This is a genomic window from Lysinibacillus sphaericus (assembly GCF_000600105.1).
In the GTDB taxonomy this organism is placed as follows: Bacteria; Bacillota; Bacilli; order Bacillales_A; family Planococcaceae; genus Lysinibacillus; species Lysinibacillus sphaericus.
Genome location: NZ_CP006837.1, coordinates 2306862 through 2768234, shown reverse-complemented (window position 1 = coordinate 2768234; position 461373 = coordinate 2306862). Strand labels below are relative to the sequence as shown.

Sequence of the window (461373 nt, the reverse complement as noted above, 5' to 3'; positions counted from 1 at the left end):
TGGCACCATTATTCAAGCAAAGGATGTTGTTGCACCTCCGAAAAAAGGCTTTACGCTTGCGATTTTGGGGGATACAAAATATTGTGAACAAGCCATTTCCTTGGCTGAACAAGCAGATGTTGTTGTGCATGAGGCGACATTTGATGGGAGTACTACGGATTTAGCTGCGAGCTATGGTCACGCTACCAATGTAGAAGCAGCGATGGTAGCAAGTAAAGCTGGTGCGAAATATTTACTTCTGAACCATTTAAGTGCACGTTTTTTACCACATGATTTACCAATTTTTTTAGCCCAAGCACAAGCCATTTTCCCACAAACCTTCCTTACATCGGACCAAGCGGTTTTTTATTGGAGTAATAATAATTTGTTATTTTAGTATAATTATATGCATTGGATGAAAAGTAATTATTTTGAAATTGAAACACCTATTTTAATGAGCCTTCATTAAAATAGGTGTTTTTCTATTGGGTCTATAAGTCTAGAAAAAGTCGTGGACAGAAAAAGTAAACTTCTAAAATAACTTATTTTTTTACAATAAATATGAGAAAAAGATCATTCTATTGGTATTTTTCTAGCAACTTTATAGATAGGTAATTTTTTATTACAAATTAATGACAATTTCATCGTTAGAATAAATTTATTATTTAAAATTATGAAAAATTACATTAAATGTAGGGAAATGATGTTGTATGATGAAATGGAAACAATCCTACTTTAGGGGGAATAGTCAATGGGGAAATCAATGAAATGGAAAATGATGCTGGAAATTATGGCCATCGTGGTGTTAATAATTGGCGCATTTTCTGTTTACATTTTTCAGGCGACCTATAAAAGCGTCAAGAGTAATGGTGAGGCACTCGCTAGCTCAATTGTTATGGGCATGGAAGGGGCTATTCAATCCAGAGCAAAAGCAGAAGAAATTATGGAGAAGGAAATGATTGCGGAATCTGTGATGGCTTCGTACATTATTGACAAAGGTGCTACATATGAAGATTTAAAAGAAATCGCTGAACGAGGCGGGATTGACGAAATTTGGAGTACCGATGATAAAGGGAATACGGCAGTGACATCGGTAGCACCATATATTGATTTTAATTTTGGTTCCGATCCAAATGGACAAGCTGCTGAATATATGCAGCTATTAGATGGTCGCGCTACACAAATTGTGCAAAAAGCACAGATTCGCGACGTGGATAGCGAATTTTTTAAATTTGTTGGTGTTAATAGTTGGAATCCAGCTACACCGCAAATTATCCAAGTAGCAAGACACGGTCAACAACTGTTAGATTTAGAAGCTAGTATTGGCAGTGAATATTACATAAATGAACTAAACAAATATTTATCTAAAACGGTCCTTTTTGCAGCAGTTGTAAATGAACAAGGAGAGCCCATTGTTGCAACAACGGATAAAAATTTAACTAAGATTGGCTTTACGAAAGCGCAATTTACTTCGGCAAAAAATACTGAATTTTCTGGGCGTTATGATGGGAAACGTGTTACACAATATGTAAAGCCTTTATCAAATGGTACCTCTTTAGCAATTATTGTGTCGAATGAAGTGTTGTCGAATATACTATTGGGGACAATTATTGCCTCCATAATAGTCGTATGTGTTATATTCCTCATCACAGGCTTTTCAATTAATCGACAAGTTTCTCGCATTTTAAAAGTGCGTAATTCACTAGAGGATATTAGCAAAGGAGAGGCAGATTTAACGAAGCGGATTGATGTAAGTTCGAACGACGAGATTGGTCAATTGGTTACATCTTTTAATGGGATGATGGACAACTTCCAACACATTATGAGAGATTTAAAACAGGATGCTACGCAAATAAAAGAGGCGACGTACATTATTCATGGAAATGCCCATCAAACTTTGGATTCAGCGCACAATATTCAAGATGAATCGCATCAAGTTGCACAAGCTTCATTTGGGCAATTAAAAAATACAGAAGATAGCGCCCAATCTATGGAAGAATTAGCGCGTAGTATTCAGCATATTTCTGATTCGATTGCAGAAATTTCTACGATTTCTCGTAACACCGAAGAAAATGCCAATAATGGTTTGCACATTATGAATCGCTTGCAAAATCAATTGGAAGATGTTCATCAAAAAACAGATCTTTCAGTTGCGAGTATGCAGGAATTAGAAAAACTATCTGCAATGATTGGTGAATTTACGAATGTTATAACAGGTATTTCTGATCAAACGAATTTGCTAGCACTAAATGCATCAATCGAGGCAGCTCGTGCCGGTGAGGCTGGTAAAGGCTTTGCCGTTGTTGCGGAGGAAGTGCGTAAATTAGCAGAGGAATCGAAAGTTGCTGCAGATCGCATTTCACATGTTGTGATGAATGTCCAAAAAGAAACGACGAATATAGTATCTACTATCTATACAACAGCAGATGTTTTACATGCAGGTCACGCCATTGCAAGTGAGGCTCGACAATCCTTTGAAGGCATCCATAATGATGTGCAAGTGTTAGCTGAGCAAGTAGATTTAGTTTCTAGTTCAACGGAAGAAATTGCCGCGAGTACGGAAGAAGTAACCGCTACAATGGAAGATGTTTCATTATTAGCCAAGCAGACATCCGCTAGTGTAGATGCGGTTGCACAAAAAGCGCAAAATCAAGCAACGAGCATGAATGAGATGACGGCGATTATCGATATGCTAAATGGGACAGCAGAAAAACTAGAACAATCTGCTGGAAAGTATAAAGTATAATCGTTGACGTCGTATAATGAGTAGCGTGTCTTATTATAGAAATATAGTGCGTTTAATAGATGATTTCCGTATAATTAAGTAAAAAGGGAGTGGTTGAATGGATCAACAAAAGATGCCACCAGCTGTTTTACGTTTACTTGTTATCTTTCCCAACGTATTAAGCTATTTATTACTAGGCGGACTTATTATCTATGTTATTTCAAATTATGAAGTGTTAAAAACAACTGAAAGCTTGAAAGTATGGCTAATTCTTATTGCAGTTCTTGCCCCTGCAGCGGCCTATACAACTTTTAGCATTATAAAAAAAATTCGTGCTGGTCATATGTAGCAGTTATGACAACGCGTTGCATTTTTTGGATTATCAAAAAATGCAGCGTGTTTTTTTATTAGGCTTTCAAAAATGGTAAAATGAGCGAAATACGAATAAAAAATTCCCTTCAAGGAAAACTAATAGGACGAAGTGGTGAATCATTATGTAGAAAAAGAGGTGTGTTACATGAAGCAATCAAACTGTGACGCTGCTCCACTAAAGCAAACAATAAAAGAAGAGCTTAAACAAGTCATTACTTCTTTACAGCAAAGTTTAGCCTCAATGGATTCTCAAGAAGATTGTCTACTGACAGATTTAGAGCAAATAAAAGGCAACTTTTTAACGATTGAAATGCAAGCGGCAACGTTTTATTTAAATTGCTATTTGTCCCCATTTACAGAAAAATACCCAGAACTATCAATTTGCGTGCAAAACATGTCAAAAAGACGACACGGTGGATTAATTGTCTTTGAAAGAAAAGACGCCGTAGATCATCTGATTAAGCCGGGAATTCATATTGGTGCAGAACTTACGCATTCTTTATTAGAATCTATTTTTTTCCCAGGTAATCCTCTCCATGACGGTGCTGTGTTAGTTAGAAGCAACCGCATTGTTTCAGCGGCCAATGTGCTTCCACTGTCAGATATTTATACCGGTGATAAAAAACTCGGTACAAGACATCGAGCTGCAATTGGTTTAAGTGAGCGTAGTGATGCCCTTATTATGGTTATATCAGAAGAAACGGGAAGAATTTCATTTGCTTTTAACGGAAGCTTACATCCGATTACGTCACATGGAATTTTATAATTAAAAAAATATCTCATATTCGAGATATTTTCCTTGCACCGTTCTCACTTGCATGGTAAAGTGAGTTTACAGTTCGAGGAAGGGAGGGCGAAGTGATGGAAAAACATACACTCGGCTCACTTACATGGTTGCGGATGATGCGCTTTACCAATCAAAGTAATCAGCTATCGAATGAATTTTTAAAGCGTTTTAACTTAACAACTGCACAGTTTGATGTGCTCATTCAAATCAAAACCTATGCACCATTAACGCAATCACAACTAGCAGAAAAGGTTACTGTGACCCAAGGTGGTATGTCACGAATGCTTGCACGCCTTGAAAAAGAGGGGCTTATAGAGCGCAAGCAAAATTGGAAGACCAAAACGATATCGCTCACGGTAAAAGGGATGGAATTGATCGATGCTGCTACGCCAAGCCAACTTCACTTTCAATCCTCATTTTTTGAAGAGGTTTTATCAGAAGAAGAAATGAAAGCTTTATATACGCTGCTGTCAAAACTAGAAAAACATAGTCGAGAAAAAAAATTACCCGAGGTGTGATTTTTTTTACTTCATCACTTGCGTAGTCAAGTGAAAACATTAGGAGGACTTTATATGCAAAAAATTAGCGGTCATCATCATATTTCAATGTTAACGAAAAATGGCAAAAAGAATAACGATTTTTACACAAAAATCCTCGGTTTACGTCGGGTGAAAAAAACAGTCAATCAAGATTCTCCTTCGATGTATCATTTATTTTATGGAGATCTTACAGGGGCAGCCGGAACAGAATTAACTTTTTTTGAAATGCCTGTAGCTGGACGTACTGTCCGTGGAACGAATGCCATTACGCGCATTGGCTTATTAGTACCTAGCTATGATAGTTTACTATATTGGAAAAAACGTTTTGAGCTATTACAAGTGGAGCACAGTGATATTACAACATATGCTGGCAAAGATGCTTTGCTTTTTGAGGATCATGAAGGCTTGCGCATGGTGCTGTTAAATCATAATGGACAAGCAATACCAGCCGAGTGGCAAGCATGGGATGGGTCTGATATTGCATCAGCGCATCGTATTTTAGGGATGGGCACAGTTGAAATGACTGTTCGTTATTTACAGCGTACAGTAAATTTATTACAAGAGCTTTTTGACTATAGCGTTGTCACGGAAGATGACATAGAAGTACGACTTCAGTCAATTGCTGGCGAAACGTTGGGTGAAATCATTGTCAAGGAGTTGGAAGGACCAAGTGAAAAACCAGGTCGAGGAAGTATTCATCATCTTGCACTGCGCGTAGCTACAGTAGAAGAACTTCAACAATGGGATGCAGTAATTAAAGCGCATGGTTTAGACAGCACAGGCGTTGTCGATCGTTATTACTTCCAGAGCCTTTATTTTAGAGACCGTAATGGCATTCTTTTTGAAATGGCAACAGATGGGCCTGGTTTTACGGTAGATTCTGCTATAGAGGATTTAGGAAGAGAACTTGATTTGCCACCATTTTTAGAAGCACAGCGCACAGAAATTGAAGCGATTTTAGAACCACTCGATTAAAGGGGAGCGTACAATGGAAAATTATCGTATCGATCAATCAGCAGGTTTAGAATTTGGACTTTATTCACTCGGAGATCATATTCCGAACCCTTTAACAGGTCATCGGATTTCAGCTCAGCAACGTATACAAGAGCTAATTGAAATGAGCCAATTAGCGGAGCAAGCTGGCATTGATGTTTTTGGCGTAGGGGAAAGTCATCAGTCGTATTTTACAACACAGGCCCATACAGTCGTGTTAGGTGCCATTGCACAAGCGACGAAAAAAATAAAAATTGCAAGTTCTGCCACCGTGTTGAGTGTATCCGATCCAGTAAGAGTCTATGAGGATTTTGCCACCATCGATTTAATTTCAGATGGACGTGCGGAAATTGTAGCAGGTCGAGGGTCGCGCGTTGGAGCCTATCATTTACTAGGTGTCAATTTACAAGACTACGAAGAAATTTTTGAGGAAAAATTAGCACTGTTAAAAAAGCTCAATGAAGAAGAACTTGTGTCATGGGAAGGGCAGTATAGAGCACCGCTTCATAATGCGCAAATTTTACCACAGCCAAAAAATGGCGCATTGCCTATTTGGCGCGCGGTTGGTGGTCCTCCTGCAAGTGCCATAAAAGCTGGCTATATGGGCATTCCAATGATGTTAACGACATTAGGTGGACCTGCTATTAACTTTAAACCTTCCGTGGATGCTTATCGTGAAGCAGCTGATCGAAGTGGTTTTGATGCAGAAAAGCTACCGATAGCAACAACAAGTTTATTTTACGTGGCTGATACATCAAAAGAAGCTTTGCAAAATATGTATCCTCACCTTAATGGAGGCTTCCAAGCAATTCGTGGGGGTGGTTATCCAAAACAACAATTTGCTGAAGCAATTGATACACGAGATGCCCTTATGGTTGGTAGTAAAGAACAAATTATTGAAAAGTTGCTTTATCAATATGAACTGTATGGCATGCAACGTTTTATGGCACAAATTGATTTTGGAGGCGTACCTTTCGATCAAATTATGAAGAATATCGAAATCATTGGCCATGACATCATACCAGCAATTAAAAAATATACAGCAAAGTAAGTTTGGGAATTGCCACTAACCTGAGCGCAATCGCCACGAAAAAGGAAGTAATCGCCACGAAAATCAGCCCAATCGCCACAAATGCCAAAAAAACGCCGATAGCTTGAAAGATTCTAAGCTATCAGCCAACTTTGTATTACCAACCACGAACATATTGCACGGGCGGTTCGATTTTTGCGCCGAGTTCTTTGGCAGCATGCAGAGGCCAGTAAGGTTCGCGCAATAAAACACGACCTAAGAAAATTAAATCAGCACGATTATTTTGCAATATTTCTTCTGCATGTTGCGCAATTGTAATTAGACCCACTGCACCAGTAGGGATATTTGCGCCAAGTTTAATCGCTTCCGCATGTGGCACTTGGTAGCCAGGGAATGGATGAATATCTGCCTGTACGACTCCGCCAGTAGAGACATCCACTAAATCTACGCCTTGCGATTTCATCCATCGACTAAAGACGATAAAGTCCTCCATTGTTGTGCCATCTTGTGCATAGTCTTCAGCAGATACACGAACGAGTAGGGGACCTTCCCAGACGCTTCGGATGGCATCAATGACTTGACGCAATAAGCGATAGCGATTTTCCTGTGAGCCACCGTATTGATCGCTACGTTTATTTGTTGCAGGTGATAAAAATTCACTAATCAAATAGCCATGTGCGCCATGAATCTCCAACACATCAAAGCCTGCTTGACGAGCGCGCACAGCTGCATTTTTAAAGGCTTCAATAACATTGTCAATATCGGCAAGTGTCATCTCACGTGGTGTTTTATAAGCATCACTAAAAGCCATCGCGGAAGGGGCAAAGATTTCACCCTCTACAGTTGCTTTACGCCCTGCATGGGCAAGCTGAATGCCCGTTTTAGCTCCGTAAGCTTGCATATTTGTTACTAATTGTTGTAACCCTTCGATATGAGCGTCATCCCAAATACCAAGGTCATTACTAGAGATGCGTCCTTCAGGTACTACTGCAGTAGCTTCCAATAGTATTAAACCAATTTGCCCAGCGGCGCGTGTTGCATAATGCACAAGATGGAATGGTGTTACAAGTCCGTCTTCCTTCGCAGAATACATACACATGGGGGCCATGACAATGCGGTTTTTTAAGGTAATCGATTGTAATTGGTATGGTTCAAATAATTTCGTCAATTCAAGCCCTCCTAATTCCTAGTTATTACCTCTATTTTGCATGGATTATTTGCTTTTTGCAAGCGCGCGAGATCGAGCTTCTGCTTCTTTAATGCATGCTTCAATCGCTGCATTAAATTGATACTGTTCAAGTGCTTTAATGCCAGCTTCTGTTGTACCACCTGGACTTGTCACTTTTTTACGAAGGACATCAGGTTCGTCAATAGATTGTTTGAGCATTTCAGCTGTACCAGCAAGCGTTTGGGTCATAAGAAGTCTGACAGTATCTTTTGACAGCCCTACTTCCATACCAACCCGTTCAAAAGCTTCCATTAGATAATAAATATAAGCAGGACCACTTCCAGAGAGTGCTGTAACGGCATGTAATTGGTCTTCCTCCACTTCAATTACAGAACCAACAGCTTCTAATAATTGTAAAAACATGGCGCGCTGTGTAGCCGATACTTGCGCATTAAATGCAATGCCACTTGCCGACATGCCAATTGTTGCAGAAGTATTAGGCATTACGCGAGCGACTGGACGTAATCCTAATTGCTCAGTAATCGTGCTAATAGCAATGCCAGCTAAAATGGATAGAATGGCCGTATGTTCAGTTATTTTGTTTTTCAGTTCAAGCATTGCCTTGATGGCATCCTTTGGTTTCATCGCCAAAATAATCAAGTCTGCTTGCTGGTATATCGCATCCTCTATGCTAGTCTGGACGCCATACGTATCGTGTAAAAACTGTAAACGTTCCTTATCTGAGCGATTGGTGACATAAATTTCGTGTGGTGTAAATACGTTCTGTTTTATCCAACCGTGCATCAATGCTTCTGCCATGGAGCCAGCACCGATAAATAAAATTTTTTTCATAGGAAAAACCTCCGATTCAAAATAAAAAAGCGCTCTCGTCCTTAAATAGAAGGACGAAAACGCTGTCGTTTCCGCGGTACCACCTTTGTTTGCCAATTCGGCACAACTCTTAGCCCTTTTATCGCAAGGGGGAACGGTTATGTTGTCATAACTGCTCAGAAGTAGGTTCTGTATTGGGAGTGGGTGATGTTACTTGCAGCAAATGTAACACTCTCTAGACACCTTCACCATTTACATACTTGGCTTCCTCAACGCACATATAATAATTTGATTATTCAAAATTATAGTAATAATACGTCAAGCTGTCAACAGGAGGGTGACTTGAGAAAGAAAAACTTGTAAAATAGGTGAATGAGTATTCATTATTTACTTACACTAAAGGGGGAGACAGCTTTGTCGATACACAAAATAGAAATTCCAACACCCTATGAAGTAGGAGATGTCAATGCATTTATTGTCAAAGGTGATGCATTAACGATTTTTGATGTTGGTCCGAAAACAATGGAAGCTTATGATGCACTGAAATGGGGTATTCGGGCAGCTGGCTTTGATTTACGAGATATTGAACAAGTTGTGTTAACCCATCACCATCCCGATCATGCAGGTTGGGTGGATGCTTTTCCACATGCAGAAATTTTAGGCCATGCCTATAACGATAAATGGTTACGACATGACGAAGATTTTTTACGTTATCATGAGCAGTTTTACAGTGAGCGTTTGTTCGAACACGGGGTTCCACAGGCATATATTGAGCATAGTGTCCATGTTCGACGGGAATTAGAGCTTGTAGGGGAGCGATCATTAACCCAAATTTTATACGATGGCGATGAAGTTCCAGGTCATCCCGGGTTAAAAGTATTTGAAACATTAGGGCATGCGCAAAGTCATTTTATTTTTTGGGATGAAAAATTACATTATGTAATTGGTGGAGATTTATTATTAGAAAAAATAACTCCTAATCCATTGATCGAACCACCGTTAGATCGCACATCAGGTCGTCCAAAGTCATTGTTACAATATAATGCTTCACTAGAAATATTGCGTCAATTGCCAGTGAATATTATGTATACAGGGCATGGCGCAAATTTAGAAGATATACCAGCTCTCATTGATAAGCGACTAGAAAGACAACACCAACAATCCATGAAGGTCTATGAGTTACTAGGAAATGATCAGCTAACAGTTGTACAAATGACAAAGCGTTTATATCCTTCGATTTTTCAGCATCAACTAGGCTTAACATTATCTAAAACACTTGGGCATTTGGATTATTTAGAGGCAAATCATCTTGTGGTTTCAGGGAAAAATGAGGCAGGTATCTATTTGTTTAGAAGAAAGTAGGGTTCATACATGAAAATGAATAAAAAGACAATCTTTGTAACAGGTGCAACGAGTGGTGTAGGGTTAAAAATTACAGAATTATTAGTTGCACAAGGCCATCATGTATATGCAACAGGGCGTAATGAGGTAGCGTTAAAAACATTACAACGTTTAGGTGCCAATGTGATACAAGCTGATTTAACGTCACTTACAGCAATTGATGAAGTATGTGCGCAACTGCCTCCGCTCGATGTAGCCATTTTTTCTGCGGGAGTTGGTAAATTTGCTATTGCGCCTTTGTTATCGGATGAACATATAAGCGAAATGCTGGAGCTCAATGTGCGCGTGCCGATGTATTTAGCAAAACGTCTAGCTGCACCAATGATTGCGCGTGAACAGGGGCAACTAATTTTTATCGGTTCACAGGCCGGCAAAGTCGCTACTCCGAAGGCTAGTGTTTATGCGGCAACAAAGCATGCCATTGTTGGTTTTACCAATGGTCTGCGTATGGAGCTAGCACCCTATAATATTAAAGTAACAGCCATTCACCCGGGACCAATTGATACACCATTTTTAGATAAAGTAAACGATGAAAGCGGTTATCGTGAGTCTCTAGGTCGATTTATTTTAACACCTGAAGAAGTGGCACAGGCGACAGTAAAAACGATAGAGCGCCCAGTTCGAGAAGTAAACTTGCCAAAAATAATGGGCTTGACGAGTAAACTATATGCTCTAGCGCCTGCTACAATCGAATTTTTAGCCAAACCACTATTTAATAAGAAATAACGGTGCCAGTCACCCGAAAAATTCTGAATATTTTGTGTGTCAGGCACCAACTATTTTTTTATAAAAATGCACTTGTATTTATTTTTATAACATGATACTATTCGTGTATAAACTTTTAAGTGAATGTATAAACATACATATCATATAGAGCAATTGGAGGCGCATTTTGTATGGCAAATAAAAAAGTAGTTTTAGCATACTCAGGCGGTCTTGATACTTCTGTAGCAATTCCGTGGTTAAAAGAACAAGGTTGGGACGTTATCGCAGTTTGTCTAGACGTTGGTGAAGGAAAAGATCTTGAATTTGTAAAAAATAAAGCACTTCAAGTAGGTGCTATTGAATCATATATGGTGGATGCAAAAGATGAATTCGCTGAAGGATACGCACTTATTTCATTACAAGCACATACTTGGTACGAACAAAAATACCCATTAGTATCAGCACTTTCTCGTCCTTTAATTTCTAAAAAGTTAGTGGAAATTGCTAACCAAGTGGGTGCGGATGCAGTCGCTCACGGTTGTACAGGTAAAGGAAACGACCAAGTTCGTTTCGAAGTGTCAATAAAAGCATTAAATCCAGATTTAGAAGTACTTGCTCCTGTACGTGAGTGGGGTTGGAGCCGTGATGAAGAAATCGAATATGCAATGAAACATAATGTACCGATTCCGGCAACATTAGATTCACCATTCTCAATTGACCAAAACTTATGGGGCCGTGCAAACGAAGCAGGCGTAATGGAAGATCCTTGGGTATCTCCACCAGAAGAAGCGTATGGCTTAACGGTTTCTGTTGAAAACGCGCCAAATGAAGCTGAATATGTAGAAATCGAATTTATTGCTGGTAAACCTGTAGCTTTAAACGGCAAAGAAATGAAACTTGCTGATTTAATTCAAGAACTAAATGCAGTAGCAGGTGCACACGGTGTTGGCCGTATCGACCATGTTGAAAACCGTTTAGTTGGTATTAAATCTCGTGAAGTATACGAAATTCCAGGTGCAAAAGTACTGTTAACTGCTCATAAAGAGCTTGAAGATTTAACACTTGTGAAAGAACTAGCACACTTCAAACCAGTGATTGAGAAAAAATTATCTGAATTAATTTATGATGGTTTATGGTTCTCTCCTTTACGTGATGCATTACAAGCATTCCTTGCTGAATCACAACAATACGTAAATGGTACAGTACGTGTGAAACTTTACAAAGGTCATGCCATTGTAGAAGGACGTAAATCACCAAACTCATTATACAACGAAAAATTAGCAACATACTCTAAAGAAGACCAATTCAACCACGCATCTGCTGTAGGCTTCATCGAATTATGGGGTCTGCCAACAGTGGTTAACTCTTCAGTTAATAAAAAATAATTATTAAAAGTAGGGTGTAGTGTAGCATGAACGCTGTACTGCACCTTTTCGATAAGTAATTTAGGAAAAGGTGAGCTGTTATGACAAAACTTTGGGGCGGACGTTTCCAAAAATCAGCAGAAGCATGGGTCGATGAGTTTGGCGCATCCATCGGCTTTGACCAGCAACTTGTATTGGAAGACCTAGAAGGTAGTGTCGCACATGTCACGATGCTTGGTGCAACGGGAATTTTACCAGCAGAGGATGTAGAAGCTATTCTTGGCGGTCTCGCACAATTACAGGAAAAAGCAGTCGCTGGTGAGCTTGAATTTACTGTTGCCAATGAAGATATTCATTTAAACCTTGAAAAAATGCTCATTGATTGCATAGGACCAGTTGGTGGTAAACTGCATACAGGCCGTAGCCGTAATGACCAAGTGGCAACGGATATGCATATTTTCTTAAAGAAGCGTGTAAAGGAAGCCATTGATTGTATCGAGACATTCCAAAAAACGTTACTAGAAAAAGCAGAGGAGCATGTTGAAACAATTGCGCCAGGTTATACGCATTTACAACGTGCACAGCCCATTTCTTTTGCACATCATCTAATGGCATACTTTTGGATGCTTGAACGCGATAAACAACGTTTTACGGAATCCATTAAACGTATTGATATCTTACCATTAGGTGCTGGTGCCATGGCAGGGACAACTTTCCCGATTGATCGTCTAAAATCAGCGGAGCTACTTGGTTTTAGTGAAGTGTATGCGAATTCTATGGATGCTGTAAGTGATCGTGATTTTATCGTCGAATTTTTAAGCAATTCATCCTTATTAATGGCGCATTTATCTCGCTTTGCTGAGGAAATCATTTTGTGGTCAACAGATGAATTTAAGTTTATCGAATTGGATGATGCATTCTCGACAGGCTCATCTATTATGCCACAGAAGAAAAATCCAGATATGGCGGAGTTAATTCGCGGTAAAACTGGTCGTGTTTATGGTAACCTAATGGGCTTACTGACAGTTCTAAAAGGAACACCGTTAACATACAACAAGGATATGCAAGAAGACAAAGAAGGAATGTTCGATACAGTGCATACAATTCTTGGCTCTTTAAAAATCTTTGAAGGTATGGTACGCACGATGACCGTCAATACGGAGCGTCTGCACAAGGCAGTCCACTCTGACTTCTCAAATGCTACGGAATTAGCAGATTACCTTGCAACAAAAGGCATGCCGTTCCGTGAAGCACATGAAGTAACAGGTAAATTAGTGTTTACATGTATTCAAAAAGGCATTTATTTATTAGATTTACCGATTGAAGACATGAAAAAAGAAAGCGAGCTTATCGAAGCGGATATTTATGATGTATTAGCACCTGAAGCCGCTGTGCGCCGTCGTCATTCATTAGGTGGTACTGGTTTCGATCAAGTCAATATTCAAATCGCTAAAGCAAAAGCTTGTCTTTCTTAACTATTTTGCGTGCAAGTCCTTTGAGACATTTGCATAGATATTCATTAAAGCTGTCCAGAGAGGCACTATGAAAAACCTTCATCCTTTTTCTGTGGAGCCAGAGGGTGAAACAAAAAAAGAGCACCTTACATATGTGAAGGACAATCCCCAATTTTCGGAGACGCGAAATTGGGGTTTTTGTATAAGGAACATATAGTTATGTAAAAAGGGGAGAAATGTCATATGACGGATCGTTTTACAAAGGGGTTAGAAACAATGAAGCACTATGTGACAGAAGAAGAGGTATACCGTATGGTAGAATCGGATGCCCTCGCTGACATAGCGCCCGATTTACGCAAAATGATTATCGAGTTTGCCTATGGTGATGTCTATTCACGCCCAGGGCTTGATGCGAAAAGTCGAGCACTTGTCGTAATCACAGCAGTTGTTACACAAAGTGCTGTTCCACAAACGAAAACCCATATAACACGAGGGTTGCATGCAGGATTAACACCTACTGAAATTGTCGAAGCACTTTTGCAATTAGTGCCCTATATCGGCTTTCCTCGTGTGCAAAATGCGCTAACGATTGCTCAACAGGTATTTGCAGAAAAGCAGCTAACTGTAAAAAAATGAAGCGATAAAAATTTTTCAACAACATGTATAGAGTTTTGGGATATGGCCCATACTGTTAAAGGATACACTTAATCATCTAATATGATGAGGAGGATGCAGAATGAGTAGTCCAACTCCAGTAGACAACGAATCTCAGGAAAGTCCGCCACAGCTGAATAAGGTTTATACTTCACATATCTTAAGGAGTAGGTAATGAGAGATATCTCTGGGTTACTGTATCTTAAGATGAAGTAGAGACCACAACTGTACAATCAAATAGAAGGTATAAGTGTCCAAGGACCCAGAATTATTCTGGGTCTTTCTTTTTTGCTAAATTATGTTGATATTGCAAATAAACTGTTATACTCTATGTATGACAGATGGAGTCGCAAATAAATAACTATTATCGTGTTGATTATGCGTATTGTGATGAGGGAGGGTTTTGATGAAAAAACTTTTTGTACTATGTTTGGTAGCGTTCGCATTAGTTGCCTGTTCGCCAAAAGAAAATGCAACTCAGGTCGACAAAGAGGAGGATGAGCATGCTATGAATGAACAGCTAATCGGGAAATGGGCAGGGGATATTGAACTTCCAAATGGTTCACTACCAATTATTGTAGACTTACAAAAAGAGAGCGGAACATTATCTGTTCCTGCACAAGGGTTAAGTAATTATCCATTTAAAAGTGTGTCATATAGTGGTAATAAAGTACACATAATCATTCGTTTAAATGGCTCGGCGATTGAGGTAAACGGGACGTTAAAAGACGAGCAAATTAAAGCAACATTTAAACAAAATGGAGGGGAATTCCCCCTTGTTTTAAAGCGCTATAAAGAACAGCCAGAACAACCTGTCTCCTACGAAACACTCACAGTACCAGTTAAAGATGGCGATTTAACGGTCGCACTGCAAAAAAGCAGTAACAAGCCTTCACCAGTCGTACTCATTATTGCAGGCTCTGGTCCGACAGATAAGGATGGAAATTCTGCAATTGCAGGAAAAAATAATAGTTTGAAAATGCTTGCTGAAGGATTAGCTCAAGAAGGTATTGCAAGTGTACGATACGATAAACGAGGTATCGGGGATAATGCATCGCTATTGAAAAAGGAAGAGGATATCTCCATCGATCAATATGTTGACGATGCAATGCAAATTATTCATATACTGTCCGCCAATCAAGCTTTTTCAAGCGTTCATATTATTGGGCATAGTGAAGGGTCATTAATTGGCATGCTCGCCGCTCAAAAGACCAATGTGGCATCATTTGTGTCAATAGCAGGCGCAGGTAGAAGGGCTGATACGTTACTTTTAGAGCAATTATCAGGACAATTAACACCTGCTCTAACGGCTGAAACTAATATGATTCTAGCCGCGCTGAAAAAAGGAGAGCAAGTGCAACATGTATCGCCTGAGCTACAAGTACTATTTAGACCTTCTGTGCAGCCATATATGATGTCATGGCTGAAATATAATCCAGCTACTGAACTTCAACACGTAAAAGGACGCGTGTTACTGATTCAAGGAACGACAGATATCCAAGTGAATGCAACAGATGCCGAAGCGCTTAAGCAAGGCGATGAAAAAGCAGAACTTCTCTATCTGGAGGGCATGAATCATATTCTAAAAAACGCACCGGAGGATAGAACGAAGAATTTAGCGACCTATGCAGACCCAACATTGCCGCTACATCCAAAGTTATTGCCAGCCATTTACAAATTTATCGCCAATGAACAGTAGCGATAGACAAATGGTCACAACATAGGTCTGGTTCGACTTATGTTGTGGCTGTTTTTATTTTTAAAAGGGTCAAGTAACGAGTATCAGCATGATGAATGCTTGGGCAGGTCACACAATTTTTTCTCAAAACAAATACATTCATGTACTCTTTGTAAAGCGTTTCATAATATGATGGTGAAAATATCGCGTTATTAAACAACACACATAAAAATTTTTCGCGATTTCAAAAAAAGAGGTGTAGTCTTTTAATCGAACGGTCATACTAACATGGATTCACTTATAAAGTCTATAATGATGAGGAGGATGTAAAATGAGTAGGCCGGAACAATTAGACCCGAAATCTCAAAAAATCCACCGTAACTGGACAAGGATTAAGCGTTCAAAATCTCAAGTAAATGGTGAAACGGAGATTACTCTCCATAACCGTATCTTGAGAAGTGAAGCGAAAGCCCGACAGTTTTAATCATGCTAGAAGTAATAAGTGTCATCAAGCCCAGAAATTTTTCTGGGCTTTTTTTATTTAAGGTTCTGTACTATATAAGTATTGGATGTGTAGTAAAATAAAGGAAGTGAGAAGGGAGGAACTAGAATGAGCAAGCAAATAAACATTCGCGTCGCATGTTTTGCAGATGCACAACAAATGCTGAAGATTCAACAGGAAGTAATGGCTGAAGAACGATATTTCATCTCGACCGAAGCAGAATTTCAACAAACAATTGAAGGTCAGCAATCATGGATACAGAAGAAATTGGCGAATGATCGTGACATAATTCTTATTGCCGAATGCAATAAAACGATCGTTGGCTGGCTAGCATTTCAATCGCCAGAACGAAAACGTCTAGCCCATACAGGTAGCTTTGGAATAATGGTTCGAAAAGATCAACGAGGGCAAGGAATTGGGAAACGTTTAATTGAAGCGCTACTGACATGGGCAGCTGCCAATCCACTAATCGAGAAAGTTTGTTTAGGCGTATTGTCCAGCAATATCAGTGCTATTGCCCTTTATCGAAAAATGGGTTTTATCGAAGAAGGTAGAAAGATACATGAAATCAAAATCGCTGACAATCTATATGTTGATGATGTATTAATGTACAAATTGGTTTAATGCATATTTCATTCTGTTAATAAGAAAGAGGTTGTTTTATGAAAATTTATAAGTTTACAAAGGACGGCGCTAATGCCATTCACAATTACAACTCGTTGCATTCATTTTACACAAAAATCATGACAACAGTGGAGCCAACAAATATAGGGTTTATATACATAGAAGCGGGTGGACTGGTAGGTCTGCATGAAGCACCTGTTCCACAACTATTTATAGTTATTGAAGGAGAGGGATGGGTCTGTGGTGAGAATCAGGAGAAATTAGTCGTAAAACAGGGGGATAGTGTTTTTTGGCACGTGGGACAAGTCCATGAGTCCGGCAGTGACAAAGGGTTAACAGCCCTCGTTATTCAATCTAAGCAAATTGACTTGCCTATATAAATAGAGGGCAACACTTGAATATTTCGTAACAAGAAGGAGACAGTGACCCCGTTATTTTTTTGCTAATGGTAGAATCAAACGTATTGTTTTTAACATATGCCCTTCAAATAATTCATCAAATTCTTCAACGTGTTGAAAGCCCTTTTCGCTGTAAAATTGTCTACCAATTTTATTGTCTTTCTCAACGCATACAGTAAGCGAAGTTGCTCCTTGTAATCTTTGAATACCGTTTTCCAGTAGAGCTGAACCGATGCCTTTATGTTGAGCGGTTGGAAGGAGGTAAATAGCGAGTAATTCGGCTTGTCCCTCTTCATTAACATGTGAAAAATTTGCAAAGCCAATAAGAGACTCACCAACTGTTGCCACTAAAAAAGGGCTTGTTTGAAGACGGCATGTTAACCGTTCGTCACTATAGGCGGCTTGAAGAAATCGTTCTTGAATATGCTTTGGTATGATTCCTTCATAGGTTGCAGTCCAAGATGTTTGTGCAATTTCTTGGACAAAAGAGATGTCATCTTCATTCATTTGTCGTATAATGAGTGTCAATACATATCACCTACAATTTCAATAATTTCTATATATTGTAACATATAACATAACGACAAAGGGGGATGTTTTTATGCAAGTGTTAGAAAAAGCATTTGGTTATATTACCCGAAACTATGATGATCGGATTCAGGTCCTTGTATTTGAGCAAAATACAGAGGGAGCAGGCATTCAAATTCCAAAAGGTACAATTGAAGACGGAGAGACGCCACTTGAAGCAGTTATACGAGAGATGGTGGAGGAAACGGGTTTAACAAATTTAGAAGTACAAGGCCTTATCGCACAGGATTATGCCGAGCATTATTCAGGAGCATTGCAAAAACGCTATTTTTTCCATTTAAATTCAAATGAGTCCCAACATACTTGGCAACACAATCCAACAGGCTTAAACGAGGGCAACTTACAGTTTACGTTTTATTGGATTGAAAAGGAACATGACGTTGAGCTCGCAAAAGGACATGGCGATTATTTATATCGTATTATCTAGTGCCTGTCACCCAAACAATTCTGAATATTTAGGTAAAATTAAAACCCACTTAGATTTCGGCGGCTTACACTATGCTCGCCGGAAAGTCAAAGTGGGTTATGGTGCCAGTCACGCAAGTTTTATTTTTACGCTTTAGCGGCAATTTCTAATGCTTGGGCAAAGTCTGCAATTAAATCATCCACATGCTCCAAACCAACTGAGAATCGTAATAATCCATCCGTAATGCCACGTTTGATGCGTTCTTCAGGTTCCATTGCTGCATGGCTCATTTTTGCTGGGTAGGAAAGAATCGATTCCACACCACCAAGAGATACAGCAAATACGGGAATCTTCATTGCCTCTACCAAGGCTTTCGCTGCTGCATAATGAGGTAGGCGGAACGACAAGACAGCGCCTGCACTTGTACATTGGCTTTGATGAATGGCATAGCCAGGATGTGAGGCAAGACCTGGGTAGTACACTTGCTCAACAAGGGAATTTGCTTCTAAAAACTGTGCAATCTTTTGTGCTGATGCAGCAGAACGGCTAAAACGTACATCGGTTGTTTTCATATTTTGTAGTAGTGTGAAGGAATCTTGTACACCTAAAATATTACCAAAAGAATTTTGGATGAAATACAGGTCATTTCCGAGTTGTTCATCTGCTGTTATAGTAAGTCCCGCAATAATATCTGAGTGACCAGATAAAAACTTCGTTGCACTATGAATGACAACGTCTACACCTAAGTCTAGAGGTCGTTGGTGTAAAGGTGTCATAAATGTATTATCTAAAAACGTTAGACATTGATGTTGTTTAGCTAGTGCGACTATTGCACGGATATCTGTAATCCCTAATGTAGGATTCGATGGTGTCTCCATGTAGAGAAGCTTTGTAGCAGGTGTAATGGCTGCTTCAACCGCTGCTATATCAGTAAAATCCACGAACGTATGCGTAATACCGAATCGAGGTAATACTTTTGACACAAAGCGGTATGTTCCACCATAAACGTCCTCTGTAATGACAATGTGATCACCTTGTGATAATAACATTAAGGCTGCGGAAACCGCTGCAATACCAGAGGAGAAGGCATGTGCACGAACGCCACCTTCAAGCTCGGCAACGGCTTTCTCTAACGCATCACGTGTTGGGTTACCAGAACGAGCATAATCGTATTCACCGAATTCATCGATGCTTTCTTGGTGAAATGTTGAAGAAACATACAGTGGTACATTAACCGCACCTTTTTTATTTTCGTAGCCATCACGCACACCTGCGTGGATAAGCGTTGTTTCAATATGTTGTTTCATTTTCTATGCCTCTTTTCTCAGCGTATCAAACACTTGTTTTAAATCTGCAATTAAATCTTCAGCCTCTTCAATGCCGACAGAAAAGCGTAGTAAACGATCGCAAACGCCGCGTGCTACACGTTCCTCGTAAGGCATATCGGCATGTGTTTGTGTAGCAGGGTACGTGATAAAGCTTTCAACGCCACCAAGACTCTCTGCAAAAATAATTAACTTTAAGTTACGAAGAAATGGGTCAATCCATTCAGGCTTTTGTAGTCGGAATGACAACATACCACCCTTGCCCGTATACAATACGTCTGTGACAAGTTCTTCTTCCTCTAAATAAGCAGCAATCGCTTTGGCATTGGCATCATGTTGTTTTAAGCGAAGATGTAACGTTTTTAAGCCACGAATCAATAACCAAGAATCCATTGCTCCTAGTACCATTCCGCTACCATTTTGAATAAAGCCGAGACGTTCGGATAGCTCAGCACCTTTTGAGACAACTAAACCGGCTAATACGTCATTATGTCCGCCAATATACTTTGTTGCAGAATGCAGTACAATATCGGCACCTAGTTCAATTGGTCGTTGGAAGTAGGGTGTATAAAAAGTATTATCTACGATTAGCAATGCACCGTGTTGATGGGCAAGCTCAGCATACACTTTGAGATCAAATTCCTGCATAAGTGGGTTTGTTGGTGTTTCGATAAAGAGGGCACGTGTATTGTCATTGATTAACGCCTCTACTTGCTCAAGCGATTCAAATTTAGAATAGATTGGTTTAATATTGTATGTTTCTTTAAAAAAGTTAAAAAGACGATATGTACCACCATATAAATCATCTGGTACGATGAGTTCATCTCCTGGTTTAAATAGAGACATTACAAGTTGGATTGCAGCCATACCGGAACTACAGGCAAAGCCAGCGTCGCCACCTTCTAAATCTGCAATACCTGCTTCTAAAATGGCACGCGTTGGGTTTTTTGTACGAGCGTAGTCAAATCCTGTCGATTCACCGATCCCTGTATGTTTATAGGCAGTTGATAAATGAATGGGCGGGCTAACAGCACCAGTTCTAGGGTCACTCAAATTGCCAAGCTGTACAAGTTTTGTTTCAATACGTCTATTGTTTGTCATGTTCTCACTCTTTTCTTCATCGTTAATATAGAAAGAGTCCACACTAGGGGGACTCTATTCCTTAATAGAATAATTCGATTAGTCTCTTCAATTTTCTCTATAATTGTTACTTAATTTAACATGGAAAGTACAGAAGGACAAGATGATTTCAGAAAATTACATAGATTATTGAAAATAAATCATGTAGGAATAGTAGGGGATTGATGTTTGACGATGAAAAGAGGCTTGAAAGAGGCACAAATAAAAAAGCTATAGATTCGTTTTCGCGTAGCACGAAAATATCTATAGCCTTTGTGGAACATAATGTCTTGTCCATTATGCTTGTTGTTTTTTTAATAAATCTCGAATTTCTTTTAACAGTTCTTCTTTTGAATCTAGCACAGGTGTCGGTTCCTCTACAACCGCTTCCTCTTTTTTTCTAGTAAATTTCGTCATAAGACGTAATGCTAAGAAAATAGCAAAGGCGATAATTAAAAAATCAATAATTGATTGTAAAAATATACCTAACTTTACTTGAGCTGTACCAGAACCAAACATAAAGCTTTCAGTTAAATCAATGCCACCTGTTAACACACCGACTAATGGCATAATAATATTTTCTACTAAGGAGGTAACGATTTTCCCGAAAGCCCCACCAATTACAACGGCAATCGCTAAATCAATTATATTGCCTTTCATAGCAAATTCCTTAAAGTCTTTCCACATATAATATATCCTCCCTATAATTATCCAAAAAAACAATCGAATTGTATTCTACTATATTACCCTAATTATAATCAACTATAAACATAGGAAAAAGAAAAATAGAAAAAATCTACAACATAAAACGGTAAATTTGGTAATATAGAAGTAGACAAAGAATGATTAGGTGTGACATATGGCGAAAAAAAAACAAAAGAAACCATTGCTATCTCCAAGTATGAAGATGGGGATGATAGCACTATTAATCCCTGTAGCCATTACTGTATATGTACTTGCTTTTTTTGCTTGGAAGGAACTACAAACATTCCCGATTTTCGAAAAACTTGCTCAACAAAAGGCGATTGAAGAAATACAGCAGCATTTCGATATGAACATTCCAGAACAATATATTCCGGTGTATGTTGCTGCCGAGGAGAAATATGGCGTGCCTTGGACATTGTTAGCTGCCCATCATCGTATTGAAACACGATTTTCTTCCATGAAATCACTTGTTTCGCCAGCAGGGGCAGTCGGACATATGCAATTTATGCCTTGTACATTTGTAGGATGGAAACATCCAACTTGTGAGGGATTAGGGAAGGGCAATATTACAAAGGCAGAGCTGATGAATCCCGAAACGATAAAAAAATATGGAGGTTACGGTGTCGATGCCAATGGAGATGGTATAGCGGATCCCTATGATATCGAAGATGCTGTATTTAGTGCTGCGAATTATTTATCAAAGTATGGAGCTGCAAAAGGTGACGTAAAACGAGCCGTTTTCAATTATAATCATAGCGAAGAATACGTTAAAAATGTCTTACATTACTATAATTTGTATAATGATTACCACGATGAATTAAAAACAGCCGTCCTTCTTAATGCAAAATAATAAAAGAGCCATCTAAACGATGGCTCTTTTTGTACATAATTACGTAGCTTTACGCATACTTTTAAGAATAATGCTTACAATGAAGATAAGCACAATTGCACCTATTAACGCTGGAAATACATAAAAATCGCTGACTTTCCAACCCCAGTTACCTAAAACCATACTACCTATCCAAGAACCGACAATCCCGGCAATAATATTACCAATAATGCCTCCAGGAACATCTTTTCCTAAAATGACGCCAGCTAACCAACCTAAAATTCCTCCGATGATTAAATACCAAATGAAACTGATCATAATGATTCATCTCCTCAAAGTTAAGATATAATGGCATTACTTAGTTATATCCTTTTTGGAGATAATTAAACCTAAATGACCGACCTTTTTATTTTTACAATGACTTCATTTGTTTATTTCACTACTGTGGCACCTAAAGTATGTTCAAAATGACGCAAAGCCCAATCATGTCCAGCTACATCAAAACTTGCTACTGCATTTGCATAAATAACAGTAGAAATGCCCAAATTATAAGCATCCACAGCTGTATGCAAAATACATATATCTGTACAAACACCAACTAAATGAACTTCCTCGATGTTCCGTTCCTTTAATAAAATGGCTAAATTTGTTCCTGCAAAGGCACTATAACGTGTTTTGTCGAGCCAAATCACGTTGTCCTTATACAAGTTATAAACTTCACCAACATGACCGTATAGATTGCGACCAGATGTTCCGCGAATATTGTGAGGAGGAAAAAGCTTTGTTTCAGGGTGAAATGGATCGTTTTCTTCATGTAAATCATTAGCGAAAACGACGACATTTTTTTCTGCAATAAATTGTTCAATTAAATTTGCAATAGGCGTATCAAGTAATTGTCCTGGTTCCCCACACGTTAATTTACCATCTGTTGCTACAAAATCATTTGTATAATCAATTACCAGTAATGCTTTTTTCACTTTCGTCCACTCCTTTAGGCATGATTTCACTCTTTATCATGCCATATTTGGTTTTGGCTGTCAGAAAAATAGTCATATTTTAATATTGAGAATAGTTTGAAAATTGAACAAGGTGAGCGTATAATGTGAAAAAAAGGAGAGGTGATAGTTTATGAATATGACTGTTATGAAACGTTTAGATCGCCAAGGATTCTTTATTGCTGCGCTACATTTGGTGGTAATGTTAAATTTAGCTGCTGAGTTTTTATTGGCATCCTAATCTCTTAAAAATCTAATAGAAAGGTGAGTACAATGCTTGACCTATACTAAAACAACCGTGAAGGCAATTTCGTCGTAATACACGGTTGTTTTTTGTTGCCTATTGTGAAGTAGACAAGCATTTTCGCGTATTTTTCTAGTACTTGACCAATATAAATCATACGAGGGGGATTAAATGACAACGAGATTTCAACAGGCTTTCCAGGGCATAGAGCGCCCATTTGCTTGGTTAGACCTTGATGCACTTGATGATAATATTGCAACGGTGCAACAAGCTTGTGGGCAAAAAAAAATCCGTATAGCAACAAAATCAATACGCTCGGTAGAGGTGTTGCAATATCTACAACAACATCTGTCGAATATAACAGGATTTATGACATTTACCGCGGCAGAATCCATCTTTTTACTCCAAAGAAATTTCGATGATGTACTGCTTGGTTATCCTGTTATGGAAGACATGGCTGTACGTCAGCTATTGCACTATGTAAAAGAGGGAAGAACCGTCACATTTATGGTGGATAGATGTGAGCAAGTTGCGTTTTTAGAAAAAATAGGTGCGGAGCTAGATGTAAAGGTATCCATCTGTATCGATATTAATTTATCTACTGATTTTAAAGTACTTTATTTTGGTACAAAACGCTCATCTCTTGACTCGCTGGAGTCTATCACTCCTTTTTTAACTTATATAAAACAGCAGTCCCATATAGAAGTTGTAGGGGTTATGGGATATGAGGCGCAAATAGCTGGTGTTGGAAATCGACCTGCTAATGCTATAAAAGGTAGGCTAATAGATTTCATGCAAACACAAGCCAAAAAGCAAGTAACCCAATTTCGTAGATTAGCTATTGCGCATGTAAAAGCTTATTTTCCTCGATTACGCTTTGTTAATGGTGGAGGTACAGGCAGTATGACATATACTGCGGAGCAGAAAGAAGTGACAGAAATGACAGTTGGTTCTGCATTTTATGCACCAGCCCTTTTTGATCAATTTGCCCATTTACAACTTTCAAAAGCAGCAGGCTTTGCACTCCGTATCACGCGGAAACCTGCGCCTAATATTGTTGTCTGCCATGGTGGTGGTTATCCAGCGTCCGGAGCAATGGCCAATGATCGTTATCCGGTATTTTACGAGCCGACCTATTTTTCCTTTCTGCGTTTAGAAGGAGCTGGAGAAGTGCAAACACCGATTAAGGTAAAAGGCAAAACACTCACAATTGGGGATACCATCTATTTTCGCCATGCAAAGGCTGGAGAGCTTTGCGAAAGATTTCAAACACTTCATGGGATAAGGCAAGACGAATATGTAGGTAGCTTTGCGACGTACAGGGGGGATGGTCAATGTTTTCTGTAGAGAAGTGGAAAAATGGGGAGAAATGGACGAACTGGGCTGGCAATATAATAGCGTATCCAAGTGAGATGCACTTACCTCGTTCAATAGAAGAAGTTGTAAATGTAGTGAAGCATGCGCGTGATAGGAAGAAAACCATTCGTGTAACAGGTGCAGCGCATTCATTTAGTGCTGTTGCCATGCCGGAGCATATTGCACTGTCATTACATAATATGCGCGGGCTTATTTCGATAGATGCCGAAAACCAAGAAGCTACATTGTGGGCAGGAACTTATTTATATGAGATTGGACCACAGCTTGCAAAGCATGGGTTTGGCTTAATAAATATGGGCGATATTCAAGAACAGACCATTGCCGGAGCAGTGTCTACTGGTACACATGGAACAGGGGTGACTTTAGGTTCGTTGTCGTCTGCTGTGACACGCTGGTGTTTTGTTGATGGAAATGGAACTTACCATGAGCATATTCGAGGGACTGACGATTTATCCGAGGCACTTCATGTCTCACTTGGCATGCTTGGGGTACTTGTAAAAGTGACGCTAAAAGTGTTGCCGCTCTATAGTTTACATTATATTGGCACAAGGGACACATTAACAAACGGACTAGCAACATTTGCACAAGATATTCGACAGCATCGACATGTTGAATGGTTCTACTTTCCTGGTAGTGAGACAATTCAAATTAAACGTATGAATGCGATGGCTCCAGTGTATCAAAGTGAATGGCGCAAGTGCGTAGAAAATATAAAACTTCAAATAGTAGAAAATGGTGCATTTTTTGCGATTTCGGAGCTATGTAAATGGAAACCAGCTTTAAGTAGTGCAATGAGTAAATTAGCTGCTGCCAATGTTGTCGAGGCCGAGAAGATTGGCATTAGCTATGAAATCTATCCATCTCCTAGAAGTGTCAAATTCCAAGAAAGTGAGTACGCCATATCATTACCACAATTTGAGGCATGCATGGAAGAAATTCATACAACGTTTCAAAAAGGGCATTTGCATGTGCATTTTCCATTGGAATGCCGTACAACAGCAGGTGAGGCTGGTTATTTAAGTCCTACACAAGGACAAGAATCCGCCTTTATAGCTTTTCATATGTATAAAGGAATGTCGGAAGAGCCTTATTTTAAATGGGTGCACAATCTAATGCAAAAATATCATGGTCGACCACATTGGGGAAAACAAAGCCATTTAACTGCACAGCAAGTACACACATTATATTCAAATATAGATAAGTTTTTAACAGTTCGTGCACAATATGACCCTGACAAAGTATTTTTTACACGTTACTTAGAGCAATTATTCATATTGTAATATTTAGAATTTAACAACAACTGAATCTACTAATTTTGAAATCAATGTATGGGGAAAGATGAAAGCATTTGTGATAAATCATCCACTGAATAGTGTTTATAATGAAAAAATTTAAATTTGAACGAAATGTCAAAATATTTATCAAAGCGAGATAAAACCGATGCTTAATCAGCATGTAAACGATTTCAAATTTCGTATATTTTTTGAATTGTTTAAACAATTCAAAAAATACTGTTGACGTAGCCTAGTTATTCGTACTATGATAACAACAATTTAATACGTTCGTTCCTACAATCAGTTGCCACAAAGGCAATCAGCTAGGTAAAAACAAAATAGACAGAACATTTTGTATATAGCGACGAACATAGCAATAAATGAGGGGCGTTTAAAATGAGAAGTGACATGATTAAAGTAGGCGTAGATCGTGCGCCACATCGTAGTCTTTTATATGCAACAGGCAAAGTAAAAGCAAAAGATTTAGGGAAACCATTTATTGGGGTTTGTAACTCTTATATCGACATTATTCCAGGTCACGTTCATTTACGTACATTTGCTGATGTAGTGAAAGAAGCCATAATTGAAGCGGGAGGCATTCCATTCGAATTTAATACGATTGGTGTGGATGATGGTATTGCAATGGGCCATATTGGTATGCGTTATTCTTTACCAAGCCGTGAAATTATAGCGGATTCAGCAGAAACAGTTATTAATGCACACTGGTTTGATGGCGTATTTTACATTCCTAACTGTGACAAAATCACACCAGGAATGTTAATGGCAGCAGTTCGTACGAACGTACCATCAATTTTTGTATCTGGTGGTCCAATGGAGGCAGGTACATCTGCTACAGGAAAACAGCTTTCATTAACTTCAGTATTTGAAGGTGTTGGGGCTCACAAATCAGGTAATATGTCAGCTGAAGAGCTGTTAGATATTGAAAATAATGCATGTCCAACATGTGGATCATGTTCAGGGATGTTCACAGCGAACTCCATGAACTGCTTAATGGAAATGCTAGGTGTAGCACTTCCAGGCAACGGTACAATCGTTGCTACGTCTGAAGACCGACATAAGTTGATTAAAGAAGCCGCTAAACAATTAGTGCGCATGATTAAAGAAGACGTTAAGCCACGTGACATCATTACAAAAGAAGCAATTGATGATGCATTTGCACTCGATATGGCAATGGGCGGCTCCACAAATACGGTGCTTCACACATTAGCAATCGCAAATGAAGCTGAAATCGACTATAACATTGAAGATATTAATAAAGTTGCAGAGCGTGTGCCATATTTAGCAAAAATTATGCCTGCTTCTGATATTTCAATGGATGATATCAATAAAGCAGGTGGTGTCAGTGCCATCATTAATGAATTAACATCTATTCCAGGTGCCATTCATCCAAATCGTCCGACTGTTGCAGGTGTAACAATGGGCGAGCTCGTCAAAGATTATCACATTACAAATGATCAAGTTATTCGTACAAAAGACAATCCTTATAGCCCAGTCGGAGGTTTATCGGTGCTATTTGGCAACATTGCTCCTGATGGCTCTGTTATTAAAGTAGGTGCTGTTGATCCTTCGATTAAAGTATTTACAGGTGAGGCAATTGTCTTTGAATCACAAGAAGCAGCGCAAGAAAATATTGATAACGGTACTGTTAAGGAAGGCCATGTAGTCGTCATTCGTTATGAAGGACCAAAAGGTGGCCCAGGGATGCCAGAAATGTTAGCACCTACATCGGCCATTCAAGGTCGTGGTCTCGGTACAAAGGTAGCGTTAATTACAGATGGTCGATTCTCCGGTGCATCTCGTGGTATTTCAATCGGGCATATATCGCCAGAAGCAGCAGAAGGCGGTCCAATCGCTTTAGTTGAAAATGGTGACATCATTACGATTGATTTACCAAATCGTACAATCAATTTAGAAGTTTCAGATGAAGTATTAGCAGAACGTCGCGCAAAACTGCCAGTGTTTGAACCGAAAATTAAACGTGGCTGGTTAGCAAGATATTCAAAATTAGTGACAAGCGCCTCAACAGGTGGCGTGATGAAAATTTAGTCTTAAAAACTAGTAAAAAATCAATAGGTTAAAACGTTGATGAGGTTAAAGGTTCTAGAGCCTTGTATCTACCAGAGAGCCGGTCGTGCTGGAAGCCGGCGATACAACTAGATCCGACATCCCCTCGGAGTGAACTATTAAACGCGTGATCGCCATTAGATAGTTCCGGGCATAATCGAAGTGCTCGTTATTAATGAATAAATGATTTATGACACCGTATTGGATGTAAGTTCACTTGCATTGGTGCATAAATGCTTTCATTTATTCGCGAGGTAGCAATATGATTGCTATAAACAAGGGTGGTACCATGAAAAGTCTTTTTCATCCCTACGCAAGGTAGTTCTTTGCGTTCGGAGAAAAAGGCTTTTTATTATTTATTAAGCGTAGAATATTCCGTTTTCAGCATTACATCACGAAAGTGTTCATTAACTAGATGAGGTAGTCGTATGCTGTTGTGAATCGAAAGACAAGAAGGAGGCATATTTTGATGAGTGCGAATGTTTCAATTAATGAAAAAGAACAATTGGCGACAGAAGAAGTAGAACAAACTTTTCAAGCGAAAGATGGTGCAGACATTTTAGTCCAAGCGCTGCATGATCAAGATGTAGATATTATTTTTGGATATCCGGGTGGAGCAGTACTTCAAATATATGATGCAATGTACAAAAACCCAATTCGTCATATTTTAACACGTCACGAGCAAGGTGCTATTCACGCAGCTGAAGGCTATGCACGTGTATCGAATAAGCCGGGGGTTGTCATCGCTACAAGTGGTCCAGGTGCAACGAACTTAGTAACAGGTATTGCCGATGCGATGATTGATTCTATCCCATTAGTTGTCTTTACTGGTCAAGTAGCGACAACAGTTATTGGAACAGATGCGTTCCAAGAGGCAGATATTATGGGGATTACAACACCTATTACAAAGCACAACTACCAAGTGCAAGATGTCAATGATATCCCTCGCATAGTGAAAGAAGCGTTCCATATTGCGAATACAGGTCGTAAAGGACCAGTTGTGGTAGATTTCCCTAAAAATGTATCTCAAATGCTGTTTGATGTAAATAATCCACCACAAGAACCAGAAGAAATTTATTTACCAGGCTATCAACCGACATACAAGCCGAACTATTTGCAAATTCAAAAGGCTATTCAAGCTATTTCGCTAGCGAAAAATCCAGTAATTCTAGCAGGGGCGGGTGTACTATTTGCCGATGCTCGTGAAGAATTAACAACTTTCGCTGAGAAGTATCAAATTCCTGTAACAAATACCTTATTAGGTCTTGGCTCCATTCATGGCGATCACGAATTATTCATTGGTATGGCCGGAATGCATGGAACAGTAACAGCAAATATGGCAATTACTAAGTCGGATTTATTATTAAATATTGGCGCTCGATTTGATGACCGTTTAACAGGGAATTTAGCAACGTTTGCACCAAATGCAACAATTGTCCATATTGACATTGATCCGGCTGAAATCGGTAAAAATGTACCGACCGATATTCCGATTGTAGCGGATGCAAAAGAGGCATTAAAATCTTTACTGAAAAAAGATTTTGAAGGTCCGGATACGAAACAATGGCTTGAATTTTTAAACAATCATGCAAAAGAATATCCGCTGTGGTATTTAAAAGAAGATGGAGACACAGAGGTGTTACCGCAGGAAGCACTAGAACTTGTGCATAAAATTACTGAAGGTGATGCCATTGTGACGACGGATGTAGGGCAGCATCAAATGTGGGCTGCACAATATTACCGCTTAAACAATGATCATGGTTGGGTAACGTCTGGTGGACTTGGTACGATGGGCTTCGGCTTCCCAGCTGCAATAGGGGCCCAGTTTGCGAAGCCAGACAAAAAAGTTGTTTCGATTGTAGGCGATGCAGGCTTCCAAATGACTGCACAAGAGCTTTCATTATTAAAAGAATTCAACTTACCAGTAAAAATTGTGATTTTAAATAACAGTTGTTTAGGGATGGTACGCCAATGGCAACAAACATTCTATGAAGAGCGTTATTCATCATCACTTATGCCAATCCAGCCAGATTTTGTTAAATTAGCGGATGCTTACGGCATTAAAGGCTATCGAATTAACACAATTGACGAAGCGGAAAGTATTTTCCGTGAGGCACTGCTTTCTGACGAGCCAGCGTTAATCGACTGCCGTGTAAAACAGCTTGAATGTGTCTACCCAATGGTTGCACCAGGTAAAGGGTTACATGAAATGATTGGGGTGAAAAAGAATTGAAACGAGTAATTACAGTAACAGTGATTAATCAAAGTGGTGTATTAAACCGTATAACAGGTTTACTTATGAAGCGTCAATTCAATATCGAATCGATTACAGTTGGTCATACTGAACAGCCAAACTTCTCAAAAATGACATTTGTTGTGAATGTAGAAGATGAGCGCAAAATTGAACAACTGGTGAAGCAATTATCGAAGCAAATTGATGTGTTAAAGGTCAATGACATTACAGATAAATCCATCGTGCTTCGTGAGCTAGCGCTTGTGAAGGTTATTTCACCACCAAATTTACGTCTGGAAATGAACTCGATTGTTGAGCCATTCCGTCCACAAATTATTGATACAGCGAAAAACGTTGTGACATATCAAGTGGTAGGAAATCCAGAAAAAATCGATGCCTTTATTGAGCTTATTCGCCCATATGGTATTAAAGAATTAACGCGCACAGGTGCAACGGCATCTGTTCGTGAAACACAAAAAACCATCAATACGCAGCTCTCTATTTTAAAATAGTTTGCATATAAATCGAAGCTTGTGATCTGCGCACTGTAAAGCTGCAAATGCTCATAAGTTTAAAAAAACAAACCCAATTATTAGGAGGAAACAAACAATGGCTACAATGTACTATGAACAAAACATCAACGAGGACGTATTAAAAGGAAAAAAAATCGCAATTATCGGTTACGGTTCACAAGGTCATGCACATGCATTAAACCTTAAAGAATCAGGTTTCGATGTAGTAGTAGGTGTTCGCCCAGGTGGATCTTTCGATGCAGCAAAAGCTGATGGCTTAGACGTTAAAACAGTTGCGGAAGCAGCGCAAGAAGCAGATGTAATCCAAATCTTACTACCAGATGAGCGTCAAAAAGCAGTTTATGAAGCTGAAATTGCTCCATATTTAGAAGCTGGTAAAGCACTGATGTTTGCACATGGTTTCAATATTCACTTTGGTCAAATTACGCCACCTGCAGATGTTGACGTATTTTTAGTAGCACCAAAAGGACCAGGTCATCTAGTGCGTCGTCAATTCCAACAAGGTGCTGGTGTACCAGGACTATTTGCTATCCACCAAGATGCAACGGGTCAAGCAAAAGATTTAGCACTTGCTTACGGTAAAGGTATTGGCGCTGCTCGTGGCGGTTTATTAGAAACATCATTCAAAGAAGAAACTGAAACGGATCTATTTGGTGAGCAAGCAGTACTTTGCGGTGGGGCAACTCAATTAGTTAAAGCTGGATTTGAAACATTAGTAGAAGCGGGCTACCAACCAGAGCTTGCTTACTTTGAGACATTACACGAATTAAAATTAATCGTAGATTTAATGTTTGAAGGTGGTATGGCGACAATGCGTTACTCCGTTTCAGATACAGCCGAGTGGGGTGATTATGTTGCGGGTCCACGTATCATCGACGATTCAGTTAAAGCCCGCATGAAAGACGTATTAACAGATATCCAAGATGGTACATTTGCTCGCCGTTGGATTCAAGAAAATGAAAATGGTCGTCCAGACTATACAAAATTCAAAGAAGCTGGTGCAAACCACCAAATCGAAGAAGTTGGTGCAAAACTACGTGCAATGATGCCATTCATCAATGAAGGTAAGGAAAAAGTTGTGAGAGAAGTGGCTACAAGTGCGAAAAATTGATATTTTCGATACAACACTTCGCGATGGTGAACAATCTGCCGGCATTAATTTAAATACAGCAGAGAAAATTGAGATTGCCAAGCAACTTGAACGTCTAGGTGTAACAATTATTGAAGCAGGTTTTCCTGCTTCATCTCCCGGTGATTTTGATGCGGTCCAGCGTATTGCGGGTACTGTGAAAAATTCAATCATTACAGGGCTAGCGCGTTGCGTGCAAAAAGATATTGATACAACATGGGAAGCGATTAAAGTAGCAGAACAACCGCATATTCATATTTTTTTAGCAACATCTCCAATCCATATGGAATATAAGTTGAAAAAATCACCTGATCAAGTGGTCGAGCAAGCCATTGAAGCAGTGAAATATGCGAAAAAATACTTCCCACTTGTGCAATGGTCTGCCGAAGATGCTTTCCGCTCAGATCGCGAATTTTTAGTACGTATTATGAATGATGTTATTGCTGCTGGAGCGACGACGATTAACGTGCCAGATACAGTGGGCTATGCTTCTCCGCAAGAATATGGCGCATTATTCAAATTTTTATTAGAAAACGTCAAAGGTGCTGAAAAAGTGAAATTCTCAGCACACTGCCATGACGATTTAGGAATGGCTACGGCTAACACCATTGCGGCTATTGAAAATGGTGCGTCACAAGTTGAAGGAACAATTAACGGTATCGGGGAGCGTGCAGGGAATGTTGCACTAGAGGAAATCGCGGTAGCCCTCCATATCCGTAAAGATATCTATCCTGTTGAAACAGGCATCAACTTACAGGAAATTAAGCGCACATCGCAATTAGTTAGTAAACTAACGAATGTCGTTATTCAACCAAATAAAGCAATTGTCGGTAAAAATGCATTTGCACATGAGTCTGGCATTCATCAAGATGGCGTGTTAAAAAATCCTGAAACATATGAAATTATATCACCTGCACTGATTGGCGAAGGAGAAGTACCGCTTGTTCTTGGCAAACATTCAGGACGCGCTGCTTTCCGTGATCGTGCAGAAACAATGGGCTTTGCACTGTCAGATGAAAAGCTAAATAAAGCTTTTGCTGAATTTAAAAAGCTAGCAGACCGTAAAAAAGAAATTACGGAAGAAGATTTATTAACGCTTCTAACAGAGCAGCAAATCCAAATCGAAGATGTGCCACTGTTTGAGCTTAAAATGGTACAAGTGCAATATGGTACAGAAAATATTCCAACTGCTACCGCGACGGTCGTGACGCCAGAAGGCAATGTAAAAAATGTTGTGGCTACAGGCTCAGGCTCAGTGGAAGCAATATTTAATACGTTAGAACAGCTTGTGCCTGGTGCTATCAATGTCATTGATTACCGAGTGAAGTCTGTCGGCAAAGGGCGTGATGCACTTGGTGAGGCAGTTATTAATATCCGATACGATGGTGTATCAACAACGGGACGAAACTCTTCACAGGATGTATTAGAAGCATCCGCGAAAGCTTATTTAAATGCGATTAACCGACATTTAATTCAGGTAAGTCTTCGAGCACAAGGTGAACTCGTTTAACTTGATTTGACTCTCACCTAGCAAAAGGTGAGAGTCTTTACTAAAATAGCGTAACCATACGCTAGACAAAGAAAGGTGTTTTACGATGGAGAAAAAAATTACAGTACTTCCTGGCGATGGAATTGGGCCAGAGGTGGTTGCGTCAGCTATACGTGTACTACAAGTTATCGGCAAACGTTTCAACCATACATTCCATTTAGGATATGGAACAATCGGAGGCGCTGCCATCGATCAACACAACAATCCACTACCTGATGAAACAATTGAAATGTGTGAGAGCAGTGATGCGATTTTATTAGGCGCAGTAGGGGGGCCAAAATGGGACAATAACCCACCAGAACTACGTCCAGAAAAAGGCTTACTTCGTATCCGCAAGCACTTTGACTTATTTGCAAATTTACGTCCAGTAAAGGCGTTCCCGAGTTTACTAGAGGCTTCACCTTTAAAACGTGAAGTAGCCGAAAACGTCGATTTAATGATCGTACGTGAACTTACAGGCGGCGTATACTTCGGGGAACCACGTATGCGTACTGAAAATGGCGCGATTGATACAACAGTTTACTCAACAGCTGAAGTAGAGCGTATCGTTGAAAATGCCTTTGAATTAGCACGTTTACGTGGAGGCAAATTATGTTCAGTCGATAAGGCAAACGTACTTGAAACTAGCCGTTTATGGCGCGAAGTTGTAGAAGCGAAGAAAAAAGACTATCCAGATGTTCAGGTAGAACACAACTTAGTAGACTCTGTAGCGATGAAATTAATTACAAATCCTGCTCATTATGATGTCGTTGTAACAGAAAACATGTTTGGTGATATTTTAAGTGATGAAGCATCGGTTATTACAGGTTCTCTTGGCGTACTACCATCCGCATCCATCCGCGGTGATAATTTTGGACTTTACGAACCAGTACACGGTTCAGCACCAGAAATTGCAGGGCAAGGTGTGGCTAATCCAGCAGCAACGATTCTGTCAGTCGCTATGATGTTACAATACTCATTTGGCCTAGCAGAAGAAGCGGCTGAAATCGAACGTGCAGTAAGTGCAGTATTTGATGATGGGTACTTTACAGCAGATCTTGCACGTGATGGAGGACGCACTCTATCTACAAATGAATGGACAGATAAAGTTATTAATGAAATTGATACAAGTTTTGTTTCGGAAAGTATTATGACAACATATATTTAAGAAATAGGTGAAGACAATGGGAAAAAATATAATTGAAAAGATTTGGGATAAACATGTTGTTTATCAGGAAGAGGGCAAACCGGACCTGTTATATATTGATCTTCATTTAATTCATGAAGTAACTTCTCCGCAAGCATTTGAAGGTCTACGCATAAATGGACGGAAAGTGCGTCGTCCTGATTTAAGCTTTGCGACGATGGATCATAATGTGCCAACAAAAAATCTACCGACAATCAATGATCCAATTGCACGCAATCAAATTGAAACACTGGCGAAAAATGCTGCTGAATTCGGTGTTGAGCTTGCAGGTATGGGTCACCCTAACCAAGGGATTGTCCACGTGATTGGACCAGAATTAGGTTTAACTCAGCCTGGCAAAACAATTGTTTGTGGTGACTCGCATACATCGACACACGGTGCATTTGGTGCCATTGCATTTGGTATCGGTACATCCGAAGTAGAGCACGTAATGTCTACACAAACATTGTGGCAAAACAAGCCAAAAACGATGGAAATCCGCGTTGAAGGAGAGCTACCGGTTGGTGTTGCTGCGAAGGATATTATTTTAGCAATCATCTCGAAATTCGGTATTGGCGTTGGTACAGGACATATTGTGGAATTCACTGGAGAGGCAATCCACAAACTGTCAATGGAAGAGCGCATGACCATCTGTAATATGTCCATCGAAGCAGGTGCAAAGGCTGGTCTTGTATCACCTGACCAAATAACAGTGGATTATATTCGTGGTCGCAAATATGCACCACAAGGTGAGAAATTTGAAGAAGCGACAGCGTATTGGCTAAGTTTAGCATCAGATGAGGACGCGACATATGATGAAGTCCGCATCATTAAAGCAGAGGAAATCGAGCCAATTATTACATGGGGAACAAATCCTTCAATGGGTTCTGGTGTATCACAAAATGTTCCGACGCAAGCAGATTATCAGGATGAGTCAGATAAAGCCGCACTTCGTAAAGCGCTTGCCTATATGGGCTTAGAAGAAGGGCAACCATTAACTTCAATCGATATCCAATACGTATTTATCGGCTCATGTACGAACTCACGCTTAAGTGATTTACGAGCTGCTGCAAATGTTATTCAAGGACGTAAAGTTCATGAAAACGTAACAGCAATCGTTGTCCCAGGTTCCCATTCTACAAAAAAACAAGCAGAAGCAGAAGGTTTAGATAAAATTTTCATTGATGCAGGTTTTGAATGGCGCGAATCCGGTTGTTCGATGTGCTTAGCGATGAATGATGATGTGGTCCCAGCTGGTAAACGCTGTGCATCAACCTCAAACCGTAATTTCGAAGGTCGTCAAGGTGCTGGTGCTCGCACGCACTTAGTATCACCTCCGATGGCAGCTGCTGCTGCGATTGCAGGTCACTTTGTAGATGTACGAGAATTCGTGAAGGAAACTGTGTGAAGGCACCATTTACACGGAAAGGATGATTGAAAATGCAACCAATTAATATCGTAAATAGTGTGATAACACCACTTGATCGTAAAAATGTCGATACAGATCAAATCATTTCGAAAGAGTTTTTAAAACGCATTGAGCGTACAGGCTTTGGTCAATTTTTATTTTATCATTGGCGTTTTGATGCACAAGGCAATGAAGTACAGGACTTTGTATTAAATAAAGCAGAATTTAAAAACTCTAAAATTTTAGTAGCGCAAGATAATTTTGGCTGTGGCTCTTCACGTGAGCATGCACCGTGGGCAATTTTAGATTATGGCTTTAACGTCGTCATTGCCCCTTCATTTGCGGATATTTTCCATAATAACTGCTTCAAAAATGGTATATTACCTATCAAGTTAACGGAAGCAGAGTGCGATGAAATTTTAGCAAAAGGTTTAGAGAAACCTTATCATGTAGAAGTAAATCTTGAAGCACAAACAGTAACAGGTGAAGATGGTAAAGTTTATACATTCAACATCGATTCTTATTATAAAGAAACGTTACTAAATGGCTGGGATGAAATTGCCCTAACATTTAAATACGAAGACCATATTGCTGCCTATGAAGCACAACGTGTAGCCTACTAATGGGCAAGTAAAGCCGAGAAGAGTGTTAGATTGACTGGAATCAATCTAACACTTTTTTGCTGTTTGATGGGAACGTTGCCAGTATAGATACTTCGAAATACTGAAAACAAGGAAGCCTTTGTCTTTCTTTTGCTAAGTCGTTAAAATAGAAAGAAGGAATCGAAAGGATGATTTAGATGATTACAGTAATTGGTAGTTTAAATATGGATTTAGTGATACAAATGGCGGATTTCCCACAACAGGGAGAAACGGTTCTTGGGCAACACTTTCAAACAAGTCCTGGAGGAAAGGGGGCTAATCAGGCGATTGCTGCGGCTCGTTTAGGCAGCAACGTCACAATGATTGGTTGTGTAGGCGATGATCGTTTTGGGCATACATTGCGAACAGTTTTAGAGCAGGAGCATATTGATACAACATCGCTTCTAACAACTTCAGAATCGACTGGCATTGCGAATATTTTAGTGCATCACAATGATAATCGTATCATCGTGGTCCCAGGAGCAAATTATAAGCTTGAACCAACACATTTGGATGCTGTAAAAGATGTCATTACACAAAGTCAAATGGTAATCTTACAGCTTGAAATTCCGATGGAGACGACAGCACATGCTATAAAATTATGTAAGGAAGCGAATGTACCAGTGCTGTTAAACCCAGCCCCAGCGGCGAACTTTGATATGCGCTGGATGGATGATATTACCTACTTGACCCCAAATGAAATTGAGTGTGCCCAGCTATTCGGAAACGATTTCGATCAAACGCTCGAAAAATATCCGAATAAACTAATTATTACACTTGGTCGTGATGGGGCACGTTACTTTGATGGTGAATATCCTATTCATGTCCCTGGCTATATGACAAAAGCGGTGGATACAACTGGGGCTGGGGATACTTTCAATGGTGCGCTTGCCTATGCATTAGTAGAGGGGCAATCGTTGGATGAAGCAGTGTACTTTGCGAATATAGCGGCCTCGCTAGCGGTTGAGCAAGTAAGTGCACAAGGCGGTATGCCAACACTTAGTAAAGTTTATGCGAGAATGGCTGGTTTGGACGAATAAATAATATTACGCTTCATAAGTAAAGTGTTAGGATGTGTGGATTTTCTAGTTATTAGCATGAGGCACTATCATTGCATATACCTAGTTGTGCGATAAATGTGAAAAATAGAGAAATTTAACCTAAGAAGGAAATCCTATTTGTGACAAGTCGAACTAAGTAGTTTGTCCTTTTTTGTCATTAAATTTCATGACTATATATAAGAAATCGAATAGTATCCTTTATAATGGAACTATAGATACATATGAAAGTAGGTTTTGAGGATGACGAATATTGACACTACGCCAATCGACTATACAGCCTCAGCGAATAATATTTTGCCACAGTTTGTGGATCGTTTACGTCAACTGCACAGCATTATTGTACAAAATACATATGTGAAAGATACAGCTAAGCACTTAAATCGTATAATCCAAGATGCAAACAATCAAACAATGGTACTGATAGTCGGAAAAGAACGAGTAGGAAAAACAACACTGGTAAATGGTCTTCTTGGTCGTTCTATTTTACCTGTAAGCGATCAAAATCCGACAGGGGTTAATACGTTTTTACGATATGGTGAGCATGAGGAAATTAAAGCATATTTTTTAGATGGTATGGTGGCAATATTTGATATGAGCAAATTAGAATTACTTACTACAGGTGATACGTTTGCATCACAAATTTTACGTGAACATTTAGATTATCTAGAAGTATATGTTAAGCATGAGTTATTAAAATCTGTGACAATTATCGATTCGATCTCATTAGAAGCGGGTGGGGGAGAAATGGCATACTTCTCCGAATCGCTAATCAATCGAGTGGATGAAATATTTTGGGTGTTACGTTCAGAATCGATGGCGATCGATGCAGAAGTTTTATTAATGGAAGCTTTAAAAAATAAAGGGGTAGTCCCACTTTGTATCGTTAATGGCATCGATAAAAATAATAATACAGAAGCCTTTATTCGTTCTGAAAAAGAACGAATTGGTCATTTATTAAGCGATTTTGTAGCGATTTCTGCAATGGATGCCCTTGAAGCACAACAAACAGACAATAAAGCGTTATGGCAGCGTAGTCAATATGATAATCTAATTGCGCAAATTCAACGCGTTGCAGAGAATAGCGATAAAAAAACGTACGCAATTATTATTCGTTTTTTACAATGGCTGGAGCGTTTCCGCTTCGAATTAACGATTATACCGCAACGTGATCCATTTCAATCAGCAGTAGAAAACATCGAAAAATTTGCGGGAGATACACAATATGAATTTTCACGTTATCAGCGAGATGTAGCCATTGTACAGGAATATGAACAAGAGTACGAGCAAGTAGCAAGCGTATTCAAAAATGTTCAAACATTGTATCAGCTCTTACAAACGATTTCGCAACATGATTATTTACAAGATGATTTCGTTGAACAATTTACTGAAAAAGCAGTGATTTATCAACAGGCATTACGTGAATATCGTAATATGCATAATGAATATATGCGAGAATATGAGCGTTTGGACGCACAACATAAAAAAATTCATGGAAAAGGGTTGATGAAAGCCATTTTTGGCCATCATACACAAAATGATTTTTTCAAAGAACGTGTTCTGCGTTTAAATGAACAGCAAGAAGTATGTGTTACGCAGTATGCGAAAGTACGGGAAGCGGAAGCTATCATTGTGGAAGAAATAAATACAGTCCAAAACTATTTGATTAACCTATCCAAGAAGCGTTTAGCGCGTATTGAGAAAAAGGTGAACGAGCTCAATCAGCAACGTGCAAAAGAGAAACGCCAACTAAAATTATATGCTGCGAAGTTAAATGAATTTTCTTGTTTAATAGAGGCACAAGGGTTTATTAAAGAAAATATTCAACCGTTTCTTATGGATGGAAGGATGCCGCTGCGCCCGAAAGATCAGCAAATGCTTAAAGAAACAATCGACAATATTACAAGTATCGATCTATCTAAAAATGGCTTACTGGCGAGAAGTCAAATGAATAATAAAATGGAAAGTATAGCCATTCCATTTGATGTTGAAAGTAAATATGCACTACAGCCATTACGACTTGCCGAGACGGACGTTAAATCAAACGATATACCCGCCATACCGAATAAATTAGAAATTCAATATGAAGAATAAGAAGTACAAAACGTTCTAAAAGAATGAATCTTTTAGAGCGTTTTTTAACGCATTCATTTCGTTCAAATTTATGAGTGGTTGTTTCACAAATGCTAATATTTAGGGAGAAATGGATTGACAACAGGCGAATAGAAAATAAATTAAAAGTACCATAAAAAATTATTATTTATGAATTTTTTCTTTTAAGATGTTTTGGATTATATAGTAAATATTAGGTAATTAGTATATAATATTAATTATTTTAAAATTGTGGAGGGTTGACGCAGATGAAACTGGTACTGCAGATAACGAGTGTCATTTTAATTGTAACAGCTATCATTTTTAGTTTAACGCAGGTTTCAAGTTTAAAGGAAGAAAGAGAGGATATGAAATACTGGGAAGCAGCAGCTATTGAACATTATGATAATAATCTTATAGAAGAAAAATATTTTGCATTGAAGGATATTTATACCTCTCATCTGACAACGACTTTGATGTCAGTAATATCAATTATGTTAACTGGGATTTTCTTTTTAGCGATAGCAAAAATAATTGCATTACTTCAAGATATAAATTCAAAAGTTACTAATAAACCTCAAGAAGAAGAATTTGAATTATTGAATTAATAGGAGGAGCAGAATGCTAGTTGATATAAATTGTCCAATTGAATTGCTTGAGTATCAGCTATATAGAAGTAAAAAAACGGGTAACGTTTATTGTTCATTTCGATTTAATAATATCTCTGAAAAAACGATCAAAGGTTTTAATGCGACTATCTATTGTTTTGACCAATTTGGTGAGCCTACTGGTTCGGTATCAAATTGTTTTGAACATAAATTTCATTTTCCCGATTCAATAGGCCCTAGCCAAGCATTTGATACGAATGAAAGAATTTCATTAGATAATTTTTTACATGCCAGAAAAGTGGAGATTGTCATTGAGAAAGTACTTTTTAGTGACGAAACTACATGGACTAAAGCTGAAACAGAGCTAGAGAAAGTAGAATTAAAAGAAATACATAATCCGAGGCAATTAGCTTATGTAAAAGCGCATGAAGGAAATGATGCAAAGTATTATTCACAACTATTAAATGATAAATGGGTATGTGTATGTGGGCGTCTCAACTTAGAGAATATGGAAGCGTGTCAGCGTTGTAAAAAAGAAAAAAATCATATTATTTCCATTTATAGTAATGAAGAAACGATTAATGAACAGATTCAGTTATATGAAAAACAATTAGAAGAGAATCAAAAGAAAGAACAACTGGAAAAAGAACGTCAACGTGAAGAAACTAAGAAAAAAGTAAGGAAAATTTTTACATATAGCTCGGTGGTTGTTAGCCTTTTATTACTTATCGTTATTGGTACATTTGGCTTTATAACAAAGTTTACCTTTTCATGGGATAATTATCTTTTGTTAAAAGATAAGGATAATGCTTTAATTGAGGCAGTCAAACATCAAAATAGGAATGAGATAAATTTTTTGATTGAAAATGGGGCAAATGCTAATTTTGTCAATAGGGATGGCGAAAATTCAATAAGCGAAGCCATTAAATTACCAAATAAAAAGTTGGCTATTTCGCTAATGAATAAAGGAATGGTGAGTATTACAGTTGGACAAGAAAAGAATACGCTTGCTCATCTTGCGGTCGACAATGAACAAATGGAAATACTAAAAGAGTTACATCATTTCAAAGTGGATATGGATGTTAAGAATGAAATGGGACATTCGGTTTTATATACTGCCATGGAGACAGGAAATCCAGAAATAATTGACTACCTTATCCATGATGTAAAAGTAAAGCTACAAGATGTGGATAATGAAGGGAATAATATTGTTCAAGTAGCCTTGCTACAACAGTTAAAAGATACAGCATTTATCAAAGAATTACTGAACCTGGCTATTGATTTAAATAAGGAGAATAAAAATGGCCAAAATACATACGAAATGGCTATTCTTACTGAAAATAATGAGATAGTGCAACTATTTATAGACAAAGGACTAAATGTGAATCAGGTTGATAAACGAGGAAATAATGCAATCCATGTTCTCCTTAATCAGAAAAAAGATAATGCGGCTTTTCTAACAGCATTAATAAACAAGGGAACAAATGTAAATGGACTGAATGGACAAGGACAATCACCCTTATATGTAGCTATTGTAAATGGGGATAAAAAAATTGTTGAAGAACTAATAAAGAATAAAGCAAATATTGATTCAGTCAATAGTAATGGGGAATCAGCGCAAACCGTTGCTGAAAAATATAATAAATCATTGGTAGAATTATTTGAACAAGGTAAATTTGTCATTAAATATGATAAACAAAAAAATGTTTACATAGTAAGTGGGATTACTTTAGGGAATTCTAGAAAAGATGTAGTGAATAAGTTAGGGAACCCAGCTAAAAGGCAAGAGTTTACTTCTATAAATGGTGAAATTGACTGCAACTTTTATTACTTGAAAGATAGCACTGGAAAAAATATAGAGACACAATATTGTACTTATACAGGGAGCAATAAAATAGAAGAAATTACGTTTGATTTTTATCCTAAACATCTAAATGAAACTTGGTATAAAGATTTGGGAAAACCATTTGTCATGGATGATGGGAACGCATTATTTTATCTTGAAGGCACGGAACAAATATTACAGTTAAAACCGAATGAAGAATTAGGGTTTCTTACTTATGCAGATGCCAATTTCTATTATTATTATCCAAAGGATTAGCAGCTTGTAGAAAAAAGGGGCTGGGACATAACTGCTTCAATTAGTGAGAAATCCGAATTTGAATGATTTCAAATTCGGATTTCTCTATTTTTTTATGTTGTCTCCATATAGTTCTATGCAAATGGCTGTGAATTTTCTTAAATTCACCATTAATGCGTGACCCATCTCGTTATCAGCCTTCGATTTTCTTCGTACAGAAAATCGAGTAAAACGCAAATTAGCTTTCAAGAATCCAAAAACGGGTTCCACGTCAGGCAATATCATTCTTTTGTAACTTCACTTCTAAATCTAAAGGCAAAACTAATTGATTGACTTATCAGAAGTGATTCTTATTTTTATGTAAAAATGATCTAAGCCGTTTAAATTTTACTCGTCGTAAAATTTAAACGGCTTATTAGTTTTCAGAGGAGGGTTTTGTCCCAGCCTCTTTCTTACGATTAGTCAACCATATTTAAAGATTAATTTATATTTTTATGAGTGTGAAGTGGTGAGGGACATCTCTCATCACTTCACACTCATTTTTGGATACGCCAAAAAGACTTGGCGATTTTTATTTTTTTGAAAGGTCATTATGTTATAGTTTTATATGGGTGATTACGATTTCTAAGCTGGTAGTGCGGACTCAGAATCGTAAAGAATGCCACGCGTCAGTAACTGAAATGTCACTTTCAGAAACTTATTGATGCAGGCGACAATCGCAATCTTATGAGGCTTCCTCTGAGGTTGCTTTTTTAATTTATAATAATAGTCCACAAAATGATTCGGTTTTCCTTGTGCCCTAAGCATGGCACACACCATGAAATATAAAATTTTCCGTAAATGCTTGTTTCCTCGTTTATTCATACGATTTCTATATTGTGTATTGCCCGACTGGTATCGTATTATATCTATTCCTGCATAAGCGTTCAGTTTTTGGTTATAGTGCAGATAAAAGGGATAACTTTGATTGTGCTTATACCTTAACTAGTTTAATGCTATTAACATTATCCTTTTGATGGTATAAAATAGGCATAGAAAGATGAAATGGGTGGTTTTTTTGGTTTCTTCTAAAGATGTAGCAAAGTATGCCGGTGTTTCACAGACAACTGTTTCACGAGTGTTAAATACTCCAGAACTCGTGAAACCGAAAACATTAAAAAAGGTGATGGAGGCCATTGAACAATTAAATTATGTCCCAAACGATATTGCAAGATCACTTGTACAACAAAAGACAGGAATAATTACTTTAATTTCTGGACCGTTGCATAATCCATTTTTTGTCGATACAACAACCGAAATTGTAAATTATGCAAATGCTAGAGGCTATAAGGTAAACGTGTATTTTGGAACGGAAGATAATCTAGAGACTATTTATAATTCCGTGTTAGAAACAAAAGTGGATGCAATTATTTTATCATCTATAAGGTATACGGATCCATTATTTTATAAGCTTGAAAAACTGGAGATACCTTTTATTATGTTTAATCGTAAGCATCAAGAAAATAGACATTTTGTAGAAATAGATAATATAGAAGCAGGTTATTTAGCGACTAATCATCTAGTGACTTTAGGACATACGGACCTTTGTTGGATAGGGGGGCCACATGAAATGAGTACTTTTTTTGGAAGATATGAGGGTTTTAAAAAGGCGTTGGTTGAGGCGAGCATAGATATAAATGCAGTGCCAAAATTTTCTACAAATACGAGCAAAGGTGATATAAAACGAGTGTTTGAAGAACTATTGTTGCTATCTCCAAGACCGACAGCAATTTGCGCTGCAACAGATGCTATTGCCATTGAAATACTCAACCAATGTTTAGAACAAGGATTCAATATCCCTAACGATTTTAATGTAATTGGAATTGATAATGTAGAACTGAGTAAACATCGTTCTATTTCCTTGACGACAGTTGGCATCAAATCGGAAAAAAATTTAGGGTTTTTAGCGATTGAGAAATTATTTGATGTAATGGAGAAAAAAAGTGCTTGCATCCAGCAAACGGAATCTGTTAAACTTTTCCCAAGAAACACAACAGGTAAAAAAATGAACTGATGAGTGTCAGTTTATTTTTTTATACTAAAATGGTTACGTATTCATTTCTTTATTTTCAGAAATGAATACGTAACCATTAAAAGGGAGTGAGGACTTGAAGAAACATTTAATGTTGAATGGCGAGTGGCGTATGACGGATGAATATTTAGATGTTTATGCCCCGTATTCAAAAGAATTAATTGGTCAGTTTGCGATAGCAACTGAGATCGATGTGCAACAAGCAATTGAGTGCGCACATGCAGCTACCTCAAAGATGGCAATGTTAACAGCAATTCAGAGAGCTCAAATTTTGGAACAATTATCGAATTTATTTGCTGAGCATCGAGAAGAGGCAGCTACTATTATTTCGTTAGAATCCGCTAAGCCACTAAAGTATGCAGTTGCAGAAATAGACCGAACAATTGAAACATATAAGTTTGCCGCTGAAGAAGCGAAGCGCCTTGCAGGTGAATTGATTCCGATGGATGCTTCAAAAGGTGGAGAAGGACGCTTTGCTTATACGTTGAGGGAACCGATTGGCGTTATAGCGGCAATTACGCCATTTAATTTCCCTCAAAATCTTGTCGCACATAAAGTCGGCCCAGCATTAGCGGCAGGAAACACAATTGTCTTAAAACCGGCAACACAAACGGCACTATCTGCACATTTTTTAGCAAAATTACTTGCGCAAACAGACTTACCTGCAGGTGCTTTTAATTTAGTTACGGGCTCCGGAAAACTCATCGGGGATACATTTTTAGCACATCCACAAGTGAAAATGATTACATTTACAGGCAGTCCAGCAGTTGGTATTTCTCTTCGTAATCGAGCCGGATTGAAAAAGGTAACGTTAGAACTTGGCTCTAATGCGGGAGTAATTGTCGATGAAGGTGTTCCATTAGAAAACATAATGGATCGTATTGTAATGGGAGCGTTTTCAAATCAAGGTCAAGTTTGTATTTCCTTGCAACGTATTTATGTTCTGGACAATGTTCTTGATTCATTTTTAAAACAGTTTACAGAGAAAATTACCCAACTAAAGATAGGGGATCCGCTTGATCCAACAACAGATTTAACAACAATGATTTCAGAAACTGAACAACAACGTGCATATGCTTGGATTCAAGAGGCAGTCAATGAAGGTGCACAAATTATTACTGGAGGTCGGATTGAAAACAATATTTTATTACCTACTGTCCTTTATAATGTACCATCTCACAGCCGCGTTTCCTGTGAAGAGATTTTCGCGCCTGTCGTTATCATTAACACTGTGTCCACAATAGATGAAGCAATCGAAGCAATAAATGATTCGAATTATGGTCTACAAGCTGGCATCTTTACTTCATCTATAGAAACAGCATTTAAGGCATCGAAAAAATTACAAGTAGGTGGTGTCATTATAAATGATGTGCCTACATACCGAGTTGACCATATGCCATATGGAGGAGTAAAAGACAGTGGAACAGGTAAGGAAGGTATTAAATATGCAATCGAAGAAATGACCGAAATGAAACTAGTTATTTGGAATAACAACCAATCATGAAATGGGGATGTTTGTAAAATGAAGATGATAAACAAGCACGCTAAACTATTTGTTATGGATAATGGAACGATGCGCATGGATAAAAACTATATGATTGCAATGCATAATCCTGCAACGATTGACCACCCGAATCAACCAAATGAATTTGTTGAATTTCCGGTTTATACAGTTTTAATTGATCATCCAGAAGGAAAAATTTTATTTGATACAGCATGTAATCCAAACTCAATGGGACCCGAAGGAAGGTGGGGGGAATTTACACAAAAAGCATTCCCTATTAATATGCCAGAAGAATGCTATTTACATCATCGATTAGAAGAATTAAATGTTCGCCCTGAGGATATTAAATATGTAGTTGCTTCACATCTTCATTTAGATCATGCAGGTTGTTTAGAACTTTTTACAAATGCAACGATCATTGTGCAGGAAGATGAATTTAATGGAACGTTACAAACATACGCGAGAAATGTTAAGGATGGTGCGTATGTTTGGGGTGATATAGATATGTGGATTAAAAACAACTTACAGTGGCGCCTAATCAAACGTGGTGAAGATAATGTGAAACTGGCAGAAGGTATAAATATATTGAATTTTGGTAGTGGGCATGCTTGGGGTATGCTAGGTTTGCATATTAATATGCCAGAAACAGGGGGAATCATTTTAGCGTCAGATGCTATTTACACAGCTGAAAGCTTTGGACCACCGGTTAAGCCTCCTGGTATTATCTATGATTCAGTAGGTTATAACTCAACAGTTGAACGAATTCGAAGATTAGCAAACGAAACAAATTCGCAAGTATGGTTCGGCCATGACCCCGTGCAATTTAAATCATTTAGAAAATCAACAGAAGGCTATTATGAATAGATGGGAGTAGAACGAACATGAGTAAACTTACCTTTACTCCTACAAACTATATAGGTTGGGGGAGTCTACAGCATTTACTTGTAGAAGTGAAAAAATTCGAAGCAAAGAATATATTAATCGTAACGGACCCGTTGTTAAAAGAGTTAGGTATAGTGGACCATATTAATAAACCTTTACAAGAGAATGGTTATCGTACGACCCTTTATACTGATATTGCTCCAGAGCCACCTCTTGCAATTGGGGAACAACTGGTAGACTATACAAGAAAGCATCAATTTGATTTAGTTATCGGATTAGGTGGTGGAAGTGCGTTAGATTTAGCTAAGCTAGCTGCCGTATTAGCTACTCATGACGGCAAAGTCGCTGACTATTTAAATTTAACAGGTACAAAAACACTTGAAAATAAAGGGCTTCCCAAAATTCTAATTCCGACAACTTCAGGTACAGGGTCGGAAGTTACAAATATTTCGGTTTTATCGTTAAAAACGACAAAGGATGTCGTGACACATGATTATTTACTAGCTGATGTAGCCATTGTAGATCCGGAATTAACAATTTCTTTGCCAGCAAAGGTAACGGCTGCTACGGGTGTTGACGCGTTAACGCACGCAATTGAAGCATATGTTTCAATTAATGCAAATGAAGTGACAGATGGTCTTGCACTTCAAGCGATTAAATTAATTAGTAGTTCAATTCGTACAGCCGTACATGACGGCAAGAATAAGCAAGCGCGCTCAGATATGAGTTATGGAAGTTATTTAGCAGGCTTAGCATTTTTTAATGCAGGTGTAGCAGGGGTGCATGCTTTGGCTTATCCTCTTGGTGGTCAGTATCATATTGCACATGGAGATTCAAACGCTGTATTACTACCATACGTTATGGGCTATATTCGTCAAAGTTGCGAAAAACGCATGAAGGATATTTTAGATGCAATGGGGCTGTCATCTAGTTATTTATCGCAAGAAGATGCTTCCTTTAAATGTGTAGTTGCATTACAGCAACTAGTAAAGGATGTAAATATTCCTTCAACTTTGAAAGGGTTTGCCATACCGGAATTAGCACTTGAACAATTAACGGATGATGCTACGAAACAGACTAGAATTTTAGCCAGAAGCCCGATGCCCTTAAATCGAGAAGATATTTTGGCTATTTATCGTGCAGCATTTGATGGGGAAATTCGCGAACCGAAACGACAAACATTGTAGATAATAAATGAAAAGGGCCGTATCAATTGATACAGCCCTTCATTATTTATTAAGCTTCAGCACCAGGTGTAAATGTTCGTGTAGCTAACTCCGCATCAAGCATAAAGATAGCATTTGAATCATTTTCAATGCGTTCAATTTTACGAATTAATGTATCGAACGTTGATTCTTCTTCTACTTGCTCATCGATGAACCATTTTAAAAATGCCATTGTGGCGTGTTCACGTTCATCTAATGCAATATCAGATAAGTTGTAGATACGACGTGTCACTTCTTTTTCATGTGACAAAGCTGTTTTAAAGGCATGCAAAATAGAGTTGAAATGATTTTCTGGACTGTCAAAACCATGGATTGTTGCACGATAGCCCATATCACTTAAAAAGTTATAAAATTTCATTGCATGGAAACGTTCTTCTTCCGCTTGCACTAAAAAGAAATTGGCAAACCCATCGTAATCTTGATCTGTGCAAAATGCGGCCATTGCCATATAGGCATGCGCTGAGTAAAATTCAAAATTCATTTGTTCGTTAAGTGCTGTGTGTAGTTTTTCTGATAACATAGTAGTTCCTCCCTTTGCAGTAAATACCTTCTACTTCTCATAGTATATAGCGAAAGAGGGTCATCATACAGAAAAAGATATTTTTCGTCATAAATACTGCAAAATTAAATTGATATTCGTTCTCAATTAGAAGATTTAGATTTTTAAAAATTGAAGAATCGCCACGAAACGAACGCAAATCGCCACGAAACCAGAACGAATCGCCACGAAGCTAGTATAAGATGCCGACCGTATTTGGAAAAAAAAATTCGCCCAGACGTTGAGTCTAGGCGAATGATATATTATGCTTCTTTCTTTTGGTTTTTGATACCTACTAAGTAGCCAATTAGCGCAATCGCAAGTAACACGATCCAGAATGTCGCTTTCCACATTGTTGAATGTGGGAATTCGTGAGGAATAAAGCCTAATTTTTCATGTGCTAACGTTAAAACTGCTAACTTTACGCCAACCCAACCAACGATTAAGAATGCAGCTGTTTCAAGTGACGGGAATTTTTCTAGTACACGTACGAACCAGCGTGCCGCAAATCGCATCATGACAACCCCGATAAGACCACCAAGGAACATAACACCGAATTGTCCTGCATTAATACCACCGACATCGAAATTACCTAAATGCGGCAATGTAACAGCGATTGCCACTGCAGCTAAAATGGAATCTACCGCAAAGGCGATGTCCGCAAGCTCTACTTTAATAACCGTCATCCAGAAACCAGATTGTTTTTTAGGTTCTTTAATTTCATCTGATTCTCCGGCGGCTTTCCGCGAATCATAAATATGTTTAATTGACATAAATAACAAGTAGGCAGCACCTAATGCCTGAATTTGCCAGAAATTTACGAGTGTTGTAATTAAGAATAGTGCGGCAAAACGGAAAACGAATGCACCAACTAATCCGTATAATAATGCCTTTTGTTGTTGTGCTTTTGGTAAATGTTTTACCATAACGGCCATCACGACCGCGTTATCTGCCGCTAATAGTCCTTCTAGTACAATTAATACGACAAGTACCCAAGCGTATTCTAATAAAATCGCTTCCAAATTTGTTTCCTCCTTTGTTGTGGACAGAAATGAATAATATGCTCTTTCCTATTGTTTATTTTAGGCAAAAGAAAAAGACCCATGCCTAAAAAATAGGCAAAGGTCTTGCTAAGCAATTATTTGGAAGCTCCAAATAATAATTTGTACCAATAATTTCTAGTACAGAACTCATCTATGTAGGACATTAGATGAGTTTGCTATCACACCCGATGGCTGCTACCATGTAATGACGAATGTGAAATCAGATGTATCGCTCACATCTGCTAGCTACTCCCCTTTGACAAAAATGTCAAAAGCTATTCAATTCTTCTTACTAAGGATTATAGCACGTTGTTCGCAAAAAGCAAATAAAAATGTAGTGCTATACTAAATTTTTTCCTAATTTTTCTCATGAGTGGTACTATATGGTGATAAGTGAAATTTTTTAACAACTTAGAGGGGAGACCTATATGTATAAAAAGTTTTTTTCATACTACAAACCACATAAACGATTATTTGCTATCGATTTTTCCAGTGCCATTGTCGTAGCAATACTAGAGCTAGCTTTTCCTTTAGCTGTACAATGGTTTATTGACAAGCTTCTTCCTACAGGAGATTGGGGCATGATTGTTAAAGTGAGTATTATGCTATTACTAGTATATGCTCTTAGTACAGTATTAAACTTTATCGTCAATTACCTAGGGCATAAACTTGGTATCAATATCGAAACTGATATGCGACAGGAGCTGTTTAATCATGTGCAGCGTCAATCATTCCGTTTTTTTGATAATACAAAAACCGGCCATATTATGAGTCGAATTACGAATGATTTATTTGATATAGGAGAGTTTGCTCACCATGGACCAGAGGATTTATTCATTGCCATCATGACATTTTTGGGCGCTTTCGTCATTATGTTTAATGTCAATCCAACACTTGCGCTAATAGCAGCCATTATGGTGCCATTTTTAATGTGGCTTGTTACGGTTAGTAACATCAAGATGAATAATGCATGGAAAACGTTGTACGGAAAAATTGCAGATGTCAACGGTCGCGTAGAGGATAGCGTGTCTGGTGTACGTGTTGTGAAATCATTTACAAATGAAGCATTTGAAATGGAGCGTTTTAAGGAACAAAATCGCTATTTCCGTTCAGCAAAATTATACGCGTATAAAATTATGGCAGGGGCGCATTCAAGCATCTATATGATGACTCGTTTGTTAACGTTAGTAGTCCTTGTTGTGGGCGCATGGTTAAGCTTTAATGGGAAATTATCGTATGGGGGACTTGTCAGCTTCGTTTTGTATACGAATGTTCTGATTAAACCTATTGATAAAATTAGTGCTTTGCTAGAGCTTTATCCAAAAGGTATGGCGGGTTTTAAACGTTTTCGTGAGTTGATAGAGCAGGAGCCTGAGGTTCAGGATCGAGACGGTGCACAACCAGTAACACATTTATATGGGGACATTTCATTTAAAAATGTTGATTTTAATTATGATGCGTCTAAAGCTGTTTTAAAAGATATTTCATTTGATGTACGGGCAGGACAAACCATTGCCTTCGTTGGACCATCGGGTGCCGGGAAAACGACCATATGTTCTTTAATTCCGAGATTTTATGATGTCCATCAGGGTGCCGTTACGATTGATGGTTTGGATGTGCGAGATATGACTCAAGCCTCTCTTCGTGCACAAATCGGGATTGTCCAACAGGATGTCTTTTTATTTACAGGAACAATTCGAGAAAACATTGCATATGGACGTTTAGGAGCAAGTGATGAAGAGGTTCAAGAAGCTGCTAAAAGAGCCCATCTCGAGTCCTTTATTGCTGAATTGCCAGATGGTTATGACACACAAATTGGTGAGCGTGGCTTAAAGTTATCAGGCGGGCAAAAGCAACGTATTGCTATTGCTCGTATGTTTTTGAAAAATCCACCGATTTTAATTTTAGACGAAGCAACCTCTGCATTAGATACCGAAACGGAAATGATTATCCAACAGTCGTTAGCAGAGCTTGCTGAAAATCGAACAACGCTTATTATTGCACACCGCCTTGCGACCATCCGCAACGCAGATCGTGTGCTTGTTGTTACACAAAACGGGATTGAAGAGGACGGCACGTATGAGGAATTAGTTGCACAAGATGGTACTTTTGCGAAACTTCATCATATTCAATTTCGCAAAGCCGATAGTGAAAGAGCCATTCAACCAATTGAATGTTAAGTAGAATATAAGATTCTAAAGTAAAAGGGCATCGAATGCGAAATGATTCGATGCCTTTGTTTGATTTGACAACTATTTTCTAATTGTTTCGGTATAAGATCCTCTGCCAGGGTTTATTTTGTAAACATTTACTTTAATATTGCGTATAGAATCTTCAGTTAACTCTATTTTTCCGTTTTTTTCTAATTTTTTCCACAGTTTAACATCTTTGCGGTAAAGTCGTTCAGATAAACGGTAAATATCTGTGTCTAACGCTATAGCTTCCTTAAACGTTTCTCTTACCTCTTTTTCCACTTGTTTTTCGATCTCTTTCTGAATTTCTTTAGTGGTGATTTTTTTGGTAATACCAAGAACGCTGGTTGCCTCCAATTTGATTTCAATATCAAATTGTACATTTTCGTTTTTTACGATAGGTGTAATATGAACTTTTATATGTTCCAAAGCAACGGTTACATAGGAATTTTCATCGTCACCAATTTGCCCTGTGATTTCACTGCGCATTGTTTCATTGGTCATCCATTTGACACCGTTAGCTTTATTTTGTGTGAGAGACCCTTTATAGCCTTCATTCGATAACAGGGCAACACCCTTTATTTCTATAGATTCAGCCTGTCCTTTCGACGTTTCCCATTCTTTATCAATTGAGACGAGAGGTAAATACACTTCATGACTAGGCTCATTTAGACCGATGACCAATTTTCGAACATTAATCGGTGTAACAAAAGATTCTTGCCTAAATGAATTTAATGGATCGCCGAGTTTCGATAATGTAAGTGCTTTATTATTAATTGGTGTCACGACTAGTAATTTATCGAGTGGCTCTTTCGTGCCATATACCCATATTTGGTATCTCATTTCGCGATAACGCGTTAAAAAATCGAGTACTTGGTTGACTTTGTTGCTTTTCATGACTTCTTCTGACAGTATAATGTAGGTAATATGACCCCAAAACGCTTTTTGATCAATCGAATGATATAAATCAAAAAAAGAATCTTCTATTGTTTTACCTTTGGCATGTCCAATTTCAGCTTGTTGAGCTTGCGGATTATTAGGCTGTTCTGATTTGGCTATATTGGCAAAGTCAATAATTTGCATATAGGTTTCATAATGACCATCTTTAAAATCGATACCAAGTGCATGAATATAGTACATCCTTTGTGGTTCAGTGACATCCCAACAACCTGAGAGCAGTGTCGTCAGTACTACCAATATACAGAGTATTTTTTTATTCATTTTTATCCTCACTCGTACGTGTTTGATCTTGTGGAGCAATATAATTAGGGCGTTTAGAGTAACCTTTTGGGGATAAGCGGAAAAGTGTTTTCTTAATGGTTTGCCAGTCTAAATCACCGCCAACTTGCATATAAGAATAACCGAATATTCTTATATTACATAAGTAAAGAAGGGTTACGTATAGGGATATAAAGAAGCCAAATAACCCAAAGAAGCCGCTTAACAAAATAAAACCAACACGGAAAATACTAATGGTCGTAACGAGAGATTGGTTAACAAGTGTAAAGGAAGCAATGGTAGAGACAGCAATAATAACGATCATTTCTGGGCTTGTCACACCGGCACGTATGGCTGCATCACCAATAATTAGACCACCAACAACACTTATTGTTCCGCCAATAACTGATGGTAAACGTAGACCCGCTTCTCGAAAGAGCTCAAACATCAGTAGCATTATTAGCATTTCCAATGAAGAGGGAAGAGGTAAACCTGTTCGACCTTGCACAACCGTTGCTAAAAACAGTAAAGGTAATTGATTTTGATGATAAGTCGTTAAGGCAAGCCAAAAAGCAGGTAAGAGCAACCCGATAAAAATACCTGATATACGTAGTAAACGTTCCAGTGAACTAAAAACAATCGGGTATTCATTATCCTCGCCTGATTTTAATAGTAAAAATAAATTAACCGGTGTGATAACCGCATACGCTACACCATCTACAAAAATAAGAAAACGTCCGCGAATCAATGCTTGAATCGCGAAATCTGGACGTCCTGTATAATCCGTTTTCGGGAAAAATCGCGTATTTTTGTTGACACGTTCCATTAGCAAATCACCGCTAAAGACAATATCTGTATCAACAGATTGTAGCTGTACTTTTATACTATTTAAAATGTCCATGTTGGCGATGTCACCAAAATAAAGTATGGCAACCGTTGTTTTTGAACGTTTTCCCAATTCCATTTTTTCAACACATAAGGAATTTGTCGGCAGTCGTTTTCTTAATAACGCAATATTGACGGAAATATCTTCAATAAAGTTATCTCGAGGCCCTTTAACAAGTACTTCCATCCGTGTTTCTTCCGGATTACGATTGGGCTTTTTGGCAATATTACTTGCGTAAAGTAGTTCATCGGATTCAAAATAAAGAAGTAAGTGGCCAGTATATACGAGTGATATGGCATCTGATTCTTCTGTTACTTGTTTTAAGTTAGGGATGTGTAACTGTGTATTGACGGTATCTTGCAGTGATGTGTCTGTTAAATGATCAAAAAGAGACTGAACACGCCTTACAATCACGTCATGGAGTAGTTGCTGATCAATCATCGCCTCACAAATGACGAATTGTACTCGATGCTGCTTAAATACATACTCTTGAAAATAAACGTCAGCAGATTTTTCAAATAACTGCTTTAAGCGTGTTAAATCTAAGGACTTTTCTGTTGAAGGCATCAGGTGTCACCACTTTCCGTGTCTTGGTAATCGGCTTTAGACTTGTTCGCTTTTTTTCCTGACATGAAAGCTACAATCATTAAAAAAATGGATAGTAAGAAAAAGAAAATAAACGTAGCTGTTAATATATAATTTCCTTTGAGTTCTAGAAATATGTGCTCATTTAATAATATTAGTGGCAGGCATATGAAAAAGAACGGAAGTGCTATCATTTTCAATATGCGTTGATGGTCTCCCACCATGCCCAGTAAGTCCGTTACAACGTATAAAATAAATCCAACACGAATAAACGTTCCCGTAAGCCATTGATAAATAGAAAGAAAGTCTAAATGTTCTACATAACGTCCTATCGTTACTAATCCCCATTCTTCGTAAGCAGGATACCGTTGTTTAGCAGCTTCAGCGGGTCCAAATTCTGTAATGGCACCAATAAGAGGTCCCAATGTTAACCCTGCTAGAATCAGTAGCATGATGGCAAAGTGATGCCAACGAAGACGATCTTTAATTTGATGTTGGATGAGTAAAAATATTATTAATTCTGAAAAGCCGGAAGCAGGGTAGATGAGCCCCGATAAAATTGGTTGGAAACCATGCTCTAAAAAAGGACGTAGTAACTCATGGTCCTTCACTTGTAAATTGGTAAACGCGACAAAAAAGCCAAATACGACGACCGCTAATAAAACGAATACATTGACAATAACAATTGTTTGTAAACTAGTCATGACAAGCAAAATACAAAGCGTGACATAAATCGCAAGCAAAATTAACTTAGGTGTTTTAGGTAAAAAGGTTGTATTGATCCACTGTAACGTTTCAATCATTGTAAAAGCTGCAATCACAATAAGAAAAATCACAATTGTATAGATGACGATATTTGAGCCGACTTTTCCTATTTTTTGTTTTAACCAATCTTTTAAAGGTTCTTGTTTTGATTTTCTATGAATATACACTAAAAGAAAGAGCCAAGGAAACATGATTAGTGATGTGAAAATAACGGATAACCAGCTATCTCTTTCTGCAACCTCTAATAATGGAGGCATAATGGTTACGTGATTTTTTAAGCCAATAACGGTCATTGCTAGGAAGACAACATGTAAAATACTAATCGATCCGACATTTTTCATATAAAAACCCTCTAACCTGTTTTGATACATATTAGCATTGACAAAAAGTTGAAGGATTATAAGTTATAAAAGGGCACTATCTCATGAAACTTGAGATAGTGCCAGCTATTTAGTGAATATATTGATTACTTACCAGACTGTTTTGCAGTACGTCCGTTGGAATTTCAAATTCTACTACGCCCATATAACCAGGTGCTACTTCATATTTATCGAATGAAATGATAAGCTTTCCTTTATCTGAAATATAGAATTGTTGTTCAGCGTCAATAGCGTTAAAATCATCCATTAAATCCTCATCAGATAAGCCTGCACCTTTGACCCAATAGATTTTTTCTTCGTTCGATGCAGCAATTTGTGCACGCATTTGTTCTTTAATATTGTCACTAATGACACGAATATAGCTGTCATCTTTAAATAACATTGGTAGCGTGATTAAAATTTCATTTTGTTTATCAATCGTATCATAATGCATAACTGTTGAAGAGGAACCAACTGTATTGACGATATAACGTCCTATCGATAAAATTTGATCGTTATCTGTTTTAATGTCATAGCCGCTATCTACGCCATAGTGACCACCGCCATTCGCCTTTATATCTCCAACATCTGCAATAAATTCATCGTAAAGCGCTTTACCTTCTGCACGATACTTTTCATTTAATGTATTGGCAAGCTTTTGATTTTCTAAATTTTCAATAGAAGGAACTTTAATATTCGCTTCATATGTGTCATCTGCCACTTCGTATTCAGTCCAAGTAAGTACTTTTACAACACTTCCGACAACAGGTATTTCCGAAAGCGTACGTGCCATTGCAGGGCTAACGTTTAGGCTAGCGGTAAACAGCATAGCTGCTGCTGCTGTTCCGAGTAACCAGTGTGGCGTTCGATTTTTTTTCTTCTTTTTACTTTGCTTTAATGCATTTTCCACAACAAAGTCAAGCTCTTTTGGAATTGGTACTTCTTCATATTGTTTTTTTAAATCTTTTAATTTTTTATCCATGTGCGGTTTCTCCCTTCCCATCTTGGAGTTGTATTTTTAACAGTTTTAATGCTTTATATAGGCGTGATTTTGCTGTGCTCAGCTTGATGTCTAATATACTGGCAACATCAGCTAGCTTTAAATCCTCAAAGTAATGCAAAATCACTACTTCACGGTACATCTGGGGTAATTCTTCTAACGCATGCTCTAAGTCGATGTCTTCGTAAATATCTTCTTGAGCAGGTGTTAAATATTGTAGTGTGTCGTCGTCTGTTACTTGTAAGCGATTGTGTTTGCGCAAAAAATCTATTGCTGTTCTTACAACGATTTTGTAAAACCAGCTTTTCATATAATCCACATGCTCTAATCGATCGAGAGAAAGCATCGCTTTTTGAATGCTGTCTTGTACTATATCGAGTGCATCCTGCTCATTTTTCGTATAGCTATAGGCTAGCAAATAAAATCGTTCTTTCTGTTCGCGAATTAACTGGACAAACACCTCTTCATGTTGAAATGCATTTCTTGTTTTCATGTCCAAAGAAGCTCCTTTTTAACATTTTCAAATTGTATACAACTACTAGACGTGTGAAAGTGGAGAAAAAGTTGATAGAAAGAAAAAAAAACTTACCTCCTGTGAGAGGTAAGAAGGAATTTATGAAAAATAGTCGTATGTATTTTTCAGTAGTAATAAAATTGTGACGACAATAAATAGCTTACGTACATAACTGCTCCCACGTTTAATAGCAAATTTTGAACCAACGATCGCACCTGCAATTTGCGCAAGCCCCATAGCGAAGCCGTAAGTATAATGGATTTGCCCTAAGTAGATAAACATTAAAAGTGCTGCAATGTTACTGCCAAAATTCAAAAATTTAGCATTGCCCGCTGATTTTAAAAAGTCAAAGCCTACTATTAGAAAAGCAAATAATAAGAATGAGCCTGTACCTGGTCCTAAAAAACCATCATAGAATCCAATTAAAGTAATAATAAGGATGAAAGCAGCATATCGTTTAGGTGTTAGCTTATTATATGTAGAAATGCTCCCCCAGTCTTTTTTTAATATTGTATAAACGGCTACAACGGCTAGCATAATTAACATTAACGGTTTTAAAACACTTGGATCGATTAAATGGACAATCCATGCCCCAACCATGGAGCCAATAAAAACAAATGGAAATAACTTGTAGACAGATTGGATGTCTAATTTTCCAGAGCGGTAAAACGTAATGGTACTTGTCAGAGAGCCCATTGTACCAGCAAGTTTATTGGTTGCGACAGCGGCAGAGGGTGGTAATCCTACGAATAAGAGGGCAGGCAATGAAATAAGCCCGCCTCCACCAACTACTGAGTCAATGAATGCGGCCAAAAAGCCAAAAATAATAAGAATCAATAAAATATTCAAATCTAAATCAAAAGGCACCAACGTCATCTCTTTTCTATAATAATAATCTGATATTAGCGAAACAAAGAGTGACTGTAAATAGTTTGAAATAAATTTCAGTACCGCATTTAGTTTGGTTCAATTGTGATGGAAATATAAAAAATCTAGAAAATACAAAAATTTTCTACTTTATGCAACTATTTTAATGTATTATGAAGAAAATGATGTTTTTGCGTAAAGGGGACGTGATGACATTTGTCTTTAGGAAATCATTTTCGGGTTTTTGTTTGTGTTGTATTTATGGGGGTGCTTGTAGGTTATGTGTTCAATGCGAAAAAGGATGTTACCGATAATGTGTACATCGATTCAGTAAAAGAGGGCTATTTAGTTGACTTTACCGATGTGAAAGTCCGTGATGCTTTTAATTATGCTTTTACAGAACCCTATTGGCGCTATTATGAGGCGAAAACGGGTCAACATGTTGTTGAACTTTCAGGGGACATTGTGTTTTTAGAGGAAAAGGGACATGCTATTTTGCAATTTGTTGTGAATGAGGAAGCGAACGAATTTAAGCTTTTCGCAATGAAATTTAACGATAAAGTCCTTGATTCCCAACAAAAAGGAACGCTTATTGGCATGGTGTATGAAACATGGGAAATGAAACAACTCGCTTATCAGTAAGTGCTTTTACTTTGTAAAATAGAATTACTATATTACAGTAGTAAAGAGAGCATACAGACAGAGAGGGTGTTTTCATTGAAGTTAAGTATTTTAGATCAAATTCCTGTACCAAAAGGTCATAGTGCTGAACAGGCATTTTTGCGGACAGAACAATTAGCGCTTTTAGGTGAAGAACTAGGCTTCAATCGTATGTGGTTAGCAGAACATCATAATAGCGCATCACTGGCAAGCTCAGCGCCTGAAATAACAGCGGCATATTTAGCTGCGAAAACAAAACGTTTACGTATTGGCACTGGTGGCGTTATGATGATGCATTATTCGCCGTACAAGTTGGCAGAAGTTTTTAAAACATTAAGTGCACTTGCACCAAATCGCATTGACTTTGGTGTTGGCCGTGCACCTGGTGGAGACCATGCATCGATTTATGCACTTGCCGAGGGACGCAGACAGCATTTTGATGAACAATATGATAAACTCGATACTATTTTAAAACTGATGAATAACCAAAAGACTGGCGAATCAGTCTATGATCAAGTCGTTGCATCACCTACTATTAGTCAATTACCAGAAGCGTGGTTGCTTGGCTCAAGCGGTCAAAGTGCCATGCAAGCAGGGCAACGTGGTGTAGGTTATTCGTATGCCCAGTTCTTTACTGGCAATATGTCTAAAGATATTTTTGATACGTATAAATCGTACTTTACACCTTCTTATTATATGGAAAAACCGCAAATTATCGTTACTTATGCGACAACGGTTGCCGATACTTTAGAGGAGGCAGAATACTTAGCGAAACCGATTGATATTACGCGGCTTCAATTGATGAAGGGACAAATTATCCAAGCGATGTCGCCTGAAGAGGCGCAGGACTATCCATTGACCGAGATGGATAAAATGATGATTGAAAATAATCGTAAAGCCAACATTGTTGGCACACCGAAGGATGTTGCGGCATTTTTAGTTGCTGAGCAGGAGCAATATGGCTTTGATGAAGTAATGTTAAACTGCAATCAATATGCGCAGGAAAGTCGCTTAAATTGTTATAAACTGCTGGCAAAAGAATTGATTTCACACTAATGTTTTTATTACAATGTAACGGTAATTGCAGAAAATAGGTTGTAACAAGGAGCTCTTTGCAAAAAAGCGTAACACGCCAGTACAGAACAAGAAATCAACGCAATATAAAGAATATTTATAGTAAAATGTCCAATGCATTCAAGCGCATTGGACATTTTTGTTTGTTTAAAGTTTTGCTGAGCCACTCGTAAAGGTAGTGTGCTGATAGTACATATTTTTTACTAAGACGTTCGGACCTAAGCATTTTACAGCGGGACAGTGGCAGTTTAATGATTTGGCTAAATCTGTCGCCATCCATTTATCGAAAATTGCAGGTAGTTTATCGTGAGCAATATTGCCAAGCGCTGATGCATCGCCAAAGTCTGTAACGATTACATCGCCTGTAAAAATATTAATGTTTAGTCGAGAACGACCATCTGGATCATTACGCACTGTCACGTTTTTCGTCTCGCGTAAACGTTTTAATAGTTTTTGATCTTCCTCATCGGTACTACATGGATAAAACGGTAGCGTACCAAATAACATCCAAGTCTTTTCATCACGCACATCAAGTAAATGATGAATAGCAGCGCGAGTTTCCGCTAGAGACAGTGAACTTAGTGAGCTGGCAAAGTCTGATGGATACATCGGATGTACTTCGTGACGAGCACAGTGCATTTCGTTGATAATTTGATTGTGAATATGCTCTAGGTAAGGCAATGTTTTTTTGTTGAGCATTGTTTCAGCAGAGACCATAACGCCGTGTTCGGCAAGCATTTTGGAGTTATCAATCATGCGTTGGAACAAAGCCGCACGCTGTTCATAAGTTGGTTTTCGCTCCATCATAGCAAAACCTGTTTCAACGAATTCATCCACCGTACCCCAGTTATGTGAAATATGTAAAACATCTAAATAAGGGGCAATGAGTAAATAACGTTCTGGCTCAATGGTTAAGTTCGAGTTAATTTGTGTACGAACCCCACGTGCGTGTGCGTATTTTAATAGGGGAAGTACATAATTTTGCACGGATTTCTTCGACATCATCGGTTCGCCACCAGTAATGCTAAGCGTTTTTAAGTGTGGAATTTCATCCAGGCGCTTTGTAATCAACTCCATTGGCAAGGCTTGCGGATCTTTATTTTGCAATGTATAGCCGACTGCACAGTGTGCACAACGCATATTGCAAAGAGTTGTTGTTGTAAATTCAATATTTGATAGGGTCATGTGCCCATGTTGTTCGACATCTAAATACGCTTCCCATGGATCAAAGTGGGGTGTAATTGTTTGTAAGGTCGTCATAATTCGTACATCTTCCTTTCTAGCATTCTATTGTCTCATATTCACTACTATTTTCAAATATGAAATTATTGAAAGAGCTTTTTTTCGTGTAAATGATGTATTTTAATCTTTCTGTAGGAAATAATGTTCATATAAGAAAACGCTAAAGAATTCTATGAGGTTATATGTAATACGTTGAACTTATTGGCTAAATATTAACGCGCGGTGAGGAAATGGATTGACAGTATACAAACCATGTTTTAAGTGAAGTACAGGAAGCGGTAAAAAAGGCTGTTTGCTTTAAATACACCGATGCAAAGAAAAGACTGAGTGTATAGTTTACTATTTTTCCAAAAAAACGTTATGATAAAGAAAGCAAGGCGGTAAGACCGTAACAAAGAAAGTAGGAAATCGTTTTGAATAAGTATGAGATACTATTATTTGATGTAGATGATACATTATTAGATTTTGATTTGGCTGAAAATGCAGCACTAGACCGTTTGTTTGAACAAGAAAATATTGCTACTACACCAGAGATGATTGCCCGCTATAAAGAAATTAATGAGTCCTTGTGGCGTGCCTTTGAACGAGGCGAAGTAACAAAAAATACATTACATAATACTCGCTTCTCCATTGCGTTAAAGGAATTTGGTATAGAGGTAGACGGAGAATATTTTGAAGCAGGTTTCCAAAAGTACTTGCAGGAAGCGCATCATTATGTTGATGGCGCCTATGAGCTTATTGCAAAGCTTGCGGGTAGTTATGATTTATATGTCGTTTCGAATGGTAAGACGAAGACGCAAAATAAACGATTAGCAGATGCAGATTTAGCAAAGTACTTTAAAGGGATTTTTATTTCAGAGCAAACAGGCTATCAGAAACCGATGCCAGCTTTTTTCAATTATGTTTTTGAGCGTATCGAGGGATTAGATAAAGACAAGACCATGATTGTTGGCGATTCGCTAACATCGGATGTTAAAGGTGGTTTGCTAGCAGGAATTGATACGTGTTGGTTTAACATTCGTAATATTAACAATGCAACGGATATTCAACCTCATTATGAAATTAAAAAATTGCACGAGTTGCATTTGTTATTAAATCAAGAATAAAATGAAGGAACTTCGCTCAACTATTTACAGTTATAATAGTGAGCGAAGTTTTTATTACTTAAAAATGACGATTGGTAGGAGTATGTGCTAAAAATACTATATTTTTACACATTTAAATCTATTATGATAGTAATAGAAAAAAGAGGAGGACCAGTATGAAAGGAATTTTTCAAAAAACAATGTTAATAACACTGTTGGGGGCGTCTATAGCTTGCCCGATGCAAGCATCTGCCTATGACGAACCGACGAATTACGTACATATGAAAACGGAAAATATGACAGTATATTCCGCTTATGGTGCGACCATTTCTGCAACTGAAAAAAATGGCGTTTATAGCATCAAGGCGAATATTGTCAATAATCGTCAACCGCTTGAGGTTGTCATTTTTAAAAATGGTCAAACTGGCGTGCTACAGCAAGTGTTTAAAAAAGGAATTACAGAGCCTGTTGCCTATCGAGATGAAGGGGACCGTGTTGTTGCAACCATTCATAATAATGCAGAGCTGAAATTTGTGCACCCTGAACAAATCTATTTTCGAGATCTAACAAGAGCAACAGGTAGTAGCTATATCCAAACTTTGGCGGAGCGCGGTATTATTCGAGGGCGCACACCTGATTATTTTGGTGTAAACGATGCTTTAACACGTGCACAGTTTAGTGCCTTGCTCGTTCGTGCATTTAGCTTCCAGCAGATGCCAACAAAACAGTTTACAGATATAGACCAAAAAAAATCGTGGTACGTTGGTCATGTAGGTGCCTTGCATTCGTTAGGTATTATAAATGGCAAATCGCCAACTATTTTTGATCCGAATGGCAAAATTACACGCCAACAGGCAATTTTAATGCTCGGACGTACATTGGATGCTGTTGATTTTGTGCATGAAGATGAACCGACATTACCTTATGAAGATAGTCGTGCATTCCAAGGAGAGCTACTGCGTCACACGCAAACACTCTATGCGATTGGAGCGCTAGACGATAGTGCAACACTGCGTCCAAACGACTATATAACTCGAAGTCAATTTGCGAAAATGCTAGCAGTAACTTTACAAGTTGCAGGTAGATTATAATTGTCAGAATTGTTTGCGTGCCTGTCACGGCCTTCACACCTTTTCCTCCTTTATTGGAAGAAAAGGTGTTTTTTATTGTATAAGTACTTTACAAAAAGTTAAGAATCAATTAGAATTGCAAATTGTAGTGATAATAGTAATCATTACTATTTGAGAAAGGGGAACAAATTATGAGAAAATTGTCTAGTTTCCTACTTATCTTCGCATTGAGTATATTAGCTGCATGCGGAAATTCAGAGGATAAAAAACAAAGCACAAGTAGCAACCCAAAAAGTGTACTGACCATGTCTTGGGTCAAAGATATAGGTCAAGTTAATCCACATATGTATGCTCCAAATGAACTGTTTGCACAAGCCATGCTATATGATCCATTAGTGAGCTATGGAGAAGATGGAAAAATACAACCGGCGCTCGCAACGTCGTGGGAAATGGCTACAGATGGTAAAAGTTATACTTTTACATTACGTGATGATGTAATGTATTCAGATGGTTCGAAGCTAACTGCAGAAAATGTAAAAAGAAATATTGATACCGTTGTCGAAAATAGGGCTGCACATAGCTGGCTAGAAGTTGTTGCTGTTATTGATAACGTGGAAATAGTGGATGAACGACAAGTTAAAATCAATTTAAAAGAACCTTATTATCCATTTTTGCAAGAATTATCACTGATTCGTCCACTGCGTATGTTAGCAGATAGTGGTTTCCCAGAGAGTGGCACGACAAAGGATGGGATAGCAAAGCCGATTGGTTCAGGCCCGTGGATTTTAACTGACTATCAGCAAGATAGCTTTGCAGAGTTTACACGAAACGAAAATTATTGGGGAGAAAAACCAAAGTTAAAAAAAGTAATCGTCAAAATTATTCCTGATGCACAAGCGCGAATGATGGCGCTAGAAAAAGGGGATATTGATTTAATTTTTGGTAGTGGGCAACTTGCACCTGCGGAATACCAAGCGTTACAAAAAACGGGAAAATATCAAACAATGATTTCCGAGCCATCTTCTACAAGAATTTTATCATTCAATACTACGTATGGAGTGACGCAGGATAAAAATGTAAGACTAGCATTGCAACACGCCTTTGACCGACAAACAATGATTGATTATGTATTGAACGGCTTAGAGCAAGAAGCCTATACATTATTTGCACCAGGTTTTCCATTTAGTGATATCAAACTAGAACATTATACTTACAACATAGAGAAAGCGACACAACTGCTAGAGGATGCAGGCTGGGCGTTAGAAAGCGGTGCTACATTCCGCACAAAAAATGGGCAAACATTAACGTTAGTAATACCGTATAACAGCGGTGACCAAGTGCATAAGACCATTTTCGAATATTTACAAAGTGCATGGCGTGAAATAGGCATAGAAGTCCAGTTGATTGGAGAAGAAGATCAACTTTTCAAAATGCGTAGTAAAACAGGTCAATATAACTTGATTATGAATGATACATGGGGAGTACCCTATGATCCACATATGTATATACGCACAATGACAGGTGACAAGCAAATCGGTTATTACGCACAAAAAGGATTGGCCGTTTCAGAGCAACTGACAGCGAATATAGGGAAAGTAATTCGTTCAACAGACGAAGGACAACGGCGAGCATTGTACGAGTCCATTTTTCAAACAATTCATGAGGAAGCCATTTTCATGCCGTTATCGTACCGTACAAATTATTTAGTTGCGAATAATGAGTTAGCTAATTTGTCATTCTCGAAGCAACAGTATGAAGTCCCTCTAAAAAATTTTGAGGTGAAGTAACTAAATGGGGCGATTTTTAGCGAAGCGATTGGGTAGTATGTTACTGGCGTTTTTTGGTATGACCATTATAGCATTTGGGTTAATTCGTGTTATTCCAGTAGATCCAGTGGAAGCCTATTTTACAATGAATCAAATTCCAATATCAGAAGAAGCACTTGCATCCATGCGTGAGGAAGAGGGCTATAATCGTCCCTTACTCGTGCAATATAGTACTTGGTTAGTGGATGCTATGACGTTGGATTTTGGTGAATCATTTGTATCGAAAAAGTCAGTAACAGCAGAACTTTTGCAACGTTTTCATGTCACGCTGACACTTGCAGCAACCGCCTTTATTATGATTGTTACGGTTAGTTTGACGGTTGGTATTTGGTCTGCTACTAAGCGAGGTGGGTTTATTGATTGGCTTAGTCGTTCGTTTATTTTTACACTCGCATCTATGCCGAGCTTCTGGCTTGCTTTTGTTTTTGTCTATATCGTGGCATTAAAATGGGGATTGCTTCCTCTAATGGGATGGGGTAGTTTTGCACATGTCATTTTGCCTGCTGGAACGCTTGCACTCGGTTTTATTCCTTACTACATTCGGCTCATTCGATCCAGCATGCTGGAAGAAGTCAATAAACCACATGTAGTCTTTGCAAGAGCCCGCGGTGTGAAAGAGTCGGTCATTATACGGAGGCATGTTGTGAAAGGGATTTTACCACAGCTCGTTACCTCGCTTGCTATGACATGTGGTGGATTGCTTGGGGGAGCGGCTATTATTGAAATTGTTTTTACAATATCAGGAGTAGGACGATTTGTTGTAGAGTCGATGTTTGCTAGAGATTATTTTGTGCTACAAGGCTTTATCGTAATGATTGGTGGGCTTTACATCGTCTTTAATTTTGTTGCAGATCTATTGTGTGCACTTGTTGATCCAAGGGTAAGGTTAAAAGGAGACGGAGCATAATGAAAAAGAAAATAGCGCTTATTAGTAGTAGTGTGCTTGTGTTATTGCTGATTGCCATGGCAATATTTGCACCGTGGCTTGCCCCAAATGATCCTTATGCGACCAATATGGCATTGAAATTACAAGGCTTTTCTACTGACTATCCATTAGGTACCGATTATTTAGGGCGCTGTGTGTTATCGCGTTTATTATACGGGGCACGAGTATCTCTTTTCATCGCGTTGAGTGTACTTGTCGTAACATTGTTTATTAGCATGTTTGTCGGGCTGCTTGCTGGTTATGTTGGAGGTATTGTCGATTTAGTGTTAATGCGCCTTTGTGACATTTTTCTAGCGATTCCTGATTTCGTATTTGCACTTGTAATTGTTGGAGCGCTTGGTGGCGGTATACGTAATATGTTTATCGCCATTGTGCTTGTGTCATGGGTGGGCTTTGCACGGATTATTCGCAACATGGTGCGGTCATTAAAAGAAAGTACGTATGTACAGTATGCGCGTACAATAGGAGTTCCAAAATGGAAAATTATGATAAGACATATTGTACCTTTTGTATTCCCACAAATTTTGTTATTGAAATTAATTGGTCTTGGCTCAACGATTTTACTTATTTCTGAGTTGTCATTTTTAGGTTTAGGGGTGTCAGCACCGATGGCAGAATGGGGCATGATGATTAGCGATAGTAAAACGTATTTGATGAGTCATCCGATGCTCATGTTTCTACCAGGTATTATGATTTCATTCACCGTTTTGATTTTGAATTGGTTTGGCGATGCACTTCGAGAGGCAATGGATCCAAAAGCAATATAGAAGGGAGGTCGTGACATGTTAGAAATACAACAACTTTCTATTTGGATACAAACCGAGAATGGGGAAAAACAAGTCGTACGAGATGCTAGTATGATGATTCCTGCTGGTCAAACAGTCGGTATAGTTGGAGAGAGTGGCAGTGGTAAAACGATGTTGTGTCATGCAGTTATGCAACTATTTCGGGATTCTAGACGCTATAATGGTGATATTTTATTTGAAGGACGTTCATTATTAGCCATGGACGAGCAAGAAATGCGACAGCTTCGAGGTAATGATATTGCGCTTATTATGCAAAATCCGATGGCTATGTTTAACCCTTTGGTGACAGTTGGCGATCATTTCGTTGAAACGATGCAAGCACATACCCCTGTGAAAAAACAACAGGCACTAAAATTAGCCGCACAACAACTAGCGCGCTTTCAACTACCGGATCCATCAATTTTAAAAAAATATCCACATGAATTAAGTGGTGGGATGCTCCAACGCATTATGATTGCTCTTGCAGCGAGTCTTAGCCCAAAGCTGTTATTAGCCGATGAACCAACGACAGCTCTTGATACGTTGACACAACTTGAGATTTTAGAGGAATTAGCATTATATCAACAGCAAACAAATACAAGTATGCTGATTGTCTCACATGATTTAGGCGTAATTGCCAAAATGGCGGATATCATCGTGGTTATGCGCCGAGGGCAAATTATGGAATATGGACCTGCTAACTGTATTTTAGTGGAGCCTGTTCATTCCTATACACAAGCACTATTAGCAGCGAAGGATAATAAATACTCGCTTGAACAGTTAGTGGATGCATGGACGGGGGAAGTAAGCGGTGAATTATATGAATATAGGCAAGGTCACTGGGTAAGACAGGAGGAAACCTCATGTTAATGATACAACATGTTTCAAAATGCTATCAGCAAAAAGGCTGGTTTCGTATAAAAGAAAGAATACAGGCTGTGAAAGATGTGACATTAACACTTCGACAGGGTGTATGCTTAGCAATTGTCGGTGAAAGTGGTAGCGGGAAAACAACGCTTGGCAAGCTTGTATTAGGGATAGAACAACCAGATTGTGGCGCGATTCTATTTGATAACTTGAATGTGTGTACGACAGTGAAAGCGTCAAAGAAACTGTTACAAAAAAATATACAAGTGGTTTTTCAAGATTGCCAAAGTGCGGTCAATCCGAAAATGAAAATAAAGGACATTATTGCGGAACCAATGGAACTTCACCTATCACTATCGAAGGCAGAACGAGTAAAGAAAATCGAACAATTACTTGTACAAGTTGGATTAGCCCCAAGAGATGCCGATAAATATCCGCATCAATTAAGTGGGGGGCAATTACAGCGTGTGACGATAGCAAGAGCCATTGCAACCGATCCTAAACTAATAGTCCTCGATGAATCTATCAATAGCCTAGATTTACTTGTGCAGATAAGTATATTAAAACTACTGAAACAGTTACAGCGGGAAAAAGGGTTTAGTTACTTCTTTATTACCCATGACTTACATGCAGTACAGTTATTTGCTGATGAAGTAGCTGTGATGGATAAAGGGGAAATTGTCGAGTTTGTAAGCGATGTAACACAAATTGACAACATGACACATCCAGTAAGTAGACGACTATTAGCAGCAAGATTACCGATTCCTTGTAAGCAACCTTCTCAACCGCAAGGATTTGATCGAGAGGAGCATGTTTCATGAGGTATCGTCCATTATCGGGCCGCATGCTCCAAATGTATGGACTCGCTATGTTTTTCTTTACGGCAAATGCCGTATTAACCGTTATTTTTCCTGTTCAGGCAGCAGCGGGAGGCTTTAAAGAAAGTCAAATCGGTGTGATGATGGCGATGTATATGCTTGTCTGTATGTTTTTACGTCCATTTGCTGGGCAGATGGTAGCACAACATAGTCCATATACTATTATGAAATGGCTATTACTAGCCCACGCGGTAGCATTACTTATTTATGTCGTATTTGGCATTGATAGTCTCTATATTGTGCGGATACTACAAGGCGTCATCACAGCCTTTTTCTCGATGGCCATGCAACTTGGCATAGCAGATGTGTTACAAGATGAAGATCGTGGGCAGGGGATGTCGATGTATTCCTTATCCACCGTAATGCCTGCAATTTACGGGCCGGCAGTAGCATTGTTACTTTGGAGCCAGTTTGAACTGCATTATTTACTGGCATTTATTGTATTTTTAGCAATCGCACCATTATTTTGCTTTATTCGTTCGCCTTTACCGAAAACAAAAGCAGCAAAACAACGGATTTCACTTAACGACATGCTTTATGCTTTAAAGCGTACAAAACAGCATAAAGGGCTAATGCTCTCAGCTATTGTCATGGCAATAGGCGCTGCCGTATTTGGAGCTATTTCAACTTTTGTACCACTTTATATGCTAACGGAAGGTATTGCCAATCCAGCGCTATATTTATTTTTACAGGCAATTGTCGTTGTCGGTAGCCGTTTTTTATGCCGCCAATATATCCCTTCTGATGGTAAATGGCACCCCATGTTTATCTCGATAGTGTTAATCAGTTCAATGCTCGGTACGACATTACTTGCCATGTTACCCATGCTTGGGTCATTCGTTTATATGTCCGCTATTTTTAATGGTTTAGCATCGGCAATGCTCTATCCAACGGTTACTACATATATGTCCTTTGCTATACCAAAGGAAGCGCGTTACACATTGCTAGGGCTCTATTTAGCTACATATGATTTAGGTTTTGGGGCAGGTAGCTTTTTCATGGGTTTCGTTGTGCAATTCACTTCATATGCCATGATGTTTATGATGTGCACAATAATAGCAGGAATAGCGCTAATACTTGTTCTTCTTAAACGTCAAATGACGGGAAAGTACGAGCATCGAATCGCGACAAAGAGCTAATGAGTGCTTTTAGCAAGTTGAAGGAAAAAATAGCTTATTAATGACAAAATTTTAGAAGTAGAAAAGAATAGTTAATCGTATGAAAGGTATAAAAATCAACATAACGGGCAAAACCTTTTATGAGACTAGTTTTCACGAAAGGGGAAAATGCTAATGAGTACCATTTTAAATGCTACAACCCGTCATAAAGGACAACGTTCAACACTAACTAAACTAAGACAAAGTGGTGCCATTCCTGGCATTGTTTACGGCTATCAAATGGAGCCGACGTCGATTTCACTTGACGCAAGAATGTTTGCGAAAGTGTTAAGTGAAATCGGTAGTAAAAGTGTCTTTCAATTAGATGTGGAAGGCAAGAAAATAAATGCCGTGTTAAATGAAGTTCAACGCTGTGCATTAAAAGGTCATGTGAAGCATGTTGACTTTAAATCAATCAATATGTCAGAGGAGCTAGAAGTCGATATTCCTGTTTCCGTTGTAGGGGAAGCGATAGGTGTAAAAGATGGTGGTTTCCTGTTACAACCAAATCGTGATATACGCATTAAAGTACAGCCATCGGAAATACCAGAAACGATAGAAATCGATGTAACCAATGTTGCTATTGGGACTTCGCTGTATGTGGGGGATATTCGTCAAAACTTCCATTTTGAAATTCTCAATGAAGATGACTATACATTAGTGACCATTACACCACCACCAGCAGAAAATGAGCAAGAGGAAACAGTAGATGGTACGCCTGAGGTAATAGAAGCAACGGGACAAAATACAGCTGAGCCGAGGGAATAAAAAGTGTAGTATCCTTGTACTAAAAGAGGCTGGGACATAAGAGAAAAAGTGTTAGATTGACTGCCATCAATCTAACACTTTTTTGCTATGCCGTTGTTGTCCGCTACGGCGGTGCTTTCCGCGGGCACACCGTAAGCCGCAACCCTCGCTACGCGCGGTCTGTTGCGTCTAACATTATGTGCTGTTCCCGCTGGAGTCACCGCCTTCGCTACCAACAAACTAGTGAACACTTCTAATTTTTAAAATTGCAAAAGTAAGAATAGCTAATGTCTCCATATAGCAAAAAATTATGAACACCTTTCGTCTGTTTCTTAAATTTTTTTAGTTATGTCCCAGCCCCTTTTTCATTTGTATGATTTTAAATAATCGCGCTCTTCACACCAGTCCATTTTGTAAATAATTTCTCGTTATAGGCTAATGCTACTTGTACAATAGGGCCTAGACCAAAAGCCATTAGGACTGTTCCTACACCAATAGGGCCTCCGAGGAAAAAGCCAATGATCGCTACTGTTACTTCCATCAAAGTACGAGCACGTGTGACACTCCAGCCAAGCTTATGAACCATCAAAAGCATTAATGTATCTCGTGGGCCAATTCCTAAATTAGCTACCATATACATACCACAGCCCCAGCCAAGTAATAGCAATCCAGTGAGGTAAGCAAATAATTGCATCCAAAAACCCTCAATATCAGGAAGCCAGAAGTTGAAGATATCAATAAAAATACCAGCTAAAAACATATCTACAAATGTACCTGGCAAAGGAAACTTCTTCGTCACTAACATATCAAAAGCTAAAATGGCTAAGCCAATGAGGATGGACCAAGTGCCGATCGTTAGACCAAACGTTTTGGCTAGACCTATATGTAAGACATCCCATGAACCAACGCCAAACAATTGCCCTTTAATCGTTAACGTGACGCCAAATGATAATACGATAATGCCAACGATGAAAAACAGACATCGTGTAAAAAAAGCTTGTTTCATTTTGAATACCCTCATTCTAAAAAATTCATGTTGTCTAACAAAACATTATAGCAATAGTTTTGAAAAAACCTCGAAAATAGTCATTTCATATTTTTCAAAAAATGCGGGTTTAGCTTATGGATGGAGGGGTAAAATAACAATATGAAAGGATGGGATGAAATGACTTCGGTACGTGATGAAATTTTAGAAGTATTAAATCGAGAAAAAATAGGAACGATGGCAACCGTTGAAAATGGCAAGCCGTATTCACGTTATATGACATTCCAAAATGAAGACTTCGTGTTGTATACCGTAACAAATAAGCATTCGGAGAAAATCGAGGAGCTATCGAAAAATCCGTATACACATATTTTATATGGCTACGACAATGGGGGATTTGGTGATACCTTTGTTGAGATAGAAGGGAAGTTAACGGAAATTCAAGAGGAAGGTTTGAAAAATAAATTAGCAGAATTTTTCACAGGAATTTTCATTGGCAATAAAGATGAAATGGTAACACTTAAAATTGAACCCATTCGTATGCGATTGATGAACAAAAAAGGTGAGCCACCAAAAGAGTTAGAATTTACAAACGACCATTGATAGATGGTCGTTTTTTATACCGCAAAGTACCTACCATAGTGCACACCTATAGGAGTCATCGCCTCCATTCCACTCAAGAACTTACCGCTAACGGCTTCAAGCGTAAGAACTAGTTTATAATGGTGAGGAAATTATCCTATTGAAGGCATTGTGACAAGGAAATAGAAGGTGAAACAATCTTCATGACTTGAATCTCCTTCAGTATTCATGCATGATAGGTCATAAATAAAAAGGGAGTGTGCTCAATATGGTAGAAAAACTACAGCAACTAACAAATAACATAATCGCATCACAGGGGAAACTAGAGGCGGATTTTATTTTGCGCAATGCCCTTGTTGCCGATGTTTTTACATTAACTTGGAAAAAGGCCGATGTTGTTGTGAAAAATGGGCAAATTATCGCCCTCGATACCCAAAATCATTTTACTGCTAATAATGAGGAAGATGCTGCGGGTCATTATGTAATTCCTGGGTTAATTGATGGGCATATACATATTGAATCTTCTATGCTTACACCAGCTGAATTTAGTCGTGTCCTTGTTCCTCATGGTGTTACGACAGTTATCACAGATCCACATGAGATTGCTAATGTCGCAGGTGCAGAAGGTATTCAGTTTATGCTAGATGATGCTAAAAAAGCTGAAATGGATATTTTCGTTATGTTACCGTCAAGTGTGCCTGGCACTCATTTTGAACATGCAGGTGCAACTTTGACAGCAAAAGATTTAGCACCCTTTATGACCAATGACCATGTTCGTGGTCTGGCAGAGGTGATGGATTTTCCTGCTGTGTTAAACAGCGAAGCCAGTATGCTTGAAAAAATCTTGTTAGCCCAACAAGCAAATCTAGTTGTAGATGGCCATTGTGCAGGCTTAACAAGCGCGCAAATTACAGGCTACCGTGTGGCAGGTATTCATACCGACCATGAATGTGTGACAGCAGAAGAGGCGTTAAACCGTATAGAGCAAGGAATGTACGTATTAATTCGTGAAGGCTCCGCAGCAAAAAATTTACGTGACTTATTACCAGCAGTAAATACAGTAAATGCCCGTCGATTCGGTTTTTGCACCGATGACAAGTATGTCGATGAATTAATGGATGAAGGTAGCATTAACTTTGACGTAAAAATGGCCATTGCAGAAGGGATGGAACCTTTGCAAGCCATTCAATTAGCGACCATTAATGTAGCAGAGTGCTATCGATTATACGATCGGGGTGTTTTAGCACCGGGCTATAAAGCAGACTTTATAGTAGTAGAAGATATAAAGGAAATGCGTGCAAAAGCGGTCTGGAAAGATGGAATTAAAGTCGCTGAAAATGGTGAAATGTTAACAGCTCGTGCGCAACCAAAAGTGCCGGCACATATCCATCAATCTGTCCATTTGCCAGCCATGACAACTGATATGCTTGCCATTCCGTTTACAAAAGGCACGACAGCCAATGTTATGGAAATTGTTCCTAACCAACTGATTACAAATCATTTGGTCGTAGAGGTACCTGTCACAGATGGTGTGTTTGTACCATCTGTAGAGCAGGATTTACTAAAGCTTGCTGTCATTGAGCGCCATCATCAATTGCATACGACAGGGCTAGGTATCGTGAAAGGTTTCGGTTTGCAAAAGGGAGCAGTTGCAACAACAGTAGCCCACGACTCACACAATGCGTTAGTTATTGGAACGAATGATGCAGATATGGTAATGGCCCTCAAGCGTATTCAAGAAATTCAAGGTGGCTTTGTTATTGTGGCTGACGGTCAAATTCTAGCAGAAATGCCGCTAACAATCGGTGGATTAATGACGGATGTAACGGCAGCTGAAGCTAAAAGCCAATTAGCAAGTCTACACAATGCACTTCATGAACTTAATCCTCATTTAGATTTCCATTTTCTTTTAACGTTTTCGTTTGTGGCACTACCTGTTATTCCAGCCTTAAAGTTAACGGATACAGGGTTATTTGATGTGACAACGTTCCAACATATTTCAGTAGAGGCATAGCTATAAAAAACGACCTGAAAGCATCATGCATTCAGGTCGTTTGTTTATTTGGAGGTGGTGCGGGCTTGAAGCTGTTTATTTAGCAATGTTGCTTGTGTCAGAGCTAACGCATCATGCGCTATGTCACCAGGTTTATTGGCTTTTCCGATAATGTATGATGAAAAAGGCATATTTAAAAAGTTAAAAATATAGTGGAATTGTTGAATCATCGGTAAGCCTTTTATTCGTGGATCATCGCCACCAACAGCAAGCACAATCGCTTCTGTTGTCTGTAGCTGTTCTTTCAACTGTGGAAAACGCTCATCACGAATGGCATGACTCAGACGGTCAATCACATTTTTCATGATTCCAGACATGCTATACCAATAAATCGGCGTGGCAAAAAGAACGATATCACTTGTCAGTAATGCTTGAATAATATGGTCGTAATCATCCTCTACATACTGAAAGCCTTGTGCATCATGGCGTAAATCATGAATAGGTACAATATTCAAGTCCTTTAAATATAACTTTTCATGGGAGATCCCTTCTAATACATAGTTGGCAAGTTCCTCACTATTGCTGTGTTGTCTGGAGCTACCATACAAAGCGGTAATGTGCATGTTATTCCTCCTCAAATCAAATTAAGCATAGTGTATGCTACTTCTACCTACCGTATTTTCATTGGACGTTAATATTCCGCCTTTGTTTATTGCTTTTTTAATGTGCCTGAAAAGTTCGTTCCTTCATCATGTGCAAAACGGCAATCTACTTCAATAATTTTAAGTGCATTTTTAAGTTGTTCAAATTCAAGCACACAGCGGTTTCCATCGTCTGATTTGTTCATGATAGCCTTTGTGCTAGACGTGATGGTAGCTGTACCTTCTACGCTACCAGACTGTTGTCCATCGCTTGCAGTCAAAGAAATGTTGAAGCTCTTGCTTGTAGCATTTGAAATAATAGCATCACGGCGATTAAAATCAGTCGCTCCTTTGCCCCATTTATAATAATACGTATACGTCCCTTCCCATGCACTGTTAGATGGTGCTACTTGTTGCATGGATTTATCGAGTTGCTTTTGCCCATTAATCGCTCGTGCATTTAATGAAACGTTACTTTGGTTTTCGTGAATGTTTTGTGCATCATCAGAAATCGTATAAAAATTCCTTGAATCCATGCGGTGAAGCAATGTCACAACTTGCGCGCGTGTCATATGGTTTGCAACGCCAAAAAACTTTTGTAAATCCCGATTTTCATACTTGGGGTTTTGTCCAGTGGAAATATAGGAATCGAGTAAAAATTGAATGGATTCATTAAGACCGCGTTTGCCCTCTGCAAGGTGGGTGATTGCTTGTGCAACGACACCGCGTTTTATTGCTGTTGCTCGAATATTGTTATGAAAATACCCGTTGAGTGGTACACCGTAACTAGCTAGGCGATTATAATACTCATCTGCCCAGTTCCCAGCAGTAGTCTGCTTTTTTAACTCATCATATGGGGACTCTAGTTCGTAATAATTAGCAAGTAACTTTGCAAATTGTTGCTCCGTAATGGTTGCATTCGGCTTGAAGGTACCGTCTGCATAGCCATCGATAATGTCATATTCTTCTGCCCACAAAACCGCCTCGTAAGCAAAATGGTCTTCCGTTACATCTGAAAAACCGGCTGCCTCCACTTTGTAGTTCCCAGCAACGATAAGTAATGAAAGCAATAATATACACACTAATTGTTTCATTATCATACTTCCTTTCTAGCTGTAATTATATTTAGTTTGCAGGATATAGATGGAAACTGCAAATGTTTCTATCAAATAATCCAAGATCATGTCAATTTTACTAGTGAATATGATGGGCTACATTGTACGAACGATATAACGGAAGATATCAGCGATTTTCAACTATAGCTTTTACACCGTTACAACTGTATAGCCATCTCTAATTTTTATAAAACGATACACAAAAAGTAAAGGTGATTTATGATGGGCGCATAAAAAATGTGTGCAAGAAAAAAATTTTTTAAAAGAAATTTTTATAAAACAGTTGAAATTTCTTTTCATTAAGCATATATTTTTCCTAAGGGAAACAAAATATCGCAAACGAAAGAAGAGTGACTGTATGAAAGAGTTAGATGATTTGAAACTAACAATTCTTCCGCTAGGCATACTAGTGTTTTTGACGATGTTATGGAAAATGACCCAATCAGTTGGTGTAGCGATTTCAATCATTATATTTTGGATGGGCTGGAAACAGCTTATGAAAAAATTCATGATAAATAATTAATACGCCATACAAAGCGGCGTGATTAGAAAAAAGATGAAATACACATCTGTCCAAACGGAAAATGGAGAAATGTTTACGCAAGTTGCTGCGAAAGCGTCTCTCGAAAATTATAAAAAGTATAAGGAGGGAAACCGTTTCGTCAAAACAAGCAACATTATAAAACAACTCATAGTAATACGTTTACTTCCATGTAATTAAACGAATAACCGCATCATCATCTTCAGCAGAAAACGACTAAGAGTGGGAAAATTAAGCCACCAATTAAAGTTGCAGTTGAACAAGAGGCTGATAAAAAATAGACATCTTTCGCAAGGCATTGGGCAACAGAAGCTGTGTGAAATTCAAAAGACAATAGCAATTAAATGCACACAATATTTTTTGATAGAAACAGTTAAGTGTTATCCTTCTTTAGAAATTTGCAGTGACAAGCTCATAAAAAAGCATCCACAATGGAAAGAATCTATCAATGTGATGGGGTAAGCTTGGACTCATACTGGCTTCCCAATAAGCTTTACCGTTAGTCGATTAATCGCACATTATACGGTTAAAATGTAGGATTCGTTGCACCACAATGCTAATAAAGATAGTAGCTTCGGCAAAATCTCAGGCTCGATGGTGTAAGAAGTAAACGAAACGCTATAGCGTTTTATAAGGTTTTGACGACGGTAATGGTAATGAAACGTTTTTTAGGTGTAATGGTTTTAATGATGTTACTTTTCGGTTGTAGCGCAGAAAATAGCGCAACGGAAAAAAAAGAAGGAGTCGTTGTTGCAACAACGGGGCATATTGCCGATGTGATTAAAGAAATTGGCGGTGACCATTTAACTGTTTCGGCATTGATGGGGCCTGGTGTAGATCCACATTTATATAAAGCAACACAGAGCGATTTATCGAAGTTAGAAAACGCCGAAGTTATTTTTTATAACGGTCTACAATTAGAAGGACAAATGCTCGATATCTTTGATCAAATGTCCAAAGATAAAACTGTGCTAGCTGTTGGGGATAAGTTGGATAAAGCAAATCTACTCGATAGTGAAGATGAAGGGCTTCTACATGATCCGCATATTTGGTTTAACATTGACTTATGGAAACAAGTTGTGGATGCTGTAACGAAAACGCTTGTAGCAGAATATCCAACGTTTAAAGATGACTTTAAAGCAAATGAAAAAACGTATTTGGAAAAATTAGATGAACTACAAGCGTATGCTAAAAAGCGCATTAGTGAAGTGCCAGATAAGCAACGAATATTAGTAACGGCACATGATGCGTTCAACTATTTCGGAGAGAGCCAAGGATTTGAAGTTCGCGGCTTACAGGGGCTAAGTACAGAAGCTGAATATGGTGTGAAAGACGTTCAAGAAATGGTGGACTTTTTAGTAGATAACAAAATTAAAGCAATTTTTGTAGAATCAAGTGTTTCCGATAAAGCGATGAAAGCTGTTATTGAAGGGGCAAAACAAAAAGGGCATGAAGTTGCCATTGGTGGTGAATTATTCTCAGATGCAATGGGCGCTGAAGGAACAGAAGAAGGCACATACGTTGGGATGTATCAACATAACATCGACACTATTGTCGATGCATTAAAGTAGGTGAAAAAATGAATGCATTAACTGTAGAAAATTTATCGGTTGCTTATGATAAGAAAACCGTTTTAGAAAATGCCAACGTCACAGTGCCTAGCGGTCGGCTTACAGCAATTATTGGGCCAAATGGAGCGGGAAAATCGACGTTCTTAAAAGCGATATTAAATCAATTACCAAACAAGGTAGGAAAAGTAGAGATACTAGGAAAGATATTCGATCCAAAAAGTTTAGTCGTGGGATACGTCCCACAGCGCAATGCCGTTGATTGGGATTTCCCAACGAATGCACTAGATATTGTGCTAATGGGAAGATACGGACATACTGGATTGTTTAAAAGACCATCTAAACAAGATAAGCTTTTAGCAAAGCAAGCTTTGGAAAGTGTAGGCATGCAAGATTTTGCACAGCGTTCCATTGGTCAATTATCAGGAGGTCAACAACAACGTGTATTTTTAGCACGGGCTTTAGCACAAAATGCTACTATCTATTTCTTAGATGAGCCATTTGCTGGTGTTGATGCCGCTACTGAAAAAACAATTATTGATATTTTAAAAAGCTTAAAGGCACAAGGAAAAAGTATATTTGTCGTTCATCATGATTTACAAACAGTAAAAGAATATTTTGATTACACAATTTTATTAAATAAAACGATATTAGCATCCGGTGCAACGGAAGAAGTTTTTACACCAGAACAATTACAAAAAACATACGGTGGCAAACTATTCATGATGCAAGACATGTTAGGAGCGAACAGCCTATGTTAACGGGAAACTTGCTTTGGGTATTAATGGGTACGATGTTGCTTGGGATTGCTGCTGGAATAACAGGTACTTTTTCCTTTCTTCAAAAACAAAGTTTAGTAGGTGATGCTGCAGCACATGCAGCATTACCTGGTATTGCCTTAGCATTTTTATTAACAGGGCAAAAAGATTTACCTATATTAATGCTTGGGGCAGGTATAACATCAGCTTTGTCTGTCTACTGTATCCAATGGATTGTTTCATTTTCGAAAATGAAAGCAGATGCTGCTATTGGTTTAGTGCTAACGGTATTTTTCGGGGTAGGTGTTGTATTTTTAACGGTTGTCAATCATAGCCCGCTAGGAAATCAGAGTGGCCTTAACAATTTTATTTTTGGTAAAGCGGCAACGATGACAAAAGCGGATTTAACATGGCTGTTTTTAAGTGCAACAATTATTATAATAGTTAGTTTGTTATTTTATAAGGAATGGAAACTATTAATCTTTGATCCCATGTATGCAAAGGGGATAGGCTTACCGATTGAAGCGTTAAAGGCAACGTTAACCGTTTTGATTGTAATGACAATTGTAACGGGCATTCAATCAGTCGGTGTTATTTTAATGTCAGCGTTGTTAATCATTCCTGCTGTTAGTGCCAAATTATGGACAAGGAAGCTAAGTTCAATGCTTGTAGTTAGTGCAGTAATAGGTGGTGTGTCAGGGATTGTTGGAACCTTTATTAGTTCTACGCGTACAGGCTTATCAACAGGACCTTTAATTGTGTTAGTAGCTGCTGCCATTTTCTTTTTATCTTATTTATTTAGTCCAGCAGGGCAAATGTATAAGTACTTTAGAAAAAAACAGTTTCGAAAGCAAGGTGAAGTAGGATGATTGAATTATGGGTCATAATCACGGGTCTTTTGGTTGGTATTACATGTGGGATGGCTGGCGTTTTTTTAATATTACGTAAAATGTCGATGATCGCAGATGCTATTAGCCATACGGTGCTGTTTGGCATTGTGATGGCATTTATCATTACGCAAACATTAAACGGATTTTGGATGCTATTAGGTGCAGCGGTTGCTGGCATTTTAACGGCATACTTAGTGCAGTTATTACATTCTTCAGGTATACAGCAAGATGCTGCAATAGGTGTTGTCTTTACGACATTATTTGCTGCAGGTGTTCTGCTAATTACATTGTTTGCTAGCCATGTGCATTTAGATGTTGAGCATATCTTAATGGGCGAAATCGCATTTGTTCCTTGGGATAAATGGACGTTCTTTGCCATAACAATGCCAAAAGCTGTCTGGATATTATTGCTTGTATTATTCATTAATATAGGGTTCCTATTATTATTCTTTAAGGAAATGAAGCTTGCAACCTTTGATAGCGTTTATGCAGCGTCCATTGGTGTGCCAATACTTTTCTTACATTATGGTTTTATGACATCCGTTTCCTTTACAACTGTTGCAGCATTTGATAGTGTTGGAGCAATTTTAGTAGTGGCGATGTTAATTGGGCCTGCTGCCACAGCCAATTTAATTAGTAAATCAATTAAACAAATGTTCCTATTCAGTATGTTATATGGAGGGGCAGCGGCGATTATTGGTTATTATTTGGCTAAATTTTGGGACACGTCCATTGCAGGTATGATGGCTACGGCAGTCGGTCTATTATTTATCATGACGTTATGCGCTCAAAAATTTATGGACTATAAACGAAAAGCACTTGTTAGTAAATTAGAAGGGGCTTAAAGTGTAAGACATTGTGAAAGGTGCTGTTTGACTCCGAATTTTGACATATGTTAAGGGATAGTCACTTTAGATAGTAAATAAAGAGGGAGAGATGGGGCTTTTAAAACCCATCTCTTTATTTTGTTTGACAGTGTAGTAACACATCTGTACGCTAGCAACCCCGCTAATTACTATAAAAAAGCATATTTCATCCTTTTGCACGATTTTCCCTTTTTCAAAAAATAGTATACTTTTGTCATTCATCATAAGGGGAGATCACATGATAAAAGGATTATATGAAGCACATTTACCCGTTAGCGATTTACAACAATCCATTATATTTTATAAAAAGCTAGGGCTTGAATTAGCTTATGTGCAACAGCAATTCGCCTTTTTCTGGATTGTCAAAGGACAAAGTTGGATAGGTTTGTGGGAATGTAAGGAAGCGCAATTAGACTACCATCCGTCTATTCGACATCTCGCTTTTAAAATCGACGAAGAGGATGCAGGACGAGTGAAACAATGGTTACAATCCATTGGCATTGAAATAAAAACAGCATTTGGCTTTACGCCCTCACAACAGCCGCTCGTCTTACCCAATCATCCACATGCCCATGCGGCAATCTATTTTGCCGATCCAGATGGCAATTCTATTGAGCTAATTACGCCATTAAGATTGGATGTTGCTGAAGAATTTCCAATGATGTCTTTAGCAACATGGTACAACAGGGATAAGTAGCGAAAGTGATACATAAATCAAGAATAAAGGAGTTTGCACACGTCGATAAAATACCAGATTTGTAAAATTATATGTACGATTATTTATAATTTTGTTACGATGGATGTTATAAAAATTTAATATTGGGCAACGAGGGGAGACAGCATGTGGGGAAAACGGAATGTTTGGATTATTTTATTAGGTGAATTTGTAGTAGGTCTTGGCTTATGGGCTGGAATTATTGGCAACTTAGCATTTATGCAAAAAGTCGTGCCGTCAGATTTCCATAAATCATTAATTATTTCAATTGGTATATTAGCTGGTCTTGTTGTCGCACCACTCGCAGGGCGGTTGATTGACCAATCAAAGAAAAAAACAGTTATTCAGTTTGCGAGTGTAGGTCGTATTCTAAGTGTGTTCTTTATGTTTATTGCACTGTATACCAACTCTGTAATATGGATGATATTATTTTTAATCACGTTACAAATTGCAGCAGCCTTTTATATGCCTGCTTTACAGTCCATTATACCATTAGTTGTCAAAGATAAAGATTTAATGACTTTGAATGCATGGCAAATGAATGCTCGAACGATTTCAAGAATTGTCGGAACCGCTGCAGCGGGCTTAATGTTAAGCTATTTTGAGTTGAAATGGTTATATATTGTTTCACTAATTGTGTATATTATCATGTATTTTATTACAAATAGTCTAAAGCTAGATGAAGCGGTAAATGTATCTGTCAATGACAAGGAAAAAGGTAGATTTAAGGACGTATACCCGATGCTAAAGGAGCATCCGGTCGTATTAATGACACTCGTTTTAATGTTAATTCCGACATTATTTTTGGGCTCTTTTAATCTGGTCATTATGAAAATCACTGAAATGCATGAGTCCACGACTATTTCCGGTTTATTATATACAGTTGAAGGAATTGGCTTTATGTTAGGGGCTGCGGGGCTCAAATATATTGCTGAGCGCGTCAAAATAGGGACATTATTATTCGGACTTGCATTGATTATTGGCTTAATGGAGCTCATGTTATTGCTAGCGGATAGTACGTTCTTTGCTTTATTAACATTCGGACTATTTGGTTTTTCTGTCGGTTGCTTTTTCCCAACAACGATGGTGATTTTTCAAAAACAAGTACCGAAAGAATACCACGGGCGATTCTTTTCCTTCCGCAATATGATTGACTCGGTTGTGTTCCAAATTGTGCTGTTGTCAACAGGTATGATGCTCGATTTAATCGGCTTAAGTGGAATGGGTATTGTTTTTGGTATGATTAGTTTAAGTTTAACCGTAACTTTTTTCCTTTTCTCGAAGAAAAGAAAGGTGATTTTACACGCACATTAAGCGTTACAATGACAAGTTATTTCTATTTACAGGTCAATCTGTATGTGGAAATAGCTTTTTTTGTTTTTTATATGGGAAAATTCAGTTTCCTATCATTTTCATGTCCTACTATTAATGATGGAAGGAGTGAAGGAAATGAAAAACAAAAAAATAAGTGTAGCAGTTAGTTTATTGGTAGTAGGTTTATTAACGAATGGCATGCAGGCTAAGGCAGATGATGACGATTATGATCACGATGGTTATGAACATGAAAAGTATGAAAAATACGATGACCATGATGACGACTATGATCATAATGATGATGATGACTATGATTATGAGTATGAAGATGAGTATGAAGATGATTATGACGACGATGATGATCAATACGAAAATTATGATACAACGAACGTTGTGAATGAAAAAGGGAAATGGAATATATGGACAAGATCCGTTGTTGTCGATAAAGAAGCACTACCTTTTACGGATTCAAAACAAGTTGTATTAAAAGTAACAGGCACAAATAAAGAGGTAAACTTGTTTGCAATGCCAAAAGACGGAGAAATATTTGTACCTGGCAAGACAGTGGCAAAGCTATTAGGTGCAACAGCGACTTATTACAAAACAAGTGAAATATTGGTTATTCAAAACGCCAATCATGAACTTATTTATCGCGCAGGGAAAAATGTTGCTTACGATAACGATGTAAAAACACCATTACCTGCACATGCTTTTTATTTAAATAATGAGCTTTATTTACCGATTAGTGCCATAACAAATGGCTTAGGCTTTATCGCCGAATGGCAAGAGGAAAATCAACAGTTTGTCTGTCAACCATTAAATTAGATAGGAGCGTGGAGAACGATGAAAGATCCAAAAAAAGCAAAATGGTTATTAGGCGCATCGGGTGTACTTATTTCTGCTGCATTACTATCACAATTTAATGACACATCGCAAGCTGAAACAACTGATGCTCAATTTTCTAAAATAGAAGAGAAGGCCATGACAAAGAAAGAGAAAGAGCTTGTCCAGCTTGATTGGACAAATTTTGAAATAACAAAACAAACAGCAGTCAAAAGTGAGCGCAAAACGAAAAGAACTTGATAGGGATGATGACAGTGGATACATTGACATTACAAGTAATGAATACGGAATTTTATCTAGCTATAGCAAAGAGTAACAAAACGAATTGGAAAGAAAAAGCTGAAAAGTGGCTTCGTTATGTAGCGCAAGAGTGGTCGAGGTTTGGCACGAACAATGAACTATGGCAATTGAATAATTTGGAAATCGGGCAAACATTACAAGTAAGTGACGACCTCTACGATTGTTTGGTGCAGGCCAATGACTATTATCTTCGTACAAATGGTTTATTTTCACCGTATTTAAAATTACAACTTGAACAACATGGCTACAATCAATCTTTTCCGTTTACCTCAATTGAAAAGGAGGCAATGTACAACCAATCTATTATAGCAGGTAATCCTTTTCGGTTTTTAAGCAATCAACAAGTTATGAAAATAGCACAGCAAGAAATTGATTTAGGGGGTTTTGCAAAAGGCTATGCTATTGAAAAATTAGCGCAATGGCTTGAGGCGGAGATAGCTCCTGAATACGGCTTAATAGATGGGGGTGGGGATATGAAAATGTGGTCGTCAGGTGAAAAAATATGGACGATTGGTGTTGCCGATCCCTATGATGTGGACAAAGAAATAAGCTCTATAAAAATGGCTTCGGGCGCTATTGCTACCTCTAATCGAATTTATAGAAGTTGGACCCAAGGAGAAAACAGGAAGCATCATTTATTAAATGGTCAAACAGGAAACGTTGCGATCACGGATGTAATACAAGCAACGGTCGTAACATCATCATTATGTGATGCAGAAGTTGGAGCAAAACTTTGCTTTTTAGTGGATGAGACCAAACAGCAACAATGGCTTGAAGCAATATGCGACCGCAGTGCACGTTTTATTGTAAAAGAAAATCAAGCAGGTTACTGGGCAATGACGGGGGAGAAAGTATGTTAACAAGTACATGGGAATGGATTCGGTTATTAGGGTTTTTAGCATATTTTTATTTTACAGTGTCTATTGTATTTGGTTTGTTAAGAAAATCAACGTTTGTCAAATCACATAAAAATTTAATTTACCAAGTTCATCAAAACGCGGGGTGGTTAGGTCTAATAACCGTTGTTGCGCATATGTTCGTGCTCATCATCGATAACTACCAGCCCTATGCATTAGTGGAAGTGCTACTCCCTTTTTCATCTCATTATCAACCGATTGCCTCAGGACTTGGGATAATTGCTTTTTACTTATTTTTATTAGTACTATTAACTTCAGATTTATGGTTGAAATCGATGAATCGCTCAATATGGAAATCGATCCACTTTCTCGTATTGCCAGCTTGGCTCCTATCTCTTTTACACGGCATACTTATTGGGAGTGATACAGACAACATATATATCCTGCTGTTCTATTTTACGTCCGCAGGTTGTGTGCTCTCAATATTGATAGCAAGAATGGTCAGCCAAGGAAGGAAGACAAAAGACAAAACAGTACCACAAGCATTAAGGAGCTCAAAATAAAAGCATCAGCTTATTTCTTGAGAGGAAATAAGCTGATGCTGTTGCTTTTTAAGCCAATTTAAGAAATGTTATTGAACGGGAAATTCAATATAAAACGTTGAACCTTTTCCTACAGTACTCGTAACATAAATTTTTCCTCCATGCTGTTCTACAATCGCTTGTGCAATGGCAAGACCTAACCCTGTCCCATTGCGTTGACGTGAAGTGTCACTGCGGTAAAAGCGTTCAAACACCATGGCAAGTTCCTGCTCTGGTATACCGATACCACTATCTGCTAGAGCAATCGTGATAAGGTTTGCTTGTTTTGAAAGTGTCAATGTAATCTGACCTTGCTTTGTATAGGCAATAGCATTATCTAATAGGATATAAAGCAGTTCTTGTATTTTTGTTGCATCGCCAAGTAGTTCAATGTTTTCTTCTATTTGTGTGCAAAATTGAATGGATTCGGGCATAATTTTCTGAAATTTAGTACTGATTTTTTCAAGCATAGTAGATAGCTGTAATACTTCTTGATGAGCTAAGCCCTGCTGTTGATCGTGGCGCGCTAAAAATAATAGTTTATCAAGCAGTGCTTTCATTAATTGGGCCTCATCTTTTAAATCTGTAATTAACTCTTTGCCAAAAGGAGTTAAATGCTTTGCTTCCTCAAGTTCTAAAATATCGAGTGAACTATAAAAAATACTAAGTGGTGTGCGCAATTCATGAGAGGCATCCGAAACAAACTTTTTTTGTTTATCAAATGACCATTGAATAGGAACCATCGCTTTGCCAGCCATGTAGTAGCTCAGTAATCCGATTAAAATCGTTGAAATACACGCTAATAGTAGCAGTAACTCACTTGCTTTTTGAAAAAAGTGATGTTGTGTTGTTACAGATTTCCCAATCAGTATATAACCGACTACTTTTTCATGATAGCTAATCGGTTTTTTGAGTACAAGAAAATGCTGTTCTTTCCATTCGAAACGACGTACGACATCGTGAACTTGACGGTCTGGCGAAAAGGCTTTTTCTACTTGTGTTTTAAGCCCTCTAACAGATTCATCCCCATGGATAAATTGATGATCGTTTGTATAGATATAATAAAAATAATTCCGATTTGGATCATAGCTCACGGTTTTTTTGTTGTCATTTGCATATTCAAAATAATCATGTTCCTGTTTTATATAAAACGCTTCTAATTCTTGTATTTGTTGATTTTCCATCAATTTAACGAGAGAAAAATAAAGAACAATAATAAACAGCGAAAACAATAAAAAATAGAGTGTGGCATACAAATAAGATAATTTTTTTCTGGTTTTATGAAACATGAGATTCCCTCAATTTATAGCCAATGCCCCGCACATTTTGAATGCGTGATTTGACTTGCCCATCATCAATTTTTTTCCGAACAAGCTTTACTAAAGCATCTAATGAATTGTTGGATACATCATAATCATAGCCCCAAATATAAATGCATATTTGTTCTCTCGTTAGAACACGACCTTTATTTAAAAATAAATATTCAAGAAGCAAAAATTCATTTTTAGTTAATTCTACTTCGGTATTATTAAGCAAAAAAGTCCGCGCATCGACTTGTAAGGTTAAATTATCTACTCTGACAACTTGCTCAATCACTTTATTTTTTCTACGCAGTAATGCCCGCACCCTTGCTAACAGTTCCTCCATCTTAAAGGGTTTTACTAAATAATCGTCAGCGCCACTATCAAGTCCTGTAATGATATCTTCTGTATCGTCCTTGGCAGTTAGCATTAAAATACTGCCATTAAAGCCACTTTGTCGTAACTGCTGACAAACAGCAATACCACTTAGCTGAGGCATCATCCAATCTAAAATCACTAAATCGTACTGTTCAGAAAATGTATTGTTCAGGGCATCTTGTCCATTATCGACAGATGCTACATGGTGGAATTCTTTTTTTAAAATATGAACAATATTTTTACGTAGTCGACTATCATCTTCTGCCAGTAATATTTTCATTTTAGTTCCCTCCTGTTTCCATATTCAAATTATTATACTATGCTAAAATGAAGGCAAACTGAAAAAATAGTATATCATCTTGTTTTTTTCACATTTAGCTATCTTTAGTGTGAACCACCAAGTAAATTGAATCAATAGAGATGGCTATCGCTTAATGACTAAAAGTTAGTTCTATAGTACATACCTCCATTATAAAGGGTAGTACTACAATGTATACTAGCGGAAGTTTGCAAAACTGCCACGACATAGCTTATTGAAATTAAATGGATAGGATTTTTTATACAATAGTCGTGAAAGAGGAGGGGGAGTAAAGGATGGATAGTTATTATGCAGTTATTTTCACATCACAACGGACGGATGACGACAACGAAGGATATGCCAAAATGGCGGATGCCATTGAAGTATTAGCAAAACAGCAGTCAGGTTTTCTTCGTGTGGCAAGTACAAGAAATGCCGAGGGGCAGGGGATTACTGTATCGTATTGGGAATCGTTAGAGGCGATTCAACAGTGGAAAAACAATGCACAACATGTTGTAGCACAACAACTAGGGAAAGAAAAATGGTACAGTCATTATCATGTAGAAATATGCCAAGTTATGCGTGCATATTCTTTTTAAGATATTAGCATTTCGTCTTCAACGATAGCACAAATAAAAAAATCCGCTGAGCCTGCAAAAGGCTCCACACGGATTTTTTTTGCTTTTAATAACGATAAGCCATGTTCCATTATTACGAGTATCGAGTTACTGTAATATCATGTTCACCAAACGCTTTATAGGCACGATGGTCAATAGCTCCAGCAACCGTTTCAAACGGTATAGCTCGACGAATGCCAGCAGTAACAAACTTTTTAGCTTGAATAACAGCCTCTTCAACACTTAAACCTTGTGCTAAGCCAGCAGTGATCGCGGCAGAATATGAACAACCTGCTCCATTTGTATGGATAGTATCAATACGTGGGGCTTCCAATGTTACCATGCGTACGCCATCATATAATACATCTGTTGCTGGACCATCGAGACGACCACCTTTTACGAGTACAAATTGCGTGCCAAGCTTATGTAAATCACGGGCAGCATCCTGTAAATCAGTGGCAGTCGTCAATTTTTTACCACCGAGCAAATATTCTGCTTCAGGCATATTAGGGGTCATAATTGTTGCATGCGGTAATAGTTTATCCTTTAAAGAAGACATGGCACCTTCTTCCATTAATGCAGTTCCTACTTTACCGAACATAACGGGGTCAATAACGACATGTTTGACCTGAACAGTAGAGAGCCAGTCTGACACAAGCTCAATGATATCTTTGGTGAATAGCATCCCTGTTTTTAAAGCATCTATGCCAATTTGCGTTGCAATCGTATGGAGCTGTGCCTCAATAACGTCTAACGATTGCGTAAAAACGCCTTGATTAGTACGAGGATGTGTTGCTACAAAGGCCGTAATGGCAGAAGTGCCGTACACCCCTAGTTCTTGGAAAGTTTTTAAATCTGCTTGAATACCAGCTCCGCCACGTGCGGCAGAACCGGCAATTGTCAGTGTTTTTTTCATGTTTAGTGTACTCCTCATCTTTTACGTGAAAGCTAGTTGACGATGACTTAAAAGTAATTCTATATTACTTTATTGTAATAATAATTGTCGTTATTTTGAAATAGCCAGAAAGTAGAGTTTTTATAATGTCAGTTTAAAGATAAAGCAAAAAATTAAAACATGTATGTGCTAGCCATTAGGAAGAACATACATGTTTTAATGGCGCTATGCAATCAAAGGGATTACGTTAATTTTTGTAGATGGCGTTTCACAGGGATATTGCCAAGTTTACGCCAGATGGTTTCAACTGGACCTTGTTTATATTTTCGTAACCATAAAGTAGAAAATACAATCATAAACAACGTAATGCCTAGCCAAGATGCGTGGATTAATGGTTGACTATAATGGTTGGATAGGCCGAGTCCCCAATTATAGAACAAAAAGGATGCAATGATATTTTGCGCGATATAGCATGTAAGTGCCATTTTGCCAACATTACTAATATAATGTTGGGTTTTAACGAACTTTTGATGGCGGGCGATTAAAAAGACAAGACCGAGATAACCCAGTGATAAAACAGGGGCAAAAACATAGCGGTCTAAAACGACAAATTGAGTACTAAAAAACGATAGTGCATTTAATGGGATACCAATACCTAATCCAATCCATAGTAGGCGGTTTTGCAGTCGAATGCCGTGTTCATCCATTTTCAATAAACCTTTTCTGACGAGGAAGACACCCAGTAAAAATAAGAAAACATTCATTGGTAAAATCATAATCGCTTCTGAGCGTAAAACCCAAAAATGTTCTAGTCTGTATACAACTTGCTCCCACCATGAAAATCCAGCTATCTCAAGCAATTGATTTTCCTGACGAACTAATGCTGCTTGTTCAGCAATACTACTACGATTAGCACTTATATTGGCATATGGATTGTTTGGAAACAATGTTCGTGCAAGTTGAGTCGTCATAATTTTGTCCATAAGAAAACCTTCTACGACTTGGTGAAAAAGGTGAATACTAGCTGCAATAAACATACAAATTTTCATGACTCGCTCTGAGCGTTGAATAATAAATGCAACGAGGATACCTGTTAGGGAATAACTCATTAATACATCAAATTCAAAAACAAATATAAAATGAAGAACCCCATCTAAAAAAAGCAATATCATAGACCATAGGTACAGTTTAAACCAAGGGAGCCCCCTATTTTGGAAACTAGCATATTTCAATTGCATGCCAATGCCGAACATAATCGTTAATAAGCCAAGAAATTTCCCGTTCGTTAAATAATCTGAAAACTTAGATATATATGAACCAATCCTTGAAATATCAGTTTCATCTAAATCGACTGAATAGCCGGCTGACCCAAAAATCCAAATATTCGTTCCCAGTGTGCCAATTATGGCTAGTCCTCTCGCAACATCCAATAATTTTATTCTTTCCATCAAAACACCTCTCAAAAATGTTTATATAGAACGAAATGATAACGATTTTCATCGCGTTCTCATAAATAATAAACGAGTATAGATTAGGAAGGTTCCGATAAAATGAGCATTTTAGTGGATTGAAATAGCATAATATAGTTTTTATGAGGGTAAAAGGCAAGCATGTCATAAAAAAATAGCTTGTTTGTGACGGTCAATCGATTGCAAAGATAGAGGTTGGAGGAGAAGATTATTACAGAGAACGCGCAAGCAAGTTGCGGCTTATATACTTACCTTGCCAAAGCGGCAAATAGTACAGTAAAAAAGTGTTAGATGATTTGCTGAATCTAACACTTTCTTTGTATTGTCTAACGCTTTTAGAACATCTGCGGTAATAGCTCATTTATAAATTGACGATTTTTACGTAGCCAAATTTTTAAAATGATACGATGCGTTAAAAGCTGATGTCTTTTGTTGGGCCTGTTTTTTGCTTCTAGTAAACTCTCGAGTAATAGGCACGTTTCGGTAGCGTAATTATTAGGTTCTACTAGTACATCAAGCTTATAATCTATTAAGTGCGCTGCTTGCACCTTTGCGAGTAATTTGGCAAATAGAGTCGTCATTTCTTGGTAAGCTTCATCAAGTTCTAAGTCAATTAATGTATATAATGTATGTTCAATTTCAGCCTCTAAAGCTTGAAGCTGCTCGATTGTGGGTTGTGTCAAAAAATCACCTCTAATGTTTTAAGGACGCCCTGCATAAGGGAAAGCCCTAGTGCTGCAAAGAGCAATCCGACAATTACAGTACTACAAATATAACGGAACGCTAGATGCCATTGTTTCTTTTCGATTAGTTGCAATGTTTCAAAACCAAATGTTGAAAACGTTGTATAAGCACCTAAAAAGCCAATTCCTAAGAAATGCCATAGTGCATCACTTAGATGTGCACCAACTAACAGACCGAGTACAAAGGAACCTGTTATGTTGATGACAAAGGTAGCCCAAGGATATGTACTAACAATCCATTTACCTAAGTAAAACCTTGCTAATGCACCTAAAAATCCGCCTATTCCAACTAATATCATTGCGTCCGCCTCCTTGCAAGTCGAGCACCTAGCCAAGCGCATACTAGACCACCGAACACACTCATCAAACAATAGGCGAGTGCTTGTCCCCATTTACTATTTTCCAACAGTAAAAGTGTCTCTACAGAAAAGGTCGAGAAGGTAGTAAAGGCTCCTAAAAAGCCTGTACCAATGCCGAGTACAAGGGGCGTGCGGTTAGTAAAGGTGGTGAAAAGGAAGGCTAAACAAAAACAACCAACTAAATTAATGCAAAGTGTTGAAAATGGAAAGACCGCCGTATTTGCAGCTAGCATACTAATATAATAGCGGGAAATAGCGCCTAAACATCCTCCTAAGCCAATTGCAACAAATATTTTCAATGTCAAAGACTCCTTTATTTTTAGACCGAGTATAGATAATAAGATTCACCGCATGCCTTTATATTGTATCAAGCACAAAAGCAGGATGGTAGTTTTTTAAAGTTTGTTATGATAAAAGCTATTTTCTTGCGAATAAAGCAATTCACTACTTTAAAGCGTTAATTATTTCCTGTAATATATAAAAAATAACAGTTTGAATGTTGACAATTATTTCAATTATATGATAATCTTCAATAACACTATAACAAACCAAACAAAGGAGGGCATGACAATGATGATTTTATCCGTACGATACAAAAGCACAGCTGCATACATTGTCCATGTCTAACATTGTTATTTTTTATGCAATGAAAGGTATGGGTACACCTTACCTTTTATAAGAGACGCATGCTCTTTTCAGGGGATGCGTCTTTTTTATTGCAAAAAAAGGTGATAGTGAACAGAAAAAGGAGTGTATGTGTATGCAAAACATCACAAGGAAATTAATTTTCAATAAGGAATTGCTAGATAGTGGGTAGCGAAGATGTAAAGCATTTAGGAAAGAAGGTATTGAAGTATGTTTGATGTATTAAGTAAATTAAGTTGGTTTTTTAAGCAATATTGGAAGCAATATACCATAGCTATTGTACTCTTAATCATTGCGAGTGGATTAGAGGTTATTCCACCGTATTTACTAGGGTCTATTATTGATATTTTAACTGCAGGCACAATGACAACAGCTATTTTAACGAAATATTTGTTGATTTTTGCGACTATTATTGTTGGCGGTTATGTCTTGAATTTTGTTTGGCAATTTCGATTATTTGAAGGTGCCATTAATTTAGAGAAAATGTTACGTCGCAATTTAATGCAACATTTTTTGCGTATGACACCGACATTTTATGAAAAAAATCGCACTGGTGATTTGATGGCACGAGCTACAAATGATTTAAACGCCGTGTCACTAACTGCGGGCTTTGGAATCATGACACTGATAGACTCGACGATATATATGGGCTGTATTATTTTTGCAATGGGTTATATGATTTCGTGGAAGTTAACGTTTTTTGCCATGTTGCCAGTGCCCGTTATGGCTATTCTTATTCAATATTTAGGGAAAATTGTGCATGAACGGTATATGAAAGCGCAGGACGCCTTTGGTGAATTAAATGATAGTGTCCTTGAGTCAGTAGCAGGTGTTCGAGTTGTAAGGGCATATGTACAAGAAAAAAAGGACGAAGCAAACTTTGCGGCAATGAGTGAAGTCGTTTATGAAAAAAATATGCATACGGCAAAAATCAACGCTTTATTTGGACCCATCACGAAAGTAGGGACAGGGATTAGTTATGTTGTGGCACTTGGCTACGGTGCACATTTAGTATCGACTGAGGCGATGTCATTAGGGCAACTTGTAACATTTACTGTCTATTTAGGATTAGCGGTTTGGCCAATTTTTGCGATTGGGGAACTTATTAATGTGATGCAGCAAGGAAATGCCTCATTAGACCGTGTACAGGAAACGTTACGCTATAAAGCGGATGTACAAAATAGTGCAACACCGCAAGCTGTAGCAACGCCAAATGCAATCGGGTTCAACGATTTATCTTTCCAGTATCCAATGAGCCATGTGAAAAACTTGGAACGTATTTCATTGTCGCTAAAAAAGGGGCAAACACTTGGTATTGTTGGAAAGACAGGTGCTGGGAAAACAACCTTCTTACGACAGCTGCTACGTGAGTATCCAATTGGAGAAGGTCAGTTGTCCATTGATGGCATTGATATTACGGCTCAAACAAAAGAGCAGTTACTCGATTGGATCGGCTATGTGCCGCAGGATCATGTATTATTCTCCCGAACAATTCGAGAAAATATTTTATTTGGAAAAGAAGATGCTACAGAAGAAGAGCTGAAACAAGCGATTCATGCAGCCTATTTTGAAAAAGATTTAGCCCATCTCCCAATGGGGCTTGAAACACTTGTTGGAGAAAAAGGGGTATCACTTTCAGGAGGTCAAAAGCAACGTGTATCAATTGCGCGGGCACTCATTAAAGACCCTGAAATTTTAATCCTTGATGATTCACTTTCAGCGGTAGACGCTAAAACGGAAGCTAAAATCATCGAAAATATTCAGCGTGAACGACAGGATCGAACGACGATTATTACAACCCATCGATTATCGGGAATTCAACATGCCGATATGATTATTGTGCTTGATGAAGGACAAATAGTAGAACAGGGAACACATGAACAGCTCCTTTCACAACAAGGCTGGTATAAAGAACAATTCGACCGTCAGCAGCTAGAAGGGGGTGCCTCATGAGTACGAGTCAACGCTTAACACGCTATGCAATGTATTTTAAAAAACCAATATTTTTAGGGTTATTTTTCTTAACCATTGCTGTCTTTACCGAACTTGTCGGGCCATTTATTGCAAAGCATATCATCGATAATTATATGACGATCGGTCAAATAGAAATTAAACCGATTACGTGGTTGTTACTATTGTATTTAATTTTGGCGATTGCTACAGCGGTTTTACGTTACTTTATGTATATTTATTTACAAATGGGCGCAAATCGTGTTGTTCAAAAATTACGTAAAGATGTATTTGAACATATTCAAACGTTACCGATTCAATATTTTGATAATTTACCAGCAGGGAAAATTGTTGCGCGTGTAACCAATGATACCGAGGCAGTCCGCAATTTATATGTCCAGGTGCTATCAAATTTTGTGACAAGTTTAATTTCAATTATCGGTGTATATGTAGCGCTGTTTATTTTAAATTGGCAAATGGCGTTACTGGCATTAGTCATGGTGCCTATCATTTATGTATGGATGATTTTATATCGGAAATTTGCATCGAAATACAATGATGTTATTCGCACAAAGATTGCAGATATCAATGCGATGATCAATGAATCCATTCAAGGTATGACAATTATTCAAGCATTCCGACGTGAGCAACAAATGACGAAGGAATTTGATGATATGAATAATGAACACTATGCCTATGAGCGTAAACTATTAGTGCTCGATTCGGCGACTTCATTTAACTTAGTGAATACGTTAAGGCTTTTAATGTTTACGATTTTTATTTTCTATTTTGGGACCCAATCGATGACGACAACGCAAATTATTTCAGCAGGGACTTTATATGCTTTTGTCGATTACTTAACAAAACTCTTCAATCCAATCACCAATATTGTGAATCAATTTTCGCAGCTTGAACGCTCGCTGATTGCAGGGAAGCGGGTGTTTGAGGTGTTAGATATAGATGGAGAGCCCGTATCTGAAGTAAGTCTACCAAGATATAAAGGCAATGTCGTGTTTGAGGATGTTTCCTTTGCCTACAAAAACGATGACTATGTTTTGAAAAACTTAACATTTGAAGCACATCAAGGAGAAACAATTGCACTTGTAGGTCATACGGGCTCTGGAAAAAGTTCGATTATGAATTTATTATTCCGCTTCTATGACCCATCTAAAGGCAAGATTTCGATTGATGGTATAGATATTACAACGGTTGCTCGTCAATCTATGCGTGAGCATATGGGGATTGTTTTACAGGACCCTTATTTATTTACCGGTACGATTGCGTCCAATGTGAGTTTAAATAACCCGAAAATCTCTCGACAAAAAGTGGAAGATTCTTTAAGAGCCGTTGGAGGGGATCGCGTGCTTGCAAATTTACCAAAGGGTTATGATGAACCAGTGATTGAAAAAGGAAGTACATTATCTTCTGGTCAGCGACAATTAATATCTTTTGCACGTGCATTAGCCTTTGATCCAGCCATTTTAATCTTAGATGAAGCAACGTCAAATATTGACACTGAGACAGAAGAAATTATTCAACATGCAATGGATGTACTAAAAAAGGGGCGCACAACATTCATTATTGCCCACCGTCTGTCAACAATTAAAAATGCGGATCGAATACTTGTCTTAGATCGTGGAAATATTGTGGAGCGTGGTACCCATGATGAGCTATTAGCACACGGTGGAATTTATGAAAAAATGTATCAAATGCAAGCGAACTCTTTGCAGTAAAAGTAAGGACAACGCCCCACTTTTCTAAGTGGGGCGATAATCTTTATTAATTCTTAAAAAGTGCCAACAAACTAATTTTTAGCAAAAAATTAGCAAAGTCTTATGCTCCTTATTTTGAAAGAATTTTTTCATTTGAAATACTTCAACAACAACTAATAAGAGAGATTTTCATTTCTTGTTATTTATATAATCGAAAAAACCTGGACAATTAATATGGTTCAACAGGTCTATTTTTTCTAAGATTTTTATTTTTATTTCTTGTTCTAAATCCTCGCGCTCTTGTACGGACGTGCTTTTTAAAATATTTTTAATTTTCTGATTAAAATCTCTAATAATTTCCTCGTAGTTTAATTCTTGTTTACTTTGCAATTTTCCCACATCCATTATTCAATAATTTAACCTTTAACTTTTTAATAGCAGTCCTTAAATTATAAGAAATTGTTTGCGGAGACTCATTTAAAATTTGTGCTATCTCTTTATTGCTTAAATTTTGGCTATATTTTAAATCTAATATTAATAATTGTTTACTAGATAATGTTTTTATAGCATGGAATAGCTCTTCACTTGAAATTGATTGTAAAAGCCCTTGGCTATTTAAAACTGTATCGTATAAGTCATTTTGCAGTTCTAATTGTTTAGAAGGTAATTCGTGAACATTGTTTTCATCCTTTACAAAAGAAGATAAAAATATATTTCGACTATAATAACGATTAACTTTCTTATCAAAATCTATTGAAAAGAAATGAATTAATTTGTTAATATAGCTGATTACCTTTGCTTTTTTGTAATGAGCTTTAAAAGCATTGTCCAATCGGATTTTATTTTCAGGGCATGGCTCTGCTAAGAAGGATGATAGTAAATCACGATTTTTTTGATCTTGTAAAAAGAAATGAATGACAGGATCCATTTTTTTCGCTCGAAATTAGTTAGAAAGATTTTTATATCCACGTTTACTCCTCCCTTATAATTAAGAATAGTTACTTCTCTCTAGTAGCCAAATTTCGCATAAATCTCTCCAGTAATAATTTATAGCTTATATAAAATAAAGAGATTTCTTTCTTTAAAAAACAAAAAAACAGAACATTTATTCTGTTTTTGATGATAAAAATTATTATATACAATAAATTTTGTTTTTTTTGATTTATTATCTCTTTAATTAATGAACCATTCATTAATTGGAGGATTAATAAATGACAATAAAATTGAAATGGGCGAATAGAAGTATCATTCGTTTCGTGATTTACCATTAGGCAATTTATTTAAAAAGAACTAGGGAGGAGAGAAGTAAATGAACATAGAATGTTTACTCAAATGCTTTTGCCAATCTCGAAAAACGCAATCTTTCTTTTTAAAAAACTTTGAAACTGAACAGCTTAATACAGAAGAAAAAAAGTTACTTTCTGAGATTATATTGGATGCACAAAATATCTCAAATAAAATTAAAAACTTTTGTAAGTTGTACGATTAATTTCTTTCGTTAGGAGTGATTATTATAAATAGAATCGCTTTAAAACCATACAAAATACAATCTTATAAAAAGCAACAACAATATCCTACTTCTAGTATAGATATTATTAAAGCAAGAGATGTTTGGGAACAATCCAACAAAGGACAAGGAGTTGTCGTCGCTATAATTGATACAGGTGTTGATACAACACATCCAGATTTGATTGACAAAATTATAGGTGGCTATAATTTTTCGTCAGATGATGGGGGAAACAAAAAAATTTATACTGATTATAATGGTCACGGCACACACGTAGCAGGTATAATCGCAGCTGAAAATAAAGAAATGGGTGTATTAGGCGTTGCACCTAATTGTAAGTTACTTATTTTAAAGATTTTAAATCGCTTTGGCAAAGGCTCGTATAATGGATTAATCAGTGCACTTCAATATATCAAAAAATGGCGAGGACCCAACGGAGAAAAGGTTCAAGTTATAAACTTGTCTTTAGGTGGCCCCACTCATAAAGATGAGTTATATACAGTCATTAAAGAATTGCATACATTAGGCATAGTCATTGTCGCAGCAGCTGGGAATGAGGGTGACGGTTTATCTACAACGGAAGAAATATCATTTCCTGGTTTTTATAAGGAAACATTATCTGTCGGTTCAGTTAATCAACAACTTGCCCCTTCAATATTTTCAGAGTCCCATCTCAATATAGATTTTGTGGCTCCAGGAGAAGGTATTCTATCAACGCACTTAAATGGCGAGTATGTAGAATTGAACGGTACTTCCATGGCAACACCCCATGTTTCAGGAGCAACCGCACTAGCACTACAGTTAATTAAACCGTGTGCACCACCACTTATACCGGCACAAGTAAAGTATTACTTTTCAAAGAATGCATTAAAATTGGACTTTCCAATTAATCTGGTAGGAAATGGATTAATTCAGTTGAAATAATGTTTGATAGTGATGAATTATTCAGCAGAGGATGTTAAATGATTGCAAACTTTAGCTTTCTTATCGTGGAAAAAGCCTACTTAGATATTAAATTATCGACTGTAGAAACTCTAACGAAAAAATTAATGATAGCAAACCAATGTAAAAATAATAGACAAAGTCGAAACACTCGACTTTGTCTATTATTATGTAACTTCTTTATAAAGGTATAATATTTCGATGCATTAAAAAATAATTTAACGCTCACCTATCAAGAAAAGTAGTATAATTGACAAGAAAATACCAAGGAAATAAAGCCACAAAACAATATAAGGGGTATACTTCCAAAATCCTTTTTCCTTTTTTATAAAGCTTAAAATACTAAAGATTATTCCTACGGCAATTAAAATTCCTCCAACTAAAATTACGATTACCGCTTCAATTTGAAAATAATAAAAGCAAGCAATTACAATAAGTCCTGCTACAGAAAATAATGCTGATAACTTCCCGCTTTTACCAAGCATAATTTCCCTCCTTATTAATATTTCTTACTTTCTCAAGTCCTATGTATATATACTGATTATATCAAAAAATAATAGACTTGGCGATTCTTCATACAAGTTAAAGACGCAACCTTAGAGTAATTCTAAAGTTGCGTCTAACGCTTGTATGAATCAATCATTGAAATGAGGTGGCACTCGGAATTGAACCGATGAAAGATGTTATATAACTAGTTTTTTCCCATTTGGCAATATAACTTAAGAACACGAAAGTTATTATTGATAGTGACTTTAGTGGATGTTAGTAAGAAAATTAGCAGCCCATTGCAACCATTTTTGCAGAGAACGCCCCAACGATACGTGATGTCCCTGCTTCATCTGTCTGATTAGCACATTCGATAATAATACGGTCACAGCCACAACGTTCAGGATATTTCGTATTTGCATCATAACAATAATCGTGATATTTACAGCAATTGTCTAATGCATTAACAGTAGGACCTGAACCACAGTTCGCCCCGCACCAGTTATATCTAACAAGTGGGTTAAATGGATTTCCTTTATAACGGAAAGAACAACAACCGTTTTGAAGACAAGGTAAACCCCACCCCTGTGCACTAAGTACATCATCGTCTTGAAAGTCATCTGATGTTATATTCTTGTAATCTTCTGGTATCGTTAACTTACTATCAGAGGACAACTGCTCCCATTCATTTAATAGTTCATCATCTAAATACATAATAGTCTTCTTAATTTCTTGTTCTATATCTAATGATACAACTTTCACTAAGTAAGATGTTCTGTTTGTCTCAGTGTTTATTGTTTTGAAAATAGTACCAATAAGAAAATTATTAAATTGTAGGAAGGTGGTTTTTTGTTTTACTTTTGTTTTGTTTTGTTCATTGAATTCGTTGAATGCATAAACAGAATAAGTAGTTTCGTAGTCTACTTGTTCTATTTTGGGGGCATTGAATAATTCTTCTTTATTCAATTTATCAAGTGCTTTTGTTAATAGCGCTTGGCTCTGCTGATCTAAAGTACTTACTCCATCGGATGGTACTTTTCTTACTCGAATATCAGTAATGTTCATTCTTATTCCTCCTTTGGTGGTTTATACTATATAAAAGAGGTATGTTATAAAGAAAAAACAAAAATTAAGCTAAACTAATTGGCTCGTAATACCAAAAGAAGGAAGTGAAATCCTTAATGAGCTATTAAATATGTGAGAACATCAATGCAACAGCCCTAATAAAATTTTTAACACAGTCTAAGCCCCACTTTGCTAAGTGGGGCTTAAGTGTTGACGAAAGGCATCAAGAAGTTCGCTCTTGATGCCTTTGCTTTATATTGTGTAGAGTAAAAACGCCCTCTATATTTAATTAAGTACTTTTCACATTTTGTAAGACATTGACAAAGAATAATAAAATAGAAAGTGCCACGGCAATTCCACCGCCAGATACGAACAGTTCAAATAACCAATGAGGCACATCTAAGTAAACCATCATCATCCCAACTAACAGAAACGGTAAACCGATATTGTAAAGCCAAAACTGTGCCTTGGCGAGCCCTGTTTTTGCAGCATCCTTAAAATGACAATAAACGAGCCCTATGAATCCCGTAGTTAGCCAACCAACGACACCAATATGTGCATGTGTCGTCTTCCATTGAAGTTGAATTGCATAATGCATAAACAGTCCAAAAGCGATTGTAAGTATTAAATAGAAGATCGATATTTTAATCCATTTTGCGCCCATCGAAACCAACTCCTATTTTGAAAGTGATTTTAGCTAGCTACTACAGTCTATTCATGTCGAAAAAAAAGATGTCTGTCCACTTCAGAAGAAGTTAGAATGGCTGTTGAATTGAAAAAATAAGCGCTTTTACTTAAAATAAAAAATAATTAGAGAATATTTTATCAAATGGAGGTTTTATGAAAAAGAAAATTGTTATATTGACGATGCTTCTAACATTGTGTTGTTACCCATTGCTATTTGTTGAACAAGCACAGGCAAATGAGCAAACGATGACGAATAAAATCAATACAATCATCGCTAAAAACTGGAAAAACAATGAATATAGTATTACGGTGCGAGAAATGGAAAAAGGAGACGTTCTTTATAGTAAGCATGGGGAAAAAATGATACGTCCCGCATCCACTCATAAATTGCTTGTTAGTGCTGCGGCATTAGATTTACTCGGCTCTGATTATCGTTTTGAAACAAAGGCTTATGTGGATGGTCCCATTGAAAATGGTGTATTACAAGGAAATATTTATTTACAAGGTGGGGGCGATCCAACATTATTACCTGTCCATTTAGAAACATTCGCCAATGGGCTAAAAAAATTAGGAATCACCAAAATTACAGGTGCATTGATTGCTGATGATTCGTGGTTTGATGACGATCGATTAGCCAAAGGAATAGTCCCACAAGAAGAGGCATTCTCTTATGCATCACGTATTTCTGCTCTAACGCTCTCACCGAATGACCAATATGATGTCGGCAATGTCCATGTAAAAGTAACTGGCACTAAAATTGGACAAGCAGCCAAAATTCAGCTTTTACCATATGCAAGCACAATCCCCATTGTCAACAAAACAAAAACTGTGAAAAAGGGTGAGAAATCGACCGTCAAAATCACAAGAGAATATGGAACAGACCGAATTGTTGTAACAGGCAATTTACCAGCAGGTACAGAAAAAAATACATATGTGACTGTTTATAATCCAACAATGTTTACGCTGGATGTATTACGAGAAAAACTAGTAGCAAAAGGAATTCAAAAAATGCCTCTTACCGAAGGGAAAGTACCAGAAAATGCACAGCGAGTTGGCATTACTTACTCCATGCCATTAAAGGATATGAATTTTCGATTTTTAAAGTTAAGCATTAACGGTATGGGAGAAATGCTAACTAAGCAATTGGGAAGGGAGCTTCTTGGAGAAGGAAGCTGGTCTGCGGGCATTGAAGCCATTCGCACCTATGGTATAGATAGTGGATTAAATATGGACCAATGGTACTTTGAAGATGGCTCAGGCTTAAATCATCAAAACCGCGTTAGTAGTATGCAGGAAAGCTTATTACTATTTAAAGTTCGACAAAAACCTTGGTACTTCTCGTATTTGGACGCTTTACCACATGCGGGACGAAAAGGAAAGCTAGTTGGAGCAACATTAGAAAACCGCTTGAAAGGCTATAGTGTCTCAGCTAAAACAGGCTATATAAGTGGTACCTATGCGTTAAGTGGCTATGTTAAAGGGAGAAGTGGCAAGTGGTATATTTTTAGTATTTTAACGCAAGGCAATAAAGGTTCAGCAATCGCTACGATTGATGAAATTGTCAAGCAAATTGCCAATGAAATGTAAAGAGTTTCAATAGAGTGAGCAATCTAGTTTAATTATGAATAATTTAGTGATAAACTATTTAACGATTAATGAAAAGGAGCTGTTCACTCATGGGCAAATTACAAGACAAAGTAGTAATTATTACTGGTGGAGCTGGCGGTATCGGTAGTGGTATGGCAAAAGCGATGGTAAAAGAAGGCGCAATCGTTACGATTGTAGATTTAAATGAAGAAACAGGGAAAGCAATGGAAAAGGAATTGCAAAAAATTTCTCCAAAATCAATGTTTTTACAGGCAAATTTAATGGATCGTGCTAATTTGCATAAAATAATCGATACAGTTGTTGAAAAATACGGTAAACTAGATGTATTAGTTAATAATGCACATGCTTCAAAACAAGCAACGATTGAAGATACAACGCAGGCTGATTTAGATTTATCATTTGATACTGGTTTTTATCCAACATTTTATTTAATGCAAGCGGCATTACCGCATTTAAAAGAAACAAAAGGAAATATTATTAACTTTGCTTCTGGTGCTGGAATTGCTGGTCATGAAACACAAGGTGCGTATGCTGCAGCAAAAGAGGCAATCCGCGGTATTTCTCGTGTAGCGGCAAATGAATGGGGACGTTTCGGTATTAATGTAAACTTAATTAGCCCAATTGCAAATTCACCAGGTGTACAAGCATGGGCAAAAGCACAACCAGAATATTACGAAGCTGTTAAAAATAAAATCCCAATGGGCCGCTTTGGTGATGTAGAAGATGACATCGGCCGTGTAGCAGTATTTTTAGCATCAGAGGATTCACAGTATATCACAGGTCAAACACTTATGGTTGACGGTGGTTCAATCATGCTTCACTAATTTTCTCGGTTATTGTTCGAGGAGGATTTTTTTGACACAGACAAGTATTTTTAAACTCATTCATATGATTGATCAGATGAATAATGCTAATATTATACGTTTTACGAAAGGTTTTCCATATCCGCTAGGCATTTCACCGATTTTAGTTTTAAGTGAACTAAAAATTAAAGGTCCGCAAAGACAGGCAGAATTAGCGGAAACGATTGGTTATACGAAAGGTGCTATGACAAGCATAGCTGAAAAATTAGTAAAACTAGGCTTAGCAGAAAGACTATACGATGAGGCGGATAGACGTACGATTCGTTTACAAATTACGGATAAAGGTGTAGAGGCATTAATAAAAGCACAAGAGGTTGGAAAGGACGTATTTATTCAGCTTTTTGAAGTATTGAATGATGAAGAGATTGCACAATATTTGTCCATTCAAGAAAAGTTAGTGCAAGGAATACACGACAGAAATAATCAATAAGAAAGTTGCGTTTTTCAGTAGCTTGGAGAAATACCTTGAGCGTTTTTACTGCTCAAGGTATTTCTCTTTTTTTTCGTAATGATTGCGTTAACAATGCAAACCAAAATCGAAAGGCTTGTGCCTGAAAAATGATTATGCGATTGAGATGGTTTTATTGGCGAATTTAGTTGTCTAAATGAATCTTTTTTAAAAATAAACGTAAAATCGACAAAAAAACTTTATAATTGAAGGAAAATTTGCTATTCTATACGGTACAAAAGGGGTTTTTACATACATAAAGAAATGTTTTCTTACTGTAGGAAATGATAGAAGGTAGGTTAAAAAGTAACAAGATAAAACAGCGGCATTTACAAACAGGATTGCCAATTTTACATATTAACGAATATAAAGACGCATATTTAGTAAATACTAGTGTACGTCTTTTTTTCGTCCAATATGCATATAAATAGACCAGATAAACTTTTTTCCAACCTAAAACGTCAAAAAGAGGGGCAAATTTTTTAAAAAGCTAGAGAGGACTTAAGTATGGAAAAAAACATGAAACGAATGAAAGAAAAGAAAAAAAGGAGTAAGAAGAAAATATGGCTTTGGATAGTAGGTAGCCTATTAACAATTTTTTTAATATTTATAGGTACAGCTTATTATACTATTCAGAAAACGATGAATAAAATAAATACACCTTTAGTTGAAGCGACAGACATTACTGAAGAAGCGCCAAAAACAATGAAGAAAAAAGAACCGTTTTCTGTGCTGTTACTAGGTGTTGATGAACGAAGCAACGATAGTGGCCGCTCAGATACAATGATTGTCATTACGGTCAATCCTGAAAAACAAACGATGAAAATGTTAAGCATCCCGCGAGACACACGTACTGAAATCATTGGTCATGACACAGTAGATAAGATTAACCATGCATATGCTTTTGGAGGCGTACCAATGGCAATGGATACAGTTGAAAATTTGTTAGATATTCCACTCGATTATTATGTATTTATTAATATGGAAGGGTTTCTACAAATTATAGATACGCTTGGTGGTGTTACGATTCAAAATGATATGGATTTAACCTATGATTCATACCATTTTCCTAAGGGAGAACTATCTTTAAATGGCGATGAAGCACTTATTTTTTCACGTATACGCTACGAAGATCCACGAGGGGACTTTGGTCGTCAAATTCGTCAACGTCAAATTATCGAAGCGGTAATGAAAAAAGCTTCTACACCTTCCGTGATTTTAAAGGCTAGTGATATGCTCGATGTTGTCGGAGACAATGTCCGCATGAATTTTACAGTGAAAGATTTAATCCAGCTACAAAGTATATATAAGAAAATGGATAGTAGTATAGAGCAGTTATCATTTGAAGCAGAAGGAGGGAAAATGATTGACCGTATTTGGTATTATGTACCAGATGAAACAGAGCTTCAACAAATACAAACAGAGTTAAAAACCCATTTAGAATAACGCACGATCATTTGGCTACAATAGTTGTAAAAATATGTTTGCGAAGGGAGCGAGATGAATGAATGGGAGGACCCAGGTGCTTAGGTATACAGCATTAAATAATTGCATGCAAAGCTATGTACCTAAACGGAAAGTACAAAAAAGTCCAGTTAAATTCATGATGCAACAGCTACAACTATTATGTTTTAAAATTTTTATGTAATACAAAAAAATCATTCAGGTAGGATGCATGCCTAGTTGAATGATTTTTTTTCGTTATAAAATGTGCTAGCAGTTTTTTATTTCGTTTGAAATATCTGAAAATTTAGTGTATAATTTTTTATAAGAAATGGTTGAGGGAGTGATTGTGATGATGATTGGTACAATATTGTTAGCTATCGCGTTGCCTGTTGGGATTGTATTAGCAGTTGATTTATTTAACGAGCAACATCACTCTACTACATAAAGCAACTAGTTAATGTACATAAATAGAATATATTTTCCAAGACACAAGCGACTGAGCTTATGTCTTTTTTTCATGGGATGGAAACATTTTGTGTTTTTATTCGTCAATAGACACTAGAAAATGCTATACTATTAAATAAAAAAGTATCGGGGAATGAGCATGCAAGCAGAAAAAACGAATATGAAAAAAGAAATTCTATCCTACATTAAAATTATTGTCGTGACAGCAATCGTCGTCTTAGGCTGTAAGCAATTTTTATTTGCACCGATAAAAGTACAAGGTGCTTCTATGTATCCGACATATGAGGATAAGGACATTATTATTGTAAGTAAAACAAGTAAAATTGAACGCTTTGACCAAATTGTCTTTCAATCTCCGACTGAGGATGAATTATATATTAAGCGTGTGATAGGGCTTCCAGGGGATACAGTCGAAATGATCGATGATGTATTGTATGTAAATGGAAAGGCCTATAAAGAAGATTATGTAAATCGTCAAACTGATGATCCGAGTCAACTACGCATTACCGAGAATTTCACATTAGAAGGTTTAACGAATGAGAAAAAGGTGCCAGAAGGTAAATACTTTGTCATGGGTGATAACCGTTTGAAAAGTTATGATAGTCGCCATTACGGCTTAATTGCAAAAGATGCTATTTATGGAGAAGCAAAATTGACACTTTATCCATTTAAGCATTTTCACATTGGCATTGAATAGAGACCAACGATAAAAATTCAAAAGGGGGCAGCTCATTGGAAATGGGCATGCCTCCTTATTTTCTTTATTTTGCTGATAATGCTTTACACACTTTATAAGAAGGGTAGTAAACGCAAACTGTTGAATCTTCAACAGTTTCTTTTAGTGGATGTTGTCTCTTTTCTAAGCTAGATGTTGGTTGATCGATTGAGAGCTCTTCTACTACTAATTCCGCGCCATAAAATAGCATTAAAAAATAGCATACTAATCCAAATATCCGCAAACAATCACCCCATTGCTATATTTCATGTCTATTACTATGTATGGTCGAATGATAAAAAATATAAGCAAAAAGCTAAAAAAATATATAAAAATAAATTGAGCTTATGTAAAGTACTGCGGGTGTTAGCAAATAGAGTGATAGAAAAATGTTGTAACGCAAAAATCCATATGCTAATATAGCTAAAGTAAAATAATGATCTGTATAACCTCAATAATATGGATTGAGGGTCTCTACCAGGAACCATAAAAATCCTGACTACAAAAATTTGCTTGCATTTTGTAGTCAGGATTTTTTTATGCTGCTACAAAATGGGAGTGTAATAGAAAGGTGATTCCATGAATTGGAGAGTATTTATATTGGCTGCTACTACTTTTGCAGTTGGATTGGTAGAGCTAATTGTAGGCGGTATTTTGCCATATATCGCAGATGATTTAAACGTTTCAGTTGCAACAGCAGGACAATTAATTACCATTTTTGCACTAGTATATGCTATTTCAGCGCCTGTCCTTTTATCGTTAACTGCGAAAGTGGAAAGGAAGCAGCTTTATCTTATTTCATTGTTTTTATTCACATTGGGGAATGTCATGACCTATTTCAGCCCAACCTTTGCCATTGTGATGATTGCAAGAATTATCACAGCAATGAGTACAGCATTGGTAATTGTGTTGTCTTTAACAATTACAACAAAAATAGTAGAGCCAAGACATCGTGCCAAAGCGTTAGGGCTTATTTTTGTCGGCGTCAGTTCGGCATTAGTCATCGGTGTACCAATGGGCATTTTTATTACCGAAGCATTCGGTTGGCGTGCCGTTTTTTTAGGGATTGCAATGCTGTCATCTGTATCCATGATTCTAATATTTATGATTTTAGAAAAAATGCCAGTTGTTGAAGTGGTGCCATTAAAAGCTCAAATCAAGTCATTAGCTAATTGGAAAATAGCAAGTGCGCATTTAACAACACTGTTTATGTTGGCGGGGCATTATATGCTTTATGCCTACTTTACGCCATTTTTAGTTGAAGCATTTAATTTAAGCTCTTCTTGGATCAGTATTTGTTATTTAGTATTCGGTCTCGCTTCAGTAAGCGGAAATGCAATTGGTGGTTGGTTAAGTGACCAAATTGGTACAGGCAAATCGATCGTTATGATTATCGCAACATTTGCCATCGTGCTGTTCAGTATTCCGTATACAATTGTCGCGTTTCCCTTATTTTTAGTCGTGACAGTGTTGTGGGGAGCGCTTAGTTGGGCACTTACACCACCGTTACAAAATTATTTGATACAAACAGATCCTAAAACATCTGATATTCAACAAAGCTTAAATACTGCCGCCTTACAAATAGGTATTTCGATAGGCTCTGCAATTGGTGGGGCTATGTTTACTGTTACAGGTTCGGTCATGCATTTAGCAAGCTTCGGTGCTATTTTAGTGTTAGCTGCATTAGGTTGTGCCATTTTTTCTTTAAAGAGAGCGCCGCTTGCAAAAAAATCTTCATTTAAATGACTTATAAAAATCATTTATGCTAAACGCAAATTATGATATAAAGCAGGACTATGATTGTTGGAAATAGAATGTAAGAGAAGAGAGGGAGGCTGGTAAATAAATGCAGGTAGATTTAACGGAATTTGAAGGATTGAATGTGAAAGTTGTCGCAACGATTGATCACACGCTTTATCGGAACGTTGGTGCCATTATTTTATATGAAGAAGATTCACACATTTTATCTGTACGAAAACTGAAACGAAAAATCGCTGATCAATATATACCAACAGACGAACTCGAAAATTTTATATTTGATTCACAAGCAGATGCTATTAAATTTACACATAAGTTAACTAGAATGAGTGCGCTGGATTATTTGTTAGTGACAAACAGAGAAAAACAGTTAAGTGAATAGCCGTTTAGGTCGCCTTGTAAAGTACGAGACGACCTAAACAATTGCTTTATTGCTCGTTTTACATTGTAGAGGGAGCAAGTAACCAACTTTTTTTGTGACTAAGGGCAATTAACTTTGCGCCAAGATTGGCATACTTCATATGAAAGACTTGATATTTTGTAGAGAGCATATGCTCGATAGACATGTCCATCGCTTGACTGACTGAAATTAACGAAGAAGCAATATTCATCGATAGGATGGCACTAATTTCGCAATCATTTACTGCTGTCTTGCCTCGAATCTTAGCAATTTGTAAACTTCCTTGGTCAATGGATAGTGGTGGGGCAAGTACGCCATTTTCTTTTAATAGCTTCTCTAGTTGTTTATTTTCCTCTTTTAAATATTGAATAAACTCCAAAATAATAACTTTTAACTCTCGATTCACGGCATGCTTGAAAAAGAGATGATTGGTCGCTATATAGCCATTATTGACCCCAAGTTGTTTCCAAATTGCAAACACTTCCTTAAAACGTAGAGCGTCTAAATTTCGCTTTGACATTTTCATTATTGCACGTCCTAACTCATTTTATAGTTGTTGATTGTGAGATTAGGATGGGATGATTTGTTATTTTTTATACATTTATAGGAAAAGTAGTCATTATCAATTTGGTATGTGTGTCATCTAGCAAAACGTATGTACATTATTTGTTTGAAGGCTTCGCCACTTTACTTCTGCTTTTTCTCTGTTTCGCTCTTTAATAGAAGTCTCGTCACGAAGCATTCCTTATCTACCATCATGCTTTTGTTGTTTTATTTTTAAAGCTCCTAATCGTGGTCTTTAAGGACGCATAATTCCCAATGGCTGCGTATCCATAAAAAAGGCCCATAGGCTAATAAAAATAGAAATCATTAAACCTAGAGCCAGAGCGATTGCTGGTACATATTTAGGTTGAATAGGGAAAAAAACTTTAATTGCTTGAGTCAGGATCATGACAACCGGTACGGCAATCACAGCATCCCAAAAATTTGTATGGATAATAGGAAAGCCCATTGTTTATACACCTCTTTTATGCATGATGAATAATAGTTAGACTTTCCATTCTGAAATGTTTTATGCATTTTTGCAACGAAAACCAATAGACTTCATGTCATGAATATTCGTAACCATTTTGATACATGTATGGATAATGGTAATAATTTAAGTTGTAAGGCGGATACATTTGCATAAAATTGGGTGAGCTAGAGGGAGTGTGAAAGGATTGGTTGCATTCTTTTGGAGGACCGATATAAGTCGTAGGAACAACAGGCGCAATTGTTTGTTTCCATACATTTTCATCTAAGCAATACGTATGCGCCATAATTGCTGTTGGTGTAAATTTCAAAATATCAGAACCTAAAATAACTTCGGGTGTAGGGGCATCAAAAATAGCGAGTATATGCGTGTTGTCTGCATTCGCGACGATATAATGCCACCAACCCTGTGGAATATTTGTTACCTGTCCAGATTTTATTGGGTAATTTTGAATTTGTTTTGTAAAAGGATTTAATAAGGAAACGGTAGCAGCACCAGAAATACAATAAACAAGCTCTCCTGCATTTTGATGATAATGCGGTTCTACAACATTATTCGTACTTAGAAATATATCAAGCAAGGATACATTTTCTAATGTATTTAATTGGGCAGTACCGAGAATGTTGATGTAGTTTTGATTATCCTTTTTAAAAAGGGGGCTTGTATTTACATCAAATGTAAACTGCGTGGATGGAGATGTGTAGTCGATGGGCAAAATCATACATCCTTCCTTCATGTAAGTACATGTTCGTTAATATCACAGATTATGACTATAAAGGTTGGTGCTTTAAGCGAACGCCTATGCAAGAGCTAAATAACAAAATTGCGCGAGGGGTTTTAAAATTTTTATCTAATTATCAATGATTATTTTGTATTTCAATTATGACCTCTTTTTCAAGTTTAGAATGCTGTTGTTCAGAATTCCCTTGAGATTTTAGATTGAACCAGATAAATAAGTTTAAAACATTTAAGATGACTATAATGACTATAATTGCGACTGCAACTTTTACCCAATTCATATGTACCTCACTTCCTTTTTATTTTTTTAATTGGATTTAGATGAGTCTATAAAAAATTATAATATATTTCTGATAATTAATGAAGAAATTAGCTACTTTAAACGAATATATTAAATACAGTTTCTGCATTTCCTATTTTTCAGTCAGTGTCCCAGTGGTGAAAATTTATGAATACCTAGTTGTCTTCTACATAACAATACAAGTCTAAACATATAAATAAAGGTAGCGAAAAAATACTAGTGTTTAACCATTCATAGAATCAAATCTAGTATTTTCACAATTCAACTACACCCTATTAAAAATTAAGGAAATCTTAAGTTTCAGCTTAAGTAAAAATTAAGATTTATTTTCTATACTATAAAAATAAGGAAATTACGAAACCATTTGAAGAATTAAAACGTATTGGTATTAACAGAACAATATTGAAGTAGGTGACGAAATGGTATATACCATTTACATAGTATTGACAAAAACAGGGACCTTATTATCGAAAGCAATAGGGATGTATACGGGAAAAGAGATGAACCATGCTTCCATCGCCTTTGACCAGGAACTTTTTGATATGTACAGCTTTGGGCGAAGACAGCTCAATAATCCTCTAAGTGGCGGATTTTTAAGGGAAAATGCAGAAGCTGGTCTTTTTGAATACGCGGATTGTGTGATTTACCGTTGTCGTGTTTCGTATTATCAGTACTTAGAGATGGAAAAAATTGTACACTATATGTATTGCAATCGAGATCGATATAAATATAATTTTATAGGGCTTTTTGGTGTGATGATGCAAAAGGAAGTACGTAGAGAACGCGCTTATTTTTGTTCGCAGTTTGTGGCAACCCTTTTAAAAATCGGTGGTCTGAAGATTTATCAAAATCCAGCGTTAATGACCCCCGACTGTATTGCACAGTTACCTTATTTAGAAGAGATTTTTGCTGGTAAACTAGCAGATTATTTACAAGGTGTACGACAACCCGCAATGCTGTATGGTTAAAATCACCTTATTTAATTCCGTTGTATGCCTATCGAATACATGTAAGACATTTTTTTGATATAATGATTGAATGAAAAGAGGCGGGTGATAAAGGTGCAAATCATTGTAGTTGAAGGTGTACCTTATCATTGGGTGCAACCGTTACAAGAAATTCATGCACATGTGTTTGAAGGTGCACATCTTACTCTAGAAAAACTGGAAAGTAAAAAAGACCTGCTTTGTTTATTTGCCGTGGAGAAACAGGAGATGGTAGGATTTAAATTAGGCTACCCACATTCTGATGGCGTTTTTTATAGTTGGTTGGGCGGTGTTCACGAAAAAATGCGAGGTCAAGGTATTGCTAGTCTATTGATGCGAAAGCAACATGAAAAAGTGCTAGAACTTGGCTATAGTAAAGTTCGTACATACGGTAGAAATAAGCGCAAAACCATGCTCATCACAAATATTCACCATGGTTTTGATATTGTTTCGACTTTTATTGATGATAAAGGTCGACATAAAATAGTGTTTGAAAAATTATTGAATTGAGGAATGTATGATGAAAGCATATTTAGCGAATGGATTATTTTCTTTAGGAGATCGCTTAGTAAATGAACGGTTAGCAACGGCAATTCGACAAGCGATACCAGATATTGAATTATATGTTCCACAGGAGAACGATGCGATTAATGATAAGGCATCCTATGCGGATAGTTTAGCCATTGCGGAAGCGGATTTAGCAATGCTACAAACGAGTGATGTTTTAGTGGCTGTGTTAGATGGTGTAGAAATTGATTCTGGCGTAGCGGCTGAAATCGGTGCATTTTCAATGCTGAACCGCCCAATCGTTGGGGTATTTACAGACGTCCGTCAACAAGGGCGAGAAAATATGATGAAAATAGAGGCGCTTATACGTGATGGCATTGAAAATCAATTTGTTTACCGTAATTTATTTGTTATCGGTTTAATCAAGCGCAACGGTGTCATTACGACTTCTATTGACGATGCTGTATTAGCGGTTCAAGAACTACAACAATAAGGAGGAATGGCAATGCTTTTAACAACAACGGATGTTGTTGCAGGAAAAGAGATTGAAGAAACATTAGGTTTGGTTAAGGGCAATTCGGTCCAATCGAGAAATATTGGTCGCGATATGATGGCGGGGCTTCGCAATATTGTGGGTGGTGAAATGAAAGAATATGCCGAAATGCTCGTGCGCTCCAGAGAAATTGCTACACGAGCTATGGAAGAAGAAGCGCAGCTTTTAGGAGCTGATGCGATTGTAGCCGTCCGATTTTCCACATCATCTGTTATGGACGGAACTTCTGAGGTTTTAGTCTATGGTACAGCCGTAAAATTAAAAAGTTAACTACTATAAGAGGACTTCAACCTACTCGGATTGAAGTCCTTTAATATGCCAGTTTACTTGATAATACTTACAAAAAATTGGTATGTCCGTCTGTGAAGAATGGAATCTAATGCAATTAGTATTGCACTAATTATCCCAATTATATAGAAAATTCGTAGTTATAAGGACTAATGATGTCCATCTCGTTTTGTATAATAAGAGGGTAACTATGTAGAAAGAGTGGGATATATGGTGGATTCACAACAAAATAAAGGCTATCGTGTCATTTCAATGTTCGACAGATTGATGGATGGTCAAGGAATTAGCAAAAAGCAAGAAGCATTTACACATCAAGTTGGTGAAAAAACCATACAACGAGATTTAGATCAAATTCGAGCGTATATTGAAAAAGCTAAACTAGACTGTCATTTAGAATATGTGCGAACAGAAAAAGTGTATAAGCTAACGAATACCGGGAAAAACGTTTTATCCATTGTTGCAGCAGATAAACAAGAGTTTATTCATAATATCATTTTAAATGAGAAGCATTTGTACGTTGACTTAAATCATAAAAAATCTCTTTTACATTTAATATGGGTAATTTCAGAGGCAATTCAAAAGAAAAAAATAATTAAAATTGATTATTTACGAGAGAGTGAGATAATTCCTTCACAAAAAATATTAAAACCTCTTGGTGTTATTTTCTCCGAATACTATTTCTATTTAATAGCTTACGATAGTAAGCATGAGAAGGACCTACCGATTGTCTATCGTATTGATCGTATCCAGCATTTTCTAGAGTTAGATAAGAAATTTCAAATCCCCTACTCCGAACGCTTTCAAGAAGGTGAATTTCGTAAACGCATTCAGTTTATGGATGCAGGTGAGCTGATGCATATTAAGTTTCTTTTTAAGGGGCGTTCGCCACAGGCGGTCTTAGATCGTTTACCGACAGCCAAAATTTTATCCAATAAAGATGGACAATGCTTGTTTGAAGCGGAAGTTTTTGGTCGTGGTATTAAAATGTGGCTACTTAGTCAAGGGGCGAATATTGAGGTGTTGGAGCCTTTAGAATTGAGAGAAGAAATGATTGAAACAATCCAATCCATGCAGCAAAATTATTTTTATATGTAAACGAGGAAAGTATACTTCATTTTTTAAACGCATCGCATATTAGAACAAAAAAAGTTATAAGAATGAATGGAAAGTTGACTAAATTCCCTTGCTATTGCCGACTATAAAATGAAGGGGGAATTTACAATGTACTCACTTTCAAATTTCAAATTATTGGTTGAAAAACAGAAGAAAATTGATGCGATTTATCAACATTGCGATGAATTAAAAAAAACAACGATTACACCTAAAATTTCCGAAGAAGTAGAACGATTTTATACATGTTGTAAAACACGTTTAGAACAGCAAGGTTTTAAGGTCACTTTGACATCTTCAAAATTAATTGCAGAGTATAAAGAGGCATTTATTACTATTGATAAGCATTCTAAAGACATCGAAGAATGTATTTTTATTAATTTAAATAATTATGTGGAAGATCAGTTATCCATTATGCTAGACATTGAATATCAACAGTTCGAACAAATCATTACATATAACCTAGATGGTTTTTCAACGGTTATAGAGCAAGTAAACGAAAAATTAAACCAAGCCAAAAATTTTCAAGATGCTTGTAAAGCCGCAAAGCTTATTTATAAAAATAATCAAAATGAAATTTTTCATTCTGCTGACGAGGCAGTAAACTATTATTTTAAGTAAAACACAAGGCATCATCCTTACTAGGGATATGCTCTGTTTCAGATGTCCGTTGGTAAAGAAGTGTTATAACCATGATAAAAGGCATTGCTTGATGCCTTTTATCGACAAGCTAAAGCATACTAGGAGTGCATCTTAGTATGCTGTTTTTAGTTTAAAATAATAGAGCATTAGGAGTCTTGATCCTTACATTTAAAAGCTTTTCTTATTTTATACGTATTACAAGCAGTTCCTTGCTCATCGTAAATTTCTTTACCTACGACTAGTTCAGTATTGCGATTAGCGTATTCGTCATAGTTCGTAATCGACAGTACGTCGTCGGCAGTCCAGTTTACATTTACACTACCTTTGGCATCACTAAAATAAATGGTTTGTTCTTCGTCATGTTTTTGATGATATATAATATTGACAATCAAATTGACTCCACCTATAGCGCCACCATAATTGTCATAATAAACTTGTGCTGAATAGTCACCATTTGGTGAAAGAATAGGGCGACCATATTTGACTTGATATCGCCTGTATAGAAAAATGCATAAGTAAAATGGTGATAAACAACATAAAGGCAAAATAGTAAGATTGGCATCAACAAATATAAACTCATTTTTTTCATATTCTTCCATACCTCCTGTAAATAATACGAAACTTTTCATTGAAAGTTCCTAGAAAGGTAGTTCTCTTTGAAAAGGGTTTTTGCCAATTTTGGAGAATTGTAAATACTATAAAGGAGGAATAAGATGTTTCCTATTGTAGAGACTGAACGATTAATATTAAGAGAAATAATAGATGAAGATGTAACAGACCTTTTTCGCTGTTTTTCCAATCACCTTGTTACCCAGTATTATGGATTAGAACCCTTTGCAACAATTGAAGAAGCAGAAAAACTAATCGAAACTTTTTCGAAAAATTATAAGGAAAAAAGAGGTATTCGGTGGGGTATAGAGCGGAAAGAAGTAAAGGGCATTATCGGAACTATCGGCTTTAACGCATGGTCACCTAAACATAAGCGGGCAGAAATTGGCTATGAGTTGCACCCCGACTACTGGCGAAAGGGCTATACGAAAGAGGCAGTAGCTGAAATTGTATCCTATGGGTTTGATAAGATGGAACTTAACCGGATTGGGGCAATTGTCTTTATTGAAAATGTAGCATCCAATCAGTTACTAACTCATTTAGGTTTTCACAAAGAAGGCGTATTAAAAGAATATATGTATCAACAAGGGAAAGCACATGATACAAATGTATATGCTATTTTTAATGATAAGCTATAAAGCCATGAGCCCAAATTCACCTTTCAGTGCGTTTAGGCTCATTGTAAGAAAATAAGATTTACTCCGTCGTTATCGCCAGTAGAAAATTGTCTCGTTCGGATTCTTCTTGCATTTTACTATCGACTAACATTGCACCATACTTTACAGTTGTCATTTTGGCATCGACTAAAAATTGTACATTGACTTTCGCCTTCTTGTTGTTGATAGGACAATCACCTTTAAATTCCACTACATCTTGTCCCTTTTGTGTCTCAAAATAAACCCAATATGGATTTTCGCAAGCTGAAGCAAAAGCTTTTTCGAATGATTGGTTACTATTTTCGATTGAATAGTTTTTGACATATGTAATATATTCATTATCCGTTATGTCTTCTTGTGGACCATAAAAATACCAAAACACGCCTATTATGCCGATTGGTATAATCCATAAAATATTACGCTTACTTAATTTCCCCATTCCCCATCCCCCTTTATAACCATATTTTATCATCTTGCCCCTATTATTTGCTAGCTCAATATAATATTTTCTAACTTAAACATTTTTCTTGTTATCCAAAATCTATATGGGATAAGGAGAAAGAGGTTATGTACATTTAGTTTTTTTCTATTTGAAGAGAGCATCGTTGCTTCGCTTCTGACATTAGGAAGTGCTATTTTAAATGGTATACAGTAAAATAGTTGTAGGGTATTTCACAATAAGAGGCTGGGACAAAAACTAAAAAAATTTAAGGAACAGAGGAAAGGTGTTCATAAATTTTTGCTATATGGAGCTTAGCAAACTTAGCTATTCTTGCATTTGCATTAAATAAAAAATTAGAAGTGTTCACTAGTTGTTGGTAGCGAAGGCGGTGACTCCAGCGGGACAGCACATAATGTAAGACGCGGGCATTCCGCGCGTTAGCGAGGGTTGCGGCTTACTGTGCTGAGCGGAAAGCACCGCCGTAGCGGACAACAACGGAATAGCAAAAAAGTGTTAGATTGATGGCAGTCAATCTAACACTTCTTCTCTTTTGTCCCAGCCTCTTTCCATTTTTAGATAACAAACTACTAAAAATATTTAAAAGAAGATGTGATCATTATTATGGGAAAAATCGCTATTTTAGCTGAAAAACCATCGCAGGCACGAGCTTATGCAGAAGCCTTTAAAATTAAACACAAAGAGAAAACGTTTATAGAGTTAGAGCCCTGTTCAACATTTCCTGATGGTGCCATTATTAGTTGGGGGATAGGTCACCTCGTCGAATTAAAGGAACCGAAGGAATATAAAAAGGAATGGGAGAAGTGGTCTTTAGATGCCTTACCGATTATTTTAGACAAATATGAAGATAAAGTTGTTAGTAATGTATACACACAGTTTAATGCGATAAAAAAAATCTTCCACGATCCACAAGTAACCATGATTTATAATGGATGCGATGCTGAGCGTGAAGGATCGAATATTTTTTATTCCATTTATAAAATGACAAAAGTAAAAAAGCCTGTAAAACGTTTATGGATTAACTCTTTAGAGGTGGATGAAATTCGGAAAGGTTTTCAAAATATGCATAGTAACGAGCGCGATTTGCTGATGTATCAAGAAGCAAAAACACGCCAAATTAGCGACTGGCTAGTGGGCATGAACTGTAGTCGTTTATATACATTACTTCTTCAGCAGAAGGGCTTTAAGGGCAGTATTTCTATTGGGCGTGTGCAATCACCAACAGTGTATTTGATTTATAAAAGACGACAAGAAATCGAGAATTTTAAGCCTGAAAAGTTTTATGAAATTGAAGGAGTATTTACAGCCCAAAATGGTATGTATAAAGGTAAGGCGAAAATCAAATCCAATGTTAGAGAAGAAGTAGAGCAGTTATTGAGACAACACGCTATTCAGCCAATGGATATAGGTCAAATTACGAGTGTAACGAATAAGACAAAGCGAATCCAACCACCTAAATTGCACGCATTATCAACTTTGCAGGCAACAGCAAATAGACGCTGGAAATATAGTCCGGCTCACGTGTTAAAATTGACACAGTCGCTATATGAGAAAAAGCTTGTATCGTACCCACGTACCGATTCACAGCTGATAACACCAAATGAATACAATTATTTACACGAAGCACTGCAAAAATATCAACAGCTCATTGGTCAGGCATTTCCCCCTGTTTTAAGAGGCCAACATAAACGTTATGTTGACAGCTCTAATGTAGGCGAGCACTATGCCATTATTCCAACGAAAAAGATGCCAACAGAAAAAGCGTTGCAGTCAATGGCTGCGGATGAACGAAATATTTATTTTGAAATATTACATACAACGCTTGCAATGTTTCATCATGATTATGAGTATGATGAAAAAACGATTTTAACGGATGTGAAAAATGTAGAATTTAAATCCGTCGGGAAAACAGAGCTTGTAAAAGGTTGGCGGGAGCTTTTCGCTGGCGATAAAGAGCCTTCACATCGTGAGGAAGTTCTACCTGTCGTATCTAAAGGGGAAATCGTCCAAAGTCAAATCGCCATTATAGAAGGAACTACAACGCCACCAAAGCCTTATACAGAAGGGCAACTTATTACAATGATGAAAACATGTGGAAAATCGGTTGAAGACGAGACTGAAATCGAAGTTTTAAATTCTGTAGAAGGTATTGGCACAGAGGCAACACGTAGTGGCATTATTGAAACGATTAAAAAGCATGGGTTTATTGAGGTGAAGAAAAATATTGTCAGTATCACACCTAAAGGGGAACTATTGTGTAGAGCAATTGAAGGAACCTTGCTTTCCAGTCCATCGATGACAGCAAAATGGGAAATTTATTTAAAAAAAATAGGACGTGGTGAAGGATCGGCCAAACATTTTATCGACAGTATTGGCAAATTTATCTATCAGTTAATTGCCGAAGTACCAAACAAAATTAACACAATCACAATTAATGCGGATCAATTTCCAACGAATGCTAAAGCAAAAGATATTGTGACATGCCCAACATGTAAAGTAGGCAAAATTAGCTTGCGCAAGAAATTTTATGGTTGCTCGGAATATAAAAATGGCTGTAAACAAACATTTCCAGAAAGATTATTAGGGAAAAAGCTTACGGAGAAGAATATTAGAGATTTATGTACGAGCGGGAAAACAGCCGAAATGAAAGGTTTTAAAGCAAAAAGTGGCAAGCAATTTAGCGCTGCCCTGCAATTTGTGGAAGGGAAAATTGAATTTGCATTTAATACAAAAAAATAACGTTCATAAAGTTTATTTGGAATGTGCTACTTAAGGTACAAATGGATTGAAATTATGCCTTTTTTATAGAAGGAGTGAAGCGTGTGGATGAGCAGGAACTAGTAGTGAAGGATTACTTGTTACAGGGAATCGAGGCAGGGAATTATTCGCAAGATGGGAAAATGCCAAGTGAACATGCTCTAATGGAAATGTTTGGTGTACCACGTATAAAAGTCCGAAATGCCTATGATTTACTAGAGAAAATGGGTTTAATTTATTCGCAGAAGGGGATTGGGCGCTTTTTGCGGGAAAAACAAAAACCACTTGAGGTTGTAATGTCTGGCGATATTAGCTTTAGTGAAAAAATGCTCAAATTTACATCAAACTATCAATCAGTTGTGACGAAAATAGAACAGGTACCTAAAGAACATATTATTTTTAGCAAGCCATATGTTCAACATAGCGACCTTTACCTAATTGAAAGATTGCGCTTTATTGACGAGGAACCCACAGCAATCCATCGTTCGTATGTCGTTGTTGAAAATATGCCTGCCATTAAGCAGGTGAATGATGATTTAACCTCTATCTATACATTTTATCAACAGCATGGTGTAAAACAATTTCGTAGTTCCTTCTCACATTTAGCTGTCAAATTTCCAAATGAACTGGACCGGTCATTGCTTGCATGTGAAATATTGGTGCCTCTCGTCAAGGTAGAATCGGATAGTTGGGATGACGAGCATAATATTTTACTAGAGTACACAGAAATTTTATATCGAACGGATCGCTTCTTTTTTCAAATATAGATTAGATTGACTTCAAACCATTCGTGTTTGAAGTCTTTTTTTATGCTGTAAGACAACCAGAAGATAAATTGCTACGTGACCCCGCCATTTTAATTAAATGCCGTTAATTTTTGTAAAACTTAGTTTACATGAACTTCACGAAACCTTTTCACTACTGAACATGGCGCCAAGTTAAGGTATTGGTGAAGGGAGTTGGTCAAGTGAAACGAGCTGAACGGACTAAATTATTAATTGAGGTTGGACGTGAAGAAGCATTACAGATGGCAAATGAAGTTTGTAGTCACCATGAGGTAATTGAAATCCAAGCACCAAGAGAGGGGCTTGTCATGATTAAAATGCGAGAATCGGCACAGCAATCCCTTTTTTATATAGGTGAGACGTTAGTAACAGAAACTAAGGTCAAAATTGGCGAAGCATTTGGTCTTGGCTTAGTTCGCGAATATGAGCCAGAGCTGTCCAAGGCACTGGCCATTATAGATGCTGCTTATAATGGGCAACTACCTGTAGTGGCAAAGTGGGCGAGCGTGTTAACGAAACTGTCACAACGTCTTGATATGAAGCATCAAGATATAAAATGTTCAATTGAACGGACAAAAGTTCAGTTCGACACGATGTCGATATAAGGAGGTAGGGAACATGGAAACGGTACACTTTACGCAACTGACATTTCGTACATTAATGGATTGTTTTGCTCGACCAGGCAGTAAAGGGACGTTACAAACTTTGCATTCCATCGATGGGCTATATCCTCAAACATTATCTGTTTTAATGACATTGTTCGATGGAGAAATCAGCTTTCAAGCAGTGGATGACTCGAAGCGACTTCACCAAGAACTACGTCAATGGACAGGCGCAAAAGTAAAAGATTTCCATGAAGCGGATTTTATCATTGTGCCTGCAAATGCTAACAAAGAGCAAATATTGAAAGTGTTAGAAGTAGTGAAAATAGGAAATTTAATTGATCCACAGCAATCCGCTACAATCGTCATGGAATTGCCACAGCAGTCAAACGAAGTTGTCTATCAATTAACAGGGCCTGGTATTTTGCATAAAGAACTAGTGGAACTGGGATTATCTCCTGATATTTTGGCGTTGCGTGCAATTCGAAATCGAGAGTTTCCGCTAGGAGTCGATTTGATTTTAATAGATGAAAATGGTAAGGTGCTCGCTTTACCACGCACAACGAAGTTGGAAGAGGTGAAAAGCTAATGGCGTATGTAGCAGTTCGTGGTGGCGCCGAGGCGATTGAAGCATCTTTAGAGCATTTGCAGTATGAGCGCGTGAAGCGAGGCGCACATATTTCAGTGCATACATTACAGTCCACAATGCGAGGTTTTTTAGATCAAGTCATGTCGGAAAGTAGTTTATATAGTGAACGTTTAGCCTCTTTAGCGATGAAACAAAGCGAGGGCAATGCAGAGGAGGCTGTATTTTTATTACGTGCGCACCGCTCCACATTACCACGCTTGTATTATTCAACTGTAACGAATGCGAGAGAAATGTTTGTCCTACGACGCATATCGGCTAGTTTTAAAGATATTCCAGGAGGGCAAATTTTAGGGGCTTCACACGATTATTTACACCGCTTATTGGATTTTGATTTGCTGGAGGAAACCGTAGCAGATGTTGAGCTAAAAAAGGCGGCATTTGAACAAATAAATAAACCGGAAGAAAGTGAACTTGCATTAGAGCAGCTACCAAAAGTAATGGATTATTTACGCGATGAAGGTCTAATAAGAAAGTTCGCTTTAAATAATCAAGAACCCAAAGATGTGACGAAGCAAGCCATAACGTTTCCAACAAATCGTTCTCAACGTTTGCAAACATTAACAAGGGGACAAACAGGGACGATTACATCTCTTGGTTATGCAGGTCTTCGCGGCTACGGTGCATCACATCCAAATGTTGGGGAGGTACGGGTAGGTTGGCAACCAATTTATGTTGCATTAGAAGACGACGATATGGACCCTTATTATATTGGCGCCATTAAACTAACGGAAGTAGAGTCGTTTATTCCTGTTGATGTAGATGAAGATGGACAACAAGTGTTGGAATTCGATGTTGGCTATGGTGCATGTTTTGGACAAAACGAAACAAAAACCATTGCGATGTCTATCGTAGATCATGCACTAGAAGTTGGAGGCGATTCTCCAATCCATGACGAAGAATTTGTACTACTTCACGTGGATATGATTGAATCTACAGGATTTATCTCACACTTGAAGATGCCGCATTATGTCACATTCCAAGCGAAGTTAGAACAAATGCGCAGTATAAAAAAGGAGGGGCACCGATGAGCGCAGTACCATTTGCTTTGTTAGACGAACAGTCAAAGCGTGAAATCCGACGAGCAATTTTGAAAGGAATAGCTATTCCTGGCTATCAAGTGCCATTCGCCTCGCGTGAGTTGCCAATTGCCCGAGGGTGGGGAACAGGGGGCTTGCAGGTAACACTCGCATTAATTGGTAAAAATGATGTATTGAAAGTTATTGACCAAGGTTCGGATGACTCCGTCAATGCGGTTAATATAAAAAAGCTTGTGACCAAGACAACGGGTGTTCAAACAACGTCTCGTACGCAAGATGCCACGCTTGTACAATCACGCCATCGCATTCCTGAAGTGCCATTACGTGCAGATCAAGTGTTAGTGCTACAAGTACCAGAGCCAGAGCCGTTGCGGGACATTGAACGGAGTGAATTTAAAACAAAACGTTATCATGCAGAAAAAGAATATAGCGGTGCTTATTTAATGTTGTTTGAACAAATTATGCGCTATAACCAGACTTCTCAAGGGGCAGATTATCCAGTATTAGTCAATGGACGCTACGTCATGAATCCTAGTCCAATTCCGCGGTTTGATAACCCAAAAATACATCAAAGTGAGGCGCTTATACTTTTTGGGGCGGGACGTGAGAAAAAAATTTACGCAGTACCGCCTTATACAAATGTAGAGTCGCTTGCATTTGAAGACTATCCGTTTGTTGTCGAGCAATTTGAAGGAAAGGTGTGCCGAGAAACAGGTCTGTCAGATGTCTTTCTTGATGAGCTTACAGATGAAGTTACGGGTGAAACTTACTATGTTTGTAATGATACAAGTTATATGCAAGAAATATTACAACAAAAGGTGGCAGCAAAATGATGCAAGAACAACCGGTATTATCGATTCGACAGTTATCCAAACAGTACGGTGATGGTTGTACGCATTGTCAGCACGAAGACATGAAACTAGAAAAAAATTTTTGCCCTGTCTGTAAAACTGTCTATGCATGTCGAAATGTATCGTTAGATTTATATCGAGGAGAAATATTAGGAATTGTCGGAGAGAGTGGCAGTGGTAAATCGACATTGATGAAAAGTCTTTACTTTGATGAGACGGTGACGTCAGGAGAAGGCTATTTAGTAGATTATGAAAATGGGCACAACAATATTTTTACTGAATCGAGTCAAATGAAGCGTCATATACGAAATACGATTTTAGGGATGGTTTATCAAAATCCGATGCTTGGACTGAAAATGGATTTTTCATCCATGAGTAATATTGCAGAAAAGCAAATTGCAGCAGGTAATCGTCATGTTCGTCAGATGGAAGAGCGAAGCCTATCACTTCTACAACATGTTAGAATTCCTGTCCATCGAAGTAAAGAAGCACCGAAAAATTTTTCAGGTGGCATGCAGCAACGGGTTCAAATTGCTAAGGCTATGTCCAATAACCCGCCTATTCTATTACTAGATGAAGTAACGACAGGATTAGACTTGTCTGTACAAGCAGATGTTTTAGATTTAATTAAATCGATACAACGGGAGTTAAATATTTCAATGATTGTTGTATCACATGATTTGGCCGTTATTCGTATGCTTGCTGACCGTACAATTGTCATGCTGAATGGGGAAATTATTGAACATGGGTTAACAGATCAAGTATTGGAAGATCCACAGCACGAATATACACAACAATTAGTTTACTCATTACTGTAAGGAGGTAAATGATGCTTGCGATTATAAATGGCGTTATTGTGACAGAACAGCAATTTTTAAAAAACCACATTGTATTAGTGGAGGACCATTTAATTAATGCGATTGTCCATGAAGCGGACATTGATTTACATGGTATAGAGGTTTTAGATGCTAAAGGTGGCTATGTATCACCAGGTTTTGTCGATATTCATTCGGATTATATTGAGACGATTGTCAGCCCTCGTCCAACCTCAGTAATGAGCATGAACATTGGTTTACGGGAGAGCGAACGCATTTTAATGACGCATGGCATTACAACAATTTTTCATTCCTTATCCTATTACGGGGATGATAAATACTCACATAAAGCAATTCGTAATCCGGAAAATGTTCAAAAATGTGTTGATGCGATTTACGCTTCACACGAAGAGCCACATTTAATACGACATCGTTTACATGCTCGCTTCGAAATTGATTCCATCGATCAAATCCCGAACTTAGAGCGCAATATTAAAGATGGCAAAGTGCATTTGCTATCATTTATGGATCATACACCAGGTCAGGGACAATATCGAAATCTTGAAATCTATAAAAATATTATGCGCGGCTATCGTTCCATGTCAGATCAGGAAGCCAATGTATTAATTCAAAATCAAGTTGATAAGGCGAAAATGACTTTCGATGATATTGAACGACTAAGTCGACTAGCCATTGACCATAACATTGCGGTTGCTTCACATGATGACGATGATGTAGCAAAACTTCAACTTGTTCAATCGTATGGCACAACAATCAGTGAGTTTCCTATTACACTCGATGTGGCAAAAGAAGCAAAGAAGATGGGGATGCAAACGATTGCTGGTGCACCCAATATTTTAAATGGTGGCTCCCATTCAGGGAATTTAAGCGCCAGTGAGGCGATTCAAGCACAAGTAATCGATATTATTTGTAGTGATTATTATCCTCCTGCAATGTTACACGGGATTTTCGAATTATCGAAACAATATGATGAAGATTTACACCGTTTATTCCAACTTGTGACGATTAATCCTGCACGTGCAGTAAATCTTGATCACGAAATTGGCTCGATTGAGGTTGGTAAAAAGGCAGATATATTAATTATTGAACAGATGGAAGACGGCTATCCCGTTGTTACAACAACCATGGTTGATGGCAACATTATTATGCAAACCAATTATCGCTAGGGGGGAAACGATGTTAACGATACACAATTTGCAGAAATCGTTTACTATTCATCATTTACAAAAGACTTTTCCAGCACTTGAAAATATATCATTGCATGTGAAGGAAGGGGGCTTTTTAGGGATTGTCGGTAAAAGTGGCAGTGGCAAATCGACCATCTTAAAAAGTATTTATCGCACTTATATGCCGCAAGCTGGAAACATTATATTCCATTCAGATGCCTATGGTGAGATTGATTTATTACAAGCGACGACTCGACAAATTGTTTATTTGCGAAAACATGAAATTGGTTATGTGTCGCAATTTTTAAACGTCATGCCTCGAACGACAGCATTAGAACTGGTGACACAATCTCTACTAGATATAGGGGTAGAACAACAAGAAGCTATTGCCCGAGCAAAGCAAGCATTACGTCATTTTGATTTGGAGGAAAAATTATGGAATAGTTATCCAAATAATTTTTCAGGTGGAGAGAAACTTCGTTTAAATATTGCTTGTGCGATCGTGAAAGAGCCACGCCTCCTTCTTTTAGATGAACCTACTGCTAGCTTAGATCAAGCCTCGAAAGTTAAGGTAAGGGAATCCATTGAAAAGCTAAAAGCACAAGGAACTACTTTAATTGGTATTTTTCATGATTTAGAGTTTATGGAAGGCCTGTGCGATGATGTGTTTACAATGATGAAAATTAGCGACAAGGAAGTGTTAGCGTGAAAATTGATTTGCATACACATAGTCGTTATTCCGATGGTAGCGAAACGTTGATGCAATTATTTCAGCAAGCGAAGGCAGCAGGTATCACACATCTAGGCGTTGTTGACCATGATACAACAGCTCACCATGCGGAGGGGCGTAAGCTTGCGGCACAATTCAATATCGAATTTATTGCTGGTGTTGAAATATCGGCCTATGACTTTAAGCGTCAGCGCAAAGTCCATATGCTTGGCTATGGTTTTCAAGATCAATGTCCACATATTCAAGCGCTTTGTACACCACTACTTGCTCGCCGGCACGCCCATTCATTATGGCAGTTAGCGCGCATACAGGAAGCGGGGTTCCCGCTCGATGCAAAGCAGGCACTCGCCTTTGCTCGCGAAAGCGGTACATTATATAAACAGCATATTATGAATGCGTTGACAGAAGAGGCATATAGTTCAAAATACTATCAAACATTGTATCGCTCATTATTTAAAACAGGAGTAGCAGCAGGGGATATTGTTTATGTTGATGCCTTTGATGCATTGCAAGCCATTCATGCTGATGGCGGAGTCGCTGTCGTTGCCCATCCTGGTCAGTTAAACTCTTTCGATATCACAAAGGAGCTTGTGCAAGAAGGGCTTGATGGAATCGAGTTACTTCATCCTGATCACACACCTGTGCATATGGAACAGGTGCAACAATTAGCTCAAAAATATCATTTAATCACAACAGGTGGATCAGATTATCATGGTCGTTATGGTGCACCTGTACAATTAGGGCAATATACATTATCCAATTTACAAACTGCCGTTTTTATTTAGTGAATGTAAAATTTTATTAAGAAAAATGCGGAGCTATTTCCAAGCGCTTTCCGGGATGATTAAATGGGGCATGTAGAGCAAAACTACAAAAACTGAAGTGAAAAAGGAGAAGAATAATGAACAAACGATGGTTATCAATTTTGATGGGCATGTTGACTGTACTTTTTTTAGCTGCTTGTAGTTCGGAAAATGGAACAAGTGAAACAAAGAAAGCCAATGCAAAATCAGATGGACCACTTGTAATGGTTTGGTATCCAAATGAATCAGGTTCTGAAATGGCTCCTTCTCGTGATGCTTTTGGTGCCATTTTTGAAAAGGCAACAGGGCGTAAAGTAGAACATAAATTAACGACAGATTATGCGATTGCGATTGAATCAATTGCCAATGGCAATGCACATATTGCTTTTATGGGAGCGCAAGGGTATATCGAAGCGAAGGACAAAAGTAAAGATGTCGAACCCTTAGTTGTACCATCCGGAGAGTCTGGCACATTAGACGATGCGGTCTATTATAGCTGGCTAGCGGTTCCAAAGGATCAGGCACAACAATATCAAAAGAATGGTAAATATACGTTAGATACAACGGAAGGCAAAACGATTTCTTTCGTCTCTGCTTCTTCAACATCAGGTTTCAAAGTACCAACAAGTTCAATTATTTCTCACTTTAGCGATAAAAATTTAACTGAAGAAGCTTTAATGGAAGGCAATGAAGTATATCCTGAAGTCTTATTTGGGGATTCTCACCAAGGGTCAGCTGTCAATATGTTGATGGAGCGCTCTGATATCGCAGCATTTTGTGATACATGTGTGGAGGCTTATGTTGAGCTAGTGGAAGGAAAAGAAAGTACACCAGGTGCAGTTTATAAGGTAAAAGATAATGCTGCAGCACCGTTTAACACGTTAACAGGAAAAGAATTTGTGCTGATACAGGTAACACCAGTACTTAACGCTCCATTCGTAGTCAATACGTCGGTATTAAGCGAAGAAGATATTAAGACATTAAAAGAACACTTAATCTCGGATGAAACAACCAATAACAAAAGTATTTTTGTACCAAAAGATTCCGGCGATTCTGGATTGTTCTATAGAGCGGCGGACGAGCGTTTCTTAGAAGTGGAAGATGCTTGGTTTAATCCAATTCGCGAACTATCAAAATAATACTGTACAGGGCTTTTATCTTTAAAGATAGAAGCCTTTTTCAAAAAAGTCTCAGAGATTTTCCATGCTATCAGCTTTATCAAATTACGATACAAGGAGAGAGAATAATGACTACTATTGTAATGGAAAGACAGCCCCTGCAGTCAGCATTTACTGTTGCTCCAGAAAGAGAGCAAGCCAACACGATTTTGCAGCTTCATAAAATTGCTAAAAGCTATGACCATAAGTCCATGGTGTTAAATGATATCAATCTTTCCTTGCAAGAAGGCGAGTTTGTATCCATTATAGGTCAATCGGGTGCAGGGAAATCAACATTGCTACGCTGCATTAATCGAATGATTGAACCGTCCAAAGGAGAAATTATTTTTGATCAGCAAGATATTACGTCTATCAATAAAAGAGCAATGCGGCAACAACGTGCCAAAATGGGCATGATTTTTCAGCATTATAACTTAGTTTCCCGTCTAACTGTATTTGAAAATGTGTTGCATGGTCGGTTTGGTTATAAATCCACGATGCAAGGTATCCTAAGTATTTATACAGAAGAAGAGAAACGACTTGCATTATCGATATTAGAAAAGCTGAATATGAAGGATCAAATTTATAAACGTTGTGACCAGTTAAGTGGTGGTCAAAAGCAACGAGTAGGGATAGCAAGGGCATTAGTGCAAGAGCCAAAGTTATTGTTATGTGATGAGCCTATCGCATCCCTTGATCCCAATTCATCGAAGGTCATTATGGATCACTTAAAGGAAATTTCACAGTCTATGGGCATTACTGTGTTAGTGAATTTACATCAAGTCGACGTTGCCATGCGTTATTCTGATCGAATTATCGGATTACGTAAAGGGGAGAAAGTATTTGATGATATCCCGAAGCAGTTAAACCAGCTTGCGATACGTAACATTTATGGAACAAGCGTAGATGAACTAATTACGGAATAAAAGGTTCGGAGGGTATGATGACAGAGGCGAATATTTTACGTAGGAAAAAGTGGCGAATGACAGGTGTAATGATTGTTCTGATTGTATTAACGTACGGCTCAGCAGCCATTACAAAGTTTAATATAATAGAAGGTTTATATGCGATTCCTAGTACACTTGCATGGATGATTAATAATTTAATTCCTTCAACTGAAACAATAGAAAATATTCCAAAAGTATTACAACGCCTTTGGGAGACGATTATTTTATCCGTCATAGCTTCTACTACAGCAGCCGTATTTGCTTTGCTTTTTGCAATATTAGGGGCGCAAACGACACAATTCAATCGTTTCTTTGGCTTTGTAGCACGGTTCATTGCATCCATTTTTCGTAATGTTCCAGTAATCGCATGGGCGCTTGTTCTTGTTATTTCATTTGGACATAATGTTGTAACGGGCTATTTCGCTCTATTTTTCTCGACGTTTGGCTTTTTAGTTCGGATGTTTATTGAAACAATTGATGAGGCAAGTTCAGACGGAGTAGAGGCGCTAATGGCCACAGGGGCTACATATTTTCAAATGGTATGGAAAGGCGTATTACCAGATACGATGCCTCAGATGCTTAGTTGGATATTTTATATGATTGAAACCAATATTCGAAGTGCGACATTAGTTGGATTATTAACAGGTACAGGTATTGGTTATCTATTTGATCTTTACTATAAAAAACTGGATTATAATATGCTAGGGCTTATTACCATTATGATTATCGCGGTTGTGTTTATTATTGAATTTACATCAAACAAAGTAAGGAAGGTGATTTCTTAATGCACGTGTCACCTTTAGAGACAAATGTCAAAGTAAGAAATGGTCGAATTCAAATCACTAAAATGACAAAGGCGAATATCGTCATGCGTCTTGTACTATGGGCACTACTGTTATTTACACTGATTGGACCATTTTTGCTTGATTATGGGACAATTACATGGTCAACAGCCATTTCCTTAACGCTAGGTAATTTAAAGATGATGTTTTTAGAACCTGCCTTTCATCAAATTACATTTGCTACAGCGTTAAAGCAAATTAGTATAACACTTGCATTAGCTTTTTTAGCAACGATTTTAGGAGCAGTACTCTCTTTTTTCCTTGCTATTTTTAGCGCGAAAAACTTAGTCCCTTCAATGGTGTCAAATGGGATAATCGCTTTTAACTCATTTATTAGAGCAGTACCTACAGTCCTGTGGGTGTTAATCTTTGCGATTGTTGCAGGTCTCGGTGCAATTGCTTGTGTACTGGGGATGATGCTGCATACCATTGCTTACTTAACAAAGGCATTTGCTGAATCATTTGAGGAGTTAGAAGAAGGTACTATAGAGGCATTGCGGGCCTCAGGAGCGAATTGGTGGCATATTGTATGGCATGCTGTCGTTCCGCAGTCTTCGTCCTATATGGTGTCGTGGATTTTTTTACGCTTTGAAACGAACTATGGTGTGGCAGTGGCGATGGGTGCAGCGGCGGCGGCAGGTGGTATTGGCTTTGAGTTATTTATGGCTTCTAGTTTTTACTATGATTTACACGAAGTTGGGATGATTACGTATTGCGCTCTTATTGTCGCGATTATCTTAGAGCTTGTTTCCCTTCGTATTAAAAGAAAATTAATGGCGAAATCATAAAATGAAGTGCAGAAGAAGATTTGACTTAGAACACACTGTAGGCAAATTCTAATCCTAAAAGAAACGAACGATAATAAAAACAACACCCTAATGATGGTCATTTCACACATCAATTAGGGTGTTATTTGTCGTTTAGATTTTAAAGCTACGCACCATCTGATTAAGTGAATCAGAAATGCTCGTTAATGTTTGCGCAACGCTTTGAATTTCTTCCATAGAAGCTAACTGTTCTTCTGTTGCTGCGACCACTTCCTGTGTGCTTTCGGAATTTTCCTTAAAGAGTGAAGAAACGATTTCATATTGTTGGGTAACCGTTGTAAAATCGGCTGTTAGTTGTTCTGTTGTGGCAGCTATTTCTTGTACTTTACCTGTGACATGGGCAATGGATTGCATAATATCTTGAAATTGTACCGAAGTAGTAGATGTTAATTGAACGCCACTACCGACATTTGTTTGCACTTTTTGTATCGTTTGAACGGTTTCATTGGTTGTCTCTTGAATACGTGTAATGAGTGCTTTGATTTGATTTGTCGAGCCACTGGATTGTTCAGCTAATTTTCGTACTTCTTCTGCAACTACGGCAAATCCTTTTCCATGCTCTCCTGCACGGGCAGCTTCAATGGCCGCATTTAAGGCAAGGAGATTTGTTTGTTTGGCAATGTCATTTATCAATGTTGTGATTTCACCAATTTTGACAGCATCTTCAGCGAGTGAATTGATATTTTTATTTGTTTCGTCTACCGATTGTGAAATGGCCTCCATGGACGAAACAATATCTTTAACGGATTGTGCTCCTTGATCCGCCTGTATACTAACTTCATTCGTATCTTCTGAAACATCAGCTGTATAATGTGTCATACTTTCTAAACTTTGCAATGCTTGCACGATGGCAATAGTGCTTTCGTGTAAAATGTTCGCTTGGCTATCCATACTCGTCGAGACATCTTGTATATTTTCCGTAATTTGATGAGAAGATCGTTTTGATTGTTCCGCACTCGCTGAAAACTCTTCGGAAGACGCTGCTACTTGCTCGGATGAAGAGCTAATTTGTGTCATCATTTGTCTTAATGAAGAAATGAAGTGGTTAAATGAAGTAGCCACTTCCCCTAATTCATCTTTGTTTTTACTTGGATCGTTTTAGTTAAATCGCCGTTTCCGTGTGCGATATCATTCATCTGAATATTTAGTTGGCGCAATGGTTTTAAAATGGATTGATAAAGTAAAACGCCTAAAATGATTCCAGATACTGTGGCAACTATTGCAATTCCGAGTAGAAGTGCTTGGCTCATTTTAGATTGTGATTTCAAGCTAGCGCTTGCTACTTCTGTTTGTTGATCTATTTGTGCAATAAAACGTTCAAACGAAGGGTCAAGTACTTCTTTCCGTATTCTTCGTTCTTCCCCAAAATGAATTTCAGCTGCTTTTTTAGGGTCTATCGTATGATTGTGCATAACGAATTGAACTTGATTCCAATATTTTTCGTAATTTGCCTTAATGTCATCAATGGTCTGTTGCTCTGAGGATATGATAGAAAAGGCATATAATTGATTAAATTGGTTTATAATATCGTTTGATTTTTCCTCCATTTGTGACACGAATGTTGGATCATTTGTTAATAGTAATGCTCGCTCATCATTTGAAAGACCGGCAAGCCGATATTGAATTTGCTTGGTGATTGTTTTAATTTCCATCAGATTATTTACCTCATTATTTTGTGAGACAATCTTCGATAAAGACCATGTCCCAAATCCACCTACGGCCATGATTGACAACACAAAAATTGAAGTAACAAGAATAAGTCTTGTTTTAATACGCATACAAATCCTCCATCTATTTCGATAAATTAACTTTGCTTTAAGAAAGCAAAAAGTGATAGAGATAAATAGTGATATAGTCGACTAACACCAAATGAGGTATTAACATCTTGCTTTTATAACTATTATCTTTTGCAATAAGTATTCATCTACTTGTAGTGTCCTTTATCAAACTATAATGGCTTAACAGTTTGATATTCTTTTTCAGTACTAAAATAGAATAAGAGAAAAGCAGTTATGTACTTCACTGGCTTTATCAATAAAGTAACCTAATTTGCGTCTTATATTATTTAAGGATAATGAATCTGTTATTGCTAAATATTAGTTTATTTTAACATCACATGTAGTGATTGGCGAGAACTATGTGGTAGATTTTTGCTTTTTCATATAAACATAAAGCGAGTAGTCCGTAAATTTGAGTTACTAATCTTTTGTCACACATCAATCAATCAGCAAAGCGTATTGAATCTATCTAAAATAGCAGCCATTTTACGTCACATAATAAGGAAGTAAGCGTTTGCTTTATTATATAGAAGAAAGGCAAAAGCTTGTGCATTACCAGCTGGTGTAAAAGGAACTGGAAAGGTATTAACCCAATGGACTAAAAGGGAAGCGCACAAATAAAAATGCCATCTTATATAAGGTGGCATTTTTAATCGTTGCTAACAAATTCATTATCAAATAGCACAGACATAATGATTATTGTAGCATATCATAATGACAGTAAGCGCTCTCTTCATTAGTCATAAAAGAAAACAGTTTTCAGCAAGCAACGTATGATAGAAAGCTGTTGGATGCCATTAGATGAAGGAGACGAGCTAACTTGAAGCTCGTCTTTTCATGAACAAACGTAATCGCCACGATCATATAGCTAATTTAAGCTAGTTCAAACGAAAATTTACACGATTATGTGACATATGCGAAAAAAATTTATAAAAACCTTAACTAATTCATATGAAATCCGTATAATAAATCAAACAGTGCGAAAATTGTCCATTTTTCTATCGACGAATTGCGTGAATTTTTTAAATTGTATTGACGTAGAGAACGATAATTTGTACACTGTGTACATTCAATTGTTTTTTGGAGGAATACATTATTTTAAAAAGTTAGGATTTGATAGATATGATCGTATGTAAATTTGGTGGAACATCTGTAGCAAGTGCAGAACAAATTCAAAAAGTAGCAAACATTGTAAAATCTAATCCGGCACGCAAAATCGTAGCCGTTTCAGCACCAGGAAAACGTTCTGGTGATGATATAAAAGTAACAGATTTACTAATTGACTTAGCTCATGCGGCATTACAAAATGAAAATATAGAAGAAAAACTACAAACAGTCGTTAATCGTTACAAGTCTATTGCTGACGGGTTACAGCTAGATGATACGATTTGTGACGTTATTACAGAAGACTTGCGCGAACGTGTGCAAGGTGATATTTCCAATGAAGAATTATTTATTGATAGCTTAAAAGCGGCAGGAGAAGATAACAATGCCAAGCTTATTGCAGCATATTTTAACTCTATCGGTATGCCAGCACGCTATGTAAGTCCAAAAGAAGGTTTAGTCGTCAACGATTTACCTGAGCGTACGTTTGCCTTACCTGAAGCCTATACAAATTTAGCGCCATTAAAAGATACAAAAGAAATTATTGTTTTCCCAGGTTTCTTCGGTTACACTAAAGCGGGCATATTGCGTACGTTTGATCGCGGAGGCTCGGATATTACAGGCTCTATTTTAGCAGCTGCTGTTGAAGCGGAGCTTTATGAAAACTTTACGGATGTGGATTGTGTATTTTCCGCAAATCCGAAAGTCGTGAATGATCCAGTGGAAATTAAAGAAATAACGTATCGCGAAATGCGCGAATTATCCTATGCGGGCTTTTCTGTCTTCCATGATGAAGCATTAATGCCTGTCTATAAGATTGGGGTGCCAGTTAACATAAAAAATACAAATAATCCTTCAGCCCCAGGTACTCGAATTGTACCGAGTCGTCCTGCTACAGGTCGTCCGGTTACAGGTATCTCGGCAGACAGCGGCTTTTCAACGTTATATGTGTCTAAATATTTAATGAACCGTGAAGTAGGGTTCGGTCGTAAGCTTCTACAAATTTTAGAAGATGAAAATATTTCATATGAACATACTCCGTCTGGTTTAGATGATATTTCGGTGATTATGCGATCCAACCAACTAACACCAGAAAATGAAGCGCGTATATTAACGCGTGTGAAAAATGAATTGCAGGCAGATGATGTCCAAATGCGTCATGGATTCTCAATGATTGTGATTGTTGGGGAAGGGATGCGTAATAACACAGGTCTTGCAGCACGTGCAGCAACAGCAATATCTAAAACTGGAGCTAATATTGAAATGATTAATCAAGGCTCGTCTGAAGTAAGTCTTGTATTTGGTGTTCTACAAGAGTATGAAAATCGAATTTTACAAGCACTATATGGAGAATTTTTTGCACAAGTGCAAGCATAAGTAAACCCAATACGATAGTTTTATAAAAACAATAAAATTATCTAAAAATAAAACGGAGCTGCCTTATAAGCAATGAATTCATAGCTTATAAGGCAGCTCTTTCATTTTATAAGTTACATGGATGTATGAATGCCTCCAAAAAATCAAACACTACGAGAAGGAATAGAGTTTTCTTTTATACAGTAATGCTGTAAAATCGAGTTCGTACATAGATAGGAGGTCGTAATAGATTGAAGAGTTTTTCAATGGGCATGATTTTGTCAGTTATCGGTATTTTAGTTGTCTGTTTAACCATTATGGACATTTTACCAGCATCGACGAAATCCATGAAAATTATATATGTTGGGATTGGTTGGGTTTTTATTATAGCCGGTTCAATTATTCGATTTAAAAATTTAAAGCAAAGGCAATAAGAAAATTAACTAAAATGAATGTTGCAAACATCAAAGTTATGATACAATTTCAAAGAAATAAATAATTTCAATACGATGAAGTTATTATTTTGTACTATACAAAAAATTCAGAAGGTTCAAATTTGCAGTGTATTCATAATTAAAGAATGAACAGTACAAATTCTTCTTGTAAGAATTTGTTTTTTTATTTACCTCCACTACAAAATATGGGTTCTCCCGTTGGAAAGGGAGTAGTGAATAACCAATTCGGTATATAATAAATAATGGAGGTAAGTAGACGATGATTGTACGTAAGGAAGATATAAAAATAGTAGATAATTATGTTACGATTCAAACAATAACTCCGATGAAAGTTGTCTCGTCAGCGATGCATAATCCTGGCTTTGGCTACTATACACATCTACTGAATCGCTCTGTACCAAAAACTTATGATGAACGAAAACCACATCATGAGTTGCGACGGTTTTTGCAATCAGAGGGTTATCCCATCGACAAAACCGTTGCGATGATGACAGCAGTAAACGCTCGTTTTGCAACAATACGTGAATTTACATATGAAGGTTTGCATCTAGTTGTTATGATAACAGCAGGCTTGGGCAATGCCGTTGATATTACGCGTGCATTTCATCGACAAGAGCAATATCACGCTGGAACGATTAATACTTGGGTGCTAATCAATGGAAAACTATCGGATGAGGCGTTGTTTCAGGCAATGATCTCAACGACAGAGGCAAAGGTCAAAGCACTACTAGATGAAGATATCACAGATCCTACTACGGGTACATTAGCAACAGGCACGTCAACGGATAGTTTACTTATTGCATCGACGGAAGAAGGCGATTTCCATCAATATGCAGGCCCTATTACAATGTTGGGCAAAGTGATTGGGCATGGTGTTTATGAAACGATGCGTGAGGCCATCCAAAAATACAAAAAAGAGAAAGAGGCGAATCCACTATGATTTTACTAGTGATTGCCTGTATCATTGGCTTATTATTTGATTTAGTTGTCGGTGATCCTCCTAAAATGCCACATCCAGTACGGTGGATAGGCAAACTTATTCAAGCGCAAACCGCCTTGTGGAATAAGGGCAAGATGCGAAAATTACGTGGGATGATCATGGCGTTAGCTGTTGTTGGAACGACCATGTTTGTTGTAACCGTGATAGTAGTGCTTAGTTATCAAGTGAACATTGTGTTTGGAATTCTAATAGAGGGGTTATTAATTGGCGTTGGACTAGCACAGCGTAGTTTAAAAGAAGCAGCAATAGCTGTCTATGAGCCTCTTGTCCAAGGAGATTTTGCAGAAGCACGTGTGAAATTATCGTGGATTGTTGGGCGAGATACCGATCAGCTTGACGAGGATGAAATTGTTCGGGGTGTAGTAGAAACAGTATCTGAAAATACAAGTGATGGTGTAACCGCGCCACTCTTTTATGCATTTTTATTTGGGGCAATTGGTTTATGGGGATACAAGGCAGTAAACACGTTAGATTCAATGATTGGCTATAAAAATGAAAAATACAAAGATTTTGGTATGTTTGCCGCAAGACTTGATGATGTCCTAAATTTTATTCCTAGTCGTTTAACAGGATTGTTAATGGTACTTGGTACTAAAAATGAAACAACTGTTTCGCTTGGCAAACGCTTAAAACGCTGGGTACAGGATGCTAAAAAACATCCTAGTCCGAATAGCGGTTATTTGGAAGCAGCAACTGCTGTACAGTTAGGCGTACAACTCGGCGGGAAAAATACATATCAAGGTGTTGCATCGTATAGAGCGACGATGGGTGAAAAACTTGTACCGTTAACGAAAGAGCACATTGCCACATCTGTGACTCATATGCGAATTGCTACACTGCTCTTTACGCTTGTTATGTTAGCAATGGAGGTGTTAATTTTTGCAATTACCTAATCATGGAGCAAATCCGCAAAATGTCTATCAGCAGCTCGGGCTGAAAATGCCGACAGAAGTATTTGATTTTAGTGAGAATGTCAATGCAGCAGGTCCTCCTTCTTTTGTTGAGGCACGCTGGCGCACATTTTATCCATTAATCCAGCGTTACCCAGATCCAGATGGTGAACCTTTTTTAACAAAGGTGGCCCATTTTCATCGCATTGAAAAACAGGCAATCGTCCTAGGGAATGGGGCGTCAGAGTTATTTAGTGTATTAGCCAGACGCTATGTAAATAAACGTGTTATTGTCATTCATCCGACATTTTCGGAGTACGAACGGACGCTAAAGGCTGCCGGGGCGAATGTTGTGCCAATTGTTGTGGATGATTTTATAAACTATACATTACCAATGGCACGTCTTTATCAAGAAATGGTACATGCAGATGCAGTATATATCTGTACACCAAATAATCCAACAGGTGTCTTACCAAAAAAAGAAGAACTACTCCGCTTAATAGCTTATGGAGCGGACGTAGACTGTGAACTCGTATTGGATGAGGCATTTATTGATTGGGTCAGTGAAGATCATTCGTTAATTGGCGATGTTACGCATCATCCACATGTAATTGTTGTGCGATCGATGACAAAAATGTATGCCATTCCTGGATTAAGACTCGGCTATTTAGTTGCAAGCAAAATTATTGTTTCAGAGCTAAAAGCAATGTTGTCACATTGGAATCTCAACGCATTTGCGCTTGTTATCGGTGCGGGCTGTTTGGATGAGCATGATTATTGTCAACAGGCAATCGACTATGCCACAAATCAAAGAGCGTGGCTCCAACGTTTTTTGCACGAACACGGATGCCGCGTAACAAATAGTGTGACAAACTATGTATGCTTTTCATTGCCGAGCAACCAGCATCCAGATACATTTTTCAGCTTTTGTTTAGGACAAGGAATTGTCCTGCGCCATACAAAAAACTTTATGGGGTTAAATGGTGAATGGTTCCGCATCGGTATTAAAGATGTAACAGCGATGACCTATTTACATAACTGTTTACAAACGTGGTTTAAAGCAAATAAGGGGTGAGAAAAGTGACAACTTTTTATCTAGTTCGACATGGGGAAACAGTTTGGAATAAAGAACATCGATTGCAAGGGTGGTTAGATTCTCCATTGTCTGAAAACGGCATTTTACATGCCCAAAAACTTGGTGAACAATTGAAAAACATTCCCTTTACTGCAGCGTATAGTAGCACAAGTGGTCGTGCAAAAGAAACATTACACTATTTAACAGTAGGTCGCAAGCTAGCAATTCACTATGAGGATAATCTACGTGAAATTTTTTTAGGAAACTGGCAAGGAAAAACTGTGGAGGATATTATGGTCAGCAATCGTTTTGACTACGAGCTGTATACCCATTATCCAGCACAATTTGTCGCCACTCACACCGAAAGCTTTGGCGAAGTAACAGAACGAGCGATGTATACGTTAAAAAATATTGCCCAACGCTATCCACATGAACATATTTTAATTGTGTCACATGGAGTAACGATTAAATGCATGATTAATGCCATATTAGAGCGGGGCATTGACCAGTTATGGACAGCCCCACACATAGAGGGGACAAGCGTGACTATCGTAGAGCGTACAGAAGAAAGCTGGCACGTCAAGGTTATTGGTAGCACACAACATTTACAATAGAGAGGTGAAAACAGTGCCGCTAATTTTTATTTCGGGTGGGGTTCGCAGCGGTAAATCTCACTTTGCCGAACAAGAAGCTGTTTTGCACTATCAAAATAAAGATTTAATAAACAAACGATTGATATATATTGCTTCTGGTGTTGCCATGGATGTTGAAATGGAAAAACGCATAGTGCGACACCAAGCAGATCGTTTAAAACAAGCGATTGCGTGGCATACAATTGAAGCACCTTATCAAATACAGGATGCCTTTAATACGTTGGTTGAAGGGGATATTGTACTTTGGGACTGTGTGACGACATGGCTGACAAATGCCTTTTATGAAGGGTTTGATCGTGGAACGCCATGTGTAGAAAAGCCAGGGTGTCTAGAGGAAAAAATATGGTTTATGAAAAGTGCAGTATTGACGTTACTTGACAAAAAGGTGACGCTTTTTGTCGTTTCTAATGAACTTTTTGATGAACCGCCGTATGAAAATCAGGAGGTGGAATTGTACCGCCAATTGCTCGGCAATCTCCATCAATGGTTTGTATCTATTTCACATGACGCCTATGAAATAAATTATGGTATCGTCAAGAAATGGAAATAAGGAACTAACTCTAAGCTTAGTTAGTGACTGACACAAAAAAGATGTAACTCCACAAGTAAACGGGAAAATCTAGATGGCACGGTAGCATGGAAAATGATTTTGATTGCTCCTGTAAACGTTTGCTTTTTATGTCTTATTGGCAATTGATCTACTAGATTTTTTTATATTCTTCACTAAAATTGGTTGAGATAACACGAAAGAAAGAAGGCAAGGCGATGAAAACTATATGGCACAGTGTATTGCTGGCATTTCAATTTTTTACAGTTTTGCCTGTACATAAAGAAATTCCGTTAACTAAACGGACAATTACCGGAATGTTTGCATTTTTACCTTGGATAGGGGCGCTGATGGGAGCTGTTGTTGCAGCGATAATCTACTGTTTAACACAATGGACAGCCAGCAGTGAAGTCCTCTTAACTTTTATGATTATCGGTTTATTTGCATTATTTACAGGAGGCTTGCATCTAGACGGTTTTATCGATATGGGGGATGCTTATTTTTCTTATCGCGATCGAGATAAGCGACTTGAAATATTAGATGATCCGCGAGTTGGGGCATTTGGTGTACTATCTGTGTTATTTCTAGTGTTGGGAAAATTCGTTGTGCTACATGAACTTTTTGTACAGAACAAACTTTCATTATGGATGCTTGTCTTTATCCCTTTATTGACACGTGTAGGAATGAGTTTCTATTTTCTATCGTTACAATGTTCGAAGGAAAAAGGACTTGCTTATTTTTTTAAAACACATATACATCATCGCTTACTGACAAGTTTGATGTTACTTACGCTTTTACTTGCCTATTGTGGTGTGTTCGTAGTTTCAAGCTTTTCTATAGTGCCATTGCTGTTAATGGTCGTTTTAGTCATTGCATTTGTATTGTTTCGGCAGTTTACAGTGCGTAATTTTGGCGGAGTTTCTGGGGACTTGCTAGGTGCTTCAATCGAAGGAATGGAGGTTGTGCTATGGGTGACATTGTTACTGTTCGTTTAATGAGACATGCACCAACAAAAGAAAATGTGGAAAAGCGTTATATTGGCTGGACAGATTCTTCCTTAGCACAGGCGTCGGTGCTTCCAATAGTCAATGATTCTGTCAGAAAAGTATATGGCAGTGATTTACGTCGTTGTCAAGAAACGGCGAAATGTTATTTTCCACAAGCTAGCTATATAGCCGATGCGAGATTTCGAGAGACGAATTTTGGTGATTTTGAAGGCAAAACATATGACCAATTAAAGACAGATTCTCGGTACCGTAGATGGTTAGATGACCCAATGAAAAATGCGCCACCAAACGGTGAAAGATTTGATCAGTTTTGTGAGCGAGTAGTCGCAGGTTTTTTAGCGTTACCAAAAGATGAGGATGACTATTATCTCGTTGTTCATGGTGGGGTGGTGCGAGCGTTACTTGTTGCATTTGCTCCACAACAAGAGGCTTTTTGGTCATATCAAGCACCCCATAATCGCCTATTTACGCTAACGTTTTCCAGAGCAGCTTGGAAGGAGGGAGCTAGATGCATGTCTTTATCGGAGGAGCCTATAACGGAAAAACCGCTTATGTAGAGCGATTACTAAAAGATGATCACTATACGATAATTGATGGCGAACTACCAGATGTTGCACCTGATTGTGATGCACTCATTATTAAAAATTTAGAACAATGGCTCGTAAAACGCAATTTGGAGGAAGATGAAGCCATTATCCATCACATTTTGACAACACTTAAAAGCCTTGAAAAAAACTGTGTAGTGTATATGATTGTAACCGATATGGGACGTGGTGTTGTACCGATGGAAAAGCAAGCCAGACTATTGCGTGACACGTGTGGTCGCTTGTATCAGGCGTTATTTGTAGAAGCACAACAAGTAAATCGCATTTGGTATGGCATTGCAGAACGTATTAAATAAACGAGTTTAGGCTTCAGTAGAATACTTGTAGAAAAGAGGAAATGGAATGAATCGACAAAAATTAATGAGTTTGACATTAACAGCCATGGTTGCGGCGATTTGTGCAGTTGGGGCAGTTATTAAAATTCCGTCTTTTGTATCATCGGCGGCACTCGACTCAGCGCCAGCATTTTTAAGCGTTGCATTTTTATCGCCTGTATTGGCAGGAGTAGCAGGGTTAATAGGTCATTTGATTACAGCATTGACATCTGGTTTTCTACTTGGACCTTTGCATCTTATTATTGCGGTCGAAATGTTTATTGTTGTATGGCTATTCGGTGTGATGCACAAAAAAGGTATGCATTTTTGGAAATGGCCGGTAGCGCTTATATTGAACGGTGTGATCGCACCACTCCCATTTTATTTCATCATTAGTCCAGCGTTTTTCTGGGGCTCATTAGCGAGTATTTTCATGGCAACTGTCATCAATTTATTGATTGTAGCTGTCGTGATGCCAATACTCTCGAAAGTGTTTGTTCGTAAGGCAGGGCGAGCAAATTGAGAAATGCAGTAAAAATAGGGAATCTGATTGTTACAACAGATAATGCTGCAGCCATAGGAGAAAAACCTCAAGATGTCGTATCGGCTCCGGATACATTAACGGCTTATTTAACTGGGCGCGTCACTTTTCTAGAACAGCTTGCAGCCGATGCCCTACCAAGTCATATTATTCTTGCCAACTTTTCAGGCGATGAGGCGTGGTCTCGTTATGTCGTAGGACTTGCGCAAGTCTTTGAAGAAGCAGGTCTACCATGTCCACCTGTAAATGGCAGTTCAGAATCCAATATGCCGACTGTGCAATCGGGATTATCTGTAACAATGTTAGGTGAAATGCAAACAAGGTCGTCATTTGCTCGTGACAACCTGATTTGGTATACGTATGGACTGCCACTCGTTGGCAATGAAGTGCTTGCGCAGCCTGAAGATGTGGCCCAACTACAGCCCATTTACCAAGCTTGGCGCGAGGAAATTGTGCAACAAGTTTGGCCGGTAGGTTCTCAAGGTTTACAAGCAGAATTTTTAAGACTTTTTGATCAGCAACAAATTAAAAGTTCGCTGGATGTAGGAAAAACAGCAGGGCCATGTGCGGTAATTTTACTAGGAATCAATCCAGAAAAAGAGCAACTGGCACAAAAAATTTTTACTAGAAATTTTGAGAAACTGCGTAAAACTGCATTGGAATAGGGCTTGCTTCGAGCAAAAGTAGCGTTTTCGAGAATACAAGGGGCAAAACGCCTATTGAAACGTTAAACACAATATGTTAGATTTGTTTAGGAGTTAAAACACTATATATAGTATATTGGACAAGCGGTACCAGTATGGTTTAAAAGGGAATTCGGAAATAGAGATATCTAAAGCCGAAGCTGTCCCCGCAACTGTAAGTGCTGACAAATAATTAGGATGCCACTGTGAAAGAACGGGAAGGCAATTATTTGAAGGAAGCATGAGCCAGGAGACCTGCCGAGTTGTTCAAGACAGCAACACATCTTCGGGGATTGAGAAGTGGAGGCGAGAGATTTGTCCACTTCGATGTGTACATGTCCTTCATTTCCATTTCCGATTTTACAGCGATTACGCAACCGAAACAGGGTGTGTAATCGCTTTTTTGTGTGCGCTGATAGAAAGGGAGAGAATGGGAATATGACAATTCAAATCGAACAGCAGATGGCTAAGTTAAAGAAAAGTTACACAGAGGAGGAGCTTGAAAGCTTTGTAAGATTATCGGATAGATGGCTACGAAAAAATGACAATGCAACATTTGAAGCTTGGGCGGATGCGATGATTTTACAAACACTTAGTCTTATTGATGAGGAAGAGCCATATTGGACATTTGTTGCTGCCCAAATTTACTTAGAAAAATTGTATGATCAATTTGCTACCCGTCGTGGTGTTGGGGTGGAAGATGTCTATAAGGTATTTCCAGAGCAACTTGCTCGCTATACCGAGGCAGGGCTTTATCACGATTGTTTAACGACGAAGTATAGTGAACTAGAGCTAGTCGAGCTTGCGTCTTATCTTGAACAGAGTCGTGATGAGCTGTTTACGTATATCGGTTTAAAAACGTTAATGGACCGCTATGTTGTGCGTGATTATACAAAAACACCTGTAGAATTACCGCAAGAGCGTTGGATGGTCATTGCAATGACATTGATGCAAGATGAAACGGAAAACCGCTTAGAAAAAGTACGAGAATCGTATTGGGCGATGAGTAATTTATATATGACGGTTGCAACACCAACATTGTCAAATGCCGGAAAAACACATGGCCAGCTTTCAAGCTGCTTTATTGATACGGTAGATGATAGTTTACAAAGTATTTATGATACGAACACCGATGTTGCAACATTATCGAAATACGGGGGCGGTATAGGCGTTTACATGGGGAAAATCCGTAGTCGTGGCTCCTCTATCAAAGGGTTTAAAGGCGCATCTAGTGGGGTACTGCCATGGATCAAACAACTTAATAATACAGCGGTGTCAGTGGATCAGCTTGGTCAACGCCAAGGCGCAATCGCCGTATATTTAGATGTGTGGCATAAAGATGTCTTTACGTTTTTAGATTTACGTTTAAATAATGGAGACGAACGATTACGCGCACATGATATTTTCACTGGTTTATGTTTACCGGATATTTTTATGGAAGCAGTCGAAGCGCGTGGAGAGTGGCATTTATTTGACCCACATGAAGTACGTGAGGTAATGGGATTCTCACTTGAAGATTGTTATGATGAGCAAAAAGGACAAGGCTCTTTCCGAGATAAATATGCGTCGTGCATTGCCAATCCACTATTAAGTCGAGAAGTGGTGCCGGCAATCGATATTATGAAGCGCATTATGCGTTCACAGTTGGAAACAGGTGTACCATTTATGTTTTACCGCGATGAAGTAAATCGCATGAATCCAAATAAGCATGAAGGGATGATTTATAGTTCAAATTTATGTACTGAAATTTTCCAAAACATGTCGCCGACGCAATTCGAATCCATTACGTTAGAAGATGATGTGATTGTGACACGTCGTAAGCCAGGAGATTTTGTTGTATGTAATTTATCTTCTGTCAATTTAGGAAAGGCTGTTCCGGCTGGTGTGTTAGAGCGTTTAATACCGATTCAAGTGCGCATGTTAGATAATGTGATTGCCTTAAATACTATTCCTGTGAAACAAGCCGAGCGTACTAATGCTCGTTATCGTGGAATTGGGCTAGGGACATTTGGTTGGCATCATTTACTTGCCTTGAAGGAAATTCAATGGGAGTCGAATGAGGCAGTTGACTATGCTGATAAATTATACGAGCATATTGCGTATTTAACGATTCGTGCATCGAGTGCACTTGCGCGCGAAAAAGGTGCTTACCCATTATTTGAGGGCTCTGACTGGCAAACGGGTGTTTATTTTGAAAAGCGTAGCTACAACAGTGACAAGTGGCAAGCTTTGCGTGCGGATGTCGCAAAATATGGAATGCGCAATGGGTATGTAATGGCCGTAGCACCAAATTCATCGACATCTATTTTGGCAGGTAGTACGGCAACAATTGATCCGATTTTCCAAAAGAGTTACTCCGAGGAGAAAAAGGATTACAAAATTCCTGTTACAGTACCAGACTTATCACCCGTAACGACTTGGTATTATAAGTCTGCTTACTTTATCGATCAAAACTGGACGATTAAACAAAATGCGGCACGTGCCCGTCATATTGACCAAGGCATTTCGCTTAATTTATATGTGCAAAATACGATTCAGGCAAAAGACTTACTCGCTTTACATCTTAATGCTTGGGCAAGTGGCGTAAAAACGACTTATTATGTGCGCTCAACATCTGTTGAATTGCTAGAATGTGAGTCTTGTGCAAGCTAGGAGGAATAGAAAATGACAACAATTACGAAACGAAAAATGATGGATAAGGAGGCGCCAAACCGTTCGACAGCCATTGTGAACGGGCGCTCTTCGAATATTTTAAACTGGGATGATGTGCGTTTTAGTTGGGCGTACCCAAAATATAAAAAAATGCTTGGGAACTTTTGGACACCTTTTGAGATTAATATGAGCAATGATGTCAAACAATTTCCAACTTTATCAGCGGATGAACAGGAATCATTTTTGAAAATTATTGGCTTACTGGCGCTGTTAGACAGTGTACAAACGGATTTTGCGGGCAAGGTGGCGGACTATTTAACGGATTCGAGCCTTAATGCCTTAATGATTATTTTAGCGCAACAAGAGGTGATTCATAATCATTCCTATTCTTATGTTTTATCCAGTATTGTAAATAAAGATGAACAAGACCGTACATTTGACTTTTGGCGCACGGAGCCAGTGTTAGAGCGTCGCAATGATTTTGTGATGAAAGGCTATCAAGCATTTGCAGAGGAACCAAATGTTGAAAATATGTTAGAGGCCATTGTCTATGATGTTATTTTAGAAGGCTTATTTTTCTATTCAGGCTTTGCCTTCTTCTATCATTTAGCACGCAATCAAAAAATGGTGGCTTCGTCAACGATGATCAATTATATCAACCGTGATGAACAGCTACATGTGGATTTATTTGTGAAAATCTATCAGGAATTGCTAGCGGAATTTCCTGAATATGATACACCAGAACGAGCGGCGCGTGTGCAGGAGATTTTCCGTGAAGCGGTTCAACTTGAAATCGATTGGGCAAATGAAGTCATAGGTGAAAAAATTGAAGGACTTGATGTGGAAGATGTCCATGATTATGTCCATTTTTATGCGAATGTACGTTGCCACCAACTAGGGGTAGAGCGTCCGTTTGAGGGTTATCGAAAAAATCCATTAAAATGGATTAAAGCATACGAGGATGTAGACTTAGGAAAGACAGATTTCTTTGAACAACGCTCCCGTCAATATGTCAAAGTTAATGTAGAAGATAACGGCTTCGATGACTTGTAATTTAATATAATATAATTGTTTGAGTGCCTGTCACTCTATCCACTTGGCTTTTGCGTAGCATGATGTAAGCCACAACTCCCGCTTTTGCGCCGTATGTTGTGACTTTCTGTATGTGAGTTCCCGCAGAAGTTCAAGTGGATTTTTACTTTCTAGCCAGAAAATTGTTTGAGTGCCTGTCACTAAAATCCATCTGAATTCAGTTGCCAATTGGGAATGATTTTCAGTTATAATGAATAGCGTATGTGATTTACAAGGAACGGAGACGAAAGAATGCAAGTAGTTAAACAGTTAGGGAGGTATTTAGGACCCTATAAATTTTTTACACTGATTGCACCTATTTTAATGGTGCTTGAGGTAACGATGGATTTAATCCAACCAACCATTATGCAACATATGATTGATACAGGAATAGCAAATGGTGACAATCCATATGTCCTTCAAATGTTCGTGTTAATGCTGATGAGTGCGGTTCTTGGACTAGTAGGGGGGATTGGGTGCTCTTTTTATAGTTCCAAGGCGGCTATTCACTTTGCCTCTGATGTCCGTCAATCATTGTATGAAAAAATGATGACGTATTCGGCAAAGGAACGTGATGCTTTCACTACAGGAAAGTTAATTACCATTTTAACAAGTGATGTGGAAAGTGTTCAACGTGCATTTATGATGACGTTACGGATTTTTGTTCGTGGCCCGCTGTTATTTATTGGGGCTGTTATTATTGTTTTTGTAACAGCTCGCGAATTATTTTCTATTTTACTAGTAATTGTACCGATTTTAATAATGGCCATGTATTTTTTTACAAAATATTCAGGTGTTTTGTATCGTAAAGTACAAGAGGCTATTGACGGGGTTAATACAAAATTACAGGAGAATTTAGCGGGGATTCGTGTGGTGAAAGCGTTTCGACGTGAAAAGCATCAGGTAGAGCAGTTCGCTATGCTCAATGACACGCTAACGAAACGTTTTATTACCGCAGAACAAATAGTAGGAATACTGGTACCGTTTACGATGTTTGTCGTCAATATTGGCATTGTTGCGGCACTTTGGCTAGGTGCCATTAAAGTGGAAACAGGTACTTTGCAAGTTGGTGTTATACTTGCGTTTATAAACTATTTATCGATTATTTTAAATGGACTCATGTCTTCGAGTATGGTTCTAATGCAAATTGCTCGTGCTCTTCCTTCTGGGGAGCGTATTGTGGATGTCCTAAATAGGGAAGTGGCAGTGACAGAAGTAGCACAGCCGATTACGACGTCCATCCAAGGAATGATAGACTTCCAAAATGTAAGCTATCGCTATTATGAAAATTCGGAGGATGTCCTGAAAAACATTACATTTTCTGTACAGGTAGGGCAAACAATTGGGATAATTGGTAAAACGGGGAGTGGTAAATCAACACTAGTAAAACTATTACCACGACTAGTTGACCCGACAAGTGGAGTTATTTTGCTAGATGGAAAACCATTACATCAATATGCATTGCCAACATTACGAAAACATATTGGTTTTACCTCTCAAAAGGCTTTACTATTTTCAGGGACAATTGAAAAAAATATACGTTTTGGGAAGGAAGAAGCGACACAACAGGAATTACAGCTGGCACTTGATGCAGCTTGTGCAACTGAATTTGTTGCGAAACTTGAACAAGGGCCAGCACATGAATTGTCACAAGGGGCAACGAACTTATCTGGCGGTCAAAAACAGCGCTTAGCACTAACCCGCGCATTTGTAAGACGACCAGCTATCCTTGTCTTAGATGATACAACGTCCGCTCTAGATAGCGCATCTGAAAAGCAAGTACAGCAGGCGATTAACGAGCAATTTCAAGAGACAACAACATTTATTGTTGCATCTAAAATTACTTCCATTCAACAGGCAGATTTAATTTTAGTGTTAGAAGATGGCGAAATTGTTGGGCAAGGAACGCATCAGCATTTATTACAAAATAATAAGCCGTACAAAGCAATCTATGCTTCTCAGCAAAAGGCTGGTGAACGACAATGAGTCAAAGTCAACCAAAGCAAATAAATTTTGGACGTGGACCACGAATAGGCGGACCAACAGAAAAAGCTCAAAATCAAAAAACAACGCTCTTACGTTTATGGCACTATATCAAGCAACAAAAAGTGGGATTGTACTTCTCGGTATTTTTCGTCATCGCTTCGACATTTTTAAGCTTAGCTGGTCCATATCTAATCGGTCATATTGTGGATGACTATATTATGAAAAAGCAAGTAGCAGGGGCAATTCGACTTGGTATTGTTCTTGCCTGTATTTTTACTGTAGCATCCCTTTTTACTTGGTTACAAACGTATGTCATGATTCATGTCGCGATGAAAACAATTCGCACATTACGGCTTGAACTATTTAAAAAACTGCAAACATTAACAGTGAAGTTTTTTGATCAACACGCACTTGGTGATTTAATGAGCCGTGTGACCAATGATATTGATAATTTGAATACAGCGTTAGCACAAAGCGTGACACAAATCGTATCGTCGATTTTAACAGTCATCGGAGTAAGCATCGCGATGTTTGCCTTGAGCTGGCAATTGGCTATTGTCACGCTCATTATTATCCCTTTGATTGTTTTCACAACTAAACATATTGTCAAGCGTAGCAGTAAAAACTATGCAGCTCGTCAACGTGATTTAGGAAAGCTGAATGGAACGATTGAGGAAATGATAACAGGTGCAGAGGTCGTGACACTTTTTGGTAAAGAGCAGCAAGCAATCGAAACTTTTCGATTACAAAATAACAACCTTCGAAATTCAGCACAACGCGCTGAAATAACGTCCGGCTTACTAGGGCCAATCAACAACTTTATGAATAACTTGGGGCTAGCAGTTGTCATTGGTACAGGGGCATTTTTGGCTGTGAAGGGGCTCGTGACTGTCGGCATTATTGCGGCATTTGTCACATACACGCGTCAATTTTTCCGTCCGCTTAATCAGCTATCGAACTTATTAAATACGTTGCAATCAGCGATTGCAGGGGCAGAACGAGTTTTTGAAATTTTAGATGAACCTTCAGAAGTGGCAGATAAACCACAGGCAATTGATTGTCACAGTTTGAAGGGGGATGTAGCATTCCAACAAGTATCTTTCAGCTATTTGCCAAATCAGCCGATACTAAAAAATATTACTTTCCAAGCCAAGGCAGGAGAAACAATTGCACTAGTGGGTCCTACAGGCTCTGGTAAAACGACAATTATTAATTTGCTGACTCGTTTTTATGATGTCGATGCAGGTGAGATTCTTATTGATGGCCTCAATATTGAGGAGTATAAAATGGCCACGATTCGAAAGCGCGTTGGTGTAGTATTACAAGATACCTATTTATTCACGGGCACTATTCGTGAAAATATTCGCTTTGGTAAGCTCGATGCGACGGATGCAGAGGTTGAAGAAGCGGCTAAAATTGCTAATGCACATAATTTTATTAAATACTTACCAGCACAATACGATACTGTAGTACAAGCAGGGGGAGCTAATTTAAGCCAAGGGCAAAGACAACTCCTAGCGATTGCTCGTGCTATTTTAGAAAATGCTGATATTTTAATTTTGGATGAAGCCACATCTAGCGTTGATACGCAAACTGAGGTGGATATTCAAAAAGGATTGCAGCATTTAATGCAAGGACGTACAAGTTTTGTGATTGCACACCGTTTGAAAACGATAGAAAATGCCAATCAAATTTTCGTTATTCAACAAGGCGAAATTGTTGAACAAGGTAACCATCAACAACTGATGCAACAACAAGGAATTTACAACAACCTCCAGCAAAAACTACTGTTAGAACAAGAACAGCCAAGTGTCTAAACCCTTTTAAATTTCCTATGAAAAATTTACAGAACCCTTCATCTTATGCGCACTGAAAAAGATGGAGGGTTCAATTTTTGACAAGTAGTCGCATATAGATGGTAAAGAAAATGGATACGGCTACGTCTTAGGTCTTAGACGAAGTTAAAGCCAAGGGTCGTTTTCATATAGCGAGAATCAGATAAAATGAAATGAATGGGATATGAAAAAGTAGGAGGAAATAATGTGAAAAAAATATTGGTTTTAGCTTTCATGATGTGTGGCTCGTTGCTCGTTTTAAGTGGTTGTTTTTCTGTGATTCCAGAGAAGGAAAAAGAAGATACCTTTCAGGTGAAAAAGGATGATGCGCAAAAATTAGATGTTGAAATAAATCTAGGTGTTGGGGAAATGACGGTTTCAAAAGGTGCGAAAGAATGGTTAGAGGTAAATGCCCAGTATAATATTAATAAATTAGCACCAGAAGTGAAGTATAAGCTACGTGGCAATACAGGTGAAATTGAGATTGATCATAAAGGCTCTAGTAAAGTGAAGATTGGTAATACAAAAAATTTATGGGATGTCCAATTAAATGAAGATATTCCAATGGACCTTTCGATAGAGACAGGTGCATCAAAAGCAATGCTTGATTTACGAGGACTGAAACTTGAAAAATTAGATATTGAAACAGGGGTAGGAGACCTAAATGTTGACTTAGGTGGCAATTGGAAAAAAAGCTTCAAAACAAATATTGAAACGGGTGTTGGGCAAACTACGGTCATTTTACCATCAGAAGTCGGTGTAAAAATAACGACCGAAAAAGGCATTGGTTCGATGAATCTAGAAGGCTTTATTGCAAAAGGTAATGGGGTATTTGTTAATGAGGCGTATGAAAAGGCAGATATAGTGCTTGAGGTGAACTCAGAGTTAGGCGTAGGCGACGTTACATTCAAACTAGATAAGTAACTACCTACTACAATACGATCAATTTAAGCGTCAAATACAACAGGTGAATTGTATTTGACGCTTATTTTATGTTAGCTTAAAGAAAGCAAGCGTAATTGAAGGAGCGAACGAATTGAGAATTTTTACATATAAACAACCTGTAACGATTGAATCGACGAAAGTAGTTCAAATAGTGAATGAGGAAGGAAACGTCTCATCAACTGTACAGCGGATTTACTCCAATGGATTGAAAAAAGCTTTTGACCGTACGATGGATTATCGATATTTTGTACAATTTGATGTCAGCACAGTGGACGGACAACGTCTTTTCTCCTGTAAAAAAGTATCACGACGTGGGCGTGTGCATTTCAAAGGCAAGGACTTTGTAACAGGAAAAGACTATATGATTGCCTATGACGGCTGGCAAATCATGATTCCAGATTTAATCATAACAGATGGTCAACAAAAAATAATGCTGAATAAGGAGATGGAAGGCTGGTCTGTGTTTACGTTGGATGAACAGCCAATTGCACGCTGGCAAGCGGTTTATCAAGAAACACATTTTGATATTACACTGGAGATAGAAGCAACGAGCCCGATTCAACATGAAGCATTTTTTATTGCCATAGGACAGGCTGTCTTATTTGTCGGAGCATAGTGTGAAAAGCACCTTTCATGAATGAGAGGTGTTTTTTTTGATGACATCAACTTCATCGTTATTGCACTATTACAATGTTAATTATAGTAAAATTAACTAAGAAGTTTCCAACTTACAATCATTGTTTGAAATTGATATTTCGAGGAGAGAGTGGGATGAAGAAAAAGCCGATTTACGTTGAAATTGATATACAAGCACCGATTGAGGATGCTTGGCATTATACGCAAAACCCAAAGTTGCATGAACAGTGGGATTTACGCTTTACATCCATTACATATAAAGAAAAAGAAGAGCTTTCAGAACTGCAACGCTTTACTTATGAAACAAAAGTGATGCCTGGTGTAACAGTGAGTGGGTGGGGAGAAAGTAAAGGGGAACATTTGACGAAAGATGGCGTTAAAATATCTTCTTTGCATTTTGGGACGCCACAAAAAATATCACCAATTGCAGAGGGTAAAGGGTATTGGAAGTATATTCCGAAGAAACAAGCGTTAACTTTTTTAACGCAATATGATTATGAAGTGCGCTACGGCAAATTAGGTTTGCTATTTGACTTGGTATTTCGTCCATTAATGAGATGGGCAACAGCACTTAGTTTTGATGTTTTGAAAAGGTGGCTAGAGAAGGGAGAAAATCCATCTGCGCAATATCGACGCTTTTTTCTAACACTGCTTATTAGCGCATTATTTTGCTTCGTTTGGTTGTATCATGGACTAATACCTAAAGTACTGTTCCAACATCCTCTGGAAGTGATGATGGTAGAACATTCGTTGACACAGGTGAATGCTGCTAATGACTGCAATGTAGCAAATGCAACTTCACTCGTTTATTGGATTGGTGTGGCAGAGGTATTATTTGCACTTTGCTGGTTAGTACCTAGAGGGAAGCGGTTGCTCTTTGGGCTGCAAATCATGTTATTCCCACTCTTAACGCTTGGTGCTGTGTTAGTAGATAGTGATATTGCAATAGCCCCATTCAACCCAGTCACATTAAATGGCGCATTATGGGTCTTATCCATTATAGGATTTGTTCTTAGTAAAGATTTACCGAGTGCGGCAAGTTGTAAACGAAAGCGAGGGAAAAAAGATTGACCATCTATCAAACGTTATTAGGGGAGGACTTTAAAAGACTCCATCCAAAACTACAACAGCGCTATGCATTGCCAGTAGGTCAAACGTTTAATGCGCAAGGCGTGATGCATGATATACAATCAGGAGCAAAATGGATGCGTCCTTTTTATGTGATGGCTGCCAAGTTTAGGTTTTTATTTCCTGAGTCAGGAAAGGATATCCCCTTTACTATCAGTAATACATGTCGACAAATGCCCAATGGAGAATTGGAGGTTATATGGGAACGTTCCTTTTATTTTAATCGCAAGACAAGGCATTTTGATGCGAGGATGACGGTTGATCCAATTAAAAAAATTGTCAAAGATTACTTAGGCGCACCAGCTCTTTTTTATTCAGATTTATTGTTTTCAGTGACAAGAGAAGGGAAATTACTTATTCGTTCAGGGCCACAACGATTTGTTATGTCTAGACTAGAATGGGCGATACCGCAACAGCTAGAAGGGCGCGTTATTGTCGAGGAAGGCTATGATGAGTACAGAGAAGTTTTTACAATTCACGTATCGATTTATAATCCGCTTATTGGGAGGTTAATGATGTATGCTGGGGAATTTACGCAAAAATCTCTTTAGTCCCGTGTTATTAATAGGTTGGGTACTTATGCTGTGTTGCTATCTGTTTAGCATGCAACCACATTATTTACTATTACTTACTTTTGCGCAACTTGTATTCGTCCCTGCAATGCTAAAAATGGTCGTTTCTTTCAATAAAATAGGTCATATCATTATCATTTCTATGATGCTTGTTGTAACGATTTTACACTTTTCTATTAATCGTGAGTTAGCGATTGTCTTAGCGGGTTTATATGTTGTCTATACAGCTTATATTGCATACCAAGGTGTGACGCGCTTTTTACAGCGAGGTTTTACGAACATTGCTGAAATCGCTATCGATATTGGACTCTTCTATTTATTTATTGGAGGTTTATGGTTCTTTGCCTTTATAGCAGAAATAGATACAGGATTTTCATCGTTAATTACATGGTTAACTGCAATCCATTTTCACTATTCAGCTTGTCTATTTGCAATATCAATTGGTTTATTTGGACGTTTCCATACAAGCAAATGGTACAATGTAGTCGTCATAATCTTACTAACAGGACCATTGTTAGTTGCACTTGGAATTACGTTTTCGACAATCATTGAAATTGTATCAGTGGCACTTTATATATTTGCCATCTACTGCTTGTTTACACTGTCCTTGAAAACAACTCTGCCTAAGAGACAGGGAGCACTATTGCGAATTTCTTACGGCTCATTATGTTTGACAATTTTAGGATCTTTTCTTTATGCTATTGGCAATTTTACTGGCACGTCGATTATAAGTATTCCCGATATGTTAACCTATCATGGTTTAGTGAATTGTCTGTTGTTTGGATTGATGGGGGTAATCGCGTGGGGAATAGACGTCCCAAAATCTTCCCATCAGCCTTTTACGTTTCCGGTGAGTCGAATACGGGGGAAACTACAGCCTTTGGAAGAGCCGCATACCGGTTTAGTTGATGTACTGCAAGATTTTGTAGATACAAGGAAACTTCCACAAATTATCCCACATTTTTATGAGCAAACGACTAATTATCGTCTAACTGCTTCGGTACAATGGCGATGTTGGTTTAAACCATTTGCATTCATCTATCAAGGCATTAGCCGTTGGATGCAACAGCTTAATTTGCCGCTATCCAGTCGACCAGTGGAGATGAATGGCGTTATTGTGAAAGTAGATGAACGACAGGATGGTCGCCTTGCTCCGCGTGCTTGGATTCGTAAAATAAACGAGCAGACGATATTCGTAGCCATTTACTCACAACATACGACCAATCAAACAACGTATATGAATATTGCTTTACCATTACCTTTTTCAACTATGATAGGTATTTTATATGTATATGAGCAAGACGGAAAATTACATATAACAAGCTCTAAAACTGGGGAAGCAGGTATCTATTTAGCATTCAAACAAAATATATTGAGACTACCTTTGAATGAGCATTTTACGATTACGGCGAAAAATGATACAACTTTAACGGCGATACATACGATGCGCATTTTTGGATTGTCTTTTTTACGAATAGATTATCAAATAGAACAAATATAATTACGTTATTCTACAATAATAAAAAATAAGCTGAAGAAAGAGAAGAAGTGTTAGATTGACGAATGTCGATTTAACACTTTTTTGCTGTAAGTACTATTATCTACTACTGAGAGCAGTTGCATAATTAGTTTCGTTTTCTACCATTCAATTTACATGTTAATAGTATAGAGAAAATATACTATCAACTTAGCTCCCTTTTGTGAATTTTAGATTCAAGTCCCGAAAAAATTGGATTTTTTAACTAGGATAAGCAATCTATATAAGCGAAAAGTCTTATTTATGAATTTTTCTTTTTTGTAAAAATCATAATCCAATAGAAGGAAAAATGATGTTGAAAATCAAAAGGATGCTAAAAAACACAAAGAAACCTCTGTTTTATTCAACTAATTATAAGAAAAAATATTATTTCATCCTAAAGCTTTTTAAAAATGGTAGATTACTAATATTAAGCAATACAGTTAAATTTTTTTATCGATTGCCTGTTATTTTTTAGAGAAGAAATAGAATACTCGAAGGAGATTGCCAAAAAATTGATAATAAGAAGGAGAAATTGACAAATGAATTTTAAATCGATTAGCAAAAGGATTGTATTTTCATTTAGTATTGTTGTTGCCGTTATTGTTTTATATATTGGTTTCAATTTTTATGAAATCGCACAAAGTAACCAAGCGACAGAACAAATTGTGGATGAGGAGTTGCAATTATTAATTGCTGATTATGAGTTAGCATCTACTATTGGTTTAAGAATTGCTGCAGCAAGGGGCTATGTATTATCTGGCAATGAAAAATATAAAACAATTTATGATGAAAATGTAGAACGAGCGCTTGCCAATGAAAAAGTACGTCTAGCTATTGCTGAATCAGCAGAATTTAACAAGTATGCTGAAATGGCAAAAGAATGGAGTAGCTATGTTCAAAACGATGTTTTTGAAATATACGATCAAGGAAATCAGGAATTAGCCATACATAATTTAGCTGCAATGGATGAAAAAGCGACGGAAATTCGTGAGGGATATGAGGCATTAGCAGCACAACGGAAACAATCAATAAATGCTGTAGGAGATACACTTATTACTGATGGGGAGCGTAAGCAAACTATAAGTATTATTGTAGGAATAAGCATTGCCTTGATCGCCATTATTATTGCAATATTCAGCGCTCGTATTATTTCGAAGCCTATTATCTTAATTACCAATCGGATGAAGAAAATTACAGATGGGGATTTAAGTGAACCTGCACTAAATGTAACATCAAAAGATGAAATAGGGCAATTAACCGAAGCAACAAATACGATGTCCCAAATTTTAAATAATCTATTAAAACATATTCAAACGGTGTCAAATGAGGTTGCCGCCCATAGTGAGGAACTGATGCAATCTGCTACAGAAGTAAAAGAGGGGACAGAGCAAGTTGTAGATACAGTTGAAGAAATTGCAAACGGAACGGAAGTGCAAGCGAGTAATGCATCTGATGTGGCAACAAGTATGATGGATTTTTCAAGTAAAGTAACCGATGTCAATCAAAGTAGTAGAGATGTCTATCAGTTTTCTGAATCTGTGATGAAGCTAACAGAAGAAGGGAAAGGACGTATGGAAGCTTCTACACAACAAATGATGACAATTGACTATATTGTGAAAGATTCAGTTGAAAAACTAGATGAATTAAATAAACAAACACAGGAAATATCTAAAATTATTGCGGTAATTCATGATATTGCAGCGCAAACAAATTTACTGGCGTTAAATGCAGCAATTGAAGCAGCACGTGCAGGAGAGCATGGCAAAGGATTCGCAGTAGTAGCAGATGAAGTTCGAAAACTAGCAGAGCAAGTATCTTCATCTATTAGTGAAATTACAGGTATCATTCAAATAATTCAAGATGATTCAACCGTTGTGACATCCTCTCTCGAAAAAGGATATGGAGAAGTTGCAAAAGGTACAACACAAATTGTTTCGACGAATGAGACATTTAGTGAAATTGCAAATGCTGTCTATTCCATGTCATCGAGCATCGTCAATATGTCAACAAAGCTAGAAGAAGTTGTACAAAATACGATGACTATTAATAAATCAGTGGATGAAATTGCCGCTGTGTCTGAGCAGTCAGCTGCAGGTATTCAAGAAACTTCAGCAACGATAGAACAAACCGCTAGCTCAATGGACGAAATAAAAAATAGTTCAAGTCATCTAGCTGAAATGGCTGAAAACTTAAATGATCTTATTGGGAAATTTAAATTATAAATAATGTATTAAACCGATTGGATACAACACCGAAAGAAAACAACAAATTACGATAAACAAAACCAGTAAGAGGCGAATGTATCGCTTACTTGCTGGTTTTTTAATGTTCATAAGTAATTGTTGGTGAATATCTTTTAAAAATAGATTTTCCAATGGATAAACGAGGAAATGGTCATTTATTTGGTTAAAATTGAATAATCGTAAGTTCAATGGGGATATAAATAGGATGAATAGGGTGATTTATGGAGTACTTAATAAAGTACGACATGTAAACGACAGGAGGCATGAGGATGGCAATACTTGTAGTAAAAAAAGGTATAATGCATCGTTATCAAAATATCAATCAGGCGCTGCAAGACGCTGAAGTTGGAGATGCTATAGAAATTCGGGATGGTATTTATGAAGAAAGTATAGAGATTTCAAAAAGGTTAACGCTCTATGGTAAAGGGGATGTTACGATTAAAGGTGGCGTGTTTATTCGTTACCATACGCATGTGGACATCCGTAATATCCGATTTAGTCAAGGCCAAGGCATTTATGTGAAAGGGGATTTGCAGCTTGAAAACTGCATCATTGAAAAGCAACAAGTAAGTACCCAAGTCACTGTTAACTTTGGCACTTTAATGATGAAAAATGTTGATATACTGGCAGGCGCATCTAATCAATTTGGCATTCGGATAGATAATGGTTCAAGTGTTATGCTGATTGAATCGACATTACACCAGCATACGAAAGCACAAATCATTGCACAAAATAGTGAAATTTCATTGTCGAAGTGCATGTTGCTAGAGGGCACGATGAATGGAATTTTTGCCATACGAAACGTTCACATGGTCATAGAGGATTGTGAAATTCATGGGCATGAAAAAACTCAAATTGTTGCAGCATCCAGTACAATTTCTTTAGTCAACTCGCTTATTCACGAAGGAAAAGACGTAGGAATCCAAGTATTTAGTGGTTCAAAATTAACAATCAATCAATGTGAAATCAAGCACCATGCTGAAACTAATGTCGTTGTCCATGAAAGCGAACTTGTAGCGTCTGATAGTCGCATTGCGAAAAGTAATGGCAATGGACTGTATATAGGTGAAAAATCAAAGGCTGTTATCTATGATTGTCAGTTATCCGGTCATAAAAAACCACAGCTGTTTATAGAGAATAGTAAAGCCGAGATTCGAAAATGCCAGGTGACAAATGGCAGCACAACAGGTATCACTATTTTCAATGAAGCCGATGTCATGATGACAGAATGTACAATTCATCATCATACACAATTTCACGTAATTGTTGATGCAAGTGGTCTTGTTCTCGATCAATGTATCATACAGTTTGGGCAAACAGGTGGAATTTATGGAAATGATCATGCCAAAATCACAGTAAAAAATTCACGCATACAGGAATTAGAAAGTCATCATATTTATATTAATAATGCGCGTCTTTTTGCCAACAAATGTACCTTTAACCATATAGTTGGTAATGGAATTACGTGTATTGATGCCATTGTTGAAGTAGTAGACAGTCAATTCTCGCAATGTAAACAAAGTCCTTATTCTATTTTTTGGTCTGATAAGTCAATGGGGCGCATCCAAAATTGTGCAATCAACGACACCGAGCGAACTTTTTTGGCAATGACCAATCAATCGCTTCTTGAACTCGTCAATAGCACCTTATCCAATGTTAAAACAGCGGCAGTTGTTCAGGAACAGAGCCAATTATATATTCGGGGACCAATGCAAGCGGGGAGGTGTCAAAAAGATGACTCTTCAAGAATTATTCATATAGACTTACAACAACCAACGAGTAAAAAAACACAACGAATTGTCGATAAATTAAGTACATGTAACGGAAGCAATGTTGAAGATTGAAAAAAGAAAAAGAGTAGTTTCAAACTTTTGAAATTACTTTTTTTATGTCTGTTACAAGTCAAATGGTAAACACGGAGGTTTCAATTATAAGAAAAGGGGTATAAACAGTAGGGTTGGAACGTTCAATACCATATATATTCCATTTTTTACTATGCTATAAAAGTGTCTTAAGTGTGAAAGATGAAAGACCTTTACGAGATAAAATACTTGAAGAGGACGAATTTTTCATGCAAAATATGGACAAAGATTCATAGAATTCGACATAAGAAGTATTGATTTGTAAGAAAATTGCCCACTTTTTTGTGTGCGATACATTATGGTGAGAAAACTTGGAATTTATTCGGAAGTAAATTTAAAATATTTGTAATATTATATCCAAAATAACAATGTTTGTTTTTGTAGAAGAAAATATTGTTAGAAAATTTAGTTTTTAGATTGCTTAATTTGTAGGTTATATCCTATAATTAGTAAAAATGGTTCATTAATAATATTGTCTGTCTGTAGTACTAGACCTTTGGATAATGTTTTTGGAATAATGAAATGTTTTTGAATTTGGAAATGGGGTGAGAAAAGATGTTTGGGCTTTCGAAAGAAGAAATTATGATGATGCTAAAGAAAGTTGAATTAGCAGATAGCCAAAAAATTGCAATAGCTGATATATTTCATCAAAATAATCTGTTAATTGAACAACAGCTAGCATTTATTATCCATCTAGTAATAGATGAGCGCGAACGAAATACGTCAAACAATACATATTTAAATTAATGTCAAGGGATTTTGTCAAAGCGATAAACGATGTGTCTTGATATTATGCATAGAACAAATTATTAAAATCATGTGAGTCAAAATGATAAGGCTTACATCACAATATATGTAAATAAAGAAGAAATCACAGTTTTTTGTTGTGGACAAAATAACTGTGATTTTTTACTATATAAAACAAAAAATGAAACTTAGAACTATTCTAAACGTATAAAAGATAAAGAAGGAGGTTGTAATAATGAAAAGATGTGAGTGGGTAAAGTTAGACGAGCCATTATATGTAGATTATCATGATAAGGAATGGGGTGTGCCGATTTATGACGATCAGCACTTATTTGAAATGATTTGTCTAGAGGGGGCACAAGCAGGTCTGAGCTGGTGGACAATTTTACAAAAGAGAGAAGGTTACCGAGAGGCCTTTGACCAATTTAATGCTGCTAAAATCGTGTCCTATACCGAAGAGAAGTTGGCTGAACTAAAAGAGGATACACGTATCGTGCGCAATAAGCTTAAAATAGCAAGTGTCGTAACGAATGCACAAGCCTTTTTACGTATCCAACAACAGCATGGTTCTTTTTCACAGTACATATGGTCATTTGTAGACAATCACCCTATTGTGAATAACTGGGAAACGATTGCTGATGTACCAGTAACAACTGAGCTAAGTGATCGAATGAGCAAACAGCTTAAAAAAGATGGTTTTAAATTTGTGGGTAGCACGATTTGTTATTCATTTATGCAGGCAGTCGGCATGGTCAATGATCATATTGTAGATTGTGGTTGTCGACAAGAGCAATCGTTAGAACAATATTAAATTTATAGCCTACAACAAGGGGAATAATAGATGAAATGATGGACGTGAAAAATAAGTAACTAAACTAATATGTTCTAGTAATACTATTGCAATATTTTAAATATACGATTTCACTAGACAATTAGGATGTTCTCATATATAATGGAATTAATAATAAGATTTCTTGATTTAAAATATTGAATTCACCTATTACAAAAAGTAATCGTGTTTTTCGGTACTTTTTATAATAGGTGAATTTTTTTGAAGAAATTGTTTATTAATTTATTTTTTGGAGGTTTTATTTATGAAACAAGGTACAGTAAAATGGTTTAACGCAGAAAAAGGTTTTGGATTTATCGAAGTTGAAGGTGAAGCAGACGTATTCGCTCACTTCTCAGCAATCCAAGGCGAAGGTTTCAAATCACTTGACGAAGGTCAAAAAGTTGAATTTGAAGTGGAAGACGGTAACCGCGGACCACAAGCTAAAAACATCGTTAAACTATAATTGAACGATCGTTTTGTAAAAAGAGGCATTCTTTAAGAATGCTTCTTTTTTTCTTTATTTAAAATAATCATCCTATACAATTGTTATTTTTCGTTCCATGTTAAAAGCATTAATCTGTATATCATGAATACACCTAGATAAGCCCCAACAACTAAAAATAATGGATTTAAAAAAACGGCATGGATGGTTGTCATAAATACTGCACCATCTTTAATAATTTGATAAATTGATGTGGATGCAATACTCCCAAAAATTATCAGCGCTAGCACAGCCAAAACATTCCATAGCAGGCGAGCACGGTCACTTTTGTATTGTAGCAATAGCATGATAGCAGGGACAACGATGCTCGATAAGATGATGAACAGTTTCAACTTAAATCACTTCCTTTCCTTAATTATGACCATGACTTTTAAATCATAATCAATGGCAGAAAGTAAAGCATGCTGTAGTGTGACATCGCTAATAAAAAGAACGTGTAAAAAAATTAACAATGGGGTAATAAAAAATATAGCCAGTAATATGGCAATCAAGAATAGGGAAGAGAAATTATTGAATGATAAAAGCTTTCTATGATGTTCAGCTTTTTTAAACATATAATGATATGATTTAAGTACATATCCAGTTAAGGAAAAAAATTAAAGATTCAGGAGGGATTATCATCAAAGATCATCGTCTAGTATACACAAAGAAAACGAAGGGGGAAGGACGGAAAATGGAAAAGAAAACTGTAGTTAAAAATGGAATAGGATTTGGTTCAGTTCTAGCCATTACAATATCTTGGAGTGTCCATCATTCTATACTATGGGCAATTATTCACGGATGCTTTAGTTGGCTATATGTCCTTTATTATGTGATGACAAGATAAAGAGGTTTAAGAAGTTGTACATAAGGCTGCGGATGATTAGTTTTAACATATCCTTCGCAGTTTTAGCATACATAACTAAGTGTTACTTTTACGATTAATGACACTACTCATTGTTTACTGTAAATGAAAGTTCTTTGAAAGAAAGGTTGATAGGATGACACATCAAGTTACCGCTAAGAGCAATATAGATTATGGTGCTACAGGCATCGATGAAATATTGCAAAATGTAGCATATATTTTATCTACATTTGTTATGTCTTACCCGGATAAGAGAGGACGGGACAGAAAAAAAGAGCTTGAAGTCCCTTTTCATTTTGCAAAGAAACGTAATACCGCACGTATCATTGATAGTATTCAACGATTTGAGCCTCGAGCAGTCATTATTGATGTGGACTATGTAGGAGATGTATCGAAAGGAAAGATCGAACCAGTAGTAAAAGTAATTGTTAATGGATAATTAGTTTGTATAAGAATAGCTTGTAACAGTCCACCATCCTTCGTAGTAAAAAAAACCTGCTTGACTATTTCGGAGAATTTTGGAAGTCGCAGCAGACGGTATTCACGTATACTGAAAGTCATCCGTAAATAGCAAGCAGATTCTTTTATAAAGCTTAGGTTTGTTTACACAGTTGCAATTCGTCTAAGTGCGTCAATTTTTTTGCAGTCGACAATAATAGGTGCATTTGCTGCTCCAGCTTCAACAAAATAAGCACAACAATTACACGTATCTAATTTTAAGAAAATAACACCAAGGAAGCTACCGCCACTTGATAAATAAAGATCTACTGTAGTTCCTAATTCAAATCTTCGTAATAAATGACAAATACAGCCTACACAGTGGTGATGATCGTCTTTGTCCCCATCTCTGTCATCTTTCCAACAAGATTTTTTTTCACAAGCACAATAATTGTGTTTCCAGTCTTCATGTTTTCGGCAACAAGATTTTCCTTTATGATCATGTTTGCATTTTTTTTCGACTTCGCAATAATATTGATCTTCTTGTTTATCACATGTATCTTTTTTGTAATGATTCCAATTCATATGTTTACAATATCTATTATCTGTCATTTTGAAATCTCCCTTTTGTTAGTTTGTTTGTGTAATGCGCGCGCTAGCCTTACATTTATAATCTATGAATTGAAATGATATTGACTTGGTAATATGTCCCTTAATAGAGTTAAAAATTAAAATCATTTTGAAAAAACAGACCTGTATGTATACCTATTGGATACAAATGATAGAAAGAAATAAGATTTGAGTAAAGAAAAAGAAGGTCAAAGAGCATAACGGTGTTGCCTTCCTTTCCTTTTGCGACAAAGAAGCTCTTTCCAGTGATGCGTCAGTGCCCAAAAACGTATTTTTTGTGAAAAAAGGAGAGCAGGAGAAAATGCATAAAAGTTTTATAAAAGGTATTTGTATAGTGATGGCATTACTTATATTTGTAACAATTTATTTGAAATACCAGCCGACTACATCTGTACAATTAACTCAAAATAATTCTTCTCAATATGCATCTGAAGAAATAGCGCAAAAGTTACAACGCACGCAATTAACAAAAAAAATAATTATAGCGCTAAGGGATGAAGGTTATCATCCAGATAGCACGATTGAATATTTAATCGACTCATCGGACAATCAAATTATCACAATAAGTTTACATAATTTAGAGAAAATCGATAACCGAACGGAGAGCAAAATCCAAAAAATAGTAAATAACATTGCAAAAAAGAATAACTTTAATTTGTTTATTGTGGATGTCCAGCTTACTGATCGAAATTGACGATTTTTGTACATGAATCCTAGTCTATTAGAAGATAATAAATAGTTAGTAATAACTACAAAAAGTTGAAAATTATTGGAAAATTATTATAGTATGTACTCCTCTTTATTGGTATATTTAGTATGTTAAAAGAAGAATTGGGAGGATTTAGTGATGAAGAAGTTTTTAATCATGGCTGTACTGTCGTTAGTAGCAATTATGGCAGCCGCATGTGGTAGTGAGGTTAGCAAAGGAGGTAGCACTCCTATCCCAAGTAACGAAGCAAAGAAGGAAGAAGCTTCAGCAGATAAGGAATCAGAAGAAAAAGAAGAAGTTAAAAACGATCAGACTGAGAAAGAAGCAGCTGCTCCAGTCGTTAATTATGCAAGAAACTATTTAGAAGATGTACCATTTTTCACAGAAGATCAACTAACATTAGAAAAGCAATCATATAATTTTATTTCAACGAATGCAGATTTATTCCCTGCTTTATCAAAAGAAGCAATTCAAAAAACAAAAAAGCTTGCGGATGATAAAATCACTTCCAAGCATTTAAATAAAAATATTAAACCATATCTAGAGAAAATGGTTACTTTTGCAGGCGATATCATCCAAATAGAGGAAGATACATTAGAGGATGGTACACCAGTGTCACTTATTTTAATTGAAGATATGGACTTTAATGCGATTTATGCCATTGGCTATCAATCAACAGAATTCCTTGAAGGGGATTTTGTGGAAATTTGGGGTTTACCTTTAGGTCAATATAGTTATGAAAACATAGATGGCGGTACTACATTAGCTCAGGCTATTGCAACGTCTCATATAGAATAAAAAATATAAGGGCACTCTCGTAGGAGATGTGTCCTTTTAGCATGCATCAAAAATTAATCTAATCTATGATATAATCGCAAAGAAAGAGGTGATTTTCCTGAATATTTTAGTTTTAGGTGCAACTGGCCGTGTAGGCAGTCATATCGTTTCCCTTGCACTAAACGATGGTCATCAAGTAATCGCATTAGTACGTACACCAAGTAAAATGATAATAGCGAATGAGAATTTACAAGTTAAACTAGGTAATGTCTTAAATAAAAACGACCTCATATCAGTTATGGCAGAGGTAGATGTCGTTATTAGCGCATTAAATACGGATGGGTCAAACACGTTAACAGCAAGTTTACCACTCATTCTCGATGCAATGGCAAGTAAAAAAGTGAACCGAATTATAACAGTCGGGACAGCTGGAATTTTACAAAGTCGTCTAACGCCTAATTTACTTCGATATCAATCCAGTGAATCAAAACGAAAGTCAACGTTTGCAGCACAAGAACATCACAATGCCTTTAAATTATTAGCGCAATCAACTATGGATTGGACAATCGTTTGTCCTACATATTTACCAGATGGACGTTATACAGGTAAATATCGCGTAGAGCGAGATTTCCTTCCAGAAGGTGGAAATGAAATATCTGTGGCAGACACTGCACAATTTACTTACCAACAAATTCAATGTTCTGAATACGTGAAGTCTCGAGTAGGAATCGCCTATTAATAGATTATTTGCACACACTTATTTTAACGATGGTATTAGTTAAAATGAGTGTGTTTTTCCGTCATCGAAGGATCTACAGCTTTACGTCATTTTAATAAAAAAAGCTGTAGCAACAGTTTGCTACAGCAAATGAATAATTAGGGAGATTCATGGCTTTAATTTTATTGTGGCACATAACTTGTTTTTTTATACTTCATATGGCAGTTAATAATTCAAATTTAAAAGCATTTTTTAATCATTTCCACAAATAATAAAGTACTAAATAATTTTTTTGGGAAGTGAAGTTGTTGAAGAAATTAATGCTATATATTGTGCCTTTTTGTATTTTAGCGGCCTCCATTTTTTTTGTAAGTGAACGTTTCTCTGCTGATAAAGGAAGAAAATATTATGAAGAGGCAGGGCAAATACTATGGGAAATAAAAACAAATGAAAAAATAATTGCATTGACCTTTGACGATGGCCCTCATAAAAAATATACACCTGAAATATTAGATGTTCTGGACAAGTACAATGCAAAATCCACATTTTTTATAGTCGGTGAAAATGCAGAAAAAAACCCAGCAGTTATTCAAAGAATGTATGAAGAAGGCCATGAATTAGCCATTCACACATATACACATCCTTTAAGAACGACTATCCCTAATCTACTGAAGGAAATTAAACAAACACATGAAACAATTTACGGTATTAGTGGATATTCTCCAACTTTATTCCGTCCAGTGGAAGGGCAATATACAGACGGTATGATTGATGCAGTTGCAAAAGAAGGATACAAAGTAGTGATGTGGTCTTGGCACCAAGATACAATGGACTGGAAAAGCCCTGGTGTTAATAAAATTGTCAACACTGTGTTGAAAGGGGCTAAGGAAGGCAATATTGTTCTTTTTCATGATGGTGGCGGAGATCGAGGTCAAACGGTTAAAGCGCTCGAAAAAATTTTACCTGAACTGGAAAAGCAGGGATATAAATTTGTCAAGGTTTCGGAATTACTTGAAGTGCAAAAAGCAACGAATAAAATGGAAAACAATAAGAAATAATAGGCATGCTTAGGTTAAAATAACTTCGATAAGTGCAAATTAAATGGGCACTTATCGAGGTTTTTTAGCGTATTCCGCTAGTTATTATTTGAGCCTGACCAACATCAATAGCATTCAAATCAAGCGAATAAGTACGACATCAAATAAAAAAGAAGAGCACAATAGTGTGCCCTCCATTTTCTAACGACGATGTTCTACAAGGTCAATTGCACCTAACACAATATGTGCTAAACCAAATCCAAAGACTGTATGGGCAATCATTTTGTTAGAACCGCTTTTTTGCTTTAATGCATATCCAGCAGCCGTAACAGCAGAACCTAAAATAGTTGGGATTAAACCTTCTCGAATTGAATTCATCAAAATCCCTCCATCGTAGTTAATTTGGTGTCATCACACCATTTATACTATTTGCGAATATGCGCAATACTATACTTGTCCAAATTTACTCTAATGAAGTGAATTTTTGTATAGAAAGGCGAAACACAGTAGGAAATCCAAGTACTTTCTCTTTTTTAAGCATGAAAAAATGGGTCACTTGGGGGAAGTGACCCAAAGGGGTTAATAGGAGTGTAAAGCTGGCATCATGCATGCCATTGCTTTGTATAACATTTTTTATAAGAAAGCAGTACCGACAATAATTAAGAGAATAAAGAGTACAACAATAAGCGTAAACGTAGAGCCATTGCCGCCACCATAGTAATAGTCACCGCCGTAGTTATATCCACCACAATAATTATTGTTCCAGCTTCCTACATTTCCGTAGTATCCCATGAAACATACCTCCTTTCCTTCCTTCAATTTATAATATGTTCCCTGTTGAAATGCGGAGGGGTATTTATCCCAATTCAAGCCCATCTGTTTTAGAAATGTTTTTTATAAAAAAATGTGTAAAGTTTTTCATTACAAAAAGCTGCAGCGTATAAAAACGCTACAGCTTTGAATTGGTTACCTGTTTGGTTTGTCAGTAAAAGCATTATAACATACTTTTTAAACTGTAGTATAGCAATTCTAATTCACTACATTAATTTTTGCTAATATGTATAAGGAGTTACTCCCACTACAATTTTATCACGGTCTTTAAATGTTCTTTCTGTTCAAAATACATAGTAGCTTAAACACTTATAATTCATTTTAAACAAACCCAATATTTGCGAAAAAGCATAGACAATTTTATGTTTCCCCTAATGTCTTAGCCCACTTTAGATAATTGTAGAAAGCATATGGTTGTGCCAAAAAGTACAAAGAATGATAGGTACTGGTTAGAAGCTTGAGGGAGATTAATTTACGAAAAGTTAGTTCTTTCTGTATTTTTGTTAACCTCCATAGGTCTAGGAATTGAATATGCTAGAAATGAAGGCAGGGATTGAAGAAATCCAAAAAGTACTTTATGAAAAATAAAGTAGTTTTTTTATGTCTTCAGCTATCACCTGTGTGGGGGGCTAATATAGAGGAAAGTAGGTGATGATATGGAAACAAATACATTTTGGTCTTCACTTATAGGAGGTATGACCGCATTAATCGTATATCTAATTGGCGGTGTGGATGAATTGGTGACATCTTTAACAATATTAATGGCAATCGACTTAACATTAGGTGTAATGGTTGGTTGGATCATCAAAGATATAGATTCTCGTAAAACGTTTAAAGGTCTTCTGAAAAAGACAGCCATGATTTTAATGGTTATCGCAGCAGTTCAGTTGGACAATGCGACAGAAAGCGGCAACTTTATGCGTAACGCCATGATTTTGTTTTTAATTGGGATGGAAGGTATAAGTATAATCGAAAACTTAGGTAAGTTGGGCATTCGTGTTCCAAAGTTTTTAGCAAATGCTTTTGCACAGTTGAAAAAGGATAATGACGATAAAAAGGATGATGAGCAGTAGATTGTAGTTAAAAGTCTCGTGACTTAATGGATACTTTTTAAAGTGTTTATAAGGATATTACATTAAACAATTCCCACACAGTAATGGCAAGAAAATAGACACAAGGCCATTTGCCTATCAAAATAGATTTTCTACCACCGCTGCCTTTGGATAAGACTGCTGAAGACCCTGTATCTGTGGATTATAGCATATAATGCGGGGATTGTTAGTCGAAAGGAATAATCTCATAGAGGTAGCAGGTCATAAAAATGAAACGTTTAATTGATCTTTTAACGCAGCACAAAATGGTAGCTGTTTTTCATAAAAATAATAAAAGAGTCACATCTAACTAGGTGGGGCTTTTTATTTTGCATTTAATAATGAGGGGAAGAACGTGTTGAAGGATAACACATCTCGAAAGAACGGCGTTGAAGGAATATTGAAGCATAAATGGATGTGATAAAGAGAACGTTGCCTTCAACAAGCTTTACCAAGTTTATTTGGAAAGAGGTGGTAGTATGCAATTAACCGATGGCTCCTGGATTTTTGAAACCGAAGAGATAGAAGCGGCTGTCATGAACTTAGAACGAGAGGGATACGAGCGAGAAATGTTGAACGCCTTCGCTCGATATGCTTACTTACGTTATAAACAAGTTAGGGATACTGTAAATCCACGGAAGTGCAAATACATGTTTATTGATAAAGTAAGAGAACAATTAAAGTCCCCAGCAAAATTACGTAGAGTTAGTAGTTTATTGAATATGACCGAAGAGGAAGTACAATACATTGTGGCATTTGTAAAAAAGCATTTGAAATATGTAAAATAAACAACCCTGTTTAAGTGAACTGGAAAATAAAATAGGTTTATTGAAACTTTGTAAATTATATAAACTTTTTGCCAATCCAATGAGCTGTTAACACTATAGGAAAAAAGAGCACACCAAAAGGTAAGGATATCAAAATCATTTTCCATGTAACAATTTGCTCCATCCATAATGATCTATATAAAACAATGCTGTATGGAATAATTATAATAACCGATGTAATAGTTCCAGGAGCAATAGAGCGGAATATAATTGTCTGCCCAATATGCGTAAACGCATGAATAAAAAATACTAATGAAACGGCTATAAAAAAGTATAAACTCCAACTAGTACCATTATAGAGATAGTAAATAGCTGAAATAGTAGCTGCACTGACAAATAAAAAAATAACAATAACTGCTGCTGCAAATTGAGCTGTCGTCATAGAAAACTGCTTCACAATTCGGTCAGCTATTTTGGGAGGCAACCGTTTATAAATCTTATTTCGATTCGTATGTAACCATTTTTCTACTAATATAATCTCTTCAAAATCGTGGATAATGAAAAGAATAGGAAATAACCAGATTAATGTTTGAACATTTAACCAGAATGCCATATTGACCTCACTTGCTTTCGTTTATATTTAATCACGTATAAAGATTGTAGATTGGAATGGAAAAATGATTAAAGGGTCACTGGACCAGAGTGACCCTAACCAACAAATCAGGAGGTGCAAAGCTAAATTTGCTTTACACTACTATTATTATGATGAAATAGTTATGATAACTAGCTATTAGCCTGCAAACTAGATAAAAAATAAATACTTTATTATTTATAAAGTTACGTGTGTTTCTATGATTATAATTATTATACCAATTATGGATTATTTAGTTAATTACTTTTTAAATAATCGTGAGTGATAGTTAACTTTTAGTAAAATACTGCTCTTTCGACAAATACGAAATGTTGATTAAGAAAAATATTCCTAATTTATGCAAGAAATTCAAAGTGCATTGTAATGCATAGGGAAATAGTATAGTGAGTATGCGCAAGGATAAGTCTATCTACATGTGACATTGTCGATCTTTTTAATCAAATTTGTTGTTTTCAATTGTCAGAAATTATCAATATATCTTATAATAATAAAAAATATAATATAAGAGGTGAACTTATGGGGAAACCAGTAGATTACAATCTATTTCCAGCCTATCAAAACACACTTGAAGACAGACTAACCGAACGAAAAGAAGAATATATAGAAGAGTTAGAAAAAGCAAAACTTGGCGGGTATCTATTAGATTTTGAAAAATTATTAGAAGAAGTACCGCAATAAAAAAAGCACCTCACAGGGGGTGCTTTTTAGTTGAAACAAATCGTAAACCTGTATACCTCGTTACATACCAATCGATAAAATTTCATATTCGCCATTACATATCAAATAAAATAAAATTTTAGCAAATTGCTACAAAGTTTGTATAAGAATTAATAATTCAGTAAATATATTTATTTTGAATTATCTTCAAAATAATAGTTAAATAACCCTGATTTTTAGTTTGAATATTGAAATGCTATCCGTAATTGTTAAAATAAATTTTAACTAGATTTAGTGAGACATAGGAGAATACGTGTCCAAATCTTAATGAGGTGGGTAGTATTAGATACCCATTAATAAAAATACTATGATAATGTTCGGCTGTAAATAATTTTAATACTCTGAAAACTTATAAACAGATTAAAATTTAATGTTTATAGGAGGATTAGTATGAAAAAATTTATTTGTTGCTTAGTAGTAATTTTGGTATTTTCTACTGTTGCATCTCCAACATTATTGACAATTGCAAGTTACGAAAATAATTTAACGCTAGCTTCAGAATATAATAGCTTTACGTTGCTTTATGATAATGGTAATCATTCAGCTTTTCAATTAAAAGATGAAGCAGGAAATATTTTTGAGTACGTTGAAGATGTAATCAGTAAACCTGATGGAACGGATGAAATTACTCAAAAAATATTTAATATTTCTCCTAATAACGAGAAAGAATTAATAGATAAGAAAGTTATTAGGATAATGGAAACAACAGAAGAAATAATGATTAAAGAACTTACTAATCCGAATAGTGTGGAAGTGAAAATAAACAAAAATAATCCTCAATATAATACTAATGGTACTTTCCAACAACAATCTTATAATAATATTAATCCTAAATTAAAAACACTGACTGCCTCAAAGGGGGCATCTGGCGGTTCTTATATTGCGGCTATTCGTTGGGAGGAATCACCTAATAATAATAATGCCTATGCTATTTTTGGTACGATGTCTAAAACGACAACGAAGCAACAATGGCAGTATAGAGATTTTAAAGCAGCAGCTAATAATATTGTGGCACAAGAGAAAATTATCGCTACGGCTGGTCTAATAGGAATATCTACAGCTGTTTGGGATGCTGTTAAGGGTGGTAATCTATTATCATGGGAATTAATTAAAAAGATATTTAAAAGCCTAGGAAAAAGTATACCTGTTTTTGGAACAATTCTTATTGTATTTACTTATGTTAATTTATGCCTTAAAGCAAAGGAAAAATATAATGCTATACCATAATTAAAAATAAAACTAAGTAACCATATAAGGTGATTGTTTTGAATACTTTCCTTGAAATTCTATTGGGCGCTTTGATAGTATTCGTTTATATTAAATTAATATCGTTTATTTTTAAAAAATCGGTAATGTATATGAATAGAAAAAGTACGGACTTTCTTGCACAAAGACTTCCTGGCTGGCTAATGGTTATGATATCAAGCGGTTGTATATTTTATTACACACTACCATTTTATCCTTATTATATAATGCAAACGATAATGTATGTAGCAATGGGTGTTTGCATTGTATCATTATTCTTATTGTTGGTCGTTAAAAATATTAGCATATCTATATATAACAAAATCCTAATAAAAATTAAAAAGGAGTATGATAGCAAATAAAGCATAGTCAAAAGAAGTTTTTGAAGTTTAATGATATATAACCATTTAGTTTCTATGGAAGAATTAGAAAACAAAAAAACTTGCTAGATTTTTGAAATTAGCGGAAGAAGTACCGCAATAAATTAGGAGGCATCTCACTTTAAAGTGAGGTGCTTTTCAATATAGTCTAGAACAGTTTAATAATTATCAAATAAAAATATCATGGCATACCATAATAATGAAGATGTAAAAATTATAGAAGGAGGATTTCTTATGAATTCTCTTTTTAATATTTTATTGAGTGCTTTAATTGGCTTCGTTTATTTGAAAATAATGTCTCTTGTTTTCAAAAAATCGGTAATGTATATGAAAGAAAAAAGCAGGGACTTCCTTGTGCAAATATTGCTAGGGTGGCTTTTGATCATGTTATCAAGTAGTTGGATATATTGGTATGCACCTCCGTATTTGACATATTATTATATTATGCAAACAATAATGTATACCGCCATGGTTGTTTGTATTATGGCGTTGTTCTTATTATTGGTGGTGAAGCCGATCAGTATCAATAAATACAACAGAATAGTTGTATTTATTAAAAAGGATTTTAATCGTAATGAAAGCTAAGTTAACAGGTTCTATACATATAGATGTGCAGCCATTAAGTGTATTGATACTAAATGGCTGCTTTTTAAATTAGAGTACTACGCAGAATAAGTAATGTAAATAATGTGCTATTGTTATAGAATGGTAAAAATACGATTTTGAAAGTAGAGGGAAAAGCATGTTTCCAATATTACATACCGAGCGTTTAGTGCTAAGAGAACTGACAGAAAATGATGCGCAAGCAATATTAAGTTGTTTTTCAAATCCAGACGTTTTACGTCATTATGGGCAGAAGCCGTTAACGAGCTTAGAGCAAGTGAAACAGATTATCCAAAATTTTTCTACTAATTTCAAAGAAAAACGTGGCATTAAATGGGGAATATCCGTGCAAGGACAAGAAGAAATTATCGGTACAATTGGTTTTCAAGATTGGTCTGTTGAGCATAAAAAAGCGGATATCAGTTATGCACTTTTCCCTAATAGTTGGGGGCAAGGCTATGCAAAGGAAGCTGTGGGTAAAGTTATTTCCTATGGTATTCAAGAGATGAATTTGGTGCGCATAGGAGCCATTGTTTTTACGGAAAATGAAGCTTCGAATAAGCTATTGGAAGCATTGGGTTTTGAAAAAGAAGGGGTTTTAAGAAACTTTATGCATCAAAATAATATGCCTTATGACACTAATGTTTATTCTTTCATTAAGTAAAGAAGTAAAGAAGTAAAGAAGTAAAGAACAATATTGAATATCATCGAAATAAATAGCGAAATATAGTGAAAACTTTATTTGCTAAATAATTTGAAACATGGAATAGTAGCAAGTATAAACCTCGAAAGATGTTTTGAACAAATGTCATCGTCTAAAATGTGCAGTGCTGTTTTTGTGCGAACTGTAGATTTATTGAAAATAAAATACTTATAGTGTTGCTCACCTACTATTTATGGTAAGCCCCTCCATACAAAAGAGTAATTGCGCAAGTATGGGAGTTATTGTTTCCTAACAGTTTTAATCCTGTAGTGAGCTACGATTTAACTTTTAAACCTAGTAATGATGCAAATCCAACAGCTTGTTCAGAAGATACTTCGCAACCTTTTATACTTTCCAAAGTAACATTCAACCTTTCATATCGACATGAGCTAATATCAATACCTTTTAAAGATGTTTGAGAAAAATCCACATCGTTAATATCACACTCATTAAAAATGACTTTATTAAATTTGCATTCAAAATAGTTGGCGCTTTGTAGCGATGAATGATTAAAAATGACCTGTTTTAAACGAGTCTCTGTAAAATCACATAGATTTGCAATGCAATTGTCAAACGAAACATTTCCTACATGAGCTTCTGCTAAATTCAATCCTAATACTTTACAATTGTCGAATGTAACTCTGTGAATTAAGCCTTCCCTAAAGCTGGCATTTGATAAATCACAGTTTTCAAAAATTACATCAGTCAAATCAATTTTTCTAAAAGATACATCTATGAATCTAACATTTTTAAAGAGTACTTTTGATAAAATAAGTCTATCAATAGCTATATTGTCAATGACCGTATTGGCGATAACACAATTGGATAAGTACGGATCTTCTTCATAAAAAATATCTTGAATATTTACTTTTTCTAATGCTAAAGGCAATTTAGGTGATTCAATTTTAAATACTTTTGCCACTTTATCACACCTCTCAATGTAATGATGTATATAGAATAATAAAAAATTCATGCTTTTATAAGACTTTATTTTTTCTTCATAGTATGGACATAGCAGTTTGTGTTACAAAGGACCGATTTGGGGGAATTAACATTGGAAGATTCGGTATTAAAATTTTATGATGAACTTGCAGAAGATTATCATCTAATATTTGTTGATTGGCATTTAGCCATTGCTCGGCAAAGTGAAATTCTATATAAAATTATCCAATCGAAGTTAAACTTATCTTCGACGCGGCAGGTTTCTTTATTAGATTGTTCGTGTGGCATTGGTACACAAGCAATTGGTTTGGCAAATTATGGATTTCATGTAACCGCTACTGACATTAGTGCTGTATCTGTAAAGAGAGCTAAAAAAGAAGCAGCCCGTTATGGAGTGAAAATAAACTTTGGAGTAGCAGATTTTCGCAAGCTCAATACATATGTATCAGGCTTATTTGATATTGTGCTATCGGCGGATAATGCAATACCGCATTTACTAACAGATAAAGATTTGCACAAAGTTTGTCAAAATATGTATGAAAAGCTTCATCATAACGGTTTACTTTTAGTTACGATAAGAGATTACGATGCGATGGTTATAGAGAAAATAATTACAACACATCCAAATATTTTGGACGAAGGAAAGAGAATGACTTTTCAAGTCTATGATTGGGCAGAAGATGGAAAAACGTATACAGTAAAACAATTTATTATGAGAGAAATTAACGGTGAATGGAAAACAAAACATAATAGTACGCAATACAGGGCACTGTTAAGGGAAGAAATTAACAAAGTACTACGTATGATTGGTTTCGTCAATATTGAATGGCATTTCCCTGAAAATACAGGTTATTATCAACCAATTTTGACTGCTCGTAAAGTGTAAAATGCAGTTCCCAATGCAAGCACACTAACATAAATTTTTATACTAAATATGAAACTTTTTGAATTTCCAAACGTATATTTTTAAAAATATTGGTTTTTAGGAGGTAAAAATGTATAAATTTAGTGTGGTTTTTGTTGTGTTTATCTGCTTATTAACGGCTTGTACACAAGATGAAGTTGTACCGAAAGAACAAGAATATGAGGATGAACAGATTGTAGTGACACCTGATGGGAAAGTAACCTTTGAGATTATTAATAACATTAAGGTTCCACAAGAAAAAGTGGAAGAAATTAAAGATGAACTTCTAACAGCCTATGAAGTAATACATAATTCGATTCAAACTGGTTATGTTCCTTCTGATAAAATCAACGTTTATCTCAATGAAGGAGACCTTGATTCATTGGGCTTGGCATCTAGAATCGAGCTATATGGCGTGAAGGAAGACGGATACCCACTAATACATGAATTAACACATTCCTTACTGGGCTATGGTAAAGATTTTGATACAAGCAGTGGGTATTTTACACAAGAGGGTTTTGCTAGTTATTTGGAAGAAAAGTACGGGGAAAATAAAACATATCCCCATAAACTTGTAAAATATTTTATGGATGCAAACAAATTAATCCCTATTAGTAATTTGATAGATTCTAATCTGGATGAATCCTATTTTCGCCCTGTCCTAATAACTGAAAAAGATGTTACCCTTCGATTGATGAGCTATACACATGCTTCTTCTTTTGTAACATATTTAGTAGAGACTTACGGGTTAGAAAAGTTTGAACAGATTTACAATGAAAAGGATTTGTCAAAAAAAGTAGCGGAAGTATACGGAAAAAATATGAGTGAATTAGAAAATGAATGGATTGTTTTTCTTAATAAGGATTCAAATAATTTAACATATGAAGAGAAAATGGACATGGGGTATTTTTTTGCTATCTCTTCAGTTATCGATACGATTGATTCGAAATTTTTTTCAAAGGAATAAAATGATGCGTGTAACAGATGATTGTTCTTTATTTGTTCGTAGATAAAATTTCAAAGCGTATGTTATTTCCGCTGTCGTCTTAATCAATAATTTGCATTTTATTTTACAATTGTTTATTCTATCATAATACTTAATTTTGGAAATAAGGTGATGGACATGAACAGTTTAGACAGGGCAAATAGAAAAAAAGGAAGAGCATTAAAAATTTTAGATGAATTACAATTAATGCAAAGATGGAGTACGATAGGGACTTGTTTTGTAGTGGGTGCAACCGCTTATGATTTAATCGTATCGCCTGATATTGATATGGAGACATTTAGTGATGAATTAATTCCAGAAAAAGTAATGATGGCGTTGGCACCATTAGTAGACAATCAAAATGTAGTGGAACTAAAATATAAAAATTATATGGATTCTGATTATCAAGGCTATTATTTTAAAATCATTTATTTAGCTAATCAAGAAGAGTGGAATATCGATATGTGGCTTTTTTCAAATGGACGTCAAGGAGCACTCTCTAAAGATTTGGTGCCTTTTATGAAAAAAGCGTTAACAGAAACTTCGAGAAAAGCTATTCTTGATATTAAAGAAGCTTTACTAGAAACTAATTTAAGTTATTCATCAATATTTATTTATCAGGCTGTAATAGAATTTGGGATTCGAAATGTGAATGAATTTTTAGAATGGACGAAAAACCATGCTACGAATTTACTTATTGACTGGACACCTAATAGCCATTAGGTGTGAGAAAATGGGGCACTTCTCTAGTTTTTAAGACTTGATTTCGACATATTTTGGCAGAGTTTCTTCGTTTTAGACTATCTTTTTATAGTAACATGAAGGAAAAAGATGAGGAGATTGGAAATGCCTGATTTAGTGCTTGCCCTGTTTTTATTGAACCTTTCTTTATTTCTTGTGCATGAAATGGATGCGATTAGGCGCTCGGAGTGGCGGCTGTTTGTTGTACTAAAGGATATGGAAGATGAGAAAGCTTACAAAGTATTCACATTGATTCATATAGTTCTTTACATAATTATATTTTTGTTATTATTTAGTCAGTATCAAACGATTCTTTTTTGGATTTTAGATATATTTTTTATTGTTCATTCCATATTGCATTTGTTTTTTGAACGACATCCTCGAAATAATTTTAAACATGCATTTTCAAGAGCGATTATACATTCGTTAGGCATTCTTTCAGTAGTACATTTATTATTTTTAATTTAGCTTTAAAGCAAAGCCATATCTTTAGTGATATGGCGTTTTTTATTGAAGAAAAACAGGCCATAATTTGGAATAATACACCTAGAAAATATAGTACAATGAGGGATGAATAGATATTTGAATTATTTGAAAATTAAAGAAAGGGTGGGGGATAAGGTGGTATTGCTTAAATACGATATAGAAGAGAAAGATATTAGGATGCTAAAAGAAGTTTATCAATCTGTTGGATGGCATAAACATAACGAACTTATCATCGAGAAGGTTTTTAATGCAAGTACTCATGTTGTAGTTGCATTGGTGGATGGCAAAATTGTAGGTTTTGTTAGAGCGCTTTCAGATGGGGTATTTAATGCAGCTATTTATGATGTAGTTGTCCATAAAAAGTTTCAAGGCCAAGGAATTGCACGGATGCTTTTGGAAGATATGAAGCAGCAGTTAGAAAATGTTTCATGCATTCAGTTAATTGCAACAACTGGTAATGTTCCTTTTTATGAAAAAATGGGATTTAAAAAATTGAAGACAGGTATGGGGATTTATAAAAATCAGCAACTAGCCCAAGAATATTTAGAGTAAATTTAGTAATGGATGGATCAATAATCATTAAAAAACCAGAATAGATGCTACAATATGTAGATTAATTCTGGTTTTTTTAAATAATCCAATTAATTTTATATACAAATTGTTCCTGTTTTTATACCAGTCGGTCCATTAAATCCAGGAATTGTATCAACTACCATATTTGTTGCGATATGTATAACAGACACCGTATTATCTAGTTGATTTGTGACATATGCAAACGTTCCATTCGGTAGGATGGTTACTTGGTCAGGGGAGATGCCTACAGGAATTGTTGCAATGACTAAATTTGTAGACGTATCTATAACAGATACTGTATTACTACCTTTATTTACAATGTAAACAAATGATCCATCGGGTGTAATAGCTGTTCCAACAGGTCCATTACCAACAGGAATTGTAGCCATTACTGTATTCATATTTGCATTAATAACGGATACTGTATTGCTCGCTTCATTTGTGACATAAGCAAATTGTCCATTCGGTGTAAAAACGATGGATCTTGGGCGAGCTCCTACAGGGATTGTTGCTACAACTATATTCGTTAGCGTATCAATAACTGATATTGCATTTGAATTTTCATCTGCAACATAGGCAAATGCACCATTGGGTGTAAAAGCTATTCCCTGTGGTGCAAGACCTACCGGAATAGTTGCAGTTACCGTATTTAAAGTTGTATTTATGACAGACACCGTATTAGAGCCTTGGTTAGAAACATAAGCCAATGTTCCATTTGGTGAAATGGCAACACCTAGAGGATTGATTCCAACTGGGATGGTGGCCACTGCCATATTCGTTGCCGTACTAAATACTGTTACATTATTCGAAAAGTATGCAGGCACATAACCGAATGCGCCATCTGGGGTGATTGCTACTTCTAAAGGAGCGGTTCCCACCGGAATGGAAGCGACGATAGTATTGGTTGCTGTATTTATTACTGAAACTCTATTACCGGGCGTTTCTATTTGACCAGCATCCGTAACATACACTAGATAGTTGCAAATTGGCGGAAAAGGTAAAAATGGTGGTTTACAATTACACTTACAACAAAAACAGCAACAATGGCAATGACAATTCGGATTTGATTTAAGCTTAAACTTTTTAAAATAATTTGGTTGTTTTTCCACGTTAGTCCTCCTTTCTTTCCTATATTGCTACTATATGTACACGTAACCATCTTCCTTGTATGTTTTCCTACATCTAAAAAGACACGCTTTCATATTAAGTACTTTTATTCAAATAATGTTTTAAATTTTGTGAACAGTTTTAATGTTTCTTTACGCAAATAAAATTTAACTCTTAAATGAATCATATTTTTTCAGACGTTAGCATAGTGAAATAAAGGGGGATAAATATGGGAAATGTGAATATTTATGAAATCATTGGCTTTTCGATTGATCCTATTTATGAGGCAGTAACAAAACTTATGGTTGATGAAGAAATCGTTATTGGCAAATATACCATTCGTAAAACACCAAAATTTTATGAAATTGAAAATATAAATTTGCATGAATGTTTTAAAGAAAAAGAGCATTGTTATCAATTTTTATGTAACTTGCTCATAATTAAATAATTACGTTACGACAGCCATTATGGATGTATGTTGATTTACTGGAAAAAAACAAATATTGTATGATTTTATTCATATTATCAAAGAGTGAAGGGGGATTATTATTGAATATCGAGCTCATAAACAGCAAAATTTCAGAACGCTTATTGAGTGGTACATTTGAAGTAAGTTTGTTTTTAATTGAAAAGATTAAGACGCACGATATGTTAGACTATTTTTCATTTCAACCATCAATAAGCCATTCTTTACAAAAAGAGATAATCAATATTATCCAGCCGACTATTGATAAGCTTGTTGGAAAAGAGCAACTAGAATTTAATGAAAATGGTCGACCGAATGGCGTAGTGGAGTATTGTAAGTCATCCTATATAGGAATAACTTATGATCATTTATTCAAAAGTTTACAGGAACCGGGTGAATCATTGAATGAAGATGTGCAAAAAGATTTATACTGTATAAAAATTGAAATAGAAGCAGGGAAGTATGCTTATTTCCTAAATCGCATTCCGCAATTTAAGAAGTTTTCTAAAGGGCTTTGGGGAATCATTGCGGATACTACTTTTAGAAAAGTCTCAGATTCATTTATTGGCATTGAACCAGGGTTCGATTTACTTATTTATGACAACGAAATACTAGTGGTAAATAATGTTTCAGTGCAACGAATTTTCGATTTGAAAACAAAGTATGTGCACAATACGAATTCGGTCTTATGTGCTTTTGAAGAAACGAATAAATTAGAAGGCTTTGAACAATTTAAAAATGATAGCATTGAAGATGGTAATATAGTTAAAAGAGTTTCGCGATTAATGACAAAGCCTGAGAGAATGACAAGGTTCGTTGAAAATTTTGATAAAATAGAAGAAATTATTAAAGAATTTGACTTAAATATAGAATTAAACGAAGAAAAGTCAAAAATAAAATATACAGATAAAAAACAATTGAATGATATCGTCAAGTTACTGAATGATGCTTATTATAAAACTGTTCTTACGGGTGAAAGAGGCAGAGATGATTTAAGGTAATTTATTAAGAAAGGGTGGAGGAAAAATGACAAATCTTTTTAAATTGTTTCTGTTTATATCGTCATACTCTCCATTATATGTCATTGTTGCTCTTTCCATATTCCCTTATGAAAATATTGATTGGCAGTCATTTAGTGAAGATCAAGTAACGTTTACCGTTACTATTATCTTGGTCGTATTATTTTCCCTTTCCTTTTTACCGATTTGGTATATTAGGAAATGTGAATTAAACAGCACGATTGTTAGTGAGCGCGTAGCAAGAAAAAATGAAGAGATTTTAAGTTACTTAGTGACATATATCGTTCCTTTACTAGCCATCAATGTTAAAGAAATAAGTACTTTGATTACAAATGGGATTTTGTTTATGATAATTGGCTATTTATATATTAAGTCTAATTTAATCCATGTGAATATAACGTTCTTATTATTTGGATGGAACATTTATGAGGATGAGCTTGGCCGCGTAATTATCTCAAAAGACAATCCAGATTATTTTATCAGAATGAACATTGCTAACAACCCTATCCGTGTTAGAAAACTGGCTAGTAATATTTATTTGCATAGGTCTTAGAGAAAGTAGCAAACCATTGTGAAAAGTCACTATTTGACAATGGGCAGGACTTAAAAACAGCCAGATTACTTAGTAGGCAAGGATACGCCTTATATGACAAACAAAAAAGCCTATACCAAAAAATGATATAGGCCAAATTCAAAAATTAATCTGTTTTTAGGAGAGAATAAATATTAATATCTATAAAATTCCCTTTTGAATTTTCGTATTGTCTTAACTTTCCTTCGAATGTAAAATGAAGCTTTTGTAACACTTTTATAGAATTTACATTTGCAGGTTCTACCTTTGCCTCAATTCTATTGATTTTTAAAGTTTCGAAAGCATATTCAATAAGTGCCTTTATACCTTCAGGAGCATACCCCATGCCCCAATAGGCTTTCGCGATATCATAACCAATTTCTACTTTTGCATTATCTAAGTCTATTGAATTGAATCCACATGTTCCTATTATTTCGTTGGAGTTCCTTTCAATCATGCTAAACCGTATCGCTTCACCAGCATGAGCTAATCCTTCTAGAAGTTCAATCATCTCTGTTGCTTGCGTTTCATGCGTAAAGGTAGTGATATTCATGTATTTCGTTACATCTGGATCAGACCAAAGTTTAAACAAGTGAGGTGAGTCTGATACAGCCATTCTTCTTAAATGTAATCTTTGAGTGTGTAGTTCTTTTATCAATGCTTATACCTCCAATATTTTTAATCAGTTAGATAAAAAATATTGCCATCTGCGCATAGTTCAGTCCCTTCAAGGTTTTTGTTCTAGTCTATGTTATTTCTCTTTCACTTTTGTTTTTCTAAGTAGTATTGCTGCCATAAATAAAAAAACAGCTATCCATAAGGAAAAAAGAAAGTTTTCAAGTAAAGCCCAATGATTATTTTTGAAATAATCCCAAATGGATGATAGTAAAAAAACGATCATAATGAAAGTGATATATAAGTACTTTCCGAATTTTGTCAATTGAAACAACCCTTTGTGCATCAGTGTAACTTTAAAATCAACCTAAAAAAGAGGCTATGTAAATTTTTGTGGCTTTGTAACCTTAATGGAAGCTACTTCACCACAATCTTTACAAAAGTTAAAAATGTATGGAGAACCAACAGAAAATACGGATCCAATAGGTCTTACATTACCTTGACTTGTTTCACTACCAACTTGACCGCTTACAAAGGAATCACCACCACAAGCTTTACAAATCAATTTACTATTCTCCATAAATGCACCTCTTTATGTAATATATGTTAACTATACTATAAAGTTGATGATAGCGTCTAATCTCTTCAGCGCATCATAGATACTAATTCGTTTCTTGTCGTTCCCACTCGCTTCGTAAAATCCCCATTTTTATAGCATCATAGTATTTTCCATCAACAATTCGTGCATCTCTAATTCTTGCCTCTAATTGCATCCCTAATTTCTCGGCTACTCGTATCATTCTTTCATTACCAGACCAAGTAGACATCCCTAATCGATGGAGGGGTGTATTTTCAAAAAGATAGTCAATCCATAAGCGATAAGCTTCTGAACCATAACCACCATTCCAATAAGCTGTATCATATGTGACAATCCCTGTTTCAAGCCAGTTAGTATTTTTATCTACCCAATAAGCACCGACAACACCAATAAACTGTTCGTCTACTGCTATGATTAATGAACTTGGAACATCTTCAAATAATTGTTCATCTTTTGTCCATTCCTTTAAAAACGCAGCTTTAGACTTATGTTTTTCTGGAATATATGGACCGTTCCATTTCTTTGCTTCTTGTTTCTCATCAACATACTTCCAAAAATAGATATTTTCAATATCGGAAGGAGTAGCTGTTCGTAATGTAACTTTATTTCCTTTTATATATATCATTGTATTCTCCCCTTGTTTACAACAAAACTACTATACTATAATATCATAATCAAATATTTTCTTATTTTATAGTATGTCGAAAGTATAGAGCGTACTAAAGGATTTAAAGTCAGCAGTATTCCTTCCAGTTCTTACTGGAAGGGAGGATAAGTTGCCTTACAAATGAAAGTTATTATAGGAAGGGAAGGAGCATTATCATTATCTATGAATTTTGAAGAAGATATCCATCTACATGTTGGATTTTATGATACTAATGGTGAATTTGAAGGTATTTTTTTAAAACAAAAAAGTGGCGGGACATGGTGCTTATTTTTCCATAATGAATCTTATAATGTATCCCTAAAAAAAACGTATGCTTTATTTGATCAAGATTTTGGGTATATGGTGAGAGAATACAATATTTGTAATTTAACTTTTGAGCATGCAAATCAATTATTCAAAGAATTTTTATTAGAAGAGGAATTAATTGTTATAAGGGAGGGGGACAATACCTTTCATCTGAATGAAGTAAAAGTCCAAGATCATTAGGTTTCAGCTAATCACTGCCAAAAAACCTCTACAGAACCCGAGTTTGGCGACAAACTGAGAGTAATCTCATCCTCTATAAAAGTTATACTGAAAACTTTTATAGTATTTATTTTAGTTTTAAGCTGATAAGTAATGCCAAACACTATGTTTAAAATTAAACAAAATTTAAAGGATTCAAGAAAGCTCAATATCAATTTGTTTCTAGTGTTAAAAAATTCACATGACCAATAACAGACATAATAAGCCAATATCATTGGCCCATTAAAACATTGAGCTAAATCCAGCTCGCAATTCCCCCATATACTAATCAAAACAAGAGGACAGCGCGCCTGACATAGCTACACCCGCTGTACCTACAAATAGCTCCTCCGCCAGCACCTAACCCTAAGCTAGTTATTGCACCAAGAACTCCTAATGTATATGTCCATATTTGAACGAGCCAGCCAGTCTAGTCGTTTGAGCTGATTGTTCCCCGCTATGTAATTTTATAATCAGTCCACTAGTAACGGATTTATAAATTAAATACGCTATTACCATAACTATCTATTGCATGCGTTGGCAAAGTCTCTATATAATCACCTTTTGTAACAATTATATTTCCAACATCAGCATTTTCAATTTTCACCTCTTCGTTTAACAAATCTAAACGCATTGTACTTTCCTAAATTGTTATTGCAACATCATTATTCTGCTCTGCTACATATATAGTTGATGCAGTTAAAGCCGTATTTCCAGTGAAAAACCAGTCAATAAAAAAATTCCCTCATGATTGAAAACCCACGCATAATCTAGACTTAATGAAGTATTTATAATGCTTTAGTAGTCGAGTTACATGATAGATAGACTGAAACCTACTGTCTATTTTCGTATAAGGGAAGAGAAGGAGGCAAAGCCCTAATCTATTTTTAATAGCGTTTATCTAAAAATAACTAGTAAATTAACTCCAAATTATGTATATTTATTATGAGGAGGAATTAATTATGAAAAAAATATTAGTATTACCATTATTATTGTTATTTGGAATTATTTTTGCGGGATGTAGTGCGGATTCAGAAAAGGAGAGTGGAGACAAAAAGGAGGTTGCTGCAGATACAACTGAAAAGACTTCTGTGAGCAAACCACTTAAGGTCGATAAAGAGCTATTAAATGTTGAGGTAACGTTACCGGCTGATTTTTTTGAAGGTGAAGATATAGATACAGTGATTGCTGATGCCAAAGACGAGGGTATTCAAGAAGTAATTAAGAACGATGATGGTTCTTTAACGTTTAGAATGTCTGAATCACAGCACAAAGAAATCTTGAACGATATGGAAGAAGAGATTATCGTGTTCATAGAAGAGATTAAAACAGATGAAGAGATTACTTCTATTAAGGATATAAGTTACAATAATACATATTCTGAGTTCACACTTTTAGTTAACCCAGAAGAATTAGAAAACACCCTAGACGTCGACGCTACAGCTGAACTTGTTCTGATGGGTATGTTCTATCAACTGTTTAATGGAGTAGATCTAGAAAAAAATCAAGTAACCGTTACTTATAAAAATGAATCAAATGGTGAAGTAATTAATACAACAGTATATCCGTAAAACCAGATGATTTAAATGAGCAAAATTAATTTTAAAATTTCAAGGAGTAAAAGCACTTAAAAAAGTGCTTTTTATTTTGCACTAAAAGGAATTTGAGGCATATCATAGGTTTATAACGCACAACTATGATTTAAACAGACTTAGGAGTCCATCGGTGTTGCAATAGTTAATCCAAAAGAAAATAATTGTTGATACTGTAATAATTCCATTATTTCATCGGAAGCTAAACAAGTTTAAAAGGTTTGCTAAAACGGTGTTTACAAATCTATTACTCTGTTACAAATGATGTCAATTTCTTTAAAAAAGCTGCTGCGTCGTTATATGATACAGATAGAGATAAATGCTATTGCTTTTTATATTTTTTACTAGTCCATGCCCAATTTATGAAAGCAAAAATAAGGACGGTCCATAAAGAAAAGAAAAAGTTGCTAAGCAAGTTCCAATTACCGTATTTCAAATAATCACGAATCAATAAAATTAAAAATAGTGATAAAAAGTAGAAGAGATAGATATATTTCCTGATAAATGCCATATTGTTAACCTCATTATGTATTTTCTATAAATTGTAGCACAAAAAACGTCGACGTTTGCATCAACACAAAGCGGAATAGATAATCAAGCATTATCATTAGAGAAGTATAACAATGGTGAAATTGTTATTAAAGAATTTTGTGGGAAATCTATACATTGCGCTTATAAAAGGTAGTGCTTTAGTACAATATAGATTACCTTATTATGTAAATGTGATACAGATAGAAGCGGAAGTCTTGAGTTAAGGTAGTCATTTTAGTAGAAGTGGCTAACATGTGGTGGAAACTTAACGAAATAATTGAGGATGTAAAGCAAATTGTAAATGGATAAGTCGGGAGAGAGACAAGTTGGATGGTGAAAATGCATTTGAACATCGAAATACCAAAACATTTCATTGCATCAATTATGCTTTTGGAGAACGATAAGTAAAGAAGATGAGTTGGAAATTTATAGTTATCTCCATAGTATCTTTTTGTATGATAAATAAAGATGTAATTTAAAGAGGAGTGAAAGGATATGCTGAAAATTCTACCAATTGTTTTTGGAATCATCGTAATCGCGCTTTCAACTTATGGACTTATCACACGTGATTATCAATTTAATTTCGTAACGATATTCTTCTTAAGTTTATCGATGTTAACTTTAGGCATTAATGCATATCAAAGTGAGAGAAAAGCTTACGGCTGTTTCTTAATAGGTGTATTTTTATTTTTAGTATATGTGTCAATTCAAAGTTTTATATATAGGTAAATAATTGACTGCAAGGGATATAGAATTGAAAATTAACAAAAAGACATGCCTTATTGGTATGTCTTTTTTTGTTAAAATCTCCTTTGGTTCTTCGGAGTTCTATGAGCTTAGGTATAATGATTGCTTCACTACAACTGTGTAACAAAATCATTAAGTGAAAAGATTTACAGAATATTAATATCTAATTAAAAAGCATATGTTAGTTTGTTTAAGTGAGAGAAATGATTAGCTAATAGGAGAGGAGAAAAAATCATGGATAAAAACATTGAAGTTTTAAGAACAGAGGGGGATATTAATTTAACAAAAACTCGTTCTGTCTGGCAAGAAAATCATTTAAGTAAAGAATCTTTTGAGTTTATAAACGATGATGCCAAGTATTATTTACATCAGTCTCTTTCTACTCCTTGTTTAAATATTATAGAAAAAAGCTATGGCATTTACATAGAGGATATAGACGGAAGGAAGTATATGGATTTTCATGGGAATAATGTTCATCAAATAGGATATGGGAATGAGTATGTTATTCGTGCCGTAAAAGAGCAGTTGGATACACTTCCATTCTCACCAAGACGTTATACAAATAAAGTTGCAATCCAGTTAGCAAAAAAATTAGTTGATATTGCACCAGAACCTTTAAATAAGGTACTTTTGGCTCCTGGAGGAACTTCAGCTGTTGGTATGGCTTTAAAGCTTGTTCGAAAGGCAACAGGTAAATTTAAAACGATATCGATGTGGGATTCGTTTCACGGCGCCTCTTTAGACGCGATTTCAGTTGGAGGAGAAGCGCTTTTCCGTAACGGTATGGGCCCATTAATGCCAGGGAGTCTACATATAGCGCCTTACAATTCATATCGCGGTTTGTTTGATGATGACAATGGTAGGTTTAAATCCCTTGATTATCTAGAGTATATACTAGAAAGAGAAAATGAAATCGGTGCCATTATTTTAGAGCCTGTTCGTTGTACAGACGTGCATATCCCACCAAAAGAGTACTATCAACGTTTACGCAATATTTGTGATAGCAATAATATATTAATGATTTTTGATGAAATTCCAACTGCTTTAGGACGAACAGGAAAAATGTTCACTTTTGAAAACTTTGGAGTTATTCCAGATATTGTTTTATTGGGAAAAGGATTGGGTGGAGGCGTGTTTCCGATGGCGGCGATGCTCGTAAAAGGAGAACTTGATGTTGCCCAAGATATTGCACTTGGTCATTATACGCATGAAAAAAGTTCGCTAGGCTGTGCAGCAGCATTGGCTACTCTTCATTATATTGAGGATTTTAAATTAATAGAAAAGGCTAATCAATTAGGAGAGTATATGAGAATACGACTTGAAAAGATGCAAGAGCAGTATGAAATTATAGGTGATGTACGAGGAATCGGTCTTTTATATGGCGTAGAACTAGTATTGGATCGCCATTCGAAAGAAAAAGCTATAGTCGAAGCAGAACAAGTAATGTATAAATGTATGGAGAAGGGATTAAGTTTTAAAGTATCACAAGAAAATGTGCTTACACTCACGCCACCACTGATTATTAAGGAACAAGAATTAGAGCTGGCAATGGATATTTTAGACCAATCTATCCAAGAGGTTTTAGAGCAGTAATATAGATTTATAAAAAATTGATGAAACATCTCATATGAGGTGTTTTTCTTTTATAAAGAAACAATGGCGGATAAGGTGAAAAGTTATTGCATTAAAAAACAGATAGTGTAGGTACTATTAACACATTTTTGCACCTTAATAGAATGTGTGTAAAGGTGAAAAAATGTGGTATAGTGAAAAAAGAGGTGTAAAAAATTGGTTAGAGGGAATAGTGAATTTTTAGAAACAGGAACTAATTCAAGAGATCAGAGGGAGTTGATAAAATGTATTTATAATTGTAAAGATAAAGATTTAATAAAATTTTTAGGTAAACACCTAAAAAGGAAAGATTGGAATGGAGATAGTTTTTATACTATTTTTAACAGACTCCTAAAATATGAGACAAGAAATTCAAATATAAAAGGTTATATAAAAAATATTCAAGCTCTTTCTACAGAAGATCGATTAATTTTGAAGGCAAGATTAGTAGAAATTGAATGTACATATGATAGAGTTTCCATATTAAACCTGAGTGGTGTAGGACTATTTGCTTTTTTACTTATCTATAAAGAAATGTCAAAAGAAATTTTATTTAAACAGCTCCCAGTAACCTATTATTATTTTATGCAAGCTGTTTATATTTTGGTTATATTATTTTTAATTAAAAAAGCAGTTAAATCAAAACATTTACAATCCCAAGCTAAGTATTTCTTAACAATAATTGATAACGTTAAAAAATAATCCATAGGAAACAAGAAGTTTTTTTCTAATTGCCATAAAACGTAATATGAGCCATACAAGTTTGCAGCGAATACGTTGAATAAGTGATTAATCTAATGAAGTGATTGTTTGGATAGGTTTGTTGCTATTGCTATCCTTGAATTTTAAAAATTTTTAATTAGTAGTTGACTAAAGAAAAAGTTAGAAGTAGCATAAAAGAAATAACGTTGTATTCTTATAAACTTAATAAGGTATAAAAACCTTATTCAGTAATTATAAAAAAAGTAGTCAAATTCTAAAGAGGAGTGATTGTAAATGGCGATAACAACATTTAAGGCAAACACATTTTTAAAAGAAAAGGTTTTGGTAGAAGCTCATGTTAGAGGACATAAAATTATTGTGGATGAACCAAAAGAATTAGGTGGAGATGATCAAGCTCCAAATCCTGTAGAACTCTTGCTTTCGGCTTTGGGGGCATGTCAATCAATAGTTGCAAGAACTTATGCGAAGAAATTTGATATAGACCTTCAAGATTTCTGGGTGGAATTAGAAGGAGACCTTGATACAGATGGCTTTTTAGGCAAGTCCGATGTAAGACCAGGATTTTTATCAATCCGATATACTTTTCATATCAAAACGAATGCATCAGAGGAAAAGGTAGAAGAATTTAAAAAATATATTGAAGCACGTTGCCCTGTAGGTGATTCGATTGCTAATACAGTAAATCTTGTGTCTTCAGGAATTGTTATTGAGAATTCTGTAGTTTAATCTATTTTTATGTAATGCCTAATATAATTGTAAGCTAGATATTCAGAATGTTCCAAACGATTTTCAATTAACTTTGTATACTGCGAGGGAGGGGCACTAAGTGTTTCCTCCCTTGTTACTTACATACTGGGGCAAGACATACATAAACGTCTCTATTTTTAGTGATGAGTATATTTTTGTGTAATACTTTAGAACGTAGTAAAATAAACCATATTAACATGTTAAAAGGTGATGAAATATGTTTAATGGGAGGTTGGGTCGATGAATGAAAACAAGAAGAGTAAATTACAAATATTAGCAATTGTCATAATAATTGCACTATTGGTTGCGGCCTTTGTTACTTTTTTCTTAGGGCATTTCGTCGTAGGTTCAGTTTTATTTGTAATCTTTATGATAATCTTGAATGCTATTAGTAGTTGGACGAGAATCAAAAATACAGAGTACATTCATTTTAAAGAGCATAAATATAATGAGAAATGGTGATGAAACGCGGATTTTGCTATGGTACTTATCCTAATCATGCTTTCTAGCCCTTTTTAATTTTGTCATTCCATGGAGTGAAGACAACGACGTCCTACAAAAAATGGGGCGGAGTATCTTGATAAAGTTGACATAGCAAAATACTTGTTTTCTCTTGATAAAACCAAAAGCACATGTTTATTCATGTGCTTTTGGTTTTATATCTATTTATAAAGTTGATAAACCATAAATTTAGATTGTCAAAATTGATAAATAAGATATTCATTATATTAAATACAAGCCTGTTTATTAGCAAAAGAAGAGCAAAATTCGCATTAATTCAATAAGTTATTTTTTTGTCATTTCTTGCGCTTACCCGGGAAATTTTTTTATTTCCTAATTGAAATACCCCATTCTAATGGCATTTTGTAACACGAAAAAGGAGGGTGAGGACAAATTGGGATTATCTGAGTAGCTCAAAATAATAACTATGTCGTGATGAATCGTACAGCATTACATGACAACTGGCTCAATACTCAAATAATTTTAGCGCGGATACATACAATCCTAAATTTTAGAAATTTTGTAGGAGGGCAAACAAGTACTCAAAATTGAAATACGAGGAATCACTTAGGCGACATATTAGCAGACCCTAGAAAAGGAGTGGTTATACAAGATACACCAAAGAATAGAGACTTCAAAGACTCTGCAAAACAATTGTATGGATAGGAGATCGATGCCTCTGACGGGATTCGAACCCGCACTCCTTTCGTAAGCATAGGCTAGGGGGAACACGCTTCCCTACGGACTTTCACCAGCTAGGAATTTCACCTGCTTCAGCTCATTTGCTTTTCGGTGCTTCTGAAACCCTTGCCTTGCGACCCGGCAGCTACAATGTTTTCCGGCGCTCTTCCCTTCTACAGCTACAGAGGCAAATAACTATTCTTTCGTTATATAGATTTTAGTAGATATTGAAAGTTTGAAAGAAATTAGGCAATAGCAATAAGCATAGCGCTACAATAAAGCAACACTAAGTTTGTTCAATCCTAAACAACTTTATAACACTAAAAACACAGCCTATCAATCCGCCAATAAAGAAAATATATGCCACTAGAATTGACATAGCTTCTAAGTTGTGTGTAAAGATTCTATATGCTCCTACTGAACATAATGCTAAACCACTAATCGAGCTCAGTAATGTTCTATTCTTGTCAGTCAAAAAAACACCTCCAAATAATAGCATTTATAATATGGTAACAAAAATTCGCTATTTAGTTAACTAATGTATAGCGGTATTAATGTCATGAAAGCAAAAAAGCTTACTGAACAATATGCGTAATTAATGAAAATAGAATGATTAAAACATCCCCCTATAATTCAACTATATATTAAAATCCCTTTTTTCTTTCAAGTACTTCGATCCGTTTCTCTAATTTCTTAATTTTCATGTCATTAAGTAAGACAATGACTGACGTTGCTATAGCGAAAGTAAAGGCTATGTACGTGATACCAAGCATAAGTGAACCTCCTAATTTTTGTTAATTTTATTGTAACACAAAAAAAGCCGCAGCGTCTTCACACGCTAGGGTTTGAATTGGATTAAGCATCGTAAATTCGATATTCCATTCTTTTCGTCAGGTTCAGCAAATACAGTAAATGATCGATTAGAAAGATAAACTTTTTACTTTAATCCATATCTAAAACTGTAAACATCAACTGAATTTTATCTGCTGTCAGAATTAACATTTAGTCATTATCCCAATCTAGAACAGTGTACTTATCAGAGTTATCAATAACAAATATAGACATGGGTTTGTGTTCAATGATTGTCCAGCCATTATTTAAAGTAATTTCTTTTGGTTTAGGAAGTGTTTGCTAAAAAAATTTACCACCTTTAGTTATAGTTTTGAATAATATGTATTTTTTAATAAAAACAATCAATAAAAAATTTTTACAAATTGAATTGGAGTAAAAGACTTAGATATAGGTAACGCAATTGGTGTTATAAAAACCTATGAATAATTGTGGAGGCAATGTGAACCACTTAAGCCTTCTTAAAAGCATAATACCAAATCTTTGGCGGGCATACATGATGGGAAAACAAGGGCAAATTAAAGTTACGAAAGAGAATTATAATTGAACAAAAAACGGTGTAATTACATAGATATTGATGGGGGCTTAATGCCCTTTTATAAAAGGTGATTTTCTAAAAGATTGTAGTATCCAATATTAAAAATATATTTGTTAAAAAAATACTAAAATGGTAGTATTGGAAATAATGATTTAAATGTGTTACATAGATACAATTTTCATTAGCCTTGAGTTAACAATATTTTATTTGCAAGCAATTTATATTATTTAAAATTTGGGAGCGTTTAAATGAGAAGAAAAAGATTTAGAGAATTAGGCTTTAGTGTTGGGAAATTAAGTCCAGGAAAATATAACGCCATTACCGATGTGAAGGGAGTTATTGTGGGTCATAAAACGCTCGTAAATAAAGAGGTTTGCTCCGGAGTCACAGTTATATTACCCAATAACGGGGAATTATCTGGATGCCACTTTCCTTCGGGGATATTTACATTGAATGGAACAGGTGAATTTACAGGTAGTCATTGGATTGAAGAAACGGGTACATTAGTATCACCTATTGTTTTTACAGGCAGTCATCTACTTGGATTAGCACATCATCATCTTTCAAGAGCAACTAGAGATATTGAAGGATTAGAGCCATTTTCAAATGGAGTTGTAGCTGAGACATGGGACGGTTGGTTAAGTGATATCCAAAAAACAACTATGAACTATGAAGATTTAATTGAGGCTATAACTAATGCAAAATCTGGCGAAGTTAAAGAAGGTAACGTCGGTGGTGGCACAGGAATGATTTGCTTTGAATTTAAAGGTGGTATAGGAACTTCCTCCAGAATAGTTGAATGCAAGTGTGGTACATTTACGGTCGGTGCATTAGTTCAATCCAATTTCGGAAGAAGAGAAGACCTAAAAATAAATGAAAAGCCAGTTGGTGAGTTTTTAAATAAAAATGAAGTATCATTACCATGGGATACACCTGAAAATGCAGGTTCTTTATTAGTCACGGTTGCTACAGATGCACCACTATTGCCTTCACAATGTAAAAGATTATCTAAAAGAGCATCGTTAGCAATGTCACAATTGGGAGCCATTGGTGAAGAAAGTAGCGGGGACTTCTTCCTGACCTTCTCTACAGGTAATCAATATACTTATGATGATGAGAATATTACAACACTAAATATGTTTCCTTCAGAACAACTAGACTCAATATTTGAGGGAGTAATTGAAGCTGTTAAGGAATCAATACTAAATTCTATGTGTATGGCTGAAACAATACAAGGAAATAAGCAAAGGAAGGTACATGCATTACCGTTAGATCGCTTATCGGAAATATTGAAATAAGCGTTCGGATAAAAAAAGAACCACTTAATAAAATATCAAATGACTCAAATATATCATTTGCATCAAACGATATACTCACTTGGTATTTATAAAATCCTATATATTAGATTAGGGAAAGACAGACCGATACGACCCGCGTCTTATAAACTACTTGTTCGATATGATTTTTTAAGTGTATTACTAGGAGACGAGAAAATGAAATCCTTGTTTACACAAAGGATTATATACGATAATTTGGATTAAAATGTTAATTATGGTGGTGAAATTAATGAAGTGGACATATGTTTTAGGTATCGTTATTTTAACTGCGTTATTGAGTATAGGTGGTACACTTTTAATCTCAGACAAGATCTATGAAAAAGGAGAGATGGAACAAGATGTGAAAGAATTAGAGAACACTTCAAAAGCAGATACAAAAGAAAAATTTGTATCGACGGTAGATGTGAGCGGTATAGGTTGGGAAAACCCTATTTTCTCCAAGAAAATTGATGATTGGAAAAGTGGAGATGAATCCTTCGTTGGCAATCTAGTAGAAGAAGTGATTCAAGAGATGGCACACCAAAAGATTATCGCTGAATCGAAAGAAGGCTCTATTATGATTACACCAGAAAGAATCGACATTTTAATACAGATGGTAGAAGAAAACAAAGATAACTATGAACGTCATAAAATGTCTGATAAGTATGCACCGTATGAAATATATCTAGATATATTAAAACGTTGGAAAAAAGGTGATTTTTCAACAGTTGACGATGACCATAATATTTTAATGTTTATTCAAGGAGGGAAACCACCTGAAGGTTTAGCAACAGATATTGCTTCGGAAGAACAAGAGATAAACTATATTTTCCAAGTTTTTGCTAAAGAGGTAGATGAAGTCTTTGGCTCGACAGAAAAGCAGAATTAATCTATTTTTAGAAGTTAAATAATAATTGCTAACATCCTTCGGGGTGTTTTTATTTTCTCTTTTATAGAGAAGTCTTCTTAAGATATTAGCGGTATAGGCAGAGGATACCGAAAAAGATCTTGTTAAAAATAGAACGGAGGTTTTCGTCGTACCGAACAGAGCACCGTTGCTATCGGTAGATGCAGTCGCGCCTTCTGGTGTTGTAAATACTGATAAATTTAAAATATCTGGTAAAGCATAAGAGGAAGATGCAAATGCCACGGTAAAGGTGACAAGTCGTATCAACGCAGGTGAGCCAATGGAAATTTACAGTGGTTCAGGTGGTCCTTAGGAGTTTTAAGTATCACTTGCACAATTAGTAGTGTATTGGTCGTAGATAATTACGGGGCTAAGACAAGTAAAATCATTAGAGTGGTGCATCTATTATGTGTGGAAAATTTTGCTGGACTTGAGGACATCTTTGCTTTTGTTGCTTTGTAATAGATGAGTACAACAATACGGTTAATGTAGATGATACATGCGATAATATTGTGGAATAAAATTTTCGATGATATGTTATACAAGTTTTTATGCAAATTTATAAACAAACTCTGTAAGTATAGACGCTCTACTGTTTGTGCAATTTGTATGAAAAATGTACAATCAATAGTTAAAGTGAAAAGGCAAAAACGTTGATTTAACAACATTCGTGCCTTTTTGGTGTATATTTTAATCGACAATTTTTGTTTGGGTGTTTAATTTATATGAGTGAATATAATTTACTGCGTACTTTACTAAAAAGATTCCTAAGGCCCCACCCAAAACATTAAATAACGAACAGAAAATATCCATATTACCAAAGTGGCTCTTAGTAAAACCAGACCGCCCAAGTAAAAGATGGGCGAAATGTATCACTAAACAACTTAAAACAACAATAGAAATTGCTTTTTTGTTACTTTTTAAATTGAAAAGGAGTAATAAAAAAATCCCAAATGGTACAAATAAAATAAAATTATAAAATAAAGCTGAATAACTAAAAATAGAAATATGAAAGTGCATCGTATCAAATATTCCAAACCAGTCATTCGTTGAAATAAATCCTCTACTATTGTCTGCTGGATTTTGAGGGAGCGTGAATCCACCAGTTTTAATTTGAATTAAACTTATTAAGTAAAAGATAAAGCTATATAGAATAATTCGTTTTTTATTACTTTTTATTTCTTTTCTAAAATAGTCAAGAAATACATCAATAAAAATATATACTAGCAAAATTAGAAATCCGAAAGGAACAATATTGTAAAGAACGTATGTTGAATGCACAATTAACATCTCCCACTATTTGTAACATTTAAAAGTCAATATTTATTTTACCAATTTTTACATTATAAAACAAATATAACTCGTCAACTAACCTGTTACGTTAATTGAAGTATATAAAGCTACCAAAGCGTTGTTTAGGATATATAACCTTGCGAACGCATATAACTAATGATATTCGTGATACAACAATAGGGTGCATGTCAATGTATATAGCAAACCAAGAGCAACGTTTAGCAGAGCAGGAAAGGGCGATTATGGAGCTTTCCACGTTATTTGCAAAGGAATCAGAAGGAGGCGAACCAAGTGTTTAATGAACATAGTGGTCTTGTAATCATCTGGTATAACTATGTGCTAGCACGTCCACATAAACGTAATCAAGTACCAAATCTATCAAATTTGCGCCAAGTGGTGTATCACAAACTAGAACAAGAAAATGATAGTAAAATTTATGAATTTCAGTCAAAAGAATGAAGTGAAATAATAATATTGTACAATATAATAGACTTAATTGTTATGTTGTTTTCTATCTTAAATAATCAAAAGATAGTTATTGGAGAGGAAGATTGGATGAGTAAAGACTTTATTATTTTTGGAGCAAGTCAAGGGCTTGGCGACGCCTTTGTAAAGGGTCTACCCATAAAGGGTGATACAGTATGGATGGTGTCAAGAACACGACCAGAAAGTTTGGATATTAATGATGGTGTAAATCGCAAATGGCTCTCCATAGATTTATCAAGTCAACAACAAATCTCTGCTTTAAAGGAAACCTTAAAAGACATTGCAATAGATGTATTAATATATAATGTTGGCGTTTGGGAAAAGCGTGGTTTCGAAGATGACTATACATTTGATAAGGATGAAATAGAAGATATTTCCAACTTAATCAATATAAATCTAACCTCTACTATTACGTATATTCAAGCGCTTCTACCAAACTTAAGACAAGCTAAAAATGGAAAAGTCATTTTAATTGGTTCAACGGCAGGCTTAGAACATACAAATAGTTCACAGGTTTCATTTGTTGCATCTAAATTCGGCTTACGAGGCATTACAAATGCTCTACGTGAACATTTGAGAGGAGATAAAATTCCTGTCACTTGTATTAATCCAGGGGAGCTAGCAGCAGAAGTACCTTATGAAGAAGGTGCAGAAAAGGCAATTGATTTATATGAAGGTACACGTATACCTGTACAAGATATTGTATCTATTGTGCAATGTGTGATTAATTTATCACCAGTTTCATGTGTTAAGGAAATTACTATCCCTTCAATAACAGACTTAAATGCTTGATCGTTTCAAAATAAGTAAAATTACAAATTACAATAGATTTTAAGCCTTCAACAATCATCTGTGGAGGGCTTTTATTATGCAAAAAGGAAGGTGTCCAATGAAAACAGACACATTATATACATCACTTGTAGGCGGCTCCGTGGCAGGGGTCGCCTATTTTGTTGGTGGCATTGACCATTTAATTAAAGCACTCACTATCTTTATGGCGATTGATTATATTTTAGGCGTGATGGTTGCGTTTTGTTGTGAAAAACGTTGATAGTAGAAAAGCCTTAATAGGACTGTTTAAAAAACTGGCGATGATTTTGATGGTGATTGCTACAGTACAACTGGACTTAGCAACAGAAAAACTTTAAAGCCACAACAGCTGCTACGAAGCGACTCATACATGCCCGACTGAAGGATGGCTATACGCTAGAGCACTTCAAATGTGTCATCGATACAAAGGTCAAACAGTGGCTGCATAATCCCGACATGAATAAATACTTGCGTCCGGATACGTTGTTCAACGCTACGAAATTTGAAAGCTACTTGAACGAAAAACAGAGCATACCAACAAACCAAACTCATTTGCCTGAATCACTGGATTTAGATTTTAGCAAGGGGGAAGATCTGTAATGACATACCAAAACATTAGCATCGAGCTAGCTGAAAAAAGTCTACTAGGAACGATGCTCCATGAAAATTATTTAATTGCAGATAGCAACTTAGAGGCAGCCCATTTTATTTCGCAAGTCCATCAAAATATTTTTACGAGCATGTTACAGCTTGTCAGTGAACGTAAAGCCGTTGACTATATCACATTGCTGACAACAAGAGAGCCGATTGAACTTGGTGGGGCAAATTATTTAGCGGAGCTTGGGAGCTTTGCGAGTGCAACGAAATTTGAGGAGTACGAAACAATTGTTCTTGAGAATTGGCGAGAGCGGTCAAAGCGTCAAATGATGGAGCAAGCACAGCAAGAAGATTGGAGCATAGCGGAAATTCAACATGCACTGGACAAGCTCATGACGCAATATACGACGACAAATACGAGCATTAAAGCAGACCTAATGCAAATGGCGAAGCGACCTTTCGAGCAAGAAAACAGCAAAACAGGTGTGCTTACAGGGCTACTCGATTTGGATAAGCTACTAAACGGCTTTCAAGATGCTGAGCTCACGATTATTGCAGCTAGACCTTCGATGGGGAAAACGGACACGATGAACCATATCGCACTAAAAGCGGGATGGGATGGCTATTTACCAATCATCTTCTCACTGGAAATGAGTCGCACTACGCTCATTGATCGGCTTATTGCCGCAACAGGCAATTTTAACCGCTTAAAGGTGCGCAACCCATATGAGTATTTTACAGATGGGCAAAAAGAAAAGTGGATGTCAACGCTCGGCATGCTTGATAATGCCAATATCGAAATTGATGATCGAGCCGGGATGACCGTTCCACAGATTCGAGCTACTGCTCGTAAAATTATTAAGGCCAACCCTGATAAAAAGCCCGTCATCTTAATCGATTACTTGCAAATCATTCGAGTCAGCAATCCACGCGATAATCAAACACAAGCAATTGGCCAAATATCATGGGATTTAAAGCAAATGGCAAAAGAGTTTAACTGCCCTGTGATTTGCCTCGCTCAACTCAATCGCAGTGTCGAGCAACGTCAGGACAAGCGCCCGGTAATGAGCGACTTACGAGACTCAGGCAACATCGAACAAGACGCTGATGTCATCGCATTTTTATATCGTGATGATTACTACGCCAAAGAATCCACAAGTAAAAATATTTTAGAGTTCATTATCGCTAAGCACCGAAATGGACCCACTGGGACAGTTTTCGCCAGTTATGTAAAAGACACGGGCCGACTGTCCAATATAGCCTGGAGTGTTGCGAGATGAACGATCTTATCACAGTGAAGGAGGTTTTGGAGTATGCGACTGAGTTTGAATTGAGTTGGTTTGCGCACCAAGTTTATTGGGCTGTGTCTACAAAACAAATTCAGTTGGAGGATGATTCTAATAAATTGCTAGGGGTAGCCTATGATGACGCGGCAGTGCGTGAAATGACCAATCGAAATGTCCTTGGCATTGGCCGCATTAAGCTATACGTCGTTAAGAGCTTTGGGCAATATGCTTTTTACTTTGCCAGTGATCCACTTGAAGTCAACATGCTGCATCAAGCGTTATTTGGTGATGTGCCAGGAGCCGTTACAGAAGCGCATCGATTGTTAACAAAGGTGATGTATTTTGCCGATTTCGATATACAAACTTCACTGCTAGAATACCGAAAAACGATCGTGCAATTTCCAGCCTATCTTGGTCATGCAGCAGCAGGTCAATATAATTTGTATCGCCTAGATTTGCACAAAGGAGGGAGAAGGATTGTCTAAGCAAGAACGTGAAGAGATTATTGCCATTATTAGGCTACGCAAAAACTACGCTGAGGAAATGCTTCGCAATATGTCAGATGAAGAGCTAGTGAAGATGTTGGATGAATTATAAAAGTGATTTTAGCTTGAAGAAATGAGAGAGATGAAAATGGATAATGTAAATATTTATGAAATCATTGGTGTTTCAACGGACCCTATATATCAGGCACTGAATCAGCTTAATGATGATGAAGAAATCCTTATCGGCAAACATACCATTCGCAAAACAGCTAAATTTTACGAAATTGAAAATGATCGTTTACATGAATGTTTTAAAGAAAAAGAACGTTGCTATCAAGTGTTAAGTAATTTGGTTATGACCAATTAAAAAAAGCTATGGCGGCAACCATAGCTTTGATAGAGCAAAGGCTTCCCCCTTGCTACCAGTAATTTCATTATAGCATAAGGGGAAGTATTTATGCGATTAAAACCACTAGTCATTTCGAACGAAGGCATCCTACAAATCGATATCATGGAACTCCCCGAAAACTGCGTCATCGTCCTTTCCGATGGCATCGTAAAATTCACCGAGCTACCAGCGCACGCTAAGACAAAGACCGTTACTTACCAAGGGAAGGTGAGACGTGTTGAGTTTGATGAGGGGGAGGAGTTTTGAGGTGAAATATTGGGCTTGATAGGAAAATTTATACAAGTATAATGGTATTAGGTGCAACTTGTGTAATAGTTCTTTTGGAGGGGTGGTGAATTGCCAAATTAAAGAGATTTATTTTTCACATAGGGTTTGTATGCTAGTCAAATAAGAATAGGGAGAAATTGAATAGGTGTTGATAATTGGTAAAGCTTTATTGTATACGACTATATATATACTTTTATTAATAATATTTCGTTGGTGCATAATAAATATTAAAGAATATAAACAATATGAAAATGAATTGCTGAGATTAAATGATGGAGTTATTATTTATTTGAAGAAAAAAATTAAAGAAATAATTCGTAATATAATTTTAATAATAAAAAAATTTTTTGTATTTGCAGCTATATTTATATTCTTAACTATTATTTTAAAAAATTATAATACCACTATTTCGAAAATGACAGAGTGGTTTGGTAAGTATGGAATTATTATACTTTCATTAATGTACTATATATATGCAGCAATGCTAACTACAATATTTATAGCTTTTGTAAATAAATATCAAGAATTTCTTACAAATAGGTTTTATAGTAAACAACCTAAAACAAGAAATAAATTATTTTTTTGGCTAGCTGAAGATACAGTTTCAAAGTCTACGTTATTTGACCTATTTAAGGAAGATTCCACTGGGAATGATATTAAAAACACTAAAAAAATATCGGATATTTTGAAAAGCAATCTTAATTATGATGTAGCACAATATAAATTGTATAGAAATCATTTAGAATACAAAACTAAGAAAAGTTTTTTTAAAAAATTAAACCTACTGATACTTACGTCAATTAGTAGTTATATATCCCTTAATATTTTACCTAAATTCTACAAAAATGTAACAGAAGGTATTGTAGAGAGTATTGAATCTAGTTGGTTATGGATAGATTCTGATGTTTTTTTATTTATTTTTAATATTGTGATATATATTTCTATGATTTTTATTATATATTTTACTCTTTACCATACTTTATTAATGTTAACGGATAATAGTAGAAGAGTACAGTATTTGATTTCAATTTTAGATATTTTGATTGAGGAAGAAAGTAAAGGTGATTAAATCATTTTTAATCTACTTGTCCACTAGAAGGTCAATTGAAATGCTATAAAAGGATAAAGGTGAGGTAATTTGAAGTCTTTTGATATTAAAGAAAATAAAAGAAATATTAAAAAGGAAACTAAAGTTTATCTTCTTACTTTAATATTATTTATATTAGGTATGATGTTAATAGGCGTATTTTGTTATTTGTTATCCCTCTTTGCATCTTTATCTTTATCCGGGAAAATACCGGTTTGGGAAGTATATATGAAATTTTTTAATTTTAGAGAAAGACAAATTGAAGAACTTTTTGCTGAATTTACTATTCAATTTTTTGCGTTTTTTTCATTATTTTCAGTTTTAATTTATGCAGGAATTTTTTATTTACTTAAAAAAATTGAATTGATACGTAATAATTATGAAGATTTGAGAGAACAAATTTATGATGCATTAACGATGTTAATCTTTCTTTTTGGTTTTCTACCCTTAATGTTAAAATTTTCTATGGAAAATGATTATGAAACAATAATTAAAGAGATTGATATTACTTTTTTAACATTTATGATAGGATTATTACCTCCCTATTTATATTCAAGTTTTTCAAAAATATACTATTCTATAGAAGAAAAACAATTTAGTAAATCACTTATAAATCATATGGAAAAAAAGATAAATAATAATCAATAACATTTTTTTAAAGTTCTACCAGCATACTGGAGGACAACAAGGATAGTAGCAAAACGCTGACATCTTTTGTTGCCCTCCTTTTATTTTTTAACCAAAGGAGTGGATGATAGTGGATATTCTAAAAAGTATTGATGGCAAAGCAACACAAAAAGCCATTTAAAAGGTTTTACGTCAATATCGAACATATCAACTAACAACACCTGAGGATTTGTTGCCAACGGTTACAGCGAATTATACGTTAAACATGCCATCATACAGGGGAGGATTAAATTCAAAAGTTGAAAACGCAGCGATTCGAAATGTAGAGTATTACAAGCAAGCGAAAGCCTTTTTTGAAAAATTTAATCGTGCATTTTTAAAACTGACACAAAAAGAGCGACAGATTATTGTTATGGCTTGTTTAGAGGAAACACCTTTGTTTAATTATCAAAGTGAAAGACAAGAAGGAGGAAGTTAACGTGGCAAATACAAATTGGAATCCAGGTTCACCAGCTATAAGAACTGAAACAGAAAACTTCATTGCACAGGCGGTGAAGGATGGTATTATTTAAGGTTCGCACTTGAAGGATTTACAAAATGGTTTGATGACAACGGATCGTTTGATTGGATTGTATATTACGATTGAGCAACGTAGAAATAATAAAAATAGTTAGACAGAGTACAAATACTTGTCTTGTTGACTTCAAGTTATAAAAATTGCAAAACCTAGGTGTTCATATGTAAAAGGCTGCCAAATGAATTTCATTTGGCGCCTTACTGTTTTGAGTATTCAAAAAACCTATTTTACCATTTTATTTTTGGATATATTTCTGAGATTTTCATACCTTCAATTGTTCCTTTTTTAAGCAGTTCTTTATAACCATTAAATTCTTGAGAATAGTGATCTTTAACTCTTGATAGATAAGATTTACCACGACTTTGACTTATCCAATATTCCTCATCTTTATAATAAAAATTCAGTTCATCATTCATTTCGAGAAGGCTTTTAAACTCTAAGTACTCTTTTTCTGTCATGTAATTTACTCCTAATACGGATTGCCTCTAAGGGTACCAGTCCAGTCATGACGATGGATGTTTGATTGGACTGTATATTACGATTCAACAACGTAGAAATAATAAATAGTTGTATAGTGCAATTTAATTCTAAAATTACTATGAAGACCAAGATAGCATAAAATGCAGTCTTGGTCTTATTGTATAGAAAATGTAATTTATTATTTTTTTGTAATTCATTCAGTTTTACTCACTGCTATTAAGTCCGAAAATTTCAAGTATATCTTCCATAATAAGACTTGTGTCTGTAGCTACTACTATAAATATTAATAAACTAATAATAATTGAAATCACTATTAATACATTAAATGTAGTAACATTTTTTTTATTATATTCTGGAGCTTCTTCTACTTGAGCTACTAAACCTTTAGCTGAAGCAAGAGCTATAGTATCAGTATCCTCTTTAAAGTCCTCTTTAACAATATTGCAATATTCACATATATATATTGTTAAACCATCTTTTACACTCTTTTTAAAAGAATTTTTTGCCAAGCAGTTAGTACAATTAAACAATATTTTACCTCCTTTTTCAGAAACAACTATTTACCATTTTAGGTAATCAATCGCTTATTGTATATAGAATTAAATATAATTTTAGGTGTGTAACAACCCACAACCAATGCCACTTCGTTACACAAAAAAAGTCACGAAAGTCACGAAAAAGTCACATTTCTCCCGAAAATATGTGAATTTGGGCGAAAACAAGTTTTTGTACATTCGTAAGAAACCTTGCTATAATGGGCTTTGTGATTACATATGAAAGAGGGTAAAAGCATGAATGCTTACGACGAATGTATGCGTTCATGCTTTTTCTATGTCTTGATATATCAATGTTTGTAGGGGTTTTTTGAGGTTGGTTTTTTGGAAAAAGTCACGGAAAGTAAACATTAATTTTTATTTTATCCTAAGATGAAATGCAATTTACGGGTAGTCTGTAGTTTAAGCTTAAAGAGACTGGACTTTCTATTGTTGCAATAATTATAATACAATTATTATTATATATTACAAACAATAGAAGATATGTAGAATATGGGGGCAATGAAGTGGTAGATATAGAACAGATTTTAAGAAGATATTTAGAAACACCTTCAACGAATTATGCAATTCAGTTAAATGGTGAATGGGGAATTGGTAAAACTCATTTTATTAAAACAGATATAAAAAAATTTATTGAAGAAGAAATGCAATATAAATTTTGTTATGTTTCATTAAATGGAATTAATTCAATAGATGAAATTAAAAGGGAACTATTCTTTGAATTATCATCAAGCACTTCAACAATTACAGATAAAGGATTAGGGATGCTAAAATTTATAAGTGATTGTGCATCTGTTGTAGTAGATACTGAATATACAAGTACAGTCTTAAAAGAATATAGAGATTCGTTCCAAAAGATTAAACCGGAAACTTTATATAGGACATTTATCTGCTTTGATGATTTGGAGAGAATTGGGGATTCTCTTCCGATTGATGAACTTTTAGGATTTTTGAATTCCGGTTTAATCGAACATAACCATATTAAAGTTTTAATAGTAACAAATGAAGAAAGGGTCAAAGAGGAAAATTTCAAAGAGATTAAAGAGAAAATAATTGGTCCAACTATTCAATATAAATGCAAATCTATGAAAGAAATTCTAGATTCAATTTTAATGAACTACGTTCACAATGTGAATATTACAAGATGGCAATTAGAGGAATCTGAGAAAGTGACAGAAGTTTTAGAAAATCTTCAGATTACAAATTTACGTACTTTGAAATATACTGTTGGTTTATTTTACAATCTATTAGAAGAACTGAAAGATTGGATAAATGGTTTACAAATAAATGAAAAAGATTATGTTCATAAAATATTATTTTTAAATCTTATAGTATGTGCTAATGAAATCCGTACTGGGAGATTAAGTAAGAAAATAACAATGTCCGGATTTAATCATTGGAAAAGTAACCTTTTAATAAGATATGTAGAAAATGCACCTCCTGAAGAATATACTACTCCCTTTATTGAGAGATATCATAAAAAAAATAACTATTATGATGAAACTATGCACTATTACGATTTTATTCTAGAGTTTGCATTAACAGGAGCTTTCGATAAAGCAGAAGCAACTCAGTTATTAGAGAATCAATTTAGAACCGAAATTCCAAGTGATCAGAGTGAAGAGAAAAATAATGATTTTTATTCATTAGCTGATTATCTCTACTATGAGGAAGATGAATTGGAAAAAATGATAAGTAGAGTTTTAGAACAATTACCTACCTTAGAATTAAAGATAGGAGAATATTTCGAATTATATTTACTTTTAGAGAAAATTGAAAGTGAATTCTCATTAGAAATAAAAAATAATTGGCAACAAATAATAAATTCTGTTTTTAAAGAAAAGCTACCTACTTTCGATTTCAATATAAGGGGATCAAGATTTTCATTTGATAAAACTGGGAATGCCCTTTTTGACGAAATGATTGATTTATATACTAATTCTCTTCAAACATTTACTGAACTAAGTGCCAAAGATAAGATAATAAATTGGTTAGAAAACATGAAAGAGGAAGAATTAGATAGAGAGTTTGTTATAAATGTAAGAAGTGAGGATAATCTATTTTTGTTATTAAATGAAGTTGATATTGCAAATAATTATTTTCTTATAAGTAATAAAGTAACTAGACGTTTAATTGAATATTTGAAAGAAACGTACCTTAATGTTATTAATAAGGCAGAATATAATTCCCATGAGGTACCAGAAATAAAGAGAATGATAGAACATGTGAAAACTTTACAAATGAAACCTGGAAGCATAAAAGAAAAGAACATAAAGGATTTACTCAGTTTATTAAATGAAATTGTAGAACATTTACAAAAATAATTACTATAATAAATCAATAATATCGATTTATTTTTCATGCATTTAATAATTTTTATAATTAGTAAAGAGATACTACTCTATAATGTAGTATCTCACTACCAATCGTTCTTCAATCTTTCAACAACATCGTAAACTTATCATGCATCCTCTCAGCAGCAGCAACCCGCATCCCAGAAGTAACATGCAAATAAATCTTAGTAGTAGTATCAGAATTCTTATGACCAACCCGATTCATGATAAAATTCAAATCCACACCTGCCTCAGCCAGTAGACTAATATGAGTATGGCGGAGGATGTAGGTGCGGAATTGTTTGTTGATGTCGGTGAGAGCGCCGATGCGTCGGACGGTTTGGTTGAGCATTTTGACAGTAGGGGGGATGCCCTCTTTGTCACCGAATACAAAGTTGGACTTTGTCCATTCGCGATATTCACGCCATTGGTAAAGCTGCTTTAATTTCTCTACAACAATATCATCAATATCGACGGAGCGGACGCTGCCTGCTGTTTTTGGGGGAGTGAGCTCGAAGTCGCCTCGTAAACTTTTCTTTGCATACACCGTTTTGTTAATGTGTATGACCTTCTTCTCCAAATCCACATCCTCATATTTTAACGCAACAGCTTCGCCTGGTCGCATTCCTGTAAAAGCGATTGCGTAGATTAGCGTGCGATATATGATATTACGATGTTTGTCTACGTAACTTAAGAATTCCTTCAGTTCATCGGTTTCTAAATAAAGCTTTGCTGTATCCTCACTGCTAGCTTCCTCTAACGTCATTTTCTTCTTTGGTACAAAAGTAGCCTCTACAGGGTTCATTTCAATCAATCCAGTTTCTTTGGCATAGGCAAATAACATTTTGGCTGTATTATGAGTACCTCTTAGCGTATTGTAGGCTGTTCCATTAGCAAATAAATGATTGAGTAAACTCTGTAATTCGATAGACGTGATTGCGGTCATTTTCTTTTTCGCTAAGAAGCGATTGAGTAGAGTGATGCAATAAGTACGGTGTTCATTTGTCGTTTCCTTGTTGCCTTTCATACGGTAAAGCTTTAGCCAGTCTTGGCTAAATTCATCAAAAGTTATCTTCGCATCGAAGTAATATGCTTTGTTTAATTCAGCTATAGCTTTTTCAACTCTTTCACGTGCTTCCGCTTTACTTTTACCACGACGAGTAATTTGACGGCGTTTGCCAGTGGCAGGGTTACGAGGGCCTTCACCAGTGCACCGCCAAGTTGTCTTATTAATTTGAACGAAATGCATTACTGTCACCACCTTTATGAAAGTACTTCCCAAATTACTTTTAGTTTCTCGACATCTTTCTCATTACAGTGGGGAAGAGACTTGTACCATTGCTGTAATGAGGGATTGTGGGGAAATGGTTCTTTTAATGCAGGATTATAAGTAGGGTCATCGGATAAACCTGCAACCTCAATTAGGTTTATGTAATCATATTGATAGGCTGTGGCAATGCGCTGTAATGTTTCAGGCGTTGGCTTGATCGCATTGCCAGTACGACGATCCGTTCCTCTTTCAAGCATAGCCAAGTAAGAAAACGTAATATCCATACGTTTTGCTGCATCACGTAAAGATTCATCACCACGTAGTTCCTTTAATAACTCACCTAAATTCAAAATCGTTCACCTTCATTTCGTTTGTTTTGAATGCATATACCATTCTGTTTCCAACTATAAAATAGAGTTATCATTTTGCCTATTCCAATTCAGCATAAGCAACTTTTTACTGCGGTATTGCTCCAGTCGTTTGAATGCAAAGTCATATTCAACATTAAATAGCCGTTGTACATTTTCGACAGTCAGCTCACTAGGCTCTAGTTCATCCAACATAAAAGAGGGGACACAAGCATGGTACATAAAATTATTTGCTTTATATTCTTGATATTTACGGAATAGGGGATACATGCGTTGTTGATTGCCAGTATGTAAGAGAACATGACCTAGTTCATGGCAGAAATCTTGCCATTGTTGTTGTTTTGTTAATTTTTCATTTAAGATTATGAAAGAAATATTTTTTGAAAAGAGGCTCTGGCTAGTATCTGGCCAGTAAAACACATGAATTCCAAGTCGTTTGGAAATCGTTTGGAATTTAAGACTCTTAGGAGTTAATGTACCAATGCGAACGTATAGTTCCTTAATAAAATCCTCTGTGTGTGTAGAGTATTTCAAAATAAACACCTCCTAAATAGAACTAATGTTCTATTTCAGTCTACAATAAAACCCCGCTTTTAGGGAAGAGGGGTTTAGCAAATAAAAGTATACATGGAGCTTATGGAGAACATTCAAACTAATCTTACTTCACTTCATAAATAATTTATTATCTTTAGAGAGAATAAGAATTTTATCTTTGTCAGATATTACATCCATATCTTTAATTTTTTCATTAAGTACAGCTACTATATATTGACAATCTATTGTTTTTACAAGATTGAATATTTTAGTAAGAATATCACTTTCAATAGTTTCGATTACGTCATAAACTATGAAGTGCGGTATCAGTTTATTTATTTTCTTTGCAAATTGAATATATGATAAATCGAAAGCACTAATAAGACCCTTTTTTGTTCCGATACTAATACTTTCATCAGATGCTAACAAATATAAAGGAAAGTTATTTATATCAGAATCATACCCTAATTTATATGTGATACCTAGGATTTTTTTTGAGTTTTTTGCAAAATACTCATTAAATAGATCTAGATTATCGTATGCATCAAAAGGAGAAAGATTTAATGCTACCATAAAACTCGTATATTCATCTTGAGCTTTACTTTTAGCGGTATTTAAAACATTAATTTCAGATTGAAAAGATTGTAACTCTAATAGTTTTGCTTGTTCATGAGTTAATTCTTCATAAAGTGTATTACTTTTATCAAAGTCAAAATTTTTAATGTTAGATGAAATGTCTATATAAGCTGCATTTAATCCTTTCTTCAATATATGTAATTCTTCAAGTTCTTTTGACTTAACATCTAATACATGATTATAATATTTTATTTTATTTTTAACTAAAGAATTGTTAAATTGTATTAAATCACTAAATGTTTTTTCTACATTAAGCTTTAATTTATTTGTTTCATTATATAAAACTTGTAAAACTTCAGTATCAATATCTTTATCACTTTGAAAAGTATAATCGAGGTTTTGTTCAATCATTTTTATTTGAAAGTTGAACGCTCCAATTTTTTGATTCAATAATTCTATTTCAGTTTGCAATTTTCTTAACTCTTCAATTTTATAAATAAAATTATCGTCGGATGAATTAATTTTAATTTGATTTGATAGGGATTGAATAAAATCAATTTGGTTTTTAATAGTCTCTTCTAAATTAAATATATCTTTTTTCTCTAGAAATTTATTGAAAGTAACTATATCATTTTCATATTTTTTTGAAACTGAACGATTATTAGCTATTTTCTTATTTTCCTCCTCATCTATTAAATTAAATAAAAAATTATAGATTATCCGATAGGAAAGATTGGAATGCATTTTATTAGATGAGAAACGTAAGAGATTATATGCACCAGCTTCCATTTCAACTCTAACGAATTTTTTTATTAAGTCTATATAATCAGGAACTGAATCGGAGTAATTAAAAATTAATTTATTTAATTCTGGGAAATAATTATCTTCTATATTTTTTAGCTGATTATTGATCTTTCTTCTTCCATAGCTAAATAATTCAACAGACAATGTAATATCTGCTTCTTGATTAGGATTATTTAAATTATCTTTATCAATAGATAGTTCTAGAATGGCTTCAATTTTATGATTATGTATATAGTCTTTTAATGGTTTATTAATTAAATTAGTTTCTTGATCGGTGTAAATAGAGCTTTTGTCTTTTTCCCCCAAACAAATATCGATGATTTTTAATGTAGTTGTTTTCCCAACGTTATTTCCAGAGTGTTTACTATCGTCAACAATAAGATTAATACCTAATTTAAATGGAATACTTCTAATAATTTTTATTTTAGGTTTAGTTTCTTGAAGGATTAATTTTCTAATAAACATATTTTCTCCTTACTATCAAGAGTAATTTTTTCCAATAAATACAAAAAATCTAATGCTAATATGAAATCTGAATAAGCCATATTTTTGTTGAATTTCACCTTGATTTCATCAAAAAGAATATCTATATCCTTACTTTTATCTTCATTTTTTAAAATAAAGAGGATGCATGCAGCACAATACATTATTGTATCTTGGGGATTTTTTAAATCATTTAATAAAAGCATTCATATAGTGTTCCTTTCTTTTAATTCCTATTGACAGAATTCCTTAGGAGGTATATTTAATATTTTACATCTAGTAAATGCAAAAAAGACTACGCTTATTAAGACATCTTCAATGTGTTCATGGGTTAGAGTAGTATTCTGATAGCTATTATTAACAATGTCTCGTAACTTAGAAATGATAGAATGAACAATTTTATCACTTTCTACGTTAGCGTTAATTAATAAAACATCATTATAAATAGTATTAATCCTTCTTAAAAGACTAGGGCCATTTATGGTTGAAGAACTAAATACCTTTGCTACAGATTCATAAAAAATACTATATTCCATAAATATTTTTTTATAAATCTGTAAGGTGTTAAACTCCATTTTACATAACCAGTCTGGGTTTATAGCATAGGAAAGATCATTAGTCTCTACTAAATTACCATCTAAAATTTCACATACTTTATATATTTCGCTTGGGGTAATAGTTTTTAAAGTAATATTTTGTATAGTTTGATTAATTGTTCCGTCATCACCGTTTATGACTGCACTTTTATTTCCAATCGTTTGATTAGTTATAGTAGTATTATTTGAATTTACATTAACCATTACAAATCGTCCTCACATTGAACCATTGTTGCCGTTTATGACACGACTACCTTTTCCAACTTTTTGGTTTCTAACAGTTGTGTTTCCATCCCCGTTATTCTCCATTTTTGTAATTTTATACAGAGCCTCGTTAGCAGTAGTTTTAGCTTTTGAACTTTGAACTAAAGCTATTCCACCGATAACAGCACCAAAAACGCCGGCGATTCCTCCTATAATTGTGAAAACAGAAGCTAAATTATCTAAATTCATATCTATCAATCCTTTCCTGAGTAAAATATAGCTACCAATCTTGCTAGAAAATAATTTTTGTTTAGAATAATTTGTTGTTCAATATTAGATTTCGGTCAAAATATCCATAAAGGAGTATAAATTAGTTTTTTTATAATTCAAAAGTTTTTTAAGAAAAGGGTTAATCTTTCTTAGAAAAATATAAAATTAACACAAAAAATCATGAATTTAACAATTGATAATTGGTTTTAAGGACATGCTTTAATAGCATGTCCTATTTTTTTTCGTTTTTTATGATTTCCCAAATATTACGAAGCTTACGTACAGCTTCTTCATCTGATTCAGGAAGCTCCTTATAAAATACATTAAGTTCTGGGTCATTAGCAAAAGCTTGAAAAGCAGCTTCGTCTTTTTCTTGTGGTGTTAGTGCAGAGATGTTTGTACGTCCAAGAAGATAGTCAACTGATACTCCAAAGAAGTCAGCGAGTTTCTCTAATGTTTCAAAGTCAGGTTGTCTACTTCCTTGTTCATAAGCTCCATATGTAGCACGAGCAATCCCAACCTTGTTTGCTACATCAGCTTGTAAAAGTTTTCTTTCTTTCCTTAAAGAAGTTAAACGAGTGTTGAATTCCATGTTTGTAACTCCTTCCTTATAAGGAATTATAACGCTACAAAATGTAGAATTAAACATTTTCTTCTAAATGAAGAATTTTTGTTAAAAAACTACAAAAAGTAGAATATATTAATCAGTTATATATTCTACTTTTTAAAGAATGAAAGTGGGAGAAAAGTGCGCCATTGGCTAAAAATATTTCGTGAGAAAAAAGTGTGACTCGTAATGATTTAGACTACCGCACTGAACGCGTAAAGATTTAGTCATTTAGTTTTCGTTAGTTATATCCAATCTATATCTACTCTAAATTTTTTATTTAAATGGATATATACTCTTCTTTTTGTTTTGGTAAACATCGGATTAATTGTCACTGCTGTTGATGCTGAAGTAAGCTCTGGAATGATTTCAGGGGCAGTATCAATAACCCATTCAATTAGCCTTTCTTTCTTGAGATTCTTTTTGAATCCAGGAATACTAAACGGTTCAATCATATTATTTAATTCATTCCGTTTGTATGCACCTATTGCAGCAGCAATATCGTCAACAACAATAAAAATATTATGTTTAATTAATTCTATAATATTATCATTGATAACAAATCCTAAGTTTTCATGATTGTGATATAGATGATTATAAAGGAACTCTCGAAGTAAAATTTGAGATTCTTCTGAAATAGAATCTATCATTGCTATGGCGTCATTAGGGGATAATTGGTCAATAACTTTAAGTATATTAGATTCATACTCTCCTTTAATTATGCCTAATTCTAAAGCTAACCGATATATATGCTTACATGGTTGTTTATTTCTAGAAAAATCAACACAGCTACATTCTTCTAAAGAAGTTGAATAACGTATTTTTTTCCCTTGAAAAACCGCAGAATAATTACTTTTGTCGATAGAAATGGGTGTGCATGCTATTTTCTTTGCTGAATTAATCCTTTTTAATTGGCTTTCTTGTTCGTGAATGTCTCCCCAAGATTTCCAAATATTTTTTAAATCCATAAGAACAACTCCTTTTTAACTAGTTTTTCTAGTGAAGTTATAATTTTAAATTTAATAATATTCAGTCTTTTGTTTAGTTAAGCAATAATGTTAAATATAAGTTATGTAAATTAAAGGACATTCCATATTTGGATGTCCTTATTATGTTACTTTTGTTGCCCGTTTATCATTTCCCAAATTGTTCGTAATTTGCGAAGTTCTTCTTCACCAGATTGTGGAAGCTCTTTATACCAAACACCAAGCTCGGGGTCATTAATAAATGCTTGAAAAGCAGCTTCGTCTTTTTCTTGTGGTGTAAGTACTGGGTTATCTGTACGACCAAGTAGGTAGTCTGTACTGACTTCGAAAAAATCGGCAAGTCTTTGTAAAGTATCAGTATCAGGAGAACGGTTCCCACTTTCATAACCAGATATAGAAACTTTAGTTACATTTATTTTACTTCCTAATTCAGTTTGAGTTAGTTTCTTTTCTTTTCTAAGTTTCTTTAGGCGCTCTCCATTCAATAAAAACACCTCATTTCGATAAATTAATTATACAAGTTAACTATTAGATAACAAAGTCATAAACACAAAGTTAACTAAAGGGGAATTTTTGTGTTATAAACTATTGACAATTCCTATTTAGTTAACTTATTATGTTGTTAACAAAAGGTTAACTTCGGCTAGGGGGTGTTTATGTTGGCTCTTGAAAAACTAAAAGAACTTCGAGTACAACAAAAGTTAACTTGTAAACAGGTAGCTGATGGGGCGGGTATTTCAAAGGAGCATTACTGGTTTATTGAAAATGGTAAGCGAGGTTTGACCTATGAAATGGCCACTCGAATAGCAAAAGTTTTTGATAAAAAACCAGATGATATTTTTTTAAAATAAGTGTTAACTAATTGTGAACTTTGTGAGTGGAAGTAGGGTATAAAGCATCACAAAACCAAGATGAGCGTGCATGACAAGGAAACCTCTGCTGGAACAGAGACTGAAACGCCATTATTACTTCATGTGATTGAACAAAGTATGCAGTTCTTATTACTTAGAGATAAATACTTCAAAACGCTTATAGCAAATAAAACAATGATACTCATATGTCTGCTTTTTAATTGAACTTTCTAAAGGTAGTATTGATTATTTTCTAGTTGTATATGCAGACGTATGGTCGGATTAACTACTTATTGAAAGGAGGTGAGAAAGATGCATAAACAAACTTTCAAAGAGTACTTGTTACGAAATTATCCACCAAATGTAAGGAGCTTGGAAGAGGCGTATGCTTGTAACATTTGGAAAGATTGTACTTTAGAAGAGGCGATAGATATGTCTAATACAATCATAGAGCTTTTTAAAGAAGTAAACATGACGTACAACGATGCATACGCCATGCTTGGGTTCATTCGTATGGATTTAGACTATCGCTCTGAGCGCGTGAAGTTCTAGTTATTCGCATAGTAATAAAGCCTTGTAAATTTTATAGATTCACAGAAAGGTAGAATTCAAAATGCTGAACAACACTACAGTAGAGGAAGGTTAGCACCAGTGAAGGTGCTAATCTTACCAACTAATATAATTGATGTCTGGTGTTTTCTTATAGTGATCTCCGTAAGATTCAAATTGATATTTCGTAAAAAAGGGAGGATATATTGTGTTTTGTTTAAAAACTATTAGAAAAACAAAAGGAATATCCCGTTACCAGTTAGCGAAACTATCAGGTGTGAAAGATTCTACTATCCAAATGATTGAAAATAGCGAGAATCCAAATCCTACATTCAAAATAATGTGCAAACTAGCAGATGCATTAGAAGTGAGTTTGGATGATCTAAGGGGAGGTGGGAAGTTTGGGATGGAGCATGACAAAACCGAAGCGTAAGAAAAAGCGTAAAAAGCCATTTCCTTCGGATGAATTTCGAAATGTAAAAGGGGTTAAGCGTGAGCGGATGATTGCTGAAAGGAAAGCGAGACAACTCACGCAAGCACAGCTAGGGAAATTGGTAGGCTGTTCAACTGCAATGATAAGCGCTATTGAGAGTGGTCGAGTTAAGCCAGGATTAGAGGTTTCATTGCAGTTGGAAGTTGTTCTGGAGACAACACTTTTTGCATTATTTCCTGACCTATAAAGCTGAGAGGAGGTGAGGGGGATGTATAGCGAGGAGTTTAAAGCGGAGATAAAAGAGGAATTTCGCAAGTTGCTTCGAGAGGAGCTGGAAAAGACATTTACACGAAAGCCATTAATTTGTGAGTTACCGATTTTATTGACTCGTAATCAGTTGATGGAGTTATTCAATATTAAAAGTACGAAAGCATCCGCGCTATTGAGGCGCGAAGATTTCCCGAAGTTTTATGAAGCTGGTCGAGTCTTAATTCCATCAAAAGCATTGTTGCAATGGATTGATGAGCATACAGAATGGGTTCAAACACATACCAAGTATTTTCAATCCGTTGGTTAATGTTTCATATGAAAATTTTAAAACACAACAACGTAATATTGTATTCCGGTTTGGAATGTGAAAGGTGGTGAGACGATGAAAATTGGCGCCATTTTGCAAGCCTGTCGTGAACGCGCTGGGTTGTCACAAGAAGAACTAGCATTCCGGATGAACCGATCACAGTCCTGTATCTCAAAATTTGAAAATAGTGTAAAGATTCCTGATGCTATCACCTTTATGGAATGGTTTAAGCAAACAAATACGCAAGAGGTCGCTGTCGCATTTTTAATGGGGATGGACGGGCTTACGATTTTACAAACATTGTTACCGATGGTTGGTGGATTTGTATGTTGGATTATTTTATGAAATTAGAAAGGAGAACACTATGGAAAAAATCAAAGCGTTTTTAGCTTATCAAGAGACAACTAAATACAAATTGCATAGAGTAGCGAATGCCAATTTAGATATTTGTTATTCAAATTTTAAAATGACGGAATTGTTATCCATGTTAAAGGAAAAGCATGAAATGGCAGAGAATGCAGGGGTTTTAGGGATAGATTTTTATGATGGAATCTGTAATGTGCAAGTGTCATATGACGATTTTCAACGTTTAACGGAAGGTGTTCAGGATATTCGCATTGAGCCGTCTCTGTGTCCTGAGTTTGAAAATGAGCATGTATATGCTGAAGTAGAGGGCATTCATTTAGTAGCGGTTCGTTCGATTGAAAAAGAAAAAATGCAAGCGCAATAGCACCTGCATAAAGGTTGAACTGTAGCTTTGGTCGGTCTCAGTTCGAAAATTTAATAAAAATCTTGTCCTTTTATTATGGACAAGAACTGGATAGAAGTCAATAAAGGAGGAACAGATATGAAACAAGTTTTAGAGAAACTCAATACATTTCTGGCGCAGGAAGAAGAGTTGTTACGGGATTATGCCGTCGATGTAGCGGAAGCTTACGATAGTTGTTTGTATGTAAGCAATCAAAAGGATTACTTCGCACAAAAGGGTCGAGTTACTGCTATAAGAGATGCTATTGAACTAGTGGAAGATTTAGAGAATCAATTGCAAATGGTTTAGTTCATTTTTAGGGTTCATCAATTGTCTAGTGAATTTGATGTTGCAACCTTGCACTCATAGGGTGGCGACAATTTGTCGCCACCCTTATGAAAGGAGAAGTCGCATGGATTTAACAGAGATTCAACACGCAGATAAAAAGGTGTTAACAACAGCTCAAATTGCTGAGGCGTACGAAGTGGACAGTAAGTCATTGATCCGCAATTTTCAGCGAAACAAGGAGCATTATCAAGAGGGTACGCATTATTACGCGCTAACAGGTGAGGCACTGAAACAATTTAAAGGTGGGCGACAAAATGTCGCCACCCTCAAATATGTATCATTGCTGTATTTGTGGACCGAAGAAGGAGCGTTTTTGTTAGCGAAGTCACTCAATAACGATAAGGCGTGGGAGGCGTACCATCTGCTTGTTGCGCAGTATTACAAACTGACAACCGAATTGCAGCAAGTACAGCCCGTTGCATTGCCGTATGACGAGAAACGCTTATTAGCCTTGGAGCAACGTGTACAAGAAATTGCACAACAGCTACATGGGATCACCCTCCATACAGGTGAGCAAAAGCGTTTAAGACAAGCGGTGACTGAACGTGTCAATCAATTATGCATGGTGCAAGCGCGTCGTCCAGCCTTTTTCGCGTCCCTTTATCGGGAAATCAAAAGACGCTATCAAGTGGTGTCGTATCGAGATGTTCCACAGTGCAAGCTACAAGACGCTTTGCACTTTATTTCCACATGGAGAGGAGGGGCAGACATATGAATCTACTCATCAATGAACCGCCTTTACAAGTGCTGCCTAGTTTAGCTGCTAAGGTGGGCTTGAATGAGGCGATTGTTTTACAGCAATTGCATTATAAATTGCTGATTTCTGCACATGTCTATGACGGGCATAAATGGGTGTTTAACAGCTATCAGCACTGGAAAAAGGAGTTTCCGTTTTGGTCTGAAAAAACGATTAGGCGTACGATTAGAAAACTTGAGGAGAATGGCTATATTATCTCTACGGATCAATACAACAAATATAAAATCGACAAGACGAAATGGTATCGGCTAAATTATACAAAACTTGGTTATATAACGATGGGACAACATGACCTATCGAGCGAGTCAAAATGTCCAGACACATGTGGACAACATGACCTTACACAGGGGGACAAGTTGACCTCATCAAGTGGGGACACTTTGACCGCACCAATAACCAAAGATATTAAGAGTAATAAAAATAATAATAATGTCGAGCAACTCGACATTGTGCATGAAATTATTGCTCACTTAAACAAAACAGCTCAGAAAAACTTTAAAGCCACAACAGCTGCTACCAAGCGACTCATACATGCCCGACTGAAGGATGGCTATACATTGGAGCACTTCAAATGCGTGATTGACACGAAGGCTAAACAGTGGCTGCACAATCCGGACATGAATAAATACTTGCGTCCAGATACGCTGTTCAACGCTACAAAGTTCGAGAGCTACTTGAACGAAAAACAGAGCGCACCAACAAACCAAACTCATTTGCCTGAATCACTCGATTTAGATTTTAGCAAGGGGGAAGATCTGTAATGACATACCAAAACATTAGCATCGAGTTAGCAGAAAAAAGTTTACTGGGAACGATGCTCCATGAAAATTATTTAATTGCAGATAGCAACTTAGAGGCAGCCCATTTTATTTCGCAAGTACATCAAAATATTTTTACGAGCATGTTACAGCTTGTCAGTGAACGTAAAGCCGTTGACTATATCACATTGCTGACAACAAGAGAGCCGATTGAACTTGGTGGGGCAAATTATTTAGCGGAGCTTGGGAGCTTTGCAAGTGCAACGAAATTTGAGGAATACGAAGCAATAGTCCTTGAGAATTGGCGAGAGCGATCCAAGCGTCAAATGATGGAGCAAGCACAGCAAGAAGATTGGAGCATAGCGGAAATTCAACATGCACTGGACAAACTCATGACGCGATATACGACTACCAATACAAGCATTAAAGTCGACTTAATGCAAATGGCGAAGCGACCTTTTGAGCAAGAAAACAGCAAAACAGGGGTACTTACAGGGCTACTTGATTTGGATAAGCTACTAAACGGTTTTCAAGATGCCGAGCTTACGATTATTGCCGCTAGACCTTCGATGGGGAAAACGGACACGATGAACCATATCGCACTAAAAGCGGGATGGGATGGTTATTTACCAATCATCTTCTCACTGGAAATGAGTCGCACTACGCTCATTGATCGACTTATTGCCGCAACAGGCAATTTTAATCGCTTAAAGATGCGCAATCCCTATGAGTATTTTACAGACGGCCAAAAAGAAAAGTGGATGTCAACACTTGGCATGCTTGATAATGCCAATATCGAAATTGATGATCGAGCAGGGATGACCGTTCCACAGATTCGAGCTACTGCACGAAAAATCATTAAAGCCAACCCTGATAAAAAGCCCGTTATCTTAATCGATTACTTGCAAATCATTCGAGTGAGCAACCCACGTGATAATCAAACACAAGCAATTGGCCAAATCTCATGGGATTTAAAGCAAATGGCAAAAGAATTTAACTGCCCTGTGATTTGCCTAGCTCAACTGAATCGCAGTGTTGAGCAACGTCAGGACAAACGCCCTGTAATGAGTGACTTACGAGACTCAGGCAATATCGAACAAGATGCTGATGTCATCGCATTTTTATATCGCGATGATTACTACGCCAAAGAATCCGAACGACAAAATATGTTGGAATTTATTATCGCTAAGCACCGAAATGGACCGACTGGCACGGTATTCGCTAGCTATGTAAAAGATACTGGCCGATTGTCGAATATAGCCTGGAGTGTTGCAAAATGAGCGACCTTATCACAGTAAAGGAGATTTTGGAATATGCAACAGAGTTTGAATTGTGTTGGTTTGCACACCAAGTCTATTGGGCTGTGTCAACAAAACAAATTCAGTTGGAGGATGATTCTAATAAATTGCTAGAGGTAGCCTATGATGACGCGGCAGTGCGTGAAATGACCAATCGAAATGTCCTTGGGATTGGCCACATTAAGCTATACGTCGTTAAAAGCTTTGGGCAATATGCTTTTTACTTTGCTAGTGATCCACTTGAAGTCAACATGCTGCATCAAGCGTTATTTGGTGAAGTGGCAGAAGCTATTACGGAAGCGCATCGATTGTTAACAAAGGTGATGTATTTTGCCGATTTCGATATACAAACTTCGCTGCTAGAATACCGAAAAACAATCGTGCAATTTCCAGCCTATCTTGGTCATGCAGCGGCAGGACAATATAACTTGTATCGACTAGATTTGCGTAAAGGAGGGAGAAGGATTGTCTAAGCAAGAACGTGAAGAGATTATTGCCATTATCATGCTACGCAAAAACTACGCGGAGGAAATGCTTCGCAATATGTCAGATGAAGAGCTAGTGAAGATATTGGATGAATTATAAAAGTGATTTTAGCTTGAAGAAAAGAGAGGGATGAAAATGGATAATGTGAATATTAATGAAATCATTGGCGTTTCGCTGGCCCCTATTTATCAGGCACTCAATCAGCTTCATGATGATGAAGAAATCCTTATCGGCAAACATACCATTCGCAAAACAGCTAAATTTTACGAGATTGAAAATGATCGTTTACATGAATGCTTTAAAGAAAAAGAACGTTGCTATCAAGTTTTAAGTAATTTGGTCATGAACAATTAAAAAAAGCTATGGCGGCAACCATAGCTTTGATAGAGCAAAGGCTTCTCCCTTGCTACCATTAATATCATTATAGCATAAGGGGGAAGCTATTGTGAGATTAAAACCACTAGTCATTTCGAACGAAGGTATCCTACAAATCGACATCATGGAACTCCCCGAAAACTGCGTCATCGTCCTTTCCGATGGCATCGCAAAATTCACCGAGCTACCAGCGCACGCTAAGACAAAGATTGTGACGTATCAAGGGAAGGTGAGACGTGTTGAGTTTGATGAGGGGGAGGAGTTTTGATAAAGAATTATCATATCAGAGATAGAATACTAGTGATCTTGGGTTACAATGATACAATTAATTAAAAGGGATTGTTGTATCGAAAGGTAGGTAATCAAGGAAGTGAATAATTTTAGACCCTCTCCAGCTGAAATTGAGTTTTTAAATCTTGCCTATAATAAATTTTATGATATTTATGAGGAAATGTTTGAAGAGGAGTTTTGGGAAAAGGATAATTATTACCGTTTTTTTAGAATAAAAATTGCTTTTGAAATCTATGCAGAAATATTGAATTACGAGCCTATAAAATTCGTTATAGAATCTGTCAAAGATAAACGTCCTTCAATGGAAGGAGAAATAGCAAGTGAATTATTTAAATGTATTAGAAATATAATTGCCCATTTTCCATTTTATGATACTTGGAATGAAGTTTGGATTAGTAAGACTATTGTTAATTGGTATAAAAGTGGACAAATGATTGATAAGTTTATGCAAAAATATACTGGAAGAGGCGAGATAAAATATCGATTTTGGGAGGAAAATAAAAAAGAAATGACGTATGTTAATATCACTTTTCCTAATGAATATAATGAAGACTCTAAAATATATCTTAGAAATATTTTGCCTGAAAAAGATGGAATTAAATTCTCTCTGATTCTTATGAGGAGAATAATAGATACTCAAATAATTGACTAAATAATAGTAATAAAAATTCGTTATTATAGGTGATTTTTATAATAAGAGATTAATAAGAAAAATATTGGTGTTGATGGTATTTTTTAGATTGATATAATAGGTATATCCTAAACTTGTATTATAGTTCTTTCTTTAGGTGTAAAAATGTTTCCTATGTATGCGCCGAAATTATGTACTTTTTATACAAAGAGGGAGAAATGAGCAATATGGAATGAGGAGTAGTAAATGGGAACTATACAACGTTATTATGAATCGAAAGAAAGTAGTGATGCAAAAAGTAACGAATCCGTAGAAAAAAGTGTAATTAACAATAAAAATTATACTTTAGATGAAAAAATAAAAAATAGATATAGTTGGTTAATTGTAGTTTCCGTAATTATAGTAGTAATTACAGGTGTCTTTATTACAATATATAATGTTATTATTGGTGAAAATTTTGGAATTGATGTTGCTACAGTACTTTCAACGTTATTGGCATTTTTCTCTATATTTTTATCTTCGATTTTTTATTTTAAAGCTACTGAGCAAAGTAATGATTTTTATGATAGATCTTATACCCATACACGTGATATAGCAAAAACGTTATCTAAAATGGATGGAAGCTTTAGCGAGGCTTTGAGAAATATTGAAGGTTATAGTAATAGACTTAATGAAAGGTTTGATAATTTACCTGGTATTAATTCAAACTTACAGAATAATGTTCTTAAAGAAATGGAAACAATGATGGAAGAGATGAAAAAAGTTATTGTGCAGGGAAACATTTCACCAGAGGATATAATAAAATATGAGGAGCGCCTTTCTCAAATTCAAAAAGAAAATAAAGAATTAAAAGTACGCTTAGATAATAATAAATATATAATGAAAAATAGTGATTTAAATTACTTTTTGATAGATATACTGCGTCGACATAATATTTCAGATTTGAAAAAGATGTCAAGCTTAGAAATTAAAGAATTATTTTTAAGGGAAGCAGATTTTCTTTATGACGGAAATAATTTAATAAATGAGTTGATTTATAACGATGTTATAAAACCAATTAAAGACGGCATAATAATTACAGATAAAGGTATGGATTTATTAACAACTTTAAAATTATTAATTTGATAATACTACAAATACTAAAAATTATTAAAATCTATTTTTTTAATGGAATTATTAATTCTAAAATGTTATAAAGAAAAAATTAGTTCTACCAGCCCGCTTGGAGGACAACATTGGATAGCAGCTACCACTGCCATCTTTTGTTGCCCTCCTTTTATTTTTTAACCAAAGGAGTGGATGATAGTGGATATTCTAAAAAGTATTGATGGCAAGGCAACACAAAAAGCCATTGAAAAGGTTTTACGACAATATCGAACCTATCAACTAACAACACCGGAGGATTTGTTGCCGACGATTACAGCAAATTATACGTTAAATATGCCATCTTATAGGGGAGGATTCCATTCAAAAGTTGAAGAAGCAGCAATTCGAAATGTAGAGCACTACCAGAAAGCGAAAGTCTTTTTTGAAAGATTTAATCGTGCATTTTATAAGCTTACGCAAAAAGAACGACAGATTATTGTTATGGCTTGTTTAAAGGAAACACCTATGTTTAATTATCAAATTTCAAAAAAGCTCCATATTAGCGAGCGAACGTTTTATCGTATCAAGGCACAAGCATTGTATAAATTGGCTTTAGCATTACGCGTGGAGGTATATGATGGAGATGAGGTGAAGAGTCAATGAATTTTGTCCAGCCAATACGTGATATAGACAAGATTCGTGATGTTCGTAAAACGTTGAAAGACAATCCACGTGATGAGTTGCTTTTCTGTTTCGGTATTTATACTGGGCTAAGAATAAGTGATATTTTACGTTTAAAGGTAGGAGATGTTCGTCATAAGCAAGTGTTGTTTATAAAAGAGTCAAAGGTACAGAAAAAGAAGCAGAATAAGACGAAACGCATTCCGATATTAAAAGAACTGCAAAAAGTGCTCTTTCCATACATCGAGGATAAAGAAGACCAGGAGTATTTATTCAAATCACGACAAGGTAAAAATAAACCAATTACAAGAGTAAGAGCATATGCGATATTACGTACAGCTGCTTTGGCTAATGGCTTGGATGAAATAGGGACACATACGTTACGAAAGACCTTTGGCTATCATGTGTATCAAGAGGAAAAAGATGTGGCTTTGCTACAGGATATTTTTAATCATTCAGCTCCCTATATTACATTGAAATATATTGGTGTAAATCAAGATGCCATCGATCAAGCGTATCTGAAATTAAATAAACGATTGAAATTTTAAAATAGCACTGATATGTTGGTGCTATTTTTATTTTGCTTATTTTAGGAAATGGAGCAAGATCTAAAATTGTTTAACACTTTCACACACTAAAGACATTTACAAAATAATGACATGTAAAGCTCAAGATTTGAATGGAGTGATATGTGTTGAGAAATCTATCTTTTTCACACTATCAGCACCTTAACAGAATATAAGATATGTTAATGTGAAAATTCATGGTTAATGACAATTATTAGAAATGGTAGTAAATGGGTGGCGTAATGTTGGCAGAATAGTGGCAGAGATTTTGTTTTTGAATGTGATATTATATTAGTGTGTAATAAATGTAAGTTAATGGAATGAGTCAACGATACTTCGATGCGATGTCGAGGTGTCGTTTTTTATTTTGGACATTGAAATGCAAAATCATTCCAAAAACTGTTAGGTTCTTCTACCCAAGAACGCCAGCCTGCGGGTCTCCGAGGCCCGAAAAAGGGCTAGATTTAATGTTGAAAAAGGTGTTCCTTCCATCCTGTAAATCAAGTGAGGTGAGTGCGTGAGTGACAGCGAAAACGAAATTGGATGATCGAACGATTGTCAATACGAAAACGATTGCCAAAATGTTTAATATGACGGAAAGGAATGTTCGTTATTTAGTCGAAGAAGGTGTGATTGCGCGTGTTGCTCATGGCCGCTATGATCTGATCGATACGGTTAGTCGCTACATTACTTTTTTGAAAATGTCCTTTGATGGCATTGATGAGAACAAGGTGATGGAGTCTTTAGATTATGAGAAATGGCTGCATGAGAAGGCGAAGCGCGAGAAGGCTGAAATTGAGTTGGCGCATCTAAAGCGAGAAATGCATAAGGCGGATGAAGTGGAGAAAATTCAAAATCATATGGTCATGGCGTTTCGTTCAAAGATGTTGTCGCTGCCCTCAAAGTCTGCGTTACTTTTAGCGAGTAAGGATGACCCAAAGATGATTGAAGCATTACTGGAAAGAGATATTCATGAGGCATTAGCTGAGCTTGCTGAGTATGATGCAGCACAGTATTTTACAGAGGATAATGTAGAACTAGAATTGGAAGGTGATGAAGATGGTCCAAAAACAGACAATGAGCCTGTTTAAAGGAATTGCTAGCTTAGTAGCACCTCCTCCAAAGCTAACGGTATCGCAGTGGGCGGATAAGCATCGTGTATTATCCAAGGAATCCTCATCTGAGCATGGGCGATGGAATACGGAGCGTGCGCCATATCAAAGAGAAATCATGGATGCAGTCAATGATCCGGGGGTTGAACAAATAGTCGTGATGTCTTCTGCGCAAGTTGGGAAATCCGAAATATTAAACAATATTATCGGTTACTATATCGATTATGATCCGTCACCAATGCTTTTAATGCAGCCTACGCTTGAAATGGCAGAGGCTTATTCAAAAGATCGGATAGCCGCTATGATACGGGATACACCAACATTAACGAAGAAAATTAATAGTCCAAAGGCGAAGGATGGAAATAATACGTTGCTACAAAAGAAGTTTCCTGGTGGTCATTTAACGCTTGTTGGTGCCAATTCACCTGCAAGTCTATCTTCTCGTCCTGTTCGTTTAATCCTTGCTGATGAGGTAGACCGGTTCCCAGCATCAGCAGGTGCTGAAGGAGATCCGTTAGCACTTGCGCAGAAGCGGACAAAGACTTTTTGGAACAGTAAATGGGTATCTGTATCGACACCTACTATAAAAGGTGCATCGAGAATTGAAGCTGAATATGAAGAAAGTACAATGGAACAATGGTGTGTATCTTGTCCGAGCTGTGGTTTATTTCAACCGTATAGTTGGCCGCAAATTCGTTTTCAGACGGTAACGATGGAATGTGTACATTGTAAGGCACAACATAATGAAGTGGAGTGGAAGTCACGTCCTGGTAAATGGATTGCGCGAAACCCTGAAGCGTCGAAGCGGGGTTTTCATTTGAATGCACTAGCATCACCTTGGGAGAACTGGGCAAAGATTATTGCAGAATTTAAAGAAGCGAAACGTAAAGGGCTAGAAACATTTAAAACGTGGGTCAATACAACGCTCGGGGAATCATGGGAAGAAAAGACTAATGACCAAGACCATACAAAGCTTGTTTCCAGACGTATTCGTTATGATTGTGAAGTGCCTAAAGATGTATTAGTGCTGACAGCAGGTGTCGATGTGCAAGATGACCGTCTAGAAGTGGAGATAGTAGGCTGGGGAGTGGATGAAATTTCCTGGGGAATAGCGTATAAAATATTTTATGGAGATCCAGCGCAGCAAGCTGTTTGGAATCAAGTTGATGCATTTTTATTGAAGGATTATATACGGAACGACGGTGTAAAGCTTTGTGTTGCTGCCACTTGTGTGGATTCAGGTGGGCATTATACAAGTGAGGTCTATGATTTTTGTAAAGACAGGGAGCACCGTCGAGTATTTGCGATTAAAGGAAAGGGCGGTAATGGTGTTCCTTATATTAATAAACCGTCAAAAGTAGGGAGACAACAAGTACATTTGTTTACGCTTGGAGTCAATGAAGGAAAGGATTTAATTTATTCCCGATTGAAAAATAAATACGAAGATAAGCCTGGTTATTGCCATTTTCCGTTAGAAGCGGATAAAGGGTATGACGAGGCTTTTTTTATTGGCTTAACGGCAGAAAGAAAAGTAACACGCTTTTTCAAAGGTGTGCCGCGGATTGAATGGGTGAAACGTTCTTCCAATATACGTAATGAACCGCTTGATATACGAAACTATGCAACAGCTGCTTTACGTATTTTAAATCCGGATTTGAACTATCTTGCTGAACATAATTTAACGAGCAACATTTATACGCAAACAACGAGGCGGAAAAAACGTAAGCGGAGAGTGATTTCTAAAGGAGTGTAGAAGATGGCTTTTACAGTTGATGAATGTAGAGAAAGGTTAGCTATTTGGTTGGAGGCAGAGGCGAAAATCGCCATTAATCAGAGTTATTCGTTAGAAAATAGACGTTTTGACCGTGCAAATTTGGCGCAAGTCAGGGACCAAATAAAGTTTTGGAGAAGCGAATTAGCTTTAGCTGAAATGCGAGAGTATGGTCGAAGTCGTAGACGAGTGATACGAGTTGTGCCACGTGATTTGTAGGGGGTGTGACAAGTGAACTTATTGGATAAAGCGATCGAGGTTGTTTCGCCTGAAAGAGCATTGAAGCGTGCAGGTGCTCGCAAGCGACTACAAATTATCAATTCAGGTTATGCCAATAGTGGCGCAAATAAGCGTAAAAAATCGATGATTGGTTGGATTTTTAAAGGTGGTTCCACGAAAGAAGATATTGACGACAATCAAGATACGTTGCGTCAACGATCCCGTGACCTGTATATGAACACCCCACTTGCTACTGGCTCAATTAAAACGATACGAACGAATGTGGTAGGCTACGGTTTGATTTTGAACAGCCAAATTGACCATGAGTTTTTAGGTTTGTCTATTGAGGAAGCGGATGCCTGGGAAACGACGGTTGAGCGCGAATTTGCTCTATGGGCTGATTCAATTATGTGTGATGCGTTGCAAATGAATAATTTTTATGAATTGCAACAACTAGCATTTATATCGTGTTTGATGAGTGGAGAGGTGTTTGCAACGTTACCTTATCGAAACCATCAGCAACATTGGTATGGATTGCGTGTGCAGTTGCTTGAAAGTGATCGTATTTGTAGTCCAAATGGAGCAAGTAAAAATATTATCAATGGCGTGGAGCTTGGTCAGTACGGAGAGGTTGTTGCTTACCATATTTGTGATACACATCCTTTAGCGGAGAGTACCGGTCAGAAAAAATGGGTGCGTATCGACAAGTTTGGTAAGAAGAGCGGACGTCAAAATATATTGCATTTAATGGAGTCTGAACGGCCAGAGCAACGACGAGGTGTGCCAATCCTTGCACCAGTAATTGAGAGCTTAAAACAGCTTGGAAGATATACAGACGCGGAGTTAACGGCTGCCCTTGTGTCTTCCCTGTTTACTGTTTTCATTGAAACGAAGGATGAGTATGATGCTCCACCGTTAGGGTCAGCCATTAATGAACAAGAACAAGTGGATAAAGAGGATGAATTAAGCTATGAACTTGGAGCGGGCGCGATTGTGGCACTTGCTGAAGGTGAAAAAGCAAATACATCCAATCCAGCACGCAATAATGCCTCATTTGATCCATTTGTTGTAGCGGTTTGTCGGCAAATTGGTACAGCGTTAGAGCTCCCGTATGAAATATTATTAAAACATTTTACATCCAGTTATTCAGCCTCACGAGCTGCGCTTTTAGAGGCGTGGAAGATGTTTAAGATGCGGCGCACGTTTTTAGCAAATGGTTTTTGCCAGCCAATTTATGAGGAATGGTTAACAGAAGCGATACTTCTTGGCAGAATTCAAGCACCGGGTTTTTTAGATAATCCATTGGTGCGAAAAGCTTATTGTAGTGCTGAATGGAATGGGCCAACACAAGGACAACTCGACCCATTAAAAGAAGTACAGGCTGCGATGTTACGTGTGGAAAATGGCTTTAGTACAAGAGCACGTGAAACCGTTGAACTAACAGGGGGTAACTACTGGCTTAATCATGCACAGCGCGAGCGTGAAGAACAAGCACGTCGCGAGGCGGGGCTCGATTTGAGTTATTTAGAAATCATGAAAAATATTGTACAGGAAAAGGGGGTGAAAATTGTAGATGAGGATTGACCTTCGTGGCGCGATTGTACCAGATGGAGAACAATGGATTTACGACTGGTATGGCATTCCTGCTGTTAGCCCTAAACGCATTATGCAGCAAATCGATAAAGCGATCTCAAGTAACGAAAAAGAGCTGATTGTTAATATTAATAGCCCTGGTGGATCTGTGTATGCAGCGTCTGAAATATGGACCCATATTAAAAAATTCTCCGGTGATTCTGTAGCCGAAATTACTGGTGTTTGTGCAAGTGCAGCGTCCATTATTGCAATGGCAACGAAAAGAACAGTTATTGCTCCAGTTGGCGCATTAATGATTCATAATGCCTCGACTATTGCACAAGGGGATTATCGTGAAATGGAAGCGATGAAGCAATTATTAATTAAAACAAATGAAGCAATAATGCAAACCTATAAAGTGAAAACGAAAAAGTCATACGATGAGTTAAAGAAAATGATGGACGCGGAGACGTGGATGAATGCACAGCAAGCAGTGGAGCATGGCTTTGTGGATGACATTATGTTTACCGAGGATGTAGAAGTCGTTGCTTCAGCACAAATGGCACAGGATTTTGGCTCCAATGGTTTATTACCTAAAGCAGTAATCGACAAAATGCGCAAATTGTTAGCAAGAGACCCAAATTTAGTCGTCAACAACAATGTTTCACTAACGAGCGAGCAAGAAGCAGTGGAAGGAGAGGAAAAACTAATGGATGTAAAGGAATTAGAAAGTAAACACCCTGACGTAGTCGAGCAAATTCGCAATAATGCCAAAGAAGAGGCAATTGCAGCTGAACGTCAACGGATTCAGGAAATCGAAAATATTGCATTACCAGGCTTTGAAGAAATCGTGAATAAAGCGAAGTTTGAAACAGGCATGACGGCTGCTGAAACCGCGTTACAACTGTTAAACGCGCAAACACAACAACGTACAACGAAGCTAGTGAATATCCAACAAGATGCTTCGTTACTTAATGGTATTGAAGGGCATGATGCACCAACGAATAACGATGACAATGAAATTGATGCACTTGTTAATAAAGTGTTAGGGAATGGAGTGAAATAGCATGCCGATTTTAGAGTTTGATAATTTACTAGGCGGCTTTCAAACAGATGTCGTATCAGAGCCTATCACAGTAGCAGCAAACCAAGAATTATCAGTAGGACAAGTATTTGCTCTGAATGAAAAAGGTCAAGCAGTGGCCATGACGAAAACGAGTTCGGCAAAAGATGTTTACGGTATTATGGCGGATGCCATTGCAACATCGGCTGATGAAACGAAACCGGCTGTTTGTTACAAGCGTGGAGAATTTAATGTCCGTAAAATTATTTTACCTGTGGATGCAGATGTTGTACCTTATCACATCGCTCTAAGTAATATCGGGATTACATTAAGAAATACTGTGCCAGCAGACCCGCAAAAGGAGGAATAGATCAATGGCTATTAATTTATTTGAAACACGTACGATGCTAAAGTTTTCCGAACGCATGCCTCGTGTCACGACATTTTTACGAGATATGTTATTTACTGATATAGAGCTATCTCCAACAAATATAGTCGATGTAGATATTAAAAAAGGACGTGCCAAAATTGCGCCGTATGTAAGTGAAAAAATCGGTGGTAAAGTTGTAGAAAATAGCGGTTATCGTACAGAAACATTTGCACCACCATTAGTTGCTCCAACGACAATTACAACAGCTGCGGATTTACAAAATCGTTCAATGGGCGAAAATTTATATTCTTCTCGTACACCAGATGAGCGAGCAGCGGCAAAGCTAGTGAAAGATTTAAAAGAGCTCGACACCATGATTACACGTCGAGAAGAAGTGATGTGTGCACAGGCGATTTTTGATGGTGAAATTAATGTGAAAGGCGAAGGTGTCGATTATGTGATTTCGTTTAATCATACGAATCGAGAGACGCTTTCAGGGTCGAACTTATGGAGTGCTTTTACATCAAAAAAATACGCTGATTTGAAACGTTGGGTACGAACTGTCCAAGAAACAGGCTTTGTAAACGTTGATAATGTAGTCATATCACCAGATGTAACGGATGTACTACTGAGGGATAATGACATATTAAAACTATTAGATATTCGTAATGTAAATATCGGTGAACTAAGGCCTGAAACATTACCAAACGGGGCAACGTATATCGGTACAATTGCAGGGGTAGGTCGGATATATGAATATGCAAGTAGCTACTATGATGATGTCGATAATAAGGTAAAGCCCATTGTCCCTCCTGGAACGATTGCCTTGCTAGCGACAGAAGCGGATTTTTCAATGGCCTATGCAGCTATCACCATTGCGAAAGGTGATGATTTAGTAACTTACGAAGCGGATCGTGTCCCTGATTCATGGACGGAAAAACGCCCTGCTCGAAAAATTTTGCAATTAAGTGCCAAACCGTTGCCGATACCAAAAGAAGTAAATAGCTGGTTTGTAGCGAAAGTGCTATAAGGGGGTACGCATATGATTCGAGCAAAACATACGATTTGTCATGATAATGTGTTTTATGCAAAAGGAGCGATTATCGATGGGTTAACAGAAGCAGAGGAATCACGATTAGTTCACTTAAAGGCAGCAGAATATGTACTTTCGCCAGAAGAGGAGCTTCAAAGGCAGCGAGTTGAAAATCAAAAGGTAACGATACCTGCAGAGGAAATGGAAGAGCTTCGCATGGCGCTCGACACGGAATACAATGCCGACGATCTAAAACGTACGGCAAAAGAAGTTGGAGTCGATTTAACAGGTATTTCGAAAAAAGACGACGTCATACAAGCGATTATCCAGCAAGGAAAAGCCCATGCGTTGCTTGAGGATGACGCCAATGAATAGGACATTTAAAGACCTTGTAGCCGAGGATTTAGATGTCTTTTTTAATTGTCTGGAATTGGCGGAGGTGCATGAATTAGACGGAGAATTCCTTGATTTAGTTGTAGAAAGTAATGTGGAAAATGTAAAAGACTATAGCCGTGAACAGTTAAGTGCATCGCAAGACGTATTTTTGCATCTTAAAACAATATTTGTGAAAGCATGCGATTTCTATGTACCGAAAGTCGGCAACATTTTGTTGTTGGATGGCGAAGAATACTATGTCGAAGAAGCGAGCGAGGACATGGGGATTATCCGCATTGTCGTCAGTGCAAATGAAAGTTAGGTGGCAATATGATTGAACTAAAAATGCATCAAGTGGAAGTGTTAGAAAAACTTTTTGCTAAAACGCCAAAAGAAGCACGGATTTTATTTGCTCGTGCGATTAATCAATCTGCAGAATCTTCAAGAACAAAGGCAAGTAAGGAAGTTCGAGCTAAGTATGTGATTCGAGCCCTAGATGTCAAAAAGCCGATGAAGGTCAAGAAAGCGACCGCTAGCCAGCTATCAGCGCATGTTCATATAAGTGGGGGCGTAACGCCTTTAATGAAGTTTGATATCACACCTACCATGCCTGATATCATGCCAGTGCGCGCTCGTGTGAAAAAAGGTAGTAGTAGAAAACTCATTCCACATGCCTTTGTTGCAAAAATGGAAAATGCACATATGAACGCCTTTACACGTGTTGGGAAAAGGCGGTTACCGATTAAGGGACGATATGGACCTTCAATAGCCCAAATGACGAGAGAGCCAAAAGTATTTACTAATATTACGACCCATGCTCAAAAAACATTGGATAAACGTCTTGACCATGAAATGAACCGACTATTATACGGAGGCTGATAAGATGGATGCTTTAAATATGACCGATGAATTAGTTGCCTTTTTTACAGAAGCTTTGGCAGATATGCGCTTGCAAACAAAAGATGAAGATATATGGAAACCACCGACAGTATATGATGGCTATTTGCCACCGAAGAAGAATGCACGACGTGGTGATGACGATACCGAACAGGACGACTACCCATTCGTCATTGTTCGTTTTTTGTATGAAAAAGATAATTTAAAAGATAGTAATACGATACAATTTAGATTTTTAATCGGTACGTATAGCAAGGATGAACGCCAAGGGTGGCGAGATACGCTGCATGTCATGAACCGGATGAAATTTGCGTTAAAAGAAGTCGGATTTGTAGGCCCTGGTTCCTTATCAGGTGATATCGAAATGGCGCTTTTTGAAGAGCAAATGAAACCGCTGTGGCGTGGCGTTATGGAAGTCGAATTTGCAACACCAGCAGTTCAATTAGATAGGAGTGAGTTTGGAGATGCCTTCAATGATTAAAAACCAACAAGCATCACCACAACAAGTAGGTCAAGTTATTACAGAGAGTGTACCACAGGAGATTCTTATCTATGTAGGGCCACCCGTAATCGGTTTACAACGATTCAGTTCTTTTGTTGGGGGTTACCCGGAGCATTTTAAAGATCACCTTGAAAAATCACCGGCATTTCGAAACATGTTTATTGCCCCTGAAAAGCTCGTGGAGGTTCAACAGCGTTTACTAGATGCGCATTCAGTAGAATCGATGTGGTATAAAAAAACAGCAGTCTATTTTAGTGAGGTGAAACAGTGATGATTCGACATGGTTCAAGAGTACGAGAGGTTCCTACCTCTATTTCCGCACCTGTAGTAGCGACAGCGACACTTCCTGTCGTTTTTGGTACAGCTCCTATTCATTTGGCTGAAACCCAAGAAAATGTGAATCAGCCTGTTCTAGCCTATTCATTTGCCGAATTTGTGAAAGCATTCGGGTACTCCGATGATTGGGCAAATTACACCCTTTGTGAAATGGCGGATTTAGCATTTAGACAATTTAAAGTAGCACCAGTTGTGTTTGTAAATGTTTTAGATCCAACAAAACATAAAACAAGCAAAACGGAATCCATAACGATTCGTAATAAAAAAGGGATGATCGAAACAACGGGCATTTTATTAAAATCGCTAGTTGTTCAAAACAATGAAACGAAATTGAAAAATGATGAAGACTATATGGCGTCATTCAATGAAGATGGCCAAGTTGTACTGGCAATAGTAAAGGGCAATGTAACAACGGTCAATGTCACTTATGATTATGTAACGCCGAATGTTATTACTAACAATCATATTATCGGTGGTTATGATAATGCATCCGGAAAGAGTACAGGTTTAGAGTTGCTAAACAATGTATTTCCTAAACTAGGGATGGTGCCAGGTCTTGTTCTTGCACCTAAGTTTTCAAAAGATCCAACGGTGGCAGCGGTGATGAAAGCTAAGGCTTCATCCATCAATTCCTACTTCAAAGCACAGGTGTTAGATGATGTGAATACCCGTGTTGCAAATACGTATACAAAGGTCAATGAATGGAAAAACACCAACAATTATACGGGTCATAATGAAGTCGTTTGTTGGCCACTTGTTGGCATGGGCGATAAAGTGTATCACCTTTCGTCTCACATTGCTTGTCGTATTATGAAAACGGCGTATGACAATGGGGATTTTCCACACGAATCGCCATCTAATAAATCATTACCAATGACCAAATTATTAGTAGAAAAAGACAATGGTTATGAAGAAATCGATTTATCACCGGATCAAGCAGAGTTGCTAAATAACCAAGGTATTACTACCGCTATCAACTTTATTGGTGGATGGCGTGCTTGGGGGAACTATACGGGAGCGTACCCTGGTAATACGGATGTCAAAGATATTTTTACGCCTGTTCGGATTACGCACAATTGGTTAGGTAACACCATTATTTTAACAACTTGGAGTATGGTAGATGGGCCAATTGGTCCGCGTCTAATTAATAGAGTGCTAGATACGATGGGGATGTGGTTGAACGGTTTACAAGGTCAAGGGGTTTTAATTGGCGGACGCGTTGAATTTAGAAAAGAAGATAACCCTTTAACAGATTTAAATAGCGGAAAAATACGTTTCCGATATTTAGTAGCTGAACCAACACCAGCGCAAGATATTGATAATATTTTAGAGTTTGATGTGAATTATTATAATGCATTGTTTATCACTGATTAGGGGGGACAAGTATGTTTCCGGAAAAAATAAATGATTTTAGGGTTTTTGTAAATGATAAACCTGATTTATTAGGTATTACCGATGCAGAATTACCCGAGTTAAAATTCATGGCAGAGACTGTGAATGGTGCTGGGATTTTAGGAGAATATGAAGCGCCCAATTACGGTCATTTAGAGTCGATGAAGCTTAAACTCAATTGGCGTGTGATTACAGGGGAGCTAATCGATTTTTATAAACCAGATAGCTTAAAAATAGACTTACGGATGTCCAATCAAATCTATGATATAAAAAAACGTTCACGCTTCAATGTTCCTTCTAGAGTACTAGTGCATGGATCTGTACTAGGAAATCCATTAGGAAAAGTGGCAAAAGGCTCACCGTATGAAGCTTCCACTGAGATTGAGGTTTACTATATAAAGCTTGAGTATAATGGCAAGGTAATGTTTGAATATGATCGTCATAACTATATTTACAAAGTGGACGGCATTGATTATAGCGCAAAAATTCGAGAAGCATTAGGACTTTAAAGCAAAAGGAGTAGATGACAAATGAAGGACAATGAAATAAAACAAGAAGTAGTTGTAGAAAATCCAAATATTAAAGTTATTACTTTACAAAGTCCTATCGAAATTGATGGGACTTTTTTCAATGAAATTCAACTGGATTTTAGCAATATGACAGGCGCTGATGTGTTGCAAATTGATGCGGAATTAAAAACAGAGGATCACCCAGAAGGCTTCAATTCCGTTTACAATCAACACGTATTATTAAAAATAGCGTCCAAAGCTTCAGGTATTTTACCGGACGATTTAATGAAATTATCGATTGCAGACTTTGTCGAAGTGACCTTTACGGCTCGTAATTTTTTGTTAGGATTGTAGGTCCTCAGGGAGGCGCAAGAGATATAAGAAAACTACTACTTGTCATGGCCTCTAATTCCTTTACCTCCATTGACTATTGGGCACAACAATCCTTTCTATCACTGAAAGAGTGGAAAGAGGTACTGGAAGAAGTACTAGAGGAAGGAGCGAAAAAGGATGGCTAGATCAAGATCATATGATATGACTTTTGAGATTAACGGGAAATTCGCTAGCTCCTTCAACAATGTTTTTAACAAAGCTACAACAAACCTCAATGATTTAAAAAAACGCTCGCGTGAAGCACAGCGTGAAATGGCTCGACTCGGTCGCGAATTCCGTAATGGCAAGATTCATCAGTCACAATATGCAGAAGGTACCGCAAAATTAGCACGTGAATTAAAACAGCTAGAAGGTAGCCAACGCCGTCTTAATGCGTTGAAAGCTACCTTTGATAGTGGCATGAATAAAGCGAAACGTGCTGCCGGTGTGGCAGTGGGTGGTACTGCAGTTGCAGCGACAACAGTGGCTTTGTCTTCATTAAATAAAGCAGCGGATTTTGAAGCACAGATGGCCAAAGTATCAGCAGTGTCTAGTGCAACCGCAACTGATTTTGCAAGACTGAATGCAGAAGCACAAAAGCTTGGAAAGTCAACGGTATTTTCTCCTACTGAAGCGGCGAAAGGAATGGAATACCTTGCACTGGCAGGGTGGAAAACAGATGAAATTATATCAGCGATGCCCGGTATGCTAAATCTTGCTGCAGCTGGAGCCCTTGATTTAGGAAGAGCTTCAGACGTTACATCCGATACAATGCAAGCATTTGGACTAAGCGCAGATAAAGCAGGACATGCTGCGGACGTCTTTGCTTACGCCCAAGCGAATGCTAACACAAACGTGGAGATGCTTGGTGAAGGGATGAAATATCTCGCACCAGTAGCCAATACTTTTAAATGGTCACTAGAAGGCACTACGGCTGGGATGATGGCACTTGCTAACCAAGGTCTGAAAGGTTCCATTGCTGGTCAAGCATTTGCTTCTTCTTTAAGTAGGTTATCGAAGGATAACGCAAGTGTGCAAAAAGTTATGAAGAAAACCAATATAGCTTTCTTTGACGCGCAGGGAACCCTTAAACCACTCCCGAAACTTATTAAGGAAATTGAAAAGGGTACGGCTGGCATGACCGATAAACAAAAATCAGCCACGCTCACTACACTGTTCGGAACAGAAGCTGTTAAGCATTGGTCTATTCTACTTTCGACTGGTTCGGATGAACTTGAGCGAATGACGGCTGCCTTAGAGAAGTCAGAGGGAACTGCAGCAAAAATGTCTGCAACAATGGTCGATAATTACGCAGGGTCTCTTAAGCTTTTGCAAAGTAATATCGAGGCTGCTCAAATCAAGTTTATGGAACCTGTTTTACCAGTCTTCCAAAAGTTTTTTGGTGGTATAGCAGGAAATGTAGATAATAACATGAGCAAAATTGAAAAAGCCGGGGAAGTGACTGCAAAAATCCTTGAGGATATTACTGCCCCATTTAGCACAACAAAACCTATCAAACCAAAAATCGAACCGAACATGGATCCGGCTGATGTCCAAAAGATGATCAATCAATACAATCGAGAATTAGAGAAATATGAATTGTTTCGTAACATGGACTTTGGCGATAAAGTCATCTATATGTTAGATACGGCTACTGCTAAAGCGGAAGAGTGGCTAGGTGGCAGCGGTGGACAAGCAACGGAAAAAATCTTCTCTAAACTTGGAGAAATAGCTGTTAAAGCATTTTTAGGAGCATTTACAGGTTCTTTAAAAGCAGCCGGTAATAATGCATTAAACGGCAATTTCGCTGGCGCACTTGGCATGGGTGCTGCAGCTTGGATGCTTGGTGGTGGAGCACTTGTGAAAGGGGCTATCGGTGCAGGTAGATGGGCATTAGAGAAACGAGGTGGGAAAGGAGCAAGGAAAGATTCCGCATCTTCTCAAGATACTGCAAGTGTTGAAACAACAACTACAAAAGCAAAAGGAAAAAAATCAAAGTCAAAAAGAACTAAGGGAGCAGCGCAAGCAGCCACAACAACTTTATGTGAAGTTACAACAGCGCCAACAAGCTCAAAAGAAAAGAAATCGAAAACTAAAGGAACAAACAAAGGTGCAGCGAAAGTAGCTCCTAAAGGTAGTCAATCTGCTTTATCTCAAATTTTTAACACAGGGAAAAATGTCGTGAAAGGTGGCGGCAAGGCGCTAACGACTGTTGCGAAAGGGATTGGTAAAGGCTTTGCGCCAATCGGTTTCGCAATGGGTGTTCATGATATTTTTAAATCAAAAGATAAAGTCAAAGCGACAGCACAAACAACTGGTGGATTTGCAGGTGGCCTTGGTGGTGCAAAACTAGGAGCTGCTATCGGAACAGCTATTGCACCAGGAATCGGTACAACCCTTGGTCTTCTATTAGGTGGAGCTGCTGGCTATATAGGAGGAAAATGGGCAGGTGGTAAAGCGGTAGATACAGCACGTGGAGGACAACGAGCTGCAAGTCAAGCACCATCTGATAAAGGACGTACCGAGGCAACGAAATCCGTAGATACTACAAAATTAAATGCAGCTGCGACACAACTTGCGACTACGTTTGAGACGACGAATACAGCATTCACAAAACTAGAAACAAGCATTAGTACGACTGCCGCCAATATGGATAATTTAACGAAGTATACAGGACAAGTCAGCACGGAATTTGTTACGTCCTTTGCTTCATTAAAAGCAACTACCGATCTATCCAATACAAATATGTCAACGTTAGCATCAACCATTGGACAAGCATCGGGGTGGGTTTCATCCATCCAAGGCATTCAACCTGCTGTTCAACATGTGATCGTCGCGTTAAACCGACTTCGCACACGTATCGACAATGTGCAGATTCAAGGTGCTGGCGGCGCTACATCAAGGAGGACGCAATATGAATAGCTATACAACGATTCAGGGTGATACGTGGGATTTAATTACCTATCGGTTATGGGGGAGCGAGTATTTGCTCCCTCTTTTACTTGAAGCAAATCCAAAGCATCGTGACACGATTATTTTTATTGGTGATGTTGTTTTAAACGTTCCGGTCATCGATACAGCGATTTATGTACAACGTCCTGCATGGCTCGGGGAGCACGATGATGTATGACGATGGCAAGACGAACGGAGTTAAATGTAACCTACAATAATACGCGTTTGACCGATGAGTTAGGAGACGATTTATTAGATTGGACGTATACCGACAATTTAAGTGGAGAAATCGATGATTTACAGCTAGTTTTACAGGATGCGGATGTACATTGGTTAAATGATTGGTTCCCATCGAAAGGTTCCCTAATCGAAGCTGAAATTGCAAGAACTCATTGGGCAGATCGTGTTGTAAAAACGAAGCTAGGTAAGTTTGAGGTAGATGAATTAATTGGTGATGGACCACCAACAAACATGACGATTAAGGCGTTAGCTGTTCCCGAATCCAATTCCATTCGAGGTGAATACAAATCGAAGGCATGGGAAAATGCAACCTTAAAACAAGTAGTACAAGATATTGCGAAAGCCAATCGTTTAAAGCTTTTTTGGGAAACAACCGAAAATCCTAAAAAAGACCGCTATGAGCAAGAATCTGAAACAGATTTAGCTTTTTTACATCGATTATGTAAAGACGAAGGGTTATGTCTTAAATTATCCAATAGCGCCATTGTCGTTTTAGATGAGGCGGATTATGAGGCGAAACCTGTAGTCGATACAATACTACGCGTGAGTAAAGAAACGTCTAACATTCAAGTACTTCAATGGCGATTCAATACAACACTTACTGGGACGTATAAGGCTTGCCGAGTACAGTCACATGATGCTGGGAAAAAGAAGACGATAAAGGCAACATTCACACCTCCAAAGGCGCCAAAAGTTGGCCGTACATTAGTTGTGAAGGAAGAGGTTAAATCGGTGGCAGAAGCTCAGAAACTGGCGAAAAAACGATTGAGGGAAGCGAATAAAGAAGCTACAACGATTCAATTAGTTGTAATCAGTGAAATGCATATCGATGCGGGCATGACGTTTGATGTAATTGGTTTTGGCCGTTTGAACGGCAAATATATTGTAACGAGGGTACAACATTACAAAAGCAAAATAACACTCGATTTACGTAAATGTTTGGAGGGATACTGATGCGAGTGCAAGTTGGCGAAGTCACAACCATTGATCCAACAAAGGGAACAGCACGGGTCAAAATTGAAGAGCAAGACAACAAAATATCAGCTCCTTTGCGTGTGTTATATCGCGGGACTTTAAAAAATAAGGATTTCTGGATGCCGAAGATTGGTGAACATGTACTTTGTTTGTTTACAAAACAAAGTGAAGGCTTTATTATAGGGGCTTTTTATTCAGAAGGCACACAGCCACCCTGCAGCGAACCAGAGAAACGATGCATCGAGTTCGAAGATGGTAGTGTGATAGATTATGACGCTAAGACACATACATTACATGTCAATATAGTTGGTGAAATCAATATCCAAACAAAAGGGCCTGTTACAGTAAATGGCCAATTACTTTCACCAATTGCTAGTACTTCATAAAGGAAGGGATAGCAATGGCGACAATCGGTAGCTTTGGCGATGTACTATTTGAAGTTTCCACGGATAAAACCCTGACATTTTATGATTTAGAGAAAAAAAGCAGTGCCAAGTGGGACGAGCACGATATTCAAGGCAACAAAACAAAATTAGAGTTTAATGGTCCGGGGCTAACGGATATCACGTACAACCTTTTATTGCGTGCTGAACAAGGCATTAACCCTGTGAAAGAACTAGCAAAGTTAGAGAACATGCAACATAAAGGTGAAGCACATCACTTTATCTTAGGACAAAAACCAATCGCACCTAATAAATTTGTAATAGCGGAGTTATCGGCAGGCTTACGAAATATTGATCCAACAGGAAATGTGTTTTCTATAGAAGTAACAGTGTCTTTAAAAGAGTATGTGCAAAGCAAAACGGTCGTTAAAAAAACAACAGCAAACACGCAGCAAAAAGCAGCTACCAGTAATAAAAAAGCACTCGGAACGATGACCATTACGGTGAAATCAGTCCATATACGAAGTGGCCCAGGTGCCCAACATAAGGTGCTAGGGTATGCCATGAAAAATCAGCAATTGACTGTTTACGGTGTGAATAATGGTTGGTATAGCCTTGGTGGAGGCAAATATATTACAGCGAATAACGCTTACTCAACTTTTAAGAAAGGGTGATGTTATGTACGAAGTTGAGCCGATAGAACCAATGAAAACAATCGATTTTGGAGCGACAGGTGTAGAGGAGATTCTACAGAATGTCGCTTTTATTATGGCCACAGCTAGTATGAGTTGCCCACTGGACCGTGAGTTTGGATGGGATAAGACGGTAATTGATACGCCTATTCCGATTGCAAAAGCAAGAATAGTGGCCAATTTAACCGAAGCGATTCACAAATTTGAACCACGAGCAATCGTTGAAGCTGTGGATGTTCTAGGAGATGGTCTTCAAGGACGTTTAACGCCCAAAGTGCAGGTGAGCATTAATGAGTCGTTTTAATTTACCTGATTTATATTTTTTAGAAAAAGCACCCGAGCAAATTGAAAGTGAAATGTTGTTGCATGTTAGAGAAAAAACAGGGCTAACTCTGCAGCGTGCGGATCCAAGGTTGAAATTTATTCAGGCATTGGCTGCATTTGTTTCGATAGAGCGCAACAAATTAGAACACGGTTTACGTCAGAATCGCTTGTCATATGCCGAGGATGACATGCTTGATCATATGGGGGCAGAAATGTCTACGCAACGTCTACCAGCGAAATATGCACGGACAACAATGGCTTTTAGTTTAGAAGAAGATCGTGTGGATGCCCTGACAATTCCTTCGGGAACAAGGTATCAGGTTGGCGATGTTTATTTTCAGACAAAGGAGGCACATATCATCGCGCCAGGTACCCACCTATATCCAGTTGAAGCCACTTGTACGGAGCCAGGTGAAATCGGCAATGGCTTTTTAGTTGGTGAAATCGCCACGTTAGTAGATCCTTTACCTTATGTGAAATCCGTCCAAAACACGACCGTTACTAGTGGTGGTGCAGAGGAGGAAAGTGATGATGCGTATGCAGAACGAATTCGATTAGCACCTGAAAGTTTCTCCGTAGCTGGTCCCAAAGGTGCTTATATTTATTGGGCAAAAGCCGCTAATCAAAATATAAGTGATGTAAAAGTAGAATCACCGGTAAGCGGAGAAGTGCATGTCTATATTCTTATGGCAAACGGAAAGCTTCCGGTAGAAGAAGAGTTGACTTTAGTTGAAACCAAAATGAGAGATAACCAAATTCGACCATTAACTGACAAGGTATTAGTCAAAGCACCATCGATTGTTAATTACACAGTATCAGTAGAGTATTGGATTGCAAATCAAAACAGTATAGTTTCTCCTATCATCGAAAAGCAAGTAAATCAAGCTTTTGAGGGTTATCTGAAATGGCAACGTTCAAAAATGGGTCGAGACGTGGATATTTCTGAGCTTATAGCACGTCTAAAACAAGCAGGGGCAGCGCGTGTATCGGTAAGTTCACCCATGTTTATTGAAATTGCAGATACTGAGGTTGCAAATGAATTATCAACAGAAATAACGTTTAAAGGGCTAACAAATGACTAGTGACATCTTGAAATTATTGCCCTATAGTTTACGACAAGACCCTGTGCTTGAAGCCATTGCAGAGGCTGCTGAAATACAATTAAAACAAGCTTATCAGGAAGCTGGAGTTGTTAGCAATTTAGTCAATATTGATGAGATGCCGGATGAGTTACTTGATTTATTAGCATTTGAAAAGCATGTTGATTTCTATCAGGCTAATTTGCCGATTGACCAGAAGAGAAATCTAGTGAAATCTTCAATTAGCTTGCATCGTAAAAAGGGTACGCCTGCAGCTATTCATCTAGTATTTAATAAGCTTGCTCTTGATAGTAAATTAAAAGAATGGTTCCAGTACGGAGGAGAACCTTATTACTTTAAGATTGAAGTTAACATCAAGTATAAAAGTGTTAGTGAGGAAACGCTTAATTCACTAATTATGATGATTAATGAATATAAAAATATCCGTTCACATTTAGAAAAAATAGATGTTTTCTTTACTACAAATGGTAAAACGCAAGTAGGAGCTTGTTCAATTTTTGGTGAAGAAATATCGGTGTTTCCATGGCAAATCACAAATATTGATACAAAAGGTACTTATCGTTTTGGAACAGGACACCAGTTCTTTGATACAACAACGATTTTCCCAAAAGGGGGTAATTAGATGGCTGAAAATTTTTATACAGTTTTAACGAACGCTGGTATAGCAGCATTTGCAAATGCACAGGTTTCTCAAAGTAAAGTAGATTTTTCTACTATAGCTGTAGGTGATAGTAATGGCGCTTATTATAATCCTGTAGCTGCTGCTACAAAGCTTGCTAATGAAGTTTGGAGAGGACCTATTAATTCGATTTCAATTGATGAAAAGAATCCAAACTGGTTAGTTATAGAGGCTGTGATTCCTGCAACAGCAGGAGGATTTAGTATAAGGGAAATCGGTGTTTTCAATCCAGCGGGCGTTCTTTTAGCTATCGGAAAGGTTCCGGAAACCTATAAGCCCGCAGCGGAACAAGGAAGTTTAAAAGATTTATATTTGCGGATGATTTTAGAAGTGTCTAACGCAAATGCAGTAACTTTAAAAGTTGATCCTGCCATAATATTCGCTAGTAAAAAATATGTGGATGAAAAAGTATCCTCTATAACACAAAACACTACGCAAATTCTCGACAAAATAGACGAATTTAATAAAAATGAAGGGAAGAATACGAAGAATATTGTAGAGCTAGTCAATAAAGTTAGTAGCAATATTACTGCACATTTGGATGAAAGTATGCCACATGTGTTTATGGACAACGGTGTGAAATATCGGTGGGGTTTTCGTACAGTAAATGGTGAACCACAAATCATTTATGAGGAGATGACAACTTGAAAATCATTGACTTAGCAACGAAAACAGTGCAAACGACTATAAAGGCTGTTGTAGATAACATTCGTACGGTTGTCAATGCTATTAAAACAACAACGGATGCGATAAAGACAAAAACTGATACGATTGATACGCGAGCAAATACAATAAATACGAACGTCAATACGATAAGTACCAATGTAGGAGCACCGACAACAGCAGCCAATAGCGCTACGAACGCAAATGTCCATGCGAAATTGAATTGGTTGACTTCAAATGTCGCCGATACCTCAACAAAACAGCAACAGCTATTGAATGGTGTAAACACCATAAACACGAATACAAACACAGTAAGTACAAATGTAAATAGAGTGAATGCGAATGTCAATACGATAAATACAAGTGTTGATAGAATTAACAGTAACGTAAATACAATTAATACAAATGTATCCTCAACAAAAACAACTGTAGATAACATAAAAACCGTTACAGATTCAACGAAAGAAACTTTAGATAGTATTAAGGCGGTTGCTGATTCCACTAAAACAAGTGTAGATAATATAAATAGAAATGTAACAAGTGTTCAAAATCATCTAAGTACAGTAAATAATAATGTAGCAACAGTTGTAACCACATTAAGAAGTAGTCGTGTCGTAAAGTCTGTCCAAAGAGGAAAGACTGCTGCTTATGGTAATAGTGGCTACACAATACCGATATCACGTGTGGACACTTCAAAATCATTATTAATAATTAATGGTACAGCTAGAATAGAAACGCATGGTGCTGATATTCGTATTATTCATTTGGAAAATGATGCATATCTCAATTCCAGTACTATTAGCTTCCAATCACTTAATTCTACTAGTATCAGATCTATTTTTATAGATTGTGCATGGCAAGTAATAGAATTCTATTGATAGAGGAAGTGAAAAAAATGTTTAACTATATACAATTAGATGAAAATAGTGTCGTGATTGGTATTAGTCAATTGAGTGGAGAAATAGATAATGACAACATGATATTAATTAATGATTTAAAAGTTGTAATGGGAAGTACTTATAATAGACAAACAGGCGAGTTTACAGCCCCAGTTATACCCAATCCAATACCAATGAAATCACAACCAACATTAGAAGAAATGCAAGCACAAATACTCTTAAATGTTGAGTACCTAGTATCAAGATCTGAATTAGGATTAGGAGGAAAATAAGATGAAGGTATTTGAATTATGTAAGTTTTTAATTGACCGTAAACGTTATGGACATGCGGCAATGTTGAATAAGGTAAATGTCTTTTATGCTAATAATCAATTGGAAGATCAAGAATACACAGAGTTATTAACCATAATGGATGCACAACAAACGCAAGCAGATGCTTAGCGTTATTTTTATTGTCAAAAAATTATTAGAGCAAACTTTACTACTTTGTGATTACATTGAAAATGAAAGGAGTGAAGTTTGTGGTAAATATCGTTAAATCAACTGAGTATTGCGATATCTTGAAACAAGTTAAAATTCAGGATGGAGAAAATGTATATGCAATTGAAGAAATTTATGTAAAAGCCCTTAAAAGAATTGAAGTTCGTTTCGCCTGGTATAAAATAAATGAGAATGGTGTATTGAGATTTATTAAGAGTGCATTAGATTTAGAAAAAGAAAGTTTGTTTGAATTGTTGAAAATGTCCATTGAAGAAGGGATTTTCGCGAAAGAACAATTCCATGCTCTGTCTAAATAAATTTTAACTAAAAATAATTTTATTGCCTTCCACTAACATTAGTGGAGGGCTATTTTATGCATAAGGAAGGTATCCAATGAAAACAGACACATTATATACATCACTTGTAGGCGGCTCCGTGGCAGGGGTCGCCTATTTTGTTGGTGGCATTGACCATTTAATCAAAGCATTCACTATCTTTATGGCGATTGATTATATTTTAGGCGTTATGGTTGCGTTTGTTGTGAAAAACGTTGATAGCAGAAAAGCATTAATCGGACTGTTTAAAAAAGTGGCCATGATTTTGATGGTGATTGCTGCAGTACAACTGGACTTAGCAACAGAGAGTGGGAACTTTATGCGCAATGCCATGATTCTTTTTCTAATTGGTATGGAAGGAATCAGTATGATTGAGAATCTTGGAAAGTTAGGTTTGAAAGTACCAAAGTTTTTAACGAACGCTTTTAAACAGCTACAAATCGACAACGATGATAAAAAGGATGATAAACAATGAGTGTTACAACAACATGCCGAGATTTAGGCGAATTACTATCAGTAGCGCAAACGGCTTGCAGATTGTTATTTCAAGAGTGTTATAAAGCAGGAATTCAAAATATCTTCGTCACGGAAACTTACCGATCGCAAGCACGCCAAAATTATTTGTATCGGCAGGGGCGTACAAGACCAGGCAAAATTGTAACGTGGACACTCATAAGCAATCACACTTCACGATTAGCATGGGACATTGCCGTAGCTCCCCCGAAATCCTTATATGATGTAGATACATTAACAAAAGTCGGGGCAATCGCTCGTAAGTTAGGTATTACGTGGGGCGGTGATTGGGCACGCAGAATTGACCGTCCACATTTTGAAGTGAAACAGAATTGGAAGATGCCTAGAGGCTACAAATTAGAAGGACAAGTAATTGTACCAAGTAACAGCAAATTGAAAGTCCAATTAATTGTGAAAGACAAGAAGGAGGAAATCAAAGTGGCAAATACAATTTGGAATCCTGGTTCACCAGCGATGAGAACTGAAACAGAGAACTTTATTGCACAGGCTGTAAAGGATGGTATTGTTCAAGCTTCACATTTGAAAGATTTGCAAAATGGTCTTATGACAACGGATCGTTTGATTGGTTTGTATATTACGATTCAGCAAAGACGTAATAAATAAAATAGAAAGACCGCTCTACCACTTAATCATTGTGGAGGGCGGTCTCTTGATTAATACTCTCTTACTTCAAATGAAGCAATCTTGTCGTGTACAATATATTCAGTTACTTTTTTATAAGGTGAGATAGTTTTTGTGAATTTGAAAGTTGAAGTACCTTGAGCACTTTCAAACCAATTCAAGTAATTATTTAAAACAGTATTAGTAACATCATATTCTTTTGTAATACCGTTTACTAGTGTGATACTAAGGATAGCACTAGAAGATTCATTAATTGGTTTTTTAACAATCACAGTGCTAGAAGCAGCAATATCAGTGTTTTCTATTTTTGCAGTTATGATTGCTTGGCCTTCACGAATAGCAGTCACATTTCCATCCTGATCTACAGTGGCAATTGATTCATCACTACTTGTCCAAATGACTTTCTTATTTGAGGTGTTTTCTGGATGTATCGTTACTGTTAATTTATCTTTGCTACCTTCTAATAGCTCAAGTGTATTATTATTTAATGTGATAGATTCAGTTTCTAGACTTCCTTGCTTCTTAACAGTTACAATACAGTTCGCAGTAATATTAGTATTTGCTATTTGTGCTGTGACCGTAATCACGCCTTCTTTAATAGCAGTTACTTTACCGTTTTGGTCTACAGTAGCAATACTTTCATCACTACTTGTCCAAATAATATTTGCGCTGTCTGGAGTAACTACAGCAGTAAGCTTTTTTGCTTCACCTTCAGATAGTTCTAGATTATTTTTGTCTAAAGTAATGGAGTCTGTATTAGGAATATCATTCTCAGATATTAAAAATCCATCTACATCAATAGCGTCTATTGCAAAATACTCATTCTTTATGTTGTTTGTTATATCTATCTGAACTTTGTGTTTACCATAAGGCAAATCTACTTTTTTGTAGAATACAGTCTGTGAGCTAGAATCACCTCCTTTTGCCGAAGCTGATTCTGAAACACCATCTATATTGATTGAGAAAGTCGCTCTATTACTATAGATGAAGTCAAGTAACATAAATTTAGTTCCTTCAAAAAAGAAGGTAAAACTCATATCTTTAGCAGTACCTTCTATACGTGTTCCCTTGTATAAGGATGAACTTGAAAATGAATGCATATTTGTATATTTTACCAAAGAGTTTGGAACATCATATCTTTTCCAACCAATTTCAGGTTTTAAAAGTCTACTCCCAACTACCGCACTATTTTCAGGGGTATTATTTAAATTTGTTACTCCTTCTTCGTAATCAGCGAGGTCTGCTGCAGATGCACTTTCAAAACCAATACTAACAAAGGCTAAGAATGTTATAGCTAAATAAAAAAACCCTTTTTTGAACAAATTAATCACTTATGTATCCTCCTTCTAAATGTCTAAGGGCATTGTTCTAAATACCCTGCAGTAACAACTTTAACCATTAATAATTTAATTTACCATAATAAAAATCGACACTTTTTGATAATTAAGAAGTAATAATAAGAAATAAATCCATTTTTTAGGTGTGTAACAACCCACAACCAATGCTATCTCGTTACACAAAAAAAGTCACGAAAGTCACGAAAAAGTCACATTTCTCCCGAAAACATGTGAATTTGGGCGAAAACAAGTTTTTGTACATTCGTAAGAAACCTTGCTATAATGGGCTTTGTGATTACATATGAAAGAGGGTAAAAGCATGAATGCTTACGACGAATATATGAAACAGGTAGTGAAGCCGATGCGTGAAGAGTTGGTGGAGGCTGGATTTAAAGAGCTGACAACGGCGGATGCTGTTAATGAATTTATGGCGGAGGCGAAGGGGACTTCTTTGGTTGTTATCAATTCGGTATGTGGATGTGCGGCAGGGTTGGCTCGTCCAGCGGCTCGGGAAGCGGTAGCTGCGGTTAAACCGGATAATCTTGTAACTGTATTTGCAGGGCAAGATCCTGAAGCAACTGCTGCAATGCGTGGTTTTTTTGAGGATGTACCACCAAGTTCACCATCAATGGCCATTTTAAAAGATGGGGAATTGGCTTACTTTATTCCGCGTGAACAAATTGAAGGCTTCCCAGTGGAGCAAATTACTGCACATTTAACAGGTGTTTTAGAGCAGACATGCGAGAAGTAAAAACAATTGTCACTACAGCGGGCAGACCAGACGACTTGTCGATGATGCTCGCTGATTTTGTGTGTAGCAAGTTAGATGCTCCCTTTATCCCTCGTCATAAACGCTCAATCAGTAAACTTGCAGAGGACTTTCAGGCGAATATCATTGTAGCAGGGAAAAATCGCTATGAATATTATGCATTTGGCGCAGAAGAGCCCTTTTTCTTTCATCCGAATTCCGCAGCATTTCGCTTAAAGCGAGTAGCGAGGGGAGAAATGGAGCCGTTTTTAGAGGCGGCACAGCTCAAAAAGGGCGATTCGGTCTTAGATTGTACGCTCGGTTTAGGTGCTGATGCGATGTTAGCCGCATTTACTGTTGGTCAATATGGAAGAGTGGTGGGACTGGAAGCGAATCCAAATGTGGCGTTTATTGTAGCGCATGGTATGAATACATATGATACCTCGGAGCTTCCGTTAACGGCCTGTATGCGGCACATAGAAGTGGTACAAGCAGAAGCGGTTGCTTATTTAAAATCACAGCCAGACAGTGCATTTGATGTTGTCTATATGGACCCAATGTTTGAAGAAATTATTGAGGAATCGAATAATTTTCAGGCACTTAGGGCAGCGGGAGCACATGTAACTTTAACTGATGCATGGGTCGAAGAAGCGAAACGAGTGGCTAAAAAGCGTGTTGTTTTAAAAGCTCATTATAAATCAGATTGGTTTGAAAAACATCATTTCTCCAGATTAACGCGTTTGACTTCAAAATTTCATTATGGCGTTATTGAGAGACAATAGACGACGGGAACAGACATCATATCATGTCTGTTCTTTTTTTCTTGTAAAAAAAATTTTAGCGTAAATGAACGTTATAAAAGAGGTTTCTACAGAAAAAGGGCTTAGCAAAATTTTTCCTGTAATTGTGTTAACTTTTATTAAATTATCTATATTGTCTTACTTTTTTCGTTGCCACTCGTGTTTCTCATCCGCTTGTAGTCATACTAAAGATGTAAAGCCTTTACTCTTCATCCTAACATTTACGTTTTTCATCTGTTCTTTACGAAAGGGCATGTGATCTGGTCATTTGGCATTATGTCAATATCCATTGAAGGCATTACGGCAGGCATATGATTTGTCTGGAAGTATTCTATTTATTAATGGTGTAGCTTCACTCTTAACGCTAACTACAAAACCACTTGCTTTAGCAAAAGGGCTTAAAAAATTATTAAAACTATTACGAAGTTATGTGTACCAATTGAACAATTTTCTTTAATGATTGTTATTGCCATTTGTTTTAAACAAATATATTGAGTTACAACGGATTGTCCTAGCTCAAACATCTATAGGCTTGACATTCAATTAATGGCTTTTATAAAGCGTGTTTTTTTCTTTATTCCCATTATTGTTTACAACTGTTCAAAGGGCAGATCGCCTTCGCGATTCCATTGAAGCAAGAAGCTATAGTGATGGCAAAGAGCGTACAAGCTATATTGAACTCGCTATGGGAAAGAAGATTTGATTGACGATTTTGATTGTACTAGTTTTTATTACTATTAAATGGGGTGGTGTTTAGATGGTTATTTTGGAGTCGTCATTGATTATGAAACAAGGTACATTACCGATATTATCGCACTTAAATTTACCTGTTGTGAGCGTTATTATCCTTGTTATAAATGCCATGAAGCGCACGCACAATATGCTAAGAATTGACGATTCAAACCTATATGGAGTCAACGTCCTGCGTTTTTAATGAAAGATGTGCAGCTCATTATCCTATTTATTTTACCAAGCCATAGTTTATAGTGAAAAATGTGATTTTACTTTATAAATTTTTTGTGCTATAATTAAAAACGTGCTATTTTAGGTAGCATCTTTCAGTAATCTGGCATTCTGCTTTTTGTTTTTTAGGATACTTATTCACACTGGCGCATGCTTTGGGGCTGCAAGGACGCAAAAGAAGGTTGGGTTTGCGTTGCTTAAGTTAGAGAGCACACAGTGGAATTTTACCGCGGTGAAGAAACGAAACGTTTCGAAATAATATTCCCCAGATGATTGGGTTGAGACTTTACAATTTACAGAAATGTTACCTATTAAATACTAAAGGGGTAGTTCCGCTAAGGCGAGGCTACCCCTTGTCCAATTTCGGATAGGAATAAAAATAATAAGTATATGTGATTTAGCACCTGCTTTTTTATAAAAAGTTAGGTGTTTTTTTTAGTTTTTTCTCCTAAATTACGACATATATCGACAAATTATCATGGGTTATATTACCGTTTACTATTGTGGGAAAATAAGTAATAATAAAGTGCGGAGTTTTTTAAAAAATCAAATATATACTATTTGACTGAAAAATTCTGAAAAAAGATTGAAACGAGGGTGTGGCATATGAAACAAGTAAACGAAGTACCAAAAAGTGTATTGAACCAACTAGCAGAAGTAGCTCAGCAACAACAAGAAAGTTTGGAGGCACTTGTAGCATTCTATTCCCAAGAAAGGTTGTTAGTTCGACTGGCAGCTTCTTCCTATGAAGATCAATATTGGCTATATGGCGAATTTTTATTAGGGACATTGACCAATGATATTGTAAAGTCTTCTTCTGGAATTACATTATGCGCCAAAAAAATGGCCAATAAAGAAAGTATCATCAAACATGCTTTCAAAGAAATTTCTACAGTGAAAGTAGCCGAAGATGGGGTTGCGTTTGTCAGCGATGAAATAGAAGTATCCTCTAGCGGTGAAGAAGAAGTTCAAATTAGGATTCCTGCGCAAATAGGGCACATAACAACATACATAGAAATAATAATAACTTTATTTAATAGTGCTTCTATGGCTCCTCGAAAAATTGCAACCGCATTATTGCTAAATAGTTCGTCAACTGAACTATTAGCGTATCCGACAGAGCTCATCATTGCACATAAATTTAATACCATATATCGATACCCAACATTAGAAGAAACGTTGAAAGATTATTATGCAATTTATTTACTAGCAAGTACCCAAAATTTTGAAGGTCGTGTATTACAAGAGGCTATACTCGATACATTCGAACGACATAAAACGACAATTGAAAAAAATCCGCCAGTGTTCTCGAATCGTTTTGATTTGGATGAAAGCAAGAACAAAGCATGGCAACAATTATTAACGCAACAAGTATCCTTTGCTAAAGTTCAAAAACTTGTTCACCAATTTTTATGGCCAATTTATAATCAAATTGAAGTAGAAAATGAATTCTTTGAAAATTGGGATTATACATGTGGTAATTGGCGATAAAACATTGAAAAATCCGCGAGCTCAAATAGCGTTCGCGGATTTTTTATCTGTATCTTTAATTTATCCGACATTTTCTGGACTTAAAATATCGGATATAGTAGGTTGTTTTTAATTATGATAGATAGCGAAAGGAGTGATATTAATGGATTGGATTGTAAGAATAAATAGAGTAATGGATTACATTGAACAAAATCTATCCGGTAAAATAGAAGCCAAAGAGGTAGCAAAATTAGCATGTTGTTCTGAGTACCATTTTCCTAGAATGTTTTCAGCTATAACAGGATTTACATTGGCGGAGTATATTAGGCGAAGACGTTTATCGCAAGCTGCATTTGAACTTCAAAACAACAGCACTATTCGAATTATTGACCTTTCGATTAAGTATGGATATGATTCACCTGATGCCTTCAGCCGTGCTTTTAAGAACCTCCATGGGGTTACTCCAACATTAGCTCGCAAGAAAGGGATTGAATTAAAAGCCATCCCAAGACTCTCCTTTCATATTTCAATCAAAGGAGATGTAGAGATGGATTATCGAATCGAAGTATTAGAAGTTGAAGTTGAAATTGTAGGTGTGAAACAAGAAGTTAGGACAGCTGATGCTTTTATTGATATTCCTAAATTGTGGGAAGCTGCGAATAAAAATGGATTGTTACAAAGATTAATAAATATGTCATGGGAAAGCCCACAATGCAAAATGGAAGGGATTTTAGGTGTTTGCGGCAAACAAGCGGCAATTACAGATGAAGAATTTGATTATTTTATGGGATGCCGCTATTCGCAAAAATTCCCCAATGATATGGAGAAAATCGTCATCCCTAAAAATACAACATGGGCTGTTTTCCCAAATATCACGGATGCTTGGAACCGTTTATATACTGAATGGCTGCCATCGTCCGGATACGAATTGGCAGACCTGCCTTGCATTGAAAATTATTTAGCACCTGATCGCATTCCTAGTAATGAGCTTTGGGTTCCTGTCCTACAAAAATAATTTTTAAAACAAATTTACTGTGCATATAGATGTAAGTTGAAGAAGGCCACTCTACGAAGGGTGGTCTATTTTATTGAGTAAAATCGCTAAACAGAAACAACGAGGTAAGGTGTGAGAGATGTAAAATATAAATGTTAGACCAATCTAGAAATGGTTTTAATGCGCCATTCATTTGCATACAGTGGGGTGAAAGCAATCATTGAAAGGATGTGAAGACACGATGAAAGTGAAGGTTAAAGAATGGCGTGTAATGTCCGATCATAACAAACAATTATTATTAAAAGCGGTAGCTACGAAATAAAATCTTAATGAGTGTCTGAAAAGATAATCACTAACGAATAGCTAAAACAATTAAATAAAATATTGACACTTACTTCGGTAGGTGTTTTTTTATTATAAACTGTTGGAAGCACTATAGCTCTACTAACAACCGCTTTGCAAAGGCTTGTTTAGATAATAGCAGGTTAAATGGTATGATAGGAATAGATTGGTAAATCAGATATAAAAAATGAGAAGGGAGGTAGTGTGAATGGAAGTTAGAAAGCCGAACAACTTTGAACTAGATGAAATCATTGCGCTTTCGCCACAAGCTTTATTTGATGGTACATTGGGCGGAGTAAGGGCAACCAATGAAAAAGTAATGAACCTTATTGAACCACTTCTAAATAAAAGATGCTATTATTTAATCGCAACAGAGAATCATAACTTAATGGGATGGATTCTAATTGGTGAAAATAAAGACCAATTTACGGAACAATTAAATGGCTTTATTTATGAGCTATATGTAAAAGAGGCCTATAGAGGCAAGGGTATTTCGAAAGTATTAATGAATGTTGCTATTGAGCAATTGAGACAGGAAGGATATTCAGAAGTCAGACTTAGCGCTTACGTAGGGAACCATGCGATAAAACTATATGAAAAAATGGGGTTTAGTTACAGAACCGTAAGTATGAATTTACAATTGTAAAAGTCCTTAATCATACACAATCCAAATAAGTACCTGGTTGTATTTAATAATCGATTGTTTTTGTATTATGGATTTCATAAGTCCATTCAAAATTATTTGCTTATAGCAATCGTGCACTCAATAGGAGCTTTACATGTTAAGGGAATAACAAAAAAGATTGAAGCCAAAGAGCTTCAATCTTTCTTATTCATACATTTCTGTATATGCGTTTGCCGTATTTGATTAGCCCTACCAAGCCCCTTAACAGCACCTAATAGAAGCTTAATTTACATCATGTTGCAATAAAAAAATTTGAAAATAATAGCAAAAACCTAAGTGATACGGCATTATACATACAAACTGTGTTCGGTATGCATAGTAACTAAATTAGTCAGTGAAGCATAAAGAAGTTAAGTAACCTAACATTAATAAAAGACCAATACCCATTGCGATTGACATACTTTGTACCTCCTTTTAAAAAACGACACATTTATACATAAATTATTGTACAATGAAATGTAGAAATATGAAACCTTTTATTGGTTGGAACGTATTATATTATAAGTAGAATTACCAATTTGTACATAAAAGAGAAGGTGTTAATTAATGAAAAAGTGGGTTCAAAAAAGTATCGTAATTATGGTTGCGTTTTTAACATTTGGATTAATTACGCCAACACATGAAATTTGGGATGCATTCGATCAAAACCCTTCGAATCGCGCCTCTATCGGTCCTTCTCCTGGGACAAACACTGCGCTAGCCGCTGAACCCGAAGCAAAAGCGGATGAAGCAACTGAAATACAGCAAAGTGCGATTGACTACGAAGCACTTCTAATTGACGCAGCGAAAGAGCAATCGTATATGAAGTTTGGAACAAAAATCGGCCCTAAAATTAGCAATGAATTTGATTCTATTATCTTCCCTAAAATAGAAGAGGCAATAGCGATGACAGTGGCTAACGTTGAAGAGGGATCAATGGCAAATCTCACAATTACTGAAAAACCAAGTGGCAACTATGGTGAAAAAATTTTCAATATTGTTAATAACGAAACAGGCAATGATTTAATTCGCTTCCATGTGCGTACAGAAAAGCGCCCACAAGAAGGCTACTACTACAACTTCCACTATCACAGTGCCGAGGATGATTTTATGGCTCACAACAATCTCGGTGATATTTACTGGGAAAAAAACACACCACCGAAGTGGTTGTCATGATATATAAGGGTTTAGGGGCTGTCTCTTAGAGATTAGCCCCACTTTTAGCCCCAATTTCAATAGCGCGGTCAAAAGTGTCGATAATTTTATCTTCCATTTCCCTCAATACATGCCCATATGTTGTATAAATCATTTCAGGTGTGTTCCCCAATCGTTCGGCAATCGCCCTTACTGGTACACCATCGTTCATTAATATAGTAGCGTGTGAGTGCCTAAGAGAATGGATGGTGCATTCTTTTAGCCCAGCGCGTTTAACAATCCTTTTAAAGCCTTTGTGTAGAGTTGTCAGTGGCATAGGTATCATACTTTCTAATGAAAGAAATACATAATCCTCATCCTCTAGCTTTTTTCCGTATGATAACAAATTTTCTTTGATTACCTTTTGATAACGAATTAACTGATCAATGACATTCTTACCAACTTTGATTTTACGTTCACTATTTTTTGTTTTAGTTGTTCCAGTACCATGAATTGTCCGATTCCGAATAATATTAATAGCTTGCTTTTCAAAGTCAATATCCAACCACTGAAGACCTAACGCTTCGCCTTTTCGCATCCCAGTATAAGAGAGCAAAAGTAAAATTGAATAGTAGGTTTCATCTTCATATTCTTTTGCGTAATTTAGCATTACACTTAGTTGATCGGATGTGAGTATGTTTAAACCAGCTTCTTTATTTCGAGAAGAGGGCAAGCTTACGCCTTTAAATTTATTCTTATGAAGTATTTCTTCTTCAATAGCTGCATTAACAGCGATTGAAAAAATTGAATGTGCTTGCCGCACTGTACCTGGTTCATATTGTTTTTCTAGTACGTTAATAAATTCACGTTGATAAGTGGCTTTATCCAACTTTTGAAGTTTGTAGAAACCTAATAACGGTTTTATATTTAAGCGGATAATTATTTCTCGTTGAGTTACAGTCGAATTTTTCCACTTTCTTTTACTTGTTTCGAACCACAAATCTAGCCATTGAGCGACAGTTAAGTTATCATTTTCTATATGTTTAGTTTCACCTCGCAGCGTTTGAGCCTTCACTTCGAATAAGGCTTTTATAGCTGCTTTTTCTGTTTTAAAGCCACTTTTTTTCTTCTCTTTGCGTTTGCCCGTTAAGTCATCATAATACTTATGACGGAACATCCACAATTTTTCACCTTTATTATTTAGGTAGGAATAGACTTCTTTTTCTTTTGTTGATTTAATTAATTCCAATGTAATTACATTCCCTTCATCGCGTTTGGTGAGCATGTGTGTAGGGATGAAATTATTCTAAAATTATTTATGGTATTTATATTGTGTTGATTCTCCAAAATATAACATTTTAGGGTTCTGTTCTTTTCTTGATAAGTAATCCAAATAATCTTCACGCAGTGAGTTATACTCATTTTCGATATCTTTATCAGAAGGGTAATTCTTTTCTTTACCTTCAAATAATTTGATTAGCATTTCGATTTCATCTTTTTCTAATTTATGCCCATTTATATAAAAATGTCGAGGGAAAATAGGATTGATAAAGTCCTCTAATTGAACATGTTTTTTTCCTTTAAAATTGAGAATATAACTTTCTCTTTCTTGTTCTTGGATTTCATGTTCAATCCATCCATCTTGTTCTTCTGGAGTTAGGTTGTCAAATGGGTGTCCGCTAATTAAATATGCTGGTTTTATATTACCAAACTCAGCAATTTGTATTAATCGTTCTTCACTTGGTATACTCACACCTCTTTCCCAGCGTGAAACTATGCTGTCACTTGCGATAGGAGTAAATTTTTCCCCAAATTCTTTTAGTGTCAATTGCATACTTTTTCTAATGGATTTGATTCGTTGGCCAATTTCTTTTTTTTCTTGTTCATTATATAAGTTTGTCACAATACCTCTCCTTTAATGTTTTTTTCAATATATCATAAGTAACGAAAAAAAACGACTTAAAAATGACGCGAGATTATTGATAATAGAAAAAAATGTGTTATTATTAATTTGTAAGACGTAAAAAAGACGTAGGTGGTGGTTGGTATGCGTTTGATTTCAGGGTACAGAAAAATGACAGGGCTATCTCAAAAAGAGATGGCAAATAAATTGAAAATTTCAGAAGTTACCTATAGGAATAAGGAAAATGGAAAGAAATATTTCAATGAAGAAGAAATTAAGCAGTTTTTTGAATTAGTGAGATTGGTAAAACGTGATGTAACTATCGAAGAAATTTTTTTTAGTTAAAAAATGACGCGAAAAAGACGAGGTGTGTATAGGTGATTCCAGCAAAATTAGAGGTAGTCGTAGATGGGCAGTTAGTAAAAGATGAAGTGAAAAAACAAGTTAGTTCAATAGTATACAACCAATTATGGTTTGTAGATTTAGAAAAAATTTCAGAATTAACATGCATGTCGAAACGTTGGTTAGAGGATGAAATAGTGAGTAATGTGCGTATGAAAGCAATTGAGATTAAAAAGAATCGCAAAAGATGGTGGCCAGCTGAAAAAGCTTTTGAAGTAATTAGCGAAATAACTGAATCGTGGTAAAAAAATAAACGCTTTTGGTGAGCGAGTATGTACAGGAATAAAAAACATGACGTGGCTTAGAAAGTAGGTGAGAACCAATGCGCAAGGAGGCCGTTGAACAAATATTAGCAGATTTACCTAAGCATTATTTTGCAATACATCATAAAAAATATACAAGTCAGCCGCTACAACACGAAATGGGTAAATTGACAAACGACTTCAAACGCATTGGTTCAGGAACACGGTATAGTATCAACGACCTTTTTATAGCTTGTGGTAGTGGTCAATCCATAATACCGAGTAATTTCGAGATTGAAGAGGATGGCAGTATTTTAGGGAAGTTCCGTTTTGTTTCATCTTCACTAATTTTAATTGATGTGGATGATATTAATTGTAAAACGGATCCGAACGCTGTTCTTAACAAATTGAAAGATATATGTTCCGGTCTTTTCTATACTTTCAATCACGGATTCAAAGGGCATCGATACAGACTTGTATTTCAACTCGATAGACCTTTAACTGATGAATTTTTATATAAGCGTGTCACGGAGTTGTTAGCCGATGATTTATCTCAGCTGGGTGTACCAGTGGATAGGCAAGCAAAAAATCCTACTTTACCAATCAGAACCGGTATAAAAGGTTATGTTATTAATGACTTTTCAGCATTTTTAAATGTTACCGAATATACAGAAAGGGCAAAACGAGAGCAGGTAAAAAAAGCTGAAAAAATAAAGCAGTCTTTTGATACTGAAATGAAGTATAAAACAACTTTTTTAGAGTTGAAGGAAATGGCAGAAAAGGTTGGATATATTTCAACAGGGAGTGGTTTGGGTGAGGTATGGAAATCAATTGTTGTAGGTATCAAACATCATGCAAATAGCGGAGCGATTACTCAAGATGAAGGATGGCAGCTATTTGATATTGTTTCAGGTGGTGAACAATCACCAAAATCTTGGGAAACATTACAAGCGAGTGGGCAAGCGACTATAGCAACATTAGTTTACCATGCGATAGAAAACGGATATAAACGAAAACCTTATCGTTATGCGCTGGAAAATGTTCGTAAACAGTATCATAACGAACGTCATAAAGTAAAAACACATATACCCATAGAGTTAGCCACTGACCTAATTGAACGTAAACAACGAATTTTAGTAGATAGCCCTACTGGGAGTGGAAAATCAACTTCATTTATCGGGGCATCAAAACAATTAGCCAGTTCTGATAACTATAAGTTCTATATTTTTTCGGTCCCAACTAGAGCGTTAGTTGAACAATTAGCAAAAAAACATCAAGTGTTGTCTGTAAAAGGGGAAACAGAAGGGATCTACAAAGCTATATTCGCTTATCAGAAAGCCGGAAATCGAGTATTTATTACGACATATGATATGGCAGCGAATTTGATGAACTGTCTAGAAGATTGGTTTCCAAATAAAGCGAGGTTTTGTTTAATTGTAGACGAAATCCATAAGTATGTGACGGATTATAGCCGAGCCTATCGCTATGAAGCTATTACAAATTTACATGATGCAAGTTTGAGAGCGACGTCATTTATCGGACTATCAGGCACAACAAATGATGTATTAAAATCTGAGTTTGACGCAATTGTAGAAATTGATAATGGGAGAGCATCTTCACCATGTCAAGAGTTCGCGGTTTACACATATGACAAACAAAAGGATGCAATTCCGCTTTTAGTACAACTCATAGAAGCCTGGACCATTCGAAGGAAATTATTAATATATGTCCAGTCAAAAGAAAATTTATCTAAGCTATATAATTTATTGCGAAAACGTGGAATTGTTACACGTACCGTAAGTGCAGCTGAAAAGAAAAATAGAACTTATAAATCACTGGTAGAAAATGAAACAGTTCCTGATGATGTTCAAGTAATTCTTGCTACCAGTGTTATAGCCGATGGGTTAAATATCGCTAACAATTTGGAGTGGGAATGTATCGTTGTAGCAAATCATTTTTCGGATATGTTTAATGTTTCGACATTAAAACAGTGTTCTAATAGATTTAGAAATGAGTATAGACGTTTTTCAATTTTTATGCAGAAGCCAACAAATCAAGAAACTGAACTATTCAACATAGATGGTGCATATGACTATATTTACTCTCTTTCTAATCGTTTTGCTGATACATTAAATAAAGAATTTTCTTCAAAAGATTTATCGCTTTTCCGAGCTTCAATTATTGAAAAGGAATATGGTTTATACGCTGATAACGAATCGGTAAAAATTGATACTTTCTTTTTACGTCACGAAGCAGGAAAAGCACAGGAACGATTTTATCGAGGGCGTAGATTGAGTTTTATAAAAGCGATTGAGCGAATACTTCATAAAAAAAATGTTGGCACATTAAATCTTAATGAAGCAGTAGCTAATAAAACCTTAGACTTATCTACTATTGAAAAAGAACTCTCCGAACTTGAGGAAACTATTGAATTAGATCACGACACACGTAAGGGAAATCTAGAAAAACTGTTTACAAAAGATATTTTCCGAGCTTTTCAAGACCGTGATGAATTAATACTGAGTGATTTCAAGGAGCTAGTGTTACCTGAACAATATGCATGCATCGAAAGGTTATACGGTATTACGGATTTTAATATATGCCGAAAAATCGTGTTGCTATGGAAAAGAAAAGCTGATACCTACGCATTTTACAATAAAGTCCAAAGGTTAGTTGATATTTGGCACTTTGAATCATTGGTACGTACTACAGAGACAAAGAAAATTTATAAGGAATTGGTGAAATTAGGGGAGCGCGGAGCATTGGATAAAGATTTTATTGAAAAGCAGGTGATGTTAATTGCTAGGAAGCAGCGTGTTCAAGTGGAAAAAGTAAAAAAAGTATTGAAGCAATTCTTTTTTAAACAATACGAGCGCACAGAAACAGTGCGCTTTACTCGAATAACTCCATTGAATATTGAAGTAATTGCTACTTCGTTCGATATGGATTGCGCTACTTTGAGAAAAGTGATTGGCAACTATGCGCAATTGCAAAACAAAACTATGAGAGTGGTTATAGAAAGTGTATTAAATAGATTGGAAGCTGCTGAACAAGCCGAACTTCAATTAATTTGAAACATCAAGTGAAGGTTCCGCAAACCCTTGATATAACTAGATTTCGGATGACACTTATTACTTAGTTAGTTTTTCTTATTATATAAAACAAATATCGCAATAAGTGTCATCGAAAACACTGTAATACCAAGGGTTTGAGAGGTGCATGGTTGACGTTTTAAGTTCGAAATTTCCGAGTAGTTCAAAAAACACATAAAAAAGAATAAAAAACATGAAACAAACATTCAAAAAATGGATTCTACAATTTACTTTCATTCGATAAAGCATGGCATTTATATAAAAAAGGAGAAATAGAAATGACATTCAAAAATTGGCTATTAAATTGTTCAGATTACAGTAGATACGGGTGTTTAGCAGTAGGTGTTGAAAATGACAAAACATTTCCGAACACCAACAGTTATATAGAAATGTTTAACTATCTTGTTGAAAATAGTGCTGGTGAGATGTCTAAACAAATGTTTAAAGATGCATGGGAGGAATACAGTAAACATAATCAAAAAATGAACGTATGACAAAAGGAATAGCAGGAATAAGATAGCAACTTACAAAAATGGAGGTAAAAATAATGAATCAAATTAACAAAGATATACTAAATTACATTAACCAAAATCCAGGTACAAGCTATATTGAAATCGAACGAATTTTTGATGCAAATAAGTTCAATTACGAAGGAAATCTTGATATATGTAGCAGTGAAAACAGAAATATTATTTTTTGGAGAGGATGGAATGAAGAGGCTATCAATATTTTGACAGAATTAAAGAGAAAGGAATTGATAGAGGAAGTAGCAACAAGTAAATTCGTTTATCTTATTGATGGTAAAGTATTGAATCTTCCACTTGTAACAGGGGCATATAATTATAAAAAGCATCATTGGTTGCCCACGGTATTTAAAGTAAAGAAAAAGTGATAATAGTTTTATTTATTACTACTTCATATTTCTAATAGTAACAATTAAACAAGGTAGGTGCTGCACATGTATGAATGGTTGCGGGATTACCAACGAATTGAAGACGATATTGCCTATCTTGAATTTAATCTCGAACAATCACAGAGAGAATTAAAGCGCTGGGTAGAGGGGGATTTAGTAGGCGTTAAACTAACCGCTGAATCAGATGGTGCCAAGCTTGAAGAACGCATTGAGCGGATTAAAAATGAATTACAAATCAAAGAAAAAGAACGTGAAAATTTCATTAAGCTCATAAGTAAATTCAAAGGATTGGACCACAAGATCCTAAAACTCAAGTATGTGGATGGACTGACACTTGAAGACATCGCAGAGGAATTAAGCTACAGTGCCAGTTACATTTATAAGAAGCATGCGGAAATCGCTAAAATGATTCGATTCGCACACGAAATAAAACTTTCACTTTACTGACACCCAGTAAGCTGAATAGAATCTATTGAAAAATCGAGATATTATAAGAGTATCAAAAAGCGCACGGAAATGCGTTAAAAAATATTATCTACAATAATAAACACGTTCGCTTGTACGTGTGTTGCTACAAACAAGCATTCAACTTAATAAGACGATTGCGGAGTCGTCAACACTACGGAGAGGCTACTATATTGGTAGTCTCTTTTTTATGAGAATAATGTATCTCCTATATATGCAACGGCATATAAAAATGCAAATCCTAAAATGATTGCAATGATTGGGACAATAATTTTGTTTCTAATAAATTGCATGATACCACTCCTATTACTTATAATTTTTAATTATGAATCAAATTTCTTATAATGACAATACATTCCATTTACTCTATCATTGTAGGTAGATGGGAGGTGTTATTATGACAGAAACATTAGAAAAAGTGGAACGAAAAATCACTGAATTAAATGTTTTAGCAGATCACATTAAAGAATTGGTAGAACGACAAGAAAAAATACTTATTGAATTATGGAATCAAAAGAAGGAAATCGCAGCACTTATTAAAGAAAATGGCTATAAATTTTGTCATCCATCAATCGAATATCATACTTCAAGAGGGCCGATTTTAGCTTATTCAAAAAAAGAAAATACTTTATATGCTTTCGAGATAGGCAGAGGACTCATTAAGGTAAATCTATATTCAAACGAAGTAAATGGTGCGAGATGGAAAGAAATAATTCAAAATGGATGGTTTGAAGATGCTTATCAAGGAATAAAATATCTTGATAAAATGATTGATGATTATATTAAAGATAATAAGCAGATTATTGAAGATATGCAAAAGCAAATACTAAGTGCGAATTAATTAGTTAAGTCACATCTAACAAGGTGTGGCTTTTTATTATAACGAGACAGTGGCGGAATAGGTAGACGCAATGTAGTGGTGTAGCTAATGGCTCTTGGTAATAGGGCGCTGAAGCTCCAGCAATATCGGGCAGAAACGAGATACCATGAAATTTACCATACAAGGTGCAAATCCTTGTCTGTCTCATCTTACAAATTGATTACAAGTCTGCATTCATTTGAGTGTAGGCTTTTTATTATGCCTTGAAGTCCGATGGATGTATTAAATGGACTTTGCAAGTAGGACTATGAATTGTGGAGGGCTGAACAATGGAATTAACAAAGGCTGAAAAGATTGTATTAGTATCTATGGTTACTGATTGTATAGGTGTTGAAGTACTTATCGAACTATGCGGAAAAGAATCAGTTAGCAAACTTGATGTAATGGCAATTGATTTGGCAGGTAATACAACTCCAAACGAAATGAGTGAGATTGGTCCAAGTGCTGTTAAGAAATTAGTTACCAGTATATTAGATGAACCAATTAAACAAGGGGAGGAATGAACAATGCAAGTTTGTGAATGTATGAATGACTCTTCTCATGTATTTAAAGGTAGACATTTAGATGGTGTAACTTGCCCTATTTGCGGTAGTCCTGTTTTACCTAAGCCTTATGACAAGGAAAAGATAAGAACTTACCATATTACAGAGACTTAAAGAAACTAAGCGGTAAAAGATTCATACAGAGTCAATGTTTAATATGCGAACATATTCAACGGAATGAATCCTATGACAAAGCCATTGATGTATTTGTGTGTGAGAAATGTAAAGGTGCTTCAGTTGATACATGGACTAAGAACATTAAATATCCATCAAAACCAAAGTCTACAATCACGATTGATTTGAACTTCGATGACAAATCTAAATTAAAGTTACGAGCAATCGCAAAGCATGTAGGTGCGTTGGCTGATGAGTTGGATGCTATTGATAATGCATGGCAATGTGAGTGTGGCTGTGAAGAAAAAGAAAAAATTGAAATAGATAACGAAACTTTATTTGTTGCTTGCTTTAAGTGCGGTAAACCAATTGAAAAGGATGAACTACCAACACAATTAGAAGGTACTGACTAACAACAATGCAAGAATACAAATCAATTGAACAAAAGCGTAAGTTCTATGACAGTGGTGACTGGAAACAAATGCGTGCTGAAGTAAGGAAACGAGACAACAAGGAATGCCAGGAATGCAAACGTAATGGTCTTGTTCAAATCGATGATGCAAACCAATTAAACAATGATGGCACACGAAAGAAGATACAACTCGTTGTCCATCACATCAAAGAACTAGAAGACCATCCAGACTTAGCACTCGATATAGATAATCTTGAAACACTTTGCGTTGATTGCCACAATCGTATTCATGGTCGAGTGTTCAGTAAACCAAACAAATGGAGAGATGATGAGAAATGGTAATACCCCCGGGTCAAAAAGTTTTGCGATTTTTTAAATCGTGGGCACCGGGGAGGGGGTGTTCTGTCCAGATTTTTTTAATATAGCTATTTCCACGCGAGAGGGGGGAGGGGGTTAAATTATGGATTTAGAAAAATTGAAAGCACAGCTGATGAGTCGAATCGATACAGACGATTTACTCGAAGTGAAAAAAGTGGAGCGGTATATTGAACTGCTTAAACTTGATTCGCAATGTGATGAAGTCTTAGCGCGCGATGGCTCAACCGTCACTATTGAAAATGGAAAACAACGATTCGTTAAAAGTCATCCGGCCATGACTGATAAAACAAAAATAAACACGCAATTAATCGCTTTGGAGAAGTCATTTAACTTTGTCGATGAAGGATTGCCCCCTGCTACATCAACTGTGGAAGGTAAAAGCAAAGAAGAATACTCGGAAGATGATTTAATTTGATTAGTAATAAGTATGTGGATGAATACATCCAACTATATGAATCTGGACAAATCAAACTTAATAAAGAACGAATCATGTTGATTGAATATTTGCTAGAGCATGTATTAAGTCGAGATGATTTATATTTTGATGACGATATGATTGAAAAATGTATCCGATTCGGTGAGAAGTGGTATTTCCCTTTGCAACCGTTTCAGAAATTTTTAATCGCATTCGTCTTTTTATTTTTCAAAAAGAATGACCGTGTGTTTTATCGAAAGCATTTATGGATGCTTGGTCGTGGTGGTGGTAAGAATGGTTTGATTTCTGTTGTTACTCATTTTTTAATCGGACCACATCACGGGATTAGAGAATACAACGTCTCAATTGTTGCCAACAGTGAAGAACAAGCTAAGACTTCATTTGATGAAACTTACAACGTTATTGGTCGAAACAGCATTTTAAAATCGATGTTTTATCGAACAAAAGAAAAGATCACAAGTAATAAAACTGACTCGATATTAAAGTTCCGTACTTCCAATGGCGAAACAAAAGATGGTTTACGTGATGGTGCTGTTGTATTTGATGAAATTCACCAATTTGAGAGCAATAAAGATGTTCGTGTTCATATTTCAGGGCTAGGTAAAAAGAAAAATCCACGTGAGTTTTACATTGGTACAGATGGTTATGTACGCGATGGATTTTTAGATGGTCAAAAATCTAAGGCTCTCAAAGTATTAAAAGGTGAAGCACGGCCAAATGCATTGTTTCCTTTCATCTGCAAATTGGATGAGGAAAAAGAAGTTGATGATATTGAGAGCTGGGAAAAAGCAAATCCGATGCTTTGTCATCCACGAAGTGAATATGCTCAAGGGCTATTCGATACGATTTATGAAGAGTATGAGGATTTAGAAGATGATCCTACGAATCGTGAGGAGTTCATGACAAAGCGTATGAACTGTCCTGTGACCGATTTAGAGCGTTCTGTTGCTAAGTGGGAAGAAATACTAGCAACTAATCGAGAGATGCCTAATTTACACGGTAGAGAGGCTATAGGAGCCATTGACTTTGCAAGTATACGAGACTTCGCAGCATGTGGTTTGTTATTCCGTGAGAATGGTGATTACGTTTGGAAAACTCATTCTTATGCCAGAAAAGAGTTTGTTGATAAATACTACAGCTACAGCAAAAAACAAGATGCTGAAATGGCTGGCAAACGTAAATTTGCACCTATACGAGAATGGGAAGAACAAGGTCTTTTATCAGTTGTGGAAGGCGAAACGATTGACCCGAATTTAGTTGTATCCTGGTTTGTTGAAATGCGAAATTATTACGAAATCAAAAAAATAATCGGTGATAATTTCCGAATGGAAGTGTTAAAGCCTTTATTTGAAGCAGAAGGATTTGAAGTTGAGATTATTCGTAATCCGCGGGCCATCCACAGTTTACTGGCACCACGAATCGAGCTTGCTTTTGCCAATCGTCAAATTATATTTGGGGACAATCCTCTAATGCGTTGGTACACAAACAATGTGCTAGTTGTTATCAAAAAAGATGGCAACAAAGAGTATCAGAAGAAGGAGCCTATACGTAGGAAAACAGATGGCTTCCAAGCATTTGTACATGCCATATATCGAGCTGATGAAGTAGCCGGAACGGATATAGGTAGCTCATTGGATGCACTTAACGCATTGAATTTCTAGAGAGGGGGTGAAAGCATGGGATGGCTACAAGATGTGCTTAATAAAAACAAAGAAATTGGTAAGATGTTTGATGAATTTGACTTTTTTGGGATTGAGACAAGCCAACGAGCTTATCTGAAAAAGATGGCTTTAGAAACTTGTATTAATTTTATCGGAAGGACTATTTCACAGTCTGATTTTCGAATAATAAAGAACAAGAAAAGGCAAAAGGATGATTGGCATTATTTGCTGAATGTTCGTCCTAATACAGACCAAAGTGCATCAGACTTCTGGCAAGATTTTATTTACAAATTGCTTCATGAAAATGAAGTCTTAGTTATTTTAACTGATAACAATGACCTTTTGATTGCGGATAGCTTTGATCGAATTGAGTTTGCTGTATATCCTGATATTTTTAGAAGTGTCACAGTGAAAGATTACACTTTTCAACGATCATTCAATATGGATGAAGTTATTCATATAACATACAACAATGAAAAGTTAACTGAGTTCATGAGTGGAATGTTTGAAGATTATACAAATCTATTTAGTAGGATGATTGAAACAAACATGTTTGCCAATCAAATTCGAGCAATGGCTGAAATGGATTCTACTCAAAAACTAGATGATGAAAATACAGGGAAATTACAAGTTTTCATCAATAAGTTATTTGGTGCCTTTCGTCGCAATGCATTTGCTATTGTCCCTAAATTAAAGGGATTTAACTATGAAGAAATTGCAGATGGTTCAAATAGTGGTAGATCAGTTGAGGAACTAGGCAATCTTAAACGTGACTTGATTGATGATGTGGCCAACATTTTAGGTATCCCTACATCATTGGTACACGGTGATATGGCTGAATTCGAAACCGCAATCAAAGCATACATCAAGTTTTGTATTGCTCCTTTAGTCAAAAAAATCGAAGATGAGCTCAATGCAAAGCTAATTGATAAAAAGGATTTCTTGAATGGCTTCAAGATAGAAGTGAAGGGTGTCACAGAAACGAGTGTAATCGAAAACTCCGAAGCTGTAGACAAATTAGTTGCTTCAGGGGCATTTACTCGAAATGAGGTGCGTGAATTGTTTGGGGCAGAACGTTCTGATAATCCAGAGTTAAATAAATTTGTTATTACTAAGAACTATCAATCTACTGATACCATTGAAGGAGGTGAAAAGGATGAAGCATAAAATTAAAGGCGATATCACTAGCTGGAACTCAACTATTTACGATTTTAATTATAAAATGCGTAACGTAAAAGAAGATGAGGATATTACTCTTGAAGTCAACTCTTATGGTGGCGATGTTTTCTTAGGGATTGACATTATGAATACATTACGAGCTCACAAAGGTACAGTGACAGTTATCGTTACAGGTATCGCAGCAAGTGCCTGTTCTATTATGGCCATGGGCGCAGATATAGTTAAAATGTATTCAAACACTCAATTAATGATCCATCATGCATGGACTTACGCAGCAGGTAATGCTAAACAGTTACGTAAAATAGCAGACGACTTAGAAAGTATTGGTGAATCTGTTTTAGCATCATATACTCATCGTGTAGATGAAGAGACAGTTAAACAGTTACTTGATGAAGAAAAATATATGTCAGCTAAAGTTGCTAAGGAATATGGATTTATCGATGAAATTATTGATGGTAATGCTGAAGAAGTAGAATCAGAAATGTTTTCTAATAAAGCACTAGAATTTAACAATGCACTTGCTGCCACTTCTTCAACTGTGGAGGACAACAAGTTATTACAAAAAGTTAGCGATTTAGAAAATCAAGTAATTCAATTGCAATCTCAATTAAATAAATCAAAAGAGGAACCTAAACAGCCGCAAATTGCTGCTAAACGAAAAGGGTTCTTTTTTAATACTTAAAAAATAGGAGGTCAATTAAATGACTATGAAATTAAAAGGTAAAATGGAAAACTTCAACGCCAAAAAACAAGCGTATATGGATTTAGTAAAGGCAGAAAACTCAACCCCTGAACAATTAGAAGTTGCGTTTAATGATATGTTTGCTGCTTTACAAACGGATTTAACAGAACAGATTACAAATGAAGCACGTAATGAAGCGCATGATGCTCAAATTTTATCTGCACGTGGCCAGAATGTATTAACTTCTGAAGAACGCAAATTCTTCAATGCAGTTGTGCTAGAAGGTGGATTTAAAGAAGATACAATTCTACCAATCACAACGCAAGAGCGTGTATTCGAAGATTTAGTTACTGAGCATCCTTTACTTGCTGTAATCGGCTTACAGGATCTAGGGGCTATCACTCGCTTTATTTATTCTGATCCAACCAAAACATATGCATGGGGCGCTTTATTTGGTGAAATTAAAGGTCAAGTTAACACAGCATTCCGTGAAGAACAAATTGGCCAATTAAAACTAACAGCTTTTGCAGCTATTCCAAAAGATATGTTAGAGCTTGGACCTGAATACGTTGAACGTTATGTACGTGAATTATTAGTTGAATCTTACTCAGTTGGTTTAGAGTACGGCTTAGTAAATGGTCGTGGTCCAGCTCAAAACGAACCAATTGGTTTAATGAAAAATGTTGATTCTTCAACAGGTGCAGTTACTGACAAAACATCTTCAGGTAAATTAACATTTGCACCATCCGAGTTTGGTCAGGTTGTAGCTGGAGAATTACACGATGTAATTAAAGCATTATCAAAAGATGCAAAAGACAAGTCTAGAAAAGTCTTAAATAAAATTGTGATGTTAGTGAATCCAATCGATGCCATTTCAGTTCAAGCTCGAAATACAATTCAAACATCTAACGGTCAATGGGTTACTGCTTTACCGTACAACATTCAAGTTGTTGAGTCTGAAGAAATTCCAGAAAAGAAAGCCCTATTCTTTGTAAAAGGTGCTTACTTAGCTGCAATTGCAGGTGGTTACAAATTAAATAAATTTGATCAAACATTAGCTATCGAAGATGCAATGCTTTATACAATTAAGCAATTTGCTAACGGTAAGCCAAAAGACAACAAAACAGCTTTACTTTATGACTTAGATATTCAATTCAATACATCTGTGCCGACTCCTTAATTTTAGGGAGTCTTTACTTTTAGGAGGGATAAAATGACTCACAAAGTAGTTAGTCGTTTCAAGGAAACTAAGCACGATGGACATATTTATGAGGTCGGTGATAAATATCCTGTGGAGGGCAAGAAGGCGACTAAAGCGCGATTGGAAGAGTTGTCGACTACGAAAAATAAATACAACCAAGTCTTTATCAAGGAAGTCACTGAAACTCCTAAAGTTGAGGAGTGATTCTAGTGGATGTTATTACACAAGAAATTTTAGAAGAGTTTAAAATTCGTATGCGACTAGGTGACGATGAAGACGACAATTTGAAGCGCATTTTAAAAGCCTCGCACGACGATTTACAGCGCATTTGCGGTGATTATGATATAAACACTCACGAAGTTTTTAAAGAGCTTGTATTCGAGCGTTCTCGCTATGTTTACAATGATGCACTTGAATACTTCCACAACAATTTTCTAACGCAAATCAACAACCTTAGTATCGCTAAAGCACTTGAAAGTAGTGAAGTCGATGAAACAGTTTAAATATAACGAAAACAATCATTCTGGTTTATATCGTCATCGAATTTTAATACGAAAACGCACTTTGACTACAGATGAATTGCTACAAGAAATCGAAACGTTTGAGGACTACGGAAGCTATTGGGCCATGATTAAAACGCTAAAAGGTAGCGAAATAATGGATGCCGGAAGAGAGCAAACAAAAGTCGAGAAACGTTATGTGTTAAAGTATGCAAAATCACTAGATGAATTTATTGATAGTGAGCATACGAGTTTTGAAGTGATCCAGAATGGTGTTGTGTACGATGTTAAAAGTGCGCTTAATGATGATGACATGAACATTACTGTCACAATTGTTGTAGAAGGGCGGTCATCAAATGGCAACAAATATAAATAACCTTGCTGCTGAAATTAATCGCACTTTAAGAAACTATGCTCATGGTGTTGGAGAAGATATAGAAAAGGTTGCTGAAAAAGTAGCTAAAGAAGGCGCTCAACAACTTAAAGCTCGTTCTCCAGTTGGAGTAAGACATCGTTATGCTAAAGGTTGGAAAGCTAAAAAGATAGGTAAACAATGGGTCGTCCACAATATTGAATATCAGCTTACTCATTTACTTGAAAAAGGCCATGCAAAAGTTGGTGGAGGTCGTGTTCCAGCAAAAGTGCATATAGCACCAGTTGAGGATGAAATGATTGATGAATTTGTTCAAGGAGTAGAGGAGGCGATACGAGGGTGACATTAATAGAACTTGCACAGAAATTAAAAGCACTTGGTTATCCTGTTGCTTATTCACATTTTAAATCAGTACAAGCGCCTCCCTTCATCTGCTACTTAGTTGTGGACGGCGACACATTTAGTGCAGACAATACAGTTTTATCAAAAGTTACTTATGTAGATATAGAATTATATGTAGTAGATAAAGATTTGACTGCTGAGAAAAAAATCGAAGATATGCTAACAGAAAACGAACTCCCTTGGTCTTATGATGAATTATTCATCAAAGACGAGGGAGTTTTTAAATGCACATATTCAATTACTTTAATTAATTAAAAGGAGCGATTAACACTATGAAAGAAAACAAATACCCAATGTTAATGCCACTAGATATTCAAATGTTTGGTGAAAATAAAGTACGTTTTGGCTTAAAGAATGTTCACTATGCGGTAGCTACAGAAGGAGCAGATGGGAAATTAACATACGCAACACCAGAACGTTACCCTGGTGCAGTTTCTTTAAGTCTGGAACCGCGAGGAGAAACATCAGAGTTTTATGCAGATGATCGTGTTTATTACGCAACAACGGTAAATAACGGATACGAAGGCACATATGAAGCTGCTGAACTACCTTTGAAGTTCCGTGTAGATGTAATCGGAGATCAATTAGATGAAACTACAGGTGTACTTACTGAAACGGCAAATTCAAAACCGAAAACAATTGCGTTAATGTTTGAGTTTGATGGTGATGTAAAAGCTACACGTCATGTATTATATAACGTTACTGTGAGTCGTCCTGGTACATCAGGTGAGACAAAAACAGAATCAACAGAGCCAACTACACAAGAATTATCATTCATTGCTGCACCAACTGTAGATGGTGTCGTTAAGCGTGCTACAACTGGCACAACAACACCTGAAGTTTATGATGCATGGTATACAAAAGTATTTGAACCGACAGTAGTACCAACACCTTAATAAATTGTGGAGGGCAAATAGATGGAAATTACATTAACGATAGATGATAAACAAGTGAAATTTAAATCAAATGGCGCTGTAACTAAACGCTATAAAATGCAGTTTCAGCGTGACTTTTTTACAGATATAACAAGTTTCGGACTTGCTATTGCAAATGAAGATATTAAGTCTAAAAATGATGGAATTTCAATGGAAATAATGCGTAAGATTGATTTTGATTTATTCCTAGATATTGCATGGGTTTTTGCTAAAACAGCAGATAATACAATCCCAGACCCATTAACTTGGCTAGAAGGATTTGACACATTTCCAATTATGGAGATTTTTCCGGATTTACAGGATCTAATTGCAAGTACAATTAGTTCTAAAAAAAAATAGATGATGAGGGTACGTCTTCAAGGGAACCAATATCCACCGAAACGTACCTTTATTTATGCAAAGAATGTGGGCTAGAACACGATGATTTAGAAACGATGACCATAGGTATGACACTTGATTATATTGAATCATACTTAGAAATGAAAAATCCAAATAAAAAGGAAAAGAAAACTGTTCGTAAAGCATCACAATCAGATTTCGATTCTTTCTAACACTTGTCTTTTGGACAGGTGTTTTTTATTTGTTCAAAAGGTAGGTGAAGTTGATGGCAAACGGCCGCATTAAAGGAATCACGATTGAATTAAATGGTGATACAACAGGGTTAACTGACGCCTTAAAGGATGTTAATAAAGAAAGCAGTAAAGTTACAAGTGAATTAAAAGAAGTAGAAAGAGCATTAAAATTTGATCCAAGTAACACGGAATTGATTGCACAAAAACAACAACTCTTAGCGGAACAAATTCAAAATACAAGTCAGAAATTAGATGTATTAAAGCAAGCACAGCAACAAGTAGAACAACAATTTGCTAATGGTGATATTGGTGCTGAACAGTATCGAGCATTCCAACGTGAATTAGCAACAACAGAAGCATCACTTAGATCATTACAAGGCCAAATGGATTCAACATCTCAAAACTATGATAGTTTGAGAAATGCTAATAGAGATTTACAAACGTTTTTCGACGCTACAGGTACAACAGTAAATGATTTCTCGGATGTATTAGGTACTCGTTTAACAAATGCTATCCGTGAAGGTACAGCCAGCACAGATCAAATTAATAGAGCGTTGCAAATAATGGGGCAACATGCATTAGGTGCTGGAGCAGATATTGACCAAATGAGAGAGGCATTAAGACGTGCGGCTCAAGGGACTGATTTAAATGGAGTTCGACAAGACTTAGCGCGAATCACTCAAGAAGCTAATCAAGCAGAAGAAGCTGTCAATGGATTTGGTCAAAAATTAGCAGGTGTAGCTGCAGGGTTAGCAGCTGGTGGAGGTATAGCGTTAGCATTAGAACAAGCATTAGCATTGGATACGTTAGATACACAAATAGATATCTCAATGAATCTTAATGAAGAAGATGCCGCAAAAGTTAGACAAAGCATAATGGAAACTGCTTCAATCCTAGGTGATGAAGAGGCTGCTTATGAAGGTATTCGTAGACAAATCACTTTGAATAAAGATGCATCTATAGAAGCTAACACAAAAATTGTGGAAGGTGCTAGAGCAGTATCATTCGCGTATAAAGAAATAGACTTTAAAGAGCTTATTCAAGAAACTCATGAAATTGGTAAAGAGTTAGGGATTACACAACAAGAAGCGTTAGCAATGACTAACTCTCTATTATCAATCGGATTTCCTCCAGAACAACTTGACATTATTGCTGAATATGGTTCGCAATTAAAACGTGCTGGATTCAATGCTCAAGAAATTCAAGCGATTATGGAAGCAGGCGTAAAAACGGGTACGTGGAATATTGACATACTTCTAGATGGTCTTAAAGAAGGTCGAATAGTTGCCGCTGAATTTGGTCAAGGCGTTGACAAAGCAATGAAAGAGGCAATCAAAGGTACTAATATTTCAGCAGAAGAATTAGAAAAGTGGGGTCAAGCAGTAGCTACAGGCGGTAAAGAAGGCGAAGAAGCCATGAACCAAATGATTACTGCTTTAATGGGTGTCGAAAATGAAACTAAACGTAACGAACTAGGTGTTAAAATGTTCGGTACCCTATGGGAAGAAGTCGGTCCATCTATTGCTCAAACCCTGCAAACGTATAAAGATAATATGCGTACATCTAAAGAAAATACAGACCAATTAAATGAAACTGTAGGTAAATTAGATGATTCAACAATGGCAAATCTAGCAGAAGCAACAGCCAATCTTAAAACTGCAATAGCTCCATTATTAATAACTATTGCAGAATTAGTTACAAAGATTGTTAATTGGATAGCAGAAAACCCAAAACTTACAGCATCTCTTGTTGCTATTGCAAGTGTTATCGGAACAATAGTTGCCGCATTTGCTACATTAATGCCTGCCATAGGGTCACTTATAAGCATACTAGGTGGTGGTGCTACAGCCGCAGGTTTATTTGGTGGGGCACTTACAATTTTAACAGGTCCAGTAGGTCTTACAATCGCTGCTATAGCAGGTTTTACAGCTGGTGTAGTTTTGTTATATAAAAAGTGGGATGAATTTAGAGAATTATCTCCGGCTATACAAGGAGCAATTGCTATGATTGCACCAGGAATTGTTGCGGTTACGGGTGCAATAAAGGCTGTTCAAGGAGCAATGAGCCCAGCTATGGAAAGTGTAGATTTGTTTGGAACAGGAGTTTCAGAAGCAACAGCTAAAGCAGTTGGAGGCTATCTAGACTTAGAAACTCAAGCAACAAATGCTATGCACCGATTAGCATGGGGAAATGAAACAATTACTCAATCTATCGCTGATGACATGATAGCTAAGTATGCTCAAATGGGACAAATGGTATTAACAGAGATGCAGACAGACCATGCGGCGCAATTAGCAGAACAACAGAAATTCTTTGCTGAATCTAGTGTATTAAGTACTACTGAAGAAACTCAAATATTGGAGAGATTGAAGCAGAAACAAGCGGCTGAAGAATTAGCGACTATTGAAGGTAATGCTCGTATTAAGGAGATATGGCAAACAGCAGCTAATGAGAAGCGAGGCATTACTGAAGATGAATCAGCTCAAATTGATTTGATTAACGCTAAGATGAAGGAGAATGCGGTTAAACATTTATCGGAATCTGAACGTGAGCAGAAATTAATCTTAGAGCGTTTGAAAACTGATTCATCGGCTATTACAGCTACACAAGCAGCTGAAGTAGTTAAGAATTCAGAAAAGCAACGTAAAGATTCTGTGGCAGCGGCCGAGAAGCAATATGACGAAACGGTTATGAATCTACAGATGCAACGTGATGAGCTTGGTATTATTTCTGAAGAACAATATCAAAAGCTAAAGGAAGATGCTGAGAAGACTAGGGATGATGTTGTAAAGAGTGCCAATGATATGCATCAAAACGTTGTGTCAGAAGCTAAAGCTCAAGCTGGTGAACATGTCGAAAAAGTTAACTGGGAAACTGGAGAAGTTAAATCTAAATTTAAAGTAATGTCTGAGGACTTAAATAATAGTATGAAAAAAGCTGGTAAGTGGATTAGCGACGAGTGGGATAAAGCGTGGAAGGCCACGAAGAAATTCACGGACGACACGAAAAAGAATGTTGGTGATGGCTTTAAAACAATGGGTACAGAAATCAATGGGCTTATGCAAAGCATAGGTAAGTTCATTTCTACCGAATGGGATAAAGCTGTGAAGACTTTTGACCCTAAGAAAATGATTTCTATCGGCAAGGATGTTGTGAATGGTCTAATAAAAGGTATCGGTGATAAATTCGGTGGCGTACAAACTAAAATTGAAGAATTAGCTAGTAAAATTCCTGATTGGGCTAAAAAGACATTAGGTATTCATTCTCCGTCCCGTGTTATGGCTGAAGTAGGTATGTGGACAGGTGAAGGTCTAGCGCAAGGTATCGAATCTACTTATGGTCGTAATGAAAGTGCGATGAAAGAACTTAGCCAACTACTAGTTGATACAACAAAGTCTAACCAAGCTGAAGTGACTAAGATAGCGGATGAAGCTGAAAAAGAGCGTACTAAAATTCAACAAGATGCGGCTAAAAAGAAACTTGAAATTGAAAATAAACTAGGTGTAGATCTTAAAAAAGCAAACAATGCAATAAGTACTAAGAAAAAAGGTGCTTCAGCAAATGACAACATCAAGATTCAACAATTAAAAGAAAATGCGAATGCAAAACTTTTAAAGCTTGAACAAGACACGCAAGAAAAATTAAAAAAGGTCAACGACAAAGCTTGGTCTGATATGGTCAAAAAAGAAGAACAAGCGTCCAGTGAGCGATTGAAAGTTCTTAAACAATACATTGCTGACAAAGATTCATCAAACGAACTTTCATTGGCTACTGAACAACACATTTTAGAACAGTCATTAAAGCTGTTTAAAGATGGAACAGCAGAGAAAATCAAAGTTCAAAAAATGTATAAAAAAGTGACAGAAAGTATCAATAAAGAAAAAGAGTCCATTGATAAAACTTACGTTGATAACGTTAAAAAACTAAATGATGATTATATCAAAGAAGAAGAACGATTAACTAAGGTTTATGAAGACGAATTTGAAAAGCGTAGAAATGCATACTATTCATTTGCTGGTTTATTCGATGAGGTTGCACAACGAGATGTTACCGGTGCCGCCCTTATTGCTGCTTTACAGTCGCAAGTTACGGCTTTTGAAGATTGGCAGAAGAATATAGCGAGTCTTGCTTCAAAGGGTATAAACGAAGGGCTACTGGCTGAATTACAAGCAATGGGGCCTAAAGCCGGTGCAGAGATAGCAGCATTAAATACTTTGACAGAGGAACAATTAGCCGAGTACACAGGACTGTGGAAGGCAAAGAACGAATTGGCACGTACGCAAACTGAATCAGAGCTTACAGAGTTGAAACAAAATACAGAAAAACAAATCAATGAGTTAAAAATAAAAACTTCCGAACAGTTACGTATTTACCAAAATGAATGGCGTAACAGCATGATTGCATTAAAGGGTAATGTAAAAACAGAAATGGCTGAAATGCCTAACATTGGTGTTTTTGCTGTCAGCGGTTTGATTGAGGGGATGATGTCTAAGCAAGGGGATTTGTTGAATGCTGCACAATCACTTGCTGCTATTGTTTCCAGTGCATTTACAACGGCATTAGATATTCATAGTCCATCACGTGTTATGCGTGGTTATGGTGTGAATATTGGTGAAGGGCTTGTATTGGGTATCAATGATATGGTTCGTAAAGTTGAAGGAGCTACTAGACGATTAGCTAAAGCTGTAACTGACAAATCAACTAGTTCATTACCAAACAATTCAGTGTCATCCACAACAACAAATAAAACAGAGAACAATACAGAAAACCATTATAACTTTACTGTAAATAGCCCTAAACCACTTGATCCATACGAAACATCTAGATTAAATAAAAATGCATTAAAGGAAATGGGATTACAGTTTTAAAAGGGGGCTAGAACATGATTGAATCTTTCCGAAGTCGAGAAAGATTAATATTCGATAATCACCGAGGGCAGACATTCGAAATTTCAGTGTCTAGCCCTTTTTATTTAGACGAGGCAGACGGACTAGAAGCAATACAAAATGAATTTTATAACGTAAAAAATTACAACGAAGATGGCACCAATATAAAGGGGTCTAGCGTAAGAGAAAGAAACATTGTGATTAATGGACGTATTCGATTAGATAAAGAAATTAATAGACAAAAAATTATTCGGTTCTTTAATCCAAAGCATCACTTCACATTGAAATACGAGAATGGAGATGTAACTCGCTATATTGATTGTAAGGTAGAGAAATCACCAGTAGTTAGTAGGCATGTTATTCCTGAATTTATAATCTCGTTTTTATGTCCCAATCCTTGGTGGTACACAGAAGAACAAAAATATGAAATTGCGATGTGGGTAGCTGCCTTTGAATTTGAGCTGGAAATAGATGCGGAAGGAGACGGTATTGAAATGGGTTATCGTGAGCCGAATAACGTGGTTAATGTATTCAACGATAGCGATACAGCCTCTCCTTTACGTATTCAATTTAAAGCCATCGGAAGTGTAGTTGACCCTTATATTGAGTTAGTAGATACAGGTAGTGTTATCAAGATAGAGGCTACGTTAAAAGGTGGAGACGTGGTTACCGTTAATACAAAGCGTGGAGATGAATATGCCATTCTAGAAAGAAATGGAACACAAATAAACTATTTTAACTATCTTTCGCATGACTCTAATTTACAACTAAGCGTGGATGTTGGTGACAACTTGATTCGTTATGATGCTGCTGAATTTGTATCGAATTTAGAGGTGTCTATTTACTTTACACCTCAATTCGTGGGGGTGTAGCGATGCTCTATGTATGTAATGAGAAATTTGAACGTCTAGGATACATTGGTAACTTCTCATATTTACTGTGGAGGAAAAAGTACGGTCCTGGTAGTGAGGCAGAATTACATGTTGATGTAACACCTAAAAATATTGAGTTGTTGAAAAAGGGTAATATTATTTTCCGTCAAGATGATGACGAGGCTATGTATATTTACTATCGCCAATTTGATGACAGTAATGGTGTAGATCAGTTAGTTATTAAATGCTTCTCGCTTTCAAGGTGGACTGACAGAAGAATACTGTGGAGGCAATATGACTTTTACACAACTCCAGAATTGATTATGAGACAACTAATTAACGAAACGATGGTTAGCCCTGCTGACCCAACTCGTAAAATCGCCCAGGTGCAACTTGCTGCAGTTCGAAATATCGGTAAAGCCATTCAACAACAAATATCCTATAAGCAAGTTTTTGAGGTGTGCGAAAATTTATGTACCACTCATGATATTGGGATGCGCTGTATATTCGATGGGCGAACACTCAAATATGATTTTTACGAAGGAACAGACAGAACGATTAATCAAAGTTTGAATCCTCGTATTATCTTGTCAAAGAATCGTAGCAACTTGCTTAAACGAACGTATGAGGATGCTGATAATGATTTAAAAACAACAGCTCTTATAGGCGGTGCTGGCGAAGGTCCAGCTCGTAAGATGGCGAGTATCGGGGCATCTATTACAGGGTTAAATCGACGTGAAATATTTATTGATGCACGAGAGATTTCGGATACAAGAGACGGTGACGGTGAGCAGATACCGATTCCAGACGGTGAATACAACAATTTACTTGTAGCTAAAGGCAAAGAGAAGATTGCAGAATACACAGAGTTCATCGGCTTCGATTGTGAGTTAGATGTGACCAAAGAAAATACAAAATACAATGAAGATTTCTTCTTAGGTGATTTAGTCACGATTAAAGATGATGATTTAGGGATTTTAATGAATAGCCGTGTGATGCAAGCGGATGAAGTATTTCAGGAGGATGGTAAATCAATCTACGTGACGGTTGGTAAATCAGTACCTACCCTTCCACAGGCTATAAAAAGGATGGTGAAGTAGTAATGATGAAATTTGGAATGTTTAACTCTATTAATGGGGATAGACGATATAAAGCAGAGGATTTCGCTCGGTACTTTGCCACGTTTATTGGCAATGGTATTTTCGTTAAACCTTCTGATTGCTTGCAGATTCGAGCAAATGGAGATTCGATGAGTGTAATAGTTCGCCCTGGTAAAGCGTGGGTCAATGGTTATTATTTAATCAATGATGAGGATTATAATTTACCTCTTTCGGCTGGAGATACAACACTTAATCGTATTGATCGTATTGTTATACGATTAGATTTCCTCCAAAGAAAGATGAGTGTGGAAGTCAAGAAAGGAACACTATCTGCATCCCCAGTTGCACCAACATTAAAACGTGATGCAGATGCCTATGAGTTAGCATTAGCAGATGTTTATATTGCAAAAGGTGCACTAACAATTAATCAAGCTGCTATAACAGATACAAGATTAAACAATAACTTATGCGGTCTAATGCATGGCGTTGTTGACCAAGTAGACACTACGACAATCTTTAATCAGTACCAACAATGGTTTGATGATTATTCAGTTACAAAAGCATCTGAATTTTTAACATGGCAAACAAATGTAACCACAGCTTTAGAAGCTTGGATTGACGCACAGGAACAAGATTTCACAGCATGGAGACAAGCAGAGGAGCAACTTTATTATGCGTGGCTAGAAGGACGTAAGGATGGTTTCGATGCATGGTTTGAAACTGTAAAAGGAAAGTTGAGCGAGGATGCTGCGGGTAATTTATTTAATATGATTGAAGACCATAAACATGCACGTTTGCCACATTTTCAAATTGATGTAGTGACAGGTAAAAAATATGCAACGGGCTGGATTATCGAAGATGGTAAACTATATTTCGAAGCAGAAGAGGTGAATAGCTAATGAAATTTCAAGTAGCGACAGAGCCTACACAATTAGAGATTAAAACTTTAATTGAATCATTAGAAGCCAATAATGGACTTTTGGTAGACAATGTTGGTAAAAAATATTTACCAGTTATGAACGATATATACGATTTTAGAACAATAGAAGGTGAAAATTCCCTAGCTCCACTTCAGGAATCGTTTAAAACAAAATTTCCGGATTTAGCATCTAATATAAACGTGTCGGACATTATTCAGAAATACCACATCGAGAATAATATACATTTTATGTATTATAATGAGTATATTATAATAGTGGATATGACAGCTCTAGAAGTTTTAAATGCTGTGATGATTAGTAATGACACTCCAAACTGGTTTGGAGCTACGGGAAACAATTTTATTGACGATAATTATATATATATTAGAGGTTACAATAAAGTTCAGCAGGTTGTCATTTTCGCAGTATTCAATAGATTCACATATGAATATATCAGAACCATTGGGTGGAACGGTGGTTCTGGAACACTAGGTTCTCCAGGAACACAATTTACTGGTGAGATGGTCAGATTTGGTCAATATTTTATGGCAGCTCTCGGAGATGCAAACGTGATTCAAGTTTGTAAAATAAATTATGACTCATTTGGGAAACCATCGAGTTTCTCTGGAATAGGTCAAACATATTATTATACTGGTAATGCACAAGCTAACGCATTCTGGGGAGACGATAACGATAATGTGTATGTTCTGTGGACAATGAATTCTAATTCGTTTGGCATGGAGAGAAAGAAATTCGACAGGTCTAACGGTAAGTTAACTTTGGTCGCATCTAACAATTTGACAAATGTAACTGTTCCAAGTGTAAGGTCGTTCTGGTGTGTTAAATATAAATTTGATAATAAAAATTTAATATTGATAGCTTTCGGAAATGGTTCGTCATCGAATAGTATGGTTATAAATTACGATGATTTAACCGTTCATCAATATGTTAATGGAGCAGTTTTAATGAAATATCCGTTGTTCGATTATCAAAACAAAAATCTTATGTACATTCAACCTTATACTATTACAGGCTATCAAATTGACGGAAACGGATACGATATATTACAGGAATATCGACTTATTGACGGGAAGTGGAAAGGGTCGAATATATGCGTTCCTGCCATTAAATATATGAATCAAAATGATTTTGGTAGAACATTATATGCTGGAGACCAATACGGGTATATACGAGACGGTAAAGTATATGTTACAGCATTTAGTAGACACTTTAGATTGCTAACTAAATCCAATATTATATCTCATTATAAGGAGGTGCTTAAATGATTGGTTATGCACACCATAATGGCGATGGCTCGTACGCGTTATTCTTCGATATTAATCACGTTCCTGAATGGATGCGTCCTAAAATAGAAGAAATGACGGTTCCAGAAGGTACTGGTATTCTTCGAAAAAAAGAGGATGGTTCTTTCTATTATGAACCTTTCCAATCTGATAAAGAACCACCAATCAATGAACCGTCTGAAGAAGTGCCTCCACAACTACAAGTTTCTGTTGAAGAAATGCAAGCGCAAATATTACTTAACACTGAATACCTAGTATCAAGAATTGAATTAGGATTAGGAGGAAAATAAGATGACAGTATTTGACTTATGTAAGTTTTTGATTGACCGTAAACGTTATGAGCGTAATGCAATGCAGAATAAAGTAAATGTATTTTACGCAAACGATCAACTGACTGACAGTGAGTATACAGATTTATTAACTATAATGGACACACAGCAAACGCAAGCATAAGCTTAGCGTTATTTTTATTGTCAAAAACGAGGTGATGAAATGCAAATTGTATATGAGCATCCGTTTATAACGTTATTATTTATTAGTACAATTGGCTTTTGGGTTACAGCTGCTTGTAGTCAAATAAATAACCATTGATTTTATGCCTTCCACAGATAATTGTGGAGGGCTTTTATTATACGAAAAGGAAGGTGTCAGATGAAAACAGACACACTATATACATCAATCGTAGGCGGCTCCATGGCATGGGTCGCTTATTTTGTTGGAGGTGTTGACCATTTAATCAAAGCTTTTATTATTTTTTTGGCTATTGATTATGTACTGGGCTTGATGGTGGGATTTGCCTATAAAAATATTGAGAGTAAAAAGGCGTTTAAAGGATTGCTCAAAAAAACTGCCATGATATTAATGGTCATTGCTGCGGTGCAACTAGACTTAGCAACCGAAAGTGGAAACTTCATGCGTAATGCCATGATTCTTTTTCTTATCGGTATGGAAGGTATCAGTATGATTGAGAATCTTGGCAAGCTAGGAATCAAGGTGCCTAAGTTTTTATCTAACGCATTTACACAGCTTCAAATTGACAATGATGAAAAAAAGGATGATGCAAAATGACAAGTGTAACTACTACATGCCGAGACTTAGCCGAGCTTTTACCTGGTGCACAAACAGCATGTCGGTTGCTTTTTCAAGAGTGCTACAAGGCTGGCATTAAGAACATCTTCATCACTGAAACATATCGCTCACAGGAACGGCAAAAATACCTGTATGCACAAGGTAGGACGCGTCCAGGACAAGTTGTAACTTGGATACTAAACAGTAACCATAAATCACGTCTAGCATGGGATATTGCAGTTGGTCCTCCACAATCATTGTATGATGTCACTACATTAAGTCGAGTAGGAGCCATCGCGAAAAAGCTAGGTATTGAATGGGGCGGAACATGGACAAAAGCCATTGACCGTCCACACTTTGAAGTGAAAGCAAATTGGAAGATGCCTAAAGGCTATAAGTTAGAAGGACAAGTAATCGTACCAAGTAACAGCAAATTGAAAGTCCAATTAATTGTGGAAGACAAGAAGGAGGAAATAACAGTGGCAAATACAAATTGGAATCCGGGTTCACCAGCTATGAAAACCGAAACAGAAAACTTTATTGCACAGGCTGTGAAGGATGGTATTATACAGGAATCACACTTTAAGGATTTACAAAATGGTGCAATGACAACGGATTGTTTGGTTGGTTTATACATTACAATTCAACAACGACGAAACAAGTAGTATTGTTCAGTGTTTGTTCAGAACACTGTAATAATCTATGAATGTCATTGTAAACAAACAAAAGAACACGCATATATCAATGACGAAGCCCAGGTACTCAATTAATTTTGAGCCTGGGCTTTTTTTGTTTATTCATCATAAGGTCTATATTTTTTTCGAAGCGATTCAAGCTCATCTTTTTTCTCAAGCAGTACACTTTTCAAAAACATTTTAGGCTGTTCTTTAGCTGCTCTTAACTTTCCATCTTTCATCAGTTGTCCCAGACGGGCTTTCGATATTTCCAATACCTCTGCTGCTTCGGCAGCAGATAGTAATTCAGTATTTAAAAATTCAAGGAGTTCTTCAGTTGTGGAAAATTCATATTTCATGCAATCACCTTTCCTTTGGTAACATAAATATTATTAGCCTTGTGAAGTGAATTAAAACAGTTGTTCCATATAGCGCTAATAATACATAATCAATTGTTGATGGACTTTGAAAATCAACATATTTGAGTATTATAGCAGTACTCGCAATTAGTAAAGCGATGTTTGTATAACCAAATCGTTTTAGCATTCTTTTCATACATGATAAGTGGATGTGTTATAATTTGATTGAGAAGGAGGGGCTAACCTCCTTCCGTTGTTACTTGCGACGTTTACCTTTGGTAGGGGGGCGTCGCTTTTTCTTTGTCCCTTGCACCATGTCGTAAATGTCTTTTAAGCCTGATGTGAAAGCTTTAAAGGCTGTTGCGACTAGCGCTACTGTTGCAAGGACTTTCTCAAATTCATCCACTCTTGTTCACCTCCTTTCTATACTCTTATTATACAATATCTATTTAAAAAAGTAAATAGGTTTATTCATTTTATTTCATATATTAACAAACTTTACACTTGTCAAAATAAGAACAATTGTTCTAATATAAGTACAAACGAATGTTCTTATTGAAGGAGTGTACAGTGATGAAAGAACAACTACTAAAAGCTATGAAACATAAGCAAATAGTAAACATGATGTATATGTCAAAGAGTGGCGCGATTACAAAGAGGAAAGTAAAGCTTGTAAAGATTGCAGGTGATTCATTTCAAGCTTACTGTTTTACAAGACGAGCAAAGCGTACTTTTACTATCAATAATGTGTTAGCAGTTGTTCCAATCATACACAAGGAGCGTTCGGTGGTATGATTAGCTTTGAACAAAGAGGACTTCTTCATAAGTATGTCATTTACGATATGGCAGTACAGACATTGCAACGTGACTACAAGGTGATTGAAAATCTTAAAATGAGCAATGTATACTTACCAATACTTGATAAACTTTTAAATGACATTTCACAAGAATGTTACAACTCTAAAAGGCTATTAGCTAAAGATAAAATTAGGGTAGTGAAATGGGAAAAGATAGATGAATACTTTAGTGATTTGACCGTTGCTACAGCTGGCGAAGATTTAGTCTTAACTTATGCAAATATGGCTTTAAAAACACAAGTTGAAAAATTATTGTTAAGCCACCAAAACAAAAAACAGGCACTCATATTTAATTGAGTACCTAGTCTTTTTGTTTATTCACCTTGTAATTCCTTTTCTCGTTCCTCGATTAGCTTTTTTAATTCGTGCAAATCTTCTAACTCACAATATTTATTAATGTAAGTCCTAGCTGCACTTTTAGCGGACTGTTTACGTGTCTTTTCTCTATTTCGTTCTCGATATGCCTGAGTAGCTCTTTTTTGTGCGTCTGTTGTTTTTTTCTCGGTCATATTATCACGTCCTTTTATTTTTGAAGTAAATCACGATGTTGAAAATTGCAAGAATTGTGCAAAGCGTATAGATGACAATCATGAAGTAATCAAAGAATCTTGGTTCACTCCAATTTACCATGTCAGTTAAGATGTAAAGAGCAAATGCGAAAGCAGCAATATATCCAATGTTTTTCATAGTCAAGTGAATATGATAAGATAAGGGGGAAGGAGGGGCTAACCTCCTTCTAGGTGTTATTTGCGACGTTTCTTCTTTGCTGGAGGGCGTCGCTTTTTCTTTTGCTTATTTTTCATATCGTGTATATTCTTTAATCCACCTGTTAGCTGATTGAAGAATGTTGCGATACCTACTAGATAAGCTAGTACCTTATCATAATCCACTTTGTTCACCTCCTTTCTTATATCTTTATTATATACCTAGGTATATATAATTGCAATAGTTTTTTATGAATTTATTTACTATTTTTGAAATAAATTGTTTTTAAAACAAATAAAAAAGCCACTCGATAGTGACTTTAAATAATTATTCAATAATAGTAGCAATAATTGTAGGGAATCCTAAATCAGGATCACTTCCGTCAAACGTTCCATAAACAGTAACTTCAGAATCCATACTAACATCTTCTAGAGTAAGATTCACAACTGTATACATGCCATAACCATCACCTTCATTTGTTGTAACAGTAAATTTACCACCAACACCTTCTTTGTCGATATTAGAAACTTTCCCACTGATAGTTACCTTGGTGTTTTTTGCAACTTCATCACTGTTTGCTGCAACAAACTCCAATTTAATTGCTTCTTTTCTCATTTTTTCATTTAATTCTTCTTGTGTAGGACCTTTGGTTTCGGCAACTTTATCAGAAGCTTCTTTTTCTTCGGCAGCAGGTGTTTCCTCTTTAGGCGCAGCTTTTTCTTCTTCACCGCATGCTGTTAATAATAAGGTTGATAAAACTCCAATATAAAATAATTTCTTCATATATAAAACCTCCCTCTATATTACCATTCTAGGAAATTTGAAGGAAAAAGTACACACAAAAAAACAGACAACGTTATTTAGTCATCTGTTTAAAACAATTTTTTAATAGCACTTTTTAATGATGGTTTACGCTTTTTCTTAATCAATGGCTTCGGCTTTTTAATCTTAATAGGTTTAATTCCAGTTGCTTCGTATATTGCCTTTTTAGCTTGTTTCTTTAATTGTCGCTTCTTTTTACTAATCAACTTTTTAAACATGGTTAGTCCTCCACAGATTATTTATATCTTCGTACCGTCTTCTAATACAAAATGTGCTTCAAACTTAATCCCTAAAATATCAGCTATTTCTTGTAATTCTTTTTCGCTGAAATTATCTCGTTTTAATTTTTTGGATAAATTTGATTGTGACGTTCCCATTTTTTCAGCTAATTGCGTGATGTTCAAATCTTTAGCAGCCATTAACATCTTAATTTTTGTTGCCATTCCCATGTTATCACCCCTAATAAATTATTATTTATATATCCATATTACACTATTCCATTCCAAAATAAAATTATTTATGACTAAAAAGGAATAAAATAGTTGCTTTCGTGAATTTTTAGTTGTATATTATTCCTTGAGAGAATGAAGTATGACTTAATAGGAATGAGGTGAACAAATTGAAAACAATCCAACAACGTAATGAGTACCTTCAAGCAAAGATGAAACAACATGATTCAATATCTGATGTCCACAAGTATCAACGACGCTTGAAATGGATTATAAGGTATCACAGTCTGTTGACTGATTTAGAAGTAAAAGAGATACGTGAGAATTTACGAAAAGCATTTAAGTAATATGAAAGTGAGGTGAAAACGATGGCATTTGAATACTTAGCACAATATATAACATTCGATTCAGTAGCAGATATGGATAAGAGTGTGGAGGACCACATGGCGGTTCATTATTACGATTTAACAGAATCAGAGCGTGCCATTGTTTATAAACTCGCTTCTCATAGTTTAGAACATACTGGAGCATGTCATTTAAAAGCTTCTACAATCGCTGATGCATTGGAGATCAGTACCAAGACAGTTTATCGTAGCGTAAAAAAGTTAGAGGCATTAGGCATCATTGAAAAAGTACCAGGAACGAAATTAAACGGCATCAAAGGGGCTAGTATTTATCGCATTTTACCTTATGTCCCATCGAGCGTGTCCCAACGAATAACAGTCGATAAAGCTAGTAACGACGCGGTTTGTCGTCCACAATCTGAAAACCAACCATCTAGTTCTTTTAATCTTTTAAGTTCTAAACAAGCAAATAATAATTTATGTGAATTAGAAAATGAATTGGCTTTGCAAGCTGAAAAGAAAAAAGAGTATATGAATGAGTACCAAGTAATGCTGTTCGATTTCATGAATAGCTTGCCATTAGCAGATAGCTTAAAAGATGAATTACACAAGGTTGTATTGGCATCACAGGTTCAAAGTGCACCTGACTTCATTAAAGCTAAAAACGTACTATTTAAAATTACTATGGATATAAAAGAAGGTACGTTAACTGTAGCAAGTACATTAAGAGCTGTATTTGTAGGAGCGTATAACAAGTTTGTGGAGCGTTCAAATAACAAGGTATATAAATCATCTTATATAGAAGAAACTCCATATAAAGAACGTCCAGTGCCTTTTTACAATTGGTTAAATGAACGTGATAGCCTTCCACAATCAATGGTGCATGGTGAACCATTGTTATATAATTGGTTGGAATGGTAAATAAGGGGAACCATTTGTAAGGAGTAACGTTTTCTTTATAAATAATCAAGGGAGTTGTATGAATGAGAAGGCTAATTGTTTTATGTTTAGTTGGATTCTTACTAGTAGGATGTGCAGAGAAGGGTAAAACAGCTGAACAATTTGATAAAGGAATTTCTGTAGAAATGGATAATTCTCAAGATATCAAACTTATGAGATTAATTAAATTTGTAAATGGCGAAGAGGTCACAGATGAAAATGTATTTAATGCCGATAATACTTCTTTCAAAAAAGGACAAATCATTTGGTATGATATACCGCTAGACCAGGCTAATTCAACTGTTGAAATCCAAATAGCGTATAGTAAAAATGATGACGGAACAAATGAAAAGACAACAGAAAAGATTGATGTATCTGAAGCAAAAAAGTGGGTTAATTTTAAATTAAATGAAGAATACCATCTTAAAATAATTGATATGAAATAGGTGTAAATTGAAATAAAAACAAAGGATCATAAAATTTATTAAAGTTAAAGAGGAGTATATATTTTGTTTAAATTTATCGATAAGCTAGATAAAGAGGTAAAAGTGATAATAGTTATCGGATTGATACTAATATTAAGTTTTGGCGGATATATGGTAAAAGTACAATACGATGAATATAAGTGTAACTTATATAACACAAGTGATAAAAAGTACGTTGGTGATTTATGCAGATATATATTAGATGGGTTTCCTACAGATGATGAGGATCCAGCAATCAAGACAGATGCTGAACGAAGGGATGAGGAGTTTAAACGTCAATTAATTGATGATGCTATTAGACTAGATAAGGAAGGTTATTAATTTTAGAGTTTTTAACATATGTTATTCTTATAATAAGATAAATGTTTTATTTAATATTATCAAAATAAAAAGACCACTCCGTGATGGGTGGTCTGTACATTTTGCTCTATAGAGAAACACTTACTTCGGTAGGTGTTTTTTATTAACCAAAAATTGTTCGTGTATATCGAAAACAAGTAAAAAAGGGTTACTCTTAAATGGTGACATTTAATTTGAGAATGTGAAAGAATAATTATATAATTATGTAAAATTGTTTCAATAGGAGGAGTTTAATGCCAGATTTTAAAGAAATTTTTGGAGATGGACCTGAGATGATTCAAAATCATATTCTTGTTGTAGTTCTAGTCATGGCGCTAGTAATAATCGTACAACTTATCTTTAAAAAGATTACTAAGATGCCTAATTGGCTGTTTAAAATTACAATGCCAATAATTACTTTTGGCGTTTTTATTTTAGTTATATTAAACTATTACCTACCAGGCATAGCAAGTCAATTAGGTTTTGATTAATACTTAAAAGTCACACTCAATTATGAGTTGTGGCTTTTTATAATTCTTTATATTTCTTATAATGACAATACGTTCCATTTATCCTATGATATAGGTAGATGGGAGGTGTAAACATGAAATTAAAACAACTTGAAGAAAGTACTCATCAAAGTTCAGGATATGGCGCTGGAAGTGGTGAGGTTATAAATGAGACATATGAATGTCCATGTGGAAACGGGAAGGTATTCTACGAAAAAGATGATATACCTGGATTTAGAAGTTCAGATATTTGGAGTAATTGCAAAGAATGTGATGAGAAATACACTTTCGGTAGAGGAATTGCTACGGAAAAATAATATTATTATAATTTAATTACCAAGTCACTCTCATAAAGAGATGTGGCTTTTTATTATGCCATGAAGTCCAATGGATGTATCGAATGGACTTTGCCAGTAGAACTATTGTGGAGGGAAAGGTGCTTAGATTGGTCAACACCTTTCTAAAATGGATTTATGAACATAGAATTCCACAATTTATAGTGTAATGCGAACTAGTATCTGTAATGAATGATTTATGGATATGGTTATATATTGATCCAGATGTCACCATTGTTTTTTGAAAACTTGAGTACAATCGGCGAAACTATTTAGAAGAAAAGATATTTTTTGTTTTTTTGAATTTACCTTAGTTTATTTATGTATTTTTCCGGTAATCTATTAAGAGTACTTAACTCAAAATTAATTGAAAAATCAAAAGTTCTTTGTGAGTTAACACGTTTTACTGTGTTATTTCCAATGAAAATATCTATATCTTTTTCATATCTAGTGCCGAAAGAATCGTAGTAGCTGACCAATACTTTTATTCTAGGAATTAACTTGGATTCATTGTTTATTGAGTTTATTATCATAGCAATATTAAATATTTCTTGATTTCTTGCATTTAACAAAAATGAAACTGATTCGTCTGTACGTATATAATTAAAAAAATGATTGTCTTTATTATCCATATCATAATTACGACCTTCATGTCGTTTATCTATATCACCAAATTCATATTGGAAAAACTCCATACCGTAATCAGTTAATAAAGTTTTTAATTTGAAAATATTTTTAATATCCAAATCAACTAATTCTTTTAGATAATCTTTTTCGAAGAATACATTTAATGTTACATGCTTTGCTACACCATTTCCTATATTCGTAATTTTAATGGGAAGTGGACTTATTTTACTAAATGATTCGCCAATATTGTTCCACCAGGGAGCACTGAATAATATGTCTTCATTTTGATAGTTTACTGATAAGTTTATTGGTTCAATAAATAAATCTGGTTCCTGTGAATGCGTTCTTTGTAATTGCATTTCTTTTACCTGTTTAACAACTGCTCTTAAATTAATTATTGTAAGAAATACAGTTACCAGGGTAATTAAAACGCCTAAAATTGTAAAAATGAAAACCAAATTTTGTAATACATTAGACTCAGAATTTAAAAACTGCAATATATCCAATACAATTTCACCTCACAATTAATTTGTTTATTTATTATATAAACTTATCTGGATATATTTGCGTTTAAGATTATATATTTGAAGATAGCTAAGTGATTGGTGATCTATTTTTTATCAATTGTTAATCGTTGAAAAATGAAGTTGAAATAGTAAAATATTAAAAAGAGGTGAACTTTCATGAACGAACTTTTAGAAGTTGCTGAGGTTGCTAAAAGACTTAAATGCAATAGAAATAAGGTTTATGAACTTATAAAAAGTGGTCAGCTTTTAGGGTTAAAACTTGGTCGAATGAAAGTGTCAACTATTGAACTTGAAAATTTTATGATTAGAAACGCTGGTAAGGATTTAACAGACCCATTTAACGTTAAGGATCTTAAAGGAGAATAAGTATGCAAACCCAGCATTTAAATGTGACTCTTTCAATACCAATACCAGAAGATATGATTTTGATCAAAAAAGTTGAACTAGAAGAATTACAACAACAAAAGTTAAGTGGGCGTTATTGGACTATGGAAGACTTGGAAGAGCGAACAGGCAGGAAACAACTTTGGTTAAGAAATAACTTGTTATACGTACCTAGGTTCAAAAGGGAACTTGAAAAAATCGTTCATTATCCGAATTCACAGGGTGATAAATGGTCTTTCCATGCACCTAAAATGGCAAAGTTTCTTGACGATAATTTTTATTTAATATTTACTAGATAATTAAAAACACTTTCAGCTTAAATGAGCCGAGAGTGTTTTTTCTTTTATGGAACAAAGTAAAAAGACACTCGAATTATTGGGCGTCTTTTTCTGTTTGGTGTGAATCTCCATCAAGCCAACGATCTATTTTGTCTAAATCAAAAAGCAAAATACCTGGCGATGGTTTATTAAATGGAATATTGTTAGTTCGCATTAAATTGTAAATAGTAGTTCTCCCTATGGGGCAATTGATAGATTGAAGATAATCTATCAATGCCTCGACACCTCTTACTTTTCTCATTATATTTCCTCTTTTTTATTCCACTCAATATTCATTCCAATAATATCTGCTATTTCTTTAACTTCACTGTATTTAATAGTACCGCGTGTAAGTTTATTAGAAATATTCTGCACAGTAGTTTTTTTATCGTCAGGTAGATTTTCATTCATTTTATTTACTATTTCAGTAAGTGTCCATCCTGATGATGAGATATAACCCTTAATTTCATTTTTTATTATATTAGACATATTATTCCTCCCGTTTTTCTTTATTATAGCTTATTAATACACTTAAATAAATATTTTTATGCAAAAATGAATAAAAAGAATTGAAGTTTTATTCGTTATAGTTTATTATTACACTAGAAGGAATAAAATATATCAAATGACTATCAATAGTCAGTCGGTGAATGGACTAGAAATAACCGACATTCAGAAAGGGGAGATATCAATGTGTGAAAGTAGCCAATCAAAAAATATTCAACAACGTAATGAGTACATCCACAACAAAATGAAGCAACTGGATCAGGTGAAAGACGCTCACAAGCATACAAGACGTTTAGCGCGAATTATGAAGTACCACAAGCTGTTAACCGACGTTGAAGTGGCTTACATTCGCCATCGCTTGCATGATGTGTTTGGAAACGTATCTTTGAAAGGATGTGAGGACGTATGAAGGTGACAACGAAAGAATGGCGTGCCATGTCTGACCACAATAAACAATTACTTTTAAAAGCTGTAGCAAACAAATAAAACATATATAGAAGGGAAATGATGAACATGCAACAACAAACACAAAACGTATTAGAAACAGTCGTACTTGAAACTAGTAATAGTGTTTATGGATTATCAGCACAAATGATTCAATTAGAAGTTGTACAAGGTGCAGTAGCACGTCTAATTGAAAGAATTGACGACATAACATCTAAAAAATGGCACGAAGATAAAGGGATGGCTTATCTGTCTATTTTAGAGATTCAAGACACAGTACGTTTGATTGATATGGGATTCCTTCCTTTGTTTAAAGAAATTTCAGAGGAAGTCAAAACGCTTAATATTCACGCTGATGAATTATATGAAACGGTAATTAAAAGAGAATCAAAGCAACTTGGCCAACCGACTACTCAAGAAGTAGAAATATGTGGAGCTCATAATAACTAAACCTGTGGGATGCATATCTACATGTAATGGTTGTAGTTACTAACTAGCTATACATAGTAACTACTCTAAAGAAGTGCCTATGTAGTTAGTAGGTACTTTCTTTTATTAAAAAAATTTATATATTATAATGTAGTTACTGTGTTTGTGTATCTAGTACCTACATACAAGAAAGGATGATATAAATGTTTTGTGTCATTCAGAAAATACAAAAGAAGAGACAAGATGAATATGGTGCTGCAAAGGAATTGTTAGTTGATACGAACGTTTATACAGTCGGCGGTGAAGAGATAACGGAATATACTTACCATTACAGTGAGGAACGCTTTGAACGCCCTATACTGGATGCCTATAAGATTAGTATTCATCATTCATATAGAGAGGATGGTAAGGTTAAAAAGAAACAATGGGCGATCTGTACAATGAGCTATTATGATGTGGTTGAATGCAGCGTTGAGGATAAAATCATAAATTCAGAAATTGAAGTAAAAGTTTCAGAAATGGGTATTTCAAAAGGCAAGCTATATAAAATGATTTACGATAAATTAATTCCCATTGAAGAAGCAATAAGGGCTGAATATGAACAAACGGACGAATACAAGGTACACCAAGAACACATGGCCATACTAAGTACTCACAGAAATATTAAGAATGAATTTGAAAAGATATATGGAAGTGGTACTTACAATCGAATATATGATGTATTTGGTAATGTAAGAAACAAAGAGTACTTGGAGCAGTTGATAGCCTATAAAGGTACAGCAGATGATGCGAGAAAGGCACAAGAAGAATATAGAAAACGTAGTGAACAAGAACAGCAGAAGCGATTCGAGGACTACTTTAAAAATGGTGGTAGTAGTTACTATACCACTTCACAAAGTAACTACACAGATGATGAAAAGAAAGTGCTTCATGAAATCTATCGAATGGCATCTAAAAAGTTTCATCCTGATGTGTCTGGAGATGATGGTAGTAAGATGAAACTGTTAACTAAGTTAAAAGAACAATGGGGATTATGAGAACTAAGCACTTGCTACGGCAGGTGTTTTTTTATTGTGGATTTGTGAAGCATAAATAAATTTTTTAATTGTCAAATTCAGAAGGAAATCCTTTCCTTTTGTCGAATATTAGTATATGAAAGGTGGAATTCAAATGGTTTTTTCAGAAAAAGAATTATTACATGAACTACTAAAACATAGGTATGGTGTATTTTATTTTGCTCATCCAAAGAATAGAGAAATGGCTTTAAAGTTACATGATATGGGATACTTCAATGATGAAATAGGTCAAGTTACTGAGCTAGGCCAAGAGTATTTTGATAATTTATATTTGAATGTTAAAGAAAGATTATTAGTTGAACTGAAAAACGGTAAAAATAAAACTTATAATCAAATTTCAAGTAGCTTAGGGTTTGAAGAAAATACATTATATTTGCATCATTTCCTGAAAAAATTAGAGAATGAACAAATATTGTATTATCGAGAAGGCGAAGATTTTAACTCGAATTTTAAAATAATGTTTAGATAAGAAATTAACTAGAGCACTCTCGACTTAGGGTGCTTTTTATATGCCTTCCACAGTAATTCGCGAAGGGATATTTATGTTCTTAGAAATAAACTCTGCCAAGCAGTGTTATTTTTTTATGTAAGTAAGCTATTCTTATAATTGACCAACAAAAAAGATTGAAGCAAATAGCCCCAATCTTACTTAACTCAAATATAAAAACTTGCCCCCAGCAACGTCATTTTAGATAAACCGTATTCAAAACCGTAGTCAGTGAATCTTAAAAAACCTTAAAAACCCCTGATAACATTGGTGTTATTGTGTTTTTGAAAAATAGTAACACACCACCGAAATGGTTGTCTTGATAATTTTAATTGCTTTCAAATAGTGTGAAAAGCCTTATAATCTAAGGCTTTCAGACTGTAGACAAACTCGAAAAATTTCGAGTTTGCCTACAGTCTTTTTTCATTTTAAAATAAAAATAGATGTCTACTCCCGTTGATTTCCGCTACGTTCGGGCGCTTTCCGCGGGCACATCGTAAGCCACAACCCCCGCTAACGCGCGGTCTGTTGCGTCTTACGTACTGTGCGTTCCCGCAGGAGTCGCCCGCCCTTCGCTCCAATTAACTTGATATGAATTGCTATCAATCAACTATAAATAAAATAATCTATTTGAGGTGATGGAAAATGATGTCGAAGAATCAAATCAATGAACGTGAACAATTAGAAATACTGACAATTGACTAATTGGTGCCACAAGACCATTTAGTTCGAAAACTAGAGGCAGCGATTGATTTTTCGTTTATCTATCCATTAGTGGAAAACCTTTATTCATCTTTAGGGCGTCCAAGTATTGACCCTGTTGTTCTCTTTAAAATGACCTTTATTCAATATGTTTTCGGTATTCGCTCAATGCGTCAAACTATTAAAGAAATTGAAACGAACATGGCCTATCGTTGGTTTTTAGGATTTGGCTTCCATACAGAAGTTCCACACTTGTCTACCTTCGGTAAAAATTATGCGCGACGGTTTCAAGACACAGATGTGTTTGAACAAATTTTCTATCGTATTCTAAAAGAAATTATGAAGAAGGGTCTCCTGCATGCAGACCATGTATTTATTGATTCCACACATGTAAAGGCAAGCGCTAATAAGCGAAAGTACGATAAAAAAGTCGTTCGAAAAGAAACACGTGCTTATGAAGAGAAACTTCAACTGGAATTAAATATTGATCGTGAGGAACACGGAAAAAAGCCCTTCCCTCCAGAGAAATTTGAAAAAGACGAATGGAAAGAAATCAAGGAGAGTAAGACAGACCCTGAGAGTGGTTATTATGTTAAGGATGAACGGACTAAGCAGTTTGCGTATTCATTTCATGCAGCGACAGATGAAAAAGGTTTTGTATTAGGTACGATTGTGACTCCAAGAAATGTGCACGATAGCTATGTATTGCAGCCACTTGTTGAAAAAATCATTAAAAAAGTGAAAAAGCCATTAGCGATTGCTGCGGATGCTGCTTATAAAACACCTGCCATCACTAACTTTTTATTAGAGAATCAAATGTTACCTGTTCTCCCTTATACACGTCCTAAAACAAAGGATGGTTTCTTTCGAAAGCATGAATATGTGTACGATGAGTACTATAATTGTTATCTTTGCCCACAAGGGCAGGTATTGAAATATACGACAACTACGAAGGAAGGGTATCGCCAGTATAAATCGAATCCATCGATTTGTGCTAATTGCCCCTGGCTATCACAATGTACAGAAAGCAAGAATCATCAAAAACTTATTCAACGTCATATATGGGAAACATATATGGAAGAAGCTGAACATTTGCGCCATTCATATGCTATTAAACAAATTTATGCAAAGCGTAAAGAAACGATTGAACGTGTCTTTGCAGATGCAAAAGAAAAGCATGGTATGCGATGGACAACCTTAAGGGGTCTAAAAAAATTGTCCATGCAGGCGATGCTTACTTTTGCTGCCATGAACTTGAAAAAGCTTACTACTTGGACATGGCAAGCTGCTTAAGGAGAATAGGTATGCTCAAAGAGTATGGTCAACTCGGCAGTGAAATCTAATTATTTACTATAAAAAATGACAAAAGGCATCAAGGTTAAAACTTCTTGATGCCTTTTGTCGACAATCTGCATTCATTATTAATAATGAAATATGGAATATCTGAAGGCGCTTTATTATCACCACTTAAATTAATTGAAGGCATTAGGGAGGTTTAAATATGACATTAGTGTATTTGTATCAACAAGAGGACGGTAGCTGGACTATTTTTTATGATAGTACGTATATTCCAGAAACTTTTAAAAACAAAATTATCACGACAAATATTCCTGAGTATCCACAAGACGGTAATGGCTATGTATTAAGTCGTAATCCTGTTACAGAGGAGTTCTATTGGGAACTTGTGACGTCTGAAGAACCGGAGCTTGAACCAGAGCCCGAACCTATCCCACCAGTCGAAACAATTAGAAGATGCCTAAAGGTTACAAGTTAGAAGGACAAGTAATCGTACCAAGTAACAGCAAATTGAAAGTCCAATTAATTGTGGAAGACAAGAAGGAGGAAATTACAGTGGCAAATACAACATGGAATCCAGGTTCACCAGCTATGAAAACTGAAACAGAAAACTTTATTACACAGGCAGTGAAGGATGGTATTATTAATGCTTCACATTTAAAAGATTTACAAAGTGGTGCAATGACAACGGATCGCTTGATTGGTTTATACAATACAATCCAGCAACGTAGAAATGATAAAAAGTAACCGAAATCAGTACGGTACCTGTTGAAATTAATCAAATAATTATCAAAGACCAGCAAAGCTATTTTTAGCCGAGCTGGTCTTTGATAATTCCAAGTTAAAAATTAATTAACCGCATACACATGCACTACAAATGAAGAGGTTGCTCCACTTGGATCGGCAATATACAGAGAGCGAATCGATTTTGCATCTGTTCGATTACCACTTAATATTCCTTTAAAGATAACAGGATCTGTCGCAGCAGATTTATCTTGCATTACATTAAATTTGATTGCATTTGAATCTCCTCCACCTTCAACCTTCCAAAGTAATGTTGTTGTTCCTTCTGGAAGGCCTTCTGTACTGAAGTTGCCACTTGAACGATGCTTTTGTCCACTTTGAGGATTCTGCTCAGATGTAACACTTGCAATTAACGTATTTGTTGTTGTTGACATTTTAAAACCTCCTAGTAATTTACTTTATTTTGAAACTAATTGTATTTTACCATATAAATGTTAATTGTGTTTAAAAAATACATATTTTCGTTAGTTGAATGTAAAAAAATATAACGTGATTGTAATAGTAATCTCAGTTGCAGATACCAATGACGAAGCCCAGGTACTCAATTAATTTTGAGCCTGGGCTTTTTGTGTTTCATACAGTAACGAGCAAACTTTATTGTAAAAAGTATTAAAATAAGTTTTGTTATAATTAAATTCGCCATTAGTGTCAACGGCAATAAAACCTGTGATATTCTCCAGAAATGCTAAGTTTTCTAATTTTTTTAATCTATAGCTGCTATATTCATTTAATTTAAGTAATTCTGTAGTAGATGTTGTGCATCGTTACTTTTATAGCATGTTAATTTCTCGTTATTCGCATAAATCTCTTTGAATAGCAATATTTAGGGGTCATACATTTGTTTTAATTGGTCAAAAATCACTTGATAAGTATAAAGTTGAAAGGTCCCGTTCTTTTTTCATAAAGCATATTTGTAACAAAAGTTGTTATACAATCTCGTTTAACTTCTGTATAAGTATCTTGCATTTCCTCAAATATAGAAAGTATCAAATTATTGTCTCCAGGTTCTAAATCAGGGAGTTGTCCATCCAAAATAGAGTTTTTCATTTTATCTTGAAGTATTAGAAGGCAATCATCTATATTTTTGGATTTTAACGGAGTTGGTCCTCCTAATATGATAGGGATTAATATATCTTTTGTAATGTCAGCAGTTGTATTCAATATTTCTTGCTTTTTAGCCATTTCATCACCTATATTCCTAATAATTGCTTTTTTTCGCGTCAGAAGAAGTTATATATAAAATATATTCATATATACTTCAATTCTGTTTTAATATTGAAGATATTGATATAGATGATATGTTAAGGTATAAAGATCAGTTCGAGGTTAATGAAGTCTTATGTGAAATGTATGATTTTAAAGGGGCTTATTATAAAATTGAAACCGAAGGAGAAGTTAATCCTTACGATGGTGGAGAAGATATTTTAGATATAAAAGTTTATCTAGATAATAATAAGATACTTTCTGGAGAAATAAATTTATACTATGGTCACATAGAATTTAACGATGATGGGAATGTTGGTGATGCTTCAGAAGAAAGTATTGAAGCAAATATCGATGATGTTATTCAAGAGATTAGGGATTTTAAAAGCGTAGTACTTAATGAGATTAATAACAATACAAGGGTATTAGATAGAATTATTGAAAATTTAGGCCTTTAAATTTTAATGAAATGAAAAAGATCACTCCGCGATGGGTGGTCTGTACATTTTGCTCTATAGAGAAACACTTACTTCCGGAGTACGTTCGCTGGTACGAGATGGTGAAAACTAGCATTCGACTTAATAAGACGATTGCGGAGTCGTCAACACTACGGAGAGGCTACTAATTTGGTAGTCTCTTTTTTATGAGAATAATGTATCTCCTATGTATGCAACAGCATATAAAAATGCAAATCCTAAAATGATTACAATGATTGGGACAATAATTTTGGTTCGAATAAATTGCATGATACCACTCCTATTACTTATAATTTTTAATTATGAATCAAATTTCTTATAATGACAATACGTTCCATTTATCCTATGATATAGGTAGATGGAGGTGTCTATAATGGATATAGAAAAGAAATTGAAAATACGCAATATTATTAGTGTAGCATTAATTGTATTTATGACTTTTTCCTATATAAGACTTGTTTTAAGAGATGGAATAACTCAAGTTGGTTTCTTATATACAGCTATGTATGTGTTATCTGTTGGTATTACAATCTTTAGCTGGTTCTATCAATGGAGAACTAACCAAATAATCAAAAGAAGTCAAAGTCACATTTAACAAGGTGTGGCTTTTTGTTATATCGAAATATAATGATTACAATCATTTCTATTTGTATTATGATTAATATGAAAGGAGGTAATTGTATGACAATCACAATGGATAGTGCAATGCGACTTGCTTTGGGTGCTCGAATTATCGCTATGGAAGAAGTTCTAGTAGCTAAAGGGTTAACAACGCGTGATGAACTTAAACAGAGAGCTGAGGCACAGGTTGAACAGCTTGCCTTGGACGAAACAGATAAAGAAGATATTAAAAGATTTTTACTAAAATAAAGAATACATAAAGTCGCACTAACTACGAGTTGCGGCTTTTTATTATGCATCAAAATTCTATCACACAGTTAATCCTTTCCAGTTTATGATTAGTGTAAAAGGCGGTGAAATATATGAGTGTAAAAAACAAAGTAAAATATCTTAATATAGTTACAGTAATTGGTATGTTATTATCAACATTCTTTTATATAAAGGCTGTTCTAAGAGATGGGTTTGAACAAGTTGGGTTTTTAACAACAACATTATATGCAGTAGCTATTGTAGTATCAATTATAAGTTTTGTAGTACATTGGAAAACTAAACAGTTCATTAAGAGAAATGAAGGTCATGCCTAAATAGGCTCTTTTTTATTATAAATATTTCCACTAAACACTTGTAAAACGGTACTATAATAGTGGGAGGTGAAACATGGCAAAGATAGAGAAGATCATCGATAAGATGAAAGTCCAACCTGGGCATAACCTTCGCAGAAATAAAAAAAGTCCTAGAACATAACGGATACAAGGTAGTAAGAGTTGCGGGCTCACATCACCAGTTCCGAAATGGACAAGGACTTCTAACAACCATCAAGCGTGAAAATCCAGTAGACATTCAAGCTGTGAAGGATGCACTCAACAGAATAGGGGAGTAAATTCTCCTTCTGTTTTCCCTTTCTATCTTAAGCCATATCACATGAAAAATCAAAAAGACTTAGATTATTATTTGTCGTTGCCGTATACATTTCAAGTGCGTAAAACAGCGTCAGGTTATTGGGCTAACATCAAAGAAATAGATGGATGTCACACGCCAGCGGACAGTATCGAAGAAGCCTATCGAGATTTAGAGAAAGTTTTACAAATGACTATTGAAACCAAACTAGAATTCGGCAATCCGATACCTGAGCCAGTTGACCAAGATTACAGCGGAAAGTTCAATGTGCGTGTTCCTAAATCATTGCACAAACAATTAGCATTGGATGCGGAAGCCGAGGGCGTATCGTTAAATCAGTATGTGGTGTATAAACTTTCAAGATAATAAATGAGAAGTCACGTTCATTTGAGCGTGGCTTTTTATTATGCCATGAAGCCCGATGGATGGATCGGATGGACTTTGTGAGTAGAACTATAAATTGTGGAGGGCTGATACAGATGGAAAGGCAAATCTAATGTATAATAATCCTTCTGAAATGGTGACATTTATAGAAGGAGGTCTTTTATGAACGAACTATTAGAAGTCGCAGAAATTGCGAAAAGACTTAGATGAATAGAAATAAGGTTTATGATCTTATTAAAACTGGTCAACTTGTAGGGTTAAAACTTGGTCGAATGAAAGTATCAACTATTGAACTTGAAAATTTTATGATTAGGAATGCTGGTAAGGATTTAACAGACCCATTTAACGTTAAGGACTTATAATGTAAAAGGATAGGTGGTTATTTTGAAACAAAACATTAATTTAACTTTTTCTGTTGAAATGCCTGAAGAATATATAATGATTTCTTAAAAAGAGTACCGGGAATTGAAATCGAAATCTTCATCTAGTGTGTGTAGAAGTGTAGGTGACACTGGGCAGCCTTCCAATCAATGAGTGGTAGTCCATAAAATTTAGATAATTGGATAGAATGGTAGATGGATCAAATAATGATATGGAAAAACGCTCTACTTTGGCTGGATTTTTAATATTCATTGGTAGAATATAATATTACTGGTATATAATACTGAGATATTATGTTTTTGAAAGTGAGTAGGAGGAGAATAATGAAAAAACTATTTATTGTGTTACTAACAGTATTTGTGTTTGCAGTAGTAAATCCAATAAAGTCAGAAGCAAAGGTAATGTATGATGGAGCAGAGGTTGTAAAAGAACAAACCGGAAAAATGACCTTTAAAAAAGATATCAAAGTATACAAGAAAAATCCAAATGGTACGTTTGATTCTTTAGTGGTTAAGCGAAATAAATTCTTTAGAACGTATGATATTGAAAAATATGATGGCAAAATATTTTACCAAATGGGGCAATATCGGGTACAAGCAACGGATTTAGTAGTTTTCAAAGAAGTACCAATAGAAATTCGTTCGTCTTTCTATAAATCCCCAATCTATATTGTTAGTACTCGTGATGGTATTAATGCTAGCAAAAATTATGGACACTTTATCAGAAATCAAGAAACATGGTTTATTGATTTCAAAAATACAAAGAATGGACAACTACTTAAGTATTGCAACAGTGAATATGAAAAAGACGAATCTTGTTATGAATACCCTGGTACAGATCTTAAAATCGTTGAGAAAATATGGACGGATAGTGGCGTACGTTATGAGGTAATAAAAGATGCGGAAGGGAAAGGCGTACCATTAAAAGAATCTAAAACTGAAAGAATGATGAAAAAGGGAAGTACTGTTTTTTCAAGGTTTTATCTTGAAATAAATGGTTATATATATGTAGCTGATGACTTAGAAGGAAGACTGGATGATGCTGTTTGGCTCCAAAAGAATTTACTAAAGCCCGTTAAAGCTGAGTAATAGATTTTAGGCTTAGATGAATAGACCACTCCATGTGATGAGTATGAAATTTTGCTCTATAGAAAAACACTTACTTCGGTAGGTGTTTATCTTTTTGGCAAGGGTTTTTTCCACAAAAACACTCGTAACTTTGGTTTGCCTTGTAATCCCATCATATGTATGGGAGAAGCATGGTTGTGAGGATGACTATAGTTTTGATAAGGATGAAGTTCAAGATATTTCAACCTTAATCAATATCAACCTGACATCTACTATTACGTATATGCAAGAGCTTTTGCCAAACTTAAGACAAGCGGAGAATGGAAAAGTTATTTTAATTGGTTCGACGGCAGGATTAGATCGTAACGAACAATGCGCAAGTATCACTCTAAATTCGTTTTACGCGGTATTACAAATGTTTGACATGAACATTTGAGAGAAGATAAATTGTATAATTCCAGGGGAACTTGCTGCAGAAGTCCCTTGGAAAAAGCCATTTATTTATATGAAGGAACACGTATCCCTTTACAAAATATTGTATCAATAGTCCAATGTGTGATTAATTTATCACCCGTATTTTGTGTAAAGGTAATAAACATCCCTTCCATAACGGACTTAAATGCTTGAAGTGTTTAATGATTAATATTGAAAGGTAAAGCCACCTCAAATTGTTCTCCTCTTAATAAAACAACACTCGTTTACCATACGAGTGTTATTTTTTTGTTTTAATTCCTGCATCATGACGCATCTGAATAAATTTTTAATGTTAATGGTTGAACTATTAACATTCCTCAATGTGCAACTGTAATCTAAAACTCTATTATTGAAAATAAAGGGGGGTATTTTATATAAAAAATTTATGAAAGCGTTGTATAGGCTATTTACTGAACGATGTAAAGGAGAATTAAATAAAGATGCTTAAGAAGTTTTTAATCGTAGTACCTGTCACGTTATTTTTATTTGCATTACTTTTCAATGAGAATAAGGTTTTTGCAAATTTTACGGAAGATGGGTTTATCTATAATGATAATACAACGGGTATAGTACCAGAAATGTATTATCCAGGTGGGGTAACAATTTACGGAGATAATAATCCCAGTCGAAAAGATTTGGTCATCCCAGATACGTTAGGTGGTAAGCCTGTCACAAATATATGGTATGAAACATTTAATCATAAACAACTGACCTCCTTAGTGCTATCAAATAATGTAAAATTAATAGGCTACAATGCATTTGATAATAATTTACTAACTTCAGTAGTATTCCCGAATCAGCTTGAATGGATTGGAGATTTTTCTTTTGCGAATAATAAGCTATCCAGTATAACAATACCTGATACTGTAAAAAGAATCGGCCAGGGTGCATTTGTTAATAATGATTTACAGACAATAACGATTTTAAGTCGGAATACAATTGTATTACCAAATGCTATACCTAAACAAACGAAGATTTTGGGAACAATTCCATCAAAGGCAAAGGAGTATGCTGATCAAAATGGAAATCCATTTGAGTATTTAGGATTTACAATTACCTACGATGGAAATGGCCATACAAGTGGCAGTGTTGCAGCAGATTATATAGATAAGACAACACAATCATTTACTGTGAAAAAACAGGAATCATTAAAGAAAGATGGTTACGTTTTTACGGGATGGAATACAGAGCGGGATGGTAGCGGCACTGATTATCATGTAGATGAAGTAAAAACAATGACAGGAGATTTAACACTTTATGCTATGTGGTTGCCACAGCAACATGTAACGTTTAACACGGATGGAGGGAGTATAATTCCACCTCAATTCGTGAACGATCAAACATTAGTGGTGGAACCACCTGCTCCAACAAAACAAGGGCATACATTTGAGGGTTGGTATAAAGAGGCAGCACTAACAAACAAGTGGGATTTTATGAATGATGTAGTAAGCAGTCCAATTACTTTGTATGCGAAGTGGAAAGTCGTTCAACATGAAGTGACGTTTAATACAGGTGGAGGAAGTGCAATGCCATCACAACTAGTTGATGACAACACAGTACTGATAGGGCCATCTGTTCCAACGAAACAAGGTTATATATTTGCTGGTTGGTATAAAGAGGCAGCACTTATCAACCAATGGGATTTGACAAATGATGTAGTAACGAGTGCAACAACATTATTTGCCAAATGGAAAGTCGTACAATATGAAGTGACGTTTAATACGAATGGGGGCAGTGGAATCCCTTCACAGATGGTCGATATTAACATGAAGATAAATGAACCCACTATCCCAATAAAACAAGGTTATACATTTGGTGGATGGTATAAAGAAGCAACATTGACAAATGGGTGGGATTTTAAGAAAGATACGATAACAGGTAAGACAACGCTTTTTGCAAAGTGGTTTGTTAATAGTTCTCCAGATAGTAGTAATAATAGTAGTGATTCATCACCGCAAAATGTTACAGTATATTTTGAAACAAATGGCGGGAGCGTATTAGGTCACTTGTCTGTAGCGCATGACACAAAGATAGCAACGTTACCGATTCCTAAAAAGGAAGGTTATACGTTTGGTGGCTGGTATAAAGAAGCTGCTTTAATCAATGAGTGGGATTTGACAAAAGATCGTGTGACGAAAGAGACCAAGTTGTATGCGAAATGGATTGCAAACATAGCGCCAGAGCCTACCCCAGAACCAAGTCCGGAACAAACAACACCTGAACCTGACTTACCAAAAGTGTCCTTTCATGATATTGCGGGCCATTGGGCAAAAGAAATGATAGAAGAAATAGCTAGTCAAGGGATTATAACAGGGTATCCAGACGGTTCGTTTCGTCCGAACGAATTCATTCAACGACAGCATGTAGCATTGTTATTTTACCGTGCTTTTGAGTTCGAGCCGACACGCAATGCGCTTACATTTTCGGATGTAACTGCAAACCATCCATACTATGAAGCCATTACGACATTACAACAAGCAGGAATAGTCGATGGTTCACAGGGGAAATTTAATCCTAATGCTTTAATGACGCGTGCACAGTTGGCAAAAGTCGTGACGCTTGCGCTAAAGATAGAATTAGGAGGCTCTAGCACATTCCAAGATGTTCCTCCAACGCACTGGAGCTATGCGTATATCGCTGCATTAGCAGAACTTGAAATTGTAATTGGCGATAACGGTAAATTTAAGCCAGATGAACCCGTTACGCGAGCACAGTTTGTAGCCATTCTATACAGAGCATTGAATCTTCGTTAGAATCTATTAAACTCATCGACTAATGAAATAAATGAAACTCGTATTTTGATTAAAGTTTTATCAAAATACGAGTTTTCGCTTTACTTGTAATAATAGGTTAGAGTTTAAATATAAAATGGAAGCTATATATATAATTTACAATAAATGTGTTATACTTATTTTGTTTTACAAAAAAAGAAAAAGGGGGAAATAACATCTATTTGGTGTGATATGTATGAGCGAATTGAAAAAGGTTTTTGGGAAATTAAATAAAATCGATATGTTTTCACCGTATTTCTTTTTGCCATTTATTTTACTGCTATATTTTTTTATTAGCTTATTTGATTGGTATAAATTTGAACAATTCGGTATTCATGTATCTATTTGGCCGGCTGTAATTTTAGCCGTTATTTGTTATTACATAGGTGTATTTTTAATCGATAAACTGCAATGGACAATTCCCACATTCGGGCTGTCATTCTTAGGGAAATATATCATTCATTTTATAGTTGTTTTAACGTTGCTTGGATTAGGTTCCTATTTAATGATGATTTTTAGTGGGAGTCTAGGGATAACGGACGAAGCCAATCGCCGAAACTTAGATCCAAAGTTAAACTTCTTTAGCCAATTATTATGGTTTGGGGTTTTATTGCTGTTATCTTATAAAATGATTTTGGAAAAGAAGATGACCTGGAAAAAAGCAATCGGATACGGTTCGATTTTTGCAGTTATTATGTTTCTATTTCTATTAATGGGCTACCGTACACCGCTTATTATTATGTTATTTACTGGGATTATTGTTTTCCATTATGTTGTGAAAAGAGTGAAGCTAACATGGTTTTTAACAGCATTATTCGTAATTGGTATCGGATTTTCGTTGTTTGGCTTTATACGTGTGATGACAGAGGATACGACAAAGGCATTCAATGATCGTACGCAACCCGATGTAGAATTAACTGCGGAGGAAGAAAAAAACCTATTAACGGCTGAACAAAAAGTAAACTTAACACCGAAATGGGTGCGTGCATTAAATGCTGAAGCTGTCACAAGTCATATCGTGTTAAGTACTATTATCGAATACACAAAAGAAGAAGATTACTTAAAAGGTCAAATCCATAAAGGCATTTTTAGTACAATTTTACCTGGCGAGCAAATCTCACCACGTATGAAAGTTACCGAGGTGGTTAATTCAATTACGGTCGAAAGAGGTATATTAGTCACACGTGAACAGCGAACAACAACGCCAACTTTTATTGGTCAATTGTTTTTAGACGGAGGTTATTTATTAGTAGCAATTGGCTTCCTATTGTATGGCGTATTAATTTCTCTAATTTATAATAAAGTAAAACAAAATGGCATACGTAGTTTCCATACTGTCGCTTACGCATTCACAATTACTGTGTTTACAGTATCCATGCACACCGGTTTACTGGATTTAATCTTTGTTCTGATGCTTGGGTTCGTTATTATAGCATCATCTATTTTGCCATCTAATAGGCATAAGCTGAATAATTAAAATAAATAAAACTATCCGCTAAAGTTAATGGTAATAACTTTTTTAGGATAGTTTTTTTGTGCGTAGTTCGCTTAATACAAAAATGGCCTTCTCCAAAGCGGAGAAGGCTTATTAATAATCAAGTAATGCGCTCAAAAAATGTAATGGTTTTATCCATATCTGTCACATGTTGATTACACGAATCGCTGTCTGCACAAATGTAATTGCTGTGATTTGTATAAGTGCCGACGATATTTCCTTTAATGGATGTAGTAAATAGTCCAATTTCAGCGTGACGATTACAGATTGCGCATATACCACGAATTGTATGATGGGCGAAAGTGCCTTTGATTGCCTTTAATTTATCGTCTTGCTCTATAATGACATATTTTCGATTGGTACCATAATCATCCCAAGCGAAATAGCAAATTTGTTGAAAATCCATTTGTTCAAGATTCGGCAATTTTAGCTTCTTTTCTTTTTTAAACAGGCTTTTGATTGTGCTTGCCGTAATTGGTTTAAATGGGATAACATACGATTTTAAATCATTTAAATAGGCTTCACCTGTTCCACGTTCTGTTACAGATAAAATAGGCTCAATGAGTTGCGCTTGCGCAGGCGTCATGACAACTTTTTCAGTAATTTCTGTTTGTACAAGACCACGCACAGTCAGAATGACGTTTTTATCTTGTGTAGTAGCAAGTGTTTGTAAAATTTTATTCATTTGTTGCTCAAGTAAATGATAGTTAGCCACCGTTAAAAACGGCTGAATTGCTTGTTCTTCCATGTGAATTCACTCCTGTAAATTAGGCTTTTTTATTTTAGGCCTAAAGAGATCATCCATTTGTGGGGTTTACCTAGACCTCTTCGACCTGATAATTAATGGGTCTAGAGCAGGCATTACAAAAGAATGCGACCATTTCGATTCCTCCTTGTAAAGCAAACTATAAATATTTTAACATTAAAAGGGAACGAAATAAAGAAAGAGCGGTGGGGGAAGAAATAACATGCTATGTAAGGGGATATAAACTTGTGCATTCAAGTTTTTACAACAAGAAGGCAAAAAAATTGGCTCATATAAAAAGAGCTACATTTAGGTAGCCTAACTTATGTCAGCATTGACATAATAAATTTTCCACATAGCATAAATATTGCATAGACAAGTAAAGCGCTTAGTACGGCAATGCTAGGCTTATACCAGTTTGTTAATAGGAAAGCGAGCACAGTGAAAAGTAACATGCCTACTGCACCAAAGACCGTATTTTGTAAAACATTGTGAAAGGTGTCAGCTTTCATATGCTTCATTTGCATACCCATGTTAATAAGCGTGAGAATTGGCAACGCCGTAATAATGCCCGATAAAAATAAATACTTAGATTGGCTTAAAAGTAAGGCTAAAACCATAATAGTTCCACCAACAATAAAATAAATCAAATATAGCAATTGTAACCCTCAGTTTCTTATTCTCTTCAAGATTAGTAGTGTAATAATACTGCACATAACTCCTGCTTACAAGGTCCTCCGAATGTAAGTAGCAAAAAGTTAGCAAAAATAGATGTTGATTTGAAATTAATAGCGAAATTCAGTAGTAGGATGGTAGCAAATGCAAGAGTGTATACCATAAAATAGGTTTGATGCAGATTAAAAAACAGTCCATCCAAACACGAATATGGCGAGGGTTCGTATTGTCAGCGCAGTAATGAAAAGATCAGTAGTAAACAGAAAAAGACAATGATTTAATGGGAGAGGAAAGGGTTGTGTTAAATTCTAATCCTGTGCAAAATAAGTGAACAATTGCAAGTATTAAAAATTTCATTTCTTTAATAGAAATCTCTTTTAATGTATCGTTATATACGATATAATCGTGAGTGACGATATATTAAAGGAGTAAAAAGTATGATACAAGATATAAACTATTATTTTACAAATATTTTCTATCATCTCCATACAACACATGAAGATAATATTTCCCATCAAAGTGTGCGTATTTTACAGATGATTCAAAAGGAAGATGAAGTGACGGTTCGAGATATTGCAAAATTATTAAATATCTCGCAAAATACTGCTTCAGAGCATGTAAAAAAGCTAGAACGACATGGCTGGGTTGAGAAGATTCGAGCAGCCAATGATCAACGTAAAGTGAAGCTTTTTCTTACAGCGGATGGATTACAGATTGTAAAGAAAAATACGGAATTAGATGATAACAAACTAAAGCAGGCGCTACTTCTTTTATCAGAAAAAGAACAACAAAGTGTTTTAGAAGCATTTCAGCTATTAAGCGAGGTGTCGAAATGATTTATACAGTTGTAAAAATTATATGTTCTGCTGCGATTATTGCAGTTGTTACAGAAGTTGCTAGAAGATTTCCTACATATGGTGGTATGATAGCCGCACTGCCACTTGTCAGTATTTTAAGTATTATTTGGCTAACCGTTCAAAGTGAACCAAATGAGCATATACAGCGATTTACGGTTGGTGTGATAGTTGGACTTCCTGCAACAATGGTTATGCTATTTGTTATGTATTTGGCAATGAAATCGTCTATTCATATTGTCTTTGCTATAGGGCTAGGAGTAATGTCATGGGTAATATGTTTAGGTATTCAAAAAGCCATCGCTGGTGTATTTCATATTTCAATATAAAGTAGGTAGATTATTATGCCAATCATCCATCGTTCACAAGTTTCAAAAAAGGATGTTCAAGCGTTTTTTCAAACACATTGGGGAAGTACGGAAATGGTTATTTCCAGTGGTATTTATGATTGTAGTACATTAGAAGGTTTTGTATTTGTAAATGACAATCAAATAATAGTAGGTCTAATAACCTATGAAATTCGGGGAGCTGAATGTGAAATTATTTCCCTTGATAGTATGGAAGAAGGGAAAGGAATCGGCTCATGCCTTGTAAAAGCCGTGGAAGAACAAGCACGTCAGCATCACTGTACTGTTGTTTCACTCATCACTACGAATGATAATTTACATGCACTAAAATTTTATCAAAAACGAGGCTATTCTCTCGTAGAAGTTCTACCAAATGCGGTAGAGCGAGCAAGAGCATTGAAACCGGAGATTCCTTTGATCGGCCATGACGGTATCCCCATTCGCGATGAAATACGGTTGCAAAAAACATCTGTCTCCATATAAGGCAGATGTTTTTTTATAGTTCACGATTGTATTAGTAAAAATTCTGTTCCGCTACGGTATTTGTCGTTTATACTAATGGTGAAGCTTGAAAGTGAGGAATCTAATGAAAAAAATAATATTTATCCTATTTTTTAGTGTGTTAGTAGTGGGAGCGGCTTTTATCATCTATTTGAAAAGCAATCCACCACTTGTTGTCAATGGTTATACAAACGCTGATGGAAATCCGTCTATTCGATTAATAGAAATTGAGAATAAAGGGCTAAGAGAGCTACAACTACAATCGATACTTGTCGATGAAAAGTTGCCAGACAATGCCAAGCTAGTCATTAGTAAATCAGAACCGTTTGAAGTTGGCGCAAAAATTGAGAACAATCCTAATATGACATTTCATAAACTAACACAAGTGAGTATTTTTCCTAGTCAATACATAGATCGTCAGGCAATTGGTAAACAAGCGCAACATTACGCATTACAAGTACATGCTACAGCAATTCAAAAGATTACGATTCAATACAAATATTTAAACATACCATTTACATTAACGGCAGAGCTTCAATCAAATGCCTAACAAAGAACGGTGACATATCGAAATCGGCATCTTTCAATGGGTTCATCCAATTGTTTTTTTCTCAAATTTTGTCATATCTATTAGGCGCTTGTCTTTTCATAAGATTGTTTGATGAAAAAAACCTGTTATTCCTAAATTGTGGTAATCTAATCGTAATAGTTATTGGAATGATAGGAGGGGTCTAATGGGTTTAGTCATTGTTGGCATCATAGCTGTTATTAGTATTTTAGTGTCCATCTTCATAATTGTTCGGAAACAGTCCAAAGGTGATATAAGGCTACAAGTGGAAGCGATATGTGAAGGAAAAAATGAATTAGATCAAGCAATAATGAGAATCTACTTTACATTTTCGATTGGTAAACTAGCTAGCAGAAGTAAAGAAATTATCGGTAGTATTGATTGGTCAGAAGGCTGGATGCCTGTTAGCTACAATTTGAAAGAACATGGCAGCTATCGAGAAGAACGTATTCTTACTTTGACAGAAGATAAGTACACTACTTTTGAAATAGATGCGACAAATGCGATAGATGACCAAGGGAGCGGTGAGGGTTACGTCGTTTTAGTGTTAGAGAAACCGACACAGACCATGCTATCAAGAGCTGGTGTGATGTTAGTCATAACAGCTAACTTAGTATCCTATCAATTATCAGATTCTATTAGTTGGCATAATGAAGTAATAGTGAACCATATTTAAATTAGAAAAGCTATTCGTAAGGATTAAAACTTATGAGTAGCTTTTTTGTTTAACAAAATGGGTAATGACAAGGCGGTAAAAAATTTTTTCAAAAAAATGTATGCGTTTTACATGTTGGTACGCTCATATTTTAGGGATTTCGAGAATGGAAAAAATTTTTTCAATTATTGACAACTTTTGAGATGTCCGATATAGTGAATACCAATTTCATGAAACCATGAAAACAGCTATGATAAGGACGAGAGTTTTGATGAACGATTTACAGAGAGGGGAGCCTAGGCTGAAAACTTCCTAATGCAGCGTCAATTCTTACTACCTTTGAGCAGTGCTAGGAAACTTGCACCGTTATTTGCAACGTTACTGCAAAGACAATGAGCCGCTAGTGCATCTAGTGGGAATTTGGGTGGAACCACGGGTAAATGACACATACTCGTCCCTATTTTAGGGACGGATATGTGTTTTTTTAATTTTTCAGTAAAGGAGAAAAGATCATGTCAAATCAAGTTATCAATATTCAGTTTCCAGATGGAAAGCAACAAGTATTTACAAAAGGTGTTACACTAACCGACATTGCACAGGCGATTAGTCCAGCACTGCGCAAAAAAGCAATTGTAGGAAGTGTCAACGGAACCATTACTGATTTGACGCGCCCTATTTTGGAAGATGCCCAAATCAACCTATTTGATGCTAGCAAACACGAAGGAATTGAGGTTATTCGTCATTCCACAGCGCATTTAGTAGCACAAGCGATTAAACGCTTATATCCAGAAGCCCAATTTGGCGTAGGACTAGTAATCGAAAACGGTTTTTATTATGATATTGAATTATCACATTCTCTTGTGCCAAAGGATTTACAAAAAATAGAAAAAATGATGCATCGTATTGTGCAAGAAAACATTCAAATACAACGAAAAGAACTAACACGTGAAGAGGCAATCCGGTTGTTTCAACATGATAAACTGAAATTAGCATTACTAGCTGATATTCCAGAAGATGATTTCATAACGCTTTATGAGCAAGGTGATTTTTATGATTTATGCCGTGGCCCGCATGTATCCTCAACAGGTAAATTACAGCACTTTCAATTAATGCATGTATCAGGGGCATACTGGCGCGGCGATAGCCAAAATCAAATGCTTCAGCGAATTTATGGTGTTGCATTTGCTACAAAAGAAGAATTAGATGATTATTTTATCTTTTTACAAGAAGCAGATAAACGCAATCATCGTACATTAGGAAAAGAACTCGAATTATTCATGTTTTCAGAAGAAGCGCCAGGTATGCCATTTTACCTAGCTAATGGCCAAATACTTCGAAATGAATTAGAATCTTTTTTACGCAATTTACAAACAAAATATGATTATCAAGAGGTTCGTACACCATTTATGTTGAACCAGCGTTTATGGGAACAATCAGGACATTGGGAGCACTATAAAGAGAATATGTACTTTACACAAGTAGATGCTCAAAGCTTTGCGTTGAAACCTATGAACTGTCCAGGACATATGCTGATATTTAAAAATGCAAGACACTCATACAGAGATTTACCGATTCGTATGGCGGAATTTGGACAAGTGCATCGACATGAGTTTAGCGGAGCATTAAATGGACTGCTACGAGTTCGAACTTTTTGCCAAGATGATGCCCATATTTTTGCCACACCACAGCAAATAGAAGATGAAATCAATTTAGCGTTGCGAATCATCGATCATATGTATCAAGTATTTGGTTTCCAATACGAAATTGAATTGTCGACGCGTCCTGCTGATTTTATGGGGCATATTCAGCTCTGGGATGAAGCGGAATCGGCATTGGAAAATGTCCTGAAAAATGCGGGTTATTCATATAAAATAAATGAAGGAGACGGAGCGTTTTACGGCCCTAAAATTGATATTCATATAAAGGATGCTATTAAACGAAGTCATCAATGTGCAACGATTCAACTGGATTTCCAACTGCCTGAGAAATTCGATTTAACATATTTAAACGAACAAAACGAAAAAGTAAGACCTGTTGTAATTCATCGCGCTGTTTTCGGTTCGATTGACCGCTTTTTAGGTATTTTAATTGAACATTTTGGTGGAGCCTTTCCGACGTGGTTAGCACCACAACAAGTTATTGTGATAGGGGTGGCTAAGATACACCAAGAATATGTTCAGCAAGTAGTACAAGCACTTGAAAAAGAACATATACGGGTGCGTGAAGATAACCGCCAAGAAAAGTTAGGGAAAAAAATCAGAGAAGCTCAATTGAAAAAAATACCGTATATTCTCGTATTGGGCGATCATGAATGCAACAATCAAAGTGTAACAGTGCGGAACTATGGTCAACAAGTGTTGAATGAAAAACCATTACAGCAATTTATTGAAGAAATTAAGCTTGAAATTAGCGAAAAAGCGTTGCCTAATAATTAAATGCAATAAAATAAAAGCCTGATAAGATGTTCAATCAGGCTTTTATTATTTTTAATAAAATGATTTAGTATGCACATGTATTAAAGTAAGAATTTTCGTATAGATAGATACAAAAGTATAATCGTTACTTCTAGATATGTTTTTTCATGCATATTATATAGTGTAGATAGAAGATTATTTCATTTATTATTATGGAGTATTGACAGATTTTATTATTGGTGAGTAGGTACTACCCCCTATAAGTAAATTTTTTGTTTCTGCATCAATCACTGCATATTTATGAAATTCTTCTTGTGCATGTTGGCGATAGGAAGCCAAGAAATACACTTGTCTGTTTGGATGAATCATTGTGTGATTAGAGAGATCCATTTCTTGACTGACAGTATCTGTTTTCGTATAAAAAAATTCACGAGTTTCTGGCACGTCTTTAAATAATATTTTTTCACGCATGCTGAATGTTGCACCATGATATTCTTCATAGAGTGATTTATCTAATTGCTTATAAAATTCGTCTTCTACAAGAAAAGTTTGAAAGTGATTACTAGGGTATTTTAGCGTAGTGTTTGTTGTTGTGATTGGTTCACAAATAGTAGCAGTCGACTCTTTTGGTATAGACTGTGAGTGTGAAAATAGATTAGAAAAAACGACCAAGGTTAAAAGAAGTACTTGCATAATTTGGCCTCCTATAATTAGCGTTATAGGTAGATTTCCCAATTTCTTGTTATATATACGTTTCATGACAATAACATACAGAATTCTGGGAAAAGGCGATATAGCTTTTTAACGAGTGAAGAAATTGAATGAAAAACCAGCCAAGAAAATACTCTTTTTGACTGGTTTTATCCAAAATGCGCGTTTTTTATAAAATGTATTGATAATGACCCCTCCTTTTTAGGAAGCTTGTTTAAAATATCTGTTTAGCAACACATCTAGCTCTTGGCTATAGTCAACTACAGCAGGGTGTGTAAATCCTAAATCTTTTGCCTTTTTATACATAATTCTCCTTTTAATCTCGATTTCAAACTTCAAGAATTGTTTAAACAATAAATTTACCAACTTTTTCTCCTCCTAATTTTTCTACATATTCTTGATTTAAAATTCTCATGGCTTCGATTCAGCTTTTTCATTGTATATCAGTTAAAACAAAAAAATTGTCACATTGTGTATAGGAAATGAAATTCGTAATTTAGTCACATATAAGTCTATGTATGGATCATACTAATAAATAATAGACTAGTTTCATTTCTCCTTATTTTCAGCTTTTAAGTTACATAATTAGCGCGTATAACGAGATTTTCTTTAAGAAATCGTTAAGAATTTAACGCGTATGATATATGTCTTTTTTACTAGATGAATTATTCTTCCTACCTAGAAAAGAAATTGCTAATAGTTACATTCATTCATATATTGTCGCAATTTATCAAATCCTATTATTTGCTGTTTAATTATTAGGGATTTTTCTTTTTTAAAATATTGAACTGAACAGTTTATAAACAACTGTTCATAATGTGATGGTTTTGGGAATCGAAATGCTCAAAATACAAGTAAGTAGCAAATGAGTAACGCACACATTCATTATTTTGAATGTGTGCGCTTTTTTAGCTACGTGGGGGCCATTCTTCACGTAATAGGCCAAATAAGAGAATATCGTGAAATTTGCCAAAGCGGAAAATTTCATTCCGTAGTATCCCTTCTTTTGTAAAGCCACATTTTTCATAAGAGCGAATGGCTCCTACATTAAAGCTGAACACTTGTAGTTTAATTTTGTTGATTGCAATGTAATCGAATATGAAGGTGATAAGTGTTTGCATTGCATCTGTTCCTAATCCTTTACCTTGCCATTTTTCACTTACTGATATGCCTACTAAGCAAGTGCTGTTTGTCCAATTGATAGAAAATACACCACATGATCCAATAAGCTGTTGCGTCGTCTTTTCAAAAATGCCGAAGAAAAATTCTTCTTTTTTTCCACTAATAGTTCGAAAGAATGAAGAATGGTCTTCAACTGTATGTGGGAATGGTATCTCATCATTAGCAAGTAATAAAGTAGGCTTTTCATTCTCTATTTTTATATACTCTTCTAAATCAGAGGATGCCATTTGTTTTAATATAATTGATTGTCCATTTAGAAAATCTTTAAAATATTGTTCCATATAAAATCTCCCTTATCTAAGGGTGCAGTTTGTGTACTATCCCTTTGAAAATTAGTTTTTTTCAAACAACGTTTCTACTGCGTTAATTACAATCATATTCACAGCTCCTTTAATTTGAATAGTATAATAATAGCATAGTTTGGAATTTTAAGTAATTACATGAAAAAATAAAATGCAATCAAACTTTGTCAAATGATGGTTGGACTCTGCTAGTAATTTCTAAAATAGGTTAGAATTTAATAATAAAAAATGTACTAGTTGGAAGAAGGGGTATAATGCGGTTAAAGTTTTATGATCAAACAGATTATTCATTAATTGAACAATATATGTTATCACAGGAGCAACTTCTCTATACAATGTCCCCAATGGCAAGTCTTAAACTCTCCGAAACCGATATCAATCGGCATGCCATTTTAGCAATGAAAGGTGAGAAGCTTGTCACTTTTTTTGTTCTTCACGAAAATGAAGGAGTAAAACCTTATTCAGAAAATAACCAAGCCATTTTAATTCGTGGATTTTCAACAGATATGCATGAACAAGGAAAAGGGTATGCCAAAGAAGCATTACAATTATTGCCTACATTTGTACGACTACATTTTCCTACAATCAATGAATTAGTGTTAGGTGTTAATTTTCCGAATACAGCAGCTCAGGCGCTCTATAAAAAATGTGGCTTTGTCGATGAAGGCATATGTGCAGTAGGCATCAAAAGCGAGTTGAAAGTGATGAGCTATTATTTACAAAGTGATCATTGAAGTGAGGAGGAATGCAGATGTACATAATAGAAGCAAGTATGGAACACTTCACTTATCTCTGTGCATTGGATAAAGAAGTAATAGGTGACTATTCAAGAAGTGATCGCATTAAGCATGCAATAGTAGAAAGACGATGCATGATTTACAAAATACAAAGTTGTATTGCAGGATTTTTAATTTTTACAACGGATTTCTTTGATTGTAGTTTTATTTCATTAGTTATAGTCAAACCGTCTGAACGTAGAAAAGGTGTTGCTACCGCACTATTAGTAGATTTTATTGAAAGAGCACCCACTGCCAAAATTTTCACGTCAACGAATCGTTCCAATACAAAGATGCAAAACATATTTAACGCTACAGGATTTAAAAGAAGTGGCTATATAGAAAACTTAGATGACGATGATCCAGAAATTATTTACTTTACATTAAAATAGCAATCTTCGTATTCTTATTCATGGACAGGAGGGGGGACTAGCGTAATTTGCTCCCTTTTTCTCTGTCATAATTTTGTAACATTATCTATTAATTAGGAAGGATGAGCTTCAAAAAGGGCACTTAATGTTTGGCATGACGTTCTATTATGGAGAAGCAATTTACAGCTTCTACAAAAAAAGGATGTTGGAGGTCGTTGTGTTGAGTACTGAAAATTTAATAAGCTTAAGTGGGTATTCGTTATTTTTTGCTTTTATCTTGCTGTTAATTGCGATTTTACCGTTAGGATTAGCAGTAAAATCTGCAAGGCGTTCGTTTAGGAGACTGGGTCTTATACTTACATATTCAGCTTTCATCTTGCAATTAGTGTATTTTATTTTAAGATGGATTGCAGTCGAGCATGCACCTGTTAGTAATATGTATGAGTTTATGACGTTTTTTGGCATTATGCTAACAGCTAGCTTTCTCATTATTCATTACTTATATAAACAAATTGTCGTAGGGTTATTTGTAATTCCAGTAGTACTAATTATTTTGGGCTATGGAAGTGTTTTTACAAATGAGGTGAGACCCCTTGTACCTTCGCTGCAAAGTAACTGGTTAACAATTCATGTTATGACAGTAGCGTTTTCAAGTGCTATTTTATCGATATCATTTGCAACAGGTATTATCTATTTACTGAAATCTTTGGATGTTCATAAAAGGACGAGTAGTACCGTTGCGTTAGAGTTTGTTATGTACTGTTTGATTGTGGTAATTGGATTTAGTGCTACAGCAACGGTATTTAGTGTAACGACGGAAGAAGTACACATTCAATTTGAAAATGCGCAAGGTATGAAGGAAAAGGCAGTCTATACGATGACACCACTTATTGTTAATGAAGGAGCGGTCACAGAAAGTGGAGAGACAATCGGCTGGTTGAAGATTACGCCATCAATTGATGCCAAAAAGTTAAATTCTATCGTATGGGCATTTATGGTAGGAACCATCTTGTATGGTGCCATCCGACTGCTCTTGAGAAAGCCACTCATCGTGCTATTAAAACCATTAACAAGCCGTGTACAACCAGCTTTAATGGACGAAATTTCATATCGGGCGGTAGTGATTGGCTTCCCATTGTTTGCTTTAGGCGGTTTATTATTTGCTATGATTTGGGCACAAATTGCATGGGGAAGGTATTGGGGGTGGGACCCAAAAGAAGTCTGGGCGCTCATTACGTTTTTATTTTATGCGGCATTTCTGCATCTTCGTCTGTCAAAAGGATGGGAAGGGGAGAAAACAGCCTGGCTATCTATTGTTGGCTTTGGCATCATTGTATTTAATCAAGTTTTCGTCAATTTAGTCATTGCTGGTCTGCATTCTTACGCATAAAAAATAAGGAAATGAAAAGAGACATCCGTAAAGGATGTCTCTTGGACTTTGAACTGTTAATTCTTGAACGAGAATTAAAGTTTTACAACGTTTGTAGCTTGAGGGCCACGGTTACCTTCTTCAACGCCGAATTCTACTTTTTGTCCTTCTTCAAGTGTTTTGAAACCTTCAGATTGGATAGCAGAGAAGTGTACGAATACATCGTTTCCACCTTCTACTTCGATGAAGCCAAAACCTTTTTCTGCGTTAAACCATTTTACTGTACCTTGAGTCATTTAAAAAACCTCCAAAAATAAATTCAACAATCATATTCCTTCAATCAGTATAAAATAATACCATAATCAGAAGCTCGCTAGAACACGTTACTATTGAATACGTGGTTTCATTGTTTACGATGAAGCAATTTAATTATTACTTTCATTATATAACAGATTCATACATTTATCCAGCAAATGCCGTTTTTTAGTAAGAAAAAATTACATAATATCATTTTTAACTATAATGATAATAAAAAATGCTAAAAAACAAAGGTATAAAGTGCTTGGTATACTAAAAAAACACTAAAAATCGTTTTATATTACCATTTATTTGATTTTCGATATAACTTTATAAACGACATGTAGAAGTTATTGGAAAAATCCGAGTGACTGTCACCGCTCAATTAGTCAATCCATGCTTTTTCTTTGGCAACAATGACTGCTTCAGCACGTGATTCCACATGTAATCTGACAAAAAGTTTTGATAAATAATTTTCCACTGTACGCTGGGTAACGCCTATTGCAGAGGCAATGGCTTTATTGGTACATCCTTGTGCAACCAGCTGCAAAATTTCCTGTTCTTTATGACTTAGTAATACTTCCTGCTTAGCATTGGAACGATTCGAGTGCTGTTGGACAAAGTCTAAAAAATCTGCTGATAATAATATTTCCCCTCGCAAAGTGGCTTGGATTGTTTGAATTACCTGTTCTTTTGTAGCGAGCTTCGATAAAAGCCCATCTACTTTTTTTTCTACAAGAAGCTCGTAATAATCGGATAATTCGTAGCCTGTATAAAGAATAATTAGCGCTTCAGGCTGTTGTTTCTTAATCATTTCAGCTAGTTGAATGCCGTTTAACGGTTTCATATTAATATCAATTAAATAGAGCTGAAAGGGGTGTGATTCCATTCTAGCCAGTACATTGGCACTTTCTTGTTCTGTTTCAATATGGACATTTTCTAGATCTTGTAATAATGTTTTTGTTCCGTCTAAAACGACAGGATGATCATCTATTATCAATATTTCAATCATTTGTAGGGTTCCTCACATTCCTCTTGAATTTGAATATAAATATGCATGCCATCATTGGGTTTGGAGGTAATGGTCATATCTCCGTTAAAGGCTCGAACACGTTCTCGAATGCCGTTAATGCCCATAGAAGCGGAGGATTGCATTAAATCTTCAATATCACAGCCGATACCATTATCGTCATATTGGAGAACAAAACCGTGGTTTATAGCAAGTAGTTTAAGTGAAACTTTAGATGCATCGGCATGTTTAATAGCGTTATTTAGCAATTCTTGAACTAGACGATAGACAACTAAATGTAAAGTTGGATCTTGGAACTGAACTCGATCGATTTGTGTATTTAATAGAAAGTTTGCACGTATTTTCACTTTTTGTACGAGTTTTTTCAATGCCATTTCTAAACCAAAAGTATCAAGTAAAGGAGGGCTCAGATTTTCGCAATACTCCCGTAAATCTTTCGAGGCATTTAACAGTTGTTCCCGAATATCTAATACTTTCTTTTCCTCAATAATCGGAGAGCTAGCGATAACATCTAATTCTCTCGCTAAATGTAATTGCTCCTGTAAAATAGTGTCATGTAATTCCTGTGCTAAAATACTCTTTTCTTTCTCAATAATATTCCATAATAATTTATCAAGCCAAGGAAGTTGGGTGTTTTGGGTGTCTTTCATGTGCTGAATATCTCGTACTAAATCTTCAATTAGTTTTAAATTATCTATAAACATAGAGACGTATAATGCTAGTAACTCCAACCATAGAAGTTCTTCTTTTTGTAAAGTGTGTCTAATTCGTATAAGAATCTTTTCATCTACTGTATCATGGATCAGAAGTTGTGTCAGTTGGCTCTCTACTTGAATTTCACCACGAGAAAATGGGACATCTTCCATGATTGTTTCAAGCGTAAATGCAGTTGTCCCGAGTTTTTCGGTAATTTCATATTTGAGACTTGAAAGTAATTCCTGTTGGCTTTTAGCTTTACTAATACGTTTAACGGCTGCATATAAATTATGGACATAATCACCAGATGATGAAAATATAATTTTTCGATGTTTAAAGTCAAGTTGCTCTTTGACATAAAAACTGGCTATAAAACCAATGAAAATAATAAGAAAGACAATAATCATCAATTCAATTGAAAGATAGTCCAAAAACAGGATGGCTAATAAAGACGATAAAATAAATGAACTGAAAAAAGCGAGTGATGAATAATAGCGAAAACGAGATAATTGGTATTCAATATCAAATAAGCGTTCGTTCACTTGAATAAAAATAAAGGAAAAAGGTATAAACAAAATAAATAAAACACTAATTTCAGGTCGTATTATCGCGTTATACCCTAAAATTTCGGGTACAACAAACAACAATAGAAATGGCAAAAATGGGACGATACAAGAAATAGCGATTAAGCGTATTTTAGCTAATCGGGTTTGTAAATAGCTCGTTAATAATATATAGATTGCATAGAGTACCAATACCGCAAATAGACTGAGCGTTACAATCGGGGTAATAACCCTAAATTGTGGAAATAGCATTTCAATGATAAAGCAACATACAATAACAAACGGGAGCAAATAGAGCCACTTTACATCTATATACTTCCATTTTATGTGTAAAAAACGATAATATTGTTGTAGGAAATGAATGATAAGCACTAAGCACAAAACTAAACAAATACCGTTTACAATCATGCCAATGATGTTTCCTCTACTTGAAGCCCCTACACTTGTATAAGCTAAAGAGCAGGTTAATAAAAATAGCATTAGTAATTTCGTAATTAAAGTATGGTTATTTCGCTTCCATAAATAGATGGCAACACTTAAACAAAGGATGAAATAAAACATCGGAAAAACAATATGTAAATATAACTCTTCAGGTAAATCCCTATGTTTAATTTGGACTGTTCGAACAGTACCATCTGGTTTTAGTAGTGTTAGCTCTTTCGCCGATGTAATATAAATATCTGTTTGAGAAGTGCCAAAACCTTTAGCGGGCTTTTGATCGATTGATAGGATCATATCACCTTGCTCAATCTTTTTTTGTTGAGCCCATTCTGAGTAATAAGGATGAATAATAACAGGTAGTGTATTCGATGTATCGACTAAAATATTAATATAAGGACCACGAATGGCAACAACCAGAACATAAATGCCAAGAAGTAAATATGTTAAAAAAATACTAAAAGTTAATTTGCTCATAAAAGACGCTCTTTAAATATTATAATCATAGTATAGTGCTCCGTTTCATCATGAAGTATCTACTATATTATCCATAATTTTTAATTTTTTCGGAATAACGAAATAAAGTGTTTCGGAAAACCACTAACATTTTTTCGGAATAACGAAATAGTCTTTTCGGTATAAGCTGTGATAATGTGAATCTAGCCTAAGTGACGGAAAGGGGGAGCACTGTGTGAAATGGAGTGTGCTGTCACTCATCCTAATTTTCCTAGTCGCCATAGTGGCGTATCCCAAAACGACATTTGCTCAAACTTTTAATAAAGATGCAATAGAAGTAGATATTTGTATCATTGGAAGCGACAATCATTTTGTCTATAAGATTCCAAAACAGTTACATAATGATACGCCTTATTTTGAAATGCAAAATGATATCGAAGCTTCCTTAGCTAGCCATTGGAAAGTGCAAGGGGGTCATGTTGAAACAAATCATTCGAATATAGCGTATACTTTTTTTATCGAGGATTTATTTCAAGAAAAACAAGATGGTCATTTGAAGTTATCTATACCATATCGCACTTTAGTAGGCATGTTTCGTGAAGATGAAGCAATTCAATTGCGCATTATGGCGAGTAAATTAATGAATTGGCAAGTAAACGCAAAAGAATGGGCGTCACTAGGATTTGTTCAGCCACTGACTTTTTTGAGTGAAAGTGAATATGTCTACAATGGGGCTGTTAACGAATTGTTGCAACAACGAGTTGCCCATTTTGATGGGGCGATTGCTAAGCGTCAAATGTTGTTACGCAGTGTTATGTATTTTAGTTTTATTATTGTTCAAATTTTTGCGTGTTTACTATTATCCAGACGTTTGAAAAAACGAATCATTCAGCACCCTGAAGAAATGCATCAATTTAGAAAACTAAATTATATGTACCAAATCATTCCTTTATTTATTGTTATTGTGCAAATTATATATTTAGTGATGTCTGGTCTACTAACAGCATTTGGCCTTTACTTTAGTCCTGGCATTGATTTGTTGTTTATTATTGGGCCAATTCTTTTTACAATTATATTGTTGCCGATGTTTTTTGTTCCGACAGAAAATGAAATTGCAAAAGAATTACAACATAATAAAATGGATTCACACTTAGAATAGTATCCCTGTTTGTAATTAATACAATAAAATGCGATGTAGCTGTTGGAAAGTAGTTTGTTTTTGTAATTCGACGTTCACTCCTCAATATAAGATGGTATAATGGTCAACAGCATATTTGAAGGAGCTGGTGACAAATTGACGCATCCAGAGACTGCGTATTTAAATTTACTACAACATATATTAGAAAATGGGATAAAAAAAGAGGACCGTACGGGGACAGGTACGTATAGCATCTTTGGCCATCAAATGCGTTTTGACTTAAGTCAAGGCTTTCCGCTTTTAACAACTAAACGCGTACCATTTAAACTTGTAGCTAGTGAGCTTCTTTGGTTTATTAAGGGAGATACAAATATCCGCTACTTATTACAACATAATAACCATATATGGGATGAGTGGGCGTTTAAAAAATGGATTGAATCCGATGAATATAATGGACCTGATATGACGGATTTTGGTCGTCGATGCTTAACGGACGAAGTGTTTAATGTTGTTTACCAAGCTGAGCTGGCATCATTTTGCGACCGTATTTTAACGGATGATGATTTTGCAAGAAAGTACGGCGATCTTGGGAATGTCTACGGCAAGCAATGGCGCAATTGGACAACGTCAAACGGGGAAAGTCTTGATCAACTACAAGATGTTATTCATCAAATTAAGCATAATCCAGACTCACGTCGTATTATTGTCAATGCATGGAACCCTGAAGATGTCATTAATGCAGGGGCAAAAGGAAGCAAAGCGGCTTTACCACCTTGCCATGTTATGTTTCAATTTTATGTGGCAGAGGGCAAATTAAGCTGCCAATTAATGCAACGTAGTCTAGATACATTGCTTGGCTGTCCATTCAATATTGCCTCTTATGCATTATTAACACATTTAATTGCGCATGAATGTGGGCTTGAAGTCGGCGAATTTATTCATAGTATTGGCGATGCACATATTTATGCAAATCATGTGGAGCAAGTGAAAGAACAGCTTTCACGTGAGCCGCGGGAACTACCAACCTTGAAAATAAATCCGAATAAAACGTCGATTTTTGACATAGAACTTGAGGATCTATCCATCGAGGGCTATAATCCACATCCAGCAATTAAAGCACCGATTGCGGTTTAGTCAAAAGTAAGCAGCAGCCATTTTGGTTGCTGCTTTTTTGATGGCGTGGACTAGGTCCAAATAATCTATTTTGATAAATAGGCAAGTTGGTGGATGTTTCGATAGGGGGCCTTCTATTATAGTATTTATGGTATTATAAGGTATATTTTCTAATAAAAGCTTTAGGGGTGGCTAGGTTGAGAGAAAGAATAGTGCTACAAACGACAACAAAAGCAAAGATTCTTCGATTGCGCGAAAATGGGGAGTCCTCGTTCCCAAAAAATCAGCAGCCTCAACAGGATAGTCCAGCTATTACCACTACATTAACACAAGAACAATTAGTAAAAATGATGCAAATTATTGAGGAAATCCGTGTGAATGGTACTAAATAAAAATGTAAGCGCCTTCGATAAATAAAGACAACGCTAATTACCTTAACTCTTGTCCGGTTGTATCATAAAAAGTAAATATGGCAGGAAACGTATCTTCTGCATCAGGAGGTAGTTTAAATGTTTTCATAAATGGTGCAGAAGTATCAACTTCGATTTCTTTTTCAAAATTCATCCAGTTTGTCAATTGTATTTTGGCAACATTGCTGTCTAATTCGTGTACATATAGTGTGCCATAGTTGCCTTTATTGGTTTTATATTGTCGATAGGTTTCTGAGGGATCTGTTGCTAAATAAATAAATTTAAGTTTGCCATTCCACCCTTTATTAAAATGGGCATGACCATACTGATCACCGTTAATTTTCAACTGGGCTAACCACATATTTGTTTCTTCTATTCGTTCAAAATGCATGATTTGTATGCTACTGTCGATAAATTCTTCTAAAAATTCTTTCACTGTTGTTTCGGATGATTTTAGATGATAGTCGTTATAATAAGCATTTCCGTAAATGAAAAGTCCTAATAATAGTAATGGTGAAAATGAGCATATTACAATTAATATTAATTTGATTTTCATGCTAAATATCCTCCTGTCTATAAAAGTTCTCACATTTAATCTTTATTCAATTATATCGATTTTTACTTTTACTCGTCTATCGATTATATTTTGATGATGATTTCTAACTTGTGTAGTAAGAAATCATCACTATAAATTCAAGCGCCTTCTAAGCTATAATGGCGAAGGAGGTGTTTTTAGATGAACGTAATTTTTATAGAAACAATGACAGGGACAGAGCTTTTACAGATGGTATCACATGATGTGGCTGGCATACTAGCTGCGGCTCAAGGAGAAAGTGTAACGTTCCCCGTTGGTCATTATAAATATGAATTTCACAATCTAGATTTCTATGAAGAAAATGGTCAAATCCAACAAGAGCTCGTTATTTATATGACTAAAATTTAAATTCGATAGCGGGTGTATTTTTGTGAATAATGAACAGGTTAAGATATGAGCATATGACTTGTAATTATCTTAACCTGTAACTATAATAGTTACAACAGGTGGTGATTCGTATGGTCAATAGTCGATTTTCAGTCGCTATCCATATACTTTCGCTCATTGCTACAACATCTGATAAAAGTCAGCTTACATCTGATTATATTGCAGGTAGTGTCAATACGAATCCCGTAGTCGTACGACGAATGATTGGGAAATTGAAAAAAGCAGGCTTGTTAACTTCTCAGTCAGGACTTGCCGGTTATGGACTTGTTATTGAACCAAAGGATTTGTCATTGTTGAGCATTTACCGTGCGATTGACGGTCCAGAGCAACTATTTGCAATACATGATGAACCGAATCCTGCATGTGCTGTCGGCCGAAAAATACAGCATACGTTGGAAACCGTTTATCTAGATGTTTGGCATGCAATGGAAAAACAGTTACAAGCACAAACGTTACAAGATGTGCTAGATCAACTTCGTTAAAAGTAACGAGGTCGGTCTTACTGTATTCAACCTGTAACTAAAATGGTTACAACAAATTATAGGAGGAATTTATAATGAAAATAGGCGTTATTGGAGCAACAGGAAAAGCAGGGCAAAAAATAGTGGAGGAAGCATTACAACGTGGTCATAACGTTACAGCCATTGTTCGTTCAGCTTCTAAAGTAAAAGAGGATATTCAAGTGATGGAGAAGGATGTATTGGATTTAACGCAAGAAGATGTAAAGGGTTTTGATGTTGTTGTGAATGCGTTTGGTGCACCACTTGGACAAGAAACATTACATGTTGCTGTAGGTCGTCATTTAATCGCTACCTTTAACGGCATTGCCACAAAACTATTCGTAGTGGGGGGAGCAGGCAGCCTATTTGTAGACCCAGAAAAAACGATTCGTGTTATGGAGACTCCTGATTTTCCGGAAATGTTTTTGGCAACTGCAAAAAATCAAGGTGAAAACTTGCAAGACTTACAAGCATCAAATATTTCGTGGACATTTTTAAGTCCTTCTGCCCTATTTGATCCAGAGGGGCCACGTTCAGGTAGCTATACAACAGGAATAGATCATTTGTTAGTGAATGCTTCAGGTGAAAGTTATGTCAGCTATAGTGATTATGCGATTGCTGTGTTAGATGAAATTGAAAATCCACATTATATAAATAGACGTTTTACTGTTTCTTCAACTAAATAATCCTACTGCCGAGCGTGTGAAATATGCTCGGTTTCTCGCTATTTATCGTCGTTTACGAAAAAAACTTTCATTTTACTGATAAATGACTGTTTACAAGACGGCATTTATTAGCTACTATCAGTGTGAGTATTAGTTCAAAGGAGACGACAATAATGTCCACACAACGTATAGAAAAAGATTTTTTAGGTGAAAGAGTATTACCAGCAGATGCTTATTACGGGATTCAAACGCTTCGTGCAACAGAAAACTTCCCAATTACAGGCTATAAAATTCACCCAGCCCTAATTAAAGCAATGGGTATTGTAAAAAAAGCAGCAGCATTAGGTAATATGGAAGTACACCTATTATCAAAAGAAATTGGAGAGGCTATTGTCGAGGCTGCACAAGAAGTCATCGATGGTAAATGGGATGCTGAATTTCTAGTAGACCCAATCCAAGGTGGTGCAGGCACTTCTATCAATATGAATGCGAATGAAGTTATTGCGAACCGTGCTCTTGAAATTTTGGGTAAAGCAAAAGGGGACTATCAAACGATTAGCCCGAACAGTCATGTTAATATGTCACAATCAACAAACGATGCCTTCCCTACAGCGATTCATATTGCTGTATTAAATTTAATCGATGAGCTTCTGGTGACGATGGAAAATATGCAAGCCGTATTCCATCAAAAAGCAGAGCAATTTGCACATGTTATTAAAATGGGACGTACGCACTTACAAGATGCTGTACCAATTCGCTTAGGACAAGAGTTTGAAGCTTATTGTCGCGTAATTAACCGTGATATTGTTCGTATCCGTCAAACACGTCCAAACTTATATGATGTCAATATGGGGGCAACAGCTGTCGGTACTGGGCTTAACGCTTTCCCAGACTATATTAAATCTGTAGACCAACATCTAGCTGAAATTTCTGGCTTACCATTAAAAGGTGCTACACATTTGGTAGACGCTACGCAAAATACAGACGCTTATACGGAAGTGTCAGGGGCACTAAAAATTTGTATGATTAATATGTCTAAAATTGCGAATGACCTTCGTTTAATGGCATCTGGTCCTCGTGCAGGTTTAGGAGAAATTATTTTACCAGCACGTCAACCTGGTTCATCTATTATGCCTGGTAAAGTAAATCCTGTAATGCCAGAAGTGCTAAACCAAGTTGCATTCCAAGTAATTGGGAATGACCATACAATTTCTTTAGCATCTGAAGCGGGTCAATTAGAATTAAACGTAATGGAACCAGTGCTTGTATTCAACTTAATTCAATCAATTAGCATAATGAATAACGTTTTCCGTGCATTTACAGAAAACTGTTTAAAAGATATCGAAGCAAATGAAGAACGTATGAAGGAATATGTAGAGAAAAGTGTGGGTGTCTTAACAGCAGTCAATCCACATATCGGTTATGAAGTAGCTGCTCGTCTTGCACGTGAAGCAATTCTTACAGGTCGTTCAATTCGTGAACTTTGTATTGAAGCAGGTGTCTTAACGAAAGAGCAATTGGATTTAATTTTAGATCCATATGAAATGACACATCCAGGTATCGCTGGTTCTAGTATGATGAAATTAAAATAATTTCTAAAGAGGCTGGGACAAAAGAGAAAAGGTGTTAGATTGATGGCAGTCAATCTAACACCTTTTTGTTGCGCCGATGTTGTTCGCTTCGGCGGTGCTTTGCGCGGGCACACACGTATGCCGCAACCCTCGCTAACGCGCGGAAATGCCCGCGTCTTACGCTGTGTGCGTTCTGAGCAGAAGTCACCTCCTCCGCTACTAACAACTAGTGAACTCTTCTAATTTTTTATTTATTGCAACAGCAAGAATAGCTAAGTTCTCCATATAGAAAAATTTATGAACACCTTTCCTCTGTTTCTTAAATTATTTTAGTTTTGTCCTAACCTTTATCTTTTTTTAGTATACCAATATACATATAAAAGATGGGCGTATTTCTATCAATCTTAGGATAAATAAACTATAATAATGGTATTATAGTAATATTATAGTTAGGGGATTTTGGTATGACTTTACGAAAAAAAAGTATTTTTGGGTTTTCATTATTAAATTTAATAATGATTGTAGTATTAATTATAGATCTTGCTAATTTAACAGCATTAGCATGGCTATCTACAATATTAACGATTATTGGTATCTCCATTACTTTATCCTATATCTTCTATGTTAAATATAAAGTGATTCAACCTATTAACCAATTATCTAATGCTGCGAAAGCAATTTCAGTAGGGAACTTTGACTCTGATGTCATTACTGTACAAGACAATAGTGAGATTTCAGAATTAGCAAAAGCTTTTATAGAGATGAAAGAGCAATTGCGTACGATGACACTAACAATTGCCAACAGTTCGACAGATTTATCTGCCAGTATCGAAGAGTTGTCTGCAAGTACAAATGAAATTACAATGGCTGTGGAAGAAGTTGACCATCAAATGGAAAAAACGTCAAATGGCCTTAAACAAGCCGCACAATCGGCAAACAATAGTGCTGTTGCAATGCAGGAAACAGTAGATGGCATTGAGCGTATTTCGATTGCCACACAGGATGTTTTCAACCACGCGAAAGAAGCGAATGATATCGCAGGTAATGGTGCAGAAATTTTGCATGTTGCGAAAAACCAGATGGAGTTTATTTCATCGTCAACAGATAAAACGAGTACCTTAATAAAACACTTATCAAATAAAATGACAGATATTAAAAAAATGACAGAAATGATTACAACGATTACAGATCAAACGAATTTACTTGCTCTAAATGCTGCGATTGAAGCGGCACGTGCTGGAGAACATGGGAAAGGTTTTGCGGTCGTTGCGGAAGAAGTTCGTCATTTAGCAGAGCAATCCAAGCATTCTGCTATTCAAATTGTGGACCTTGTAGTAGGTATTGAAAATGATACGAAACAAGTTGCTGTGGCTGTGGAAGAAGACTTGAAAAATGTTCAACAGGGGGTCTATGTCATTGATGAAGCAACAAAATCTTTTGGCAATATTTCGCAGCACGTGAGCCAAATGACTGACCAACTCGAAGGCATTTCGACAACTGTAAATTACTTGTCAAATCGTGCAAATGAGGTAGCTAATCTCGTGTCAACAATTGCAGGGGGTATGGATCAATTGTCCAGCTATACAGAAGCTGTGCTACAGTCCATGGATGAGCAAACGGCTTCCATGCAAGCAGTCAATCAAGTTTCACAGGAATTAACGATACAGGCTGATGATTTACAAAAGATTACAAATCAAATTCATGTATAAATTAACAACGGATAGTTATTTAGGTGATAGATAGTCATTTTAGCAAGTGCACATACATTTAGGCTGCTGTTTGACTTTAAAATACCACTACTTTACAATATAATGTAATAGTTTAGTAGGAATTTTCCAATAAATTCCTTAACAACTGAATAGCGTGTAGTAAGAGGTGTAAATTGCATGCAATTTACTTAAAAGGGAAGTCGGTGCAAATCCGACGCTGTCCCGCAACTGTGAATGTGAGCGTCTTTTCAAATTATGACCACTGTCAAACGACGGGAAGGTGAAAAGAAGCGATGACCATAAGTCAGGAGACCTGCCTGTTACGAGTACACACCATAAACCTACGAGGAATAGGAGGTGGCATGTTGACAAAACAGAATAATCTGTTCGTCACAGTACGTCAAACGACCAACACCAAAGGATATAAAGGGATACGGCATCAAGCCAAATCGCTTCCATTGGTGCACTGTTTGATGTTATCGGATGAATGATATTTTTTAAGTACGATAGCCATAATCACGGATTTCCTCTACATTTTTAGGAAATCCGTATTTTTTATGTAATCGATACCTTTGTTTTGAAAATATGTACGAGAAGAGGTGCAAGTATGACAAAAATTCAGGTATGTTCAACACGAGAAAAGAAAAATGTTGATATGAAGATTTGTAAGCAACCGCGCATGGAAGTTGCCAAGCAACGAAAAACGAGAATGGTCATTGAGGCGCTAGTTGATCAGTTTTTAGCCACAGGGCTTATTCCGCACGATCGATTGTTTGACTGCATTTTTTATAATAAAGACATTATTTGGATTCAAAATGATGTCTATGAAGGATACCTATTTGCAAAAGCAAGTGTGGCTGATGAATTGAAAACAAAAAAGAATGGTTTTATGATGTATATGCCGACCAATCCGATTGTTTATGAAGTAAATGAGGAGGCCTATCATTTAATTACACGCATCGATTCAATTCGAGCTAAACCCAATTTGGATCGCCTGAATGTAGAGCCCAAACCTATTTTAAGTGCTGCAAGAGTCAATGATTTACTATGTTCGATGGTAATGCGTTTTTATCAAACGTATTTGCAAGACTTATCGTTATTAATTCAGGAAAATCAAGATTATAGTAAAATACAACATTTAATAGACTATGTAGAGGGTGAATATGCTCAGTTTTTACAAAGTGTAAAAGAATTAAATGATTATCATTTAAATTGGCATCCGCGTGGCAATGGTCATCAATTGTTGCTGCAACGCATTGAGCAATTACAGATTTTAAAAAGTAAACCTGGGTCGGTTCTTGTAGATTTCTCAAATCATCATGGGTATGTGATTGTGGAGTCAGCGAATTCTTTGAAAAAGAAAACGAAAAAAGCGTTGTAAATTTTTATATCTGTATCGATATGCATACTATGCAATATTCGATTTTTTTCTGAAAGGCATCGAGAAATTTCGATGCCTTTTTATTTTATAGACAATGCATGGCTGCTTTTGCCTCATACCATGGAACTGCATAGCCTTTTCCTTTCGCACAAAAAATACTTGACGACGTATAGTCAGGATCAGCCTGTTTATTATAATTGATTTGTGCGATTATTGCCTCGCTATTATGACATATATCATAGCCATCGAATTGTAAAGATAAAGAGCCTTTGCCGTTTGTGTAAGTAGCAAAAGTAGTACTATAGTGCATAAATGTTGCAACTGGTACACGTCCTGTTAAAATGACTTGCTCCTCTGACAAGATCGGTGAGTCAAAAGTACCGTCTGCTTGTTGAATATCGTTCATCATTCGGCCGATAAAATCATTGGATGCTTTCATTTTGAAGCGGTAATAGGGCTCAAGTAAGATATTTTCGGCTTGTTCTAGCCCTTGTCTTAATGCACGGAAAGTAGCTTCCCGAAAATCTCCTCCTTCGGTATGCTTGATATGAGCTCGTCCTGTCAACAGTGTAAAGCGAATATCAGTAACAGGAGAACCAGTTAATAAACCGTGATGCTCGCGTTCAAATAAATGTTTTTCGATAAGGCGTTGGTGACCTACTGATAAATCATCAGCATGACAGGCATTAACAAACGTATTCCCAGTTCCGCGGATGTTCGGCTCCATGAATAAGTGTACCTCGGCATAATGCTTGAGCGGTTCGAAATGTCCGTAGCCTGTTACAGTCGTTGCAATAGTTTCCATATACAAAATTTGAGGTTTATCAAAGGTAATAACAAGTGAAAAGCGATTTTTTAATACTTCAGCAAGTACTTCAAGTTGTATGACACCCATAATATGTACATGAATTTCTTGGAATTTTTCTTGCCAAACGACTCGTAACGATGGCTCCTCGGCTTCTAGTAAACGAAAAATCTGTAAAATTTCCTTTATATGCTGTTGCCCTTCATACAGTACTTTTGCTTGTAATGTAGGCACAAGTTCATAAGGTTTTGGGAGTAGTGTACTTCCTAAAATGTCTCCTATCTTCGCCAGGCTAAGCCCTTTCACTGCAAAAATGTCTCCTGCTTGTACGGCTTGGGCTGTCTGAAAACGACGCCCATTATACAGCCTAATTTCAGTTATTTTTTCGGTAACATCGCCAAATGCAAAGTCATCACGAGTATGCAATGTTCCTTGTAAAGCTTTTATAAAAGTTAAGCGTTGTGTGCCATCATGGCGAATTTTAAATACTTCCCCTTGAAAGGGTGCTTCATGGTCGAAGTGTGTCTCTGTCAGGAGAGGAAGTTGTGATACAAATTCCTTGATCCCAATATCTTTTAAAGCAGCACCAACAAAGCAGGGAAATGCTCGCTCTTCGTTAATCATCTTTTGTAATTGTGACAGGCACGTTGAGGCATCGAGTGTATCTGTTAAAAAGGCCTCGAGTAGTTGTTCATCACGCTCGGCTAGCCACTCTGCAATATAGCTTTGTATAAAATCTTTGCGTAATGGGGCATCGATTAACAGGATGTTGTCGGAACAGTCTTTTTGTAATTGGTTCATCACCGCATTGATATCTGCCCCTTCGCGGTCGATTTTATTTATAAAGAAAAAGGTTGGTATCTGGTATTGACGGAGCAATTGCCAAACCGTTTCTGTATGACCTTGTACACCCTCTACTGCACTGACAATAATGATGGCATAATCCATTACACGTATAGCACGCTCCATCTCAGGTGAAAAGTCTACATGCCCGGGTGTGTCAATCAGCGTATATGTATCATTTTCTATTTGCATCCGTCCTTGTTCCGCAAAAATGGTAATTCCTCGGGCTTGTTCAATTGCATGATTATCTAAAAATGTATCTTGATGATCGACTCTTCCACGAGATTGGATACTATTTGTGTGAAATAATAATTGCTCACAAAAAGTTGTTTTTCCTGCATCGACATGTGCGAGCACACCAATCGTTTTATACATAAAAATCCTCATTTCTAATGTAGTCTCTTCTCATTGTACCAGAATGATCGCTCAAACATTTCGTGACAAATAGTTCGCATTCGTGTTTAAATAGTGATAGTTTATTAACAAGTATCATTTATGGATTTTTTTGTGTGATTGAAATCAAAAATACCTTCTGCTAGTCTATTTTTATAACTAAAAACTGCTATATATTGGTGCAAATGGCTTTAGTCATTTGCTTAAAAGGGAAATCGGTGAAATTCCGATGCTGTCCCGCAACTGTAAATGGGGAGTTTATACAATAGTCACTGTAGTTGAACTATGGGAAGACGTATAAGCGATGAACCTAAGCCAGGATACCTGCCAATATGTATTATTTACTTAACACCACGAGGATGGTGATAGTGATTGTTTAAATACCCAATGTATTTATCACTATGACACCCTCTTGGAAACAAGGGGTTTTTTTTATGTGCTAGTAGCAAGGAAATCATTGATTTCTTCCTATACAAATCCAAATCCAAATACATAACTAAAGGAGAAATGGAACCATGAACAAATGGAAAGGCATGTGGCTAGTTGTTGCCATTGCGATTATAAGCATTTTAGGCGCTTGTAGTGCGAAAGACAATTCGCAAAGTGCTGCACAAAGTGAGCATATCGAGCCTGCTCAAAGCGAGACGACAGAAGTAACCATTGACAATAATGGTACTACACAAGTTTATACAGAAGCACCTAAAAAGGCGATTAGTTTAAATCAGCATGTAACGGAAATTATGTTAGCTTTAGGCTTAGAAGATTCAATGGTTGGTACAGCCTATTTGGATGATAAAATTTATGAACCTTTACAAGCTGCCTACGAAAAAGTACCAGTAATAGCAGAGCAGTATCCAACAAAAGAACAAGTGATAGATAGTGAAGCCGATTTTTTATACGCTGGATGGAAAAGTGGCTTTAGTGAAAAGGGTGTTGGTACACCAGAAGAATTAGAGACACTTGGTATCCACACATATTTACATCAATCTTCAAGTATAACGAAACCAACGCTAGATGATATTTTTAGGGATATTCGCAATATCGCAAAAATTTTCCGTGTTGAAGATCGAGGAGAAGCATTAGTCGATCAAATGACAAAAGAAGTTGATGCAGTACGTGCAAAGTTACCGCAAGGGGAAAAGGAGCTACGTGTGCTTGTCTATGATAGTGGAGATAAGGAAGTCTTTACTGCTGCTCAAAATTTTATGAATGAGCTTGTCACTGTCGCTGGTGGTAAAAACATTTTTGGTGAAGTTGAATCTGGATGGACAACTGTCTCAAAAGAAGAAACAGTAGAACGCAATCCGGAAGTAATTGTCGTGATTGATTATGGTTCTCAAAGTGCTGAAGACAAAATACATTTCCTGAAAAATGATCCTGCATTAAAGGAAACAGATGCTGTGCACAATGAGCGTTTTGTCATATTACCGCTTTCAGCTGCTTCAGAAGGGGTTCGTGCGGCAGAGGCTATCAACATTTTGGCTAAAGGATTCTATCCGGAAAATTTTTAATAACTTCAGATAGCTAGCTATATGCTAGCTTTTTTTAAGGAGAATAAAAAATGAATGCATTTCGTTCAAATATACCAGAATGTACATTTGAAAAATTAAATATAGATGGTCAATTTACTCGTCTAGCAGTAAGTCCTGGTATTATCAATAAACATTATACACCCGCGCAATTTCAAAAAATTGCAGAAGTCGTAGGGGACAGTGGGGCCATTAAATATTCAGCATCCTATAATCTATTGTTGTCTATCCCTACGCAAACAGTTCAAGACATTATAAGTGAACTGCAAGAAGCGGGCTTATATATGACACCATCAGGCTCCATCGTTGCGTTCAAGGCTTGTGATTTTTGTGATGGAGAGAGGATGGAAGCGGCGGAGATAACAGAACAATTATACATTGAGTTGCAGGGACAAACGGTGCCTTCCAGACTGCGTTTAAATGTCAATGGCTGTGCGTCCGCTTGCTATAATGCCGTCTATGATGATATTGGACTTGTCTATCAAAAAGATAGCTTCGATGTTTATTTAGGTGCTATTCCAATGGGGGCAAAAGCACAGGCGGGTACACTATTTGCTAAAGGCGTTTCCGCGCAAGAAATAGCCAGCTTTTTACAGCGTATAATTGGGGTATATCAACAACATGCACGGCCAAATGAGCCGTTCTATAAATTTTATCGCAGAACGAATACTGCTGAATATTGGCAAATAATGCATAATGTAAAATAAAGTAAAGTTATCCTTTTCGTTGTTTATGTACGATGACAGTATCGTTATCCAAAATGATAGATAGACCCTATGGAGCGAAGAACGGGAAGCAACTTGTACTCAAGTGTTAGATTGACTAATGTCAATTTAACACTTTTTCTTTTTCTTAAATTGGACATATATACCGGCAGTTTAGTTGAATAAATCATATGTCATGTGCTCACGCTAAGTCGATTACATTTTAAGGGGATGTAGAAATGTTTAATCGTTTATCAGCACAAAATGGTGTGTTTCGATTACCGCCAATACAGCGCAAAAATAATAAAGAGTTAGATGTTGCTATTGCAGATCTTGAAGCAAGAGGATTTCGTTTAGTAAGACGCGGGATTCAAAATGAGAAAAAGCAACCCCATTCATCGTACAATAAAGTTTGGGCTATTATGGAAAAATTGATGACTTAAAATATAGGGAAAAATAACAAAAAGCTGCTTTGATTTCTCTCAGCAGCCCTATAAGTAGTGAAACACTACGAACTTATATTTTGTCTTTTTATTGTCATTCTATACTTTAAATAATGCATAGACATAATTAAAGATTTTGACAAACTATTTTTGACTGAATGTAACTGTTACTAGAAGTATTAGATAAGGTATATATGTATACAGTTTTGTCAATCTAGTGCTATACGGGAATCCGCATAAGAAAGAATTTGTATTGCTTGATGGCATGCCAAAAGTTAGCAGCATTAAAGCCTAATGTAATGATCACTGCTCATGGTGTACTAATGGTTAGTGAAGAATTGAGTGCGGCACTGCGAAAATTTTGTGAATGATTTCGTTCACATTGCCCACACTAAAAATTATAAGAATGAAGTGATAGGTCCCTAAAGATTGAAGATTTTAGGGGCTTTTATTAGTGCCAATTATTAACTTCATTTGTACTATTTAATTGAAGGTGTAATCGCTGTGACATTAGGGAATAATAACACAAACTTAGAGAAAGAAGGAATGATTATAAAAACCCATGAAGAGAATAATCGTTCAATGCTAAAAAATGGACATCCTTATGCAAAGCGAAATGTATGGTCAGGGTTTCTTTTTGGTATAGGATTAGTTGCATTTATAGATGAAACCTTTTTTCATCAACTATTACGCTGGCATCATTTTTACGATAAATCGACAACTGATATTGGTTTAATATCGGATGGTTTTTTCCACGCATTTAGTTGGTTTGCGACAATTGCAGGTTTATTTTTATTTGCAGATTTACGTCGCAAAAATGGACTAAGGTTAGCAAGATGGCTAGGTGGTGTATTTTTAGGAGCAGGAGGGTTTCAATTATATGATGGTATTATTCAACATAAGTTAATGCGGATACATCAGATAAGGTATGTAGAAAATGTAATAACATACGATTTAATTTGGAATATCCTTGCTGCAATACTACTCATTATAGGGATTTATCTTACTATCCGTACTAAAAACGCTTATCACATACAAGAGGCTACATCTTATGAGCGCTAAACATAGTAATCATATTGCTCAGATGAATCAGGACGGCTTTCTACACGATTATGCACAACTATTTTTTTTATTGTTATTTAGTATTTTATTAATCATGTATATTAGTGCTATTGTTATTTCAAATCGTCATTATAAAACGTGGCCCCTTTATCGCATTGTATGTTTTGTTTTAGGGATAGTATTAGCGGTTATAGCGGTTGCTGGGCCTTTAGCAAATCGTGCAACGATGGATTTTACGGCACATATGGTGAGTCATTTACTTTTAGGCATGTTAGCGCCATTGCTTATTGTGATGGCAGCGCCTATGACACTTTTACTAAGAACTTTGAGTACTTCATTAGCACGTGCACTTACCAAAATACTAAAAAGCTGGCCTCTTCGTATACTTACACATCCAATAGTTGCGACTTTACTGAATATCGGAGGGCTTTGGTTATTATACACGACTAACCTATATGCACTTATGCATGACAATAGTTACTTACATGTAGTTGTCCATTTACATGTATTTCTAGCGGGGTATGTATTTACAATCTCTATTCTTTATGTAGACCCCGTACCTTACAGAAAATCCTTTATTTACAGAGCAATCGTTTTAATTATAGCATTGGCCGGACATGGAATTTTATCAAAATATATTTATGCGCATCCGCCTGAAGGTGTGCCAATAGCACAAGCAGAAATCGGAAGTAAGGTTATGTATTATGGTGGAGATGTAATTGATGCGATGATCATTTTCATGCTTTGCTTACAATGGTACAAAGCAGTAAGACCGCGAATAGTAGAACCGATGCAAAAAAGCGATAGTTTAGAAAATCGACAAATTGATTCTGTCTAGCACCATTTTTACTGAATATGTTTTCAGCGCATTCGCGTAAAAATTGTTGATAACGAAATTGGGAATGATTATAAATTTGGCGTCTATACGCTCAAAAAAAGTGTTAGGTTGACTGAAGGAAGGTGGTCTAACACTTTTATTTTTTTATGGATTGGTAGTCATAAAAAGGGAATAAAACTTTTACTTTCACTCTCGCTTTTAGATGTTGAGTCAAAGCTTTTGCTATGTCAGATAAAGAACTTATTGGAAGCTTGATTTAAGAAAAACTAGTAGACAAAGTTGAAAAACTCGACTTTGTCTACTAGCTTTGTGAGTGACTTTACTTAAGTCACACTTTTTAGTTTAGCTTTTGAATAAAAACAACTTTTAAGTAGTTGAATTCAGGATGCTCACGTGGCACACGGAAATCCTTTGGTAAACCGTATTCCTCCACAATTTTATAACGAGTATGCGTGTCATTAAATGCTTGCTCGATAAATCCTTTAAATTTTTTCATACCAAAGCTTGCATTATTCGTAGAAGCCACAATAATACCATTTTTTTCAGTAATTGCGATTGCATCCTTTAATAGCTTAGGATAGTCTTTAGCAGTTGAAAACGTAATTTGTTTTGTTCGAGCAAAGCTAGGAGGATCTAATACAACGAGGTCAAATTTCAACTGATGGCGTTGTGCATATTTGAAATAATGGAATACATCCATTACTTTAATATCCTGTGCTTCATAGTCAATATCATTGACACTAAATTGCTCAATTGTTTTGGCTAAGCTACGTTTGGCTACATCGACACTTGTCGTTTTCATAGCTCCACCTAGTGCTGCTGCTACAGAAAACGCACCTGTATACGAAAATGTATTTAACACAGTTTTAGCTTTTGAATAGCGTTCACGAATAGCAAGTCGTACTTCACGCTGGTCGAGGAAAATGCCTGTCATAGCACCATCATTTAAATGGACAGCGTAATTCATGCCATTTTCCTTCACGATTAGTGGAAACTCACCAGGCGTGCCCATTACAAAATCGTCTTGTTCGATATATTGCCCTTTACTATCAAAACGCTTTTTCTCATATATCGCTTTATAGTTTACGGTTTCTGAAAGTGCCTCATAAATGACCTCTTTAAATGAATAAATGCCGGCACTATACCAACACACCATATAATAGCCATCGAAGAAGTCAATTGTTATACCACCGATGCCATCACCTTCGCCATTAAAGACACGAAAAGCAGTCGTATTAGGATTGTTAAAGAATAATTCACGATTTTGAACGGCTTTTTTAATTTTTTTTGCAAAAAAAGTCTTGTCAATTTCTTCATCGGCATCGGTTGTTAACAGCCAGCCAATGCCTTTATTTTGGATACCATAATAGCCAGTCCCAATAAACCGGTTATGAATATCTAATAGACGAAGTAAGGCACCTTCTTCAGAAGGTAGTTTACGTGTATCAACGGCATCTTTTAAAATAAGCGGATAACCCTTTTTTAATGGTCCTGCAAATTGATTGTTAATTTGTAAAGCAATAGTTTGTGTCATGTTGTCATCCTTTAAAAAACATTTTGCTCTATTATCGCATTGTTTAGTAGCATTACACAAACTTATTTCACGAATGTCGCAATTTTTTCAACTGTTTCAATTGTGGCTGCTTCAAAAAACGCCATTTTACTGAAGTAACTATGAATCAAACCAGCCATAGGGATATGTTCTACATAAACACCCGCCCTAGCTAATTTTTGAGCATATGCAAGTCCTTCATCGTAGAGTACATCTGCTTCTGCCGCAATAATCATTGTTTTGGGAAGAACGCTCAAGTTTTCAATGTGCAAAGGGGAGACAAGTGGATTCGTAAAGTAGTTTGTCTCCGTATATTGCCCTGCAAACCATTGCATCCCTTGTTTATCTAAACCAAAGTGTTCGCCATAAGCATTATAAGAAGCCGTCGTAAAATCAAGATTTACAACAGGGTAAATCAATGCTTGCGCAGTGATTTTAGGGCCATTAAATGTAGCAGCTAAATAGCTAACAACAGTTGCTAAGTTTCCTCCTGCACTATCACCAGCTACTGATAATTGGCTATTATCACCACCAAAAGTTGCAATATTATCAAAAACCCACAGTAAACCATCATAGGCATCGTGTAAAGGTATTGGGAATGGGTATTCTGGTGCTAAGCGATAATCGATAGATACGACAATGGCATGGGCTTTGTCTGCAAGTAGCCGACAACCTGCATCAGCGGATTCTAAATTGCCGAATACCCAGCCACCACCGTGATAATAAATAATTACGGGTAATTTTTCTGCCTGTTCCGGAATGTAAATGCGAATATTTATTTCTTGGCCATCACGCACGCTAATTTTTTTATTTTTTATAGAAGCAAGTTGTGGTGAATGGCTAGATTGCCATGGTGGAACTGTACGTGAGTTTCTTGCTTCCTGTGGTGTCATTTCATAATAATGGGGTATTCTAGCTGTTTCTTGAATATAGCGAATAGCCTCTTTTGTTAAACGTGTCATGATCATCATCCTTTAATCGTTTAAGTATTAATTCTTATTATAAACTATTCTTATAATTTTACTAGGTTTTAGTATCAATTAAGAAAATTATTTTAATAATGAGCAGAAATATTCCGATAGTAAAGTAAAAATATGTTTATAATAGAATGAAGGATATAACTTGGAGGGTAAGCATGATTTCATTAATAGTAGCACATGATCATAACCATGTTATTGGCTATGAAAACGGTATGCCGTGGCATTTACCGGGAGATTTACAATATTTTAAGGAAAAAACGATGGGCAAGCCTATGATTATGGGACGTAAAACATTTGAATCGATTGGACGACCGCTACCAGGACGACGAAATATTGTCGTTACACGTGATGCAAATTATCGTGCGGATGGAATAGAAACGGCGACAAGTATTGAGGAAGCTCTTGCGTTAGCGGGGGACGTGCCGGAAATCATGATTATTGGCGGTGAACAAATTTTTAGACTATCTATGGAGTTAACTGATCGCATATACATTACAAAAATTAATCATTCTTTTAAAGGGGATACTTTTTTTCCAGCATATGAAGAAGAGTTTGTTTTAGTTGCGTCACAAGAACCAGAAACAGCACCTGAAGGTTACACATTTCAATATCAAATTTTTGAACGCAGACAATGACATGGGATTCTAATTTAATATCACACATTATATATAGAAATTAAAAGGATAGAAGAGCTTACATAAATTGGCTCTATCTATCCTCTTTTTTAACTCAGATGCCCCAAATTACTACAACATTAAATCAATCTAATGTTGCAGTAATTTAAAAGGAGCTTATATCAATTATTAATTGTACATTAAAGCCTAATTCTTAAACTTCTATGTAATAATATAGGTTGTTTTCTAAAAAATTGTTGCTATTCAACTAACAGTGCAGGTTAGTGGAAGAATGAAGTTGAAGCTGCTGTATAATTGTAAAATAGAAATAGTTTTTGAAATAAATTGCTATTTATTTTTATGAGGGGGAAGTATAACTATGAAATTTAGTAAAACATATATGGATAACTTTTTTAACAACATCAATGATTACCATTCAATGGTTGAATTATTTACTATTGCATATTTTAAATTAAGAGAACAAAGTACCTTACCTGATTGGTATGTTGAATTAAGAGAGATTATGAATTGGAAATCACAGTCCAATAGGTCGGGAGTTTGGACATATTATGAAATATTAGATGATACTTCAGCCTCTACACTTATAGGTAGACTTAAAGCGAAAGAAGAAAATAAAATCCTTACTATATATATGATGGGGATAAATAAATATAGTGATGAAACCATAATGGAACATATTGATAAATGGATTTGGGAAAATGAAGATAGAATTTACGGATATTTAACTGATGTATTTATAAGCAATAAAGACTGGTTCTATATGATTGACTCAAAACTATGAAAGTACAGCAGTTTTACGGAATTGTACTTAAACTAAAAAGTGTAAGAGCTTAAGAACAAGGTTGCTAATAAGCAGTCTTATTTTTACGATTAGCTTGGATGACTATGAATTATCCTTTGGTTTCATTAATAAATGGTGAGCAAACAGAATGTGGTTGTTAAAAATAAATAAGATTGATTATGCAAAACAATTAAAAAATTAGGATGCGTAAAGCTTAAACTAACGGCGGTTATACTTCAAGTTGGGATTTAACAGGTCTCATCTTTTTCTTCTTCAATTAACGGAGCAGGTTAGTTGAAGAGTGTTGTTAACTCTCACACAACAAACTTTCTATTTTTTCCTTTATTGGTATTATTGTTGGTTTCGCAACTACCATGAAGTACAATTAAATATGTGGGAAATTTAAACCGCATTTAAAGAAAAACATACGCAGGGAGGATATAATGATTAAGAATAAATTTCTAGAGATGATTGAACAGTCAAATATTGCAAATCATAAAGAGTATTTATCTCAAGTATTGAGGCCAGCAATTGATATACTTAGACATACAGATGCCGAACCACAATTGGGCTGTAGTCGTTTTGGTGGAGCACCTGATTTACCAATTGGTAGCGAATGGCCAACGTATGATAAGAAGCCTTATCGCTTCCTTGGCCAGATTAATTTCGCAGAAATCACTTCAACTGAAAGAGGTCTGCCATCGAAAGGACTCCTAAGTCTCTTTGTAGCAGATGATTATGATAATGAAGATGATGGTTATCTAGAGGCGTTTGAGGACGGATATATTCATGGTATCTATATTCCCGAAACAACGAATCTTGAGACGATGATGCCACCCCATTCAGATATTGGCAAGACCACAGTGATTGAGTTTCTCCCGACTATTGATATTCCTTATGACGAATACCAGTTGAAGGACTGGCCTTTCGATGATGCACAGAGCGACATATACACCGAAATCCGGGATTCTCTACATAAAAGTTCAGACTATCTTCTAGGTTACCCTTCGCATTCTACACTAGCATATGATCCAACGCCTGGAGCAGAATGGATCTCACTTTTAACCGTTGATTCGGACGAGAGTCTTGAGTGGTGTTGGCATGACGGCGATAAATTAATGATATTTATTGAAATAGAACGACTGAAAAACTTGGACTTTAGTAAGCTAAAGTCAGATGCAGGCTAAAGAGCAATTGGGAAAAAGAGATTTATGAAACATTTCACTTAGTGTAACGGGGTGCTTTAGTTGAAGAAGAGACAGCAATCGCTGTCTCTTTTTACTCCTTAAATGATTCAAAATAAGCTTTAACCCATTTATTTTCGTTTTCTGAAATATACTGTTCAGCAAGAATTAGTCTTTGTGCAAGTTCTTGCTTTGATAGTTTCATATACTTCCTATGAAGATTGTCAAGATAACGATTGGGTTTAAGTATTTGGAAACTAACGTCCAGATTCAAGTTGTTTGTTTTAATTCCTTTGTTTTTTTCTCTCTGTTTAAAGGTTTTACTATGTTGCTTGTAATATTCATACAACTCTTCATTTGACTGTATTGTATTTTCGTGAATCCCTTTACCTTCGGTATCGACTTCTTTAGACCATTGAGCAACATTGGCAAAAGAGACAGGTATACCCTTGTTTATTAACCAATCAATTGTTTCTTTGCCTATTCGTATCGCCCAGTCACTAAGTCTTTTATGATTTTCGGTTAGCCAAGGCCGTTTATTTTTTGAATTGAATGTCGGGGTCGTAGTCTTCCTCTTTTCTATACTGTTCAATCAACTCAATTTCCTTCAGTTCAGTACGAGCGTGTTGACTTCAGATTTTATAGTACCTTTCTGTTCAAACTCACTAACTGGAATCATTTTATTAAGTTTCAATAAATCAGATTCAATAACTCTCCAACCTTCTTTATCGCTATTTCTATATGCGTTAGGGAATTTGCCTGACCGTATCCAACGTTTAATAGTTTCTTCGTGGTTATCGAATAAGTCAGCCACTTCTTTTACTGTATATTCTTTCAGGCTATTGCCTCCAAATGGAATGTATGTTTCGGGAATATTCGTTCTGTTTTGCCATTAAATTTAATTACTGTAAATATTTGCTTATAAAGGGTAGAGGTGGTGATAAACGCGGTCTTTAGAGGTCTAACAAACAAAAAAGTACACCACTATATTATGAGTGATGTACTAATTATTTAATATAATGTGTGACATTAAAGACAACCTCTTGATATTACTGTTTAAATTTTATCGAGTAACACCGTGCGTTGTCTTTTATATTCGCTGTGGATGCATTAATTTATAAATACAGATACACACAAGCATACATTGAACCACACCCTGCTAACACAAAAAGATGCCAAATTGTATGATTATAGGGCAGTGAGCGCCACGCGTAAAAGATAGCGCCAATAGTATAGAACAAACCACCAGCTAATAAATAAGCAAAACCATGACTTCCTAAGTACAGATAGATTGGCTTAATGGCAAAAATAATAAGCCAGCCCATAACAATGTAAAAAACAAGAGATAGGATGTCAAAACGATGAATAAAAAAGCATTTAAATAGTACACCAAGTAAAGCAAGTGTCCATATAATACATAATAGTGTTATTCCCAATGTACCCCCAATTGCGATTAATAAAAACGGTGTATAAGTCCCAGCAATTAAAATATAGATAGAGGCATGGTCAAGAATAGAGAAAAAATATTTATATTTTTCAGGCAGACTATGGAGTAAGGTTGACATCATAAACAAGATAATGACAGACGCACCGAAAATACTAAAAGTTGTAATATACAGTGCTCGCCCGTTGTGAACAGCCGTTAATAGTAACATTACAAGTGCTGGAATACTTGCGAGCAACCCTACCCCGTGAGTAATGGCATTCCACAATTCTTCCTTCCGTGTTTTATAGTCAAATGAATTCATCATTGTACACCCTTCCTTCGTTCTATATTTACAATAGCCTATTCAGTGGACTATTCCTATGTATGTTTGTCATATATTTACTTATCTAAAATGTCATGTCGATTTATAGAGGAAAATGTTAGACAAATTTAATGAAAAAAGGCTATAGTATCCAAGGTAGCGTAAATGAAAAGACTTGAAATAGACAAGTCAGATGACAAATGTCATGTTTACATATGGAAACATTAGTCTATATAATAATTTCAATGAAGTAAAAGGATGTGTCGAAGTGGGACGAATTCATATTGTAACGGACTCAACTTGTGATTTAACAAAAGAAGAAGTAATGCAACACGGTATACATATTGTGCCGTTAACCATTCAAATTGATGGGAAAACGTATATAGATGGAGTGGATTTAGAGCCACAAACTTTTTTAGGTTTAATGAAAAATGCGAAAGATTTGCCGAAAAGTTCTCAACCTGCACCAGGGAAATTTAAAGAATTGTACGACGAGCTTGGAAAAGATGGAGATCAAATACTTTCCATTCATATGACAGGTGGCATGAGTGGAACAGTCGAATCAGCTCGACAGGCGGCACAAATGACAGATGCAAATGTAACTGTCATTGATTCTCGCTTTATTGCAATTGGGCTTGCGATACAATTACGAGAGGCCATTAAAATGCGCGATGCAGGAGCGACTGTGCAAGAAATCGTCGCACGTTTAGACAAAGTACGTGAAAATACACATTTATATGTGATTGTTGATACACTTGAAAATTTAATTAAGGGCGGTCGAATTGGTAAAGGAACAGGCTTTATCGGTTCTTTGCTCAACATAAAAGTAATTGCGAACTTAGAAGGTGGCGCATATAATCCTGTGTCTAAAGTTCGTAGTCACAAACAGGTTGTCAATTACTTATTCAAGCAATTCCAAGCTGATACTGCTGGTAAATCAGTAAAAGCAGTAGGAATTTCACATGCTGACGGTTTAACAACAATGGGTGGTCCCTTAAAAGAATTAGTAGAAGGAACAGGCTTTGATGAGGTAGAAATTGCCTTTACCTCTCCCATTATTTCTACACATACCGGTCCAGGTGCAATTGGTTTTATTTATTTTGCCGAATAATTGATAAGAGCTGCTACATAAGTAATTGTAGTAGCTTTTTACTGTTCTTAGTCAGCTTGGAAAATGGTTAACAAGTATTGAGATGAATATGCTTAGATTTTTCTTGATAAATTGGAGCATCGTCACTTTTCTTTGTCGTGACAACTATCTATAATAGAACTAACAGCAAATGATGGAAGGTGGTCAAATGGGCATCTGGCGAATTATTTTGTCATGTTTGACCGTCTTAATACTAAGTGGTTGTGCAATATCAATAGATGAACCGAGTCCGCAGGCTGACGATAAACATGAACAGTCAGGGACGGAGCAAGATATGAGACAGGATGAGCAACAAGCAGAGGAAGAGACAAAGCACTCTAGTAATGTATTGACGCAAATTTTTGAACATTTTTTTGAGCCTACACCAGAGGATTTACGGCAAATTGATGATGACAACGCAAAACAACTACATTACTTGGCACTTGGAGATTCATTAACAGACGGTGTCGGGGATGAGTATAGTCAAGACGGTTATGTTGGAAGATTAGCAGATTCAATGTTAGCTTGGACTTCGATATCAGAAGTTAAGGTTGAAAATCGGGGAAAAAGAGGAAGACGTAGCGATCAGCTATTAAAATTATTAAAAAAAGGGCATTATGATGAAGAGTTACAACAAGCACAGCTTATTTCATTAACAATGGGTGGCAATGATGTAATGAAAGTCGTCAAAAAGGACTTGTTTAACTTAAAAAGAGATGCCTTTGATAAGGAATTATTAACCTATGAGAATCGTTACAGTAAAATAATTGGCAATATACGTGCAAAAAATCCAACTGTACCGTTATTACTTATCGGGTTTTATAATCCCTTTTCAATTGTCACCAATGAGGCCAATGAATTTGATACGATTATTACAGAATGGAATAGCGTTATCAAAGAAATAGCAAGTAAGGATTCAAACGCTTGTTATGTCTCTGTAGAAGACTTGTTTGATTCAAATGAAGAACTGGTCTATCACACGGATTTTTTTCACCCCAATGCAAAGGGGTACGATAAAATGACGGAGCGAATTTTAGCAGCAATGGAGCAATGTAAAATGGAACAAAAAATTAATAAGGAAATAGGCTTCGGGGAGTGAAAAAATGAATAAATGGAAATTCGCATTTTTTGCGTTAGCAGGTATGGTTATTTTTTCAATTCTCCTCGTCGTTTATTTAGCAACGAAGCCAGTTGAAGGATTTGAATTAGCAAAGAGTGCAGACAGTGAAGAAAACGTAACAGGTAATGTTCTTGTAGTACAAACGACTACTAAAGAGTTGGAGTCAATTACCAAAAAATATTTAAAGGACACAGCTAAAGGCTCACCATTGCCATTGGATTTTACCATTGGAGATGATATTGAATTACGAAGTAAATTAACTGTTTTTTATACAGAAATTCCGATTTCAATGAATTTTGACCCGATCGTTGATGAAAAAGGCAATATTATCTTAAAGCAAACAGGGATGAATGTAGGGCTTTTAAACATTCCGCCGGAGACGACCATGAAAATTATGCGAGATTCGGTGGATTTCCCCTCATGGATTACGGTCAATCCAAATAAAGCTGAAATTTATATTGATTTATCGCGAGTAAATATTGCTTCAGGTTCGAGGGTTCGTGCGAAGGAATTAGACTTACCGAACGATAAGATTTTATTGGAAATTATCGTCCCAGGAAAATAAGGAGTGAAAATAAATGGCAATACAATATGCGACATTTGCAGGCGGCTGTTTTTGGTGTATGGTCAAGCCATTCGATGAAACACCGGGCATTAAAGCTGTCGTCTCTGGTTACACTGGTGGACATGTTGAAAATCCAAGCTATGAACAAGTCTGTTCGGAAACAACAGGTCATGTAGAAGCGGTTCAAATTACATTTGATGATGACATCTATTCATACGAGCAATTATTAGCTACATTTTGGACATTAATTGACCCAACGGATGCTGGTGGGCAATTTTTTGATCGTGGACAATCCTATACAACGGCCATTTTTTACCATGATGAAGAGCAGCGTGAATTAGCTGAACGTTCAAAGGCAGATTTAGAAGCTTCTCGTAAGTTTGATAAGCCGATTGCTGTAAAAATTTTACCTGCAAGCACATTTTATGCTGCGGAGGACTACCATCAATATTATTATAAAAAAAATCCAATGCACTACGAACGTTATGCAGTAGGTTCTGGTCGCAAGGCATTTCAGGAACAACATTGGGGGCATAAAAAATGAATAAAGAGCAACGTTTAAAAGAACTAACAGATATGCAATACTATGTAACGCAGGAAAATGGGACTGAGCCACCGTTTCGTAATGAATATGATCAACATTTTGAAGAAGGAATTTATGTAGATATTGTTTCAGGAAAGCCACTCTTTAGCTCCCATGATAAATTCAATTCTGGTTGTGGATGGCCAGCATTCGCAAAACCAATTGCACAAGAGCATGTGACGGAGCATTTTGATACTTCTCATGGAATGCGTCGTGTAGAGGTAAGAAGTAAGGAAGCTGATTCTCATCTAGGACATGTCTTCCCAGACGGTCCTCAAGAGTTAGGTGGTTTGCGTTATTGTATCAATTCTGCATCACTTCGTTTTATTCCAAAAGCGGATTTAGAACAAGAAGGCTACGCTGAATATAGCGCCTTATTTAAGTAACAAGCAAAACGCCTAGTACGCTTCTCGTGCAGGCGTTTTTTTTTTGGGGAAAACAAAAAGAGGGTGGGGTATAACTAGAACGATATAGCAAAAAAGTGTTAGATTGAACTGCAATCAATCTAACACTTTTTCACTTTGCCTGCGCCTCTTGTCTTAAATTTTAAACGTACCTACAACACTACGTAAACTATCTGCTTGATGCGCCAGTTCAGTTGCCGCTGCATTAATTTCTTGCATGGACGCAGAACCTTGTGTAGCAGCAGCAGCAGACATCACCGTATTGGAAGCTGTTTGTTCAGCATAGGCATTTATATGCACAAAATCACTTGCTACAGCATTACTATAATCAAGCGTATGGGCTATTTTATCAACCATTGTGGTAATAATCGCAGTCGTTTCTTTCGTTTGCGTTAAAATATTGGACAATGACTGGTTAGTTTCATTTGTCACCTCAACGCCTCGAATAACCGTTGTAACACCTTCTTGATTTTGTGTAATAATTGATGCCACTTCCTCTTGTATGGAATTTACAATAACTGTGACTTCTTTAGCCGCAGTTTGTGATTGCTCAGCAAGCTTGCGTACTTCATCTGCTACAACAGCAAAGCCACGACCATGCTCTCCAGCACGGGCTGCTTCAATCGCCGCATTTAATGCAAGTAAATTTGTTTGCTCAGAGATTGCAGTAATCGTACTGATTATAGAGGTTATATCGGCAGATTTGCGGCCGAGTGCCTCAACAGTTGTAGAGGTAGAAGCAATTGTTTCTTCAATTGACTGCATGACTAAGGTAGATTGTAGGACAGAACGACTTCCTTCATCTGCTGCTTGTTGCATGGCGATTGAAGCTCGTTGTACAGCATTGGCTTGTTCATTCAACTGATGCATAGAATGGTCTAAATCACTCATTTTTTGTTGAGCACTATTCATGCTATTGATTGTATTCTCACTATCACTTGCGATATCTGCACTTGCATCTGCAATATTTTGAATTGTGCGTGCATTTTCATCAGCTAGCGTCATGAGCTCTCGGCTACTATTTGATACATGATCTGCAAGTTCACTGACGCGTTTAATAAGGTTTGAAATAGACAAAATAAGTGTATTCGTCGAGTTAGCAATTGTAGAAAATTCATCATGGTTACGTACACGGACACGCCTTGTTAAATCACCACCCGCTTGAGCAATATCTAAAATGGAATGGTTAATCGCACGCGTATTATTTTTTAATGAATTAAATAGCATATAACCAAAAATGATAATGGCAATAAGACTGATAATCGAAAAAATAAAGAAATAAGTATTGGATACAGTTACCTGTTTGTTCAATTTATTAAGTTTTGTTTTGTTCGATTCATCCATTACTATATTGATGGCGTCAATATTATTATCAATATGTAATTTCATTGTTTCGCCAGTGCCTTCAATCATGAGCTTCCTTGCTTGTTCAAGACCAAGATCATCTCGCATTGTCATGACCTTTTTTGAGTATTCAAGGTAGTTTTTATAATACTGGCTAATTGCTTGTATATGCCCAAGTTCCACTTCGCGGTCTGCAAATTTTTCTTGTAAGGCAGCTATTTTTTTATTAATAGAATCAATTTTCATTTTGTAAGAAGTGGAATAACTACCATTACCGGTAATAAGGTAAGCTTGTTCGAGGTTGGTTAATCTAGCAATTTCATAGGCAAGCTGATTTACTGTAAGCTGTTCTTGTACATTCTTCTCAGTGAAATCCTCCATTTGTTGTTGAAGATTTGTAATATTGATATAAGACAATATACCCATTGTTGCATTAATGAAAATAAGCAAAGTAAAAATGATAAGTACTTTTCCTCGAATTAAATGATAAAAACGTTGTCGTTTTTCTGTAGTAGGAGGGAGATTGTGCCTACTAGCTTTAGAATCTATAACTTTCTTTTTTCTAAAAAAGTTAGAATCTAAGAGAGACGGGCGGTTTCTCATAGGTTTACTAGCCTGACTCTTGTTTTTCATCGCCATCACCTTCCTAATTTTTGCATTTATTGACTTCAATTCTATCGTATTATACTAAAAAATTCTATCCTAATTTCACAAAATTTTCATTTTTCAGATAAAAAGGCGTAATATTTTTGCATGACAAAAGTCATTAAGGTGAAAAAGGCTATTCAGTTTTTCTTCACTAGTAAAAAATACTTAAAGAAAAAAATGATACATTTTATGACGAAATGTATTTTTTTTGATAAACTAGCGGAAAGTAAAAATGAAAAGGGGAGGCATTTTTCAATAATGAAAAAGAGCTTTTATTTATATGTATTAACATTCAGAGGGGGAGAGTGGTCAGATGCAAAAGTTCGTTTTGCTGAAGAAGTTTTTCATGAACATAACTTTCCTAAACAAAGCATGGATTTTGATGAGTTATCTACATATATCGAAACGTTTGCAACAGAAAATTTAACAACTGAAGTGTTTGATGAGTTATGGGATTTATACAGTGAACAAGGACGATAATGATTCGCAATACTTTCATTATTCGTACTTTTATAGTTGCTAGACGTCTAGCATTGCGTAAATACGTGAAACAAAGTATTATTTATAGTGATAACTGACAGAAAAGAGGGATTGCAGTATGAGTATTCATATTAATGCAAAAAAAGGCGAAATCGCTGACACTATTTTACTTCCGGGAGACCCACTACGTGCAAAATACATTGCTGAAACGTTTTTAGAAGATGTTACATGCTATAACGAAGTCCGCAATATGTTTGGTTATACTGGTACGTATAAAGGTAAACGTATTTCTGTACAAGGTACTGGTATGGGCGTGCCTTCCATTTCCATTTATGTAACAGAATTAATGCAAGAATATGATGTACAAAAGTTAATTCGTGTAGGTACTTGTGGTGCAATTCAAAAAGATGTTAAAGTTCGTGATGTTATTTTAGCACAAGGAGCAACAACGGATTCACGTATGAATCAAATTATTTGGGGCAACAACATTGACTTTGCACCAATCGCTAATTTTGACTTATTATTAAAAGCTTACAATGCAGGTAAAGATGCAGGCTTAAGTCTGCAAGTAGGTAATATTTTCACAGCAGATCTATTTTACTCAGACGAGCACCAAAATGAAAAGCTAGCTAAATACGGTGTACTAGCTGTAGAAATGGAATCAGCAGCACTTTACACATTAGCAGCGAAATTTGGCCGCCAAGCACTTTCTATTTTAACAGTAAGTGACCACATTATTACTGGTGAAGTCACAACATCAGAAGAGCGCCAAACTACATTCAACGACATGATCGTTGTTGCGTTAGAGGCTGCTATTCAAGAGTAGTTGATATAGCAAGGTTTGTAACAAGTTTAAAGTTATAAGAATAAGAGCAACCGACCTAAAACCGACCATTTTATAAAATGGAATCGAAGAAGTCGGTTGCTTTTTCTTTATCTTTCATGGTTAGGTGGCTATAGGTATTAACAGTCTCTTGAATATTAACATGTCCAAGTTGTTCTTGGATAAATTACTTTTAGGTAAAGAACAATTGGAACTAATTCATGAATGGGGATACATTTTTAGGATACTATCCCAAAAATAACAAAATGTTAAAGAATAAAACAGATTGAATAATCGAGATATGATGGTAATGTCAACATGCTCACAGAAAAGCGTACAAAACTTTCTTATAATAATAAGTGTGTTTCCTTGTTTATTAATATCTTAATTACTTTTATGGTACAGTAAAATTTAATATTCAAAAGAGGGAGACTGAACGATGACAGAAAAAATAATTGTTCGAAAAGTTAAAGAAGCACTATCAGGAATAGCTATTGGATATTTTGACATCGCCATAAATCGTAGTTTTGATGAATATTATAAATATTTTAATGTTGATGATAAAGAGACTCGAAAATATGCGATATTACTTTTTACATCTATGTTAGGTAACTGGTATAGTAAATCGTCTTTTGCTTTTAAACCACAGAAAGAGCGTTTAAAATATGATGATGGAATAGATACTGATTTTTACAATTTAGAGTCTTATTTATCTTCACTATTAGATTGTTATCAACATATTGAAAAAGACTTTCCTTATATGTATGAATATATTGTAGTATATTTAATCTTAATTGAAAAAGATAAAGGTATAAGCTATGAAGAATGGTTTCCTGAAATCAATTCAGATATTTTTAAAAAACTTCGGGAGAAGATTTTAATTCCTAACAGCAATTTGGCTCATGGTGGACATCCAATAAAATTTTTATTTAGAGAAGTTGGAATTGAACCATTTTTTTTTAACAGATTTTTTTGAAGAATAATTTTTTTAGTAAGTCATATTTAAGTGTGGACAAGGAGCCGGGGAACATTTGGATTTAACAAACGATGCCGGTGGGGAAAGAACTCCATAAGATGGAGCTAAATCTGAAACAATGTATGAAATGGGAAGCTTTTTCGCTAGACAAACGATTCCTATACCTTTTCAAGATTTCGATTCTATAAGGAAACAAGAGCTATTAGAACTTTAAAAAGAACTTGCATTAACCTATCCTTTAAGAACAGTTTTCTTTATTTTAGAATATCTCTGATGTTTTAATTATTTTTTCATTATGAAGGTTTATAAATAAAAAATAACAATCAAAAATCAGATGCATAACTATTCAGACTCAATGAAATAAATGGTCCCAAATGTAAGCTTGGTAACACTTAAAACAGCGACAAATACTGTTAAGTCAGTGTTTGTCGCTATTTTTTATAGAAAACAGTACTAGACACTGTGAGAAATTATTTTAAAGAAGGACTGTTCGTTCCACTTGTTCTGAATGGCTGTAACATCTAAATAGACTTTCCTTGAGATGTGCCTAAAGGAAGCTTGAGGAACCATATAATTACAATTTATGATACGTATAGTGATGTTTGTTTCACTTTTAAATCTAAACTTCGCCCTTACAATATATTGAAAATTTCGAGTTAAAATCAGACAATATGGATATTGATTATAGAGATGTAGGTAAACAGCACCTTTTCTCATAGATATACCCGGAATAATGGAAAAAGAAGTAGTCATTAAAGGGGGAAAGACGGTCTTATTAAGGTTATATGGCATGACGATAGCCAAGTAACTGCGTTATTTGTTCGTAAATGTATTCGGATAATTCAAGAGCAGAGGTGACTATTAAATAGTCCGCAAAAATTGGGGAAATTAAATCAAAAACCGACAGGGAAAATCTGCCGGATAAACAATTAATTTAAGTTATTTCCAAATCCATAATTTGCTTTGGGGCCAGAAGCTCCTTGGATGTAGTCTGCTTCCGCATTTTGGACTTGTTGTCGTACTTGTTTCGCATCAGTCTCAGTTCCGAATTCTACGTTGTTCGTTGTATTCATAAAATTTTGATTAAAAAAACGACCAGAAGCTTGATTTTTGTTAGCTTCAGCTTGCTGGATTTTTTGTCTAATTTGGTCAATAGTTTGGTTCTTGTTTCGATTTTTTGACATATTTTCACCTCCTCAAATTAGTTTGTTCAGAAGAGGTTTACTTATCCCTAGAAACTTTTATGTAAAGAAGGGAGGTCGTGACGGTCAACCAACGCCACAACCTAATAAGTGCGTGCGATACACTCAATAATAATTTGTTCAAATTAAGGTTATTTATACATTAAAAAAGCCACAGCTGTCACAAACAAGGGCAATTTAAAGTAACGAAAGAGTATTTACTTCAGTGGATTGAAAATTATTGAGAAGGGAATAGAGAGGTTCGAGTCCTTCAAAGATTGTTAGAAGGGGATAGTATGCGTGCAATTGGGAAGCATGTGAGATTATCTATTATCTAGTGCGACAATTTATAGAGTAAGAAATATTCTGAGTCAGATTATGAAGTAGCCAATGTGCTATTTCTTTTCAATCGACCATTTCTAGATGGTTCAAAAGACTTTTACTTAAACTCCGGTGCTATTAGAATTAAAGTAGAAAAAGTTAAAGGGGGATAAATTTGATTAAAAAAATCGATATAACTAATCTTAAACTTGCTGAAGAAGTTTTAAACATTCAAATACCTTCATATAAAATAGAAGCAGAAATAATAGACTTTTATGATATACCGCCATTGAAGGATACAGTTTATACGTTACAACAATGTGGTGAGACATTTTTTGGTTATTACGTAAAAGAAGAATTATGCGGCGTCATTTCTATAAAAATAGAGAATGGTATAATCGATATACATCGGTTAATGGTACATCCTAAACATTTCAAAAAAGGAATTGCCAAGATATTATTGGATTTTATTGAAAACGCCAATGAAGGATTGGAAACAATAATAGTATCCACTGGATCCAAGAATACACCAGCAGTGACTTTCTATTTGAAAAATGGATTTTCAAAAACAGAGGAAATAAGTATAACAGAACGCCTTTCCTTAACTTCTTTTAAAAAAGAAATTTAATATAGTTTTTTTAGCAATTAAGTACTCTCCTGGAATAAGGAAAGTGCTTTTTTCATTAAAGAGCCAGGTTGTTTATTGGCAAGAGGATATCAAAAATAGCGAAATGAAGAAAAGTAGCACATGGTATAGTAAAGAAAAGTATCTATGGAAGGATGTTTTACGAGCAATTTAGCAAGTCCTTTTTTAAACAAAAACAAATAGCATAGGTATTTTAATAGGCTTGAATGATTATGGATAAAATAAGTTAGGTAAAAACACGCAACTTTTGTTGGGCTATTAACATCCATTGGTAGATATTAGATTACTGGTATACAATAATGAGATATTATATTTGTTTGAAATAAAACAGTTAGGGGAGAATGATGAAAAAAATATTTATTTTGTTACTAGTAGCATGTGTATTTGTGATAGTAAATCCTACAAAATCAGAAGCAAAAGTGATGTATGATGGAGCAGAAGTTGTAAAAGGGCAAACAGGAAAAATGACCTTTAAAAAAGACATAAAAGTATATAAGAAAAATCCAAATGGTACGTTTGATTCTTTATTGGTTAAGCGAAATAACTTTTTTAAAACGTATGATATTGAAAAATATGATGGCAAAACATTCTATCAAATGGGGCAATATCGGGTACAAGCAACGGATTTGGTAGTTTTCAAAGAAGTACCGATCGATATACGTTCATCATTCTATAATAATCCAGCTTATGTCATGATTAATCATCAGGGTGTGAAAACGAATGGTATGGATACTTTCATTGAATATGGCACACTTTTTAGAGTTGGAAATCGAGAAGAGGTTTGTAGACCACAAGTATCATTAGTATCTATTGACAATGGTAAATTCAATTACCATTATTGTATTGGAGACATTGAAGGTGGAGATGTAAGCAGTACAGGTATTCTCGATAGCACTGATATTCGAATTTTTGAAAAGAAAACAAGAAATAAAGGCTCGTATATATTAACAGAAGATACAGAACAATATAATGGTCCGATGATAACAAGATACTATGGTAAAGAGTTGAAGGGAACAGTCTTTTATTCACCAGGAATTGAGATCAATGGTTATTTGATGGTGGGAGATGTGAACTTTGGTTTTATTCCAGCCAATCTATTGAAGCCAGTTGAAGAATAGACTAGAAAAAAGACCACTCAATGGGAATTTACTCGAAAATAGGGATAGACAAAAAAGCATTTTCAATTGAAATTTGGGTGTAACTATCTTAATTTCAATTTGGAGGTGTTTTTTTCTAGGGAAAAAGAGTAAATTTTCCTTGAGTTAAAATAAAAACCATCGGGGTGCACTACTTTCTTAAATTGAAATTGTATCTACTGTAATAAAATGAATATTGTAATATGCTATTATAAATAGGTTAACAATGTTAATAGAGTTCTAGAATGTTCAGAAAAAACAATTGTAAGGAGTCCCATAATGAAAAAGAGAATAAACTATTTAATCTTACTTGTAACTGCCATTTTTATTGTTGGTTGTACGAACGTAGAAGATGCATCCGTTACAGTGAAAGAAACAGATTCACAAGAATTAACAACAACTACGGTAACAGAAAAAACAGCATCAGAAAATACAGCAACTCAAACAAAAGATGAACTGTTCAAAGGGTACAAACTGATTGAAGTGGATGGTGGCGATTTGTCAGGACATCGCGAACCTAACGTCGTCGTTGACATTGGCTTTGGGGACCGCCATTACTATGCATTTACGAATGAGGCAGGGCAATTGGTTCGTGTCATTGCTGACGAAATCGTTCTACAAGATGACCGTACCGAACCCGTAACATCAGCTGGCAGATACTACGCGGATGAAGCAAAAGTTCCTGGTGTAGAAAGAGCAGATTTAGATGAAGGACATATTATTGCAGATTCCCTTGGTGGGGTATCAAACGCTTATAATATTACGCCACAAAATAGCACCCTTAATCGACATGGTGATCAAGCATATATGGAAGACGCTATTCGTAAAGCTGGTGGAGCTACTAATTTCGAAGCTATTATTACATATCCTAATAAGGAAACGCAGATTCCTTCTCATTACAAGTACACTTACACTTTAAAAGGGAATAAAATTGTAGATGAGTTTGCTAACGGTAACCCTGATGAAATAAATAAATCTCTCGGATTAACTGAAAGTAAATCAACTAAATCTACTAACTCAACAAGTTCGAATAAGTCCAATGCTTCGAGTGGCACTGAAGATATTTCGAGTGTTGATACAGATGGAAATGGACAAGTGACGATTAAAGAAGCAAAAGCAGCAGGTTATAGCATGCCAATAACTCGTGAACACTGGTTGTACAAATATATGCAAGACCGTGATAACGACGGTTTGGTAGGTGAATAAGCTTCTTGAACTTGAGGATAAAAAACATGCTTGTCCTTGGACGATTTATAAAAATAGTGCTCAATAATGAGCGCTAATCAGGCTATAGACAAACTCAATGATTTTTGAGTTTGTCTAGCTGAATGTTGAAGTTGTCAAAGCGACTATGTAGGTAGTGTATGAATAGATTGAAGATGTCTGGTTCTAAAATACCTCTGTATTTTTTTAGGAACCAGACATCTTGTATTTTATATTGATTTACTTTCAGTATTAGTGTTTTCCAAAAATTGAAATATAAAAGGGTTCACTGTAACCTATTTAAATGATGTTTTTAATATCATTTTTAACAAGGTTTCTAAACGTTTTAATAGTAAATATGGTTAAGATTCTTCTCTTATTAGTAGAGCAGAGAAGGAAACCGGTAAATCGACATATACCTTTCCAACATCTGTGATTTCATAAGGTCTATAAATAAAACCACTTCTATCAACAAAAGGCAGATCAATCCCTTGACTATATACTTCGCCAGTACTAGAAGAAGAGCGACATGTGCATTTACGGTTACATGAACAGTTATTCGCACAACATCCAGGTGATTGAACTTGCAAATCTATAATGCTAATTTCAATCCCACCTCTAAGCAGCGTCCTTACTTGTAACTCAGGTTTGAACCTAACTCTATAAAAGCCTGGTTGACAATCATTTTTTTCTACTGTAAACGCATACTCTTGACTACATTCAAGTGTTGTTCCATCCAAAATAGCCCCTTCACTGCTGATTATTCCTGAAATAACATCTGTAACACCTTCTCCTGTCCCGAATCCAGGCCTACCTACTTGTACGTTTACTGGATCAGGTATTATTTCTAAAGTAGGTTCTTGATCAGGAGAGACGATGGAAAAAGGTTTAGTGAAAATAACTCTGTATGTCCCCGTATTTGGAGCGTGAGAGACAGTGAAACCGACTGATCCTGAGGGAATAGTTCCATCTCTTCTGACTATTCCAGAAATTGTACGAGGGTGCGGAAGTATCCCGTCAGAGTTGAAATCAATCCCAAAGACACTAAATGATACAGCACGTTCTATACTTTTTCCGCCTTGGCTAAGGACATAGGTAAAACCAGACGTATTAAATCCGAAAATATTTATTTCTATAGGACCTCCTCCGCCCACATTTCCGCAACATGAACATTGACAAGGCTGGCATTGGTGACAGCATTTTTTTGAACAACGGTTAGAGCAGTTAGAATGATTCTGACAATTGCAATGTTTAAGCGAGTTGTTAAAATTTTGATTGCCATTATCTTTGTTTAAATATCCCATTTTTTTACCTCCCTTCATATCAGATTCACCTGGTAAGTTAAGTTTATTTGCCAGGATACTATAGGATATGAAATAAGAAGAGTAACGTGTAGTTAGTAGTCTATTATTTGTTTAATTAGTTAGTAATGGTAGTTTTGTCTATATGCTAATCACCTGAAACAATTGAAAAATCAAAGCTAGTAAACGTTCAACTTAGTAGTTGGAGGATGTATAACTATAGAAAGACAGAAGATTGTAAAATAAATCTAAGATGAAATTTAAAGCATTTGCGGCATTTGGTTGAAAAATGGTGGGGCGAGGAGCGACAAAAGCTCGTGGACGACTTGCTGGGCGCCACGAGAAGGGGGGATTAGAAAATATTGAGATGATGAAGGCTTTAATTGAAAGAGGGATATCATTAAAAAAATGGGCTTGTCTATAAATGTTTTTTACTATTTGTATACTAAGGTAGTGAACATCCCACCTGTTCCATCCGTAAAGTTATTAGAAACATGATGTGCGATATGGCAGTGAAATGGCCATATACCTGGATTATTGGCTTTAAATATCACATCCCAAGTTTCACCAGTAGCTACTAAAATAGTGTTTTTAAATATTCTATTATTAACTATAGAGTTACCATCAGATTTTTCGATTAAAAATTGATGGCCATGAATATGCATAGGATGATGATTAATCTGTATGGCTCCTAACCTTAAACGAACAATATCACCATATTCTATTGCCATAGGTGTGGTAGATGGAAAACTCTTTCCGTTAATCGTAAACATGTTAAATTCCATCGCAAATGGATTAAGATGATATTGACCAGTTTTGACTTTTTCCCCCTTTTGCAATCCACTAAGACTCCACTCCTGCATAAGTAATAGATAGTCCTTATTCACATTTATTTCATGTGGATCCAGAATAACGAACCCCCCTAGTAATCCCAGCATATCTTGCTTTGCAACATTCACATGAGAATGATACATATGGGTTCCAGGAGGGTTATTTATGTGAAAGTGATAATCAAAATAATGCCCTGGTTCAATTCTAGGAGAAGGTTCTACCTCTGGGACACCATCCATGACGTTAGGAACGTTCAGCCCGTGCCAATGAATACTGGTAGCTTCAGGGAGTTGGTTTATTACTCTTATACTGATATAGTCCCCTGGATAAACTTGAATGGTCGGTCCTGGAATACTACCGTTGTATCCCCAACCTTTAATAAAAACACCCGGCAGTATTTCTTGATTTACAGGTTCTGCCACTAATTCGAAATATTTAATACCATTTTTCATCGTATATTCTAGAGTAGAAATATCCGGTGTTATGACCATAAAAACACCTCTTTAAATTTTTGATTTGTAAACAATAAAGAACGCTACATTATATTCAAAAATATATTGATTTAATACAACCTGTTACTCCTAAAAATACGGTAGTCAAATTTAAAGAAAAATGAAACCATTCTTTGATTTCAACAAATAAATATAATTTTACGTCACATTACTTTGTTGTAATGAAATATAAATTTATTGATTTACGATATATTTTTGTTGCAATGTAATTTGTTTTATATTACGATAAAAAACATCAAAAGGAGTGGTTGACAGATGGGGAAAACCGTATTGAAATTAACCGACGTGCAAAAAAGCATCGGCGATAAAAAAATTGTCCATGGCTTAACTTTCGAGGTAAAAGAGGGCGAGATTTATGGCTTTTTAGGACCGAATGGCAGTGGAAAAACAACGACAATCAGAATGATTACAGGGCTAATTAGTATGACGCGAGGAGATATTCAAATTTGTGGCCATAGCATTGCTACAGAGCGAGAAAAAGCGCTCATGAATATTGGTGCAATTGTAGAGAACCCTGAATTATATGGATATATGACAGGTAGACAAAACCTAATGCACTTTGCCAATATGGCGAATCATAAAGTTTCGAAGGCGCGCATTGATGAAATAGTTCAGCTCGTAGATTTAGGAGAATCTATACACGCGCTTGTGAAAAACTACTCGCTTGGTATGAAGCAGCGCTTAGGGATTGCACAAGCCTTGTTACATCAACCAAAAGTTTTAATTTTAGATGAGCCAACAAATGGCTTAGATCCTGCCGGTATTCGCAAAATTCGGGAGTATTTACGCGAGCTTGCACAGAAGGAAAAAATAGCGGTCATTGTATCAAGCCACCTATTAAGTGAGATTGAGCTAATGTGTGACCGTGTGCTCATTATTAATAAGGGCACCTTTATTAAAGAGCACAATTTACATGAAAAACAGGCGGGCGAGCATCGTGTGCAGATTAAAACGACACAAACAGAGGGCATTGATGAGCTAATAGACTGCCGCATTATAAGTGACACATCATTTGAGGTAACAGCAGATGAAGTAGAGGTTGCCGCCATTATTGCAAAGCTCGTGTCACACAATATTGCGATTTATGAGGTTATTCCCAAGCAAAAAACACTCGAAGATGAATTTTTAGAAATTACCAAGGGGGCAACTTCATGATTAATTTAATCAAAAATGAGTTAATGAAAATTTTCGTAAAAAAGAATGTGAGCGTGTTTTTAACGGTACTTCTTACGTTGCAAGTAGCGACTGCCTTTATTATTAAAAATTGGCTACCACCAGCGGAGAGGTTTTCAAGCTATGTAACATTTTCTCATTTCAACTTTACGATTACAGCGATGTTTGTCACGATATTTAGCATTTCGTTAATGGTAAAGTCGATTGCTGATGAGTTTCAGCAAGGTACGATTAAGCAATTATTAATTCGTCCAAAGACGCGGGTAGCTATTTTGCTATCCAAGTATTTTGCAATCCTGATTACCGTTGTTCTGTTTATTGTCACGGCACTACTGGTTTCGATGCTTGTAGGAGGCTTACGTTTCGGTTGGATGGCAGATGATTTTACACTTGCCATACTGCTTAAAATTATCATGTACGAGTTAGTGCCCATCGTCTTCTATATTACGTTAGCACTTATGCTTGCGAGTTTGTTTACCACAACAATACTACCTGTAACAATTACAATGCTTATATTTTTATTGCAGGGTAATATCGTTAACATTATGACAATTGTGTTGAAGAAATATTCGGATGTTGTTGTGTTTAAGCATTTAAGTTTAAGAGATTTGGATGCTAACCCGCTAATTGGAAACGGAACGAATATGCTATCAGAGCACTTAACGTTAACAACGTCCTTTCTTTATGTAGTTATACATCTGCTTGTCATGTTAGTCATAGCAAGTGTGGTGTTTAAAAAGCGCGACATACTGTAAAAGGAGTTGGCAATATGAAGAAGTTAGCAATGTGGTTAAAGTTTCTGATTATAATGGTTGCATTTTCGGGTATATTATTTTGTTTCTTAGTTGTGCCCCAAATGGCAATTAAAATTGAAGGTATGCCGATTATGCTATTTATGTGGGTAACTGCCATCCCTTTTTATCTAGCGTTATTGTTTGCTTGGAAAATTTGCTCAGGAATTACTAAAAAGCTCTTTAGTGAACAGTATGTTAAACATTTTACATACATGAGTTATTTAGCAATGAGTGAGATTGTGCTGTATGCAATTGGCATTGTTTACATCATTATTAGTGAGCAAGCTACGACAATTATCTTCTCATTTTGTTTATTATTTTTTGGAATGGCAGTAACATTAACCGTATTTTTACGTGTATTAGCGAATGTATTTCAACAGGCGATACAGCTAGAGGAAGAAGCGAAATTAACGATTTGAGGTGGGAGTTATAGCAATCATCGTCAATCTCGATGTCATGTTAGCAAAACGAAAAATGTCGGTGACAGCATTATCAGAAGCACTTGACATTACGATGGCTAATGTGTCGATTTTAAAAACGGGAAAAGCAAAAGCAGTAAAATTTTCAACGTTAAATAAAATTTGTGAAGTGTTAGATTGTCAGCCTGGTGATCTTTTAGCTTATGAAAAAGGGGAGGAATGATGTCATATGAAAAAAATAATCGTCGCATCTGTTCCACTAATACTAGGCGTAATATTGATGATTGCGTCAGCGTTCGCACCTTCCAGTGTACAGGAAGATGGCATGCTGTATGAGCCGTACTTCTTCTTAGTGCCAGTAAGTGTGCTATTCATCTTTATCGGTGTCATTGCATTGATGATTATGGCTATTACAACGATTAAGAAAAACATAAAAAACCGATAAAAGTAGAGGAGAAAGTATTTATGAAAAAAATGATTTTTGCTGTTGTACCCCTTGTGTTAGGGATTATATTATTAATCGCATCAAAGTTTGCGCCTGTCACAGTACAGGAAAATGGCATGATAGACGAGCCATACTTCTTCTTAACGCCAGTAGGTGCGTTGCTGATTTTCGTGGGTGTCGTGGCATTAATTATTACGATTATTTCAAACGCTAAAAAAGCATCACAATAAAATAAATGCTAATAGACAAGCTGATATTTCATCATGCTTGTCTATTTTTTATTCACACATAAGCTAAGTTTGTTTAACTATATAGTTTATTAGTAAAGTCACGAAGCGTTCATTTAAAAACATTCGTGACTTTTTGATGTGTGCCCAAATTTAGTTTATTGACTGTTTAAATTCAAAAAATCATCAAAAGTTTATAAGAATTATATTTTTTTACTTTAACCTTGTATCTATAATTGAAAGGGGCAACTAGAAAATGAAAAAAATTATGAAGTGGTTTTCAGTAGGTTTCTGTATGTTATTGCTTGTGCTTAGCGTCTCTGTCTTTAGCTTCCATAAGTTCAAAGAAAATAAAGAAAGTTTGTTATTAGAGAATAATACGGGCAAACTAATCGATTTTAACGGAAAGAAGATGAATGTTTATTCTGAAGGTCAGGACAATGATACATTTGTATTTATGGCTGGCTCAGCAGTAGCAGCACCGATGTATGAATTAAAAAGCTTGTATCGTCATTTTTCAAAAGAAGATAAAATTGCCGTTGTGGAAAGAGCGGGATATGGGTATAGTGATGTATTTAACGACAATCGGGATATAGATGTAATACTAGAACAAACGAGGGAGGCACTAATGAAAAGTGGGAATAAGCCCCCTTATATTTTAGTACCACACTCTATTTCAGGAATCGAAGCCATCTATTGGGCGCAGAAATATCCGAAAGAAGTAAAAGCCATTGTGGCGTTAGATATTGGTTTACCATCTCAATATATAAAACATCCCGTAGGTTTCGCAGAAAAGACTTTTATGAAAATAGGGAATGCTTTAAGTGAATTAGGATTCCAAAGAGTGTTTCCGAATTTAGCATATAACGATGCCGTCTTAGAGAAAGATTTTCTGACTTCAAAAGAAAAAGAAATATTTAAGGCGATTTCAAATAAACAGGGCATCAACAACGATATGGAACAAGAAATGCTTCATGTCGTAAATAATAGTAAAAAGTCTACCGCATTACCTATTCCCAAAACAACCCCAATTTTATTTATTGATGCTTACCTTGATAAAAATTCTAAAGCTGCTAAAGCATCACTAAAAGACTATCAGGATTTTGCAAAGCAGTTAGACGTTTCAACTGTAATTCAAATAAAAAGCAAGCACAGTATTTACTTGTACCATTCTACTGAAATCTATGAAGAAACCCAAAAATTCTTGCAGGAGATGGTTGAACAATAGTGAGGAAAGGACGAAAATGTTGTTTACAATTTTACTGGTAGAAGATGATAAAATGATTGGAAGTTTATTAGAGAATATATTACAAAAAGAAGGGTATAACGTAATCTGGTTAGAAAATGGAGCTTCATTATATACCGTTATTAAGCAAGTCGACATTGTCATTATGGATATTATGCTACCGGGGGAGGATGGGTATCAAATTTCCATGCGAATTAATCAGCTAGGGCATAATATCCCTATCATATTTTTAACTGCTAGAAGTGATATTGAGAGTAAATTAAGAGGGCTTGAAATTGGCGAAGATTATATGGTAAAGCCATTTGATCCGAGGGAATTATTAATACGAATAAAAAATAAATTAGTTGCTACTTACGGTATTCACAAACAAATACAACATTTATCAATTGATGTTACGCATATGCGTGTTGTTAATCATCAACATCATAAAGAAGTCGAATTGACAGCGATTGAAAAGAAAATATTCTTTTATCTCTACGAAAACGCAAATTTTATTTTATCTAAAGAACAATTCATGGAATACCTTTGGCCGCTAGAGGATCGCAATTTAAATTTAATTAACGTATATATCAAAAAGTTACGCAGCAAAATTGACGATCGAGATGGTGTTATTATTCAAAATGTATATGGAGAAGGGTATCGTATGAATACTCATATGAAACAATGAAACTAAAAAAGAAATATCAACTATTGCTATTGACGGTTATAGGCAGTGTTCCACTTTCTGTTGTCGTGATTAGTGTTATCGTAACGATCATTTACAATCATTTTTCAAATGATGCACAAACCCAGTTTTATGAGTCAAAAGCTTATCCAATTATGCTAGGATTATTTATCGTCAGTTTCTTTGCTTTGGCTATTCTATTCTCTAAATCCATTAATACATTGATTAAACGGATCAATGTATTAAACAAAACAATTATGGAGTTGGCAAGTGACGACAAGAAGAGGCTTCAAAAGATTCCTTACGCTAGAAATGATGAATTAGGGGATTTAACCAATGCAGTAAACCTCCTTATTGACCGGACAATATCAAAGGAAATTGAAATACAGCAACAGGAGCGAATGAAACAAGAACTTTTAACTCAGTTGCGCCATGATATTAATACGCCTTTAACAGCGATGCGCTTACAACTGTACACAATCGAACATGATTTTTCACAACAGCAGGATATTTTCAATTCTTTAAACGAACAAATAAACTATATTTCAAAGTTATCCAATGAATATGACTTTGAACGCTTATCTCGTGTTGATAATTCGTATGTAATTTTGGAAAAAGTAGATGTTCCAAAACTTCTAAATACAATTATTTTAAAGTGGAATTTTTTATTTAAAGTCAACCAAATCTCTATTGTGTTAAACAATTGCGCAACTAACTGCCAATGGCGCAGTAATGAAATTTGGTTGCACCGATTATTTGATAATATCTTCCAAAATATAGTGCGTCATGCAGCGTGTGATACATTGGAAATCACTTTGGAAACAAACGCAATTAACTTTAAGGATAATGGGATTGGGTTTAATGTGGACGAAAAGGGCACTGGTTTACGTATCATCGAAGATATTTGTCGAGTTCTTGAACTACAGAGTACAATCCAATCCAATGAAAAAGGTACTCAAGTGACCATAAGTTATTCGCAATATTAATACTTTTGGTAAAAACAACACCTCAAAATTAAAAGCTTTCCAAAATCGTATTAAACAGCTTATTACGTTCAACATGTATAACTGCTGTCACCCATATACAACAATCGGAAGCTATTCATACAAGAATTGTGCCTTCTTTTGCTAAAGGTCATATTATAGAATAATAATTTATTAAGCTTCTTTTGACCTAAAAGACGCTTTGAGAATTTTAGGTTGCAACAGTAACGCACTTGCATTAACACAAGGTTGCTTGTTATCTTTGTTTACGCTACATTGCAGTGAAATCCATTTATATAAAGGGGTGTAAAGGTGGACCTATTACTCTGGATAACGATTGCTTTCATCATAATTGGAATTGTTGTTCTCACTTCTATGAAAAAAGAAATGGAAAGTAAGGTCGAGTATATAAAAGCAAATATGGACGACGCAGAAAATTCATCAAAAGCTAAATCTGTAATTTGGTGGATATGGAGCACTGCTACTTGGGGGATAGTGAGTATATTTCTTATTGTTTGGTGTTTTCATAATCGCTTCGGATAATTGTTGGCTTCAAATGTGCTAAAAAACAGGTACTTATGTAAACACTGAATAAGTATTACTGAAATGTCTATTTTTGAATAATATCGTACCTAATATTTATTATCTGCATCGAAATGAAGGTCAATCTGCCACAATCGGACACGATTCTGTAATTAAAAAAGGAACTATCCTTGTAGTTTTTCAACGCTATCTATTCAGGATAAATTAATAAGAGAGATATAAAGTTTAAGTCCTATAAAGCTAGTCTATTATAGTTATTCATAATTTTCGCTATACAATTAATTAAGGAGTGGAATGATGTTTTTCTTAACACGTGAACGACAGGAAGTATTCAACGCAGCACAGACATATCCATTTGAGGAAGAGATCGATGCTGAATTTGAAAATCATTTGTATGAGCATTTAAGCGAGTATGTAGGGATCTTACCAAAAAAGTTTCAGCAGGAAATTATTGAACGAACTTTATTTCGAAAGGATACGCTAATGGAAGAATTTGAAGAATGGTGCAATGTGACAATTGAGCAGTTCACAGCTAAGAGCCATGCTATTTATGAAAAGCGTGAAGCACTTGTTGAACATTTTAATCCGTCCGCACAAACCGTTTTTTCACAGTCATTTCATGATGGTAAAATTTTGAATGCTGAGCAACAAGGTACTAATTTTACACTTCTCCTAGATATGAGTGGCGGGTTTACAGTCGAATCAATTGTACAGTTAGAGTTTCAAAATGCACAAACAGAAGGTCAACTTGAAGGATATTACGTATATGACGAATTAATAAAACAGGAGGATAGATTTGCATTACGAGTGTTGTCTAGTTTTGGTAGCCCTTATGCTGAATGGACAATTTTCTTTAAAGATGTGACAGCAAACTACTTGTATCGTCCTGCAGTTTATATTGAACCAGGAGAAATCGCTACATGGGATGATTATGTGCTGGCGCTAAATGCAGATGACAAATACTATATTGTAAAAGATATGCACTTTGTAGAAATTGATTTAGCTAATCTTTCGCAAAAAGATAATGCGATTTATGCTGAAGGGGTATTACTAGGGCATACCTTTGAGGAAGCAAGAGAGCGAATTTATTGTGCTACTTACGAAAATCCGTATGCTCATTTTAGTGAGCCTATTCCGACTGATGAGTTGTCATTGGCTATGTTTGATTTAGACCAAAATATACGCGTTCGTGCTTTCAACACAATTTATGCACTAGGAGAGGATGCTGCAAATATCGTTAATGATACGCTACGTAAAGTCGATGTAAATACAGATGAAAATATGTATTTTGGCATTATAGCAAGTCATTTCGATCAACTCGGTTGTTTAGAGGATGATGTAAAACTGAAATGGCTTAAGGAATAACAAGAGTAAAGTTTATGGAACGATGGCGTAATCATCTTTGAACGAATTTATAGGCTATATATAAACCCACCTTAAAGTTGTTTCAACATATTATCAATATGTATTATAGGGAAATACCCTAGGATGATTTAAGAGATTTGTTAAAAGTGGATTGTTTTATGAAGTTTATAAAAAGATATAAATCACAGTGTGCAAAATATATGAAGACATAATACCAGCGTAGCAACATCTAGTACGGTAAGAGGTTCGGGTCAAAATGATATTGATCGTAAAAGGAGATTTATAAATAAAAAACCGACTTATAGTCGGTAAGAGCATTGTCAATATTGGTTTATAAAGAATAAAAACCAAACTGCGTGATTTTGTTCGTCTGAAGCATTTGAACTAAATTGGTTGCTAATATAAGGTATTGTATATTGTCGAGCCACACGATGATAAAATTCGACCGCTTCTTGTTCGTCTTTAAATGCAGTTAAAATTCCGCTTTTAAAATTTAATGGCAATGGCTCTGTTATTTGTGGAGAAGGGTGTTGACCAGTAAGGGAGGTATACATATAAGCAAAACCTTGGTAATGTCGCATTTCATCTTTTCTTATCTCTAGAAGAATACGTTTTTTAACAACCTCATTTGGAGCAAGTTGAGCCAAGTGCTCATAAAATCGAATAGCATTATATTCGCCATTAATGGCTTTAACAAGATCGACAAGAAATTGATTATTTGAAGTTGGTTGTACGCCGTATTGCAATCGTTCACACTCCTTTTTAATAAGCTTTAAAAGTAACTGGCAGTAACATGTAATTATTGCATCATTTTTTTTACTGTTTTAGTTCAATGATTATTTGGTCTATCTGTTTTTGCAAATTATCTACTTCTTTCGATTTATCACTATTTTGGTTTTGAGGATCCTGATTATTTGATTTTTCTAAAGCATTTAGTGCTAGACCTGCTGCAACTGCAGAAAGACCGTCACCCAATGTTGCGATGGATGCTCCGATATATGCTAATCTTGCTATTTCAATTTCCGTCGTTTCTAGATTTTGTTGTGGATTTTTTTTATGTCTATTCATTACTATATCCCCCTTTACTTTTATAGTGGAAAATAATCTTAACCGTATCCTATGTATTAAGGAAAAGAAAGGTGACGACCTAAATTTTTTGCAGGAACATTGTTGTAAAGAATAAGTCAAATGAATGTACTTTGGAAACGGATTTAGAGCGTCCATACGACAATGGTTGCTAATTATGATAATTTAGGAATGCCAAGAGCTAGTGGCATAGTGACACAACTGGTAAACGGAGAAGCACGCTACCCTGATGGCTAGTTAAGAATTGTGTACTCCCCTAAGGCCTCTTTAATTCAGAAAATTCAATTAAATAGATAAAGATTTCATTCATCATAATAACAGTTCAATTTTTGTTTCATTATATTAATATTTTCAGTTAAATTTCATTGATAGTGGATAGACTATTTTATAACAAGTGAAATAAACGTTGAATAAATTTTCTTGATGTTTGTTTTGATCTATTGTGTAAATTTTTTTAAAGAAGGAGGCAATTACGTGCCACTACACCCGTCCATTGTGCATTTTCCAATTGCATTATTATTAACAGCAACAGTAATAGAAGTCATCAATTTGTTTTTAAAGAAAGAGTATTTATTTAAGACAAGTACAATTTTGTTTGTAACAGGTTTTGTAACCGGTTTGGTTTCTTTTATGACAGGTGATGCAGCAGAAGAATTTGCGGAACAAAAATGGGGAGAAGTTATCGAATCGACAGTTGAATTACATGAAAATATGGCTTTATTATCTTTAATATTGTTTGGTGCAATTTCTATATTAAAATTATTTGGGCAGAAACTGAAAATTAATACAAAATGGATTGTAACTTTAGTAGTGATTTTAGGTATCATAGGTTCTTCTACATTAGCATATACCGGTCATCTGGGAGGTAAGATGGTGTATGAAAGTGAAAAATTAAGTAATACAAACAATTACGAATTGCCAGATCGTGATTAAAAAATTAGCGTGTATTCCCTATCTGTAAATGCTAGTTTTGCCAATTTCTTATAGCAAGTAATGTTATTTTGTGAATATTTGTTAGATCGTTAAAGTTGAGTACCATTTCTCAAATGATCATAATAAAAGCATTGATACTTGAATTTTCTACTTTTTTCACCTTCACCTACTTAGGGTATTGAAAGTTGTGCAAGTTCATAGCTCCTTGTGCCTTAAATGTTCATTACTACCTCTAAATAATACATGCTCTACAATGAAACACTTGAAAATAATCCCTCTTTTAGGGGGGAGAGGGATGCCCTTATTTTTCTATTTTAACGTGTTATTTTCAAGTGAATTCTGACGGTGGCGTGTGTCATTAATCATTTTTATTTTCCCATTACATAGTAATATGTAGAACAAAAGATTAAAAGAAATGGTTTTACATCATTTCTCAACATACTTTAAATGAAAAAACAATCATCCTCTTTTATTTTTTCTACAATACGATATATTAAAATAGAATAATTGAAAATATGCTAACCAAAGAGTAGGTGTTAATTAGATGGAGAATCACCCTTTAAATCAGGCAGAAATAGAAATGAAGCAATTAAAATATGCCCAGCAACATTTGGCAAATGAAAGAACATATTTAGCATGGATTCGAACGGCCATTTCCATTTTAGGAGTTGCTTTCTTGGCAACGAGTTTGCACTTTGCTATAGGAACGGTTCGAAATTTTTGGGTAGATTTTTTATCAGCCATAATTGGCTTGTTAGCTTGTTTATTTGGGATTTTAATTATCTTTACAGCTACATTTAATTATTCTGCAAAAAGAAAACAGATAGTGAATGAAGAGTTTGTTCCATCAAATAGACATATCATGTGGATTTCTTATTTTTTAATTATCTTAATATTATTGGTGATTATTTACTTTTTGATGATTAGTTTATCATAGATTAAAGTCTATCCTCTTTTTTCACCAAATCTGACCTTATAGGTTTGAAAACACATAAAAAAGCCACAAATGTGAAGTGACCCCTAAAAGTTAGACACGGTTATTTCATTAGGCAGCTTGGGTAAAATGAGTTCGGTACTGCACCGAACTCATTTTTAATGTGCGCCCGGTATGCGTATGAACTATAGGGTGCAAGTCCCGAACCCCAAAGACAGAAGTAGAGGTTAGCCAAGAGCAAGGGTGTCCGTGGCGACGCGGAATCTGAAGGAAGCTGGAGCCAAAACACCGGTCCGAGGAACACGAATCTCATAGAAGGCTAGGTATGATTGGATGAGTTTGCATTACAAAACAAAGTCCTTTCTGTCGAAGGTCATATCGAGTAAATGAGGCGGATAGATGGTGTGAAAGTGCATACGCTTACCCGGGGAGGTCTGATGGAAACGTGAAGTACCCTTCATAACCTACTTGGTGACAAGTAGCTGAACCATCAGAAGTCAGCAGAGGTCATAGTACAAGTGAGTCTAGAATGACTTGGAAGGACTGAACAATTAAGAGAGAATAGCCCTTGGCATTCCATCTCGAATGAAGGAACACAGAAAACAGAGAAACCTCACGCTTAGAAAGTAATGGTGAAGTCCATGAGGGTATTTGCGGAGGGTGTAGTTCAGATGGGCATAAGAAGATAAGCTATTCACGGAAAGGAACGAGATGGTGATGTTGAATCAAATTCTAGCACGTCCGAATATGATACAAGCATTAAAGCGAGTGGAAGCGAATAAAGGAAGCCATGGAGTAGACATGATGCCCGTACAAACCTTACGTCAGCACATCCTCGAAAATTGGGCATCCATTAAAGCGCAAATTCTAGCGGGAACCTATGAACCGCAACCGGTACGTCGTGTCGAAATCCCGAAACCAGACAACGGTGTGCGTCTATTAGGAATCCCAACCGTGACAGACCGTTTGATTCAACAAGCTATATCGCAGATATTATCTAAGGAATATGACCAAACTTTCTCGGACAACAGTTATGGATTCTGACCAAATCGGAGTGCTCATGACGCAGTCCGAAAAGCGAAGGGTTATTTAAAAGAAGGTTATCGATGGGTTATTGATATGGATTTAGAGAAATTCTTCGATAAGGTTAATCATGACCGCTTAATGGCAACATTAGCGAAATGAATTTCAGATAAATCCTTATTAAAACTAATTCGTAAATATCTCCAAGCTGGTGTCATGATAAATGGAGTGGTTTCTAGTACAGAAGAAGGAACACCACAAGGTGGTCCTTTAAGTCCTTTACTTTCAAACTTCGTTCTAGATGAGCTAGATAAAGAGTTAGAGAAACGTGGACATAAGTTCGTTCGATACGCAGATGATTGCAATATTTATGTGAAGACAGAACGTGCAGGACTGCGAGTCATGGCGAGTGTACAACGATTTATCGAAGAAAGACTTCGACTGAAAGTCAATGAAAAGAAGTCAGCGGTAGACCGCCCGTGGAAACGGAAATTCTTAGGATTCAGTTTCACAGTTCATAAAGAACCTAAGGTTCGCATTGCGAAATCAAGCCTCGTTCGAATGAAAAAGAAAATACGAGAAATTACCTCAAGAAAGATGCCTTACTCCATGGAATACCGTATCGAGAAATTAAACCAATATTTAATTGGATGGTGCGGATATTTTGCGCTCGCAGACACCTCTTCAATATTCAACAGATTAGACAGTTGGATTAAGAGAAGGTTGCGAATGTGTCTTTGGAGAAATTGGAAGAAACCCCGAACAAGAGTCAGAAATCTCATTCGTTTAAAAGTTCCATACGGAAAAGCATACGAATGGGGAAATACACGAAAAGGATACTGGCGCACCTCAAAAAGCCCCATATTACACAGAACCCTCGGCAATTCCTATTGGGAAAGCCAAGGGCTGAAAAGTCTGCAAGTTCGTTATAAAACTTTGCGTTATTCATCTTAATTGAACCGCCGTATACGGAACCGTACGTACGGTGGTGTGAGAGGTCGGGAGTTAATCACTCCCTCCTACTCGATTTTTATATAGGCGGAACAATCTTATATTATATCTTCAACAGAAGTATCTTTTTGTAAGGAAAAGAGAAGAAAGAGGAGGGTTATTAATGTAATTTTTAAGCCAATTATTTCTATTTTATTACAAAAATCAGCTATTTAGACTATATTATTCTAAATAATTTAAATTAACAGTTTTTTTATTATTGTATAATTATACATTATGTGGTAAAAATATTTATGTGAACTTTTTGTAAAATAATTGTAAATATTATATTAAATCGAATTCATCGCTAGTAATAAAATTCGAGAAAAAACAACATCGAAATGGGATTGTAAATTTATTAATTATTTTTAAAGAGAAAGTTTATTATTTTAAAATAAAAAAATCGGGGGGATCACTATAATAAATATTCAACTTATAAATTCCAAAAATAAAAAATTATTTATAAGTGGAATGCTGTGTAATTCATTAGGGAATGGTATATTTCTAACAATATCCACCATATATTTTATCAATATATTGAATATCTCAACTTGGATATATAGTTTTATTTTACTTTTAGGAGGGTTATTGGGGCTTTTTTCTGGCACTTTTTTCGGTCATTTAGCAGATAAAGTCGGTTCAAAACCAATATATTGCTTATCCCTATTAATTCAAGGTATTTGCTGTATAGGATATTTATTTGGAGGAAATATAGGCATTTTTATAGCCTGCTTGATTGGCAGTATTATTTTTGAAAAAGGAGCTTCAGCGGCTAGAGGTGCCATGATGGTAGAGATAGTTTCTAGAGAAGAAAGGGTGAAATTTAGAGCTTTAACTAGGGTAATTGTAAACGGAGCGGCTTGTATAGGAGCAGCTTTAGGTTCTATCGTGTTAATTTTAAATGCTGAGAGTGTTTTTTTAATAGCTATTTTATTTAATGGACTTACATTTGTTGCTACGTCCTTTATTTTTAAATGTATGTCTATAAAAGGAAAAAAACCGGTCGAACAAATTATATTAACTAATGATTCTATAAGTCAAAACACCTCAGTACTAACAGCTTTATCCGACAAAAGATTTCTTATTATCACATTATTAAATTCCGTTTTAGCATTACACTCATCAATAATTAATATAGCTATACCCATTTGGATTTCCCAATATAGTCAGTTGCCTATATGGCTAGTTTCAGCTGTAATTTTAATAAATACTATAGGTGTTATTTTATTTCAAGTGAAGGTTGGGGAAAACGTCAAATCAATAAGAGATGCAACAAAAGTTGCACAAAAAGCAGGGTTTTTATTAGCTATTACTTGCATTTTTATAGGAATGAGTAATACTGTCCCAATTTGGGCTGGAATAATTATGATTTTATTAGCTGGAATTAGTCAATTATTTGGAGAACTGTATCAAGCTGTTTCTGGCTGGACCTTTTCATTTGAATTGGCCCCTGAAGATGCTTATGGAAAATATCAGGGGATATTTAACGCTGGAAAAGATGCAAGCTTATTAGTATCCCCTCTGATTTTCACTTCATTAGTTTTACCTGCAGGGCTTTTGGGATGGGGAGCTTTAACTATACTTTTTATTTTAACTGCATTATGTACTGATAGATTGGTATATTCTAATAAATTATTAAAGGGATGAAATTATGATTTTAACTGGACCAGAAATTATAAAAGCACATAAAAATAAAGAAATAATTATAGAACCATTTTTATATGAACATGTAAACCCAAACAGTTATAATTTTCGAATTGGAAATAAACTTAGAATATATACGTCTGAGGAACTAGATCCCAAAAAATTAAACGAATATGAAGAAATTGAAATCACAGAAGAAGGATATCTATTAGAACCTAATAAATTATATTTAGCTCATACTATAGAAAAAATGGGAAGTAACAATTATGCACCTACTTTCGCAGCTCGATCATCAATTGCAAGGTTAGGATTATTTATTAATCTATCTGCTAGTTTAGGTGATATCGGTTTTATTGGGCAATGGACTTTACAATTGTGTGCGACACATCCTCTTAAAGTATATTCTGGGATGCCAATTGGTCAAATTATGTGGTGGAAACCAAAGGGAAGAATCGAATTGTACAATGGTAAATATCAAAGTTCTAATGGACCTAGAAGCAGTGAAATATACATGGATTTTAATAAAACTAAAAAGCATACATTATTACCGGTATTAGGAAGTTTAGTGAATGAAAATATTGTTGGTAATAAATTCAACTCATTATCAATCCTTAGTAAAGATTACCTTGTTCCTAAAGCCTTTTGTATTTCCACAGAATTTTTAGAGCAATTTATGTTTACAGCTCAAATTAAAACTCAATTATTTAATGAAATGATAGATATAAAATCAACAGTGGGCGCTTTTATAAGAGATTCGTCAAAGAAAATCAATTCAATAATGGAAGATATTTACATTAATGAACAGGGGATTGCCATTATTATAGAAAGGATAGATGAAATATTTGGGGATTGTAATGAGAAAGGAAAATATGCAATTAGATCGTCCGGTACTAATGAGGATGGTAAGCAAAATAGTTATGCAGGAATCCATGATTCTTTTCTTAATGTAAGTGGAATGAAAAACATCATAAAATCAATAGAAAAGGTAGTTAAATCATACTACTCAGCTACTGCAATTATCCAAAGAGTAACAAATGGTGATTTTTCAAGTAATCCAGAAATTGCTGTAATAGTGCAGGAGATGATTGATTCTCAAGAAGCAGGGGTAGCTTTTAGTGAAAAATATAATAATGAGATAATTGTTTCAATTGAATCAGTAAAAGGATTAGGCGAGCAATTGGTTTCTGGTGTTGTAGAATCTTCAAAAGAAATAGTCTCAAAAGAAAATTATTTAGAAAAGGAAAATAATATTCAAAAGATTTACTCCTTAGCATCCTCCATTCAAGAATACCATGGTTATGATGTAGATATAGAATGGAGTATTCTTCATGAAAAAATTTATCTTTTACAATGTAGACCTATTACCAAAAAAACGGTTAACGATAAAAAAGAAAATATAAAACAATTTTCTTTTTTTGATCTGTATCATGAGAATCCACCGAAAAGTTTTGAATTTAAAGAAGTTGCGGAGATTTATGTTTCCTATACTAACAAAAGGAAAAAATCTATTGAAATAGCGAATAAGTATGGCTTTAAAACATCTTTAGGTTTTGTATTAAATTACAATAAACTTGGCCTTCAAGATTTCAAATTTAATTCCAATAAATTATTAGAAAATATGTTTAAAAATAAAGAAGTAAATTCTTATTCTAAATTCGTTTTAGATTTTAACCAATTTTCAAGACAAATCATTATTGAAAAAGAAGAATTGGTTGATAATTTACTACAACATTTACCTAAAGATAGTGATTTTATCACTAATACAGTAATAATCAGACCATTTTTTAGTGGTGAAGCGGGGTTAATTGTTTCATCAGGAGAATTAGGAATGTTTATTGATATCTCAGAAAAAGGTTTGTTGAGCCTAAATAGAGGTATTATTGAATCTTCAAAAATTACTTTTAATGAAAAACATGAAATTATAAATATTAGCTCAAACTGTCCTCATTACATAATAGATGCAGTTAAAAAAAATCAACTAAATTTAGCAAATTGTGTTAATGAAATAAACTCTGAATTCAATACAACTACTACAGAATGGATTTACGAAAAAGGTATATTTTGTTTTATAGATTATTCTAATAAAGGAAAAGTCAATTATGAAAATATTATTAATACCTCAATAATCTCAAGAGGAGCAGCGAAAGGTAAAATATTTGATTTAACAAAATATTCAGAAGAATTACATAGACTCTCTATTGGAGCTGCGGTAAGTATAGATGATGAGAAAACTTTAGATCTCTCATATCACCAAGTAATTCAAGAAATTATTGAAGAACTTGAAAAATATAAGGAGAAGCCAATAGTTCTAGCAAAATTACCTTATGCTTGTTTATCTGGAATTTTAAATATAGCTTCGGGTTTTATTTTTGAAAAAGGATCTACTTTGTGTCATTTAGCTATATTACTTAGAGAAAATGATATTCCAGCAGTTGTTGCAAATAGAAAAATAAAGTCTGAGGAAGTAACAATAATCGAGGGTAATATTTATGAAAAATAATCTTTTAAAATTGATTTGTGGGGAAAGAGGCTATATTGATAAAAGCCCCGTTATAACACAATCTTTTATCAGTGTGATGTTCGACCAGAGCATATCGAGTGGGAAAATTCCAAATACTATAGTTATAGACATAGATAAGTTGGAAAATAAGATAAGAGAGATTGAAATTTACGATTCCAAAAATAAAAAAAGTTCATATAAGCAAATTTTTAACGAGAAATTTATTACTGGAATGCAAGTAAATAGTGAAATTATTCCAATAGAAATTTTTAAAACTAAAATTTTGTTGCCATTATGTTTGATGTATGAAAAAGATTGTGAAATTTACTTATTCAGCTATCTGAGAATATTAAATAATAAAATATTATTTATTTTTTCAGGAAAAGAATTTCGGGAAAAAATTGATAAGAATAATTTACTTACCTTATTTCAAGAAAAACATAGACAAAATGCTTTATTTTTCAATAATCATCAATGTTATTATAATAAATTATTTAAAGGAGAAGAAATTGAATATAAATATACATTACCAAAAAATGGTGATATATGGAAATTAACACAAGATTTTTATAACGATGTTAAATTAAATAAAATTCCAGAATATATACCTGAATTTGGGGATGAATTTCAATCGTGGGATTATGAAAATTATCTATTCGAAATTAATTCTCCTATTGAGGAAAGGGGTTATATATCATTTATTCCTTTAACAAAAGGCGGATATACAATTAAGCGAAAATGGTTTTCAGAAGACAGTGTGAAGAGAAGAGAAGTGCATTATAAAGAGACTGAAAAAATTAGTGATTATAAAAAATATATTCATGATAGATTTGGAGTAACTGGTAGAGAACTTCCTTCGTTTCAAAGAATACGCTACGATGTGAATTTTGAATCTATACTTACAGGTCATGTGTTTGGTGTGTATTTTGACTACTCATATTTACATTCTGATGAAACTAAAGTCTTGTGTCAATGTGAGCTAGAATATATTAGAACAAGGTCAATAAATAGAAATGATGAACGTGAAATGTTAGAACAATTTAATGAATTGGCAAATTATATGGATAAATTCTTTAAAGAGAGAGCGATTCCAACTAATAGAGGCGTTTATTCAAAACTATCATTTCTAAAAAATTGTATAAAGGAGAACAACGATGACTAAGAAGGTTATTCTTTTGGATTTAGAAGGTACTTTGTATACAAGAGAAGGATTGATAGAAGGAGCACTTGAATTAATTAATTCTTTGAAAAAAAAATATATTGTTCGTTTTATTACCAATTCAGATTCGAAGTCGCAACTATCAATATATTTACACTTAAAAAAATTAGGTTTTAATATCAAATCAGAAGAAATCTATACACCAAGTCGAATTATAAACACTTATTTTTTAAACAAGATTAAGTTAGCTTTCTTTTTAACATCAAAAGAAATAAAAGAGGAGTTTAAACAAAAAGGACAGATTGTAGAAAAATATAATGCTGATATTTGTCCTACTCATGTTGTTATGGGGGATCTAAAGGAGGTATTCGACTATAACTCAATCAATACAGCTTTTAGATATCTAGATAAAGGTGCAAAATTAATTCTTTTACAAGAAGGGTTATATTATTTATCAGATAACGAAAAAAATATTGATACAGGTTCTTTTGCTAATATTTTTCCCAAAAAAGTACAAGATGAAAGAATATTAATAGGAAAACCTTCTTCAATATTAATATCCGCAATAATGGATGAATTAAATATTAAAGATAAAAAGGATTTTTTAATTGTAGGTGACGATATTTTTTCAGATATTTTAATGGGGAATAATCTTGGGATTGATACAGCATTGGTTAAAACAGGAAAGTACAATTTACAAAAAGGGTTATCAACTTCTATAAAACCAAATTACTTATTAGAATCTGTAAAGTATTTAAGTGAAATACTGGAGGAAATATAAATAATGACATTAAATTGGTTTATTTTTGATGGTATACCGAAATGGTTACTAGAAAGGTTATTAAATACTGGAGAACTTCCATACTTTAAAAAAATTATAGATAGTGGAAGCTTTTTTGATACAAAACCTAGTTACCCAAATTGTCAAACTCCAGCAGCAATGGCCACGTTGTTAACGGGACAGTCACAGCAAGAACATAAAATAAATGGTTATTGGATGCAAGGAAAAGAAGACCATAGAAAGTATGTGAATTCCTTATTGCAAGCAAGCCCTGAAGGAAGTTTAATTTGGGAGGATTTAAGTAAAGAAAATATCGAAATAGATTTAATACAAATACCTTGGTATAAAGAAACCTCTAAAAAAATAAATTTTGTTGGGGGTATTAATAATCGAATTTCACGAGAAAAATATTATGACTTATCCAATAGAGATATATTAAATATAGAAGATGAAGTTGGAATTATTAAGGCAATTAAAAAAGATGCTTTTACATGGCAATTAGAATCAAATAATTATTTTACTTGTATAAATGACAAAAAATGGACACTTTTTACTTCGAATAAAGGACATTCAGCGTGGTATAGGGTAGTAAATTCAAATGAAAAAGAATACTTAATTCGAACAGCAGTTTGGGAAATGGTTTATTCCTCCACTAGAAATGACTCTATTTTGTTGAATAAAACAATCGGTAAAAACCCTTTTCTAGGTGAAACTTTGGGTGGTATGTATAGAACAGGATTATTTGGAAAACAATTCTACATTGATGGAGATGGAACAGCAGAGAATCTATATTTAGATTTATATAAATTATCATTTGAATATTATAAGTTAGTACTAAATGAAATTTTTAAAAATAGAAGTGAAAACAAATTAAGAATAATTTATGTACCTTTCACAGACGATATCGGTCATGAACTTATAGGGTTTCTTAATTCTGATATTGAAATACCAAAAAAATATGAAATGAAAGCATTTGAATTACTGTTAAAAGTTTATAAATATGCCGATCAATTACTAGAAATCGCGTATGAAGAAGAAAAGGATTTTGATTTTGTAATTTCTTCCGACCATGGAATGAATGGCGTTAGCACAATGTTCCATCCAAATGATTTACTTGTATGTAACGGATACGCACAAAAACCAAGTGGCGATTTTGAAAATACAAATGAAAAAACATCACATGTAATATATCATGTTGTGAATAATGGTTTTATATACGAAAATACCAAAAATCATGATAATAAAATTTTAAAAGCTGCATTAACAAAATTAATAGATTATAGGCATCCTATTTCGAAAAAAAAAATGGTAAAGGAGCTAGTAGATATAAATGGGGAAAAAGTTAATTTACAAACATTTAACGATAAAAAATGTTATATAGTATTTGCTGAAAATGTAATGCCTAATCCAGAATTAACTAAAAATCTTAGCATAATTAGTAAACCTAATAGATCCGCTACGCATCATACTTATAATAGTGATAAATTAAATGGAATATTCATAAGTTCTTTTAAATTAAAAGAAAGTAGCATAAAAAGTAATACAGAAGTTAAATCCATAATTTTAAAAAAAATGAGGGGTAAAAATTGTCAATAAAGATATCGGTTATAGGAAAGTCGGGCGTAGGAAAATCTACTTTTTCAGAATTAGCACAGAAATTTTTTGAGGAAAAGGGTTGCTGCACGGAAATCATAAAATTATCTGAGCCATTGTATACATTACAACATCAATTTTATGAATTTTCTGATTGCGATATCACTGGTAAAAGTTTTCAAGATCAAATTTTGATGGAAAATATCGCTAATATATTGAGAGGGTTAAATCCCTATTCACTCGTTTCCCATTTCTCTAAAAGAATGAATAGGATAGATTGTGAAGTTATAATTAATGATGATCTTAGAGATCCATACATTGATGGGAAATATTTTTTAGATAATCAATTTTCTATTATTCGTATAGAAGCTGATGAATCTATAAGATTGTCGCGGTTGAAAAATCGAAATGACATTTCACGTTCAGATAAATCCTCAGAAAATATAAATTTAATACCTACAAATTTTATTATTGAAAACAATGGAGATTTAACGATGTATAAACAAAAAGTACATACTTTGTTGGAGGAAATATATGATATTAACAGGAAACGAGATTTACAAAGAAATTAATACAGGAAGAATAGTAATTGATAATTTCAAAATAGAAAATTTAGAACCAAATAGTTATGGGTTTTTAATCGGCAATAAAATATTGGAATATACTGATTATAATTTAGATTTTAAAAAAACACCAACAGTGGTAGAAAAAGAAATACCTAAAGATGGATTTGTGTTGGAACCAAATAAATTTTATCTAGCATCTACTTATGAAAGGATGGGGAGTAATTTTTACGCTGCTACATTATTAGCAGATTTATCGGTTTCTTCAATGGGAATGTGGATTCAACATTCTGCTCCACTTGGTCACCACGGAGCTATTATTCCTTGGACTCTAGAAATTAGGGTTTTAGAAAAGATCAGAATCTATCCTTTTATGAAAATTGGTAAAATAGCATTTTGGACTCTTCAAGGAGAAAACGACAAATACAATGGTAAATATATTGGCTCTGAAACAGTTGTGGCTTCTAGGTTTTCTCAAGATTTTTCTATTAATAGAAAAAGGTGATTTAATATGAAGAATATACTATTAATCGGAGCTAATAAAAAGGAATTTGCAAAGAAATTTGAATCTAAAGACAATATAAAACGGATATTGATTATAGAGGAATGGTATAAAGATCTATATTCAATTGAAAAGTATGAGATTGTAAAATATGTAAAATCAATTAATGATTATGAGGAAATAATTAAAAAAATAGAAGAAATAAAAAGTAAGATTGAAATAGAATCAATAATTGCTGTTTCAGAAAGAGCAATACTAACAGCAGGATTTGTTAGAAATTACTTAGGTATAAATGGAATGTCTTATGATGATTCTTTGCTATTTACAAATAAATATATAATGAAAGAAAAGTTCTCAAAATTGGGTTATTGCTTGCCATGCATATCGTTTGAAGATTTTAAAATTGATACAAGTAATAAATTTCCTATGATTATAAAACCGATATATGGTTCCGCTGCAAAAGGAATTCAAAAAATTAATAGTTTTACGGACTTTCAAACTAAAATAAAATTGATAGCTGATAAAGACGTAATTATCGAGCCATTTCTAAAAATAAAAAAAGAATTTCATATTGATTCAATAGTAATTAATGGTAAGGTACTATTTTATTCAATATCAGAATACTTTACTCCAATGTTAGAAAGAGAACATGGATCCTTTATGATTGGGGAGAATCATAAATTATATAAAGAACTAAAAAGTTTAAATGAAAATATTATCAACCACATAAATATTCAAGACTCATATGTAACTCATGCTGAATTTCTATTAGATGAAGATTATAACTTATATCTTGGCGAAATAGCTTGTAGGCCAGGTGGAGGTAAAATAATAGATTTAATAAACAGAGTGTATAGTATTGACTTTGATGATGTAGTAATAGAACTAAGTTTGAATAATATGATTGGAGTAATTGAACGAATTAAACAAATAAAAAATAAAAAATATGATACTAGAATTAATGCATGGTTTGGCTTACCGACAAAAAGTGGAATGGTTTCATCGATTTCAGAAAATACAACTTTTTTAAAGATTAAGGGTGTATTTGATTCAAAAGTTGAACTAAAAAAAGGAGATATAGTGAATAAGAATTTTCATTCATCATCAATCTCTGGTTATGTATTATTTAAAGGTAATACAATAGAAGAAGTACAATCAATAAAAAATAAAATAGAAAACAACTTTACTTTAAACACAATAAATGAAGGAGAAAATTATGATTAAATTTCTTTTAATGCAACAACCATCTTCTACATCTTTAATTGATCACCATCTATTTGAAATGTATAAAGGAAATCTTGAGATTGTTTTAATAACAGGAAAAGAAAGTAAAAGGAAAGTGTTTCATAACAATACTAAAGTTGTTCATTTAAATAATTACTTTGCTGAAGAAGCTTTTAAAGAAATATGTGATGTAATTGAAAAATTCAAACCCGATTTTATAGCATCAAATTCTGAAAAAGATGTTTATAGAGTATCCTGTTTAAGGTCTTTATTTAATATTCAAGGCTTAAAGTCGAATTTTGGAATATTCTTTAGAGACAAAGTTAAAATGAAAAGTCTATTTGAAATGGCAAACATCCCGTATACACCATATTGTCATCCATATTCTCTAGAAGAAATAGTAGATTTTCAAAATGAGCATAAAAAAATAGTTCTAAAGCCAATTAGCGGAGCTGGTTCAGTAGGTGTTGAAATTTTTGAAAATTCAGAAGAGATTTTAAAGTATTTTAAAAATCATGGCAATGTAATGGACTTAATTAACGGTAGTTACATACTTGAAAAATTTATAAACGGAAATGTATTTCATGTAGATGTTCTAAGCTATAAAAATAATCCATTATTAATAATACCGTCGAAATATGTGAATCCGCCTCATGAATTTTTGCAAAAAAATATTGGAGGAGTCTTATTACAGGAATCATCCATGGAATATAAGATTCTTAAGGAGTATTCAGAAAAAATTTACAGTGTTCTTCCAGAGGAACAGTATATAACAGCAATTCATTTTGAGGTATTTCAAGATGAGTATGGGAATTTTTATGCTGGTGAAGTAGCAGCAAGAACAGGCGGAGGTATGATAAAAGATAATATTACTCAAAAATATAAAATTAATATCTCCCTAGCTAGTTATGATTTATGGATTAGCCCTAAACAACTAGAAAAACAAATAGGTGAAAAAGAAAATAATTTATCTTATGGTTACTTTATGATAACGAGTGATGCTTATTGTGTGGAAAAATTAAATAAAGAAGAGTTTGAAATTGAGAAACTGTGGATTGCTGACAAAGCTATTAATAAGCATGCGACTTCATCGGTAGATGCCAAAGCCGGTATGCTTTTGAAAGGTGAAAATGAAAAAGAAGTTATTCGAAAAATAAATAACATAGAAAGTATACTGAAAATAAATAATTAAAGAGGGCAGTATCATGAGGTTTGCAGTTATATCAGATATTCATGGAAATAAAGATGCATTACATGCTGTTATAAAAGATATTCGGTCTCGTAAAATTAATGATATTTTCAATTTAGGAGATAGCTTATATGGACCATTATTTCCAATAGAGACATATAGAATGATAAAAGAAGCAAATATAAAAAGTATAAAAGGAAATTGCGATAGATTACTAGAATCTAATTTTTCAGAAAATCCTACAGTCCAATATTGTATTGATAAGTTAGAAGAAGAGCATAGAGAGTGGTTAAGAAATCTTCCTTTTTCTATTGAAGTAGACGATTTATATTTTTGTCATGCTTCTCCCACAAGTGACGAAGAATATTTGGTTAATCAAATAAGTAATGGAAATTTAACAATTAAAGATAATAATGAGCTGGTCAATGAATCTGAAAAAGTAACACAAAATATTATATTTTGCGGTCATTCACATATCCCTATGATAACTTATTTGCCAAATAACAAAGTAATAGTTAATCCAGGAAGTGTAGGTTTACCGGCATATGAAGAATTTGAACCATTTTACTATAAAATGGAGTCAGGGAATCCTTTGGCGAAATATGTAATAGTTGAGAAGATTGACAACGAATATTCATTTGAGCAGATATCTATTCCGTATAATACCTCACTATCAATATTTTATAGTAATCTAAATAATAGGAAAGATTGGGCGACTGCATTGGAAAAGGGTAAATTTTGAGTTTTATTTTGTTGATTAAACGAATATAAATGAATAATCCAAGTTTTCATGGCGTGGTCATTAATTATTAAAAAATTTACAAGCAATATTGTTTTGGTATATTCTACTGTGATATGAAAACTGAAGAATTAAAAATAAGTATAGTTCATTATTTTGAACTATACTTCAGATTGTCGACAAAAGGCATCAAGAAGTTTTAAACTTGATGCCTTTTGTTATTTTTTATAGTAAATAATTGGATTTTATTCCCGAGTTGACCATACTCTATGAGCAGATCTATCTCCTTAAGCAGCTTGCCATGTCCAAGTAGCAAGCTTTTTCAAGTTCATGGCAGCAAAAGTAAGCATCGCCTTCATGGACAATTTTTTAAGACCCCTTAAGGTTGTCCATCGCATACCATGCTTTTCTTTTGCATCTGCAAAGACACGTTCAATCGTTTCTTTGCGCTTTGCATAAATTTGTTTAATAGCATATGAATGACGTAAATGTTCAGCTTCTTCCATATATGTTTCCCATATATGACGTTGAATAAGTTTTTGATGATTCTTGCTTTCTGTACATTGTGATAACCAGGGGCAATTCGCACAAATCGTTGGATTCGATTTATATTGGCGATACCCTTCCTTTGTGGTTGTCGTATATTTCAATACCTGCCCTTGTGGGCAAAGATAACAATTATAGTACTCATCGTACACATATTCATGCTTTCGAAAGAAACCATCTTTTGTTTTAGGACGTGTATAAGGGAGAACAGGTAACATTTGATTCTCTAATAAAAAGTTAGTGATGGCAGGTGTTTTATAAGCAGCATCCGCAGCAATCGCTAATGGCTTTTTCACTTTTTCAATGATTTTTTCAACAAGTGGCTGCAATACATAGCTATCGTGCACATTTCCTGGAGTCACAATCGTACCTAATACAAAGCCTTTTTCATCTGTCGCTGCATGAAATGAATACGCAAACTGCTTAGTCCGTTCATCCTTAACATAATAACCACTCTCAGGGTCTGTCGTACTTTCCTTGATTTCTTTCCATTCGTCTTTTTCAAATTTCTCTGGAGGGAAGGGCTTTTTTCCGTGTTCCTCACGATCAATATTTAATTCCAGTTGAAGTTTCTCTTCATAAGCACGTGTTTCTTTTCGAACGACTTTTTTATCATACTTTCGCTTATTGGCGCTTGCCTTTACATGCGTGGAATCAATAAATACATGGTCCGCGTGCAGGAGACCCTTCTTCAGAATTTCTTTTAGAATACGATAGAAAATTTGTTCAAACACGTCTGTGTCTTGAAACCGTCGCGCATAATTTTTACCGAAGGTAGAGAAGTGTGGAACTTCTGTATGGAAGCCAAATCCTAAAAACCAACGATAGGCCATGTTCGTTTCAATTTCTTTAATAGTTTGACGCATTGAGCGAATACCGAAAACATATTGAATAAAGGTCATTTTAAAGAGAACAACCGGGTCAATACTTGGACGCCCTAAAGATGAATAGAGGTTTTCCACTAATGGATAGATAAACGAAAAATCAATCGCTGCTTCTAGTTTTCGGACTAAATGGTCTTGTGGCACCAATTGGTCAATTGTCAGTATTTCTAATTGTTCACGTTCATTGATTTGATTTTTCGACATCATTTTCCATCACCTCAAATAGATTCTTTTATTTATAGTTGATTGATAGCAATTCATATCAAGTTGATTGGAGCGAAGGGCGGGCGACCATAGCCGTGTACTTTAGAAGAAATATTGAAGTTCTAATTGATAATTTTTCAAAAGCTTAATGTTGTATAGGATTGTTTTTGGAAGTTATAATTATGGTGTTTAGATATGGGCATAACAAATAAACCCAAAATAAAGAAATACCTTATTTTGGATTTTTGTGTGTCCAATCAAACAAATAAAGTGTGCTGTTGTAGCTTTGTGCTTTTTAAGTTGTATTTTTCTGTGGTGGGAATAAGACGCTTAAGGAACAAACTCCAACTCCGCATACTTTTTTTAGCTTCGAAAATAAGGTGGTTTATCCTATTCGAAAACATACGGATAGATAAATCTTCACTGATGAATTTATTGCATGTTTTCCAAACAATCTTTCGAAGATAACCTGTGGTCATCATACTTAGTAACATAACGATACATTGGCTATAGATATGGCATAACCAACGTTCCACTTTCATGTCTTTTATTTGATGAAGTTTTAAATGGGACTTCCATGTTTTGAAACGAAGTTCAATCTGCCAGCGAAGACGGTATAACTGCGTTATTTTTTCGGCAGAAATTGTTCGCGGCAAATTCGTTATGTAAATCGTCAATCCCGAAAGTGAAGCAACATGTTCTTTTGGAATAGAGCGAGATTTTTTTTGATAACTTCTCAATCTCTTTTTGACATTTTTTTCTTCTTGTTTCTCATCATGACGATAAATAATACAGCGTGTGCACATTTTTTTATGTCTGCCGACATAAATCTTATCCCATTCTCGATACTGTCCCCTAGGTAATGTTTTCAATTCTTCTTCCATGTATAGACGCTGGTAGCGATGTTTTTCAATGAAAGAACCATCTGGATGACAAGGAGGATTATCGACTTCGAGAAAGAATTGCGAATCCATTCTAGCTCTTGATAGATAAAAGGCTTCCGATTGGTGAATTTGTTCAAAAACATCCAAATGATAATACCCTAAATCCTGCAAGAATAAATCCCCTTTTTTGTATCTGCAGACTTCCCATCTTCTAAACGAAACCAAAGTAATTTCTCACTTACATAATCAAATTCAAATTGGATTTTCGCACCGGCATCTCTCGTTCCTTTAAAATGTTTTTCATATGCTTTTGGCAGTTTAAAACTTGTACTATCCAAAATTCGAACACGTTTAAATGGATATTTTTTCTTGACCTTCATTTCTGCCAATGGGGCCTGTAATTGATATTGAAATAGACGCTCAAATAGTGATTTAAAAAAGTCGACAGTTTCGGTCGTAAATCGTTTATTTAAACCTGATTTAGTGATGCGTATCTGATGGTTCTCTAAATCACGGCATAGACAATTTAATGAAGGCTGTACAAGATTCGCGTTTTGTCGAAAGACAAGTGAGACAAAGTCAGATGCAGAAATTTGACGTTCTCGTTTAATAAATCCCGTCTCTCTGGCTAGCTCTTCAAGATGATACGGGTGGAAAAGTCGAAAACATTCTTTCAAATACAAATTGTGTTGATTGTACATAAAAAAACCTCCTCTAAGTTTTCATTTTTATACTAACTTAGAAGAGGTATTTATTAAAAATAATTTAATTTAGCTTAAGTACACGGCTATGGGCGGGCGACTCCTGCGGGAACGCACAGTACGTAAGACACAACAGACCACGCGTTAGCGAGGGTTGCGGCTTACGATGTGCCCGCGGAAAGCGCCCGAACGTAGCGGAAATCAACGGGAGTAGACATCTATTTTTATTTTAAAATGAAAAAAGACTGTAGGCAAACTCGAAATTTTTCGAGTTTGTCTACAGTCTGAAGTATAGTTCATTATTTGAACTATACTTGTTTTTGTATATATGACTTACTATCAGATGTGGCTAGAAGTGATGTAGATTATAAAAAAAGTCCAACAGGCATTGCTCACTATGTTGTCCAATAATGATGTGGAATCTACCAAATGTTATTCAATTAACGTGTTGTGGCTTTTTGGTATGATTAAAAATTTATCTAATATGTTTTCACCAATTTCATCATTGTTCGATTAATTTGTATTTGGTAAAATAATGAAAAAACAGGAGGAATCAATATGATCAAATACCCGCGCTTAGAAAAAGATGCAACAATCGGAGTAACGGCACCTTCATCAGGGGTTCCGGAGGGGCTACATGAGATGTTTAAACAATCCTGTGAGCGTCTGAAATCGAAAGGTTTTCATATTATTTGTGGTGATACGGTTTGGACTCAAGAAAAAGCTAAATCAGCTTCTGCCGAAAAACGGGCGGATGAGTTTAATGAAATGATGAGTGCCGATCATATAAATATCATCATTCCTCCATGGGGTGGGGAACTGTTAATTGAAATACTTGATAAAATTGATTTTGAACAGATAAAAAACAAATGGGTAGTAGGATATTCAGATATCAGTGCATTATTATTAGCAATTACATTAAAAACAGGTATAGCTACTGCTCATGGTACTAATCTTGTAGATTTAAGAGGCGAATATTCAGATGACACTACTGCCATGTGGCAGGCTGTATTATCGACTAATAGTGGGGAATCTGTCCTGCAATATTCATCATCTAAATATCAAAAGGAATGGCAACACAATGCTCCCTCGCCATGTGTTTTTCATTTAGCAGAACAAACTTATTGGAAAACTGTGTCCAATCAACAAGTACAGATACAAGGCCGTTTACTTGGCGGATGTATAGACGTGATTAGACATTTGATTGGGACAGCTTATGGTGATGTCCAAACCTTTAGAAAACAACATATCAGTGGGGAGCCTGTGTTATGGTATTTAGAGAATTGTGAATTAAACACACCAGATTTAAAAAGGTCATTAGTTCAAATGAAGCTTGCTGGTTGGTTTGAGCAATGTGCAGGGATTATGTTTGGTCGAAGTGATGCGAATACGCCTGTAAATAATTACACAGTGGAAGATGTTTATAAAGAGCTGTCTGATGAGCTTGGGATACCTATTATTTATGATGTGGATTGTGGTCATGTTCCTCCACAAATAACTTTTATCAATGGTGCTTATGCTGAAGTAGAGGTAGTAGAGGGCAAAGGAATTGTTTTGCAAATCTTTAAGTAAAGTCAGAGAAAAAGAGGAGAGATGTTATGAAATATACTTGTCCTTGTTGTGGATATAAAACATTAGACGAAGAACCCCCAGGAACTTATGCCATATGTACAATTTGTTTTTGGGAAGATGATGGCGTTCAATGGGATGACCCTGATTGGGAAGGAGGAGCTAATCTTCCATCCTTAAGGCAAGCCCAAAAAAACTTTATGGTATTTGGGGCTTGTGAAGAAAGATGCATAGAGTTTGTCAGAAAACCTAATGATAAAGATGAAAAAGATCTTAATTGGAAACAGTTAATTTAGAATTTAGGAGGTAGTTGAACTGAGTCATTGTTCATTTATTGCAACAAATTATGCAATGCCAGAAGTGGAAACAAAAGCGAAGACGATTACTGTTAGGGAAGCTCTGGAATTAGCATCAAACCACATGAGTTGGTACCTTGGGAGAAGATGGATCCTAGTGCCCAAATAGTAGTAGTTGAAAATAATGAGGACTTAAATGAGTTGGTCATTAAAAAAGATGCTTACTATGATGTTAGTGAATTTACAAGTTATCCATTCATTTATGAAGTTACTTTTATATATTCGGAATTAAGGGCAAAGCAATTACTGGCGTACCTAGAGAAAAATATTAGAGAAGAGCAAATCGTAGAATTATGTAGGGTATGGATTGGTCATGACGAGAATGACCTACATATACCGTATGTTAACGTTAACTACGAAGAGCTATCTCTCAATTATCTGGTACAAATGTACAATCCGAACCATGAAAAATTTAAAGAACAATATTGTATCGTAATAGAAAGATACAATAATCAAGACGACAAAAAAGGTTGGAAATAGTGCGACTGCTTCATGACGTTGCAACAAAATGAACAGCATCATCCGTGACTAAGAAAGCTTATTGCTGGTAGCTTAGTCTTTTTTATTTCCACTATTCTATTTTTATGAAAATACATATGTTTGAATAAAGATACTGTCTTTTAATTGTCGAGGACCAAAGGGTGGTCGCTATTCGTGTTATAATAAAAACATCTTGTTTGACGAAGTATCCATTGAAAGTAAATGGGTTGTCGGTGTGTTTTTTCTTTGGTAGCACCACAACCATCCATCATGAAGCTGTCACGTAATAATGCATGCGGTCTAATAAACGAAAATAAGGGAACTTTTTTTCTCGTCTGGAGTGATAATATGTTTATTACAATAAGTGATGTTTTGAACATGGAGGGATTTGAAGATGTAGAAGTCCTTGCAGGAGAGGCTGGATTGAGCCGCAGAGTTGAAAATGTCTATTTTATGGAAGTTCCGGATATTTACGCATATATCGATCAAAACGGATTGCTACTCACTACCTTGTATCCTGTTGCTGATAAACCAGAGCATATTGAAACACTAATTCCAAAATTAGCTGAATTGAATCTTGCAGGAATTGCCATTAAGCCAGGAAGATATGTCGCTGAAATTCCAACCATTATGGTGGAGCAAGCAAATGAACTTGGTATTCCGCTAATGAAGCTACCAGATGGTGCAAACTTATCTACACTCACTAATCAAGTACTGACAAAGTTTTTAGACGTAAAGACATCGCTGTTGGAATTTCGAAATAAGATGCATCAGCAATTACTGGAGTTATTATTGGAGGGCACAGATGTCAACAAGTTCGTGCATTCGATTGCTAGTCTTGTTAATGCCCCAGTCTTGCTTCTTAACAATGATTTTGAATATGTCGGGTCTTCACTTCACAACGAACATAAAATTTCAATCCAACACAAGGCGTACAATTCAGATGCGAGCAAAAGCACATTTTCTGTGCAAGTCGATGATACCGTTTATGACAAAAATGATTTGTTTATTCAGTGCATTTTTGCAGGAGGCAATGACTATGGCTTTTTGGTCATATTGTTAGAAAAAGAAAAAAATCTAACAGAGGATTTAATTATTGCTATTGAACAAGCCTCCTTTATAATCGCTTTTTTATTTCAAACAGAGCAAACATTGCTTCAAAAAGAAAGAAATCATTTAAGCAGTTTTGTCCGAGACATTTTTCATAATCAATATACTTCCCAAACAGAAATGATTGAAAAAGCGAAAGTGTTTAGATGGAACTTGCAATTTCCGCTTGTTCTAGTAAGTATCAAAACAAATGAGAAAGATAGCGAAAAGAAATTGGCGATATTTCACAAAATGCTTGATTCAGGTCTAATTGAGGGCTCGGCTTCTAAAATGGTGGATGTTCCGATAGAAAATTGCAAAGTTCTTTATATTAATGACTCTTTAGTATGTTTTATTAGTCTGGTGTCTGAAAAGAATGTTCGGAAAAAACTCCAAAATCTAGGGGACACAATAGTCACGCTGTTTGAGAAAAATGGACATCTTGGGGTTAGTATATCCGATACAGTCCATCATTTTAACCAAATGAAAGAGTACTATGACAATTCAACATTAGTGTTTCAAGTTTATAAAGAACATTTACAAAAACAGTCCTACGTTCATTTTTATGGCGATATCGGCTTGTTCCGACTGTTTCATTATGTTGATAATCTTTACATGCTGGAAGATTTCGTAACCGAAAAATTAGGGAAAGTGTTCGAATATGATAAAAAGAAAAATACAAATCTTTTAGAAACGCTTAAGTACTACATTAAAAATAATACAAATGTGCAAAAAACGGCAGAGGATATGTTTGTTCATTATAATACGATGCGTTACCGAATCAATAAGCTGAAAGAACTTGGCATCGACGGTGAGGACGGCTTCGAATTAACAGAAATTTCATTAGCTTACCAATTGCATCAATACTTACAACTGAAAAAAGGGTGAGGGTGAAGAACCCTAGCGACGACTTTACGTTGGACATTGTCTTCTCGACAATGTCTTTTTTTTGTAAAAAAGGCGTTATGCTTTGTAGAAAGTTGCCAATTAAAAGTGAAATAAATATCAACTTCTTACAATGATTAAAACGCTTTCAAATGCTATCATGTAGGTATTGAAGGAGGGAGGTTTCAATAAACAGCAGTCATCATAGACGATTTAGGTATTTAGTTTCTGTATTACACTTTGGAATACAAGGAGTGTTGGAAATGCGTGACTATCTTTTGTCTTTAGCCGGTGGTTTGATTGTAGGGATATTATTTTCTTTAGTTAAGTTACCGTTACCTGCCCCTCCTTTGGTAGGTATATTTGGAATGGTAGGTATATTTTTAGGAGGTGTACTAATGGATTCTCTTTTCAATTCTCTCAAAGAAAAGAGAAATGTGAGTACGTAAACGAACCACCAGAAAATGTTGGGTTATGCGGTTTTTAATGAATACATCCCACTAAAAAAGGAGAATGTAAGATGTTGCAGATTATCTTGTCATTCATAGGAGGTTTACTTGTAGGCATTTTATTCAAATTCATCAAGCTACCAGTGCCGGCTCCCCCTCTTATTGGTATTGTTGGGGTAGTAGGAATCTTTCTAGGTGCTGAGCTAGTAAACGCTGTCCTGCGTCTTTTCTAAAAAGACATAAAATCTTCTTCCTTCATTAGGCTAACTTATAACGTCGGACTATAAACGTTTGAGTTAAGTTGCCTATCTCCATATAATGGACTCAAGTTTTTCCTGTATTATTTTCCGTTTCATCAAAAAAATCATTGCGGTCAGTTTTCTAAAGCTAGATGTTTTGAATACCATTCGAGAGGGAGATCTACATGAATCAAGTATATACAATAGAAGCGAAACCTTATAGTTTTGAATTTGAGTTAGAAACAACAGCGTTAATCATTATTGATATGCAGCGTGACTTTTGTGCACCGGGTGGCTTTGGTGAAAAGCTAGGGAATGATATTACGCTAACACGCTCTATTATTCCTACTATTAAGACGGTTTTGGAAGTTGCACGTGAGAAGGGCATGATGGTTATTTACACTCGTGAAGGGCATCGCCTAGATTTATCAGATTGCCCGCCAAGTAAATTAAAACGCGGCAGCAAGCAAGGAGCAGGCATTGGTGATGAAGGTCCAATGGGAAGAATTCTTATCCGTGGTGAGTATGGTCATGATATTGTGGACGAGCTAAAGCCTGTTGAAGGCGAAGTTATTATTGATAAACCTGGAAAAGGTTCTTTTTATCAAACAGATCTTGAAGTGATTTTAAACAATAAAGGTATTACACATTTGCTTGTTGCAGGGGTAACGACTCATGTCTGTGTTCAAACGACGATTCGTGAAGCGAATGACCGTGGATTTGACTGTTTACTACTTGAAGATTGCTCAGCAGCATTTGATCCAAAAGACCATGAAGACTCCATTCACATGATTAACCAGCAAGGTGGCATCTTTGGGTGGACAGCTCCATCGAAAAATTTGCTTGTTGCACTTGAAGATTAACGAAGAAAGCATTTGCACGAAGTATTTACTAAAGCGTTTTCATTTAAGAGAATAAACAGTTGAGGGCATGCTACATTCACATGTCCAATGCATGCCCGTATCCGTAATTCTACTAGCTATCATGAGAATATGGTGATATCTATGATTCCAACATATACAGGTAAAATCAATCAGATGGACGGTCGTCTACTTGAATGGATGCGCCAACAATCAATTGGTGAACCAATTGGAGTAGTCCACAGTGTTTTCGATAATGTAGTAAATTTCACAACTGATGACGGTACAATGCTCTTTTCTTTAGCAAAGAACGAGGTGATTCAATCACCTAGCATGATGAAAACCTGTCAGAATGACTATTTTTCTATGATGTGTTCGACCATAATGTTGACTAAATCTATTTGTTTAATTGATTATAATTTATTGAAAATCAACGATTGGCAATGGGATTTTTCCAATGCGGCCATTTGGAATAGGAATATTAAGCCGCACTGTCAAGCAAAGCTAAAGCCAACTGTATCCCGCTTGCGGCTATTAAACAATTTTATCCTACAACACGGAGCAACAGGAGGAATCTACGCGGCGTGGAAAAGCTTCACGTATCCAGACTGGGAGGTTCCTATGGCTACACGAAAAAATATCTATTTCTCCCCGTTTCTTGAAGGGTTAGAGCAGCTAAAAGATGATATGAAGGCAGATAAGTTTGACAGGTTTTTTGATAACTTTGCGGGACTTGGCATGGGGTTAACACCGTCTGGCGCTGATTTTCTAACAGGGTTATTAGCTACCTGGCAGTATTTTGAATCCCCACTATATAAAAAAATGGAAAGCTGTAGCGCAAAATGGTTGCAGAGATTGAAAGGTAGAACGACTACGGTAAGCTATTTTATGCTAAAGCAATGCCTGGAGGGACAGGTCAACGAAGCTTTACTTAATGTATTGGACAACATAGATGGTAATCCAATCCCTCATTTACAGCGTATTTTAGAAATGGGATCGACCTCTGGGACAGATATGCTGACTGGTGTTAGCGTAGCATATCAACAGCTTATCGACCTAAAGGAGGAAAAATAATTATGACATCTAAAGTATTGATAGAAAGTAACGCCTATCATGACTCGGTAACATTAATGTCACTATCAAGCAAAATAAATCGTATGGATGGCGTCGAGCAGGCCGTTGTTTCGATGGCAACCGAAATGAACAAAGAGTTGCTAGAAAACATTGGTCTGCTAACGGATGAGGCGAAAGTAGCTACGGGAAATGATTTAATTATTGCCTTGATTACAGATACAGATGAGCGAGCAGAGGAAGTGATAACACTTATCCACACAGAATTAACTTCCAAAAAGGTAAAGAAAGGAAAAGACAATTATCATACAGCGAAAACGCTGACTTCTGCATTGCATCTCTTACCGAATGCTAATATGGCGATTATCTCCGTTCCAGGAAAATATGCAGCGCGCGAAGCGAGTCAAGCCTTAAAAAAAGGCATGCACGTTATGTTGTTCAGTGACAATGTAAGTATGGAAGATGAAAAAGTTTTGAAGGAAATAGGGAGAGACAACGGTTTATTCGTTATGGGGCCAGACTGCGGGACAGCAATTATCAATCGCAGTGGACTGTGCTTTGCCAATAAAGTAAGCGAAGGAGGCATTGGACTAGTGGCAGCCTCTGGAACAGGGCTACAGGAAGTGACGGTACAAATTGATCGACTTGGTTACGGTATTACACAGGCAATTGGTACGGGAGGTCGCGATCTCCATGAATCAATCGGCGGAATTATGATGCTTCAAGGGCTTCAAGCATTGGAGAACGATGACAATACAAAGGTCATCACATTAATTTCTAAACCTCCAGCGCGAAATGTTCAGGACAAAATTCTTGCAGAAGTGAAAAAATGCCGAAAACCCGTTGTAGTTTGCTTTTTAGATGGTGATGCAAAAGCAGTTGAGGCAGCAGGAGCCAACTTTTCTCCTACATTAATTGATGCTGCCCGCAAATCTGTTCAATTACTTGATACGCAAGCCGTAATCGAAACGGACATTGCAAAGAGCGTTCAACGATGGATTGCTGAAGAAAAAGCAAAATTAGCAGATGTTCAGCAAGACATTCGTGGATTATTCTGCGGTGGTACGCTGACAGCAGAAGCATTATCCATTCTCCGTTCTTCAGGAAAAAGCGTCAAAAGTAATGTCGCTAAAAAAGAGGAAGAGAAACTTAACGACATTACCTATAGTGTAGGTCATACGTTGCTTGATATGGGCGATGATGAATTTACAAAAGGTAAACCACATCCGATGATAGAGCCTTCACTTAGAAATGAGCGGATTCTTCAAGAAGCACGAGACCCTCAAACTGCTGTTCTGTTATTAGACTTTGAATTGGGATATGGTGCCCATGAAGATCCGGTAGGTGTAACACTAGAGACGCTTCAATTAGCAAGAGACGAGGCTACACAGGCAGGAAGGCACTTGCCAATCGTTACTTATATTTGCGGCACTTCTAAAGATAAACAAGATTATCAGCAGCAACTAAAGAAACTTCAATCTATAGGCGCTTTTGTTGCCGATAGCAATGAAATGGCAACAAGAATTGCCGCGATGCTTGTACAAAAGGAGGTCAATTAAATTGAGTACAGCGAATGAGCTTTTTAATCAGCCATTACAAGTAATTAATATCGGCACATCCAAATTTAAAGAAGATTTGGAGCTGCAAGGCGTTGAAACCATCCAAGTGGACTGGCAACCGCCTGCAGGGGGCAATCTACAATTGCTCGAAGCATTAGATTTCTTTCAGGAAAATGAAAAAGTGGAAAAGGCGAATCAAGAATCGATACAACGCATAAAAGATGCACACCCTTTCTTAATTGATATTGGACTAGCTATTGATGTCATACCTGGAATGCACAGCAAAAAAATACTGCATGCTGGCCCTCCTATTGCATGGGAAAACATGGCGGGTCCGATGCAGGGGGCAGTGATTGGCGCACTTATTTTTGAAGGGATGGCAGCGGATGAGGAACAAGCAAGAGCATTGATTGAGGCTGGAGCAATTGAATTTGGCTCATGCAATGAGCATTCAACAGTGGGACCAATGGCGGGCATCGTCTCTCCTTCCATGCCAGTGCATATCATCGAAAATCGAACACATGGAAACCGGGCATATTGTACGATTAATGAAGGTCTAGGCAAAGTGCTACGTTTTGGTGCTTTTTCTAGCGATGTAATTGATCGGCTAAAGTGGCTGCGCGATGTTTTTGCTCCGGCTTTGAAAAAGGCACTTGTCCTAACAGATGGCATAGATTTAAAAGCCATCATCGCGCAGGCTCTTCATATGGGAGATGAGTGCCACAACCGCAATAAGGCAGCAACAAGCCTTTTCTATAGGGAAATGACTGACTATTTTATGCAAACAGATTGCAAGACGGACACATTGCGAGAGGTCTTGCGCTTTATTCAAAACAATGAACACTATTTCTTGAACCTGTCCATGCCAGCATGTAAAGCTTCACTTGATGCAGGACACGGCGTTCCATATTCCACGGTTGTTACGACAATGGCGAGGAATGGGGTTGAATTTGGTATTCGCATTAGCGGGCTAGGTGACAAGGAATGGTTTACCGCACCGGCAAACTTTATTAAAGGCTTATATTTCCCAGGCTATTCAGAGCAGGATGCAACTAGGGATTTAGGGGATAGTGCCATTACGGAAACAATGGGAATTGGTGGGTTTGCGATGGGCGGTTCGCCTGCAATTGTTCAATTTGTTGGAGGAGAGGTAGAAGATGCTATTCAATATAGCGAACAAATGTATGACATTACAGTAAGTGAAAATAGCAATTATGCTATACCAACGCTAAATTTCCGCGGAGCTGCCTTTGGAATTGATGTTCGAAAAGTGATTGAAACAAACATTCTTCCTGTTATTAATACCGGCATGGCACATAAAGTAGCAGGAATCGGGCAGATTGGCGCAGGCATTGTCCATCCTCCAAAGGAATGCTTCGAAAAAGGATTGCTTCGTTTCTATAAACTATATGGAGAGGAAGAGGCAAATGAGTAGAATATTAATAGCGCTTGGAGGAAATGCACTCGGTTCTACTCCTGAAGAGCAACTACAATTAGTACACGATTCAGCCAAGCCAATTGTTGATTTAATTGAACAAGGTCATGAAGTAGTGATTGCCCATGGTAACGGGCCGCAAGTCGGTTCTATCAATTTGGCATTCGAAAAGGGCTCAAAGGAACATGCAAATATTCCTAGTATGCCATTTGCTGAATGTGGGGCAATGAGCCAAGGGTATATTGGCTACCATTTGCAAAATGCACTCCATGAGGAACTGTTAAAACGCTCAATTAACAAATCAGTTGCAACAGTTGTCAGTCAGGTAGTAGTTGATAAGAACGATCACGCCTTTCAAAATCCAACAAAGCCAATTGGTCCTTTTTATTCAAAAGAAGAGGCTGAAAGATTAATGGCTGAAACGGGTGACCATTATATAGAAGATTCAGGACGTGGCTACCGTCGGGTTATTCCATCGCCTGCTCCGGTTAAAGTCGTTGAAAAAGATATTATCCAAGACTTAGTCAATGCAGGGCGTATTGTCATCGCTGTTGGTGGTGGGGGTATACCTGTAGTGGAGGAAAAGAATCATGCTTTAATCGGCGTAGAAGCGGTTATTGACAAAGATTTAGCAAGTAAATGTTTAGCGGATGAGTTGAATGTAGATTTTCTGTTCATATTGACAGCTGTCGAAAAAGTCGCAATTAACTTTGGGAAACCAAATCAGCAAAACCTGAATCAGTTATCGATCGAAGAGGCAGAAAGGTTGATGAAAGAAGGGCATTTTGCACCAGGCAGTATGCTTCCAAAAATTCAGGCAGCCATATCATTCGTCAAGGGGAAACAAGGTCGCAAATCAATCATCACTTCGCTAGAGAAAGCAAAGGATGCCATTCTTGGTAAGACAGGCACCGTTATTTTCAACTGAATCAGCTATTACAAGTAAATGAAAATGTATAGTAAGGAGAATTGGAAATGAACGAAAACAAAACGAAAGTAAAAATTGGCGAAGCATTAAAGTGGAATGTATTTACAGAGCACCGTAAAGTCTATCACCGCGAGCTTCTAAGTGCCAAAGAGGCAAATGAACTCGGCGTCAGTGTTAGCTCGGTCTTAAGAGAACGCATAGAAGTAGGTGGAGCCGTATTGCCCCATTATCACGACGTGGCAGAAGTAATTCATATTACAAAAGGGAAAGTAAAACTTCTGCAAAATGGGGAGTGGAAATCCTATCAAGAAGGGGACACTTTCCTTGTACCAAAAGGGGTCGTTCACTCGGTTGCCAATGACGATGTCGAACCTACCGAGCAGGTTAGCATCTTCATCCCTGTTCATGAAGAAATCCATAACGAAAACTTTGCATCCCATATGGTGGACGCAGAGTAGCACGTGAATAAATACGAAAGAGCAATCCGAAAATATGAACGGATTGCTCTTTTTATTGTGACGGGCATGAAGCATGAAGGGGGAACGCTAAACGGAAAATTAAATTGTTTAGCACTCTCGCAACACAATAAAAGAAATTGATAAATCATAGCAAGTAGTTTATAGTTTAAATATTTGATTTAGAGGAGAAATAGTTGAAGCCCTATTTAAAGAATTTTTGCTTTTAAGCAGTTTTTGGTATTGTGCGAAATACAATAATAAATTGTACATGGCAAGCTGTTTTTTTAGCGATGTTCATTCCATGGGATTGATAGTGTTATGGTTGTCCATGGAGTCCTACTTAATTCTAATTTTTGTAATATTAGAAAAACAAAGAACTTAGTTATGTCCGGATTAATTGACCCAATATACTAGAAATTGCTGTTTTTCACACTGAAGGACTAATTTTAGTGTAAAAAATGTTATTTGCGCGAAAACAGTATTTATTTATGAAAAAATAACTTTATAATATAATTTTACTCAACTTTCACTCTAGTAATTCTATTGCGAAAAAACTTGACTAAACAAATAGGAATTAAGATAATAACTAAGTAGTTTTAATTATTATATAAATAAAATTAATCTAATAAAGTGAGGAACATAATGTTTGCAGCGATTAATGGAACGAAAATTTATTTTGATGTAGAAGGTTCAGGGTATATTCCACTAGGACCAAAGATGGTAAAAAAACCGGTGCTTATTGCAGTACATGGTGGTCCAGGTAGTGATCACTCCGATTTTAAGCCGTGGTTAACGCCACTAGCCGAATACTACCAGATTGTTTATTTAGATCAACGATGCAACGGTCAATCAGAGCGTATCGATGTGACGACAGCAACATTCGAACAGTTAGCGGATGATATTGAAGCGTTACGTAATTATTTAGGCTTAGATAAAATTGCTGTACTAGGACATTCTTTTGGTGGAATGATTGCCCAAGTATATGCTACGCGCTACCCACAATCGGTAAGTAAGTTATTACTAGTTAACACTGCACCAAGCTATGATTTCTATAAAGAAGCTAAAGCGTTTGCGCAACGTATTGGAACGGAACAACAAGTTCAAACTATTCCAGAGTTATTTGAAGGAAACATTCGTGATGACAATCATTTAATCCAATGGTGGGATATTTGCTGGGATTTATATTGGTACGATTATCAAGAGGAACTAGGTGGTGATACAGGAAGCCGTCCAATTGGATCTTTAGAAATTACAAATTATACATTCAAATATTTAATGCCACAATACGATGTGCGCGCACAAATTGCTAATCTTGAAATACCTACTTTGATTGTAGCAGGCCGTCACGATTGGATTACGCCATTAACACAGTCAGAAGTAATGCATTCATTAATTAAAAATTCACAGTTGGCTGTATTTGAAAAGAGTGGTCATATGCCATTTATCGAGGAACATAAAGACTTCTTAAACGTTGTACGTGAATTTTTATTAAAGGACTGAGGCAAATATGTATACCGAACAATTACAAGCCTGGCATAAGCAACGCCATATAGACGTGACGGGTGCACAAGGTGATTTAACTTTAATCGCAATGCATGAGTTAATGCGTGAAACAACAGTGAAACAAATTGCTGGAAGCTGGAAGCCGACAAGTCCATCCGAACTAGGGCTTACATTAACGGCAACTGCTGAAGACCAATTATTCATTAACGGCGTGCTAGTGGAAAGTGAGGTGCATATAATTGCGGATGAAACAATCGTGCAAACGCCGAATGGCATCTCTGCAATGGCAACTAGTCAGCCTGGCTCTATGCATTTATTAGCCATTTGGGATGAAAACAGCCCTGCACTGCAAACGTTTAGCCATATTGCTGCATACGAAATGAACAAACAAGCAATTTATAACGGAAAGCTTATAAAAGATGATGCGATGATTGAATTTTCTCATACGGGTGATGCTCATCGTGCAGCGCGTAGCCATGCTTCAATAGGGGTCATTGAAGTGGAAATTGGCGGAGTACATTATAGGCTTCGACCATTTCAATCTGGGCGATATTCAATTATTATTTTCCGAGATGCAACAAGCGGTAACGAAACATATAGTATGGGTCGTATGTTAGTCATCGAACAATTAGACGATGATACGGTACTTCTTGATTTTAATAAAGCCTTTTTACCGCCATGCGCATTTTCATCTTCTTTTAACTGTCCGATGCCTCCTTTAAGTAATCGTATACAAAGTAAGATTGAAGCGGGCGAAAAGCAAATCATTTCATTACATTCATAATGAAGCACCTAATTTAGAGAAATAGGAGAAATAACAATGTTCAAAAACTCGAAAAATTTTATGTTAGCGTTATTAACAATGGCAGTACTAGTGGTTTTAGCAGCATGTGGTAACGATGAACCTTCTTCTAAGGGAAAAAGCAGTGATAAAAATGTTGTCAATATCGGTGTTACGTACCCAGCTAGTAACATTAATCCATTACAACCAAGTGGATTAGTTTCTACTTATGTTTCAAATCTATTATTTTTACCATTAGTTGATTTAGATTCAAAATTAAACTATCAGCCAATGTTAGCTGATTCTATTACAACACAAGATAATCAAACATTTACAATTAACTTAAACAAAGAAGCAAAATGGACAGATGGTACAGATATTACAACAGATGACGTAATTTACACATTGCAATTAATGGCAAATCCTGTCGTAGCGTCAAATTATGCGTACATGTTTGCTATTGTGGAAGGTTTAGATGATAGCGGTTATTTACCACAAGGTTCTAGTTCTATTTCTGGCGTGACAAAAGTAGATGGAGATACAATTCAAATTAAAACAAAAAACCAACAACGTTATCGATTTTCCAAGATACAGTAGGGCGTTATTTATTAACATTACCAAAGGCACAACTTGAAAAAATTGCAGTGGAAGAGCTAAATGCAAGTGATTTTATGCAAAATCCAACCGTTACATCTGGTCCATTCATCATTTCAAAAATGGATCGTTCACATTATGTAGAAATGGTACCCAATAAAAATTACTTCAAAGGTGCCTCTTCTTTAGATCAATTAAACTTTAAGGTATTACAAGGAAATCAAATTGCTGCTCAATTAAAAAGCGGTGAAATTGATATGAACATACCGTCTGCAGGTGTTATTCCGGTATCAGATTATGCAAATGTGCAAGGTTTAAATACATTAACAACGGCTTATGGTGAACCATTAGCTACACAATATATGTATATTAATGAAAATGTTGTAGCGGATGCCAAGCAACGTCAAGCCATTTCATATGCGATGAACCGTCAATTAATTATTGATAATCTATTAAAAGGTGCGGGTGAAGTAACAGATGGCTTCTTCCCAAGCAACAGCCCATACTTAAATGAAGATGTTAAACCCGTTAAGTATGATTTAGAAAAAGCCAAACAATTATTAGCGGAGTCTGGATGGGATTCAAGCAAAAAGTTGAAATTAGCTGTGTTATCAGGTGATGCAACATTAGAGCAGGCTGCAAACATCATCGTAGAAAACTTACGTGAAGCAGGTATTACAGCTGAAATCCAAATGATGGATTTCGGAACGATTATTGATGAAATTGTAAGTCAGAAATATGATTTAGCGATTTTAACAGTATCGATTACACCGATTAATCCACTTCCTGATATTTCTTACTTCTTAGGGGAAGGCAATCCAAACGCTTATCACAATGCACGTGTGAATGAAATTTTAGCTGCATTAGCGACTGAAGTAGATGAAGTGAAAATAAAAGCGTTGTATGGTGAATTACAAGAAATAACACAACAAGAAGTACCAATGCCTTCCATTTATGCAACAACAGCATTAGGAGCAGTAAATAAACGTGTTCAAGGCGCTACACCAAGCGACTTCGGTATGTTTATTAACGTACATGAGTGGACTGTTAAATAGAGAGATAGGACGTGTTTATATGGAGAGTTTGCTGAGCGTAAAACAGCTGAAAACGGCTTTCGAAACTGAATATGGAAAAGTAGTCAGTGTCGACGATGTAAGCTTTGATGTGAAAAAAGGCGAAACATTGGCGATTGTAGGAGAGTCGGGAAGCGGGAAGAGCGTAACGGCACTTTCTATTATGCGTCTATTAGGGAAGCGCGGTTCAATTGTGCAAGGTGAGATTAATTTAGAAGGTAAAAACTTAACAGCACTTTCTGATAAAGAGTTTCAACCGTTACGTGGGAATGAAGTTTCAATGATTTTCCAAGAGCCAATGACCGCCTTAAATCCTGTTTTTACAATTGGTCATCAGCTAGTAGAGACCATTTTACTCCATACAGATGTCGATAAAAAGGAAGCAAAAGCAATTGCGCAAAATATGTTAGATAAAGTGGGTATTCCTAATGCTACACGCGTGATGAAGCAATTCCCATTTTCATTATCAGGTGGAATGCGTCAACGTGTCATGATTGCCATCGCCTTAGTATGTAAACCAAAACTATTAATTGCGGATGAACCAACAACAGCACTTGATGTCACGGTACAAGCGCAAATTATGCGCGTAATGAATGATTTATGTACGGAGTTACAAACAGCTGTCTTACTTATTACCCATGATTTAGGTGTTGTTGCAGAAATGGCAGATCGTGTCATCGTTATGTATGCAGGGCAAGTTGTCGAAGAAGCTGATGTTTTTACATTATTTGAGCGACCATTACACCCGTATACACTGGGCCTAATGGATTCTATTCCATCCATGGATTTTGACGGTAAACAATTGAAGGCAATACCAGGGACGATACCGGGACGGTACCAAAATATTGTAGGTTGTCGTTTTGCAAATCGTTGCGCTTTTGCAACAGCGCAATGTAAAAAACAACAACCACCATTAATTGAAGTCGATAGTGGCCATAAAACGAGATGCTTCGAATGGCAAAAGGTATTGCACAAGGAGGAGAGTAGTCATGACAATCAAAGCTGAACGAAATAACTCTCCGTTACTTGTATTAGAAGATGTTAAAACTTACTATCCATATAAAACGGGGTTTATGAATTTAAAAACCGATTATGTAAAAGCGGTAGATGGTGTTTCATTCGAAATCTATGAAGGTGAAACAGTTGGGCTTGTAGGAGAATCAGGCTGTGGAAAATCAACATTAGGGCGAACAATTATTGGCCTAGAACCGAAAACAGGTGGCCGAATTTTATTTGATGGTCAACAAATGGATTATCGAACAGGTCGCGTAAGTCTAAGTCAACAAATTCAGATTGTTTTCCAAGATCCCTATTCTTCACTAAATCCAAGACAAACAATCGGATCATTACTTGCAGAACCGCTACGCGTACATAAAATTGTCCCCACGCATGAAATACAACAGGAAGTAGAGCGATTACTTGCGTTAGTGGGGCTTCCAGCGACGACCAAGGGACGGTACCCACATGAGTTTTCTGGTGGTCAACGCCAACGTGTCGGCATTGCTCGGGCATTAGCTGTAAGACCTAGATTATTAATTTGTGATGAACCTGTATCTGCATTAGATGTATCGATTCAAGCGCAAATTTTAAATTTGTTTAAACAGCTTCAAGATGAATTGGGCTTAACGTATTTATTTATTGCGCACGGTTTAGGTGCAATGAAATATATTAGTGATCGAATAGCTGTAATGTATGCAGGCAAAATTGTGGAGATGGGTACGACAGAGCAAATTTTCTTAAACCCACAACATGACTATACAAAAAAATTATTAAGTGCTTATCCAAAGCCAGATCCGACGAAACGAAGTATTATTCAGCGTGAAAAGGGGATAGATGCATGATAGGCTATATTTTAAGACGATTATTAATCGCCATCCCCGTGCTATTTGGTGTATCGGTTATTAACTTCATTATTATGCGAATGGCACCAGGTAATCCTGTTGATATGCTTGTAAGCCCCAAGCTACCAGATGCGGCAAGAGAGGCTAAAATGATAGAACTAGGGCTTAATGACCCAGCCTACATTCAATATTGGCATTGGTTAAAAAACTTAGTGTTAAATGGCGATTTAGGCTATTCGATGATTACGTATGAGCCCGTAACAGAGTTAATTGCCAGCCGCATGGGTCCGACCGTTATTTTAATGGGAACAGCTTTAGTATTAGGGTTAATGATTGCGATTCCAATTGGCATTTATAGTGCGACGAAGCAATATTCAAAACTTGATTATACATTTGTAACGGGTTCATTTTTAGGGATTTCCATACCAAATTTCTTTTTCGCTTTATTATTAGTTTATATTTTCTCGATTCAATTAAACTGGTTGCCTTCAGGCGGTATGAAAGAATTAGGTTCTGAAGGAAGCCTTGGCTCACTTATATGGCATATGATTTTACCAGTGACGGTGCTTGTCGCAAACGTTGCTGGGCGGAACATTCGTTATGTGCGCTCGGGTATGCTTGAAATTATGGGACAAGACTTTTTGCGTACGGCTCGTGCAAAAGGTGTGAAGGAATTTTATGTCGTGAATAAACATGCGTTGCGAAATGCTTTAATTCCAATTGTCACAATTGTCGGTTTAGAGGTTTCGATTTTATTTGGTGGGGCAGTTGTCATCGAACAAATTTTCTCTTGGCCGGGAATCGGTCAGCTTACACTTTCATCCATTATGAGTCGAGATTACTCAACGATTATGGGATTAAACCTCGTGGCAGCTTTCGTAGTAATAGCTGCCAATATTTTAACGGATATTGTATACGCATTTGTCGACCCACGTATTCGTAAAAGCTATGTTGGGGGTGGCAAACGATGAGTATATTTAAGCGATATTTTAATAAAAAACAATATGATACAGAGCAAACGGTCACTTGGCGTGAAGATTCTGCTATATCGAATACGAAGGACATGTTTTGGAAACGATTCAAACGGCACAAATTAGCTGTAATGGGACTTTGGTTTTTAGCGATTGTAACGATGGCAGCCATTCTTGCGCCGATTTTTGCTCCATTTGACCCTGCTGAAATTACTGGTGAATTTAGTGCACCACCTTCTTTGCAGCACTTACTAGGAACTGATCAAGTGGGACGAGACGTGTTGAGTCGAGTTATTTATGCAGCACGTGTTTCGCTAGCTGTAGGTATCGGAGCTGTGGCAATTTCTGCGATTATCGGTACGGTGTTAGGTTTAATTTCTGGGTATTTTGGTGGCATGATAGATGGCATTGTAATGCGTATTACAGATATGTTTATGTCATTTCCATATATTTTGTTTATTTTAGTTGTAGCAAGTATTGTAGGGCCTGGGTTAACGAATATCATTTTAATTTTAGGGGTATTAGGTTGGCCTGGTATTGCTCGACTTGTGCGCGGAAATGTCTTAGCGATTAAGCAATCAGACTATGTGAAAGCGAGTATTGCATTAGGATATAGTACGCCACGTATTTTGTTTAAGCATATTTTACCGAATACGGTTGCACCAATTTTGATTTATGCAACATCTGGCGTTGCAGGTGCAATATTAGATGAAGCAGCATTAAGCTTTCTAGGCTTAGGTGTACAGCCACCAGATGCAAGCTGGGGAAATATGCTGTCTAATGCCCAGTCGATTTCGATTTTAACGGATCAACCGTGGCTTTGGATTCCACCAGGTATTTTCATATTATTGACAGTGTTAGCCATTAACTATATCGGGGATGCATTGCGAGATGCACTGGACCCACATAATTCAAAGTAGTAAAAGGACAAATCCGTAAAAGTCATTAGTTTTCGGATTTGTCCCTTTTTGCATTTAGCATTTTCCGCTTACATTTTTTCCCTCTGCAAACGAAAAAACGGATTTGAAAATTTAATTCTTCAAATCCGTTTCATTTTTTATTCGACTTTACCGCAATAATCAACAATTTTTAAAAATATTGTCGCGATATTTAACAATGCCCGTTCATCAAAATCAAATTTCGGATGGTGGTGAGGGAATTGTGTAGTTGCCTGTTCATTCGCAGAGCCGACGTGAATAAAGTTTCCAGGTACATGTTGTAAGTAATAGGCGAAGTCTTCCGCGCCTAATACGGGCGTTTTCATATCAAACGCTTCTGCTGTAAAGTGCTCTTTTATTAATTGTTCCACTACTACAGATTCTTCTTCTGTATTAATTAACACTGGATAGCCTTTTAAATAATCGATTTCATAGTCTACATAATTTGAAACTTTTAAGCCTTCTAAAATAGCGAAAATCTCTTTTTCAATCTGGTCACGTACATTTTGATTTAATGTACGAACAGTACCTTCTAATGTAGCAGTATCTGCAATAACATTAAATGCATTTCCTGCGTGTAAACTACCAACAGTGACAACTGCAGCCTCAGTTGGATTTACTCGGCGGCTAACAATTTGCTGGAAGTTTTGAATAAGCTGAGTCGCTGCGATGATTGAGTCCTTCGTTGTATGTGGATAGGCTCCATGTCCACCTTTCCCGAATAATTTAATCGTAAATGCGTCAACAGAGGCCATAATTGGACCAGCGGCAGTTGAAAGTTTTCCTAAAGGTAAGTCCGACGCTAAATGAGCGCCAAATACATAATCCACACCATCAAGTGCGCCATCTTCTATCATAAATTTTGCGCCACCTGGTGGTTTTTCTTCCGCAGGTTGGAAAATTAAACGAATAGAGCCCTTTAATTGCTCTTTATTTTGTTGCACGATTTTAGCGAATGCAAGTAGTGCAGCGGTGTGTCCGTCATGTCCACATGCGTGCATAACGCCAGGTACAGTGGATTTATAGGGCACGTCCTTTTCATCATTGATTGGAAGAGCATCGAAATCGGCACGGAACGCGATTGTTTTTCCTGGTAATGCGCCATCAATGCTAGCGACGATTCCTTTTTTACCAACTCGTTCGCGGAATGAGATACCATATGCTTTTAAAGTCTCGGCAATAAAAATGGCTGTATTGTCTTCTTCAAATGATAATTCAGGATGCATATGCATATAACGACGATTTGCTACAATTTCATCGAAAAGTGTATGTAATTGTGCTACTTGATTTTGAAAATTCACCAGATCACCTCTAACTAATATATGAAGTTGATAATACGGTTATTAAACCAAGTTGTCAAGTATGATATAAAGATTTAACCTGGGAAACTGGGAGTGACAGGCACGGAAAAAATTCTGAAAATTAAATGCATTTATCTGGTGTGTGTAAATGACCATTAGTGCTATCCTTTTGAGTTATTTATTGCTTTCCCATTTTTGCGAAGTTTTTGAGATATAAAATACCAACAATCATCATGAAAAAGCCAAAACCTTTATAAGTCATTGTTTTCATTGTTTCATTATAGACGGTTATATTTATGAAAATAGACCCAATAAATATTATCAATATTCCAATAATAGAGTTCAGTATTTTCAAAATCACTTATATACCTCCAATCACTATTCTAATGTTTTGATGCTTAAACAAAAGGACTTAGCCGATTACACTTAATGTAAATGGCATAAGTCCTAATTCGTAGAATCATAATTAAAGTGTTTCGCTCTTTAAACTTGCATCCTGACTAATTTGCTTCTTCTGAATACATACAATAACAAAGGCTTGTACCGTCATTGCTATGATGATGAATAATAAATGGGTATTTTGATAAAACCATTGTGACATAAAATAAAATATAGGTGCCGATGCTAAATAGGAAATATATTTGTTTTTCGTGGTGAAGAAAATAATTGTGGAAATGCAAGTAGTAACTAAAATAAGTTCTAATAACAAACCAATAGAACTACTATCTAAATAATATTGTAAATCGTTTAGATAAGCCATACCAATTTCACCTCCTTTGCTAGCAATTATTTTCAAATAATTGTAACATAGCACCGTTATTATTGGTAGTTAATGGTTAAAAACAGGAGGTTAATGAAAACGACTTCATATTATATAGTGACAATATCTTTTTATAAAAAACGGTTATCAAAGTAAAGTAAAACTTTGAATAGCTACAAAAAAAGAAAAAAGACATATGATGATTAATAACCAACCTGTAAATTTCTTTTGGTGTTGAAATTCTTGTATACCCATTATTAACATCATTAAGCCTAAAAATAGTATCATATATGCTTGAAACTTATAGTCTTTTGTAATGAAGCCATACAATGCCAAACATATGCCCACTATTGAAAATAATATACGTAATATTTTTAACAATGTGATTCCCTCCAAATCATTTCTTTTTCACTTTTTCAAACTTTAGCTAAATCTATTAGTGTGATTTTATGTGATAGTGTCCATATGATGGCATTGGACTTTACGTTTCCCCATGTCAGATAGACCAAGTCTCCACTTTGTCCTCCTCCAATCCATTTTGTTGTATATACGTTATGTAAATGGTTTCAAATATTTCACGCGTCTCCACTAATACTAATATAAGTTTTTTGAATTGGATTGCCAATGTGGATGCTGTCCTTGTCCTTTGCATTCTTTGGCAACCGAAAGTAAAATCCGCTATTTTAAGCTTTCTCCACAATCTACTAATATTCTTATTGAAGCACGTAATCACTACAATTAGCATAACGAAAGTCTTGTAGTTTTGTAAATGAGAGTATATAAAAACACAAACAAAATGAGTGCGAACACATACTATAAAAGAAAGCACGATAGTCTATACACACTATTTAAGGAAAGTAACACTACAATAAATACGTCATTTTAGAAAGCGAAAACGAATCTACTTTTGGAAGGGGGGAATCGCGTGGTATCAATACGTCAAAAATTAGTCGCTGCGACTCAAGCTGCAAAAATTACAAATGGCAAAAACAATGCAAAAAAATATATTGTTGTTCATGAAACAGACAATACAAGCGTTGGTGCAGATGCAGATGCCCATGCTCGACTCCAAATAAACGGTAATAGTAGAAATGCTAGTTGGCATTGGCAAGTCGATGATCAAGAGGCCATACAATCTTTTGAACATTATTGGGAATGCTGGGGAGCTGGAACGTATATAGGCAATACACAAGGCATTCAAGTTGAAATATGTGTTAATAGCGATGGAGATTATAATAAGGCAGTAAAAAATGCGGCGAGTTTAATAGCAAAAATAATGAATGATGAAAATATAGCTATCGAAAATGTCGTGCAACACTATTATTTTAGTGGCAAAAACTGTCCTAGAAATATGCGTGCAGGGAAAATCTCATGGACTAATTTTTTGGAAATGGTAACAAGCAAAGATACGCCAAAGCCCGAAAAACCACCTACCGAGTTATCGAAGTATCGAATTATTACAGGAACATATAGTACACGAAACGCAGCAATAAGCGTGTTAGATGTGATGAGAAAACGTTTTGGCTGGGTAGCTTATATTGAGCAGGAGGGGTCTAAGTTTCGGGTGAAAACAGGGACTTTTACAGGCATTAGTGCTGCTAAAAGTGCAGAAAATAAAATAAAGGCTGCTAAATTAGCGCAACTGACATACATTATCGATGCATAATGGCTCATCGGCTAATTATAAAAGTATTTTAGTTGACTACTTTTAGGAAATGAGTAAAATAGAAAGGCAGTACTATTATATACTTAAAACTTAGCAGCTAAGGGCAGTGCCTCAGAAGGTATCTGAGGCACATTTTCATGAAAAATTGTAAAATAGGAAGTTTTTTAGACCATTGTGCTATTAATAGCGAACGTATGGAATCTAAAAAAGTAGCTTATTAATGTACAATTTTATGAAGTTAGTAGGGGGGACAAGAGCTGTCATGAAATTTTGACACTCTTTTTCTTTTCGTCTCCTCTATAACCTGTTAAGATGGTAATAGTGTGACAACAAGTTAGTGTATATGAGAGTGGTGACAATCAAGATGGATGAACAGAAAAAAGATGGTTTGGAACAACAGCAAGAGCAAATACAACAAGTAGAGGTAAAACCTGCAGGCCAATTTATTCAGATGAAGCCGTTTAAGTTTATTATGCTGATGTTCTTTACAATCTTAATTACCGCGGGCTTAACCATTTTTGCGTTAACTTTCGGTGAAAAGAAAGTGGTAGAAGTAAAAGTCCCAATTGAACGTGCGGAATTTACAAAACTATACGAAGCATTTGATATGCTTAAAGGCAAGTATTACAAAGATATCGATGATGAAAAAGTAGTGGATGGCGCCATTAACGGCATGTTTAATGCATTAGAAGATCCGTATTCTGATTTTATGGTAAGGGATGAAGCAGAAAAATTTAACTCGGGATTATCTTCAAGCTTCCAGGGTATCGGTGCTGAAATTCAAGAACGTAATGGTTTTATTACTGTTGTGTCACCTATTAAAAATTCACCCGCTGAAAAAGCAGGGTTATTACCAAAAGATATTATTTTAACAGTAGATGGTAAAAGCATTCAAGGCTTTAGCGCTTCAGAAGCAGTAGCACTTATTCGTGGCGAAAAGGGTACACCTGTAAAGCTTACAGTGAAACGTGGCGAAAATGCTGAACCTATTCAAATGACGATTATTCGCGATGAAATTCCTGTTGAAACGGTTTATGGTGAAATGCTAGATGGAGATATTGCACATATCCAAATTACATCATTTAATGAAGAAACAGCAAAAGAGCTAGAGAAAATCCTTGTTGAGTACGAAGGAAAAGGCATGAAAGGGATTGTCCTTGATTTACGCCAAAATCCAGGTGGATACTTAGATGCTGCGGTTGAAATTTCAAATTTATTTGTACCAGAAGGTAAAGCGATTGTACAAGTGCAGCAAAAAGACGAGGAGCCAGTTATTACAAAAGCTGTCGCAGGGAAAAAATATAATGTACCTGTAACCGTTCTAGTGGATAATGGCAGTGCATCGGCATCGGAAATTTTAGCAGGTGCTTTAAAAGAATCTGTAGGTGCTAAAATTGTTGGTGAAACATCGTTCGGTAAAGGAACTGTACAAAATGTTACACCTTTAAAGGATGGTTCTAATTTAAAATTCACAACTGGTAAATGGTTAACACCAAATGGTAACTGGATTAATGAAAAAGGCATTGAACCGGATGTAAAAGTAGCGTATCCAGCTTATGCTTCTTTACCAATTTTAGACCCGACGATTGAAATGAAAGAGGGCTTGCAGTCAGACTCTGTCAAAGTGGCTGAAGAAATGTTAGAAGTGCTAGGCTATGAACCTGGAAAAGCTGACGGTATCTTTGACCAATATACAGAACGAGCTGTGAAAAAATTGCAAGCTGATAATAAGCTTGAAGAAACAGGCATTATAACGAACGAAACAACTTACGCATTGATGGATGCGTTACGTGAAAAAATGAAATCAGAAGATCCGCAACTGTTAAAAGCAAAAGAGCTTGTCTCTGGTGTAAAAGAACAAACAGAGGGAACAACAAACTAACACTGTAGCTGTCGCAGAAGTCGTCTCGTACGGCAATGCGACAGCTTTTTCTTTAGGAGGAATGAATTGTGAAGGATGTATATTTATTTAGTGGATTTCTTGGAAGTGGTAAGACATCTATGCTGACTGATGTTATACGACAACTAAAAGAAAAAGGGTTAAAGCCGGCTGTAATTATGAATGAACTTGGCAAGCTACCATTTGATTCTCAAGCTGTAGAAGAGGACGTGCCGCTCAAAGAGATGCTAGAAGGCTGTATTTGTTGTTCAGGAGCTGAAAAAACAGAAGCTCAAATTCAGTCTCTTCTATTAGATAGTGAATTTCACGTTCTAATTATTGAAACAACTGGAGCGGCTCACCCTGTAGAAGCATTGGATGCTGTCTATTCCCCTATCTTTGCTGAGCAGTTAAATGTCAAGGGGATTGTTACAGTTGCGGACTCGAAGCTTTGGTTACATCGTGATACATTAACACCGCAAGTGCGTACATTGTTTATGGAACAAATTCGTCACGCGCATTTATTACTAGCCAATAAAACCGATTTATTAACAGAGGCGGAGCAAGCGCAAGTCGTTTATGAGCTACAAGGTTTTAATCCCCAGGCATTTATTTTGCAAACAACAAATGGGCGTGTACCGTACCATTTACTAGAAAATTTATCTGCCACCGTTAAAATCGATAAGCAACATATTGTGAAAGCCCCGATAGCCTCCATGCATTTAGGTTCTCGTTTAGTTGAATTTGAAGGTGTTCACTTTACACAAGAGCAAATTGAAGAGTGGGTACGTGGATTACCAGATACGGTGTACCGAATGAAAGGCTACGTTCCAATAGAAGGCGTTAAAAATCCAATGCTGTTTCAGTATGCCTATGGAATGGTACAATGGTTGCCAGAATTCATTAAAATGCCTGCAAAGCTTGTTTTAATAGGTGAAAACATTGGTCATGTTCATGTCATAGGTATTGATTAAATAATTAGTGTACCATGCTTTACTTTAGATAATAAACTTCATCTGCCCGTGTTCTTTCTGAAGATTTAAGTCATTCAGTGGAGCCGAGCAGATTTTTTTATAGGCATAGCCAAAAAATGATTTTGCTCACTTTTTATTTTCGACAGGCAATTTTAGTGATTGGCCAGTGTGCTATTCTATTAAAATCGTAGTCAAAATACGAACAAAAATTGAATACTGTCAACCCTATTTAAAACGTAAGTATTTCATAGGTTGGTGAAACTTGCTAAAAAATATAACAAAAAAACCCCTGTTTAACGGAAACTACTTTTCTATTGGACATGCTAGCAGATGTTGGGAAGATTTTTTATAGAATCATACTTTACGATAGGTTGCAGATAGGAGGAATTGCAAAATGAAAAAAACACTTACTGCAATTTGTGCAACATTTCTTTTAGCAGCTCCAATTCAATTGGCTTCTGCTGCTTCTAATACTACAGAAGGGAACACAGCAAATCAGACAACGAACTGTAAAGTTTACTATTATAATAATTGGTCAAATCACAAGTGGGTTGTAACTAAACCAAATACAACTGCACCGTCAAAAGATACGCAAACAAATCAACAAACAAATAAACCAACAAATCAACAAAATACGACAACGACAACACCACCAACTACATCTAATCCGACTACAACAACATCGGATGTGAATGCTTTTGAACAAGAGGTAGTGAAATTAACGAATGCTGAGCGTACGAAAGCAGGATTAAAGGCTCTACAAACAGATGATAAACTGATGGCTGCAGCACGAGAAAAATCTCAAGACATGCAATCAAAGAAATATTTTTCACATACGAGCCCAACATTTGGTTCACCATTTGATCGTATGAAAGCGCTAGGCATCACTTATAAGAGTGCGGGTGAAAATATCGCCCAAGGTCAACGTTCTCCACAAGAAGTTGTACAAGCTTGGATGGATTCACCGGGTCACCGTGCCAATATTTTAAATGCTAATTATACACATATTGGTGTAGGGTATGTGAAGTCAGGTAACTACTGGACGCAACAGTTTATCCAAAAGTAATATTGTGAAAATTTAATAGAAACAACGTATTTAAATAGGATGTCCAATAAGTCTTCAAGGCTTATTTGGATGTCTTTTTATTTTTTAAGGTAAAAAAAATATAAACAATGAAGAAAACAGGATAATCCAAAGGCATTGCCGTTTGAAATAAGCCGTTTTTGCCTATACTTCCAAGTATAGGAGGCGTTTTATGAATAAAGTGGAATTAATGATGAAAAGCTTACAAAAAGCATTTAATCAATCATCCGATTTTACAGTAAGACAAGTAGACTGGCGAGAAGGAACGTCTGCTATTTTATGCTTTTATTCCTCGCTTGTAGATGCAAAAGAAGCGCAAAAATTACTCGATACAATTTATGCACGTTTAGATACAAACAAGCCGTTCTGGAGTGAAACGATAATGACGACTCTGAAGCCATTTTCGTTACCACAAGCCATCGAACATATTTGTAATGGTGAAACGCTAATCATTATTCCTGATACAGGTGAAATGCTTTCACTTACGATTGTCAATCAAGTACACCGCAATCCTGATGAGCCGAATAATGAACATGTTCTGCGCGGATCACATGAAGGACTAGTAGAAAGCGTTGAAACCAATTTAGCCTTATTACGCAAACGAATTCATAATCCTTCGCTGGTCGTAAAATCCTTTTCAATTGGCAAAGAGACAAATACAAAAGCTTATTATCTTTACATTGACGGAGTCATTAAAGCAGAAACGTTAGCTGAAATTGAAAAGCGTATCGATGGCATTAACATCGATTATTTTTATAGTGTTGGTCAACTAAGTGATGAGTTAGAAGATTCCGTATGGTCGCCTTTTCCTCAATTGCTTAATACGGAGCGTCCTGACCGGGTTGTTGCTAATTTAGTTGAAGGTAAAGTGGTGTTGATAACGAATATCTCTCCAACAGCATTGATTGCACCTGTTACGTTTTTTCTTTTTATCAATCGCCTGACGATTATAATGGTCGAGTATTGGTAGGTTCTTTTTATCGCATGGTGCGGTTATTTTCATTTTTTGCTGCTGTTTTTTTGCCAGCATTTTACATTGCAATTATCAGTTTTCATTTTGAAGTATTGCCATTAGAATTGAGTAATCAGGTGAAAAATGATGTGAATGAAATCCCTTATCGGCCATTAATAGAGGCGCTAATATTAGAAATTATAATGGAGCTTATACGGGAATCTAGTATTCGATTGCCTCAATCAGTGGGGCAGACCATAGGGATTGTCGGAGGATTAGTTATAGGTGATGCCATAGTAAGTGCTGGATTAGTGTCGAACTTAATGGTAATTGTCGTCGCTTTAACTGCAATTTCTAGCTATGTTGTACCGTCAGTAGAGCTTAACACCTCTATCCGTATATTACGATTTCCATTTATGGTACTAGCCTCACTATTTGGCTTTTTCGGCATAGTTATTGGTGTAGTGGTATTGTTAATTCACCTTATTAATTTAAGCTCTTTAAAACAGCCATACTTTGCTCCAATTGTGCCGTTCCAACCAAAAGAAATCTATAAAGTGTTCGTGCGAGGACCGTTCTTTAAACCTACTGTCCAAGTGACATCTTTTAGTTCACCGAAAGATGACAGTGTAAAGAATGGTGATACACCTTGAATTTTTCGTTATCCAAAGGGCAATTTTTTTTACTAATGTTTTTCATTGAAACAGGGATTATTTATATTTCCTTTCAGACGCCTTTAATAAGCGAAAGTAAAAATAAGGCCTGGGTGCTATTTATCGTAGCAACCACATTACATTATTTAGTATTACTATTTTTTGAGCGGTATTATCGATATTTTTACTTGAATACATTTTTTCAATGGGTGTATAAGGTGTATTGGTTTTTAATGATAGCGACATTTTTAGCCTATATGGTGTATGTTTTAGCATCATGGGTTTTGCCTCAAACGCCCGAGTGGATAATCATCGTTTTCATTGTAGCACTGTCGTTATACGGTAATGTAAGTCGACCAGAAACCGTTATTAATATTGGTGTTATGTTTATTCCGCTTATATTTATTTTTATCATTTTTTTAATGCTTGCGGTTCCAGATCTTACATGGACAAACTTATTACCGCTCGAATTTAATAATTATAAGGAAATAATTCAGGGCATTATTCATAGTGTTTTTGCATTTATGGGAGCGGAAATGTATCTGATTTATCGTCCTTTTTTACAAAAGGAATTGACTTTAAAAAGCAAGCAAATATTGATGTATCAGCTCATCATTTTTGTCTTTTATTTGATTTCCGTTATGTTTTCCCAAATGTTTTTTACTATCGAAGAGATTAAGTTAGTGCCAGAGCCAATTATCTATATTTTAAAATCTCAAGAAGTTACATTTGTAAAGCGACTAGATATTTTCTTTGTATATATTTGGTTATCCTGGTCCATCATCACAGTATTAATTTTTAATTTAACGATAAGGGTCGTCCATTTTGGAATAGGTAAGAAAGGAACTAAAAAGACAACCGTTTTTTACCATCTATTGCTTGCGATTGTGCCAATTTTTTTAGTTAAGTTTAAGGTGATTGAATTAATGAAAAATTCCTTCCATTATATAATATTAATTTTCACTTTTCTCTTACCGATTCTCATCATTTTATGGAATAAATGGAGGGGGAAAACGTGTATCGAAAAGCAATAATCGTTCTGTCAGTTGTACTACTTGCGGGTTGTTGGGACGAACGCTTATATAAAAATTCATCAGTCGTATCCCTTGCTGGTATAGAAGGGACAATGGGCGAATATAAAGGATATTATGCTTATCCGAAAACAATTAATAAGCAAAGTCAGATTATGTTAATTGAAGCAAAAGGTATTTCTCCACGTGATGTACGAAATAATGCCGATTTGAAGGTTGAACAAACACTTGACTTGTCTGAACTTTCAACATTGCTTATTTCAATTGAAACGGTAAAAGAACCTTTATATGACCTATTAGATATTTATTTTCGTGATCCTCAAAATCCAATTTCTATTAAAGTGGCATTGACTGAGGGGAGTGTAAAACCTTTTGTTGAGTTAACAAAAGAAGTAACGGATAATGCAGGAGGTTATTATCAACGCTTTATTGAAAGTACAGAAAAAAATACAATTTACCCTAAACTGAATTTACAAATGATCGGATCGACATTGTTTGATAATGCCAAAGATATTGCCATCCCTTATATTAAAATGGACGAAGAAGAACATAGCGCGGAAGCTGCAGGAGTGGCATTGTTTTCTGGGCAAGTGTTTACTGGGAAAATTTTGAATCCTAAGGAATCCTTTTATATGCTTTTATTAATGGATAAAGCGAGTCAACATGCACGTATACAATATATGCTCAAGTTCAATAACGAGGATGTACCTGTTACTGGGGAGGTAATCCATTTAAAAAGAAAATGGATTATCAATGAAGAAATGAAAAAAATAACAATGGATTTTAAAATTGACGTAGAAATAGAAGAGTTTTCAAAAGATCATTTGTATAAAGAGGAGACGTTTAAAACGATAGAGGAGATGTTCCAACAAAAAATACAAGCTGATTTTGAGGAAGTAATAAAAATACTGCAAGAACAGAAGTCCGACACGTTAGGGATAGGGCGTTATATTCGCGCTTATCATCCCAAATTTTTCGAGGAAGACTGGCGCGAGCAATTTGCTTCGCTTACGATTGAACCAAAAGTGAAAGTAACGATTATTCGTACAGGCATACTCCGTTAATAAGGAGCTTGCATCTATTGTTTAACTAACAAAACGCAAAAATGTTGATGTTGAATCACCATTTTTGCGCTTTTTTCATTATAGGGCAAATTTTCTTTGTACGCGTAATAAACGGATTAATAAGGTAATAGCACCCGCAGATAGACCAGCTACAAGCCCTAACCAATAACCAGCTGGACCCAAATCAGTATAGTTAGCTAGTACATAACCTGTTGGCAATCCGATAATCCAATACGAGATAATAGCCATGATAAACGTGATGGTCACATCCTTGTATCCTCGTAATGCGCCCTGAACAGGTGCTTGAATAGAATCAGATAGTTGGAAAATGGCAGCATACACTAAAAAGACTTGCGCATTTTTTAAAACTAGCGCATCGCTTGAATACATTGTAGCGATTTGTTCGCGAAGTAAGTAGAGAATGCAAGCTGAGAAAAAACTAAATAGTATTGCTGTACCTACGCATAAATAGCTATAGATTTTTGCATCACGTAAACGGCCCGCACCAATTTCAAAACCTACTAAAATCGTTACACCCATTGAAATACTTAGAGGAACCATATATAACAACGACGTAAAGTTAATGGCGATTTGATGGGCAGCGATGATTTCTGTGCTAAAGCTACTCATCATCATTGTGACGGCAGAAAAAATACTCGTTTCCGCAAATAAGGAAATACCGATTGGCACACCAATAACTAAGATTTCTTTCCAGCTAAGCCATTGTAACTTTGGCCATTCACGGAAAATAGTAAAGTGTTCAAAAGGCACGCGTTTAGCAATAATCCAAACCGTAATAAAGAAAATTAGCCAATACGTAATGGCTGTTGCAACACCTGCACCAACACCACCAAGCTCAGGTGCACCGAACTTTCCGAAAATGAAAATATAATTTAAGAAAATATTAATAGGTGTTCCTAGCAGTGTAATAATCATGGTTACTCGTGTTTGACCTAACGCATCGATAAAACAACGTAGAACAAAAAATAAAAAGAGTGGAATAAGACCAGCGCACATTGCATGAATATAAGATTTAGCAATGTTATGTACAGCGGCGTCTAATTGCATATTTCCCAGTATCCAATCGAGCCCGATAAATAATATGATAAAAATACATGCAGAAAGTACAAGTGCGACATATAAGCCTTGCTGCACTGCTTGTTTTGCTAATTGTTCTTTCTTTGCGCCAACAAGCTGGGAGACAATCGGTGTTATTGCTAATAATATACCTGAAAGCCCAGTATAGATAGGCATCCAAATGGACGACCCAATGGAGACTCCTGCCAAATCAGAAGTACCGTAGCGGCTAGACATTAAAATGTCGAAAAAAGAAATGAGATAAATGGCTACTTGGGTAATTAGAATAGGTACAATGATTTTTAAAATGAGTGAATACTTTTGCTTTAACGTTGTCGTTTTATACATAGTGAGTAACTTCCTTTTATAAGCATGATGAATTAGTATAGCATATAGTAAACATCATATGATGAAAAATTAAAGCTTCATCTATATCTTTTCTTTCGCATATAGTAAAATAAAAGACTGTAAACAAAAGTGGCGTTTGCTACAATGGCTTTTAAGGAATAGGAGAATTTACGTGAAACAACAAACAATCATTTTAACCGGTGGTGGGACAGCAGGCCATGTATCACTTAATCAAGCGATATTACCTTCTTTACTTGAACTAGGTTACGATGTCCACTATATTGGTTCAGAGCAAGGTATTGAAAAAGAATTAATTGGCGAGGCATTTCCTGACGTCCCGTTCTATGGGATTGCTAGCGGGAAATTGCGTCGTTATTTCTCTATGAAAAACTTTACAGATCCTTTTAAAGTACTTGCTGGCATTATGCAAGCATTTCGCATTATAAAGAAAGTAAAGCCAGAGGTTATTTTTTCAAAAGGTGGTTTTGTCTCTGTACCTGTCGTGATGGCAGCTAAAGTGGCAGGCGTACCGGTTGTCATACATGAATCCGATGTAACGCCCGGATTAGCTAATAAAATTGCACTTCCATTTGCTTCGCATATCTTCACTATTTTTGAAGAGACGCTTCAGCACTTGCCAAAGGAAAAGGCTACTTGTACAGGTTCCATTATTCGTCAAGAATTATTTAATGGGAATAAAGCAAAAGGCCTTGCTTTCTGTGACTTTACAGCGTCAAAACCTGTTCTTTTAGTGATGGGGGGAAGTCTTGGTTCGGTTGTGTTAAATGATGCATTACGCCATAATTTACCTGAACTACTTCAAACATTTCAAGTAATACATCTATGTGGAAAAGGAAATAAAGACGACAGCTTAGAGTCAATGAAAGGCTATAAACAGTTTGACTATGTTACGACGGAATTACCGGATTTACTGCATGTAGCAGATTTTGTTGTTTCTCGTGCAGGGTCTAACTCTATATTTGAATTTTTAGCCCTGCATAAGCCAATGCTATTAATTCCTCTATCTGCACAAAAAAGTCGTGGCGATCAAATTTTAAATGCAAAGTTATTTAAAAAGCAAGGGTACGCTGAAGTTTTACAAGAGGAAGAACTAACAAAAGAAACATTTATGAAATCAGTTTATACGTTAACAGCGCGTAAATCAGAAATCATACCAGCAATGGAAAAGACGCAAAGACCTAAAACGCCAAACGAAATGGCGAAGTTAATATTGCAATATAAAAAATAAAAAGCTATGTGTACTGTTATAATAAACAGTGCACATAGCTTTTTTTGTTGGTTATTACATTGCTTGTTCTTCGCCTTCTTGCGTTTGATTGGCAGTTGTTAGATAGAACAAGTCACGTGGTATTTTATATAGATTAAATTGTGCTTCTCCGCTGTTAACTTGTGCTAGTAATGTTGGGTGACTATCATTTGCACTTACAACATAAGGCAACTTTAAAGCGGCACGCTGTGATTTACTATTTTCTACTCGTATACGGAGGAAAACCGTATGGAAATTATAATCAAAAAATAATTCATTTAAGAAGAGCATTTTTGCTTTTTGGTTGTAACCTTGCCCTTGATAGGGGAGTCCTATCCACGTTCCGAGGAAGCCAGCACCGTCTTCCACATCATGAATGCTAATGGTGCCAATCGGTTGACCCCAATCATCAGTTATTGTCCTGGAGATAGCGAGCCCTCTCGCTTCTTCTTCGATTAGTTGCTTGGTCATAAACCAGTATTCGTCCGCAGATTGTGCCTTTTGGCGAACGAAGGGAAAAACAGATGGATGCGATAATAGCTCATAAAGCTCTGTACATTCATGTAGGTCTCGATGTTTAAGCATACGAAACGCCTCCTTTGCAAGGGTAGTTAAAACAATTCCGTTAAAGCATAAAGAATAAAACTAAAATTCGTACTGGAATTAAAAACCCAAAGAACTAGACGTTATAACTATGAAATCCATAATCTCCCGCTGTCTTACTGATTTTGCGACCATACCGAAAAATGGCTAGTTTTATTAATATAATATAACAAGTCTACTGCTTGGTGCAATCATTTTGCTCTTTTAAACGAAAATTAAGTTTAATTGTCAGTTAATTCAGAAAAAAGGTGAAAGATATCATTTCCCTACTTTTGTTATATATGATTTAAAGTCTATTAAAGTTATATGTTTCATAAAAATGACGAAAAAAAGTATTTCCTTAGTATCGTTTTGCCTTGTGAAAAGTGAAATATTATCAAATTTTACTCGAAAAAGGATAGAATCTTTCGTAATTCAACAAAGTTAAATGATTGTAAATATGTTATAATACTAGTGTAATTTTTATTTTATAAATAAATACATTTATAACGAATTTATATATATATGTGACTTTATAATGGGGAGTGACATCATGGAATATCTTTTAAGCGAAAAACTATTCAATCAACTATTTATTGGAGAAGATTTCGTCTATTTAATGAAAAGAGTTGGAGACGATTATCAATATATTCGCTTAAATCAAGCTGCCCAAGCACTGTTATCCAATAACGCCATTGGAAAAATGCTATCTGCTGTTACTTCTAGTCGGAATTTTGTCATTATTCAAGAAAATTATCATCGAGCAATCGCTCAACATCAGCAGGTCGATTACGTCGATTATGCCTATGTTGAATCGGAAGTGCGAAAATATGAGACATCTGTCCGCCCGATTAAAGACGGAAATGAATACTATATTTTAGCTATTACAAAAGAAATCTTATATGACAGAAGTGTTGAAGATAAGTTTTTATTTATGCGGTCTATTTTTGACCACGCTTTTTTTTCAACCGTTATTTTATCTGCTGAAGGTACTATATTTGAAGTAAATACAAGCTTCATGGAAGATTTTGATTTGGATAACGATATGGTGAAACATCAGCCATTTATCGATTTGCCCATCATTCCAAAAGAGGAAATAGAAAAAATACAAGACTATTTACAAAGAGCAGCAATGGGGGAAAATATTGCAGAGAAGCTTATTAAATTACATACGTTGGATCAACAGGAGCGCATGTATTTAGTATCAATGTCACCAGTAATGCAAGGAGACAATTCCTTTGCTATTTTCTTAATCATGCAAGATTTTACGCAATTCACAGAACAACAGGCCGCATTGCGTTCGACATCCCATGGCCTTGAAGTGTACAAGGCAGCTTTAAATTCTGCCACTTCCATTGCTATTTTAGATATCGAAGGAAAAATCGTGGAAGTAAATGATTTATTTTTAAATGCTTCGGGATTTACAGCCAGTGAATTGCTAGGCCATCCTTATGACCTTATTGAACCCCGTAATAATAAAAAAAGCGTGTTTCAAGCAATTAATGAAACCCTGGCATTAGGAGAGGTGTGGCGAGGTGAGCTGTGCTACCGCACTAAATATCATGCAGACTATTGGGTAGAGGCTGCTATTGTGCCCTTGAAAAATGAATTTGGCCAAGTGGAGCAATATTTATCCATTAACTATGATATTACGGACAAGAAAAGAATGTTAACGGAATTAAAAAATATTGAACGGACATTCCGATTAATTACTGAAAATACAAATGATTTAATTGTCATCTTAAATGAAGATGGTATCATTATTTATGCCTCACCGTCTTACAGAATGTATTTAGGTTACGCAATTGTTGAATTACAAGGCCAGTTTTACAGTGATATTATTGATGAGCAAAGTAAACCAGCGTGGCAAGCGTTTCTAAATGATTTTACAGAGAAGACTGATACACAATTTGAGCTATTGCTTCAAGGGAAAGATGGTACACCAGTTTGGACAGAAGGAAATGTAACGGTCGTTCATGATACAGAACGCGAAACAATCTCACAAATTATTATGGTTTCACGTGAAATTACCCATCGTAAAGAACGAGAAAATGATTTACTTTATCTTGCTTATCATGATAGTTTAACGCAGCTACCGAATCGAAGGTATCTAACAAAGGAATTTCCCAAAATACTGATGGACGCACATGCCAAAAACGCTTGTATTGCCATGTTATATATTGATGGAGATGACTTTAAAGATGTAAATGATCAATTCGGACATGATATGGGGGATGATTTTATCCGCAAATTTGGTAATGTGTTAATTACCTCTGTGCGTAGTCACGATCTTGTTATTCGAATGGGTGGGGACGAATTTATCATTATTTTAACAGGTTTAACGCGTAAACCTGAAGCAAGGCAAGGTCAAATGATGCATATCATTAACCGTATTCGCAATGAATTAAAAAAAGGTTGGACAATCGAAAATCATTTCTTTGCACCTACTGCCTCTATAGGAATTGCCTATTATCCAGACCATGCAACTACATTAGAGGAGCTAATGGATTTAGCAGACCAAGCATTATATAAAGCAAAGGAAAGTGGGAAAAACAATTTATTTATAACTGGCCCACTTTAAAATAAGTCTGTACAAACGAGTATTTACTTGTGGTACAGGCTTTTTAAATGATGTTATGCTAGAAAAGAAGTTATTAGATTGAAATAGAAGGTGATTAGATGCCTAAAAAAATACTATTGGTAGAAGATGAAAAACATATCGCTCGTTTTGTTGAACTGGAGTTACAGCATGAAAGCTATGATGTGACCGTAGCCTTTGATGGGCGGGAAGGTCTTGCACTTGCTACAACAGAAAACTATGATGTTCTATTATTAGATGTCATGCTGCCCGGGATTAATGGAATTGAGATTTGTCGCCGCGTTCGTACGCAGTCTCAAGTACCCATTATTTTACTTACTGCGAGAGATGCAGTGATGGATCGAGTTGCAGGTTTAGACGCAGGAGCCGATGATTACATCGTGAAGCCTTTTGCCATTGAAGAATTACTGGCACGTATACGTACCATTTTACGCCGTGTGGAGCCTAATGAAAAAATGGTGGGTCATACATTACGTTTTCGAGATATTGAAATCGATATTGATGCATATGAGGTATTGGTGCAAGGGCAAAGACTTGATCTTACAAAAACCGAATATGATTTGTTGAAGTTATTAATAGAACATAAAAACCGCGTATGTACAAGAGAGCTTATATTAACTTCTGTCTGGGGGTATGATGCAGATATTGAGACAAATGTGGTGGATGTATACATCCGTCATCTAAGGACAAAACTACCTGGTGATTTAAATGCCTATATCGAAACCGTACGTGGGGTAGGATACGTGATGCGTGAATGAATAAAATAAAAGCCTATTTCAGCAATCTTTCTTTGCAAAGAAAGTGGATGTTGACATCGAGTGCGGTCATTTTTATTAGCTACGCTATAATTTGTATCGTCGTCTATGTTTCACTGCATACTTGGCTACTAAATGATGAAGTTAGTAAAGTGAAACGAACTAGAGATGATGTCGCTTCATTTTTAGAATCACAAGGACCCAATATATCTATCCAACAAATCCAGCAAAATACAGGATTATTAAAATCGATAGTTGATCGCGATCAAACGGTTAGACTATATAATAATGATGGTATTGAAATTTTGCGAATTAATAATGCCTCCAAAGCTGCACCTCTTTCTCCCATGCAGAAAATTGTGCAAATGACCATTGATAAAAAAGAGGCATATGTCGTCAATGAGCCAATAAAGCTTGGTTTTTTTCAAGTATATATTCAAGTGATTCATCCGTTAACACGTTTTGAATCCTTAATGCGTTATTTGTTGACCGCCATGCTTATAGCAGGAGTCGGCGCATTGTTCCTTTCAGGTTCCATTGGGTATTATTTAGCGAATTATTTAACGAAGCCACTTCATGCATTGCGTGCATCAATGAAAACTGTAATGGACCAAGGTTTTAATGAACCAATACAGCTATCCTACTCATCACAAGATGAAATTGGTGACTTATTGAAAATGTACAATGCCATGATGAATGAGCTACAAATATCATTTGCTCAACAGCAGCAATTTGTTGCGGATGCTTCTCACGAACTGCGGACACCTATTCAAGCAATTGAAGGCCATCTCTCACTACTCAAGCGGTGGGGTAAGGATGATCCAGTGATTCTAGAAGAATCGATAGATACATCATTAACGGAAATTACTAGGATGCGAAAAATGATTGAAGAGTTGCTTGAACTCGCACGACGTGAAGAGAAAGATGACACCAGTGAAGCAAATCCGGTCGCGGTCATTGAAGGTGTCATAAGTGAAATGGCGAAATTGTACCCGAATGCAACTATTACGCTGTCGAAAAATGACGAAATAGGGGCTGTCTTTATAACACCGAATGCTCTTGCTCAAGTAATTCGCAATATAGTAGAAAATGCCATTCGTTATTGTGAAAAAGTTCCGGAAGTAAATATTTCCCTTTTTGTGAAGGGTGAAAAAGTAGAATTTCAAATAACAGATAATGGGATTGGAATAGCTGAAAAAAACCTTCCCTATATTTTTGATCGTTTTTACCGTGTAGATGAAGCAAGAAATCGTCAAATTGGCGGTACAGGCTTAGGGCTAAGTATTTCTAAAATGTTACTTGAAAAATATAATGCTTCAATAGAAGTCAAGAGTGAAGTAAATGTTGGAACCGTTTTCTTGTTGAAGATACCGCTAAAATATTAAGAAAAATACACGCTTTATTTAAGAATTTTAGCCTTCGAGAAAAAAATTGCTTAATTTGCTAAAAAGAGTTGTATTTTCTGTGAAGAGTAGTAAGATTGAGATGGAAAAAACGTTCTTTAAATTATGGATAAGTTGTGTCAAACATCCTTTTAATGAGCGGGAAAATATTATATAATTAATTGTAATTTAATTAATGGAACTGCCGATAGGCAAAATTTGGAGGTCATTTTTCATGTCGAACAACGTTACAACTGTAAGTTCTCCATGGTCAGCTTTCTCTGGTCCTAACTTAGGATATGTGATGGAGCAATACGACTTATTCTTACAGTCTCCTGAAGAAGTAGAACCGGAGTTAGTATCATTATTCCAACAATTTGGTGCACCAGTCGTAGTAGAAGGTGATGTAGCTGTAGTAAGTGGTTCAGCAGCTCCTGCTGGCGATTATAAAAAGGTATTGGCAGCTGTTAAATTAGCTGATGCAATTCGTTCACAAGGACATTTAGCAGCAGATATTTATCCTTTGAAAAATCGTGCACTTCAAACAGCGCAAATTGAAGAAAGTGCGTTCAACTTAAGTCCTGCGGATTTAGCAGAAATTCCTGCTGCTATCTTCTTCAAAGATGTGCCAGCGGGCGTGAAAAATGGTAAGGATGCAATTGATTATTTAAAATCTGTTTATACAGATAAAATAGCTTTTGAATATGGGCATGTTGTCGTAACTGAAGAACGTGATTGGATTCAAACTCAAATTGAATCTGGTTCTTTAAAACAAGCACTATCTTCAGATGAGAAAAAAGCGTTATTAGACCGTTTAACACGTGTTGAGAACTTTGAGAAATTTATTCACAAAACATTTGTTGGTCAAAAACGTTTCTCAGGTGAAGGTTTAGATACTCAAATCGTCCTTTTTGATGAAATTTTAAAAACAGTAGAAGCGAACAAAGTAGAAAATGTTCGTATTGGTATGGCACACCGTGGTCGTCTAAATGTGCTAACACATATTTTAAATAAGCCATATGACATGATGTTCTCTGACTTTGCACATGTTTCAAACGATTTATTTATGCCAGAGCATGGTCGACTTGAAATTACAAAAGGTTGGACTGGTGATGTGAAGTACCACATGGGTGCTTCTTATACACGTGAATCAGGTATGAATGTCAAACTAGCGTATAACCCTTCACACTTAGAAGTTGGAAATCCGGTAGTATTAGGTTCTACTCGTGCAACACAAGATGAGACATCTAAGCCAGGGCAAGCTGTGCATAACCCAGCAAAAGGACTAGGTATCCTTGTGCATGGTGACGCTGCATTCCCAGGTCAAGGGATTGTAACAGAAGTGTTAAACTATTCTAAAACTGAAGGTTTCTCAACTGGTGGTACAATTCATATCATTGCGAACAATATGATTGGTTTCACTACGGAACTACAAGACTCACGTTCATCTGTTTATTCTTCTGACCCAGCAAAAGGTTACGAAGTACCAGTTGTACATGTCAATGCAGATAGCCCAGAAGCTGTAGCACAAGTAGGTCGTTTTGCTGCTAACTATCGCCAAAAATTCGGTAAAGATATTATTGTTGACTTAATTGGTTACCGTCGACATGGTCACAATGAAACAGATGACCCAACTGTAACAAATCCAGAAACATATAAACTTGTTGCAAAACATGATACAATTCGTACATTGTATGGTGCGCAATTAGTGTCTGAAGGCCTAGTTACTGCTGATGAAGTAGCAGCACTTGATGCAGCAATCTATGCTGAAATGCAAGTGGCTTACGATCATGTAAAAGAAATGGCAGCTAAAGATGAACATAAACAGATAGAGATGCCAGAAGAATTAAAAATTGAATTTCCACAAATTGATACAGCAGTAGGTGCTGAACGTTTACAAACAATAAACGAAGAACTTTTAGTGTTTGAACAAAACTTCGAGCCACAAAAGAAATTAGGTAAAATTTTAGAAAAACGTCGCGATGCATTTACTTCTGCTAAAATTGACTGGGGTCATGCTGAAACATTAGCATACGCAACAATTATTCAAGATGGCACACCTGTTCGTTTCACTGGTCAAGATGCGCAACGTGGTACATTCTCACAACGTCATTTAGTGTTACATGACAAAAATAACGGCAATGTATTTACACCACTTCACCATATCTCAGGTGCAAATGCTTCATTTACAGTTCACAACTCTCCATTAACTGAAGCTGGAGTTGTAGGCTTTGAATACGGTTACAATTTAGAAAAAGGCAATGTTTTATCTGTATGGGAAGCACAATTTGGTGACTTTGCAAACATGGCACAGGTGATGTTTGATAACTTCATTTCAGGTGCACGTTCTAAATGGGGTCAAAAATCAGGCTTTGTCATCCTTTTACCACATGGTTATGAAGGTCAAGGTCCTGAACACTCTTCAAGTCGTATGGAACGTTATTTACAAATGTCAGCAGAAAATAACTGGTTTGTTGCGAACTGCTCGAATGCAGGTAACTACTACCACTTATTACGCCGTCAAGCAGCAATGTTAGAAACAGAGGGTGTACGCCCATTAGTTGTTGTATCACCAAAATCTTTACTTCGTCATCCATTAGCTGCAGCAAGTGCTGAGCAATTAGCAGATGGTTCATTCCAAGAAGTAATTGAGCAACCAGGATTAGGTACAAAAACGGAATCTGTTGAGCGTATTGTATTAGGTACTGGTAAAGTAATGATCGATTTAGCAGACCGCGTGAAAGATGGAGAAGGCTTCGATCACTTACACATTGTGCGTGTAGAACAACTTTACCCATTCCCAACAGCGCAAGTAGCTGATATTATTGCTAAGTATCCAAATGTAAAAGAAATTGCATGGGTGCAAGAAGAACCTAAAAACCAAGGTGCTTGGAATTACGCATTAGAAACATTATATGAGCTATCTGAAGGTAAAAAGCTTCGTTATGTAGGTCGTCCTGCAATGAGCTCAACTTCAGAAGGCGATGCAGATTCTCATAAAGCAGCTCAGTCTGCTGTCATTGAAGAAGCAGTGGCTGAAACGGTTAAAGTTAAATAAACATATCAACATTACTGGAAGCTGGGCTACTTGCCTAAGGCGGTAGCCCTTTTATGTGCATTATGCACGTTAATCAAAGGAGGAAATGAAAGTGGCTGAAATTAAAGTCCCTGAATTAGCAGAATCGATTACAGAAGGTAGTATTGCACAGTGGGTTAAAAAAGTGGGCGACCGCGTGGAAAAAGGTGAATTTATCGTTGAACTTGAAACAGATAAAGTAAACGCTGAAATCATCTCTGAAGAAGCTGGCGTACTAACACAAATTTTAGCTGAAGAAGGCGATACTGTTCTTGTAGGTCAAGTAATCGCAGTTGTAGAAGCTGGCGAAGGTGCAGCACCAGCACCAGCTGCAGCACCAGTTGCAGCAGCTCCAACACCAGCAGCGCCACAAGCAGCAGCTCCAACACCAGCACCAGTTGTAGAAGAAACTACAGGTGAGCGTGTCATTGCGTCTCCTGCAGCACGTAAACTTGCTCGTGAAAAAGGTATTGACCTTGCAGCTGTATCTCCAGTAGATCCACAAGGCCGTGTACGTGTTCAAGACGTTGCAGCTCATGGTACAGCACCAGTAGTAGCGCCACAAGCAGCGCCAGCAGCACCAAAAGCAGTAGTAGCTGTTGACGAATCTCGTGTTACAATTGAAAAAATGAGCCGTCGTCGTCAAACAATTGCTAAACGTCTATTAGAAGTGAAGCAATCAACTGCTATGCTTACAACATTCAATGAAGTAGATATGACAAACGTAATGGCATTACGTTCACGTAAAAAAGAACAATTCTTTGAGTCAACAGGCTCTAAGCTTGGTTTCATGTCATTCTTCACAAAAGCAGTAGTGGCTGCACTTAAAAAATACCCATATGTGAATGCTCAAATCGTTGGCGATGAAATTCACTTAAATAACTTCTTTGATATTGGTGTAGCTGTATCAACTGAAGAAGGTTTAGTAGTACCAGTTGTTCGCGATGCTGACCGTAAAAACTTTGCTGAAATTGAAGATTCAATTGCAGATTTAGCTAAAAAAGCTCGCGATAAAAAATTAGGTATCGCTGATCTTCAAGGCGGTTCATTCACGATTACAAATGGTGGTGTATTCGGTTCATTAATGTCAACACCTATTATGAACGGTACTCAAGCTGCTATTTTAGGTATGCACTCAATTAAAAAACGTCCAGTAGAAGTGAACGGTGAAGTAGAAATTCGTCCTATGATGTACTTAGCACTATCTTATGACCACCGCATTATCGATGGTAAAGATTCTGTAGGCTTCCTTAAAACAGTTAAAGAATTACTTGAAAATCCAGAAGATTTATTATTAAATTCTTAATACAGAAAAATATGTGTTCAAGCCCTGCAAATTTAACGGTTTGCAGGGCTTTTTGTTGTCCCTGTATAGGGAAGCTTCGGTTCTCAAGGAATAGACGAAATTTTGCCTTATACAATTGGTCTAAAGGCCTTTAAATGTAGAGAAATACTGAATCTTTTGTATTGCCGGTAGTATTGAACATGATAATATTTTATGGAAAAATATTAAATAATAATTACAACACTTCTACTTTCTTAGATGTAATTTATGGATTTTAGAAGGATAATAACCTAATTTTGTCATTAGTCAGAAAAATGATAAAACTATCTTGACGAATAGACTAGCTTTATAGTAATATCTAAATATCAATTAAATAAACAAACCTCACTGTTATCTATGTGAGGTAGAGGCGCGGTATTTATTAGTCCATTGCTGAGTTAAAGCAAGCGAAGACGTAATGGAGAAGGAAATATCGCCGAAGTATAAAAGGAGCTCGTACTTTTATGCTGGGTCTGCAGTGAATAAGTGCAGGACTGTCCTAGTAAATCTAATTCCAGTTTACTAGGTTGTGCTATCTCAGAATGATGGAAATTATAGTGAGGATTTGGGCAACTGTCAATAAAAGGTAAGACCTAAGTTCAAAACTTAGGTCTTTTTTTGTACAGTTGCTTTATTTTTTTTACAGAAAAGGGGAGTTTTAGATGAAAAGAAAATGGTTGCTATTTATGTTAACGGCAATGACAGCGATTTTGTTAGCAGCTTGTGGTGCTGGAGACAAATCGGAAGACAAAGTATCAGGTGATGCGGCGAAAGAAGAAACAGGTGGAGAATTCCGCATAGGTATGGAAGCAGGTTATCCTCCATTTAACTGGACACAGCAAGATGATTCAAATGGTGCAGTAAAAATTGCTGATAATGCAGAATATGCAGGCGGCTATGATGTACAAATGGCGAAAAAGATTGCTGAAGGTTTAGGAAAAGAATTAGTTATTGTCAAAATGGAATGGGATGGTTTAGTTCCAGCACTACAATCCAAAAAAATTGATGCGATTGTAGCGGGGATGTCTCCAACTAAAGAACGTAAACAAACAATTGATTTTACAGAAAACTACTATACTTCTGATTTCGTCATGGTAATTAAAAAAGGTAGTAAATACGAAGATGCAAAATCTATTCAAGATTTCTCAGGTGCAAAAGTTACTTCACAGTTAAATACGTCTAACTACAATGTAATTGATCAAATTAAAGGCGTAGAAAAACAAACAGCAATGGAGAATTTCTCTGCAATGCGTGTCGCTTTAGAAGCAGGCAAAATTGATGGTTATGTAGCAGAGCGTCCAGAAGGTATTTCTGCTGCAGCAGCGAATGACAAATTTACATTTGTATCATTCGAAGAAGGCTTTGATACAGATATTTCAAATACTTCAATTGCAGTTGGTTTACGTAAAGGTGATGCAAGTCTAGATAAAATCAATGAAATCCTAAAAGGTATTTCAGAAGATGATCGCCAAAAAATTATGGAAGAAGCAATTCTTCAACAACCTGCAGCACAGTAATTTCGTTGAGGTTGCGCCAAAATGGAAAATAGTATACTGGAAGTATTTCTAGTATGCTATTTTTTGATATAAAAGTATGAATCCTTGGAAATAAAAAGGATTTTTATTAAGCGGTGCAGCCTCAATCATTTCGTTTATATAGAAGGGTAGCACCTTCTGATAAATGCTCATGTCTATGGTGTGTATCACATAATTTGAATAAAGCAACATCATTCAAATGAAGAGATGATTTCGCTAAGGCATATTTGATATCAAGCAACAACGCGTTGTTAGGAGGAACATCATGAGTTTAGATTGGATCATTTCTATAATAGAAAACAACTGGCAAATGTTTTTACGAGGTGCGTATTATACATTACTTATTTCAATTATCAGTACAGTCATTGGTGCATTTATCGGATTTTTTATTGGGATTATGCATACCATTCCAGTACGTAAAAAGGGTATAAAATATTATGTATTAAAATGTGTTAATTTTATACTGACATGCTATGTAGAATTTTTCCGTGGTACACCAATGATTGTACAAGCAATGGTAGTATTTTACGGACTAGATATTGCTTTTGGGATTGATATGCACTTTATTACGGCAGGTATTTTAGTCGTTTCGCTTAATACAGGTGCTTATATGGCAGAAATTGTTCGTGGAGGGATTGTTTCCATTGATAAAGGACAGTACGAAGCTGCTTCTGCTATTGGGATGGGACATGTACAAATAATGATGTATGTCGTATTACCACAAGTTGCGCGTAATATTTTACCGGCGACAGGCAACCAATTAATTATGAATATTAAAGATACGGCTGTTTTAAGTGTGATTGGCGTAACGGAACTATTTTTCCAAACGAAATCAATATCAGGTAATAACTTCCGCTATTTCGAATCATTCTTTGTTGCATGTGTGCTGTACTTTATCATGACATTTACGGCATCAAGAATATTATTATACGTTGAAAAACGCCTTGATGGACCGGATGCTTATCAAAAAGAATTAAAGGAAATTGACTAAGGGGGACGAACAAATGGCAATCATTCAAATAGAGCATTTAAGTAAATCATTTGGACGTAACCAAGTGTTGAAAGATGTGAATTTTAAAGTAGAAAAAGGAGAGGTTGTATGCTTAATCGGGTCATCAGGTTCCGGTAAATCAACACTCTTACGTTGCATTAATTTACTTGAAACGCCAAATGGTGGCGAAATTATTTATAAAGGGGAAAATATTTTAAACGAAAAGCATAATATTAAAGCTTATCGTACCCATTTGGGAATGGTTTTCCAACAGTTTAATTTATTTAACAATCATAATGTGTTAAAAAATTGTACAGTAGGGCAAGTAAAGGTGCTCAAACGTTCAAAAGATGAAGCAGAGAAAACAGCCTTGAAATATTTGAAAATCGTCGGTATGGATCAATACGTCAATGCTAAGCCACGTCAACTTTCTGGTGGTCAAAAGCAACGTGTAGCGATTGCGCGGGCATTATCGATGAATCCAGATGTAATGCTATTTGATGAACCGACATCTGCGCTAGACCCAGAAATGGTCGGGGAAGTCTTAAAAGTTATGCGAGAGTTGGCGGATTCAGGAAATACGATGTTAATCGTAACACATGAAATGGAGTTTGCGAAGGAAGTTGCAGATCGTGTTGTATTTATGGATAAAGGGGTAATTGTGGAAGAGGGGCCACCATTGAAGGTGCTAGTAAACCCAGAACATGAACGTACAAAAGAGTTTTTAAAACGAACGCTGAAGTAAGTGTAGCGTTCGTTTATCTTCAGCATCAATGGATTTCAGTCCGTGCTGACACTTGATAATGCTTCAGTCACATCTGTAATAGGAAAGCACTCCGTATCGGAAATCTACATGTAAAATGTAATAGCACTAGGTAAGCCCCACCATGAAAAGTCGTGGTAGGGCTTACGAGTGCTAGGAAAGTATTTTTAAAGTAAAAACAAGTTTCGACAGTCTTAAGGGAGTTCCATAACAAATGGACTCATTTATTTTCTAGAATTCCATTCTGCATATAAAATAAAGCAAATGGCAAATGCAACAGCGATGATAAAAAACCATTGCGGAACACCACCAAAACTCATAACAACACCTCTAGTATCATTTTATTAGGGTAAATGTGTAAATAAAACGTCATTAAGTACAAAATATAGACTTCTATAGTTTTTTCTCCACAAAAGAGCTAAAATCGTATAAAATAAACAATAGACGTTAGCTAAGTGCTAGTAAAGAGAGGTAGAGAAATTATGTTACATTTAAAATGGAAAGATGCGCCAACACTTCGTACGGTTACTTGCAAACATACGAATGCATCAAAATATTTAGTATCCAACGTATTAACAGTAGGAAAAGAGTATGAAGTGAAAAATGAAACAGAAGAGTTCATTTTCATTATTGACAACACGGGTAATATCGGTGGTTACTACAAAGAGTATTTCGCATAAAATGAGTAGGGGTGTCACAGAGAACTTCTGAGACACCCCTTTATATATTTAGCGACCCAGTATATTATTCCTTCGTTGTTTTTTTCATCCCAGCAACATCTAGTTGTAAATGTTGTCTATCCTGTTCTGTAGCAGTATGCAAAGCAAAAACATCTTGAATGGCCGTTTTAAGCTCCTGCTGTGTTTCTTTAAATTTCAATACTTGCTGTTCAAAAGTAGGACTAGTAAAGCGCTCGTTTGTTCGTGCCAGTCTTTCTTCCAATTGATTGTAATGATGATCCATATTCATGGATAACATCATAGCCAATTGATTTTTCCAAAGAGGAATGAGTGTCACAATTGAAAACTCTATTTTCTCAGCAAGCGTTTGATTAGCTTGTTGAATCATGCGTATTTGAGGGGCAGTTTGTAATGCAACCTGCTGGGACACTTGTAAATCATAAATACGTTGGTCGAGTCTTTCCAGTTGTGCTGTGAAATCATTGAGCTGTTGAACAGCTAGCGGTTGTTTAGTTGTTTGTACAATATCCACTTTTGTAGGTAACTCTACTTCAATGGCTTGCTGTTTTTTCATCAGTCCAGCTACAATGGCAGTTGCAAGCTCTTCAAAAAATCCTCTATTGTGTGCATATAGCTGTTCTAACATTTCTACGTCTTTTAACAGTTGTAGTTGAGCACGTTCGAGTTGAACACCAATTCGTTCGACTTGAATACTAATGCGTTCAAATTCCGTTAATGTTTGTTTGACGCTAGGACTCGTTTTACCGAACATTTTTTTAAAGAAGGAAGGTTTTTTTGGCTCTAGTGCCGCAGGGTCTACACGGTCTAATGTTTGCATTAAGGAATCTAGCATTTGACCAATTTTTGTGACATCTTTATCCTTCACTTGGGCAAGCATACGATCTGCAAATTGAGAGACTGCACGTTGAGAGTCTTGACCTAATGATAATACGGATTCAAAACTACTTAGGTCAATTTGACTTGCATATAAAAGTGCACGACTTTGGGCAAGAGGTGACAATGTCTCATAGGTCTCCATCGCTTCTTGATTTGACGATGCTAAATAGCTTTGTACAAGAGGTGAGATTCCTTGCAATGAATCTAAATGGACGAAAGCATCTCTGTTAGCTGTCATTTTTCCTCGCCTCGCCATTCCAATTGTTCTTTCCGTTTTAAATTGGAACGGTTTGCGAATTCAATTTCCATTTGAAGATGATCGATATCATTAGAGAGTGCATCCTTTAAGTCAATTTGAAACGTGGAATTTAAATCCGCTAAAGTTTCACGCGTTTTTGATAATGTAATTTGGATTTCTTTATCTTTGACAGGCTGTTTTGACAACATAGTATACTTTTCAGTCAATTCAACAGCAGAAGGAAGATGCGCATAGAAAAATGGCTCCACATTGTAAAACTTTCTTGGATCAGTTTTGACAATTTTGATAATGTTTTTTGAAATACGTGTCATTTCGAGTAATTGCTTAAAGGCTGACACGGAACGAACTCGTAAATAGTTTTGGCTTAATGTTTGAATATGTTTGTTAGCTGTCGATAGCTGTAAATCAATATGTTTATACTCATCCTTTGTAATTCCTGCTATGTGCATAACTTTTCTTTTTTGATTTAGTTTTAGCAATGTTGTGCTCGTTGCATAGGTGCCAGCGAACAAACAACCACCAAGGAAGAATCCTGGATTTGCCGCAAACGCTGTAATAGAAACAGTTGATAGAGAAATTAAAAGGCTAGCGGTATGTCTTGAGAAAAACTGTCCGATACTGAGCATCGTTTCTTCCTCCTTGCTTTTCAATATGTCTATCTTTTAATACGTTAAAATCGACATAAAGTTTCAATAATTATCTTAAGACTTACATAAATTTTACTGCTAATTGCTAAGTTTCTCAATAAATACACTTGTCTAATGAGTAGAATTCACATTTTGCTAGGCGTGTATTCTTTATAGTATGTTCGTTTTATAGAAGACCATTAGCAAAAGTCCGTCACTTACTGTTTTTTCTTGTGTAAAATGACAAGTAGAAAAAAGAAGTCAGACTTAAACAATGTCCGACTCCATACGTACATAACCTTTTAAATCGTCGAAAAGTTCTAAAGCAAAAGAATTTGAATCTGCTTGTAGGCTAACACCCTTTTGAACAAATAGTAGAAATTCATCAATTGCTTTTTTTGAACCTTCTACCTCTACTTCTATTTGCTCTTGAGCATTCAACTTGCAATAACCTTTCAAGCCTAATTCTATCGCTTTTTGTTTGATAAAAAAGCGATATCCTGTTCCATAAACATCTCCGAAAAATTTAATCAGCGCTCTCTTGTTCACGCTAAAACCTCCCAAAAGTAGAGGAGGGTAGTCCCTCCACCTTACTGCATAACACGTTCTTTTTCCAAGTACGTAATTAAATTATTAATATAGAATAGAACACGCTTCGAGGCCTCGTCTACCTCTTGTAAATGGCCATCAGCCTTTTGAATATTGCCTTCTTGATATGCTTCCGCAGCTAACTTAGCCGATTTATGCACTTGTAGGTGATATTCGTCTAATTCACGATAATCTTGTAAATGACCAAAACGTTCCACTGTCCGAGGAGCAGTATACCATTTACCGAGTCGGCATTCAGTATGTGAAGACACGTCACTTGGTTGCACTTTTTCTAAACCAAGGAACATATTATAAATACGCCATTTCCATAAAATATGGTCTGCTTTTGAAAGTTGTAATAAAGCAATGGAAGATAACTGGACATTATTATTTGCGATAATATCATTACGGAAACGATTAATTTCTTGCCCGAGTAAGTGTATATCGCTGGATGTATTATAACTATAATCACGAATATCATCTTGATGGCCTGAAATTTCAATCATTCGTGCTGATACTTCGTCTATGGCAGCAGCTTGCTCCTGCGAAATGGCAGCTGTATTGGTCACATCGAGATTAATCCCTTCAATTGCAGCAACAATAGCATTTAGCAGTGGTAATGATTGTTTTGCCTCAATTGTAGCTTCCTTAATAATCGTTGTTGTTTCCGTTATGGAATGTGATACATCATTGGAGTAACTTTTCAGATGGTGAACATTTGTTGATACTTCACTAAGAGCGGAAACCGTTCCTTCTGCTAATTTACGGACTTCTTGCGCTACTACAGCAAATCCTTTGCCATGTTCACCAGCACGAGCAGCTTCAATTGAGGCATTCAGTGCAAGTAAGTTTGTTTGATCGGCAATTTGGTTTATTAATGTCACAACGTGTTCGATATCATTGACACGTTTTTGTAACTCAGTAAACGAATCAACGATGTTAGTAAACGTTTCTTCCGTTTTAAAAATTTCTGATAAAGCATGCTCAATGGCATTCTTACCTTTGACAGCATGATCAACTGATTCCGTTGTTTTTTCAGAAATATGCGAGGACATCCGAGCAACTTCATTGATTGATGCGGCAATTTCCTCTGTTGCAGCAGTAGAAGATTGTATTTCTTCATTTTGTTTATCTAAACTAAATACTAAATCTTTCATGTACATAATTTTTGCATTTACATCCATAAGTGATGAAATTTCAGCGACAACGTTCTCAATTATACGCTCTGTTAATACTTCCACAAGCAGTTCCTGGTCCACATTGACAGCTGATTGGAAAGATTTCATATACTCAAAAGCTTTGTATGGTTTTAAACCAAAGTTATGTAAAATGTAAGTCGTAATATAAAAGGCAAATTGGTTAAATACTACAATTAACTTACCAGGTTCATATTGGTTTTTTCGAAACAGATTGAAAAACTTTACCGTTTCATCCACATATTCATCATCACGAGTGGCCAAGAAAAATTGTGTTAAATAGCGACTAATATTTTCTTCACTAATCGTTTGTTGAGAGGAGGGAGAGATTTCATTTAAATAATTTTTAAATATTGCATTCATAGAAGGCGTAATATCCTTCAATTTATAAAAGAGAGCTTTTAAATTTTCTTCATCTTGTTTATTAAAATGATTAAATGCCAATGTCTTGTTGAAACGGCCTGTTGCACTTAAGTTGGTCCCTCGCTTTAGCAATTGTTCTAGCTCGGCCTTAGGTCGAATACTTGAAAACATAAAAAAATACCTCCCAAATTAAATAATGAATAATAAGGTAATAATAGCATATTGCAGGGTGTTTTAATAGACATTTCAGAAGTGTTTGCTAAAATTAGAATATCTTATAACAGCAAGGAATGTGGCAAATATGTATACAATACTTTACATGAAAGCTGACTATGAGCCTTGGTGGAAATTTGAAGGCTGGGAAGCTTTTATTCAAACGCAAGAAACGTTTGATACAAAAGAGCAATTTGAGCAGGCATTACAACGGAAATTAGCGCATTTCCGATCAGTATATGAACATGAAGCGACTAAAGAGGGTGGTTTTTGGGCTTTTTGGTCTGAAGATGAAAGTTTTTACTGTGAAGCTTGTGATGATGATGCGCAAGTATACCATGGCATAATGGCTTTTGAAGGACATTGTTAAATAAATTTTCAAATTAATTAAAAAAACAATTTTCTTTATTTGACAAAATTATGAATGATGGTATACTTAACTTAACAATTTAATTGCTTCACCGGAAACATGGATTCACATATTACAAAAAGTGATCGCGTTAGTTCGGTACTCTTTGTAATATGTGAATTTTTTTAATTCGTTGAAGAAATTACATATTGTTCACTTTTATTTTTTTGGAGGTTTTTTTAAATGAAACAAGGTACAGTAAAATGGTTTAACTCAGAAAAAGGTTTTGGATTCATCGAAGTTGAAGGCGAAAACGACGTATTCGTACACTTCTCAGCTATCCAAGGCGAAGGTTTCAAAACACTTGACGAAGGTCAAAAAGTGGAATTCGAAGTTGTAGATGGCAACCGCGGACCACAAGCTGCTAACGTAACTAAACTTTAATTCTCGGTAATTAAAATTACTTTCGTTAAAAAAAGGCACCCTATTTTTATAGGGTGCTTTTTTTTGTATACTTTTGCGCTAGTTCGACAATAGTAAGGGCAGGTATTTTGCTATGGACTCGTTTTCAATAGCTCATTTTTAATTATTAATAGGATTATTTTTTCGTTTTGGGGTAATAGGAAATTAAAGTAGAAGGAGGCAGCTCAACATGGATAACAACGGAAACAAACAGAATAAGCAGGAACATCATGATTATTATCAAACATTGCGGAGGAAACTTGTACAATTTTTCACTTCAAAAACAGGGAAGAATCATCGATATGCTGATTATTTATTATTTGTACCTGATATATTTCATTTACTAATTAAAATCGTGACAGATCCTGCAATTGACTCTAAAAGTAAAACATTAATTGGGGCAACCATTACGTATTTTATTTTCCCAATGGATGTTTTACCAGAAGGTATATTTGGTTTTGGCGGTTTTCTGGATGACTTGATGTTAGCCACGTATGTTCTTAATATGACGATTAATAAATTGGGCCCTGAAGTGATTGAAAAACATTAGACTGGTGATGAGAAATTGCTTGGACTTTTACAAAAACTAACAGAAACAAGCGAGGAACTTTTAAGTAAAATGCCTGCAAAATCAATTGTTACAAACTATCTGCACAAAAACAAAAAATAATTATATTATGTTAACTTAAATTGTTCCGAATTAAAATCCCCCATTCTTTTAGAAAGGGGGGATTGTTCGCTTTGTTCACTGTACCTTCTCCACGTACTGCAAACTATAATTTAACCTTCACTTCAGTACCATCATTTGCTTTGACATCCACTAGTACGATTCCTTTATAATTTTTCAGCTCCCGAACAATAGGTTTGAGCACTTCTCTATCTATTGGTGGAAAAGTAAAGTCTATTTTTTTTCTTTCGAAGTGATCTTTTGTCCATTTGTTTGCCATTAACTGGATAAAATTTGAAGTTAAAATGGAAATAGCGATATTGACAAATGCATATGGAATAGGAATGGTGAAGCGCACACCTTTTGCTTTTACTTTGACATACATCATAAGCGTTTCACTATTCAATAATAACTGAAACGGTATCCCCGTCTGCAGATTTAATATCAACAATTTGGCCATCTAATTCGTTTTCGATTGCTTCTAAGATAAGGTTGATATCTATATCTTTAACATATTTTTCTGATTGAGGTATGCTTGCAGCAATGCTGTGACCTGCCATTAATATTACTTTTACAAGTTTTATAGGCAAATTAACTGTAACATTATCATTTTCGGCAGAAATCACACGAATTTTTAATGTTTTATCTAAATAGGTAGTTGGTTTTTCTAACGATATATTTCCCGTTTCTTCTTTATCCTTTAATGCTTGAATTAGTTCAGATCCTTTGTCTGCATCAATTTTTCCTTCTTGAATCATGGTTAACACTCTTGAAATTTCTTCTTTCATCATTGATTCCTCCTTATTCTTCTTTTAAAAGTTTAATGGCTTCTTCAGCTGTGATTTCGCCATTTTCCAACATAGTGACAACTTTTTTTTCGTCGATTTCATTTTTCTTTTTTGGCTCATATCCAAGGGATGAAATAATGTCTGTTAACTTGCCTCTTACCGTTGGATAGGAAATACCCAATTCTTTTTCAACTTCTTTAATATTCCCTCTGCATGTCAAAAATACTTCCACAAAATGCAGCTGATCCTTTGATAAGGAAGCCAGCTTTGATAATTCAAATTCATTTTCAATCGTAGTGTGACAATGAGAGCATTTTAGCCTGGTTATTTTTAATGTTTTACTACAGACCGGACAATTTGTAATTACTTTATAAGCCATAGTGTGACATCCTTTCTATTTGTTGATTAAATTATATAATAAAAAATCAATAAAATAAACATTAAAATTAAATAAATTAATTTTATTAATAAAAAACTTTAATAATTTAATCATTGATATTAAATTGTAGTTTGATTTTCGATTTATAAGAGCAATAGGAGGAGTGACGTATCACTACTATATGAGTGGTTTTTGAAATTGGAATATATTCTTGAAAGAAGGGGGGTACAATTATGTCTAACTGAAAGTATATCGTGTAGTGAAGCGAATATAATCATGATGAACTGTCAGGAAAGATGTAATAGGAGAAGCCCCGCCGCTATCTATTGAAGATAGATGGGGGGCTTTTATTAATCATAGAAGGACATCAGTTGCTAAGTTAATTACGACGCATTAATAGTTTGCTCGATTTGTTCTTGTAAAACATGTACAGGTATAAACAATCCTACTCGTCCATAAGGCTCCTTTTTCATGGTGGCGAACACAATACCAATAACATCACCGTCTGTATTAAGAACAGGGCTCCCACTATTGCCTTTGTATACAGGTGCTTGCATCATCATAACGGGCACCTGCCAATCATCAAGATAAATTTCATTTAGTAATGTTCCTTTATTTGCAATACCTGTGAAAGCTAGTGGATTACCAATGAAATAAACTGCCTCATCTTCTTGATAACTAGGGCGATTGGCAAGCGTTAACGACGGTAGGTTGGTACCAGTAACTTGCAAAAGAGCTAAATCGACTTCAGGAAAACTTTGTACTAATTGTGCTTCCATAAGCCCTTGTTCTGGAAAGACAACAGACAATGTAAGCGCATTTTCCACCACATGGGCATTTGTTACTATTAAGCCATCTGGAGAAATGACAAAGCCTGTCCCTTTACTAGAGCCAGTAGAGACTTCAACAATCGCTTTTTTATACGTTTGAATATCTTCTTGCTTTGATAATTGGCTAGAGACCTTGAGAAATTCAATAGCTGGTATCGAGTAAATTTGGAAAATCAGCGCAAATGTATTCATAAATAAGACGAACGCCATGCACCATATCATCCATTTAATAATAGGCTTCTGCTTCTTCGACTTGCTTCCTTGCAGTCGTCTTTCCCGTTCTTCAGCTAAAGCCTTTTGTTGCTCTGCCAAAACAAGTTCAATCAATTCCTCTTCTGTTAACTCTTCTTCAGTAGTGTGCTTATGTATATCGCTCATGTAAGCTACCTCCTTACTTAAAGAAAAAGGCGCCAGAGAGACGCCGATGTAGACAATTTATTCGATTTTTTGAAGCGTTGAAGTGACCGTAAAAACTTCTTCCATATTTGTTTTCATTTCGTCTTTAGTATGGATCAGCCCCACACCTTTGGCAAAGTATTTTGTCGTCGTTATGTTGTCCTTTGTTTTCCTAAGCTCAATTACATTGTGGAAAGTGGCGAAGCTCGTTGTGATAGCGGCAGTAGTCGATAGAATGACCCAACCATCAAAGCGATGCCCAACTTGCAGCGGTTGTTGTAAAATCGTTTCCATAACCGGAAAGGATGCTATTTCTTGAGCTGTTGGCACTGTAGGAGCTTCATCGACCGCTTCCATATAAACAAGTTCTATTGCGGTATTCGTAATACGATAAACTTTTAATAAAATGACACCGCCATTATTTTCGATTTGTGCAATTGACGTTTTATCGATATAGCTTGTCTGAAGTGTGTAACTAGCAAATTCGTTGCCTTCACCTTGAAAATAAGCTGTTGATCCATCTGGAGGGAAATAGTCAGTTATCAGTCCTGCATCTAGCTGTTTTGTATTTTGCTCATCTGTTTGGGTCTTGTCATGATTCGTTGCAAGGCTAGGTTGTTCCTGACGCTCAGTTTTTGGATTGTTTGTACAGCCAACAAGAATGAGTGCTAGACATAAGAATATGATTTGTCTCATATCCAACTCCTTTGCCATTTTTCTTTAAGTATACGTGAAGTGACGACTAGATACGAATATTAACAGAACCAACTCTCTAAAAATGTAATGCGTTTTTGCGTTGCATCCACTTTGACACGTAAACCAAGTGGCATTGCGTGCAATGGGTGTGTATGACAACAATCCACCTCCGCCAAGATTGGGATGGCTAACCCGTCCAGCTGTTCTAACAGAACATCGTATGGTTTTCGTCCTGTTCCTTCATCATCGTATTGCTCATGTTTACCTAAAATAATTGCGGAAATGTTGTTAAAGAAGCCATGTAATTTTAGCATGGCGAAGTTTTTCTCCACTACAGCAATCGTTTTAGATGTATCTTCTAACAGTAAAATATCGCCTTCTTTTATTTGTGGGAAAAAGGGGGTTCCTATAAAACCATACATTGTATTGATATTGCCACCAATTAAACGACCTTCCGCACTTCCTTGTTGTACGGTAATCCATGCATTATCATGTTGTGTTTTTTCTACAGTTTTTTCAAGCCAATTAATACGGTCGTCCGTCCAGATAGGGGGAGTGGGCATTTCATAAGGAATTGGCACGTCTTGCATAAACAACTCTTTAAAATATTGTTCTGTGTAGTTGACGAATGGTGGGAATTCACCGAATGTGGATGCAACAGAAGGACCGTAAAACACCGGAATGCCAGTCTTTGCATAGATGGCAAGTAGGATGGCTGTTACATCCGACAAGCCCACAAGTATTTTAGGCGTTTGTTGTAACGCTGCATAATCTATATAAGGCAACATACTATTTGCATTTGTGCCTCCCATCGTAGGTAATATCATTTTCACCGTAGGATCCCGTAGTAAATCATTGAGCTCTTGTGCACGCTCCTTTGGCGTACCAGAACGGTATGTATCACTTTTGCCAGTTAATAGACCTTCCTTGATGGTAAAGCCGAGTGCCTGTAATCTTGCCTTACCTCGTTCATAACGTGCTTTAGCAAGTACTGAAGCTGGTTTGGAGGGCGAATAAATACCAATAGTATCGCCTTGTTTTAATGGGGAGAACATAAAATACCTCTTTCCAATTATTTAAGTTGTAGCCCATTATACATGATTTTACAACTATATGGGTGAACTCTACTACTTTATGAAATAGATGCTACTATCAACAGAAATTTAGAACATTTGTAGCAAAGTTGATATTGTTATGTATGTTAACCACATTCTAGAAACTTGCGATACTGTTTAGAATTGACTATGATAATGTCAGAGTCAAAAAATGGGGGCGATTTGATGTATCGACAAGTAGAAGATTTTCTAAACGACTGGTCAATTGCAGCGGAAGGAACGGTTCAAGTACTAAAAGCAATAACGGATGACAAGTTAGAGCAATGTATTGTTGAAGGGCATAATTCGTTAGGTTGGTTAGGCTGGCATTTAGTTGGTGCAGCAGGCTATTTTAGTTATTTAGCAGGTTTAACAGTGCCGATGATTCGTCAAGAAGATCCAGTTCCAGCTACAGCAGCTGACATTGTAGCGACCTATGAAAAGTTAGCCAACAGTATTAATGAGGAAGCGGCAAAGCTATCAAATGAGGGCTTACTAGAAGAAGTGAACAGTTTTAAAGGACCGATTTCTAGAGGCGCATTATTACGCGCAATGATTGATCATCAAACACATCATCGTGGACAAATGACTGTACTATTACGACAAGCTGGTTTACCTGTACCAGGTGTATTAGGACCAACGAAAGAAATGCAATAATCTAATGAGACGGCAAATACAAGCAGTATTTGTCGTTTTTTAATTTCCAAAATAAAAACTCCCCCAAGTAAGTGGGGGAGCATCATACTATGAAACGTTATTTAGAGAAAGGTTTAGTTTAAACCTTGGCTGTCTTTCCACTCTAAAAACTCATCATAAGTTAACTGTTTGTCTAAAATCGTACCATCTTCACGGATTTCAATGACACGGTTAGCAATTGTTTGGATGAACTGATGGTCATGTGATGTGAAGATCATGGCACCTTTGAAGCGGATTAACCCTTCATTTAGCGCTTGAATGGACTCAAGGTCAAGGTGGTTCGTTGGTTCATCAAGTAAAATAACATTAGCAGTTGCTAACATCATTTTAGACAACATACAACGCACTTTTTCTCCCCCTGATAAGACAGAAGGGGATTTTTTCACTTCTTCACCAGAGAATAGCATGCGACCTAAGAAACCGCGTAGGAAGCTTTCTGTTTCATCATCAGGTGAATATTGACGAAGCCATTCTACTAATGATTTTTCAGAGCCTTCAAAGTATTTATCATGATCGTTTTCGAAGTAGCTTTGAGATGTTGTGACACCCCATTTAAATGTACCAGCATCTGCTTCTTTTTCTTCCATTAGAATATCAAGAAGCGCTGTTTTTGCCATCGGGCTACCTAGTAATACGATTTTATCGTCTTTATTCATTGAGAAGCGAATGTCTTTAAATAACGTTTGACCTTCTTGACTCGCTGTCAAACCTTCCACTGTTAAGACATCATTACCGATTTCACGACCGATTTGGAAGTTGATAAATGGATATTTACGGCTAGATGGTTTAATATCGTCAAGCTCGATTTTATCCAACATTTTTTTACGTGATGTTGCTTGTTTTGACTTTGATGCATTGGCAGAGAAACGAGCAATAAACGCTTGTAATTCTTTAATTTTCTCTTCTTTTTTCGAATTTTGGTCTTGCGCCATTTTTTGCGCTAACTGAGAAGATTCATACCAGAAATCGTAGTTACCCACATATAATTGGATTTTAGAGAAATCCAAATCCGCAATATGTGTACATACTTTGTTCAAGAAGTGACGGTCATGGGATACGACGATTACTGTGTTTTCAAAGTTAATTAAAAATTCTTCTAACCATTGAATTGCTTTTAAGTCAAGGTGGTTGGTAGGCTCATCCAGTAATAGAACATCTGGTTGACCGAATAAAGCTTGTGCTAATAATACTTTGACTTTGTCAGAACCTTCAAGGTCACCCATTAACATATAATGAAGGTCATCTGAGATGCCTAAACCGTTTAATAATGTTGCAGCTTCTGATTCAGCTTCCCAACCGTTTAGCTCTGCAAATTCACCTTCTAATTCAGCAGCACGCATGCCATCTTCATCAGAGAAATCTTCTTTTGCATAAATTGCATCTTTTTCATTTTTTACATCATATAGGCGTTTGTTACCCATAATAACAGTATCTAATACTGTATGCTCATCATATTCGAAGTGGTTTTGTTTAAGGACAGATAAACGTTCGTCCTTACCCATAGAAACATTTCCTTCTTGTGCTTCAATTTCACCAGAAAGAATTTTTAGGAATGTTGATTTTCCTGCACCATTTGCCCCGATTAAACCGTAGCAATTCCCCGGTGTGAATTTTATATTTACGTCTTCAAATAGTTTACGATCGCCATAGCGAAGACCTACATTACTTACTTGAATCATGCAAGTTCCTCCTTTTTTCACAATGGCTCTAGTATATCATGAAATATGTTCCATAGTCTATAAACATTATGACAGCAACGTTTATCGTTCATTGATTTAGTGATTAGCCCTGTTGCTGCCCCAACTACTTCTAAACTGTTACTAAATAAATATACATTCATACCTCGATTTAATAAGATTGTGCAATGAGTATGTCGTAAACCATGCAAAGTAATTTTGTGAAGTGAAGTTTAAGCAGAAAAGGAGATTTTACCTATTAACTGAGGAATTGGAACAACAAACGTTATCTCTGTTTTAAATGAATTGTAATGGAGGATATCACAGATTGTAACTTGATACACTTAATTAAACCAAAATTGGTGAGAATTATTGATAAAGTTAGTTATTTGGCAATTTGCCCTATAAGTAAATATAAAAAAGCCCCGTTTCTCGTCATTAAAATTGAGAAATTAGGCTTTTCTCGTTACTCTAGAAAAGCGCACGATTGTGGAAAATCATAACCATATTTCTTCTTAAACTAAAGCCTTCGTTCGTTTAAAAAGAAAGGCAAATCTATAAAGAATAGTACATAATTATGATACGGTTCACCTTAATAAGTTAGTTTCAATTATATATATATGTGCTTACCAGCGATTCATCGCTATTTTCACCAAGACAATGTATAATAAGAAAAGCAGAAGAAGAATTCATTTTTCCTCTAGTGAAAAAAAGAGGTGCACTCACTTGAAACAATTTGAAACAGCATTACCTGAGCAGTATGAAACATTAAAAAAACAGGCCAATTATACGTCTAGCTGGCGAGAGCGTTTAGCCGCAGTCGAAATATTATCGGCTTATCAACATGACAAAATCATAGATATATTAAAAAATCGTATGGAACATGATACTGTCAACAAGGTCCAATTAGCAGCCTATGAAGCACTTGTTGCGCTTGGCGAGGACGTAGAGAAACCATCACCTGCACGTTTTGATATTATCAAAGGAACAGACAAAATTTTCCTACGGGTTAAAAAGAGCTTGCCAAAGGACCATACAGTGGCAGATTTTGCGGATAAACTAAAACGTATGCGTTTAGATGTCTTTGATGCGTATGAAGGCGACAAAGGTGCAGAATTTATGAACTGGTTAGAGGAACGTTGGGCAAAATTGTAACAATAGTTTTACGACTTATGAAAGCAAGTCATTCTCTCCGATTGTGGAGGGAATGGCTTTTTCTTATCTTACGCTGCGGTTCATCGAAACTAATATTAAATTGAATTACTTCTTCTATTGATTATCCTTCTTATTTAATGATAAAACAAACAACTTATTAAACTAACCTGCTCCTTTATTTTAAGTGAAAATCTGCACAATTTCTTAGCTCCATAACGATTTTCTTTAAATGTGTTACTCAAGAAAATGGCCCGATTGCAGAACAAGAACAATCCTATCTATCAACCTCTGTTCCAAAACTTGTAATAATCGTTTACATAACAACTGAAAAAAGCATTAACAAGAGTAGGAACAATCCTTATAGTTAATGCATTTATGAATCATTTATAGCTAAACAATGACATGATTTGCATAGCGCACTGTTGCAACATAATCCATAATTAAACTAACATCTTTTCTTAAAAATAGATTTCTATGAATTTAAAGCTGAGCTCTGTGTTTTAATGAGTTCAGCTTTTGCAGTATAAAGATTTGATTTTATTCTAATAATACATTATTGAACAATTAAATCGGTAGTGCTATACTTTAATTTGTAATTTCATACAATAATTGCTAGGAGAGCTGGTGTTGCCAGCTGAGAGTAGAGCCGTAAGCTCATGATCCTTTTACCTGATCTAGATTATGCTGGCGTAGGGAAGCAGATAGGATATTGTCTATTATACAAGTCCTTGTTTCCTTATTGTGGAAGCAAGGGCTTTTTTATCTTTCATTAACGGGCTGTATAACCCTCATCTAAAGATTGAGAGAAGCGAACAAGAAAGATGGGGGATAACTGCCTGTAAAAGCCGATTGGTTCGACTAACCATCAAGTGGGGATGAAGAAGTCCCGCTTGATGGAAGTTTCACTTTATTTGCTATAACATTTTAATTGAATATTGAAAAGACCACTAGGGGTGCACGGATGTGCTGAGAGAGGAAACTCAACTCTTTGAACCTGATCTAGATCATACTAGCGAAGGGAAGTGGCTTACTTTTTGTACTTCAATGTACAAGATTTATAGCCACTTCTCTATGCTTGAGGGGTGGCTTTTTGTATGGAATTATAATGAAAGGAAGTGAACAACAACTTAATTTCTATTTTAGATATGAAAGAATAGGATGATTTAAGAAATGAATAAAAAAATAGCGCTCCATATCATTACAGATGGCCAGCATTCACTACATGAAGTGGTCCATTTTGTAACTAAGTTTGAACCCTATATAAGCTATTTGCATATTCGTGAGCCAAGTTGCACTGCTTCTGAACTCTTTGATTGTATAAGAAAATTAAAATATGCAGGCTTTCCATTACAAAAGATTGTGATTAATGATCGAATCGATGTTGCACTTGCTGCGGATGTTTCTCATGTGCAAATAGGTTATCGTAGTATTCCTGTAGCTATCGCAAGTGAGAAGTTCTCAAATCTTAAAATTGGTGCATCTATTCACTCTCTAGAAGAAGCTACAAATACAAAGGCCGATTGGTTACTCTATGGACATATTTTTGATACAGAAAGTAAGAAAGGAATCGCTTGTCGTGGAACAAAATTATTACAACAGCTTGTAAGCACTGTATCTATTCCTGTGATTGCTATCGGTGGAATCACTCCGCAAAATACAAAAGAAGTATGTGCGTCAGGAGTTTCAGGAATTGCAGTGATGTCAGGAATTTGGCAGGCAAATGACCCTATTGAAAAGGTAAAAGAATATGCTCGTCAACTTAAGGAGTGGGAAGATGAAAAGTTTCGATAGTATGATCATCATCGGTAGTACAATCGCACATTGACTTGCTGAACGCGTTTTACACGTAGCAATTCTTGAGAAAAAGGTAATTGCAGAGGGTGCTTCACATGTAGCTGCTGGATTACTAGGGGTTCAGCACAATGGGATGACGATCTTTTGTATGAAATGGTAAGAAAAAGTCGAACATTATTTCCAAAAGTAGCCGAAAAAATCCGTGCAAAAACAGGTATTGATATAGGGTACAAAGTGAAAGGAATATACAGGATTGCAAATTCAGAAGAAGAATTTGAACGTATTCAACAAATTCGCTTTTGGCAAGTATCAGCTGGAGAAGAAACATTGTTGCTTTTTTCAGAAGAATTAAGAAATTTTGAACCAAATGGAAGTGATTTCCTTAAAAAGTAATTGCCCATTACTTAATGCTCCTATATTTTTAAAACGATTTTATATAGTACCAAAACGTTATAGTAAATACGTCACTGGTGCAACGATAGAGCCAAATTTATATCAAGAGATGTTAAAGCAATGAGTATTGTAGACAATATTACAAAATGCATTTTCTATTGTTTCAGCCCTACAAGATGCGAGTTGGGACCGAACATGGGCAGGATTACGAAATGGAGGCAGACGTTATATGGAAGTACATTGGACAATTCAAGGGCAATTTGTATCAACAGGACATTATCGTTATAGCATATTGCTAAGCCCATTCGTAGGAGAATATATGTCAGATTTAATGGTGAAACACTATGTTTATTAATGGAAATAAGATGGAAGTTCCAGACCATGTGAAAACAATTGAGAGCTTATTGATTTACTTAGGGCTTCAGGAAAAAATAGTTGTTGTCGAACAAAACGGCGTAATTTTGAAAAAAGAAAATTATTCGACAGTGGTTAAGTCTACTGATTCTATTGAGATTGTTACATTTGTCGGAGGGGGTTAACATGTATCAAATTGGACCATATACATTTACTTCAAGATTATTACTAGGAACAGGGAAATTTTCAGATTTTGATATTCAAAAAGGAGCAATAGAAGCATCAGAAGCTGAAATTTTAACATTTGCTGTGCGTCGTATGAATATTTTTGAACCATCCCAGCCTAATTTGCTAGATAAAATAGATTTATCAAACTATCGATTATTACCAAATACTGCTGGTGCGAAAACAGCTGAGGAAGCAGTACGTATTGCTAAACTAGCAAAAGCATCTGGGTTATGCGATATGGTGAAAGTTGAAATAATCGGGTGTGATGATACATTATTGCCTGATCCATTAGAAACATATCGTGCATGTGAAATGCTTTTAGCAAAAGGGTTTATTGTACTACCGTATACTTCAGATGATGTCGTTCTTACTCGGAAATTACAAGAACTTGGGGTTCATGCCATTATGCCAGGTGCGTCGCCAATTGGTTCAGGACAAGGAATTTTAAATCCATATAATTTACAAGTTATCATTGAACAAGCGACAGTACCTGTTATTGTAGACGCAGGTATAGGTACTCCGTCTGATGCAGCACTTGCTCTTGAACTAGGTGCAGATGCAGTCTTGCTAAATTCAGCAGTTTCTGGTGCGAAGAATCCAGTGCAGATGGCAGAAGCTATGAAACTAGCAATTCATGCAGGTAGACTAGGTTTTGAAGCAGGAATTATAGAGAAAAAAGAGCGGGCTCAAGCTAGTAGTCCTTCACAGGGGATGAGTATTATTGATTAATCGCTATTCAAGACAAGAACTATTTTCATTTATAGGACAAGTTGGCCAAAAAAAAATTCAACAAAAACACGTACTTATTGTTGGAGCAGGAGCATTAGGTAGTAGCAATGCCGAAATACTTGTACGTGCTGGAATAGGTAAGTTATCCATAGTGGACCGAGATTATGTAGATTGGTCAAATTTACAACGCCAACAACTATACAGTGAAGAAGATGTGTTTCAACATTTGCCAAAAGCTGTTGCTGCAAAACAAAGATTAGAGAAAATTAATCGTGATGTGCTGATTGAAGCGTTTGTTCTAGACATTTCGTCATCTGAACTTTTTGCGTTTCAAGATGTAGATCTAATCATCGATGCAACAGATAATTTTGAAACACGTTTCTTACTAAATGATTTTGCAGTCAAGTATGAAATTCCATGGATTTACGGAGCATGTGTAGGTAGCTATGGTATTACATATACCATTTTGCCGCATGAAACACCTTGCCTACACTGTTTGATGGAAATCATTCCTTTATTCGGAGGGACAACTTGTGATACTGTAGGAATTATTGCGCCTACAGTTACGCAAGTTGTGTCACATCAAATGGTAGAAGCATTGAAAATCTTAGTGGAAGATTGGGAAGCAATCCGAAAAGAATTATTGGCATTTGATTTGTGGAAAAACGAGCAAACAAAGATCAATGTAAAAAGTTTAAAAAAGTCTACATGTTTGACTTGTGGATTAAACCCAACCTATCCATATTTAACGAAAGAATCAATAACCAAGGTTGCAGTACTATGCGGTCGTAATACGGTTCAAATTCGTCCTGCAAAACCAAAGTTAGTTAATATTATTGAGTTTGAAAAGAACCTGGCTCCACATGTTCAACATTTGAAGTCAAATCCATTTTTAATTCATTTTCAAGTTAATCAAAATCAGATTATTCTTTTTCGGGATGGACGTGTATTAATTCATGGAACGAATGATATTGTAGAAGCGAAGAAAATCTATCATCAATATTTTGGATGAGGATAGGTATAAAATGTTCCATATTTCCGAGGGCAAGTACGATTTCGTGTAATGGACCTCATTTTCAAGATTTACCTGACCAAGAAAACTATCGTTTAAAAGCAAAAGCAGATAATGCAATAATTGGTACGAACGTGAAATTTGTTGATGAGTTAGGCGATGAAGTATCACATGATAGCATATCTGTTGGGGAAGTCATCGTCAGAGATAATGTTGGGATGAAGGGCTATTTAAAAAACGAACAAGCAACAATATTGTCGATAAAAGATGAAAGACGGCGACCTTAGCCGTGTATTTAAGCTAGTTTAAATTATTTTTAATACCTCTTTTAAGTTAGTATAAAAATGAAAACTTAGAGGAGGGTTTTTTATGTACAATCAACACAATTTGTATTTCACCGTTTTCGACTTTTTCAACCTAATAATTTCGAACAGCTAGCGAGGGAGACAGGTCAATTGAACAAATGCTAATAAAGCATATCCATTTACTCTTTCAATCATATCAGCAGTATTGCTAAGGATAATAATCCAGCAAGCGAGAGAAGATACAAACATGGTAAACTTTTATATGTACTACCCGATAAAATATTTTTGAAGTGGTAGGGCGCAATTTAATGCTCGAGGAGCGAAATTCCATAACTTCGCTCTGAAGGAAGGTGAGTATTTGTATAAAATTATGATTGTTGAAGATGACAAGGCATTGTCAAATGGTATTGCTCTTGCTTTGCAAGGGAGTGAAATGGATGTTCTGCCATTTCACAGTATTCAATCGGCAAAAATGCAGTTATCTAATACTAACTTTGATTTGTTGATATTGGACATTAATCTGCCTGATGGGAACGGACTAGACTTGCTGTGCGAAGTGAAAAGAAACAGTACTATACCCGTAATCATGCTCACAGCAAACGATATGGAAACAGACATTGTAGCAGGACTTGAAATGGGAGCAGATGATTACATTACTAAACCATTTAGCCTTGCCGTGTTGCGTGCAAGAGTAAATACGCAGCTCAGAAAACAAGTGGTCACAAAAGGAAATCAATTTAAACAAGATCACTTTGTTTTTGACTTTGACCGCATGGAATATTTTAAAAACGGAAAGGTAGTTGAGCTGAGTAAAACCGAGCAAAAACTGCTAAAAATTTTAACAGCCAACAAAGGCGTTACTTTAGAACGCAGCGTATTGGTTGAACGTATTTGGAGCGATGGCGCACATTATGTGGACGAAAATGCTTTGTCTGTTACGCTAAAGAGATTACGGGACAAGCTTGAGGATAACCCTACAAAACCCGTATATATAAAAACAGTGTATGGTATAGGTTATTTATGGGCGGTGAAATAAATGGCGTTTTTTAAAGCAAATAAGGTCATTGATCGATTAAACAAAATGATTGATAATGCGATAGAGGGAAGACCAATTGAAAATGGATTTGATGAAAGCAAGCTGTCTGCGCTGGAAACTAAATTATCCCACTACCTTACAGCAAACAGTGCCACAAAAATACAGTTAGCTGACGAAAAATCACAAATCAATCAACTGATTTCCGATATATCTCATCAAACGAAAACGCCTCTTGCTAATATTCTGCTCTATACTCAACTTTTAGCGGAAAGTGAGCTGTCTGACTATGATCAAAACTGTGTGGCAGCTTTAACGCAGCAGGCAGAAAAATTAAACTTTCTTATTTCTTCTCTTGTAAAAGCATCTCGGCTTGAAACGGGAATTATTACAGTTACCCCTACAAACAACAACGTAGCGAACATGCTTGAAACGGTTATAGAGCAGGCTACACCGAAAGCTATAGGAAAAAACATTGCTTTAACGGTAGATAGTAGGGATGTAGAGGCAGTCTTTGATCCAAAATGGACAGTGGAGGCACTATACAACATTGTAGATAATGCCATTAAATATACACCAAGTGGCGGAAGTGTCCAGTTATCTGTCACTCCGTATCAGCTTTTTTGCAGGATTGATGTGGCCGATACAGGACTCGGTATTTCAGAGGATGAAACGGCAAAGATTTTTTCTCGTTTTTATCGTTCACAGGAGGTAACCGACAAAGAAGGCGTCGGCCTTGGTCTTTACCTTGCGAGAGAAATCATTACAGCCCAAGGCGGATATATAAAGGTCAAGTCTAGGTTGGGAGTTGGCTCTGTTTTCTCGGTGTTTCTTCCAATAAAAAATTGAATTCTTTCAGCACTGTTAGATTTGATTTTGCTTCAGAAAGATTCTCGAAAGATTCGAAGTTTATAATATGAATTGCAGAGATGGAAGACATATTTTTTTGGAGGAAATTTAAATGATTATACTTGAAACAAAGGATTTAATGAAAATTTACGGGAAAGGGGATACTGCCGTTCATGCATTGGATGGCGTCAGTATGAAAGTGGAGAACGGTGAGTTTGTTTCGATTGTAGGTACTTCCGGTAGCGGCAAATCCACATTGCTTCATATGCTTGGCGGTCTTGATCGCCCGACTAGCGGAAGGGTGATTGTGGATGGTCAAGAACTTTTTAAGTTAAAGGATGAAGAACTTACGATTTTCCGCCGCCGAAAAATAGGCTTCGTTTTTCAAAATTATAATCTTGTCCCTACTTTAAATGTCTATGAAAACATTGTTCTTCCTATTGGCTTAGATGGCAATACGCCTGATAAAGCATATGTGGATGCCATTATTCACACGCTTGGTCTTGAGCGTAAACTTCAAAATATGCCCAATAATTTATCTGGAGGGCAGCAGCAGCGCGTTGCTATTGCTAGAGCTTTGGCATCAAAGCCTGCCATTATTTTAGCCGATGAGCCAACGGGTAACTTGGATACTAAAACCAGTCAAGATGTTCTGTCTTTATTTAAAGTAACAAGTAGACAATTCAAGCAAACGATTGTCATGATTACCCATGATGAGGAAATCGCACAGCTTGCAGACAGAATTGTCCGTATAGAAGACGGACAGATTGTAGATGGTGGTATCCATGCTTAAAGTAAATAGTAAAAGAACCATTCATTTGCTTGCAAAAAGTTCGTTCAAAGCAAGTAGAATGAGAAACTTATTTGCTATCGTTGCAATTATTTTGACTTCGGTCATGTTTTCGGGGCTATTTACAGTAGCTACAAGCCTTGTTGCATCGATAGAGGAAAGTACTATGCGACAGGTGGGCGGCAGTGCACATGGTAGCTTTAAATATCTGTCAAAAGCGCAATATGACGCGCTGAAAACGCATCCTGATATTAAAGATATTTCTTTCTCTGTTGTTTTGGGCGTGGGTGAAAATAAGGAGCTAGCCAAACACCCTACTGAAATTCGATACACTAGCGGTGAAAACAATGCAAAGGGTATGTTTTCTATGCCGACAACAGGAAAACTTCCACAAAATGATGATGAAATTGCCACAGACACACTCGTTTTAAAGCAACTTGGTATTTCTGCGAAGCTAGGTCAAAAGGTTACTTTGGACTATTCTTTAGCAGGGGAAAAAATAAGCAAAACCTTTACACTGGTAGGTTATTGGACAGGTGATAAGGTTATGCAGGCAAGTCAAGCATGGGTGAGCAAAAGCTATGTGGAGAAGCAACTTGCCAATTACAAACCAAGTAAGCAGGGCTATGATGTAGGTCTTATCAACGCTGATGTCAATTTCAAGAACAGTTTTCGTATTGAAAGCAAGCTGCAAAAAGTGATTGTAGACAGTGGGTTCAGTCTGGACGACATTGATTATGGCGTCAACTGGGCTTATACCGGAAACGGTGAATCTCTAGACATAAGTACCATCGTTGCGACTGTTGGTGCCATTTTAATGATTGCTTTTAGTGGTTATTTAATGATTGCTAATGTATTTACAATTAGTGTGGCAAATGATGTACGGTATTATGGACTGATTAAAACAATTGGTACAACTCCAAAGCAAATTCGTAAATTGATACGTAGACAGGCGATGTGGCTCTGTTTCATCGGTTTGCCAATTGGGTTGCTAGTTGGATATCTTGTGGGAATGATGCTAGTTCCGATTGTCTTGTCTATTATGAACACCGATGTCATTAAAATATCAGCTCATCCACTTATCTTTATTTTGTCTAGTATTTTTTCAGCAGTCACTGTTTTTGTCAGTGTTTCAAAGCCGTCAAAAATTGCGGCAAAAGTCAGTCCGATTGAAGCGCTTCGTGTTACAGATAACAGTGCAGGGAGTAAACGGAAGATAAAGAAAGGGACTAAAGTAAATTTGTGGACGATGGCCTATTCAAATCTTGCTCGCAATAAAAAGAAGGTCGTGCTTGTCTCCATCTCACTTTCTTTAGGGCTTGTGATTTTAAATGCTACCTATTCAATTGCAAATAGCTTTGATATGGATGAATATTTAAGCCGTTCTATCATGAACGATTTTGCAGTGGGAGACGTGTCTAACTTTAACGTCAATCTCAACTATAGCAACCAAGAAACGTTAAGCGAAGGCTTTTTCTCTGAGCTGTCCTTACAAGAAGGCATCGAAAGCATCAATAACATCTATTTTACAGAATATGAAGTACCAACAGGGCCGCGCTTTGTCGATATTCCTAAACAATTGGCGAAGGAATATGGCGCAGATAGTAAGAGAGTTGAAGCACTTAAACGCTATGCTCAAGAACCAAAACAACTGTTGCATCTGTATGGTCTTGATGAGGGTGCTTTGCAAAAGTTAATCTTACTGCATGGCAAAATAGAGGAGCAAAAGCTTTATTCGGGAAAATATGTGATAGCTGCACCATTTGATGCACAAGGCAATATTTTATACTATGCAATCGGTGACAAAATTCAGCTTCCAGATCCAACCGGACAAATGCGGGAATATGAAGTGCTTGCTGTTGCGGACATTCCAGAAAGCATAAGCGCAAGACACTCGCATCCGTTAACGCCAACATTTTATTTGCCAAGCCAAGTCTTTTTAGAGCAAATTGAACAAAAAGCCCCAATGCTAAGCACGATTGATGTGCAAGATAGCGCAATGGAAAAAATGGAGCGTTTTTTAGCAAACTATAGTACTAACACCGACCAAAACATGGAATTTGAATCCAAGGCGTCTTTAGCGGCAGAATTTGAAAACTTGCAAAAAACGTTGAAAATCGTTGGGATTACCATCAGCATTCTAGTGGCTTTCATTGGCATTATGAATTTCATCAATTCTGTCATTACCTCTATCAATGCACGTCGACGAGAGCTTGCGATGCTACAAAGTATCGGTATGCTAAATAGACAGGTAATTAAAATGCTTATACTGGAAAGTACCATGTATATTCTGCTAACTATAGCTGCAACGCTTACTATTGGAAGTGCAATTTGCTATCTGGGTCTAAATGCATTTACAGCAGGGGCAGCCTATATGAAGCTATATTTTACAGTTGTTCCATCACTGCTATGCCTTCCAATACTTCTTGTCATAGCGATAATAGTTCCTGTCATGTGCCAAAAGGTCATTTCAAAAAGCAGTATTGTAGAGCGATTACGTAAAATAGAGTAGGTACCTATTACCATCAAACCTTTGAGCTAGCCAATTATAGCTCCGAATTTACACGCAACAAAGGCAACTCTCTTGGGGTTGCCTTTTGTGTATCTACTAAAGGGGTAGCGAAGAGAAGTGATTGCGAGATTGTTGTTTTGCAGCATAGGCATTCACGATGACTTATACAATTTATACATGGCCGTTTCGTTATCAATAGATTGAGCAATTTTAAAAGCTTCCTCTTGCGTTTTATGATTATTTATAATTTCATATAAAAACCTTATAACGAACATAAAATTAGCATTCCCGTCTATGTAATCATCAGGACCTATATAAGAGTGACAACCACATGCAAGAAAAGCGTTTGCTAGCTGTTCCTTGCCTAATGTGCAACCAGAGCCTATCACTTTCACATCTTTTATATTCGTATATTGTTTAATCTCTTGCTGTCCAAAAAAATCACCTCTTGGCTCATTGCCTTCATAAACATCTTCACCAAGTTCAGGCATACATAATCTACCTTCATCTCCATGAAAATTTAAAATTAAATAATCTACTTTATTATCAAGTTCTTTACCGGATAGAACATCAATCAGATCATTGGGTCTACCTATCCAATGTATATTTACCCTTACGCCAAAATACTCTAGTGCTGATCGTATAGCATACGATTCCATATCACAATTCGGTCCTACGACTAAACTGACATACATTTCAGGTCTACTCAACTTACATCCTCCTTTTTACGTCAATTCACATGCTACAACTTTACAATTAAAGGGATATTGCAGGAAGTTGAACTGAACGAAACCGCCTGTATCCCTTTGACATGTCTTTTCAATTTCCGTTTGGTGAATCTATTCAATTTAGCTATCCGGAATAAATAGATTAGAGATTAAGCCATATTTTTGAGCTATTTGTAGTGCTTCAATTCTAGAATTTGCTTTTAATTTTGAAAAAATTTTAGTTAAGCTGTATTCGATTGTGCGTTGGCTGACATATAACTCTTCCGCAATCATTTTATTTGTGTAACCTTTGGAAATAAGCTCAAGGATATTTTGTTCCTTATTCGAAAGCGTGATAATACTATTCTCTTCAAAATTATTATTAGAAGAAATCGAATTTCTCCGGAGTTGGCGTAATAAAGATAGTGGAATGATTACTTCTTCATTCAATGCACAATAAATAGCATTTACGAGCTGTTCAGAGCTGGACATTTTGCTTACAAAACCAGCAATACCTGCATTAATTAATAAATCAAAATGGGTATTAATATCAAAACCTGTATAAATGACAATTTTCGCCTCAGGATTTACTTGTAAAATTCTTTTAGACAGTTCCAGTCCATTAATGTCAGGCATATACAAATCTACAAGAAAAATATCGAATGTTGGGTTAGAGGCAGCTTGGATAATTTCATCGATATTTTTTAATATCGTGACTTCCATACCTGCAGTTTCCAAAATAGCCTTTGTACCCGTTCGTACTGCAGGATGATCGTCCACAATTAAAACTCTAATCAAAAATCTCACCTCTATTTCAAATAATGATGCAAATGTGAAGTCCTTTGTTCAATGAAGAATTAATTTCTATCGTTCCATTTAAAATCCGAACACGTTCTTTAATGCTGAACATACCGATTTTATTCGTATCCATTTCAGATGACTCGAGTAATCCCACACCATCATCATCGTATAGCAGAATGATATGGCATTCATCGTAAAATATCGAAAGTTCTACTTCGTTTGCATTCGCATGCTTACGAGCATTATTGAGTAGCTCTTGAACAATTCGATAAATATTAATTTCAAATTCATATGAAAGCCCTTCAAGCCGCCCATCATAATCAAAATAAATAGAAAAATCACAATGTTGTCGTGTTGATTCAATCATATGTCCTAAAGCTTGTTCTAGTCCTTCTTCTTTTAAAAAGGGTGGACGAAGTTCAATGCATGTTTCTCGTACTAAATGAGCTATGTCGATGATATCTTCTTTTAGACAGTCTAGCTCTTTACTTATTGATGATTTTTCAGCATGTTTAATAAGTCCTTCTATATTTCTTATTAATTGTAATAAGCCTTGTAAAACACTGTCATGTAAATCCATGGATAAATTAATACGTTCTTTTTCGGTCACATGCATGAGCAGTTTTGAATAGGAAGTAGGCATGATTACTTCATCAATATTATTTTTATAAGAGTCGAGTTGGCATTTCAACTCTTCAATTAAGTAATTATTTTCTAAAACAATACTTGAAAAATAAGATATCGATTCTAGCCACGCCTTTTCTTGTGGGTTCAGTTTTGCATTATTTTTCTTTTGTTCAAAATAGATAATTTCTTTACTAATGCCGTTACTACCGATAACCGTTGCGAAGCCTTTATGTACTTTAAGCAAGGAACCATTTGAATACTGCGCCCAATTAATTTTTTGAATGGCATTATTTACGAGGCTTTGGTGAGCCGTTTTAACAGTCCAATTGTCTACTGCGGGTCTTTTTTCAATTTGGATATAGTTTAAGTTATCAACAGAAAGTACATCTTTAATTTGCTTTTGAAGTGCGTCAATCAATGTAAAAGGATTGGTTTCAAATTTCACTTTTTGGAAAAAGCCATATAAGCTAATGTCTAATCGATTATTTTTAGAAAATAAATGAGGATTTAATTTATAGTCTAAATAATCTTTAATATAGAGCAAGATGCAAGAAAGATAGAATATAAAGATGCCCAGTATAAGTATTTCAATCGATAATAGATGTACTTCAGTCATAAAACTTATTATAAGCGTGGTTAGTATAGAAAATGGTAAAGATAATAACGTAAAGTATTTAATTTTATTTAAAAAGAAGTCAATATCTATTAATTCATAGGTCAATTGCAAATAAACTAAAATAATAGGAATAATGAAAATAAAGATTCCTGTTATTTCAGCAGAAATAATATAACGATCGTGGAAAATAATTGGTAGTGCATAAAACAATATAAATGGTGAGAAGGCAATAAAGTAACCTGAGAACATTATTTTTAGTTTAATGCGTACATTCGGTTCATGGTTAATATAATAATACCTTATAAGTAAAAATAGTAAGAAAAATATTAAAGACGAAAAAAATTTTAATTGAATAGTCGTACTCGAAATTTCTAGGTCTTTATTAACAAACGAGACAAATGATATGGCCATAATAAGAAAATATAAAAGGTATAATACTTTAAGATAACAGGTTTTAATGAATGGAAGTTTAGAATAAGAAAAATGTAAATATAAAAAATGTATAAATAAAATAACGAATATTGGAAGCGTGATCGTATTGATGCTACGTCCAATTATATCTCCTCTTGCAGAAATCGGGGCGCTACTATAACAAAGCGCAATCGTTAATAAAAAATAAGTGAGAACCTGTGATGAACTTTTTTCAGAATGTCGGGTATTCAATATGATTGCTAGCGCAATCGCAATGATGACAGATAAAATTTTAACGAAAAGTTGCACTTCAAGCATTAAACTTTTATTTCCGTTTTCAACGATAAATGTAACAGTTTCATTAGCAGCATTAAGAATAGTTAGAGACTCAGCTAACTCTATTCGTTGGAAATAAATGATAGAGTGATGAAGTGAAGGATGAGCGTTATTGACTTTTAAGATTTGGTCACCTGGTTGGATATTTTGATTTATTCCCCATGAATTTTCATAAATAGTATCTACAAAGTATTGTTTATCTTTATTTAATACCTCTATCCCAATTAAAGGATATTTCATTGTAAGATAAAAAAAATAAATGATTAATAGTGTAGTAATAAAAATGGGGAATCCCATCCAAATAAATTTTTGCTTTTTCATCATTTCCTCCTTAGAAGTAAGTGACAATCCATAGGAGTGACATATTAAAATAGAGGGAATTGGCTATTATGAATATTGGACGTAGAAATTAAGTTTTAGCGTATTCCCTTTTGTTGCCATTACAAATAAATGAAGAGTCGTAACCCTTAATTTATTTATGATGTATAGTTCCTTTCAAATGCAATAGGTAGGGATGGTGTGTGTATAGTGGTGATGTATTCAGCTTGCTTTTTAGTTTGTTCGTGCATTTTTTCGAGAAAAAGGCTACAAGTATTATCGTAGTTTCCTCTTCTGCATATCGTGGTGATAAACCTTTTGCGTTATACTGTTACGTTGAAGTTATTTCCAGTAATAGGCTTGCAACTGCGGTTTTTTATTTAAAACAACGTCTATAAGAGCCTTATTCTCTTCTGGAGAGATACCTATAATACAAATTTTATTGTTTTTTAAGAGATGTAAAACTTCAGTGTCTTTCATTAGATAGTGAATGATGTTTTTCATATGAAGATCTCCTTTTAAATGTATTTAAGTAGTGCTTCTTTATATTTTTTAGTAATTGATAATGACATGATGCTGGATTCAGCCTTGTTTCGATACAGTTGTTGGGTGACTTTTGAATAAAGAAAAGCACCTGTTTCTTCTAACAGTGATTCAATCACTTTAGCAAGCTCCAATATTTCGTGTTTTTCTATACTACCGTTGTAATAGTTTTGGATTTTTTCTATCACAGGATGATTTTGTTCCACGGCTAACAAATATAAAATGGGTAAAGTCCATTTTTTATTCAGCAAATCATTTTTCCCATCCCAACATTTCATACCTTCCATATCATTTTGAATCTGACCAATTACCCCGATGTGACTACCGTAAAATTGAACTTCAGTTGCTTTATCCGGATTCGCAAGAACAGTTCCTATTAAACAAGCTAACTCCGTTAAGGACCCAGACTTTAAAACAACCATGTCAATATAGCGATCTTCACAAGATATATTGTTTAATAAATCGATATGTTGTCCTTCAATAGCACGCAAAGCTTTTGTGATCAAGAGTTCTAATGCTATATATTTATGTTTAAAATCGGATTCTTTAATGATTAACTGACATAAAAAGAGTAAGTAACTTGAAATATTTAACGATAAATTTTGGTGTTGAACCCAAGGCGATGAAAGATTATCTTGGTCTTCAATATCATCTAAAATATCAAAAGATAAAATAAGAAGTTCAATTGCCGCTGCTACTTTAAAAATGTGATTTTCTATTTTATTGTTATAAATCACATAATGGAGTACGACTAACTCCCCAAATAAATAACCTTCCTCTTTCTTAAAGTCGATAAATTCATATAACTGTGTTTTCATATCCTTATTCGTTACATAAGTCTCTAAAATATCTACCATAGTTGAATACAATCGATTATTAACATCTAAACTCATCTATAACACCACCATCTTGTAAATAATACCACATATTAACATTATATTAAAATATATCCTAAACATTGTAAAATAAGGAACTGCTAATATAGGTTAAATAAAGGTGGCAATAAGCTTTTTCGTGCTTATTATCGCTGCCAAACTGAATGCATTGGTCGGTTTTTTCAAATTATTTTCGGTATACCGAAATGTGATTTTCGGTGAATTGCAACAGAAAATATGTGAAGATTTAAATGTCAGAATTATTTTAATACCGGTTAATTAAGTGATTTCTAGACTTTAAGTAATGATAGTAAGTAGTTTTATTTAGATTTGCTAATGAATCAAAAAATTCAAAGTATATTGGAGGCTTATATAATGAGCAATGTTAATTTCGATACGATTATTGTAGGGAATGGAGCAATAGGATCTTCTATAGCATACGAACTTTCCTCTAGAGGTCAAAAGGTTGCACTTATAGGGAAGGAAGCACGTGAATCAGCAGCATCTACAGCTGCTGGCGCGATGAATGGCTGTTATGGAGAAGTGACTGAAAGTCTTATGAAAAGTGAATTCGGTCGAAAAAAATTATTAATGGACATTAAGGCTAAAAATATGTGGGAAGG

General features: G+C 36.0%; 505 protein-coding genes, 10 pseudogenes and 7 riboswitches (2 of these 522 running past the window's edge). Of the genes and pseudogenes, 389 read left to right on the top strand and 126 right to left on the bottom strand.

Annotated features, from left to right (window positions below; translation table 11 throughout):
- The 7 genes from rnz to T479_RS13180 form a co-directional block, all read left to right on the top strand.
- On the top strand, positions 1–376 hold the end of the coding sequence (rnz, locus tag T479_RS13210; RefSeq protein ID WP_025219884.1) for a ribonuclease Z. It extends 560 nt beyond the left edge of the window; 376 of the gene's 936 nt are visible here — the last part of the coding sequence; its start codon lies beyond the left edge, outside the window; its stop codon occupies positions 374–376.
- 354 nt (positions 377–730) lie between these two features.
- Positions 731–2725, top strand: coding sequence for a methyl-accepting chemotaxis protein (locus T479_RS13205; RefSeq protein WP_025219883.1), 1995 nt, complete (start codon positions 731–733; stop codon positions 2723–2725).
- Between the two features lie 97 nt (positions 2726–2822).
- A complete protein-coding gene (locus tag T479_RS13200) occupies positions 2823–3053 on the top strand; it encodes a hypothetical protein (RefSeq protein ID WP_024361094.1) in 231 nt (76 codons plus the stop codon).
- 168 nt (positions 3054–3221) lie between these two features.
- The gene (gene cdaS / locus T479_RS13195) at positions 3222–3842 is read left to right on the top strand and encodes a sporulation-specific diadenylate cyclase CdaS (RefSeq protein ID WP_024361093.1); all 621 of its coding nucleotides are present in this window, start codon (positions 3222–3224) and stop codon (positions 3840–3842) included.
- Positions 3843–3937: 95 nt separating this feature from the next.
- Positions 3938–4381, top strand: coding sequence for a MarR family winged helix-turn-helix transcriptional regulator (locus T479_RS13190; protein ID WP_024361092.1), 444 nt, complete (start codon positions 3938–3940; stop codon positions 4379–4381).
- Between the two features lie 54 nt (positions 4382–4435).
- Positions 4436–5377 carry a ring-cleaving dioxygenase gene (locus tag T479_RS13185; RefSeq protein WP_024361091.1) on the top strand — a complete coding sequence of 314 codons (942 nt, stop codon included), beginning with the start codon at positions 4436–4438 and terminating at the stop codon, positions 5375–5377.
- 13 nt (positions 5378–5390) lie between these two features.
- The gene (locus tag T479_RS13180) at positions 5391–6446 is read left to right on the top strand and encodes an LLM class flavin-dependent oxidoreductase (protein ID WP_024361090.1); all 1056 of its coding nucleotides are present in this window, start codon (positions 5391–5393) and stop codon (positions 6444–6446) included.
- 136 nt (positions 6447–6582) lie between these two features.
- Here the strand turns inward: T479_RS13180 and namA are convergent, their stop codons facing one another.
- Together namA and proC are read right to left on the bottom strand one after the other, a co-directional pair.
- Positions 6583–7593, bottom strand: coding sequence for an NADPH dehydrogenase NamA (namA, locus tag T479_RS13175; RefSeq protein WP_025219882.1), 1011 nt, complete (start codon positions 7591–7593; stop codon positions 6583–6585).
- Positions 7594–7638: 45 nt separating this feature from the next.
- On the bottom strand, positions 7639–8445 hold the full coding sequence (gene proC, locus T479_RS13170; protein WP_024361088.1) for a pyrroline-5-carboxylate reductase: 807 nt from the start codon (positions 8443–8445) through the stop codon (positions 7639–7641).
- 393 nt (positions 8446–8838) lie between these two features.
- Between proC and T479_RS13165 the strand changes: the two genes are divergently transcribed.
- The 9 genes from T479_RS13165 to T479_RS13130 all read left to right on the top strand — a co-directional run bounded on the left by T479_RS13165 (position 8839) and on the right by T479_RS13130 (position 17186).
- A complete protein-coding gene (locus T479_RS13165; protein WP_025219881.1) occupies positions 8839–9786 on the top strand; it encodes an MBL fold metallo-hydrolase in 948 nt (315 codons plus the stop codon).
- 9 nt (positions 9787–9795) lie between these two features.
- Positions 9796–10551, top strand: coding sequence for an SDR family NAD(P)-dependent oxidoreductase (locus T479_RS13160; protein ID WP_036204663.1), 756 nt, complete (start codon positions 9796–9798; stop codon positions 10549–10551).
- Between the two features lie 170 nt (positions 10552–10721).
- Complete coding sequence (locus tag T479_RS13155; RefSeq protein ID WP_024361085.1) at positions 10722–11915, top strand: argininosuccinate synthase; 1194 nt, start codon at positions 10722–10724, stop codon at positions 11913–11915.
- A gap of 80 nt (positions 11916–11995) precedes the next feature.
- Entirely contained in the window at positions 11996–13369 is a 1374-nt protein-coding gene (gene argH, locus T479_RS13150) for an argininosuccinate lyase (RefSeq protein WP_024361084.1), read from the top strand.
- Positions 13370–13591: 222 nt separating this feature from the next.
- The gene (locus tag T479_RS13145) at positions 13592–13984 is read left to right on the top strand and encodes a carboxymuconolactone decarboxylase family protein (protein WP_025219880.1); all 393 of its coding nucleotides are present in this window, start codon (positions 13592–13594) and stop codon (positions 13982–13984) included.
- A 424-nt stretch (positions 13985–14408) separates the two neighbouring features.
- Positions 14409–15701: an alpha/beta hydrolase gene (locus T479_RS23260; protein ID WP_025219879.1), complete on the top strand. Its 1293-nt coding sequence runs from the start codon at positions 14409–14411 to the stop codon at positions 15699–15701.
- Positions 15702–16011: 310 nt separating this feature from the next.
- Complete coding sequence (locus T479_RS23255) at positions 16012–16164, top strand: YpzG family protein (RefSeq protein WP_069513162.1); 153 nt, start codon at positions 16012–16014, stop codon at positions 16162–16164.
- Positions 16165–16290: 126 nt separating this feature from the next.
- Positions 16291–16806 carry a GNAT family N-acetyltransferase gene (locus T479_RS13135; RefSeq protein WP_038509761.1) on the top strand — a complete coding sequence of 172 codons (516 nt, stop codon included), beginning with the start codon at positions 16291–16293 and terminating at the stop codon, positions 16804–16806.
- 38 nt (positions 16807–16844) lie between these two features.
- The gene (locus T479_RS13130; RefSeq protein ID WP_025219877.1) at positions 16845–17186 is read left to right on the top strand and encodes a cupin domain-containing protein; all 342 of its coding nucleotides are present in this window, start codon (positions 16845–16847) and stop codon (positions 17184–17186) included.
- A gap of 51 nt (positions 17187–17237) precedes the next feature.
- On the opposite strand, the gene T479_RS13125 is transcribed toward T479_RS13130, so the two are convergent.
- Positions 17238–17732, bottom strand: coding sequence for a GNAT family N-acetyltransferase (locus tag T479_RS13125; RefSeq protein WP_025219876.1), 495 nt, complete (start codon positions 17730–17732; stop codon positions 17238–17240).
- Positions 17733–17805: 73 nt separating this feature from the next.
- On the opposite strand from T479_RS13125, the gene T479_RS13120 reads away from it, so the two are divergent.
- Positions 17806–18219 (top strand): NUDIX hydrolase, encoded by a 414-nt coding sequence (locus T479_RS13120; protein WP_025219875.1) that lies wholly within the window; start codon positions 17806–17808, stop codon positions 18217–18219.
- Between the two features lie 125 nt (positions 18220–18344).
- On the opposite strand, the gene T479_RS13115 is transcribed toward T479_RS13120, so the two are convergent.
- The 3 genes from T479_RS13115 to mscL all read right to left on the bottom strand — a co-directional run bounded on the left by T479_RS13115 (position 18345) and on the right by mscL (position 21329).
- The gene (locus T479_RS13115) at positions 18345–19505 is read right to left on the bottom strand and encodes an aminotransferase class I/II-fold pyridoxal phosphate-dependent enzyme (RefSeq protein ID WP_025219874.1); all 1161 of its coding nucleotides are present in this window, start codon (positions 19503–19505) and stop codon (positions 18345–18347) included.
- Positions 19506–19508: 3 nt separating this feature from the next.
- Positions 19509–20624, bottom strand: a complete 1116-nt coding sequence (locus tag T479_RS13110; protein WP_025219873.1) for a methionine biosynthesis PLP-dependent protein — start codon at positions 20622–20624, stop codon at positions 19509–19511.
- A 315-nt stretch (positions 20625–20939) separates the two neighbouring features.
- The gene (gene mscL / locus T479_RS13105; protein WP_025219872.1) at positions 20940–21329 is read right to left on the bottom strand and encodes a large conductance mechanosensitive channel protein MscL; all 390 of its coding nucleotides are present in this window, start codon (positions 21327–21329) and stop codon (positions 20940–20942) included.
- A gap of 172 nt (positions 21330–21501) precedes the next feature.
- Between mscL and T479_RS13100 the strand changes: the two genes are divergently transcribed.
- Positions 21502–22197 (top strand): lytic transglycosylase domain-containing protein, encoded by a 696-nt coding sequence (locus tag T479_RS13100; RefSeq protein ID WP_025219871.1) that lies wholly within the window; start codon positions 21502–21504, stop codon positions 22195–22197.
- A 39-nt stretch (positions 22198–22236) separates the two neighbouring features.
- Here the strand turns inward: T479_RS13100 and T479_RS13095 are convergent, their stop codons facing one another.
- The gene (locus tag T479_RS13095) at positions 22237–22494 is read right to left on the bottom strand and encodes a GlsB/YeaQ/YmgE family stress response membrane protein (RefSeq protein WP_024361073.1); all 258 of its coding nucleotides are present in this window, start codon (positions 22492–22494) and stop codon (positions 22237–22239) included.
- A gap of 113 nt (positions 22495–22607) precedes the next feature.
- The gene (locus tag T479_RS13090) at positions 22608–23153 is read right to left on the bottom strand and encodes a cysteine hydrolase family protein (protein ID WP_025219870.1); all 546 of its coding nucleotides are present in this window, start codon (positions 23151–23153) and stop codon (positions 22608–22610) included.
- A gap of 433 nt (positions 23154–23586) precedes the next feature.
- Here T479_RS13090 and T479_RS13085 point away from each other — a divergent pair, with 433 nt between their 5' ends.
- The 14 genes from T479_RS13085 to T479_RS13020 all read left to right on the top strand — a co-directional run bounded on the left by T479_RS13085 (position 23587) and on the right by T479_RS13020 (position 42667).
- Positions 23587–24762 carry an amino acid deaminase/aldolase gene (locus T479_RS13085; protein ID WP_025219869.1) on the top strand — a complete coding sequence of 392 codons (1176 nt, stop codon included), beginning with the start codon at positions 23587–23589 and terminating at the stop codon, positions 24760–24762.
- Positions 24750–26072: an FAD-linked oxidoreductase, L-gulonolactone oxidase family gene (locus T479_RS13080; protein ID WP_025219868.1), complete on the top strand. Its 1323-nt coding sequence runs from the start codon at positions 24750–24752 to the stop codon at positions 26070–26072. The genes T479_RS13085 and T479_RS13080 overlap by 13 nt, the downstream gene beginning before the upstream one ends.
- Before the next feature lie 390 nt (positions 26073–26462).
- Positions 26463–28133 carry a dihydroxy-acid dehydratase gene (ilvD, locus tag T479_RS13075; RefSeq protein ID WP_024361069.1) on the top strand — a complete coding sequence of 557 codons (1671 nt, stop codon included), beginning with the start codon at positions 26463–26465 and terminating at the stop codon, positions 28131–28133.
- 487 nt (positions 28134–28620) lie between these two features.
- Positions 28621–30384, top strand: a complete 1764-nt coding sequence (ilvB, locus tag T479_RS13070; protein WP_025219867.1) for a biosynthetic-type acetolactate synthase large subunit — start codon at positions 28621–28623, stop codon at positions 30382–30384.
- Positions 30381–30896 carry an acetolactate synthase small subunit gene (gene ilvN, locus T479_RS13065; protein ID WP_024361067.1) on the top strand — a complete coding sequence of 172 codons (516 nt, stop codon included), beginning with the start codon at positions 30381–30383 and terminating at the stop codon, positions 30894–30896. The genes ilvB and ilvN overlap by 4 nt, the downstream gene beginning before the upstream one ends.
- A gap of 97 nt (positions 30897–30993) precedes the next feature.
- The gene (gene ilvC / locus T479_RS13060) at positions 30994–32028 is read left to right on the top strand and encodes a ketol-acid reductoisomerase (RefSeq protein ID WP_024361066.1); all 1035 of its coding nucleotides are present in this window, start codon (positions 30994–30996) and stop codon (positions 32026–32028) included.
- Positions 32015–33556, top strand: coding sequence for a 2-isopropylmalate synthase (locus tag T479_RS13055; RefSeq protein WP_025219866.1), 1542 nt, complete (start codon positions 32015–32017; stop codon positions 33554–33556). The genes ilvC and T479_RS13055 overlap by 14 nt, the downstream gene beginning before the upstream one ends.
- Before the next feature lie 85 nt (positions 33557–33641).
- On the top strand, positions 33642–34742 hold the full coding sequence (gene leuB / locus T479_RS13050) for a 3-isopropylmalate dehydrogenase (RefSeq protein WP_024361064.1): 1101 nt from the start codon (positions 33642–33644) through the stop codon (positions 34740–34742).
- Positions 34743–34758: 16 nt separating this feature from the next.
- Positions 34759–36168 (top strand): 3-isopropylmalate dehydratase large subunit, encoded by a 1410-nt coding sequence (gene leuC, locus T479_RS13045; protein WP_025219865.1) that lies wholly within the window; start codon positions 34759–34761, stop codon positions 36166–36168.
- Between the two features lie 32 nt (positions 36169–36200).
- Positions 36201–36791, top strand: a complete 591-nt coding sequence (leuD, locus tag T479_RS13040; RefSeq protein WP_024361062.1) for a 3-isopropylmalate dehydratase small subunit — start codon at positions 36201–36203, stop codon at positions 36789–36791.
- Positions 36792–36967: 176 nt separating this feature from the next.
- Positions 36968–37849, top strand: a complete 882-nt coding sequence (rbsK, locus tag T479_RS13035; protein WP_025219864.1) for a ribokinase — start codon at positions 36968–36970, stop codon at positions 37847–37849.
- 261 nt (positions 37850–38110) lie between these two features.
- A complete protein-coding gene (locus T479_RS13030) occupies positions 38111–39961 on the top strand; it encodes a dynamin family protein (RefSeq protein ID WP_025219863.1) in 1851 nt (616 codons plus the stop codon).
- Positions 39962–40227: 266 nt separating this feature from the next.
- Positions 40228–40566, top strand: coding sequence for a hypothetical protein (locus tag T479_RS13025; protein ID WP_025219862.1), 339 nt, complete (start codon positions 40228–40230; stop codon positions 40564–40566).
- A gap of 13 nt (positions 40567–40579) precedes the next feature.
- Entirely contained in the window at positions 40580–42667 is a 2088-nt protein-coding gene (locus T479_RS13020; protein WP_025219861.1) for an ankyrin repeat domain-containing protein, read from the top strand.
- A gap of 84 nt (positions 42668–42751) precedes the next feature.
- Here the strand turns inward: T479_RS13020 and T479_RS23250 are convergent.
- Together T479_RS23250 and T479_RS23245 are read right to left on the bottom strand one after the other, a co-directional pair.
- Positions 42752–42919, bottom strand: a pseudogene (locus T479_RS23250) (IS5/IS1182 family transposase); the annotation flags it as partial.
- A 351-nt stretch (positions 42920–43270) separates the two neighbouring features.
- The gene (locus tag T479_RS23245; RefSeq protein ID WP_081769906.1) at positions 43271–43576 is read right to left on the bottom strand and encodes a transposase; all 306 of its coding nucleotides are present in this window, start codon (positions 43574–43576) and stop codon (positions 43271–43273) included.
- A 118-nt stretch (positions 43577–43694) separates the two neighbouring features.
- Here T479_RS23245 and T479_RS13010 point away from each other — a divergent pair, with 118 nt between their 5' ends.
- The 4 genes from T479_RS13010 (at position 43695) to T479_RS12995 (ending at position 48290) form a co-directional block, all read left to right on the top strand.
- Positions 43695–44699, top strand: a complete 1005-nt coding sequence (locus T479_RS13010) for a LacI family DNA-binding transcriptional regulator (RefSeq protein WP_227665463.1) — start codon at positions 43695–43697, stop codon at positions 44697–44699.
- Between the two features lie 94 nt (positions 44700–44793).
- Positions 44794–46221, top strand: coding sequence for an aldehyde dehydrogenase family protein (locus T479_RS13005; protein ID WP_025219857.1), 1428 nt, complete (start codon positions 44794–44796; stop codon positions 46219–46221).
- An 18-nt stretch (positions 46222–46239) separates the two neighbouring features.
- Positions 46240–47085 carry an AhlS family quorum-quenching N-acyl homoserine lactonase gene (gene ahlS, locus T479_RS13000; RefSeq protein WP_024361054.1) on the top strand — a complete coding sequence of 282 codons (846 nt, stop codon included), beginning with the start codon at positions 46240–46242 and terminating at the stop codon, positions 47083–47085.
- Between the two features lie 17 nt (positions 47086–47102).
- A complete protein-coding gene (locus T479_RS12995) occupies positions 47103–48290 on the top strand; it encodes an iron-containing alcohol dehydrogenase (protein ID WP_025219856.1) in 1188 nt (395 codons plus the stop codon).
- Positions 48291–48339: 49 nt separating this feature from the next.
- Here the strand turns inward: T479_RS12995 and T479_RS12990 are convergent, their stop codons facing one another.
- Together T479_RS12990 and T479_RS12985 are read right to left on the bottom strand one after the other, a co-directional pair.
- Positions 48340–48849, bottom strand: a complete 510-nt coding sequence (locus T479_RS12990) for a ferritin (protein ID WP_025219855.1) — start codon at positions 48847–48849, stop codon at positions 48340–48342.
- A 281-nt stretch (positions 48850–49130) separates the two neighbouring features.
- Complete coding sequence (locus tag T479_RS12985) at positions 49131–49889, bottom strand: MeeY/MeeF family manganese export membrane protein (protein ID WP_024361051.1); 759 nt, start codon at positions 49887–49889, stop codon at positions 49131–49133.
- A gap of 449 nt (positions 49890–50338) precedes the next feature.
- Between T479_RS12985 and T479_RS12980 the strand changes: the two genes are divergently transcribed.
- Positions 50339–52090 carry an ABC transporter ATP-binding protein gene (locus T479_RS12980; RefSeq protein WP_025219854.1) on the top strand — a complete coding sequence of 584 codons (1752 nt, stop codon included), beginning with the start codon at positions 50339–50341 and terminating at the stop codon, positions 52088–52090.
- Between the two features lie 72 nt (positions 52091–52162).
- Here T479_RS12980 and T479_RS12975 read toward each other — a convergent pair whose 3' ends face one another.
- The 6 genes from T479_RS12975 to T479_RS12950 form a co-directional block, all read right to left on the bottom strand.
- On the bottom strand, positions 52163–53323 hold the full coding sequence (locus T479_RS12975; RefSeq protein ID WP_038509753.1) for a Ger(x)C family spore germination protein: 1161 nt from the start codon (positions 53321–53323) through the stop codon (positions 52163–52165).
- Entirely contained in the window at positions 53316–54773 is a 1458-nt protein-coding gene (locus T479_RS12970) for a spore germination protein (RefSeq protein ID WP_025219852.1), read from the bottom strand. Before T479_RS12970 ends, T479_RS12975 begins: the two co-directional genes overlap by 8 nt.
- The gene (locus T479_RS12965; protein ID WP_025219851.1) at positions 54773–55897 is read right to left on the bottom strand and encodes an endospore germination permease; all 1125 of its coding nucleotides are present in this window, start codon (positions 55895–55897) and stop codon (positions 54773–54775) included. The genes T479_RS12970 and T479_RS12965 overlap by 1 nt, the downstream gene beginning before the upstream one ends.
- 109 nt (positions 55898–56006) lie before the next feature.
- Entirely contained in the window at positions 56007–56897 is an 891-nt protein-coding gene (locus T479_RS12960; protein ID WP_025219850.1) for an anti-sigma-V factor RsiV, read from the bottom strand.
- A complete protein-coding gene (locus T479_RS12955) occupies positions 56890–57408 on the bottom strand; it encodes an RNA polymerase sigma factor SigV (protein ID WP_024361045.1) in 519 nt (172 codons plus the stop codon). The genes T479_RS12960 and T479_RS12955 overlap by 8 nt, the downstream gene beginning before the upstream one ends.
- 120 nt (positions 57409–57528) lie before the next feature.
- Positions 57529–58296: a TSUP family transporter gene (locus T479_RS12950; protein WP_025219849.1), complete on the bottom strand. Its 768-nt coding sequence runs from the start codon at positions 58294–58296 to the stop codon at positions 57529–57531.
- Between the two features lie 216 nt (positions 58297–58512).
- Here T479_RS12950 and T479_RS12945 point away from each other — a divergent pair, with 216 nt between their 5' ends.
- Positions 58513–58938: a hypothetical protein gene (locus tag T479_RS12945; protein WP_025219848.1), complete on the top strand. Its 426-nt coding sequence runs from the start codon at positions 58513–58515 to the stop codon at positions 58936–58938.
- Between the two features lie 75 nt (positions 58939–59013).
- A complete protein-coding gene (locus tag T479_RS12940) occupies positions 59014–60012 on the top strand; it encodes an LLM class flavin-dependent oxidoreductase (protein ID WP_024361042.1) in 999 nt (332 codons plus the stop codon).
- Between the two features lie 165 nt (positions 60013–60177).
- Here T479_RS12940 and yfkAB read toward each other — a convergent pair whose 3' ends face one another.
- Positions 60178–61290, bottom strand: a complete 1113-nt coding sequence (yfkAB, locus tag T479_RS12935; protein WP_038509750.1) for a radical SAM/CxCxxxxC motif protein YfkAB — start codon at positions 61288–61290, stop codon at positions 60178–60180.
- A 395-nt stretch (positions 61291–61685) separates the two neighbouring features.
- Here yfkAB and T479_RS12930 point away from each other — a divergent pair, with 395 nt between their 5' ends.
- From T479_RS12930 to T479_RS12890, 9 genes are all read left to right on the top strand, one after another.
- The gene (locus tag T479_RS12930) at positions 61686–62378 is read left to right on the top strand and encodes a YjjG family noncanonical pyrimidine nucleotidase (protein WP_025219846.1); all 693 of its coding nucleotides are present in this window, start codon (positions 61686–61688) and stop codon (positions 62376–62378) included.
- A gap of 155 nt (positions 62379–62533) precedes the next feature.
- Complete coding sequence (locus T479_RS12925; protein ID WP_024361039.1) at positions 62534–63448, top strand: S-layer homology domain-containing protein; 915 nt, start codon at positions 62534–62536, stop codon at positions 63446–63448.
- A gap of 170 nt (positions 63449–63618) precedes the next feature.
- Positions 63619–65214, top strand: coding sequence for a nickel ABC transporter substrate-binding protein (gene nikA / locus T479_RS12920; protein WP_025219845.1), 1596 nt, complete (start codon positions 63619–63621; stop codon positions 65212–65214).
- A 4-nt stretch (positions 65215–65218) separates the two neighbouring features.
- Positions 65219–66160: an ABC transporter permease gene (locus T479_RS12915; protein WP_025219844.1), complete on the top strand. Its 942-nt coding sequence runs from the start codon at positions 65219–65221 to the stop codon at positions 66158–66160.
- Positions 66160–66966, top strand: a complete 807-nt coding sequence (locus tag T479_RS12910; RefSeq protein ID WP_025219843.1) for an ABC transporter permease — start codon at positions 66160–66162, stop codon at positions 66964–66966. Before T479_RS12915 ends, T479_RS12910 begins: the two co-directional genes overlap by 1 nt.
- 15 nt (positions 66967–66981) lie before the next feature.
- Positions 66982–67854 carry an ABC transporter ATP-binding protein gene (locus T479_RS12905; protein ID WP_024361035.1) on the top strand — a complete coding sequence of 291 codons (873 nt, stop codon included), beginning with the start codon at positions 66982–66984 and terminating at the stop codon, positions 67852–67854.
- Positions 67848–68672: an ABC transporter ATP-binding protein gene (locus tag T479_RS12900; protein WP_025219842.1), complete on the top strand. Its 825-nt coding sequence runs from the start codon at positions 67848–67850 to the stop codon at positions 68670–68672. Before T479_RS12905 ends, T479_RS12900 begins: the two co-directional genes overlap by 7 nt.
- Positions 68669–69868, top strand: coding sequence for a staphylopine family metallophore export MFS transporter CntE (cntE, locus tag T479_RS12895; protein ID WP_025219841.1), 1200 nt, complete (start codon positions 68669–68671; stop codon positions 69866–69868). The genes T479_RS12900 and cntE overlap by 4 nt, the downstream gene beginning before the upstream one ends.
- A gap of 153 nt (positions 69869–70021) precedes the next feature.
- Positions 70022–70654 (top strand): 50S ribosomal protein L25/general stress protein Ctc, encoded by a 633-nt coding sequence (locus tag T479_RS12890; RefSeq protein WP_024361032.1) that lies wholly within the window; start codon positions 70022–70024, stop codon positions 70652–70654.
- A 358-nt stretch (positions 70655–71012) separates the two neighbouring features.
- Here the strand turns inward: T479_RS12890 and T479_RS12885 are convergent, their stop codons facing one another.
- The gene (locus T479_RS12885) at positions 71013–71639 is read right to left on the bottom strand and encodes a YczE/YyaS/YitT family protein (protein ID WP_024361031.1); all 627 of its coding nucleotides are present in this window, start codon (positions 71637–71639) and stop codon (positions 71013–71015) included.
- Between the two features lie 159 nt (positions 71640–71798).
- Between T479_RS12885 and T479_RS12880 the strand changes: the two genes are divergently transcribed.
- Both T479_RS12880 and ade read left to right on the top strand, forming a co-directional pair.
- The gene (locus tag T479_RS12880; RefSeq protein ID WP_024361030.1) at positions 71799–72221 is read left to right on the top strand and encodes a pyridoxamine 5'-phosphate oxidase family protein; all 423 of its coding nucleotides are present in this window, start codon (positions 71799–71801) and stop codon (positions 72219–72221) included.
- Positions 72222–72468: 247 nt separating this feature from the next.
- Positions 72469–74214: an adenine deaminase gene (gene ade / locus T479_RS12875; RefSeq protein ID WP_025219840.1), complete on the top strand. Its 1746-nt coding sequence runs from the start codon at positions 72469–72471 to the stop codon at positions 74212–74214.
- Positions 74215–74258: 44 nt separating this feature from the next.
- Here ade and T479_RS12870 read toward each other — a convergent pair whose 3' ends face one another.
- Entirely contained in the window at positions 74259–74816 is a 558-nt protein-coding gene (locus T479_RS12870; protein WP_025219839.1) for a flavodoxin family protein, read from the bottom strand.
- An 86-nt stretch (positions 74817–74902) separates the two neighbouring features.
- Entirely contained in the window at positions 74903–75928 is a 1026-nt protein-coding gene (locus T479_RS12865) for an S-layer homology domain-containing protein (protein ID WP_025219838.1), read from the bottom strand.
- A gap of 379 nt (positions 75929–76307) precedes the next feature.
- Between T479_RS12865 and T479_RS23940 the strand changes: the two genes are divergently transcribed.
- The 11 genes from T479_RS23940 to T479_RS12810 all read left to right on the top strand — a co-directional run bounded on the left by T479_RS23940 (position 76308) and on the right by T479_RS12810 (position 85164).
- A complete protein-coding gene (locus tag T479_RS23940; RefSeq protein WP_162832707.1) occupies positions 76308–76472 on the top strand; it encodes a hypothetical protein in 165 nt (54 codons plus the stop codon).
- 674 nt (positions 76473–77146) lie between these two features.
- The gene (locus tag T479_RS12855; RefSeq protein ID WP_024361026.1) at positions 77147–78061 is read left to right on the top strand and encodes a metal ABC transporter solute-binding protein, Zn/Mn family; all 915 of its coding nucleotides are present in this window, start codon (positions 77147–77149) and stop codon (positions 78059–78061) included.
- A gap of 8 nt (positions 78062–78069) precedes the next feature.
- A complete protein-coding gene (locus tag T479_RS12850) occupies positions 78070–78819 on the top strand; it encodes a metal ABC transporter ATP-binding protein (RefSeq protein ID WP_025219837.1) in 750 nt (249 codons plus the stop codon).
- Positions 78813–79685 carry a metal ABC transporter permease gene (locus T479_RS12845; protein ID WP_024361024.1) on the top strand — a complete coding sequence of 291 codons (873 nt, stop codon included), beginning with the start codon at positions 78813–78815 and terminating at the stop codon, positions 79683–79685. The genes T479_RS12850 and T479_RS12845 overlap by 7 nt, the downstream gene beginning before the upstream one ends.
- Positions 79682–80551, top strand: a complete 870-nt coding sequence (locus tag T479_RS12840) for a metal ABC transporter permease (protein ID WP_025219836.1) — start codon at positions 79682–79684, stop codon at positions 80549–80551. The genes T479_RS12845 and T479_RS12840 overlap by 4 nt, the downstream gene beginning before the upstream one ends.
- Positions 80552–80810: 259 nt before the next feature.
- The gene (locus tag T479_RS12835; protein ID WP_025219835.1) at positions 80811–81269 is read left to right on the top strand and encodes a VOC family protein; all 459 of its coding nucleotides are present in this window, start codon (positions 80811–80813) and stop codon (positions 81267–81269) included.
- 144 nt (positions 81270–81413) lie between these two features.
- The gene (locus tag T479_RS12830; RefSeq protein ID WP_024361021.1) at positions 81414–82601 is read left to right on the top strand and encodes an MFS transporter; all 1188 of its coding nucleotides are present in this window, start codon (positions 81414–81416) and stop codon (positions 82599–82601) included.
- A 135-nt stretch (positions 82602–82736) separates the two neighbouring features.
- The gene (locus T479_RS12825; RefSeq protein ID WP_025219834.1) at positions 82737–83426 is read left to right on the top strand and encodes a copper amine oxidase N-terminal domain-containing protein; all 690 of its coding nucleotides are present in this window, start codon (positions 82737–82739) and stop codon (positions 83424–83426) included.
- A gap of 18 nt (positions 83427–83444) precedes the next feature.
- On the top strand, positions 83445–83684 hold the full coding sequence (locus T479_RS12820; protein ID WP_024361019.1) for a hypothetical protein: 240 nt from the start codon (positions 83445–83447) through the stop codon (positions 83682–83684).
- A 14-nt stretch (positions 83685–83698) separates the two neighbouring features.
- Complete coding sequence (locus tag T479_RS12815; protein ID WP_025219833.1) at positions 83699–84604, top strand: FAD:protein FMN transferase; 906 nt, start codon at positions 83699–83701, stop codon at positions 84602–84604.
- Entirely contained in the window at positions 84598–85164 is a 567-nt protein-coding gene (locus T479_RS12810) for a ferric reductase-like transmembrane domain-containing protein (protein WP_024361017.1), read from the top strand. The genes T479_RS12815 and T479_RS12810 overlap by 7 nt, the downstream gene beginning before the upstream one ends.
- A 68-nt stretch (positions 85165–85232) precedes the next feature.
- On the opposite strand, the gene T479_RS12805 is transcribed toward T479_RS12810, so the two are convergent.
- Both T479_RS12805 and T479_RS12800 read right to left on the bottom strand, forming a co-directional pair.
- The gene (locus T479_RS12805) at positions 85233–86471 is read right to left on the bottom strand and encodes a sensor histidine kinase (protein ID WP_025219832.1); all 1239 of its coding nucleotides are present in this window, start codon (positions 86469–86471) and stop codon (positions 85233–85235) included.
- Entirely contained in the window at positions 86461–87141 is a 681-nt protein-coding gene (locus T479_RS12800; RefSeq protein ID WP_024361015.1) for a response regulator transcription factor, read from the bottom strand. The genes T479_RS12805 and T479_RS12800 overlap by 11 nt, the downstream gene beginning before the upstream one ends.
- A 314-nt stretch (positions 87142–87455) precedes the next feature.
- Between T479_RS12800 and T479_RS12795 the strand changes: the two genes are divergently transcribed.
- Positions 87456–87758, top strand: coding sequence for an antibiotic biosynthesis monooxygenase family protein (locus T479_RS12795; RefSeq protein WP_024361014.1), 303 nt, complete (start codon positions 87456–87458; stop codon positions 87756–87758).
- A 112-nt stretch (positions 87759–87870) separates the two neighbouring features.
- Here the strand turns inward: T479_RS12795 and thiD are convergent, their stop codons facing one another.
- The 5 genes from thiD to crcB (T479_RS12770) form a co-directional block, all read right to left on the bottom strand.
- On the bottom strand, positions 87871–88692 hold the full coding sequence (gene thiD / locus T479_RS12790; protein ID WP_024361013.1) for a bifunctional hydroxymethylpyrimidine kinase/phosphomethylpyrimidine kinase: 822 nt from the start codon (positions 88690–88692) through the stop codon (positions 87871–87873).
- A 221-nt stretch (positions 88693–88913) separates the two neighbouring features.
- Complete coding sequence (locus T479_RS12785; RefSeq protein WP_024361012.1) at positions 88914–90119, bottom strand: DUF418 domain-containing protein; 1206 nt, start codon at positions 90117–90119, stop codon at positions 88914–88916.
- A 356-nt stretch (positions 90120–90475) separates the two neighbouring features.
- Positions 90476–90823, bottom strand: coding sequence for a hypothetical protein (locus tag T479_RS12780; protein WP_024361011.1), 348 nt, complete (start codon positions 90821–90823; stop codon positions 90476–90478).
- Positions 90820–91182 carry a fluoride efflux transporter CrcB gene (gene crcB, locus T479_RS12775; RefSeq protein WP_025219831.1) on the bottom strand — a complete coding sequence of 121 codons (363 nt, stop codon included), beginning with the start codon at positions 91180–91182 and terminating at the stop codon, positions 90820–90822. The genes T479_RS12780 and crcB (T479_RS12775) overlap by 4 nt, the downstream gene beginning before the upstream one ends.
- Positions 91179–91541 (bottom strand): fluoride efflux transporter CrcB, encoded by a 363-nt coding sequence (crcB, locus tag T479_RS12770; RefSeq protein WP_024361009.1) that lies wholly within the window; start codon positions 91539–91541, stop codon positions 91179–91181. The genes crcB (T479_RS12775) and crcB (T479_RS12770) overlap by 4 nt, the downstream gene beginning before the upstream one ends.
- A 556-nt stretch (positions 91542–92097) precedes the next feature.
- Here crcB (T479_RS12770) and T479_RS12765 point away from each other — a divergent pair.
- Positions 92098–93840, top strand: a complete 1743-nt coding sequence (locus T479_RS12765; protein ID WP_025219830.1) for an ABC transporter ATP-binding protein — start codon at positions 92098–92100, stop codon at positions 93838–93840.
- Positions 93837–95570 (top strand): ABC transporter ATP-binding protein, encoded by a 1734-nt coding sequence (locus tag T479_RS12760; protein WP_024361007.1) that lies wholly within the window; start codon positions 93837–93839, stop codon positions 95568–95570. The genes T479_RS12765 and T479_RS12760 overlap by 4 nt, the downstream gene beginning before the upstream one ends.
- A gap of 358 nt (positions 95571–95928) precedes the next feature.
- Here the strand turns inward: T479_RS12760 and T479_RS12750 are convergent, their stop codons facing one another.
- Positions 95929–96477, bottom strand: a complete 549-nt coding sequence (locus tag T479_RS12750; RefSeq protein ID WP_025219829.1) for a sigma-70 family RNA polymerase sigma factor — start codon at positions 96475–96477, stop codon at positions 95929–95931.
- Positions 96478–97053: 576 nt separating this feature from the next.
- On the opposite strand from T479_RS12750, the gene T479_RS12740 reads away from it, so the two are divergent.
- Entirely contained in the window at positions 97054–97980 is a 927-nt protein-coding gene (locus tag T479_RS12740) for a S8 family peptidase (RefSeq protein ID WP_137036986.1), read from the top strand.
- A 236-nt stretch (positions 97981–98216) separates the two neighbouring features.
- On the opposite strand, the gene T479_RS12735 is transcribed toward T479_RS12740, so the two are convergent.
- The 3 genes from T479_RS12735 to T479_RS12725 form a co-directional block, all read right to left on the bottom strand.
- Positions 98217–98483: a hypothetical protein gene (locus T479_RS12735; protein WP_024361002.1), complete on the bottom strand. Its 267-nt coding sequence runs from the start codon at positions 98481–98483 to the stop codon at positions 98217–98219.
- 289 nt (positions 98484–98772) lie between these two features.
- Positions 98773–99549, bottom strand: coding sequence for a phospholipase A2 family protein (locus T479_RS12730; protein ID WP_025219827.1), 777 nt, complete (start codon positions 99547–99549; stop codon positions 98773–98775).
- Positions 99550–99838: 289 nt separating this feature from the next.
- Entirely contained in the window at positions 99839–100213 is a 375-nt protein-coding gene (locus tag T479_RS12725) for a hypothetical protein (protein ID WP_024361000.1), read from the bottom strand.
- A gap of 176 nt (positions 100214–100389) precedes the next feature.
- Here T479_RS12725 and dacB point away from each other — a divergent pair, with 176 nt between their 5' ends.
- The 6 genes from dacB (at position 100390) to lepB (ending at position 105763) form a co-directional block, all read left to right on the top strand.
- Entirely contained in the window at positions 100390–101823 is a 1434-nt protein-coding gene (gene dacB, locus T479_RS12720) for a D-alanyl-D-alanine carboxypeptidase/D-alanyl-D-alanine endopeptidase (RefSeq protein ID WP_025219826.1), read from the top strand.
- Positions 101824–101912: 89 nt separating this feature from the next.
- Positions 101913–102668: an SDR family NAD(P)-dependent oxidoreductase gene (locus T479_RS12715; protein ID WP_024360998.1), complete on the top strand. Its 756-nt coding sequence runs from the start codon at positions 101913–101915 to the stop codon at positions 102666–102668.
- A gap of 31 nt (positions 102669–102699) precedes the next feature.
- Complete coding sequence (locus T479_RS12710) at positions 102700–103137, top strand: MarR family winged helix-turn-helix transcriptional regulator (RefSeq protein ID WP_024360997.1); 438 nt, start codon at positions 102700–102702, stop codon at positions 103135–103137.
- 525 nt (positions 103138–103662) lie between these two features.
- Positions 103663–104601 carry an LCP family glycopolymer transferase gene (locus tag T479_RS12705; RefSeq protein WP_025219825.1) on the top strand — a complete coding sequence of 313 codons (939 nt, stop codon included), beginning with the start codon at positions 103663–103665 and terminating at the stop codon, positions 104599–104601.
- Positions 104602–104950: 349 nt separating this feature from the next.
- A complete protein-coding gene (locus T479_RS12700) occupies positions 104951–105046 on the top strand; it encodes a hypothetical protein (RefSeq protein ID WP_029747072.1) in 96 nt (31 codons plus the stop codon).
- A 159-nt stretch (positions 105047–105205) separates the two neighbouring features.
- Positions 105206–105763 (top strand): signal peptidase I, encoded by a 558-nt coding sequence (gene lepB / locus T479_RS12695; RefSeq protein ID WP_024360995.1) that lies wholly within the window; start codon positions 105206–105208, stop codon positions 105761–105763.
- Positions 105764–105827: 64 nt separating this feature from the next.
- On the opposite strand, the gene T479_RS12690 is transcribed toward lepB, so the two are convergent.
- On the bottom strand, positions 105828–106025 hold the full coding sequence (locus tag T479_RS12690) for a hypothetical protein (RefSeq protein ID WP_025219824.1): 198 nt from the start codon (positions 106023–106025) through the stop codon (positions 105828–105830).
- Positions 106026–106202: 177 nt separating this feature from the next.
- Positions 106203–106303: riboswitch (purine riboswitch) on the top strand.
- 57 nt (positions 106304–106360) lie between these two features.
- Here T479_RS12690 and T479_RS12685 point away from each other — a divergent pair.
- A complete protein-coding gene (locus T479_RS12685; RefSeq protein WP_025219823.1) occupies positions 106361–107527 on the top strand; it encodes an MFS transporter in 1167 nt (388 codons plus the stop codon).
- 100 nt (positions 107528–107627) lie between these two features.
- The gene (locus T479_RS12680; protein WP_024360992.1) at positions 107628–107921 is read left to right on the top strand and encodes a hypothetical protein; all 294 of its coding nucleotides are present in this window, start codon (positions 107628–107630) and stop codon (positions 107919–107921) included.
- Between the two features lie 58 nt (positions 107922–107979).
- Here T479_RS12680 and T479_RS12675 read toward each other — a convergent pair whose 3' ends face one another.
- The 3 genes and pseudogenes from T479_RS12675 to T479_RS12665 form a co-directional block, all read right to left on the bottom strand.
- Positions 107980–108465 (bottom strand): DUF3231 family protein, encoded by a 486-nt coding sequence (locus T479_RS12675; RefSeq protein ID WP_024360991.1) that lies wholly within the window; start codon positions 108463–108465, stop codon positions 107980–107982.
- A gap of 229 nt (positions 108466–108694) precedes the next feature.
- Positions 108695–108951: pseudogene (locus T479_RS12670) on the bottom strand (hypothetical protein).
- A gap of 97 nt (positions 108952–109048) precedes the next feature.
- Positions 109049–109693, bottom strand: coding sequence for a cupin domain-containing protein (locus T479_RS12665; RefSeq protein ID WP_025219822.1), 645 nt, complete (start codon positions 109691–109693; stop codon positions 109049–109051).
- A gap of 737 nt (positions 109694–110430) precedes the next feature.
- Between T479_RS12665 and T479_RS12660 the strand changes: the two genes are divergently transcribed.
- From T479_RS12660 to T479_RS12635, 6 genes are all read left to right on the top strand, one after another.
- Entirely contained in the window at positions 110431–110979 is a 549-nt protein-coding gene (locus tag T479_RS12660) for a hypothetical protein (RefSeq protein WP_024360988.1), read from the top strand.
- 93 nt (positions 110980–111072) lie between these two features.
- Entirely contained in the window at positions 111073–111507 is a 435-nt protein-coding gene (locus T479_RS12655; protein ID WP_025219821.1) for a GNAT family N-acetyltransferase, read from the top strand.
- A 7-nt stretch (positions 111508–111514) separates the two neighbouring features.
- Positions 111515–111997: a nucleoside 2-deoxyribosyltransferase gene (locus T479_RS12650; protein ID WP_227665354.1), complete on the top strand. Its 483-nt coding sequence runs from the start codon at positions 111515–111517 to the stop codon at positions 111995–111997.
- Between the two features lie 12 nt (positions 111998–112009).
- Positions 112010–112327 (top strand): YbjQ family protein, encoded by a 318-nt coding sequence (locus T479_RS12645; protein ID WP_024360985.1) that lies wholly within the window; start codon positions 112010–112012, stop codon positions 112325–112327.
- A gap of 228 nt (positions 112328–112555) precedes the next feature.
- Positions 112556–113440, top strand: coding sequence for a helix-turn-helix transcriptional regulator (locus T479_RS12640; protein ID WP_052599502.1), 885 nt, complete (start codon positions 112556–112558; stop codon positions 113438–113440).
- 126 nt (positions 113441–113566) lie between these two features.
- Positions 113567–114076, top strand: a complete 510-nt coding sequence (locus T479_RS12635) for a hypothetical protein (protein WP_024360983.1) — start codon at positions 113567–113569, stop codon at positions 114074–114076.
- Positions 114077–114243: 167 nt separating this feature from the next.
- Here the strand turns inward: T479_RS12635 and T479_RS12630 are convergent, their stop codons facing one another.
- Complete coding sequence (locus tag T479_RS12630) at positions 114244–114696, bottom strand: DUF5412 family protein (protein WP_025219818.1); 453 nt, start codon at positions 114694–114696, stop codon at positions 114244–114246.
- 114 nt (positions 114697–114810) lie between these two features.
- Here T479_RS12630 and T479_RS12625 point away from each other — a divergent pair, with 114 nt between their 5' ends.
- The gene (locus T479_RS12625) at positions 114811–115344 is read left to right on the top strand and encodes a GNAT family N-acetyltransferase (protein WP_025219817.1); all 534 of its coding nucleotides are present in this window, start codon (positions 114811–114813) and stop codon (positions 115342–115344) included.
- A 58-nt stretch (positions 115345–115402) separates the two neighbouring features.
- On the opposite strand, the gene T479_RS12620 is transcribed toward T479_RS12625, so the two are convergent.
- The gene (locus T479_RS12620; protein WP_025219816.1) at positions 115403–115801 is read right to left on the bottom strand and encodes a hypothetical protein; all 399 of its coding nucleotides are present in this window, start codon (positions 115799–115801) and stop codon (positions 115403–115405) included.
- A 624-nt stretch (positions 115802–116425) separates the two neighbouring features.
- On the opposite strand from T479_RS12620, the gene topB reads away from it, so the two are divergent.
- From topB to T479_RS12550, 14 genes are all read left to right on the top strand, one after another.
- Positions 116426–118561: a type IA DNA topoisomerase gene (gene topB / locus T479_RS12615; RefSeq protein ID WP_025219815.1), complete on the top strand. Its 2136-nt coding sequence runs from the start codon at positions 116426–116428 to the stop codon at positions 118559–118561.
- An 83-nt stretch (positions 118562–118644) separates the two neighbouring features.
- Entirely contained in the window at positions 118645–119346 is a 702-nt protein-coding gene (locus T479_RS12610; protein WP_025219814.1) for a GntR family transcriptional regulator, read from the top strand.
- 200 nt (positions 119347–119546) lie between these two features.
- On the top strand, positions 119547–119969 hold the full coding sequence (phnG, locus tag T479_RS12605) for a phosphonate C-P lyase system protein PhnG (RefSeq protein WP_025219813.1): 423 nt from the start codon (positions 119547–119549) through the stop codon (positions 119967–119969).
- A 13-nt stretch (positions 119970–119982) separates the two neighbouring features.
- On the top strand, positions 119983–120555 hold the full coding sequence (phnH, locus tag T479_RS12600; protein WP_025219812.1) for a phosphonate C-P lyase system protein PhnH: 573 nt from the start codon (positions 119983–119985) through the stop codon (positions 120553–120555).
- Complete coding sequence (locus tag T479_RS12595; RefSeq protein WP_025219811.1) at positions 120555–121643, top strand: carbon-phosphorus lyase complex subunit PhnI; 1089 nt, start codon at positions 120555–120557, stop codon at positions 121641–121643. Before phnH ends, T479_RS12595 begins: the two co-directional genes overlap by 1 nt.
- Positions 121640–122485, top strand: coding sequence for an alpha-D-ribose 1-methylphosphonate 5-phosphate C-P-lyase PhnJ (locus tag T479_RS12590; RefSeq protein ID WP_025219810.1), 846 nt, complete (start codon positions 121640–121642; stop codon positions 122483–122485). Before T479_RS12595 ends, T479_RS12590 begins: the two co-directional genes overlap by 4 nt.
- Complete coding sequence (locus tag T479_RS12585) at positions 122485–123321, top strand: ATP-binding cassette domain-containing protein (RefSeq protein WP_374116271.1); 837 nt, start codon at positions 122485–122487, stop codon at positions 123319–123321. Before T479_RS12590 ends, T479_RS12585 begins: the two co-directional genes overlap by 1 nt.
- A gap of 11 nt (positions 123322–123332) precedes the next feature.
- The gene (gene phnM / locus T479_RS12580) at positions 123333–124505 is read left to right on the top strand and encodes a phosphonate metabolism protein PhnM (RefSeq protein ID WP_025219808.1); all 1173 of its coding nucleotides are present in this window, start codon (positions 123333–123335) and stop codon (positions 124503–124505) included.
- 10 nt (positions 124506–124515) lie between these two features.
- Positions 124516–125214 carry a phosphonate C-P lyase system protein PhnL gene (phnL, locus tag T479_RS12575; protein WP_025219807.1) on the top strand — a complete coding sequence of 233 codons (699 nt, stop codon included), beginning with the start codon at positions 124516–124518 and terminating at the stop codon, positions 125212–125214.
- On the top strand, positions 125211–126020 hold the full coding sequence (locus T479_RS12570; protein WP_025219806.1) for a PHP domain-containing protein: 810 nt from the start codon (positions 125211–125213) through the stop codon (positions 126018–126020). Before phnL ends, T479_RS12570 begins: the two co-directional genes overlap by 4 nt.
- Positions 126021–126136: 116 nt before the next feature.
- On the top strand, positions 126137–127177 hold the full coding sequence (locus T479_RS12565; RefSeq protein WP_024360969.1) for a PhnD/SsuA/transferrin family substrate-binding protein: 1041 nt from the start codon (positions 126137–126139) through the stop codon (positions 127175–127177).
- Between the two features lie 107 nt (positions 127178–127284).
- Positions 127285–128121: a phosphonate ABC transporter ATP-binding protein gene (gene phnC, locus T479_RS12560; protein ID WP_025219805.1), complete on the top strand. Its 837-nt coding sequence runs from the start codon at positions 127285–127287 to the stop codon at positions 128119–128121.
- Positions 128122–128135: 14 nt separating this feature from the next.
- Positions 128136–128927, top strand: a complete 792-nt coding sequence (gene phnE, locus T479_RS12555; protein ID WP_305981527.1) for a phosphonate ABC transporter, permease protein PhnE — start codon at positions 128136–128138, stop codon at positions 128925–128927.
- On the top strand, positions 128927–129772 hold the full coding sequence (locus T479_RS12550) for a PhnE/PtxC family ABC transporter permease (protein ID WP_024360966.1): 846 nt from the start codon (positions 128927–128929) through the stop codon (positions 129770–129772). Before phnE ends, T479_RS12550 begins: the two co-directional genes overlap by 1 nt.
- A gap of 132 nt (positions 129773–129904) precedes the next feature.
- Here T479_RS12550 and T479_RS22900 read toward each other — a convergent pair whose 3' ends face one another.
- Together T479_RS22900 and T479_RS22895 are read right to left on the bottom strand one after the other, a co-directional pair.
- Complete coding sequence (locus T479_RS22900) at positions 129905–130873, bottom strand: methyl-accepting chemotaxis protein (RefSeq protein WP_052599500.1); 969 nt, start codon at positions 130871–130873, stop codon at positions 129905–129907.
- A 5-nt stretch (positions 130874–130878) separates the two neighbouring features.
- A complete protein-coding gene (locus tag T479_RS22895; RefSeq protein ID WP_052599498.1) occupies positions 130879–131589 on the bottom strand; it encodes an MCP four helix bundle domain-containing protein in 711 nt (236 codons plus the stop codon).
- Positions 131590–132711: 1122 nt separating this feature from the next.
- On the opposite strand from T479_RS22895, the gene T479_RS12540 reads away from it, so the two are divergent.
- The 26 genes from T479_RS12540 (at position 132712) to T479_RS12415 (ending at position 160310) form a co-directional block, all read left to right on the top strand.
- Complete coding sequence (locus T479_RS12540) at positions 132712–134070, top strand: aspartate kinase (RefSeq protein ID WP_024360964.1); 1359 nt, start codon at positions 132712–132714, stop codon at positions 134068–134070.
- 230 nt (positions 134071–134300) lie between these two features.
- The gene (locus T479_RS12535; RefSeq protein ID WP_024360963.1) at positions 134301–134483 is read left to right on the top strand and encodes a hypothetical protein; all 183 of its coding nucleotides are present in this window, start codon (positions 134301–134303) and stop codon (positions 134481–134483) included.
- A gap of 280 nt (positions 134484–134763) precedes the next feature.
- Positions 134764–135444, top strand: a complete 681-nt coding sequence (locus tag T479_RS12530) for an adenosylcobinamide amidohydrolase (protein ID WP_029747066.1) — start codon at positions 134764–134766, stop codon at positions 135442–135444.
- Entirely contained in the window at positions 135441–136397 is a 957-nt protein-coding gene (gene cbiB, locus T479_RS12525) for an adenosylcobinamide-phosphate synthase CbiB (RefSeq protein WP_025219804.1), read from the top strand. Before T479_RS12530 ends, cbiB begins: the two co-directional genes overlap by 4 nt.
- Positions 136384–137469: a pyridoxal phosphate-dependent aminotransferase gene (locus tag T479_RS12520; protein ID WP_038509739.1), complete on the top strand. Its 1086-nt coding sequence runs from the start codon at positions 136384–136386 to the stop codon at positions 137467–137469. The genes cbiB and T479_RS12520 overlap by 14 nt, the downstream gene beginning before the upstream one ends.
- A gap of 5 nt (positions 137470–137474) precedes the next feature.
- Positions 137475–138083: a histidine phosphatase family protein gene (locus T479_RS12515; RefSeq protein ID WP_025219803.1), complete on the top strand. Its 609-nt coding sequence runs from the start codon at positions 137475–137477 to the stop codon at positions 138081–138083.
- Positions 138084–138096: 13 nt separating this feature from the next.
- Positions 138097–138672, top strand: coding sequence for a bifunctional adenosylcobinamide kinase/adenosylcobinamide-phosphate guanylyltransferase (locus T479_RS12510; protein WP_024360960.1), 576 nt, complete (start codon positions 138097–138099; stop codon positions 138670–138672).
- 215 nt (positions 138673–138887) lie between these two features.
- Entirely contained in the window at positions 138888–139664 is a 777-nt protein-coding gene (gene cobS / locus T479_RS12505; protein WP_024360959.1) for an adenosylcobinamide-GDP ribazoletransferase, read from the top strand.
- On the top strand, positions 139637–140233 hold the full coding sequence (locus tag T479_RS12500) for a histidine phosphatase family protein (protein ID WP_025219802.1): 597 nt from the start codon (positions 139637–139639) through the stop codon (positions 140231–140233). Before cobS ends, T479_RS12500 begins: the two co-directional genes overlap by 28 nt.
- Positions 140185–140577: a bifunctional adenosylcobinamide kinase/adenosylcobinamide-phosphate guanylyltransferase gene (locus tag T479_RS12495; protein ID WP_025219801.1), complete on the top strand. Its 393-nt coding sequence runs from the start codon at positions 140185–140187 to the stop codon at positions 140575–140577. Before T479_RS12500 ends, T479_RS12495 begins: the two co-directional genes overlap by 49 nt.
- A 46-nt stretch (positions 140578–140623) precedes the next feature.
- The gene (locus T479_RS12490) at positions 140624–141118 is read left to right on the top strand and encodes an ECF transporter S component (RefSeq protein ID WP_024360956.1); all 495 of its coding nucleotides are present in this window, start codon (positions 140624–140626) and stop codon (positions 141116–141118) included.
- Positions 141115–141801 carry a hypothetical protein gene (locus tag T479_RS12485; protein WP_025219800.1) on the top strand — a complete coding sequence of 229 codons (687 nt, stop codon included), beginning with the start codon at positions 141115–141117 and terminating at the stop codon, positions 141799–141801. Before T479_RS12490 ends, T479_RS12485 begins: the two co-directional genes overlap by 4 nt.
- Positions 141802–141908: 107 nt before the next feature.
- Positions 141909–142097, top strand: a riboswitch (cobalamin riboswitch).
- Positions 142098–142257: 160 nt separating this feature from the next.
- Positions 142258–144471, top strand: coding sequence for a ribonucleoside-diphosphate reductase subunit alpha (locus T479_RS12480; RefSeq protein ID WP_025219799.1), 2214 nt, complete (start codon positions 142258–142260; stop codon positions 144469–144471).
- A gap of 12 nt (positions 144472–144483) precedes the next feature.
- Positions 144484–145524: a ribonucleotide-diphosphate reductase subunit beta gene (locus T479_RS12475; protein ID WP_024360953.1), complete on the top strand. Its 1041-nt coding sequence runs from the start codon at positions 144484–144486 to the stop codon at positions 145522–145524.
- A gap of 270 nt (positions 145525–145794) precedes the next feature.
- Positions 145795–147528, top strand: coding sequence for an ABC transporter ATP-binding protein (locus tag T479_RS12470; protein ID WP_025219798.1), 1734 nt, complete (start codon positions 145795–145797; stop codon positions 147526–147528).
- On the top strand, positions 147525–149345 hold the full coding sequence (locus tag T479_RS12465; RefSeq protein ID WP_025219797.1) for an ABC transporter ATP-binding protein: 1821 nt from the start codon (positions 147525–147527) through the stop codon (positions 149343–149345). Before T479_RS12470 ends, T479_RS12465 begins: the two co-directional genes overlap by 4 nt.
- A gap of 225 nt (positions 149346–149570) precedes the next feature.
- Positions 149571–150287 carry a toast rack family protein gene (locus tag T479_RS12460; protein WP_025219796.1) on the top strand — a complete coding sequence of 239 codons (717 nt, stop codon included), beginning with the start codon at positions 149571–149573 and terminating at the stop codon, positions 150285–150287.
- A 112-nt stretch (positions 150288–150399) separates the two neighbouring features.
- Entirely contained in the window at positions 150400–150924 is a 525-nt protein-coding gene (locus T479_RS12455; protein ID WP_024360949.1) for a tubby C-terminal domain-like protein, read from the top strand.
- Between the two features lie 155 nt (positions 150925–151079).
- Positions 151080–152015 carry a DoxX-like family protein gene (locus T479_RS12450; RefSeq protein WP_025219795.1) on the top strand — a complete coding sequence of 312 codons (936 nt, stop codon included), beginning with the start codon at positions 151080–151082 and terminating at the stop codon, positions 152013–152015.
- The gene (locus T479_RS12445; RefSeq protein ID WP_024360947.1) at positions 152012–152623 is read left to right on the top strand and encodes a DUF4166 domain-containing protein; all 612 of its coding nucleotides are present in this window, start codon (positions 152012–152014) and stop codon (positions 152621–152623) included. The genes T479_RS12450 and T479_RS12445 overlap by 4 nt, the downstream gene beginning before the upstream one ends.
- Entirely contained in the window at positions 152592–154145 is a 1554-nt protein-coding gene (locus tag T479_RS12440; RefSeq protein ID WP_025219794.1) for a YndJ family protein, read from the top strand. The genes T479_RS12445 and T479_RS12440 overlap by 32 nt, the downstream gene beginning before the upstream one ends.
- Before the next feature lie 557 nt (positions 154146–154702).
- Entirely contained in the window at positions 154703–156385 is a 1683-nt protein-coding gene (locus tag T479_RS12435) for a methyl-accepting chemotaxis protein (protein WP_025219793.1), read from the top strand.
- 290 nt (positions 156386–156675) lie between these two features.
- Complete coding sequence (locus tag T479_RS12430) at positions 156676–158250, top strand: right-handed parallel beta-helix repeat-containing protein (RefSeq protein ID WP_025219792.1); 1575 nt, start codon at positions 156676–156678, stop codon at positions 158248–158250.
- 573 nt (positions 158251–158823) lie between these two features.
- The gene (locus T479_RS12425) at positions 158824–159015 is read left to right on the top strand and encodes a hypothetical protein (RefSeq protein ID WP_024360943.1); all 192 of its coding nucleotides are present in this window, start codon (positions 158824–158826) and stop codon (positions 159013–159015) included.
- Between the two features lie 235 nt (positions 159016–159250).
- Entirely contained in the window at positions 159251–159826 is a 576-nt protein-coding gene (locus T479_RS12420; protein WP_038509735.1) for a DNA-3-methyladenine glycosylase I, read from the top strand.
- A 283-nt stretch (positions 159827–160109) separates the two neighbouring features.
- Positions 160110–160310, top strand: coding sequence for a cold-shock protein (locus T479_RS12415; protein ID WP_024360941.1), 201 nt, complete (start codon positions 160110–160112; stop codon positions 160308–160310).
- Positions 160311–160393: 83 nt separating this feature from the next.
- Here T479_RS12415 and T479_RS12410 read toward each other — a convergent pair whose 3' ends face one another.
- Positions 160394–160681 (bottom strand): hypothetical protein, encoded by a 288-nt coding sequence (locus tag T479_RS12410; protein WP_024364925.1) that lies wholly within the window; start codon positions 160679–160681, stop codon positions 160394–160396.
- Positions 160682–161329: 648 nt separating this feature from the next.
- On the opposite strand from T479_RS12410, the gene T479_RS12400 reads away from it, so the two are divergent.
- On the top strand, positions 161330–161632 hold the full coding sequence (locus T479_RS12400; protein WP_024364924.1) for a hypothetical protein: 303 nt from the start codon (positions 161330–161332) through the stop codon (positions 161630–161632).
- A gap of 164 nt (positions 161633–161796) precedes the next feature.
- On the opposite strand, the gene T479_RS23935 is transcribed toward T479_RS12400, so the two are convergent.
- Positions 161797–162243, bottom strand: coding sequence for a hypothetical protein (locus tag T479_RS23935; protein WP_025219790.1), 447 nt, complete (start codon positions 162241–162243; stop codon positions 161797–161799).
- Between the two features lie 319 nt (positions 162244–162562).
- Here T479_RS23935 and T479_RS12390 point away from each other — a divergent pair, with 319 nt between their 5' ends.
- From T479_RS12390 to T479_RS12375, 4 genes are all read left to right on the top strand, one after another.
- Positions 162563–162955: a hypothetical protein gene (locus T479_RS12390; RefSeq protein WP_025219789.1), complete on the top strand. Its 393-nt coding sequence runs from the start codon at positions 162563–162565 to the stop codon at positions 162953–162955.
- Positions 162956–163108: 153 nt separating this feature from the next.
- Entirely contained in the window at positions 163109–163768 is a 660-nt protein-coding gene (locus tag T479_RS12385) for a hypothetical protein (RefSeq protein WP_024364921.1), read from the top strand.
- A 97-nt stretch (positions 163769–163865) separates the two neighbouring features.
- Entirely contained in the window at positions 163866–164486 is a 621-nt protein-coding gene (locus tag T479_RS12380) for an NAD(P)-dependent oxidoreductase (protein WP_025219788.1), read from the top strand.
- Between the two features lie 287 nt (positions 164487–164773).
- Positions 164774–165523, top strand: coding sequence for a polysaccharide deacetylase family protein (locus tag T479_RS12375; protein ID WP_025219787.1), 750 nt, complete (start codon positions 164774–164776; stop codon positions 165521–165523).
- A 180-nt stretch (positions 165524–165703) separates the two neighbouring features.
- On the opposite strand, the gene T479_RS12370 is transcribed toward T479_RS12375, so the two are convergent.
- A complete protein-coding gene (locus tag T479_RS12370) occupies positions 165704–165880 on the bottom strand; it encodes a hypothetical protein (RefSeq protein WP_024364918.1) in 177 nt (58 codons plus the stop codon).
- Positions 165881–166135: 255 nt separating this feature from the next.
- Positions 166136–166294 carry a YjcZ family sporulation protein gene (locus T479_RS24305; protein WP_080653413.1) on the bottom strand — a complete coding sequence of 53 codons (159 nt, stop codon included), beginning with the start codon at positions 166292–166294 and terminating at the stop codon, positions 166136–166138.
- A gap of 695 nt (positions 166295–166989) precedes the next feature.
- Between T479_RS24305 and T479_RS12365 the strand changes: the two genes are divergently transcribed.
- The gene (locus T479_RS12365; protein ID WP_024364917.1) at positions 166990–167406 is read left to right on the top strand and encodes a phage holin family protein; all 417 of its coding nucleotides are present in this window, start codon (positions 166990–166992) and stop codon (positions 167404–167406) included.
- Positions 167407–167903: 497 nt separating this feature from the next.
- Complete coding sequence (locus tag T479_RS12360; protein ID WP_025219786.1) at positions 167904–168212, top strand: hypothetical protein; 309 nt, start codon at positions 167904–167906, stop codon at positions 168210–168212.
- Between the two features lie 55 nt (positions 168213–168267).
- On the opposite strand, the gene T479_RS12355 is transcribed toward T479_RS12360, so the two are convergent.
- Positions 168268–168804, bottom strand: coding sequence for an HXXEE domain-containing protein (locus tag T479_RS12355; protein ID WP_025219785.1), 537 nt, complete (start codon positions 168802–168804; stop codon positions 168268–168270).
- A 555-nt stretch (positions 168805–169359) separates the two neighbouring features.
- Between T479_RS12355 and T479_RS23930 the strand changes: the two genes are divergently transcribed.
- The 3 genes from T479_RS23930 to T479_RS12335 all read left to right on the top strand — a co-directional run bounded on the left by T479_RS23930 (position 169360) and on the right by T479_RS12335 (position 172452).
- Entirely contained in the window at positions 169360–169521 is a 162-nt protein-coding gene (locus tag T479_RS23930) for a hypothetical protein (protein ID WP_162832729.1), read from the top strand.
- A 429-nt stretch (positions 169522–169950) separates the two neighbouring features.
- Positions 169951–170787 carry a hypothetical protein gene (locus T479_RS12350; protein WP_025219784.1) on the top strand — a complete coding sequence of 279 codons (837 nt, stop codon included), beginning with the start codon at positions 169951–169953 and terminating at the stop codon, positions 170785–170787.
- Positions 170788–171927: 1140 nt separating this feature from the next.
- A complete protein-coding gene (locus T479_RS12335) occupies positions 171928–172452 on the top strand; it encodes a GNAT family N-acetyltransferase (RefSeq protein WP_025219782.1) in 525 nt (174 codons plus the stop codon).
- Positions 172453–172765: 313 nt separating this feature from the next.
- On the opposite strand, the gene T479_RS12330 is transcribed toward T479_RS12335, so the two are convergent.
- The gene (locus tag T479_RS12330; RefSeq protein ID WP_024364910.1) at positions 172766–173413 is read right to left on the bottom strand and encodes a pentapeptide repeat-containing protein; all 648 of its coding nucleotides are present in this window, start codon (positions 173411–173413) and stop codon (positions 172766–172768) included.
- 132 nt (positions 173414–173545) lie between these two features.
- On the opposite strand from T479_RS12330, the gene T479_RS12325 reads away from it, so the two are divergent.
- The 5 genes from T479_RS12325 (at position 173546) to T479_RS12305 (ending at position 177101) form a co-directional block, all read left to right on the top strand.
- Complete coding sequence (locus T479_RS12325; protein WP_025219781.1) at positions 173546–174319, top strand: class I SAM-dependent methyltransferase; 774 nt, start codon at positions 173546–173548, stop codon at positions 174317–174319.
- 109 nt (positions 174320–174428) lie between these two features.
- On the top strand, positions 174429–175304 hold the full coding sequence (locus T479_RS12320; protein WP_025219780.1) for a hypothetical protein: 876 nt from the start codon (positions 174429–174431) through the stop codon (positions 175302–175304).
- A 156-nt stretch (positions 175305–175460) separates the two neighbouring features.
- A complete protein-coding gene (locus tag T479_RS12315) occupies positions 175461–176045 on the top strand; it encodes a hypothetical protein (protein WP_025219779.1) in 585 nt (194 codons plus the stop codon).
- A gap of 123 nt (positions 176046–176168) precedes the next feature.
- On the top strand, positions 176169–176531 hold the full coding sequence (locus T479_RS12310) for a DUF6713 family protein (RefSeq protein WP_024364906.1): 363 nt from the start codon (positions 176169–176171) through the stop codon (positions 176529–176531).
- Positions 176532–176726: 195 nt separating this feature from the next.
- The gene (locus tag T479_RS12305; RefSeq protein ID WP_052599584.1) at positions 176727–177101 is read left to right on the top strand and encodes a GNAT family N-acetyltransferase; all 375 of its coding nucleotides are present in this window, start codon (positions 176727–176729) and stop codon (positions 177099–177101) included.
- Positions 177102–177196: 95 nt separating this feature from the next.
- Here the strand turns inward: T479_RS12305 and T479_RS12300 are convergent.
- Positions 177197–178114, bottom strand: a pseudogene (locus T479_RS12300) (beta-propeller fold lactonase family protein); the annotation flags it as partial.
- A gap of 344 nt (positions 178115–178458) precedes the next feature.
- Here T479_RS12300 and T479_RS12295 point away from each other — a divergent pair.
- The 3 genes from T479_RS12295 to T479_RS12285 all read left to right on the top strand — a co-directional run bounded on the left by T479_RS12295 (position 178459) and on the right by T479_RS12285 (position 180267).
- Complete coding sequence (locus T479_RS12295) at positions 178459–178677, top strand: hypothetical protein (RefSeq protein WP_025219776.1); 219 nt, start codon at positions 178459–178461, stop codon at positions 178675–178677.
- Positions 178678–178778: 101 nt separating this feature from the next.
- A complete protein-coding gene (locus T479_RS12290) occupies positions 178779–179696 on the top strand; it encodes a DUF4868 domain-containing protein (protein WP_025219775.1) in 918 nt (305 codons plus the stop codon).
- Between the two features lie 25 nt (positions 179697–179721).
- The gene (locus T479_RS12285; RefSeq protein ID WP_025219774.1) at positions 179722–180267 is read left to right on the top strand and encodes a KwaA family protein; all 546 of its coding nucleotides are present in this window, start codon (positions 179722–179724) and stop codon (positions 180265–180267) included.
- A gap of 145 nt (positions 180268–180412) precedes the next feature.
- Here T479_RS12285 and T479_RS12280 read toward each other — a convergent pair whose 3' ends face one another.
- The 3 genes from T479_RS12280 to T479_RS12265 form a co-directional block, all read right to left on the bottom strand.
- Complete coding sequence (locus T479_RS12280) at positions 180413–180943, bottom strand: GNAT family N-acetyltransferase (RefSeq protein ID WP_025219773.1); 531 nt, start codon at positions 180941–180943, stop codon at positions 180413–180415.
- 336 nt (positions 180944–181279) lie between these two features.
- On the bottom strand, positions 181280–181480 hold the full coding sequence (locus tag T479_RS12270) for a hypothetical protein (RefSeq protein WP_025219771.1): 201 nt from the start codon (positions 181478–181480) through the stop codon (positions 181280–181282).
- 82 nt (positions 181481–181562) lie between these two features.
- Positions 181563–182123: a GNAT family N-acetyltransferase gene (locus tag T479_RS12265; RefSeq protein WP_025219770.1), complete on the bottom strand. Its 561-nt coding sequence runs from the start codon at positions 182121–182123 to the stop codon at positions 181563–181565.
- A gap of 162 nt (positions 182124–182285) precedes the next feature.
- Here T479_RS12265 and T479_RS12260 point away from each other — a divergent pair, with 162 nt between their 5' ends.
- Positions 182286–182651, top strand: a complete 366-nt coding sequence (locus T479_RS12260; protein WP_025219769.1) for a DUF3986 family protein — start codon at positions 182286–182288, stop codon at positions 182649–182651.
- 511 nt (positions 182652–183162) lie between these two features.
- Here the strand turns inward: T479_RS12260 and T479_RS23745 are convergent.
- Positions 183163–183303 carry a hypothetical protein gene (locus tag T479_RS23745; protein WP_158497890.1) on the bottom strand — a complete coding sequence of 47 codons (141 nt, stop codon included), beginning with the start codon at positions 183301–183303 and terminating at the stop codon, positions 183163–183165.
- Between the two features lie 328 nt (positions 183304–183631).
- Here T479_RS23745 and T479_RS12255 point away from each other — a divergent pair, with 328 nt between their 5' ends.
- From T479_RS12255 to T479_RS12230, 6 genes are all read left to right on the top strand, one after another.
- Complete coding sequence (locus T479_RS12255; RefSeq protein WP_038509724.1) at positions 183632–184240, top strand: hypothetical protein; 609 nt, start codon at positions 183632–183634, stop codon at positions 184238–184240.
- Between the two features lie 1047 nt (positions 184241–185287).
- A complete protein-coding gene (locus T479_RS12250; protein WP_025219768.1) occupies positions 185288–185521 on the top strand; it encodes a DUF3953 domain-containing protein in 234 nt (77 codons plus the stop codon).
- Positions 185522–185773: 252 nt separating this feature from the next.
- On the top strand, positions 185774–187132 hold the full coding sequence (gene pbfA / locus T479_RS12245) for a (R)-1-hydroxy-2-aminoethylphosphonate ammonia-lyase (protein ID WP_038509721.1): 1359 nt from the start codon (positions 185774–185776) through the stop codon (positions 187130–187132).
- A 195-nt stretch (positions 187133–187327) separates the two neighbouring features.
- On the top strand, positions 187328–187852 hold the full coding sequence (locus T479_RS12240) for a hypothetical protein (RefSeq protein ID WP_025219767.1): 525 nt from the start codon (positions 187328–187330) through the stop codon (positions 187850–187852).
- A gap of 294 nt (positions 187853–188146) precedes the next feature.
- Positions 188147–188599, top strand: a complete 453-nt coding sequence (locus T479_RS12235; protein WP_025219766.1) for an OsmC family protein — start codon at positions 188147–188149, stop codon at positions 188597–188599.
- Positions 188600–188860: 261 nt separating this feature from the next.
- A complete protein-coding gene (locus T479_RS12230) occupies positions 188861–189082 on the top strand; it encodes a hypothetical protein (RefSeq protein WP_025219765.1) in 222 nt (73 codons plus the stop codon).
- Positions 189083–190446: 1364 nt separating this feature from the next.
- On the opposite strand, the gene T479_RS24200 is transcribed toward T479_RS12230, so the two are convergent.
- The gene (locus T479_RS24200; RefSeq protein WP_255313819.1) at positions 190447–190575 is read right to left on the bottom strand and encodes a hypothetical protein; all 129 of its coding nucleotides are present in this window, start codon (positions 190573–190575) and stop codon (positions 190447–190449) included.
- Between the two features lie 862 nt (positions 190576–191437).
- Here T479_RS24200 and T479_RS12220 point away from each other — a divergent pair.
- On the top strand, positions 191438–192487 hold the full coding sequence (locus T479_RS12220) for a P1 family peptidase (protein ID WP_025219763.1): 1050 nt from the start codon (positions 191438–191440) through the stop codon (positions 192485–192487).
- Between the two features lie 268 nt (positions 192488–192755).
- Entirely contained in the window at positions 192756–193394 is a 639-nt protein-coding gene (locus tag T479_RS22885; RefSeq protein WP_025219762.1) for a DUF6241 domain-containing protein, read from the top strand.
- Positions 193395–194102: 708 nt separating this feature from the next.
- On the opposite strand, the gene T479_RS12210 is transcribed toward T479_RS22885, so the two are convergent.
- Positions 194103–194702 (bottom strand): VanZ family protein, encoded by a 600-nt coding sequence (locus T479_RS12210; protein ID WP_174412975.1) that lies wholly within the window; start codon positions 194700–194702, stop codon positions 194103–194105.
- Between the two features lie 294 nt (positions 194703–194996).
- Here T479_RS12210 and T479_RS23925 point away from each other — a divergent pair, with 294 nt between their 5' ends.
- From T479_RS23925 to T479_RS12165, 13 genes and pseudogenes are all read left to right on the top strand, one after another.
- The gene (locus T479_RS23925) at positions 194997–195164 is read left to right on the top strand and encodes a hypothetical protein (protein WP_167331267.1); all 168 of its coding nucleotides are present in this window, start codon (positions 194997–194999) and stop codon (positions 195162–195164) included.
- Between the two features lie 96 nt (positions 195165–195260).
- Positions 195261–195983 carry an SDR family NAD(P)-dependent oxidoreductase gene (locus T479_RS12205; protein ID WP_025219760.1) on the top strand — a complete coding sequence of 241 codons (723 nt, stop codon included), beginning with the start codon at positions 195261–195263 and terminating at the stop codon, positions 195981–195983.
- 97 nt (positions 195984–196080) lie between these two features.
- Positions 196081–196242, top strand: coding sequence for a phage holin family protein (locus T479_RS12200; protein ID WP_158497889.1), 162 nt, complete (start codon positions 196081–196083; stop codon positions 196240–196242).
- Complete coding sequence (locus T479_RS24345; protein ID WP_158497888.1) at positions 196229–196339, top strand: phage holin family protein; 111 nt, start codon at positions 196229–196231, stop codon at positions 196337–196339. Before T479_RS12200 ends, T479_RS24345 begins: the two co-directional genes overlap by 14 nt.
- Positions 196338–196601, top strand: a pseudogene (locus T479_RS23235) (conserved phage C-terminal domain-containing protein); the annotation flags it as partial. The gene T479_RS24345 and the pseudogene T479_RS23235, both read left to right, overlap by 2 nt.
- Positions 196601–197878: a replicative DNA helicase gene (locus T479_RS12195; protein ID WP_038509718.1), complete on the top strand. Its 1278-nt coding sequence runs from the start codon at positions 196601–196603 to the stop codon at positions 197876–197878. The pseudogene T479_RS23235 and the gene T479_RS12195, both read left to right, overlap by 1 nt.
- The gene (locus tag T479_RS12190) at positions 197875–198369 is read left to right on the top strand and encodes a hypothetical protein (protein ID WP_025219757.1); all 495 of its coding nucleotides are present in this window, start codon (positions 197875–197877) and stop codon (positions 198367–198369) included. The genes T479_RS12195 and T479_RS12190 overlap by 4 nt, the downstream gene beginning before the upstream one ends.
- A complete protein-coding gene (locus tag T479_RS23555; RefSeq protein WP_137037001.1) occupies positions 198362–198481 on the top strand; it encodes a BH0509 family protein in 120 nt (39 codons plus the stop codon). The genes T479_RS12190 and T479_RS23555 overlap by 8 nt, the downstream gene beginning before the upstream one ends.
- A 36-nt stretch (positions 198482–198517) precedes the next feature.
- Complete coding sequence (locus T479_RS12185; RefSeq protein WP_025219756.1) at positions 198518–198736, top strand: hypothetical protein; 219 nt, start codon at positions 198518–198520, stop codon at positions 198734–198736.
- Positions 198737–198826: 90 nt separating this feature from the next.
- Positions 198827–199024, top strand: a complete 198-nt coding sequence (locus T479_RS12180; protein ID WP_025219755.1) for an XtrA/YqaO family protein — start codon at positions 198827–198829, stop codon at positions 199022–199024.
- 166 nt (positions 199025–199190) lie between these two features.
- Positions 199191–200114: a hypothetical protein gene (locus T479_RS12175; RefSeq protein WP_025219754.1), complete on the top strand. Its 924-nt coding sequence runs from the start codon at positions 199191–199193 to the stop codon at positions 200112–200114.
- Between the two features lie 69 nt (positions 200115–200183).
- The gene (locus T479_RS12170; RefSeq protein WP_025219753.1) at positions 200184–200780 is read left to right on the top strand and encodes a hypothetical protein; all 597 of its coding nucleotides are present in this window, start codon (positions 200184–200186) and stop codon (positions 200778–200780) included.
- 172 nt (positions 200781–200952) lie between these two features.
- Positions 200953–201237, top strand: a pseudogene (locus T479_RS12165) (ArpU family phage packaging/lysis transcriptional regulator); the annotation flags it as partial.
- Between the two features lie 326 nt (positions 201238–201563).
- On the opposite strand, the gene T479_RS12160 reads toward T479_RS12165, so the two are convergent.
- Together T479_RS12160 and T479_RS12155 are read right to left on the bottom strand one after the other, a co-directional pair.
- Positions 201564–201794: a hypothetical protein gene (locus T479_RS12160; RefSeq protein ID WP_025219751.1), complete on the bottom strand. Its 231-nt coding sequence runs from the start codon at positions 201792–201794 to the stop codon at positions 201564–201566.
- 225 nt (positions 201795–202019) lie between these two features.
- Positions 202020–202346: a hypothetical protein gene (locus T479_RS12155; RefSeq protein ID WP_025219750.1), complete on the bottom strand. Its 327-nt coding sequence runs from the start codon at positions 202344–202346 to the stop codon at positions 202020–202022.
- Between the two features lie 530 nt (positions 202347–202876).
- Between T479_RS12155 and T479_RS12150 the strand changes: the two genes are divergently transcribed.
- Positions 202877–204694: a P-loop NTPase fold protein gene (locus tag T479_RS12150; RefSeq protein ID WP_025219749.1), complete on the top strand. Its 1818-nt coding sequence runs from the start codon at positions 202877–202879 to the stop codon at positions 204692–204694.
- 109 nt (positions 204695–204803) lie between these two features.
- Here the strand turns inward: T479_RS12150 and T479_RS12145 are convergent, their stop codons facing one another.
- The 10 genes from T479_RS12145 to T479_RS12100 all read right to left on the bottom strand — a co-directional run bounded on the left by T479_RS12145 (position 204804) and on the right by T479_RS12100 (position 211895).
- Positions 204804–205952, bottom strand: coding sequence for a tyrosine-type recombinase/integrase (locus tag T479_RS12145; RefSeq protein ID WP_025219748.1), 1149 nt, complete (start codon positions 205950–205952; stop codon positions 204804–204806).
- Between the two features lie 14 nt (positions 205953–205966).
- A complete protein-coding gene (locus tag T479_RS23550) occupies positions 205967–206323 on the bottom strand; it encodes a helix-turn-helix domain-containing protein (RefSeq protein ID WP_038509715.1) in 357 nt (118 codons plus the stop codon).
- A gap of 54 nt (positions 206324–206377) precedes the next feature.
- Positions 206378–206875, bottom strand: a complete 498-nt coding sequence (locus tag T479_RS12135; RefSeq protein WP_025219746.1) for an ImmA/IrrE family metallo-endopeptidase — start codon at positions 206873–206875, stop codon at positions 206378–206380.
- Between the two features lie 129 nt (positions 206876–207004).
- Complete coding sequence (locus tag T479_RS12130; protein WP_025219745.1) at positions 207005–208720, bottom strand: hypothetical protein; 1716 nt, start codon at positions 208718–208720, stop codon at positions 207005–207007.
- Positions 208702–208944 carry an ABC-three component system middle component 6 gene (locus tag T479_RS12125; RefSeq protein ID WP_025219744.1) on the bottom strand — a complete coding sequence of 81 codons (243 nt, stop codon included), beginning with the start codon at positions 208942–208944 and terminating at the stop codon, positions 208702–208704. Before T479_RS12125 ends, T479_RS12130 begins: the two co-directional genes overlap by 19 nt.
- Before the next feature lie 27 nt (positions 208945–208971).
- Complete coding sequence (locus T479_RS12120) at positions 208972–209538, bottom strand: hypothetical protein (RefSeq protein ID WP_025219743.1); 567 nt, start codon at positions 209536–209538, stop codon at positions 208972–208974.
- Positions 209539–209550: 12 nt separating this feature from the next.
- Positions 209551–209787 (bottom strand): hypothetical protein, encoded by a 237-nt coding sequence (locus tag T479_RS12115; protein WP_025219742.1) that lies wholly within the window; start codon positions 209785–209787, stop codon positions 209551–209553.
- 253 nt (positions 209788–210040) lie between these two features.
- A complete protein-coding gene (locus T479_RS12110) occupies positions 210041–210400 on the bottom strand; it encodes a helix-turn-helix domain-containing protein (RefSeq protein WP_025219741.1) in 360 nt (119 codons plus the stop codon).
- A 260-nt stretch (positions 210401–210660) separates the two neighbouring features.
- Positions 210661–211383 (bottom strand): SWIM zinc finger family protein, encoded by a 723-nt coding sequence (locus T479_RS12105; protein ID WP_025219740.1) that lies wholly within the window; start codon positions 211381–211383, stop codon positions 210661–210663.
- Between the two features lie 146 nt (positions 211384–211529).
- On the bottom strand, positions 211530–211895 hold the full coding sequence (locus tag T479_RS12100; RefSeq protein ID WP_227665353.1) for a helix-turn-helix domain-containing protein: 366 nt from the start codon (positions 211893–211895) through the stop codon (positions 211530–211532).
- Between the two features lie 162 nt (positions 211896–212057).
- Here T479_RS12100 and T479_RS12095 point away from each other — a divergent pair, with 162 nt between their 5' ends.
- The 49 genes from T479_RS12095 (at position 212058) to T479_RS11865 (ending at position 244218) form a co-directional block, all read left to right on the top strand.
- Positions 212058–212252 (top strand): helix-turn-helix transcriptional regulator, encoded by a 195-nt coding sequence (locus T479_RS12095; protein WP_081769899.1) that lies wholly within the window; start codon positions 212058–212060, stop codon positions 212250–212252.
- A 312-nt stretch (positions 212253–212564) separates the two neighbouring features.
- A complete protein-coding gene (locus T479_RS12090; RefSeq protein WP_025219737.1) occupies positions 212565–212804 on the top strand; it encodes a hypothetical protein in 240 nt (79 codons plus the stop codon).
- Positions 212805–213009: 205 nt separating this feature from the next.
- Positions 213010–213234 (top strand): helix-turn-helix domain-containing protein, encoded by a 225-nt coding sequence (locus T479_RS12085; RefSeq protein WP_052599496.1) that lies wholly within the window; start codon positions 213010–213012, stop codon positions 213232–213234.
- A complete protein-coding gene (locus T479_RS12080) occupies positions 213203–213481 on the top strand; it encodes a helix-turn-helix transcriptional regulator (RefSeq protein ID WP_137036958.1) in 279 nt (92 codons plus the stop codon). The genes T479_RS12085 and T479_RS12080 overlap by 32 nt, the downstream gene beginning before the upstream one ends.
- Positions 213482–213502: 21 nt before the next feature.
- Complete coding sequence (locus tag T479_RS12075; RefSeq protein WP_025219734.1) at positions 213503–213811, top strand: hypothetical protein; 309 nt, start codon at positions 213503–213505, stop codon at positions 213809–213811.
- 75 nt (positions 213812–213886) lie between these two features.
- Complete coding sequence (locus T479_RS12070) at positions 213887–214156, top strand: type II toxin-antitoxin system RelB family anti-toxin (RefSeq protein ID WP_025219733.1); 270 nt, start codon at positions 213887–213889, stop codon at positions 214154–214156.
- Positions 214157–214175: 19 nt separating this feature from the next.
- On the top strand, positions 214176–214541 hold the full coding sequence (locus T479_RS12065; protein ID WP_025219732.1) for a hypothetical protein: 366 nt from the start codon (positions 214176–214178) through the stop codon (positions 214539–214541).
- A 117-nt stretch (positions 214542–214658) separates the two neighbouring features.
- On the top strand, positions 214659–214868 hold the full coding sequence (locus T479_RS12060) for a hypothetical protein (RefSeq protein WP_025219731.1): 210 nt from the start codon (positions 214659–214661) through the stop codon (positions 214866–214868).
- Between the two features lie 103 nt (positions 214869–214971).
- On the top strand, positions 214972–215622 hold the full coding sequence (locus T479_RS12055) for an ORF6N domain-containing protein (RefSeq protein WP_025219730.1): 651 nt from the start codon (positions 214972–214974) through the stop codon (positions 215620–215622).
- Positions 215619–216425: a conserved phage C-terminal domain-containing protein gene (locus T479_RS12050; RefSeq protein WP_025219729.1), complete on the top strand. Its 807-nt coding sequence runs from the start codon at positions 215619–215621 to the stop codon at positions 216423–216425. The genes T479_RS12055 and T479_RS12050 overlap by 4 nt, the downstream gene beginning before the upstream one ends.
- Positions 216425–217702, top strand: coding sequence for a replicative DNA helicase (locus T479_RS12045; RefSeq protein WP_052599493.1), 1278 nt, complete (start codon positions 216425–216427; stop codon positions 217700–217702). Before T479_RS12050 ends, T479_RS12045 begins: the two co-directional genes overlap by 1 nt.
- Entirely contained in the window at positions 217699–218193 is a 495-nt protein-coding gene (locus T479_RS12040) for a hypothetical protein (RefSeq protein WP_025219727.1), read from the top strand. The genes T479_RS12045 and T479_RS12040 overlap by 4 nt, the downstream gene beginning before the upstream one ends.
- Complete coding sequence (locus T479_RS23545) at positions 218186–218305, top strand: BH0509 family protein (protein WP_137036959.1); 120 nt, start codon at positions 218186–218188, stop codon at positions 218303–218305. Before T479_RS12040 ends, T479_RS23545 begins: the two co-directional genes overlap by 8 nt.
- Before the next feature lie 36 nt (positions 218306–218341).
- The gene (locus T479_RS12035) at positions 218342–218560 is read left to right on the top strand and encodes a hypothetical protein (protein WP_025219726.1); all 219 of its coding nucleotides are present in this window, start codon (positions 218342–218344) and stop codon (positions 218558–218560) included.
- A 91-nt stretch (positions 218561–218651) separates the two neighbouring features.
- Positions 218652–218849 carry an XtrA/YqaO family protein gene (locus tag T479_RS12030; RefSeq protein WP_025219725.1) on the top strand — a complete coding sequence of 66 codons (198 nt, stop codon included), beginning with the start codon at positions 218652–218654 and terminating at the stop codon, positions 218847–218849.
- Between the two features lie 102 nt (positions 218850–218951).
- Positions 218952–219524 (top strand): hypothetical protein, encoded by a 573-nt coding sequence (locus tag T479_RS12025; RefSeq protein WP_025219724.1) that lies wholly within the window; start codon positions 218952–218954, stop codon positions 219522–219524.
- Between the two features lie 225 nt (positions 219525–219749).
- On the top strand, positions 219750–220628 hold the full coding sequence (locus T479_RS12020; protein ID WP_025219723.1) for a hypothetical protein: 879 nt from the start codon (positions 219750–219752) through the stop codon (positions 220626–220628).
- A gap of 180 nt (positions 220629–220808) precedes the next feature.
- On the top strand, positions 220809–221252 hold the full coding sequence (locus T479_RS12015) for an ArpU family phage packaging/lysis transcriptional regulator (protein ID WP_025219722.1): 444 nt from the start codon (positions 220809–220811) through the stop codon (positions 221250–221252).
- On the top strand, positions 221249–221818 hold the full coding sequence (locus T479_RS12010) for a tyrosine-type recombinase/integrase (protein WP_025219721.1): 570 nt from the start codon (positions 221249–221251) through the stop codon (positions 221816–221818). The genes T479_RS12015 and T479_RS12010 overlap by 4 nt, the downstream gene beginning before the upstream one ends.
- A 539-nt stretch (positions 221819–222357) precedes the next feature.
- Positions 222358–222927 carry a hypothetical protein gene (locus T479_RS12005; RefSeq protein ID WP_025219720.1) on the top strand — a complete coding sequence of 190 codons (570 nt, stop codon included), beginning with the start codon at positions 222358–222360 and terminating at the stop codon, positions 222925–222927.
- The gene (locus T479_RS12000) at positions 222896–224701 is read left to right on the top strand and encodes a phage terminase large subunit family protein (protein ID WP_211345499.1); all 1806 of its coding nucleotides are present in this window, start codon (positions 222896–222898) and stop codon (positions 224699–224701) included. Before T479_RS12005 ends, T479_RS12000 begins: the two co-directional genes overlap by 32 nt.
- A 3-nt stretch (positions 224702–224704) precedes the next feature.
- The gene (locus T479_RS11995) at positions 224705–224938 is read left to right on the top strand and encodes a DUF6148 family protein (RefSeq protein ID WP_025219718.1); all 234 of its coding nucleotides are present in this window, start codon (positions 224705–224707) and stop codon (positions 224936–224938) included.
- A 12-nt stretch (positions 224939–224950) separates the two neighbouring features.
- Complete coding sequence (locus T479_RS11990) at positions 224951–226522, top strand: phage portal protein (protein ID WP_025219717.1); 1572 nt, start codon at positions 224951–224953, stop codon at positions 226520–226522.
- The gene (locus T479_RS22880) at positions 226512–227576 is read left to right on the top strand and encodes a head maturation protease, ClpP-related (RefSeq protein WP_025219716.1); all 1065 of its coding nucleotides are present in this window, start codon (positions 226512–226514) and stop codon (positions 227574–227576) included. The genes T479_RS11990 and T479_RS22880 overlap by 11 nt, the downstream gene beginning before the upstream one ends.
- 1 nt (position 227577) lies before the next feature.
- Positions 227578–227943 carry a head decoration protein gene (locus tag T479_RS11980; protein WP_025219715.1) on the top strand — a complete coding sequence of 122 codons (366 nt, stop codon included), beginning with the start codon at positions 227578–227580 and terminating at the stop codon, positions 227941–227943.
- A 4-nt stretch (positions 227944–227947) separates the two neighbouring features.
- Positions 227948–228973 (top strand): major capsid protein, encoded by a 1026-nt coding sequence (locus T479_RS11975; protein ID WP_025219714.1) that lies wholly within the window; start codon positions 227948–227950, stop codon positions 228971–228973.
- Positions 228974–228985: 12 nt separating this feature from the next.
- Positions 228986–229351: a hypothetical protein gene (locus tag T479_RS11970; RefSeq protein WP_025219713.1), complete on the top strand. Its 366-nt coding sequence runs from the start codon at positions 228986–228988 to the stop codon at positions 229349–229351.
- Positions 229344–229673, top strand: a complete 330-nt coding sequence (locus T479_RS11965; RefSeq protein WP_025219712.1) for a hypothetical protein — start codon at positions 229344–229346, stop codon at positions 229671–229673. Before T479_RS11970 ends, T479_RS11965 begins: the two co-directional genes overlap by 8 nt.
- Before the next feature lie 8 nt (positions 229674–229681).
- Positions 229682–230230: a phage tail protein gene (locus tag T479_RS11960; protein ID WP_025219711.1), complete on the top strand. Its 549-nt coding sequence runs from the start codon at positions 229682–229684 to the stop codon at positions 230228–230230.
- A gap of 4 nt (positions 230231–230234) precedes the next feature.
- Positions 230235–230729 carry a hypothetical protein gene (locus T479_RS11955; RefSeq protein WP_025219710.1) on the top strand — a complete coding sequence of 165 codons (495 nt, stop codon included), beginning with the start codon at positions 230235–230237 and terminating at the stop codon, positions 230727–230729.
- On the top strand, positions 230722–231021 hold the full coding sequence (locus T479_RS11950; protein ID WP_025219709.1) for a hypothetical protein: 300 nt from the start codon (positions 230722–230724) through the stop codon (positions 231019–231021). The genes T479_RS11955 and T479_RS11950 overlap by 8 nt, the downstream gene beginning before the upstream one ends.
- On the top strand, positions 231018–232460 hold the full coding sequence (locus T479_RS11945; RefSeq protein WP_025219708.1) for a phage tail sheath family protein: 1443 nt from the start codon (positions 231018–231020) through the stop codon (positions 232458–232460). The genes T479_RS11950 and T479_RS11945 overlap by 4 nt, the downstream gene beginning before the upstream one ends.
- An 11-nt stretch (positions 232461–232471) precedes the next feature.
- The gene (locus tag T479_RS11940) at positions 232472–232987 is read left to right on the top strand and encodes a phage major tail tube protein (RefSeq protein ID WP_025219707.1); all 516 of its coding nucleotides are present in this window, start codon (positions 232472–232474) and stop codon (positions 232985–232987) included.
- Between the two features lie 21 nt (positions 232988–233008).
- Positions 233009–233341 carry a phage tail assembly protein gene (locus tag T479_RS11935; RefSeq protein ID WP_025219706.1) on the top strand — a complete coding sequence of 111 codons (333 nt, stop codon included), beginning with the start codon at positions 233009–233011 and terminating at the stop codon, positions 233339–233341.
- Positions 233342–233497: 156 nt separating this feature from the next.
- Positions 233498–236281, top strand: a complete 2784-nt coding sequence (locus T479_RS22875) for a phage tail tape measure protein (RefSeq protein WP_025219705.1) — start codon at positions 233498–233500, stop codon at positions 236279–236281.
- Entirely contained in the window at positions 236274–236489 is a 216-nt protein-coding gene (locus T479_RS11925) for a tail protein X (protein ID WP_025219704.1), read from the top strand. Before T479_RS22875 ends, T479_RS11925 begins: the two co-directional genes overlap by 8 nt.
- Positions 236486–237505, top strand: a complete 1020-nt coding sequence (locus tag T479_RS11920) for a phage late control D family protein (RefSeq protein ID WP_025219703.1) — start codon at positions 236486–236488, stop codon at positions 237503–237505. Before T479_RS11925 ends, T479_RS11920 begins: the two co-directional genes overlap by 4 nt.
- Positions 237505–237912 (top strand): phage baseplate assembly protein V, encoded by a 408-nt coding sequence (locus tag T479_RS11915; protein WP_052599491.1) that lies wholly within the window; start codon positions 237505–237507, stop codon positions 237910–237912. The genes T479_RS11920 and T479_RS11915 overlap by 1 nt, the downstream gene beginning before the upstream one ends.
- A gap of 14 nt (positions 237913–237926) precedes the next feature.
- A complete protein-coding gene (locus tag T479_RS22870; protein ID WP_052599488.1) occupies positions 237927–238583 on the top strand; it encodes a phage tail protein in 657 nt (218 codons plus the stop codon).
- Between the two features lie 4 nt (positions 238584–238587).
- Positions 238588–238905 (top strand): GPW/gp25 family protein, encoded by a 318-nt coding sequence (locus T479_RS11905; RefSeq protein ID WP_025219702.1) that lies wholly within the window; start codon positions 238588–238590, stop codon positions 238903–238905.
- Positions 238892–240007: a baseplate assembly protein gene (locus T479_RS11900; RefSeq protein ID WP_025219701.1), complete on the top strand. Its 1116-nt coding sequence runs from the start codon at positions 238892–238894 to the stop codon at positions 240005–240007. The genes T479_RS11905 and T479_RS11900 overlap by 14 nt, the downstream gene beginning before the upstream one ends.
- A complete protein-coding gene (locus T479_RS11895) occupies positions 240000–240647 on the top strand; it encodes a phage tail protein I (protein WP_025219700.1) in 648 nt (215 codons plus the stop codon). Before T479_RS11900 ends, T479_RS11895 begins: the two co-directional genes overlap by 8 nt.
- Positions 240648–241352: a phage tail protein gene (locus T479_RS11890; protein WP_052599485.1), complete on the top strand. Its 705-nt coding sequence runs from the start codon at positions 240648–240650 to the stop codon at positions 241350–241352.
- On the top strand, positions 241349–242245 hold the full coding sequence (locus T479_RS11885) for a hypothetical protein (RefSeq protein WP_025219699.1): 897 nt from the start codon (positions 241349–241351) through the stop codon (positions 242243–242245). Before T479_RS11890 ends, T479_RS11885 begins: the two co-directional genes overlap by 4 nt.
- 17 nt (positions 242246–242262) lie before the next feature.
- Complete coding sequence (locus T479_RS11880; protein WP_025219698.1) at positions 242263–242538, top strand: hypothetical protein; 276 nt, start codon at positions 242263–242265, stop codon at positions 242536–242538.
- A gap of 1 nt (position 242539) precedes the next feature.
- A complete protein-coding gene (locus tag T479_RS23740; RefSeq protein ID WP_158497887.1) occupies positions 242540–242707 on the top strand; it encodes a hypothetical protein in 168 nt (55 codons plus the stop codon).
- A gap of 80 nt (positions 242708–242787) precedes the next feature.
- Entirely contained in the window at positions 242788–243063 is a 276-nt protein-coding gene (locus T479_RS11875) for a hypothetical protein (RefSeq protein ID WP_081769896.1), read from the top strand.
- Positions 243064–243139: 76 nt separating this feature from the next.
- Positions 243140–243556, top strand: a complete 417-nt coding sequence (locus tag T479_RS11870; protein ID WP_025219697.1) for a phage holin family protein — start codon at positions 243140–243142, stop codon at positions 243554–243556.
- Positions 243553–244218 carry a M15 family metallopeptidase gene (locus tag T479_RS11865; RefSeq protein ID WP_025219696.1) on the top strand — a complete coding sequence of 222 codons (666 nt, stop codon included), beginning with the start codon at positions 243553–243555 and terminating at the stop codon, positions 244216–244218. Before T479_RS11870 ends, T479_RS11865 begins: the two co-directional genes overlap by 4 nt.
- A gap of 50 nt (positions 244219–244268) precedes the next feature.
- Here the strand turns inward: T479_RS11865 and T479_RS11855 are convergent, their stop codons facing one another.
- Positions 244269–245567: an Ig-like domain-containing protein gene (locus T479_RS11855; protein ID WP_025219695.1), complete on the bottom strand. Its 1299-nt coding sequence runs from the start codon at positions 245565–245567 to the stop codon at positions 244269–244271.
- 325 nt (positions 245568–245892) lie between these two features.
- On the opposite strand from T479_RS11855, the gene T479_RS11850 reads away from it, so the two are divergent.
- The 7 genes and pseudogenes from T479_RS11850 to T479_RS11820 all read left to right on the top strand — a co-directional run bounded on the left by T479_RS11850 (position 245893) and on the right by T479_RS11820 (position 252730).
- Positions 245893–246324, top strand: a complete 432-nt coding sequence (locus T479_RS11850; RefSeq protein WP_024364685.1) for a BrxA/BrxB family bacilliredoxin — start codon at positions 245893–245895, stop codon at positions 246322–246324.
- Positions 246312–247103 carry a class I SAM-dependent methyltransferase gene (locus tag T479_RS11845; protein WP_025219694.1) on the top strand — a complete coding sequence of 264 codons (792 nt, stop codon included), beginning with the start codon at positions 246312–246314 and terminating at the stop codon, positions 247101–247103. The genes T479_RS11850 and T479_RS11845 overlap by 13 nt, the downstream gene beginning before the upstream one ends.
- Positions 247104–247862: 759 nt before the next feature.
- Positions 247863–248101, top strand: a pseudogene (locus tag T479_RS23735) (hypothetical protein).
- 589 nt (positions 248102–248690) lie between these two features.
- Complete coding sequence (locus tag T479_RS11835) at positions 248691–249575, top strand: nucleotidyl transferase AbiEii/AbiGii toxin family protein (RefSeq protein WP_025219692.1); 885 nt, start codon at positions 248691–248693, stop codon at positions 249573–249575.
- Between the two features lie 142 nt (positions 249576–249717).
- The gene (locus T479_RS11830) at positions 249718–250569 is read left to right on the top strand and encodes an AraC family transcriptional regulator (RefSeq protein ID WP_025219691.1); all 852 of its coding nucleotides are present in this window, start codon (positions 249718–249720) and stop codon (positions 250567–250569) included.
- A 529-nt stretch (positions 250570–251098) separates the two neighbouring features.
- Complete coding sequence (locus T479_RS11825; RefSeq protein WP_025219690.1) at positions 251099–251536, top strand: GNAT family N-acetyltransferase; 438 nt, start codon at positions 251099–251101, stop codon at positions 251534–251536.
- Between the two features lie 585 nt (positions 251537–252121).
- Positions 252122–252730, top strand: a complete 609-nt coding sequence (locus tag T479_RS11820; protein WP_025219689.1) for a YpjP family protein — start codon at positions 252122–252124, stop codon at positions 252728–252730.
- 25 nt (positions 252731–252755) lie between these two features.
- Here T479_RS11820 and T479_RS11815 read toward each other — a convergent pair whose 3' ends face one another.
- Positions 252756–253937: a site-specific integrase gene (locus tag T479_RS11815; RefSeq protein ID WP_025219688.1), complete on the bottom strand. Its 1182-nt coding sequence runs from the start codon at positions 253935–253937 to the stop codon at positions 252756–252758.
- 63 nt (positions 253938–254000) lie between these two features.
- The gene (locus T479_RS22865) at positions 254001–254591 is read right to left on the bottom strand and encodes a helix-turn-helix domain-containing protein (protein WP_025219687.1); all 591 of its coding nucleotides are present in this window, start codon (positions 254589–254591) and stop codon (positions 254001–254003) included.
- A gap of 144 nt (positions 254592–254735) precedes the next feature.
- On the opposite strand from T479_RS22865, the gene T479_RS11805 reads away from it, so the two are divergent.
- From T479_RS11805 to T479_RS11660, 31 genes are all read left to right on the top strand, one after another.
- Complete coding sequence (locus T479_RS11805; RefSeq protein ID WP_025219686.1) at positions 254736–254936, top strand: helix-turn-helix transcriptional regulator; 201 nt, start codon at positions 254736–254738, stop codon at positions 254934–254936.
- A gap of 32 nt (positions 254937–254968) precedes the next feature.
- Positions 254969–255238: a hypothetical protein gene (locus T479_RS11800; RefSeq protein ID WP_025219685.1), complete on the top strand. Its 270-nt coding sequence runs from the start codon at positions 254969–254971 to the stop codon at positions 255236–255238.
- Positions 255239–255414: 176 nt separating this feature from the next.
- Positions 255415–258309, top strand: coding sequence for a DEAD/DEAH box helicase family protein (locus tag T479_RS11795; protein ID WP_158497885.1), 2895 nt, complete (start codon positions 255415–255417; stop codon positions 258307–258309).
- 296 nt (positions 258310–258605) lie between these two features.
- Entirely contained in the window at positions 258606–258821 is a 216-nt protein-coding gene (locus tag T479_RS11790) for a YozE family protein (RefSeq protein WP_025219683.1), read from the top strand.
- A gap of 53 nt (positions 258822–258874) precedes the next feature.
- Entirely contained in the window at positions 258875–259219 is a 345-nt protein-coding gene (locus T479_RS11785; protein ID WP_025219682.1) for a hypothetical protein, read from the top strand.
- 66 nt (positions 259220–259285) lie between these two features.
- Positions 259286–259687, top strand: a complete 402-nt coding sequence (locus tag T479_RS11780; RefSeq protein WP_025219681.1) for a hypothetical protein — start codon at positions 259286–259288, stop codon at positions 259685–259687.
- Between the two features lie 415 nt (positions 259688–260102).
- Positions 260103–260546: a hypothetical protein gene (locus tag T479_RS11775; RefSeq protein WP_025219680.1), complete on the top strand. Its 444-nt coding sequence runs from the start codon at positions 260103–260105 to the stop codon at positions 260544–260546.
- A 308-nt stretch (positions 260547–260854) separates the two neighbouring features.
- A complete protein-coding gene (locus tag T479_RS11770) occupies positions 260855–261088 on the top strand; it encodes a hypothetical protein (protein ID WP_025219679.1) in 234 nt (77 codons plus the stop codon).
- A gap of 248 nt (positions 261089–261336) precedes the next feature.
- Complete coding sequence (locus T479_RS11765; RefSeq protein WP_025219678.1) at positions 261337–261654, top strand: hypothetical protein; 318 nt, start codon at positions 261337–261339, stop codon at positions 261652–261654.
- Between the two features lie 5 nt (positions 261655–261659).
- Complete coding sequence (locus T479_RS11760) at positions 261660–261995, top strand: HNH endonuclease (RefSeq protein WP_025219677.1); 336 nt, start codon at positions 261660–261662, stop codon at positions 261993–261995.
- Between the two features lie 118 nt (positions 261996–262113).
- On the top strand, positions 262114–262446 hold the full coding sequence (locus tag T479_RS11755; RefSeq protein ID WP_025219676.1) for a hypothetical protein: 333 nt from the start codon (positions 262114–262116) through the stop codon (positions 262444–262446).
- Positions 262443–264128: a terminase TerL endonuclease subunit gene (locus T479_RS11750; protein ID WP_025219675.1), complete on the top strand. Its 1686-nt coding sequence runs from the start codon at positions 262443–262445 to the stop codon at positions 264126–264128. Before T479_RS11755 ends, T479_RS11750 begins: the two co-directional genes overlap by 4 nt.
- A gap of 15 nt (positions 264129–264143) precedes the next feature.
- The gene (locus T479_RS11745) at positions 264144–265295 is read left to right on the top strand and encodes a phage portal protein (protein ID WP_025219674.1); all 1152 of its coding nucleotides are present in this window, start codon (positions 264144–264146) and stop codon (positions 265293–265295) included.
- Positions 265285–265989 (top strand): head maturation protease, ClpP-related, encoded by a 705-nt coding sequence (locus T479_RS11740; RefSeq protein WP_025219673.1) that lies wholly within the window; start codon positions 265285–265287, stop codon positions 265987–265989. Before T479_RS11745 ends, T479_RS11740 begins: the two co-directional genes overlap by 11 nt.
- 19 nt (positions 265990–266008) lie before the next feature.
- Positions 266009–267169 carry a phage major capsid protein gene (locus T479_RS11735; protein WP_025219672.1) on the top strand — a complete coding sequence of 387 codons (1161 nt, stop codon included), beginning with the start codon at positions 266009–266011 and terminating at the stop codon, positions 267167–267169.
- A gap of 33 nt (positions 267170–267202) precedes the next feature.
- Positions 267203–267394 (top strand): hypothetical protein, encoded by a 192-nt coding sequence (locus T479_RS11730; protein WP_025219671.1) that lies wholly within the window; start codon positions 267203–267205, stop codon positions 267392–267394.
- Positions 267395–267444: 50 nt separating this feature from the next.
- Positions 267445–267693 (top strand): hypothetical protein, encoded by a 249-nt coding sequence (locus tag T479_RS11725; protein WP_052599582.1) that lies wholly within the window; start codon positions 267445–267447, stop codon positions 267691–267693.
- A complete protein-coding gene (locus T479_RS11720; protein WP_025219669.1) occupies positions 267680–268066 on the top strand; it encodes a phage head closure protein in 387 nt (128 codons plus the stop codon). The genes T479_RS11725 and T479_RS11720 overlap by 14 nt, the downstream gene beginning before the upstream one ends.
- Complete coding sequence (locus T479_RS11715; protein ID WP_025219668.1) at positions 268047–268406, top strand: HK97 gp10 family phage protein; 360 nt, start codon at positions 268047–268049, stop codon at positions 268404–268406. The genes T479_RS11720 and T479_RS11715 overlap by 20 nt, the downstream gene beginning before the upstream one ends.
- Entirely contained in the window at positions 268403–268720 is a 318-nt protein-coding gene (locus tag T479_RS11710) for a hypothetical protein (protein WP_025219667.1), read from the top strand. The genes T479_RS11715 and T479_RS11710 overlap by 4 nt, the downstream gene beginning before the upstream one ends.
- 17 nt (positions 268721–268737) lie before the next feature.
- Positions 268738–269361: a major tail protein gene (locus T479_RS11705; protein WP_025219666.1), complete on the top strand. Its 624-nt coding sequence runs from the start codon at positions 268738–268740 to the stop codon at positions 269359–269361.
- A gap of 21 nt (positions 269362–269382) precedes the next feature.
- Positions 269383–269739, top strand: coding sequence for a hypothetical protein (locus T479_RS11700; RefSeq protein WP_025219665.1), 357 nt, complete (start codon positions 269383–269385; stop codon positions 269737–269739).
- Between the two features lie 265 nt (positions 269740–270004).
- Positions 270005–274840 carry a hypothetical protein gene (locus T479_RS22860; RefSeq protein WP_025219664.1) on the top strand — a complete coding sequence of 1612 codons (4836 nt, stop codon included), beginning with the start codon at positions 270005–270007 and terminating at the stop codon, positions 274838–274840.
- A gap of 14 nt (positions 274841–274854) precedes the next feature.
- The gene (locus tag T479_RS11690) at positions 274855–275730 is read left to right on the top strand and encodes a phage tail domain-containing protein (RefSeq protein WP_025219663.1); all 876 of its coding nucleotides are present in this window, start codon (positions 274855–274857) and stop codon (positions 275728–275730) included.
- A gap of 2 nt (positions 275731–275732) precedes the next feature.
- Entirely contained in the window at positions 275733–276830 is a 1098-nt protein-coding gene (locus T479_RS11685; RefSeq protein ID WP_025219662.1) for a siphovirus ReqiPepy6 Gp37-like family protein, read from the top strand.
- Between the two features lie 2 nt (positions 276831–276832).
- On the top strand, positions 276833–277729 hold the full coding sequence (locus T479_RS22855) for a hypothetical protein (protein WP_025219661.1): 897 nt from the start codon (positions 276833–276835) through the stop codon (positions 277727–277729).
- Entirely contained in the window at positions 277729–279036 is a 1308-nt protein-coding gene (locus tag T479_RS11675) for a hypothetical protein (RefSeq protein WP_025219660.1), read from the top strand. Before T479_RS22855 ends, T479_RS11675 begins: the two co-directional genes overlap by 1 nt.
- Positions 279033–279344 (top strand): hypothetical protein, encoded by a 312-nt coding sequence (locus tag T479_RS11670; protein WP_025219659.1) that lies wholly within the window; start codon positions 279033–279035, stop codon positions 279342–279344. Before T479_RS11675 ends, T479_RS11670 begins: the two co-directional genes overlap by 4 nt.
- Position 279345: 1 nt before the next feature.
- Positions 279346–279507 carry a hypothetical protein gene (locus T479_RS23730; protein WP_158497884.1) on the top strand — a complete coding sequence of 54 codons (162 nt, stop codon included), beginning with the start codon at positions 279346–279348 and terminating at the stop codon, positions 279505–279507.
- A gap of 198 nt (positions 279508–279705) precedes the next feature.
- Positions 279706–280122 (top strand): phage holin family protein, encoded by a 417-nt coding sequence (locus tag T479_RS11665; RefSeq protein WP_025219658.1) that lies wholly within the window; start codon positions 279706–279708, stop codon positions 280120–280122.
- Positions 280119–280787, top strand: coding sequence for a M15 family metallopeptidase (locus T479_RS11660; protein ID WP_025219657.1), 669 nt, complete (start codon positions 280119–280121; stop codon positions 280785–280787). Before T479_RS11665 ends, T479_RS11660 begins: the two co-directional genes overlap by 4 nt.
- Before the next feature lie 128 nt (positions 280788–280915).
- Here the strand turns inward: T479_RS11660 and T479_RS11655 are convergent, their stop codons facing one another.
- Complete coding sequence (locus T479_RS11655) at positions 280916–281155, bottom strand: helix-turn-helix domain-containing protein (protein WP_025219656.1); 240 nt, start codon at positions 281153–281155, stop codon at positions 280916–280918.
- Between the two features lie 256 nt (positions 281156–281411).
- Complete coding sequence (locus tag T479_RS23725; RefSeq protein ID WP_158497883.1) at positions 281412–281561, bottom strand: hypothetical protein; 150 nt, start codon at positions 281559–281561, stop codon at positions 281412–281414.
- Positions 281562–281728: 167 nt separating this feature from the next.
- Here T479_RS23725 and T479_RS11650 point away from each other — a divergent pair, with 167 nt between their 5' ends.
- Both T479_RS11650 and T479_RS11645 read left to right on the top strand, forming a co-directional pair.
- Positions 281729–281950: a WYL domain-containing protein gene (locus T479_RS11650; RefSeq protein WP_025219655.1), complete on the top strand. Its 222-nt coding sequence runs from the start codon at positions 281729–281731 to the stop codon at positions 281948–281950.
- Positions 281947–282309, top strand: a complete 363-nt coding sequence (locus T479_RS11645) for a YhjD family protein (protein WP_025219654.1) — start codon at positions 281947–281949, stop codon at positions 282307–282309. The genes T479_RS11650 and T479_RS11645 overlap by 4 nt, the downstream gene beginning before the upstream one ends.
- A gap of 17 nt (positions 282310–282326) precedes the next feature.
- Here T479_RS11645 and T479_RS11640 read toward each other — a convergent pair whose 3' ends face one another.
- The 5 genes from T479_RS11640 to T479_RS11630 form a co-directional block, all read right to left on the bottom strand.
- Positions 282327–282521 (bottom strand): hypothetical protein, encoded by a 195-nt coding sequence (locus T479_RS11640; RefSeq protein ID WP_025219653.1) that lies wholly within the window; start codon positions 282519–282521, stop codon positions 282327–282329.
- A 234-nt stretch (positions 282522–282755) separates the two neighbouring features.
- A complete protein-coding gene (locus tag T479_RS23865; protein WP_162151400.1) occupies positions 282756–282902 on the bottom strand; it encodes a hypothetical protein in 147 nt (48 codons plus the stop codon).
- Positions 282903–283044: 142 nt separating this feature from the next.
- Positions 283045–283500 (bottom strand): hypothetical protein, encoded by a 456-nt coding sequence (locus T479_RS11635; protein ID WP_025219652.1) that lies wholly within the window; start codon positions 283498–283500, stop codon positions 283045–283047.
- Positions 283501–283589: 89 nt separating this feature from the next.
- The gene (locus T479_RS23720; RefSeq protein ID WP_158497882.1) at positions 283590–283757 is read right to left on the bottom strand and encodes a hypothetical protein; all 168 of its coding nucleotides are present in this window, start codon (positions 283755–283757) and stop codon (positions 283590–283592) included.
- A 21-nt stretch (positions 283758–283778) separates the two neighbouring features.
- Positions 283779–283988, bottom strand: coding sequence for a helix-turn-helix domain-containing protein (locus tag T479_RS11630; protein WP_025219651.1), 210 nt, complete (start codon positions 283986–283988; stop codon positions 283779–283781).
- A 170-nt stretch (positions 283989–284158) separates the two neighbouring features.
- On the opposite strand from T479_RS11630, the gene T479_RS23715 reads away from it, so the two are divergent.
- The 6 genes from T479_RS23715 (at position 284159) to T479_RS11605 (ending at position 286921) form a co-directional block, all read left to right on the top strand.
- Positions 284159–284335, top strand: coding sequence for a hypothetical protein (locus T479_RS23715; protein ID WP_158497881.1), 177 nt, complete (start codon positions 284159–284161; stop codon positions 284333–284335).
- Between the two features lie 21 nt (positions 284336–284356).
- The gene (locus T479_RS11625) at positions 284357–285253 is read left to right on the top strand and encodes a helix-turn-helix domain-containing protein (protein ID WP_025219650.1); all 897 of its coding nucleotides are present in this window, start codon (positions 284357–284359) and stop codon (positions 285251–285253) included.
- A gap of 62 nt (positions 285254–285315) precedes the next feature.
- On the top strand, positions 285316–285717 hold the full coding sequence (locus tag T479_RS11620; protein ID WP_025219649.1) for a hypothetical protein: 402 nt from the start codon (positions 285316–285318) through the stop codon (positions 285715–285717).
- Positions 285718–285780: 63 nt separating this feature from the next.
- Positions 285781–286077, top strand: a complete 297-nt coding sequence (locus T479_RS11615) for a hypothetical protein (RefSeq protein ID WP_025219648.1) — start codon at positions 285781–285783, stop codon at positions 286075–286077.
- A 272-nt stretch (positions 286078–286349) separates the two neighbouring features.
- Positions 286350–286586, top strand: coding sequence for a hypothetical protein (locus T479_RS11610; protein WP_025219647.1), 237 nt, complete (start codon positions 286350–286352; stop codon positions 286584–286586).
- A 113-nt stretch (positions 286587–286699) separates the two neighbouring features.
- Entirely contained in the window at positions 286700–286921 is a 222-nt protein-coding gene (locus T479_RS11605) for a hypothetical protein (RefSeq protein ID WP_025219646.1), read from the top strand.
- Between the two features lie 323 nt (positions 286922–287244).
- Here the strand turns inward: T479_RS11605 and T479_RS11600 are convergent, their stop codons facing one another.
- Complete coding sequence (locus T479_RS11600) at positions 287245–288072, bottom strand: hypothetical protein (RefSeq protein ID WP_025219645.1); 828 nt, start codon at positions 288070–288072, stop codon at positions 287245–287247.
- A gap of 177 nt (positions 288073–288249) precedes the next feature.
- Here T479_RS11600 and T479_RS11595 point away from each other — a divergent pair, with 177 nt between their 5' ends.
- Positions 288250–288459 (top strand): helix-turn-helix domain-containing protein, encoded by a 210-nt coding sequence (locus T479_RS11595; protein WP_025219644.1) that lies wholly within the window; start codon positions 288250–288252, stop codon positions 288457–288459.
- A gap of 2 nt (positions 288460–288461) precedes the next feature.
- Positions 288462–288776: a DUF771 domain-containing protein gene (locus T479_RS11590; protein ID WP_025219643.1), complete on the top strand. Its 315-nt coding sequence runs from the start codon at positions 288462–288464 to the stop codon at positions 288774–288776.
- Between the two features lie 73 nt (positions 288777–288849).
- On the opposite strand, the gene T479_RS11585 is transcribed toward T479_RS11590, so the two are convergent.
- A complete protein-coding gene (locus T479_RS11585; protein WP_025219642.1) occupies positions 288850–289056 on the bottom strand; it encodes a hypothetical protein in 207 nt (68 codons plus the stop codon).
- Positions 289056–289283, bottom strand: coding sequence for a hypothetical protein (locus T479_RS11580; RefSeq protein ID WP_025219641.1), 228 nt, complete (start codon positions 289281–289283; stop codon positions 289056–289058). The genes T479_RS11585 and T479_RS11580 overlap by 1 nt, the downstream gene beginning before the upstream one ends.
- Positions 289284–289485: 202 nt before the next feature.
- Here T479_RS11580 and T479_RS11575 point away from each other — a divergent pair, with 202 nt between their 5' ends.
- The 7 genes from T479_RS11575 to T479_RS11545 all read left to right on the top strand — a co-directional run bounded on the left by T479_RS11575 (position 289486) and on the right by T479_RS11545 (position 294482).
- A complete protein-coding gene (locus T479_RS11575) occupies positions 289486–289710 on the top strand; it encodes a hypothetical protein (protein WP_025219640.1) in 225 nt (74 codons plus the stop codon).
- 104 nt (positions 289711–289814) lie between these two features.
- The gene (locus tag T479_RS11570; RefSeq protein ID WP_137037009.1) at positions 289815–290195 is read left to right on the top strand and encodes a hypothetical protein; all 381 of its coding nucleotides are present in this window, start codon (positions 289815–289817) and stop codon (positions 290193–290195) included.
- Between the two features lie 182 nt (positions 290196–290377).
- Positions 290378–291211 (top strand): hypothetical protein, encoded by an 834-nt coding sequence (locus tag T479_RS11565; RefSeq protein WP_025219638.1) that lies wholly within the window; start codon positions 290378–290380, stop codon positions 291209–291211.
- Positions 291212–291344: 133 nt separating this feature from the next.
- Positions 291345–291719, top strand: coding sequence for a hypothetical protein (locus T479_RS11560; protein ID WP_025219637.1), 375 nt, complete (start codon positions 291345–291347; stop codon positions 291717–291719).
- Between the two features lie 723 nt (positions 291720–292442).
- On the top strand, positions 292443–293732 hold the full coding sequence (locus tag T479_RS11555) for an IS1182 family transposase (protein ID WP_227665352.1): 1290 nt from the start codon (positions 292443–292445) through the stop codon (positions 293730–293732).
- A 208-nt stretch (positions 293733–293940) separates the two neighbouring features.
- The gene (locus T479_RS11550; RefSeq protein ID WP_025219636.1) at positions 293941–294213 is read left to right on the top strand and encodes a hypothetical protein; all 273 of its coding nucleotides are present in this window, start codon (positions 293941–293943) and stop codon (positions 294211–294213) included.
- A gap of 77 nt (positions 294214–294290) precedes the next feature.
- Positions 294291–294482, top strand: coding sequence for a hypothetical protein (locus tag T479_RS11545; RefSeq protein WP_025219635.1), 192 nt, complete (start codon positions 294291–294293; stop codon positions 294480–294482).
- Positions 294483–294583: 101 nt separating this feature from the next.
- Here T479_RS11545 and T479_RS11540 read toward each other — a convergent pair whose 3' ends face one another.
- Positions 294584–294913, bottom strand: coding sequence for a hypothetical protein (locus tag T479_RS11540; RefSeq protein WP_024364069.1), 330 nt, complete (start codon positions 294911–294913; stop codon positions 294584–294586).
- A gap of 484 nt (positions 294914–295397) precedes the next feature.
- A complete protein-coding gene (locus tag T479_RS11535; protein WP_025219634.1) occupies positions 295398–295721 on the bottom strand; it encodes a hypothetical protein in 324 nt (107 codons plus the stop codon).
- 164 nt (positions 295722–295885) lie between these two features.
- Here T479_RS11535 and T479_RS11530 point away from each other — a divergent pair, with 164 nt between their 5' ends.
- The 10 genes and pseudogenes from T479_RS11530 (at position 295886) to T479_RS11490 (ending at position 304290) form a co-directional block, all read left to right on the top strand.
- Positions 295886–296200 (top strand): hypothetical protein, encoded by a 315-nt coding sequence (locus T479_RS11530; RefSeq protein ID WP_038509687.1) that lies wholly within the window; start codon positions 295886–295888, stop codon positions 296198–296200.
- Between the two features lie 391 nt (positions 296201–296591).
- Positions 296592–296813: a hypothetical protein gene (locus T479_RS11525; protein WP_025219632.1), complete on the top strand. Its 222-nt coding sequence runs from the start codon at positions 296592–296594 to the stop codon at positions 296811–296813.
- Positions 296814–296899: 86 nt separating this feature from the next.
- The gene (locus T479_RS11520) at positions 296900–297088 is read left to right on the top strand and encodes a hypothetical protein (RefSeq protein WP_024364073.1); all 189 of its coding nucleotides are present in this window, start codon (positions 296900–296902) and stop codon (positions 297086–297088) included.
- 113 nt (positions 297089–297201) lie between these two features.
- On the top strand, positions 297202–297423 hold the full coding sequence (locus T479_RS11515) for a hypothetical protein (protein ID WP_024364074.1): 222 nt from the start codon (positions 297202–297204) through the stop codon (positions 297421–297423).
- A gap of 116 nt (positions 297424–297539) precedes the next feature.
- Positions 297540–297719 (top strand): type II toxin-antitoxin system HicA family toxin, encoded by a 180-nt coding sequence (locus tag T479_RS23220; RefSeq protein ID WP_305981550.1) that lies wholly within the window; start codon positions 297540–297542, stop codon positions 297717–297719.
- Positions 297720–297760: 41 nt separating this feature from the next.
- Complete coding sequence (locus T479_RS11510; protein ID WP_025219631.1) at positions 297761–298102, top strand: type II toxin-antitoxin system HicB family antitoxin; 342 nt, start codon at positions 297761–297763, stop codon at positions 298100–298102.
- 722 nt (positions 298103–298824) lie between these two features.
- Positions 298825–299589 carry a hypothetical protein gene (locus T479_RS11505; RefSeq protein WP_025219630.1) on the top strand — a complete coding sequence of 255 codons (765 nt, stop codon included), beginning with the start codon at positions 298825–298827 and terminating at the stop codon, positions 299587–299589.
- A 157-nt stretch (positions 299590–299746) separates the two neighbouring features.
- Positions 299747–300195 (top strand): annotated as a pseudogene (locus T479_RS11500) (SDR family NAD(P)-dependent oxidoreductase); the annotation flags it as partial.
- A 287-nt stretch (positions 300196–300482) separates the two neighbouring features.
- Positions 300483–302795 carry an InlB B-repeat-containing protein gene (locus tag T479_RS23215; protein WP_025219628.1) on the top strand — a complete coding sequence of 771 codons (2313 nt, stop codon included), beginning with the start codon at positions 300483–300485 and terminating at the stop codon, positions 302793–302795.
- A 214-nt stretch (positions 302796–303009) separates the two neighbouring features.
- Entirely contained in the window at positions 303010–304290 is a 1281-nt protein-coding gene (locus T479_RS11490) for a membrane protein (RefSeq protein WP_025219627.1), read from the top strand.
- A 118-nt stretch (positions 304291–304408) separates the two neighbouring features.
- Here the strand turns inward: T479_RS11490 and T479_RS11485 are convergent, their stop codons facing one another.
- Both T479_RS11485 and T479_RS11475 read right to left on the bottom strand, forming a co-directional pair.
- Positions 304409–305056, bottom strand: a complete 648-nt coding sequence (locus tag T479_RS11485) for a FusB/FusC family EF-G-binding protein (RefSeq protein ID WP_025219626.1) — start codon at positions 305054–305056, stop codon at positions 304409–304411.
- A 320-nt stretch (positions 305057–305376) separates the two neighbouring features.
- Positions 305377–305703, bottom strand: a complete 327-nt coding sequence (locus T479_RS11475) for a hypothetical protein (protein ID WP_227665461.1) — start codon at positions 305701–305703, stop codon at positions 305377–305379.
- A 462-nt stretch (positions 305704–306165) separates the two neighbouring features.
- Between T479_RS11475 and T479_RS11470 the strand changes: the two genes are divergently transcribed.
- From T479_RS11470 to thrS, 6 genes are all read left to right on the top strand, one after another.
- Positions 306166–306564: a MarR family winged helix-turn-helix transcriptional regulator gene (locus T479_RS11470; protein ID WP_024364082.1), complete on the top strand. Its 399-nt coding sequence runs from the start codon at positions 306166–306168 to the stop codon at positions 306562–306564.
- Positions 306564–306911: a DUF3147 family protein gene (locus T479_RS11465; protein ID WP_024364083.1), complete on the top strand. Its 348-nt coding sequence runs from the start codon at positions 306564–306566 to the stop codon at positions 306909–306911. Before T479_RS11470 ends, T479_RS11465 begins: the two co-directional genes overlap by 1 nt.
- 15 nt (positions 306912–306926) lie before the next feature.
- Entirely contained in the window at positions 306927–307412 is a 486-nt protein-coding gene (locus tag T479_RS11460) for a GNAT family N-acetyltransferase (protein ID WP_025219623.1), read from the top strand.
- 103 nt (positions 307413–307515) lie between these two features.
- A complete protein-coding gene (locus tag T479_RS11455; RefSeq protein ID WP_025219622.1) occupies positions 307516–307980 on the top strand; it encodes a hypothetical protein in 465 nt (154 codons plus the stop codon).
- Between the two features lie 184 nt (positions 307981–308164).
- Complete coding sequence (locus T479_RS11450) at positions 308165–308674, top strand: hypothetical protein (RefSeq protein ID WP_024364086.1); 510 nt, start codon at positions 308165–308167, stop codon at positions 308672–308674.
- A gap of 491 nt (positions 308675–309165) precedes the next feature.
- Positions 309166–311088 (top strand): threonine--tRNA ligase, encoded by a 1923-nt coding sequence (thrS, locus tag T479_RS11445; RefSeq protein WP_025219621.1) that lies wholly within the window; start codon positions 309166–309168, stop codon positions 311086–311088.
- A gap of 189 nt (positions 311089–311277) precedes the next feature.
- Here thrS and T479_RS11440 read toward each other — a convergent pair whose 3' ends face one another.
- The 3 genes from T479_RS11440 to T479_RS11430 all read right to left on the bottom strand — a co-directional run bounded on the left by T479_RS11440 (position 311278) and on the right by T479_RS11430 (position 313241).
- On the bottom strand, positions 311278–311760 hold the full coding sequence (locus T479_RS11440; RefSeq protein WP_038509682.1) for a hypothetical protein: 483 nt from the start codon (positions 311758–311760) through the stop codon (positions 311278–311280).
- A gap of 219 nt (positions 311761–311979) precedes the next feature.
- Positions 311980–312144 (bottom strand): aspartyl-phosphate phosphatase Spo0E family protein, encoded by a 165-nt coding sequence (locus tag T479_RS11435; protein ID WP_024364089.1) that lies wholly within the window; start codon positions 312142–312144, stop codon positions 311980–311982.
- Between the two features lie 542 nt (positions 312145–312686).
- Positions 312687–313241: a GNAT family N-acetyltransferase gene (locus T479_RS11430; RefSeq protein ID WP_025219619.1), complete on the bottom strand. Its 555-nt coding sequence runs from the start codon at positions 313239–313241 to the stop codon at positions 312687–312689.
- Positions 313242–313516: 275 nt separating this feature from the next.
- Between T479_RS11430 and T479_RS11425 the strand changes: the two genes are divergently transcribed.
- From T479_RS11425 to ccsB, 3 genes are all read left to right on the top strand, one after another.
- Positions 313517–313996: a GNAT family N-acetyltransferase gene (locus T479_RS11425; protein ID WP_024364091.1), complete on the top strand. Its 480-nt coding sequence runs from the start codon at positions 313517–313519 to the stop codon at positions 313994–313996.
- An 11-nt stretch (positions 313997–314007) separates the two neighbouring features.
- Entirely contained in the window at positions 314008–314430 is a 423-nt protein-coding gene (locus T479_RS11420) for a GNAT family N-acetyltransferase (protein WP_025219618.1), read from the top strand.
- A gap of 199 nt (positions 314431–314629) precedes the next feature.
- Positions 314630–315799: a c-type cytochrome biogenesis protein CcsB gene (ccsB, locus tag T479_RS11415; RefSeq protein WP_025219617.1), complete on the top strand. Its 1170-nt coding sequence runs from the start codon at positions 314630–314632 to the stop codon at positions 315797–315799.
- A 74-nt stretch (positions 315800–315873) separates the two neighbouring features.
- On the opposite strand, the gene T479_RS11410 is transcribed toward ccsB, so the two are convergent.
- From T479_RS11410 to T479_RS11400, 3 genes are all read right to left on the bottom strand, one after another.
- Complete coding sequence (locus T479_RS11410; protein WP_010859201.1) at positions 315874–316074, bottom strand: cold-shock protein; 201 nt, start codon at positions 316072–316074, stop codon at positions 315874–315876.
- Between the two features lie 386 nt (positions 316075–316460).
- A complete protein-coding gene (locus tag T479_RS11405) occupies positions 316461–317087 on the bottom strand; it encodes a response regulator transcription factor (protein ID WP_024364094.1) in 627 nt (208 codons plus the stop codon).
- Positions 317084–319279: a sensor histidine kinase gene (locus T479_RS11400; RefSeq protein WP_025219616.1), complete on the bottom strand. Its 2196-nt coding sequence runs from the start codon at positions 319277–319279 to the stop codon at positions 317084–317086. Before T479_RS11400 ends, T479_RS11405 begins: the two co-directional genes overlap by 4 nt.
- Positions 319280–319493: 214 nt before the next feature.
- On the opposite strand from T479_RS11400, the gene T479_RS11395 reads away from it, so the two are divergent.
- From T479_RS11395 to T479_RS11385, 3 genes are all read left to right on the top strand, one after another.
- The gene (locus T479_RS11395) at positions 319494–320417 is read left to right on the top strand and encodes a hypothetical protein (RefSeq protein WP_025219615.1); all 924 of its coding nucleotides are present in this window, start codon (positions 319494–319496) and stop codon (positions 320415–320417) included.
- A 135-nt stretch (positions 320418–320552) separates the two neighbouring features.
- Complete coding sequence (locus tag T479_RS11390) at positions 320553–321530, top strand: thymidylate synthase (protein ID WP_025219614.1); 978 nt, start codon at positions 320553–320555, stop codon at positions 321528–321530.
- A 176-nt stretch (positions 321531–321706) separates the two neighbouring features.
- Positions 321707–321901 (top strand): hypothetical protein, encoded by a 195-nt coding sequence (locus T479_RS11385; protein WP_024364098.1) that lies wholly within the window; start codon positions 321707–321709, stop codon positions 321899–321901.
- A 37-nt stretch (positions 321902–321938) separates the two neighbouring features.
- Here the strand turns inward: T479_RS11385 and T479_RS11380 are convergent, their stop codons facing one another.
- Positions 321939–322475, bottom strand: a complete 537-nt coding sequence (locus tag T479_RS11380) for a hypothetical protein (RefSeq protein ID WP_025219613.1) — start codon at positions 322473–322475, stop codon at positions 321939–321941.
- A 180-nt stretch (positions 322476–322655) separates the two neighbouring features.
- Here T479_RS11380 and T479_RS11375 point away from each other — a divergent pair, with 180 nt between their 5' ends.
- The 6 genes from T479_RS11375 (at position 322656) to T479_RS11350 (ending at position 328727) form a co-directional block, all read left to right on the top strand.
- Complete coding sequence (locus T479_RS11375; protein WP_025219612.1) at positions 322656–322862, top strand: hypothetical protein; 207 nt, start codon at positions 322656–322658, stop codon at positions 322860–322862.
- Positions 322863–322972: 110 nt separating this feature from the next.
- Entirely contained in the window at positions 322973–323383 is a 411-nt protein-coding gene (locus tag T479_RS11370) for an Rrf2 family transcriptional regulator (RefSeq protein ID WP_025219611.1), read from the top strand.
- 74 nt (positions 323384–323457) lie between these two features.
- A complete protein-coding gene (locus T479_RS11365; RefSeq protein ID WP_025219610.1) occupies positions 323458–324087 on the top strand; it encodes an NAD(P)-dependent oxidoreductase in 630 nt (209 codons plus the stop codon).
- A 152-nt stretch (positions 324088–324239) separates the two neighbouring features.
- Entirely contained in the window at positions 324240–325658 is a 1419-nt protein-coding gene (gene aspA, locus T479_RS11360) for an aspartate ammonia-lyase (RefSeq protein ID WP_024364103.1), read from the top strand.
- A gap of 443 nt (positions 325659–326101) precedes the next feature.
- The gene (locus tag T479_RS11355; protein ID WP_024364104.1) at positions 326102–327346 is read left to right on the top strand and encodes a methyl-accepting chemotaxis protein; all 1245 of its coding nucleotides are present in this window, start codon (positions 326102–326104) and stop codon (positions 327344–327346) included.
- 147 nt (positions 327347–327493) lie between these two features.
- Positions 327494–327681, top strand: a riboswitch (cobalamin riboswitch).
- Between the two features lie 272 nt (positions 327682–327953).
- Positions 327954–328727, top strand: a complete 774-nt coding sequence (locus T479_RS11350) for a hypothetical protein (RefSeq protein WP_025219609.1) — start codon at positions 327954–327956, stop codon at positions 328725–328727.
- Between the two features lie 85 nt (positions 328728–328812).
- Here the strand turns inward: T479_RS11350 and T479_RS11345 are convergent, their stop codons facing one another.
- Positions 328813–330750 (bottom strand): elongation factor G, encoded by a 1938-nt coding sequence (locus tag T479_RS11345; RefSeq protein WP_025219608.1) that lies wholly within the window; start codon positions 330748–330750, stop codon positions 328813–328815.
- Positions 330751–330928: 178 nt separating this feature from the next.
- Positions 330929–331114: riboswitch (cobalamin riboswitch) on the top strand.
- Positions 331115–331283: 169 nt separating this feature from the next.
- On the opposite strand from T479_RS11345, the gene T479_RS11340 reads away from it, so the two are divergent.
- From T479_RS11340 to T479_RS11320, 5 genes are all read left to right on the top strand, one after another.
- Positions 331284–332279, top strand: coding sequence for an ABC transporter substrate-binding protein (locus T479_RS11340; protein ID WP_025219607.1), 996 nt, complete (start codon positions 331284–331286; stop codon positions 332277–332279).
- A gap of 50 nt (positions 332280–332329) precedes the next feature.
- Complete coding sequence (locus tag T479_RS11335) at positions 332330–333004, top strand: precorrin-3B methylase (RefSeq protein ID WP_025219606.1); 675 nt, start codon at positions 332330–332332, stop codon at positions 333002–333004.
- A gap of 236 nt (positions 333005–333240) precedes the next feature.
- Complete coding sequence (locus T479_RS11330; RefSeq protein ID WP_024364109.1) at positions 333241–333444, top strand: hypothetical protein; 204 nt, start codon at positions 333241–333243, stop codon at positions 333442–333444.
- 546 nt (positions 333445–333990) lie between these two features.
- Complete coding sequence (locus T479_RS11325) at positions 333991–334506, top strand: DUF2243 domain-containing protein (protein ID WP_025219605.1); 516 nt, start codon at positions 333991–333993, stop codon at positions 334504–334506.
- 22 nt (positions 334507–334528) lie between these two features.
- Entirely contained in the window at positions 334529–335344 is an 816-nt protein-coding gene (locus tag T479_RS11320) for a cytochrome c oxidase assembly protein (protein ID WP_025219604.1), read from the top strand.
- 337 nt (positions 335345–335681) lie between these two features.
- Here T479_RS11320 and T479_RS11315 read toward each other — a convergent pair whose 3' ends face one another.
- Together T479_RS11315 and T479_RS11310 are read right to left on the bottom strand one after the other, a co-directional pair.
- Positions 335682–336878: a class I SAM-dependent rRNA methyltransferase gene (locus tag T479_RS11315; RefSeq protein WP_025219603.1), complete on the bottom strand. Its 1197-nt coding sequence runs from the start codon at positions 336876–336878 to the stop codon at positions 335682–335684.
- A 62-nt stretch (positions 336879–336940) separates the two neighbouring features.
- Positions 336941–337858: an alpha/beta hydrolase gene (locus T479_RS11310; protein ID WP_025219602.1), complete on the bottom strand. Its 918-nt coding sequence runs from the start codon at positions 337856–337858 to the stop codon at positions 336941–336943.
- A gap of 173 nt (positions 337859–338031) precedes the next feature.
- Between T479_RS11310 and T479_RS11305 the strand changes: the two genes are divergently transcribed.
- From T479_RS11305 to T479_RS11295, 3 genes are all read left to right on the top strand, one after another.
- Complete coding sequence (locus T479_RS11305; protein WP_025219601.1) at positions 338032–338511, top strand: dihydrofolate reductase; 480 nt, start codon at positions 338032–338034, stop codon at positions 338509–338511.
- A 358-nt stretch (positions 338512–338869) separates the two neighbouring features.
- A complete protein-coding gene (locus T479_RS11300) occupies positions 338870–339292 on the top strand; it encodes a hypothetical protein (RefSeq protein ID WP_025219600.1) in 423 nt (140 codons plus the stop codon).
- A 443-nt stretch (positions 339293–339735) separates the two neighbouring features.
- Positions 339736–340479 (top strand): YwqG family protein, encoded by a 744-nt coding sequence (locus T479_RS11295; RefSeq protein ID WP_025219599.1) that lies wholly within the window; start codon positions 339736–339738, stop codon positions 340477–340479.
- A gap of 91 nt (positions 340480–340570) precedes the next feature.
- On the opposite strand, the gene T479_RS11290 is transcribed toward T479_RS11295, so the two are convergent.
- From T479_RS11290 to trhA, 3 genes are all read right to left on the bottom strand, one after another.
- The gene (locus T479_RS11290; RefSeq protein WP_025219598.1) at positions 340571–341068 is read right to left on the bottom strand and encodes a hypothetical protein; all 498 of its coding nucleotides are present in this window, start codon (positions 341066–341068) and stop codon (positions 340571–340573) included.
- A gap of 15 nt (positions 341069–341083) precedes the next feature.
- Positions 341084–341314 (bottom strand): helix-turn-helix domain-containing protein, encoded by a 231-nt coding sequence (locus T479_RS11285; protein WP_081769894.1) that lies wholly within the window; start codon positions 341312–341314, stop codon positions 341084–341086.
- A gap of 277 nt (positions 341315–341591) precedes the next feature.
- The gene (gene trhA, locus T479_RS11280) at positions 341592–342227 is read right to left on the bottom strand and encodes a PAQR family membrane homeostasis protein TrhA (protein WP_025219596.1); all 636 of its coding nucleotides are present in this window, start codon (positions 342225–342227) and stop codon (positions 341592–341594) included.
- Positions 342228–342492: 265 nt separating this feature from the next.
- On the opposite strand from trhA, the gene T479_RS11275 reads away from it, so the two are divergent.
- The 5 genes from T479_RS11275 to msrB all read left to right on the top strand — a co-directional run bounded on the left by T479_RS11275 (position 342493) and on the right by msrB (position 346007).
- On the top strand, positions 342493–343335 hold the full coding sequence (locus T479_RS11275; RefSeq protein WP_025219595.1) for a fatty acid kinase binding subunit FakB: 843 nt from the start codon (positions 342493–342495) through the stop codon (positions 343333–343335).
- Positions 343336–343522: 187 nt separating this feature from the next.
- Positions 343523–344452: a GDSL-type esterase/lipase family protein gene (locus tag T479_RS11270; protein WP_227665351.1), complete on the top strand. Its 930-nt coding sequence runs from the start codon at positions 343523–343525 to the stop codon at positions 344450–344452.
- Positions 344453–344456: 4 nt separating this feature from the next.
- Positions 344457–345038 (top strand): YpmS family protein, encoded by a 582-nt coding sequence (locus T479_RS11265; RefSeq protein WP_024364120.1) that lies wholly within the window; start codon positions 344457–344459, stop codon positions 345036–345038.
- Between the two features lie 13 nt (positions 345039–345051).
- Positions 345052–345582, top strand: coding sequence for a peptide-methionine (S)-S-oxide reductase MsrA (msrA, locus tag T479_RS11260; protein WP_024364121.1), 531 nt, complete (start codon positions 345052–345054; stop codon positions 345580–345582).
- A complete protein-coding gene (gene msrB / locus T479_RS11255; protein ID WP_025219593.1) occupies positions 345579–346007 on the top strand; it encodes a peptide-methionine (R)-S-oxide reductase MsrB in 429 nt (142 codons plus the stop codon). The genes msrA and msrB overlap by 4 nt, the downstream gene beginning before the upstream one ends.
- 153 nt (positions 346008–346160) lie before the next feature.
- On the opposite strand, the gene T479_RS11250 is transcribed toward msrB, so the two are convergent.
- On the bottom strand, positions 346161–348008 hold the full coding sequence (locus T479_RS11250; protein ID WP_370510645.1) for a methyl-accepting chemotaxis protein: 1848 nt from the start codon (positions 348006–348008) through the stop codon (positions 346161–346163).
- Between the two features lie 267 nt (positions 348009–348275).
- On the opposite strand from T479_RS11250, the gene T479_RS11245 reads away from it, so the two are divergent.
- From T479_RS11245 to T479_RS11235, 3 genes are all read left to right on the top strand, one after another.
- A complete protein-coding gene (locus T479_RS11245; protein WP_024364124.1) occupies positions 348276–348497 on the top strand; it encodes a YozE family protein in 222 nt (73 codons plus the stop codon).
- 118 nt (positions 348498–348615) lie between these two features.
- Complete coding sequence (gene deoD, locus T479_RS11240) at positions 348616–349323, top strand: purine-nucleoside phosphorylase (protein WP_024364125.1); 708 nt, start codon at positions 348616–348618, stop codon at positions 349321–349323.
- 436 nt (positions 349324–349759) lie between these two features.
- On the top strand, positions 349760–350296 hold the full coding sequence (locus tag T479_RS11235) for a hypothetical protein (protein WP_025219592.1): 537 nt from the start codon (positions 349760–349762) through the stop codon (positions 350294–350296).
- Between the two features lie 929 nt (positions 350297–351225).
- On the opposite strand, the gene T479_RS11230 is transcribed toward T479_RS11235, so the two are convergent.
- Positions 351226–351480, bottom strand: a complete 255-nt coding sequence (locus T479_RS11230) for a hypothetical protein (RefSeq protein ID WP_025219591.1) — start codon at positions 351478–351480, stop codon at positions 351226–351228.
- Between the two features lie 493 nt (positions 351481–351973).
- Between T479_RS11230 and T479_RS11225 the strand changes: the two genes are divergently transcribed.
- The 3 genes from T479_RS11225 to T479_RS11215 all read left to right on the top strand — a co-directional run bounded on the left by T479_RS11225 (position 351974) and on the right by T479_RS11215 (position 354786).
- Entirely contained in the window at positions 351974–352426 is a 453-nt protein-coding gene (locus T479_RS11225) for a GNAT family N-acetyltransferase (RefSeq protein ID WP_025219590.1), read from the top strand.
- Between the two features lie 359 nt (positions 352427–352785).
- A complete protein-coding gene (locus tag T479_RS11220; protein ID WP_137036975.1) occupies positions 352786–353562 on the top strand; it encodes a hypothetical protein in 777 nt (258 codons plus the stop codon).
- A gap of 297 nt (positions 353563–353859) precedes the next feature.
- A complete protein-coding gene (locus T479_RS11215) occupies positions 353860–354786 on the top strand; it encodes a DNA/RNA non-specific endonuclease (RefSeq protein ID WP_024364138.1) in 927 nt (308 codons plus the stop codon).
- 359 nt (positions 354787–355145) lie between these two features.
- Here the strand turns inward: T479_RS11215 and T479_RS11210 are convergent, their stop codons facing one another.
- Together T479_RS11210 and T479_RS11205 are read right to left on the bottom strand one after the other, a co-directional pair.
- The gene (locus tag T479_RS11210; protein WP_137034889.1) at positions 355146–356087 is read right to left on the bottom strand and encodes a hypothetical protein; all 942 of its coding nucleotides are present in this window, start codon (positions 356085–356087) and stop codon (positions 355146–355148) included.
- Between the two features lie 431 nt (positions 356088–356518).
- Positions 356519–357406: a multicopper oxidase family protein gene (locus T479_RS11205; protein ID WP_024364140.1), complete on the bottom strand. Its 888-nt coding sequence runs from the start codon at positions 357404–357406 to the stop codon at positions 356519–356521.
- 276 nt (positions 357407–357682) lie between these two features.
- Between T479_RS11205 and T479_RS11200 the strand changes: the two genes are divergently transcribed.
- The 11 genes from T479_RS11200 to T479_RS11150 all read left to right on the top strand — a co-directional run bounded on the left by T479_RS11200 (position 357683) and on the right by T479_RS11150 (position 365286).
- Complete coding sequence (locus tag T479_RS11200) at positions 357683–358582, top strand: ABC transporter ATP-binding protein (protein WP_025219588.1); 900 nt, start codon at positions 357683–357685, stop codon at positions 358580–358582.
- Positions 358579–359355, top strand: coding sequence for an ABC transporter permease (locus T479_RS11195; RefSeq protein ID WP_025219587.1), 777 nt, complete (start codon positions 358579–358581; stop codon positions 359353–359355). Before T479_RS11200 ends, T479_RS11195 begins: the two co-directional genes overlap by 4 nt.
- Positions 359356–359369: 14 nt before the next feature.
- Complete coding sequence (locus T479_RS11190) at positions 359370–359813, top strand: DUF2975 domain-containing protein (RefSeq protein ID WP_024364143.1); 444 nt, start codon at positions 359370–359372, stop codon at positions 359811–359813.
- Positions 359814–359823: 10 nt separating this feature from the next.
- Positions 359824–360036 (top strand): helix-turn-helix domain-containing protein, encoded by a 213-nt coding sequence (locus T479_RS11185; protein WP_024364144.1) that lies wholly within the window; start codon positions 359824–359826, stop codon positions 360034–360036.
- A gap of 6 nt (positions 360037–360042) precedes the next feature.
- Positions 360043–360258 (top strand): DUF3955 domain-containing protein, encoded by a 216-nt coding sequence (locus T479_RS11180; protein ID WP_025219586.1) that lies wholly within the window; start codon positions 360043–360045, stop codon positions 360256–360258.
- A 20-nt stretch (positions 360259–360278) separates the two neighbouring features.
- Positions 360279–360488, top strand: coding sequence for a DUF3955 domain-containing protein (locus T479_RS11175; RefSeq protein WP_024364146.1), 210 nt, complete (start codon positions 360279–360281; stop codon positions 360486–360488).
- 253 nt (positions 360489–360741) lie between these two features.
- Positions 360742–361713, top strand: a complete 972-nt coding sequence (locus T479_RS11170) for an alpha/beta fold hydrolase (RefSeq protein WP_024364147.1) — start codon at positions 360742–360744, stop codon at positions 361711–361713.
- Between the two features lie 16 nt (positions 361714–361729).
- Positions 361730–362398: a response regulator transcription factor gene (locus tag T479_RS11165; protein ID WP_024364148.1), complete on the top strand. Its 669-nt coding sequence runs from the start codon at positions 361730–361732 to the stop codon at positions 362396–362398.
- Complete coding sequence (locus T479_RS11160; RefSeq protein WP_025219585.1) at positions 362395–363381, top strand: sensor histidine kinase; 987 nt, start codon at positions 362395–362397, stop codon at positions 363379–363381. Before T479_RS11165 ends, T479_RS11160 begins: the two co-directional genes overlap by 4 nt.
- Positions 363382–363690: 309 nt before the next feature.
- Positions 363691–363921 (top strand): hypothetical protein, encoded by a 231-nt coding sequence (locus T479_RS24065; RefSeq protein ID WP_025219584.1) that lies wholly within the window; start codon positions 363691–363693, stop codon positions 363919–363921.
- 297 nt (positions 363922–364218) lie between these two features.
- On the top strand, positions 364219–365286 hold the full coding sequence (locus tag T479_RS11150; protein ID WP_025219583.1) for a DUF4085 family protein: 1068 nt from the start codon (positions 364219–364221) through the stop codon (positions 365284–365286).
- Positions 365287–365606: 320 nt separating this feature from the next.
- Here T479_RS11150 and T479_RS11145 read toward each other — a convergent pair whose 3' ends face one another.
- A complete protein-coding gene (locus T479_RS11145; RefSeq protein WP_025219582.1) occupies positions 365607–366032 on the bottom strand; it encodes a ferritin-like domain-containing protein in 426 nt (141 codons plus the stop codon).
- 70 nt (positions 366033–366102) lie between these two features.
- The gene (locus T479_RS11140) at positions 366103–366354 is read right to left on the bottom strand and encodes a hypothetical protein (protein WP_038509666.1); all 252 of its coding nucleotides are present in this window, start codon (positions 366352–366354) and stop codon (positions 366103–366105) included.
- Positions 366355–366846: 492 nt separating this feature from the next.
- Between T479_RS11140 and T479_RS11135 the strand changes: the two genes are divergently transcribed.
- From T479_RS11135 to T479_RS11075, 13 genes and pseudogenes are all read left to right on the top strand, one after another.
- Complete coding sequence (locus T479_RS11135) at positions 366847–367305, top strand: DUF2231 domain-containing protein (RefSeq protein WP_024364154.1); 459 nt, start codon at positions 366847–366849, stop codon at positions 367303–367305.
- 544 nt (positions 367306–367849) lie between these two features.
- The gene (locus tag T479_RS11130; protein ID WP_025219581.1) at positions 367850–368242 is read left to right on the top strand and encodes a YidH family protein; all 393 of its coding nucleotides are present in this window, start codon (positions 367850–367852) and stop codon (positions 368240–368242) included.
- Between the two features lie 711 nt (positions 368243–368953).
- Positions 368954–370216, top strand: a pseudogene (ltrA, locus tag T479_RS11125) (group II intron reverse transcriptase/maturase).
- 507 nt (positions 370217–370723) lie between these two features.
- Entirely contained in the window at positions 370724–371899 is a 1176-nt protein-coding gene (locus T479_RS11120; protein WP_080653381.1) for an MFS transporter, read from the top strand.
- Positions 371900–371903: 4 nt separating this feature from the next.
- Positions 371904–374396, top strand: coding sequence for a PEP/pyruvate-binding domain-containing protein (locus T479_RS23205; protein ID WP_024364157.1), 2493 nt, complete (start codon positions 371904–371906; stop codon positions 374394–374396).
- Positions 374386–375558, top strand: coding sequence for a hypothetical protein (locus T479_RS22850; protein ID WP_024364158.1), 1173 nt, complete (start codon positions 374386–374388; stop codon positions 375556–375558). The genes T479_RS23205 and T479_RS22850 overlap by 11 nt, the downstream gene beginning before the upstream one ends.
- Positions 375551–376336: an HAD-IIA family hydrolase gene (locus T479_RS11105; protein ID WP_024364159.1), complete on the top strand. Its 786-nt coding sequence runs from the start codon at positions 375551–375553 to the stop codon at positions 376334–376336. Before T479_RS22850 ends, T479_RS11105 begins: the two co-directional genes overlap by 8 nt.
- Before the next feature lie 3 nt (positions 376337–376339).
- A complete protein-coding gene (locus T479_RS11100) occupies positions 376340–377932 on the top strand; it encodes an alkaline phosphatase family protein (protein ID WP_024364160.1) in 1593 nt (530 codons plus the stop codon).
- Positions 377923–378501 carry an AAA family ATPase gene (locus T479_RS11095; RefSeq protein ID WP_024364161.1) on the top strand — a complete coding sequence of 193 codons (579 nt, stop codon included), beginning with the start codon at positions 377923–377925 and terminating at the stop codon, positions 378499–378501. Before T479_RS11100 ends, T479_RS11095 begins: the two co-directional genes overlap by 10 nt.
- A complete protein-coding gene (locus T479_RS11090; protein ID WP_024364162.1) occupies positions 378464–378997 on the top strand; it encodes a dCTP deaminase in 534 nt (177 codons plus the stop codon). Before T479_RS11095 ends, T479_RS11090 begins: the two co-directional genes overlap by 38 nt.
- Before the next feature lie 6 nt (positions 378998–379003).
- On the top strand, positions 379004–380218 hold the full coding sequence (locus tag T479_RS11085) for an ATP-grasp domain-containing protein (protein ID WP_024364163.1): 1215 nt from the start codon (positions 379004–379006) through the stop codon (positions 380216–380218).
- A complete protein-coding gene (locus tag T479_RS11080) occupies positions 380211–381410 on the top strand; it encodes an ATP-grasp domain-containing protein (RefSeq protein ID WP_024364164.1) in 1200 nt (399 codons plus the stop codon). Before T479_RS11085 ends, T479_RS11080 begins: the two co-directional genes overlap by 8 nt.
- Positions 381411–381423: 13 nt before the next feature.
- Positions 381424–382149: a metallophosphoesterase family protein gene (locus T479_RS11075; RefSeq protein WP_024364165.1), complete on the top strand. Its 726-nt coding sequence runs from the start codon at positions 381424–381426 to the stop codon at positions 382147–382149.
- A gap of 284 nt (positions 382150–382433) precedes the next feature.
- Here T479_RS11075 and T479_RS11070 read toward each other — a convergent pair whose 3' ends face one another.
- From T479_RS11070 to T479_RS11060, 3 genes are all read right to left on the bottom strand, one after another.
- Entirely contained in the window at positions 382434–383783 is a 1350-nt protein-coding gene (locus tag T479_RS11070; RefSeq protein ID WP_025219580.1) for an IS1182 family transposase, read from the bottom strand.
- Positions 383784–384037: 254 nt separating this feature from the next.
- Entirely contained in the window at positions 384038–384835 is a 798-nt protein-coding gene (locus T479_RS11065; RefSeq protein ID WP_024364798.1) for a transposase, read from the bottom strand.
- Positions 384823–385365 (bottom strand): hypothetical protein, encoded by a 543-nt coding sequence (locus T479_RS11060; protein WP_024364799.1) that lies wholly within the window; start codon positions 385363–385365, stop codon positions 384823–384825. Before T479_RS11060 ends, T479_RS11065 begins: the two co-directional genes overlap by 13 nt.
- 558 nt (positions 385366–385923) lie before the next feature.
- Between T479_RS11060 and T479_RS11055 the strand changes: the two genes are divergently transcribed.
- The 20 genes from T479_RS11055 to opp4C all read left to right on the top strand — a co-directional run bounded on the left by T479_RS11055 (position 385924) and on the right by opp4C (position 404426).
- Complete coding sequence (locus T479_RS11055) at positions 385924–386937, top strand: S66 family peptidase (protein WP_025219579.1); 1014 nt, start codon at positions 385924–385926, stop codon at positions 386935–386937.
- A 26-nt stretch (positions 386938–386963) separates the two neighbouring features.
- Positions 386964–387230 carry a CPCC family cysteine-rich protein gene (locus tag T479_RS11050; protein WP_025219578.1) on the top strand — a complete coding sequence of 89 codons (267 nt, stop codon included), beginning with the start codon at positions 386964–386966 and terminating at the stop codon, positions 387228–387230.
- 147 nt (positions 387231–387377) lie between these two features.
- Entirely contained in the window at positions 387378–387770 is a 393-nt protein-coding gene (locus T479_RS11045) for a magnesium transporter (RefSeq protein WP_227665349.1), read from the top strand.
- A 348-nt stretch (positions 387771–388118) separates the two neighbouring features.
- On the top strand, positions 388119–389747 hold the full coding sequence (locus T479_RS11040; protein ID WP_025219577.1) for a PucR family transcriptional regulator: 1629 nt from the start codon (positions 388119–388121) through the stop codon (positions 389745–389747).
- 260 nt (positions 389748–390007) lie between these two features.
- A complete protein-coding gene (locus tag T479_RS11035) occupies positions 390008–390193 on the top strand; it encodes a XapX domain-containing protein (RefSeq protein ID WP_024364802.1) in 186 nt (61 codons plus the stop codon).
- A 71-nt stretch (positions 390194–390264) separates the two neighbouring features.
- Positions 390265–390426 (top strand): XapX domain-containing protein, encoded by a 162-nt coding sequence (locus T479_RS11030; protein ID WP_024364803.1) that lies wholly within the window; start codon positions 390265–390267, stop codon positions 390424–390426.
- 191 nt (positions 390427–390617) lie between these two features.
- Positions 390618–391295, top strand: coding sequence for a cysteine hydrolase family protein (locus T479_RS11025; protein ID WP_025219576.1), 678 nt, complete (start codon positions 390618–390620; stop codon positions 391293–391295).
- A 141-nt stretch (positions 391296–391436) separates the two neighbouring features.
- Complete coding sequence (locus T479_RS11020; RefSeq protein WP_025219575.1) at positions 391437–392366, top strand: oxamate carbamoyltransferase subunit AllH family protein; 930 nt, start codon at positions 391437–391439, stop codon at positions 392364–392366.
- A gap of 2 nt (positions 392367–392368) precedes the next feature.
- Positions 392369–393922, top strand: coding sequence for an acyl-CoA synthetase FdrA (gene fdrA, locus T479_RS11015; RefSeq protein ID WP_025219574.1), 1554 nt, complete (start codon positions 392369–392371; stop codon positions 393920–393922).
- Between the two features lies 1 nt (position 393923).
- Positions 393924–395357 carry a YlbE family protein gene (locus T479_RS11010; protein WP_024364807.1) on the top strand — a complete coding sequence of 478 codons (1434 nt, stop codon included), beginning with the start codon at positions 393924–393926 and terminating at the stop codon, positions 395355–395357.
- Positions 395350–396285 (top strand): carbamate kinase, encoded by a 936-nt coding sequence (gene arcC / locus T479_RS11005; RefSeq protein ID WP_024364808.1) that lies wholly within the window; start codon positions 395350–395352, stop codon positions 396283–396285. Before T479_RS11010 ends, arcC begins: the two co-directional genes overlap by 8 nt.
- Before the next feature lie 47 nt (positions 396286–396332).
- Complete coding sequence (locus T479_RS11000) at positions 396333–396743, top strand: cupin domain-containing protein (protein ID WP_025219573.1); 411 nt, start codon at positions 396333–396335, stop codon at positions 396741–396743.
- 642 nt (positions 396744–397385) lie between these two features.
- A complete protein-coding gene (locus T479_RS10995) occupies positions 397386–398243 on the top strand; it encodes an alpha/beta fold hydrolase (protein ID WP_025219572.1) in 858 nt (285 codons plus the stop codon).
- A 7-nt stretch (positions 398244–398250) separates the two neighbouring features.
- A complete protein-coding gene (locus T479_RS22845) occupies positions 398251–399030 on the top strand; it encodes a DUF1684 domain-containing protein (protein WP_025219571.1) in 780 nt (259 codons plus the stop codon).
- Positions 399031–399066: 36 nt separating this feature from the next.
- Positions 399067–399624, top strand: coding sequence for an ABC transporter substrate-binding protein (locus T479_RS24195; RefSeq protein WP_052599482.1), 558 nt, complete (start codon positions 399067–399069; stop codon positions 399622–399624).
- Positions 399606–400676 carry an ABC transporter substrate-binding protein gene (locus T479_RS24060; RefSeq protein ID WP_081769891.1) on the top strand — a complete coding sequence of 357 codons (1071 nt, stop codon included), beginning with the start codon at positions 399606–399608 and terminating at the stop codon, positions 400674–400676. Before T479_RS24195 ends, T479_RS24060 begins: the two co-directional genes overlap by 19 nt.
- A gap of 19 nt (positions 400677–400695) precedes the next feature.
- Entirely contained in the window at positions 400696–401700 is a 1005-nt protein-coding gene (locus tag T479_RS10980; RefSeq protein WP_025219570.1) for an ABC transporter ATP-binding protein, read from the top strand.
- The gene (locus T479_RS10975; protein WP_024361614.1) at positions 401684–402535 is read left to right on the top strand and encodes an ABC transporter ATP-binding protein; all 852 of its coding nucleotides are present in this window, start codon (positions 401684–401686) and stop codon (positions 402533–402535) included. Before T479_RS10980 ends, T479_RS10975 begins: the two co-directional genes overlap by 17 nt.
- A complete protein-coding gene (locus tag T479_RS10970; RefSeq protein WP_025219569.1) occupies positions 402532–403506 on the top strand; it encodes an ABC transporter permease in 975 nt (324 codons plus the stop codon). The genes T479_RS10975 and T479_RS10970 overlap by 4 nt, the downstream gene beginning before the upstream one ends.
- Positions 403503–404426: an oligopeptide ABC transporter permease gene (gene opp4C / locus T479_RS10965; RefSeq protein WP_025219568.1), complete on the top strand. Its 924-nt coding sequence runs from the start codon at positions 403503–403505 to the stop codon at positions 404424–404426. Before T479_RS10970 ends, opp4C begins: the two co-directional genes overlap by 4 nt.
- Positions 404427–404563: 137 nt before the next feature.
- On the opposite strand, the gene T479_RS10960 is transcribed toward opp4C, so the two are convergent.
- From T479_RS10960 to T479_RS24055, 3 genes are all read right to left on the bottom strand, one after another.
- A complete protein-coding gene (locus T479_RS10960) occupies positions 404564–405745 on the bottom strand; it encodes a M20 metallopeptidase family protein (RefSeq protein WP_025219567.1) in 1182 nt (393 codons plus the stop codon).
- A 466-nt stretch (positions 405746–406211) separates the two neighbouring features.
- Complete coding sequence (locus tag T479_RS10950) at positions 406212–406505, bottom strand: hypothetical protein (protein ID WP_024361620.1); 294 nt, start codon at positions 406503–406505, stop codon at positions 406212–406214.
- 147 nt (positions 406506–406652) lie between these two features.
- On the bottom strand, positions 406653–406793 hold the full coding sequence (locus tag T479_RS24055) for a DUF3953 domain-containing protein (protein ID WP_227665460.1): 141 nt from the start codon (positions 406791–406793) through the stop codon (positions 406653–406655).
- Between the two features lie 637 nt (positions 406794–407430).
- On the opposite strand from T479_RS24055, the gene T479_RS22830 reads away from it, so the two are divergent.
- The 7 genes and pseudogenes from T479_RS22830 to T479_RS10910 all read left to right on the top strand — a co-directional run bounded on the left by T479_RS22830 (position 407431) and on the right by T479_RS10910 (position 415808).
- The gene (locus T479_RS22830; RefSeq protein WP_025219564.1) at positions 407431–408171 is read left to right on the top strand and encodes an N-acetylmuramoyl-L-alanine amidase; all 741 of its coding nucleotides are present in this window, start codon (positions 407431–407433) and stop codon (positions 408169–408171) included.
- A gap of 364 nt (positions 408172–408535) precedes the next feature.
- A complete protein-coding gene (locus tag T479_RS10935; protein WP_025219563.1) occupies positions 408536–410053 on the top strand; it encodes a lmo1851 family serine protease in 1518 nt (505 codons plus the stop codon).
- A gap of 68 nt (positions 410054–410121) precedes the next feature.
- Positions 410122–411024, top strand: coding sequence for a CobW family GTP-binding protein (locus T479_RS10930; protein WP_025219562.1), 903 nt, complete (start codon positions 410122–410124; stop codon positions 411022–411024).
- 394 nt (positions 411025–411418) lie between these two features.
- Complete coding sequence (locus T479_RS10925; RefSeq protein WP_024361625.1) at positions 411419–412090, top strand: YkwD family sporulation-associated protein; 672 nt, start codon at positions 411419–411421, stop codon at positions 412088–412090.
- A gap of 190 nt (positions 412091–412280) precedes the next feature.
- Positions 412281–413713, top strand: a pseudogene (locus tag T479_RS10920) (spore germination protein).
- Positions 413710–414747: a GerAB/ArcD/ProY family transporter gene (locus T479_RS10915; protein ID WP_024361627.1), complete on the top strand. Its 1038-nt coding sequence runs from the start codon at positions 413710–413712 to the stop codon at positions 414745–414747. Before T479_RS10920 ends, T479_RS10915 begins: the two are co-directional and overlap by 4 nt.
- Positions 414729–415808 (top strand): Ger(x)C family spore germination protein, encoded by a 1080-nt coding sequence (locus T479_RS10910; RefSeq protein ID WP_025219561.1) that lies wholly within the window; start codon positions 414729–414731, stop codon positions 415806–415808. Before T479_RS10915 ends, T479_RS10910 begins: the two co-directional genes overlap by 19 nt.
- Positions 415809–415886: 78 nt before the next feature.
- Here the strand turns inward: T479_RS10910 and T479_RS10905 are convergent, their stop codons facing one another.
- Positions 415887–417233 (bottom strand): MATE family efflux transporter, encoded by a 1347-nt coding sequence (locus T479_RS10905; RefSeq protein WP_025219560.1) that lies wholly within the window; start codon positions 417231–417233, stop codon positions 415887–415889.
- Between the two features lie 172 nt (positions 417234–417405).
- Between T479_RS10905 and T479_RS10900 the strand changes: the two genes are divergently transcribed.
- Positions 417406–418482 (top strand): undecaprenyldiphospho-muramoylpentapeptide beta-N-acetylglucosaminyltransferase, encoded by a 1077-nt coding sequence (locus T479_RS10900; protein ID WP_025219559.1) that lies wholly within the window; start codon positions 417406–417408, stop codon positions 418480–418482.
- 54 nt (positions 418483–418536) lie between these two features.
- Here the strand turns inward: T479_RS10900 and T479_RS10895 are convergent, their stop codons facing one another.
- Entirely contained in the window at positions 418537–419085 is a 549-nt protein-coding gene (locus T479_RS10895; protein ID WP_024361631.1) for a GNAT family N-acetyltransferase, read from the bottom strand.
- 550 nt (positions 419086–419635) lie between these two features.
- On the opposite strand from T479_RS10895, the gene T479_RS10890 reads away from it, so the two are divergent.
- The 9 genes from T479_RS10890 (at position 419636) to T479_RS10850 (ending at position 432187) form a co-directional block, all read left to right on the top strand.
- The gene (locus T479_RS10890) at positions 419636–421663 is read left to right on the top strand and encodes a diguanylate cyclase domain-containing protein (RefSeq protein ID WP_025219558.1); all 2028 of its coding nucleotides are present in this window, start codon (positions 419636–419638) and stop codon (positions 421661–421663) included.
- Between the two features lie 98 nt (positions 421664–421761).
- Positions 421762–422439 carry a response regulator transcription factor gene (locus tag T479_RS10885; RefSeq protein ID WP_024361633.1) on the top strand — a complete coding sequence of 226 codons (678 nt, stop codon included), beginning with the start codon at positions 421762–421764 and terminating at the stop codon, positions 422437–422439.
- A complete protein-coding gene (locus T479_RS10880) occupies positions 422436–423821 on the top strand; it encodes a sensor histidine kinase (RefSeq protein WP_025219557.1) in 1386 nt (461 codons plus the stop codon). The genes T479_RS10885 and T479_RS10880 overlap by 4 nt, the downstream gene beginning before the upstream one ends.
- A gap of 232 nt (positions 423822–424053) precedes the next feature.
- The gene (locus tag T479_RS10875; RefSeq protein ID WP_025219556.1) at positions 424054–426876 is read left to right on the top strand and encodes a 2-oxoglutarate dehydrogenase E1 component; all 2823 of its coding nucleotides are present in this window, start codon (positions 424054–424056) and stop codon (positions 426874–426876) included.
- Positions 426877–426967: 91 nt separating this feature from the next.
- Positions 426968–428200, top strand: a complete 1233-nt coding sequence (odhB, locus tag T479_RS10870) for a 2-oxoglutarate dehydrogenase complex dihydrolipoyllysine-residue succinyltransferase (RefSeq protein ID WP_025219555.1) — start codon at positions 426968–426970, stop codon at positions 428198–428200.
- A 375-nt stretch (positions 428201–428575) separates the two neighbouring features.
- Positions 428576–428761: riboswitch (Lysine riboswitch) on the top strand.
- 119 nt (positions 428762–428880) lie between these two features.
- Positions 428881–429735, top strand: a complete 855-nt coding sequence (locus tag T479_RS10865) for a transporter substrate-binding domain-containing protein (RefSeq protein ID WP_025219554.1) — start codon at positions 428881–428883, stop codon at positions 429733–429735.
- Positions 429736–430018: 283 nt separating this feature from the next.
- Positions 430019–430744, top strand: coding sequence for an amino acid ABC transporter permease (locus T479_RS10860; protein ID WP_024361638.1), 726 nt, complete (start codon positions 430019–430021; stop codon positions 430742–430744).
- A gap of 13 nt (positions 430745–430757) precedes the next feature.
- Complete coding sequence (locus tag T479_RS10855; protein ID WP_025219553.1) at positions 430758–431489, top strand: amino acid ABC transporter ATP-binding protein; 732 nt, start codon at positions 430758–430760, stop codon at positions 431487–431489.
- A 500-nt stretch (positions 431490–431989) separates the two neighbouring features.
- Entirely contained in the window at positions 431990–432187 is a 198-nt protein-coding gene (locus tag T479_RS10850; protein WP_025219552.1) for a DUF6501 family protein, read from the top strand.
- A gap of 64 nt (positions 432188–432251) precedes the next feature.
- Here T479_RS10850 and T479_RS10845 read toward each other — a convergent pair whose 3' ends face one another.
- The 4 genes from T479_RS10845 to T479_RS10830 form a co-directional block, all read right to left on the bottom strand.
- Positions 432252–433322, bottom strand: a complete 1071-nt coding sequence (locus tag T479_RS10845) for a toxic anion resistance protein (protein ID WP_025219551.1) — start codon at positions 433320–433322, stop codon at positions 432252–432254.
- Complete coding sequence (locus T479_RS10840) at positions 433319–433969, bottom strand: 5-bromo-4-chloroindolyl phosphate hydrolysis family protein (RefSeq protein WP_024361642.1); 651 nt, start codon at positions 433967–433969, stop codon at positions 433319–433321. Before T479_RS10840 ends, T479_RS10845 begins: the two co-directional genes overlap by 4 nt.
- A 267-nt stretch (positions 433970–434236) precedes the next feature.
- Entirely contained in the window at positions 434237–434518 is a 282-nt protein-coding gene (locus tag T479_RS10835) for an acylphosphatase (protein WP_024361643.1), read from the bottom strand.
- 41 nt (positions 434519–434559) lie between these two features.
- A complete protein-coding gene (locus tag T479_RS10830) occupies positions 434560–436287 on the bottom strand; it encodes a globin-coupled sensor protein (RefSeq protein WP_025219550.1) in 1728 nt (575 codons plus the stop codon).
- Positions 436288–436417: 130 nt separating this feature from the next.
- Here T479_RS10830 and T479_RS10825 point away from each other — a divergent pair, with 130 nt between their 5' ends.
- From T479_RS10825 to T479_RS10815, 3 genes are all read left to right on the top strand, one after another.
- Complete coding sequence (locus tag T479_RS10825) at positions 436418–436699, top strand: DUF1033 family protein (protein ID WP_024361645.1); 282 nt, start codon at positions 436418–436420, stop codon at positions 436697–436699.
- 222 nt (positions 436700–436921) lie between these two features.
- The gene (locus T479_RS10820; protein WP_004230088.1) at positions 436922–437122 is read left to right on the top strand and encodes a cold-shock protein; all 201 of its coding nucleotides are present in this window, start codon (positions 436922–436924) and stop codon (positions 437120–437122) included.
- Positions 437123–437330: 208 nt separating this feature from the next.
- Positions 437331–437690, top strand: a complete 360-nt coding sequence (locus tag T479_RS10815) for a YkvA family protein (protein WP_227665443.1) — start codon at positions 437331–437333, stop codon at positions 437688–437690.
- 223 nt (positions 437691–437913) lie between these two features.
- Here T479_RS10815 and T479_RS10810 read toward each other — a convergent pair whose 3' ends face one another.
- The 6 genes from T479_RS10810 to T479_RS10785 all read right to left on the bottom strand — a co-directional run bounded on the left by T479_RS10810 (position 437914) and on the right by T479_RS10785 (position 441951).
- Positions 437914–438195 carry a hypothetical protein gene (locus T479_RS10810; protein WP_025219549.1) on the bottom strand — a complete coding sequence of 94 codons (282 nt, stop codon included), beginning with the start codon at positions 438193–438195 and terminating at the stop codon, positions 437914–437916.
- A gap of 10 nt (positions 438196–438205) precedes the next feature.
- On the bottom strand, positions 438206–438595 hold the full coding sequence (locus T479_RS10805) for an SHOCT-like domain-containing protein (RefSeq protein ID WP_024361648.1): 390 nt from the start codon (positions 438593–438595) through the stop codon (positions 438206–438208).
- 13 nt (positions 438596–438608) lie between these two features.
- A complete protein-coding gene (locus T479_RS10800) occupies positions 438609–438974 on the bottom strand; it encodes a DUF2089 domain-containing protein (RefSeq protein ID WP_024361649.1) in 366 nt (121 codons plus the stop codon).
- A gap of 383 nt (positions 438975–439357) precedes the next feature.
- Positions 439358–440182, bottom strand: a complete 825-nt coding sequence (locus tag T479_RS10795; RefSeq protein ID WP_025219548.1) for a S1C family serine protease — start codon at positions 440180–440182, stop codon at positions 439358–439360.
- Between the two features lie 57 nt (positions 440183–440239).
- On the bottom strand, positions 440240–440896 hold the full coding sequence (locus tag T479_RS10790; protein ID WP_025219547.1) for a hypothetical protein: 657 nt from the start codon (positions 440894–440896) through the stop codon (positions 440240–440242).
- Positions 440897–440955: 59 nt separating this feature from the next.
- The gene (locus tag T479_RS10785; protein WP_024361652.1) at positions 440956–441951 is read right to left on the bottom strand and encodes a S66 family peptidase; all 996 of its coding nucleotides are present in this window, start codon (positions 441949–441951) and stop codon (positions 440956–440958) included.
- Between the two features lie 225 nt (positions 441952–442176).
- On the opposite strand from T479_RS10785, the gene T479_RS10780 reads away from it, so the two are divergent.
- Entirely contained in the window at positions 442177–442647 is a 471-nt protein-coding gene (locus T479_RS10780; protein WP_025219546.1) for a DinB family protein, read from the top strand.
- Between the two features lie 113 nt (positions 442648–442760).
- Here the strand turns inward: T479_RS10780 and T479_RS10775 are convergent, their stop codons facing one another.
- Positions 442761–444365: an ABC-F family ATP-binding cassette domain-containing protein gene (locus tag T479_RS10775; protein ID WP_024361654.1), complete on the bottom strand. Its 1605-nt coding sequence runs from the start codon at positions 444363–444365 to the stop codon at positions 442761–442763.
- 723 nt (positions 444366–445088) lie between these two features.
- Between T479_RS10775 and T479_RS10770 the strand changes: the two genes are divergently transcribed.
- The 11 genes and pseudogenes from T479_RS10770 to T479_RS10720 all read left to right on the top strand — a co-directional run bounded on the left by T479_RS10770 (position 445089) and on the right by T479_RS10720 (position 455516).
- Positions 445089–445517, top strand: a complete 429-nt coding sequence (locus T479_RS10770) for a HEAT repeat domain-containing protein (protein ID WP_024361655.1) — start codon at positions 445089–445091, stop codon at positions 445515–445517.
- 604 nt (positions 445518–446121) lie between these two features.
- A riboswitch (TPP riboswitch) is annotated at positions 446122–446230 on the top strand.
- Between the two features lie 226 nt (positions 446231–446456).
- Positions 446457–446555, top strand: a riboswitch (TPP riboswitch).
- Positions 446556–446687: 132 nt separating this feature from the next.
- A complete protein-coding gene (locus T479_RS10765; protein ID WP_025219545.1) occupies positions 446688–447308 on the top strand; it encodes a thiamine phosphate synthase in 621 nt (206 codons plus the stop codon).
- A pseudogene (locus T479_RS23195) lies at positions 447292–448059 on the top strand (FAD-dependent oxidoreductase). The gene T479_RS10765 and the pseudogene T479_RS23195 overlap by 17 nt, the downstream one beginning before the upstream one ends.
- Positions 448049–448243 (top strand): sulfur carrier protein ThiS, encoded by a 195-nt coding sequence (gene thiS / locus T479_RS10755; RefSeq protein ID WP_025219543.1) that lies wholly within the window; start codon positions 448049–448051, stop codon positions 448241–448243. The pseudogene T479_RS23195 and the gene thiS overlap by 11 nt, the downstream one beginning before the upstream one ends.
- Before the next feature lies 1 nt (position 448244).
- Entirely contained in the window at positions 448245–449015 is a 771-nt protein-coding gene (locus tag T479_RS10750) for a thiazole synthase (RefSeq protein ID WP_025219542.1), read from the top strand.
- On the top strand, positions 449008–450027 hold the full coding sequence (locus tag T479_RS10745) for a MoeB/ThiF family adenylyltransferase (RefSeq protein WP_025219541.1): 1020 nt from the start codon (positions 449008–449010) through the stop codon (positions 450025–450027). Before T479_RS10750 ends, T479_RS10745 begins: the two co-directional genes overlap by 8 nt.
- Complete coding sequence (locus T479_RS10740) at positions 450024–450314, top strand: AMP-binding protein (RefSeq protein ID WP_025219540.1); 291 nt, start codon at positions 450024–450026, stop codon at positions 450312–450314. The genes T479_RS10745 and T479_RS10740 overlap by 4 nt, the downstream gene beginning before the upstream one ends.
- A 376-nt stretch (positions 450315–450690) precedes the next feature.
- Positions 450691–451368 carry a response regulator transcription factor gene (locus T479_RS10735; protein ID WP_024361663.1) on the top strand — a complete coding sequence of 226 codons (678 nt, stop codon included), beginning with the start codon at positions 450691–450693 and terminating at the stop codon, positions 451366–451368.
- Complete coding sequence (locus T479_RS10730; protein ID WP_024361664.1) at positions 451369–452214, top strand: sensor histidine kinase; 846 nt, start codon at positions 451369–451371, stop codon at positions 452212–452214.
- A gap of 112 nt (positions 452215–452326) precedes the next feature.
- Positions 452327–453007: an ABC transporter ATP-binding protein gene (locus T479_RS10725; RefSeq protein WP_024361665.1), complete on the top strand. Its 681-nt coding sequence runs from the start codon at positions 452327–452329 to the stop codon at positions 453005–453007.
- Entirely contained in the window at positions 453000–455516 is a 2517-nt protein-coding gene (locus T479_RS10720) for an ABC transporter permease (RefSeq protein ID WP_025219539.1), read from the top strand. The genes T479_RS10725 and T479_RS10720 overlap by 8 nt, the downstream gene beginning before the upstream one ends.
- A 152-nt stretch (positions 455517–455668) precedes the next feature.
- Here the strand turns inward: T479_RS10720 and T479_RS10715 are convergent, their stop codons facing one another.
- The 5 genes from T479_RS10715 to T479_RS10700 all read right to left on the bottom strand — a co-directional run bounded on the left by T479_RS10715 (position 455669) and on the right by T479_RS10700 (position 460768).
- Entirely contained in the window at positions 455669–456226 is a 558-nt protein-coding gene (locus tag T479_RS10715; protein ID WP_024361667.1) for a hypothetical protein, read from the bottom strand.
- Between the two features lie 138 nt (positions 456227–456364).
- Positions 456365–457021: a response regulator transcription factor gene (locus tag T479_RS10710; RefSeq protein WP_024361668.1), complete on the bottom strand. Its 657-nt coding sequence runs from the start codon at positions 457019–457021 to the stop codon at positions 456365–456367.
- Between the two features lie 16 nt (positions 457022–457037).
- Positions 457038–459338 carry a sensor histidine kinase gene (locus T479_RS10705; protein WP_144340673.1) on the bottom strand — a complete coding sequence of 767 codons (2301 nt, stop codon included), beginning with the start codon at positions 459336–459338 and terminating at the stop codon, positions 457038–457040.
- Between the two features lie 336 nt (positions 459339–459674).
- A complete protein-coding gene (comX, locus tag T479_RS23190; RefSeq protein ID WP_081769888.1) occupies positions 459675–459836 on the bottom strand; it encodes a competence pheromone ComX in 162 nt (53 codons plus the stop codon).
- 14 nt (positions 459837–459850) lie between these two features.
- Positions 459851–460768 (bottom strand): polyprenyl synthetase family protein, encoded by a 918-nt coding sequence (locus T479_RS10700; RefSeq protein ID WP_025219537.1) that lies wholly within the window; start codon positions 460766–460768, stop codon positions 459851–459853.
- A gap of 357 nt (positions 460769–461125) precedes the next feature.
- On the opposite strand from T479_RS10700, the gene T479_RS10695 reads away from it, so the two are divergent.
- Positions 461126–461373, top strand: the beginning of a protein-coding gene (locus T479_RS10695) for an FAD-dependent oxidoreductase (RefSeq protein WP_025219536.1). 1192 nt of this gene lie beyond the right edge of the window; the window shows 248 of its 1440 coding nt (coding positions 1–248); the start codon lies at positions 461126–461128; the stop codon falls past the right edge of the window.

What these genes read in the sequence shown, in the direction of transcription:
- T479_RS13205 (WP_025219883.1), top strand. Translation starts at nt 731, where the DNA reads ATGGGGAAATCAATGAAATGGAAAATGATGCTGGAAATTATGGCCATC.
- T479_RS13200 (WP_024361094.1), top strand. Translation starts at nt 2,823, where the DNA reads ATGGATCAACAAAAGATGCCACCAGCTGTTTTACGTTTACTTGTTATC.
- cdaS (WP_024361093.1), top strand. Translation starts at nt 3,222, where the DNA reads ATGAAGCAATCAAACTGTGACGCTGCTCCACTAAAGCAAACAATAAAA.
- T479_RS13190 (WP_024361092.1), top strand. Translation starts at nt 3,938, where the DNA reads ATGGAAAAACATACACTCGGCTCACTTACATGGTTGCGGATGATGCGC.
- T479_RS13185 (WP_024361091.1), top strand. Translation starts at nt 4,436, where the DNA reads ATGCAAAAAATTAGCGGTCATCATCATATTTCAATGTTAACGAAAAAT.
- T479_RS13180 (WP_024361090.1), top strand. Translation starts at nt 5,391, where the DNA reads ATGGAAAATTATCGTATCGATCAATCAGCAGGTTTAGAATTTGGACTT.
- proC (WP_024361088.1), bottom strand. Translation starts at nt 8,445, where the DNA reads ATGAAAAAAATTTTATTTATCGGTGCTGGCTCCATGGCAGAAGCATTG.
- T479_RS13160 (WP_036204663.1), top strand. Translation starts at nt 9,796, where the DNA reads ATGAAAATGAATAAAAAGACAATCTTTGTAACAGGTGCAACGAGTGGT.
- T479_RS13155 (WP_024361085.1), top strand. Translation starts at nt 10,722, where the DNA reads ATGGCAAATAAAAAAGTAGTTTTAGCATACTCAGGCGGTCTTGATACT.
- argH (WP_024361084.1), top strand. Translation starts at nt 11,996, where the DNA reads ATGACAAAACTTTGGGGCGGACGTTTCCAAAAATCAGCAGAAGCATGG.
- T479_RS13145 (WP_025219880.1), top strand. Translation starts at nt 13,592, where the DNA reads ATGACGGATCGTTTTACAAAGGGGTTAGAAACAATGAAGCACTATGTG.
- T479_RS23260 (WP_025219879.1), top strand. Translation starts at nt 14,409, where the DNA reads ATGAAAAAACTTTTTGTACTATGTTTGGTAGCGTTCGCATTAGTTGCC.
- T479_RS23255 (WP_069513162.1), top strand. Translation starts at nt 16,012, where the DNA reads ATGAGTAGGCCGGAACAATTAGACCCGAAATCTCAAAAAATCCACCGT.
- T479_RS13135 (WP_038509761.1), top strand. Translation starts at nt 16,291, where the DNA reads ATGAGCAAGCAAATAAACATTCGCGTCGCATGTTTTGCAGATGCACAA.
- T479_RS13130 (WP_025219877.1), top strand. Translation starts at nt 16,845, where the DNA reads ATGAAAATTTATAAGTTTACAAAGGACGGCGCTAATGCCATTCACAAT.
- T479_RS13120 (WP_025219875.1), top strand. Translation starts at nt 17,806, where the DNA reads ATGCAAGTGTTAGAAAAAGCATTTGGTTATATTACCCGAAACTATGAT.
- T479_RS13115 (WP_025219874.1), bottom strand. Translation starts at nt 19,505, where the DNA reads ATGAAACAACATATTGAAACAACGCTTATCCACGCAGGTGTGCGTGAT.
- T479_RS13110 (WP_025219873.1), bottom strand. Translation starts at nt 20,624, where the DNA reads ATGACAAACAATAGACGTATTGAAACAAAACTTGTACAGCTTGGCAAT.
- mscL (WP_025219872.1), bottom strand. Translation starts at nt 21,329, where the DNA reads ATGTGGAAAGACTTTAAGGAATTTGCTATGAAAGGCAATATAATTGAT.
- T479_RS13100 (WP_025219871.1), top strand. Translation starts at nt 21,502, where the DNA reads ATGGCGAAAAAAAAACAAAAGAAACCATTGCTATCTCCAAGTATGAAG.
- T479_RS13095 (WP_024361073.1), bottom strand. Translation starts at nt 22,494, where the DNA reads ATGATCAGTTTCATTTGGTATTTAATCATCGGAGGAATTTTAGGTTGG.
- T479_RS13085 (WP_025219869.1), top strand. Translation starts at nt 23,587, where the DNA reads ATGACAACGAGATTTCAACAGGCTTTCCAGGGCATAGAGCGCCCATTT.
- T479_RS13080 (WP_025219868.1), top strand. Translation starts at nt 24,750, where the DNA reads ATGTTTTCTGTAGAGAAGTGGAAAAATGGGGAGAAATGGACGAACTGG.
- ilvD (WP_024361069.1), top strand. Translation starts at nt 26,463, where the DNA reads ATGAGAAGTGACATGATTAAAGTAGGCGTAGATCGTGCGCCACATCGT.
- ilvB (WP_025219867.1), top strand. Translation starts at nt 28,621, where the DNA reads ATGAGTGCGAATGTTTCAATTAATGAAAAAGAACAATTGGCGACAGAA.
- ilvC (WP_024361066.1), top strand. Translation starts at nt 30,994, where the DNA reads ATGGCTACAATGTACTATGAACAAAACATCAACGAGGACGTATTAAAA.
- leuB (WP_024361064.1), top strand. Translation starts at nt 33,642, where the DNA reads ATGGAGAAAAAAATTACAGTACTTCCTGGCGATGGAATTGGGCCAGAG.
- leuC (WP_025219865.1), top strand. Translation starts at nt 34,759, where the DNA reads ATGGGAAAAAATATAATTGAAAAGATTTGGGATAAACATGTTGTTTAT.
- leuD (WP_024361062.1), top strand. Translation starts at nt 36,201, where the DNA reads ATGCAACCAATTAATATCGTAAATAGTGTGATAACACCACTTGATCGT.
- rbsK (WP_025219864.1), top strand. Translation starts at nt 36,968, where the DNA reads ATGATTACAGTAATTGGTAGTTTAAATATGGATTTAGTGATACAAATG.
- T479_RS13030 (WP_025219863.1), top strand. Translation starts at nt 38,111, where the DNA reads ATGACGAATATTGACACTACGCCAATCGACTATACAGCCTCAGCGAAT.
- T479_RS13025 (WP_025219862.1), top strand. Translation starts at nt 40,228, where the DNA reads ATGAAACTGGTACTGCAGATAACGAGTGTCATTTTAATTGTAACAGCT.
- T479_RS13020 (WP_025219861.1), top strand. Translation starts at nt 40,580, where the DNA reads ATGCTAGTTGATATAAATTGTCCAATTGAATTGCTTGAGTATCAGCTA.
- ahlS (WP_024361054.1), top strand. Translation starts at nt 46,240, where the DNA reads ATGAAGATGATAAACAAGCACGCTAAACTATTTGTTATGGATAATGGA.
- T479_RS12995 (WP_025219856.1), top strand. Translation starts at nt 47,103, where the DNA reads ATGAGTAAACTTACCTTTACTCCTACAAACTATATAGGTTGGGGGAGT.
- T479_RS12990 (WP_025219855.1), bottom strand. Translation starts at nt 48,849, where the DNA reads ATGTTATCAGAAAAACTACACACAGCACTTAACGAACAAATGAATTTT.
- T479_RS12980 (WP_025219854.1), top strand. Translation starts at nt 50,339, where the DNA reads ATGTATAAAAAGTTTTTTTCATACTACAAACCACATAAACGATTATTT.
- T479_RS12975 (WP_038509753.1), bottom strand. Translation starts at nt 53,323, where the DNA reads ATGAATAAAAAAATACTCTGTATATTGGTAGTACTGACGACACTGCTC.
- T479_RS12970 (WP_025219852.1), bottom strand. Translation starts at nt 54,773, where the DNA reads ATGCCTTCAACAGAAAAGTCCTTAGATTTAACACGCTTAAAGCAGTTA.
- T479_RS12965 (WP_025219851.1), bottom strand. Translation starts at nt 55,897, where the DNA reads ATGAAAAATGTCGGATCGATTAGTATTTTACATGTTGTCTTCCTAGCA.
- T479_RS12960 (WP_025219850.1), bottom strand. Translation starts at nt 56,897, where the DNA reads ATGGATAAAAAATTAAAAGATTTAAAAAAACAATATGAAGAAGTACCA.
- T479_RS12955 (WP_024361045.1), bottom strand. Translation starts at nt 57,408, where the DNA reads ATGAAAACAAGAAATGCATTTCAACATGAAGAGGTGTTTGTCCAGTTA.
- yfkAB (WP_038509750.1), bottom strand. Translation starts at nt 61,290, where the DNA reads ATGACGACCTTACAAACAATTACACCCCACTTTGATCCATGGGAAGCG.
- T479_RS12925 (WP_024361039.1), top strand. Translation starts at nt 62,534, where the DNA reads ATGAAAGGAATTTTTCAAAAAACAATGTTAATAACACTGTTGGGGGCG.
- nikA (WP_025219845.1), top strand. Translation starts at nt 63,619, where the DNA reads ATGAGAAAATTGTCTAGTTTCCTACTTATCTTCGCATTGAGTATATTA.
- T479_RS12915 (WP_025219844.1), top strand. Translation starts at nt 65,219, where the DNA reads ATGGGGCGATTTTTAGCGAAGCGATTGGGTAGTATGTTACTGGCGTTT.
- T479_RS12910 (WP_025219843.1), top strand. Translation starts at nt 66,160, where the DNA reads ATGAAAAAGAAAATAGCGCTTATTAGTAGTAGTGTGCTTGTGTTATTG.
- T479_RS12905 (WP_024361035.1), top strand. Translation starts at nt 66,982, where the DNA reads ATGTTAGAAATACAACAACTTTCTATTTGGATACAAACCGAGAATGGG.
- T479_RS12900 (WP_025219842.1), top strand. Translation starts at nt 67,848, where the DNA reads ATGTTAATGATACAACATGTTTCAAAATGCTATCAGCAAAAAGGCTGG.
- cntE (WP_025219841.1), top strand. Translation starts at nt 68,669, where the DNA reads ATGAGGTATCGTCCATTATCGGGCCGCATGCTCCAAATGTATGGACTC.
- T479_RS12890 (WP_024361032.1), top strand. Translation starts at nt 70,022, where the DNA reads ATGAGTACCATTTTAAATGCTACAACCCGTCATAAAGGACAACGTTCA.
- T479_RS12885 (WP_024361031.1), bottom strand. Translation starts at nt 71,639, where the DNA reads ATGAAACAAGCTTTTTTTACACGATGTCTGTTTTTCATCGTTGGCATT.
- T479_RS12880 (WP_024361030.1), top strand. Translation starts at nt 71,799, where the DNA reads ATGACTTCGGTACGTGATGAAATTTTAGAAGTATTAAATCGAGAAAAA.
- ade (WP_025219840.1), top strand. Translation starts at nt 72,469, where the DNA reads ATGGTAGAAAAACTACAGCAACTAACAAATAACATAATCGCATCACAG.
- T479_RS12870 (WP_025219839.1), bottom strand. Translation starts at nt 74,816, where the DNA reads ATGCACATTACCGCTTTGTATGGTAGCTCCAGACAACACAGCAATAGT.
- T479_RS12865 (WP_025219838.1), bottom strand. Translation starts at nt 75,928, where the DNA reads ATGAAACAATTAGTGTGTATATTATTGCTTTCATTACTTATCGTTGCT.
- T479_RS23940 (WP_162832707.1), top strand. Translation starts at nt 76,308, where the DNA reads ATGAAAGAGTTAGATGATTTGAAACTAACAATTCTTCCGCTAGGCATA.
- T479_RS12855 (WP_024361026.1), top strand. Translation starts at nt 77,147, where the DNA reads ATGAAACGTTTTTTAGGTGTAATGGTTTTAATGATGTTACTTTTCGGT.
- T479_RS12850 (WP_025219837.1), top strand. Translation starts at nt 78,070, where the DNA reads ATGAATGCATTAACTGTAGAAAATTTATCGGTTGCTTATGATAAGAAA.
- T479_RS12845 (WP_024361024.1), top strand. Translation starts at nt 78,813, where the DNA reads ATGTTAACGGGAAACTTGCTTTGGGTATTAATGGGTACGATGTTGCTT.
- T479_RS12840 (WP_025219836.1), top strand. Translation starts at nt 79,682, where the DNA reads ATGATTGAATTATGGGTCATAATCACGGGTCTTTTGGTTGGTATTACA.
- T479_RS12835 (WP_025219835.1), top strand. Translation starts at nt 80,811, where the DNA reads ATGATAAAAGGATTATATGAAGCACATTTACCCGTTAGCGATTTACAA.
- T479_RS12830 (WP_024361021.1), top strand. Translation starts at nt 81,414, where the DNA reads ATGTGGGGAAAACGGAATGTTTGGATTATTTTATTAGGTGAATTTGTA.
- T479_RS12825 (WP_025219834.1), top strand. Translation starts at nt 82,737, where the DNA reads ATGAAAAACAAAAAAATAAGTGTAGCAGTTAGTTTATTGGTAGTAGGT.
- T479_RS12820 (WP_024361019.1), top strand. Translation starts at nt 83,445, where the DNA reads ATGAAAGATCCAAAAAAAGCAAAATGGTTATTAGGCGCATCGGGTGTA.
- T479_RS12810 (WP_024361017.1), top strand. Translation starts at nt 84,598, where the DNA reads ATGTTAACAAGTACATGGGAATGGATTCGGTTATTAGGGTTTTTAGCA.
- T479_RS12805 (WP_025219832.1), bottom strand. Translation starts at nt 86,471, where the DNA reads ATGTTTCATAAAACCAGAAAAAAATTATCTTATTTGTATGCCACACTC.
- T479_RS12800 (WP_024361015.1), bottom strand. Translation starts at nt 87,141, where the DNA reads ATGAAAATATTACTGGCAGAAGATGATAGTCGACTACGTAAAAATATT.
- T479_RS12795 (WP_024361014.1), top strand. Translation starts at nt 87,456, where the DNA reads ATGGATAGTTATTATGCAGTTATTTTCACATCACAACGGACGGATGAC.
- thiD (WP_024361013.1), bottom strand. Translation starts at nt 88,692, where the DNA reads ATGAAAAAAACACTGACAATTGCCGGTTCTGCCGCACGTGGCGGAGCT.
- T479_RS12785 (WP_024361012.1), bottom strand. Translation starts at nt 90,119, where the DNA reads ATGGAAAGAATAAAATTATTGGATGTTGCGAGAGGACTAGCCATAATT.
- crcB (WP_025219831.1), bottom strand. Translation starts at nt 91,182, where the DNA reads ATGATATTAGTTGGAATAGGCGGATTTTTAGGTGCATTAGCAAGGTTT.
- T479_RS12765 (WP_025219830.1), top strand. Translation starts at nt 92,098, where the DNA reads ATGTTTGATGTATTAAGTAAATTAAGTTGGTTTTTTAAGCAATATTGG.
- T479_RS12760 (WP_024361007.1), top strand. Translation starts at nt 93,837, where the DNA reads ATGAGTACGAGTCAACGCTTAACACGCTATGCAATGTATTTTAAAAAA.
- T479_RS12750 (WP_025219829.1), bottom strand. Translation starts at nt 96,477, where the DNA reads ATGGATCCTGTCATTCATTTCTTTTTACAAGATCAAAAAAATCGTGAT.
- T479_RS12735 (WP_024361002.1), bottom strand. Translation starts at nt 98,483, where the DNA reads ATGCTTGGTAAAAGCGGGAAGTTATCAGCATTATTTTCTGTAGCAGGA.
- T479_RS12730 (WP_025219827.1), bottom strand. Translation starts at nt 99,549, where the DNA reads ATGAACATTACTGATATTCGAGTAAGAAAAGTACCATCCGATGGAGTA.
- T479_RS12725 (WP_024361000.1), bottom strand. Translation starts at nt 100,213, where the DNA reads ATGGGCGCAAAATGGATTAAAATATCGATCTTCTATTTAATACTTACA.
- dacB (WP_025219826.1), top strand. Translation starts at nt 100,390, where the DNA reads ATGAAAAAGAAAATTGTTATATTGACGATGCTTCTAACATTGTGTTGT.
- T479_RS12715 (WP_024360998.1), top strand. Translation starts at nt 101,913, where the DNA reads ATGGGCAAATTACAAGACAAAGTAGTAATTATTACTGGTGGAGCTGGC.
- T479_RS12705 (WP_025219825.1), top strand. Translation starts at nt 103,663, where the DNA reads ATGGAAAAAAACATGAAACGAATGAAAGAAAAGAAAAAAAGGAGTAAG.
- T479_RS12700 (WP_029747072.1), top strand. Translation starts at nt 104,951, where the DNA reads ATGATGATTGGTACAATATTGTTAGCTATCGCGTTGCCTGTTGGGATT.
- lepB (WP_024360995.1), top strand. Translation starts at nt 105,206, where the DNA reads ATGCAAGCAGAAAAAACGAATATGAAAAAAGAAATTCTATCCTACATT.
- T479_RS12685 (WP_025219823.1), top strand. Translation starts at nt 106,361, where the DNA reads ATGAATTGGAGAGTATTTATATTGGCTGCTACTACTTTTGCAGTTGGA.
- T479_RS12680 (WP_024360992.1), top strand. Translation starts at nt 107,628, where the DNA reads ATGCAGGTAGATTTAACGGAATTTGAAGGATTGAATGTGAAAGTTGTC.
- T479_RS12675 (WP_024360991.1), bottom strand. Translation starts at nt 108,465, where the DNA reads ATGAAAATGTCAAAGCGAAATTTAGACGCTCTACGTTTTAAGGAAGTG.
- T479_RS12665 (WP_025219822.1), bottom strand. Translation starts at nt 109,693, where the DNA reads ATGATTTTGCCCATCGACTACACATCTCCATCCACGCAGTTTACATTT.
- T479_RS12660 (WP_024360988.1), top strand. Translation starts at nt 110,431, where the DNA reads ATGGTATATACCATTTACATAGTATTGACAAAAACAGGGACCTTATTA.
- T479_RS12650 (WP_227665354.1), top strand. Translation starts at nt 111,515, where the DNA reads ATGATGAAAGCATATTTAGCGAATGGATTATTTTCTTTAGGAGATCGC.
- T479_RS12645 (WP_024360985.1), top strand. Translation starts at nt 112,010, where the DNA reads ATGCTTTTAACAACAACGGATGTTGTTGCAGGAAAAGAGATTGAAGAA.
- T479_RS12640 (WP_052599502.1), top strand. Translation starts at nt 112,556, where the DNA reads ATGGTGGATTCACAACAAAATAAAGGCTATCGTGTCATTTCAATGTTC.
- T479_RS12635 (WP_024360983.1), top strand. Translation starts at nt 113,567, where the DNA reads ATGTACTCACTTTCAAATTTCAAATTATTGGTTGAAAAACAGAAGAAA.
- T479_RS12630 (WP_025219818.1), bottom strand. Translation starts at nt 114,696, where the DNA reads ATGGAAGAATATGAAAAAAATGAGTTTATATTTGTTGATGCCAATCTT.
- T479_RS12625 (WP_025219817.1), top strand. Translation starts at nt 114,811, where the DNA reads ATGTTTCCTATTGTAGAGACTGAACGATTAATATTAAGAGAAATAATA.
- T479_RS12620 (WP_025219816.1), bottom strand. Translation starts at nt 115,801, where the DNA reads ATGGGGAAATTAAGTAAGCGTAATATTTTATGGATTATACCAATCGGC.
- topB (WP_025219815.1), top strand. Translation starts at nt 116,426, where the DNA reads ATGGGAAAAATCGCTATTTTAGCTGAAAAACCATCGCAGGCACGAGCT.
- phnH (WP_025219812.1), top strand. Translation starts at nt 119,983, where the DNA reads ATGGAAACGGTACACTTTACGCAACTGACATTTCGTACATTAATGGAT.
- T479_RS12595 (WP_025219811.1), top strand. Translation starts at nt 120,555, where the DNA reads ATGGCGTATGTAGCAGTTCGTGGTGGCGCCGAGGCGATTGAAGCATCT.
- T479_RS12590 (WP_025219810.1), top strand. Translation starts at nt 121,640, where the DNA reads ATGAGCGCAGTACCATTTGCTTTGTTAGACGAACAGTCAAAGCGTGAA.
- T479_RS12585 (WP_374116271.1), top strand. Translation starts at nt 122,485, where the DNA reads ATGCAAGAACAACCGGTATTATCGATTCGACAGTTATCCAAACAGTAC.
- phnM (WP_025219808.1), top strand. Translation starts at nt 123,333, where the DNA reads ATGCTTGCGATTATAAATGGCGTTATTGTGACAGAACAGCAATTTTTA.
- phnL (WP_025219807.1), top strand. Translation starts at nt 124,516, where the DNA reads ATGTTAACGATACACAATTTGCAGAAATCGTTTACTATTCATCATTTA.
- T479_RS12565 (WP_024360969.1), top strand. Translation starts at nt 126,137, where the DNA reads ATGAACAAACGATGGTTATCAATTTTGATGGGCATGTTGACTGTACTT.
- phnC (WP_025219805.1), top strand. Translation starts at nt 127,285, where the DNA reads ATGACTACTATTGTAATGGAAAGACAGCCCCTGCAGTCAGCATTTACT.
- phnE (WP_305981527.1), top strand. Translation starts at nt 128,136, where the DNA reads ATGATGACAGAGGCGAATATTTTACGTAGGAAAAAGTGGCGAATGACA.
- T479_RS12550 (WP_024360966.1), top strand. Translation starts at nt 128,927, where the DNA reads ATGCACGTGTCACCTTTAGAGACAAATGTCAAAGTAAGAAATGGTCGA.
- T479_RS22895 (WP_052599498.1), bottom strand. Translation starts at nt 131,589, where the DNA reads ATGCGTATTAAAACAAGACTTATTCTTGTTACTTCAATTTTTGTGTTG.
- T479_RS12540 (WP_024360964.1), top strand. Translation starts at nt 132,712, where the DNA reads ATGATCGTATGTAAATTTGGTGGAACATCTGTAGCAAGTGCAGAACAA.
- T479_RS12530 (WP_029747066.1), top strand. Translation starts at nt 134,764, where the DNA reads ATGATTGTACGTAAGGAAGATATAAAAATAGTAGATAATTATGTTACG.
- cbiB (WP_025219804.1), top strand. Translation starts at nt 135,441, where the DNA reads ATGATTTTACTAGTGATTGCCTGTATCATTGGCTTATTATTTGATTTA.
- cobS (WP_024360959.1), top strand. Translation starts at nt 138,888, where the DNA reads ATGAAAACTATATGGCACAGTGTATTGCTGGCATTTCAATTTTTTACA.
- T479_RS12500 (WP_025219802.1), top strand. Translation starts at nt 139,637, where the DNA reads ATGGGTGACATTGTTACTGTTCGTTTAATGAGACATGCACCAACAAAA.
- T479_RS12495 (WP_025219801.1), top strand. Translation starts at nt 140,185, where the DNA reads ATGCATGTCTTTATCGGAGGAGCCTATAACGGAAAAACCGCTTATGTA.
- T479_RS12490 (WP_024360956.1), top strand. Translation starts at nt 140,624, where the DNA reads ATGAATCGACAAAAATTAATGAGTTTGACATTAACAGCCATGGTTGCG.
- T479_RS12480 (WP_025219799.1), top strand. Translation starts at nt 142,258, where the DNA reads ATGACAATTCAAATCGAACAGCAGATGGCTAAGTTAAAGAAAAGTTAC.
- T479_RS12475 (WP_024360953.1), top strand. Translation starts at nt 144,484, where the DNA reads ATGACAACAATTACGAAACGAAAAATGATGGATAAGGAGGCGCCAAAC.
- T479_RS12470 (WP_025219798.1), top strand. Translation starts at nt 145,795, where the DNA reads ATGCAAGTAGTTAAACAGTTAGGGAGGTATTTAGGACCCTATAAATTT.
- T479_RS12465 (WP_025219797.1), top strand. Translation starts at nt 147,525, where the DNA reads ATGAGTCAAAGTCAACCAAAGCAAATAAATTTTGGACGTGGACCACGA.
- T479_RS12450 (WP_025219795.1), top strand. Translation starts at nt 151,080, where the DNA reads ATGAAGAAAAAGCCGATTTACGTTGAAATTGATATACAAGCACCGATT.
- T479_RS12440 (WP_025219794.1), top strand. Translation starts at nt 152,592, where the DNA reads ATGCTGGGGAATTTACGCAAAAATCTCTTTAGTCCCGTGTTATTAATA.
- T479_RS12435 (WP_025219793.1), top strand. Translation starts at nt 154,703, where the DNA reads ATGAATTTTAAATCGATTAGCAAAAGGATTGTATTTTCATTTAGTATT.
- T479_RS12430 (WP_025219792.1), top strand. Translation starts at nt 156,676, where the DNA reads ATGGCAATACTTGTAGTAAAAAAAGGTATAATGCATCGTTATCAAAAT.
- T479_RS12425 (WP_024360943.1), top strand. Translation starts at nt 158,824, where the DNA reads ATGTTTGGGCTTTCGAAAGAAGAAATTATGATGATGCTAAAGAAAGTT.
- T479_RS12420 (WP_038509735.1), top strand. Translation starts at nt 159,251, where the DNA reads ATGAAAAGATGTGAGTGGGTAAAGTTAGACGAGCCATTATATGTAGAT.
- T479_RS12415 (WP_024360941.1), top strand. Translation starts at nt 160,110, where the DNA reads ATGAAACAAGGTACAGTAAAATGGTTTAACGCAGAAAAAGGTTTTGGA.
- T479_RS12400 (WP_024364924.1), top strand. Translation starts at nt 161,330, where the DNA reads ATGACACATCAAGTTACCGCTAAGAGCAATATAGATTATGGTGCTACA.
- T479_RS23935 (WP_025219790.1), bottom strand. Translation starts at nt 162,243, where the DNA reads ATGACAGATAATAGATATTGTAAACATATGAATTGGAATCATTACAAA.
- T479_RS12390 (WP_025219789.1), top strand. Translation starts at nt 162,563, where the DNA reads ATGCATAAAAGTTTTATAAAAGGTATTTGTATAGTGATGGCATTACTT.
- T479_RS12385 (WP_024364921.1), top strand. Translation starts at nt 163,109, where the DNA reads ATGAAGAAGTTTTTAATCATGGCTGTACTGTCGTTAGTAGCAATTATG.
- T479_RS12370 (WP_024364918.1), bottom strand. Translation starts at nt 165,880, where the DNA reads ATGAATTCAATTCGAGAAGGTTTAATCCCAACTATTTTAGGTTCTGCT.
- T479_RS24305 (WP_080653413.1), bottom strand. Translation starts at nt 166,294, where the DNA reads ATGGGATACTACGGAAATGTAGGAAGCTGGAACAATAATTATTGTGGT.
- T479_RS12365 (WP_024364917.1), top strand. Translation starts at nt 166,990, where the DNA reads ATGGAAACAAATACATTTTGGTCTTCACTTATAGGAGGTATGACCGCA.
- T479_RS12360 (WP_025219786.1), top strand. Translation starts at nt 167,904, where the DNA reads ATGCAATTAACCGATGGCTCCTGGATTTTTGAAACCGAAGAGATAGAA.
- T479_RS12355 (WP_025219785.1), bottom strand. Translation starts at nt 168,804, where the DNA reads ATGGCATTCTGGTTAAATGTTCAAACATTAATCTGGTTATTTCCTATT.
- T479_RS23930 (WP_162832729.1), top strand. Translation starts at nt 169,360, where the DNA reads ATGGGGAAACCAGTAGATTACAATCTATTTCCAGCCTATCAAAACACA.
- T479_RS12350 (WP_025219784.1), top strand. Translation starts at nt 169,951, where the DNA reads ATGAAAAAATTTATTTGTTGCTTAGTAGTAATTTTGGTATTTTCTACT.
- T479_RS12335 (WP_025219782.1), top strand. Translation starts at nt 171,928, where the DNA reads ATGTTTCCAATATTACATACCGAGCGTTTAGTGCTAAGAGAACTGACA.
- T479_RS12320 (WP_025219780.1), top strand. Translation starts at nt 174,429, where the DNA reads ATGTATAAATTTAGTGTGGTTTTTGTTGTGTTTATCTGCTTATTAACG.
- T479_RS12315 (WP_025219779.1), top strand. Translation starts at nt 175,461, where the DNA reads ATGAACAGTTTAGACAGGGCAAATAGAAAAAAAGGAAGAGCATTAAAA.
- T479_RS12310 (WP_024364906.1), top strand. Translation starts at nt 176,169, where the DNA reads ATGCCTGATTTAGTGCTTGCCCTGTTTTTATTGAACCTTTCTTTATTT.
- T479_RS12305 (WP_052599584.1), top strand. Translation starts at nt 176,727, where the DNA reads ATGCTAAAAGAAGTTTATCAATCTGTTGGATGGCATAAACATAACGAA.
- T479_RS12295 (WP_025219776.1), top strand. Translation starts at nt 178,459, where the DNA reads ATGGGAAATGTGAATATTTATGAAATCATTGGCTTTTCGATTGATCCT.
- T479_RS12285 (WP_025219774.1), top strand. Translation starts at nt 179,722, where the DNA reads ATGACAAATCTTTTTAAATTGTTTCTGTTTATATCGTCATACTCTCCA.
- T479_RS12270 (WP_025219771.1), bottom strand. Translation starts at nt 181,480, where the DNA reads ATGGAGAATAGTAAATTGATTTGTAAAGCTTGTGGTGGTGATTCCTTT.
- T479_RS12265 (WP_025219770.1), bottom strand. Translation starts at nt 182,123, where the DNA reads ATGATATATATAAAAGGAAATAAAGTTACATTACGAACAGCTACTCCT.
- T479_RS12260 (WP_025219769.1), top strand. Translation starts at nt 182,286, where the DNA reads ATGAAAGTTATTATAGGAAGGGAAGGAGCATTATCATTATCTATGAAT.
- T479_RS23745 (WP_158497890.1), bottom strand. Translation starts at nt 183,303, where the DNA reads ATGCGTTTAGATTTGTTAAACGAAGAGGTGAAAATTGAAAATGCTGAT.
- T479_RS12255 (WP_038509724.1), top strand. Translation starts at nt 183,632, where the DNA reads ATGAAAAAAATATTAGTATTACCATTATTATTGTTATTTGGAATTATT.
- T479_RS12250 (WP_025219768.1), top strand. Translation starts at nt 185,288, where the DNA reads ATGCTGAAAATTCTACCAATTGTTTTTGGAATCATCGTAATCGCGCTT.
- pbfA (WP_038509721.1), top strand. Translation starts at nt 185,774, where the DNA reads ATGGATAAAAACATTGAAGTTTTAAGAACAGAGGGGGATATTAATTTA.
- T479_RS12235 (WP_025219766.1), top strand. Translation starts at nt 188,147, where the DNA reads ATGGCGATAACAACATTTAAGGCAAACACATTTTTAAAAGAAAAGGTT.
- T479_RS12230 (WP_025219765.1), top strand. Translation starts at nt 188,861, where the DNA reads ATGAATGAAAACAAGAAGAGTAAATTACAAATATTAGCAATTGTCATA.
- T479_RS24200 (WP_255313819.1), bottom strand. Translation starts at nt 190,575, where the DNA reads ATGCTTGGTATCACGTACATAGCCTTTACTTTCGCTATAGCAACGTCA.
- T479_RS12220 (WP_025219763.1), top strand. Translation starts at nt 191,438, where the DNA reads ATGAGAAGAAAAAGATTTAGAGAATTAGGCTTTAGTGTTGGGAAATTA.
- T479_RS22885 (WP_025219762.1), top strand. Translation starts at nt 192,756, where the DNA reads ATGAAGTGGACATATGTTTTAGGTATCGTTATTTTAACTGCGTTATTG.
- T479_RS12210 (WP_174412975.1), bottom strand. Translation starts at nt 194,702, where the DNA reads ATGTTAATTGTGCATTCAACATACGTTCTTTACAATATTGTTCCTTTC.
- T479_RS12205 (WP_025219760.1), top strand. Translation starts at nt 195,261, where the DNA reads ATGAGTAAAGACTTTATTATTTTTGGAGCAAGTCAAGGGCTTGGCGAC.
- T479_RS12200 (WP_158497889.1), top strand. Translation starts at nt 196,081, where the DNA reads ATGAAAACAGACACATTATATACATCACTTGTAGGCGGCTCCGTGGCA.
- T479_RS12195 (WP_038509718.1), top strand. Translation starts at nt 196,601, where the DNA reads ATGACATACCAAAACATTAGCATCGAGCTAGCTGAAAAAAGTCTACTA.
- T479_RS12190 (WP_025219757.1), top strand. Translation starts at nt 197,875, where the DNA reads ATGAACGATCTTATCACAGTGAAGGAGGTTTTGGAGTATGCGACTGAG.
- T479_RS12185 (WP_025219756.1), top strand. Translation starts at nt 198,518, where the DNA reads ATGGATAATGTAAATATTTATGAAATCATTGGTGTTTCAACGGACCCT.
- T479_RS12180 (WP_025219755.1), top strand. Translation starts at nt 198,827, where the DNA reads ATGCGATTAAAACCACTAGTCATTTCGAACGAAGGCATCCTACAAATC.
- T479_RS12160 (WP_025219751.1), bottom strand. Translation starts at nt 201,794, where the DNA reads ATGACAGAAAAAGAGTACTTAGAGTTTAAAAGCCTTCTCGAAATGAAT.
- T479_RS12145 (WP_025219748.1), bottom strand. Translation starts at nt 205,952, where the DNA reads ATGCATTTCGTTCAAATTAATAAGACAACTTGGCGGTGCACTGGTGAA.
- T479_RS12130 (WP_025219745.1), bottom strand. Translation starts at nt 208,720, where the DNA reads ATGTTTATTAGAAAATTAATCCTTCAAGAAACTAAACCTAAAATAAAA.
- T479_RS12125 (WP_025219744.1), bottom strand. Translation starts at nt 208,944, where the DNA reads ATGCTTTTATTAAATGATTTAAAAAATCCCCAAGATACAATAATGTAT.
- T479_RS12120 (WP_025219743.1), bottom strand. Translation starts at nt 209,538, where the DNA reads ATGGTTAATGTAAATTCAAATAATACTACTATAACTAATCAAACGATT.
- T479_RS12115 (WP_025219742.1), bottom strand. Translation starts at nt 209,787, where the DNA reads ATGAATTTAGATAATTTAGCTTCTGTTTTCACAATTATAGGAGGAATC.
- T479_RS12110 (WP_025219741.1), bottom strand. Translation starts at nt 210,400, where the DNA reads ATGGAATTCAACACTCGTTTAACTTCTTTAAGGAAAGAAAGAAAACTT.
- T479_RS12105 (WP_025219740.1), bottom strand. Translation starts at nt 211,383, where the DNA reads ATGGATTTAAAAAATATTTGGAAATCTTGGGGAGACATTCACGAACAA.
- T479_RS12095 (WP_081769899.1), top strand. Translation starts at nt 212,058, where the DNA reads ATGTTGGCTCTTGAAAAACTAAAAGAACTTCGAGTACAACAAAAGTTA.
- T479_RS12090 (WP_025219737.1), top strand. Translation starts at nt 212,565, where the DNA reads ATGCATAAACAAACTTTCAAAGAGTACTTGTTACGAAATTATCCACCA.
- T479_RS12075 (WP_025219734.1), top strand. Translation starts at nt 213,503, where the DNA reads ATGTATAGCGAGGAGTTTAAAGCGGAGATAAAAGAGGAATTTCGCAAG.
- T479_RS12070 (WP_025219733.1), top strand. Translation starts at nt 213,887, where the DNA reads ATGAAAATTGGCGCCATTTTGCAAGCCTGTCGTGAACGCGCTGGGTTG.
- T479_RS12065 (WP_025219732.1), top strand. Translation starts at nt 214,176, where the DNA reads ATGGAAAAAATCAAAGCGTTTTTAGCTTATCAAGAGACAACTAAATAC.
- T479_RS12060 (WP_025219731.1), top strand. Translation starts at nt 214,659, where the DNA reads ATGAAACAAGTTTTAGAGAAACTCAATACATTTCTGGCGCAGGAAGAA.
- T479_RS12055 (WP_025219730.1), top strand. Translation starts at nt 214,972, where the DNA reads ATGGATTTAACAGAGATTCAACACGCAGATAAAAAGGTGTTAACAACA.
- T479_RS12050 (WP_025219729.1), top strand. Translation starts at nt 215,619, where the DNA reads ATGAATCTACTCATCAATGAACCGCCTTTACAAGTGCTGCCTAGTTTA.
- T479_RS12045 (WP_052599493.1), top strand. Translation starts at nt 216,425, where the DNA reads ATGACATACCAAAACATTAGCATCGAGTTAGCAGAAAAAAGTTTACTG.
- T479_RS12040 (WP_025219727.1), top strand. Translation starts at nt 217,699, where the DNA reads ATGAGCGACCTTATCACAGTAAAGGAGATTTTGGAATATGCAACAGAG.
- T479_RS12035 (WP_025219726.1), top strand. Translation starts at nt 218,342, where the DNA reads ATGGATAATGTGAATATTAATGAAATCATTGGCGTTTCGCTGGCCCCT.
- T479_RS12020 (WP_025219723.1), top strand. Translation starts at nt 219,750, where the DNA reads ATGGGAACTATACAACGTTATTATGAATCGAAAGAAAGTAGTGATGCA.
- T479_RS12010 (WP_025219721.1), top strand. Translation starts at nt 221,249, where the DNA reads ATGAATTTTGTCCAGCCAATACGTGATATAGACAAGATTCGTGATGTT.
- T479_RS12000 (WP_211345499.1), top strand. Translation starts at nt 222,896, where the DNA reads ATGGTCCAAAAACAGACAATGAGCCTGTTTAAAGGAATTGCTAGCTTA.
- T479_RS11995 (WP_025219718.1), top strand. Translation starts at nt 224,705, where the DNA reads ATGGCTTTTACAGTTGATGAATGTAGAGAAAGGTTAGCTATTTGGTTG.
- T479_RS22880 (WP_025219716.1), top strand. Translation starts at nt 226,512, where the DNA reads ATGAGGATTGACCTTCGTGGCGCGATTGTACCAGATGGAGAACAATGG.
- T479_RS11980 (WP_025219715.1), top strand. Translation starts at nt 227,578, where the DNA reads ATGCCGATTTTAGAGTTTGATAATTTACTAGGCGGCTTTCAAACAGAT.
- T479_RS11975 (WP_025219714.1), top strand. Translation starts at nt 227,948, where the DNA reads ATGGCTATTAATTTATTTGAAACACGTACGATGCTAAAGTTTTCCGAA.
- T479_RS11970 (WP_025219713.1), top strand. Translation starts at nt 228,986, where the DNA reads ATGATTCGAGCAAAACATACGATTTGTCATGATAATGTGTTTTATGCA.
- T479_RS11965 (WP_025219712.1), top strand. Translation starts at nt 229,344, where the DNA reads ATGAATAGGACATTTAAAGACCTTGTAGCCGAGGATTTAGATGTCTTT.
- T479_RS11960 (WP_025219711.1), top strand. Translation starts at nt 229,682, where the DNA reads ATGATTGAACTAAAAATGCATCAAGTGGAAGTGTTAGAAAAACTTTTT.
- T479_RS11955 (WP_025219710.1), top strand. Translation starts at nt 230,235, where the DNA reads ATGGATGCTTTAAATATGACCGATGAATTAGTTGCCTTTTTTACAGAA.
- T479_RS11950 (WP_025219709.1), top strand. Translation starts at nt 230,722, where the DNA reads ATGATTAAAAACCAACAAGCATCACCACAACAAGTAGGTCAAGTTATT.
- T479_RS11940 (WP_025219707.1), top strand. Translation starts at nt 232,472, where the DNA reads ATGTTTCCGGAAAAAATAAATGATTTTAGGGTTTTTGTAAATGATAAA.
- T479_RS11935 (WP_025219706.1), top strand. Translation starts at nt 233,009, where the DNA reads ATGAAGGACAATGAAATAAAACAAGAAGTAGTTGTAGAAAATCCAAAT.
- T479_RS22875 (WP_025219705.1), top strand. Translation starts at nt 233,498, where the DNA reads ATGGCTAGATCAAGATCATATGATATGACTTTTGAGATTAACGGGAAA.
- T479_RS11925 (WP_025219704.1), top strand. Translation starts at nt 236,274, where the DNA reads ATGAATAGCTATACAACGATTCAGGGTGATACGTGGGATTTAATTACC.
- T479_RS11920 (WP_025219703.1), top strand. Translation starts at nt 236,486, where the DNA reads ATGACGATGGCAAGACGAACGGAGTTAAATGTAACCTACAATAATACG.
- T479_RS11915 (WP_052599491.1), top strand. Translation starts at nt 237,505, where the DNA reads ATGCGAGTGCAAGTTGGCGAAGTCACAACCATTGATCCAACAAAGGGA.
- T479_RS22870 (WP_052599488.1), top strand. Translation starts at nt 237,927, where the DNA reads ATGGCGACAATCGGTAGCTTTGGCGATGTACTATTTGAAGTTTCCACG.
- T479_RS11905 (WP_025219702.1), top strand. Translation starts at nt 238,588, where the DNA reads ATGTACGAAGTTGAGCCGATAGAACCAATGAAAACAATCGATTTTGGA.
- T479_RS11900 (WP_025219701.1), top strand. Translation starts at nt 238,892, where the DNA reads ATGAGTCGTTTTAATTTACCTGATTTATATTTTTTAGAAAAAGCACCC.
- T479_RS11895 (WP_025219700.1), top strand. Translation starts at nt 240,000, where the DNA reads ATGACTAGTGACATCTTGAAATTATTGCCCTATAGTTTACGACAAGAC.
- T479_RS11890 (WP_052599485.1), top strand. Translation starts at nt 240,648, where the DNA reads ATGGCTGAAAATTTTTATACAGTTTTAACGAACGCTGGTATAGCAGCA.
- T479_RS11880 (WP_025219698.1), top strand. Translation starts at nt 242,263, where the DNA reads ATGTTTAACTATATACAATTAGATGAAAATAGTGTCGTGATTGGTATT.
- T479_RS23740 (WP_158497887.1), top strand. Translation starts at nt 242,540, where the DNA reads ATGAAGGTATTTGAATTATGTAAGTTTTTAATTGACCGTAAACGTTAT.
- T479_RS11870 (WP_025219697.1), top strand. Translation starts at nt 243,140, where the DNA reads ATGAAAACAGACACATTATATACATCACTTGTAGGCGGCTCCGTGGCA.
- T479_RS11865 (WP_025219696.1), top strand. Translation starts at nt 243,553, where the DNA reads ATGAGTGTTACAACAACATGCCGAGATTTAGGCGAATTACTATCAGTA.
- T479_RS11850 (WP_024364685.1), top strand. Translation starts at nt 245,893, where the DNA reads ATGAATGCTTACGACGAATATATGAAACAGGTAGTGAAGCCGATGCGT.
- T479_RS11845 (WP_025219694.1), top strand. Translation starts at nt 246,312, where the DNA reads ATGCGAGAAGTAAAAACAATTGTCACTACAGCGGGCAGACCAGACGAC.
- T479_RS11835 (WP_025219692.1), top strand. Translation starts at nt 248,691, where the DNA reads ATGAAACAAGTAAACGAAGTACCAAAAAGTGTATTGAACCAACTAGCA.
- T479_RS11830 (WP_025219691.1), top strand. Translation starts at nt 249,718, where the DNA reads ATGGATTGGATTGTAAGAATAAATAGAGTAATGGATTACATTGAACAA.
- T479_RS11825 (WP_025219690.1), top strand. Translation starts at nt 251,099, where the DNA reads ATGGAAGTTAGAAAGCCGAACAACTTTGAACTAGATGAAATCATTGCG.
- T479_RS11820 (WP_025219689.1), top strand. Translation starts at nt 252,122, where the DNA reads ATGAAAAAGTGGGTTCAAAAAAGTATCGTAATTATGGTTGCGTTTTTA.
- T479_RS11805 (WP_025219686.1), top strand. Translation starts at nt 254,736, where the DNA reads ATGCGTTTGATTTCAGGGTACAGAAAAATGACAGGGCTATCTCAAAAA.
- T479_RS11795 (WP_158497885.1), top strand. Translation starts at nt 255,415, where the DNA reads ATGGGTAAATTGACAAACGACTTCAAACGCATTGGTTCAGGAACACGG.
- T479_RS11790 (WP_025219683.1), top strand. Translation starts at nt 258,606, where the DNA reads ATGACATTCAAAAATTGGCTATTAAATTGTTCAGATTACAGTAGATAC.
- T479_RS11785 (WP_025219682.1), top strand. Translation starts at nt 258,875, where the DNA reads ATGAATCAAATTAACAAAGATATACTAAATTACATTAACCAAAATCCA.
- T479_RS11780 (WP_025219681.1), top strand. Translation starts at nt 259,286, where the DNA reads ATGTATGAATGGTTGCGGGATTACCAACGAATTGAAGACGATATTGCC.
- T479_RS11775 (WP_025219680.1), top strand. Translation starts at nt 260,103, where the DNA reads ATGACAGAAACATTAGAAAAAGTGGAACGAAAAATCACTGAATTAAAT.
- T479_RS11770 (WP_025219679.1), top strand. Translation starts at nt 260,855, where the DNA reads ATGGAATTAACAAAGGCTGAAAAGATTGTATTAGTATCTATGGTTACT.
- T479_RS11760 (WP_025219677.1), top strand. Translation starts at nt 261,660, where the DNA reads ATGCAAGAATACAAATCAATTGAACAAAAGCGTAAGTTCTATGACAGT.
- T479_RS11755 (WP_025219676.1), top strand. Translation starts at nt 262,114, where the DNA reads ATGGATTTAGAAAAATTGAAAGCACAGCTGATGAGTCGAATCGATACA.
- T479_RS11745 (WP_025219674.1), top strand. Translation starts at nt 264,144, where the DNA reads ATGGGATGGCTACAAGATGTGCTTAATAAAAACAAAGAAATTGGTAAG.
- T479_RS11740 (WP_025219673.1), top strand. Translation starts at nt 265,285, where the DNA reads ATGAAGCATAAAATTAAAGGCGATATCACTAGCTGGAACTCAACTATT.
- T479_RS11735 (WP_025219672.1), top strand. Translation starts at nt 266,009, where the DNA reads ATGACTATGAAATTAAAAGGTAAAATGGAAAACTTCAACGCCAAAAAA.
- T479_RS11730 (WP_025219671.1), top strand. Translation starts at nt 267,203, where the DNA reads ATGACTCACAAAGTAGTTAGTCGTTTCAAGGAAACTAAGCACGATGGA.
- T479_RS11725 (WP_052599582.1), top strand. Translation starts at nt 267,445, where the DNA reads ATGCGACTAGGTGACGATGAAGACGACAATTTGAAGCGCATTTTAAAA.
- T479_RS11720 (WP_025219669.1), top strand. Translation starts at nt 267,680, where the DNA reads ATGAAACAGTTTAAATATAACGAAAACAATCATTCTGGTTTATATCGT.
- T479_RS11715 (WP_025219668.1), top strand. Translation starts at nt 268,047, where the DNA reads ATGGCAACAAATATAAATAACCTTGCTGCTGAAATTAATCGCACTTTA.
- T479_RS11705 (WP_025219666.1), top strand. Translation starts at nt 268,738, where the DNA reads ATGAAAGAAAACAAATACCCAATGTTAATGCCACTAGATATTCAAATG.
- T479_RS11700 (WP_025219665.1), top strand. Translation starts at nt 269,383, where the DNA reads ATGGAAATTACATTAACGATAGATGATAAACAAGTGAAATTTAAATCA.
- T479_RS22860 (WP_025219664.1), top strand. Translation starts at nt 270,005, where the DNA reads ATGGCAAACGGCCGCATTAAAGGAATCACGATTGAATTAAATGGTGAT.
- T479_RS11690 (WP_025219663.1), top strand. Translation starts at nt 274,855, where the DNA reads ATGATTGAATCTTTCCGAAGTCGAGAAAGATTAATATTCGATAATCAC.
- T479_RS11685 (WP_025219662.1), top strand. Translation starts at nt 275,733, where the DNA reads ATGCTCTATGTATGTAATGAGAAATTTGAACGTCTAGGATACATTGGT.
- T479_RS22855 (WP_025219661.1), top strand. Translation starts at nt 276,833, where the DNA reads ATGATGAAATTTGGAATGTTTAACTCTATTAATGGGGATAGACGATAT.
- T479_RS11675 (WP_025219660.1), top strand. Translation starts at nt 277,729, where the DNA reads ATGAAATTTCAAGTAGCGACAGAGCCTACACAATTAGAGATTAAAACT.
- T479_RS11670 (WP_025219659.1), top strand. Translation starts at nt 279,033, where the DNA reads ATGATTGGTTATGCACACCATAATGGCGATGGCTCGTACGCGTTATTC.
- T479_RS23730 (WP_158497884.1), top strand. Translation starts at nt 279,346, where the DNA reads ATGACAGTATTTGACTTATGTAAGTTTTTGATTGACCGTAAACGTTAT.
- T479_RS11665 (WP_025219658.1), top strand. Translation starts at nt 279,706, where the DNA reads ATGAAAACAGACACACTATATACATCAATCGTAGGCGGCTCCATGGCA.
- T479_RS11660 (WP_025219657.1), top strand. Translation starts at nt 280,119, where the DNA reads ATGACAAGTGTAACTACTACATGCCGAGACTTAGCCGAGCTTTTACCT.
- T479_RS11655 (WP_025219656.1), bottom strand. Translation starts at nt 281,155, where the DNA reads ATGAAATATGAATTTTCCACAACTGAAGAACTCCTTGAATTTTTAAAT.
- T479_RS11650 (WP_025219655.1), top strand. Translation starts at nt 281,729, where the DNA reads ATGAAAGAACAACTACTAAAAGCTATGAAACATAAGCAAATAGTAAAC.
- T479_RS11645 (WP_025219654.1), top strand. Translation starts at nt 281,947, where the DNA reads ATGATTAGCTTTGAACAAAGAGGACTTCTTCATAAGTATGTCATTTAC.
- T479_RS11640 (WP_025219653.1), bottom strand. Translation starts at nt 282,521, where the DNA reads ATGACCGAGAAAAAAACAACAGACGCACAAAAAAGAGCTACTCAGGCA.
- T479_RS11635 (WP_025219652.1), bottom strand. Translation starts at nt 283,500, where the DNA reads ATGAAGAAATTATTTTATATTGGAGTTTTATCAACCTTATTATTAACA.
- T479_RS23720 (WP_158497882.1), bottom strand. Translation starts at nt 283,757, where the DNA reads ATGTTTAAAAAGTTGATTAGTAAAAAGAAGCGACAATTAAAGAAACAA.
- T479_RS11630 (WP_025219651.1), bottom strand. Translation starts at nt 283,988, where the DNA reads ATGGGAATGGCAACAAAAATTAAGATGTTAATGGCTGCTAAAGATTTG.
- T479_RS11625 (WP_025219650.1), top strand. Translation starts at nt 284,357, where the DNA reads ATGGCATTTGAATACTTAGCACAATATATAACATTCGATTCAGTAGCA.
- T479_RS11620 (WP_025219649.1), top strand. Translation starts at nt 285,316, where the DNA reads ATGAGAAGGCTAATTGTTTTATGTTTAGTTGGATTCTTACTAGTAGGA.
- T479_RS11610 (WP_025219647.1), top strand. Translation starts at nt 286,350, where the DNA reads ATGCCAGATTTTAAAGAAATTTTTGGAGATGGACCTGAGATGATTCAA.
- T479_RS11605 (WP_025219646.1), top strand. Translation starts at nt 286,700, where the DNA reads ATGAAATTAAAACAACTTGAAGAAAGTACTCATCAAAGTTCAGGATAT.
- T479_RS11595 (WP_025219644.1), top strand. Translation starts at nt 288,250, where the DNA reads ATGAACGAACTTTTAGAAGTTGCTGAGGTTGCTAAAAGACTTAAATGC.
- T479_RS11590 (WP_025219643.1), top strand. Translation starts at nt 288,462, where the DNA reads ATGCAAACCCAGCATTTAAATGTGACTCTTTCAATACCAATACCAGAA.
- T479_RS11585 (WP_025219642.1), bottom strand. Translation starts at nt 289,056, where the DNA reads ATGAGAAAAGTAAGAGGTGTCGAGGCATTGATAGATTATCTTCAATCT.
- T479_RS11580 (WP_025219641.1), bottom strand. Translation starts at nt 289,283, where the DNA reads ATGTCTAATATAATAAAAAATGAAATTAAGGGTTATATCTCATCATCA.
- T479_RS11575 (WP_025219640.1), top strand. Translation starts at nt 289,486, where the DNA reads ATGTGTGAAAGTAGCCAATCAAAAAATATTCAACAACGTAATGAGTAC.
- T479_RS11570 (WP_137037009.1), top strand. Translation starts at nt 289,815, where the DNA reads ATGCAACAACAAACACAAAACGTATTAGAAACAGTCGTACTTGAAACT.
- T479_RS11565 (WP_025219638.1), top strand. Translation starts at nt 290,378, where the DNA reads ATGTTTTGTGTCATTCAGAAAATACAAAAGAAGAGACAAGATGAATAT.
- T479_RS11560 (WP_025219637.1), top strand. Translation starts at nt 291,345, where the DNA reads ATGGTTTTTTCAGAAAAAGAATTATTACATGAACTACTAAAACATAGG.
- T479_RS11550 (WP_025219636.1), top strand. Translation starts at nt 293,941, where the DNA reads ATGACATTAGTGTATTTGTATCAACAAGAGGACGGTAGCTGGACTATT.
- T479_RS11540 (WP_024364069.1), bottom strand. Translation starts at nt 294,913, where the DNA reads ATGTCAACAACAACAAATACGTTAATTGCAAGTGTTACATCTGAGCAG.
- T479_RS11535 (WP_025219634.1), bottom strand. Translation starts at nt 295,721, where the DNA reads ATGGCTAAAAAGCAAGAAATATTGAATACAACTGCTGACATTACAAAA.
- T479_RS11530 (WP_038509687.1), top strand. Translation starts at nt 295,886, where the DNA reads ATGTATGATTTTAAAGGGGCTTATTATAAAATTGAAACCGAAGGAGAA.
- T479_RS11525 (WP_025219632.1), top strand. Translation starts at nt 296,592, where the DNA reads ATGGATATAGAAAAGAAATTGAAAATACGCAATATTATTAGTGTAGCA.
- T479_RS11520 (WP_024364073.1), top strand. Translation starts at nt 296,900, where the DNA reads ATGACAATCACAATGGATAGTGCAATGCGACTTGCTTTGGGTGCTCGA.
- T479_RS11515 (WP_024364074.1), top strand. Translation starts at nt 297,202, where the DNA reads ATGAGTGTAAAAAACAAAGTAAAATATCTTAATATAGTTACAGTAATT.
- T479_RS11510 (WP_025219631.1), top strand. Translation starts at nt 297,761, where the DNA reads ATGAAAAATCAAAAAGACTTAGATTATTATTTGTCGTTGCCGTATACA.
- T479_RS11505 (WP_025219630.1), top strand. Translation starts at nt 298,825, where the DNA reads ATGAAAAAACTATTTATTGTGTTACTAACAGTATTTGTGTTTGCAGTA.
- T479_RS23215 (WP_025219628.1), top strand. Translation starts at nt 300,483, where the DNA reads ATGCTTAAGAAGTTTTTAATCGTAGTACCTGTCACGTTATTTTTATTT.
- T479_RS11490 (WP_025219627.1), top strand. Translation starts at nt 303,010, where the DNA reads ATGAGCGAATTGAAAAAGGTTTTTGGGAAATTAAATAAAATCGATATG.
- T479_RS11485 (WP_025219626.1), bottom strand. Translation starts at nt 305,056, where the DNA reads ATGGAAGAACAAGCAATTCAGCCGTTTTTAACGGTGGCTAACTATCAT.
- T479_RS11470 (WP_024364082.1), top strand. Translation starts at nt 306,166, where the DNA reads ATGATACAAGATATAAACTATTATTTTACAAATATTTTCTATCATCTC.
- T479_RS11460 (WP_025219623.1), top strand. Translation starts at nt 306,927, where the DNA reads ATGCCAATCATCCATCGTTCACAAGTTTCAAAAAAGGATGTTCAAGCG.
- T479_RS11455 (WP_025219622.1), top strand. Translation starts at nt 307,516, where the DNA reads ATGAAAAAAATAATATTTATCCTATTTTTTAGTGTGTTAGTAGTGGGA.
- T479_RS11450 (WP_024364086.1), top strand. Translation starts at nt 308,165, where the DNA reads ATGGGTTTAGTCATTGTTGGCATCATAGCTGTTATTAGTATTTTAGTG.
- thrS (WP_025219621.1), top strand. Translation starts at nt 309,166, where the DNA reads ATGTCAAATCAAGTTATCAATATTCAGTTTCCAGATGGAAAGCAACAA.
- T479_RS11440 (WP_038509682.1), bottom strand. Translation starts at nt 311,760, where the DNA reads ATGCAAGTACTTCTTTTAACCTTGGTCGTTTTTTCTAATCTATTTTCA.
- T479_RS11430 (WP_025219619.1), bottom strand. Translation starts at nt 313,241, where the DNA reads ATGGAACAATATTTTAAAGATTTTCTAAATGGACAATCAATTATATTA.
- T479_RS11425 (WP_024364091.1), top strand. Translation starts at nt 313,517, where the DNA reads ATGCGGTTAAAGTTTTATGATCAAACAGATTATTCATTAATTGAACAA.
- T479_RS11420 (WP_025219618.1), top strand. Translation starts at nt 314,008, where the DNA reads ATGCAGATGTACATAATAGAAGCAAGTATGGAACACTTCACTTATCTC.
- T479_RS11410 (WP_010859201.1), bottom strand. Translation starts at nt 316,074, where the DNA reads ATGACTCAAGGTACAGTAAAATGGTTTAACGCAGAAAAAGGTTTTGGC.
- T479_RS11405 (WP_024364094.1), bottom strand. Translation starts at nt 317,087, where the DNA reads ATGATTGAAATATTGATAATAGATGATCATCCTGTCGTTTTAGACGGA.
- T479_RS11400 (WP_025219616.1), bottom strand. Translation starts at nt 319,279, where the DNA reads ATGAGCAAATTAACTTTTAGTATTTTTTTAACATATTTACTTCTTGGC.
- T479_RS11380 (WP_025219613.1), bottom strand. Translation starts at nt 322,475, where the DNA reads ATGAAAATCAAATTAATATTAATTGTAATATGCTCATTTTCACCATTA.
- T479_RS11375 (WP_025219612.1), top strand. Translation starts at nt 322,656, where the DNA reads ATGAACGTAATTTTTATAGAAACAATGACAGGGACAGAGCTTTTACAG.
- T479_RS11370 (WP_025219611.1), top strand. Translation starts at nt 322,973, where the DNA reads ATGGTCAATAGTCGATTTTCAGTCGCTATCCATATACTTTCGCTCATT.
- T479_RS11365 (WP_025219610.1), top strand. Translation starts at nt 323,458, where the DNA reads ATGAAAATAGGCGTTATTGGAGCAACAGGAAAAGCAGGGCAAAAAATA.
- aspA (WP_024364103.1), top strand. Translation starts at nt 324,240, where the DNA reads ATGTCCACACAACGTATAGAAAAAGATTTTTTAGGTGAAAGAGTATTA.
- T479_RS11355 (WP_024364104.1), top strand. Translation starts at nt 326,102, where the DNA reads ATGACTTTACGAAAAAAAAGTATTTTTGGGTTTTCATTATTAAATTTA.
- T479_RS11350 (WP_025219609.1), top strand. Translation starts at nt 327,954, where the DNA reads ATGACAAAAATTCAGGTATGTTCAACACGAGAAAAGAAAAATGTTGAT.
- T479_RS11345 (WP_025219608.1), bottom strand. Translation starts at nt 330,750, where the DNA reads ATGTATAAAACGATTGGTGTGCTCGCACATGTCGATGCAGGAAAAACA.
- T479_RS11340 (WP_025219607.1), top strand. Translation starts at nt 331,284, where the DNA reads ATGAACAAATGGAAAGGCATGTGGCTAGTTGTTGCCATTGCGATTATA.
- T479_RS11335 (WP_025219606.1), top strand. Translation starts at nt 332,330, where the DNA reads ATGAATGCATTTCGTTCAAATATACCAGAATGTACATTTGAAAAATTA.
- T479_RS11330 (WP_024364109.1), top strand. Translation starts at nt 333,241, where the DNA reads ATGTTTAATCGTTTATCAGCACAAAATGGTGTGTTTCGATTACCGCCA.
- T479_RS11325 (WP_025219605.1), top strand. Translation starts at nt 333,991, where the DNA reads ATGATTATAAAAACCCATGAAGAGAATAATCGTTCAATGCTAAAAAAT.
- T479_RS11320 (WP_025219604.1), top strand. Translation starts at nt 334,529, where the DNA reads ATGAATCAGGACGGCTTTCTACACGATTATGCACAACTATTTTTTTTA.
- T479_RS11315 (WP_025219603.1), bottom strand. Translation starts at nt 336,878, where the DNA reads ATGACACAAACTATTGCTTTACAAATTAACAATCAATTTGCAGGACCA.
- T479_RS11310 (WP_025219602.1), bottom strand. Translation starts at nt 337,858, where the DNA reads ATGACACGTTTAACAAAAGAGGCTATTCGCTATATTCAAGAAACAGCT.
- T479_RS11305 (WP_025219601.1), top strand. Translation starts at nt 338,032, where the DNA reads ATGATTTCATTAATAGTAGCACATGATCATAACCATGTTATTGGCTAT.
- T479_RS11300 (WP_025219600.1), top strand. Translation starts at nt 338,870, where the DNA reads ATGAAATTTAGTAAAACATATATGGATAACTTTTTTAACAACATCAAT.
- T479_RS11295 (WP_025219599.1), top strand. Translation starts at nt 339,736, where the DNA reads ATGATTAAGAATAAATTTCTAGAGATGATTGAACAGTCAAATATTGCA.
- trhA (WP_025219596.1), bottom strand. Translation starts at nt 342,227, where the DNA reads ATGATGAATTCATTTGACTATAAAACACGGAAGGAAGAATTGTGGAAT.
- T479_RS11270 (WP_227665351.1), top strand. Translation starts at nt 343,523, where the DNA reads ATGGGCATCTGGCGAATTATTTTGTCATGTTTGACCGTCTTAATACTA.
- T479_RS11265 (WP_024364120.1), top strand. Translation starts at nt 344,457, where the DNA reads ATGAATAAATGGAAATTCGCATTTTTTGCGTTAGCAGGTATGGTTATT.
- msrA (WP_024364121.1), top strand. Translation starts at nt 345,052, where the DNA reads ATGGCAATACAATATGCGACATTTGCAGGCGGCTGTTTTTGGTGTATG.
- msrB (WP_025219593.1), top strand. Translation starts at nt 345,579, where the DNA reads ATGAATAAAGAGCAACGTTTAAAAGAACTAACAGATATGCAATACTAT.
- T479_RS11250 (WP_370510645.1), bottom strand. Translation starts at nt 348,008, where the DNA reads ATGGCGATGAAAAACAAGAGTCAGGCTAGTAAACCTATGAGAAACCGC.
- T479_RS11245 (WP_024364124.1), top strand. Translation starts at nt 348,276, where the DNA reads ATGAAAAAGAGCTTTTATTTATATGTATTAACATTCAGAGGGGGAGAG.
- deoD (WP_024364125.1), top strand. Translation starts at nt 348,616, where the DNA reads ATGAGTATTCATATTAATGCAAAAAAAGGCGAAATCGCTGACACTATT.
- T479_RS11235 (WP_025219592.1), top strand. Translation starts at nt 349,760, where the DNA reads ATGACAGAAAAAATAATTGTTCGAAAAGTTAAAGAAGCACTATCAGGA.
- T479_RS11230 (WP_025219591.1), bottom strand. Translation starts at nt 351,480, where the DNA reads ATGTCAAAAAATCGAAACAAGAACCAAACTATTGACCAAATTAGACAA.
- T479_RS11220 (WP_137036975.1), top strand. Translation starts at nt 352,786, where the DNA reads ATGATGAAAAAAATATTTATTTTGTTACTAGTAGCATGTGTATTTGTG.
- T479_RS11215 (WP_024364138.1), top strand. Translation starts at nt 353,860, where the DNA reads ATGAAAAAGAGAATAAACTATTTAATCTTACTTGTAACTGCCATTTTT.
- T479_RS11210 (WP_137034889.1), bottom strand. Translation starts at nt 356,087, where the DNA reads ATGGGATATTTAAACAAAGATAATGGCAATCAAAATTTTAACAACTCG.
- T479_RS11205 (WP_024364140.1), bottom strand. Translation starts at nt 357,406, where the DNA reads ATGGTCATAACACCGGATATTTCTACTCTAGAATATACGATGAAAAAT.
- T479_RS11200 (WP_025219588.1), top strand. Translation starts at nt 357,683, where the DNA reads ATGGGGAAAACCGTATTGAAATTAACCGACGTGCAAAAAAGCATCGGC.
- T479_RS11195 (WP_025219587.1), top strand. Translation starts at nt 358,579, where the DNA reads ATGATTAATTTAATCAAAAATGAGTTAATGAAAATTTTCGTAAAAAAG.
- T479_RS11190 (WP_024364143.1), top strand. Translation starts at nt 359,370, where the DNA reads ATGAAGAAGTTAGCAATGTGGTTAAAGTTTCTGATTATAATGGTTGCA.
- T479_RS11180 (WP_025219586.1), top strand. Translation starts at nt 360,043, where the DNA reads ATGAAAAAAATAATCGTCGCATCTGTTCCACTAATACTAGGCGTAATA.
- T479_RS11175 (WP_024364146.1), top strand. Translation starts at nt 360,279, where the DNA reads ATGAAAAAAATGATTTTTGCTGTTGTACCCCTTGTGTTAGGGATTATA.
- T479_RS11170 (WP_024364147.1), top strand. Translation starts at nt 360,742, where the DNA reads ATGAAAAAAATTATGAAGTGGTTTTCAGTAGGTTTCTGTATGTTATTG.
- T479_RS11165 (WP_024364148.1), top strand. Translation starts at nt 361,730, where the DNA reads ATGTTGTTTACAATTTTACTGGTAGAAGATGATAAAATGATTGGAAGT.
- T479_RS11160 (WP_025219585.1), top strand. Translation starts at nt 362,395, where the DNA reads ATGAAACTAAAAAAGAAATATCAACTATTGCTATTGACGGTTATAGGC.
- T479_RS11150 (WP_025219583.1), top strand. Translation starts at nt 364,219, where the DNA reads ATGTTTTTCTTAACACGTGAACGACAGGAAGTATTCAACGCAGCACAG.
- T479_RS11140 (WP_038509666.1), bottom strand. Translation starts at nt 366,354, where the DNA reads ATGAATAGACATAAAAAAAATCCACAACAAAATCTAGAAACGACGGAA.
- T479_RS11130 (WP_025219581.1), top strand. Translation starts at nt 367,850, where the DNA reads ATGGAGAATCACCCTTTAAATCAGGCAGAAATAGAAATGAAGCAATTA.
- T479_RS11120 (WP_080653381.1), top strand. Translation starts at nt 370,724, where the DNA reads ATGCTGTGTAATTCATTAGGGAATGGTATATTTCTAACAATATCCACC.
- T479_RS23205 (WP_024364157.1), top strand. Translation starts at nt 371,904, where the DNA reads ATGATTTTAACTGGACCAGAAATTATAAAAGCACATAAAAATAAAGAA.
- T479_RS22850 (WP_024364158.1), top strand. Translation starts at nt 374,386, where the DNA reads ATGAAAAATAATCTTTTAAAATTGATTTGTGGGGAAAGAGGCTATATT.
- T479_RS11105 (WP_024364159.1), top strand. Translation starts at nt 375,551, where the DNA reads ATGACTAAGAAGGTTATTCTTTTGGATTTAGAAGGTACTTTGTATACA.
- T479_RS11100 (WP_024364160.1), top strand. Translation starts at nt 376,340, where the DNA reads ATGACATTAAATTGGTTTATTTTTGATGGTATACCGAAATGGTTACTA.
- T479_RS11090 (WP_024364162.1), top strand. Translation starts at nt 378,464, where the DNA reads ATGATATTAACAGGAAACGAGATTTACAAAGAAATTAATACAGGAAGA.
- T479_RS11085 (WP_024364163.1), top strand. Translation starts at nt 379,004, where the DNA reads ATGAAGAATATACTATTAATCGGAGCTAATAAAAAGGAATTTGCAAAG.
- T479_RS11080 (WP_024364164.1), top strand. Translation starts at nt 380,211, where the DNA reads ATGATTAAATTTCTTTTAATGCAACAACCATCTTCTACATCTTTAATT.
- T479_RS11075 (WP_024364165.1), top strand. Translation starts at nt 381,424, where the DNA reads ATGAGGTTTGCAGTTATATCAGATATTCATGGAAATAAAGATGCATTA.
- T479_RS11070 (WP_025219580.1), bottom strand. Translation starts at nt 383,783, where the DNA reads ATGATGTCGAAAAATCAAATCAATGAACGTGAACAATTAGAAATACTG.
- T479_RS11060 (WP_024364799.1), bottom strand. Translation starts at nt 385,365, where the DNA reads ATGTACAATCAACACAATTTGTATTTGAAAGAATGTTTTCGACTTTTC.
- T479_RS11055 (WP_025219579.1), top strand. Translation starts at nt 385,924, where the DNA reads ATGATCAAATACCCGCGCTTAGAAAAAGATGCAACAATCGGAGTAACG.
- T479_RS11050 (WP_025219578.1), top strand. Translation starts at nt 386,964, where the DNA reads ATGAAATATACTTGTCCTTGTTGTGGATATAAAACATTAGACGAAGAA.
- T479_RS11045 (WP_227665349.1), top strand. Translation starts at nt 387,378, where the DNA reads ATGGATCCTAGTGCCCAAATAGTAGTAGTTGAAAATAATGAGGACTTA.
- T479_RS11040 (WP_025219577.1), top strand. Translation starts at nt 388,119, where the DNA reads ATGTTTATTACAATAAGTGATGTTTTGAACATGGAGGGATTTGAAGAT.
- T479_RS11035 (WP_024364802.1), top strand. Translation starts at nt 390,008, where the DNA reads ATGCGTGACTATCTTTTGTCTTTAGCCGGTGGTTTGATTGTAGGGATA.
- T479_RS11030 (WP_024364803.1), top strand. Translation starts at nt 390,265, where the DNA reads ATGTTGCAGATTATCTTGTCATTCATAGGAGGTTTACTTGTAGGCATT.
- T479_RS11025 (WP_025219576.1), top strand. Translation starts at nt 390,618, where the DNA reads ATGAATCAAGTATATACAATAGAAGCGAAACCTTATAGTTTTGAATTT.
- T479_RS11020 (WP_025219575.1), top strand. Translation starts at nt 391,437, where the DNA reads ATGATTCCAACATATACAGGTAAAATCAATCAGATGGACGGTCGTCTA.
- fdrA (WP_025219574.1), top strand. Translation starts at nt 392,369, where the DNA reads ATGACATCTAAAGTATTGATAGAAAGTAACGCCTATCATGACTCGGTA.
- arcC (WP_024364808.1), top strand. Translation starts at nt 395,350, where the DNA reads ATGAGTAGAATATTAATAGCGCTTGGAGGAAATGCACTCGGTTCTACT.
- T479_RS11000 (WP_025219573.1), top strand. Translation starts at nt 396,333, where the DNA reads ATGAACGAAAACAAAACGAAAGTAAAAATTGGCGAAGCATTAAAGTGG.
- T479_RS10995 (WP_025219572.1), top strand. Translation starts at nt 397,386, where the DNA reads ATGTTTGCAGCGATTAATGGAACGAAAATTTATTTTGATGTAGAAGGT.
- T479_RS22845 (WP_025219571.1), top strand. Translation starts at nt 398,251, where the DNA reads ATGTATACCGAACAATTACAAGCCTGGCATAAGCAACGCCATATAGAC.
- T479_RS24195 (WP_052599482.1), top strand. Translation starts at nt 399,067, where the DNA reads ATGTTCAAAAACTCGAAAAATTTTATGTTAGCGTTATTAACAATGGCA.
- T479_RS10980 (WP_025219570.1), top strand. Translation starts at nt 400,696, where the DNA reads ATGGAGAGTTTGCTGAGCGTAAAACAGCTGAAAACGGCTTTCGAAACT.
- T479_RS10975 (WP_024361614.1), top strand. Translation starts at nt 401,684, where the DNA reads ATGACAATCAAAGCTGAACGAAATAACTCTCCGTTACTTGTATTAGAA.
- T479_RS10970 (WP_025219569.1), top strand. Translation starts at nt 402,532, where the DNA reads ATGATAGGCTATATTTTAAGACGATTATTAATCGCCATCCCCGTGCTA.
- opp4C (WP_025219568.1), top strand. Translation starts at nt 403,503, where the DNA reads ATGAGTATATTTAAGCGATATTTTAATAAAAAACAATATGATACAGAG.
- T479_RS10950 (WP_024361620.1), bottom strand. Translation starts at nt 406,505, where the DNA reads ATGGCTTATCTAAACGATTTACAATATTATTTAGATAGTAGTTCTATT.
- T479_RS24055 (WP_227665460.1), bottom strand. Translation starts at nt 406,793, where the DNA reads ATGATACTATTTTTAGGCTTAATGATGTTAATAATGGGTATACAAGAA.
- T479_RS10935 (WP_025219563.1), top strand. Translation starts at nt 408,536, where the DNA reads ATGGATGAACAGAAAAAAGATGGTTTGGAACAACAGCAAGAGCAAATA.
- T479_RS10925 (WP_024361625.1), top strand. Translation starts at nt 411,419, where the DNA reads ATGAAAAAAACACTTACTGCAATTTGTGCAACATTTCTTTTAGCAGCT.
- T479_RS10905 (WP_025219560.1), bottom strand. Translation starts at nt 417,233, where the DNA reads ATGTATAAAACGACAACGTTAAAGCAAAAGTATTCACTCATTTTAAAA.
- T479_RS10895 (WP_024361631.1), bottom strand. Translation starts at nt 419,085, where the DNA reads ATGCTTAAACATCGAGACCTACATGAATGTACAGAGCTTTATGAGCTA.
- T479_RS10890 (WP_025219558.1), top strand. Translation starts at nt 419,636, where the DNA reads ATGGAATATCTTTTAAGCGAAAAACTATTCAATCAACTATTTATTGGA.
- T479_RS10885 (WP_024361633.1), top strand. Translation starts at nt 421,762, where the DNA reads ATGCCTAAAAAAATACTATTGGTAGAAGATGAAAAACATATCGCTCGT.
- T479_RS10880 (WP_025219557.1), top strand. Translation starts at nt 422,436, where the DNA reads ATGAATAAAATAAAAGCCTATTTCAGCAATCTTTCTTTGCAAAGAAAG.
- T479_RS10875 (WP_025219556.1), top strand. Translation starts at nt 424,054, where the DNA reads ATGTCGAACAACGTTACAACTGTAAGTTCTCCATGGTCAGCTTTCTCT.
- T479_RS10865 (WP_025219554.1), top strand. Translation starts at nt 428,881, where the DNA reads ATGAAAAGAAAATGGTTGCTATTTATGTTAACGGCAATGACAGCGATT.
- T479_RS10860 (WP_024361638.1), top strand. Translation starts at nt 430,019, where the DNA reads ATGAGTTTAGATTGGATCATTTCTATAATAGAAAACAACTGGCAAATG.
- T479_RS10855 (WP_025219553.1), top strand. Translation starts at nt 430,758, where the DNA reads ATGGCAATCATTCAAATAGAGCATTTAAGTAAATCATTTGGACGTAAC.
- T479_RS10850 (WP_025219552.1), top strand. Translation starts at nt 431,990, where the DNA reads ATGTTACATTTAAAATGGAAAGATGCGCCAACACTTCGTACGGTTACT.
- T479_RS10845 (WP_025219551.1), bottom strand. Translation starts at nt 433,322, where the DNA reads ATGACAGCTAACAGAGATGCTTTCGTCCATTTAGATTCATTGCAAGGA.
- T479_RS10840 (WP_024361642.1), bottom strand. Translation starts at nt 433,969, where the DNA reads ATGCTCAGTATCGGACAGTTTTTCTCAAGACATACCGCTAGCCTTTTA.
- T479_RS10830 (WP_025219550.1), bottom strand. Translation starts at nt 436,287, where the DNA reads ATGTTTTCAAGTATTCGACCTAAGGCCGAGCTAGAACAATTGCTAAAG.
- T479_RS10825 (WP_024361645.1), top strand. Translation starts at nt 436,418, where the DNA reads ATGTATACAATACTTTACATGAAAGCTGACTATGAGCCTTGGTGGAAA.
- T479_RS10820 (WP_004230088.1), top strand. Translation starts at nt 436,922, where the DNA reads ATGAAACAAGGTACAGTAAAATGGTTTAACTCAGAAAAAGGTTTTGGA.
- T479_RS10815 (WP_227665443.1), top strand. Translation starts at nt 437,331, where the DNA reads ATGGATAACAACGGAAACAAACAGAATAAGCAGGAACATCATGATTAT.
- T479_RS10810 (WP_025219549.1), bottom strand. Translation starts at nt 438,195, where the DNA reads ATGATGTATGTCAAAGTAAAAGCAAAAGGTGTGCGCTTCACCATTCCT.
- T479_RS10805 (WP_024361648.1), bottom strand. Translation starts at nt 438,595, where the DNA reads ATGAAAGAAGAAATTTCAAGAGTGTTAACCATGATTCAAGAAGGAAAA.
- T479_RS10800 (WP_024361649.1), bottom strand. Translation starts at nt 438,974, where the DNA reads ATGGCTTATAAAGTAATTACAAATTGTCCGGTCTGTAGTAAAACATTA.
- T479_RS10795 (WP_025219548.1), bottom strand. Translation starts at nt 440,182, where the DNA reads ATGAGCGATATACATAAGCACACTACTGAAGAAGAGTTAACAGAAGAG.
- T479_RS10790 (WP_025219547.1), bottom strand. Translation starts at nt 440,896, where the DNA reads ATGAGACAAATCATATTCTTATGTCTAGCACTCATTCTTGTTGGCTGT.
- T479_RS10785 (WP_024361652.1), bottom strand. Translation starts at nt 441,951, where the DNA reads ATGTTCTCCCCATTAAAACAAGGCGATACTATTGGTATTTATTCGCCC.
- T479_RS10780 (WP_025219546.1), top strand. Translation starts at nt 442,177, where the DNA reads ATGTATCGACAAGTAGAAGATTTTCTAAACGACTGGTCAATTGCAGCG.
- T479_RS10775 (WP_024361654.1), bottom strand. Translation starts at nt 444,365, where the DNA reads ATGATTCAAGTAAGTAATGTAGGTCTTCGCTATGGCGATCGTAAACTA.
- T479_RS10765 (WP_025219545.1), top strand. Translation starts at nt 446,688, where the DNA reads ATGAATAAAAAAATAGCGCTCCATATCATTACAGATGGCCAGCATTCA.
- thiS (WP_025219543.1), top strand. Translation starts at nt 448,049, where the DNA reads ATGTTTATTAATGGAAATAAGATGGAAGTTCCAGACCATGTGAAAACA.
- T479_RS10750 (WP_025219542.1), top strand. Translation starts at nt 448,245, where the DNA reads ATGTATCAAATTGGACCATATACATTTACTTCAAGATTATTACTAGGA.
- T479_RS10740 (WP_025219540.1), top strand. Translation starts at nt 450,024, where the DNA reads ATGAGGATAGGTATAAAATGTTCCATATTTCCGAGGGCAAGTACGATT.
- T479_RS10730 (WP_024361664.1), top strand. Translation starts at nt 451,369, where the DNA reads ATGGCGTTTTTTAAAGCAAATAAGGTCATTGATCGATTAAACAAAATG.
- T479_RS10725 (WP_024361665.1), top strand. Translation starts at nt 452,327, where the DNA reads ATGATTATACTTGAAACAAAGGATTTAATGAAAATTTACGGGAAAGGG.
- T479_RS10720 (WP_025219539.1), top strand. Translation starts at nt 453,000, where the DNA reads ATGCTTAAAGTAAATAGTAAAAGAACCATTCATTTGCTTGCAAAAAGT.
- T479_RS10705 (WP_144340673.1), bottom strand. Translation starts at nt 459,338, where the DNA reads ATGATGAAAAAGCAAAAATTTATTTGGATGGGATTCCCCATTTTTATT.
- comX (WP_081769888.1), bottom strand. Translation starts at nt 459,836, where the DNA reads ATGAAAAACATCATTCACTATCTAATGAAAGACACTGAAGTTTTACAT.
- T479_RS10700 (WP_025219537.1), bottom strand. Translation starts at nt 460,768, where the DNA reads ATGAGTTTAGATGTTAATAATCGATTGTATTCAACTATGGTAGATATT.